At 72.2% G+C, this 382,627-nt stretch carries 344 protein-coding genes, 9 tRNA genes, 6 pseudogenes and 1 CRISPR repeat array; of the genes and pseudogenes, 196 read left to right on the top strand and 163 right to left on the bottom strand.

All coding sequences use genetic code 11. The features are described 5' to 3' along the window. Positions 1-206: 206 nt before the first annotated feature. Together ACFP1Z_RS07220 and ACFP1Z_RS07215 are read left to right on the top strand one after the other, a co-directional pair. A complete protein-coding gene (locus tag ACFP1Z_RS07220) occupies positions 207-503 on the top strand; it encodes a type II toxin-antitoxin system VapB family antitoxin (protein WP_003986294.1) in 297 nt (98 codons plus the stop codon). A 146-nt stretch (positions 504-649) separates the two neighbouring features. Then, entirely contained in the window at positions 650-1,318 is a 669-nt protein-coding gene (locus ACFP1Z_RS07215) for a LytR C-terminal domain-containing protein (protein ID WP_390315047.1), read from the top strand. 95 nt (positions 1,319-1,413) lie between these two features. Here ACFP1Z_RS07215 and upp read toward each other — a convergent pair whose 3' ends face one another. Further along, entirely contained in the window at positions 1,414-2,049 is a 636-nt protein-coding gene (upp, locus tag ACFP1Z_RS07210; RefSeq protein WP_390315046.1) for a uracil phosphoribosyltransferase, read from the bottom strand. A gap of 183 nt (positions 2,050-2,232) precedes the next feature. Between upp and ACFP1Z_RS07205 the strand changes: the two genes are divergently transcribed. The 4 genes from ACFP1Z_RS07205 to ACFP1Z_RS07190 all read left to right on the top strand — a co-directional run bounded on the left by ACFP1Z_RS07205 (position 2,233) and on the right by ACFP1Z_RS07190 (position 3,985). Then, positions 2,233-2,580, top strand: a complete 348-nt coding sequence (locus ACFP1Z_RS07205; protein ID WP_390315072.1) for a hypothetical protein — start codon at positions 2,233-2,235, stop codon at positions 2,578-2,580. Between the two features lie 196 nt (positions 2,581-2,776). Then, the gene (locus tag ACFP1Z_RS07200) at positions 2,777-3,304 is read left to right on the top strand and encodes a tRNA adenosine deaminase-associated protein (RefSeq protein WP_390315045.1); all 528 of its coding nucleotides are present in this window, start codon (positions 2,777-2,779) and stop codon (positions 3,302-3,304) included. 34 nt (positions 3,305-3,338) lie between these two features. Beyond that, positions 3,339-3,839, top strand: a complete 501-nt coding sequence (gene tadA / locus ACFP1Z_RS07195) for a tRNA adenosine(34) deaminase TadA (protein WP_390315044.1) — start codon at positions 3,339-3,341, stop codon at positions 3,837-3,839. Positions 3,840-3,898: 59 nt separating this feature from the next. Further along, positions 3,899-3,985, top strand: a tRNA-Ser gene (locus ACFP1Z_RS07190). Between the two features lie 191 nt (positions 3,986-4,176). Here ACFP1Z_RS07190 and ACFP1Z_RS07185 read toward each other — a convergent pair. From ACFP1Z_RS07185 to ACFP1Z_RS07170, 4 genes are all read right to left on the bottom strand, one after another. Beyond that, positions 4,177-4,758 (bottom strand): hypothetical protein, encoded by a 582-nt coding sequence (locus ACFP1Z_RS07185; protein WP_390315043.1) that lies wholly within the window; start codon positions 4,756-4,758, stop codon positions 4,177-4,179. Positions 4,759-4,936: 178 nt separating this feature from the next. Further along, the gene (locus ACFP1Z_RS07180) at positions 4,937-6,358 is read right to left on the bottom strand and encodes an FtsX-like permease family protein (RefSeq protein ID WP_390315042.1); all 1,422 of its coding nucleotides are present in this window, start codon (positions 6,356-6,358) and stop codon (positions 4,937-4,939) included. A 38-nt stretch (positions 6,359-6,396) separates the two neighbouring features. After that, positions 6,397-7,020, bottom strand: coding sequence for an ABC transporter ATP-binding protein (locus tag ACFP1Z_RS07175; RefSeq protein WP_390315071.1), 624 nt, complete (start codon positions 7,018-7,020; stop codon positions 6,397-6,399). A gap of 216 nt (positions 7,021-7,236) precedes the next feature. Then, positions 7,237-7,581 carry a hypothetical protein gene (locus tag ACFP1Z_RS07170; protein WP_390315041.1) on the bottom strand — a complete coding sequence of 115 codons (345 nt, stop codon included), beginning with the start codon at positions 7,579-7,581 and terminating at the stop codon, positions 7,237-7,239. 589 nt (positions 7,582-8,170) lie between these two features. Here ACFP1Z_RS07170 and ACFP1Z_RS07165 point away from each other — a divergent pair. Then, positions 8,171-9,034: a GntR family transcriptional regulator gene (locus tag ACFP1Z_RS07165; protein ID WP_390315040.1), complete on the top strand. Its 864-nt coding sequence runs from the start codon at positions 8,171-8,173 to the stop codon at positions 9,032-9,034. On the opposite strand, the pseudogene ACFP1Z_RS07160 reads toward ACFP1Z_RS07165, so the two are convergent. After that, a pseudogene (locus ACFP1Z_RS07160) lies at positions 8,992-9,749 on the bottom strand (GntR family transcriptional regulator). The gene ACFP1Z_RS07165 and the pseudogene ACFP1Z_RS07160 sit on opposite strands and share 43 nt — an antisense overlap. A gap of 718 nt (positions 9,750-10,467) precedes the next feature. Here ACFP1Z_RS07160 and ACFP1Z_RS07155 point away from each other — a divergent pair. Continuing rightward, entirely contained in the window at positions 10,468-11,241 is a 774-nt protein-coding gene (locus ACFP1Z_RS07155; RefSeq protein ID WP_390315039.1) for a GntR family transcriptional regulator, read from the top strand. A 256-nt stretch (positions 11,242-11,497) separates the two neighbouring features. Here the strand turns inward: ACFP1Z_RS07155 and ACFP1Z_RS07150 are convergent, their stop codons facing one another. The 9 genes from ACFP1Z_RS07150 to ACFP1Z_RS07110 form a co-directional block, all read right to left on the bottom strand. Further along, positions 11,498-12,943 carry a nitroreductase/quinone reductase family protein gene (locus tag ACFP1Z_RS07150; RefSeq protein WP_390315038.1) on the bottom strand — a complete coding sequence of 482 codons (1,446 nt, stop codon included), beginning with the start codon at positions 12,941-12,943 and terminating at the stop codon, positions 11,498-11,500. 7 nt (positions 12,944-12,950) lie between these two features. Further along, positions 12,951-14,222 (bottom strand): MFS transporter, encoded by a 1,272-nt coding sequence (locus ACFP1Z_RS07145; RefSeq protein WP_390315037.1) that lies wholly within the window; start codon positions 14,220-14,222, stop codon positions 12,951-12,953. A gap of 173 nt (positions 14,223-14,395) precedes the next feature. Continuing rightward, entirely contained in the window at positions 14,396-15,343 is a 948-nt protein-coding gene (locus ACFP1Z_RS07140) for an aldo/keto reductase (protein WP_390315036.1), read from the bottom strand. A gap of 99 nt (positions 15,344-15,442) precedes the next feature. Then, a complete protein-coding gene (locus ACFP1Z_RS07135) occupies positions 15,443-16,615 on the bottom strand; it encodes an acyltransferase family protein (protein ID WP_390315035.1) in 1,173 nt (390 codons plus the stop codon). Next, a complete protein-coding gene (locus ACFP1Z_RS07130; RefSeq protein ID WP_390315034.1) occupies positions 16,612-17,829 on the bottom strand; it encodes an acyltransferase family protein in 1,218 nt (405 codons plus the stop codon). Before ACFP1Z_RS07130 ends, ACFP1Z_RS07135 begins: the two co-directional genes overlap by 4 nt. Positions 17,830-17,903: 74 nt before the next feature. Continuing rightward, a complete protein-coding gene (locus tag ACFP1Z_RS07125) occupies positions 17,904-19,586 on the bottom strand; it encodes an FAD-binding oxidoreductase (protein WP_390315033.1) in 1,683 nt (560 codons plus the stop codon). Further along, positions 19,583-20,023 carry a cupin domain-containing protein gene (locus ACFP1Z_RS07120; protein WP_390315032.1) on the bottom strand — a complete coding sequence of 147 codons (441 nt, stop codon included), beginning with the start codon at positions 20,021-20,023 and terminating at the stop codon, positions 19,583-19,585. The genes ACFP1Z_RS07125 and ACFP1Z_RS07120 overlap by 4 nt, the downstream gene beginning before the upstream one ends. Continuing rightward, positions 20,020-20,793, bottom strand: a complete 774-nt coding sequence (locus tag ACFP1Z_RS07115) for a cupin domain-containing protein (protein WP_390315031.1) — start codon at positions 20,791-20,793, stop codon at positions 20,020-20,022. The genes ACFP1Z_RS07120 and ACFP1Z_RS07115 overlap by 4 nt, the downstream gene beginning before the upstream one ends. Further along, positions 20,786-21,979 carry a sedoheptulose 7-phosphate cyclase gene (locus ACFP1Z_RS07110; RefSeq protein ID WP_390315070.1) on the bottom strand — a complete coding sequence of 398 codons (1,194 nt, stop codon included), beginning with the start codon at positions 21,977-21,979 and terminating at the stop codon, positions 20,786-20,788. The genes ACFP1Z_RS07115 and ACFP1Z_RS07110 overlap by 8 nt, the downstream gene beginning before the upstream one ends. A 293-nt stretch (positions 21,980-22,272) precedes the next feature. Here ACFP1Z_RS07110 and ACFP1Z_RS07105 point away from each other — a divergent pair, with 293 nt between their 5' ends. Both ACFP1Z_RS07105 and ACFP1Z_RS07100 read left to right on the top strand, forming a co-directional pair. After that, positions 22,273-23,262, top strand: coding sequence for a transaldolase family protein (locus tag ACFP1Z_RS07105; protein ID WP_390315030.1), 990 nt, complete (start codon positions 22,273-22,275; stop codon positions 23,260-23,262). Next, positions 23,241-24,179: pseudogene (locus ACFP1Z_RS07100) on the top strand (transaldolase family protein); the annotation flags it as partial. The gene ACFP1Z_RS07105 and the pseudogene ACFP1Z_RS07100, both read left to right, overlap by 22 nt. 26 nt (positions 24,180-24,205) lie before the next feature. On the opposite strand, the gene pabB reads toward ACFP1Z_RS07100, so the two are convergent. Next, positions 24,206-26,323: an aminodeoxychorismate synthase component I gene (gene pabB / locus ACFP1Z_RS07095; RefSeq protein WP_390315029.1), complete on the bottom strand. Its 2,118-nt coding sequence runs from the start codon at positions 26,321-26,323 to the stop codon at positions 24,206-24,208. Beyond that, complete coding sequence (locus ACFP1Z_RS07090) at positions 26,304-27,113, bottom strand: 50S ribosomal protein L11 methyltransferase (RefSeq protein WP_390315028.1); 810 nt, start codon at positions 27,111-27,113, stop codon at positions 26,304-26,306. Before ACFP1Z_RS07090 ends, pabB begins: the two co-directional genes overlap by 20 nt. A gap of 235 nt (positions 27,114-27,348) precedes the next feature. Between ACFP1Z_RS07090 and ACFP1Z_RS07085 the strand changes: the two genes are divergently transcribed. After that, positions 27,349-29,304 (top strand): helix-turn-helix domain-containing protein, encoded by a 1,956-nt coding sequence (locus ACFP1Z_RS07085; RefSeq protein ID WP_390315027.1) that lies wholly within the window; start codon positions 27,349-27,351, stop codon positions 29,302-29,304. On the opposite strand, the gene ACFP1Z_RS07080 is transcribed toward ACFP1Z_RS07085, so the two are convergent. The 4 genes from ACFP1Z_RS07080 to uppS form a co-directional block, all read right to left on the bottom strand. Beyond that, on the bottom strand, positions 29,274-30,404 hold the full coding sequence (locus ACFP1Z_RS07080) for an IS701 family transposase (RefSeq protein WP_465269264.1): 1,131 nt from the start codon (positions 30,402-30,404) through the stop codon (positions 29,274-29,276). The genes ACFP1Z_RS07085 and ACFP1Z_RS07080 overlap by 31 nt on opposite strands. Positions 30,405-30,600: 196 nt before the next feature. Continuing rightward, entirely contained in the window at positions 30,601-31,614 is a 1,014-nt protein-coding gene (locus ACFP1Z_RS07075) for a Rieske 2Fe-2S domain-containing protein (RefSeq protein ID WP_390315025.1), read from the bottom strand. A 26-nt stretch (positions 31,615-31,640) separates the two neighbouring features. Next, positions 31,641-32,684 (bottom strand): terpene synthase family protein, encoded by a 1,044-nt coding sequence (locus ACFP1Z_RS07070; RefSeq protein WP_390315024.1) that lies wholly within the window; start codon positions 32,682-32,684, stop codon positions 31,641-31,643. Between the two features lie 54 nt (positions 32,685-32,738). Further along, positions 32,739-33,494, bottom strand: coding sequence for a polyprenyl diphosphate synthase (gene uppS / locus ACFP1Z_RS07065; RefSeq protein ID WP_390315023.1), 756 nt, complete (start codon positions 33,492-33,494; stop codon positions 32,739-32,741). 422 nt (positions 33,495-33,916) lie between these two features. Between uppS and ACFP1Z_RS07060 the strand changes: the two genes are divergently transcribed. Then, the gene (locus tag ACFP1Z_RS07060; protein ID WP_390315022.1) at positions 33,917-34,228 is read left to right on the top strand and encodes a hypothetical protein; all 312 of its coding nucleotides are present in this window, start codon (positions 33,917-33,919) and stop codon (positions 34,226-34,228) included. 76 nt (positions 34,229-34,304) lie between these two features. Here ACFP1Z_RS07060 and ACFP1Z_RS07055 read toward each other — a convergent pair whose 3' ends face one another. From ACFP1Z_RS07055 to ACFP1Z_RS07015, 9 genes are all read right to left on the bottom strand, one after another. Next, positions 34,305-35,117 (bottom strand): GNAT family N-acetyltransferase, encoded by an 813-nt coding sequence (locus tag ACFP1Z_RS07055; RefSeq protein ID WP_390315021.1) that lies wholly within the window; start codon positions 35,115-35,117, stop codon positions 34,305-34,307. A gap of 75 nt (positions 35,118-35,192) precedes the next feature. Next, on the bottom strand, positions 35,193-35,267 hold the full coding sequence (locus ACFP1Z_RS07050) for a 50S ribosomal protein bL37 (RefSeq protein WP_390315069.1): 75 nt from the start codon (positions 35,265-35,267) through the stop codon (positions 35,193-35,195). 53 nt (positions 35,268-35,320) lie between these two features. After that, complete coding sequence (locus tag ACFP1Z_RS07045; protein WP_390315020.1) at positions 35,321-36,133, bottom strand: SDR family NAD(P)-dependent oxidoreductase; 813 nt, start codon at positions 36,131-36,133, stop codon at positions 35,321-35,323. Positions 36,134-36,470: 337 nt separating this feature from the next. Then, on the bottom strand, positions 36,471-39,011 hold the full coding sequence (locus ACFP1Z_RS07040; protein ID WP_390315019.1) for a sensor histidine kinase: 2,541 nt from the start codon (positions 39,009-39,011) through the stop codon (positions 36,471-36,473). Between the two features lie 120 nt (positions 39,012-39,131). Next, positions 39,132-39,773, bottom strand: coding sequence for a potassium-transporting ATPase subunit KdpC (gene kdpC, locus ACFP1Z_RS07035; protein WP_390315018.1), 642 nt, complete (start codon positions 39,771-39,773; stop codon positions 39,132-39,134). Between the two features lie 21 nt (positions 39,774-39,794). Further along, positions 39,795-41,891, bottom strand: coding sequence for a potassium-transporting ATPase subunit KdpB (gene kdpB / locus ACFP1Z_RS07030; RefSeq protein WP_390315017.1), 2,097 nt, complete (start codon positions 41,889-41,891; stop codon positions 39,795-39,797). Continuing rightward, a complete protein-coding gene (gene kdpA, locus ACFP1Z_RS07025) occupies positions 41,891-43,555 on the bottom strand; it encodes a potassium-transporting ATPase subunit KdpA (protein WP_390315016.1) in 1,665 nt (554 codons plus the stop codon). Before kdpA ends, kdpB begins: the two co-directional genes overlap by 1 nt. Beyond that, positions 43,556-43,645, bottom strand: coding sequence for a K(+)-transporting ATPase subunit F (gene kdpF / locus ACFP1Z_RS07020; RefSeq protein WP_390315015.1), 90 nt, complete (start codon positions 43,643-43,645; stop codon positions 43,556-43,558). Next, positions 43,642-43,776, bottom strand: a complete 135-nt coding sequence (locus ACFP1Z_RS07015) for a hypothetical protein (protein WP_390315014.1) — start codon at positions 43,774-43,776, stop codon at positions 43,642-43,644. The genes kdpF and ACFP1Z_RS07015 overlap by 4 nt, the downstream gene beginning before the upstream one ends. A gap of 394 nt (positions 43,777-44,170) precedes the next feature. Here ACFP1Z_RS07015 and ACFP1Z_RS07010 point away from each other — a divergent pair, with 394 nt between their 5' ends. The 6 genes from ACFP1Z_RS07010 to ACFP1Z_RS06985 all read left to right on the top strand — a co-directional run bounded on the left by ACFP1Z_RS07010 (position 44,171) and on the right by ACFP1Z_RS06985 (position 48,608). After that, positions 44,171-44,572: an STAS domain-containing protein gene (locus tag ACFP1Z_RS07010; RefSeq protein ID WP_390315013.1), complete on the top strand. Its 402-nt coding sequence runs from the start codon at positions 44,171-44,173 to the stop codon at positions 44,570-44,572. Between the two features lie 456 nt (positions 44,573-45,028). After that, complete coding sequence (locus ACFP1Z_RS07005) at positions 45,029-45,193, top strand: hypothetical protein (RefSeq protein ID WP_390315012.1); 165 nt, start codon at positions 45,029-45,031, stop codon at positions 45,191-45,193. Positions 45,194-45,210: 17 nt separating this feature from the next. After that, positions 45,211-45,504 (top strand): Dabb family protein, encoded by a 294-nt coding sequence (locus ACFP1Z_RS07000; protein ID WP_390315011.1) that lies wholly within the window; start codon positions 45,211-45,213, stop codon positions 45,502-45,504. A gap of 203 nt (positions 45,505-45,707) precedes the next feature. After that, positions 45,708-46,685 carry an RNA polymerase sigma factor SigF gene (locus tag ACFP1Z_RS06995; protein ID WP_390315010.1) on the top strand — a complete coding sequence of 326 codons (978 nt, stop codon included), beginning with the start codon at positions 45,708-45,710 and terminating at the stop codon, positions 46,683-46,685. Positions 46,686-46,874: 189 nt separating this feature from the next. Continuing rightward, positions 46,875-47,708 (top strand): RNA polymerase sigma factor SigF, encoded by an 834-nt coding sequence (locus tag ACFP1Z_RS06990; protein ID WP_390315009.1) that lies wholly within the window; start codon positions 46,875-46,877, stop codon positions 47,706-47,708. Positions 47,709-47,789: 81 nt separating this feature from the next. Next, positions 47,790-48,608, top strand: a complete 819-nt coding sequence (locus ACFP1Z_RS06985) for a hypothetical protein (RefSeq protein ID WP_390315008.1) — start codon at positions 47,790-47,792, stop codon at positions 48,606-48,608. A 56-nt stretch (positions 48,609-48,664) separates the two neighbouring features. Here the strand turns inward: ACFP1Z_RS06985 and ACFP1Z_RS06980 are convergent, their stop codons facing one another. After that, positions 48,665-48,991, bottom strand: coding sequence for a hypothetical protein (locus tag ACFP1Z_RS06980; RefSeq protein ID WP_390315007.1), 327 nt, complete (start codon positions 48,989-48,991; stop codon positions 48,665-48,667). Between the two features lie 220 nt (positions 48,992-49,211). On the opposite strand from ACFP1Z_RS06980, the gene ACFP1Z_RS06975 reads away from it, so the two are divergent. Continuing rightward, positions 49,212-49,712, top strand: coding sequence for a MarR family winged helix-turn-helix transcriptional regulator (locus ACFP1Z_RS06975; protein WP_390315006.1), 501 nt, complete (start codon positions 49,212-49,214; stop codon positions 49,710-49,712). A 78-nt stretch (positions 49,713-49,790) separates the two neighbouring features. Beyond that, positions 49,791-51,362 (top strand): MDR family MFS transporter, encoded by a 1,572-nt coding sequence (locus ACFP1Z_RS06970; protein WP_465269263.1) that lies wholly within the window; start codon positions 49,791-49,793, stop codon positions 51,360-51,362. A gap of 253 nt (positions 51,363-51,615) precedes the next feature. On the opposite strand, the gene ACFP1Z_RS06965 is transcribed toward ACFP1Z_RS06970, so the two are convergent. The 9 genes from ACFP1Z_RS06965 to ACFP1Z_RS06925 form a co-directional block, all read right to left on the bottom strand. Beyond that, positions 51,616-52,407, bottom strand: coding sequence for a TetR/AcrR family transcriptional regulator (locus ACFP1Z_RS06965; RefSeq protein WP_390315005.1), 792 nt, complete (start codon positions 52,405-52,407; stop codon positions 51,616-51,618). A 133-nt stretch (positions 52,408-52,540) separates the two neighbouring features. Then, positions 52,541-54,082, bottom strand: a complete 1,542-nt coding sequence (locus ACFP1Z_RS06960; RefSeq protein ID WP_390315004.1) for an MFS transporter — start codon at positions 54,080-54,082, stop codon at positions 52,541-52,543. A 96-nt stretch (positions 54,083-54,178) separates the two neighbouring features. Beyond that, the gene (locus tag ACFP1Z_RS06955; protein ID WP_465269260.1) at positions 54,179-56,260 is read right to left on the bottom strand and encodes an ArnT family glycosyltransferase; all 2,082 of its coding nucleotides are present in this window, start codon (positions 56,258-56,260) and stop codon (positions 54,179-54,181) included. Then, the gene (locus tag ACFP1Z_RS06950) at positions 56,257-57,588 is read right to left on the bottom strand and encodes a bifunctional glycosyltransferase family 2/GtrA family protein (protein WP_390315003.1); all 1,332 of its coding nucleotides are present in this window, start codon (positions 57,586-57,588) and stop codon (positions 56,257-56,259) included. The genes ACFP1Z_RS06955 and ACFP1Z_RS06950 overlap by 4 nt, the downstream gene beginning before the upstream one ends. A 41-nt stretch (positions 57,589-57,629) precedes the next feature. Beyond that, positions 57,630-59,141, bottom strand: coding sequence for a sensor histidine kinase (locus ACFP1Z_RS06945; RefSeq protein ID WP_390315002.1), 1,512 nt, complete (start codon positions 59,139-59,141; stop codon positions 57,630-57,632). Beyond that, positions 59,138-59,878 carry a response regulator transcription factor gene (locus ACFP1Z_RS06940; RefSeq protein ID WP_390315001.1) on the bottom strand — a complete coding sequence of 247 codons (741 nt, stop codon included), beginning with the start codon at positions 59,876-59,878 and terminating at the stop codon, positions 59,138-59,140. Before ACFP1Z_RS06940 ends, ACFP1Z_RS06945 begins: the two co-directional genes overlap by 4 nt. Before the next feature lie 187 nt (positions 59,879-60,065). Next, positions 60,066-60,139, bottom strand: a tRNA-Met gene (locus tag ACFP1Z_RS06935). Between the two features lie 47 nt (positions 60,140-60,186). Then, positions 60,187-60,259: transfer RNA gene (locus ACFP1Z_RS06930), tRNA-Arg, on the bottom strand. A gap of 295 nt (positions 60,260-60,554) precedes the next feature. Continuing rightward, positions 60,555-60,645: transfer RNA gene (locus ACFP1Z_RS06925), tRNA-Ser, on the bottom strand. A 272-nt stretch (positions 60,646-60,917) separates the two neighbouring features. On the opposite strand from ACFP1Z_RS06925, the gene ACFP1Z_RS06920 reads away from it, so the two are divergent. The 3 genes from ACFP1Z_RS06920 to ACFP1Z_RS06910 all read left to right on the top strand — a co-directional run bounded on the left by ACFP1Z_RS06920 (position 60,918) and on the right by ACFP1Z_RS06910 (position 69,655). Then, entirely contained in the window at positions 60,918-61,388 is a 471-nt protein-coding gene (locus tag ACFP1Z_RS06920) for an SSI family serine proteinase inhibitor (protein ID WP_390315000.1), read from the top strand. Between the two features lie 204 nt (positions 61,389-61,592). After that, positions 61,593-66,836, top strand: a complete 5,244-nt coding sequence (locus tag ACFP1Z_RS06915; RefSeq protein ID WP_390314999.1) for a PAS domain-containing protein — start codon at positions 61,593-61,595, stop codon at positions 66,834-66,836. A 110-nt stretch (positions 66,837-66,946) separates the two neighbouring features. Then, positions 66,947-69,655 carry an AAA family ATPase gene (locus ACFP1Z_RS06910; RefSeq protein ID WP_390314998.1) on the top strand — a complete coding sequence of 903 codons (2,709 nt, stop codon included), beginning with the start codon at positions 66,947-66,949 and terminating at the stop codon, positions 69,653-69,655. A gap of 31 nt (positions 69,656-69,686) precedes the next feature. Here the strand turns inward: ACFP1Z_RS06910 and ACFP1Z_RS06905 are convergent, their stop codons facing one another. The 9 genes and pseudogenes from ACFP1Z_RS06905 to ACFP1Z_RS06865 all read right to left on the bottom strand — a co-directional run bounded on the left by ACFP1Z_RS06905 (position 69,687) and on the right by ACFP1Z_RS06865 (position 79,485). Further along, positions 69,687-71,342, bottom strand: a complete 1,656-nt coding sequence (locus ACFP1Z_RS06905; RefSeq protein WP_390314997.1) for a long-chain fatty acid--CoA ligase — start codon at positions 71,340-71,342, stop codon at positions 69,687-69,689. 183 nt (positions 71,343-71,525) lie between these two features. Continuing rightward, positions 71,526-72,056, bottom strand: coding sequence for a SigE family RNA polymerase sigma factor (locus ACFP1Z_RS06900; RefSeq protein WP_390315067.1), 531 nt, complete (start codon positions 72,054-72,056; stop codon positions 71,526-71,528). A 197-nt stretch (positions 72,057-72,253) separates the two neighbouring features. Next, complete coding sequence (locus ACFP1Z_RS06895; protein WP_390314996.1) at positions 72,254-73,087, bottom strand: DUF1906 domain-containing protein; 834 nt, start codon at positions 73,085-73,087, stop codon at positions 72,254-72,256. A gap of 53 nt (positions 73,088-73,140) precedes the next feature. Next, positions 73,141-74,307, bottom strand: coding sequence for a lipid-transfer protein (locus ACFP1Z_RS06890; RefSeq protein WP_390314995.1), 1,167 nt, complete (start codon positions 74,305-74,307; stop codon positions 73,141-73,143). A gap of 512 nt (positions 74,308-74,819) precedes the next feature. Beyond that, a pseudogene (locus ACFP1Z_RS06885) lies at positions 74,820-75,875 on the bottom strand (bifunctional MaoC family dehydratase N-terminal/OB-fold nucleic acid binding domain-containing protein); the annotation flags it as partial. Positions 75,876-76,115: 240 nt separating this feature from the next. After that, positions 76,116-76,424: a hypothetical protein gene (locus ACFP1Z_RS06880; RefSeq protein WP_390314994.1), complete on the bottom strand. Its 309-nt coding sequence runs from the start codon at positions 76,422-76,424 to the stop codon at positions 76,116-76,118. Between the two features lie 880 nt (positions 76,425-77,304). Then, positions 77,305-77,862, bottom strand: coding sequence for a DUF3592 domain-containing protein (locus tag ACFP1Z_RS06875; RefSeq protein WP_465269259.1), 558 nt, complete (start codon positions 77,860-77,862; stop codon positions 77,305-77,307). A 436-nt stretch (positions 77,863-78,298) separates the two neighbouring features. Then, positions 78,299-78,727, bottom strand: coding sequence for an NUDIX domain-containing protein (locus ACFP1Z_RS06870; protein ID WP_390314992.1), 429 nt, complete (start codon positions 78,725-78,727; stop codon positions 78,299-78,301). Positions 78,728-79,056: 329 nt separating this feature from the next. Beyond that, positions 79,057-79,485: a YybH family protein gene (locus ACFP1Z_RS06865; protein ID WP_390314991.1), complete on the bottom strand. Its 429-nt coding sequence runs from the start codon at positions 79,483-79,485 to the stop codon at positions 79,057-79,059. A 60-nt stretch (positions 79,486-79,545) separates the two neighbouring features. Here ACFP1Z_RS06865 and ACFP1Z_RS06860 point away from each other — a divergent pair, with 60 nt between their 5' ends. Both ACFP1Z_RS06860 and ACFP1Z_RS06855 read left to right on the top strand, forming a co-directional pair. After that, the gene (locus ACFP1Z_RS06860) at positions 79,546-79,914 is read left to right on the top strand and encodes a winged helix-turn-helix transcriptional regulator (protein ID WP_390314990.1); all 369 of its coding nucleotides are present in this window, start codon (positions 79,546-79,548) and stop codon (positions 79,912-79,914) included. Positions 79,915-79,945: 31 nt separating this feature from the next. Next, complete coding sequence (locus tag ACFP1Z_RS06855; protein ID WP_390314989.1) at positions 79,946-80,353, top strand: hypothetical protein; 408 nt, start codon at positions 79,946-79,948, stop codon at positions 80,351-80,353. 88 nt (positions 80,354-80,441) lie between these two features. On the opposite strand, the gene ACFP1Z_RS06850 is transcribed toward ACFP1Z_RS06855, so the two are convergent. Beyond that, positions 80,442-80,531, bottom strand: a tRNA-Ser gene (locus tag ACFP1Z_RS06850). A 139-nt stretch (positions 80,532-80,670) separates the two neighbouring features. On the opposite strand from ACFP1Z_RS06850, the gene ACFP1Z_RS06845 reads away from it, so the two are divergent. After that, positions 80,671-81,312 carry an HAD family hydrolase gene (locus ACFP1Z_RS06845; protein WP_390314988.1) on the top strand — a complete coding sequence of 214 codons (642 nt, stop codon included), beginning with the start codon at positions 80,671-80,673 and terminating at the stop codon, positions 81,310-81,312. Here ACFP1Z_RS06845 and ACFP1Z_RS06840 read toward each other — a convergent pair. The 4 genes from ACFP1Z_RS06840 to ACFP1Z_RS06825 all read right to left on the bottom strand — a co-directional run bounded on the left by ACFP1Z_RS06840 (position 81,309) and on the right by ACFP1Z_RS06825 (position 84,344). Then, entirely contained in the window at positions 81,309-82,160 is an 852-nt protein-coding gene (locus tag ACFP1Z_RS06840) for an NAD(P)-dependent oxidoreductase (RefSeq protein ID WP_390314987.1), read from the bottom strand. The genes ACFP1Z_RS06845 and ACFP1Z_RS06840 overlap by 4 nt on opposite strands. Next, complete coding sequence (locus ACFP1Z_RS06835) at positions 82,157-82,744, bottom strand: DEAD/DEAH box helicase family protein (RefSeq protein ID WP_390314986.1); 588 nt, start codon at positions 82,742-82,744, stop codon at positions 82,157-82,159. The genes ACFP1Z_RS06840 and ACFP1Z_RS06835 overlap by 4 nt, the downstream gene beginning before the upstream one ends. Beyond that, a complete protein-coding gene (locus ACFP1Z_RS06830; RefSeq protein WP_390314985.1) occupies positions 82,741-83,715 on the bottom strand; it encodes a P-loop nucleotide/nucleoside kinase family protein in 975 nt (324 codons plus the stop codon). Before ACFP1Z_RS06830 ends, ACFP1Z_RS06835 begins: the two co-directional genes overlap by 4 nt. A gap of 275 nt (positions 83,716-83,990) precedes the next feature. After that, positions 83,991-84,344 carry a GntR family transcriptional regulator gene (locus ACFP1Z_RS06825; protein WP_390314984.1) on the bottom strand — a complete coding sequence of 118 codons (354 nt, stop codon included), beginning with the start codon at positions 84,342-84,344 and terminating at the stop codon, positions 83,991-83,993. Positions 84,345-85,570: 1,226 nt separating this feature from the next. Here ACFP1Z_RS06825 and ACFP1Z_RS06820 point away from each other — a divergent pair. From ACFP1Z_RS06820 to ACFP1Z_RS06730, 19 genes are all read left to right on the top strand, one after another. Beyond that, positions 85,571-86,347, top strand: coding sequence for a DUF4097 family beta strand repeat-containing protein (locus ACFP1Z_RS06820; RefSeq protein ID WP_390314983.1), 777 nt, complete (start codon positions 85,571-85,573; stop codon positions 86,345-86,347). 101 nt (positions 86,348-86,448) lie between these two features. Then, on the top strand, positions 86,449-86,775 hold the full coding sequence (locus tag ACFP1Z_RS06815) for a hypothetical protein (RefSeq protein ID WP_390314982.1): 327 nt from the start codon (positions 86,449-86,451) through the stop codon (positions 86,773-86,775). Further along, positions 86,772-87,425 (top strand): GGDEF domain-containing protein, encoded by a 654-nt coding sequence (locus ACFP1Z_RS06810; protein WP_390314981.1) that lies wholly within the window; start codon positions 86,772-86,774, stop codon positions 87,423-87,425. Before ACFP1Z_RS06815 ends, ACFP1Z_RS06810 begins: the two co-directional genes overlap by 4 nt. Beyond that, positions 87,422-88,510, top strand: coding sequence for a DUF2637 domain-containing protein (locus ACFP1Z_RS06805; RefSeq protein ID WP_390314980.1), 1,089 nt, complete (start codon positions 87,422-87,424; stop codon positions 88,508-88,510). The genes ACFP1Z_RS06810 and ACFP1Z_RS06805 overlap by 4 nt, the downstream gene beginning before the upstream one ends. 97 nt (positions 88,511-88,607) lie before the next feature. Then, complete coding sequence (locus ACFP1Z_RS06800) at positions 88,608-90,788, top strand: cell division protein FtsK (RefSeq protein ID WP_390314979.1); 2,181 nt, start codon at positions 88,608-88,610, stop codon at positions 90,786-90,788. A gap of 140 nt (positions 90,789-90,928) precedes the next feature. Then, entirely contained in the window at positions 90,929-91,225 is a 297-nt protein-coding gene (locus ACFP1Z_RS06795) for a hypothetical protein (protein WP_390314978.1), read from the top strand. Between the two features lie 4 nt (positions 91,226-91,229). After that, a complete protein-coding gene (locus ACFP1Z_RS06790; RefSeq protein ID WP_390314977.1) occupies positions 91,230-91,418 on the top strand; it encodes a hypothetical protein in 189 nt (62 codons plus the stop codon). 10 nt (positions 91,419-91,428) lie between these two features. Next, on the top strand, positions 91,429-92,043 hold the full coding sequence (locus tag ACFP1Z_RS06785; protein ID WP_390314976.1) for a hypothetical protein: 615 nt from the start codon (positions 91,429-91,431) through the stop codon (positions 92,041-92,043). Further along, complete coding sequence (locus ACFP1Z_RS06780) at positions 92,040-92,204, top strand: hypothetical protein (RefSeq protein WP_390314975.1); 165 nt, start codon at positions 92,040-92,042, stop codon at positions 92,202-92,204. The genes ACFP1Z_RS06785 and ACFP1Z_RS06780 overlap by 4 nt, the downstream gene beginning before the upstream one ends. Next, a complete protein-coding gene (locus ACFP1Z_RS06775) occupies positions 92,201-92,539 on the top strand; it encodes a hypothetical protein (protein WP_390314974.1) in 339 nt (112 codons plus the stop codon). The genes ACFP1Z_RS06780 and ACFP1Z_RS06775 overlap by 4 nt, the downstream gene beginning before the upstream one ends. Before the next feature lie 39 nt (positions 92,540-92,578). Continuing rightward, complete coding sequence (locus ACFP1Z_RS06770) at positions 92,579-92,944, top strand: hypothetical protein (protein ID WP_390314973.1); 366 nt, start codon at positions 92,579-92,581, stop codon at positions 92,942-92,944. An 84-nt stretch (positions 92,945-93,028) separates the two neighbouring features. After that, the gene (locus ACFP1Z_RS06765; protein WP_390314972.1) at positions 93,029-95,011 is read left to right on the top strand and encodes a DUF3987 domain-containing protein; all 1,983 of its coding nucleotides are present in this window, start codon (positions 93,029-93,031) and stop codon (positions 95,009-95,011) included. 322 nt (positions 95,012-95,333) lie between these two features. Continuing rightward, positions 95,334-95,531 carry a helix-turn-helix transcriptional regulator gene (locus tag ACFP1Z_RS06760; RefSeq protein ID WP_390314971.1) on the top strand — a complete coding sequence of 66 codons (198 nt, stop codon included), beginning with the start codon at positions 95,334-95,336 and terminating at the stop codon, positions 95,529-95,531. Between the two features lie 187 nt (positions 95,532-95,718). Continuing rightward, positions 95,719-97,047 (top strand): tyrosine-type recombinase/integrase, encoded by a 1,329-nt coding sequence (locus tag ACFP1Z_RS06755; protein WP_390314970.1) that lies wholly within the window; start codon positions 95,719-95,721, stop codon positions 97,045-97,047. A 486-nt stretch (positions 97,048-97,533) separates the two neighbouring features. Next, positions 97,534-98,166, top strand: coding sequence for a hypothetical protein (locus tag ACFP1Z_RS06750; RefSeq protein WP_390314969.1), 633 nt, complete (start codon positions 97,534-97,536; stop codon positions 98,164-98,166). A 199-nt stretch (positions 98,167-98,365) separates the two neighbouring features. Beyond that, positions 98,366-99,292 (top strand): hypothetical protein, encoded by a 927-nt coding sequence (locus ACFP1Z_RS06745; protein WP_390314968.1) that lies wholly within the window; start codon positions 98,366-98,368, stop codon positions 99,290-99,292. Positions 99,293-99,738: 446 nt separating this feature from the next. Beyond that, positions 99,739-100,132: direct repeats of the CRISPR family, unit length 28 nt; unit sequence GTGGTCCCCGCGCACGCGGGGTTGGTCC. A gap of 182 nt (positions 100,133-100,314) precedes the next feature. Then, positions 100,315-101,106: an NUDIX domain-containing protein gene (locus ACFP1Z_RS06740; protein WP_390314967.1), complete on the top strand. Its 792-nt coding sequence runs from the start codon at positions 100,315-100,317 to the stop codon at positions 101,104-101,106. Between the two features lie 147 nt (positions 101,107-101,253). After that, the gene (locus tag ACFP1Z_RS06735; protein WP_390314966.1) at positions 101,254-101,700 is read left to right on the top strand and encodes a GntR family transcriptional regulator; all 447 of its coding nucleotides are present in this window, start codon (positions 101,254-101,256) and stop codon (positions 101,698-101,700) included. Between the two features lie 11 nt (positions 101,701-101,711). After that, on the top strand, positions 101,712-102,278 hold the full coding sequence (locus ACFP1Z_RS06730; protein ID WP_390314965.1) for an HD domain-containing protein: 567 nt from the start codon (positions 101,712-101,714) through the stop codon (positions 102,276-102,278). Here ACFP1Z_RS06730 and ACFP1Z_RS06725 read toward each other — a convergent pair. Further along, positions 102,266-102,739: an NUDIX domain-containing protein gene (locus tag ACFP1Z_RS06725; RefSeq protein WP_390314964.1), complete on the bottom strand. Its 474-nt coding sequence runs from the start codon at positions 102,737-102,739 to the stop codon at positions 102,266-102,268. The genes ACFP1Z_RS06730 and ACFP1Z_RS06725 overlap by 13 nt on opposite strands. Next, positions 102,736-103,503, bottom strand: a complete 768-nt coding sequence (locus ACFP1Z_RS06720) for a helix-turn-helix domain-containing protein (RefSeq protein WP_390314963.1) — start codon at positions 103,501-103,503, stop codon at positions 102,736-102,738. Before ACFP1Z_RS06720 ends, ACFP1Z_RS06725 begins: the two co-directional genes overlap by 4 nt. A 319-nt stretch (positions 103,504-103,822) precedes the next feature. Here ACFP1Z_RS06720 and ACFP1Z_RS06715 point away from each other — a divergent pair, with 319 nt between their 5' ends. The 20 genes from ACFP1Z_RS06715 (at position 103,823) to ACFP1Z_RS06620 (ending at position 117,635) form a co-directional block, all read left to right on the top strand. Then, positions 103,823-104,185 carry a hypothetical protein gene (locus ACFP1Z_RS06715; protein WP_390314962.1) on the top strand — a complete coding sequence of 121 codons (363 nt, stop codon included), beginning with the start codon at positions 103,823-103,825 and terminating at the stop codon, positions 104,183-104,185. 259 nt (positions 104,186-104,444) lie between these two features. Then, complete coding sequence (locus ACFP1Z_RS06710; RefSeq protein WP_390314961.1) at positions 104,445-104,687, top strand: WhiB family transcriptional regulator; 243 nt, start codon at positions 104,445-104,447, stop codon at positions 104,685-104,687. Further along, positions 104,684-105,061, top strand: coding sequence for a hypothetical protein (locus tag ACFP1Z_RS06705; RefSeq protein WP_390314960.1), 378 nt, complete (start codon positions 104,684-104,686; stop codon positions 105,059-105,061). The genes ACFP1Z_RS06710 and ACFP1Z_RS06705 overlap by 4 nt, the downstream gene beginning before the upstream one ends. Before the next feature lie 105 nt (positions 105,062-105,166). Further along, on the top strand, positions 105,167-105,445 hold the full coding sequence (locus ACFP1Z_RS06700) for a hypothetical protein (RefSeq protein WP_390314959.1): 279 nt from the start codon (positions 105,167-105,169) through the stop codon (positions 105,443-105,445). Then, complete coding sequence (locus ACFP1Z_RS06695) at positions 105,442-105,567, top strand: hypothetical protein (protein WP_390314958.1); 126 nt, start codon at positions 105,442-105,444, stop codon at positions 105,565-105,567. The genes ACFP1Z_RS06700 and ACFP1Z_RS06695 overlap by 4 nt, the downstream gene beginning before the upstream one ends. Before the next feature lie 5 nt (positions 105,568-105,572). Further along, positions 105,573-106,307: an exonuclease domain-containing protein gene (locus tag ACFP1Z_RS06690; protein ID WP_390315066.1), complete on the top strand. Its 735-nt coding sequence runs from the start codon at positions 105,573-105,575 to the stop codon at positions 106,305-106,307. Then, positions 106,304-106,984, top strand: coding sequence for a hypothetical protein (locus tag ACFP1Z_RS06685; RefSeq protein ID WP_390314957.1), 681 nt, complete (start codon positions 106,304-106,306; stop codon positions 106,982-106,984). The genes ACFP1Z_RS06690 and ACFP1Z_RS06685 overlap by 4 nt, the downstream gene beginning before the upstream one ends. 3 nt (positions 106,985-106,987) lie before the next feature. Beyond that, positions 106,988-107,194 carry a hypothetical protein gene (locus ACFP1Z_RS06680; RefSeq protein ID WP_390314956.1) on the top strand — a complete coding sequence of 69 codons (207 nt, stop codon included), beginning with the start codon at positions 106,988-106,990 and terminating at the stop codon, positions 107,192-107,194. Positions 107,195-107,296: 102 nt separating this feature from the next. Next, entirely contained in the window at positions 107,297-107,536 is a 240-nt protein-coding gene (locus ACFP1Z_RS06675) for a hypothetical protein (RefSeq protein WP_390314955.1), read from the top strand. After that, the gene (locus ACFP1Z_RS06670; RefSeq protein ID WP_390314954.1) at positions 107,533-108,444 is read left to right on the top strand and encodes a DUF2637 domain-containing protein; all 912 of its coding nucleotides are present in this window, start codon (positions 107,533-107,535) and stop codon (positions 108,442-108,444) included. Before ACFP1Z_RS06675 ends, ACFP1Z_RS06670 begins: the two co-directional genes overlap by 4 nt. Then, on the top strand, positions 108,441-108,752 hold the full coding sequence (locus tag ACFP1Z_RS06665) for a hypothetical protein (RefSeq protein ID WP_390314953.1): 312 nt from the start codon (positions 108,441-108,443) through the stop codon (positions 108,750-108,752). The genes ACFP1Z_RS06670 and ACFP1Z_RS06665 overlap by 4 nt, the downstream gene beginning before the upstream one ends. Beyond that, positions 108,749-109,408, top strand: coding sequence for a GGDEF domain-containing protein (locus ACFP1Z_RS06660; RefSeq protein WP_390314952.1), 660 nt, complete (start codon positions 108,749-108,751; stop codon positions 109,406-109,408). Before ACFP1Z_RS06665 ends, ACFP1Z_RS06660 begins: the two co-directional genes overlap by 4 nt. Positions 109,409-109,410: 2 nt before the next feature. Next, positions 109,411-109,908 carry a hypothetical protein gene (locus ACFP1Z_RS06655; RefSeq protein WP_390314951.1) on the top strand — a complete coding sequence of 166 codons (498 nt, stop codon included), beginning with the start codon at positions 109,411-109,413 and terminating at the stop codon, positions 109,906-109,908. Continuing rightward, on the top strand, positions 109,908-110,525 hold the full coding sequence (gene traA, locus ACFP1Z_RS06650; RefSeq protein ID WP_390314950.1) for a plasmid transfer protein TraA: 618 nt from the start codon (positions 109,908-109,910) through the stop codon (positions 110,523-110,525). Before ACFP1Z_RS06655 ends, traA begins: the two co-directional genes overlap by 1 nt. Before the next feature lie 43 nt (positions 110,526-110,568). Then, a complete protein-coding gene (traB, locus tag ACFP1Z_RS06645; RefSeq protein ID WP_390314949.1) occupies positions 110,569-112,617 on the top strand; it encodes a plasmid transfer protein TraB in 2,049 nt (682 codons plus the stop codon). A 416-nt stretch (positions 112,618-113,033) separates the two neighbouring features. Beyond that, positions 113,034-113,966, top strand: a complete 933-nt coding sequence (locus ACFP1Z_RS06640) for a bifunctional DNA primase/polymerase (protein WP_390314948.1) — start codon at positions 113,034-113,036, stop codon at positions 113,964-113,966. Further along, positions 113,963-115,825 carry an ATP-binding protein gene (locus ACFP1Z_RS06635; protein ID WP_390314947.1) on the top strand — a complete coding sequence of 621 codons (1,863 nt, stop codon included), beginning with the start codon at positions 113,963-113,965 and terminating at the stop codon, positions 115,823-115,825. Before ACFP1Z_RS06640 ends, ACFP1Z_RS06635 begins: the two co-directional genes overlap by 4 nt. Before the next feature lie 3 nt (positions 115,826-115,828). Then, on the top strand, positions 115,829-116,011 hold the full coding sequence (locus ACFP1Z_RS06630; RefSeq protein ID WP_390314946.1) for a hypothetical protein: 183 nt from the start codon (positions 115,829-115,831) through the stop codon (positions 116,009-116,011). Beyond that, complete coding sequence (locus tag ACFP1Z_RS06625) at positions 116,008-116,214, top strand: helix-turn-helix transcriptional regulator (protein WP_390314945.1); 207 nt, start codon at positions 116,008-116,010, stop codon at positions 116,212-116,214. The genes ACFP1Z_RS06630 and ACFP1Z_RS06625 overlap by 4 nt, the downstream gene beginning before the upstream one ends. A 107-nt stretch (positions 116,215-116,321) precedes the next feature. After that, a complete protein-coding gene (locus tag ACFP1Z_RS06620) occupies positions 116,322-117,635 on the top strand; it encodes a tyrosine-type recombinase/integrase (RefSeq protein WP_390314944.1) in 1,314 nt (437 codons plus the stop codon). Positions 117,636-117,936: 301 nt separating this feature from the next. On the opposite strand, the gene ACFP1Z_RS06615 is transcribed toward ACFP1Z_RS06620, so the two are convergent. Together ACFP1Z_RS06615 and ACFP1Z_RS06610 are read right to left on the bottom strand one after the other, a co-directional pair. Then, positions 117,937-118,023: transfer RNA gene (locus ACFP1Z_RS06615), tRNA-Ser, on the bottom strand. Positions 118,024-118,140: 117 nt separating this feature from the next. After that, positions 118,141-119,844, bottom strand: coding sequence for a S1C family serine protease (locus tag ACFP1Z_RS06610; RefSeq protein ID WP_390314943.1), 1,704 nt, complete (start codon positions 119,842-119,844; stop codon positions 118,141-118,143). 265 nt (positions 119,845-120,109) lie between these two features. On the opposite strand from ACFP1Z_RS06610, the gene ACFP1Z_RS06605 reads away from it, so the two are divergent. The 3 genes from ACFP1Z_RS06605 to ACFP1Z_RS06595 all read left to right on the top strand — a co-directional run bounded on the left by ACFP1Z_RS06605 (position 120,110) and on the right by ACFP1Z_RS06595 (position 123,300). Then, positions 120,110-120,940: a glycerophosphodiester phosphodiesterase gene (locus tag ACFP1Z_RS06605; protein ID WP_390314942.1), complete on the top strand. Its 831-nt coding sequence runs from the start codon at positions 120,110-120,112 to the stop codon at positions 120,938-120,940. A 234-nt stretch (positions 120,941-121,174) separates the two neighbouring features. Further along, on the top strand, positions 121,175-121,651 hold the full coding sequence (locus tag ACFP1Z_RS06600) for an ATP-binding protein (RefSeq protein ID WP_390315065.1): 477 nt from the start codon (positions 121,175-121,177) through the stop codon (positions 121,649-121,651). A gap of 680 nt (positions 121,652-122,331) precedes the next feature. Beyond that, positions 122,332-123,300, top strand: a complete 969-nt coding sequence (locus ACFP1Z_RS06595) for a DUF5926 family protein (RefSeq protein ID WP_390314941.1) — start codon at positions 122,332-122,334, stop codon at positions 123,298-123,300. Between the two features lie 290 nt (positions 123,301-123,590). Here the strand turns inward: ACFP1Z_RS06595 and ACFP1Z_RS06590 are convergent, their stop codons facing one another. After that, on the bottom strand, positions 123,591-124,277 hold the full coding sequence (locus ACFP1Z_RS06590) for a hypothetical protein (RefSeq protein ID WP_390314940.1): 687 nt from the start codon (positions 124,275-124,277) through the stop codon (positions 123,591-123,593). 543 nt (positions 124,278-124,820) lie between these two features. Beyond that, on the bottom strand, positions 124,821-125,561 hold the full coding sequence (locus ACFP1Z_RS06585) for a bifunctional DNA primase/polymerase (RefSeq protein ID WP_390314939.1): 741 nt from the start codon (positions 125,559-125,561) through the stop codon (positions 124,821-124,823). Positions 125,562-126,400: 839 nt separating this feature from the next. Between ACFP1Z_RS06585 and ACFP1Z_RS06580 the strand changes: the two genes are divergently transcribed. From ACFP1Z_RS06580 to ACFP1Z_RS06555, 6 genes are all read left to right on the top strand, one after another. Then, complete coding sequence (locus tag ACFP1Z_RS06580) at positions 126,401-127,891, top strand: SpoIIE family protein phosphatase (RefSeq protein WP_390314938.1); 1,491 nt, start codon at positions 126,401-126,403, stop codon at positions 127,889-127,891. A gap of 126 nt (positions 127,892-128,017) precedes the next feature. Continuing rightward, positions 128,018-129,472, top strand: coding sequence for an aminopeptidase P family protein (locus ACFP1Z_RS06575; RefSeq protein WP_390314937.1), 1,455 nt, complete (start codon positions 128,018-128,020; stop codon positions 129,470-129,472). 293 nt (positions 129,473-129,765) lie between these two features. Continuing rightward, on the top strand, positions 129,766-130,965 hold the full coding sequence (locus ACFP1Z_RS06570) for a hypothetical protein (RefSeq protein ID WP_390314936.1): 1,200 nt from the start codon (positions 129,766-129,768) through the stop codon (positions 130,963-130,965). A gap of 87 nt (positions 130,966-131,052) precedes the next feature. Beyond that, positions 131,053-131,589 carry a phosphatase PAP2 family protein gene (locus tag ACFP1Z_RS06565; protein ID WP_390314935.1) on the top strand — a complete coding sequence of 179 codons (537 nt, stop codon included), beginning with the start codon at positions 131,053-131,055 and terminating at the stop codon, positions 131,587-131,589. Beyond that, the gene (locus tag ACFP1Z_RS06560; RefSeq protein ID WP_390314934.1) at positions 131,582-132,568 is read left to right on the top strand and encodes a decaprenyl-phosphate phosphoribosyltransferase; all 987 of its coding nucleotides are present in this window, start codon (positions 131,582-131,584) and stop codon (positions 132,566-132,568) included. The genes ACFP1Z_RS06565 and ACFP1Z_RS06560 overlap by 8 nt, the downstream gene beginning before the upstream one ends. Then, positions 132,565-133,053: a GtrA family protein gene (locus ACFP1Z_RS06555; RefSeq protein ID WP_390314933.1), complete on the top strand. Its 489-nt coding sequence runs from the start codon at positions 132,565-132,567 to the stop codon at positions 133,051-133,053. Before ACFP1Z_RS06560 ends, ACFP1Z_RS06555 begins: the two co-directional genes overlap by 4 nt. 15 nt (positions 133,054-133,068) lie before the next feature. Here the strand turns inward: ACFP1Z_RS06555 and ACFP1Z_RS06550 are convergent, their stop codons facing one another. Further along, positions 133,069-133,521 carry an ATP-binding protein gene (locus ACFP1Z_RS06550; RefSeq protein WP_390314932.1) on the bottom strand — a complete coding sequence of 151 codons (453 nt, stop codon included), beginning with the start codon at positions 133,519-133,521 and terminating at the stop codon, positions 133,069-133,071. 219 nt (positions 133,522-133,740) lie between these two features. Between ACFP1Z_RS06550 and ACFP1Z_RS06545 the strand changes: the two genes are divergently transcribed. The 9 genes from ACFP1Z_RS06545 to ACFP1Z_RS06505 all read left to right on the top strand — a co-directional run bounded on the left by ACFP1Z_RS06545 (position 133,741) and on the right by ACFP1Z_RS06505 (position 144,023). After that, entirely contained in the window at positions 133,741-134,544 is an 804-nt protein-coding gene (locus ACFP1Z_RS06545) for a hypothetical protein (RefSeq protein WP_390314931.1), read from the top strand. A 126-nt stretch (positions 134,545-134,670) separates the two neighbouring features. After that, on the top strand, positions 134,671-135,444 hold the full coding sequence (locus tag ACFP1Z_RS06540; protein ID WP_390314930.1) for a YcnI family copper-binding membrane protein: 774 nt from the start codon (positions 134,671-134,673) through the stop codon (positions 135,442-135,444). Positions 135,445-135,654: 210 nt separating this feature from the next. After that, positions 135,655-136,308: an SCO family protein gene (locus tag ACFP1Z_RS06535; protein ID WP_390314929.1), complete on the top strand. Its 654-nt coding sequence runs from the start codon at positions 135,655-135,657 to the stop codon at positions 136,306-136,308. Further along, positions 136,308-136,787: a copper chaperone PCu(A)C gene (locus tag ACFP1Z_RS06530; protein ID WP_390314928.1), complete on the top strand. Its 480-nt coding sequence runs from the start codon at positions 136,308-136,310 to the stop codon at positions 136,785-136,787. The genes ACFP1Z_RS06535 and ACFP1Z_RS06530 overlap by 1 nt, the downstream gene beginning before the upstream one ends. A gap of 8 nt (positions 136,788-136,795) precedes the next feature. Beyond that, on the top strand, positions 136,796-138,715 hold the full coding sequence (locus ACFP1Z_RS06525) for a copper resistance protein CopC (protein WP_390314927.1): 1,920 nt from the start codon (positions 136,796-136,798) through the stop codon (positions 138,713-138,715). Continuing rightward, entirely contained in the window at positions 138,715-140,115 is a 1,401-nt protein-coding gene (efeB, locus tag ACFP1Z_RS06520; RefSeq protein ID WP_390314925.1) for an iron uptake transporter deferrochelatase/peroxidase subunit, read from the top strand. Before ACFP1Z_RS06525 ends, efeB begins: the two co-directional genes overlap by 1 nt. Positions 140,116-140,209: 94 nt before the next feature. Further along, entirely contained in the window at positions 140,210-141,148 is a 939-nt protein-coding gene (gene pheA / locus ACFP1Z_RS06515) for a prephenate dehydratase (RefSeq protein WP_390314924.1), read from the top strand. Between the two features lie 670 nt (positions 141,149-141,818). Continuing rightward, positions 141,819-143,096 carry a serine--tRNA ligase gene (gene serS, locus ACFP1Z_RS06510; protein WP_390314923.1) on the top strand — a complete coding sequence of 426 codons (1,278 nt, stop codon included), beginning with the start codon at positions 141,819-141,821 and terminating at the stop codon, positions 143,094-143,096. A 123-nt stretch (positions 143,097-143,219) separates the two neighbouring features. After that, positions 143,220-144,023, top strand: a complete 804-nt coding sequence (locus ACFP1Z_RS06505) for an HAD family hydrolase (protein WP_390314922.1) — start codon at positions 143,220-143,222, stop codon at positions 144,021-144,023. Here the strand turns inward: ACFP1Z_RS06505 and ACFP1Z_RS06500 are convergent. After that, a complete protein-coding gene (locus ACFP1Z_RS06500; protein ID WP_390315064.1) occupies positions 143,965-144,663 on the bottom strand; it encodes a rhomboid-like protein in 699 nt (232 codons plus the stop codon). The two genes, ACFP1Z_RS06505 and ACFP1Z_RS06500, sit on opposite strands and share 59 nt — an antisense overlap. A gap of 237 nt (positions 144,664-144,900) precedes the next feature. Between ACFP1Z_RS06500 and ACFP1Z_RS06495 the strand changes: the two genes are divergently transcribed. The 3 genes from ACFP1Z_RS06495 (at position 144,901) to ACFP1Z_RS06485 (ending at position 148,035) form a co-directional block, all read left to right on the top strand. Then, positions 144,901-145,611, top strand: coding sequence for a FadR/GntR family transcriptional regulator (locus tag ACFP1Z_RS06495; protein WP_390314920.1), 711 nt, complete (start codon positions 144,901-144,903; stop codon positions 145,609-145,611). 67 nt (positions 145,612-145,678) lie between these two features. Further along, positions 145,679-146,995 carry a CynX/NimT family MFS transporter gene (locus tag ACFP1Z_RS06490; RefSeq protein ID WP_390314919.1) on the top strand — a complete coding sequence of 439 codons (1,317 nt, stop codon included), beginning with the start codon at positions 145,679-145,681 and terminating at the stop codon, positions 146,993-146,995. A 44-nt stretch (positions 146,996-147,039) separates the two neighbouring features. Further along, the gene (locus ACFP1Z_RS06485; protein ID WP_390314918.1) at positions 147,040-148,035 is read left to right on the top strand and encodes an aminoglycoside phosphotransferase family protein; all 996 of its coding nucleotides are present in this window, start codon (positions 147,040-147,042) and stop codon (positions 148,033-148,035) included. On the opposite strand, the gene ACFP1Z_RS06480 is transcribed toward ACFP1Z_RS06485, so the two are convergent. From ACFP1Z_RS06480 to ACFP1Z_RS06465, 4 genes are read right to left on the bottom strand one after another with little or no spacing between them, the layout of a single operon-like run. After that, positions 148,013-148,732 carry an ABC transporter permease subunit gene (locus tag ACFP1Z_RS06480; RefSeq protein WP_390315063.1) on the bottom strand — a complete coding sequence of 240 codons (720 nt, stop codon included), beginning with the start codon at positions 148,730-148,732 and terminating at the stop codon, positions 148,013-148,015. The genes ACFP1Z_RS06485 and ACFP1Z_RS06480 overlap by 23 nt on opposite strands. Before the next feature lie 30 nt (positions 148,733-148,762). Then, positions 148,763-149,674 carry an ABC transporter ATP-binding protein gene (locus ACFP1Z_RS06475; protein WP_390314917.1) on the bottom strand — a complete coding sequence of 304 codons (912 nt, stop codon included), beginning with the start codon at positions 149,672-149,674 and terminating at the stop codon, positions 148,763-148,765. Further along, positions 149,671-150,579 carry an ABC transporter permease gene (locus ACFP1Z_RS06470; RefSeq protein WP_390314916.1) on the bottom strand — a complete coding sequence of 303 codons (909 nt, stop codon included), beginning with the start codon at positions 150,577-150,579 and terminating at the stop codon, positions 149,671-149,673. Before ACFP1Z_RS06470 ends, ACFP1Z_RS06475 begins: the two co-directional genes overlap by 4 nt. After that, positions 150,569-151,624, bottom strand: a complete 1,056-nt coding sequence (locus ACFP1Z_RS06465; protein ID WP_390314915.1) for an ABC transporter ATP-binding protein — start codon at positions 151,622-151,624, stop codon at positions 150,569-150,571. The genes ACFP1Z_RS06470 and ACFP1Z_RS06465 overlap by 11 nt, the downstream gene beginning before the upstream one ends. Before the next feature lie 305 nt (positions 151,625-151,929). On the opposite strand from ACFP1Z_RS06465, the gene ACFP1Z_RS06460 reads away from it, so the two are divergent. The 5 genes and pseudogenes from ACFP1Z_RS06460 to ACFP1Z_RS06440 all read left to right on the top strand — a co-directional run bounded on the left by ACFP1Z_RS06460 (position 151,930) and on the right by ACFP1Z_RS06440 (position 157,726). Further along, entirely contained in the window at positions 151,930-152,823 is an 894-nt protein-coding gene (locus ACFP1Z_RS06460) for a M24 family metallopeptidase (RefSeq protein ID WP_390314914.1), read from the top strand. Then, positions 152,820-154,649 (top strand): SDR family oxidoreductase, encoded by a 1,830-nt coding sequence (locus ACFP1Z_RS06455; RefSeq protein ID WP_390314913.1) that lies wholly within the window; start codon positions 152,820-152,822, stop codon positions 154,647-154,649. Before ACFP1Z_RS06460 ends, ACFP1Z_RS06455 begins: the two co-directional genes overlap by 4 nt. Before the next feature lie 11 nt (positions 154,650-154,660). Next, positions 154,661-155,587: a metal-dependent hydrolase gene (locus ACFP1Z_RS06450; RefSeq protein WP_390314912.1), complete on the top strand. Its 927-nt coding sequence runs from the start codon at positions 154,661-154,663 to the stop codon at positions 155,585-155,587. 153 nt (positions 155,588-155,740) lie between these two features. Continuing rightward, a pseudogene (locus ACFP1Z_RS06445) lies at positions 155,741-156,476 on the top strand (MerR family transcriptional regulator); the annotation flags it as partial. 674 nt (positions 156,477-157,150) lie between these two features. Then, positions 157,151-157,726, top strand: a complete 576-nt coding sequence (locus tag ACFP1Z_RS06440; protein ID WP_390314911.1) for a PadR family transcriptional regulator — start codon at positions 157,151-157,153, stop codon at positions 157,724-157,726. Positions 157,727-157,810: 84 nt separating this feature from the next. Here the strand turns inward: ACFP1Z_RS06440 and pspAB are convergent, their stop codons facing one another. Both pspAB and htpX read right to left on the bottom strand, forming a co-directional pair. Then, a complete protein-coding gene (pspAB, locus tag ACFP1Z_RS06435) occupies positions 157,811-158,413 on the bottom strand; it encodes a PspA-associated protein PspAB (RefSeq protein ID WP_390314910.1) in 603 nt (200 codons plus the stop codon). Positions 158,414-158,468: 55 nt separating this feature from the next. Beyond that, entirely contained in the window at positions 158,469-159,374 is a 906-nt protein-coding gene (htpX, locus tag ACFP1Z_RS06430; RefSeq protein ID WP_390314909.1) for a zinc metalloprotease HtpX, read from the bottom strand. Between the two features lie 119 nt (positions 159,375-159,493). Between htpX and ACFP1Z_RS06425 the strand changes: the two genes are divergently transcribed. Together ACFP1Z_RS06425 and ACFP1Z_RS06420 are read left to right on the top strand one after the other, a co-directional pair. Then, positions 159,494-160,405 carry an LLM class flavin-dependent oxidoreductase gene (locus tag ACFP1Z_RS06425; protein ID WP_390314908.1) on the top strand — a complete coding sequence of 304 codons (912 nt, stop codon included), beginning with the start codon at positions 159,494-159,496 and terminating at the stop codon, positions 160,403-160,405. 111 nt (positions 160,406-160,516) lie between these two features. Then, entirely contained in the window at positions 160,517-161,386 is an 870-nt protein-coding gene (locus ACFP1Z_RS06420; protein WP_390314907.1) for an HAD family hydrolase, read from the top strand. A 27-nt stretch (positions 161,387-161,413) separates the two neighbouring features. On the opposite strand, the gene ACFP1Z_RS06415 is transcribed toward ACFP1Z_RS06420, so the two are convergent. From ACFP1Z_RS06415 to hisC, 6 genes are all read right to left on the bottom strand, one after another. Next, a complete protein-coding gene (locus ACFP1Z_RS06415) occupies positions 161,414-162,514 on the bottom strand; it encodes a M23 family metallopeptidase (RefSeq protein ID WP_390314906.1) in 1,101 nt (366 codons plus the stop codon). A gap of 103 nt (positions 162,515-162,617) precedes the next feature. Then, complete coding sequence (locus ACFP1Z_RS06410) at positions 162,618-164,345, bottom strand: sensor histidine kinase (protein WP_390314905.1); 1,728 nt, start codon at positions 164,343-164,345, stop codon at positions 162,618-162,620. A gap of 95 nt (positions 164,346-164,440) precedes the next feature. Continuing rightward, positions 164,441-167,980, bottom strand: coding sequence for a thiol reductant ABC exporter subunit CydD (gene cydD / locus ACFP1Z_RS06405; RefSeq protein ID WP_390314904.1), 3,540 nt, complete (start codon positions 167,978-167,980; stop codon positions 164,441-164,443). 14 nt (positions 167,981-167,994) lie between these two features. Next, entirely contained in the window at positions 167,995-168,996 is a 1,002-nt protein-coding gene (gene cydB / locus ACFP1Z_RS06400; RefSeq protein WP_390314903.1) for a cytochrome d ubiquinol oxidase subunit II, read from the bottom strand. A gap of 33 nt (positions 168,997-169,029) precedes the next feature. Beyond that, positions 169,030-170,610, bottom strand: a complete 1,581-nt coding sequence (locus ACFP1Z_RS06395; RefSeq protein WP_390314902.1) for a cytochrome ubiquinol oxidase subunit I — start codon at positions 170,608-170,610, stop codon at positions 169,030-169,032. An 869-nt stretch (positions 170,611-171,479) separates the two neighbouring features. After that, entirely contained in the window at positions 171,480-172,559 is a 1,080-nt protein-coding gene (gene hisC / locus ACFP1Z_RS06390; protein WP_390314901.1) for a histidinol-phosphate transaminase, read from the bottom strand. 418 nt (positions 172,560-172,977) lie between these two features. On the opposite strand from hisC, the gene ACFP1Z_RS06385 reads away from it, so the two are divergent. The 3 genes from ACFP1Z_RS06385 to ACFP1Z_RS06375 all read left to right on the top strand — a co-directional run bounded on the left by ACFP1Z_RS06385 (position 172,978) and on the right by ACFP1Z_RS06375 (position 176,600). Continuing rightward, positions 172,978-174,081, top strand: a complete 1,104-nt coding sequence (locus tag ACFP1Z_RS06385; protein ID WP_390314900.1) for a LacI family DNA-binding transcriptional regulator — start codon at positions 172,978-172,980, stop codon at positions 174,079-174,081. 356 nt (positions 174,082-174,437) lie between these two features. Next, the gene (locus ACFP1Z_RS06380) at positions 174,438-175,520 is read left to right on the top strand and encodes a metallophosphoesterase (RefSeq protein WP_390314899.1); all 1,083 of its coding nucleotides are present in this window, start codon (positions 174,438-174,440) and stop codon (positions 175,518-175,520) included. Between the two features lie 180 nt (positions 175,521-175,700). Beyond that, complete coding sequence (locus ACFP1Z_RS06375; RefSeq protein WP_390314898.1) at positions 175,701-176,600, top strand: serine/threonine-protein kinase; 900 nt, start codon at positions 175,701-175,703, stop codon at positions 176,598-176,600. Positions 176,601-176,701: 101 nt separating this feature from the next. On the opposite strand, the gene thiC is transcribed toward ACFP1Z_RS06375, so the two are convergent. After that, complete coding sequence (thiC, locus tag ACFP1Z_RS06370) at positions 176,702-178,474, bottom strand: phosphomethylpyrimidine synthase ThiC (RefSeq protein ID WP_390314897.1); 1,773 nt, start codon at positions 178,472-178,474, stop codon at positions 176,702-176,704. 218 nt (positions 178,475-178,692) lie between these two features. On the opposite strand from thiC, the gene ACFP1Z_RS06365 reads away from it, so the two are divergent. From ACFP1Z_RS06365 to ACFP1Z_RS06355, 3 genes and pseudogenes are all read left to right on the top strand, one after another. After that, positions 178,693-180,072, top strand: coding sequence for a YibE/F family protein (locus tag ACFP1Z_RS06365; RefSeq protein ID WP_390314896.1), 1,380 nt, complete (start codon positions 178,693-178,695; stop codon positions 180,070-180,072). Between the two features lie 96 nt (positions 180,073-180,168). Beyond that, on the top strand, positions 180,169-180,369 hold the full coding sequence (locus tag ACFP1Z_RS06360) for a hypothetical protein (protein WP_390314895.1): 201 nt from the start codon (positions 180,169-180,171) through the stop codon (positions 180,367-180,369). A gap of 118 nt (positions 180,370-180,487) precedes the next feature. Continuing rightward, positions 180,488-181,921: pseudogene (locus ACFP1Z_RS06355) on the top strand (SPFH domain-containing protein); the annotation flags it as partial. 350 nt (positions 181,922-182,271) lie between these two features. Here the strand turns inward: ACFP1Z_RS06355 and ACFP1Z_RS06350 are convergent. From ACFP1Z_RS06350 to ACFP1Z_RS06340, 3 genes are all read right to left on the bottom strand, one after another. Next, entirely contained in the window at positions 182,272-182,718 is a 447-nt protein-coding gene (locus ACFP1Z_RS06350) for an SsgA family sporulation/cell division regulator (protein WP_390314894.1), read from the bottom strand. Between the two features lie 413 nt (positions 182,719-183,131). Next, positions 183,132-183,350: a DUF5326 family protein gene (locus tag ACFP1Z_RS06345; RefSeq protein WP_390314893.1), complete on the bottom strand. Its 219-nt coding sequence runs from the start codon at positions 183,348-183,350 to the stop codon at positions 183,132-183,134. Positions 183,351-183,500: 150 nt separating this feature from the next. Next, positions 183,501-183,818: a cupin domain-containing protein gene (locus tag ACFP1Z_RS06340; protein WP_390314892.1), complete on the bottom strand. Its 318-nt coding sequence runs from the start codon at positions 183,816-183,818 to the stop codon at positions 183,501-183,503. 127 nt (positions 183,819-183,945) lie between these two features. Here ACFP1Z_RS06340 and ACFP1Z_RS06335 point away from each other — a divergent pair, with 127 nt between their 5' ends. The 3 genes from ACFP1Z_RS06335 (at position 183,946) to ACFP1Z_RS06325 (ending at position 186,320) form a co-directional block, all read left to right on the top strand. Next, entirely contained in the window at positions 183,946-184,326 is a 381-nt protein-coding gene (locus ACFP1Z_RS06335) for a phage holin family protein (RefSeq protein ID WP_390314891.1), read from the top strand. 65 nt (positions 184,327-184,391) lie between these two features. Continuing rightward, positions 184,392-185,567, top strand: coding sequence for a cystathionine gamma-lyase (locus ACFP1Z_RS06330; protein ID WP_390314890.1), 1,176 nt, complete (start codon positions 184,392-184,394; stop codon positions 185,565-185,567). 246 nt (positions 185,568-185,813) lie between these two features. Then, entirely contained in the window at positions 185,814-186,320 is a 507-nt protein-coding gene (locus tag ACFP1Z_RS06325; protein ID WP_390314889.1) for an NUDIX domain-containing protein, read from the top strand. A 20-nt stretch (positions 186,321-186,340) separates the two neighbouring features. Here ACFP1Z_RS06325 and ACFP1Z_RS06320 read toward each other — a convergent pair whose 3' ends face one another. The 4 genes from ACFP1Z_RS06320 to ACFP1Z_RS06305 all read right to left on the bottom strand — a co-directional run bounded on the left by ACFP1Z_RS06320 (position 186,341) and on the right by ACFP1Z_RS06305 (position 190,718). Beyond that, positions 186,341-187,192, bottom strand: a complete 852-nt coding sequence (locus tag ACFP1Z_RS06320) for a pyridoxamine 5'-phosphate oxidase family protein (protein WP_390314888.1) — start codon at positions 187,190-187,192, stop codon at positions 186,341-186,343. A 42-nt stretch (positions 187,193-187,234) separates the two neighbouring features. Further along, the gene (locus ACFP1Z_RS06315; RefSeq protein WP_390314887.1) at positions 187,235-188,860 is read right to left on the bottom strand and encodes a globin domain-containing protein; all 1,626 of its coding nucleotides are present in this window, start codon (positions 188,858-188,860) and stop codon (positions 187,235-187,237) included. Between the two features lie 257 nt (positions 188,861-189,117). Beyond that, positions 189,118-189,747 (bottom strand): HAD family hydrolase, encoded by a 630-nt coding sequence (locus ACFP1Z_RS06310; RefSeq protein WP_390314886.1) that lies wholly within the window; start codon positions 189,745-189,747, stop codon positions 189,118-189,120. Continuing rightward, on the bottom strand, positions 189,744-190,718 hold the full coding sequence (locus ACFP1Z_RS06305) for an MFS transporter (RefSeq protein WP_390314885.1): 975 nt from the start codon (positions 190,716-190,718) through the stop codon (positions 189,744-189,746). Before ACFP1Z_RS06305 ends, ACFP1Z_RS06310 begins: the two co-directional genes overlap by 4 nt. 85 nt (positions 190,719-190,803) lie before the next feature. On the opposite strand from ACFP1Z_RS06305, the gene ACFP1Z_RS06300 reads away from it, so the two are divergent. Beyond that, the gene (locus ACFP1Z_RS06300) at positions 190,804-191,265 is read left to right on the top strand and encodes a MarR family winged helix-turn-helix transcriptional regulator (RefSeq protein ID WP_390314884.1); all 462 of its coding nucleotides are present in this window, start codon (positions 190,804-190,806) and stop codon (positions 191,263-191,265) included. Positions 191,266-191,302: 37 nt separating this feature from the next. Here ACFP1Z_RS06300 and ACFP1Z_RS06295 read toward each other — a convergent pair whose 3' ends face one another. The 3 genes from ACFP1Z_RS06295 to dnaB form a co-directional block, all read right to left on the bottom strand. Further along, on the bottom strand, positions 191,303-192,079 hold the full coding sequence (locus ACFP1Z_RS06295; protein ID WP_390314883.1) for a TetR/AcrR family transcriptional regulator: 777 nt from the start codon (positions 192,077-192,079) through the stop codon (positions 191,303-191,305). 199 nt (positions 192,080-192,278) lie between these two features. Next, positions 192,279-193,403: a pyridoxal-phosphate-dependent aminotransferase family protein gene (locus ACFP1Z_RS06290; RefSeq protein ID WP_390314882.1), complete on the bottom strand. Its 1,125-nt coding sequence runs from the start codon at positions 193,401-193,403 to the stop codon at positions 192,279-192,281. Between the two features lie 116 nt (positions 193,404-193,519). After that, positions 193,520-194,986: a replicative DNA helicase gene (gene dnaB, locus ACFP1Z_RS06285; RefSeq protein ID WP_390315062.1), complete on the bottom strand. Its 1,467-nt coding sequence runs from the start codon at positions 194,984-194,986 to the stop codon at positions 193,520-193,522. Between the two features lie 512 nt (positions 194,987-195,498). On the opposite strand from dnaB, the gene ACFP1Z_RS06280 reads away from it, so the two are divergent. Beyond that, the gene (locus ACFP1Z_RS06280) at positions 195,499-196,851 is read left to right on the top strand and encodes an MATE family efflux transporter (RefSeq protein ID WP_390314881.1); all 1,353 of its coding nucleotides are present in this window, start codon (positions 195,499-195,501) and stop codon (positions 196,849-196,851) included. A gap of 120 nt (positions 196,852-196,971) precedes the next feature. On the opposite strand, the gene rplI is transcribed toward ACFP1Z_RS06280, so the two are convergent. The 4 genes from rplI to rpsF form a co-directional block, all read right to left on the bottom strand. Further along, positions 196,972-197,418, bottom strand: a complete 447-nt coding sequence (gene rplI, locus ACFP1Z_RS06275; RefSeq protein ID WP_390314880.1) for a 50S ribosomal protein L9 — start codon at positions 197,416-197,418, stop codon at positions 196,972-196,974. A gap of 18 nt (positions 197,419-197,436) precedes the next feature. Then, positions 197,437-197,673: a 30S ribosomal protein S18 gene (gene rpsR / locus ACFP1Z_RS06270; protein ID WP_004950692.1), complete on the bottom strand. Its 237-nt coding sequence runs from the start codon at positions 197,671-197,673 to the stop codon at positions 197,437-197,439. Between the two features lie 80 nt (positions 197,674-197,753). Next, entirely contained in the window at positions 197,754-198,320 is a 567-nt protein-coding gene (locus ACFP1Z_RS06265) for a single-stranded DNA-binding protein (RefSeq protein ID WP_390314879.1), read from the bottom strand. A gap of 78 nt (positions 198,321-198,398) precedes the next feature. After that, positions 198,399-198,689 carry a 30S ribosomal protein S6 gene (gene rpsF, locus ACFP1Z_RS06260; RefSeq protein WP_049719052.1) on the bottom strand — a complete coding sequence of 97 codons (291 nt, stop codon included), beginning with the start codon at positions 198,687-198,689 and terminating at the stop codon, positions 198,399-198,401. A 290-nt stretch (positions 198,690-198,979) separates the two neighbouring features. Between rpsF and ACFP1Z_RS06255 the strand changes: the two genes are divergently transcribed. The 3 genes from ACFP1Z_RS06255 to ACFP1Z_RS06245 all read left to right on the top strand — a co-directional run bounded on the left by ACFP1Z_RS06255 (position 198,980) and on the right by ACFP1Z_RS06245 (position 201,725). After that, on the top strand, positions 198,980-199,309 hold the full coding sequence (locus ACFP1Z_RS06255; RefSeq protein ID WP_390314878.1) for a hypothetical protein: 330 nt from the start codon (positions 198,980-198,982) through the stop codon (positions 199,307-199,309). A 181-nt stretch (positions 199,310-199,490) separates the two neighbouring features. Then, entirely contained in the window at positions 199,491-200,609 is a 1,119-nt protein-coding gene (locus ACFP1Z_RS06250; RefSeq protein WP_390314877.1) for a lipid II:glycine glycyltransferase FemX, read from the top strand. Positions 200,610-200,693: 84 nt separating this feature from the next. After that, positions 200,694-201,725 (top strand): alanine racemase, encoded by a 1,032-nt coding sequence (locus ACFP1Z_RS06245; protein ID WP_390314876.1) that lies wholly within the window; start codon positions 200,694-200,696, stop codon positions 201,723-201,725. A gap of 36 nt (positions 201,726-201,761) precedes the next feature. Here the strand turns inward: ACFP1Z_RS06245 and ACFP1Z_RS06240 are convergent, their stop codons facing one another. Further along, on the bottom strand, positions 201,762-203,255 hold the full coding sequence (locus ACFP1Z_RS06240; RefSeq protein WP_390314875.1) for a glycosyltransferase family 87 protein: 1,494 nt from the start codon (positions 203,253-203,255) through the stop codon (positions 201,762-201,764). A 131-nt stretch (positions 203,256-203,386) separates the two neighbouring features. Then, positions 203,387-205,990, bottom strand: a complete 2,604-nt coding sequence (locus ACFP1Z_RS06235) for a transglycosylase domain-containing protein (protein ID WP_390314874.1) — start codon at positions 205,988-205,990, stop codon at positions 203,387-203,389. A gap of 355 nt (positions 205,991-206,345) precedes the next feature. Between ACFP1Z_RS06235 and ACFP1Z_RS06230 the strand changes: the two genes are divergently transcribed. The 3 genes from ACFP1Z_RS06230 (at position 206,346) to ACFP1Z_RS06220 (ending at position 209,531) form a co-directional block, all read left to right on the top strand. Continuing rightward, complete coding sequence (locus tag ACFP1Z_RS06230; protein WP_390314873.1) at positions 206,346-207,014, top strand: PadR family transcriptional regulator; 669 nt, start codon at positions 206,346-206,348, stop codon at positions 207,012-207,014. Between the two features lie 49 nt (positions 207,015-207,063). Beyond that, complete coding sequence (locus tag ACFP1Z_RS06225; protein ID WP_390314872.1) at positions 207,064-208,146, top strand: inositol-3-phosphate synthase; 1,083 nt, start codon at positions 207,064-207,066, stop codon at positions 208,144-208,146. A gap of 89 nt (positions 208,147-208,235) precedes the next feature. Beyond that, a complete protein-coding gene (locus tag ACFP1Z_RS06220) occupies positions 208,236-209,531 on the top strand; it encodes an MFS transporter (protein ID WP_390314871.1) in 1,296 nt (431 codons plus the stop codon). A gap of 27 nt (positions 209,532-209,558) precedes the next feature. Here ACFP1Z_RS06220 and ACFP1Z_RS06215 read toward each other — a convergent pair whose 3' ends face one another. After that, positions 209,559-211,028 (bottom strand): CCA tRNA nucleotidyltransferase, encoded by a 1,470-nt coding sequence (locus ACFP1Z_RS06215; protein ID WP_390314870.1) that lies wholly within the window; start codon positions 211,026-211,028, stop codon positions 209,559-209,561. Positions 211,029-211,235: 207 nt separating this feature from the next. On the opposite strand from ACFP1Z_RS06215, the gene ACFP1Z_RS06210 reads away from it, so the two are divergent. The 7 genes from ACFP1Z_RS06210 (at position 211,236) to trxA (ending at position 220,759) form a co-directional block, all read left to right on the top strand. Beyond that, a complete protein-coding gene (locus tag ACFP1Z_RS06210) occupies positions 211,236-213,563 on the top strand; it encodes a DUF6049 family protein (RefSeq protein ID WP_390314869.1) in 2,328 nt (775 codons plus the stop codon). Positions 213,564-213,608: 45 nt separating this feature from the next. After that, a complete protein-coding gene (murJ, locus tag ACFP1Z_RS06205) occupies positions 213,609-215,843 on the top strand; it encodes a murein biosynthesis integral membrane protein MurJ (RefSeq protein WP_390314868.1) in 2,235 nt (744 codons plus the stop codon). A 109-nt stretch (positions 215,844-215,952) separates the two neighbouring features. Beyond that, complete coding sequence (locus ACFP1Z_RS06200; protein WP_390314867.1) at positions 215,953-217,665, top strand: protein kinase family protein; 1,713 nt, start codon at positions 215,953-215,955, stop codon at positions 217,663-217,665. Between the two features lie 37 nt (positions 217,666-217,702). Then, positions 217,703-218,392 (top strand): RNA polymerase sigma factor SigM, encoded by a 690-nt coding sequence (gene sigM / locus ACFP1Z_RS06195; RefSeq protein ID WP_390314866.1) that lies wholly within the window; start codon positions 217,703-217,705, stop codon positions 218,390-218,392. Next, positions 218,389-219,309, top strand: coding sequence for an anti-sigma factor (locus ACFP1Z_RS06190; protein ID WP_390314865.1), 921 nt, complete (start codon positions 218,389-218,391; stop codon positions 219,307-219,309). Before sigM ends, ACFP1Z_RS06190 begins: the two co-directional genes overlap by 4 nt. Positions 219,310-219,423: 114 nt before the next feature. Next, a complete protein-coding gene (trxB, locus tag ACFP1Z_RS06185; RefSeq protein WP_390314864.1) occupies positions 219,424-220,392 on the top strand; it encodes a thioredoxin-disulfide reductase in 969 nt (322 codons plus the stop codon). Between the two features lie 46 nt (positions 220,393-220,438). Continuing rightward, entirely contained in the window at positions 220,439-220,759 is a 321-nt protein-coding gene (trxA, locus tag ACFP1Z_RS06180) for a thioredoxin (protein WP_390314863.1), read from the top strand. 117 nt (positions 220,760-220,876) lie between these two features. Here trxA and ACFP1Z_RS06175 read toward each other — a convergent pair whose 3' ends face one another. The 9 genes from ACFP1Z_RS06175 to rpmH all read right to left on the bottom strand — a co-directional run bounded on the left by ACFP1Z_RS06175 (position 220,877) and on the right by rpmH (position 227,686). Further along, positions 220,877-221,494: a GNAT family N-acetyltransferase gene (locus ACFP1Z_RS06175; RefSeq protein WP_390314862.1), complete on the bottom strand. Its 618-nt coding sequence runs from the start codon at positions 221,492-221,494 to the stop codon at positions 220,877-220,879. Between the two features lie 310 nt (positions 221,495-221,804). Further along, complete coding sequence (locus ACFP1Z_RS06170) at positions 221,805-222,908, bottom strand: ParB/RepB/Spo0J family partition protein (RefSeq protein ID WP_390314861.1); 1,104 nt, start codon at positions 222,906-222,908, stop codon at positions 221,805-221,807. Continuing rightward, entirely contained in the window at positions 222,905-223,957 is a 1,053-nt protein-coding gene (locus ACFP1Z_RS06165) for a ParA family protein (protein ID WP_390315061.1), read from the bottom strand. Before ACFP1Z_RS06165 ends, ACFP1Z_RS06170 begins: the two co-directional genes overlap by 4 nt. Positions 223,958-224,223: 266 nt before the next feature. Then, positions 224,224-224,940, bottom strand: coding sequence for a 16S rRNA (guanine(527)-N(7))-methyltransferase RsmG (gene rsmG / locus ACFP1Z_RS06160; protein WP_390314860.1), 717 nt, complete (start codon positions 224,938-224,940; stop codon positions 224,224-224,226). Positions 224,941-225,117: 177 nt separating this feature from the next. Next, positions 225,118-225,639, bottom strand: coding sequence for a Jag family protein (locus tag ACFP1Z_RS06155; RefSeq protein ID WP_390314859.1), 522 nt, complete (start codon positions 225,637-225,639; stop codon positions 225,118-225,120). Between the two features lie 14 nt (positions 225,640-225,653). After that, the gene (yidC, locus tag ACFP1Z_RS06150; RefSeq protein WP_390314858.1) at positions 225,654-226,745 is read right to left on the bottom strand and encodes a membrane protein insertase YidC; all 1,092 of its coding nucleotides are present in this window, start codon (positions 226,743-226,745) and stop codon (positions 225,654-225,656) included. A gap of 3 nt (positions 226,746-226,748) precedes the next feature. Further along, the gene (gene yidD / locus ACFP1Z_RS06145; RefSeq protein ID WP_390314857.1) at positions 226,749-227,066 is read right to left on the bottom strand and encodes a membrane protein insertion efficiency factor YidD; all 318 of its coding nucleotides are present in this window, start codon (positions 227,064-227,066) and stop codon (positions 226,749-226,751) included. Next, positions 227,063-227,524 (bottom strand): ribonuclease P protein component, encoded by a 462-nt coding sequence (gene rnpA / locus ACFP1Z_RS06140; protein WP_390314856.1) that lies wholly within the window; start codon positions 227,522-227,524, stop codon positions 227,063-227,065. The genes yidD and rnpA overlap by 4 nt, the downstream gene beginning before the upstream one ends. A gap of 24 nt (positions 227,525-227,548) precedes the next feature. After that, complete coding sequence (rpmH, locus tag ACFP1Z_RS06135) at positions 227,549-227,686, bottom strand: 50S ribosomal protein L34 (protein WP_003956500.1); 138 nt, start codon at positions 227,684-227,686, stop codon at positions 227,549-227,551. A gap of 422 nt (positions 227,687-228,108) precedes the next feature. Here rpmH and dnaA point away from each other — a divergent pair, with 422 nt between their 5' ends. The 10 genes from dnaA (at position 228,109) to ACFP1Z_RS06085 (ending at position 241,035) form a co-directional block, all read left to right on the top strand. Further along, positions 228,109-229,944 (top strand): chromosomal replication initiator protein DnaA, encoded by a 1,836-nt coding sequence (dnaA, locus tag ACFP1Z_RS06130; RefSeq protein WP_390314855.1) that lies wholly within the window; start codon positions 228,109-228,111, stop codon positions 229,942-229,944. A gap of 930 nt (positions 229,945-230,874) precedes the next feature. Further along, complete coding sequence (gene dnaN, locus ACFP1Z_RS06125) at positions 230,875-232,005, top strand: DNA polymerase III subunit beta (RefSeq protein ID WP_390315060.1); 1,131 nt, start codon at positions 230,875-230,877, stop codon at positions 232,003-232,005. Positions 232,006-232,166: 161 nt separating this feature from the next. Beyond that, positions 232,167-233,042, top strand: coding sequence for a phosphogluconate dehydrogenase (NAD(+)-dependent, decarboxylating) (gene gnd, locus ACFP1Z_RS06120; RefSeq protein ID WP_390314854.1), 876 nt, complete (start codon positions 232,167-232,169; stop codon positions 233,040-233,042). A gap of 68 nt (positions 233,043-233,110) precedes the next feature. Continuing rightward, positions 233,111-234,238, top strand: a complete 1,128-nt coding sequence (gene recF, locus ACFP1Z_RS06115; RefSeq protein ID WP_390314853.1) for a DNA replication/repair protein RecF — start codon at positions 233,111-233,113, stop codon at positions 234,236-234,238. Further along, complete coding sequence (locus ACFP1Z_RS06110; protein WP_390314852.1) at positions 234,235-234,786, top strand: DciA family protein; 552 nt, start codon at positions 234,235-234,237, stop codon at positions 234,784-234,786. The genes recF and ACFP1Z_RS06110 overlap by 4 nt, the downstream gene beginning before the upstream one ends. A 286-nt stretch (positions 234,787-235,072) precedes the next feature. Then, positions 235,073-237,118 carry a DNA topoisomerase (ATP-hydrolyzing) subunit B gene (gene gyrB / locus ACFP1Z_RS06105; RefSeq protein WP_390314851.1) on the top strand — a complete coding sequence of 682 codons (2,046 nt, stop codon included), beginning with the start codon at positions 235,073-235,075 and terminating at the stop codon, positions 237,116-237,118. A gap of 44 nt (positions 237,119-237,162) precedes the next feature. Then, the gene (gene gyrA, locus ACFP1Z_RS06100) at positions 237,163-239,793 is read left to right on the top strand and encodes a DNA gyrase subunit A (protein WP_390314850.1); all 2,631 of its coding nucleotides are present in this window, start codon (positions 237,163-237,165) and stop codon (positions 239,791-239,793) included. Between the two features lie 3 nt (positions 239,794-239,796). Further along, the gene (locus ACFP1Z_RS06095; RefSeq protein WP_390314849.1) at positions 239,797-240,549 is read left to right on the top strand and encodes a DUF3566 domain-containing protein; all 753 of its coding nucleotides are present in this window, start codon (positions 239,797-239,799) and stop codon (positions 240,547-240,549) included. 95 nt (positions 240,550-240,644) lie between these two features. After that, positions 240,645-240,718, top strand: a tRNA-Ile gene (locus ACFP1Z_RS06090). 182 nt (positions 240,719-240,900) lie between these two features. Continuing rightward, the gene (locus tag ACFP1Z_RS06085) at positions 240,901-241,035 is read left to right on the top strand and encodes a DLW-39 family protein (RefSeq protein ID WP_003958712.1); all 135 of its coding nucleotides are present in this window, start codon (positions 240,901-240,903) and stop codon (positions 241,033-241,035) included. Between the two features lie 87 nt (positions 241,036-241,122). Here the strand turns inward: ACFP1Z_RS06085 and ACFP1Z_RS06080 are convergent, their stop codons facing one another. Beyond that, positions 241,123-242,382, bottom strand: a complete 1,260-nt coding sequence (locus ACFP1Z_RS06080) for a serine/threonine-protein kinase (protein WP_390314848.1) — start codon at positions 242,380-242,382, stop codon at positions 241,123-241,125. A 76-nt stretch (positions 242,383-242,458) separates the two neighbouring features. Beyond that, positions 242,459-243,004, bottom strand: a complete 546-nt coding sequence (locus ACFP1Z_RS06075) for a helix-turn-helix domain-containing protein (protein ID WP_390314847.1) — start codon at positions 243,002-243,004, stop codon at positions 242,459-242,461. A 118-nt stretch (positions 243,005-243,122) separates the two neighbouring features. Here ACFP1Z_RS06075 and ACFP1Z_RS06070 point away from each other — a divergent pair. The 4 genes from ACFP1Z_RS06070 to ACFP1Z_RS06055 all read left to right on the top strand — a co-directional run bounded on the left by ACFP1Z_RS06070 (position 243,123) and on the right by ACFP1Z_RS06055 (position 245,482). Continuing rightward, a tRNA-Ala gene (locus ACFP1Z_RS06070) sits at positions 243,123-243,195 on the top strand. 191 nt (positions 243,196-243,386) lie between these two features. Then, entirely contained in the window at positions 243,387-243,671 is a 285-nt protein-coding gene (locus ACFP1Z_RS06065; RefSeq protein WP_390314846.1) for a hypothetical protein, read from the top strand. After that, positions 243,653-244,066, top strand: coding sequence for a DNA-binding protein (locus tag ACFP1Z_RS06060; RefSeq protein WP_390314845.1), 414 nt, complete (start codon positions 243,653-243,655; stop codon positions 244,064-244,066). Before ACFP1Z_RS06065 ends, ACFP1Z_RS06060 begins: the two co-directional genes overlap by 19 nt. Positions 244,067-244,831: 765 nt before the next feature. Continuing rightward, positions 244,832-245,482 carry a helix-turn-helix transcriptional regulator gene (locus ACFP1Z_RS06055; RefSeq protein ID WP_390314844.1) on the top strand — a complete coding sequence of 217 codons (651 nt, stop codon included), beginning with the start codon at positions 244,832-244,834 and terminating at the stop codon, positions 245,480-245,482. On the opposite strand, the gene leuA is transcribed toward ACFP1Z_RS06055, so the two are convergent. The 3 genes from leuA to ACFP1Z_RS06040 form a co-directional block, all read right to left on the bottom strand. Next, the gene (gene leuA, locus ACFP1Z_RS06050) at positions 245,460-247,190 is read right to left on the bottom strand and encodes a 2-isopropylmalate synthase (RefSeq protein ID WP_390315059.1); all 1,731 of its coding nucleotides are present in this window, start codon (positions 247,188-247,190) and stop codon (positions 245,460-245,462) included. The genes ACFP1Z_RS06055 and leuA overlap by 23 nt on opposite strands. Positions 247,191-247,314: 124 nt before the next feature. After that, entirely contained in the window at positions 247,315-248,490 is a 1,176-nt protein-coding gene (locus ACFP1Z_RS06045) for a pyridoxal phosphate-dependent aminotransferase (RefSeq protein ID WP_390314843.1), read from the bottom strand. A 66-nt stretch (positions 248,491-248,556) separates the two neighbouring features. Next, a complete protein-coding gene (locus ACFP1Z_RS06040; RefSeq protein ID WP_390314842.1) occupies positions 248,557-249,558 on the bottom strand; it encodes a TauD/TfdA family dioxygenase in 1,002 nt (333 codons plus the stop codon). Positions 249,559-249,821: 263 nt separating this feature from the next. Here ACFP1Z_RS06040 and ACFP1Z_RS06035 point away from each other — a divergent pair, with 263 nt between their 5' ends. Continuing rightward, positions 249,822-250,727 carry a LysR family transcriptional regulator gene (locus ACFP1Z_RS06035; RefSeq protein ID WP_390314841.1) on the top strand — a complete coding sequence of 302 codons (906 nt, stop codon included), beginning with the start codon at positions 249,822-249,824 and terminating at the stop codon, positions 250,725-250,727. Here ACFP1Z_RS06035 and leuD read toward each other — a convergent pair. The 3 genes from leuD to ACFP1Z_RS06020 are packed head-to-tail and all read right to left on the bottom strand — an operon-like array spanning position 250,711 to position 253,328. Next, entirely contained in the window at positions 250,711-251,304 is a 594-nt protein-coding gene (gene leuD / locus ACFP1Z_RS06030; RefSeq protein WP_390314840.1) for a 3-isopropylmalate dehydratase small subunit, read from the bottom strand. The genes ACFP1Z_RS06035 and leuD overlap by 17 nt on opposite strands. 12 nt (positions 251,305-251,316) lie before the next feature. After that, the gene (gene leuC / locus ACFP1Z_RS06025) at positions 251,317-252,717 is read right to left on the bottom strand and encodes a 3-isopropylmalate dehydratase large subunit (protein WP_390314839.1); all 1,401 of its coding nucleotides are present in this window, start codon (positions 252,715-252,717) and stop codon (positions 251,317-251,319) included. Between the two features lie 29 nt (positions 252,718-252,746). Next, positions 252,747-253,328, bottom strand: a complete 582-nt coding sequence (locus tag ACFP1Z_RS06020; RefSeq protein ID WP_390314838.1) for a cysteine hydrolase family protein — start codon at positions 253,326-253,328, stop codon at positions 252,747-252,749. A 319-nt stretch (positions 253,329-253,647) separates the two neighbouring features. On the opposite strand from ACFP1Z_RS06020, the gene ACFP1Z_RS06015 reads away from it, so the two are divergent. Further along, a complete protein-coding gene (locus ACFP1Z_RS06015) occupies positions 253,648-255,528 on the top strand; it encodes an FAD/NAD(P)-binding protein (protein ID WP_390314837.1) in 1,881 nt (626 codons plus the stop codon). Next, positions 255,525-255,932: a cupin domain-containing protein gene (locus ACFP1Z_RS06010; protein WP_390314836.1), complete on the top strand. Its 408-nt coding sequence runs from the start codon at positions 255,525-255,527 to the stop codon at positions 255,930-255,932. The genes ACFP1Z_RS06015 and ACFP1Z_RS06010 overlap by 4 nt, the downstream gene beginning before the upstream one ends. 92 nt (positions 255,933-256,024) lie before the next feature. Here ACFP1Z_RS06010 and ACFP1Z_RS06005 read toward each other — a convergent pair whose 3' ends face one another. Next, complete coding sequence (locus ACFP1Z_RS06005; protein WP_390314835.1) at positions 256,025-256,786, bottom strand: ArsR/SmtB family transcription factor; 762 nt, start codon at positions 256,784-256,786, stop codon at positions 256,025-256,027. A 63-nt stretch (positions 256,787-256,849) separates the two neighbouring features. On the opposite strand from ACFP1Z_RS06005, the gene ACFP1Z_RS06000 reads away from it, so the two are divergent. The 6 genes from ACFP1Z_RS06000 (at position 256,850) to ACFP1Z_RS05975 (ending at position 263,993) form a co-directional block, all read left to right on the top strand. Beyond that, positions 256,850-258,280, top strand: a complete 1,431-nt coding sequence (locus ACFP1Z_RS06000; protein WP_390314834.1) for a DHA2 family efflux MFS transporter permease subunit — start codon at positions 256,850-256,852, stop codon at positions 258,278-258,280. 52 nt (positions 258,281-258,332) lie between these two features. Beyond that, positions 258,333-259,343 carry a type I glyceraldehyde-3-phosphate dehydrogenase gene (gene gap / locus ACFP1Z_RS05995; protein WP_390314833.1) on the top strand — a complete coding sequence of 337 codons (1,011 nt, stop codon included), beginning with the start codon at positions 258,333-258,335 and terminating at the stop codon, positions 259,341-259,343. A 961-nt stretch (positions 259,344-260,304) separates the two neighbouring features. Further along, entirely contained in the window at positions 260,305-260,907 is a 603-nt protein-coding gene (locus tag ACFP1Z_RS05990; RefSeq protein ID WP_390314832.1) for a hypothetical protein, read from the top strand. 17 nt (positions 260,908-260,924) lie between these two features. After that, positions 260,925-261,590: a GNAT family N-acetyltransferase gene (locus ACFP1Z_RS05985; protein ID WP_390314831.1), complete on the top strand. Its 666-nt coding sequence runs from the start codon at positions 260,925-260,927 to the stop codon at positions 261,588-261,590. Further along, on the top strand, positions 261,554-262,747 hold the full coding sequence (locus ACFP1Z_RS05980; protein ID WP_390314830.1) for a histidine decarboxylase: 1,194 nt from the start codon (positions 261,554-261,556) through the stop codon (positions 262,745-262,747). The genes ACFP1Z_RS05985 and ACFP1Z_RS05980 overlap by 37 nt, the downstream gene beginning before the upstream one ends. Positions 262,748-262,976: 229 nt before the next feature. Continuing rightward, a complete protein-coding gene (locus ACFP1Z_RS05975; RefSeq protein WP_390314829.1) occupies positions 262,977-263,993 on the top strand; it encodes a ligand-gated ion channel in 1,017 nt (338 codons plus the stop codon). Between the two features lie 69 nt (positions 263,994-264,062). On the opposite strand, the gene ACFP1Z_RS05970 is transcribed toward ACFP1Z_RS05975, so the two are convergent. Then, complete coding sequence (locus ACFP1Z_RS05970) at positions 264,063-264,734, bottom strand: DUF5324 family protein (protein WP_390314828.1); 672 nt, start codon at positions 264,732-264,734, stop codon at positions 264,063-264,065. 260 nt (positions 264,735-264,994) lie between these two features. Here ACFP1Z_RS05970 and ACFP1Z_RS05965 point away from each other — a divergent pair, with 260 nt between their 5' ends. Together ACFP1Z_RS05965 and ACFP1Z_RS05960 are read left to right on the top strand one after the other, a co-directional pair. Continuing rightward, positions 264,995-265,522, top strand: a complete 528-nt coding sequence (locus ACFP1Z_RS05965; RefSeq protein ID WP_390314827.1) for a peptidylprolyl isomerase — start codon at positions 264,995-264,997, stop codon at positions 265,520-265,522. 188 nt (positions 265,523-265,710) lie between these two features. Further along, entirely contained in the window at positions 265,711-266,583 is an 873-nt protein-coding gene (locus tag ACFP1Z_RS05960; protein ID WP_390314826.1) for a rhomboid family intramembrane serine protease, read from the top strand. Between the two features lie 303 nt (positions 266,584-266,886). Here the strand turns inward: ACFP1Z_RS05960 and crgA are convergent, their stop codons facing one another. Then, complete coding sequence (crgA, locus tag ACFP1Z_RS05955) at positions 266,887-267,144, bottom strand: cell division protein CrgA (protein ID WP_390314825.1); 258 nt, start codon at positions 267,142-267,144, stop codon at positions 266,887-266,889. Between the two features lie 158 nt (positions 267,145-267,302). Here crgA and ACFP1Z_RS05950 point away from each other — a divergent pair, with 158 nt between their 5' ends. The 6 genes from ACFP1Z_RS05950 (at position 267,303) to ACFP1Z_RS05925 (ending at position 271,567) form a co-directional block, all read left to right on the top strand. Next, positions 267,303-268,067, top strand: a complete 765-nt coding sequence (locus tag ACFP1Z_RS05950; protein ID WP_390314824.1) for a DUF881 domain-containing protein — start codon at positions 267,303-267,305, stop codon at positions 268,065-268,067. 19 nt (positions 268,068-268,086) lie between these two features. Beyond that, positions 268,087-268,872 (top strand): class E sortase, encoded by a 786-nt coding sequence (locus ACFP1Z_RS05945; RefSeq protein ID WP_390314823.1) that lies wholly within the window; start codon positions 268,087-268,089, stop codon positions 268,870-268,872. Positions 268,873-268,942: 70 nt separating this feature from the next. After that, positions 268,943-269,119: a hypothetical protein gene (locus ACFP1Z_RS05940; protein WP_390314822.1), complete on the top strand. Its 177-nt coding sequence runs from the start codon at positions 268,943-268,945 to the stop codon at positions 269,117-269,119. Then, a complete protein-coding gene (locus tag ACFP1Z_RS05935; protein ID WP_390314821.1) occupies positions 269,116-269,754 on the top strand; it encodes an aminodeoxychorismate/anthranilate synthase component II in 639 nt (212 codons plus the stop codon). The genes ACFP1Z_RS05940 and ACFP1Z_RS05935 overlap by 4 nt, the downstream gene beginning before the upstream one ends. 155 nt (positions 269,755-269,909) lie before the next feature. Beyond that, positions 269,910-270,800: a class E sortase gene (locus tag ACFP1Z_RS05930; RefSeq protein ID WP_390314820.1), complete on the top strand. Its 891-nt coding sequence runs from the start codon at positions 269,910-269,912 to the stop codon at positions 270,798-270,800. Positions 270,801-270,835: 35 nt separating this feature from the next. Then, positions 270,836-271,567, top strand: coding sequence for a class E sortase (locus tag ACFP1Z_RS05925; RefSeq protein ID WP_390314819.1), 732 nt, complete (start codon positions 270,836-270,838; stop codon positions 271,565-271,567). A 71-nt stretch (positions 271,568-271,638) separates the two neighbouring features. On the opposite strand, the gene pknB is transcribed toward ACFP1Z_RS05925, so the two are convergent. The 6 genes from pknB to ACFP1Z_RS05895 all read right to left on the bottom strand — a co-directional run bounded on the left by pknB (position 271,639) and on the right by ACFP1Z_RS05895 (position 279,757). Next, positions 271,639-273,693 (bottom strand): Stk1 family PASTA domain-containing Ser/Thr kinase, encoded by a 2,055-nt coding sequence (pknB, locus tag ACFP1Z_RS05920; RefSeq protein WP_390314818.1) that lies wholly within the window; start codon positions 273,691-273,693, stop codon positions 271,639-271,641. Between the two features lie 161 nt (positions 273,694-273,854). After that, positions 273,855-275,312 carry a peptidoglycan D,D-transpeptidase FtsI family protein gene (locus tag ACFP1Z_RS05915; RefSeq protein ID WP_390314817.1) on the bottom strand — a complete coding sequence of 486 codons (1,458 nt, stop codon included), beginning with the start codon at positions 275,310-275,312 and terminating at the stop codon, positions 273,855-273,857. Then, complete coding sequence (locus ACFP1Z_RS05910) at positions 275,309-276,736, bottom strand: FtsW/RodA/SpoVE family cell cycle protein (protein WP_390314816.1); 1,428 nt, start codon at positions 276,734-276,736, stop codon at positions 275,309-275,311. The genes ACFP1Z_RS05915 and ACFP1Z_RS05910 overlap by 4 nt, the downstream gene beginning before the upstream one ends. A 40-nt stretch (positions 276,737-276,776) precedes the next feature. Beyond that, on the bottom strand, positions 276,777-278,255 hold the full coding sequence (locus tag ACFP1Z_RS05905; RefSeq protein WP_390315058.1) for a PP2C family protein-serine/threonine phosphatase: 1,479 nt from the start codon (positions 278,253-278,255) through the stop codon (positions 276,777-276,779). Between the two features lie 76 nt (positions 278,256-278,331). Then, positions 278,332-278,886 carry an FHA domain-containing protein FhaB/FipA gene (locus ACFP1Z_RS05900; protein WP_390314815.1) on the bottom strand — a complete coding sequence of 185 codons (555 nt, stop codon included), beginning with the start codon at positions 278,884-278,886 and terminating at the stop codon, positions 278,332-278,334. 10 nt (positions 278,887-278,896) lie between these two features. After that, positions 278,897-279,757, bottom strand: a complete 861-nt coding sequence (locus ACFP1Z_RS05895) for an FhaA domain-containing protein (RefSeq protein WP_390314814.1) — start codon at positions 279,755-279,757, stop codon at positions 278,897-278,899. A gap of 429 nt (positions 279,758-280,186) precedes the next feature. On the opposite strand from ACFP1Z_RS05895, the gene ACFP1Z_RS05890 reads away from it, so the two are divergent. Both ACFP1Z_RS05890 and ACFP1Z_RS05885 read left to right on the top strand, forming a co-directional pair. Further along, positions 280,187-280,270 (top strand) — tRNA-Leu (locus ACFP1Z_RS05890). A gap of 253 nt (positions 280,271-280,523) precedes the next feature. Continuing rightward, the gene (locus ACFP1Z_RS05885; RefSeq protein WP_390314813.1) at positions 280,524-281,294 is read left to right on the top strand and encodes a hypothetical protein; all 771 of its coding nucleotides are present in this window, start codon (positions 280,524-280,526) and stop codon (positions 281,292-281,294) included. A gap of 50 nt (positions 281,295-281,344) precedes the next feature. Here the strand turns inward: ACFP1Z_RS05885 and ACFP1Z_RS05880 are convergent, their stop codons facing one another. Together ACFP1Z_RS05880 and ACFP1Z_RS05875 are read right to left on the bottom strand one after the other, a co-directional pair. Continuing rightward, positions 281,345-281,683 (bottom strand): helix-turn-helix domain-containing protein, encoded by a 339-nt coding sequence (locus ACFP1Z_RS05880; protein WP_390314812.1) that lies wholly within the window; start codon positions 281,681-281,683, stop codon positions 281,345-281,347. Between the two features lie 229 nt (positions 281,684-281,912). Then, positions 281,913-282,317 carry a MarR family winged helix-turn-helix transcriptional regulator gene (locus ACFP1Z_RS05875; protein ID WP_390315057.1) on the bottom strand — a complete coding sequence of 135 codons (405 nt, stop codon included), beginning with the start codon at positions 282,315-282,317 and terminating at the stop codon, positions 281,913-281,915. Positions 282,318-282,537: 220 nt separating this feature from the next. Here ACFP1Z_RS05875 and ACFP1Z_RS05870 point away from each other — a divergent pair, with 220 nt between their 5' ends. From ACFP1Z_RS05870 to ACFP1Z_RS05860, 3 genes are all read left to right on the top strand, one after another. Continuing rightward, entirely contained in the window at positions 282,538-283,671 is a 1,134-nt protein-coding gene (locus tag ACFP1Z_RS05870; protein ID WP_390314811.1) for a hypothetical protein, read from the top strand. Positions 283,672-283,752: 81 nt separating this feature from the next. Continuing rightward, on the top strand, positions 283,753-284,610 hold the full coding sequence (locus ACFP1Z_RS05865; RefSeq protein WP_390314810.1) for a hypothetical protein: 858 nt from the start codon (positions 283,753-283,755) through the stop codon (positions 284,608-284,610). A gap of 10 nt (positions 284,611-284,620) precedes the next feature. Next, positions 284,621-284,968 (top strand): rhodanese-like domain-containing protein, encoded by a 348-nt coding sequence (locus ACFP1Z_RS05860; RefSeq protein ID WP_390314809.1) that lies wholly within the window; start codon positions 284,621-284,623, stop codon positions 284,966-284,968. A 186-nt stretch (positions 284,969-285,154) separates the two neighbouring features. On the opposite strand, the gene ACFP1Z_RS05855 is transcribed toward ACFP1Z_RS05860, so the two are convergent. The 6 genes from ACFP1Z_RS05855 to paaA form a co-directional block, all read right to left on the bottom strand. Continuing rightward, the gene (locus ACFP1Z_RS05855; RefSeq protein WP_390314808.1) at positions 285,155-286,315 is read right to left on the bottom strand and encodes an acyl-CoA dehydrogenase family protein; all 1,161 of its coding nucleotides are present in this window, start codon (positions 286,313-286,315) and stop codon (positions 285,155-285,157) included. Between the two features lie 172 nt (positions 286,316-286,487). Further along, the gene (locus ACFP1Z_RS05850; protein WP_390314807.1) at positions 286,488-287,651 is read right to left on the bottom strand and encodes a 2Fe-2S iron-sulfur cluster-binding protein; all 1,164 of its coding nucleotides are present in this window, start codon (positions 287,649-287,651) and stop codon (positions 286,488-286,490) included. Then, positions 287,651-288,295: a 1,2-phenylacetyl-CoA epoxidase subunit PaaD gene (gene paaD / locus ACFP1Z_RS05845; protein ID WP_390314806.1), complete on the bottom strand. Its 645-nt coding sequence runs from the start codon at positions 288,293-288,295 to the stop codon at positions 287,651-287,653. Before paaD ends, ACFP1Z_RS05850 begins: the two co-directional genes overlap by 1 nt. After that, entirely contained in the window at positions 288,289-289,032 is a 744-nt protein-coding gene (gene paaC, locus ACFP1Z_RS05840) for a 1,2-phenylacetyl-CoA epoxidase subunit PaaC (protein WP_390314805.1), read from the bottom strand. Before paaC ends, paaD begins: the two co-directional genes overlap by 7 nt. Positions 289,033-289,303: 271 nt before the next feature. Next, positions 289,304-289,591 carry a 1,2-phenylacetyl-CoA epoxidase subunit PaaB gene (gene paaB / locus ACFP1Z_RS05835; RefSeq protein WP_390314804.1) on the bottom strand — a complete coding sequence of 96 codons (288 nt, stop codon included), beginning with the start codon at positions 289,589-289,591 and terminating at the stop codon, positions 289,304-289,306. Then, positions 289,588-290,694 carry a 1,2-phenylacetyl-CoA epoxidase subunit PaaA gene (paaA, locus tag ACFP1Z_RS05830; RefSeq protein WP_390314803.1) on the bottom strand — a complete coding sequence of 369 codons (1,107 nt, stop codon included), beginning with the start codon at positions 290,692-290,694 and terminating at the stop codon, positions 289,588-289,590. The genes paaB and paaA overlap by 4 nt, the downstream gene beginning before the upstream one ends. Before the next feature lie 206 nt (positions 290,695-290,900). On the opposite strand from paaA, the gene ACFP1Z_RS05825 reads away from it, so the two are divergent. From ACFP1Z_RS05825 to ACFP1Z_RS05815, 3 genes are read left to right on the top strand one after another with little or no spacing between them, the layout of a single operon-like run. Then, positions 290,901-291,563: a DUF5819 family protein gene (locus ACFP1Z_RS05825; RefSeq protein WP_390314802.1), complete on the top strand. Its 663-nt coding sequence runs from the start codon at positions 290,901-290,903 to the stop codon at positions 291,561-291,563. Continuing rightward, the gene (locus ACFP1Z_RS05820) at positions 291,560-292,798 is read left to right on the top strand and encodes an HTTM domain-containing protein (RefSeq protein WP_390314801.1); all 1,239 of its coding nucleotides are present in this window, start codon (positions 291,560-291,562) and stop codon (positions 292,796-292,798) included. The genes ACFP1Z_RS05825 and ACFP1Z_RS05820 overlap by 4 nt, the downstream gene beginning before the upstream one ends. Before the next feature lie 42 nt (positions 292,799-292,840). Further along, complete coding sequence (locus ACFP1Z_RS05815) at positions 292,841-293,617, top strand: TrmH family RNA methyltransferase (RefSeq protein ID WP_390314800.1); 777 nt, start codon at positions 292,841-292,843, stop codon at positions 293,615-293,617. A 24-nt stretch (positions 293,618-293,641) separates the two neighbouring features. On the opposite strand, the gene paaN is transcribed toward ACFP1Z_RS05815, so the two are convergent. Further along, positions 293,642-295,339, bottom strand: a complete 1,698-nt coding sequence (paaN, locus tag ACFP1Z_RS05810; RefSeq protein WP_390314799.1) for a phenylacetic acid degradation protein PaaN — start codon at positions 295,337-295,339, stop codon at positions 293,642-293,644. A 166-nt stretch (positions 295,340-295,505) separates the two neighbouring features. Here paaN and ACFP1Z_RS05805 point away from each other — a divergent pair, with 166 nt between their 5' ends. Both ACFP1Z_RS05805 and ACFP1Z_RS05800 read left to right on the top strand, forming a co-directional pair. Further along, entirely contained in the window at positions 295,506-297,038 is a 1,533-nt protein-coding gene (locus ACFP1Z_RS05805) for a 3-hydroxyacyl-CoA dehydrogenase (RefSeq protein ID WP_390314798.1), read from the top strand. Positions 297,039-297,040: 2 nt separating this feature from the next. Further along, the gene (locus ACFP1Z_RS05800) at positions 297,041-297,637 is read left to right on the top strand and encodes a TetR/AcrR family transcriptional regulator (protein WP_390314797.1); all 597 of its coding nucleotides are present in this window, start codon (positions 297,041-297,043) and stop codon (positions 297,635-297,637) included. 104 nt (positions 297,638-297,741) lie between these two features. On the opposite strand, the gene ACFP1Z_RS05795 is transcribed toward ACFP1Z_RS05800, so the two are convergent. Then, positions 297,742-298,236 carry an Lrp/AsnC family transcriptional regulator gene (locus ACFP1Z_RS05795; protein WP_390315056.1) on the bottom strand — a complete coding sequence of 165 codons (495 nt, stop codon included), beginning with the start codon at positions 298,234-298,236 and terminating at the stop codon, positions 297,742-297,744. 184 nt (positions 298,237-298,420) lie between these two features. Here ACFP1Z_RS05795 and pdhA (ACFP1Z_RS05790) point away from each other — a divergent pair, with 184 nt between their 5' ends. The 5 genes from pdhA (ACFP1Z_RS05790) to ACFP1Z_RS05770 all read left to right on the top strand — a co-directional run bounded on the left by pdhA (ACFP1Z_RS05790) (position 298,421) and on the right by ACFP1Z_RS05770 (position 306,365). Then, positions 298,421-299,605 carry a pyruvate dehydrogenase (acetyl-transferring) E1 component subunit alpha gene (gene pdhA / locus ACFP1Z_RS05790; protein WP_390314796.1) on the top strand — a complete coding sequence of 395 codons (1,185 nt, stop codon included), beginning with the start codon at positions 298,421-298,423 and terminating at the stop codon, positions 299,603-299,605. Further along, complete coding sequence (locus ACFP1Z_RS05785; protein ID WP_390314795.1) at positions 299,605-300,663, top strand: alpha-ketoacid dehydrogenase subunit beta; 1,059 nt, start codon at positions 299,605-299,607, stop codon at positions 300,661-300,663. Before pdhA (ACFP1Z_RS05790) ends, ACFP1Z_RS05785 begins: the two co-directional genes overlap by 1 nt. Beyond that, positions 300,663-302,249, top strand: coding sequence for a dihydrolipoamide acetyltransferase family protein (locus ACFP1Z_RS05780; protein ID WP_390314794.1), 1,587 nt, complete (start codon positions 300,663-300,665; stop codon positions 302,247-302,249). The genes ACFP1Z_RS05785 and ACFP1Z_RS05780 overlap by 1 nt, the downstream gene beginning before the upstream one ends. Before the next feature lie 58 nt (positions 302,250-302,307). Next, on the top strand, positions 302,308-303,183 hold the full coding sequence (locus tag ACFP1Z_RS05775; RefSeq protein ID WP_390314793.1) for an NTP transferase domain-containing protein: 876 nt from the start codon (positions 302,308-302,310) through the stop codon (positions 303,181-303,183). A 1,523-nt stretch (positions 303,184-304,706) separates the two neighbouring features. Beyond that, positions 304,707-306,365 (top strand): molybdopterin molybdotransferase MoeA, encoded by a 1,659-nt coding sequence (locus tag ACFP1Z_RS05770; protein WP_390314792.1) that lies wholly within the window; start codon positions 304,707-304,709, stop codon positions 306,363-306,365. A gap of 18 nt (positions 306,366-306,383) precedes the next feature. On the opposite strand, the gene ACFP1Z_RS05765 is transcribed toward ACFP1Z_RS05770, so the two are convergent. Then, complete coding sequence (locus tag ACFP1Z_RS05765; protein ID WP_390314791.1) at positions 306,384-307,562, bottom strand: potassium channel family protein; 1,179 nt, start codon at positions 307,560-307,562, stop codon at positions 306,384-306,386. Positions 307,563-307,636: 74 nt separating this feature from the next. Between ACFP1Z_RS05765 and ACFP1Z_RS05760 the strand changes: the two genes are divergently transcribed. The 3 genes from ACFP1Z_RS05760 (at position 307,637) to ACFP1Z_RS05750 (ending at position 310,276) form a co-directional block, all read left to right on the top strand. Beyond that, the gene (locus tag ACFP1Z_RS05760; protein WP_390314790.1) at positions 307,637-308,614 is read left to right on the top strand and encodes an NAD(P)H-quinone oxidoreductase; all 978 of its coding nucleotides are present in this window, start codon (positions 307,637-307,639) and stop codon (positions 308,612-308,614) included. A gap of 558 nt (positions 308,615-309,172) precedes the next feature. Continuing rightward, positions 309,173-309,610: a hypothetical protein gene (locus ACFP1Z_RS05755; protein WP_390314789.1), complete on the top strand. Its 438-nt coding sequence runs from the start codon at positions 309,173-309,175 to the stop codon at positions 309,608-309,610. Positions 309,611-309,715: 105 nt separating this feature from the next. Beyond that, complete coding sequence (locus ACFP1Z_RS05750) at positions 309,716-310,276, top strand: bacterial proteasome activator family protein (protein WP_390314788.1); 561 nt, start codon at positions 309,716-309,718, stop codon at positions 310,274-310,276. A 193-nt stretch (positions 310,277-310,469) separates the two neighbouring features. Here the strand turns inward: ACFP1Z_RS05750 and ACFP1Z_RS05745 are convergent, their stop codons facing one another. Further along, positions 310,470-312,155 carry a Stk1 family PASTA domain-containing Ser/Thr kinase gene (locus tag ACFP1Z_RS05745; RefSeq protein WP_390314787.1) on the bottom strand — a complete coding sequence of 562 codons (1,686 nt, stop codon included), beginning with the start codon at positions 312,153-312,155 and terminating at the stop codon, positions 310,470-310,472. Between the two features lie 328 nt (positions 312,156-312,483). On the opposite strand from ACFP1Z_RS05745, the gene ACFP1Z_RS05740 reads away from it, so the two are divergent. After that, positions 312,484-314,076, top strand: a complete 1,593-nt coding sequence (locus tag ACFP1Z_RS05740; RefSeq protein WP_390314786.1) for a protein kinase domain-containing protein — start codon at positions 312,484-312,486, stop codon at positions 314,074-314,076. Positions 314,077-314,154: 78 nt separating this feature from the next. Here ACFP1Z_RS05740 and ACFP1Z_RS05735 read toward each other — a convergent pair whose 3' ends face one another. The 3 genes from ACFP1Z_RS05735 to ACFP1Z_RS05725 form a co-directional block, all read right to left on the bottom strand. Then, positions 314,155-315,162 (bottom strand): phosphotransferase, encoded by a 1,008-nt coding sequence (locus ACFP1Z_RS05735; RefSeq protein WP_390315055.1) that lies wholly within the window; start codon positions 315,160-315,162, stop codon positions 314,155-314,157. A 171-nt stretch (positions 315,163-315,333) separates the two neighbouring features. Beyond that, the gene (locus tag ACFP1Z_RS05730; RefSeq protein WP_390314785.1) at positions 315,334-315,786 is read right to left on the bottom strand and encodes a pyridoxamine 5'-phosphate oxidase family protein; all 453 of its coding nucleotides are present in this window, start codon (positions 315,784-315,786) and stop codon (positions 315,334-315,336) included. Between the two features lie 155 nt (positions 315,787-315,941). Beyond that, complete coding sequence (locus tag ACFP1Z_RS05725; RefSeq protein WP_390314784.1) at positions 315,942-316,601, bottom strand: response regulator; 660 nt, start codon at positions 316,599-316,601, stop codon at positions 315,942-315,944. A gap of 362 nt (positions 316,602-316,963) precedes the next feature. Between ACFP1Z_RS05725 and pdhA (ACFP1Z_RS05720) the strand changes: the two genes are divergently transcribed. The 6 genes from pdhA (ACFP1Z_RS05720) (at position 316,964) to ACFP1Z_RS05695 (ending at position 323,752) form a co-directional block, all read left to right on the top strand. Next, positions 316,964-318,127 (top strand): pyruvate dehydrogenase (acetyl-transferring) E1 component subunit alpha, encoded by a 1,164-nt coding sequence (pdhA, locus tag ACFP1Z_RS05720; RefSeq protein WP_390314783.1) that lies wholly within the window; start codon positions 316,964-316,966, stop codon positions 318,125-318,127. A gap of 2 nt (positions 318,128-318,129) precedes the next feature. Then, positions 318,130-319,110 carry an alpha-ketoacid dehydrogenase subunit beta gene (locus ACFP1Z_RS05715; RefSeq protein WP_390314782.1) on the top strand — a complete coding sequence of 327 codons (981 nt, stop codon included), beginning with the start codon at positions 318,130-318,132 and terminating at the stop codon, positions 319,108-319,110. A 13-nt stretch (positions 319,111-319,123) separates the two neighbouring features. Continuing rightward, positions 319,124-320,533 (top strand): dihydrolipoamide acetyltransferase family protein, encoded by a 1,410-nt coding sequence (locus tag ACFP1Z_RS05710; RefSeq protein ID WP_390314781.1) that lies wholly within the window; start codon positions 319,124-319,126, stop codon positions 320,531-320,533. Between the two features lie 201 nt (positions 320,534-320,734). Then, on the top strand, positions 320,735-321,580 hold the full coding sequence (locus ACFP1Z_RS05705) for a helix-turn-helix transcriptional regulator (protein WP_390314780.1): 846 nt from the start codon (positions 320,735-320,737) through the stop codon (positions 321,578-321,580). A gap of 184 nt (positions 321,581-321,764) precedes the next feature. Beyond that, positions 321,765-322,427 carry a GntR family transcriptional regulator gene (locus ACFP1Z_RS05700; protein ID WP_390314779.1) on the top strand — a complete coding sequence of 221 codons (663 nt, stop codon included), beginning with the start codon at positions 321,765-321,767 and terminating at the stop codon, positions 322,425-322,427. Then, positions 322,424-323,752 (top strand): MFS transporter, encoded by a 1,329-nt coding sequence (locus tag ACFP1Z_RS05695; RefSeq protein ID WP_390314778.1) that lies wholly within the window; start codon positions 322,424-322,426, stop codon positions 323,750-323,752. Before ACFP1Z_RS05700 ends, ACFP1Z_RS05695 begins: the two co-directional genes overlap by 4 nt. A gap of 70 nt (positions 323,753-323,822) precedes the next feature. Here ACFP1Z_RS05695 and ACFP1Z_RS05690 read toward each other — a convergent pair whose 3' ends face one another. Next, complete coding sequence (locus ACFP1Z_RS05690; RefSeq protein ID WP_390314777.1) at positions 323,823-324,653, bottom strand: maleylpyruvate isomerase family mycothiol-dependent enzyme; 831 nt, start codon at positions 324,651-324,653, stop codon at positions 323,823-323,825. Between the two features lie 221 nt (positions 324,654-324,874). On the opposite strand from ACFP1Z_RS05690, the gene ACFP1Z_RS05685 reads away from it, so the two are divergent. Beyond that, positions 324,875-325,654, top strand: a complete 780-nt coding sequence (locus ACFP1Z_RS05685) for a carbon-nitrogen family hydrolase (protein ID WP_390314776.1) — start codon at positions 324,875-324,877, stop codon at positions 325,652-325,654. An 87-nt stretch (positions 325,655-325,741) separates the two neighbouring features. Beyond that, positions 325,742-327,556, top strand: coding sequence for an NHL domain-containing thioredoxin family protein (locus ACFP1Z_RS05680; RefSeq protein ID WP_390315054.1), 1,815 nt, complete (start codon positions 325,742-325,744; stop codon positions 327,554-327,556). A gap of 122 nt (positions 327,557-327,678) precedes the next feature. Here ACFP1Z_RS05680 and ACFP1Z_RS05675 read toward each other — a convergent pair whose 3' ends face one another. The 3 genes from ACFP1Z_RS05675 to ACFP1Z_RS05665 form a co-directional block, all read right to left on the bottom strand. Further along, a complete protein-coding gene (locus tag ACFP1Z_RS05675; protein ID WP_390314775.1) occupies positions 327,679-328,302 on the bottom strand; it encodes a DUF4232 domain-containing protein in 624 nt (207 codons plus the stop codon). A 133-nt stretch (positions 328,303-328,435) separates the two neighbouring features. Beyond that, positions 328,436-329,728, bottom strand: a complete 1,293-nt coding sequence (locus ACFP1Z_RS05670; protein ID WP_390314774.1) for a M18 family aminopeptidase — start codon at positions 329,726-329,728, stop codon at positions 328,436-328,438. 118 nt (positions 329,729-329,846) lie between these two features. Continuing rightward, a complete protein-coding gene (locus ACFP1Z_RS05665) occupies positions 329,847-331,673 on the bottom strand; it encodes an acyl-CoA dehydrogenase (RefSeq protein ID WP_390314773.1) in 1,827 nt (608 codons plus the stop codon). Positions 331,674-331,809: 136 nt separating this feature from the next. Between ACFP1Z_RS05665 and ACFP1Z_RS05660 the strand changes: the two genes are divergently transcribed. Next, entirely contained in the window at positions 331,810-332,262 is a 453-nt protein-coding gene (locus tag ACFP1Z_RS05660; protein WP_390314772.1) for an SseB family protein, read from the top strand. A 24-nt stretch (positions 332,263-332,286) separates the two neighbouring features. Here ACFP1Z_RS05660 and ACFP1Z_RS05655 read toward each other — a convergent pair whose 3' ends face one another. Continuing rightward, the gene (locus ACFP1Z_RS05655) at positions 332,287-333,282 is read right to left on the bottom strand and encodes a trypsin-like serine peptidase (protein WP_390314771.1); all 996 of its coding nucleotides are present in this window, start codon (positions 333,280-333,282) and stop codon (positions 332,287-332,289) included. 173 nt (positions 333,283-333,455) lie between these two features. Between ACFP1Z_RS05655 and ACFP1Z_RS05650 the strand changes: the two genes are divergently transcribed. Continuing rightward, positions 333,456-334,409, top strand: coding sequence for a pirin family protein (locus ACFP1Z_RS05650; protein ID WP_390314770.1), 954 nt, complete (start codon positions 333,456-333,458; stop codon positions 334,407-334,409). Between the two features lie 31 nt (positions 334,410-334,440). On the opposite strand, the gene ACFP1Z_RS05645 is transcribed toward ACFP1Z_RS05650, so the two are convergent. Then, complete coding sequence (locus tag ACFP1Z_RS05645) at positions 334,441-336,564, bottom strand: ATP-binding SpoIIE family protein phosphatase (RefSeq protein WP_390314769.1); 2,124 nt, start codon at positions 336,562-336,564, stop codon at positions 334,441-334,443. Between the two features lie 129 nt (positions 336,565-336,693). On the opposite strand from ACFP1Z_RS05645, the gene aspS reads away from it, so the two are divergent. After that, entirely contained in the window at positions 336,694-338,457 is a 1,764-nt protein-coding gene (gene aspS, locus ACFP1Z_RS05640) for an aspartate--tRNA ligase (protein WP_390314768.1), read from the top strand. Positions 338,458-338,896: 439 nt separating this feature from the next. Here the strand turns inward: aspS and ACFP1Z_RS05635 are convergent, their stop codons facing one another. The 4 genes from ACFP1Z_RS05635 to ACFP1Z_RS05620 all read right to left on the bottom strand — a co-directional run bounded on the left by ACFP1Z_RS05635 (position 338,897) and on the right by ACFP1Z_RS05620 (position 341,911). Further along, positions 338,897-339,352: a DNA-binding response regulator gene (locus ACFP1Z_RS05635; RefSeq protein WP_390314767.1), complete on the bottom strand. Its 456-nt coding sequence runs from the start codon at positions 339,350-339,352 to the stop codon at positions 338,897-338,899. Positions 339,353-339,441: 89 nt separating this feature from the next. Further along, positions 339,442-341,157: a methionine--tRNA ligase gene (metG, locus tag ACFP1Z_RS05630; protein ID WP_390314766.1), complete on the bottom strand. Its 1,716-nt coding sequence runs from the start codon at positions 341,155-341,157 to the stop codon at positions 339,442-339,444. A 265-nt stretch (positions 341,158-341,422) separates the two neighbouring features. Beyond that, positions 341,423-341,671: a DUF7848 domain-containing protein gene (locus ACFP1Z_RS05625; RefSeq protein ID WP_390314765.1), complete on the bottom strand. Its 249-nt coding sequence runs from the start codon at positions 341,669-341,671 to the stop codon at positions 341,423-341,425. After that, positions 341,672-341,911, bottom strand: a complete 240-nt coding sequence (locus ACFP1Z_RS05620) for a hypothetical protein (RefSeq protein ID WP_390314764.1) — start codon at positions 341,909-341,911, stop codon at positions 341,672-341,674. A 270-nt stretch (positions 341,912-342,181) separates the two neighbouring features. On the opposite strand from ACFP1Z_RS05620, the gene ACFP1Z_RS05615 reads away from it, so the two are divergent. Further along, entirely contained in the window at positions 342,182-342,427 is a 246-nt protein-coding gene (locus ACFP1Z_RS05615) for a hypothetical protein (protein WP_390314763.1), read from the top strand. Between the two features lie 20 nt (positions 342,428-342,447). Here ACFP1Z_RS05615 and ACFP1Z_RS05610 read toward each other — a convergent pair whose 3' ends face one another. Then, positions 342,448-342,648 (bottom strand): hypothetical protein, encoded by a 201-nt coding sequence (locus tag ACFP1Z_RS05610; protein ID WP_390314762.1) that lies wholly within the window; start codon positions 342,646-342,648, stop codon positions 342,448-342,450. Positions 342,649-342,860: 212 nt separating this feature from the next. Here ACFP1Z_RS05610 and ACFP1Z_RS05605 point away from each other — a divergent pair, with 212 nt between their 5' ends. Then, the gene (locus ACFP1Z_RS05605) at positions 342,861-343,514 is read left to right on the top strand and encodes a response regulator transcription factor (RefSeq protein WP_390314761.1); all 654 of its coding nucleotides are present in this window, start codon (positions 342,861-342,863) and stop codon (positions 343,512-343,514) included. 53 nt (positions 343,515-343,567) lie between these two features. After that, on the top strand, positions 343,568-344,740 hold the full coding sequence (locus ACFP1Z_RS05600) for a sensor histidine kinase (RefSeq protein ID WP_390314760.1): 1,173 nt from the start codon (positions 343,568-343,570) through the stop codon (positions 344,738-344,740). A gap of 16 nt (positions 344,741-344,756) precedes the next feature. On the opposite strand, the gene ACFP1Z_RS05595 is transcribed toward ACFP1Z_RS05600, so the two are convergent. Together ACFP1Z_RS05595 and ACFP1Z_RS05590 are read right to left on the bottom strand one after the other, a co-directional pair. Beyond that, positions 344,757-346,898 carry a vWA domain-containing protein gene (locus ACFP1Z_RS05595; protein ID WP_390314759.1) on the bottom strand — a complete coding sequence of 714 codons (2,142 nt, stop codon included), beginning with the start codon at positions 346,896-346,898 and terminating at the stop codon, positions 344,757-344,759. A 278-nt stretch (positions 346,899-347,176) separates the two neighbouring features. Next, the gene (locus ACFP1Z_RS05590) at positions 347,177-347,791 is read right to left on the bottom strand and encodes a GNAT family N-acetyltransferase (RefSeq protein ID WP_390314758.1); all 615 of its coding nucleotides are present in this window, start codon (positions 347,789-347,791) and stop codon (positions 347,177-347,179) included. Between the two features lie 214 nt (positions 347,792-348,005). Between ACFP1Z_RS05590 and ACFP1Z_RS05585 the strand changes: the two genes are divergently transcribed. Continuing rightward, positions 348,006-349,184, top strand: coding sequence for an alpha/beta hydrolase (locus tag ACFP1Z_RS05585; RefSeq protein WP_390314757.1), 1,179 nt, complete (start codon positions 348,006-348,008; stop codon positions 349,182-349,184). 45 nt (positions 349,185-349,229) lie between these two features. Here ACFP1Z_RS05585 and ACFP1Z_RS05580 read toward each other — a convergent pair whose 3' ends face one another. Further along, complete coding sequence (locus ACFP1Z_RS05580) at positions 349,230-350,294, bottom strand: alpha/beta hydrolase (protein WP_390314756.1); 1,065 nt, start codon at positions 350,292-350,294, stop codon at positions 349,230-349,232. 328 nt (positions 350,295-350,622) lie between these two features. Here ACFP1Z_RS05580 and ACFP1Z_RS05575 point away from each other — a divergent pair, with 328 nt between their 5' ends. Further along, positions 350,623-351,357: a ScbR family autoregulator-binding transcription factor gene (locus ACFP1Z_RS05575; RefSeq protein WP_390314755.1), complete on the top strand. Its 735-nt coding sequence runs from the start codon at positions 350,623-350,625 to the stop codon at positions 351,355-351,357. Between the two features lie 3 nt (positions 351,358-351,360). On the opposite strand, the gene ACFP1Z_RS05570 is transcribed toward ACFP1Z_RS05575, so the two are convergent. Next, positions 351,361-351,948 carry a TetR/AcrR family transcriptional regulator gene (locus ACFP1Z_RS05570; RefSeq protein WP_390314754.1) on the bottom strand — a complete coding sequence of 196 codons (588 nt, stop codon included), beginning with the start codon at positions 351,946-351,948 and terminating at the stop codon, positions 351,361-351,363. Between the two features lie 507 nt (positions 351,949-352,455). Here ACFP1Z_RS05570 and ACFP1Z_RS05565 point away from each other — a divergent pair. The 3 genes from ACFP1Z_RS05565 (at position 352,456) to ACFP1Z_RS05555 (ending at position 353,917) form a co-directional block, all read left to right on the top strand. Beyond that, a complete protein-coding gene (locus ACFP1Z_RS05565) occupies positions 352,456-352,710 on the top strand; it encodes a hypothetical protein (protein ID WP_390314753.1) in 255 nt (84 codons plus the stop codon). Positions 352,711-352,886: 176 nt separating this feature from the next. Then, a complete protein-coding gene (locus ACFP1Z_RS05560; RefSeq protein WP_390314752.1) occupies positions 352,887-353,288 on the top strand; it encodes a rodlin in 402 nt (133 codons plus the stop codon). Between the two features lie 185 nt (positions 353,289-353,473). Then, positions 353,474-353,917, top strand: a complete 444-nt coding sequence (locus ACFP1Z_RS05555) for a rodlin (RefSeq protein WP_390314751.1) — start codon at positions 353,474-353,476, stop codon at positions 353,915-353,917. Between the two features lie 71 nt (positions 353,918-353,988). Here the strand turns inward: ACFP1Z_RS05555 and ACFP1Z_RS05550 are convergent, their stop codons facing one another. Together ACFP1Z_RS05550 and ACFP1Z_RS05545 are read right to left on the bottom strand one after the other, a co-directional pair. Further along, complete coding sequence (locus ACFP1Z_RS05550) at positions 353,989-355,167, bottom strand: 3-hydroxybenzoate 6-monooxygenase (RefSeq protein ID WP_390314750.1); 1,179 nt, start codon at positions 355,165-355,167, stop codon at positions 353,989-353,991. Positions 355,168-355,349: 182 nt separating this feature from the next. After that, complete coding sequence (locus ACFP1Z_RS05545) at positions 355,350-356,042, bottom strand: SDR family NAD(P)-dependent oxidoreductase (protein ID WP_390314749.1); 693 nt, start codon at positions 356,040-356,042, stop codon at positions 355,350-355,352. A 429-nt stretch (positions 356,043-356,471) separates the two neighbouring features. On the opposite strand from ACFP1Z_RS05545, the gene ACFP1Z_RS05540 reads away from it, so the two are divergent. The 3 genes from ACFP1Z_RS05540 to ACFP1Z_RS05530 are packed head-to-tail and all read left to right on the top strand — an operon-like array spanning position 356,472 to position 360,257. Next, positions 356,472-356,975 carry an AtaL-like protein gene (locus ACFP1Z_RS05540; RefSeq protein WP_390314748.1) on the top strand — a complete coding sequence of 168 codons (504 nt, stop codon included), beginning with the start codon at positions 356,472-356,474 and terminating at the stop codon, positions 356,973-356,975. Continuing rightward, on the top strand, positions 356,972-358,657 hold the full coding sequence (locus ACFP1Z_RS05535) for an FAD-binding oxidoreductase (protein ID WP_390314747.1): 1,686 nt from the start codon (positions 356,972-356,974) through the stop codon (positions 358,655-358,657). The genes ACFP1Z_RS05540 and ACFP1Z_RS05535 overlap by 4 nt, the downstream gene beginning before the upstream one ends. A gap of 37 nt (positions 358,658-358,694) precedes the next feature. Next, on the top strand, positions 358,695-360,257 hold the full coding sequence (locus ACFP1Z_RS05530) for an MFS transporter (protein ID WP_390314746.1): 1,563 nt from the start codon (positions 358,695-358,697) through the stop codon (positions 360,255-360,257). Positions 360,258-360,416: 159 nt separating this feature from the next. Here the strand turns inward: ACFP1Z_RS05530 and ACFP1Z_RS05525 are convergent, their stop codons facing one another. Beyond that, positions 360,417-361,190 carry a 2,3-dihydro-2,3-dihydroxybenzoate dehydrogenase gene (locus tag ACFP1Z_RS05525; RefSeq protein WP_390314745.1) on the bottom strand — a complete coding sequence of 258 codons (774 nt, stop codon included), beginning with the start codon at positions 361,188-361,190 and terminating at the stop codon, positions 360,417-360,419. Between the two features lie 186 nt (positions 361,191-361,376). Between ACFP1Z_RS05525 and ACFP1Z_RS05520 the strand changes: the two genes are divergently transcribed. Next, positions 361,377-362,102: a hypothetical protein gene (locus tag ACFP1Z_RS05520; RefSeq protein WP_390314744.1), complete on the top strand. Its 726-nt coding sequence runs from the start codon at positions 361,377-361,379 to the stop codon at positions 362,100-362,102. Positions 362,103-362,125: 23 nt separating this feature from the next. Here the strand turns inward: ACFP1Z_RS05520 and ACFP1Z_RS05515 are convergent, their stop codons facing one another. Beyond that, positions 362,126-363,658, bottom strand: coding sequence for a transcriptional regulator (locus ACFP1Z_RS05515; RefSeq protein WP_390314743.1), 1,533 nt, complete (start codon positions 363,656-363,658; stop codon positions 362,126-362,128). A gap of 320 nt (positions 363,659-363,978) precedes the next feature. Here ACFP1Z_RS05515 and ACFP1Z_RS05510 point away from each other — a divergent pair, with 320 nt between their 5' ends. Together ACFP1Z_RS05510 and ACFP1Z_RS05505 are read left to right on the top strand one after the other, a co-directional pair. Beyond that, positions 363,979-364,689, top strand: a complete 711-nt coding sequence (locus ACFP1Z_RS05510) for a DUF4232 domain-containing protein (protein WP_390314742.1) — start codon at positions 363,979-363,981, stop codon at positions 364,687-364,689. A 191-nt stretch (positions 364,690-364,880) separates the two neighbouring features. Continuing rightward, the gene (locus tag ACFP1Z_RS05505) at positions 364,881-366,200 is read left to right on the top strand and encodes a radical SAM protein (RefSeq protein WP_390314741.1); all 1,320 of its coding nucleotides are present in this window, start codon (positions 364,881-364,883) and stop codon (positions 366,198-366,200) included. Here the strand turns inward: ACFP1Z_RS05505 and ACFP1Z_RS05500 are convergent. Both ACFP1Z_RS05500 and ACFP1Z_RS05495 read right to left on the bottom strand, forming a co-directional pair. Further along, on the bottom strand, positions 366,190-367,404 hold the full coding sequence (locus ACFP1Z_RS05500; RefSeq protein WP_390314740.1) for a glycosyltransferase 87 family protein: 1,215 nt from the start codon (positions 367,402-367,404) through the stop codon (positions 366,190-366,192). The two genes, ACFP1Z_RS05505 and ACFP1Z_RS05500, sit on opposite strands and share 11 nt — an antisense overlap. Then, positions 367,401-368,516, bottom strand: coding sequence for a glycosyltransferase family 4 protein (locus tag ACFP1Z_RS05495; protein WP_390314739.1), 1,116 nt, complete (start codon positions 368,514-368,516; stop codon positions 367,401-367,403). The genes ACFP1Z_RS05500 and ACFP1Z_RS05495 overlap by 4 nt, the downstream gene beginning before the upstream one ends. A 55-nt stretch (positions 368,517-368,571) precedes the next feature. On the opposite strand from ACFP1Z_RS05495, the gene ACFP1Z_RS05490 reads away from it, so the two are divergent. Further along, positions 368,572-369,396: a PIG-L family deacetylase gene (locus ACFP1Z_RS05490; protein WP_390314738.1), complete on the top strand. Its 825-nt coding sequence runs from the start codon at positions 368,572-368,574 to the stop codon at positions 369,394-369,396. Between the two features lie 377 nt (positions 369,397-369,773). Next, entirely contained in the window at positions 369,774-370,751 is a 978-nt protein-coding gene (locus ACFP1Z_RS05485; RefSeq protein ID WP_390314737.1) for a lysylphosphatidylglycerol synthase transmembrane domain-containing protein, read from the top strand. A gap of 486 nt (positions 370,752-371,237) precedes the next feature. Here ACFP1Z_RS05485 and mptB read toward each other — a convergent pair whose 3' ends face one another. The 5 genes and pseudogenes from mptB to ACFP1Z_RS05460 all read right to left on the bottom strand — a co-directional run bounded on the left by mptB (position 371,238) and on the right by ACFP1Z_RS05460 (position 376,115). Next, a complete protein-coding gene (gene mptB / locus ACFP1Z_RS05480; protein WP_390314736.1) occupies positions 371,238-372,707 on the bottom strand; it encodes a polyprenol phosphomannose-dependent alpha 1,6 mannosyltransferase MptB in 1,470 nt (489 codons plus the stop codon). Further along, the gene (locus tag ACFP1Z_RS05475) at positions 372,704-373,690 is read right to left on the bottom strand and encodes a phosphatidylinositol mannoside acyltransferase (RefSeq protein ID WP_390315053.1); all 987 of its coding nucleotides are present in this window, start codon (positions 373,688-373,690) and stop codon (positions 372,704-372,706) included. Before ACFP1Z_RS05475 ends, mptB begins: the two co-directional genes overlap by 4 nt. 219 nt (positions 373,691-373,909) lie before the next feature. Beyond that, positions 373,910-374,278, bottom strand: a pseudogene (locus tag ACFP1Z_RS05470) (lysophospholipid acyltransferase family protein); the annotation flags it as partial. Between the two features lie 314 nt (positions 374,279-374,592). Next, positions 374,593-375,837, bottom strand: coding sequence for a beta-ketoacyl-[acyl-carrier-protein] synthase family protein (locus ACFP1Z_RS05465; protein ID WP_390314735.1), 1,245 nt, complete (start codon positions 375,835-375,837; stop codon positions 374,593-374,595). Between the two features lie 11 nt (positions 375,838-375,848). After that, positions 375,849-376,115, bottom strand: a complete 267-nt coding sequence (locus ACFP1Z_RS05460; protein ID WP_390314734.1) for an acyl carrier protein — start codon at positions 376,113-376,115, stop codon at positions 375,849-375,851. Positions 376,116-377,219: 1,104 nt separating this feature from the next. Here ACFP1Z_RS05460 and ACFP1Z_RS05455 point away from each other — a divergent pair. Then, a complete protein-coding gene (locus ACFP1Z_RS05455; RefSeq protein ID WP_390314733.1) occupies positions 377,220-377,978 on the top strand; it encodes a lysophospholipid acyltransferase family protein in 759 nt (252 codons plus the stop codon). A 289-nt stretch (positions 377,979-378,267) separates the two neighbouring features. Here ACFP1Z_RS05455 and ACFP1Z_RS05450 read toward each other — a convergent pair whose 3' ends face one another. Together ACFP1Z_RS05450 and ACFP1Z_RS05445 are read right to left on the bottom strand one after the other, a co-directional pair. After that, on the bottom strand, positions 378,268-379,317 hold the full coding sequence (locus ACFP1Z_RS05450; protein WP_390314732.1) for an AIPR family protein: 1,050 nt from the start codon (positions 379,315-379,317) through the stop codon (positions 378,268-378,270). A gap of 408 nt (positions 379,318-379,725) precedes the next feature. After that, on the bottom strand, positions 379,726-380,289 hold the full coding sequence (locus ACFP1Z_RS05445; RefSeq protein ID WP_390314731.1) for a hypothetical protein: 564 nt from the start codon (positions 380,287-380,289) through the stop codon (positions 379,726-379,728). Between the two features lie 229 nt (positions 380,290-380,518). Between ACFP1Z_RS05445 and ACFP1Z_RS05440 the strand changes: the two genes are divergently transcribed. Next, positions 380,519-381,442: an FkbM family methyltransferase gene (locus ACFP1Z_RS05440; protein ID WP_390314730.1), complete on the top strand. Its 924-nt coding sequence runs from the start codon at positions 380,519-380,521 to the stop codon at positions 381,440-381,442. Positions 381,443-381,684: 242 nt separating this feature from the next. Here ACFP1Z_RS05440 and ACFP1Z_RS05435 read toward each other — a convergent pair whose 3' ends face one another. Both ACFP1Z_RS05435 and ACFP1Z_RS05430 read right to left on the bottom strand, forming a co-directional pair. Then, the gene (locus ACFP1Z_RS05435; protein ID WP_390314729.1) at positions 381,685-382,071 is read right to left on the bottom strand and encodes a sulfatase; all 387 of its coding nucleotides are present in this window, start codon (positions 382,069-382,071) and stop codon (positions 381,685-381,687) included. After that, the coding region (locus ACFP1Z_RS05430) for a UTRA domain-containing protein (protein WP_390314728.1) at positions 382,068-382,627 on the bottom strand (560 nt) is incomplete at its 5' end. The genes ACFP1Z_RS05435 and ACFP1Z_RS05430, both read right to left, overlap by 4 nt.

The following is a 382,627-nucleotide window of genomic DNA, read 5'->3' as shown; positions in this document are numbered from 1 at the left end:
CCAACGGCGCCTCTCGGGCCCGGTGGCACCACCCCCCAGGTCATCGGTTCGACAGGGGGGAACAGCCATGCCGGGCCCGGAGGCCAGCGGCCCTCTTGCAGGACCGCGAAGAACATAACGGGGGAGGCTGAGGACCGGCCGATTGTCGCCTTCGCTCTCCCGCGCCGTGGCTGCGCCGGGAGCCGCTCGCCCGGTAGGCTTTCCGTGTGATCTTCAAGCGCATCGGAAACGGGCGGCCGTACCCCGACCACGGCCGGGAGAGCACCCGGCAGTGGGCGGACGTCGCCCCGCGCCCGGTGCGACTGGACCAGCTGGTGACCACCAAGCAGCAGCTCGACCTGGAGACCCTGCTCGCCGAGGACTCCACCTTCTACGGCGACCTCTTCGCGCACGTCGTGAAGTGGCAGGGCGATCTCTACCTGGAGGACGGGCTGCACCGCGCGGTGCGCGCCGCGCTCCAGCAGCGCCAGGTGCTGCACGCGCGCGTCCTCGAACTGGGCTGACCCCGCGCCGGGCCCGGCCCGCCGGCCGGGCCGAGCGGCAGGCCAAGGGGACGGTTTCCAGCCGTTGTTGGGCCTTTCGGGTAGCCCCGCGCGAACCCATTGATCATTTAGTAGGCAGCGGCTCCGCCCCGCACTACGCTGCGCCCATGAGCATGCTCACCCCTCCCGGCATGGGTGGTAAGTACCGCATCACGGGCCATCGCTTCCCGCACATGCGCCGCCCCAGAAACCGCCGCAGGATCGTGCTCGCCGTGTTCGCCGCAGCCGCCGCGCTCAGCCTGGCGGGCTGGGGGACGCTCCAGCTCGTCGACGTCTTCACCGGTGGCGGCAGCACGACGCAGGCAGCGCGGGACAAAGGCGCGAAAGGCATCAAGGTGGGCGACTGCAAGTCGAAAACCGATGGGCAGCCGGCCACCAGGCCGCTCCCCCGGCCCGCCGACATCACGGTCAACGTCTACAACGCCACTCCCCGCGCGGGGCTCGCCAAGACCACGGCCGACGAGCTCAAACAGCGCGGCTTCAGAATCGGCAAGGTGGGGAACGCCCCCTCCCTCTACGACAAGAAGGTCGAGACCACGGGCCTGCTCATCGGCAGCCCCACCGCGACCGACGCGGCGCTGCGGGTGCTCGGCACCCAGGTGTCCGGGACCCAGACCAAGAACGACCAGCGCCAGGGCGACACCGACGTCGACCTGGTCATCGGCAACCAGTTCAAGAACCTCGCCGGGAAGCCGGACGCCGACAAGGCACTGTCCGCGCTGGGCGTCGCGCCGGCGAACGCCCCGGGCCCGGCGCCCTCCGCCGTGACCTGCTGACGCGCCGACGGGCCGGCCGGGGAGTGCCCCGGCCGGCCCGTCGGTCCGTACTCGTCACGTGCGTGCGCTGCCGCGCCGCGCGCCGACGTCCGCTCTCAGCCCGCGGTGCCGTACATGCGGTCGCCCGCGTCACCGAGGCCCGGCACGATGTAGCCGTCCTCGTTGAGACGCTCGTCCACGGAGGCGGTGACGACCGTCACCGGCGCGCCCGCGAGCTCGCGCTCCATGACCTCGACGCCCTCCGGGGCGGCCAGCAGACAGATCGCGGTGACGTCGTCCGCGCCGCGCGCGATCAGCTCGTTGATCGCGGCGACCAGGGTGCCGCCGGTGGCCAGCATCGGGTCCAGGACGTAGACCTGGCGGCCCGAGAGGTCGTCGGGCATGCGCGTGGCGTAGGTCTCCGCCTTGAGGGTCTCCTCGTTGCGGATCATCCCGAGGAAACCGACCTCGGCGGTCGGCAGCAGCCGGACCATGCCGTCCAGCATGCCGAGCCCGGCGCGCAGAATCGGCACCACCAGGGGGCGCGGGTGGGACAGCTTGACGCCCGTCGTCGCCGTGACCGGGGACTCGATGTCCACCTGCTCGGTGCGCACATCGCGCGTCGCCTCGTACGCGAGCAGGGTGACCAGCTCGTCGGCGAGCCGCCGGAAGGTGGGGGAGTCGGTGCGCTTGTCGCGCAGAGTGGTGAGTTTGTGCGCCACCAGCGGGTGGTCGACGACGTGGATCCGCATGACAACGACATTAACCGAGCTTTCGGGCACCAGCGCCCGCGCGTCCTGCGGCGGGCCCGCCCGGGCAAGCTGCGACAGTCTGTCGCCGCACTGGCATCAAACCACCACTTAGGGGGAAAGTGGGCACGTACGCCCGGTCTTTGTCACCCCGGGCGAGGATCTCGGTGCGAGGTGGTGCCGCCCATGGCTGACCCGGACACCCGACAGGACAACACACGGCACGACCCGGGCCGTGACTCAGGCCACGACCCGGGCACCGGTCCGGGCCCGGCAGCCGCGCGGCGGCCCGGCCCCGGTACGGCGCGGGGGGTCGACGCCGCCGACGCCGGCACCGCCGACAGCGCCGATACCGCCGATACCGCCGACGACGACGAGCAGAGCCCGGAGAGCGACGAGGACCGCCGCCGCAGACGCGCCCAGTTCCTCCGCGAGCTGAACGAGGCCAAGGAACTGCGCGACCGGGTGCAACCGCGCCGCGCCCGGGCGGCCCGGATGCGCCAACAGATGCGGATGCGGACCTTCCGGTGGTGACGCGGCGGTGACGCGGCCAGGACGCGTCCGCGCAGATGACGCCCGTACGGACCCCACGTGAGGCACATCTCTTCGGACGGCTGCACGACGCAGCGCGGAAGACCTCTCGCAACGGCGAGCTTTCTGCCACGATGCCGAGTGGGCGGGGTGGTCCCCGCCCGGCCCGGCACCGCCTATGACCAGTGGGAGAGTCACGGTGTACTTCGCCGCACTGCTCGCGCGCACCGAAGACGGGTGGCAAGCGAGCGACACAGACCTCGACAACGTGGAAACCCTGTCCGACATCGCCGACCTGGCCCGCGAGGCAGCGGTCGACGACGACACGGTCCTGGTGTTCATCGAGCAGGAGGACGCCTGGTTCGGTGTCGTGCGGGTGGACGGCGAGGACGATCCCCGCGTCTACCTCTCGGACGCCGCGAGCGCGTCCCGCAGCTCGTACGGCGCGATGCTCGCCGACGAACTGCTCGGCCGCGACACCACCGGCAGCGACCTCGACAGCCTCGTCGACCTCGACGGCACGGAGGAGGGTGAACCGGAGGCCGAGGAGGACGAGGAGGCCGCCGCGGACTCCGCCGAGCCGGTGCCGGCCGGGCCGCTGGGCGACGGGCAGATCCTCGCCGACCTCGGCATGGGCGAGCGCGAACTGCACGTGCTCAGCGAGGACGCGCTCAGCGAGATCGCGGACATGCTCGGCTGCACCGAGGTACTGGAGGCGGTCCGCTGACGCCCGCCCCCTCGGGCGTGCGCACACTGGTGCGATGAACGAAGCCGTCCCCGCCCACCGGCCCGACACCCCGCCCGACCCCGTACGCGACCCGTGGCAGCCCGCCATGCGGGCCGCCCTCGCCGAGGCGGCACGGGCCCCCGCCACCGGCGACGTACCGGTCGGCGCCGTCGTGCTGGCCCCGGACGGCTCCGTCATCGGCCGCGGCCGCAACGAGCGCGAGGCCACCGGCGACCCCACGGGCCACGCCGAGGTCCTCGCGATCCGCGCGGCAGCCCGCTCGGTCGGCGAGTGGCGGCTGACCGGCTGCACCCTCGTCGTGACTCTGGAGCCCTGCACGATGTGCGCGGGCGCGATCGTCCTCTCCCGCCTGGACCGCGTCGTCTACGGCGCGGTCGACGAGAAGGCGGGCGCGGCCGGCTCCCTGTGGGACGTCGTCCGCGACCGCCGCCTCAACCACCGCCCCGAAGTCGTCCAGGGCGTCCTCGCCGACGACTGCGCCGCCCTCCTCACCGACTTCTTCCGCTCCCGCTGAGCCACCCCTGCGGGGGGCGGATTTCTGACCACGGCCCCCCTTGGGCTAAGCTTCCTCTCGGTAGCGTGTCCGAGCGGCCGAAGGAGCACGCCTCGAAAGCGTGTGAGGGGGCAACTCCTCCGTGGGTTCAAATCCCACCGCTACCGCTGTGAGCAGGACGAACTGTGGGCCCGATCTTGAACAAGATCGGGCCCACAGTTCGTCTGGTCTCAGTTGGCTCCGCCGGGACCCTCGGCCGACCCGTCCGGCCCGTCGGTCGCACGGGCAGGCGGCCCAACGAGCACGACTCGCTGGGCACGCCGCCGGTATGCGGTACGAAACTGCTCCCGAGGCCCATTCACTCCCCGTAGGGACGCCACGCAGACGACTGTCGAACCGCTGCGAGGGAGCCCCAGAGCCATGTCCCGGCTGCCAGGATTGCCAGCGCCCCTCCCGTGACCGTGAGCAGGCCCGGCGGTAGTTCGATCCCCGCGACCGGATTCTCCTGAGGAGTCGCGAGCCATAGAGCCACAACCATGCTGGTAGCGATGGCAGCCAGCATCGGGGCAAGGAGGGACCACGCTGCCGTGGAGTAGTAGATACCGCGCTTGCCGGACAGCACGCAGAGGGGCGCCGTCTTGCGGCTGAAGCGAAGGAACTCCGCGAGGTTGGCCAGAGCGATGGTGAGACCGATGACCACCACCCCTGGCACACCAAGGAAGATGACCCATCTCCCGTGGGCTGCCGTCGTATTGGCCCCAACCAGCCAGGACCCTCCCGGGACATCAACATCGACCGAGTCAACGGGAAGCTCCCGACGGAACTCTTGCCTGATATCCGCAACAGGCAGGTCCACACCGCTGGAAGAGACCAGGAGAATCACTGCAGGCTTGTCGCGCATGCCGGGCGCGGGAGCCGGGGTGACATCGATCTGCCTCACCAGTCCAATGGACCAGCGCATGGCCTCGAAGACACGCTGATCTGTGTCTGCGGGAGAGACGGCAACCTGTCCGCGTGAGCACGGGACCTTGACGGCCTTCAGCGCCTTGCAAGAACCTTCGAGCCGGACAGGGGCGTCCGGCGCATCCGCGTTCCGATGGACAGACAGGGTCGTCACGTCAGTTGGAAGCTGACCCAGTGCTGCGCCCACGACGCCGGGCGAGACCCTTTCCCAATTGGGCTGCATCAGCAGCAGGCTCTTCCCCACACGGTGAGCCGTCTCCTGAGCAGCCAGGACGCTGGTACCGAACTGGATCTGTTTCAGCTGTACCTGACTGACCAGGACCAGGGCGATCCCCACTCCCGCAACCAAGCGGGAGGTCACACCTGGATGGGCAGCCATATGACCGGCCTGCTACGAGGGGACCACCGGAGCCCGTACGGCGCGCCGAGCCGGCCAGGCGGGTACCGAGCACGGACGCGCCGTAGGCGACGGCACCCGGGAGGGTGGCCAGGACCAGCACCACACCAATGTTGTAGAACTTCATTCTCAGGTCGGAATACTCCGCGGGATCCAGCTGCTGCGGACCCCATACCGTGGCAAAGATCAGCACTGGGCATGCCATCGCCGCCCATCGTGTGATCTGACTCGTCCGCGCGGCCAGACGGCTCGAACGCTTCGAGCCTCGCCGCCCCTGACGATGGAGTACGCAAACCAACAGCAGGATGATGAACGCTGCCCCACTGCCGGAGAGTGCTGTCTCCCACGCGTAACGGCGTATGTCCGCCGAAGAGAGCCAGTAGTTGATCCACGGCAGACGTACGTCATGGACCGCCATGACCACGATCGCCGGCACGGTTCCCAGAAGCGCTCCGACCACGACAGGAAGGGCCGACTCACCAAGGTTGAGCCATGTCCGGTATTGGTGCCCGCCGCCCAGAGCGCTCAGCAGGGCCGTGCGCCGATCGCGGCCATCAGATCCCATGCGCACTGCTACGACGACAAGTGCCACGGCAGGGAGGAGGATCAGCAGAAGCGCCGTGAGGAGCCTTCCGCGATTTTCGATGAACAGCATGTCGCCGGAGGCCCCGCTGCCCGATCCGCCGAACCCAACCAATTCATGAGCGTCTTTGGCGTTGTATTGCCGATCAGTCGGGTTGACATACGCGTACTTCTCGCCGGGGCTGGCCAGCCCCTCATCGCTGATGGTGCCGACGACTTTGCCGAAGCGGTCCTGTGCGCCTTCTGCCGCCAGTGCCCGTTGGAGGCCGGGGGACAGGAACGCCTCACCAGGTTTGGGCCAACTCTTGATGCCGGGAGGCCGGGAAACTTCATCAGAGACAGGACGCAGGTAGACGACGCTGTACTGCAGGCCGTCCACCTCGTCGAAGGAGTCGATGCCACGGGCGATGGTCCTGCTTCCGGGCGACGCGTCTTTGTACTGGAGCGCCCGAGCCGACGAACGCGCGCTGATGCCATCGTAGGCGGCGTAGACCGCTACGGCTGAGGACAGCCCCAGTGCCAGGAATGCGGCCGACAGCAGCAACGCGACAGCCCGAATCGAGCCACCGGGGGTGCGGCGTGCCGAAGCCCATCCCATGCGGAGCAACTGTGTTCGCAGTGAATGTCTCTTCGGGGTCACGGGTGAGCCTCCGTGCTGCGCGCCACGAGCGCTGCTCCACGCAGCTCCAGGCTGCACTCGGCTCGGTCCGCTACAGCGGCGTCGTGCGTGACGACAACAAGCCCGCACCCCCACCGCGTTGGCAGACCGAACAGCAGCTCGGAGACGCTGTCACGCGTGGCGGGGTCGAGAGCACCAGTCGGCTCGTCGGCCAACAGGAGCTTGGGCTCGTTGACCAATGCCCGCGCCACAGCTGCACGTTGCCGCTCGCCACCCGACAAGTGCCCCGTCGCGACCCCGTTCAGCGGTACGCCGAGTTCGCGAAGAAGCCTCTCAGCCCTCTCGTATGCGCGGCGGGGGCCTGAACCGGCCAGCAGTCCCGCCAGCGCAACGTTCTCCAATGGCGAGAGTTCCGGCAGCAGTTCACCGAACTGGAAGATGACACCCATATGAGCGCTGCGGTGGCGTTCCAGGCTGCGTTGCCGCATCCGCACAACATCAGCGCCGACCACTTCGATCGATCCGGCTGACGGTTTCACCAGGCCAAGGATGCAGCCGAGGAGTGTGCTCTTGCCGCTTCCACTCGCCCCCACCACCGCGACCGACTGACCTGCCTCCACCCGCATGTCCACGTTTTGCAGAAGAGTTCGGCCAGCAACCTCATACGTGAGGCCTCGCACTGCCAGCGGCCTGTCCCCCACGCCCGTCCTTCTCTGATTCCGATCCACAGTGGTGCCTCTTGATCCCTTGTGCTGTTTCAAACGCGCAGCGGGAGGAGCGGCACCTCGCCGCTCCTCCCGCATGAGTTGGCTGTTCGCCAGCGAACCTCACAACTCACCGCTGACGTCGTGATCCAGTCAGTGGTTCACGTACTTGCCGCACTCGTCGTTGTTGTCCTTGACCCAGTTGCAGACACGGAGCTTGACGACGGTGTTCCCCACACCGCTCGACGCGGTCGTGCCGATACCGCCCTTGTTCCACAGGTGGTACGGCTCGTTCGGGTCCGTCGTGCGGTAGTAGTCGGCATGCGACATACCGAGGCCCAACTGCTCCAGCTTGACGGCCCTGTCGGAACTGGTCGTGAAGGCGTGTGCGCGACCGCTCGGCGAGTACGCCTCCATCGCGAACGCCGGCGACGCCCCCAGCAGCGCGACACCACCGATGGCGAGACCAGCCAGGCCCCTGGCCGTGGACTTCCTCATGGTCCTCTCCTCTCTGAGTCGAGGCGCGGCACTGTCGCCGCCCCCCCTGAGCGCCGAGGACATTAATGAATCTTGACGATTTCCTTACGGATAGATGAGCCTGAATGGAGCGTTTAATCGCCGGAGGGTGTGCTTCCACGCACGCCTCCGAGGAGGAGGATGCCCCTCGCCCGTACACGAACTCCCGCTAGCGACGAGGCATTTCGAGCACTTCGGGCCGGGTTACCAGCCGACTACAGACCGTGCGGCACTTTGGCCGGAACGTGACCAGGACAACCGCTACCACTGTGAGCAGGACGATCTGTGGGCCCGATCTTGAAGAAGACCGGGCTCACAGTCGTCTGGTCCCAGTCTCCGTCTCAGCTGGCTTCGCTGGGCTCCCCAGCCGGCCCCGCCGGCACATCGGACCGTACCCGCCGGGTCGGCCCAGCCCTGACGCATGCGCCGCGCCCTGCGGACGGGATCGCCCGGGCGCCGACAGCAGGCCCCGCCCGTCCGTACAGAAAAGCTCCCGCTCAAGACATCAACTCTTCTTCAAGAGTGCAGACTTACGCTGACCTGGTTGGCAGCCCCGGGACGGTGACGCGACATGGCGAAGTACGAGCGGATCGCTGACACCCTGCGACAGTGCATCCGAGCAGGTCTGTTCAAGCCCGGAGACCGGCTTCCCACCGAGACCGCACTCGCGAAGGAACACAGGGCCAGCTTGCCCACGGTGCGCGACGCGCTGGCCCAGCTCGCCGAGGAAGGACTCATCGACAAGCGTCACGGGATCGGCAACTTCGTCCGTGAGTCCTGCCGGCGCATCGAGCGGACCAACGAGCGTCACCAGCGGGAGAAGGACCAGGTACGCGAGGCAGACACGGAGCACGTGGCAACCAGGTCCCCCGAACACGACACTGGTGCGACCGCATCCGACGGGGCCTTCAGCTCCGCATACGAAGAGGCCGAGGCCGACGAAGACCTGGCGGTCGCCTTCGGCGTACCCCTGGGGACACGGCTGTTGAAACGGATCTACCGGAGCTGTCCGCAGGACGAGGATGAGCCGTTCGACCTCACCGAGTCTTATCTGCTCCACGACCTCGCGGCAGCGAACCCGGACTTGCTCGACGCGAGCCACGAGCCATGGCCGGGTGGCACCCAGCACCAGCTTCACACCATCGGCATCGAACTCGACCGCATCGTGGAACGGGTCACGGCCCGGCCCCCGACTGCCCGGGAAGCCGAGCAACTCGGCCTGCAGAAGGGCGTTTCCCTGCTCGTCGTACGCAAGACGTCGATCGATGTCAACGGCCGGGTGGTTGAGGTCGCGCACACACGACTCCCGGGGCACCGCATCGAGTTGGCGTTCACCACTCACCTGGCCAGGCGGTGCGACGACCAGCACCTCACTGAATCCCACCGCTCGGCCTATGCGCGGTCGACGGGGAACCGGTACTCGATGCGGCAGTGAGCGGCGGGGATGACGACGTCCGCGGTCTCGACGGCCCGGCCGTCGTCGGACAGGTACGTGCGGCGGATGTGGGTGACGAGCGCGCTCTGCTGGATGCCCAGGAAGTTCGCCTCCTGGGCGGACGCGCGGCGCGGTTCGGGCTCCTCGACCACCTCGGTGACGGTGACGCCGATCGCGGCCATGCGCTCGATGACTCCGCGTCCCGCGAGCGGCCCGCCTTCGGGCAGGACGACGATGGTGCCCTGGGTGATGCTGTAGGGCTCCCAACTCGTGCACAGCTCGACCGGTTTGCCGTCCACCATGAACTCGTAGCCGGTCCGGACGCACAGGCCGCCTTCGGCGATACCGAGCCGTCCGGCGATCTCCGGCGGCGCCGGCACCTCACCTCGGTGTTGTACTCCCAGGTCCCGCGCTTGCCCAGGCTCGCCGTCTCCGGACGGAGCAGGACCTCGTCGCCCCGCCGACGGCCTAGCGACCGGACCATCGACAGCCGCTTGCGCGGCTCGGCCGCGAAGGTCCCTGATCCCGCGCGGCCTTCGAGCAGCCCCTCGGCGATGAGGAGTTGCTGCGCGCGGCGCACGACCATCTCCCCCACGCCGTACTCGCGCGCGAGCAGGGCCCGTGACGGCAGCCGGTCGCCTGGGCCCCACTCGCCACCGGCGAGGCGCTGCCGGATCAGTTGGGCGACGACGAGGTAGGGCGGCTGCTCAGGCATGCGGGCAATCTATTGAACCGGGAAATGTTAGTTAACCAGGCTACGCAGCGTCTTCAGCTTGGGCTAGCCCGATTAACCAGCCCACCGAGAGTGTGCGGCTCGCTACGGAGGACGCACCGTGCCCGCACCCGTTTCCCGAGCACACGACATCGCAGCGCGCCTCTTAGCGGCCGGCTACACGCCCCGGCTGATCCACCGACCCGACCGCCTTCTCGTCGAAGCCGACATCTCCGCGCCCTGGACCCTCAGCCGTTGGCGGGCCCTGCTCGCCGCCCTGGAGCGCGGCGACACATGCGGAGTCCGCTGCCCGTCGGCAGGGAGCGCTGTCGCCTGGGTCGTCGTCTGGAGCCCCAGGGCTCGGGACGGGACGAACTCCCCACAGAGCCTCGGGGACAGCGGGTCAAGGGCCAACGGAGCAGCCGGTGGCACGGCTGTCCACCCCGACGCCGAACGCACACCGCAGAAGGGGGGAGAAAGCCATGCCTGAGCGGCTGCTGGAGCACTGCCGCGTCGCTGCCGCAGGCCCCAAGTACGCCCACCTGCATGGGCAATGCCGCGGCTCCCACGAAGTCCGGCTCCCGCCGGTACCGCCCGCAAGCGAGGGGCCACTCATCGAGAGCAACCGCTGCGACTGCGACTGCCACCGGGGCGCCCGCTCGAAGGACCGGAAGACAGCTGACCGTGCCCCAACAACCCACCGAACCAAGGAGTGGTGAGCATGCGCAAACGACCCGAAGAGATCGCCGCCGATCTCCGCACCCGGATCCAGGAGGAGCTGATCGCCCCCGGAACCCGGCTGCCGGACGAGGACGCTCTGGCCGCCCGGTACCGGGCCGATCCTCCGGCTGTCCGTCAAGCACTGCGTGTCCTGCAAGCCGAGGGATTGATCGAGGGGCGGCCCGGGGGCCGGACATTCGTCCGCCCCGTCCAGCAGTTCATCGAGTACCGGGACACCAGGTGCTGGTGGAGCTCCGGGTCGACGCAGTGGGACAGCAGGCGTGGAACACGAAGCGGGGCATGCGACGTAGAAGTCATCGTCACCCACTGCGCGTTGGCTGCCAATTCCGAGTTGTCGTCATGCCTGGGCGTCGAACCGGGAACACGGTTGCTTGAGTCCATCTCCCGGAGCCGACGGATCGGGACGGAAAACCTGCACAGCCACGTACGGTCCTACGTGGTGTACGACCAGGTGCACGCCGCTTCCGTGCTGCCCGACTGCAGCAGGCTCCCCTCGGCCGACGCGTACCGGAACCGGCTCGCCCGATCGGGAATCACGGTGGACCGCATCGTGGAACGACTCTTCGCACGCCCATCAAGCCCAGCCGAGGCAAAGGAGTTGGGCCTTGTCCCCGGAGCGGTGGTCCTGGCGGTCCAGCGAACCTCGTACGACCCCGCAGGCCACGCAGTCGAAACGGCGGACCTGCTGATGGCCGGCGACCGGGTCACGGCGGAGTACACGACCTACCCGGACCCTGCTGTCCCGCTCTGGTGACCTCTTCGCTCGGCACGCGACAACGCGGCTGCTGTGTGCTGCTCGGCCAGCCTCGCAGTTCGTCGTGATGGAGGGCCCGACAGCAGCCGCGTCAGGGGCCCTCCGGCTGTCGGTATTGCCGAAGGTCCCCGATGGCGGTGAGCAGCCCCGGTGGCCGCCACTCCCGATTCCGTGGGAGTGCATGACAACAGGTCGCAGCCCGAGTTGCCGAAGGGGATCGGGCCACAGCCGGAGACCTCGGATGCTCGGCAGTGCATCACAGGGTCCGGTCCTCCCACTCGTGGCCGGCGGACGGGGCGCGGCGGGCGCGGGTGTGCTGTTCGTAGGGGAGGGAGCCGTCCGGCATGTGCAGGATCTCCATCTGGATGCCGATGGGCGTCGTGAAGTAGAGCCAGCGGTTGCCGGCGAGGGGGCCCTCCGTGATGGTTTCCGGGCTGCCGAGGAGGCGGACGCCGGGGACGGTGGACAGGTGGCTCGCGGCGAGGTCGACGTCGTCGACGTGGAAGGCCAGGTGGTGGCCGCCGATGTCGCTGTTGCGCGGTGGGGTGCCCGGGGTGCCTTGGGAGAGCAGGATGTTGTCGGTGGGGCCGAGCCGCAGTTCAACGGTGCCGTCGGGGGTGCGGAGGGTCTCCTCGCCGCCGAGTACGCCGGTGAAGAAGGCCACGGCGGCGTCGAGGTCGGCCACCGTGTAGGCCACGTGGTCCACGTGACGGGCCGTGGGGAGGCCGGGCGGGCGGCCGCTGCCGGCCCAGGAGAGGCTGTCGCCGCGGAACCGGGCGGGCGCCGCCGGGGCACCGGCCGGTGCGGGACGCTCCGGGAGGCGGGTCAGGCGCAGCCGTGGGCCGCAGGCGAGGCGGAAGTCCGCGTACGTCCCGGTGGCCGTGAGGAGTTCCGCGCCCGGGAGTCCGCTCAGGCGGTGGGTCGCGGACGGGAGGTCGCCCACGCGCAGGGCCAGGTGGTGGTCGCCCACAGTCCCGGGGGCGGGCGGTTCCGTGCGCTGGTCGGGGGCGGTGTACTCGAAGAGTTCGAGGTTGGTGACGGGGCCGAGGCGCACCATCGCGATCCGGGCCCGGGAGCGGGGGTGGACGTCGAGCTTGCGCCGCATCCAGTCGCCGGTGCTCCGCTCGACCGGCCCTTCCTCGTAGAGGAGTTGGCCGCCCAGCCCTTCGGTGAAGAAGCCGACGGCCCGGTCGAGGTCGGGCACGGTGAACGCGTAGTGGTCCACCCGGCGCGCGGTGGGGATGCCGCGGCCCTGGTCGAGCGGGCGCAGGCGGACCACGGGGACGGTGCGCCGGGCCCGCTGCTCGAAGTCGGCGAACTGGGGGGAGACGGCGATCTGTTGCGCGTAGAGGCGGTCACGCTCCGCGCCCTGGGTGAAGAGCGCGCGGACGCGGTGGGTCCGCCCCTCGTGCTCGACGGTGGCGAGCGGATCGTGCCGGAGGTTGCGGCACCACGCGGGGTCGGCGTCGTCCCCGCCATTGGCGGCGAAGACCACCCAGTCGGTGCCGTCGCGCAGATAGGTGACGGGGGTGGTGCGCGGGCGGCCGCTGCGGCGGCCGGTGGTGGTGAGCAGGATGAGGGGGATGCCCTCGAAGTCCCCTGCCACGCGCCCGGAGTTGGCGCGGAACTCCTCGATGACGCGCTGGTTGAACGGGTTGGCGTTGGAGTCGGCGGGGCCCGCAGGGGGCGGGGCGTACGACATGGCGGGGTCAGTCCTTCGCTGCGGTGGCGGGCAGGGAATCGGAGGGGGCGGGCGGTGCGGCGGCGGACGCGGCAGCAGCCGATCCCGCGGGCGCGGGCGCGGGATCGGTAAGGGCTGAAGCGGCCACGCCGCCACGGGTCTTGTGCTCGTACGCGCACAGGGCCAGCCCGGCGGCGACGACGGCCGCGCCGACGAGGGGGGCGGCCCGCGGGCCGGCGCCGGACTGGACGGCCTGACCGCCGAGGAGTCCGCCCGCCGCGATGCCGATGTTGAAGGCGGAGCTGTTCACCGAGAGTGCCAGGGTGGGCGAACCGACCTCGGCGGAGCCGACGATGATGGTGTTGAGGCCGGGGATGGTGCCGAAGTAGGCGAGTCCCAGCAGGACGAAGACGGCCGCGGCGGGCCAGGCGAGCGGGGCGGCCGCGCTGAGCAGCAGCAGTGCGGCGACCACGGCGGCGAGGGTCACGGTGAGCGAGGGCAGCAGGGACCGGTCGGCGGCCCGGCCGCCGAGGGTGTTGCCGGCCACCCCGCCGAAGCCGTACAGGAGCAGCAGCACCGTGACGGCCGTCTCGCCGAAGCCGCTGACCTCGGTGAGGAGCGGGACGGCGTAGGTGAAGGCGGTGAAGACCCCGGCGCTGCACAGCACGGTGATGCCGATGGCGCGCAGTACGCGGGGGCGGCCGAGGACGCGGAGTTCGGAGACGGCCCCGCCGGCCGGCCGCCGCCGGTCGGCGGGCAGGCACGCGGCGAGGAGGGCGAGGCAGCCGAGGCTCATGGCGGCGATGCACCAGAAGGTGGCGCTCCAGCCGTAGGTGTTGCCGATGAGGGTGCCCAGGGGGACGCCGAGGACCATGGCCAGGCCGAAGCCGAGGGTGATCCTGGCGCCGGCGGAGGCCTGCCCGCCGGGGCCGGCCAGTTCGCCGGCCGAGGTCAGGCAGATCGCGAAGACCGTCGAGTGCGCGAAGGCGCTGACGAGCCGTCCGGTGACGAGCAGGGCGTAGGAGGAGGCGGGGGCGGCGAGGGCCGCGAGAACGTTGCCGGCGGCGAAGAGGCCCAGCATGCCCAGCAGCAGGGGTTTGCGGGGCAGGCGGCCGGTGGCCAGGGTCGTCAGGGGGCCGACGACGACCACGACGGCGGCGTAGACGCTCACCAGCAGTCCGGCGGTGGACAACGGCACGTCGAGGTCGTCCGCGATCCGGGGCAGGATGCCGGCGATGACGGACTCCGCCGTGCCGATGCTGAAGACGCTCAGCATCATGGACAGCAGGGGCAGGGACATGTCTCTCCGTGGCGGACGGCCCGATGGCGGCCGGGACGGGACGGACCGGCTGCGGCAGGCAGCCGGCGGCCGACCTGGCGGCGCCACCCCGTGCTTCGGGAACAGGGGCGGGCCGGCGGCGCGTGACGGGGGAGCAGCGCGTCGCCGGCCCGGGTCCGGGCGGGGCGGTGCCGTTACTCGCGGGCGCCGACCGGGGCGGGCAGGGCGTCGAGTTCCGCGATCTCGGCCTCGGTCAGTTCGATGTCGGCGGCCGCGGCGTTCTGCTCCAGGTAGCGGAGCGTCTTGGTGCCGGGGATCGGGACGACGTACTCGCCCTGGGCGAGCAGCCAGGCGAGGGCGACCTGCGAGGGGGCGACGCCGTGCCGGGCGGCGATGCCGGCGACGGTGTCGACGATGGCCTTGTTGGCGGCCATGGCCTCCTCCGTGAAGCGGGGCATGGCGCGCCGCCAGTCGTCCTCGGTGAGGTCGGAGGGGTTGCTGAACCGGCCGGTGAGCAGGCCGCGGCCCAGCGGCGAGTACGGCAGGAAGGCGATGCCCTGCTCCTCGCAGTAGGAGAGCACGTCGCCGAGCGAGTCGCGGGTGAACAGGGAAGCCTCGGACTCCACGACGGAGACCGGGTGTACGCGCTGGGCGCGCTCGATGTCGCCGAGGGCGACCTCGGACAGGCCGATCGCGCCGGCCTTGCCCTCGGCGACGAGTTCGGCCAGCGCTCCCCAGCTCTCCTCGACCGGGACCTCGGGGTCGATGCGGTGCAGCATGTAGACGTCGACGTGGTCGGTGCCGAGCCGCTTGAGGCTCGCTTCGAGTGCCGAACGCAGGTAGTCGGGGCGGCCGTTGAGGGACAGGCCGTTCTCGCCCAGGACCAGCCCGCCCTTGGTGGCGAGCACGACGCGGTCGCGGCGGTCGGCGATGGCCTTCCCGACGAGTTCCTCGTTGGTGAAGGGGCCGTAGACGTCGGCCGTGTCCAGCAGGGTGACGCCGAGGTCGACGGCGCGGTGGATCACCTTGACCGAGGTCTCGTCGTTCCGGTTCTGCGGGTCGTAGGCGAACGACATGCCCATCGTGCCCAGTCCGATGCGGCCGATTTCCGGGCCGTTCTTCCCCAGGGTGGTGGTGCGCATCGCGGCCTTCCTCTCTGCCCCCGGAAAGGAGCTCTTGAACTTTCAAGTAAGACCCTAGGTGCCGGCGGCGGCGGAACACCACCGCCGGACCCGGGAGTGTCAGGTCCGTCGCCGGGGCCGGGCGAGCTTCATGCCCGGCTTCTCGACGAGGGTGTACAGCAGCCAGGCGGCGGCCAGTGCCGCCCCGGCCTCCAGCGCCAGTACCGCCAGCGCGAGAGGGGTGGGCAGGGCCCAGCGGGCCCCCAGCCGGTCCCGGACGAACTCCAGGAGCACCTGCTGGACCAGGTAGAAGGCGAAGGACACCTCGCCCAGCCACAGCATCACCCGCCCCCGGAAGGGCGAGCGGAGCCCCCGGGCGTCCGCGGTCGCGGCGGCGGCGATCAGCAGGGCGAAGGGCAGGATCGTCACCGCGTCGACCGAGTACGGCGGCGGGACGAACAGCGAGACCCCGTACGCGGCGACCGTCAGCGCTCCCGCCGGCAGGAGCCCGAGGCGCGGACCGCGGCCCGCCAGGACCGCGCGTGCCATGAGGATGCCCAGCAGGAAGTCCAGGAGCCGGGTCGCCGGCAGGATGTAGACGAACCAGAACTGCGGCTCGGACACCTCGTAGGGCACCTTGAGCACCGGGGAGTCCGGCAGCAGCAGGTCCGCGGCGACGGCCACCGCGACGATCGCGGCGACGGTGCCCGCCACGTACCACCACAGCCGTTCCCGCGCGATCCGCCGCGTCAGCCGCGCCCAGAGCGGGAAGCTCAGATAGAACAGCAGCTCGCAGGAGAGCGACCAACTGGGCGGGTTGACACTGAAGTACACGCCGCTGTCGTGGAACCAGGACTGGACCAGCAGCAGGTTGGCCAGGGCCGGCCACAGGCCCGTGGCGGCGCCCGACAGTGCCAGCAGGGCGACCGCCCACATCACGGCGTGGTTGGGGAACACCTTGCACAGCCGGCGCCGCCAGAAGGACCGGGCCCGGTCCCCGGGGCGTTCGGACCAGGTCAGCACGTAGCCGCTGAGCACGAAGAAGAACGAGACCCCGACCCAGCCGGCGCGGCTGAGCACCCAGCGGTAGTTCTCCGCGTCGCCCGCGTCGGCGAACAGATCGGTGGCCACGTGCGGCAGCGAGGCGTGGTAGAGGAAGACCAGCAGCGCGGCGATGAACCGCATGCCGGTCAGGGACGGCAGCCGGGAGGTCCGGGCGGCGGGCGGCGGGCCGGGCGGAGAGGCCGCGGCGACGGCCTCTCCCCCGGTACGCGCGACGGGCTGGACGGTCACCGTCGATCAGCTCCCACGGCCAACCGGGCTTCCCCGGCGGCCGGTTCGGGCGCCGGCGCGCGGCGCGGGCGGGCCAGCCATCGCATCGCGGGCCGCTCCACCAGCGCGTACAGCACCCAGCCGAGGAGCAGGCTCAGCCCGAAGGTCAGCGCCATGATGCCCAGCGCTCCCGGCGTGTCCCAGGTGCGGCCCGCCGAGGACTCGGTGGCCGCCAGGCCCATGGGCCCGTACTGGAACACCAGGAAGTGCACGACGTAGAAGGCGAAGGACACCTCGCCCAGCCAGACCGCGGGCCGGGAGGCGAACACGGACGGGCTGCCCTTGGTGTCGGCGACGGCCACCGCCGCGATCAGCAGCGCGATGGGCAGGGCCGTGGGCGCCACCAGCCCGTAGGCGTCCGGCAGGAACACCATCAGGGCGTAGCCGGCCACCAGGCACAGCAGGGCCGGCAGCCGCTTCACGCCGATCCACCGGCCCGTCATCACCACGCGGGCCATGAGGATGCCGAGGGTGAAGTCGAGCACGCGGGTGGCGGGGAAGAAGTAGACGAACCAGTAACGCCACCACGAGACGGGCTGCCAGGGGGAGTCGGGGCTGCCCGGGAGGACCTGCGCCAGCACGGGGACGGCGACGAACGCGGCGATGACGAGGCCGACCCACAGCCACAGCCGCTCGGGCCGGATCCTGCGGATCACCCCGTGCAGCAGCGGGAAGGACAGGTAGAACAGCAGCTCGCAGGAGAGCGACCAGCTGGGGCCGTTGGTGCCCGCGAGGACATCCAGTTCGGGCACCCAGCTCTGCACGAGGAACAGGCTCGGCACGGTGTTGCCGAAGGTGACCGCGGAGCCGGCCCCGATCATCAGCAGCATGCCGGCGAGCCAGGTCACGAAGTGGTTGGGGTAGATCTTCGCCAGCCGGCGGCGGTAGAAGCGCCGTGGGCCGTCCCCGGGCCTCGCGGACCAGGTGAGGACGAATCCGCTGAGGACGAAGAAGAAGCCGACGCCCAAGTACCCGGCGCGGCTGGCGTACGTGACGACGACGTCGTTGAGGGAGTCGTCGGCGAAGAGCTTGGCGACCGAGGCGTGGGTGACGAAGACGAGGACCGCGGCGATGAACCGCAGCCCGGTCAGGGACGGAAGTCTTGAGGAGGCGAGTCCTGAGGAGCTGAGCCCTGAGGAGCCCGGCGGGGCCGGGCTGGGCGACTGGTGCGGCACGGGGATTCCCGGTTCAGGAGGTTCAAGAGGTCAGGAGGTTCAAGTGGTGTACGGGGTCAGGGGGTTCGGGAAACTCAGGAAGGCAGCCGCACCGACTGGCGGTGCCGGAAGAAGTTCCCGGGGTCGTACGTGGCCTTCACCCGCTGGAGACGGGCGTAGTTGTCCTTGTAGTAGAGGCGGTACCAGGGCACGTCCGAGGTGTTGAACCGGGCGTCGCCGATGTCGCTGTCCGCGTAGTTGATGTAGCACCCGTCGGTGACGGCGTTGGGCACCGGTACGCCCCCGGTTTCCGCGTACACCTCGCGGTAGAACTCGCGCAGCCACGCCTGGTTCCGGGCGTCGTCGGCCGGGTCCGTCCAGTACGTCTGGTAGAGCAGTTTGAGCACGGAGCTGCGCTGGGCGACCGGGGTGGCGTCGGGGGCGACGTCGTTGATGCGCCCGCCGAAGGACGTGGCGACCAGACCACCGTACTTGTTGGCGTAGTCGTCCCGGGTGAGGTGCTTGTAGATCGCGGCGATCTGGCTGTCGGGGAACCCCTTCTTCATGTAGGCGGACTTGTGCTCGCCGCGGAAGGTGGGGTTGGTCTGGAGTTCGCTGCTGGTGCCGATGTAGCGGGTCGCCTTGAGCCAGGGGAGCCGGCGGGTGCTGGCGAACTCCGGCATGGCGCGCAACTCGCCGACCTGTTCGCCGAGTTCCTGGTGCTCGACACCCAGGGCCCGGTTGAGCCCGTGCAGGAAGTCGTCGACGAGCCGCTCCGCGTTGGCGACGGTGCCGTCCATCTGCAGCAGCAGGCCGAGGCTGCCGGAGGACTTGTGGTTCAGGAAGAGCCAGCTGCACATCCCCGCGTAGGGGGAGTCGGAGCGGCTGTTCTTCTCGTGCCACTCCCCGTAGAACTTCACGAAGTCGGCGAAGCCCCGCTGGGTGACCCGCTCCCACGGCCAGGCGGCCGCCGTGACCAGCACCTCGTTCGGCGGGCTCGGCAGCAGGCGCGCGGGGTCGGAGCCGGTGGCGTCGTGCGAGCGGAACCAGTAGCGGGTGATGACACCGAAGTTGCCGCCACCGCCTCCCGCGTAGCCCCACCACAGGTCGCGGTGGGGGTCGTTCTCCTCGCGGGTGGCCACGACCGCCTTCGCCCGGCCGGAGGCGTCGACGGTGACGACCTCCACCGCGTAGAGGTGGTCGACCACCAGGCCGTGCTTGCGGGAGAGCATCCCGTAGCCGCCGCCGGAGGCGTGTCCGCCGATGCCGACCGCGAAGCAGACCCCGCCGGGGATGAAGACGCCCCAGCCCTCGTAGAGCGTCTCGTAGACGTCGAGCAGGGTGGCGCCGGACTCGACCGCGAAGGCCCGCATCCCCGGGTCGTAGTAGGTGGCGTCCATCAGGGTCATGTCGAGGACGACCTCGACGTCGGGCCGGAAGACGAAGTCCTCGAAACCGTGGCCGCCGCCGCGGACGGTGAGCGTCTTCTTTCCGTCCACCGCTTCCTGCACGGCCTGGACGACGTGCTCGGTGGTCGTGGGGAGCCGCACCGCCTCCGGCCGGCCCACCCAGCGCTGGTTGAAGCCGGTGACGAGGTCGCCGTAGCGGGCCTCCCCGCGCCCGACCGTCACCAGACCGGTGCCCAGGGACAGCCGGCCCGCGTCACCGCTGCCGGCGGCGACGGCCCGGGAGCCGCCGAGAACCCCCGGCAGCACCGCCGCGGTACCGGCCATCGCGCCGGCTCCCGCCATGAACCGTCGTCGGCTCACCTTGCTCATGACTCTCCTCCGGTCGTTCTCGTCACCGCTTGCCGGACGGTCTTCGTCCGCTGTTCCTCGGGCAGTTCGGGGACGCGCGCGGGCAGCCGGCCGACGGCCCCGGCGGGCAGGACGCGTACGGTGAGCAGTTCCAGGCCCTCGCCGAGGGCGCGGACGGCGACCCGGCCGTCGTGCGGTGCGAGCAGCAGCGCTCCGGGCGCCAGCTCCCGTACGGTCCCGCCCTCTTCGGCCTCGCCGCGCCCGGCCAGGACGTACAGGGCCTGCTCGACGCCCTCGGCCGGACCGTGCCGGACCACGGCCCCGGGGGCGAGCCGCAGGAGATCGACGGCCTCGCACTCGCTGTGGAGCATGCCGCGCCGCGCCAGACAGGTCCATTCGGCGTCGGGGGCCTTCGCGGTCAACAGGCGCACGGGCGCGGCCGCGCGCTGGATGATCACTGAACCGCCCTGTCGGGCACGGCCAGTTCGGCGTGGAAGAGCTCCAGGCCGTCGCCGTCCGCGGCGATATCGGCGCTGGCTCCGAGGGGCAGTGTCAGGGCCGTGCCGGGGGTGAGCCCGACGGTGGTGCCGCCGGAGACGGCCCGGCCGGAGCCGGACAGGACGAAGACGGTGTGCTCGCTCGTGCGGGACGCGAGGGCGCGGGTGGCGCCCGGTTCCAGTGTGCTGATGCCGACGGTGCGCAGTGGGCCGGTGAAGACCCCGCTCGGGTCGACGGAGCCCTCGGCCCGCAGGTCGTGCAGTTCCGCGTTCACGGTTTTCCCCTCGGTCGTCCTGCCTGTGGTCCTGTCCGTCGTCCCGCGCGGCGTTCTTCCCCGCAGCACCTCCGCCGTGGACGGTGCGAGCATTTCGATGACGAGCCAGTCCAGCCGGTCCTCGCCCGTGTTCCGCAGGCCGTGCACGGCGCCGACTCCGGTGAGCAGCAGCGAGCCGGGCCGGGCGGGGTGGGCCGTGCCGTCGACCAGGAATTCACCCCGGCCGGAGAGAATGAAATAGATTTCCTCGGTGCGGGTGTGCCGGTGTTCCCCGCTCACTCCGCCGGGCGGAATGGCGGCCCATTCCACCGCCTCCCAGTCGCCGTCGAGGTCCCGGCGGCTCGCGAGGCATTTCCAGTGGGTGAGTCCGGCGGCGCCGTGCACCCCGTGGATGTCGGCGGCGCCGGAGACGTCGGCGACCAGTGCGCCCCGGGCCGCGGCTGCCGGTTCAGACACGGGCGGGCTCCCGCTCGCTGCCCAGGCGGCGCAGGTCGTCCACGGCGACGGCGAGTTCCTCGCGGGTGACGTCGTTGACGAAGACGGCCTCGCCGATGCCGACGGGCAGCGGCAGGCGCTGCGCGCCGTCGCGGTGGCGCACGGTGTCCGCGAGCGCGTCGGCCAGCAGCTCGCAGGTCAGCAGCCTGTTCCAGCTGGGCAGTTCCAGGGCTCGCATGACGGCGAGGACGCGGTCGCGGCGCGCGGTGTCGACCAGTCCGCGGCGCCAGGCGAGGACCGTGGTCAGAGCCATGTCCACGCACACGGCCTCGCCGTGCAGCAGCGCGGGCAGGGCGTGCATCTCGACGGTGGGACTGAAGGTGTGGCCGTAGTCGACGACGCGCTCCAGCTTCGCCTCCCACAGGTTGGGCTGGAGTTCCTCCAGCATGCCGTGGATGGCCCGCTGGACGACCTCGCTCGCGGCGTCGTCCAGTCGCGGGGTGCTGCCCTGGAACTTCTCCTCCAGCAGCCGCGGCCCGTACTCCTCCAGCAGGTCGAAGAGCCGGGCGTCCTTGATGAGCGCCATCTTGAGAATCTCGGCCAGGCCGTTGGCGATGTGGCGGCGGTCGACGGTGGCCAGGAAGGAGCGGTCGAGGAGGGTGAGGGAGGACGCAAAGTAGGTGCCCAGCCGGTTCTTGTGGCCGTTGAAGTTCACTCCGGTCTTCACCCCGACGCCGGCGTCCACGAGACCGATGAGCGTGGTGGGGACGCGCACCACGGGTGTGCCGCGCCGGTAGAGGTTGGCGACGAGGCCGACGATGTCCATCAGCACGCCGCCGCCGATCACGATGATGGGCTCGCGGCGGCGGTCGATGCCGAACGCGTCCAGCGCGCGGACGATCCCGGCGGCCGTCTCCAGGCTCTTGACGGTCTCGTCGACGCGTACCGCGTGCAGCTCGTAGTCGACCCGGTGGTGCTCGAAGTAGGCGCGGATACGGTCGCCGTGCAGCGTCAGCACGTGGGCGTCGACGACCACGAAGCGGCGGTGCCGCCCGGACGCCGGGGCAGCGGGCCCGAGCAGTGCGGTGCTGCCCGGGGCGAACGCGTCGGAGCAGACCCGGATTTCGTACTCCACCGGCATCGAGGCCCGCACCTGCCACGCGTCGACGCGTTCGCTGCGGGTGACGAGACCGGGTTCCGTGAGCATTTCAGTCACTTGCACTCCCTGGCTTTCCATGGCGATTCACCGTGTGCCCCCGTGAGCCCGAGGTGTTGTACCGCCGGATACGGCAAGCGATCGTGGTGCGCTGTGCCGGGCGCCGACAAACGGCCTTCGCGTTGCTGTCAGATTCCGGACCTGTTGTCAGGTGTGCGCCGAAGCGAGGTGACACTCACGGGAATTGGTGACGCTCACGCGGGACAGAATTGCCGACAGGCTTTTCCCGTCGCAGAGTTCCGGTCCATGACAGCAGCCAGTCCGCGTCGAGCCAGGAGATCCGCATGACCGCGACCCTGACCCGCCCGCCCTCGGCGGCCACCGGCGTGTGGCTCGACGACGCGGGCCGTGACCTGATCACGACGGACGGGCTGCGGCGGCTCGTCCACGGCCTCGGGGTGCGGGGCCTGATGTGCACCGCGGATGCCACCACGGAGGAACTGCGCCTGGCCTGCGGCATGTTGAGCGCGCGGGGGGTGGTCTCGGCGGCGCCCGTCCTGCACGGCGGCGCGGACGCCGGGGCGCTGCTGGGCGAGGCCCGGCTCCTGCACCGGATGGTCGCGCGCCCCAACCTCCTCGTCCGGCTGCCGGCGGCGCTGTGGGCGCTGCCCGTCGTCACGCGGCTGCTGGCCGAGGGCATCGGGGTGCACACCGCCTGGATCGGCTCACCGGCCCGGTACGAGGCGTTCCTCGACGCCTTCCACGCGGGCCTGTCCCGGGTGCGCGAGGCCGGCGGGGACCTGGCCGCCGTACGTGCCGTGGCCTCCGTTCCCGTCCGGCACATCGACGCCGCGGTCGACGGCCGGCTGGACGCGGTCGGCGGGCACGAGACCGCGGCCCTCAGGGGCCGGGCCGGCCGCGCCGTCGCGAGTCTGGCGCACCACGCGCACCAGGAGTTCCTCGCCTCGGCGCGCTGGCGCTCCCTGGCGGCCGCGGGGGCGGTGGAGCCGCGGCTGGTCTGGTCGCTGGGCGGCCCGCCCTCCCCCGCCGACGGCATCCGCGACCGTCTCGCGGACCTGGCGGCCCCGGACACCGCGGCGGCCGTCCCCGCGAGCGCCCTGACCCCGCTCGCGCACGGCCTGCCCGAGCCCGTGGGCAGCGGTCCGGCCCGCCACCGCGAGGACGCCCGACGGGTCGTCGCTTTCCTTGACTGGTACGGCGTTTCGGCCGAAGATGCCGCGACGCGCGTCGAGGGGAAGGGCCTCGCGCGCATGCTGCCCGGCAGCGTGGCCGGGGCAAGGGGAGTGACAGGATGCGCGACGCCGGTGCCGTGACGTTGTTGGCGGACGAGGGTGTGTCCCGCTGGCTGGACGGTACGGGCCCGGGCGGGCCCGTACCGGAGGGCCTCGCGCGGTACGTGGCCGATGGGCTGGTCACGGGGCTGGTCCTCGGCCCGCGGCCTCCCGCGCGCCGCCGGGCCGGTGCGGCCGCGCGCGGTCCGGTGCCGCACGGGGCCTCGGCGGCGGCCGCCGCCCTGCTCGCCGCCCGGGCACGGCAGGCCTGCGACGTCCTGCGACCGGTGCATGAGCGCACCGGCGGCCGGGACGGGCTGGTCGCCCTGGAGGTGGGCCCCGCGGTGGACACGGCCACCGCGCTGCGCTTCTGGCGGACCGTGGACCGCCCCAACCTGCTGCTCTCGCTGCCCGCCTCCCCCGAGGGCCTGGCCACGGCCGCCGACTGCCTGGCCGCGGGTGCGGGCGTGGACGTGGGCCCGGTGTTCTCCCCCGACCACTACGAACGGGCCGCGGCCGCCTGGCTCGACGGACTGCGCCGGGCCGAGGCGGCGGGCCGCCCGCCGGCGGCGCTCACGGCCGTGGTGTCGGTGCCGCTCGCCGCCGTGGACGTCGCCTTCGACCGGCGGCTGCGCGCCGCCCCGTCCGAGGCGGCCCGGGTGATGCTCGGTCAGACGGCGCTGGCCTCCGCGCGGTTGGTCTTCCACCGCCACGAGCGGCGGCTCGCCGCCCCCGACTGGCGGGAACTGGCGCTGCGCGGTGCCCGTCCGCACCGGATGCGCTGGACGGACACCGCGCCGCGGGTCCGGGGCGTGCCCAGTACCCGCTACGTGGACGAGCTCGTCGTCTGGGACGCCATCAGCACCATGAGCCCGGCCACCCTGCGTGCCGTGGCCGAGCGCGGCGCGCCGCGCGGCGACACCGTGACCGGCCGGGGCGGGGCCGCCGCCCGGACCCTGGACTCGCTGGAGATCCTGGGCGTGCGCTACGAGCGCACGGCCCGGGAGCTGGCCCGCCGCTCGGAGCGGCTGCGCCCGGCGCGCTGGAACGCCTGGCTCGGCTCGCTGACGGAGCGCAGCGGGGCGGCCTTGACCACGGTCTCCTCGAACTCGTCCGCCGGGTCGGACAGGGCGGTGATCGCCCCGCCGATCCCGTAGCGGACCCGGCCCGGGGTGACGACCGCGGTGCGGATGACGATGCTCAGGTCGGCGGCGCCGGTCAGGGAGAAGTAGCCGAGCGCGCCCGAGTAGACGCCGCGCGGGCCGCCTTCGAGGTGGTCGATGATCCGCATGGTGCGCCGCTTCGGGGCACCGGTCATCGAGCCGCCGGGGAAGGCCGTACGGACGCAGTCCACCGCCGTGACGCCCGGGCGCAGGGTGGCGCGCACGGTGCTCACCAGCTGGTGGACCGTGGCGTAGGTCTCGACGCGGAAGCTCTCCCGCGCGTCGACGCTGCCGGTCCGGGCGCACCGGCCGAGGTCGTTGCGGACGAGGTCGACGATCATCAGGTTCTCCGCGCGGTCCTTCTCGTCGGTGCGGAGTTCGGCGCGCAGGGCGGCGTCCTGCCGCTCGGTGGTGCCGCGCGGCCGGGTGCCCTTGATGGGCCGGGACTCGGCCGTGCCGTCCGGGCCGACGCGCAGGAACCGTTCGGGTGAGGTGCTCAGTACCGCGAGCTCGCCGAGGCGCAGCAGCGCGCCGAAGGGCGCGGGGCTGTGGCGGCGCAGGTGGCGGTAGCCGGTCCAGGGGTCGAACTCGCCCGTGGCCTCGGCCATGTTCGTCAGGCACACCTCGTAGCTCTCGCCCGCCGCGATCTCCTCCAGGCACTCGTCGATCAGGTCGAGGTAGGCGGAGCGGTCGTGCCGCAGCCGGACCTCCGGCAGCCGCGGCGGGGGGCCGGTGTACGGCAGGTGTTCGCCGGCGAGCCGCTCCAGGCGGCGGGCCGTGCGCGTCAGCCAGGCGCGGGCGTCGTCCTCCTCACCGTCCTCGGCGAGGGCGAGCAGGTGGGTGGTGGCGGTGGCGTGGTCGAAGGCGAGGGCACGGTCGGCGAAGACCATGAAGGCGTCGGGGTCGGGCGAGCGGTGCACGGCGCGGCCGCCGCACTCGGCCTTCAGCTCGTAGCCCAGGTATCCGACCCAGCCCAGGGCGAAGTCGAAGGGCAGTCCGGGCACGCTGGTCCGGGTGGCCGCGAGGTCCTGGCCGAGCCAGGTGAGGAACTCTCCCGAGACGATGTCGACGCCCTCGGCGGAGTGGACGGTGACCGTGGAGCTCCAGACGTCGGCCTTCGCGACCCGTGCGAGCGGCCCTTCGGCGTCCCCCATGAACGAGAAGCGGCCCAGCTCTCCCTCCCGCCGGCTGCTGTCCAGCCAGAACGCGTGGGCGCTGTCGCCGAAGAGCCGGGCGAAGACGGTCTCCTCGTCCCAGCGGGTGGGCAGTTGCTGCGTCAGCACTCTCAGCCGGCGCGGCTCGGGCTGCGGCGCGATGGCCTCGGGCGGCGGGGCGATACGGACAGCGGTCCGGGCCGCGGGGCGCTCGCGTGCGCTCATGTCCCGGAAGTTCGCGAGGAGTTCCGTGCCGTACTGGCTGCACACCGATTCGGGGTGGAACTGCACGCCCCACTGCGGCCGGCTGCGGTGCCGCAGCGCCATGAGCACCCCGTCCGGGGTCCAGGCGGTCGCCTGGAGTTCGTCGGGGAGGTCGGTGACGGCCAGGGAGTGGTAGCGCACCACCTCGAAGCGCGAGGGCAGGCCGGCGAACAGGCCCGAGCCGTCGTGCAGCACCGGGGAGGTACGGCCGTGGTACGGCTCGGGCGCGCGGCCGACGGTCGCGCCGTGCAGCAGCCCGATGCTCTGGTGTCCCAGGCAGACGCCCAGCAGGGGAAGGTCGCCCTTCTCGACGATCTCGCGGCAGATGCCGATGTCGCCGGGGCGTTGCGGGGTGCCGGGGCCGGGTGAGAGGACGACGTTGTCGAATTCCGCGAGCCGGCCGGAGTGCCATCGCGGGTCGTCGTTGCGGACGACCTCCGGCCACTGTCCGCCCGCGCGGGCCAGGCAGTGGGCGAGGTTGTAGGTGAAGGAGTCGTAGTTGTCAACGAGCAGAGTGCGCACGGTACTTCCGTCGGTCTGGTGGTGGTGCCAGGGCTGGGGTGCGGCCCGGTGGGGCGAAGTCCGTTGTCCGGTCGGTGACTTCGATGAGCATGTGCTCGACGGTCTCCAGGCCCTCCGGGACGCGGCGGCGGGCCAGGACGCGCAGTCCGCGTCCGTGCTCCCGCGCCAGCCGGCGCAGGCCCGCCACGTCGCCGCGGTCACTGAAGTGCAGCAGCACGCTGCCCCCGGCGGTCACATGGCGGGCGGATTCGGCGAGATAGCGGCGGTGGGCCGCGTATCCGGCGTCGACATAGGCGCGTTCGTGGTCGCTCCGGTAGGTGTAGTCCTCCGGTGCCCGTACGAAGTTGGAGTGCCAGTAGACGATGTCGAAGCGTTCGTCCCGCGCGAGGGGGGTGAACAGGTCCCCTGCCAGGGCGCGGAGCCGGCCGGTGACGCCGTGCCGGGCGGCGTTTTGGCGGGTGTTGAGCACGGCCCGCGGGTTGATGTCGGTGGCGACGACCCGGTCGCATCCGGCCAGGGCCGCCGTCACGGCGACGACGCCGGTACCGCTGCCGATCTCCAGCAGGGAACGGGGCCGCCGTCCGGTGTCGTCCCGCGCGCCGAGGACCTCGTGGAGGAGTTCCAGGGCCACGCCGGTGGACGGGGAGAACGGCGGCGCGAACACACCGTCCAGCAAGTCCCATTCGCGTCCGTCGAGGCGGAAGACCTCCGGCCGGTCGGGCCGGGTCAGCGACCTCCGGCTGCGGTCGATCGACCGCAGATGACTGCGTAACTGCGTATGTACTGGCATGCGCTCCCCCTGTCGGCCGGCGCGCCTCGCGCAACGGGCGCCGTACCGCCAACCCTTGCCGAAAACAGCTGCGGGGAGAAGGTGCGTGGATCACCGCGTGGGGCGGAAGGACGGTGGCCGGGGTACACCCGGAACCTGGCCGGAGTTGACTGGTCCAGTCCAATCATTTTAAGTTTCACCGGCCGGTGGACGCCTCCTCCTGGAGCGTCCGGGGAGATGGTTCTGGGGGGACCGGATGACTCGTGCCGTGCGCTCCGGCACAGCGAACGCGATCACCGTGCTGCGGCTGCTCGCCGAGGAGGCCGCGCCCAGCCGCTTCGAGGCGCTGGTGCGCGAGGCGCGCCGCGACGGGGCCCGCGGCGCCGATCTGGAGGAGCTGGAACAGGCCACGGAACTGGCGCTCGGCGTCCACTCCCTCTTCGGCCGCCACGAGCAGCGCGAGGCGGGGCTCACGGCCCTGGTGGACACCGCGCGCGATCTCACCCTCCCCTACGACCTGGACACCCTGCTCCAGGTCATCGCCCGGCGGGCCCGCCGGCTGCTCACCTTCGACATGGCCTACATCGGTTTCGCCGACGCCGACGGGCAGGGCTCCTGGATCCGGGCCTCCGACGGCGACACCACCGCCCTGAACGTGGGGCTGCGCGTAGTCGGCGGCCACGGTCTCGGGGGCCTCGCGCTGAAGTCCGGGGCACCGTCGTGGACCCCCGACTACCTCGGCGACGACCGTATCCCGCACTCCGAGGAGGTCGACTCGGTGGTCCGGGCCGAGGGGCTGCGCGCCATCCTGTCGGTGCCCCTGCGGCACGGCGACACCGTCTACGGCAACCTCTACGGCGCCAACCGCAGGATCCGGCACTTCGCGCCGTCCGAGATCGACCTGATGCGTTCCCTCGCCGACCTGGCGTCCGTCGCCATCGAGAAGGCCCGGCTCCTCGACCACACCCGGGCCGAGGTCACCGAGCTGGAACGGGACGGTTCCCGCGCCCGCACCTCCCTGGCCGGCGAACGGCACCTGGGCGATCTGCGCAACCGGCTGACCGACCTGGTGCTGGACGGCCGCGACCTGCCCGCCGTCGCCGCCGAGGCGGCCGCGGCCCTCGACGGCGCCCTGCTGGTCCGTGACGCGGCAGGCCGCGCCCTGGCCACGGTGGGCGAGGCGCCCGCCCTCGACGAGGCCCGGCTCTCCAGGGCGGTGCTCGACGCGCACACCGGCCGGACCCCGGTCCCGGCCGGCGACGGCGTGTGGGCCGCGTCCGTGGCGGCGGGCTCGGAGAGCCTCGGGGCGCTGGTCCTGGCGCGGCCGACGCCCCTGGCCGAGGAGGAGCTGCGGCTGCTGCGGTCCGCGGCCCAGGTGTGCGCGACACTGCTGCTGATCCAGCGCAACACCGCCCTGCTGGAGGGCCAGGTCCGCGACGGCCTCTTCGACGAGCTGCTCTCGGCCCGCGGCCCCTCGCCGGCCCGGCTCGCGGACCGGACCGGCCGGCTCGCCATCGATCTGACCCGGCCGCACGTCGTGGCGGTGGCCCGCCCCGAGGGCGGCACCGGCGGCAGGGCCGTTGTGTGGGCCTCCTCCTACGCCCACCGGACGGCGGGCCTCAAGAGCGTCGTGGACGGCGACATCGTCCTGCTGCTGCCGGGCGCCGATGCCACGGCCGCCGCCCGGGCGGTGTCCGAGGAGCTCACTCCCCTGCTGGACCAGCCGGTCACCGTGGGCGCGGCGGCCCTGCGGGCCGGGGACGGCGCGGTGCGCTCGGCCTACCAGGAGGCGCTGCGCTGCGTCGGGGCGCTCACCGCGCTCGGCGGGCCGGGCGGGTACGCGGCGCCGGGCGACCTCGGTTTCCTGGGGGTCCTGCTCGCGGAGCGGCACGACCTCGACGGCTTCGTGCAGTCCGCGCTGGGGCCGCTCCTCGAATACGACCTGCTGCGGATGACCGAGCTGACCCGCACGCTGGAGGTGTACTTCGCCTCCGGCAGCAGTGCCACCGCGGCGGCGGAGGCCCTGCACGTGCACCCCAACACCGTCTACCGGCGCCTGGAGCGGATCGCCGAACTCCTGGGCCCCGACTGGCAGAAGCCCGAGCAGGCCCTGGAACTCCAGCTCGCCCTGCGGCTGCACCGCACCCGGCACCTGCTCGGCCGCCGGCAGGGCAGGGGCGTTCACGCGCAGCGCGTGCCGTCCCGCCCGTAGGTGTCGGCGAGCGCCGACACCGCGCAGGCCGCGGACGCCAGGGTGATGTGCCGGTGCCAGCCCGGGAAGGACCGGCCCTTGAAGTCGCGCAGCCCGGTCCGCGCACCCGTCCGTTCGCCGTGGGCGGCCGCCCCGCGCGCGAGCCGGGCCAGCCGGGCCAGCTCCCCGACGTGCGTACGGTCCGTGCCGGTCAGCCAGATCCGTTCGGGGGCCCCGTCGGGGTCGCTCCACTCGCCCAGCAACAGTCCGGTCCGCCCCTCGTGCGCCGGCCGTCCCGGGCCGCCGGGCAGGACCACGGGCACCGCGACGGCCCAGCCCGTGCCCGCGACCCGGCGGCGCAGTCCCCTGACCCCTTCCAGGACGCGCAGCGCGGGCAGGGGACCCAGGCCGTGACCGGGCAGCGAGGGATCGGCCACGGCCAGCCGGGTCACCCCGCACACCCGGGCCAGGACGGGAAGTCCGGCTTCGGCGAACCCGCGCAGCACAGGCTCGATCCGGGTGGTGCGCACGTCCAGCACCACCGGCCGCCGGGGCATCCGCCAGGTGCGCATGTCCTCCAGCACCGCGGCGGCCGCGCTCTCCTCCGCCGTCTCCCCGGCACGCTCCGACGGCGCTTCTCCCGGACCGCTGTCGGGCAGGAACAGCCGCCAGTTCACCGGCACCGCCATCGCCCCGGACGCGGACCACACGCCGAACGCCCGCTGCCCGTTGACCATGTGCCCGCGCTCGGGGTCGAACTGCCGCAGCACCCCGGCGGAGTGGCTGCCCCGCTTGGGGATGATCATCTGGCGGACGACCCAGGCCCGGCCCGGGGCGAAGTCCTCCGCGTGCCGGGCGAGGGCCTCCCGCAGGGGCGACCAGTGCCAGGTGGACCCGCAGATGAAGTGGTGCAGGGCCTGCTGGCCGCCCGGCGCCCCGACGGCGGTGGCGATGTTGCGGATCGTCTTGCGGCCCTCGGCCAGCAGCAGTCCGTGCAGGTACTGCTCCGCCCTGGCGCGCTGGTCGCTGCGGTGCAGTGACCGGAACAGCACCTCGCTCATCTCCGCGGCCACGTCGTGCGCCCCGCCCGCAGGCCACTGTCTGCCACCGCGCCGGTCCATCCTGATGACTGCCGAAGTCACGGCTTCTCCCCCCGATCACCTCGCGTACGAAGCCACGATGCGCTCCAGTGACCGCGGGCAGGAGGGAGAGCGCGCACACCGTTCGTGCCGCCGGTGATGGACGGTCTCCACCCGCGGAAGGGGCCGCCCCGGTTCCCCGCCGCCGACGGGACCAAAGCACCGTGCTCGCAACAGGTCAACCTGCCACCGGCGCGTGGAACTGCCGCGCCCAGCGCCGGTACGCGCCGATCGGGCCGTCCTCGTCGTTCAGGCGCGGGTGGGGCAGGTAGGTCTTGTGGTGGAAGACGGGGAAGTCGGCGCGTGCGGCGTGCAGGTTCCAGCGGTTCATGCCGAGGCCGACGGCGTGGTCGAGCAGGGGGCGGTGCAGGGCCGCGGGGTGGTGGGGCGGGGTGCCCGTGACGGCGTTGGCGGCCATCGTGTAGTGCAGGCGTCCCGGCGCGACCGGGGTCGCGAAGACCCATTGGGCGGCCCGCAGCCGGGGCCGGTCCATGGCGATCGTCAGGAGTCCGGCGCCCATGCCGAGGATCAGCAGCTCGATGTCCTGCACGGCGGGGAGCAGGGGGACGGGGCGGCCCACGCGGAACGACGCGCGGTAGAAGGGGCCGTCGGCCTTCGGCTCGGAGCGCACTTCGAGGAAGTCGACGCGGTGGAGCTGGGTGACGTGCCCGTAGTCGACGAAGTTCTCCATGACGTCCTGCGCGTGGCCCGCCACCGCGGTGCGGTGGACGCGGCGGGGGCGGGCGACGGCCGGCAGGTCGGGGAGTTCCCAGGACGGCGGTGTGCCGTCGGGCGCGTGCCAGGCCCACACGATGCCGCGGCTCTCGCGGACGGTGAGCCGGTCCAGGGACGCCCTGGGCGGGGTGCCGTAGGGCGTACGGACGCACGTGCCGTCCACGGCGAAGCCGAACCGGTGGAACGGGCAGACCAGCAGCTCCCCCTCGACGGTGCCGCCGGCGCCCAAGTGGGCGCCCAGGTGCGGGCAGTGGGGCCCGACGGCCCGCAGGACGCCGTTGCGGGTGCGATAGACGACGACGTCGGCTCCCATGAAGCCGCGGGTGCGCACCGTGCCCGGCGGCCACTCCCGGGAGAATCCCAGGCAGAACCAGCCGCTGGGGTACGGCAGGGCCTCGGGCGCGGTGTCGGCGACCGTCCGGGCCGGGTACGGGGACCTGTAGAGGTGCGAGCGCATGGGATTTCTTCCTTCCGGTGTGCGGCTCACGGGGTCAGGAAGCCGGAGCTGCGCCGGTACCGCGAAGTGGTGTGCTGCCAGCGGAAGTAGCCGCCGATCGACTCCTCCAGCATGCGGACGCCGCCGAGGACGGCGTGCGGGGCGCGCGCGTGCGGGTCCGCCGCGAGGCCGACGAGCGTACGCAGCCGCTCCGCGGTCAGCGCGAACTCCCGCATCCGCTGCTCGACCATGTACGCGGCGAGGTCCGCGGCGTCCTGAAGTTCCAGGCCGCGTGCCTCGCGCAGGACGAGCACCAGGTTGTGGGGGTTGCGGTAGTGGATGTCCTTGCGGACGGTGTAGGTGTCGTTGGACCACAGCCACAACTCGCTCGCGCAGGCGCGCAGTTCGCCGTAGAGGCCGTGGCGCAGGGAGTCGGGGACGTCGACACCCTGGAGGGCCTCCATCATGTCGATGCTGGAGCGGGTCGCGGCGTTCGTGCGGCGCAGCCGGATGTACGTGTCGAGGTCCGGGACCTCTCCGGCGACGCGGTGGGCGACCTCGTGGGCCATGGCGCGCAGATAGATCCGCACCGAGGCGGGGAAGCGCCGGCGGGCGCTGTCGGGGGCGCGGGCCCGGAAGGCGCGCCACAGGTCGGCCAGGGCGCGGGCGAGCGGCAGGGTCAGGGCGGGGTCGTCCGGCGGCGGGGGCGGTTCGGTGAGCGCGTGGTCGAGCTGGGCGGCCTCCCGTTGGAAGGCGGCGGGGTCGCGGCCGCGGGGGCCGTCGTCGAAGATGTCGTCCCACAGGAACAGCCACACGATCCACCGGGCCATCAGGACCGAGCCGTCGCGGTCGGCGCGCGGGCAGTACAGGCAGGAGAACAGCCCGCACTGCATGTCGGCCAGGCGCTGCGCGGCCGCCGGGGAGCGGTCCAGGCCGTGCTCGTGGGCCCAGCGCAGGGCCGCCCGTTCCGCGTACGGGCCGTACGGCGCGCACCGGACGGGGAACGGCACCTCGTAGCGCGGCACGCGGTAGTCCGCCAGGGCGGCCCGGTCGGCCTCGCGGGAATCGGCGAACAGCGGGGGCGGGGACACGGCGCTCCTTTCCCGGACGTCCGGCAGCCGACGTCCGACGTCCGACAGCCGGGGCTACAGCCCCAGTCGGCGGTGGCGCGCCCGGTAGCACCGCAGGGCCCGCTCGAACTCCCGCCGGTCGAAGTCCGGCCACGGGGCGGGGCAGAAGAAGAACTCGGAGTAGGCGGTCTGCCAGGGCATGAAGCCCGAGAGCCGCTGCTCGCCGGAGGTGCGGATCACCAGGTCGGGGTCCGGCTGGCCGGAGGTGTCGAGGCAGTGCGCGATCTCCTCGGGGGCGACGCCCCCGGCCAGTGAGTGCAGGGTGCCGGCCTCGTGGTGGGCGTGGACCAGGTTCCGTACGGCCCGGGCGATCTCGTCGCGGCCGCTGTAGGCGACGGCGATGTTGACCACGGGACCGGCCGGGCGGCCGGCCTCGCGGGCCACGTGCCGCAGCCGCGCGGCGAGTTCGCCGGGCAGCGCGTCGGGGGCGCCGATGAGGCGTATGCGCCAGTGGCCCAGGGCCGCTATCCGTTCGGTGACGGCGCCGATGACCTCGTACAGGCCCGTGAGTTCGGCGTGCGGGCGGCGGAGGTTGTCGACGGACAGCGGCCACAGGGTGACGGTGTCCAGGCCCTCGGTCTCCCGGCACCAGGACAGCAGCTCCAGGACCCGGGCCCCGCCCCGCTCGTAGCCCGCCCGGGCGGGCAGGCCGCGCGTTCGCGCCCAGCGCCGGTTGCCGTCGAGGATGAGGGCGAGATGGCGGACCACGGGCCGTTGTTCCGTCACCGGGAGGATCAGGGTGCTGCGGTCGCTGTCGGTGGTGAGACTCATGGCGTGCTCCGTAAGACTTGCGGGCCGACGCGCTGTGTCAGCTGCATGGTCCCTGTAGATGTCCCGCACACGGAAGCGCGCTCGGTCCGCGCACGACGTGCGGCTTCCCGGGCGGCGCGCGCCTCGGCGCACCCGTACGCACGCGTCAGGGCCCGGTGCGGAGGTGATGCCCCACCGGACGGGCGGATTGATCACGTCTGCACGGGCGTTCTAGATTGGTCGGGAGCAACTCACCGACAGGGGGCGGAACATGGCGGACGGTTCGTCCGGCGTCAGAACGGGCGCCGAGTGGAGTCGGCGGGTCGTCGCGCCGTGGCTCCTGGCGCTGGGGGGCGTGTGCGCCGTCGGCCTTCTCGCGGCGGGGCTGGCCCTGGGGCACTGGGACCGCCTTCGGGCCGCTGCAACTGGTGTCGGTGGCCTGTGTGGCCACGGGTGCCGTGCGGGTCACCGTCACGCGGCGCGGGGTGACGGTCACCGCCGTCGCACTGCCGTTCCTGCGCCGGACGGTCCCGCTCCAGCCCGTCGTACGCGCCCGGGACGGCTGGGCGAGGCCCCTGCAGATCGGCGGCTGGGGCTACCGATGGCTGCCCGGACTGACGGCGGTGTCGCTGCGCGAAGGCGACGCGCTGTGGCTTGAGTTGACCAGCGGCCGGGAGTTCGTCGTCACCGTCGACGACGCCGGGAGCGCGGCACGGCTCGTCAACGACTTCCTGCGGTCCGGGACGCGGACCTGAGAACCCTGGCCCGCGCCCGGGCACGTACTCCTGTTCCCCCGCACGACGGGAGCGGCTCTGACCGCCGGGCCCGCCCTCAGGCGGTCGGCAGGCCCGCCGGCAGCCGCTGCCCGCGCCCCGCCGGGTCCGCCGCCGCCCCGGTCGCGTAGTGCACGTACTCGCGTACGAGCCGGAAGCCGGTGGCGGCCGCGAGGGCGCGGCTGGGGTGGTTGTCGCGGGAGCAGGTCCAGCTGGGGGTGCGGCCTCGGGTGGTGATGTCGGCGCTCAGGGCCGTCACGCAGGCGCGGGCGAGGCCCCGGCCGCGCGCGGGGGGCAGGGTGGCGACGGCGATGTCCTCGTAGCGGCCGCCGAGGAAGTACGTGCAGGCCAGGGCGAGCAACCGGCCGTCGTGGAAGGCGCCTTGGGTGTGTCCGGAGGCGGCGAGTGCGGCGGGCCCGCCCCAGGACTCGGCGAGCCAGGACAGGTCCGTACCGAGCGCGCGGACGGCGGGGGTGTCGGCGGCCGTCAGGGGCCGTACGGTCGTTCCGGCGGGGGCGGCGGTACGGCCGGTGGTGTCCTCGCGCACCCACACCATGCGCTCCCACGGCACGAGCCGGACGAAGGCGGCGCCCAGGAGCGGCAGGAAGCGGTCGGGGGCGGCGACATAGCTGCGGGCGAACGGCGCGAGCGCGCCCGGGGCGAGCACGCGGGGGTCTCCGCCCAGCAGGACGTGGCCGGCGCAGGCGACGGCCCCGGCGCGGGGGTTGCGCGGCCGGTCGGCCCACCAGCGGCCGTGGCCCGTGGCGCGGATGTGCTCGGTGAGGGAGCCCAGGCCCGGGTAGCCGGTCGGGAACCAGGTGCGCCAGGGCGTGCGGTGGGCGGGGACGCTGTGGCAGGGCAGCTCGATCACGGTGCGGCGACGCTTTCGTGCGTGCGGGGCGGGCGGCGGGGGTCGGCCGCTGCCCGCCCCTTGCGGCGAACTGGGCTACTGGCAGGCCTTCTTGCCGTGGTTGGCCTTCTTCTTGCGGCGGGTCTTCTTCTTGCGGGCGCGCTTGGACACGGTCTTCTCTCCGTCGGCGACGTTGTCGAGGATCAGGGAAGGGGCGGGCGGATTCAGGACGCCGCGCCGGTCAACTGGTCGGCCAGCTTGCACAGTCGGCGCACGGTGCGCTCCTCCAGGGCGACGGGCGCGGCGGGCGCGAGCGCGGTGCCGTCGTAGTACGCGCCGGGCGCGACCTCGGTGGCCGGGTCGACCAGGCGCACCACGCGGGCGGCGCCCTCGGCGGGCGTGTCGCCGTCGATGCCGTACAGCGGCAGCAGCGCGGTGGCGCACACGCCGGGGTGGACGCTGACGCCGGTCCAGCCGCGTTCCGCGCGCGCGAAGATCGTCAGGGCGAGCTGGGACTGGGCGTAGGCGGCGAGCCGGGAGTAACGGCGGGCGCGCTGCGGGTCGTTCCAGGCGATGGAGGCGGTGCGGTGCATGGAGGAGGAGACGTTGACGACGCGGCTGCCGGGGCGGGCGGTGAGCGGTCCGGTCAGCTCGTGGGTGAGGAGGTAGGCGGCCAGGAAGTTGACCTGGAGGGCGAGTTCGTTGCCGTCGGCGGTGATGGTCCGGCGTTCGGGGGCGGCGACGGCCGCGTTGTTGACGAGCGCGTCGAGGACGGGGTGCTCGTCGGCGATCCTCGCGGCCATGGCCCGTACCTCGTCGAGGCGGCTGAAGTCCGCGACGGCCAGGCGCAGTCGGGCGGCGTCGGCGCCGGCGGCCACCAGGCGGGCGACGGCGTCCTCGCCGGAGGCGCTGTCGGGGGCGTGCACGATGACGGTGTCGCCGCGCTCCGCGAGCAGCCGGGCGGTCTCCCAGCCGATGCCGGAGGTGGCACCGGTGACCAGGACGGTCCGGGACTTGGGCGGAACAACGGCAGACATGGTCCACTCCGGGAGTTTCGGGGAAGGAAGGCGGCCGCCCCGCAGTCGGGGCGGGGGCCGTGCGAACAGGGCGCGCCGCTCCGCGCATTGAGGGACGCGGGGCGACGCGGGTTCTGGGTGAGGTGCGGCGCTACGGCCGCGACGGGGCGCTCAGCGCGCCGGGTGCGAGCAGCGCGCGGCAGGGGACGGCGAGGCCGTATGAGGCGGCCGGTCGTCGTGGCGCGGAAGGCTGTTCACAGCCTCCATCCAAGGTGGGGACGTGGCCGGGTTCAAGGATTCGCGGCCGTCCCTGACACTTCCCTGACGCCCGGTCGTACGCGTCGTACCGCCCTGCGGGTCAAGGGTGTTCGGGGGCGGGCGCGGCGGGCAGGGAGACGACCATGGTCAGTCCGCCGCCGGGGGTGTCCTCGGGGGTGAGGGTGCCGCCCATGGCCTCGGTGAGCCCGCGCGAGAGGGCGAGGCCGAGGCCCAGGCCGGTGGTGTTGTCGGTGTCGCCGAGGCGCTGGAAGGGGGCGAAGGCGCGTTCCCGGTCGGCGGCGCGGATGCCGGGTCCCCGGTCGATGACGCGCAGTTCGACGCGCGGGCCGAGGACGCTCGCGGCGACGGTGACGCTGCCGCCGGGCGGCGAGTGGCGGGTGGCGTTGGCGACGAGGTTGGCGAGGACGCGTTCGAGGAGCGGCGGGTCGGCGAGCAGGTCGGGTACGGCCGTCACGTCCTGGGCGGACACGGGCACCGTGGTCTCCGGCAGGGTGTCGAGGGCGAGCGGCAGCACCTCGGCGACGGCGGTGGGCTGGAGGTGCAGGGTGAGGGCGCCGGCCTGGAGCCGGCTCATGTCGAGGAGGTTGTCGACCAGCCGGTTGAGCTTGACCAGGGACTCCTCGGCGGTGGCGAGGAGTTCCTCGCGGTCCTCCGGGGAGAAGTCGACGTCGCGGCTGCGCAGCGAGCTGATGGCGGCCCAGCCGCTGGCGAGGGGGGTGCGCAGGTCGTGGCTGACGGCGGCGAGCAGGGCGGTGCGCATGCGGTCGGCGGCCTTGACGGGTTCGATCTCGGCGGCGGCCTCGGCGAGCCGGGCGCGTTCGACGGCGGCGGTGAGGTGGGCGGCGAAGACGGTCAGGACGCGGTGCTCGAAGGCGGGCAGGTCGCGGCCCCGCAGGACGAGTTCGCTGTCCTCTCCTATGGGCACTCGGGTCTCGGCGGGGCCGTCGGCGGGCGGCCGCGGGGGCGGTACGGGCTCCGACTCGCCGGTACGCGGCCGCAGTTCGGCGCTCTCCATGCCGAAGGTCTCCCTGGTGCGCTCCAGCAGGACCGGCACGGCCCGCTCGCCGCGCAGGATGCCGCCCGCGAGGGAGGAGAGGGTCTCGGCCTCGGCGGTGGCGCTCGCGGCCCGGCGGGCCAGCCGCAGCGAGCGGTCCACGACCGCCGCGACGATCACGCCGACGGCCGCGAAGACGACGACGGCGAGCACGTTGTTGGCCTCGTCGATGGTGAACCGGCCGACCGGGGGGATGAACCAGTAGTTGAGGAGCAGCGAGGCGGCGAACGCGGCGAGCAGCGCGGAGGCCACCCCGCCGATGCAGGCGACCCCGACGACGGCCAGCAGGAACAGCAGGGTCTCGCTGGTGAGGTTGAGGTTCAGGGCGTCGTCGCCGAGCCTCAGCAGGGCCGTCAGCGCCGCGGGCAGCGCGATCCCGGCGACCGGCCCGCCCACGCGCCGGGCCCGGGACAGGCCGCCGCCCGGCGCGGGCAGGACCCGGCCGCGCCCGGCGCGTTCGTGGCTGACGAGGTGCACGTCGATGTCGCCGGACAGCTCGACGATGGTCTCGCCGACCCCGCGCGAGGCGATCAGCCGGCGCAGCCTGCCGCGCCGGCTGACGCCGACGACGAGCTGGGTGGCGTTCTCTGCGCGCGCGAAGTCCAGCAGGGCGGTGGGCACATGGTCGCCGACGACCGTGTGGTAGCTGCCGCCGAGCCGCTCGACGAGCTGCCGCTGGCGGGCCAGCGCGGCGGGCGAGACGGCCGCCGGGCCGGCGCCGCGGGTCACGTGCACGGCGAGCAGTCCGCCGCCGGAGGAGCGGGCGGCGATCCGGGCGGCCCGCCGGATGAGGGTGGCGCCCTCGGGGCCGCCGGTGAGCCCGACGACGACGCGCTCGCGGGTCTCCCACACCCGTCCGATGCCGTTCTCGGCGCGGTAGCGCTGCAGGGCCTCGTCGACGCGTCCGGCCACCCACAGCAGGGCGAGTTCGCGCAGCGCGGTGAGGTTGCCGACACGGAAGTAGTGCGAGAGCGCGGCGTCGATCTTCTCGGGGGCGTGGATGTTGCCGTGGGCCATGCGGCGGCGCAGGGCCTCGGGGGCCATGTCGACGAGCTCGATCTGCCGGGCGCGGCGCACCACTTCGTCGGGGACGGTCTCGCGCTGCGGCACCCCGGTGATCTTCTCGACGACGTCGTTGAGGGATTCGAGGTGCTGGATGTTGACGGTGGTGACGACGTCGATGCCGGCGGCGAGCAGTTCCTCGACGTCCTGCCAGCGCTTGGTGTTGCGGGAGCCGGGGGCGTTGGTGTGGGCGAGCTCGTCGATCAGCGCGACCTCGGGGCGGCGGGCGAGGACCGCGTCGAGGTCGAGCTCGGTGACGGCCACGCCCCGGTACGTACGCCGTACCCGTTCCAGCAGCGGCAGTCCGTCGAGCATCTCCTCGGTGTGCGGGCGGCGGTGGCACTCGACGTAGGCGGCGAGCACGTCGGTGCCCCGGCGGGCCCGGCGCCGCCCTTCGTCGAGCATCCGGTAGGTCTTGCCGACCCCGGGGGCCGCGCCGAGATAGACCTTGAGCCGGCCGGTGCGGGGGCCCGGTACCGCGGCCGGGCTGCTGCCCTGCGCCATCGAACTGCTCCTTCACGTCGCGCGGGAACGGCGACGCGCCGCCCGGTGGCGCGCGCGGGGCGGGAGGGCCCCGCGCGGCCGGGAGGACAGCGTCGTCGTCGGTCATGACAGGCCTCATCGTCATGACAGTCCCGCGAGATCGTGGTTCAGGTCCACGACGTTGACGCGTTCCTGACCCAGGAAGCCGAGGTCGCGGTCCCGTACGTGCGCCCGGACCAGTTGTGCCACGCGCTTCGGGTCGAGTCCCCGGGCGCGGGCCACGCGTGTCGTCTGCTCGTAGGCGTAGGCCGGGGAGATGTCCGGGTCGAGCCCGGAGCCGCTCGCGGTGAGCGCGTCGGCGGGGACGGACTTCGGGTCGACGCCGTCGAACGCGGCGACGGCGGCCCGCCGGTCGTGGATCTGGGTGAGCAGGGTGCTGTTGTCGGGGCCGAGGTTGGAGGCATTGGAGTCGGTCGCGTCGTACGGGCCGGCGCCCTGGCCGAGGTCGGCGGCCGAGGGCCGGGGCTGGAACCACTTGGGGTCGGGCTGCGGCGGCTCGCCGGCCTTGTGCTGCGGCAGCGCGAAGTTCTGCCCGATGAGGGCGGAGGCCACCGGCCTGCCGTGGTCCTTGATCAGGGAGCCGTCGGCCTGCCGGGGGAAGGCGAGCCGGGCGATGCCGGTGACGGCCAGGGGATAGACGAGGCCGGTGACGACGGTGAACACGAGCAGCATGCGCAGGGCGGCCAGGTGCTGCCGCAGCGCGGACGGGAAGCGGACGATCACGGTGGGGCCTTTCGCCTGCTGTCAGTGGAGGCCGGGGACGAACTGCACGACGAGGTCGATGAGTTTGATGCCGAGGAAGGGAAGGAGGAGTCCGCCGAGGCCGTAGATCCAGATGTTGCGGCTGAGCAGGGCGGCGGCGGACGAGGGGCGGTAGCGCACCCCGCGCAGGGCCAGCGGGATCAGCGCGACGATGATGAGCGCGTTGAAGACGATCGCGGAGGAGATCGCCGAGGTCGGGCTGTGCAGCCGCATGATGTTGAGCCTGTCCAGGCCCGGGTGGACGCTCGCGAACATCGCCGGGATGATCGCGAAGTACTTGGCGACGTCGTTGGCGATGGAGAAGGTCGTCAGGGCGCCCCGGGTGATCAGGAGCTGCTTGCCGATCTCGACGATCTCGATGAGCTTGGTGGGGTTGGAGTCGAGATCCACCATGTTCCCGGCCTCCTTGGCGGCCGAGGTGCCGGTGTTCATCGCGACGCCGACATCCGCCTGCGCGAGCGCCGGGGCGTCGTTCGTCCCGTCTCCGGTCATCGCGACGAGCTTGCCGCCCGCCTGCTCGCGCTTGATCAGGGCCATCTTGTCCTCGGGCGTGGCCTCGGCGAGGAAGTCGTCGACCCCCGCCTCCTCCGCGATCGCCCGCGCGGTCAGCGGGTTGTCGCCCGTGATCATGACGGTCCTGATGCCCATGCGGCGCAGCTCGGCGAAGCGTTCGCGGATGCCCGCCTTGACGACGTCCTTGAGGTGGATGACCCCGAGGACGCGCGCGCTGCCGCCCTCGGCGACGGCCACGACGAGGGGGGTGCCGCCGCCGGCGGAGATCTCCTCGACCCGGTCGAGCGTCTCCTCGCCGACCCGGCCGCCGCACGAGCGTACCCAGCCCGTCACCGCGCCCGCCGCGCCCTTGCGTACGCGCCGGCCGTCGACGTCCACGCCGCTCATGCGGGTCTGCGCGGTGAAGGGGACGAACGTGGCGTGCTCCAACTCGCCCTCCGTGCGCGCCCGCAGCCCGTACTTCTCCTTCGCCAGGACGACCACCGAGCGGCCCTCGGGCGTCTCGTCGGCCAGTGACGACAGCTGGGCGGCGTCGGCGAGTTCGGCCTCGTCGACACCGGCGACCGGGACGAACGCGGCGGCCTGCCGGTTGCCGAGGGTGATGGTGCCGGTCTTGTCGAGCAGCAGCGTGCCCACGTCCCCGGCGGCCTCGACGGCGCGTCCCGACATCGCGAGCACGTTGCGCTGCACGAGCCGGTCCATGCCCGCGATGCCGATCGCGGACAGCAACGCCCCGATGGTCGTGGGGATCAGGGCGACGACGAGTGCGGCGAGCACGACGACCGTCTGCTCCGCGCCCGCGAAGACCGCGAAGGGCTGAAGGGTGACGACAGCGGTCAGGAAGACGATCGTCAGCGAGGCCAGCAGGATGTTCAGCGCGATCTCGTTGGGCGTCTTCTGCCGGGCAGCGCCCTCGACGAGCGCGATCATCCGGTCGATGAAGGTCTCCCCCGGCTTGGAGGTGATCCGGACGACGATGCGGTCGGAGAGCACCTTCGTGCCGCCCGTGACGGCCGAGCGGTCGCCGCCCGACTCGCGGATGACGGGCGCCGACTCACCCGTGATCGCGGACTCGTCGACGCTCGCGACGCCCTCGACGACGTCCCCGTCGCCGGGGATGATCTGCCCCGCCTCGACCACGACGTGGTCGTCCAGGCGCAGTTCGGCGGCCGGGACGACCTCCGTCATCAAGGTCACGGCGCCGGGCCGCCAGTCGTGCACGCGGTGCGCCACCGTGTCCGTACGGGTCCGGCGCAGCGTCTGTGCCTGTGCCTTGCCGCGGCCCTCGGCGACGGCCTCGGAGAGGTTCGCGAAGACGGAGGTCAGCCACAGCCACACGGCGATCACCCAGGCGAAGACGCTGGGTTTGTCGATCGCCGAGAGCGTGGTGAGCACGGCGCCGACCTCCACGACGAACATCACCGGGTTGTGCACGAGGTGGCGCGGGTCGAGCTTGCGCAGCGCGTCGGGGAAGGAGGCGAGCAGCTGCCCGGGGTCGAGCAACCCGCCGGAGACGCGGTGGGGCTGGCGTTCGCCCGGGGACGGCGGGGCGGTGAGTGCGGTCATCAGTGCAGCCCTTCCGCGAGCGGGCCCAGCGCGAGGGCCGGGAAGTAGGTGAGGCCGACCACGATGAGGATCACCCCGGTCAGCAGACCGACGAACTGCGGCCGGTGCGTGGGCAGCGTGCCCGCCGTGACCGGCACGGGCCGCTGCCGGGCCAGGGAGCCGGCCAGCGCGAGGACGAACACCATGGGCAGGAAGCGGCCCAGCAGCATGGTCAGTCCGAGCGCGGTGTTGTACCAGACGGTGTTGACCTGGAGGCCCGCGAAGGCCGAGCCGTTGTTGTTGGCGGCCGAGGTGAAGGCGTAGAGCACTTCGGAGAAGCCGTGCGGGCCGGAGTTGGTCATCGCCGCCCGTTCCCCGGGGAACGCCATCGCCACGGCCGCGCCGACCAGCACCAGGGCCGGGGTCGTCAGGATGTACAGCGAGGCGAACTTGATCTCCCGGCTGCCGAGCTTCTTGCCCAGGTACTCGGGCGTGCGGCCGACCATGAGCCCGGCCACGAACACCGCCACGACCGCGAGGACCAGGATGCCGTACAGTCCCGAGCCGACCCCGCCGGGCGCGATCTCGCCGAGCATCATGTCGAAGATCAGCATCCCGCCGCCGCCCGGCGTGAAGGAGTCGTGGAAGGCGTTGACCGCGCCGCAGGAGGTGAGCGTGGTGGAGACCGCGAACAGCGCCGAGGCCCACACGCCGAACCGCTGTTCCTTGCCCTCCATCATGCCGCCCGCCGCGTGGCCCGCCGAACTGCTCACGCTGTGCAGTTCGTTGGCCGTGACGACGGCCACGGAGCCGGCCCAGATCAGGGCCATGACGGCGACGATCGCGTACCCCTGGCGGCGGTCGCCGGTCATGGTGCCGAAGGTGCGCGGCAGCGCGAACGGGATCACCAGCATCAGATAGATCTCCAGCAGGTCGCTGAAGGGCGTCGGGTTCTCGAAGGGGTGGGCGGAGTTGGCGTTGTAGAAGCCGCCGCCGTTGGTGCCGAGTTCCTTGATGGCCTCCTGCGAGGCGACCGGGCCGCCGGGCAGGCTCTGGTGGTCACCGGCGATGGTGGTGAGCGTCTGCAGGCCGTGGAAGTTCTGCACCACTCCGGTCGCGACGAGCGCGAGCGCGAAGAGGAAGGAGAGCGGCAGCAGGACGCGCAGCACGATACGGGTCAGGTCGACCCAGAAGTTGCCGACGCGGTCGGTGTGCTTCCTGGTGAAGCCGCGGACGAGGGCCGCGACCACCGATATGCCGACGGCCGCCGAGACGAAGTTCTGCACGGCCAGGCCCGCCATCTGCACCAGGTGGCCCATCGTCGACTCGCCCGCGTACGACTGCCAGTTGGTGTTGGTGACGAAGGACGCGGCGGTGTTGAAGGCCTGGTCCGGCGGGACCGGCTTCATGCCCAGCGACAGCAGCAGATGGTTCTGCAGCCGCTGGAACGCGTACAGGAAGAGCACGGACACCAGCGAGAACGCGAGCACCGCGCGGACGTACGCCGCCCACGACTGGTCGGTGTCCGCGCTGACACCGCCGGCGCGGAAGACGGCGCGCTCGATGCGCAGATGCCGGGTTGTGGTCAGACAGCGGGCCAGGCCGTCGCCGAGCGGCCGGAAGGAGAGGGCGAGGGCGCCGATCAGCGCGAGGATCTGCAGCCAGCCCGCGAGGGTGTCGTCCATTCAGAACCTCTCCGGAAAGATCAGGCAGAACACCAGGTAGACCACCAGGCACACGGACACGACGAGACCGACCAGGTTCTCCACGCTCACAGGCGCTCGACCCCCTTGACGATCAGGAACAGCAGTCCGAAGACCGCGAAGGTGAGCACGATGAACACCACATCCGCCATGGGCGGAACCCCCGTTGACTCGAAGGCGCACTTACGGGACGGAACGGACATGCGGCCAGGGTCGCCGCTGGGGCGCGCGAAGACGTGGGGACGCGCCGCCCGGAAAGGACCGAGGGATACCGGATTACGGTCAGCGGTGGCTGAAACCGGTCCCCGTAGCGAAGCGCTCGGCGCTTCCGCTGACGAGAACGCTTGACGGGCCTCTGACGCCCAAGTCTCCGACTTTGACGGGCCGTTGATGGCGAATCGATTGACCGTTCCGATAAGGCGGTCTGTTGGAACGGGGCTCGAACGTGCCTGGAAGCGAACATTCTGCGCCGCGGGCCCGGTCCCGCGCGTGAATTGCCCCGTCGTCCCCCTGCGACAGAGGTGAGATTCCCGTACTGCGGGGGCACCAGAAAGACATACGGCAGCCAGATGCCGGAGGAACCGGTCGAGGAGGTCGGTGAGAGGGCACATGGGCGCGGACGGGCCCGCCTTCGCCATGCGGGAGCGTGTGGCGTGCGGCGCGATCATCATTGAACTGCACGGAGAACTGGACATCTTGGCGGAGTCGGAGCTCGGACCGCGCATGGACGCACTGACCGAGCGCTGCCGGGCCGACATCGTCATCGATCTGCGCCGGGTGACCTTCCTCGACGCGAGCGGGCTGCGGCTGCTGCTGCGCGCCCGGCACCGGCTGCTCGCGCGCGGCGGGCGGCTGCGGATCGTCCGGGGCGTTCCCCGGGTGGCGAAGGTGATGCGGGTGGCCGGTGTGGAGGGCGGTTTCACCCTCGTGGACACGGTCCCCGTGCCGAGCGCGCGCGGCGAGGAGGCGGGCGAGCGGGGCGGGAGCGTCTCCGCCTGAGGCGCTCCGGCGGCCGCGGCGGGGCGCCCGCGCGCGCAGAACGCGCGGAGCCCCGGCTCTCGTCCGTCTGTGCGCGACGGGGACGAAAGCCGGGGCTCCGGCGACATCGGGACGGGGGAAGCGGCATCGGGGGGACAAGCCGCTTCCCCCGGCGAGGACACGAATCTCCAAGCCCGGGCCGCGGTCGGGGGGAAGCTCGCGGCCCGGACCCCGCAGTGAGGTCCGTGTCCCGGCCCTTCGGATTCCTGCCAGATCCGACGGGCGCTGCCCCCATCCTCCGCCCCGCGCGCGCGTGAGGAGGCAGGCAAAGGGCCCACTTCGCCGGGCCTTTGGTCCCTAAAGACGCCGTGAGATCCCCCGGATCCCGCTCACCGAAGCACCATTTCGCCCATACGTGCGGATAGACTCTCGCGACCGTAGGGGCGCAAGGGGACACGGAGCAGGGGACGGTACATCGTGGTGCAGACGAAGAAGGTCGTGCTCTGGGTCCTCGTCATCTTTGTCGCGTACACGATTATCCACTCCCCGGCCCGCTCCGCCGAGCTCGTGCAGATAGGGTTCGAGGGCATCTCGGACGCCGCGCAGAGCGTCGGTACGTTCATGACCCAGCTGATCAACTGACGGAGGGGGAACGAGCAGTGATCCGTCACCTCGTCCTGTTCAGGCTCAACGAGGGCGTCGAGCGCGACGACCCGCGCGTGGTGGCCGGCGTGAAGGCCTTCGAGGAGCTTGAGGGGCGGATCCCCGAGCTGCGCGCCTGGGAGTGCGGCTGGAACATCTCGGACCGCCCCATCGCCTACGACTTCGCGATCAACTCCGCAGTCGAGGACCCCGAGGCGCTCACGCGCTATCTGGAGCACCCGGCCCACCGGGCGGCCGCCGGCCTCTGGCGCGAGTTCGCGACCTGGGTGATCGCCGACTACCCGTTCTGACCGCGCGTTCCGGAAAACCCGCTCCGGGCCCCGACCACCCGAACAGGTCACTCACTCGCGCCCCACAGTGCCCCTGGCCCCCCGCAGGCGAGGGGCACTTTTCGCAGTCAACACGGGGTTATGCGGTGCTTGCACACAGTGCACATGTCTTGTGATGCTATGACCGCTTTTGCCGGATGAGTCGACCTGTAAGGGGCGTGACCGTGTCGGCCCGTACCGTCCCCGAAGCCCCCCTCCAGCGCGAGCAGCCCGCCGCGTCCGCTTCGGCACGCCGTTCCCCCGCCGCCCCCGGCGAGGCCGCGGGACGGCGGGACGGCGAAGGGGACGTCGGCGCCGGCGCCGAACCCCCCGCCGCGCCCGGCGCGCCCCAGGCCCCCGGGCGGTCCGGGGACGGTCCCGCCCGGGGCGAGCGGCGCAGCCGGGGCGCCGACGCCCGGGCACTGACCCAGGTCCTCTTCCAGGAGTTCGTGAAGCTGGAGCCCGGCAGCCCCGAGCACACGCGCGTGCGCTCCGCGCTCATCGAGGCCAACCTGCCGCTCGTGCGCTACGCGGCCGCCCGCTTCCGCAGCCGCAACGAACCGATGGAGGACGTCATCCAGGTCGGCACGATCGGCCTGATCAACGCGATCGACCGGTTCGACCCCGACCGCGGGGTGCAGTTCCCGACCTTCGCCATGCCGACCGTGGTCGGGGAGATCAAGCGCTACTTCCGCGACAACGTCCGCACCGTGCACGTCCCGCGCCGGCTGCACGAGCTGTGGGTGCAGGTCAACGGAGCGAGCGAGGACCTGACCGTGCTGCACGGGCGCACGCCCACCACGGCCGAGATCGCCGACCGGCTGCGCATCGCCGAGGACGAGGTCCTCGCGTGCATCGAGGCGGGCCGCTCGTACCACGCCACGTCGCTGGAGGCGGCCCAGGAGGGCGACGGGCTGCCGGGGCTGCTGGACCGGCTCGGCTACGAGGACCCCGCACTCGCCGGGGTCGAGCACCGGGACCTCGTGCGCCATCTGCTCGTGCAGCTGCCGGAGCGCGAGCAGCGCATTCTGCTGCTGCGCTATTACAGCAACCTGACGCAGTCCCAGATCAGCGCCGAGCTGGGCGTCTCGCAGATGCACGTCTCGCGGCTGCTGTCGCGCAGCTTCGCCCGGCTGCGCTCCGCAAATCGAATCGACGCCTAACCCGAACGAGTGAGGACACTCTCGGCCCGGCGGGAAGATATGTCGACTTGACGCTACAGCGTGTTGCCGACATGTGACATTCTGCTGGAACTGCGTTTGCCACAGCGCAGCCTCCGGTATTCAGGTGGAGGCTGGACCCCCTCGCACGGGGGAGTTGCTGTGACCCGTCCGCGACCTCAAGGGGGTGGCATGTCCGTAGACCTGGGCAGCCCGAAGGTGCTCGCCAACGACGCCCCGCACGCCGTGCTCGACGACTGCGAAGCCATCGACACCCGCACCCTCTCCCGCACGCTGTTCATGCGGCTCGCCGCGCTGGAGCGGGACAGCGCGGAGCGCGCGTACGTCCGCGACACCCTCATCGAACTCAATCTGCCGCTCGTGCGCTACGCGGCCGCCCGCTTCCGCAGCCGCAACGAACCGATGGAGGACATCGTCCAGGTCGGCACGATCGGACTGATCAAGGCGATCGACCGGTTCGACTGCGAACGGGGCGTGGAGTTCCCGACGTTCGCGATGCCGACCGTGGTGGGAGAGATCAAGCGCTTCTTCCGGGACACCAGTTGGTCGGTGCGCGTGCCGCGCCGGCTTCAGGAGCTGCGGCTGGCCCTGACCAAGGCCAGCGACGAGCTCGCGCAGAAGCTGGACCGCTCGCCGACCGTGCCCGAACTGGCCCTGTGCCTGGGGGTGTCGGAGGACGACGTGGTCGACGGCCTCGCCGTGGGCAATGCCTACACGGCCAGTTCGCTGGACTCCCCCTCGCCCGAGGACGACGGCGGCGAGGGCTCGCTCGCGGACCGGCTGGGCTACGAGGACAGCGCGCTGGAGGGCGTCGAGTACCGCGAGTCGCTCAAACCACTGCTGGCCAAGCTGCCGCCCCGGGAGCGCCAGATCATCATGCTGCGGTTCTTCGCGAACATGACGCAGTCGCAGATCGGCGAGGAGGTCGGCATCTCGCAGATGCACGTCTCGCGGCTGCTGACACGCACGCTCTCCCAGCTGCGGGAAGGACTCATCGCCGACTGACCCCGACCGCCCCGCGAGCCCGTTCACGCCACCCGCCCCGCCCGTCTGTACACCTGACATACCGTCAGCAAGACTGGGCGTATGCGACGGAAGACGCTCGTCTCCGCTTCCGCCACCGCAGCGGCCGGCGCCCTCGTCCTGGGCGCGGTGCTCGCGGGCTGCGGCGGCAGTGACCGCGAGGACTATGTCGCGACGGGAGCCGCCGGCCCCGGGCAGGAGCGGCGGACGGCCGGAGCCGTCCCGCCCACGGGGGGCGTACGGCTCGTCCCGCTGGAGCGCGGCACGTCCGCGCCGGCACAGCACACCCCGGCGCCCCCGACGACCTCGGCGGGGCCCGGCCCGAGCGCGCGCACGCCCGCCGGGAGCGGCGGCTCACCACCCCCGAGCCCCCGGCCCGCGCCGGGCACCGGCAGCGCGCCTCCGGGCGCCTCCGCGCCCGTACCCCCGACGTCCTCCGCGCGGCCCCCGCGACAGCCATCGACGCCACCTTCGACGCCGCCCTCGCCGACGCCCTCGACGCCGCCTTCCGCGCCGCCCCCGGCGTCCCCGACGGCCAGTGGCGGCCCGCCCTCGGGGCCGGCCGTGTTCGTCGTCGACGGGCCGCGCCGCGCGCAGGACGAACGACGCTGGTGCGAGCGGGTCGACGTGTGGTTCCTCAACACCGGTGGCACCCCGGCCGCCACCGGCGACGTGCTCCTCGGTACGCACATCGTCGACGGTCTCGGCATCGACTGGGCGACCGTCACCACGGCGCGGCCGCTGCCCGTGCCGATCGGCGCCGGGCAGGCGGCGGAGGGGAACTGGACGGTGTGCGTGGACGCGTGGCGGGTGCCGCCGGGCTTCCACGTCGAGACGCGGGACGTGACGGTCCGCGACGTCACGGCGTCCGGCTCCGACTGATCAGCTGGGGCCGATCGGCTCGGACTGATCGGTTCGGACTGATCGGTTCGGGCCGATCAGCTCAGCGCGAGCCAGGCGACGACCGCCACGACCACGATCGCGAGGACGGCGCCGGCGATCACGCCCACGCGCGGCCCGGAGGACGCGCGCGCGGCCGGGGCGGCGGCCCGGCGGCCGCCGGTGGGGGCGCTGCTGTCGGTGCCCTCGTTGACGAAGGCGCGGAACATCTGGGTGCTGCCCGCGGGGTCGTAGCCCTCGGGCTGCTGCTGGTGCGGCTGCTGAGGGTGTTGCGGATGCTGCGGGTGCTGCGGGTGCTGCGGGTGCTGCGGGTGCTGCGGGTGCTGCGGGTGCTGCGGGTGCTGCGGGTACTGGGGAGTGGCCATGGGCCAGGACCCTAGCGAAAACGGTCCGGCAGGGGGCCGGTGGGCCGCCCTTTGCGCCACAGCTGTTACACAGCCTCCCCCACGCCCGCCACCAGGCGTTTTACGGACAGATGGGAATCTTTGGCCCTTCTTTTACCGCCCGTTATGCCATTTCGTTTGCCTTCAGCAACCAAATGCTGCTTCCATGGTTGCCCTGAGCAACCGACGTGGGGGGTGCCGCATGGCCCGGCAGGAGCAGTACGAGGAGCTCGCCAAACAGCTCTCGTCCGTCGCCGCCGTCCGGCGCGACCTCGCCCGCCTCCTGCCGCCCGACTGCTCGCCCGCCTCGGTCATCCTGCTCGCGCTGCTGCGGCAGTACGGCGAGATGCGCATGAGCAGACTCGCCGAACTGCTGGCCATCGACATGTCGGTGACGAGCCGGCACGTCGCCTACTGCGCGGCACGCGGCTGGCTCGACCGGCAGCCCGACCCCGCCGACCGGCGCTCCCGGCTGCTGCGGCTGAGCCCCGACGGCGAGGAACTGCTCGGACAGGTGTCCGTCCGCTACACGCAGGCGCTCGCCGCCTGCCTGAAGGACTGGTCCGACGACGACGTCGGCACCCTCATCGACTTGCTGGCGCGGCTGCGCGCGAGCTTCGGCGACTGCCGGGCCCGCACCCCGCACCAGAGCGCGGCGGGCGCCGACTGCCACGCCCCCGCACCACAACTTCCCGCACAGTAAAGGAACTCAATGGCCACGACCGCACCGGCCGGTGCGGGGGGCACTGCCGCCGGCGCCTCCGGCGACGCCCCCGCGCCCATGACCCACCGGCAGATCATGGAGGCCCTCTCCGGGCTGCTGCTCGGCATGTTCGTCGCGATCCTGTCGTCGACGATCGTCTCCAACGCCCTCCCGGAGATCATCTCCGATCTGCACGGCAGCCAGTCCTCCTACACCTGGGTCGTCACGGCCTCGCTGCTCGCGATGACCGCCTCCACGCCCCTGTGGGGCAAGCTGTCCGACCTGTTCAGCAAGAAGCTGCTGGTGCAGATAGCCCTGGTCGTCTATGTCGCCGGCTCGGCGGCGGCCGGTCTGTCGCAGAACAGCGGCATGCTCATCGCCTGCCGCGCCGTGCAGGGCATCGGTGTGGGCGGTCTGTCGGCGCTCGCCCAGATCGTCATGGCCGCGATGATCTCCCCGCGCGAGCGCGGCCGTTACAGCGGCTACCTCGGCGCGACGTTCGCGGTCGCGACCGTCGGCGGCCCGCTGCTCGGCGGCGTGATCACCGACACCGACTGGCTCGGCTGGCGCTGGTGCTTCTACGTCGGTGTGCCGTTCGCCGTGATCGCGCTGATCGTGCTGCAGAAGACCCTCAAGCTCCCGGTGGTCAAGCGGGACGTCAAGGTCGACTGGGCGGGCGCGTTCTTCATCACCGCCGCCGTCACGCTGCTGCTGGTGTGGGTGACCCTGGCCGGCAAGAACTACGACTGGCTGTCCTGGCAGACCGCCGTCATGGTCGCGGGCTCGCTCGTGCTCGGCGCGGTCTTCGTGCTCGTCGAGACGAAGGCGGCCGAACCGATCATCCCGCTGCGGCTGTTCCGCAACAAGACGATCACCCTGTCCTCCGCCGCGAGCCTGTTCGTGGGCATCGCGATGTTCAGCGGCACCGTCTTCTTCTCGCAGTACTTCCAGCTGGCGCGCGCCAAGTCGCCGACGATGTCCGGGGTGATGACGATCCCGATGATCGGCGGTCTCTTCCTCTCCTCGACCGTCTCGGGCCAGATCATCACCAAGACCGGCCGCTGGAAGGCGTGGCTGGTCTCCGGCGGCGTGCTGCTCACCGCGGGCCTCGGGCTGCTGGGCACGATGCGCTACGACACCCCGTACTGGCACCTGGCCGTCTACATGGCGCTCGTCGGCCTCGGCCTCGGCATGATGATGCAGAACCTGGTGCTCGCCTCGCAGAACCAGGTGGCGCCGCGGGACCTGGGTGCCGCGAGCTCCGTCGTGACCTTCTGGCGCTCGCTCGGCGGCGCGGTGGGCGTCTCGGCGCTCGGCGCGGTGCTCGGCAACCGGGTGCAGGACTACGTCAAGGACGGCATCACCGCCCTCGGCCCGAAGGCCGCGGCGGCCGTCGCCCAGAGCGGCTCCGGCGGCGGGGGCATCCCCAGGCCGTCGCTGATGCCCGAGCCGATCCGCTCGGTCTTCGAGAGCTCCTGGGGGCACGCGGTCGGCGATGTCTTCCTCTACGCCTCGCCCTGCGCGCTGCTGGCCTTCGTGCTGACCCTCTTCATCAAGGAGGTCGCACTGAAGGGCCGGGCCGGCGCGCAGCCGGCCGCCGCTGCCACGCCCGCGGCGGCGGACGCCGAACCCGCCCGGCAGGGCGGCTGAGACCCGGCGGCGGGGACGCGCTCACGAGCGGACAGGCGTCCCCGCCGCCGACCGGGACCGTCACGGCATGGGACGGCCCCGGGAACGACGGGCCCCGGCAGGGGTGCGCGCGACAGGCAGGGGACGGCCTGCGCGCTCCTGCCGGGGCCCGTGCCGTGTCCGGGCACGGGCCCGATTGTGCGGCTCCGGGAGCCGTGTCCGTACGTGCGCCGAGGCGCGCTCCGACGGGCGTACGGTCCGTACGCCCCGGGCGTCAGCCCGTCTTCGCGCGGTCGCGGCCGACCATGACCTCGATGCCCGCGAGCACCGTCTCCAGCCCCAGCTCGAACTCCCGCTCCCGCAGCACCTCGACGCTCTCGGTGTGCCGGCTGTCCAGCACCTCCGACATCTGCCGGTACTGCTCGGAGAACTCCTCGCGGGAGGTCAGCGCCGACTCGACGTGCCGGAAGTACTCGTCCGGGGACAGGCCCGCCTCCCGGCAGCGGTCGCGGTAGACCGCGTCGATCGTGGCGAAGCCGTAGACGAACTCGAAGAGCGCGGACAGCCCGCCGAGCACGGTCTCCTGCTCGCCGCCGCTGCGCCGCATCACGGCGAGCGTGGCCTCGGCGAAGGCCATCGCGCGCGGGCCGACGTTGAAGTACTGGCCGACGAGCCGGGACACCCAGGGGTGGGCGAGCAGCAGCCCGCGGTATCCCAGGGCCAGTTGCCGCAGTTGCTCGCGCCAGTCGGCGCTCTCGTCGGCGGGGTCGGGGAGCGTCATCTCGCCGTTGACCTCGTCGAGGACGAGCTCCAGCAGGTCGTCCTTGGTGTCGACGTACCAGTACACGGACATCGCGGTCACGCCCAGCTCGGCGGCCAGCCGTCGCATGGAGAACTTCGCGAGCCCGTCGGCGTCCAGCAGCCGCACCGAGGCCGAGAGGATGCGGTCCAGGTCGAGCGCGGCACCCTCGCCGCCGCCCGGGGCGTCGGACCTGCGTTTCGGAACAGGCTTCCCGGTCAGCCAGATGCTCGTCCGGGGCTTCCCCGCGCGCTTGCCGCTGGTCATGAAGCGTTCTCCTCCTCGGCCGGTCCCATCCCGGCCGGGCCGGCTCTCGCCTACCCAGATGCTAGGCCCTGGCGGGACCCACCCCGCCAGGACCGCCCATCGGCTGATCACGTGCCCGGGTGCCCGGGGTCTGTCACCGGGCGGCGTCGGCCCGCGGGCGCTCGGCGCGGCGCAGCAGGAGAGCGGCGAGCACCCCGCCCGCGAGGACCGCGGCCGCGCCGACGAGCTGGCTGGTGTGCACCCCGGTGGCGAACGCGTCGGCGATCGCGGACCGGTCGGCGTCACCGCGCGCGTGCTCCAGGGCGGCGGGCAGCGAGCCCGCGCCCGCGGCGACCGCCGGGACGAGCGCGGCGAAGCGGGAGGTGAGGACCGCGCCGAGGACGGCGACACCGAGGCCGTTGCCGCATTCCTGGAGGGTGCCGTTGACGCCCGCGCCCACGCCCGCCTTCTCCGGCGGTATCGCGGACATGATGGCGTTGGCCATGGCCGGGGCGGCCAGCGCGATGCCCACGCCCATGACGACCAGACCGAGCAGCATCCCGCCGTAGCTGTCCGCGCCGAGGACGGCGATCGCGGCGAGACCGGCCGCGAGCAGGACCATGCCCCCGGCGATGGCGGACGGGGCGCCCACCTTCGACAGCAGCCGGGCACCGGCCCCGGTGAGGTTGAGGACGACGATGACCAGGGCGAGCGGGGTCATGCGCAGCCCGGTCTGCAACGGGTCGTAGCCGAGGACGAGTTGCAGGTGCTGGGTGAGCAGGAAGAACGAACCGCCCATGCCGAAGGAGACGAGGATGCCGCCGGCGACGGCGCCCACGAAGCGGCTGTCGCGGAAGAAGTGCATGTCGAGCATCGGGTACGGGACGCGGCGCTCCCACAGCGCGAACGCGGCGAGCGCGGCCAGGCCGGCGGCGGCCGGGACGAGCACCCGGCCGGAGGTCCAGCCGTGCACCGGGCCGGAGATGATCGCGTAGACGACGCCGACCATGCCGACGGTGGACAGCAGCGCGCCCAGCAGGTCGGGGCGGTCGCCGGACGGGTTCTTCGACTCGGGCACGAAGGCGACCACGGCGATCAGGCCGAGCAGCGCGACCGGCAGATTGATCAGGAAGATCGAGCCCCACCAGAAGTGGTTGAGCAGCGAGCCGCCGATGAGCGGCCCGGTGGCGAAGCCGAGCGAACCGACCGCGCCCCACACACCGATGGCCTTGACCCGCTCCTTCTCGTCGAAGACCTGCATGACGACGGCGAGCGTGGTGGTCATCAGCAGCGCGCCGCCGACACCCATGCCCGCGCGGGCGGCGATCAACTGGCCGGGGGACTGGGAGAGTCCGGCGACGAGCGAGCCGGCGCCGAACAGCGCGAGGCCCAGGACCAGGAGCTTCTTGCGGCCGTAGCGGTCGGCGGCGCTGCCCGCGGTGAGCAGCAGGCCCGCCTGCACCAGCGAGTAGGCGTTGAGCATCCACTGGATGTCGGCGGTCGAGGCGCCCATCCCCTGGGTGAGGGAGGGGATCGCGACGTTGAGCACCGTGTTGTCGAGCAGCACGGTGAGCTGCGCGAGACAGATGACGCCGAGGATCAGCCAGCGGGTGGGGAGGCGGTCGGGCTGCCGCTGGGGTGCGTCGGGTGTTGTGTCGGGTGGTGTGTCGCGTGGTGCGGTGGTCGGCGTCGTCATACGGAGTTCCCCCTTGTACGGTGTACAGCGCTGCGCGAACGTCGTACACCGTACAAGGGGTCTTCTACGCCGTACAACTCTTTTTTCGAGGGCGGCTCAGGCCCCGCTCCGGGGCGCGGTCAGGTCGTACAGGACGGTCGAGCCGACGGTGACCTTCGTGAAGTGCGCCTCCACCCAGGCGGTGATCTGCGCGGAGTGGCCGCGGTCGGCCTCCCGGGCGCGCCCCGCTGTTCCGGCGACGAAGTAGTGGATCCTGCCGGCGGACACGTACTGCTGGAACTGCGCGAGGGTCGGCGAGGGGTCGCTGCCGTTGAAGCCGCCGACCGGCATCACCGGGAGCCGCGTGGCCAGTTGCAGCCCCGCCGCGCGCTGGGAGCCGACGGCGGCCGCGGCCCAGGTGTACCCGTCGGCGTCCCGCTTGAGCAGGGCGGCGGTCCTCGCATCGACGCGGCCGCCGCCGAGCAGCGACGCCATGCCGCCGGGGGCACCGCCGGGCCGCGCCCCGCCGTTCCCGGGCCGGAAGCCGGCCGGAATACCGCCGCCCTGTGGGGCCTCGCCGCCGAGCGGGCGCATGCGACCCCCGAAGTGCCCGAACCCGCCGCGCACTTGGGGCCCCGCCGTCACGATCGACCCGCCGTGCGGGGTGCGGACGGTGTTCAGGGTGTACGCGAGGGGGGCCGCGAGCGCGCTGACGACGGCCAGCCCGGCGGCGACTGCCGCCACGGGGTTGCGGCGCGCGCGGGACGGTTCCGCCGACGACGGTCCACCGGCCGACTGTCCAGGCTCCGACGTTGCAGGCTCCAACGTTGTGGGCCCCGACGGTGCACGCCGCGATGTTTCAGGCAGCGAAGTTTCAGTGCCTGAAACATCAACTCCCTTGCGGGCACGCCCCGTCCGCCCCGCCACCAGCAGCGCGCACCCCGCGAGCACCCCCGCCGCGAGGACCGTCCAGCGCAGCCACGGGAGCCAGTGCGGGGTGCGGCCGAGCAGGACGTACGCCCAGCCCGCCGTGCCCGCCGTCACCAGGGCGAGCAGCGCGAACGCCCGCCGCCGCCACAGCAGTACGGCCCCCGCGCCGGTCAGCGCGGCCACGTACGGGGCCAGCGCGACCGTGTAGTACTGGTGGAAGATCCCCGACATGAAGCTGAAGACCACGAGCGTCATCAGCAGCGCCCCGCCCCAGGCCAGGAACACGGCACGCGGCACGTCTGTCCGTCCACTGCGGCGCAGCAGCCACAGGGCGGCCGGCAGCAGGACGAGCGCGGCGGGCAGCAGCCAGGCGATCTGCCCGCCGACGTCCGCGCCGAACATCCGCAGCAGGCCGCTCTCGCCCCACCGGCCGCCGCCCGGCCCGCCGCCCCCGCCGACGCTGCCGGTCTCGTCGCCGTTGATCCGGCCGAGTCCGTTGTAGCCAAAGGTGAGTTCGAGGAAGCTGTTGTGCTGCGAGCCGCCGATGTACGGGCGGGAGGCGGCGGGCCACAGTTCGACGGCGGCGACCCACCAGCCGCCGGACACGACCGTGACCAGCCCGGCGAGCAGCAACTGCCCGATCCTGCGCCGCAGTCGGGCCGGTGCGCACACCGCGTACAGCAGGGCGAGCGGCGGCAGGATCAGCCACGCCTGGAGGGCCTTGGTCAGGAAGCCGAGTCCGAAGCAGAGTCCGGCGAGCAGCAGCCACCTGGTGCGCGCCTGCTCCAGTGCGCGCAGCACGCAGGCGACAGCGCACACCATCAGCAGGCACAGCAGCGCGTCGGGGTTGTCGTAGCGGAACATCAGCGCGGCGACGGGCGTGAGCGCGAGCACGGTGCCCGCGAGCAGTCCGGCCGCGTGCCCGAACTGCCGCCGTACGGACGCGTACAGCACGCCGACAGCGGCGACGCCCATGAGTGCCTCGGGCGCCAGCACGGCCCACGCGTTCAGCCCGAAGAGCCGCACGGACAGGCCCATGGGCCACAGGGCGGCGGGCGGCTTGTCGACGGTGATGGAGCCGGCGGCGTCGGAGGCGCCGAAGAAGAACGCCTTCCAGCTCGCGCTGCCCGCTTGCGCGGCGGCCGCGTAGAACTCGTTGGCGTAGCCGGAGGCGCTCAGGTCCCACAGGTACAGCACGGCGGTCGCTACCAGGAGCGCGATCAGGGCGGCCCGGCGGGGCCGCGCGGCGGACACGGAGGCTGCGGTCAACGGGGGCTCCTCGCCAGGGCGTTGTGCTGTCGCGGCGGCTGCTCCGGGAACACCCAGGTCCGCAGCAGCACGAACCGCAGCGCCGTCGCCGCCAGGTTCGCCGTGAGCAGGACGGCCACCTCCGCGCCGTGCGCCGGTGCGCGGACCGCCAGGTCCAGCGCGGCCAGCGAGCCGCTGGTGAGCACGAGGCCGATACCGAGGACCACGAGCCCCTGCGCCTGGTGGCGCAGCACCCGCTCGCGGCCGCACACCCCGAACGTCAGCCGCCGGTTCGCGGCGGTGTTGGCGAGCGCGGACAGCAGCAGCGCGAGCGCGTTGGCGGGCTGCGGCCCCAGGGCGGCGCCGGTGCGCAGCAGCGCGTACAGCGCCAGGTACACGCAGGTGGAGGCGGCCCCGACGAGGCAGAAGCCGAGGAGCTGCCGGACAAGCCCGGCGGGCACCCCGTACGAGCGCTCCGTCTCCGGGCGGCGCAGCCGTTCCAGGGGCAGCGCGCCCGTGGCCAGGGCGCGCCCCACCCGCCAGACGCCCTTGAGGTCGTCGGCCGCGGTGCGCAGGAGGCGCACCGAGCTGTCAGGGTCGTCGGTCCAGTCGACGGGCACCTCGTGGATGCGCAGGCCCGCCCGTTCGGCGAGGACCAGCAGTTCGGTGTCGAAGAACCAGCCGGTGTCCTCCACCAGCGGCAGCAGCGTCCCGGCGACGTCCTTGCGGATGGCCTTGAAGCCGCACTGCGCGTCGGTGAAGCGCGCGGCGAGCCCGGCGCGCAGGATCAGGTTGTAGGCGCGGGAGATCAGCTCCCGCTTCGGGCCGCGCACCACGCGGGAGCCGCCCGCCAGCCGGGTGCCGATCGCGAGGTCGGAGTGGCCGGAGATCAGCGGCGCGACGAGCGGCAGCAGCGCGTTGAGGTCGGTGGACAGATCGACGTCCATGTAGGCCAGGACGGGCGCCGCCGAGTGCCCCCAGACGGTGCGCAGGGCGCGCCCGCGTCCCTTCTGCTCCAGGCGGACGGCGGTGACCTCCTCGAAGGCCTCGTCGAGGGCGGCGGAGACCTCGGGGGTGGCGTCGGTGCTCGCGTTGTCGGCGATCGTGATGCGGAACGGGTACGGGAACGTCGCGCTCAGGTGGGCGTGCAGCCGGCGCACGCACCGCTCCAGGTCGTCCTGTTCGTTGAAGACGGGGACGACGACGTCGAGGACGGCCCCGCCGGGGCCGCCGGCGGTCGCGGGCAGCGGGTCACGGGCGGGGAGCGCGGCGGAGCGGACCACGGGCGCGGGCCTCGGCTCCGCGAGGGACGGCGGGCCGCCCGGGGACGGCCGGTTCGGCTGGGTCATGGACACCAACCCTTACCGGCCGCCCTGTCCCAGGGGTGTGCTCAGCCTGTGGACAGGCTGTGAACTGTCGTTACGAACGAGGGGAGTTCGACGGTGAAGACCGTCCGCCCCGGGGCGCTGCGCACCTCCGCGCGCCCGCCGTGGGCGGCGACGACCGCGCGGACGATGGCCAGCCCCAGCCCGCTGCCGCCGGCCGCCCGGGAGCGGGAGGCGTCGCCGCGCGCGAACCGCTCGAAGACGTGCGGCAGCAGGTCCCCGGGAATGCCCGGTCCGTCGTCCTCGACCTCCAGCACCGCGTACGGCCCGGCGGCACGCAGCCGCGCGGTGACGGTGCTGCCGGCCGGGGTGTGCGTACGGGCGTTGGCGAGCAGGTTGACCAGGACCTGCTGCAGCCGCGCCGGATCGCCCCGGACGGGCGCCGGTTCACCGGGCAGTTCCAGCCGCCAGGTGTGCTCCGGGCCGGCCGCGCGGGCGTCGCCGACGGCGTCGACGACGAGCGGGGCGAGGTCGAACTCCTCGTCGGCGAGCGGCCGTCCGGCGTCCAGGCGGGCGAGCAGCAGCAGGTCCTCGACGAGCCCGGTCATGCGCGTGGCCTCGGACTCGATGCGGCCGAGCGCGTGCCGGGTGCGCGGGCCGATGTCCTCCGGCCCCCTGCGGGTGAGTTCGGCGTAGCCGCGGATCGAGGCGAGCGGCGTGCGCAGCTCGTGGCCGGCGTCCGCGACGAACTGCCGTACGCGCGTCTCGCTCTGCTGCCGGGCCGCGAGCGCCGAACCGACGTGCCCCAGCATCCGGTTGAGGGCGGCCCCGACCTGGCCGGCCTCGGTGCGCGGGTCGGCCTCCGCGTCGGGCACCCGCTCCAGCGGGGCCACCTCCCCGCTGTGCAGGGGCAGTTCGGAGACCCGGGTGGCGGTGGCGGCGACCCGGCGCAGCGGCCGCAGCGCGAGCCGTACGGACGCGGCCGCCGCGAGCCCCGCGGCCAGCAGCCCGGCGGCGCTCACGCACACCTCGACGACGACCAGGGTGCCGACGGTGTCACGGGCTCCGGCGGCGGGGATGCCGACCAGGTAGACCGTGCCGCCGTAGGACGCCGCCGCCATGGCGCGGTAACTGCCGCGGCCGGGCAGGTCCACGTCGTGCGGGCGGCCGTCGCGGGGCAGCTTCCCCAGAGCCGTGCGCTGCGCCTCGGTCAGCGGCTCCCGTTCGGCCCCCGGCCGGTCGGGAGCGGCCACGCTGACGGACGCGTCGCGCACCTGCCCGGGGCCGTCGGCGAGCGCGGCGACGGTGCCGATGGGCTGGCCGCCGCCGATGACTAGACGCAGCCGCTCGCCGGCGGGCACTCCGGGCGGCCGGGCCCGGTCCGGGGGACCGGCCACGCGCCGCGCCACGTCCCGTAGTTGGGTGTCCAGCTGCCCGTAGAGGTAGCCGCTCAGGGCGATGGTGGTGACGGTGCCGATGACGGCGCACACGACGGCGACCAGCGCGACCGTGGACAGCACGAGCCGGGTGCGCAGCGGCAGCGGACGGCGGGCCCGCACCCGGCCGGGCGGCCTCACGGGGAGGTGGCGGGCTTGATGAGATAGCCGGCGCCGCGCCGGGTGTGGATCATCGGCTCCCGGCCGGCGTCGATCTTGCGGCGCAGATAGGAGATGTACAGCTCGACGACATTGGCCTGGCCGCCGAAGTCGTAGGACCAGACGCGGTCGAGGATCTGCGGCTTGCTGAGCACCCGGCGCGGGTTGCGCATCAGGAACCGCAGCAGTTCGAACTCGGTGGCGGTGAGGTGGATGTCCGTGCCCGCGCGCGAGACCTCGTGGCTGTCCTCGTCCAGCACCAGGTCGCCGACGGTCAGGACGGAACCGGCGCGCGCGGCGACCGCGCGGGAGCGGCGCAGCAGGCCGCGCAGCCGGGCGACGACCTCCTCCAGGCTGAAGGGCTTGGTGACGTAGTCGTCGCCCCCCGCCGTCAGCCCGGCGATACGGTCCTCGACGGAGTCCCGGGCGGTGAGGAACAGCACGGGCAGATCGGGGAGTTCGCGCCGTACCCGGCCCAGGACACAGAGCCCGTCGAGGTCGGGCAGCATCATGTCCAGGACGACGACGTCGGGTTTGAACTCGCGCGCGGTGCGCACGGCGTCGGCGCCGGTGGCCGCCGACCGTACCTTCCAGCCTTCGTAACGCAGTGCCAGACAGAGCAGTTCGGCGATCGCGGGCTCGTCGTCGACGACCAGGACCCGTACGGCGCTTCCGTCGTGCCGCGTCTCGGGCCGCGCGCGGGGAGGAGTGACGGTCATGGCACGAGCATGGCGGCGGCGGGTGAGAGCCCGCTTTCGGCAGTCTGTGAATCGTCTGAGAATCCGGCCCCGCCGACTGCGCGGGCCTCAGCGCGCGCCGCGCACGCGGCGCCGCACTCCCCCGGCCGGGGCGGGGGGACGAACGCCAGGGGCCCGGTACGAAACGTACCGGGCCCCTGGTCTTCAGTAGCGGGGACAGGATTTGAACCTGCGACCTCTGGGTTATGAGCCCAGCGAGCTACCGAGCTGCTCCACCCCGCGACGGACGAGAAAGCCATCGACCGCTTCCGGTCGTCGACCCCTCGCTGTGCGCTCGGCAGGATTCGAACCTGCAACCTCTTGATCCGTAGTCAAGTGCTCTATCCGTTAAGCTACGAGCGCTCGGCTTCCCGGCGATTTCCCGCCGGTCGGCGTTGCGTGGACAACATTACATGAACTCCGCCGTGACGCGAAATCCGTTCCCCTCACCCCCCGCGACCTGCGCGGACACCGTCCGGCGGGGTACGTCGGCACGGCTCGTGGAAGCACGGGGGAACACCGGGCGTCCCGCGCGCCACCGTGCGACCCCGGCGTGCGACCAGTACGCCCCCGGACAGCGCGAAAGCCCCGTCGGACAACACGTCGGACAACACGAAAGCCCCGGCCGTCCTGGGACGGCCGGGGCTTTCGCCGGCTGCGGAGGCGGAGGGATTTGAACCCTCGATGGGCTTTAAGGCCCAAACCGCATTAGCAGTGCGGCGCCATAGACCGGACTAGGCGACGCCTCCAATACCCGCACCCGCGCGCATATGCACGAAGGGCGCTTGCAGATGATGACACAGCCTTGCGGCCCGCCACCAATCGCACCCCTACGGTACCGGGCATTCACCGGCCAGGGCAAAGACGTGGTCCGGGGGCCGTGCCCGCCGCCGCGGCCCCCGGCGGCGCCCCGGGGCGCGCGCCGCAACGCGTCGCCGCCCGGCGCGTTAGAGGAGACGGGGCCCGCCGCCCGGCGGCCGTCCCCTCCCGCCCGGCCCGCCCGTACGCCCAGGAGTCCCGCATGCCGCTCCGCAACCTCGCCGCCCCCGCCCTCGTCACCGCCGCCCTGGCCCCGCTCCTGTTCGCCGCCCCCGGGGCCACGGCCTCCGCGCACCCGCCGAAGGACCCGGCGGGCGGGCACCTCACCGTCACCGTCACCGACGCCGGCCGGCTCGACGGACGGCACGAGCTGCGCTGCCACCCCGCGGGCGGCGACCACCCGCGGGCCCGCGCCGCCTGCGAGCAGCTGGACAGCCAGACCCGCTGGGACCGCGACCTCTTCGCGCCCGTGGCCAAAGGCACGCCGTGCACGATGATCTACGGCGGCCCGGAGCGCGCCCGGGTGACCGGCAGCTGGGCGGGACGCCCGGTCGACGCCGTCTTCAAGCGCACCGACGGCTGCGAGATCGACCGCTGGAAGCGCTTCTCCGCACTGCTCGGCGACCCCGGCCGCGCCCCCGCGCCCGTACCGGGCGACACGCCGCGCGGCTGACCCGCGCGGGCGGGCCCGGCCCCGCACCGGGGCCGCCCACGACACCGGCCGCGACACCGCTCGCACGGCCCCCCGCACGCCCCACCGCAGCCGTTGTCCGCCGTCGCACCCGCCCCCCGAGCCCGTAGACTGCCCCCCAGTGACACGCCACGGGGGCGACGGGCGCTGTCGGCAAGGTGCGGTAACCAGGGAGGAAGCGTCGTCGTGAGCAGCCGGCCATCCCGAGGCGCTGCTCGCCTCGCAGCCATACTCGACGCCCTCCCCGACGCCCTGTTGCTCGTCAACTGCAACGGCACCGTCGTCAACGCCAACCACATAGCGCTGGAGACCTTCGAGGTCCCCGGTACGGCGCTGGTCGGGCGCGGACTGCTCTCCCTGCTCCCCGACTTCGACTCCCGCCGCATCCCCGGCTCGATGCGGCTTCCGGAGCGCGACGAGGGGCGCACCAAGCCGACCCGGATGACGGCGCGGCGCACCGACGGCACCCAGTTCCCCGTCGAGGTGACCAGCGCCAACCTGGAGGACGGGCGCACCCCGTACGCCGACCACCACCCCTACACCGGCGACGAACTGCTGATGATCGTCGTCCGCGACCTGACCGGGACCCTCGACACCGAGGCCGAACTCGCCCGCCAGCAGCGGCAGACGGAGATGATCCTGCGCGCCGCCGCCGAGGGGGTCGTCGGCGTCGACACCGCGGGCAAGGTCGTCCTCGTCAACCCCTCCGCCGCGCAGATCCTCGGCTACCGCGCCAGCGACCTCGGCGGCCAGGAGCTGCACCCGCTGATCCACCACTCGCGCGCGGACGGCACACCCTTCCCGTACGAGGACTCGCCGATCGCCGACACCCTGCGTTCCGGGCGCAAGCACCGGGTGCGGCAGCAGGTGCTGTGGGCGAAGGACGGGCGCGCGGTGCCCGTCGACCTGACGACCGCGCCGGTACGGGACGGGGACCAGCTCGTGGGCGCGGTGATGACCTTCACCGACCGCCGCCCCTACGACGCGCTGGCCGCCCGGCACGCCCAGCTGGTGGCGCTGCTGCACAGTTCGCTGCGCGGCCCCCTGGAGGAACTGCGCGCCGAGCTCGGCACACTGGCCGACGACCCCGCAGGACAGCTGTGGCCCGAGGCCAACCAGATCCTGCGGCACCTGACCGCCGGGTACGCGCGGATGACCACGCTCGTCGACAACGTGCTGGCCTACCAGCGGCTGGACTCCGGCGAGATCAAGCCCGACCGGGCCAAGGCCGCCCTCGACGCCGTCGTGGCCGCCGGAGTCGAGGGCGCGACCGAGCTGATCGGCCCCGGGCGGGCGCAGTTCGCGGTGCACGCGCCGAAGATCGAGGCCGAGATCGACGCCGGGCTCCTCGCGCAGGCGCTCGCGCACCTCATCGCGGACGTGGCCGGGGTCGACGCGACGGGCAACGCGTCCGCGCAGGGGCCGGCGCCGGGCGACTCGACGATCGTGGTGGCCGCCGCGCAGCGCGGCGAGGTCGTGCGCGTCGAGGTACGCGGCCCCTACCCGGGCGGCGACCCGGTGCACGGACCGGTGGTGCGCGGCATCGTCCGCGCGCACGGCGGGGTGCTGCAGACGCACGAGCTGCCGGGCGCGGCGGGCGGCCGTGCGTACGTGCTGGAGGTGCCGGTCTCCGCGAAGGGCGGGCCGGTGGCGGGCGGGGAGCGCCGGCCGGCCACGGACCCGATGAACGCGACCACGGTCATGCCGGTGCCGGCGCAGCGGGCCCGGGGGACGGGTGCGGGTGCCGGCAAGCCGGCCGCTCCCTCTACTTCTCCCTCCTCTTCCTCTTCTTCCGCCGACGGCGCGAAGGGCGGCGCCGGGGCGCAGGCGCCGGGCAGCGGGCGCCGGGCGCGCCGCGACGGCGAGGAAGCGCCCGCCCGGACCTCCGAGGGGGACGAGGGCGCGCCGGTGCCCGCGCCGACCGGGCGGCGCCGGGCCAGGCCGTGCGCCGAGGAGGAACAGCAGCTCGCGGCGGACGGCCGGCACGGCCGCGCCGTCGTCCCCCCGCAGGGGACGGCCGCGCCGACCGCCCGCCGGGCCCGCCGGGAGGCGGCCGCGCCCGAGGGCGAGCGCACGGCCTTCGCGCTGCCGCCCGCCGAGGCCGACCGCGCGCCCGGCGGCGAGACCGCCGCCGTTCCCGCCGGGCGGCGGGCCCGGCGGGCCGCCACGGAGACGCCGGAGCGTCCGGCGGCGGGCCGGGCGGGCGCCGAACAGACCACGCAGCGCACGGCGTTCGCGCTGCCCCCGGCACAGGCGGACCGCCGTCCCGGGAGCGAGAACACGCCGTCCGCGCCGCTGCCGGGCCGCCCGCGCGGCCCCATCGACGACGGCCCGCCGGCAGTCGACCCGGCGACGGCGGCCGCCGCCCGTACGGCGGCCCAGGCCCAGGTGACGGCGTTCGCGCTGCCGCCGGGCGGGGGTGACGGCCCGTACGGGGCGCGCCCGGAGGCACGTCCCGCGCAGGGCGCGCCGTTCGGGCCGGGGGCGCCGGAGCCGGAGCCCGGGCGGCCCGCGCCCGTCCCGTACGCGGGTCCGGACGCGCCGCGCGGCCCGCGGGCGGGCGCCTCCGGCGGGTCCCCGGACACCCCGGCCGAGCCCTACGGCGGTGCGCGGCAGCAGGCGGCGGACGCGGCCCGTACGGCCGGACCGGACGCCGGGCAGGGGAGCCGGGAGCGCGGGCCCGCTCCCGTCACGTACCCGGGCGCGCCGCGCGACGGCCGGGAGGGTGAGACCCCGCAGGGCACCGTGGTTCCCGGCCCGCACCCCGGCGCGGCGCAGCCCTACGGCGGCCCGCGGCCGGATGCGCCGGGCACGAGCCAGGACCGACTCCTGCCGCTGCACGGCGGCCCCGTCCCCGGCACGTACCCCGCTGCCGTCGCCGCGCCCCCGAACCGCGCCCCCTTGCCGGGCGCCCCCGGCGCACAGCGGCAACTGGGCCACGCCCAAGGCGGCCGGCCGAACCCGTCGGCCGTCCCGCAGAGCGCGGGCCAGGACCGCACGCCCCTGCCGGGCGTCCCCGCCCCCTACCCGGGCATCCCGGGCACACAGCCGCAGCCGAACCCGTCGGCCATCCCCGCCACAGCCCCCTTCCCGGACGCGCCAGGCGCACAACGGCAACCCGACCACGCCCAGAGGGCCCAGCCGAACCCGTCGGCCGCCCCCGCCGCAGGCCCCTACGCGGATGCGCCGGGCGCACAGCGACAACCCGACCACGCCCAAGGGGCCCAGCCGAACCCGTCGACCGTCCTCACCGCAGGCCCCTACCCGGACGCCTCCGGCGCACAGCAGCAACCCGAACGCGCCCCGGAGCCGCAGGGCATGAGCCCGGACCGTGCCCCCCTGCCGGGAGCCCCTGCCCCCTACCCGGGCAACCCCGGTACCCACCCGCAGCCGAACCACGCCCCGGAGTCCCAGCCGAACCCGTCGACCGTCCTCACCGCAGGCCCCTACCCGGACGCCTCCGGCGCGCAGCGGCAACCCGGCCACGCCCCGGGGCAGCACCCGAACCCGCAGAGCGCCCCCGCCGCAGACCCCTTCCCGGACGCGCCCGGCGCACAACGGCAACCCGACCACGCCCAGCGGGCCCAGCCGAACCCGTCGACCGCCCCCGCCACAGGCCCCTACGCGGACGGCCCCGGCGCGCGCCGGCAACCCGGCCACGCCCCGGAGCAGCACCCGAACCCGCAGAGCGCCCCCGCCGCAGACCCCTACGCGGATGCTCCCGGCGCACAGCCGCAGCCCGGCCAGGCCTCCGGGGCGCACCTGCAGCAGCCGCAGGGCGCGGGCTCGGACCGCACACCCCAGCCGGGCGCCCCCGCCCCCTACGCGGGCACCCCCGGCGCGCACCCGCAGCCCGACCGCGCCCCCGGCGCGGACCCGCACGGCCCGGCGAGCACCGCCCCCGGCCCCTACCCGGGCGTGCCCGGCGCACAGCCGCAGCCCGACCGCGCCCCGGGCGCGGACCCGCAGCCGGGCCGTGCCCCGGGAGACCGGCCGGACCCGCAGAGCGCGGGCCAGGTGTCGGGCGCCCCCGGTGCGCAGCCGCAGCCCGGCCGTGCGCCGGAAGCGCACCCGAACCCGCAGAGCGCGGGCCAGGACCACCCGTCCCCGCACGGCGGCCCGGGCGCCCCCGGCCCGTACCCCGCCGTGCCGTCGTCGCCCGAGGCGCCCGCGCCCGGCGCGCACCCGCTTCCGGGCGCCCCCGGTATGGCCGCGGCCGCGGCCACCCGCACGGCGGGGTACGCTCCCGCGCCGGAAGGCGCCCCGCAGGCCGACGCCGCGGTTCCCGCGCCCACCGGCCGCCGCCGGGCGCGTCGGGCGCTCGCGGAGGAGCCGGGCGCGGCGGCGCGGCCGGGCGGCGAGGACCCGCATCGCGCCGTGCGGCCCATCAGCGTAAGGGCGTTGGGGCAGAGCGCCCCGTTCGGGCAGCCGGACGGGCAGACCCCGTCCGGCGGCACCCCCACTCCCGGCTCGGGGCGGCGCCGCAAGCTCGCGAACCCCGCCGAGGGGGAGCGCGAGGCCCGTACCGAGGCGCCTCCCGCGCCGCGCACGCCGCCGCGTCCCGCCCCCGAGGGCCGCGCGTTCGCCGTCGGGGCACCGGACGACGGCTCCGAGGGACCCGAGCCGCTCGACGGGCCGGGCGGCGCGGTGGAGGTCGTCGCCGCTCCGCACCCGCCCGCCGGCCCCATGCCCCTCGACGACGAACTGCCGCCGGAGCCGGTGGACAACCCGCGCCGCCTGCTGGTGTGGCCCGCCCCCGACGCGTCCACGGAGAAGGCGCTCACCGAGCGCGGCTACCGGCCGGTGATCGTGCACTCCCGCGAGGAGGTCGAGGCACAGCGGGCGGCCTATCCGGCGGCCCTGTTCATCGACCCGCTGACCGGCCCGATCACCCGTACCGCCCTGCAGTCGCTGCGCGAGGCGGCCGTGACGGCCGGGGTGCCGGTGCTGGTGACGGCGGGGCTGGGGCAGGCCACGCGGGAGGCCGCGTACGGCGCCGACCCGGCCGTCCTGCTCAAGGCGCTGGCGCCGCGCGACAGCGAGATGCACCCGCCGCGCGTCCTGCTGCTGGAGGAGCACGCGCCGATCGCGGACGCGCTGACGGCGGCGCTGGAGCAGCGCGGCATGCAGGTGGCGTGCGCGGCCGACGACGCGGACGCGGTGGCGCTCGCCGAGCGGGTGCGGCCGAACCTGGTGGTGATGGACCTGATGCAGGTGCGCCGCCGCCGGTCGGGCCTCGTCGACCGGCTCGCGGAAGGCGGCCTGCTGGGGCGCGTCCCGCTGGTCGTCTACACCTCCGCCGCCATCGATCCGGCGCAGCTGCCCGCGCTGGCGGCGGGCGAGACGGTGCTCTTCCTCGCGGAGCGTTCGACGAGCGCGGAGGTGCAGAGCCGCATCGTCGACCTGCTCGCCAGGATCGGCACGGGCTGACACCGCACGGCACGCCCCGGGACGGCGGCCCCAAGTGCGCGGCGCCCGCGTGGAATCGGTCACCGTATCCGTAGTAAGCACCCAAGTGCCCCTTATAAGATCCCCAGCAAATGACGCTGTACGGACGGCACCAGGAAAAATCGGAGCTCGACCGCCTGCTGGCACGGGCGCGTGAGGGCTCGGGGGCGGGCCTGGTGCTCTGGGGGGACCCCGGCATCGGCAAGACCGCGCTGCTGGAGTACGCGACCGCCTCCGCCGGGGACTTCACCGTGCTGTCCTGCCGCGGCACGCGCATGGAGTCGCAGCTGGCGTTCGCCGCGCTGCACGAGCTGCTGTGGCCGGTCATGGACCGCGTGGACGCGCTGCCGCCGCCGCAGGCCGCCGCGCTGCACGGGGCGCTCGGCCGCAGCGGCGACGTGGCGGACCGTTTCCTCATCGGGGCGGCCGTCCTCACTCTGCTGTCCGAACTCGCCGGTGAGCGGCCGGTGCTGCTGACCGCCGACGACGCGCAGTGGCTGGACGCCGCGACCGTCGGGTGCCTGTGCTTCGTCGCCCGCCGGCTGCGTACCGAGCCCATCGCCCTGCTGCTGGCCTCCCACGAGGACCCCGTGCACGGCGCCTGGGACCAGCTGCCCGCGCTCGCGGTGGGTCCGCTCGGCGAGGCCGACGCCCTCCTGCTGGCGCGCGAGGCCGCGCCGGCCGCCGGGGAGCCGGTGCTGGCCCGTACGGTCCGGTACGCCGCCGGAAACCCGCTCGCCCTCAAGGAGTTGCCCACCGCCGCCCTCCCGGCGGGCCCGCCGGCGCCCGGGGAGCGGATCGCGGTCGGCCCCCGGCTGCGGCGCGCCTTCACCGCCCGGATCGAGGCGCTGGCCCCGACCGCCCGCACTCTGCTGCTGCTCGTGGCGGCCGAGGAGCGCGGTGAGCGTCACGCGCTGCGGGAGGCCGCCGCCGCGCTGGGTGTTTCCGGGGCCGCCTGGGACGAGGCCCTGCGCTCGGGCCTGCTGGACGCCTCGGGGGAGAAGGTGCGCGTACGCCACCCCCTGGTGCGGACGGTGGTCTACGAACAGGCGCCGTTCGCCGGCCGGCAGGCCGCGCACCGGGCCCTGGCCGCCGCCCTGACCGGCGACGGCGCGGAGGAGCTGCGGGCCTGGCATCTGGCGGCCGCCTGCGACGAGCCGGACGAGGAGGTCGCCGCGCTGCTGGCGGCGGCCGCGGGCCGGGCCTGGGCGCGCGGCGGCTGCGCGCCGGCCGCGCACATCCTGCGGCGCGCCGCCGAGTTGTCGCCGTCCCCGGACGCGGCCGGTGTGCGCTTCGCGCTGGGCGCCCGGGCCGCCTGGGAGTCCGGACGGGTCGACGCCGCGCGGGAGTTGCTGGAGCGGGCGGGCCGGCTGTCCCCGGCGGAGCGGATCGCGGACATCTGCGGCGGGCTGCGCGGGCTGATCGAGTTCGGGCACGGCGACCAGGAGACGGCGCACCGCCACCTGCTGGAGGACGTGCCGCTGCAGTCGCGGCCGGAGAAGGCCCTGGAGCTGGCCAGTGTCGCGGTCCGGGCCGCCTGGGCCGCGGACCGTACCGATCTGCAGGCCACGGCTCTCGACGTGCTCACCGGCCTGCCCGGCCACCCGCTGCCGGAACTGACCCGCTGGTGGGCCCTGGACGGCACGGTGCCCGCGCTCACCGACGAGGCGGTCGCCCAGCTCGCGGCGGGCTCCTGGCGGCTGGTGCCGCCCGCGCCGCTCGCCGTGGTCTGGGGCGCGGAGGAGGCGCTCGCGGAGGTGTTCCGCCGCAAGCTCGCCGAGCTGCGGCGTACGGACGCGGTCACCGCGACCGTCCTGACCATGCCGCAGACCGCGACCCTCGACATCGTCCGGGGCCGCTGGGCGGACGCGGCCGCGGGCGCCACGGAGGCGCTGCGCCTCGCCGAGGAGATCGCCGCCGAGCACGCCGCCTGCCAGTGCCGCAACAACCTCGCCTGGCTCGCCGCGCACCGCGGCGACGAGGCGGCGGTCGACGAACTGACCGCGCGCACCCTGGAGTTGTCGGTGCCGCGCGGGATACGGGCGCTGACCTCCGCCGCGCACTGGAACCGCGGCAGGGCCGCCCTCTTCGCGGGCCGCGCCGAGGAGGCCCTGCGGTGGCTCGGCCACCTCGTCGAGCCGGGGCACGACGCGGCCCACGCCACCTTCGCCCTGCTCGCGGCCGCCGACGGCGTCGAGGCGGCCGTGCGCGCCGGGCGCCCCGACGCGGCGCTGCCGCACGCGCGGCTGCTGCGGGACTGGGCCGACCGTACGGGCGTGGCCTGGGCCGCAGCGGCCGCCGACCGGGGCGAGGCCCTGCTGCTCGCGGCGGACGCCCCCGAGGAGGCCGAACTGCGCTTCCGCCGGGCCCTGGAGACGCCGGGCGCCGCGAGCCGCCCCTTCGAGCACGCCCGTACGCGCCTGCTGTACGGGCAGTGGCTGCGGCGGGCCCGGCGGCGCACGGACGCCCGGGTCCAGCTCGCCGCGGCCGCCGAGACCTTCCGCCGGCTCGGCGCGGCCCCGCTGCTCGACCGCGCCCTGAGTGAACAGGAGTTGACGGGCCAGCAGCCGCGCCGCGACGGGAGCGGGCACGGCGCGACCCTCACCCCTCAGGAGCTGCGTGTGGCCCGCCTCGCGGCCGAGGGACTGACCAACCGGGAGATCGCGGCCCAGCTCCTGATCAGCCCCCGCACGGTGGGCCACCACCTGTCGAACGTCTTCCCCAAGCTCGGCATCGTCTCCCGGGCGGAGCTCTCCCGGGTGGACTTCGACAACGGGATGCGGCTCCAGCTGGCGCCGTGACAGGGCGCCGGGCGGCGCACCGGCGGAGGGCTCAGCGCAGCTCGACGACCTCCAACTCCCCCTGCGCGTACCGCCGTCGCAGCACCTTCTTGTCGAACTTGCCCACCGAGGTCTTCGGCACCCCCTCCAGGCGCGTCCACCGCTCCGGCAGCTGCCAGCGGGCGACGCGCTCGCCGAGGAAGTCGCGCAGCGCGGCACAGTCCAGGGCCGAGCCGTCGCGCAACACCACGCAGGCCAGGGGCCGTTCGCCCCACTTGTCGTCGGGGACGGCCACGACGGCGGCCTCGGCCACCTCCGGGTGGTCCATCAGCTGGTTCTCCAGCTCCACGGAGGAGATCCACTCGCCGCCGGACTTGATGACGTCCTTGGCCCGGTCGGTGAGCGTCAGGAAGCCGTCCGGGGTCATGGTGCCGACGTCACCGGTGCGCAGCCAGCCGTCGGGGCTGAACTTGTCCTCCGGACGGACCGGTTCGGCACCGGCACCCCCGTAGTAGGCGCCGGCGATCCACGGCCCGCGCACCTCCAGCTCACCGGCGGACGTCCCGTCCCAGGGCAGGAAGCTCCCGTCGGGCCCGGCCAGGCGGAACTCCACCGAGGCGGGCAGCCGGCCCGCCGTGCAGCGGTACGGCCACGCCTCCTCGGGGCTCAGGCCGTGCGGCGGATAGGCCACCGAGCCCAGCGGCGAGGTCTCGGTCATGCCCCACGCCTGCACGAGCGTGATCCCGTGCCGCTCCTCGAAGCCCTTCATCAGCGACGGCGGCAGCGCGGAGCCACCGCTGATCACCGTGCGCAGGGAGCTCATGTCGCGGGGCCTGGCGTCGAGTTCGGCGAGCAGCCCGGCCCAGATGGTGGGCACGCCGGCGCTCACGGTGGGCCGCTCGGCCTCGATCATGTCGGCGAGCGGGGCGGGCTGCAGAAAGCGGTCGGGCATGAGCAGGGACGTGCCCGCCATGAACGCGGCGTGCGGCAGGCCCCAGGCGTTGACGTGGAACATCGGCACGACGGGCAGACAGGTCTCGGCCGGGGTCAGACCGAAGCCGGAGGCCGCGTTGACCTCCATCGCGTGCAGATAGACCGAACGGTGGCTGTAGAGCACGCCCTTGGGGTCGCCGGTGGTACCGGAGGTGTAGCACAGGGCGGCGGCCTGGCGCTCGTCGACCTCGGGCCAGTCGAAGCCCTCGGCGGGCCGGCCGGCGAGCAGCTGATCGTACGCGTGCACCCGCGGCCGGCAGCCCTCCAGCAGCGACAGATCGCCCGGTCCGGAGACCACCACGTGCTCGACGCTGGGCAGGTGCGGCAGCAGCTGGGCGAACTGCGGCAGCAGCGAACCGCTGACGATGACGACCCGGTCGGCGGCGTGCCCCACGATCCAGATCAACTGCTCGGCGGGCAGCCGCAGATTGAGCGTGTGCAGCACGGCGCCCATGGACGGCACCGCGAGATACGCCTCGACGTGGTCGGCGTTGTTCCACATCAAGGTCGCGACGCGCTGGTCGCCGACGACCCCCAGCTCGTCGCGCAGGGCGTGCGCCAACTGCACCGCACGCGCGCCGATCTCACGGAACGTACGGCGCTGTGGCTCCCCGTCCCCGGTCCACGTGGTGACCTTGGCGTCCCCGTGCACGCGTGAGCCGTGCAGGAGGATGCGGGTCACGGTCAGCGGTACGTCCTGCATCGTGCTCAGCACCGGGGCCTCCCGAGGGACCAGGGACGGTCGTGAAGTCGTCCGCTGATTGTGCTGCCGTTTCTCGCGGTAAGTCACTACCCGGAACGGACGCATCCGTTCACCCAGGGCGATACCGGCCGTACGAACGCCACGTGTGTCCCGTCTTGCCCGCTACGGGCTCCCCCGCTCCCCCTCCTCGGCGGGTCAGGCCGCCTGCGCCAGCTCCGGGTCCTCACGGAGCTTGCCGAGCGCGCGGGAGACCGCGCTCTTGACCGTGCCGACGGACACCCCCAGCAGCTCCGCCGTCTGCACCTCGGTGAGGTCCTCGTAGTACCTCAGGACGACCATGGCCCTCTGCCGGTCCGGCAGCCGGCGGACCGCGCGCCACATCGCATCCCGCAGCGCCTGCTGCTCGGCGGGGTCCGCGGAGATCACCGGGTCGCGCTCGGGCAGCTCCTCGTAGGGGAACTCCTCGACCTTGCGCTTGCGCCACTGCGACGTGCGCGTGTTCACCAGGGCGCGGCGCACATAGCCGTCCAGCGCGCGGTGGTCCTCTATGCGCTCCCACGCGAGGTAGGTCTTCGTGAGCGCCGTCTGCAGCAGATCCTCGGCGTCGCACGGATTCGGGGTGAGCGAACGGGCGGTGCGCTGCAGCACCGCGCCGCGTGCCCGCACGTAGGAGGAGAACGACGGGTACCCGGCGGCGGAGGCGCTGGTGCACACAGGCGTCGCAATAGCTGTCATGCCTCAAAACTAGGAGCGCGCCCCCCTGTGGCGGATCGGCCGGAGGTGCCGAAGAACGATCCCCCTCAGGTCGTACTGGTAGTGCTGCCCCCACCTCCCGGAGGGGGAGAGCGACCGTCCTTCGTCGCAGCGGCGGTGCGGGCCCCGCGGCCCGTACCGCCCGGCGGGCGGCCGCTCTCCCCCGGGCCTCACCTGATGATCGCCACGGGGGCGTCCACGAGGTTGCGGTCGATGGTCAGCCGCCTGCCGCCGTGGGTCTCGGTCACATCGCCGCGGAACTGGTGGATGCGCCGGTGCGGGGTCCAGGCCCCGCGCGAGAGCACCGGCTCGTCCCTGGTCGACGGGCTGCCCCGCCAGCGGGCGAACCACATCACGTCCGGCAGGCTGCCCGTGCCGCCCCGCCGGGCCCGCTCCATGTGCCGCACCCCGGACTCGGCGCTGCTGTAGAAGCCCGCCAGGTAGCCGGCCTCCCGCACGCCCGCGCTCCAGCCCCGGACGAATTCCAGGGTGGTGTGGGCGCAGTCGTCGTCCTTGTCGTCGTAGGCCTCCATGTCGAGGTAGAGCGGGCTGCGGGGCGCGATACCGAGGGCGGAGGCCCGGCCGACCGCCTCCTGTGCCTCGTCCTGCCCCTGGTCGTAGGGCCAGTCACCGATCGTGTAGCCCCGCTTGGAGTCGGAGCGCACGCACGGCGACTGCGAACCGACGTAGATCGGCAGCACCCGCCAGCCCATCGAGTGGGCGCCGGCGAGCCAGCCGCCGCTGAGGTGCGTCTGGCGCGGGCAGGCCCGCGAGCGGCCCGCGTAGTAGACGCCGACGGCCCGGTAGTCCGAGGACCGCCACGCCCGCAGGGTCTCCAGCGAGGGCGCCTGGCAGGTGTCGAAGCCCCACCCCTTGAAGACGCTGGCCCCGTCCGCCCTCGGATCGCCCCGGTCCTCGGCGCGCGCGGCGGCCCCGGCAGTGAGCTGGGCCAGCGCCGCCATCAGGGCGACGAGACATCCGATGATCTTCCTGCGTCGGTGCATAACCGGAGTCAAGGCCGCCCCGGCGCGGCCGCCGCCACTGACACGCCCGCCGTTCATCCGTCTGCTCCGAGAAGCAGCCCGGACGTGGGAACTCCGCCGCCGGCGGTCACCAGGACCCGCTCGGCCCCCTCGACCTGGTTGACGGCCGTGCCGCGCAGCTGCCGCACGGCCTCCGCGATGCCGTTCATGCCGTGCAGGTACGCCTCGCCGAGCTGGCCGCCGTGCGTGTTCAGCGGCAGCCGGCCGGAGGCGACGAAGTCCGCGCCCTCACCGGGCCCGCAGAACCCGAACTCCTCCAGCTGCATGAGGACATACGGCGTGAAGTGGTCGTAGACGATGCCCACGTCGATATCGCCCGGCGCGAGCCCGCTCGTGGCCCACAACTGCCGTGCCACCAGCCCCATCTCGGGCAGCCGGGCCGGCTCGTCGCGGTAGAGGCCCGTCATCTGCTCCTGGCCGCGGGCGGCGCCCTGCGCGGCGGCGAGCACGACGGCCGGCGGGTGCGGGAGCGTACGCGCCCGCTCAAGGGAGGTGACCACGAGGGCCTGTCCGCCGTCGGTCTCCTGGCAGCAGTCGAGCAGCCGCAGCGGCTCGGCGATCCAGCGGGAGGCGGCGTGGTCGGCCAGGGTGATGGGCCTGCCGTGGAAGTACGCGGCCGGGTTGGCCGCCGCGTATCCCCGCGCGGAGACGGCGACATGGCCGAAGACCTCCGGCTCCAGGCCGTGCACGTGCAGATAGCGGCGGGCGGCCATCGCCGCCCAGGACGCGGGGGTGAGCAGCCCGAAGGGCAGCGTCCAGCCGAGCGCCGCGCCCTCCGCGGTGGGCTCGCGGTGGCGCACCCCGGAGCCGAAGCGGCGCCCGGAGCGCTCGTTGAACGCGCGGTAGCAGACCACGGCCTCGGCGAGCCCGCTCGCGACGGCGAGCACGGCCTGCTGCACGGTCGCGCACGCGGCGCCGCCGCCGTAGTGGACGCGCGCGAAGAAGGAGAGCTCGCCGAGGCCCGCCGCCTGCGCGAGAGTGATCTCGGGGCTGGTGTCCATGGTGAAGGTGACCATGCCGTCCACGTCGGCGGGCGCAAGGCCCGCGTCGGCGACGGCGGCCCGTACCGCCTCGGCGGCCAGGGCGAGTTCGCTGCGCCCGGAGTCCTTGGAGAACTCCGTGGCGCCGATGCCGGCGACGGCCGCGACGCCGCCGAGGGCGTCGGGCCGGCGGGCGCTCACGAGGTGCCCCTCGGGGGACTCACCGGCGAACGGGACTCGCGGTGCGGGTGGTTGTCGTGGGGGTGGACGTCGGTGGGGTGGTTGTCGTGCGGGTGGTTGTCGTGGGGGTCGGGGAGGGTGACGGTGACCGTGCCGGTGACGTGGCGTCCCAGGCGGTTGGTTCCGACGACGGAGACCTCGGCGGTGCTATCGCTCACGGAATGGATCCTTCCGGTCAACACCAGGACAACTCCGGGATAGTTGGGCACGCCGAGCCGTATCGAAACCTTGGCGAGACGGGCGTACGGTCCGAAGCGGTCGGTGATGTAGCGGCCGACCAGTCCATTGGTGGTGAGGATGTTCATGAAGATGTCCGGTGCGCCCTGGGCACGGGCGGCTTCGGCGTCGTGGTGCACGTCCTGGTAGTCGCGGGAGGCGATGGCGCCCGCGACGACGAGCGTACGGGTGACGGGGACACTGAGCGCAGGCAGCTCGTCACCCACGGCTATTCGCCGCTCTCGCACCGTGACCGCACCGGTCGCGGGCCGGAACACCGGCAGCTCGAAACCCTCGGCGCCCTCCGGCACATGAAGGAACTCCAGTGCGACGGGCATCCCCACGTACACCTCGCCGGGCGGGACGCCGACCACATTGCTGATCATCCGTACGCCCTCGGCGAGTTCGACCACGGCCACCGCGTACGGGGGGTCGAAGTCGGCGAAGGCGCCACGGGTCGGGTGGCGCACCACCACGTACGAGAACACGCGCCCGGCGCCGGAGGCCCGGACGGTCGCCCAGCTCGCCGAGCCGCAGTCCGCGCACCCCGGCAGCCAGGGGAAACGCGGCCGTCCGCAGTCCGAGCAGCGCTGGATCAGCAGCCGGTGCGCGGCGGTCCCCGCCCAGAATCCGGCGTTGTCCCGGTTGACGACGGGCCGGGGGCGGCGGGGCCGGGCGTCCTCGGCGGGGGCCGGCGGCCGCGCTGGCGGTGAATCGGGGCTGTCCGGCGCGTACTTGGCGGTGCTGTCCGGCGGCGCGTACTTGGCGACGCCGTCCGACGCGTATGTGGCAGCGCTGTCCGACGCGTATGTGGCGGCGCTGTCCGGTGCGTACTTGAGGATCCGGAACCGGTGCGTCCCCGCGAGCTCGCCCGCGACGCGGACCTCGGTGCGCGTGGTGACGAAGTACCCCGCGCCGAGCCGGGTGACCTTGCGGGGCGAGACGGACTCGATGACGGAGTCGAAGGTGACGGTGTCGCCGGGGCGCAGCGGGCGCGCGTACTCCTGCTCGCAGTCGGTCGCGACGACTCCGGTGTATCCGGCCCCGTCCAGCAGCGCGAGGAGGCGCGCGTACTCGGCCGAGCGGCCGGAGCCGCCGCGGTGCCCCGCGAGCCCGCCCAGGGTCCAGGCCTGGAGCATGGTGGGCGGGGCGATGGGATCGGGGCCCGCATAGGCGGGGTTGGTGTCCCCCATGGCCTCGCACCAGTGCCGGATCATGGGGGCGTTGACGGGGTCCCGGCCCTGTCCGCCGACGGCGGCGGGCCGTCCTTCATAGGGCTTGAGCAGGTGATGGACATCGCTGGGAGCTCTCACCGGATATCCCCTCCCGGAACATTTTTCTGACTCTCCGTCAGAAAAATGGGGGGCGTCAAGGACCGCGGACACGGACCGGGTGCGGCCCGGGCCCGGGCCGGGTACGGACCGCGGACACGGCCGGTTACGGATGGGGACATGGCTGCGCGGCGGCACCCAGGCAGCACCGCCGCGCAACCGTCACCAGACCCTGTCCACTGTCACCCGGTCACCGTGTGACACCCCTGTCCCGGCAGGGGCCTACCAGAGATTGGTGAAGGACACCGCGACATTGTCCTGCCGGATGGCCGTATGCCCGGCGCCGTTGACACTCGCGGTGTTGTTCTGATTCGAGGCTCCGGTGCCCGTGGCCTGCTGCTGACCGGTCGTGGAGTTGCCGTGGTTGTGCCCCCCGACCCCACTCCCCACGACCCCGGCCGCGGCCGCGTTCGAACCCCTGTTGGCGAGCTGGCCGTCATCGGCCTGGGCGACGCCCGCGAAGAAGACGGCGGCCAGCGGCAGGGCGGCGACGGTGGCGAGGATGCGGGCGGCAGTGCGGGTGCTTGCCATGTCATTTCCTCCAGAACTACGGCGTTGAATGCCGGAACTACGGCTTGATGCCGGGCGGTTGGCCGACCGCCCGAGCGGTTTGTTTCGACGTCGCGCTTCCAGAGTTGCCCAGAGAACCCCCCACGAACCACATATCGCTTTGTATTCGCTCTCAAGCATGAGCGTTCCGGGATAAACCCCCACCACACCACCGAGCCCCCGCACCACCACTCCCGGTCAGCCCCGAAATCGAACCGCGGCCAGAGTCGGAACCACCCGTATGCGGATCCGGCCAATCCCGGACAGATTCGACGAGTTGCCCGCCGCGCCCGAATCAACACAGCACCGCACACCACCACGAGAACGGCCGCTCCCCGAAGCACGGCGGACCGCCTTCCGGAACCGCGTTCCCGCGCCTCGGCCCGCCGGTCGTCGCGGCCTGCCGCTCGGCGGCGTGACACACGGTCTGTTCCGGGGCCCGCAGCGTCGGTTGCGGGGCGTACCGGAGGCCGGTTACCGACCAAGTCCCTTATATAGGTGTCGAATTGACCGGCCGCCGGGTGGGTGGCCCGGAGGGGCCGGGCGAGACGGAGGGTGGCCGCCGGGGCATCCCATAGGGGGACAAATCACACCCCCCGGAATGGCGTTGCTCTCGTACGTGTGGGCGGCCGCGATCCCGATCGCGGCCCGGTGGCGCCGACGTTAAGCCATTTGTCGACATGGTCGGCTGCCGTGGTGCGGTACGGGCGCTGCCCCGGCGGCCACGGCTCCAGGTCCGCCGTGCCGAACTCCGGGGTGCGGGGCGGGCGTTTCGCCGGGGCGGGGCCGGCGGTCGGGCAGTACCGCCGACCGCTCCTCCCGGTACAGCGGCTCCGCCCGGACGGCCCCGGTCACGGAGCCGTCACCGCTCGGGCTGTCCCGGTACCGGACGCGGCTCGCCGCCAGTGAGCCGCTTCGGCAGGTCCTGCGGCCCCGGCACGGTGGTCGGCCAGTCGGCGGGCGGACGGGGGAAATCGGTGGGGAAGCCGCTGGGAAAACCGCTGGGGAAGTCACTGGGGAACCCGGTGGGCAGGTCGGCGGGGAACCCGGCGGGCTCGTCCGTGGGAAAGCCGGTGGGTGGCCGCATCGGGGCCGGACTTCCGTGGCCCCCAGCGCCCCCGTCGCCCCCGTGCGTGACCTTCTTCTCCACCTTCTCCACCGTGTCCGCCGCAGGCTTGAACACCGTCAGATACAGCCCCATGAAGCCGAGGGCCCCCAGGACGAAGACCGTGAGGAAGGCGAGCGCGCACCCCGTGCCGAACAGGGCCTTGCCCTGGTCGCTGGGCGGGATCGCCGTGGCCTGGTCCGGGCGCCCCTGCGGATACCGGACGACAACCCTGTCCCCCGCCACGACCGTCCTCGGCCCACCGGCCTCCTCGAACCGCCGCACCTCCCCCTCAGGGGTGGCGAATTCATGCACGTGATGCCAAGTGCTGTGACTGGGACCGCCTCCGTGCCCGTGAGTGGTCGTCACCACGTACGCACTGACGCACCGCCCGTCAGCCGTGATCCCACTCCTCCAGGCAGCCCGCAGCCGTCGCATCCGCAACAGCACCCACACCATTCCGGCGATGCCGCCTATGGCCAACACCCCTGGCAGTGCCAGGAAGAACACGTCGCGCATGAACCCTCATCGATCCGATGTTTTCGCACATCAAACCGACTCGGGCTCGGTTCGGACCATTCATTAAGCTCTGGGCTTCTCCACAAAAGGAGCGCCCCGGCCGGAAAGTACTGCGCTGAGCCGCAGGCCTCATCGCCTGTGAGCGCGGACGACGGGACACGTCCCACCTCCCGTCAGGAACCGTCGCCCCAAAGGCGGGAAACCGTGGGACAGCCGGCCCTCAGGGCCAGTCCTACGCCATGGGCTCCGGCCGTTCCCGCTCGTACCGCTCGATCACAGCACGGGCCCACGGGGCCATGACCAGCCGGGGCAGCGTCGACGCGGGGAACCAGTGCACCATCACCCCCTCGGTAAGGGCGATCTCCCCGGCGTCCCCGTCCCAGTGCCCGACGAACACCGTGATCCGCCCCTCGCCTTCCGGCCCGTGCGCGGACACCACGGCGTACGCCCGGAGATCCGGCAGGACAAGACCGGCCTCCTCCTTCAGCTCCCGGGCAACGGCGTCCTCCGGGCTCTCCTCGTCGCTGTCACGGCCGCCGCCGAGGAGCGACCACGCTCCCGGATCGCAGATGCCCGGGATGTTGTCCCGCAGGTGCAGCAGGTATTCACCCCGCCCATTGCTGATCAACGCTGCCGTGCCCGCCGGCTCCTGACTGCCCACGTTCCCCTCCACCCGCCGAGGTCATCCGGAAGCCGCCAGCATCGCGGAACCGTCCAGCGGGGAGGGGGCGTTCACCCGTGGGTCACCCGCGCGTAGGTGTCGCCGTCTTGACGATGGGGAACCGGCCTCAAGAGCTGCGAGCCTTCTGGACCCGGTGGCCGGGCTGAACGCTGCACCCGACCCCATCGGGGCCACGGAGCCCTACGGCGAGGACGACGGCGTCGTACGAATGCTCATCACCGGGCACGTCATCGCCGTGCTCCTGGTCGGCCAGGTCACGAAGACGCTGACGGTCCTGCAGCTGAGCTGCACGGGTCGGCTGTGGAGTCTCATGACGTTGGTTCCTCGGTGTCCTCGGTGTCCTCGGTGGGGAGCCGCTGTGAACGGGAACCGAAGGGGTTGTCGATGACGTACCGCCAGCGGCCGTCCGGGCCCCGCCGGGCGACGTCGGTAGCGGTGCCCTCGACGTGCACCACCCGGCCGTCACGGCCGGTCCCGTCGATGGCCCAGTCCACTATCAGCAGCGCCAGGTCTCCGTTGCGGTAGACGTGCCGCGGACGGACCGAGACGGGGACTCCGAGCTGCTGCAGGCGGCCGTTGGCGGCGTGCAGGTCCGGTCCGGTCACCGGCGTCCCCGGCTGCGGGACCAGCACCGCCGCGTCCTCGTAGACCTGCGCCAACGCGGTGGCGTCGCCGCTGTTGAACCGCTCGGCGAACACCGCGGGCACCTCTTCGGGCCGAACGGCCAGTTCTCGCATGATCGAAGACGTCCTTCCGTTCCGGGAGAATCGAGCGTCTACACGCTAGGAGGCGATCTCGTGGCTCACCGAACGGTTGGTCACCCGGCAGGGCTGCCCGACGACCCGCACGCGAAGGTTGCGGCGCCTGCTCCCGCCTGCCCAGTGGAGATCACGCTGGCGGCGCTGAACGGCCGTTGGACGACGCTGGTGGTTCGCGAGCTGCTGCGCGGCGACCGCTCCTACAGCGAACTGCGCGTGGCCCTGCCCACGTTGTCGGACAAGGTGCTGTCCGAGCGCCTTGCCCAGCTCGGCGAGGCCGGAGTCGTCGAGCGCGACCGCCGCCCGGGCTGGCCACCGCGAGTGCGCTATGCCCTCACCCCGCGTGGACACCGCCTGGGCCCGGTCCTCCAAGCCCTCTGGGACTGGGGAGCAGAGGAACCAACGTGACACGATCGCTGCGCTCAGGCTCGGCGGCCGGATGATCCTGAACACCACGGTGTGGGCCAACGGAGAACCATGCACGCTCCCCCAGCTGCTGGCAAGTTGGGGCAGTCTCGTGGCTCAGGTGGAAGAGGGATATGCGTGGTGCAAGCCGGAGTTCGACAACGACATCTGGTGCCGCGGTGCGCTGGCCAAGGTCTGGCCCCTGCTGCCTCCACGGGTACGGGCGGTGTGTCAGCCGAGGCTCGACGGACTCGACGACCGGTTCCGGGCAGCGACCATTCCATGGCCCGGCCATGACGAAGAACCGCCCCAGGACTGGTGGCACTGGCGCATTCCCCGGCTTCTCGAAGCCGGGACAGAAGAGTGCGGAACACTGGGCTGGCCCGAAGGCTGGGAGATCATGCCGTTCCCCAGACCGGAAGGTGTGGAGCTCGTCGAGTGAGGGAGCCGCCTCCCCCTCTCGCCCCGAAGCGGAAGGGGTGCCCCGGAATCCGGGGCACCCCTTCCGACCTGCGGCAACGCAGGACCCGCGGAGGCTGAGGGATTTGAACCCTCGGTGACATCGCTGCCACGACGGTTTTCAAGACCGGCCGCAGCGCGCGCCCGCTACGTGCTCCTACCTGCGGTGATAGCCGAATGCCGCGCCTTCCGGGGGCCCAGTTGGCCGGAGGTTGGCCGAGAGGGGCTCCGCAGGGGCTGCGGCTCCATGACGGCCAGCCAGGGGTGACCTGCCGCAGGTTCGTCGCGTAGCTTCGCCGTGTGCTGGCACTTTTCGACCTCGACAACACCTTGATTGACCGAAGCGGGGGACTGGAGAACTGGGCTCGCGGCTTCGTGCGGTCTCGGCGACTGGGTGAGGCAGCGGAGTCCGTCATCTGCGAGCGGCTCCGGGATCGGGCCTACCCGGCGGACTTCGTCCACCTGCGGGAGGTGCTCGGACTCAGCGACGGCCCGGGCGACCTCTGGCGCGAGTACGTCGATGGCGTCGCTCGGTCAGCGCGCTGCTTTCCCGGGGTGCGGGAAGGCCTCGAAGCACTGCGTGATGAGGGATGGACCCTCGGCGTCGCGACGAACGGAGCCGGGGACATCCAGCGCGCGAAACTCGCGGCGACCGGGCTCGGTCCGCTCTTCCATGGCATCTGCGTCTCGGGGGAAATAGGCGCGCGGAAGCCCGCGTACGCCCACTTCGAGGCTGCCGCTGCACTGTGCGGTGCCCGGCTGAGCGCCGGAGCGTGGATGGTTGGCGACAGCCCCGAGACGGACATGGAAGGGGCTCGCGTGGCGGGGCTCCGCACGGCATGGGTGGCCGGCGGCCGTGCGTGGACCGATGGCCTCCCTGAGCCCGATGTGGTGGTGTCGGGCGCCCTGGAGGCCATCGGGGTGATGCGGGCAGCGGTCTAGCCAGGGTCGCCGTCCGGGGCTACGTGCAGGTGCTCAAGCGCTTCGGTGATGCTCGATGGCGAGTCCTTGAGATCGTTCCACTGGCTCATAACGGCGGCCGACGCCTCCGCGAGGTCGGTCGGAAGACCGGCCTCCCGCAGGGCGATGGCCACCTCGCCCATCTCGGGGCCCCAGCGCCATGACCGCGCGGCCACCTTCGGAATGTAGGCCGTCTCAGCGAGGTAGCTGGTCGTGCGCCCCTGCGCAATGTCGAGTAGCTCCTCCTCTACCCCGTAGTCCCGCGCGAGGGCGTACGAGACGGCGGCGAGTACGCGGCTCGCCTTCTGGTAGCTGCTGTACGACAGCTTCAACGCCGAAGCGCGACCGATCCCGCCGGGCAGCGAGTGCACCTGTACCGACGTCCCGGCGAAGAGCGATGCCACGGGCGGCAGGGCCTCCGCAGGGCCGGAGAGGTAGATGCGGGTGGACTTTGAGGCGGAGGGGGGTGAGCCGATGATGGAGCCATCGACGACGGTCCCCTGGGTCCGGGACATGATGGCGTGGACGCACGCCACGGTGGCCGGTGCGATGGCGTTGGCGTCCACGTAAATGCCCGTGAACGAGTGGGCCGAGACCTCGACTGCAACGTCCTCCGCGTACTCCGGGGGGCAGATGCTGAGGATGACGTCGGCACGCTCGATCAGCTCTGCGAGGCTGCTCGCCGCGGACAGCCCATGTCGCAAGGCCCGCTCTGTGGTCTCCGAACTGCGTCCGGTCGGGCACCACAGAACCTCGGCTCCGCCGAGCCGTGCCTGTGCGGCCACGGCGGCGCCCATGCTTCCCGGGTGAAGTACCCCGACGACCGTCATCCGACCAACTCACGGATGTCACGGCCTTCGGCCGGTGCGCCGGCCACTCGGGCTTCGTCGATGGTCTGCGCTGCCTGAGCTGCGCTGACATCGTCGGTGCGGATGACGAGTGACCAGGGATCCATTGGATGGTCCAGGAGATCCCTTCGGGTCTCGTGCCAGACCTTGAGTCGGGCGTCCAAGTCCTTGTCTCCACGCCCTTGGCAGCGCTGACGCGTCACGTCTTCCGGGCACCAGAGGAGCACTCGCACCCAGTTGATGGGGAAGGTTGCGACGGCACGGGCCCCGACAACCTGCCCCATGTGGAGTACCGGGATGCGGCCGGAGTCCACGAGCGCGGAGACTTCGCCGCGGTCGATGGCGTACTCAGCGTCGTACCGGCTGTTGCGGTACAGAACCTCTCCGGCCTGAGTCAGTTCCTCGATGTGCTCGGTCGTGGTGAGCCGGTACCCCGTGGTCCGCCCCGGGCCGGCCTTGAGCCGCTGGAAGAGCACGAACTCCGGCCGCAGCTTCGAAAGTTCGGCTGTGATCGTGTCCTTGCCAGCCCCCGGGGGGCCGTACAAGATGATGCCGGACGGGCTCACAGCCCACCTCCGCTCAGAACGTCACGGGCTTCATCGACCAGCGCCACGGCGGCGCCCAGCCGGTTGTCGACGACGAAGTGTGGGCCCTGAGGGCGCATATTCAGATCGAGCCCCGAGATGTACTCATCCCACGCCTCCATCTTCCAGGTGTCGCGCGCCGCTCCCCGGAATTCGATGTACTCGCGCATCGACTCCGGGTCGCACTCAACCCATATGGTCGCAACGGAAACCCTCTTGGACCGGCAACGGTTCTGGAACCGCTGCATCCAATCAGGTTGGGAGAATTCGGAGATGAACGGGGCGTCGAGGATCGTGGAGATCCCGCAATCCAGGTTGTCCCACGCTGCCTCCATGAGGCAGCGGTATTCGAACGGCCTGACCTCCTCGCGGTAAAGCTCTGAACTCCGGTCGTGAGCCACTCCGCCCAGTGCGACCAAGAGCTGATCGACCAGCGGGCGCGTCAACGAGTCCTTGTCCAGGATGGGCCAGTTGGTGAGCCCTCCGAGGAACTTTGCGAACTCCGACTTCCCGGACCCGGCGAACCCGCCCACCAGGACCACGACCGGGCCGTCGGTGCTGCTTCCTGTGGTGCGACGGCTCCACGCATCGATCACACGAGTGCACAGAGCTTCACTGTCCACGTCATCCGTGCCTTCGCGGATGCTGCTGAGCGCTCGGCGTACGATGTCCAGCTGGTCGGGCAGCTTTCGCTTGACGGAAGCGGGCGCCAGTACGGATTCCACAGAGGCATCCTCTCCGGGCAGAGCTTTACGGAAGCCGAGTTGGGCCTCATTCCGGCGATAGAGGCGGCAGTACGCCCGACGGTAATGAGGACCGGGATATACCGAACCCTTTTCGTGGCCCCAGATTGTTTGGAAGTTCGCGGCGATATTGAAGCCGTGCCGCTCCGCGATTTCGCGGAGCTTCTCCCCGGCGTCTTCCAGGGTGAGCCCGATTTCCTCGCGGTGCATTCGCAGGAGATCAGGTTTCCAATCTGGGTGCTTCCGAGCCATCTGCCCCTCCTAGATAGCTAGTCGGAACCGCGAGTGTAGCGGCTCGACTAGCACTATGGAACTTCGTGATAGCGCATGTGTAAGCGGATGTATAAAACCGCTTCGAATTTGTCAGGTAGCAGGGTGTGATACCGGTTTTCGCGCAGCGGCTGTGGACTTGCCCCACACCGAACGAGGAGGTTCAGATGTCCCGCGGCGCGACTGCGCAGGCCCCGTCCCCGCCTTCCGGAAGGTCAGTTTGCTTCCAGCGTGGCGACGCGTTGGCGCAGCTCCCCGACCTCGCTCCGCAGCTTCTCAACTTCCTCGCGGAGTTCGGCCACGGCCCCGACCGGATCGGCGAGCTGTGCAGCTGTGCGGCCGGCGTCGGCCGTGAGGAAGACGCCCTTGCCTTGATGGCTCACCGCGAGGCGGTCGGCCTTCAGTTGATTGATGGCGGCGCGAGCCACGGTCACCGTGACGCCGTACGACTTCTGGAGCTGTCCGAACGAGGGGAGCTGTCCGGTCTCGGCGAACTCGCCATCCGCGATGCGTCGCCGCAGGTCATCGGCCACCTGCTGATAGGCGAACTTGCCGGTCCACTCGACCATCTACACCCCAAGTCTCGTCTCGATCTCTGCCTCATAGTGCCCAAGTCTCAGAGCTAGAACCAGCGCCCCGCGCTGCTTGTTCCGTGAGGGGGCTTGACGGACTCTGCCTCACAGTGCACTCTGAGGCAGAGTCGAGCGAGCGGCTCAACCCCCAAGGGGTGCAGCGCCCGCAAGACCTGTTTGACCTGTACGAACGCGCCATCGGGTCCCGTGAGAACGGGAGCCCCTTCAGGGGTTGCCGCACCCGCCGGGAGCGTCCGTTCCTTGAGAACTCAAGAGTGTGCTTCGAGTAGGCGGGGTTCTGCCCCGCCCCCCGCGACGGCCGGGTGATGTCCGTCGGCGGCCACTTCGTGGCAGGCGAACCTGTCCTGTCCCGCGTATCGGCTCTGGAGAACAGCCCCTGGGGATCATCCCTTCATTGCTGGAGGTCAACCCCTTGGCTGCCACCTGGTACGCGCCGCCCTGCTGGCGTCAGAGCAGCGACGATGACGCGCCCGATTCTCAGGCTCGGGACCGGAGTGCCGTAGCAGCGGCCCGCCGGTGAAGCCCTGTCCCTCCCCGCTGGAGGCTCCTGTGATCTTTCGATATACGCGGGCGTCGACCGTGCTGGACCGGTACGGCGGCAGTGCCCATCGCGTCACCGCATCATCTACTGCGCCCACAGCCCGGGCCCTGTGCCCGGCGCCGTCGCGCAGTGCATACCGCCTCGATGGTCGAAGGCCGGGTTCGACTCCTGGCCGAGGCGCAACGGCCGCAATCGACGTAGCGGCCGGTGCCGTTCGCTGTGTGCGGACGGTCCACGTCACTGCGGCCCCCCGGGTGGCGCCCTGGGGGACCGCGTACAGGCACCTGAGTGGAGGCACCTGTGATCACCAGTCTGACAGATGCGGAGCGGGCGGAGTTGGCCCGCAAGGCCGCTGAGGCGAACAAGCGAAGCCAGGACAACGCCCGGGCAAGGGGAGGCCGTTGATGGCCGGCCCGGAGCATGAGCGAACGAAGCCGCCGCTGCCGGTACGTCCGCCGCGTCCGCATCCGCACGTGGCTGTGACCGGCTGTTGATTCAACCGCCCCGATGGTCGTCAGGCCGGGTTCGACTCCCGGCCGGGGCACTTGCCCCCCCTTGTCCGCATCGCGGTGTGGGGGGCCTTCCGGGGCGGTCGTCTCTCGCCTAGGACCACGGCCGCCCCGGTCACCTTCCTCTTCTTCGTGGAACAAGGAGACCCGCAGTGACCACGTGCACCTTCGTTTCCCAGACCACCGGCCCGATCGGCCTCGCGCTGGACCTCCCGGCGGGCAGCGTCCGCGTCCAGGTCCTCGACAGCATCACCACCGCCCGCGTGGAGCTGCGGACGGACGACTCGTCCGGTCCGGCCGCCGACGCGGTCAACCGGGCCCGCGGCCGCCAGGACGGCGAGACGCTCGCGGTGGCAGTCCCCGAGCTCCCCGGCAACGTGATGATGCAGAGCGTCCGCGGCAACCGCGTCACGCAGAGCATGGGCACCTTCTATGGCTCGGTCACCGGCGTCACCATCATCAACGGCCGGGTCGTCACCGGCCATGGGACGGGGGTGATGGAGACGGTCAGCATGATCGAGGCCGTCGTCAGTCTGCCGGCCGGGTCGTCTGTGGAGGTGGTCTCCACCTCCGCCGACGCGTCCGTGTACGGCGCCGTGGACTGGCTGGAGTTCCGCTCCGTCTCCGGCGACCTGTACGCGGATGCGGCTCGGGCGCTCGCAGCGCGTACCACGTCCGGTGACGTGGCGGTCGGCCGCGTCTCGGAGTCGGTCTGGGCCCGCAGCGTCTCGGGAGACATCCGCATCGCCCAGTACGACGGGCAGCACGCCCAGTTGGCCACCACCTCCGGTGACGTGACCGTGCAGGCCACCAGCGCCGCGTCCGGGCTGGTGACGGCTCACAGCGTCTCCGGAGACGTGAGTGTCTCGGGCCCCGGTCACCTGCGGGTGACCGCCAACAGCATCTCCAGCCGCGTCCGCAACCGCTGACCCCCGCCTCTGTACTGCCTGCCCCGCCCGGGGCGGTCGTCTCTCGCCAAAGACCGCGACCGCCCCGGTTCTCCGTTCCTTCGACACCAGGAGAGAGCCAGATGCGTATGTACATCGGCAGTCAGGAAGCCCTGACCGCTGCTGAGTTCCTGGAACTGGCACTCGGCTTCGACGAGTTGCCCGCCGGTATCGACCGCGACCTGTTCCGCGGCCCGCTGGCGCCCGAGTCTCCCGAGGAGCGGGCGGCCCGCCTGGACGTGGCCCGCGAGGTCATCGCGGACCTGGCCGCGCAGGGGGAGGGCGGCGACGAGATCGCCGCGTGGGACGCGCTGTACGCCGACGCGCTCACGCGCACCGTGCCGTTCCTGCGCGCCGCCTGCACCGCCTGCGCCGCTGGCCGTTCCACGAGGATGGGGGAAGCGGCATGAGCCAGACCCTGACCGCCCTGGCCGCGGCCTTACCGCTCGCGACCGGATGGGCTGTGCACAGCCTGCGTCTGCGGTACCAGATCCAGGCAGCGCGCCGTGACCCGCTGTCCGGGCTGCTGACACGGGACCCGTTCGAGAAGCGGGCAAGGAAGACCCTGGCATGCGGCTCCCGGGCCGTTGTGGTCATCGACCTGGACGGCTTCAAGCTGGTCAACGACACCTACGGCCACGCGGCCGGAGATGTCGTGATCGCAGCGGTGGGTGAACGCCTGAAGCGCTGGAGCCTGGACAACGGCGGCATCGCTGCCCGGCTCGGGGGCGACGAGTTCGTGGCCGTGGCCAGTGTCCACAGCCGGGCGGACCTTCGCTGGGCCATGGACGAGCTGGCTATAGCACTGGGCAAGCCGGTGAACTTCGAGGGCCGCGACCTGTACGTGGGCTTTTCCGCAGGGGTGGTCTGGAGTCAACCCCATGGCACCGCCTTCGACTTGCCGCGACTGATGCGCCGGGCGGACGAGGTCATGTTCGGCGTCAAGCAGACCGGTGGCGGCTGGCAGGCCGCCTGCGATCCCACCCTGGCCTACCGGACTGTCAACGGCCGCCGTGACGGCCGCCGGGGCACCGCGAACGCGACGGGGGAGCCCGGGTGAAGCGCCTAGCTGCCATGACCCCGGAGCAGATCCGGGGTGCGGAACGGACGTTGTCCGTCGGCACGTGGGCAATCACCTTCGGCGCGGTGGTCTTCTCGGTCCTGACCGTCACCCCGCTCGTGGAACGGGTCACGCCCCACGGCTGGGGGTGGACGGCCCCGATCCTGCCCGTCGTGGTGGACGCCGCAGTCGTCATCGTCGTCCGACTGGACTCCACCGTGGCCCGCCTCGGCGGCGACAGCGGCCGGTGGCCGGCGGTCCTGCGCTGGATGACGGGGCTGATGACCATCGGCCTGAACATCGGCGACTCCGGGCTCAGGGGAGATCTGGTGGGTGTCGCTGTTCACTGCGTCGCCCCGCTCCTGCTCATCGCGAGTGCCGAGGCGGGTCTCGCCTACCGTCGGGCGATCACGCGGGCGTTGGCCCGGATCGACCGTGAACAGCAAGAGCACGCCGAGCGTGAACGCCGGGAGCGGGAGGCCCGTGAACGGTGCGAGCGCGAGGAACGTGAACAGGAGCGCGCCGCCCGTGAGCGCTCGGAGCGGGAAGCCCGTGAACACGCTGAACGCATGGAGCGCGAACGCCTGGAGCGTGAGGCACAGGAACGCCGGGAGGCCCGCGAGCACGCCGAACGCATGGAGCGTGAACGCCTGGACCGCGAGGAACGCCAGCGTCGTGAGGAGCGCGAGGAACGCGAGCGTATCCGCAAGGAGGCGCAGGAGCGGGCCGACCGTGAACAGGCCAAGAAGGAGGAGCGGGAGGCCGCCGAGCGGGCCGAACGCGGAGCCCGTGAACGGCAGGCCCGCGCCGCTGGTGAACACCGCGAGCCAAGCACCCGTGAACACCGCCCGCGCCCGCAACGCGCGCCCCGTGAACACGTGGCGCCGCCCCCGGTGAACAGCCGGACCGAGGCGGACAAGCTCCCCGAGGAAGCCGCCCGTGAGGCCGTGCGCGTGGCGTTCACGGCCGGTCGCCCGGTCCGGCAGGCCGCCGACTCGACGGGCTGGTCCGTGGGCTGGGTCTCCGCCCGCTACCAGGAGCTCAAGACCGCCGAGAGCAACACGGGCGAAGCCACAGCAGCCTGACAGCCATCCGCCTTGTACGACGCGTGGGGCCCGGCCGTCCGCCGGCCAAGCGACACCGGGCCCCGCCACTCCCACAGACCAAGGAGCGGAGGACATCGTGTCCGACCTCATCACGGCTGACCAGCCGGACGAACCCGAGCACGTGGGTGCCGAAGTCGTCGACATCACGACCAAACGCCCCGCCGCCCCGGCCCCCGCGCCCGCCGAAGCAGCCGCCCCCGCCCCGCCGGCCGTCCCGGACGACGCGGAAGAGGAGAGCGAGGCGCCCGCGCCGCGGCCGGTCGACCCGCCCGACCTGCCGTCGCCGGGCGTCACCATCTACAAGCGCAAGCCGGTCCTGCCGAGTTGGCTGCTGTCCAGGGCGGGATTCCTCTCGACCGTTCAGCGCGCGACCGGCAACGCCTGCTACGCCACGCTCTACCACGGCATCCGAACCCCCTGGTACGCGCTGCAACTCGGGGTGCTGGCGCCGCGCGGGGTGGCCCGCAAGGTCGCACAGACCAACCGGTGGGTGTGGGACGCCGAGTCCGCGCCGCTGCGCGCGTACGAGGTGATGCACGAGAACACGGCCGAGTACCTGAAGCTGTCGCGGCAGCGCGACCGGCGGGTACGGCTGCGGGTGCTGATGCTGACCGTCGGCATCATCTTCGGCGCCGTGTTCGCGCTGACCCTGTACGTCATGGCGCCGGGCTGGCTCGCGTTCCTGGCGTCCGCCGCGGTGCTGGTCGCCGGGTTCTGGGGCGCCCCGCACGACCAGCCCGTCATCGGCCCGGCGGTGCTGAAGACCGAGATACAGAAGCTGACCGGGCCGGTCGTGCTGCGGGCGCTGGACAACATCGGCAACGCCAAGCTGTCGGCCGCCATCAAGAAGGGCGGCGACATGAACGGGCTGCGTTTCACCTCCGAGATCACCCGCGACGGCCCCGGATACCGGGCCGAAGTGGACCTTCCGTGGGGTGTGACGCCGGAGGACATCATGGAGGCCCGCAAGCCGCTCGCCTCCGGTCTGCGGCGCAAGGTCGGCTGCGTGTGGCCGGCGGCCGACCCCGAGGAGCACGAAGGGCGCCTGATCCTGTGGGTGGGCGACAAGCCCATGAACGAGACCAAGAAGCCCGCGTGGCCGCTGCTGAAGGCCGGGCAGGTGGACCTGTTCAAGCCCGTCGTCTTCGGCAACGACCAGCGCATGCGGGATGTGGCCGTCACCTTGATGTTCGCCTCGGTCGTGGTCGGCTCCATCCCGCGCATGGGCAAGACATTCCTGATGCGCCTGTTCCTGCTCATCGCCGCCCTCGACCCGCGCGCCGAGATCTACGCGTTCGACTTCAAGGGCACCGGCGACTTCGGCGCCCTGGAGCCGGTCTGCCACCGCTACCGGGCAGGCGACGAGGACGAGGACATCCTCTACGTCCTCGAATCCCTCCGTGAGCTGCGTGCAGAGCTGCGGCGCCGGGCGAAGGTCATCAAGTCCCTGCCGCGCTCGCGCTGCCCGGAGTCGAAGGTCACCCCGGAACTGGCGAACGACAAGTCGCTACGGCTGCATCCGATCGTGGCCGGGTTCGACGAATGCCAAGTCCCCTTCGAGCACGAGAAGTACGGCGCCGAGATCGAGGAAATCTGCACCGACCTGGGCAAGCGCGGCCCCGCGCTGGGGATCGTGGCCCTGTTCGGCACCCAGCGCCCGGACGCCAAGTCCCTGCCCACCGGCATCTCCGCCAACGCCGTGCTGCGGTTCTGCCTGAAAGTCATGGGCCAGCCCGCCAACGACATGGTTCTCGGTACCTCGATGTACAGGGCCGGGTACCGGGCCACCATGTTCTCCCGCACCGACCGGGGCATCTGCTGGATGGCCGGTGAGGGAGACGACCCCCGCATCGTCGCCTCCGCGTTCGTCGACGCCGTCGGCGCTGAACAAGTCGTGGCCCGCGCGCGGAAGATGCGCGAGCAGTACGGCAACGTCACCGGCCACGCCATCGGCCAGCAGCCCGACAGCGCGGAAGCCGCCTTCGACCTGCTCGCCGACATCCTCAAGGTGGTGCCGGCCGACGAGGAGAAGGTGTGGAACGAGAAGGTCGCCGCCCGGCTCGCCGAGCTGCGGCCGGAGATCTACGGCGGCTGGAAGGCCGAGACCGTCACCACCAACCTGCGCCCGCACGGCATCACCGCACAGGACGTATGGGGCACCACGGAGAAGGGCAAGGGCACCACCCGCCGGGGAATCACCCGTGCCGACATCACCAAAGCCATCACACAACGTGACGGAAAGCGATCCGGGAACTGACGCGCACCACTGCTAGGTCTAGCAGCCGCCGCTGCTAGACCTAGCAGCCCCGCTAGCACCCGATCCATGCCCTGATCAGCAACCTAGCGCCTAGCACCCCACCTGCGGAAACACCGGAAACCCCGCCCGGAAGGCTCTCCATGACCCTCTTCCTCCTTGCTAGCACCTGCCTGCTCATCGTCACTCTCGGTTACGTGAGCCTGTGTGCCGGATCGCCGTTCGGCAACTGCCGCAAGTGCCGCGGCTTCGGCTACGCCCTCAAGACCGACCGCAAGGGACGGACCAAGCGCGGCAAGCACTGCCGCCGCTGCGACGGCCACGGCAAGCGCATACGCGTCGGACGCCACCTCTACAACCTGTGGCTGCGCATCTACCGCGACGGCACCCACACCCCCGCCCCCGCCCCCGCCTCCAAGCAGCCCACCCCGAAGGGATGACCCGATGGCCGTCACCGTCTCGCTCGTCGCCCTGTTCGGACTCGTCCTGTTCTTCCTGCTCCGCTCCAAGTCCCTCGGCTACGGCTCCGCGTTCATCGCCATCATGTTCGGCTTCTACCTCGCCTCCACGGGCGCCTCCAAGCCGATGAACGACCTCACCACCGCCGTCGTCAACGCCATCGGCAAACTCTGAGGAGCCGACCGTGAACGAACCCACCGCGGCCCGCCACTGGCTCGCGCTCGCGGCCCCCAAGGCAGCACCCGCCGTGGCCACGTCCACCATGCTCATCCTCGGCCGCATCTGGAACGCCAACGGCGCCGAACACTCCTTCGGCGACGCCGCGTTGATGACCGTCCTCGCCGCCGGGGCCGCCGCGGCCGGCGGGTTCGCGGCCGCCGGACGCGCCAGCGACAGCACCATCGCGGGAACCGCATTCGCCGCCTCCGGAGGGCTCGCCCTCGCCGGGGTCGCCGGATACGCCGACGGCCTCTCACTGCCGCTCCTGCTGTGGGCCCTGGCCACCGTCATCGCCTACGCCCTCGCGGCCCGGCACTGGCGCAACGACCGCCGCGACAGCATCGCCTACGAGCGGCACACGACCGAGCGGCGCGAGGAACACGCCCACGTCGAACGCGTCGAAGCCCTGCGCGCCGGGACACAGATCCAGGTCGCCCGCGAGGGAGCCGCCTACGCCACCGCGCTCGCCCAAGCCCTCATCCACCGCGAAGCCCTACCCGGCTTCGACCCGGCCGCCCTCACCAGGGCCGGGCTGCCCGAACTGCCCGCCACCGACACCACCAAGGAGATCCGAGGATGACCTACGACCCCGACGAGATCGTGACCGTCGAACTCGACTGCCACGAGTGGGAACGCTCCTACACCCGCCTCCTCACCCGCCGCCAGCTCGGCGAACTGCTCCTCAGCCTGGACACGATGGCCGACGAGACCGAAGCGGCCTACGAGGAGGGCACCGCGTGATCCGCCGCCTCATGGCCCGCCACCGCCTCGCGGTCCGCTACTGGAGCGCCTGGGTGTCCACCAGCCCCCGGGGCCGCCAGACCGGGCCCCGCCCGATCCTCGCCCTGCACCGCACGCCCGACCCCAACTGCCCCGACTGCGAGGGACGCGGCGAACTGGCCTACGGCGTCCAGGGCCAGGACGAACCCGAGTACAGCGACTGCCACTGCGCCCCGTTCCTGCCGCTGGCCTACCTGCGGCTGCCCAAGCGCCCGGCATGGCTGCACCGCCGGCACCCCGCACACGACTGCTGGTGCGCCGATCCGGCCTGCACCCACCACGAACCGCCGTTCTGACCCGCAAGGGGAAGCCACCGACACCGCCAAGGAGCGAGCATGCCCGGCAAACCCCCGACCGCCGCCGAACTCTCCGACGCGGCCGCGGAAGCCATCCGCGCCCTCAACCACGCCACCCGCCAGACCGGACATGGCCTGGAGTACCCGGGCGACGCCTACACCACCGTCGCCCACCTCTCCACCCTGGCCATGCGCCTGCCGCAAGCACTCGACCAGATCCGCGACTTCATCGACCGCCTGCACAGCAAGGGCCACCTGCGCAGCGACAACGGACCGGACGACCTGACCCAGCGCCTGGACGACCTCCGCGCCGGGATCACGGCGGCAAGCCGCTGCGCCGACGCCCTCCACGCGTGCCTGAATCAGGCCCACATCGCCTTGGGCCCGATCGGCTACGTCGAGTAGCTCCGCCCGGGGCGGCCGCCTCTCGCCAAAGACCGCGGCCGCCCCGGTTCTCCGTCCCTTCGACAGAAACAGGAGACCTCCAGCATGGCATCTGAGCCCGCGCACGCACAGCACTCCAACGTGCTGCCGATGCGCGACCGCACCACCGACGACCTCACCCGCGTGCCGCCCAACGACGTGGATGCCGAACAGGCCGTCGTCGGGGCCCTGATGCTCGCCCCTCACGTGATCGCCAAGGTGAGCGCGCTCATGGACCCCGCCGACCACTACCGCCCGGCTCACGAGACGATCCACCGCACGATCCTCGACCTGCACGGCCAGGGCCAGCCCGTCGACCCGATCACGCTCGGGCACTACCTCGAACAGGTCGGAGATCTGAACCGCGTCGGCGGCAAGGCATACCTGCACACCCTGGTGCAGGCAGTGCCTTCTGCCGCCAACGCCGAGTACTACGCGGAGATCGTGCACGGACTGGCCCGGCGCCGCCGCAGCATCGAAGCGGGAACCCGCATCGTGCAGGCGGGCATGGCGCCGGACGCCACTGATGAGGACTTGCGCGAGGCGCTGGCGCTGGGGGCCGAGACGCTGCCCGGGGTGTGGGCGGAGCCGATCCCGCTGAACCATCAGCCCAAGCTGCCGGTGTTTCCCACCCACGTATTGCCCTCCTGGCTGCGGGAGTTCGTGGAGGCCGTTGCCGAGGAGACCCAGACGCCACCGGACTTGGCCGGGACCCTCGCGCTGGCCGTGCTCGCCACGGCGGCCGGCGGCCGGGTCATCGTGCAGCTGCGTGGACGCTGGCGCGAGCCGACGAACCTGTTCGTCGTTGTCGCGCTGCCGCCGGGCAACCGCAAGTCGGCCGTCTTCGCCACGATGACCGCGCCCCTGCGCGCTGCGGAGAAGCTGCTTGTCTCCCACGCGGCCGGACGCATCGCCGAGGCGGAGGTAACGGCGAAGATGGCCCGTGAGGCTGCCGACAAGGCCGCCGCCCAGGCCGCCAAGGCGGAGGGCGCCGAGCGGGACGGGCTGACCGCCGAGGCCATCGCGCTCGCCCAGGCTGCCGATAGCCTCGAAGTCCCCGCCTCGCCACGCTTGTTGGCCGATGATTCCACTCCCGAAGTCGTCACGACCCTGATGAGCGAGCAGGGCGGGCGGCTGTCGGTGATGTCGGCCGAGGGGGGCATCTTCGACATCATCGCCGGACGCTACTCCGGCACCCCCAACATGGAGGTATTCCTCAAGGGCCATGCCGGGGACTGGCTGCGCGTCGACCGCCGAACGAGGACGGAGAGCATCGAATCCCCGGCCCTGACCATGGGTTTGGCCGTGCAGCCCGACGTACTGGAAGACATCGGCAAGAACCGTGGCTTCGACGGGCGCGGGTTGCTCGCCCGCTTCCTGTACGCGCTGCCCGAATCCCTCGTCGGCTACCGCAAGCCCAGCCCGGACCCCGTCCCCGAGCACGTCGCCGAACGCTACGAGCACACCGTCACCACGCTGACCCTGGCGCTGGCCGAGTGGACCGACCCCGCCATTCTTCACCTGACTCCGGACGCGGACCGGACCCTTGCCGCCTACGACCAGCACCTCGAACCCCACCTCCGGGCTCGCGGCGGTCGGTTGGGACACATCACCAAGTGGGCCAGCAAGCTGGTGGGAGCCACGGCCCGCATCGCCGGCCTGTTGCACCTGGGCCAGCACCCGGAAACCGGCTACACCAAGCCGATCAGCGGCGAGACCATGAACGCCGCCATCGAACTCGGCGACTACTTCGCCACCCACGCCCTGACCGTCTTCGACCTGATGGGCGCTGACGCCGCACTCGCCCGCGCCCGCACCCTGCTGACGGTGCTGGAAGAGAACGGGTGGGAGAGCGTCACCCGCCGCGACCTGTTCGCCAAGCTCTCCCGCTCCGAGTTCCCCACCGTCGCGGACCTGGAGCCCGCCGTGGCACTCCTGGAGGAACACGGCTACCTCCGCAGCGAGACACCACCCCGCACGGGCAGGCGCGGACGGCCCCCGGCCCCCCGCTACCTCATCCACCCCCAGGTACGCGAGGCCGGGGCATGACCCCTGCGGCCCCCTCCCGCGCACGAGCCCGTACGCAGAAACCGCAGAATACGCAGAAACCCCCGGCCACCCCCGCTGACCAGCACGGACGGCCGACCGGGCCCGCCGCCGCAAAAATCCTCGAAAGTGCCGCAGAAATCCGCCCGGCCCCCGCCCGGCACCGCCGGCCCGCACCCGCCCCTGATTTTTGCGGAGATTCCCGCGATTTTTGCGGCAGCCACCCCCGCACCCCCACCACCGCAGGTCAGACCGCACATCCCCAGGTTTTTGCGGATTCTGCGGTTTCTGCGGCTGACGCCCGAAGCGAGAGGAGGACAAGGTGATGGCCAACTCACCGCGGAACACACTGCTCACCCTCGTTCAGGTCCTCGCCGAGCTCGGTATGAGCCGCGCCGCCTTCTACCGGCTGCGCGCACGCGGCAAGGCACCCAAGGTCATCAAGCTCCCGAATGGTCAACTACGCGTCCGCCGCAGCGACCTTGACACCTGGCTCGCCGACCACGAGCAGTCCTTCGCCTGAACTCACAGCCAACCCGAGGGAGCCCGCCACCCGGCGGGCTCCCTCGCTTCGTACGAGGAGATTCGCCCTGCCTACCTTCGATGTCCGCATTTGGGGTATCCGCCGCCGGGATAGCAAATCCTCTCCTTACCAGCTACGTTGGCTGGTCGGCGGACATAAGCATCAACAGCCCTTCGCCACCTGGACGTTGGCCGACGGGCGCCGCTCCCAGCTGCTCACCGCTGCCCGGAGCGGTGAGGCGTTCGACGAGGAGACCGGGCTTCCTGTCTCGGAGTTGCGGAAGCTCAACCGCGTCACCTGGTACAGCCACGCCAAGGACTACGTGGACATGAAGTGGCCCGGCGCCGCGGCCAAGCACCGAGCGAGCATTGCCGAGAGCCTGACCCTGGTGACCATCTCGGTGTGTCCCAACGCCAAGGGGCGCCCGGAGTCCGAGTTGCTGCGGCGGGCCCTGTACCAGTGGGCCTACAACGCCGGGCGTCGGCAGCAGGAACCGCCGGAGGCCGAGGCCGCCGCGCTCGCGTGGGTCGAGAAGCACTCACCGGCCATCGCCGACCTCGACAGCGCCCAGCGCATGCGTACGGTGCTCGACTTCCTGGCGAAGAAGAAGGACGGCACGCCGGCCGCCGCCAACACCGTCAGACGTAGGCGAGCGGTGCTGAGCAACTGCCTCAACATCGCCGTGGAGCGGGAGTTGCTGCTCAGCAACCCGTTGGCCCGGGTGCGCTGGAAGGCTCCCAAGTCCGTCGAGGAACTGGACGAACGAAGCGTCGCCACGCCCGCTCAGGCCCGTGCCCTACTCACCGCCGTGCGCGAGCAGGGCAAGCGTGGCGAGCACCTCGAAGCGTTCTTCGGGTGCATGTACTACGCGGCCATGCGGCCGGAGGAGGTCTCCGTCCTGAGCCGTGCGCAGTGCGTCCTGCCGGACTCCGGTTGGGGTCGGCTGAACCTCGCCGGGGCCCGGCCGCAGGTCGGCTCGGCCTGGACGGACGACGGCAAGTCGTACGAGGAGCGTGGTCTCAAGCACCGCCCCCGGCGAACCGTGCGTCCGGTGCCCATTCCTCCCGTGCTGGTCGGGCTGCTGAAGCGGCACATCGAGCAGTTCGGCACCGGGAAGGACGGCCGGCTGTTCCGGGCGGTCGAGGGCGGGCCGGTTCGCTCGCAGGAGTACGGGGCGATCTGGAAGGAGGCCCGGGGTCGCGCCCTCACCCCGGACCAGGTCGCCTCGCCCCTGGCCCGCATCCCGTACGACCTGCGCCATGCCTGCGTGTCGTTCTGGCTCCGCTCCGGCGTGAGCCTCGCCGAGACCGCGCGTCGAGCGGGACAGAGCGTGGCGGTGCTCCAGCGCTACTACGCAAAGGTCCTCCACGGCGAGGAGGAGCGAATGAACGAGCTCATCGATCGCGGCTTCGCCGAGCAGGACAACACGGAGCACAAGCCCGGCGAGCTGGCCGCAGGTTGGCCACACGCGCTGGACGAAGCTGAGACACCAGAGATACGCGGTGAGACAGGGTGAACCGGGAAGGGGTGCCCCGAACCAGGGGCACCCCTTCTGACCAGCATCTACGCTGACCTCGGCGGAGGCTGAGGGATTTGAACCCTCGGTGACATCGCTGCCACGACGGTTTTCAAGAGGGTCGCGGGGACGGGCCCAGCAGAGGCCTGACCTGCATGTTCACGGGGTAATCCGGCCGTGCGAAGGGTCTTGGGGGACGCCTGGGGGACGGGCCTCCCCCCAGATCCGGCCTGCGTGTCCGGTCGCTCACGCTCCGACACCTCCGAACGCCCCGTCCGGCCCCCCTGGTCCAGGCCCTCCGGCTACTCAGCGGCGGGCGTCAATTCGTCGGATGCACCGTCTCTTTACGTCCTCGCGGTTCTTGCCGCCCCGTCAGCCACGCCGGAACGATGCCGTGTTGTCAGCCAGCGGGGTGCGTAACAGCGGACGACTGTACTTCCGCGCTGCCCCGCAGGTCAGACTCCACGATCGCGAAGGGATGCCGACATGAGACGCAAGAGATTAGGGCTGCCCCGGGTGCTCTCGGTGCTCGCGGTAGCGTTCGCCACCTCCGTGGGCGTCACCACGGGGGCGACCGCCGCACCACCGTCCGACAGCACCTCGGGGCACGCTGCGACGGCGACGCAGACGATGAAGTACGTCACCGTGGTCGATGTCGTCCCGGCAGGGCAGCAGGTGCAGATCAAGCTCGCTGACGGCAGGAGCCTCACGATCTCGCGCGAGGCGTACGAGAAGGTCAGCAAGGACTGGGAAGCCAAGCACGTGGTCCAGCGCGGCACGCTGGTACCCCCGACGACTCTCCCCGGCGACTGCGGCTCGTCCTGGGTGACCATCGGCTTCCAGAACACGAACTCCAGGCCGTACCGGATGAACACCGGGTTCACCACCGACAGCGCGGCCACCTCGTACGACTGGTGGGTGCGCATCTACGGGCCCGGCGGCTACTACTACGGGTACGAGTCGAGCGGCAGTCTCTTCTTCCGGCACAAGTGGAACGGCGGCCACACAGGCGACGGGCCGCGCGGAAACTGGGAAGCTCACCTCGACACTCAGTCCTGGGCCGTCACGACCGCCGGCGTGTGCAGCTCGGCCGGTCCCATCGACTTCCAGTACCTGTGAACCCGGGCTGACCCGGCCAGTGCGGAGCGGCGCCGTTCTTGACGTTGCTCCGCACCCTTCCGCCGGGTGCCGCCCCGCTGCGACACTCCGGCCCATGCGGCACACCAGCGGCCAACACCCGGGCCGCGACCCCGACTCAGCGTTACGAGCCCTGGTCGCGCACCCGCCCTTCCCCGTCCACGGCTTGCGTGAGCCGACCGTGACCCCTGCAGCCCTCGCCGAGGCCCATCGGGTGGGCGGGCGCTGGATATCGGTGACCCTGGCGTACGGCCAATGGGACAGCTCTGCAGGGCCGTTCGTGGCCGTCACCACTCTCGCACCGGACGACCGGTCGGCCCAAGCTGACCCCCGCAGCGCCTTGACGGCGGCCGTCGAGCTGGAAGAGGAGCGGTACGCCTCTCTCAACGACGAGCAGCACCCGGCCGCTTCTGGCCCTGTCGACATCTCCGAGGCACGCGTCCGCTGTGACTCCACGCCGGCAACCGCCGCTCTGGGACGACGGGGTGCCCTATGGGCGCTCGTACTCGACCTGGACAGCCAACGACTCGTCGCAGTCGGCAGCGGAGTCGAACCCGAGTCTGTCGCGGTGGGGCAGGTCCAGGACCTCGATCCGTTCCTGCAGGGGCGCAGCACCCTGCTGCAGCGCATGACGGAAGCCGTAGAGCACTCCGCAGCACCGCGTCCACAGCCTGATGTCGCCGGTGGAGCAGTTCGAGCGCTGGCCATGGCATACAGCTCCGGCGAGCCTGCAGCAGAGCGGCGCAGCACGCTCTGGGCGGCTGCTGTCGACGAACTCACCAGTCGGCCGGGAGAGTCCGCAGATAGGGCTCGTCAGTTGGCGACATCCATGGTCAACCACATCGTCCATCTCGCCCAACATGTGCCTTGGTTCTCGGCGGACCCCACCCTGCGCGCAGCGGCGGTCGGTGAGACAGCCGACTTCGCCACCGGCCGTGTGGACGTGCCGAGCCACGCGGCCCAGCGAGCCTGGGACGAGTACTGGCACGCTCACCCGAACCAATCCGACGCCACCCCCGACGCTCGACGAGCAGAGCCGGCCCACCTCACGGACATCCTGCTGCCGCGCTGGATCGAGGCCTGGAACACCTGGCGCGAGCGACGCTGACCCTCCCGGGCGGTGCGACTCAGCACGGGGAACCTGGACTTTCTGGACCCCTCTACGCGTGCGCGCGCGTTACGCGCGCGAGCTGAGGCATCAGCGGAACACCAGCTAGCGGCCATACACGCTCTCGTACGAGGCAGAACCACCCAACGGTGCGTTCGTCGACGATCTGCGTGAGGGCATCCCGCGGTTCGCTGTCCACCAAGCCGGGGGGAGTCTGCCGCACGATGAGCTCCGCAGCCACCAGGACGTCGCCGGGGGCACAGCCGTGGTCTCCCAGGCCTTCACGGATGGGGGGCGTGGTCCCCTCTCCCTGTCCGGACTACGATCTGCGTATGGAGGGGATGTTGGGTGGGATGTGTGGCGCGTGGCGAAAGTCTTCTTTGCCGGGTTTCCTGGAAGTGAGTAAAAACGGGGCCTGGGCGAGATGAATGCCCAGGTCGTGGCCTGTGGTCCCCGCGCACGCGGGGTTGGTCCCCACCGGGCTTTCGCCGTTTCTGGCGAAGTCTCGTGGTCCCCGCGCACGCGGGGTTGGTCCATGGAATGGCCCACCAGCACCAGGGGCCCCTCGGTGGTCCCCGCGCACGCGGGGTTGGTCCCAGCGAGATCTCGGCACGCCTGCACAGCGAGACGCGGTCCCCGCGCACGCGGGGTTGGTCCCTGGGCGAGCGCACTCGTGCGGCCGCCCTCGCGGCGGTCCCCGCGCACGCGGGGTTGGTCCCCGGGCCCGGGTCTCCACCGTGACCCCGCCCGTGTGGTCCCCGCGCACGCGGGGTTGGGCCCGAAGTAAGTTCAGTAAGTTCGGTACGTTCTGAGTGGTCCCCGCACACGCGGGGTTGGTCCCGATCAGGCCCTGACGTTGGAGTGTTAGCGTGACGTTTCCCGCGTGTGCGGGGGTGATCCCAAGCTCATCCGCGCTGCCCCCATCTTCGAAGTGTGGTCCCTGCACGCGCGGATGCGCCGGAACTAGAGACGGTCGATACGCCGGTCCGTGCCAATGAGCTGAGCGGGAGTGTGTTCGGGGGATGGGTCCCAAGTCCACGAAGGTGTACAACACGATTCGCGCACGGGTCGCATCGGGGGAGTTCGCCCCCGGGGACAAGCTCCCATCGGAGCGGGCGCTGAGTGAGGAGCTGGGCATCGGTCGCACCGCCCTGCGGCAGGTCCTGGCCCGGTTGCTTGCCGAGCACGTGCTGGAAGTACACGGACGCAGCTCTTACCGGGTGCCGGCGCGGCCCGTGAGTGTTGCCTCACCGGGTGAGTTGGAGCCGTGGCGGATCCACGGGGAGAGAACCGTCTACGACAACCGGTGGGTGCAGCTGGCCCTCGTCGATGTCGAGCCGCCGGGCGTCGAGCGATTCGAGCATCACGTCGTACGGCTGCAGCACGTCGCGATCGCGGCCGTGCTCGACGACCAGGACCGGGTGCTCATGCTCTGGCGGTACCGCTTCGTGCCGGACGCCTGGGGCTGGGAGCTGCCGGGCGGGATCGTGGACGAGGGCGAGGAAGCGCTCGGGACTGCCCTGCGGGAGGTCGAGGAAGAGACCGGCTGGCGGCCGGCGGGGCTGGAGCACGTGGTGACCTATCAGCCCATGGTCGGCATGGTGGACTCACCGCACGAGATCTTCGTCGGGCACGGTGCGAAGCGGATCGGCGATCCGACCGACGTCGAGGAGGCCGGCCACATCGCCTGGGTTCCCCTGGCGGACATCCCCAGCCTCATGGCACGCGGCGAACTCATGGGCTCGGGGACTCTCGTGGCCCTTCTGCATGTACTGGCTTCTCGTGGGCGCGGTGCTGCTGCAGCCGTTCCATGAGCCTGTGTGGGTGAGCTGGGTGTGCGGGAGGGGAGCTCCTGACCACTCCTTGGAGAGCGAGCAAAAACGCTGCCTTGCGCTGGCAAACGCCCAGTCGACGCTTGTGGTCCCCGCGCACGCGGGGGTGATCTGAACGAAAGGAGTCTCGTGTCTGCACCGAATCCGCGTGGGACATACCTGCGGATCGCCAATGCCCTGCGGCATGGGCTGGACGCGAAGGTGGGACAGCGAGGGCTGCCCTCTGAGGCGGACCTCATGCGTGAGTACGGTGTCTCGCGTACCACTGTCCGGCGTGCCCTGCACGTGCTCGCGGCGGAAGGGCTGATCGAGTCGCGGCCTGGCATTGGCTGGACGGTCCGCGTTGGCACCGGTATGCCGCCGCTTGTCGACCGGGTGCGCGCGGAGCTCGCTGCAGGAGGCTTCAAGGTCGGTGGAGTGTTTCACTCAGAGTCGTCCCTCTGCGAGCGCTTCGGCGTCTCGCGTTCGGCCCTTCGGAAGGCCTTGGGTCAGCTGGAGGGCGAAGGTTTCCTCGAATCCGTACACGGCAAGGGCCGGATCGTGAAGGCTCTCCCGCCGGCGGCTGGCACCCCGTAGGGTCGCTGCACATGGAACTCATCACCTGGGCCCACGAGCTTGCCGAGTCTCTGCTGGCTGAGCCGCTACCGCGTCGATGGGCGCATTCCTGCGGCGTGCAGGAGCGGGCTCGTGGTCTTGCTCCTGTCTTGGGCGCCGACGCGGAGTTGCTGGAAGCCGCCGCCGTGCTTCATGACATCGGGTATTCGCCGCAGCTCGTCGCGACCGGCTTCCATCCACTCGACGGAGCCCGGTTCTTGCGCACCGTTGAGCACGCGGATGAGCGCATCGTGCGGCTCGTCGCTCATCACTCCTGTGCGCTGCTGGAGGCGGAGGAGCGAGGGTTGCGGGGTGAGCTAGAGGCCGAGTTCGATTTGGAGCAGCCGCATTTGGTGGACGCACTGCTGTACAGCGACATGCACACCACTCCCAATGGAGGCCCTACGACGTCTACTGACCGTGTCGCCGAGATCGTCGGCCGATACGGCTCGGAGAGCATCGTCGGACGTTTCATCCGGCGCGCTGAGCCCGAGATCCACGCGGCCAGCAGACGCGTCAATCGTCGGCTTGCCGACATCGGTGCTCCTCAACCGATGTAGGGCCGATCTCGCTGTTCATCGAGGCCGTGATCGATGCGGAGGCGCATCGACGGGTGAATGTCCAGGAATTCCAGGTCAGCCGGGAGTACCCAACGGACCTCCTTGGACTCGCTACTTGTCCGGAGTTCGCCACCGATCGGACGTGCGCGGAAGCAGATGGAGAACTGTTGACGGACCTCACCGTCGTCGTACGCCATGACGTGCCCGGGGTCGGTGTAGAGACCACTCACCTCCAGGACCTCGACGCGGATGCCCGTCTCTTCCTCAACCTCACGCACTACCGTGTCCTTGATGAACTCGCCGATGTCGTGACCGCCGCCTGGGAGAGCCCAGAGATCGTTGTCAGTCTTGTGGATAAGCAGCACGGCACCAGCTTTGTTGCGCACTACTGCGGTCACCGACGGGACAACCGAATTCGCCGTTGGCGCCTGCGGGTCGTGAAAGTAGTCGGTCCGGCTCATACAGTCGCTCCCAGGCCATGAGGACTGCGGATCGTGCGAGCCCCCTGCCAAACACGTTCAATACTCTCGGCGTACGAGTCGAACAACTCGCCACCCGGTATGCGGGTCAAGTGCAGTACTGGGGCCAGGTAGGCGCCAATGCCATAGATATGCCCATTGGCGGCAAGCTCGTCGTCAGACCGATAGAGCGAGTTGTAGAGCGTCGTGGTGTGCAGGCGAAACTCGACACCCGGCAGGCCGAATAACGGAGTGTAGTTGACCAGCGCATTCCTGACCTTGCTGGCCATGCTGGCGCCAATACCTTCGTCCTCCCCGCGTTGGGCGACTGCAGGGCACTCGGGGTCGCCCAGCATGAAGCGGACTGAGACGCCAGCGGCTGATTTTTCCCGGACGACCTTGATGAATGCTGGGTCTTCGCTCAGCCAGAAACCTGAGTACACCAGGACGTCGAAGGTGTGCGTTGCCTTGGCATATAGCCCCGGCCAGAAATCCCTTGGCACGACGGCGCGGTGAGGATACAGCCTCACCAGCTCCGCCTGCCCTGCTTCACGTACCTCGTCAGTCGTCCGCTCGTCCGGCCACAGATAGGAGATGTCGCGCTGGAGCAGGTTCGCCAAGGCGTACTGCGACCGTCGGTACGGCTTTCTCCCGTCGATGTTGATCCATCGGTCGACCGTCTTCGGGTCCACCCCGATCTGTATCGCCACCTGATCAACGGTCATGCCGCGTGCCACGATCGCACTGCGCAGGCGCTCGTTCGCCATGCCGCTCTCCCCGAGGAAGGACGCCTTGGGACGACTTGCACGGTACTGAAACGTCCGCCAACTCGTCCACCACGTGGGTGACTTGTCGTCGCCGCCACCGCGAGCCTTGTGCTTGCGCAGACATCTGATCCTGCGGAACCAGCTTGCGAAGAGGGCTTGACGACTGCTCGTGTCTCATCCACATTGAGATACAGGTACTACATGTCTCGCTCGCTGAGAGGCATGCGAAAGCCCCGCGTGCGTTGGTTCCGGAGGTGCGGTCTCACCGTCCGGTCCCCGCAGCGGGGCTCCCACATCAGTCCTGTTCTAAGGAGTACTGATGCTCAATCAGCGTATGCCCTTACCCAAGTGCTGTCCCGCCCCGGTGCCGTCGGTGTCCGAGCTGACGGCGGCGCTCGCGGTGGTGTCGGCCTTCCTGGACGGGTTCGAGGGGCTGCCGGCCCCGTCGGTCACCGTCCACGCCGACGCCGTGGGGATCCAGTTCGCGCACATGCCGGCGGGCGAGATGTTCCCGGCCGTGGCGCGTCTGGCGCGGCTGCTGGGCTCGGAGGCCCGCCTGAGGCCCGTCTCCGACAGCTGGCACTTCCAGGCCCGTGGGCAGTTGCGGGGGCTGGAGGTGTCGGTGTTCGCGGCGGTGGACATGGCCACCGACCCGGTGCGTGCCGGTGGGGCGGTCGCGTGATGTCCGCTGTCGTCGGGTACGACCGGCGTCCGGTGTGCGGGACGGTTGCCTGTCCCCGGTGCGGGTGCAGGGTCTATGTCTCGCGGTGCCGGACGGCGGCGCGTGAGATGTGCGGGTCCTGCGGCTGTGAGTGGCCGCCGGCCGCGCGGGTCGAGCGGGCGGAGGTGCGGTGATGGCCATCCGTGCCTGCAGGCGTCCGCACCTGCGGACGGTGAGGCCGCAGCCGTTGCCCGGCCGCCATGGCGGGGGTGAACGGCCGGTGCTCGGTGCCGACTTGACGGTGCTGGAGCACGCGGTGTGTGCCGAGGTCGACCAGGACCTGTTCTTCGACAGCACTCCGGCGGCGGTCGAGCTCGCGAAAGAGCTGTGCGCCCGCTGCCCGGTGATCGAACGCTGTCTGAGGCGGGCCCTGGACGACAACGAGCGCTACGGCGTCTTCGGCGGGCTGACCGCCGAGGAGCGCCAGGCGCTGCGGCGCCGGGAGCGGAGGCGGACGGCATGAGCGCGTTCCTCCCGCCCGACTCGTCCGTGCCGCACGGCCAGGCCCCGGTCACGGTCGTCTTCGACGCCTGCGGGCGCCAGGTCTTCCCCGCCCCGCCGCCGGTACCGGGGTTCGGTCACCACTGCGCTGTCTGCAACTGCTCGCCCGCCGGGCCGGGTGCGCGGGCGGCGGCGCGGTGGTCGCCCGGTGCGGCCGTGGCCGCGGGCGCGGCCGGCGCCCTGGTCGTCGGCACGGTCCTGGTGGCCCTGCTGCTGTCCGTCGCCTTGGTTGCGGTGGCGGTGGCGGTTGCCGCGCTGTCCCTGACGGTCGTCGCGCTCGTCGTGCGCTCGATGCTCAGCAGCCCGCACCCGGGCCGCCAGCAGCGCCACCGCTGACCTCCTCCTCCCCCTTCCTTCCTCTCGTCGCTGTCGGGCACGCGCCGTGCCGTGCTGCCCGTCCGTGCCCGACAGCCCCTTATTCCAAGGAGGTTGAGCCTCGCCATGGCTCCGCCCACTGTGAAACGCCCGCCGTCGGCGGCACACGAGATCAAAGACCTCCGGCGCCGGCTCGCCGTGCTGCGGCGTGAGCACGCCGGGCTCCTGGCCGCCGCGCGGGCCGCGGTCGGCGCGTACTACGACGGCGAGCCCGAACCCCTGGCCCCCGTCATCGACGCTCTCGACGAGCTCCGGGCCCTGCCCGAGTACCTGCCCCGCCTGACCGGGGCGGCCGAGGCCGAACTGGCCGGTGCCGGGCCGCTCGTGGGGAGGCGGCTCGCGTGAGCGCACAGACCCGCTGCCACGTGTGCGGCTGGCGCCGCACCTACCGCAGCCAGAAGGCCGCCGCACGGGCCGGCCGCTCCCACGTCTGCCAGCCCGCCACCCCGAAGGGAACCCGGACGTGAACGCCCTGACCTGGCCGGTCGGCCGCATGGCCGCCTTCGACACCGAGACCACCGGCACCGACTGCCACCACGATCGCATCGTGGCCGCCTCCGTCGTCACCGTCGGCGGCGGAGCACAACCCGCCCGCCAGGACTGGCTGCTCGACCCCGGGATCGACATCCCGGCCGCCGCCACCGAGGTCCACGGCATCACCACGGAGAAGGCCCGTGCCGAGGGCACCGACCCGGCGACAGCGATCACCCGGATCACCGAGATGCTGGAGTCGCTGCTGCAGGACGGTGTGCCGCTGGTGGTCTTCAACGCCCGCTTCGACCTGACCCTGCTGGACCGCGAGTGCCGCCGGCACGACCTCGTCCCGCTCGCCGTGCGCCTGCCGCGCGGCGAACTCGCCCCGGTCATCGACCCGCTGGTCATCGACAAGCAGGTCCAGCCCTACCGGCGCGGCTCCCGCAGGCTGCGGGACGTCTGCGCGCACTGGCAGGTCCGCCACGACGGCGCGCACAGCGCGGCCGCCGACGCGCTCGCGGCCGCACGCCTGGCCTGGCGCCTGGGCCACGTCTACCCCCGCCTCGGCGCCATGGACCTGCACCCCCTGCACCAACTGCAGGTGACCCGGGCCGCCGAGCAGGCGGCGAGCCTGCAGGCGTACCTGCGGCGCAAGGACCCCACCGCGTACGTCGAGCCCGCCTGGCCGTACATCCCCCACACCCCCAGCTCTCCTGAAGGAGCCGCACCATGACCACCCCGACCGGCCTCCGGACCGCGGGCTTGCGGCAGGCCGTGACCAGGGTCCTGCCGCACATGGACACCGCAGACGTCTTCCGCCTCGACGGGCTGTTGCTCGACTACGACGGGACGAGCCTGTTCGCGGTGGCCAGCGACCGCTACACCCTCGCGGTTGCCGCTGTGACGGTGCACAACTCCTGCGAGTCCTGCGAGCCGTGGACGGTGTTCCTCGACGGCATCGAGGCCAGGACGCTGGCCGAATTCCTCAACCGCACCGGCTTCCACGAGACGGTGACGATCGGCCCCCGCCCCGCCCGTTACGACGACGAAGTACCGACGGTACGGGCCACTTCACCACACGAGAGCATCGACCTCGACACCGAAGAGTGGGAGAACGACCTCTTCTGCTGGCGTGCGATCGTGCGCACGCACCTGGCCGGCCCGGGAGCCGGCCCTGTCCTGCTGAACCCGGAGCTGCTGGACCGGTGGAGCATCCTCGACCAACCCGCCTCGGTACGGCTGCCCGGCGAGCACGGAGCAGTGACCATCACGGCCGAGCACTTCCTGGGACTGCACATGCCGATCCGGCTCGGATCGGGCTATCGCGGTGAAGAACTGGACTGGTGGCGGTCCGTCATCGACGCGGACCGGCCCCACGACGACACCGACACGGCCCGAAAGGCGGGCTGACTCATGGCCTTCCCGCTGCCCGAGGGCGTCACCGTCATGGACCCCGCCATCCGCTACGGCCGTTACTTCGCCGTCGGCGCGATCGGCTTCGGTGAGCTCGTCGTCCGCTGGCACGTGTGGGACACCGCCGGCACCTACGCCGGGTTCGCGACCACGCCGGAGCTGATCGGCCTGGTGATCGCCCGCTACGAGCGCGAGAACGACCTGTAGCCCCCTGCTGCCCGCCCGGCGTACCGGACCGCCGAGCCCGTGCCGGGCGGGCCTCATCTCCCCCTTCTTTTCCACTCTTCTCCTGAGACGGAGGCCCTGCTGATGCACTCGACTGTGCTGGCCGCCGCGTCCGCGCCGGTGGTCACGGTGTCAGTCACCCTGCTGCTGATCGTCGTCGGGATCGCGCTGTGCGTGTGGGTCGGGCACCGCTGGTCGACCCTGCTCCTCGGCCTGCTGATCGGCCTGTTCCTGACCGGTACCAGTGTCGCCGAGGGCACCAAGAAGGCCGTCAGCACCGTGGCCACCACCACGGTCCACGCGCTCTCCGAGGCCGTCCAATGACCGCCCGCACGGCCACCGAGGTGACGGTCCGTCGGGACTGGCTGTCGGAGGCCGGCATGGGTGCCGTCGGGCTGGCGGCGGCCGCGTCGTCCTATGCCGCGCTGCAGGATCTGGCGTTGCGTACGGGCTGGTGGCCGTGGCTGTCGTGGCTGCTGCCGCTGACCGTCGATGCCTACGCGATGACGGCCGTACGGATCTGGCTCGGCCGCGCCACCCGCAACACCACCGCCCGCACGTGGGCGAAGGCGAACGCGATCGGCGGGATCGCCCTGTCGGTCGCCGGGAACGCCGTGGACCACGCTGCCGCGGCAGGGGTGATCGCGGTGTCCTGGCCGCTGATCGTGGCGGTCTCCGCGATCCCGCCGGTCGTCCTCGGCCTGCTGGTCCACATGGCACACCTGCGCGGCCTGCCCCCCGCCGACACCGGCAGCGGCACCCCCGCCCACGGCGAGTCCGCCGAGCCCCGGCAGCCCGCAGCCGACGACCGTCCGGCCACCGCGCAGCAGGCCTCCGCCGCCGACACGACGGCACCCCTGCCGACCGTCCCGCCCCCGCCCCCTGCCGTGGTCCGGACGTCGAAGCCCCGGCAGCCCCGCCGCCGCACGCCCGCCGACACCGGGCAGCGCAAGGCCCTGCCGCCCGGCAGCACTGACGAGGAGCTGATCGCGGCAGCCCGGCAGCGCATCGCCGAGGAGGGCGAGGCCTCGGCGACCTGGCTGATCAAGACCTTCGGCATCGGCACCGGCCGCGCAGGCCGCATCCGCGACGCCGCCGCCCAACTCCCGGCCCCGGCAGCCCCGCTGGCCCTGCTCCCCGGCACCCCGCCCGCTGTCGACCTCACCAAACACCGCACCACCGAATCCACCACCGAATCCACCACCGATTCCGCAGAGGAGTCCGCCGCATGACCATCCGCGCCCAGTCCACCCGCACCACCGGCGTCTTACGCGGCACCGCTGCCGCCGTGGACACCCTGCTGTCCACCTTCGGCTTCCTGATCCTGCTGATCGGCGTCGACGGCGCCCTGGGCAGCAACGTCTTCGTCTCCCCGCAGGACCACCCCAGCCCCTACCTCTTCACCGCCGTCGGAGCGGGCTCGCTCGCCGCCGCCCACGGCATCAGCACCCTGCTGCGCAACCTGGCCCACCGCGCCGAGACCCGTCCGGCCGCTCTCCTGTCGTCCGCCGACACCTCCCGGAAGGACGAGGCCCGATGACCGCCCTCGTGCAGGCCCTGCCGATCGCCGCACCGCTGGCCGGCTGGGCAGCCCACGCCCTGTACCTGGCCCGCCGCCTGCGCACCGCCCGCACCGACCCGCTGACCGGGCTGATGTGCCGCGACGAGTTCACCGTCCGCGCCCGCCGCGCTGTCCGCCACCCCCACGCCGTCGTGGTGCTGCTGGACCTGGACGACTTCAAGTCCGTCAACGACACCTACGGGCACGCCGCCGGCGACGACGTGCTCGCCGCGACCGGCGAGCGCCTGGCCGACTGGGCCGAGTACTACGGCGGGTTCGCCGCCCGGCTCGGCGGTGACGAGTTCGCCGCCGTGATCCGCCTCGCCCCCGACACCCCCATGACCACGGTCATGACCGACGGCCTCATGCCCCAGCTGGCCGAAGTCGTCGCCGTCCGCGACGAGTTCGTATGGCCGCGGGCCTCGGTCGGCCTGTGCCGCACGGTCCACCGGCCCGGTGTCGGTCTGCCGCAGCTGCTGCGGGGCGCGGACGAAGCGATGTACCGGGCCAAGGAACTGGGCCTGCGCTGGCAGACCGCGCACTCGGTCGATGTCCACCCCACCGCGAACGGCCGCCGTACCGGCCGCCCCGGCACCTCCCGCGCCGCAACGGCCCTGGCCAGGAAGGAGAGGTGACTGTGTCCCGCAGGCATACCACCGTCCGCATCCCCCAGCAGCCGCGCTCCTGGCGCCGGCAGCCCACCCCTGTTGTGGTGGTCGTCCCCGAACAGCTCACCTGGCGCCAGCGGGCCGCCTACGCCATCGGCCACGCAGCATGGCGCCGCCGCCGAGCCTTCCTGCCCACTGCCGCCACCCTGGCCTGCTTCACCGCAACGGCCGTCGCGCACCTCCTGGCCCCGTGGCTGTGGATCCCACTCGCCCTGGTCACCGCCGCCGCCCTGGTCCAGCTCGCGTGGGCACCCGTACGCGAACCGGGCATCCGCACCCGGCGCTACGGGCTCGTGGCCATGACACTGACGGCCGGGACGTGCGCGACCGCGTCCGTCGCCTTCGGCCCGACAGCCGCACCCCTGCCGCTGCTCTGGCTGCTCCTGGCCCTCGCCGCCCACATCACCCGCCACCGGCTGCACCCGGCCGCCCGCCCCGCTGAACAGGCCCCGGAGGAGAACAGCTGATGGCCCCCACGAACGGCATGAACGGCAACTCCGGCTCCGCGCCCGGCTGGAAGACCGGCAACACGGTCAACTGGCACAAGACCAACAGCAACGGAACCTCCAACGGCTCCTCCCGGAGCGGCCCCCGCTACCGCAACACCAGCAACCAGTACCACTTCCACTTCGGCGGCTCACGCCCCGGCAGCGGTGGCGGCAACCGGAACACCGGCCAGGGCAGCGGCAACGGGGCGGGTTTCTCCCGCAACGGCCACCAGCGCCACCGGGGCACGCACAGCCCGCTGGCGGACCCGGAGTTCTTCTCCAACGCCGACATCCGCAACTACTGCGAAGCCGGCCGCGGCCTGTTCCTGCAGCTGTCCTTCGAACTCGCCACCGCCTCCGAGGTGCTGCACGCGGTCCTCAAGGAAGTCCCCGACGCCGAGGGCCAGGCATTCGGTGCGCGGATGCGCGCACGGCGCGTGTCCAGGCGGCTGAAGAAGGCCGCCGAGGACGCACGGGACACCGCCAAGAACCTGGCCGCCACCTACGCCGCCTTCCAGCGCGAGTACGACCCCGAACTCGCCCCCTACCGCACCCGGCGGCGCCCCTCGCACCGGCGCTTCGACTTCACCACCTGACCCACCCCCACACAAGTCCCGTACGTGAAGGAGGCCGACGGCCGTGCCCCCCGCCCAGCCCTCGACCGAGCAGATCCACGAAGAGCAGCTGCGCGCCGCCTCCGGCGGCGGTGGCGTCATCGAGTACCTGCTCCACCGCGTCAAGCCGCACCTGCCCCCGTGGCTCGCCGGGGCCGGCACCGGCCTGGCCGTGCTGCCCGCTCACTCCTGCTGGGCGGGCAGCACGGCCGCGACCGCCGGCCTCACCCTCGCCTCCGTCGCCCTGACCGGAGCGACCTGGTGGGCGGGCAAGACCACCACCCAGCAACGCCGCCTGCACTCCGCCATCACCGTCGCCGCGGGATCCAGCTGGTTCACCGCCGCCGCCATCGCAGGCCCGAACGCCGGACCACTGGGCGGCCTGTACTTCATCGGCGCCCCCGCCCTGGCCCTGTCCTGGAACATCCGCCAGATCATGCGCCGCAACCCCGACGCCACCCCCACCGGCAGCGACGGCGGACTGCTGGAGAAAGTCGGCCTCGCCAAGACCCAGATCACCCGCACCCACGTAGCCCCGAACAAAGCCACCTTCGACCTGCAGCTCCCGCGCGGCGAACTCACCTCCGAAGACGTCAGCAAAGCCGCCCCGCTCCTCGCCAGCGCCCTCGACGTACCCAAGAACGCCATCCGCGTCCTGCCCGACCCCGACTCCGCCTCCCGCGCCCAGCTCACCGTCGTCCCCCTCGACCTGCTCAAGAACACCGTCCCCTACCCCGGCCCCTCCCACCCCGGCGGCAGCATCGCCGACCCCGTCCACGTCGCCCTCTACGAAGACGGCACGGACGGCGTTCTGTACTTCCCTGGCGACCCCACGGCCGGCCGCAACGCCATGCACCTGCTCATCATGGGAATGACCGGCTCCGGGAAATCGGAGAGCGGCCTCACCGCACTCGCCGAGATCCTCACCCGCCGCGACGTCATCGTCTGGGCCTCCGACCCGTCCAAGGCCGAACAGATCCTCGGCCCCCTGCTCCCGGCGATCGGCTGGGCCGCCCTGGACCTGCAGTCCACCGAGGCGATGATCGCCGCCCTCAAAGCCGTCATCCCCGCACGTACGGCATGGCTGGCCAAGTACGGCTACAAGCAGTGGGTTCCGGAGTGTGCCGAGCCTCAGGCCGACGGCTCACCCGGCATGCCCTACCTGATCGCCTGGTTCGAGGAGGCCGCCAAGACCCTCCGCGAGATCGACGAGGACGCCTTCACCGGCATCGCCCAGGAAGCCCGCTCCGCCGGCATCAGCCTCGTCGTCTCCCTGCAGCGCGCCTCCCACACCCAGGTCTCCACCGACACCCGCGCCTCCCTCGGCTCCTCCTGGTGCTTCGGCGTCCGCAACGACCGCGACGCCGGATTCGCCCTTGACGACGACGTCCTCGACGCCGGCGCCGCCCCCCACCTGTGGAAGGACAAGAAGCCGGGCTACTCCTACCTCGTCGCCAACGGCATCCCCGAGACCTTCTGGGCCACCCCCGCCCGCTCCTACCTCACCCCCCGGGAATACCTCGACTGGGCCGTCCTGACCTTCGCGCCCGTCCGCGCCTCCCTCGACCCCGTCACCGCCGACGCCGCCACCCGCGCGGCCGGCCCCCACTTCACCCAGCGCACCCGCTACCCCCTCCCCGGCACCACCGACACCCAACCGGCCACGGAGGACACCATGAACAGCCACCACACCGACGACGAATTCGACGACGCCCCGGGCGACAACGCCATCACGGCCGAGCCGTACGACGAAGAAATCGACGGCATCGACCCCGAACACGAACTCCCCGAAGTCTCCCGCGTAGTTCCGCTGGCCGAGCGGGGGCCGGAGAAGCCCCGTGAACCCATCTCACCGAGCCAGGCCCGGCAGGCCATGGAAGAACTCCTCGACGAATTCGAAGCCGAAGGCCGCACCCTCATCGGCCCGAAAGACTTCATGGAGCACTGCGACCGCCACGGCCGCGCCCGCTCCTGGGTCTCCGGCCAGGTCGCCGCCTTCGTCCTCGCCGGCCGCCTCACCGAGACCAGCGATACCGGCAAGTACCGCATCGTCCGCGACGACGAAGCGGCTTGACCTGACGGCCCTGACGCGTCAGACGCGTCTGACACCCCTGACACCGCCGCACCCCTCCACCACGGGTCATACGTGCGCGCGACCCCCGTCAGACGCGTCTGACACCCCCGCCCTGACACCCCTGACACCCGCTTCCGACAGACCATGCACGTGATCGTTCTCACGCTCGTGCGACCACTCAACGGCACGCATCAGGCACCGAATTGGTCCGATTGAGCACGATTACCCGCACGCGCAGGCATACCTGAACGCCTGCCGCTCGAATTTGTTACACCCCGTCTTCCCCACCACGTGATGGCCACCTCCCCGTACTGCCGCGAGGCGTAACAGATGTCGCGCCCGGACGTACGTAAGGACACAGAACGACATAGCGGTGAGGCACCTCGCCGTTCAGGCAATCCAGAAAGCAGGAATCCATGCAGCCCACAGCGCACACAACGGAATGCGAGGACTCTCCGTGCCACGCTGCATTCACGTACGCCCTCGCGGCCGCATCCCGCGGACTCTCAGTTCTCCCCCTCACCCGGACCAAACTCCCGGCAGTACGTTCCCCTCACCGTGACGAGTCCCGCCCCCGCCGCTGCCGGGGTGAGTGCGGCCGGATCGGCCACGGCGTCCACGACGCCACCACCGAACCGGACGGCATCCGCGCCCTGTTCGCCGCCGCTCCGTGGGCAACGGGCTACGGCATAGCCTGCGGGCGGCCGCCGCACCACCTCATCGGCATCGACCTCGACGTCAAGCACGGCCAGGACGGCATCACCGCCCTCACCGACCTCGCGGACCGCCACGGCTTCACCCTCCCCGACACCGTCACCGTGCTGACACCCAGCGGCGGCCAGCACCGCTGGTACTCCGGCCCCGTCGGCGTGCGCATACCCAACTCCGTTGGCCGGGACGGCCGAGGACTCGGCCCGGGCATCGATGTGCGTGGCTCCGGCGGTTACCTCGTCGGCCCCGGCTCCCTCACCACAGCCGGCCGCTACAGCCTGGCCCCGGGCTCCCCGGATCTCCCCGCGGCCGCCGTTCCCGAGAAGCTGCTGCAACTCCTCGTACCGGACGAGTCCGTGCCGACACCACCGCGCCCGTCCACGGTCGGGGCCAGCGGCTCCCGGTCCACCGCCCTGGTGCGGTTCGTCCTGGACTCCACCCCCAACGGGAAGAACGGCACGGGTCGTAACGACCGCCTGTTCTGGGCCGCTTGCTGCGCCTACGAGACCGGCGGGCCGGACGCCGACGGCATCGCCGCCGCTCTCGTCGACGCCGCCGTACTCGTCGGTCTGCCCGAGGCCGAGGCCCGTACCACCGTCGCGTCTGCCGCCCGTACCGCGCACCGGAGCAACGCGTGAGCACACAGCACGACAGCACCATCAGCACGACCGAACTCGCCCGTCAGCTCCTGAAGGACAACGGGGTGGACCCCGACAAGAAAGGCCCCTCCCAGGCAACCCAGCTCGCAGCTCTCGCACGAGAGCGCTACGAGCTGTTCATGTCCGACGACGGCCGCCCCTACGGCATCACCACCGGCGGCCCGAACATCGCCCTCCCCTTGCGCGGAAAGGCGGGCCTGCGCTCGCAGCTCGCCCGCGTCTTCGCCGACACCAACGGCGGCACCGTCCCCTCCCAGTCGGCCCTGGCCGACGCCATGACTGTTCTCGAAGGAGTCGCTTCCATGGCAGACCCCCGCACACCCCAACTGCGCGTCGCCCGGCACGGCGAGCGCATCATCGTCGACCTGGGCACCGCCGACGGCCGGTGCGTGGCCATCGGCCCCGACAGCTGGGACCGCCTGCCCGCGTCCCCCGTCGTCTTCCGTCGCTCCGGCGCCATGAAGCCGCTGCCGGAGCCCGTACGCGACGGGGACGGCCTCGCCCGGCTCCGGGAGCTGCTGAACACCACCGACGACGGCTTCCGCCTCCTGGCCGCCTGGCTCGTCGCCGCGTTCATCCCCGACCTGCCGCACCCGATCCTCGCCTTCCGCGGCGAGCAGGGCACCGGCAAGTCCAAGGGTGCCGCCATGGTCATCGGCATCGTCGACCCTTCCGGAGCGCCCAAGCGGACCGCACCGCGCGATCTGAAGTCCTGGGCCGTGCAGGCGTTCAACTCCTGGGCCATCTGCCTGGACAACATCTCTGTCGTCCCCGACTGGCTGTCGGACGCCCTGTGCCGGGCCGTGACCGGCGACGGCATCGTCGACCGCGCGCTGTACACCGATGACGACGTCGTGGTCCTGGAGTTCCGCCGCGTGCTCGCGATGACCACGATCGACGCCGGGGCGCTCGCCGGCGACCTGGCCGAGCGGCTGCTGACCATCGAGCTGCAGCTCATCCCCGACCACAAGCGCCGCGAGGAGGCGGAGCTCGACCGGGCATACGCCGAGGCCCACCCGGCCATCCTCGCCAGCCTCTTCGACCTCTTGGCCAAGGTTCTCAAGGCCCTGCCCGACGTCGAACTCGACGAACGACCGCGCATGGCCGACTTCGCCCGCGTCCTGGCCGCCGTCGACCACGTCACCGGCTGGAGCACGCTCGACTCGTACAAGTCCACGGCGGCCGACGCGGTCGCCGATGTCCTCGACGGAGAGCCCTTCGCCCAGGCCGTCGTCGAACTCGTCGACAAGGCCGGTCCCGAAGGGGTGACGCTCACCGCAACGCAGCTGCTCGACGCTGTCGAGACACCGGAGAAGCTGCCGAAGAAGTGGCCCAAGGACCCGACCCGGGCCGGCGGCCAGCTCAAGCGCCTGGCTCCCGCGCTGCGCACGATCGGCATCGAGGTCGACGACTCCCAGCGCGGGCCCAAGCCGAAGAAGCAGCGCCTCTACAAGCTCACGGCGTCACCGGAGAGAAGGTGCGAAACAGCGTCCCCAGCGTCCCCCCAGGCCCCGAAAACTCCTGTGACCTGCACGAACAGGGGGGACGCTAGCGAACGCCCCGTAGCGTCCCCCCTCCCTGGCCAGGGGGACGCTGGGAACGCTGAGGGGGACGCTGGCCCCCGCGCAGCGTCCCCCCACGACACCGGCTCTGACCTGCCGGGATACCGACGGGGGGACGCTGGGGACGCTGGGAACGCTGAAATGCAGCACCTCTCTGATGCCGCCCCCTCCCCGCAGATGTGCGCCGCGTGCAGCACCCCGCTCGCCGACTTCCTGATCGCCTCCGGCGAGACCACCCACCCCTGCTGCGATCCCGTCCCCACGCTCGGGAGCTGACCCATGCGCATCCGCCTCCACGGCACCGAAGACGAATGCCGCCGCGCCGCCAACTGCATCACCGAGGCCCTGGACGTCCTCGACATCAGTCGCCCGTACCCGGACCGGCCGCCGAGCCGCCTCGTCCGTGTCTACCTGACCGTCGACCTGCCCACCGCCATACCGACCGCCACCGAGGGGGAATGACCACCGTGCCCCGCGCCCGCGAACCTCACCTGAAGCTCGCCGAAGTCCTCGACGAACTCAGCATGTCCCGCGCTGCCTTCTACCGCATGCGTGCCCGCGGACAGACCCCCAAGTGCATCAAGCTGCCCAATGGGCACCTGCGCTTCCGCCGCTCCGACGTCGACAAGTGGCTCAACGCCCATGAGGAGACACCCGCTTGCTGACGTTCAACGTTCGGATCTACGCGCTGGAGACCCGGCCGGACCGACCCCAGCCCTACCGCCTCCGCTGGAGAGTCGGCCGTCGGAAACACTCCGCGAGCTTCCGTCTCATGCCTCAAGCCGACGGCCGTCGAGCCCAGTTGATAGCAGCTCTGCAAAATGGCGAGCAGTTCGACACCGAACAGGGTGTCCCCGTATCCGAGCTGCGCGCCCTCAACACGGTGACCTGGTACCAACATGCCCTGGCCTACACGGTGATGAAGTGGCCGCACATAGCGGCCAAGCATCGGGCGAGCATCGCCGATGCCCTGTCCACCGCATCGCCGGCACTCGTACGACCCGGCGCCACAGGCAGACCCGCCCCAAGTGCTCTCCGCACCGCGCTCTACGCCTGGGCCTTCCGGCTCGTCCTGGTCACCGACAAGAACGGCGCGTCCGTCCACGTGCCGCGGGCGGAAGCAGAGGAACCACCGACCGAGATCGCCCGCGCTCTCGCCTGGATCGCCGAGAACTCCCTGCCCATGACCGAAGCCGCGCGCCCGGCCAACATCCGTCGGGCCCTGGACGCCATATCTCGCCGACTCGACGGCAATGCGGCGGCCGAGAACACGACCAGACGGAAGCGGATGATCCTCAACAACGCCTTCGAGTACGCGATCGAGTGCGAGCAGTTGGACGTCAACCCACTCAAGCGTGTCGACTGGCGCCCCCCGGACACCGATGAGGAAGTCGACTTCCGTTTCGTCCCCGGCCCGAAGTTGGCCAAGGCCCTCATCCAAGCCGTACGAGACCAGGGCACCCGGGGGGAGCACCTGGAGGCGTTCTTCGGCTGCATGTACTACGCCGCGATGCGCCCCGGTGAGGTCGCGGCCCTGAAAGACACCGATCTCTCCCTGCCCGACGAGGAGCACGCGGACGAGTGGGGCGAGGTCATCCTGGCGGAGAGCCGCCCCGAAGTCGCCTCGGGCTGGACGGACGACGGTCTTCCGTACGAGAGGCGGGGATTGAAGCGCAGGGCCCGCAAGGCCACCCGTCCGGTGCCGATCCCGCCCGAACTCGTATGGATGCTGCGCGAACACATCCGCCGCCACGGCCTGGCCTCGGACGGACGGCTGTTCCGTGCCGTCCGGGGCGGGCGGGTCCGGTCCACGGAGTACTGCGAGTTGTGGCAGACGGCCCGGGAGACGGTCCTCTCACCGGAGGAGTTGGCGACACCCCTCGCCGACGTGCCGTACAAGGCACGCCACGCAGGGATCTCGTTGTGGATCCAGGCCGGAGTGGAACCGCCGGAGGTCGCCCGGCGGGCCGGCCACAGCCTCGCCGTCCTCTACCGGGTCTACGCGAAGATCCTCAACGGCCGCCAGGGCCACGCGAACCGGCTCATCGCCGAGGCACTGCGCGATCCCGGCGACGATTCTTCCTGAGGCTGTCCGCCCTCGACGGCCCCGGTACCGGCCTCATCACCGGGCCCCACGGCAGCTCTGGCATCTCATCCGGGCCTTGAAGAACAGGTGGGGGGCCTGAGCCGCCCAGCCCATCACCACCGGTCCGAGGACCACCTGACGCTACGTAGTCGCACTGCGTTCCCTGGCCTTGGGGGACGTATGGGGGACAGCCACTGGTCAGCGCCGGTCCACAGGCGGGAAACCGTGAGACAGTTCGAATACAGAAGGGGTGCCCCGGATTCCGGAGCACCCCTTCTGACCTGCGGCAACGCAGGACCCGCGGAGGCTGAGGGATTTGAACCCTCGGTGACATCGCTGCCACGACGGTTTTCAAGACCGTTCCCTTAGGCCGCTCGGGCAAGCCTCCCCGCATCCGCCACCTGCGGCGGAGCCTCTCTAGCCTAGCGGCTGGCGGGGGGCGGTGGGGAGGGCGGTCCGGGCAGGCCCGTAGGGGTGCCCGGGAGCAGCAGCGGCTGAGGGGGTGTCAGCTGCTGTCGCCCGTGCGCTGGCCCAGGGTGACCTCTGTCGTGGCTTCCTTGCCGTCGCGGGTGTAGGTGACCTTGACCTTGTCGCCGGGCTGGCGGGTCCAGATCTCGCTGATCAGGGTCGGGCCGCTGTCGATGACGACGTCGTCGAGCTTGGTGATGACGTCGCCGGGCTTGAGGCCGGCCTTGTCGGCGGGGCCGCCCGGGGTCACGGCGGGGCTGCCGTCCGCGCTGTCCCGGGAGACGCGGGCGCCGGAGCCGCTGTCGCGCAGGTCGACGTTGGCGAGGATCGCCGGGTAGACGGGCTTGCCCGTCCTGATCAGCTGGTCGGCGACCTTCTTCGCCTGGTTGATCGGGATCGCGAAGCCGAGGCCGATGCTGCCGGCCGGGCTCTGGCCGAAACCACCGGCGTTCGCGGACTGGATCGCGGAGTTGATGCCGATGACGGCGCCCTGCGCGTTGAGCAGCGGGCCGCCGGAGTTGCCGGGGTTGATCGAGGCGTCGGTCTGCAGGGCGCTCATGTACGAGGCGTTGCCCCGGCCGCCGCCGTCGCTGGAGGCGACCGGTCGTTTCTTGGCGCTGACGATGCCCGTGGTGACCGTGCCGGACAGGCCGAAGGGCGCGCCGATGGCGATGGTGGCGTCACCGACGGCCGTCTTGTCGGAGTCGGCGAGCGGCAGCGGGTTCAGCGGGGCGTCGCCGGGGTTCTTCAGTTTGATGACGGCGACGTCGTAGCCCTTGGCCCGGCCGACGACCTCGGCCTCGTACTGCTTGCCGTCGGAGAACGTCGCCGTGAGCTTGCCGCCGCCCTGCGCGGCCGAGGCGACGACGTGGTTGTTGGTGAGGATGTGACCCTGTTTGTCGTAGACGAAGCCGGTGCCCGTACCGCCGTCGCCGCCGCCGCTCTGCGCCTCGATGGTCACGACGCTGGGCAGCGCCTTGCTCGCGATGTCCGCGACGGAACCGGGCGTGCGGCTCCCTGTCTTGGCGTCGCCGACGGAGGAGATGGTGGTCGAGCCGCCGCTGTCGCGGCTGTTCGCCGCCCAGTAGCCGATGCCGCCGCCGACGCCGCCGGCGACGAGGGCGGCCACGAGCACGGCCGCCACCAGCCCGCCGGCCCGCTTGCGCGGAGGGGCGTACGGGCCGGGGCCGTCGACGACCCACGGCCCGCCGGCCGGACCGCCGGGGCCGCCGTACGGCGGGTGCTGGGCGCCGGCCGCGTTGTACCAGCCGCCCTGCGCGCCCGCGGCCGGGGCACCGGCCTGCGCGTACGCGGGCTGCGGCGGCGGGGCCGAGGGGAACTGCGCCGTGTGCGCGGCCTGTTCCGGCCCGGGGACCGGGGCGGGGGGTACCGGGGGAGCGGGGTGCGCGGGAGGAGCCACGGGGGCGGCCGGCACGGGCGCGGGCTGCGGCGGGGCGTCGGCGCGTACGGGCTGCTCGGGTGCCGTACCGCCGGCGGGGGCCGCAGCGGCGGCCGGCGGAGCCGGGGAGGCCGGCGTCCCGTCGGCGGCCGGGGCGGGCGCGGCGTCCCGCTCCGTCGGAGCCGTCGGGGCCGTCGGCGCGGCAGCGTGCTCCGGACCGTCCGACGGCGCCGCCGGACCGGCCTGCGTCGGCCCGGTCGCGGCCCCGCCCGGAGCCGGCTCCGGAGAACGCGCCGGGGGCGTGGCGGGCGGAACGGCGGCGCCCTCGTTCTCGGTGCTCACAGCTCTCTCCTCATCAGGTGCACATCAGTCTTGCTCGGGCCGGGGCGTCCGGCCCCGGACACCCGGGACCGTGCCCGCGCGATGTCCTTGCCGACCGCCAGCTTTTCCCATGACACGTCAGACCACCGTAAGCGGAGGCTGTGCCTGTCGTGCCTGTCGTGTCCGTCCTTTCCCGCCCGACGGCCGTCAGAGGGCGGCGCCGGGCCGGACCAGGGGCGGCGGGGGTCGCGTGCGGGACCGCTCCGGCCGGTGGCACCATAACGCGGTGACCTATGCGCACCAGGCCCCGGGCGCCCGCCCCGGGCCCCGTCGGCCCGACGTCGTCGCCCACCGCGGGGCCTCCGAGGACGCTCCGGAGCACACCCTGGCCGCGTACCGCAAGGCGATCGAGGACGGGGCGGACGCGCTGGAGTGCGACGTACGGCTCACCGCCGACGGGCATCTGGTCTGTGTGCACGACCGCCGGGTCAACCGGACCTCCAACGGCCGCGGCGCGGTCTCCGCGCTGGAGCTCGCCGACCTCGCGACGCTGGACTTCGGCTCGTGGAAGGGGCAGGCCACCGAGGCCGAGGAGCCCGACCGCGACGCCACCTCGGTGCTCACCCTGGAGCGGCTGCTGGAGCTGGTCGCGGACGCGGGGCGGCGCGTCGAGCTGGCCGTCGAGACCAAGCATCCGACCCGCTGGGCGGGGCGGGTCGAGGAGCGGCTGATCGCCCTGCTGGACCGCTTCGCCTTCACCGGCTCCGGTCCGCGCGCCCAAGAGCCGTCGCCGGTGCGGGTGATGAGCTTCTCCGCCCGTTCGCTGCACCGCGTGCACGCCGCCGCGCCCGCCCTGCCCACCGTCTACCTGATGCAGTTCGTGCCCCCGATCTACCGTGACGGGCGGCTGCCGGCGGGCGTGCGCATCGCGGGGCCGTCCATCCGCATCCTCCGCAAGGACCCGGGCTACGTGGCCCGGCTGCACCGCGCCGGGAACCAGGTGCACGTGTGGACCGTGGACCGGGCCGACGACGTGGAACTGTGTGCCCGCACCGGGGTGGACGCGGTCATCACCAACCGGCCCAAGCAGGTGCTCGCCCAGCTCGGGCGCCCGTAGGGGCCTCCGCCGTCGGCCCGGTGGTCACCCCCGGCACACGGGGCCCCTGACAGCCCATTACAGGGAGTGCACCGGCGCGTTCGGTACGTGTTCGACGGGAGTGAGTGCCCCCGTCGGTGCGCGAGTGGCCGGTTTCCGGTCCAGTCCATTGGGGCATCCATCCCCTGACGTGGGGCAAAGGAGGTCTCGGGGGTGGCGTTGGTGGTGGCACAGGAGGTGCCCACGTCGTCGATCATGGCCGTACCCCATGGCCCGACCGGAGTGGGCCGGGCAAGACACCGGATGCGCGAGGATCTGCGCATCAGGGGGGTACCGGATTCGGTCATCGACGACGCCGTACTGATTCTTTCGGAGCTGCTCAGCAACGCGTACCGGCACGGGCGCCCGCTGAGCGCGGAGAACGGGGGACGCACAGAGGGGGGGGACGGGGGCATACGCGCCGCCTGGCGAGTGGACCAGCACGGCCGGCTCACGGTCGAGGTCACGGACGGGGGCGGGCCGACCCGGCCACTTCCGGCCACACCGTCGGTGACCGCACGCGGCGGCCGCGGACTGAACATCATCAGCGCGCTCTCCCAGGACTGGGGGGTACGGGACGCCTCCGGCGGTGAGGTGACCGTATGGGCCGCGCTCTCGGTGCGCAGCAGTTTCGCTACGCGCGTTGAGCTCGCCCCGGAGCCGTTGTTCAGCGATATCGACGAACCGGCGTGACACCGGCTCGACGCGCGTAGAAGCGCGCGACATCCAGGAGCGCGGCGACGCGCTCGCCTACGGCAGCACCGTTGCCGTACGGCCGGTGGGCCCCGTGGTCCGCGCGAGAGCGCGGCGGACGCGGCACCCCACCACCGGCCCGACACCGCCGGCTCCGCCGGGACGACCGGCACAGCACACCCGGGTTTCTCCGGGCCACCGGCCCCGGAGCCCTCACGACGCGGCCACCGCACCCCCGGGGCACGCGCACCACGGCCCACCGCGATCCGGCCGGGCCTCCCGCCGTTCCCGCGCAGCGCTTTCCGGCCACACGGCCGAGCGGCCCACGCGCGGCACTCGCGCATCCCGGTCCACGCCGGCGCCTGTCCGTGCCGACGCCTGTCCGTGCCGACGTCTGTGCCTCCGGTGTCCCTCCGCCTCCAGCGCCGACCGCCCCCGCCCCGGCACCGGCTGACGCCCCGCCGGCCCGGCCCCACCCCCGAACCGCCCACCCGGCTCCCCCGCTCGTCAGCGCGTGCCCGGTCCGCCCGTGGCGGTGGGCGCTAGGCTCGCGCCGTCAAAAGAAGGTGCCCCCGGGGCACCCGAGACGGACGCGGTGCGCCGGCCCGTGTGCGGCCGTGAGCGGCACGTTCGGGCGCCGCGCCGCGCGTCCAACGCATCGATCGGGAGACACGCACGCCATGGCCAAGAAGCGCCGCCCCCAGACCAAGGCCGCCACGCCGCCCGCCGCCGACGGCGCGATCCCCGTGGTGGGCGCCCGGGAACCCTGCCCCTGCGGGTCGGGCCGGCGCTACAAGGCGTGTCACGGCCGCGCGGCCGCGCACGCCGGGACCGAGCTCGTCCAGCGGCCGTTCGAGGGGCTGCCCGGTGAGGCCGACTGGGTCGCGCTGCGCGAGCTGGTGCCCGCGGCGACCGTGGAGCTGACCCTCAAGGACGGGCTGCCCGAGGGCGTGCCGTCGGTGACGCTGGCCACCGTGCTCCCGATGGCCTGGCCGGCCCTGCGCCGCGACAACGGCGCCGTGCTGCTGGGCCTGCAGAACGACACCGCGACCGGCGACCTCAGCCGTGACCTCGCGGACACGCTGCTGCGCGCGCTCCGGGCGGAGCCGGGCACCCCGGTGGCGGCCGGGCGCGCCGCCGCGGACGGTCCGCGCCTGCAGGACCTGCTGGATCCGGCCGCGCCGTTCACGCCGGTCGTGCACCAGGGCTTCGAGTTCTGGGTGGAGAACGCCGAGAACGCGTCGGCCGAGGTCGCCGCCTCCCTGGACCGGGCCAACGCCGCCGCGATCCCCACCGAGCGGCTGTCCGGTGTCGGGGCCGCGTACTGGTGCGAGACCCCGGAGAAGAACCACCTGCGCTGGGTCATGACGCACCCCGAGGAGAAGCTGCTGGACGCCCTGGCCCGGCTGTACGTCGCGGGGGCGGCCTCGCTCGGCGAGGGCACCCGGCTCGTCGGCTCGTTCCGGGCGCACGGGCTGACCGTGCCGGTGTGGGACCTGCCGCGCTCGATGCGCGCGCAGGACGTGGAGAAGCCGGCGGCGGCGTTCGCGGAGCAGCTGGCGGCGGCGCTCGCGCAGGACGCGCCGCTGACGGCGGAGGAGCGGCGTGCCCGCGGCGGGCTCACCAGCCGCCAGGTCACTCTGAACTGATGTTCCGCGGGCGGTCGGCCCCCGCCGGCCGCCCGCGTCGGCCCGGCGGACCGGAGTGGTTGAATCCGCGGCCCGGCCGGGCCCCTCGGGGCCGTCATTCGCGTGACTCCGGTCACAACTCCCGCTGTCGGGCCGGAAATCGACGTCCGGAAATCCGCGATCGAATTTGCGAACCGCCGATCTCTTGTTACCGTTCTAGGAGCCCGGTCGCTGGTGCATCCCCCGTCGCCAGCGACCGGGCGTTTCCATGCCCTCTTCCGGGGCCCTTCCCCGGCGCCCTGTCCGCCGGGTCAACCCTTCTGCTCCTCGGGCGAGTTGCTGCCGGAGCGGAGCAGCAGCTTCCCCTCCTCCGAGGCGACCTCCGTCACCGCCTCGTACGGCTCCGGCCCGCGCGCCGACGCGGAGCGCGGCGTCTCGCACTCGTCCGGGTCGTCCGAGACGCCCGTACGGCAGCGCACCTGGACGGTCCGGCCGTCGGGGCCCATGAGGGTCAGTACGGCCGTCAGCGGGCCGCCTGTGGCGTTGCGGAAGTACGTGCGCGCCCAGGTGTCCCGGCCCTCCTCCAGCACGCACGTCTGCGCCTCCACGCCCTCGGGGGAGGTGAGTTCGGGCCCGCACCGCGCGGAGTCGTGGAGCTGCGCGCCCGGGGCCGGGACGCCGAGGGCGGCGAGCGGCCCGCGCCCGGCGTCGGGGCGCACGTCCGCGGGGGCGTCCCGCGCCGCGCCCCGCTGCCGGGCCGGCTGCTCCGCGGGCCGGTGGCCGCCCTCGCGGACCCCGCCGGGGTCGCGCTGCGGGTGGCGGGGTCCGGCCGGTCCGGCGGTGGCGGCCGCCAGGGGCATGATGACGGCCAGGGCCACGGCACTGGCCAGCGCGACCATCCGGAGATTGGCCGCGCCGGGCGCCTCCGCGCTCTGCGGGGGCGCGTCGCTCACGCGGGACGCGCTGGGCACTGCGGGCGCGCCGGGCGCACGCTCCATGGAGACCACCTGCAACTCGTGCACTAGCCGTGGACGCTGGAATCACGGGGGCTGCCCGGCGAACCTCCGCGAACGCGCGGCACTCCCGGCGGCGTTGCCGCCGCCGACGCGTCGCTTGTCACGTTCCCGGCGCTCCCGGCGCCGCCCGATGCCCCTCGGCGCCGCCCGGCTCGGTCCCTCGTCCGGTGTCGCGCGGCGTCGTCGGTCATCGGTCGGCGGCTTCCGCACGCCCCTTTCAGGACCGGGGGCGGCGCCGGGCTCGGCATCCGACGACAGGCCCAGCACCCGAACATAGCGGTCGGGCCAGGGCTCTTGGGGCGGCGGCGCCGTGGTTTCCCGCAGATCCCGGAACCGCTTACACCCTTACGAGTGAGAGCGCGTGCGTCTCCCGTCCGTACGCGCTCTCCCGTGCCGTACCGGTCACCTGGCGGCAGGCCCCGCACGGGACCCCGGCGCTCAAGGTCGTGCCGGCCCGTACCGCCCGTACCGGCTGCCCCAACTGCCGTGTCCGTACCGGCCGTCGCCCCGGCCGCGCCGGCCGTGTCAGTGCGTGAGCCTGCTGCCGCCTCCCGGGGTGCCCGCGGTCTCCTCGACGAGGACGTCGACCACGGTCGAGATGTCCGGCAGCCACGGCCGCGGCACCACGCCCGTACGGGCGCCGCGCAGCGCGGACACCGCGGCGCTCCGCCGCGGCGCTCCGCCGTACGCGCGCGGCGCGCGCTCCCAGCGCACGCGTCCCGCGCCCGTCGGGGACGGCGGCAGGGCCACGTAGCCGCCCTCGCCGTGGAAGCGCAGCGAGCCGGGCACCCAGTCCTGACGGTGCAGCAGTTCGCCGAGCACCTCCAGGGAGTACGGGGCGACGAGCAGCGTCCAGCGCTCGGGCGTGGCCACCACGGGGCCCAGGCGCACCCCCGCCCGGTCGAGTGCCACGAGGGCGCGCGCGCCCGCCACCGCCGGCAGGCTCACCGCGCACGGCGCGCGCCCGCCCGTGGCGAGCAGGACCGGCGCGTCGGGCCGGTTGGTCCACCACCAGCGCACCATCCGGGCGTCCGTGGTCGCCGCCAGCAGCCCCGGGTCGAAGGGGTGCGCGCCGGGGGCCGCGCAGTCGGCGTGCTGGCAGCCGCACCCGCGCGCCCCGCCCGCGCGGCCGCGCGGCCGTAGCCCGACGCCCGGGAGCACGGGCCACCGCCACTCCGTGGCACACACCAGGGCCGCGGTGAGCACTGCGGGCCGTTCGCCTCGCCTGAGCGAGAGCTTGCGTCGCCTTCCGAGGATCTCGCGCATGAGCGCTCGTTCCTTTCCGTGAACGCCGTAGGTCGTCTTCCCCCGCCCGGGGGCAGGGGTCGTGGTCGCGGCGTGCCCTTGAGGGCACGCGCTCTTCTCCTGGACACCGCACGGGCACTGCACAGCACTTCGTCCGAACCACGTGAACTGCTGGGCACCGCACCGGTAACTGCACTTGCACTCCGCGCTGAGCCACTCCGCGTGCACCGCACGGCGCAGCGCGCGCCGCCCGGGCTCCATGCCACTACGGGCCCGGCGCGGCGTACCGCTCAACACGCCGTGGCGTTCGCGGGACCGGCACACCACGTGGATCAAAAATCACTGCACGTACAACGCAGCGCATCACGCCACGGGCCGAGCGGGAAACCTGGCGCGGGGTGGCGCGCACCTGGCGCTTCGCACCGCTTCCGGCGTGCTGCTCCCGTCCCCGGTCAGGGGCGTGCCCGTTGCCGGTTGAGACGCCCGGGCCCGCCGCCAGGTTCCGGTGAACCCTCAACTGCCCCTGCTCTTCTGCCAAGTACGTACCCACCACGGTGGACATGACGCGCTGTCGAGCGACGTCAGTCGACCGCAAAACCATGGGCGCGGGACCATTTTCCGGCCAAATTTGAAACCCCACAGACACCACCATTCCCACTGGTCCGATGCTGGACATCCCCTTGTCCGGGCGTGTACATGTGGAGCACGGATAGCGCGCAACACGACAGGGGGTTTGCGGTGCTATTGACGAAAAACCACAGGCCAGGCGACCGGTCAAGAGGGCCCGGCGCGGGGCCGCCCGGCCCCCTCGGCAGCGCCGCCCCGCCCGCCGCCGCGCGGCCCCGTCCGGGTAGCGGGCCATGACCACCCCCCACCTGCCGAAAGTGGCCGGAATCGATCCTCCGGTCCCCCCCGGGTCGCAGACTTCGGCCCCCGAACCCCCCGCGTCCGCCGCCGCCCCGTCCGGCCCCGCCGGCGCTCCCCCCTCCCCCGCGGCCTCCCCCACGGCCTCCGCCGCCGCCCCTCCACTGCCCGCCGCCGGTGCCCTGGTCCAGGACCGTCTCGCGAGCTGGATCTTCGACCTCACCACGCTCCAGGAGCTGACCGAGCGACTCGCGCGCACCACGGCGCTCGACGCGGCACTGCATGAAGTGCTGCGCGCCGGGGCGCAACTCGTCGGCGCCCGCCGGGGTCTCGCCACCCTGCGCCCGTCCGCCGGGGGCGGCCGTGCCACGACCGCCGCCCTCGGCCTCGCCCGGGCCGACCTCGGGATCATGGAGACCGTCCCGTACGGGCCCGGTCAAGACCCCGGCCGTGAGCGGCTGTTCGGCCTGCTGCCCCCCGCCGGCTCGCGGGCCGGCCGCGCCCACCCCGACCTCGCGGCCGACGAGGCCCTCGGCCCCCGGCACCGCGAGGCCGCGGCCCGGCTCGGCTGCGGCGCCGGCTACGTCCTGCCGCTGGAGACCGCCGCCGCGGGCCGCCTCGGCGCCGTCGTGTGGTTCTACGACGAGCCCGCCGCGCCCACCGAGCGCCAGCGCCATCTCGTGGGCCTCTACCGCGACTTCGCCACCGAGCACCTCGCCCGCCACCTCGAACTGGCCGCTGCCCGCGAGGGCTTGGCCGCTCTGCGCACCGAGCTGCTGCCCGGCCGGCTGCCGTCGGTCCCCGGGGTGCGGCTGGCCGTCCGCCACCGGCCCGCCCCGTCCGGGGGCGCCGGCTGGTACGACGCGCTGCCGCTGCCCGAGGGCGCGCTGGGGCTCGCGGTCGGCGGGGCCGGCGGCTCGGGCCCGGCGGCGCTCGCCGCGGCGGTCCGGCTGCGGGCCTGCCTGCGCGCGTACGCCGTCATGGAGGGCGAGGACCCGGTCGCCGTCCTGTCCGACCTGGAGCTGCTGCTGCGGCTGACCGACCCCGGCCGCGCCGCCACCGCGCTGTTCGCCTACTGCGAGCCCGCCGGTGTGCCGCAGGTCACCGGCGGGCGGCGGCAGAGCGCGAAGGTCGTCCTCGCCGGCGCCGGGCACTGCCCGCCGCTGATCGTCGGCGAGCGCCGTACCGAGTACGTGGAGACCTCGCTGTCCGCGCCGCTGGGCATGCTCTCCTGCTGGGAGGCGCCCAGCGTGGAGATCGAACCGGCGGCCGGGGAGACGCTCCTGCTCTACGGCGACGGGCTGCTGCGCGCGACCGGTGAGCCGATGGACCGCGCCTTCGCGCTGCTGCACGCGGCGGCGCTGGGCGTGCCGTCCGCGGCGCGCGGGGACCCTCGGGCGGTCGCCGAGCACGTCCTGCGGACCGTGGTGCCCGAGGACGGCGCGGACGGGGAGGATCTCGTGCTGCTCGCCGCCCGCTTCGAGTGAGCCGCCGCCCTGCCTGCGGCGGGGGGTCCGTCCGCACGGCCCCTTCCCTCGTTTTCCGTCGCACATACGATGGAAACCGGCCCTGTCCGAGGAGGAGAGGCCCGTCCCCGTCCGAGGAGGAGAGCAGTGACCGAGCAGCCCGCGCCCGAGAACCCCGAAGGCGACGAGCCGATCAAGCAGCGGAAGAACGGCCTCTATCCGGCCGTCTCCGACGAGCTTGCCGAGAACATGAAGTCGGGCTGGGCCGACACCGAGCTGCGCGATCTGCGGCCCGTCGAGCAGGCCCCGCACACGGCGAGGCGCCGTGCCGAGCTCTCCGCGCGCTTCCCCGGCGAGCGCCTGGTGATCCCTGCGGGCAACCTCAGGACGCGCTCGAACGACACCGAGTACAGCTTCCGCGCGTCCACCGAGTACGTGTACCTCACGGGCGACCAGACCCAGGACGGCGTGCTGGTCCTGGAGCCGGTGGACGGCGGCCACGAGGCCACCCTCTACCTGCTGCCGCGCTCCGACCGGGAGAACGGCGAGTTCTGGCTCGACGGCCAGGGCGAGCTGTGGGTCGGCCGCCGGAACAGCCTCGGCGAGGCCGAGCAGCTGCTCGGCCTGCCCGCGAAGGACGTCCGCAAGCTCACCGCCGCCCTGCGCGAGGCCACCGGCCCGGTGCGCGTGGTGCGCGGGCACGACGCCGGCGTCGAGGCGGCCCTGACCGACAAGGTCACCGCCGAGCGCGACGAGGAACTGCGGATCTTCATCAGCGAGCAGCGGCTCGTGAAGGACGCCTTCGAGATCGGTGAGCTGCAGAAGGCCGTGGACTCCACGGTGCGCGGCTTCGAGGACGTCGTGAAGGTCCTCGACAAGGCCGAGGCCACCTCGGAGCGCTACATCGAGGGCACGTTCTTCCTGCGCGCCCGCGTCGAGGGCAACGACATCGGCTACGGCTCGATCTGCGCCGCCGGCCCGCACGCCACCACCCTGCACTGGGTGCGCAACGACGGCCCGGTCCGCTCCGGCGAACTGCTGCTGCTCGACGCCGGAGTGGAGACGCACTCCCTGTACACCGCTGACGTCACGCGCACACTGCCGGTCAACGGCACGTACTCGCCGCTCCAGCGCCGCATCTACGACGCGGTGTACGAGGCCCAGGAGGCGGGCATCGCGGCCGTCCGGCCGGGCGCGAAGTACCGCGACTTCCACGACGCCGCGCAGCGCGTGCTCGCGGAGAAGCTCGTCGAGTGGGGCCTGGTCGAGGGCCCGGTCGAGCGCGTGCTGGAGCTGGGTCTGCAGCGCCGCTGGACCCTGCACGGCACGGGGCACATGCTCGGCCTGGACGTCCACGACTGCGCGGTGGCCCGTACGGAGACGTACGTGGACGGCGTGCTGGAGCCCGGCATGGTGCTCACCGTCGAGCCCGGCCTGTACTTCCAGGCCGACGACCTGGCGGTGCCCGAGGAGTACCGGGGCATCGGCGTCCGTATCGAGGACGACATCCTCGTCACCGAGGACGGCAACCGGAACCTGTCCGCCGCGCTGCCGCGCACTGCGGCGGACGTGGAGACGTGGATGGCCCGCCTCAAGGGCTGACACCTTTCGAGAACGGCCGCTTCCGGCAACGACGGCCCGGCCCGCGTACGAAGCGGGCCGGGCCGTCGTGTTGCGGGGGGCGGCACAGAAGCGTCGAACGGTGCCGGAGTTACTAAAGACACAGGCGTGAGACTCGAACCCGAAAATACAGATATAGTAAATTTTTTCGCTGGTGGCCTGTCCTGGGTGGAACGACCTGGAACGGCCGTCGAACGATCAGCCGGGAAGCTCCCTGGGTCCAGTGCCCGGGCCTCCGGGACCCGCGCCCCATCCGACGACCTCAGGACAGCTCCGTGACTTCAGTGGCAGACCAGCCCCGCGTCCGTTCGCGCGCCGACGGCGGCCGGGCCCCGGCACACCGCCCGGGCCGGTTCGCGACGCACCTGCGGGCCGCCGCGCCGGCGCTGGGCCTGTACGCGGGTCTGCGGCTGATCAGCCTGCTCGTCTACTGGTGGCTGGCCGGGCGGGCCGGCGCGGACCCGTGGCACAACATCGGCATCACCTGGGACTCCGCGTTCTACCGGGACATCGCCCTGAACGGGTACCCGAAGGAGCTCCACCTCTTCCGGGGCGACCTGCCGGAGACCGAGGTCACCCAGGCGTTCTTCCCGCTGTACCCGATGCTGATGCGCTGGCTCGCGCTCACGGGCATCAGCGTGACCCTGGCGGGCGCGCTGATCTCCACGGTGGCGTCCTTCGCGGCGGCCTGGGGCCTGTTCAAGATCGGCTCGCATCTGCGGGACGCGCGCACCGGTGTCGTGCTCGCCGGGCTGCTGGCGCTCCTGCCGACCGCCGTCGTCCAGCAGCTCGTCTACACGGAGTCCCTCTTCGTCGCGCTGGCGGCCTGGACGCTCTACGCGGCGCTGCGGCACCGCTGGGTGACGGCCGGAGTGCTGTGCGTCGTGTGCGGGCTGAGCAGGCCGACCGCGGGTTCGGTCATCGGCGCGGTCGGTCTCGCCGCGCTGTGGGCGCTGTACAAGCGCACCGACGGATGGCGGCCGGTGGCCGCGATCGTGCTCGCGCCGCTGGGCCTGCTGTCCTACCTGGGCTACCTCGCGGTCCGCTACGGCCGCGTCGACACCTACTTCGTCATCCAGAAGAACAACTGGGGCGAGACCTTCGACGGCGGAAAGACCACCTGGCAGACGCTCACCGGCGCGCTCACCGCCGGCGGCCAGGTGGAGCTGCCGAGGATCGTCACCGCGCTGTGCCTGCTCGCGCTCCCCGCCCTGGTCCTCCTCATGCTGCGCGAACGCCTGCCGCTGGCCCTGGCCGCCTACGCCCTGGCCTCGCTGGTCCTGGTGGTGAGCGTGCACCACTGGGCCGGAACGATCCCGCGCTACCTGATGCCGGTCTTCCCGCTGCTGATCCCCGTCGCCTGCGCGCTCGCCAGAGCCAGACTCTCCACCCGGATCGCCGTGCTGCTCACCCTGGGCGTGGCCTCGGGCTGGTACGCCTGCTGGATCCCCCTTCAGTTCTCCATGGCTCCGTAGCCGGGTGCCCGAGCCCGCCGCACCGGCGGTACGCACCCCCCCCGTTGAGCCGCTCCGCACCCACTTGACCTGAGAGGACGCCGACCCATGTCAGACCTGCGTTCAGCCGTCGCGAAAGCCGACCGGCGGATTTCGCTCGCCGTACGCGGACGCTTCGCCGACGAGCGGTCCGTCACGGCGAGCCGTGCCCTGTCCTGGTGCGGCGAGCACGCCGCCGGCTGGCTGGCCATCGGGCTGGCGGGCGCCGCTGTCGACCGCGAGCGCCGCGGGCAGTGGCTGCGGGCGACCGGCGTCGTCGCCGGTGCCCACCTGACCAGCATGGCCGTCAAGCGGGTCGTCCGGCGTCCCCGCCCGCACGGCCCCGGTCTTGAGCCGCTGGTGAAGACCGCGGGCAAGCACAGCTTCCCCAGCTCGCACGCCGCCTCCTCGGCCGCGGCCGCGGTCGCCTTCGGCTCGATGCTGCCCGCCCCCGCGCTGCGCACGGCCGCCGCGGCGATGTGCTTCTCGCGCCTCGTCGTCGGCGTCCACTACCCGAGCGACGTCGTCGGCGGCGCGGCCATGGGCGCCGCCGTGGCGCGTGCCGGCCGACGCTGGATATCCGCTGGAGGACGCACCGATGGCTGACGCCACCGACACCGTGGACGCCCCGGCCCCCTCCGCGAAGACCACCGAGGCCGCCCAGGCCGCCGGGACCGCGAAGGACGCCGCCTCCCCGGCCGGGTTCCGGCTCGGCGCGCTGCCCGGCGGGCTGCTGCGCAACGCCCGGCCCCGGCAGTGGGTCAAGAACGTCCTCGTCCTCGCCGCGCCGGGGGCGGCCGGGGCGCTGAGCGACGTCGACGTGCTGCGGCAGAGCGGCATCGTCTTCCTGCTGTTCTGCGCGGCCGCCTCCAGCATCTACTTCCTCAACGACGCCCTGGACGTGGAGGCCGACCGCGCCCACCCGGTCAAGCGCAACCGGCCGATCGCGGCGGGCATCGTCCCGCTCCCGGTCGCCTACGCGGTCGGCGCGCTGCTCGCTCTCGGCTCGCTGGCCGGGGCGCTGCTGCTGTGCAACGTCGGCACCGCCGTCGTGCTCGCGTCCTACCTGGTCGTCCAGGTGCTGTACTGCACCCGTCTCAAGCACGTTCTCGTGGCCGACCTGGCCGTCGTCACCTCGGGCTTCGTCCTGCGCTCGATGATCGGCGGTATCGCGGCGGACATCCCGCTGTCCCAGTGGTTCCTGATCACCACCGGCTTCGGCTCGCTGTTCATGGTGGGCGCCAAGCGGTACTCCGAACTCGTGCTCATGGGCGACCAGGCCGCCGAGTCCCGCAAGCTGCTCGCCCAGTACACCACCGGCTACCTGCGGTTCGTCTGGCAGGCGTCGGCGAGCATCACGGTGCTGGCCTACTGCCTGTGGGCCCTGGGCCACCAGGGCGAGGACCCCGGTCTGTGGCGCCAGCTGTCGATCATCCCGTTCGTCTTCGGGGTCCTGCGGTACGCGCTGTTCGCCGACCGGGGGACGGCGGGCGCGCCCGAGGACGTCGTCCTCAAGGACCGCGCACTGCTCGGCACCGGTCTGCTGTGGGTGATCGTCTACGGCGTATCGGTGGCCGGTCTGTGAGCACCGGGGACCGGTCGACCGGTCCGGCCGCCCCGCCGGTACGCGGGCGGCTGGGCGGGCTGCTGCCGGAGCTGCTCAAGTTCGGGGTGGTCGGCGGCATCGGGTACGCCACCGACGTGCTGCTCTTCCTGCTGCTGCGGGAGCGGATGGGCGTCGACGCGATCGCGGCCAAGGTGATCTCCCTGGCCGCCTCGATCGTGGTGGCCTATCTGGGCAACCGCTGGTGGACCTACCAGGACCGGGCCGGTGCCGCGGACCGGGGCCGGATCGGGCGCGAGACCCTGCTGTTCCTCGTGGTGAACATCGGCGGGGCCCTGATCCAGCTGGCCTGCCTGGGCTTCTCCCGGTTCGTGCTCGGCTTCCACAGCACGCGGGCCGATCTGGTCGCGGGCAGCCTGGTCGGCATGGCCCTGGCGACCCTGTTCCGCTTCTGGGGCACCAGGACCCTGGTCTTCCCCGGGAGCCGGCGGCCCGCCGACGCGTGAGAGGCGGCCCCCGCCTCACGACGCCCGCAGCAGCGCGGCGTCCTCCCGCCACTTGAGGACCTTGTCGAAGCTGACCACCGCGCCCTGCCGGCCCGGGCGGTTGCGGACGTGGACCCGGTCGGTGAGGGACTCGATAAGAAAGAGGCCCCTGCCGTGTTCGTCATGGGCAGGGGCCGGCTGCTGCGGTTCCGGATCGCGGTGCCGGGGCTGTTCGGGGAAGCCCGGGCCGGAGTCGGTGACCTCGATGCGGCAGGTGTCGCCGTCGATGAAGGCCGTGACCAGATAGCCGGTGGAGGAGTCGCCGCCGTGCTCCACCGCGTTCGCACAGGCCTCGCTGAGCGCCAGCGACAGGTCGTAGGAGATGTCGGGGTCGACGCCGGCCGTCTCCATCGTGCCGATCAGCAGTCGTCGGGCGAGCGGGACGCTCGCGGCCTCGCGCCGCAGATGGAGTGACCACCACATGCTCATGCTCAGCCTCCCGGCGGCTCGACCTACCGGTACCTATAGCCACCGGTGATCCGCCGTAAGCCTGCGCCGGGTGTGAGACCGCTCATTCGGACGACGCGCCGAAGTGGTGCATCGGTGTATGCGTACGAGCCACCGCGCGCCGGTGCGCCCCCGCGCTGAGGAAGCCGGGCGCCCCCTGCTGTAGGGAAGCCGTAAGCGCGGTGGGATGATGGCGCAGCCATGAACCGTCCCGTCGCGCGCGCCGGCGCCGATCTGCGACTGCTGCGGGCCGCGGTGTTCGCCGCGGCCTGCGTTCTGCTGTCCGCGGGCGGGCATGTGCTGGCCTCCTGCGCGAGCGTGCCGCTGTGGACGCTGGCCGCGGGCTTCGCCGCCGTCCTGCTGGCGGTTCTCCCGCTGGCGGGGCGGGAGCGCTCCCTGACGGGCATCGCGGCCGTCCTGGCCGCCGGACAGCTGGCCCTGCACACCCTCTTCGGGCTCGGTCAGCTCGGCTCCGGGCGGACGCCGGAGCCCCCGGCCTCCGACAGCCGGCTGATCGGTTTCGCCGCCCGGCTGATCTGCAACCAGCCGCACCCGGCGTCCGCCGCCGAGGCCCGCCGCGTGATCACCGACGCGGGGTTCGACCCGGCCGTGCACCCCCTGCAGTTCGCACCGCCGACCCCGCCGACCGCCTCGCCCGCCGACGGCTCCGCGCTCGCCGCGGCGCTGCTGCCCACCCTGCCGATGCTGCTCGGGCACGTGCTCGCTGCGCTGGCCGTGGGCTGGCTGCTGCGCCGGGGCGAGGCCGCGCTGTGGCGCGCGGTGGCCCTGTCCGCGCGGTCGGCGCGCGGAGTCGCGGAGGTGACGCTCGTACGGTCGCTGCGTGCCGCGCTCGTGCTCGCGGCGGCCCTGTACGGCCGCACCGACGGCGGACGGGCGGCCCTCCTCCCCCGGGCGGACACCGACGACGAGCGGCCCGTGGCGGAACCGGCACTCCAGCACAGCGTGATCCGGCGGGGCCCGCCGCGCTGCGCCCTCGCGGCCTGACAGCGCGGAACAGCACTCCTGCGGCACACGGGACCCCTCGGTCCCCACCGTGCCGGCGGGAGGGCGGCCGCGCGCCCAGCCGCACGCGTGCCGCCCCTCCCCGAGCCCCTCCACTGGAGTGTCCCCATGACCGCCACCCGCCCACGGCCGGGCACCGAGCACACCCGCCTGCGCCGTCTCCGCCGTCTCCCTGTCATCGGCGGCCTCGCCGCCGGCGGCGTCCTGCTCCTCGCCGGACCCGCCTTCGCGCACGTCAGCGTGCAGCCCGGCACCGCCGAGAAGGGCGGCTACAGCACCATCGCCCTGAAGGTGCCGAACGAGAAGAACAACGCCTCGACGGTGAAGCTGGAGCTCACCCTCGACCCGAAGCACCCGCTCACCTCGGTGATGCCGCAGCCGGTGCCCGGCTGGGACATCAAGGTCGAGAAGACCAGGCTCGACAAGCCGGTGCAGCTGCACGGCGAGACGGTCGACGAGGCCGTCAGCAAGGTCACCTGGAGCGGCGGCAAGATCGATCCGGGCCAGTTCCAGCAGTTCCCGCTGTCGGTCGGACAACTGCCGACGGATGCCGACGAGTTGGTCTTCAAGGCACTGCAGACGTACTCCGACGACGACGTGGTGCGCTGGATCGACCCGTCCAAGCCGGGCGGCGAGGAGCCCGAGCACCCGGCGCCGGTCCTCAAGCTCGTCGCCAAGGGCACCACGGCCGACAAGAAGCAGGACGCGGCCGTGGACAAGGCGGACAAGGCGAACGGGGCGGACAAGGCCGCGGCCGCCGCCGCGAAGAGCGAGGACAGCACCGACACCACGGCCCGCGCCCTCGGTATCGCCGGCATCGTCGTCGGTGTCGCGGGTGTCGCCTTCGGCGTGTTCGCCGGACGCCGCCGCTCGGCCGGCTGACGTCCCGCGCCCGACGGACGCCCTCCGACGGACAACTTCCGGCGGACGCCTTCCGGCGGACAACTTCCGGCGGACGGCCCCGGACGGACAACCCAAGACGGACGACCGCGGGGCGGCCTGCCGTACCCCGGCACGCGTGCCCTTCACGCTGCCCCGCTTCCCTGACCGACGACCGACGCTTCCCTGACCGACATCCGGAGAAAGAGCTCCATGCGCACGAAAACCCTCGGCGTGGCCCTGGCCGCGGCCGCCGCGCTCACACTGAGCGCCTGCGGCGGCGGTTCCGCCGACAGCGGCGACAAACCCCTGGCCGACGTCTCGGCCTCGCCGAAGAAGGCCGCGATCACCCTGGACACCCCCAAGCCGAAGCCGGACCTCGTCCTGAAGGACACCTCCGGCAAGAAGTACGAGCTCCTCAACGAGACCAAGGGCCACCCGGTCCTGCTGTACTTCGGCTACACCTACTGCCCCGACGTCTGCTCGACCGTGGTCGCCGACATGGCCGCCGCCGCCAAGCAGCTGCCCAAGGCCGAGCAGGAGAAGCTGCGCATCGTCTTCGTGACGACCGACCCCGAGCGCGACACCCCCGAGCGGACGCGCGCCTGGCTCGACGCCCAGGGCGGCCAGGACATCGTCGGCCTCACCGGCGACTTCGACACGATCCAGGCCGCGGCCACCTCGCTCGGCATATTCGTCGAGAAGCCGAAGAAGGAGAAGGACGGTTCCGTGACCGTCAGCCACGGCGCCGAGGTCGTCGCCTTCTCGCCCAAGGACGACGGTGCCCACTGGGTCTACACCGCCGAGACCACCAAGGACCAGTACGCCAAGGATCTCCCGAAGATCGTCGAAGGGGAGAACCCGTGATGCGCAAGACCACCGCCACCACCGCCGCCGCCCTGCCGCTCGTCCTCGCCGGAGGGCTGCTGGCCCTCACCGGCTGCCAGTGGGAGAAGGACGCCCTGGGCTCCGACAAGCCCGAACTGTCCGTCAGCGGCGCCTATCTGCCGCAGCCCGCGATGGACGACATGGCCGCCGCCTATCTGACCGTCCGCAACGACGGCGGCAAGGCCGACCAGCTGACCTCCGTCACCAGCACGCTCTCGGACGACGTGACCATGCACACCACCGAGGGCTCGCAGATGAAGCACGCGGCGAAGCTGGACGTGCCCGCCAAGGGCGAGCTGTCGCTGGCGCGCGGCGGCAACCACCTGATGCTCGGCAAGCTCGACCACAAGCCGAAGGTGGGCGAGAGGATCGAGTTCACGCTGCACTTCGCGGAGTCCGGCCCGATCAAGGTCAAGGTGCCGGTGGAGACCGCGACCTACCGGCCCGGCAAGGGCTGACGGACGCGATGAGGACCCCGGCCACCCCCCGGCCGCCCGCCGTCCGGCGCGCGCTGCCGCTGCTGGGCACCCTGCTCGCGGCACTGCTGTGCGCGCTCGGGCCCGGCGCGGCGCCCGCCTCGGCGCACGCCGCGCTGACCTCGACCGACCCCGCCGAGGGGTCGGTGGTGCCCACCGCGCCCGCGCGGGTCACGCTCGGCTTCTCCGAGGGGGTGCTGCTCGGCGCCGACTCGGTGCGGGTCCTCGACCCGCGGGGCGCGCGCGTCGACGCGAGCAGGCCGGCGCACGTCGACGGCAAGGCCGCCACGGCCGCCGTGGACCTGCGTCCTGCGCTCGCCGACGGCACGTACACGGTGGCGTGGCAGGCGGTGTCGGCGGACAGCCACCCGGTGGCCGGGGCCTTCACCTTCTCCGTCGGAGCGCCGTCGCGCACGACGGTGACGGCCGCGGCCCACACGGTGGACCCGGTCGTCGACGTGCTCTACGGGGCCGGGCGGTACGGGGCGTACGCCGGATTCGTCCTGCTGGTCGGCGGCTGTGTCTTCGCGGGGCTGTGCCGCTCGGGGCGGCCCGTGCAGCGGGTCGCGGTCACCGGCTGGGTCGCGCTGTTCGTCTCGACGGCGGCGCTGACGCTGCTGCGGGGCGCGTACGCGAGCGGCAGGGGGCCGGGATCCGTCCTCGACCTGTCGCTGCTCGGCGACGCCCTGTCGACGAAACCGGGGGCCGCGCTGCTGTCCCGGCTGCTGCTGCTCAGCGCGGCGGCGGTCTTCCTGGCGGTGCTCTTCGGCACGTACGCCGGGGAGGGCCGTACGGACGGGCGCGCGTTCGGCGGGCGCCGTGAGACGGCCTACGGGCTCGCGGCCGGCGGCGCCTTCGTGGCGGTCGGGCTGGCGGCGACGTGGGCGCTGGCCGAGCACGCCTCGGCCGGGGTGCAGCCGTGGCTCGCGATGCCGGTCGACATCCTGCATCTGCTGGGCGTCGCGGTGTGGCTGGGCGGACTGGCCGCGCTGCTGGCCGTGTTGCGCGGCAGCGAGCCGGTCCGCGGTGCGGCAGTGCGGCGTTTCTCGCGGCTGGCGTTCGGTTCGGTGTGCGTCCTGGTGACGAGCGGGCTCTACCAGTCCTGGCGGCAGGTCGGCTCGTGGGACGCGCTGACCGGCACGGACTACGGGCGTCTGCTGCTCGTCAAGGCGGGTCTGGTGGGCGTGCTGGTCGCGGTCGCCGCCGTGTCCCGGCGCTGGACGGGACGGCTCACGGACGGCCCGGAGCCGCGTGGTGCCAGACCGAGGGCCACGGCCGGGAAGAACTCCCGTGCCGCATCGGGCGGTTCCGCGCCGGCGCGTGCCGAGGACCCGGAGCGGGCCGCGCAACTGGCCCGGCAGCAGGCCGCGTTCGCCAAGGCGAAGGCCAGGCGGCAACGGGAGGCGGATCCGGAGCGCGCCGGTCTGCGGCGCTCGGTGCTCGCCGAGACCGCCGTCGCCGTCGTCCTGCTCGCCGTCACCACCGTGCTCACCGGCACCCAGCCGGGGCGCGCCGTGACCGAGCAGGCGGCGGCCGCCGGCAGCCGTGCCCCGGCACCCGCCGCGACGGGCCCGGCCGAGGCGCGCGTCCCCTACGACACCGGGGGCGCGAACGGGCGGGGCACCGCCCTCGTGCGCGTCGACCCGGCGCGTACGGGCGGCAACACCGTCGACGTCACCGTGACCGGCCCCGACGGGCAGCCCGTCGACGTCGCCCAGCTGGACGTGGCGTTCACACAGAAACAGAAGGGCGTCGGCCCGCTCCGCGCCCCCCTCGGCCGCCTGGGCACGGGCCACTGGCGGGCCGACGGCTTCCAGCTGCCCATGGCCGGCGACTGGCAGCTCACCCTGACCGTACGGACCTCCGACATCGACCAGATCACGGAGCTCGGGAACGTGAAGATCAACTGATGGCTGAACACAAGGAACTGGCCGACAAGAAGGAACTGGCCGACAAGACGGCGAAGGCCGCCAAGGGCGCCGCCGGGCCCGCGCGGGGCGCCAAGGCCCGCAAGCCCGTCGACGACAGCCGGCCCGGCAGGGCCGCGAAGAACGCCAAACCGGAGAACAGCACCGCTCCGGCGCCCGGGGTCACCCGCCGCCGGCTGCTCGGCACCGCAGGGGCCGCGGGCGCGGCCGGGCTGGTCGTGGGCGCCGCGGGAGGCGCGTTCGCGGCCGACGCCGTGGGCGAGCGGCCGGCGCCGCTGTCCGGGGTCGGGGCCGCCTCCGTCCCCTTCCACGGCAGACACCAGGCCGGGATCGCCGAACCCGCGCAGGCCCACGGCCACCTGCTCGCCTTCGACCTCGCCCCGGGCGCGGACCGCAAGGCCGCGGCGGCGCTGATGCGGCGCTGGTCGCGGACGGCGGCGGACCTCATGGCGGGCCGGGTGCCGCAGGGTGACGACACGGGCATCGCCCTGGACGCGGGGCCGTGCGCGCTGACCGTCACCTTCGGCTTCGGCCGCACCTTCTTCGACCGGACCGGGCTCGCCGACCGGCGGCCCGCCGCGCTGGAGCCCCTGCCGGCCTTCACCGGTGACGCGCTCGACGCCCGGCGCGGCGAGGGTGACGTGTGGGTGCAGATCGGCGCGGACGACGCGCTCGTCGCCTTCCACGCGCTGCGGCTGCTGCAGAAGCAGGCCTCGGACACGGCACGGCTGCGCTGGCAGATGAACGGCTTCAACCGGACGCCGGGCGCCACCGACCGGCCGCGCACCGCCCGCAATCTGATGGGCCAGATCGACGGCACGAACAACCCCAAGCCGACGGACAGCACCTTCGCCGAGCGGATCTGGGTGCCCGACGCCCGCGAGGGCGCGGACTCCTGGATGGCGGGCGGCTCCTACGCGGTCGTCCGGCGCATCCGGATGCTGCTCGACAGCTGGGACAACCTGTCCCTGGAGCGCCAGGAACGCGTGATCGGCCGCCGCAAGTCGGACGGGGCGCCGCTGTCGGGCGGTACGGAGACGACGCCGGTGGACCTGAACAAGTTCGCTGCGGACGGTTCGATCGCGATCCCGGGTGACGCGCACATCCGGGTGGCGGCGCCGGAGTCCAACCGGGGCGCGGCGATGCTGCGGCGGGCCTTCTCGTACCACGACGGCTTCCTGGACGACGGGGCGCCGGACGCGGGGCTGCTGTTCGTCGCGTGGCAGGCGGACCCGGCCAAGGGCTTCGTCCCGGTGCAGCGCAAGCTGGACCGTGGCGACGGCCTCTCGCGTTTCCTGCGGCACGAGTCGAGCGGCCTGTACGCGGTCCCGGGCGGCTGCGCGCCCGGCGAGTACGTGGGCCAGCGGCTGCTGGAGGGCTGACCGGGGGCGCGTCCCGGCGGGCCGGGGGCGCGCCGGGACGCTGTCGGGACTGGGTATCGTGACGAGCCCCAAGCGATCGCGAGGAGCCCACGTGATGTCCGCCAGCAGCTATACGTACCTGGGTCCCGAGGGCACCTTCACCGAGGCCGCGCTGCGGACGCTGCCGGAGGCGGCGACGCGTGAACTGGTGCCCATGGTGTCGGTACAGGCCGCGCTGGACGCGGTACGGGCCGGCAAGGCCGCGGCGGCGCTCGTGCCCATCGAGAACTCCGTGGAGGGCGGCGTCACCGCGACCCTCGACGAACTCGCCACCGGGGAACCGCTGATGGTCTACCGCGAGGTGGTGCTGCGCATCGCCTTCGCGCTGCTGGTGCGCCCCGGTACGAAGCTGTCGGACGTCAAGACGGTCACCGGGCACCCCGTCGCGCAGCCGCAGGTCCGCAAGTGGCTCGCGGCCCACCTCCCGGAGGCGCAGTGGGAGTCGGCGGCGTCGAACGCGGACGGGGCGCGCCTGGTGCAGGAGGGGCGCTACGACGCCGCGTTCGCCGGGGAGTTCGCGGCGGCGACGTACGGGCTGGAGCCGCTGGTCACCGACATCCACGACGCGCGGAACGCGGAGACCCGCTTCGTGCTGGCCGGCCGCCCGGCGCGGCCGTCGGCGCGTACCGGCAACGACCGCACGTCCCTGGTGGTGTGGCTGCGCGACGACCATCCGGGCGCGCTGATGGAGCTGCTGCAGGAGTTCTCGGCGCGCGGGGTGAACCTGACGTGGATCGAGTCGCGGCCGACGGGTGAGGGCATGGGACGCTACTGCTTCTCCATCGACTGCGAGGGGCACATCACCGACCGCAGGGTGGGCGAGACGCTGATGGGGCTGAAGCGGATCTGCCCGAAGGTGCGGTTCCTCGGCTCGTACCCGCGCGCCGGTACGGAGGGCGGCCGGCAGGGTGCGCAGCCGAGGCCGGGCACCTCCGACAGCGACTACGCGGCGGCCGCGGACTGGCTGGCGCGCTGTCTGGACGGCCGGGCCTGAGCCGAGACCGTCTCGCGGGGCCTGCCCCGGCGCGGTCCGTCCCCGGTCTGTTCCCCGGCGGTCCGTCCCCGGTCCGTCCACGCGGTCCGTCCCCCACAGTCCGTCCACAGAGTTATCCACAGGATGTTCTCGATCTGGGGACAAGTCGACAGAGCGAGTCGACGGGCAGGGGCTCGCGAATCGGTCACGGGTCGACAAATCGCTGTAGCCATACGGCAGTCATCCACAGCGCCCGGGCGCGCAGGGGGGCGCCTCACCCGCCCCTACCTCGGAGTAATACCGCCGAACCACCGGCGGGACCACGGGAATATCACCCGAATGAGTGGCTGCGCGAGGTTTGGCCGCTGAAAACTCTCTCGAAGGACAAGCCGGGGCGGGGCGCCCGATTCCGGCGTCCACAGTTTTCGCGCACAGCCTGTGGACAAAAAGCGGAATGGTCGATTCCTGTGGACAACAACCGGACCCCCGGATTCAACTCCGGCCGCACACACGGAGGATCATCGCGACCCCACACCCCGGAGCCCTTTTCCGTCAAATGCGCGGGGATTCCGCCGAGTCTCCGGCCGCACGTCATTCGCCCGCCTTTTCCGCCGCCTCTAAAAACGGGCAAATCACCGGAAAATGGAATATCGCGTCGAGTGATCGCGTACCGCGAAGGTAGCCTGGAGGGGTGATTGACCTTCGCCTGCTCCGTGAGGACCCCGACCGTGTCCGCGCGTCCCAGCGCGCCCGAGGAGAGGACGTCGGCCTCGTCGACGCGCTGCTCTCCGCCGACGAGCGGCGCAGGTCGTCCAGTCTGCGCTTCGACGAACTGCGTGCCGAGCAGAAGGCACTCGGCAAGCTCATCCCCAAGGCCGCCGGCGAGGAGAAGGCCGAGCTGCTGAGGAAGACCGGCGAACTGGCCGCCGCCGTCAAGGCCGCCGACGCCGAGCAGGACGAGGCCGCGGCCGAGACGCAGCGCCTGCTGCTGCGGATCGGCAATCTGGTCCACCCCGACGTCCCACGCGGCGGCGAGGACGACTTCGTCGTCCTGGAGACCGTCGGCACCCCCCGCGACTTCGCGGCCGAGGGCTTCACCCCCAAGGACCACCTGGAGCTCGGCCAGACGCTCGGCGCCATCGACGTCGAGCGCGCCGCCAAGGTCTCCGGCTCGCGCTTCTACTACCTGACGGGCGTCGGCGCGCTGCTGGAGCTCGCCCTCGTCAACGCCGCCATCGCGCAGGCCACCGCCGCCGGCTTCACGCCGATGCTCACCCCCGCGCTGGTCAAGCCGCGCGCCATGGAGGGCACGGGCTTCCTCGGCCAGGCCGCGCAGGACGTCTACCACCTGGAGAAGGACGACTTCTATCTGGTGGGCACCTCCGAAGTACCGCTCGGCGCCTACCACATGGACGAGATCCTCGAAGCCGACCGGCTGCCGCTGCGCTACGCGGGCTTCTCGCCGTGCTTCCGCCGCGAGGCGGGTTCCTACGGCAAGGACACCCGGGGCATCTTCCGGGTCCACCAGTTCGACAAGGTCGAGATGTTCTCCTTCACCACGCCGGAGGACGCCGAGGCCGAGCACGCGCGGCTGCTGGAGTGGGAGAAGCAGTGGCTGACCAGCCTGGAGCTGCCCTTCCAGGTGATCGACGTCGCCACCGGTGACCTCGGCTCCTCCGCCTCGCGGAAGTTCGACTGCGAGGCGTGGATCCCCACCCAGGGCAAGTACCGCGAGCTGACCTCCACCTCGAACTGCAACGAGTTCCAGGCGCGCCGGCTGTCCGTCCGCTGCCGCGACGGCAAGAACGTCCGCCCGCTGGCCACCCTCAACGGCACGCTGTGCGCGGTGCCGCGCACGATCGTGGCACTGCTGGAGAACCACCAGCAGGCCGACGGCTCCGTCCGCGTCCCCGAGGTGCTGCGTCCGTACCTGGGCGGCCGCGAGGTCCTGGAGCCCGTCGCCAAGTAGGCACCACCGCTCGTCCGAGGTGCCGCCGTGCCGTCACGGCGGCACCTCCGCGCCGCGCGGGGCGGAGTCGGGGCACGCACGCCCGGGCTGCTGGAAGCACTGGGGAGAACGAGAAGGAGCGTCGTGAGCACACTGCCGTACCGCCTGATCGCCACCGACCTCGACGGCACGCTGCTGCGCTCCGACGAAACCGTCTCGGAGCGCACCCGTGCCGCACTCCTGCGGGCCACGGAGGCGGGTGCCGCGCACATCGTCGTCACCGGCCGGGCCGTGCCCTGGACCCGCCACATCCTTCAGGCACTGAACTATCAAGGGCTTGCAGTGTGCGGGCAGGGCGCGCAGGTCTACCACGCGGGCGAGCACCGGCTGCTGACGTCGGTGACGCTGGACCGGCAGCTCGCCGCTGTCGCGCTCGCCAAGATCGAGGCGGAGGTCGGGCCGCTGTTCCTGGCCGCGAGCCGCGACGGCGTGGACGGCGAGGTGCTGGCCGAGCCGGGCTACGGGCTCCAGGAGGGCCCGCTGCCGGTCGTGCCGTTCACCGACCGGGCCGAGCTGTGGGCCGAGCCCCTGAACAAGCTCTATCTGCAGCACCCGGAGCTGGACGACGACAGCCTGGCGGAGGCGGCGCGGGCCGTCGTGGGCGATCTGGTGGGGGTGACGATGGCCGGTCCCGGCATCGTCGAACTGCTGCCGCTGGGGCTGAGCAAGGCGACCGGGCTCTCCCTGGCCGCGCGCCGGCTCGGGGCGACGGCGGCGGACACCATCGCCTTCGGCGACATGCCCAACGACGTCCCGATGTTCGCGTGGGCGGCGCACGGCGTGGCCATGGGCGACGCGCACGAGGAGCTGAAGGCGGTGGCCGACGAGATCACCGCGTCGAACGAGGAGGACGGGATCGCCCTCGTCCTGGAGCGACTCTTCGGCTGAGCCGCCGGACGGCGGCCGTCGCGCGCGAGACGTCCCACGGCGCCCTGCCCTGGGTCAGCGGCCAGCACAGCAGGCCGACGGTCACCGCGATCGCGTGCCCGACGTCGGTGAACGTGCCGCCCGTCAGCAGCGGGACCGCGAAGAAGAGCACCAGCCCCGTCAGATACCCCCACCGCCAGGGACGCGGCACCCGGTAGGCCAGCAGCCCGGCGGACGCCGCGAGCCCGTACGAGACGCCGATGTCGACGACGTGTTTCATCGAGCGCGGCAGTGAGTGGTCCTGGATCGACAGCAGCACGACCTCCTGGCTGACGAGGGTCGCCGCGACGTGCGCGACGCCCACGGTGAACAGCCAGCGCCACGTGCCGATCCAGCGCTCCACGTTGGCGTGGAACAGCTCGAAGAACAGCGCGTACAGCAGGAACGACGAGGGGTTCTCGATCCAGAAGCCGCTGATCAGCAGGGACTGCAGCGGGTGCTTGTTCAGCTCGTGGATATTGCTGCTGGTGCGGTGCAGCAGGAAGGTCTCCAGGCCGTGGCTGGCCGAGGCGATCACGAGGCTGGTGACCCCGATGATGAGCAGCCAGATGTGCGTGCCGGGAGCCGAGCGGATCCACGCGCCGGTGCGGGAGCAGGCCATCGCCCAGGAGCGCGCGGCGGCGGCCGGGAACCGGCCGGTTCCGCCGGGGCCCTCGTGCTTCATGCTCCGACCGTAGCGGGCGGCACAGGACCGTGCTCCGGGAAGCGTCCCGGGGAAGTTGTAGGATGACTGGGCAACCGGGTCAATCGCGTACTCCGCGACGGACGCGGGCGTCGGCGCGGGCCCGTACGACCGCGCCGGTACCGGACCACCGGAACGAGCCGAGGAGCACCGGAGATGGCACTGCGGGCAGCGGGACGGCAGTCCCTCGTGGACACCGTCGTGGATCAGTTGCGCGCGCAGGTCGCCGCCGGGGAGTGGCAGGTCGGCTCGCGCATCCCCACCGAGCACGCGCTGGCCGAGCAGCTCCAGGTCGGCCGCAACACGGTCCGTGAGGCCGTGCGCGTGCTCGTGCACGCCGGGATGCTGCGCTCGCGCCAGGGCGAGGGGACGTTCGTCGTCTCCACCGCCGACCCCGGCGAGATCATGCGGGGCGTGCAGCGCGCCGGGGTGCGCGACGTCCTGGAGCTGCGGATCGCCCTGGAGGTCGAGGCGGCGCGCCTGGCGGCCGTACGGCACGAGCCGGCCGACGTGGAGCGGATGCGGGCGGCCCTGCGGGCGCAGACGGCCTTCGAGGACCCCGAGGGCCAGCCCGACTCCGGGAGCCTGGAGCTGTACGCCGACCACGACGTCGCCTTCCACCGGGCCGTCGTCGAGGCCGCGCACAACAGCGCGCTGACGGCGACGTACAGCTGGTTCTCCAGCTCCGTGCACGAGGCGCTGGTCACCGCGCTCGGCGACCGGGACATGCCGCGCATCGTGCACGGCGACCACCACGCGCTCATGGACGCCATCGCCTCCGGTGACCCCGAGGCCGCCGCGCGGGCCGCCCGCGCGCTGCTCGAACGCCCCAAAGCGGCCGTCGAGTCCCTGCTCTCCGAGGGCTGAGCCGCGGGCGCCCGCCCCGCGCACCCGTCCGTCCGCACACCCCCCACACCCCTTCCGAAAGGCACCCATGTCCGAATCGAGGCCCTCCGCAGCCGACATATCCGACAACGCCCTGCCCGACAGCGCTCTGAAGGCCGCGCGCCTCATCGACGCGGAAGAGGATCTGACCCCGGCACCGGCCGTCGCCGCCGCGCGCCGCCGGCTGCGGGCGCATCCCGCGCTGCTGATCCTCGGCATCGTCCTGGCCTCGCTCAACATGCGCGCGGCCCTCTCCGGCGTCTCCCCGCTGATCGGCGAGATCAGCGACCACTTCCACCTGGCGCCGGCCGTGAGCAGCCTGGTGACCACCATCCCGCTCGCGTTCATGGGCCTGGGCTCGCTGCTCGCGCCCCGGCTCGCCCGGCGCTGGGGCACCGAGGCCGCGCTGTGCGCCGCGCTCGTCCTGCTCGGCGGCGGCATCCTGCTGCGCGTCGCGCCACCCCTCGCCGCGCTGTTCGTCGGCTGCGCGCTCGTCGGCACCGGCATAGCCCTGCTCAACGTGCTGATGCCGGGCCTGGTCAAGCGGGACTTCCCGGACCGGGCCGCGAGCATGACCGCGCTGTACTCGACCACCCTCATCCTCGGCGCCACGCTCTCCGCGGCCGCCTCGGTGCCGCTGGAGGAGTCCCTCGGCGGCTGGCGGGGCTCCCTCGCCTCCTGGGCGGTCCTGGCGGCCGTGGCGGCGGCCGTGTGGGTCCCGCAGGCGGTGCTCGCCCGGCGCGGCACGGCGCACGGCCAGGCGGCAGGTACGCCCAGGCACGCGGCCGGGGACGGGCCGAGCCTGCTGCGTTCGCCGCTGGCCTGGCAGGTGACGCTCCTGATGGGCACCCAGTCGCTGATCGCCTATGTGTGCATCGCGTGGATGCCCACGGTCTTCACCGACAACGGCATGAGCAAGAGCGAGGCGGGCCTCGTCTACGCCTTCTACACGCTGATCCAGATGGTGGGTTCGTTCGTCGTGCCGATGCTCGCCGGGCGGATGCGCGACCAGCGCACCCTGGCCGTCGCGGTGGTCGCCCTCATGGCGGGCGGCGTGACCGGGCTCCTCGCCGCGCCCGTCGCGGGCGCCTGGGTCTGGGCCACGATGACGGGCGTCGCGCAGGGCGGCCTGCTCGGGCTCGCCCTGACGCTGATGGTGCTGCGCTCGCGCGACGCCCACACCGCCGCCCGGCTCTCGGGCATGGCGCAGACCTGGGGCTATCTGCTCGCCTCGGTCGGTCCGTTCGCGATCGGCGCGGTGCACCAGGCGACCGGCGGCTGGACACTGCCGGTGGCACTGCTGCTCGTCGCGTGCGCGGCCCTGGTCGTTCTCGGGCTGGGAGCCGGGCGCGATCGGCGGATCTGAGACGTTGGGGTGACGAGGGTGCCCCACGGGGCACCGCACCCCTGATGAGGAGACCAGCCGCCGTGCACTTCCCCTCCCGCATCACCGTCCCCGCCGAACTGGCCCGCTTCCACGACACGTTCGACGGGGAGGCGGGCCGGGCGTGGATCGCGGCCCTGCCGGACCTGGCCCACGCCTTCCTCGACCGCTGGGGGCTGCGGCAGGACGGTCCGCCCGCGCACGGGATGGTCGCGCTCGTCCTGCCCGTACGGCGCGTCGACGGCAGCCCGGCGGCGCTGAAGCTGCAGCCGGTGACCGACGAGAGCGTCGGCGAGCCGGCCGCGCTGCGCGCCTGGGACGGCGACGGAGCGGTCGTCCTGCTCGACCACGACACCGCGACCGGCACGATGCTGCTGGAGCGGCTGGACCCCCGCCGCTCGCTGCTGTCCGTGCCGGACGACATCACGGCCGTGCGGACGCTCGCGGAGCTGCTGGCGCGGCTCGTACGGGCGCCCGCGCCGGACGGGCTGCGCCCGCTGGGCGACGTCGCCGCCGCGATGCTGGACGAGGCGCCGGGGGCACTGCCGGCTCTGGCCGACGCGGACGAGCGCGCGCTGGGGCGCTCGTGCGCCGCGGCCGTACGGGAGGTGGCGGGCGAGCCGGGGAAGCAGCTGCTGCACTGGGACCTGCACTACGAGAACGTGCTGGCCCCGCTGCCCGGTTCGGGCCGCGAGCCGTGGCTGGCCATCGACCCCAAGCCGCTCGTGGGCGACCCCGGTTTCGAGCTGCTGCCCGCGCTGCACGACCGCTGGGAGGACGTGACGGCGACCGGCGACGTGACAGGGGCCGTGCTGCGCCGCTTCGACGTGATGACCGAGGTCCTCGCCCTGGACCGGGCGCGGGCGGCCCGCTGGACGCTCGGCAGGGTGCTGCAGAACGCCCTGTGGGACATAGAGGACGCCCCACAGGGCGAGGGAGTCACGCTGGCGCCCGAGCAGGTGGCCATCGCCCGGGCGCTGTCGGCGCACCGGCTGGAGGTCACTCCTCGCCGGCGAGCGTGAGCGCGCGCAGCCTGCGGCCCGCGTACCAGGTCGCGGCGGCCGTGACGGCGACGAGCAGGACGAGCGCCAGCGGCAGGCCGACCTCCGCGCTGACGACGCCCTCGGCGCCGATCCGCTCGGCGAGCGCGAGCGCCCACTGCTGGACGCTCAGGGTGCGCGCGCCGGGCACGAGGCTGCCGAAGAGCGACTCCCACACCAGCGCGTAGACCAGTCCGGCGATCACGGCGTGCCGGGTGACCGTGCCGAGCAGCAGGAAGATCGCGCTGTAGGCGACGGAGGCGACGGCCGCCGCGACCGCGTAGGCGACGGCGATGTTCTGGCTGTTGCCATTGAGGACGAAGCCGGCGATCAGGGTGGGCACGGCCGAGAAGGCGACGGTGACACCGATGGCGACGACGAGCTTGGTGACGATGATGGTGGGCCGTTTGACGGGCTTGGACAGCAGGTAGACCACCGAGCCGTCGTCGATCTCCGGGCCGATCGCGCCGGTCCCGGCGACGACCCCGATGATCGGGACCATGGTGGCGAGCGCGAACCCGCCCAGCAGATTGGCGGCGGTCTGGTCGTCGGCCCCGGCCAGCACGCGGACGACCGCCGAGATGACGATCAGCAGCACGGGCAGGGCGAACAGGACGAAGGCGCGGCGGCGGCCGAGGAGACCGCGGTAGGTCAGGCGCGCGACAGTGGGGTGGTACAGGGCTGCGGACATGGCGCTCCGTGGCTCCTTTCAGGCCGCGACGAGGTAGGAGAAGACCGATTCCAGCGACTCGTCGGACGGCGAGACCGCCAGCAGCCGGATGCCGTGCTCGCGGGCGACGCGCGGCAGCAGTTCGGTGAAGCGGAGGAAGTCGACGGCCTGGATGCGCAACGCGCCTTCCTGGACGTCCACTTCGATGCCGGAGGTGGACGGGTCGGCGATCAGGGCGGCGGCCAGGGCCCGGTCGTCGCTGGAGCGCACGACGTAGCGGTGCGGGCGGTCCGTCATCAGCCGGCGGATCTTGCGGAAGTCGCCGGAGGCGGCGTGCCGTCCGGCGACGACGACCTCGATGTGGGAGGCGAGCTGCTCGACCTCCTCCAGGATGTGGGAGGAGAACAGCACGGTGCGGCCCTCGGCGCCCATCCCGCGCAGCAGGTCCATCAGTTGCATGCGCTGGCGCGGGTCCATGCCGTTGAACGGCTCGTCGAGCAGCAGCACGGCGGGGTCGTGGACGAGCGCGGAGGCCATTTTCACGCGCTGCCGCATGCCCTTGCTGTACGTGCCGATGCGGCGGTCCTGCGCGTACTCCATCTCGACCGTGGCGAGCGCACGCGCGGCCTCCTTGGCGCCCAGGCCGTGCAGTTCGGCGTTCGCGCGGACGAACTCGCGGCCGGTGAGGAAGTCGTACATCGCCTCCCGCTCGGGGACCAGGCCGATGCGACGGTAGACGTTCTCGTTGCGCCAGATCGTCTCCCCGTCGAGGGTGACGGTGCCGGTGGAGGGGGCGAGGAAGCCGCCCATCATGTTGATGAGGGTGGACTTCCCGGCGCCGTTGGGGCCGAGCAGGCCGGTGATACCGGGGCCGACCTTCATGGAGACGTCGTTGACGGCGACCACGTTGCCGAACCAGCGGGAAACGTTGTCGATGTGAAGGGATGTCACAGGCCGGCCTTTCGGTAGCGGCGCATCAGCAGCCCGTACGAACCTGCGATCAGCGCGAGGACGACGAGAAGGTACAGCACGCCCGCGCCGGTGCCCGGGCCGTGGCCGCCGGGGAAGGCGGAGGTGGCGGACAGGAAGGCCGTCTGCACGCCGTCGATCAGGGTGATCGGCGAGAACAGGCCCAGCCACACCGACGCGTCGTCGCTGCCCTGGACACTGGCGATGCTCTGGACGGTGGAGACCGCGCCGTAGGAGATGGTCAGGACGGCGATGACGGCGGCGACGCCGAAGCCCCGGCGCGGGGTGAGGGCGGCGACGACCAGGCCGAGGCCGGCGAAGAGGATCGAGAGGAGTGCCACGGAGAGGAGTCCTTGTGCGAAGCCCGTCGTCTGGGCGGCGAAGTCCATCTTGGCGAGCAGGGCACCCGCGTAGAGGATCAGCAGGGGCACGGCGGTGAGGACGAACAGGGCCGAGGCCATGGCGGCGTACTTGGCCACCACGTAGTCGACGCGTTCCATGGGGCGCGAGAAGTACAGCGGGACCGTCTTGAAGCGCAGGTCGCGCGAGACGGACTGGGGGGCCTGCGCGGCCAGGAACAGGCCGGTGACGGCCTGCATGATGATGGCGTAGCGCGTGTACTCGACCGGCAGCCGGTTCATGTGCGTGGCGACGGAGACGGCCACCATGATGGCGGCGGGCAGGCACATGACCGCGAACAGGAGCATCGGCAGCACCTTGGACTTCGCGGACCGGCCCAGCCCGTAGGCGCCGCGCAGGCTCTGCGCGTACAGCGAGCGGCGGACGTAGCCGCGGCCCAGGCGGGCTCCGGTGTAGTTCCGGTAGCCGATGTTGTGGATGACATCCGGGGCGGTGGCCGCGGGGGCCGCGGTGGTCTCAGGCGGCATCGGGGGCGCCTCCGTTCTGGTCTCGCTGCTGCCGTTCGCTCCGGTCCGCTTCCCGGCCGGCGGGCCGCTGCTCCGGCCCGTCGTGGAAGACCTCGGCGATGCGGTGGCGGCGGGCCTCCATGCGCACCAGGCCGAGGCCGAGGCCGGCGACGGCGTCGCGGACGGTGTCGTACGTGCTCTCGTCGGCGACGTCGACGAGCAGGACGCGCCCGGGGACGGGCGAGCCGTCGGCCGCGTGTCCGGCGGGCTGGACGGCCAGGCCCTCGCGGGTGAGGGCCGCGTGCAGGGCGGCGGTGCCGTCCGGGCACGCGTCGGTGTCGGTGACCTCCACCGCGAGGGAGCCCGTGGCCTGCGTGAACTCGTCCGTGGCGGAGAACCGCAGGAGCCTGCCGCCGTCGATGACGACGACCTGGTCGCAGGTGCGCTCCAGCTCACCGAGCAGGTGCGAGGTGACCAGGACCGAGATCCCGAAGTCGGTGTGGACGCGCCGGATCAGACCGAGCATCTCGTCGCGGCCCACGGGGTCCAGGCCGTTGGTGGGCTCGTCGAGCAGCACCAGCTTCGGGTCGTGGACGAGGGCCTGGGCCAGCTTGACGCGCTGCTTCATGCCGGTCGAGTAGCCGCCCATGGGGCGGTAGCGCTCCTCGTACAGGCCCACGTGGCGCAGGGTGTCGGCGGTGCGCTCGCGCGCGGCCGTCGGCGGCAGGCCGGACATGCGCGCCATGTGGACGACGAACTCGGTGGCCGAGACGTCGGGCGGCAGGCAGTCGTGCTCGGGCATGTAGCCGACGCGCTCGCGGATGGCGGGGCCCTCGGTCGCGACGTCGAGTCCGAGCACGCTGGCGCGGCCCTCGGTGGCCGGGGACAGCCCGAGCAGGATCTTGATCAGCGTGGACTTGCCCGCGCCGTTGGCGCCCACCAGGCCCGTCACGCCCGGTGGGACGTCGACGGACAGCCGGTCGAGCGCGGTCACCCGGGGGTACCGCTTGCTGAGGCTCTCGGTAGCGATCACAGTCACGCTCTCGACGGTAGTGGCGCCGGTCACGGAGAACGTCAGACCAGACGGCTGCTTCCGGGTCGTCCTCGGGTCTGACTCTCCCGTAGGGGGGACCGGCCGAAGGGAGGACGGGGCGCGTGGGGTGCCGGACCGTTTTTCCACAGGGCCGCTGCCGGGCCCCTTGACGCGGCCTGCGGCCACTGTCACATTCGTCGATGTCAACTTACCTGCGGCTTGCGGGACTTGGGACGCCTCGTGCGCCGCGCGGTTGCCTGCCGCGCGGCCGCGCCGCCGCGTCGTCGAGTGTCCGCGGTCCGACCGGCACAGGACGGGCGGGTGGCACGGTGCATGGCATGACGGGAGGCACGGCGGGGACCGTGGCGGACCGGGCGCGCGGCCGGCGGACGGGCGGGGCGGGGCCGGGCCCGGCGGAGCTCGACGGTTTCCGCGCGGCGCAGCGGCTGGCGTACGCGTGCGCGGAGGCGGTGGCGGCACAGCTGCGGCCGGGCGTGACCGAGCGGGAAGCGGCGCGGATGCAGCGGGAGTGGCTGCGCGAGCGCGGCGTGCGGGACTGGTTCCATCTGCCGTTCGCCTGGTTCGGGGACCGGACGGCGTTCGCCGGTTTCCGGGTGCCGCTGCAGTTCTTCCCCACGGAGCGGCGGCTGGCGCCGGGCATGCCGTTCGTGCTGGACATGGCGCCGGTCCACCGCGGCTTCGCGGCCGACATCGGCTACTCCGGCTGTCTGGGCCCCGATCCCCTGCACGACCGGATGATGGCGGATCTGCTCGCGCACCGGGAGCTGGTGCTGCGCGAGGTGCGCGAGCGGCGCCCGCTGCGGGAGATCTACGAGGACGTGGACCGGCTCATGGCCCGCCAGGGTTATACGAACCGGCACCGCGCCTATCCCTTCGGGGTGATCGCGCACACGGTGGGCCGCGTGGAGCGGCGCCGTTTCTCGCCGACGGTGTTCGGGTTCGGGACCCGGGCGCTCAGGGGGCTCGCGTCGGACGCGGTGCGCGGGCACCGGGAGGGCTGGTCGCCGCTGTGGAGCCCGTACCGGGTCTCGGACCATCCGCCGCACCCGGGGATATGGGCGGTGGAGCCGCACCTGGGCTTCAGGGGTACGGGCGCGAAGTTCGAGGAGATCCTGGTGGTCACCGACTCCCGGGATCCGCAGGAGAGCGCGTTCTGGCTGGACGACGATCTGCCGCATGTGCGGCGCGGGCAGGAGGGGAGTGCCGCGTGAACGCCGGCATCGAGGGTCTGGACGGGGCGCGGGAGCGCCGGGTGGTCTGCGGCGGGGTCGAGCTGTGCGTCGTGGAGCTCGGGGACGCCGCACGGCCCACGGTCGTGCTGCTGCACGGCTATCCGGACAGCAAGGAGGTCTGGGCCCGGGTCGCCGGACGGCTGCGGGACCGCTTCCACGTGGTGCTCTACGACGTGCGCGGCTGCGGGGCGTCCACGGCGCCGAAGCCGCTGCGCGGGGGTTTCACGCTGGAGAAGCTCACCGACGACTTCCTGGCGGTCGCGGACGCGGTGAGCCCCGGCGCGCCGGTGCACCTGGTCGGGCACGACTGGGGGTCGGTGCAGGGCTGGGAGTTCGCCACGGTGCGGCGCACGGAGGGGCGGATCGCCTCGTTCACCTCCATCTCCGGGCCGGCGCTGGACCACCTGGGGCACTGGATCGCCGAGCGCGTGGCGCGGCCCACTCCCCGGCGGTCGGCGCAGCTCCTCGGCCAGGGCGCCCGCTCCTGGTACGTGTACGCGATGCACACCCCGCGGCTGCCGGAGGCGCTGTGGCGCGGTCCGCTGGGCAGGCGCTGGCCGGGCATGCTGGAGCGCGTCGAGAAGCTGCCCGCCGGCGGCTATCCGACGGCCTCGCTGCCGAGGGACGCCGCGCACGGCCTGTGGCTGTACCGGGACAACGTCCGGGCGCGGGTGCGCCGGCCGCGTCCCGACGCGTACGCGCACGTGCCGGTCCAGCTGATCGTCCCGACCGGTGACCCGTATCTCTCACAGCGGCTCTACGACGGACTGGAGCGGTGGGCGCCGTCGCTGCGGCGGCGCACCGTGGCCGCCGGCCACTGGGTCCCGCGGACGCGTCCGGACCGACTGGCGGCCTGGATCGCCGAGTTCGTCACCGATCAGGAGACGGCACGCGAGGACGGGGCGGGCGCGGGCGGTGCGGCGCGGGCCGCGCGCGGGGGTGCGGCGCCCGCCGGCACGACGCCGGCCGGGCCGTACGCGCAGCGGTTCGGCGGGCAGTTGGTGCTGGTGACGGGTGCGGCGAGCGGTATCGGGCGGGCGACGGTGTTCGCCTTCGCGGAGGCGGGGGCGCGCGTCGTCGCGGTCGACCGGGACGCGGAGGGGGCGGCCCGTACGGCGGAGATGGCGCGGCTGACCGGCGCCCCGCAGGCGTGGGCCGAGTGCGTCGACGTCGCGGACGAGCAGGCCATGGAGAAGCTGGCCGAGCAGGTCGCCCAGGAGTACGGCGTGGTGGACGTGCTGGTCAACAACGCCGGTGTGGCGGTGGCCGGTTCGTTCCTGGACACCCCCGCCGAGGACTGGCGCAGGGTCCTCGACGTCAATCTGTGGGGCGTCATCCACGGCTGTCGCGTCTTCGGCCGGCAGATGGCCGGGCGCGGGCAGGGCGGCCACATCGTCAACACCGCGTCGGCGGCGGCCTTCGCGCCCTCCCGCGCGCTCCCGGCGTACAGCACGTCGAAGGCGGCGGTGCTGATGCTCAGCGAGTGCCTGCGGGCGGAGCTGGCGGGGCGGGGCATCGGCGTGACGGCGGTCTGCCCGGGCATCGTCGACACCGGCATCACCCGGTCCACGCGCTTCGTGGGCGTCCCCGAGGAGGAGCAGGAGCGCCACCGGGCGGGCGCGAGCCGGGCGTACGCGCGGCGCAACTACCCGCCGGAGAAGGTCGCGGACGCGATTCTGCGGGCCGTGCTGGAGAACCGGGCGGTCGTGCCGGTGACGCCCGAGGCGCACGTCCTGCGGGCCCTGTCGCGTTTCGCACCCCGGGTGCAGCGCGCGCTCGGACGGATCGAACCACGGCTGCAGTAGGGAGAGTTCACATGTCGGCACAGGTGGATCAGGCCCCCGACCACGGTCACCCGATAGCGCCTCGGCGGGTCGCCTTCGACTGGAGCGGCACGCCGCTGCACTGGATACCGGGCGAGCCGACGGCGACGCACGTCATCAATGTGCTGCACCTGCTGCTGCCCGCCGGGGAGCGGTGGTTCGTCAAGGTGTTCAAGGAGGCCCTGCCGTGGGTGCGGGACCCCGAGCTCCTCAAGGACGTCAAGGGCTTCATGGGGCAGGAGGCCACGCACAGCGTGCAGCACGCGTACGTGCTGGGCCACCTCGCCGAACAGGGCCTGGACACCGGCCCGTACACCCGGCACGTGGACTTCCTCTTCGACGTCCTGCTCGGCGAGCGGCCGCCGTTCGGCCTGCCCGTCCGGGAGGAGGAGTGGCTGCGCTTCCGGCTGTCGGTGATCGCCGCGACCGAGCAGTTCACGGCGGTGCTCGGTGACTGGGTGCTGCGGGCGGAGGAGCTGGAGCGGGCCGATTCCGACCCGGTGATGCTGGATCTGCTGCGCTGGCACGGCGCGGAGGAGGTCGAGCACCGCTCCGTGGCCTTCGACATGTACGAGCACTGCGGCGGCACGGGGCGGGGCCGCTACGCCCGCCGGGTGCTCGGCATGGCTGTCACCGCGCCCGTGCTGTTCCATCTGTGGGGCTGGGGCACGCGGTATCTCATCCGCAACGACCCCCGGCTCGTCGGACGGCTGCGCTACACGATCCCCCACCACAACAAGGCGGTGGCCAAGGGGCTGTTGCCGAGCTGGCGGGAGCTGGGAGCGGCCGTTCCGCGCTACCTGAGGCGCTCGTATCATCCTTCGCAGGAAGGGTCTTTGCGCAGGGCCGTCGACTATCTGGCGGCCTCGCCGGCGGCACGGGCCGCGGCGGGGGCCGTCTCCCGCCGCGCCGCCTCGTAGGTCCCCGCAGTTCGCAGGTCCCCGCAGGTCGCAAGTCCGTACGGTTCGCAGGTACTTGCAGTCCGCCGAAGGAGCCATCTCCCCTTGCCCGCACAGCCCGGTCCTCCCGAGCCCCGCCGCTCCGCCGCCAACGCCGCCACCGGGGTGCGCGGTGTGCGGCCCGTGGGCCCCGCCGGGGCGTACCGCATCGAGGACCTGGCCCAGCGCAGCGGCACCACGGTCCGCACGATCCGCGCCTACCAGGACCGCGGGCTGCTGCCCAAGCCGGAGCGGCGCGGCCGGGCGAACCTCTACGGGGAGGTCCATCTGGCGCGGCTGCGCCGGATCTCCGCCCTCCTCGACCGCGGCTACACCCTGGCCAGCATCAAGGAGTTGCTGGAGGCGTGGGACACGGGCCGGGGGCTCGACGGCATTCTCGGGCTCGTCGCCGAGGTCGACCGGCCGTGGAGCGACGAGCGTCCCGGCCGGCTGACCCGCGCCGAGCTCGACGGCCGCTTCGGCGGCCCCGACGACGCGGCCGTCGAGGACGCGGTGCGGCTCGGGGTCCTCCTCCGGCTGCCCGGCGCCCCCGAGACCTTCCTCGTCCCGAGCCCGCGCGAGCTGGCCGCGGCGGCCGAACTGCACGCCGCCGGGGTGCCGTTGCTCGCCATCTCCGGGCATCTGCGGGAGCTGCGCACCCATGTCGAGCAGATCGCCGCGAGTTTCCTGGAGTTCACCTCCGAGCACTTCTTCCACCGGTACTTCGACCATCCGCCGTCCGACGAGGAGGCGGCCGAGGCGGCCGCCCTGGTCCGCCGGCTGCGCCCCCTGGCCCAGCAGACCGTCGACGCCGAACTCGCCCGCGCGATGCGCGACCTCGCCACGAGCTATCTGCGCCATCACCTGGGCGAGTTCGCGGAATCCGGAGAGCTGGGGGAGCTCACCGCGCCGGGGGCCCTCCCGGAGCCGGAGGATCCCTGGGCACCCGCGGGGCCCGGAATTCCGGGCGAGCCGGCGAGCTTCCCGGACAGTTTCCGGGAACCGGACAGCTTCGGGGAGCCGGGCGGGACCGGAGGGCCCGGCACCGCTCCGTACGCGCCCACGGCCCCACCCCCGGCCCCGGAGGCCGAGGGCACCGGCTCCCCCACGCCGCCGGGCCCGGCTCCCGAACCCGAGCTCCTGGAGCTCCGGTTGCCCGCCCGCACCGTGCGGGCGGTCAGCGCGCTGGTCGGGGAGGAGCACGCCGCCGCCTTCGTGGCGGCCGCCGCCGAGCGAGAGGTGCAGGCCCGGTCCATGGACGCCCTGGCCACCGCCCACACCCTGGCCACCGCCCCCCGCGAGTGACCCGCCCCTCACCGCCCTTCGCCCCCACCCTCGCCCCGACGGTGCGCCGACCCCGCACCGCCGTCCGTCCCGGAGCCCGGACCCCCGTGCCGGACCCCGGGACGGACGCGCACCCCGCCCCTGACGCGACAGCCCCCACCCCCGCGCGGACCCGGCGCCGACCCCACCTTCCACCGTCGACACGTCAAAACTAGAAGGTCCTCCGTCGACGTGTCAAGAGTGGAAGGTAGAGTGGGTTCCATGAGCCTGCGACACGCGATGCTGGGACTGCTGGCCAACGGGCCCGCCAGCGGCTACGACCTCATGAAGGGCTTCGAGACCTCGCTGGCCAACGCCTGGCCGGCCACCCAGAGCCAGGTCTACGGCGAGCTGGGCAAGCTCACCGCGGCAGGTCTGCTGCGGGTCTCCGCCGAGGGCCCGCGCGGCCGCAAGGAGTACACGATCACCGACGAGGGCCGCGCCGAGCTGCGCCGCTGGCTCACCGGGAGCAGGCCCGAGCCGCCGCGCCGGTCCGACGCCCTGCTGCGGGTCTTCTTCCTCAACCACCTCACCCGGGCCGAGGCCGTCGCCTATCTCATGGGCGAGGCCGAGAGCGCCGCGGAGCAGCACAGGGCGTTCAAGGAGCTGGAGGAGACGATCGCCTGGGGGGACGACCCCCTGTCCGTCAACGGCCACATCGCCCTGGAGTACGGGCTGCGCATGACCGCCGCCCGCGAGGAATGGGCACGCTGGGCCGCTCAGGAAGCCGGCACGCGCAAGGCCGGCGGCAGCGACGGCAAGAGCGCCGACGGCAGCGGCGGCGAGAGCACGGACTGAGCGCGGCCCCGTCTCTCAGGCCCCGGCCCTCAGGCCCCGGCTCTCACAGCCCCGGCCCTCAGGCCCCAGCTCAGGCCCCCGCCCTCACAGCCCGGGCGCTCCCCACACCGGGAACCACCGCGCCAGGTCCTCCTCGACCCGCAGATCGTCGGCGAGCAGGGCCTTCGTCTGGAGCTCCAGGGCGTTGTCGCGCTTCTCGCGGGCGCCCGGCAGCGGGGCGAACGGGTAGAACGTACCGCGCTTGTAGAGGTAGACGAGGGCCAGCGAGCGCTGCGCGGCGTCGCGGAACCCCATCAGGGAGCAGAGCAGCTGCGGCCCGAACCCCCCTTCCTGCAACAGGGTGTTGACCGCGTGCAGGTCGTTGACGAGCGCGGCCGTTCCCTCGTCGTCGGCGGGCCGGCGCGCGAGGAGCCAGGTGTAGCCGTAGGGGTCCTGGCTGAACTCCACGGGCTCGCCGCCCGCCTCCGCGCCGCGCGTGGCATCGGCGTCCAGCAGCGCCCGTACGTCCTGCTGGATCTGCCGGAAGGCGCCGCCCTCCACGCTCGCGAAGCACACCGAGCCCAGGCCGGTCGGGACGAACCCGGCTCCCGCCTGGAGGGTGACCGCCGCGGACGGCAGGGCGAAGAGCTGGTCGAGATCGGGGCGGACGGGCTTGCTGCGGCCCAGGATGACGTCGAGAAAACCCACGGGCGAGAACTCCTTGTCGGGCTGCGGGGAACTCCAGGCAAGCTTCAAGCGGGCTTCAGGCGGCGCGCCCGAGCTGGGCCGAGATCCGGCCGAGCTGGTCCAGCCGCTGCTCCAGCGTCGGGTGGGAGGACAGCAGCCGGCTGAAGCTCTCCTTGGAGAAGGCCGGCGCGAAGAAGAAGGCGTTGAACGGTTCCGCCTGCCGCAGGTCGCGCGTCGGGATGCGCGCCATCTGGCCGGTGACCTTCGTCAGGGCGGAGGCCAGCGCCGAGGGGCGGCCCGTCAGCAGGGCGCCGGCGCGGTCGGCGGACAGCTCGCGGTAGCGGGAGAGCATCCGGGTCAGCAGGAAGCTGATCGCGTAGACGACGGCGCTGATCAGCGGGATCAGCACGACCAGGATGGCGGTGTTGCTGTCGCGGCCGCCCACCCTGCGGAAACCGCCCCACAGCCCGACGCGGGTGATGAGCCCGGCCAGGACGCCCAGGAACGAGGCGATGGTCATCACCGCGACATCGCGGTGCGCGACGTGCGAGAGCTCGTGGGCGAGGACGCCCTCCAGTTCCTCCGGCTCCAGCCGGCGCAACAGGCCGGTCGTGGCACACACCAGGGCGCTCTTCTGGTTGCGCCCGGTGGCGAAGGCGTTGGGCACGTCGCTGTCGGCGATCGCCACGCGCGGCTTGGGCATGTCCGCGAGCGCGCACAGCCGGTCGACGGCACCGTGCAGCTCGGGCGCCTCCTGCGGGGTGACCTCGCGGGCCCCCATGCTGTAGGCGGCGATCCGGTCGCTGAACCAGAACTGCGCGACGAACAGGCCGCCCGCCAGCAGCACGATCAGCGGCCAGGCCCCGCGCAGGACCGCCAGCAGCACGCCGACGAAGACCACGTAGAGCAGCCCGATGAAGAACATCGTGGTCACCATGCGGGCGGTCAGCCCCCGGTCCGGCGCGTATCGGGTGCGCTGCATGGGGAACCTCCAAGGCTGAAGCGGGGGGCCTGCCCCCCGGTGTGCTTGCCTCTGTCCCCGATTCTCCCTCGGACCACCTGTTCGCGGAGTAAAGAAAAGCCCGCCGTAGGCTCGGGGGCATGTTCTCCTCCCATCGTCTGAGCACCGTCGTCCTGCCGGTCCGCCGTTGGCACGAGGGCGGCCGCGACCAGTGGATACGGGCGCAGGAGCTCGGTTTCCACACGGCCTACACCTACGACCACCTGTCCTGGCGCAGTTTCCGCGACGGCCCGTGGTTCGGCTCGGTCCCCACCCTGACCGCCGCCGCGGCGGCCACCGACCGGCTGCGCCTGGGCACCCTGGTCACCTCGCCGAACTTCCGGCACCCGGTGACCCTCGCCAAGGACCTGATCACGCTGGACGACGTCTCCGGCGGGCGGATCACCCTCGGCATCGGCGCGGGCGGCAACGGCTTCGACGCCACCGTCCTGGGTCAGCAGCCGTGGACCCCGCGCGAACGGGCCGACCGTTTCGGGGAGTTCGTCCCGCTGCTCGACCGGCTGCTGACCGAGGACGCCGTCAGCCACGAGGGCGAGCACTACGCGGCGGACGGGGCCCGCAACATCCCCGGCTGCGTCCAGCGGCCCCGTCTCCCCTTCGCGGTCGCCGCGACCGGCCCGCGCGGCCTCGCGCTGGCCGCGCGGTACGGGCAGGCCTGGGTGACCACCGGCGACCCGAAACTCTTCGAGACAGGCACGCCCGAGCAGTCCCGCCAGGCGCTGCGCGGCCAGCTGGAGCGGCTGGGCGCCGCCTGCGAGACGATCGGCCGGGACGTCGCCGGTATCGGCAAGATCCTGCTCACGGGTTTCACCCCGGACCGGGGCCGGCCGCTGGAGTCCCTCGACGCCTTCGTCGACTTCGCGGGCCGGCACTTCGCGCTCGGATTCACCGAGATCGTGATCCACGCGCCGATCCCGGACTCGGACTTCGCCGCCGACGAGAAGGTCTTCGAGCGCATCGCCACCGAGGCCCTCGCCCAGCTGGGGCACTGACCGGGACGGGCCCCGGTCCTGGACCCGGCCGGGCCCGGGGCCAGGGCCGGGCAGAGGAGAACATGGCGAACATCTGACCGACAAGCGGTGGTCGTGGTCGAGAATGGAACGGTGACCTCAGCTACCGAGCAGTCGAAGACCCCGGCCGGCCGCCGGGGCCCGGCCGTACCCCGGCTGATCGCCACCGACCTCGACGGCACCCTGCTGCGCGAGGACAAGACGGTCTCCGCGCGCACCCTCGCGGCCCTGGCCGCGGCCGAGGAGGCCGGTATCGAGGTCTTCTTCGTCACCGGCCGCCCGGCCCGCTGGATGGACGTCGTCAGCGACCACGTGCACGGCCACGGGCTGGCGATCTGCGCCAACGGCGCGGCGGTCGTCGATCTGCACGACGGCGGCCGCTGCGTGGAGGTACGGCCGCTGGAGCGGGCCGCCGCGCTCGCGATCGTGCGCGCGGTACGCGCCGCCGCCCCCGACGCGTCGTTCGCGGTCGAGCGCACCACGTGCTTCCAGTACGAGCCGCAGTACCCGCCGTACAACCTCGCCCCGGACGCGGTCATGGCCCCCGCGGAGACGCTGCTCGCCGAGGACGGCGGCCGCGCCGCGCCGATCCTCAAGCTGCTCGCCCACCACCCGGAGCTCGCTCCGGACGCGTTCCTGGAGCTGGCCCGCTCGGTGGCCGGCGAGCACGGTTCGTTCACCCACTCCAGCTCGACCGCCCTGCTGGAGATCAGCGGCGTCGGCGTCAGCAAGGCCAGCACGCTGGCCCGGTGCTGCGCGGCACGCGGGATAGCTCCGCGGGAGGTCGTCGCGTTCGGGGACATGCCCAACGACCTGGAGATGCTCGGCTGGGCCGGGACCTCCTACGCGATGGCCAACGCGCACCCCGACGTCCTGGCCGCCACCACGCACCGCACGGCCGCCAACGACGAGGACGGCGTCGCCGAGGTCGTCGAACGCATCCTGCGCGACGGCACACTCTGACCCTGCTCTCCGACTCCGGCACCGCCGCTACAGTTGCACTCCACGCGCGCCCAGCCACTCCACCGGATCGACAGCAGAGCCGAACTCCGGCGACGTACGGATCTCGAAGTGCAGATGCGGGCCGGTGGAGTTGCCGGTGGTGCCGGACAGACCGATCCACTGGCCGGTACGCACCTGCTGCCCCGGGGACGCCAACAGGGCGGCCAGATGCGCGTACTGGGAGTACCAGCCGCCCTCGTGCTCCACGACAAGGCTGATGCCGAAGGCACCGCCGCAGCCGACGGAGACCACCGTCCCCGCCCCGACCGCGCGCACAGGCGTGCCGGTGGGCACCGCGAAGTCCTGACCGGTGTGCGAGCCCGCCCAGTCCGCTCCGGTGCCGCCGAAGCCCGCCGAGAGCCGGTAGGACTCCACCGGCCGCACCCACTCCCGGTCCTCCGCGACGCCCTCCTGCCGCACCGCGAGCCCCTCGGGCAGGTCCGGCAGGCCCACCGGTTCGCAGCGCCCGCTGTCGAGGGCGGCCTGCGCCCGGACGTCGAGCCGGCCGCGGGCCTCCGCGAGGCGCTCACGGACGGTGTGCTCCTGGCGGCGCAGCCGTTCCCGGTCGTCGTCGAGCACCCGCTGGGCGGCGTTCAGGGCCGCTTCCTGCGCGTCCAGGCCGCGGGCCGTACGGCCCTCCTCCTCCAGCTCCCGCGCCAGCCGCGCCCGGCGGCGGACGTCCCCCTCCTGCAGCGTGAGCAGCGCGAGCGGATCGTCGGAGACGTCGCCGCTGCCGGACGCGGTGAAGCCGTCGGTGCGGTACTGGGCGCGGGCGGCGGCCCCGGCGTCCTCGCGCAGCGCCGACAGGACGATGCGGCGGCCGCGCAGCGCGCGGGTGACCTCCTCGGTCCGCTCCCGGTGCGCCCGCGCCGCGTCCGCGGCCCGCTCGTAGCCCTCCCGGGCCCGTACGGCCTCCTCCGCGAGCCGCAGCACGTCGGAACCGGCCCAGGCGGCCCGGCCCGGGCTCCGGGCCACGGACAGCCCGGAGCCGAGCGGCAGCGAGCCCGCCAGGCACAGCGCGCACAGCAGCACACGGCCGGTCCGGACCGGCCGGTCGCGTCCGCGCCGCGGACGGTACGGGCCTCGCATGAACGTGATCGTGTCGCGCGTCGCGCCGGTACGCGCCCCGTGACGGTCCGTTCGGTGGAACAGGTACGGCCGAACCGGGCAGCCGGCCGTGCGCGACGGGCCCCTACAGCGGTGCCTCCCACACCACGCGCGTACCGCGCCCGTCGGCGCCGAGCCCCGGCCCGTACGAGCTCGAACCACCCAGGGACTCCGCCCTCTTGGCGAGGTTGCGCAGCCCGCTGCGGCGGCCGCCCTGCGGAATGCCCACCCCGTCGTCGGCGACGGTCAGCCGGACGGCGGGCCGGCCGTCGGGCAGGGTGGCCGTCGCGTCGACGACGACCTCGATCCGGGTGGCCTGCGCGTGCCGGAAGGCGTTGGAGAGCGCCTCGCGCAGCGCGGCGATGAGGTTCTTGCCGGTGAGTTCGCCGACCTTCGCGTCGACCGGCCCGAGGAAGCTCGCCGACGGCTGGAAACCGAGCGGGACGGCGGCCGTGCCCAGCTCCCGCAGGACCCTCGTGCGCAGTCCGGCCGGTGCCTCCGCGGGCCCCTGCTGCAGCGCGAAGATGGCGGTGCGGATCTCCTGGATGGTCACGTCCAGTTCGTCCACGGCCTGGCCGACCTTGTCCTGCACGTCGGGCACGACGGCGTTGCGCTGCGCGCTCTCCAGCATCAGCCCGGTGGCGAACAGCCGTTGGATGACCAGGTCGTGCAGATCGCGGGCGATGCGGTCCCGGTCCTCGTAGACCGCGAGCCGTTCGCGGTCGCGCTGCGCCTCGGCCAGGACGAGCGCGAGAGCGGCCTGCGCGGCGAACTGGGCGCCCAACGTGCGTTCCGCGTCGGTGAATCTGCGTGCTCCACGCGCGCGTGGCGTGGCGAGCGTACCGAGCACCCGGTCGCCGCTCTTGAGCGGCAGCAGCATGCTGGGGCCGAAGCGGTGCCGCACCTCGGTGGTCATGCGCGGGTCGGTGGCCGAGTCGTCGGTGAACACCGGGTCACCGGCGAGCAGTTGGCCGACGACGGGACTGTCCGGGGGTATCACCGTGCCCAGGAGACCGGCGGGGTCGTCGGCGGCGACCGCGACCATCTCCAGTCCGCCCTCCCCGTCGGGCAGCAGCACGATCCCGGCGGCCGAGTCGGCGAGCCTGCGGGCCTGTTCGGCGACGACGGACAGCGCGTCCTCGGCGTCGCTGCCGGACAGCAGGGCCGTCGTCACGGCCACCGAACCGTCGATCCAGCGCATGCGCTGACGACCCTCCTCGTACAGGCGCGCGTTGCCGATCGCGATACCCGCCTCGGTGGCCAGGATCTTGACCATGTGCAGGTCCGCGATGCTGAACTCGCCGCCGCCGCGCTTCTCGGTCAGGTAGAGGTTGCCGAAGATCTCGCCCTCCACCCGGATGGGGACACCCAGGAAGCTGCGCATCGGCGGGTGTCCCGGCGGGAAGCCCGCCGAGCGCGGGTCGGAGGCCAGGTCGGCGAGCATGACCGGCTCCGGGGTGTGGATGAGCGCGCCCAGCAGCCCCCGCTGGCCGTCGGGCAGGGCACCGATGCGCCGGTGCTGCTCCTCGGTGACGCCGTAGGTGATGAAGTCGGCCAGTCCCTCGCCGGTGGAGTCGACGACGCCGATGGCCGCGTAGCGGGCGTTGGCGAGCTCGGCCGCCGTCTCGGCGATCCGGTCGAGCGTGGAGTGCAGTTCCAGGCCGGTGCCGACCGAGCGCATGGCCTCCAGCAGTTGCGGCACGCGCGCGGTGAGCTCCGTGGACATGCCGCGCAGGCTGCGGGTCGCCTCGGTGGCGATCGCCAGCGGGTCCATGGGACCGCGCGGTTCGGAGGGTTCTGCCGTCGCTGCCATACCCAGAGCCTAGTAAGCACCCTTTGTCAGGGAAAGTCGCATTGTCAGGGAAAGCCGCCCGTCCCGCATGAACGGCCGCGGACTCGGTCGGCGGCTCACACGGGCAGCTCCTGCCGCACCGCGTCCGCGCGCCGTTCCCGTTCCAGCATCGCCCGCAGCGGCCCGTCCTCCGCCGCCAGCCGCGCGTACGGGCCCCGCTGCACCGTGCGCCCGTCCTCCAGCACGACCACCTCGTCGGCCGCCTCCAGCCCGGCCATCCGGTGCGTGATCAGCACGGTCGTACGGCCCTCGGTGGCCGCCAGCAGATCGGCGGTCAGCGCGTCGGCGGTCGGCAGGTCGAGATGCTCGGCCGGTTCGTCCAGCACCAGTACGGGGAAGTCCGCGAGCAGCGCGCGGGCGAGGGCGAGCCGCTGCCGCTGGCCGCCCGACAGCCGCGCCCCGTGCTCGCCGACGAGCGTGTCCAGGCCCTGCGGCAGGCCGTCCACCCACTCCAGCAGCCGCGCGGACCGCAGGGCCTCGCGCAGCCGGTCGTCCGGGGCGCCCGGGGAGGCGAGCCGCAGGTTCTCGCGCAGCGAGCTGTCGAAGATGTGGGCGTCCTGCGCGCACAGCCCCACCAGCCGCCGTACGCCGTCCCCGGCCATGGCCGCCGCGTCCCGGCCCGCCAGGGTGTACGTACCGGACTCGGCGTCCAGGAAGCGCAGCAGTACGTGCGCGAGGGTCGTCTTGCCCGCCCCGGACTGCCCGACGACCGCCACCCGGCGGCCCGGCGTCAGCTCCAGGGCGAAGTCCTCCAGGGCCGGCCGGGACGCACCCGGGTAGCGTGCGGTCAGTCCGCTCACGCGCAGCGGGAACGGCGTCCCCGGGGCCGGCTCCGTGCCGTCCCGTACGGGCTCGGGCGCGTCCGTCACCTCGCGCACGCGCTCCGCGGAGCGGCGTACCCGCTGCCGGTACTGCGCCGCGAGCGGCAGCCCGGCCACCGCCTCGAACGCGGCGAGCGGCGTCAGGACGACCACCGCGAGCCACAGGCCGGGCAGCCGGCCCTCGTGCACCGCCACCACCCCGGCCCAGGCCGCGCCGGCCACGGTCAGCCCGCATGCCAGGGCGGACAGCCCCGCGCCGAGCGCCGTCGCCGTCGCCGCGCGCCGGCAGATGCGGGTGAGCGCCCCGTCCGCGCGCCGTACCTCCGCGAGCCGCCCCGGCAGCGCCCCCGCGACCGTCAACTCGGCGGTGCCCGCCAGCAGATCGACGACCCCGGCCGCCAACTCGCCCCGCGCCGGGGCCAGTCGCCGCTCGGCGCGCCGCGCGACGGCGACGGCCAGCACGGGCACGCCCGCTCCGGCGAGCAGCAGCCCGAGCGCGAGCAGCGCGCCCGCCTCCGGCAGCAGCCAGGCGGTGAACCCCACGGAGGCGGCACCGACCACCAGGGCCGAGCCGAGCGGCAGCAGCCAGCGCAGGAAGTAGTCCTGGAGCGCGTCGACGTCCGCCACGAGCCGGGAGAGCAGATCGCCCCGGCGCACGTCCCGCAGTCCGGCGGGCGCCAGCCGCTCCAGCCGCCGGTGGACAGCGACCCGCAGCCCGGCCAGGGCGCGCAGCACGGCGTCGTGGGAGACCAGGCGCTCGGCGTAGCGGAAGACGGCGCGTCCGATGCCGAACGCGCGGGTCGCGGTCACGGCGACCATCAGGTACAGCACGGGAGGCTGCTGCGAGGCCCGCGAGATCAGCCAGCCGGAGACGGCCATCAGCCCGACGGCACTGGCGAGCGCGAGACTTCCGAGCAGCAGCGCGAGCGCGAACCGCCCCCGGGAGGGGGCGCCGAGGGCGCGTACCCACGCCAACGCGCCTGCGGGGGCGGCCGGTTGCCCCTCCTCCGGGACGGTCCGGTCCTGGCCGTCGGGCACGGGCGGCGCGGCGGGTACGGGCGGGACAGCCGGTACGAGCAGTGCAGACGGTGCAGACGGTGCAGGCAGTACGGACGGTACGGGCCGTACCGACGCGGGCGCGCCCGGCAGCCGGACCACCCGGTCCGCGACCGCCAGCAGCGCCGGGCGGTGCACGACGAGGACGACCGTGCGCCCCTTCGCCAGCTCGCGCACGGCCTCGACGACGGCCGCCTCCGTCTCGCCGTCGAGGTTCGCGGTCGGCTCGTCCATGAGCAGCACGGGCCGGTCGGCGAGGAACGCCCGGGCGAGCGCGAGGCGTTGGCGCTGCCCGGCGGAGAGCCCCGCGCCGTCCTCGCCGAGGCGGGTGTCAGTGCCCTGCGGCAGCATGGAGACGAAGCCGAGCGCCCCGGCCGCGCGCAGCGCCTCGCGCACCTGCGCGTCCGTGGCCCCGGGCCGTGCCAGCCGGACGTTCTCGGCGACGGTCCCGGCGAAGAGACGTGGCCGTTGCGGGATCCAGGCGATCTGGTCCCGCCAGCTTCCGGGGGAGAGCGATGACAGGTCCGTACCGCCGACGAGCACCCGCCCGCCCGTGGGGCGCGCGAAGCCGAGCAGCGCGTTCAGCAGTGTGGTCTTCCCGGCCCCGCTGGGTCCCACGATCGCGACCGTCTCCCCGGGGCGCACCGCGAACGAGGTCTCGGGCAGGGCGGGTTCGTCCCGGCCCGGGTGGCGCACCACGAGCCGGTCGACGGTCAGCTCCGCACGGCGGGCGTCGGGGGCGGCAAGCGTGCCGGCGGCGGCCGGCTCCGTCTCCAGCACGGCGAAGACCTCGTCGGCGGCCGCGAGCCCCTCCGCCGCCGCGTGGTACTGGGCGCCCACCTGCCGCAGCGGCAGATACGCCTCCGGTGCGAGGACGAGCACCATCAGCCCGGTGGCCAGGTCGAGTTCGCCGTGCACGAGCCGCATGCCGATGCCGACCGCGACCAGCGCGACGGAGAGCGTCGCGAGGAGCTCCAGCGCGAAGGAGGACAGGAAGGCCAGCCGCAGCGTCCGCAGGGTGGCCCGCCGGTAGTCGGCGGTGATCGCGCGGATCGACTCGGCCTGCGCCTTGGCCCGCCCGAAGACCTTGAGCGTGGGCAGCCCGGCGACGACGTCGAGGAAATGCCCGGACAGCCGGGTCAGCAGCCGCCACTGCCGGTCCGTGCGGGACTGGGTGGCCCAGCCGATGAGGACCATGAACAGGGGGATGAGCGGCAGCGTGAGGACGATGACGAGCGCCGAGAGCCAGTCGGCGGTGACGATACGGGCGAGGACGGCGACGGGCACGACGGCCGCGAGGCCCAACTGGGGCAGATAGCGGGCGAAGTAGTCGTCGAGCGCGTCGATCCCGCGCGTGGCGAGCGTGGTCAGCTCGCCGGTGCGCCGTCCGTCCAGCCACTGGGGTCCGAGCCGGGTCGCGTGCGCGAGGAGCCGGGTGCGCAGCTGCGACTTCACGGCCGCGCTCGCGCGGTGCGCGGCCAGCTCGGTGAGCCAGGAGACGGCGGCCCGGCCCACGGCCAGCGCCGCCAGCAGGGCCAGCGGCCCGGCCAGTTCACCGGCCGTACGCCCGTGCTGGAAGGCCCCGGTGACGGTCTCGGCGATCAGCATCGCCTGGGCGATGACGAGGCCGGCCCCCGTCAGCCCCAGCACGACGGAGGCGACCAGGAAGAAACGGGTCGCGGCGGCGTGCCGCAGCAGACGGGGGTCGACGGGCTTCATGGCGCTGCCTGCCGTCAGTGGGCGGCCGGGATGTGCTGGGTGCCGATCCGCTTGCGGAACACCCAGTACGTCCAGGCCTGGTAGGCGATCACCAGCGGCGCGGCGGGCACCGCGATCCACGTCATGATCTTCAGCGTGTAGGGGCTGGAGGCGGCCCCGGCCACGGTCAGGCTCCAGGACGGGTCGCTCGTGGAGGGCATGACGTTCGGGAAGAGCGCGAGGAAGGCCGCCGCGAACGCGGCCGCGATCGTCACCCCGGACAGGGCGAACGCCCAGCCCTCGCGTCCGGCCCGGTTCATGACCAGCGCGGCGAGCAGCGCGACCACGGCGATCACGGTCGCGGCCAGGCTCGCGCCGTCACCGTGCCGGACCTGGGTCCAGACGAGGAAGGCGAGGGCCAGGACGGCGGAGGCGATGCCCAGCCACGTGGCCTGCGCGCGGGCCCGGTGCCGGATGTCCCCGGTGGTCTTGAGCGCGGCGAACACCGCGCCGTGGAAGGTGAACAGCACGAGCGTGACCAGACCGCCCAGCAGCGCGTAGGGGTTCAGCAGGTCGAGGACGTTCCCGGTGACGTTCTTGTCCGGGCCGATCGGCACCCCGCGCACGATGTTGGCGAAGGCGACTCCCCACAGGAAGGCGGGCAGCAGCGACCCCCAGAAGATCACGTGCTCCCAGTTGCGCTGCCAGCGCTCCCCGTCGCGCTTGTGGCGGTACTCGAAGGCGACGCCGCGCAGGATCAGACAGACCAGGATCGCCAGCAGCGGCAGATAGAAGCCGCTGAAGAGCGTGGCGTACCAGTCGGGGAAGGCCGCGAAGGTCGCGCCGCCGGCGGTCAGCAGCCACACCTCGTTGCCGTCCCAGACCGGGCCGATCGTGTTGATCAGCACCCGGCGTTCGGTGCGGTCCCGGGCGAGCAGCTTGGTCAGGACTCCGATGCCGAAGTCGAAGCCCTCAAGGAAGAAGTAGCCGACCCACAGGAAAGCGATCAGCAGGAACCAGAAGTCGTGGAGGGGCATGGGGTGTTCTCCGTTCCGCGCGTGGCCGCCGCGTCAGTACGCGAAGGTCATCGGCTTGTCGGCGTCCTCGGCAGCGGCCTCGTCGGGGCCGCCCGAGGGCAGCCGCAGCCGCGGGTCCTTCGTGGGCGGTTCCTCGTCGGTGTCGGGCCCGGCCTTGGCGTACTTGGCCAGCAGCTTGACCTCGACCACGGCGAGCGCTCCGTACAGCGCCGTGAAGACGGCCATGGAGGTGAGGACCTCGCCCTGACTGACGCCCGGGGATACCGCGTTGGACGTCTTCATCAGCCCGAAGACGGCCCAGGGCTGGCGGCCCATCTCCGTGAAGATCCAGCCGAAGGAGTTGGCGATGAGCGGGAAGCCCATGGTGAGGATGCCGATGCGCCAGGACCAGCGGGTCAGCAGCGGGCCCATCTCCCGGGTCCGCGTCAGCATCAGGCGCGGCACCTCGTTCTCCCCGGTGCGGAAGGCGGGCGCGAGCCACAGCTTCCTGCGCGTGGTCCACAGTCCGATCAGTCCGGCGACGAACGAGGTCATCCCGAAGCCGATCATGAGGCGGAAGCCCCAGAAGGTCATGAAGATGCTGGGGATGTAGTCCTCGGGCTTGCCGCCGTAGCGCGCGGCCTCCTGCGCGGCGACGTCGTTGATCCCGGGGACGGCCTCGCTGAAGTTGTTGTGGGCGAGGAAGGAGAGTATCCCCGGGATCTCGATCTCCACGCTGTTGTGGCCCTTGTTGACATCGCCGACGGCGAAGACCGAGAACGGCGCCGGCGCCTGGGTGTCCCACAGGGCCTCGGCGGCGGCCATCTTCATGGGCTGCTGCTCGAACATGACCTTGCCGAGGCTGTCGCCGCTGATCGCCGTGCCCAGACCCGCGATCACCGCGACGACCAGACCGAGGCGCAGCGAGGTACGCATCGCGCCGATCTGCGACTTCTGCTTCTCCCCCAGCTCCTCGCCGCGCAGTTGCCTGCGCTTGGCGCGCCACAGGTGGAAGGAGGCGATGCCGACCATGAAGGCCGCGCCGGTGAGGAAGGCGGCGGTCAGCGTGTGGAAGACGACGACGAGCGTGGTGTTCTGGGTCAGCACGGCCCAGATGTCGGTGAGCCGCGCCTTGCCGGTGGCCTGGTCGATGGCGTAGCCGACCGGGTGCTGCATCCAGGAGTTGGCGGCCAGGATGAAGTACGAGGAGAGGACCGTGCCGACCGCGACGATCCAGATGCAGGCGCAGTGCAGCTTCTTCGGCAGCTTGTCCCAGCCGAAGATCCACAGTCCGATGAAGGTGGACTCGAAGAAGAACGCCAGCAGCGCCTCCATCGCGAGCGGCGCCCCGAAGATGTCGCCGACGAACCGGGAGTAGTCCGACCAGTTCATGCCGAACTGGAACTCCTGGACGATGCCGGTGACCACGCCCATCGCGATGTTGATGAGGAAGAGCTTCCCCCAGAACTTCGTGGCGTGGAAGTACTTCGCCTTGCCCGTGCGGACCCAGGCGGTCTGCAGGCCGGCGGTCAGCGCCGCCAGGCTGATCGTCAGCGGGACGAAGAGAAAGTGGTAGACGGTGGTGATGCCGAATTGCCAGCGCGCGAGGGTCTCCGGCGCCATAGCGAGGGTCACGGCGATCTCTCCTTGCCTCTTGCGTCACCGGCGGGACACACCGGCGTTATATCCCGTTTGCCCCACGCAAGCAGGGCAGACCGGGCGCGCTTGTGAACGCGTTCACATTCACAAGGCATTATGACGCACAAGTTTTCGCGATCATCAAGGGGGGTCCCCCGGCCGCGGACCGACGCACTCCGGCCAATCCGCGGGCGGCCGCGACCCATGCCGGGACATACGAAAGCCGTGGGGGCCGCTCGCACGGAGCGGCCCCCACGGCCGGGAGACGACGGGGAAGAGGGCACTGACCTGCGGTACCGCCGGAGGCGGTGATCAGAGCACACGGGAACCGGAACGGGGGCCGGCCGTCCAGAACGCCCGGGAGCCCGCCCCGGAAGGGGCCGTACGCCCCTCCCCCGGGGCCCTGCGCCCCCTTACGGACCGGGACGACGGATCACTCCGGATCCGTCACCTGTACGCGGCACCACCGACGCCGCCCGGCGGCGGGAACGGACCGGACTGCCCACGCGCACCGGACGCACCGGCAGCCACCCGGCGGCAGGAACGGACCCGAACTGCCCCGGCCCCGCCCCACCTATGCGCACCACGCGCCCTGGGCGCACCGGCACCGGCAGCCACCCGACAGCGGCGGGAACGGGCCCGGACCGCCGCGCCCCACCCACGCACTTCGGGCGCACCGGTCCGGATCCGTCACCTGTGCGCGGCATCACCGGCGCCGCCCGGCGGCGGCAGGTACGGGCCCGAACCACCCACGCGCCCCGGGCGCGCCAGCACCGGCACCTGCACGCGCCTGAGGCGCACCGGGCGCACCGGGCGCACCCGCACCCGCACACCGCATCGCGCCCCGCGCCCCCGCGCACCCGCGGCTACAGTTCCTTGCGGAACTCCCCCGCCACCCGCACCAGAATGTCGTTCGCCTCGGCCTCGCCGATCGTCACGCGTACGCCCTCGCCGGCGAAGGGCCGTACCACGACGCCCGCGCGCTCGCAGGCCGCCGCGAAGTCCAGCGTGCGCTCCCCCAGCGGCAGCCACAGGAAGTTGGCCTGCGACTCGGGCAGCGTCCAGCCCTGACCGGTGAGGGCGTCGGCCACCCGGGCCCGCTCCCCGACCAGCGCCTCCACGCGCTCCCGCAGCGCCTCCTCGCTGCGCAGCGAGGCGATCGCCGCCTCCTGCGCGATATGGCTCACACCGAAGGGGACGGCCGTCTTGCGCAGCGCCGCGGCGACCGGTTCGTGTGCGACCGCGAAGCCGACCCGCAGCCCCGCGAGCCCGTACGCCTTGGAGAAGGTGCGCAGCACACAGACGTTGGGCCGGTCCCGGTACAGCTCCAGCCCGTTGGGCACGTCCGCGTCGCGGATGAACTCGATGTAGGCCTCGTCGAGTACGACCAGCACCTCGGCGGGCGCCCGGTCCAGGAAGGACTCCAGCTCGGCCCGGCGCACCACGGTGCCGGTGGGGTTGTTGGGGTTGCAGACGAAGATCAGCCGGGTCCGGTCGGTGATCGCGGCGAGCATCGCGTCCAGGTCGTGCACCGCGCCCCCGGTCAGCGGGACCTCGACGGGGGTGGCCCCGGCGATCCGGGTGATGATCGGGTACGCCTCGAAGGACCGCCAGGCGTAGAGGACTTCGTCACCAGGACCCGCCGTCGACTGCACCAGCTGCTGGGCCACGCCCACCGAGCCGGTGCCCGTGGCCAGGTGCGCGAGCGGCACGGAGAAGTGGTCCGCGAGCTCGGCCATCAGGTCCGTGCAGGCCAGGTCGGGGTAGCGGTTGAGCGAGGCGGCGGCGGCGACCGCCGTCTCCAGCACGCCCGGCAGCGGCGGATAGGGGTTCTCGTTGGAGGACAGCTTGAACGCGGCCGGCCCGCCGGCCGCCGCGGGCTTGCCCGGCTTGTAGGTCGGCACGCGCTCCAGGGCGGCGCGCAGCCTGGGGGTCTTCTCGGTCACCGCGGGTCCTCCTCGGCCTGGCCGGGCACGCGCGGCGCCGGGGCCGTCGCACACGGACAGTGGACAGGCAATGCAGACAGGCAATGCAGACAGTGGACAGGCAATACAGCAATACTGCACACCTTAAGAGGATTGCCCGGGGCGGCGTCCAGAGCCGGGGGAGCGCTCCCGGAAGTGCCACGCGCCGGTGGCGGACGCCCTGGCGCGCGTCGCCCGTGAAGGTGAGTTGGGGCATCTTCACGATCTGGAGCGGCTGTACGGCGTAGACATACCGGAGGCCGAGCGGCCCCGTCCGCTCCCCTCAACTCTCTGCATTTCCAAGGTCATTGACCGGCTTTGTGCTTGCAGAAACGTGCCTGTCAACAGCCCTCGTGGGAGGCCTGCCGACGGACGACCCGAGCCCTACTATCGGCTCGCCATGACAGCAGCAGGGAAGCATCAGGTGAGCCGGCAGACCGGCCGTCGGCTGGGACGGGCGGGCATCCGTGATGTGGCCGCCGCGGCCGGGGTGTCGATCACGACCGTCTCCGACGCGCTCAACGGCAAGGGCCGGCTACCGGACGCGACCCGCCGCCATGTCCGCGAGGTCGCCGACCGGCTGGGCTACCGGCCCTCCGCCGCGGCCCGCACCCTCCGTACCGGCAAGTCGGGACTCATCGGCCTGACCGTGACCACGTACGGGGATGAACCTTTCACCTTCACCGAGTTCGCGTACTTCGCCGAGATGGCCCGGGCCGCCACCTCCGCCGCGCTGGCCCGCGGCTACGCCCTGGTCATCCTCCCGGCGACCTCGCGCCACGACGTGTGGTCCAACGTCGCGCTCGACGGCACCGTGGTCATCGACCCCTCCGACCACGACACCGTGGTCTCCGACCTGATCCGCCAGGGCATCCCCGTCGTCTCCGACGGCCGCCCCGCCGGCTCCCTGCCCGTGACGGCCTGGGTCGACAACGACCACGAGGCCGCCGTCCTCGGCATCCTCGACCACCTCGCCGAGGCCGGCGCCCGCCGCATCGGGCTGCTCACCGGCACCACCACGGACACCTACACCCGGCTGTCCACCCACGCCTATCTGCACTGGTGCGAGCGGGTCGGCCAGGACCCGGTCTACGAGAAGTACCCCGCGCACGACCCCTGCGCCGGCGCCGTGGCCGCCGACCGGCTGCTCGCCCGCCCGGACCGCCCCGACGCGGTCTACGGGCTGTTCGACCCCAACGGCACCGATCTGCTCGCGGCCGCCCGCCGCTACGGCCTGCGCGTGCCCGACGACCTGTTGCTCGTGTGCTGCAGCGAATCCACGGTCTACGCCACCACCGAGCCGCCCATCACCACGCTCTCCCTCAAGCCCCGCCGCATCGGCACCGCGGTCGTCCAGCTCCTCATCGACGCCATCGAGGGACTCGACACCGGCCGCCCGGTCGAGCAGGTGATACCGACCGAACTGCTCGTGCGCACCTCCTCGCGGCGGCGCCCGCCGCGCCCCACGATCAGCGCGCCGCGCGGCCCCGTCGGCGACGGCTGACCCGCCCGGCCCCGGCAGGGCCGACGCCCGGGCCCGCCCTTTGAGTGACCCGCGTCAAGGGGGCGCGAGGCGGGGTCCCTCCCCGGTCGGAAGGCTTTTGCGCGGGCTGCGCGCGGGCCCCGCCGGTCCCGCCGTGATCAGGCCAGGGGCGGGGCGCGAGGAGCGCGGACACCCGCAGGGCGAATGACTCAATTGGGGAGAAATAACCGTCGTACGCGCCTTCCCGCCCCGATTCGCGGCCCCTGGTGCGTCACAAGCCGCGACGGTCATTCCTATGATGGGCGCACGACACCACGGACCGCCATCGACCAGGCAGGGTCCACAGGGTGCACGGCGGCGCGATGGTGGAGGGGTCGATGACTCAGGGGGCCGGTCAGGGACCCGCGGCACGGCACACGGCGGAGATCCCGCCCTTCCCCGGATACGCCGCGCCTCCCCCCATGCCGCCGTACGGGCAGTCCGCCCCGCCCGTGCCGCCGCCCCTCGACGTACCGGACGGCTACACCCCGACCGCCCACGACCTGCCGGTCGTCGGCCGGATGGTCCCCGAGGACGTGCCGACGGTCGAGCTGACCCCGCTGCCCGACCCGCAGGCGCACGCCCCGATGCCCGGCCCCGGCCCGCTGTACGTGGTCGGCGACGTGCACGGCTATCTCGACGAGCTGTGCCGGGCGCTGTTCGACGCGGGGCTCATCGACGCGAACGGCAGCTGGGCGGCGGGCAACACCCGGCTGTGGTTCCTCGGCGACTTCACCGACCGCGGCCCGGACGGCGTCGGCGTGATCGATCTCGTGATGCGGCTGTCCGCCGAGGCCGCGGCCGCCGGCGGCTACTGCAAGGCCCTCATGGGCAACCACGAGCTGCTGCTCATCGGCGCCAAGCGGTTCGGGGACACCCCGGTCAACTCCGGGGCCGGCACGGCCTCCTTCCAGGCCGCCTGGCTGCTCAACGGCGGGCAGCGCACCGACATGGAGCGCCTGGAGGACCACCATCTGCAGTGGATGTCGCGCCTCGACGCGGTGGCACTGGAGGACGGCCATCTGCTGGTGCACTCGGACACCACCGCGTACCTGGAGTTCGGCGACTCCATCGAGGCCGTCAACGACGCGGTGACCGAGGCCCTGCAGCGCAACGACCCGGACGAGTGCTGGGAGCTGTTCCGCAAGTTCACCAAGCGGTTCGCCTTCCGCGACGAGGAGGCGGGCCCGCCGGCCGCGCGGGAGCTGCTGGAGACCTACGGGGGCGCCCGCCTCGTGCACGGCCACAGCCCCATCCCCTACCTCCTGGGCGAGGTGGGCGCCGAGGACGCGGACGGCGAGGACGGCGCCCCGCTGGTGGAGGGCCCGCATCTGTACGCGGACGGGCTGGCGCTGGCGATGGACGGCGGCGTCACCATGGCCGGAAAACTGCTGGTGGTGCAACTCCCTCTGGGTGACTGAGGGTTCAGCGGGTAAGCGTTCGGACAGGAGGGAGTTCCACCGCCTCGGGGTAATTCGGGAAACCCGCTGTCACCCCGTGCCGGTACCGCTCTACCATCGGTTGTCCGTAGCAGGCTCTCCTCCGTTTCCGCCCACTGCCGGCAGCATGGCCGGCCGCACGGCTCTACGGAGCATCGGGGGATGCACATGAACAGCGCTCCGCACCTGCTGGCCGAGGACCGCCCGGAATTCGAGCGGGTCCTCGACCAGGCGTTGCGTTCCGCGGACCACGATCCGGAAATGGCCGCTGTGCCAGGGCAGCGGCTCACGACAGCACAACTGCGCGGCATGGCGCTGGACGCCATGGCCGACATCACGGCCTCCGCGACAGCGGAGTACAGCGCTTACGTCAAAGCACGCGACGCCCTGCGCGCGTTCTCCGCCGCTCACCCCCAACCGCTCGGCGCGCCGGTGACGTTCGCTGACGACCGCGACCCCGACGGCATACCCGCCCCCGCCGTCGAGGAGGAGGGCGACGCCACGGACGGCCCGGAGGCCGACCCCGGTGCGGGCGCCGGCGCGGTGCTCGCCGTCCTCGCCCCGGTCCTGGCCGGGATCGCCGCGCTGCTCTTCCTCCTCGTCGGCTACGCCCTGCGCGCGGTCGACTCGAACGATTCCGTCGCCGACTCCATGATCACGGTGGGCTGGTGGTTCGCCGGGCTGACCGCCGTCGGCGTGTTCGTCGCCATGACGGGCCTGCTGGCCACCGCCCTGCGCAACGGCCGCGGCGCCTCGGGCGACCCCCGCGGCCCGCTGCTCAGCGAGGAGGCCGAGCGGGCCCGCGAGGCCTGGCGGCAGGCGCTGCTCCACCGCGGGCTGCTGCCCTTTCTGCGCGCGGCGGTCGCGCAGTCCGCGGTCACGTCCCCGCGCGCGTACGTGCCGAGACGGCCCGAAGGCCCGGGCCGCGCCCCGAACCTGGGCTACTCGCGCCCCGGCTTCTCCAGCCGCGAGGAGACGTCCTCCCCGGGCACGCGCCCCCGCTTCACCAGCCCCGACTACACCAGCCCCGAGTACGGAGGCCCGGACAGCCACCCGGAGTGACCCGGGCGGCCGCCCATGTCACGGCCGGAACAAGGCGGTTGCCCGCCCGCGCACGCGATCGCCGTGCGCGGACGGGCGGAACCGGCCCGTACGGGGCGGCGTCAGTCGGCGAGCGGCAGATAGACGCGGTGGCCGGAAGCGGCGAACTCCTTGGACTTCTGGGCCATTCCGGCCTCCGCCTCCAGCTCGTCGACGGCCGCGAGCCCGTCGCCGTGCGCGCGGCGGATGTCCTGGGAGATCTTCATTGAACAGAACTTCGGCCCGCACATGGAGCAGAAGTGCGCGGTCTTCGCGGGCTCCGCCGGCAGCGTCTCGTCGTGGAAGGAGCGCGCGGTGTCCGGGTCGAGCGCGAGGTTGAACTGGTCCTCCCAGCGGAACTCGAAGCGCGCGTCGGACAGGGCGTCGTCCCACTCCTGCGCGCCCGGGTGCCCCTTGGCGAGGTCCGCCGCGTGGGCCGCGATCTTGTAGGTGATCACGCCGGTCTTGACGTCGTCGCGGTCCGGCAGGCCCAGGTGCTCCTTGGGCGTGACGTAGCAGAGCATGGCCGTGCCCCACCACGCGATCATCGCGGCGCCGATGCCCGAGGTGATGTGGTCGTAGCCGGGCGCGACATCGGTGGTCAGCGGGCCGAGCGTGTAGAAGGGCGCCTCTTCGCAGATCTCCTGCTGGAGCTCGACGTTCTCCTTGATCTTGTGCATCGGGACGTGCCCGGGGCCCTCGATCATGGTCTGGACGTCGTGCCGCTTCGCGATCCGGTTCAGCTCGCCGAGGGTCTTCAGCTCCGCGAACTGGGCCTCGTCGTTGGCGTCCGCGATGGAGCCGGGGCGCAGCCCGTCGCCGAGCGAGTACGTGACGTCGTAGGCGGCGAGGATCTCGCAGAGCTCCTCGAAGTTCTCGTACAGGAACGACTCCTTGTGGTGCGCGAGGCACCAGGCCGCCATGATCGAGCCGCCGCGCGAGACGATGCCGGTCTTGCGGCGGGCGGTGAGCGGGACGTAGCGCAGCAGCACGCCCGCGTGGACGGTCATGTAGTCGACGCCCTGCTCGGCCTGCTCGACGACCGTGTCCTTGTAGATCTCCCAGGTGAGTTCCTCGGCCTTGCCGTCGACCTTCTCCAGGGCCTGGTAGAGCGGCACGGTGCCGATCGGCACGGGGGAGTTGCGCAGCACCCACTCGCGGGTCGTGTGGATATTGCGGCCGGTGGACAGGTCCATGACCGTGTCGGCGCCCCAGCGGGTCGCCCAGGTCATCTTCTCGACCTCCTCCTCGATGGAGGACGTCACCGCGGAGTTGCCGATATTGGCGTTGACCTTCACCAGGAACCGCTTGCCGATGATCATCGGCTCGGTCTCCGGGTGGTTGACGTTGGCGGGCAGTACGGCGCGGCCGGCCGCGATCTCCTCGCGGACGGTCTCGGGGGAGACGTTCTCCCGGAGCGCGACGTACTCCATCTCCTCGGTGATCTCGCCGCGGCGCGCGTACGCGAGCTGGGTCACCGGGGCGCCGCCGCGCCCGCGGCGGGGCTGACGGGAGCGGCCGGGGAAGACCGCGTCGAGGTTGCGCAGCCCGCCGCGCGGCGAGGTGTGCCGGATCCCGTCGTCCTCCGGGCGCGGCGGACGCCCGGCGTACTCCTCCGTGTCACCACGGCCGATGATCCAGTTCTCGCGCAGCGGGTGCAGACCGCGCCGTACGTCCGTCTCGACGGCGGGGTCGGTGTACGGGCCGGACGTGTCGTACAGCCGCACGTCCCGGCCGTTGGTCAGGTGTACTCGCCGCACCGGGACCCTGAGGTCCGGCCGCGAGCCGGTCACGTAGTCCTTGTGCCAGCCCAGCGGTCGACCGGCGGTGGACGTGCGTGCTTCCTGCGAGGTCATGAGACCAGTGACTCCCTACGCCGGCATTACCCGGTAACAGGTTCGGCGGTCGACGCAGCGGCGGTTCCGCAGGCGACGGTCCGGCGGCGGCCGGACCTGCCGTACGGGGGTCAGCGTCCTCTCAGCCCGGTGCTCCGAGCTCCCGCGATTGCAAAGGTGGGCACAACGCTAGCGCCTGACTCCCCCGGAGGTACAGGGGGGCTTGGGATGATCGAGCGGTGACCCCCACAGAGCACGCGCCCCACGCGCGCGACCGAGCGCACGCGCACGGCCACGGCCATGCGCACGGGCACGGGCCGGCCGCGCCCGTCTCGGCGCACTTGCGGAAAGTGATCGCGGCGGTGCTGATCCCGTTCGCCGCCGCGGTGTTCACCGGACTCGTGGTGCTGTGGCCGGACGGCACGCCGCCGCACGAGCACTCGGGTCTCGGTCTGGACCAGCAGCGGGAGTCGGGGCGCGTGGTGCGGATCCAGGAGACCGACTGCGGGCAGCCGGGCGGCGGGTCCGGGCAGCGGTCCCCGCGGGGCCGGCCGGGCGGCGGGACTCCCCAAGGCCCCTGTGAGAAGACGGACATCGAGGTCACTTCGGGCAAGGACGAGGGCCGCGTCTTCACCGAGCTCGTGCAGCCGGGGGCCTCGCGCCGGTACTCCGTGGGGCAGCGGGTGGTGCTCGCGTACGCGCCGAAGGCGCCGGAGAATCTGCAGTACTCCGTCACGGACGTGGACCGGAAGCTGCCGATGGCGCTGCTGGCCGGGGTGTTCGCGCTGGCGGTCGTGGCGATCGGGCGGCTGCGCGGGGTCTTCGCGCTCGTCGCGCTGGTGATCAGCTTCGGGGTGCTGACGCTGTTCATCCTGCCCGCGATCCTGCAGGGGTCCTCGCCGCTGCTGGTCGCGGTGGTCGGCGGCAGCGCGATCATGCTGATCGCGCTGTACCTGTGTCACGGCCTCAACGCCCGTACGTCCGTGGCGGTTCTGGGGACGACGGTGTCCCTGCTGCTCATCGGGCTGCTAGGCGCGCTGTTCACGGACTGGGCGCATCTGACGGGTGACACCGACGACCAGACGGGGCTGGTGCACGGCCTGTTCCCGCAGATCGAGATCCGTGGGCTGCTGCTCGCGGGGATCATCATCGGTTCGCTGGGGGTGCTCGACGACGTGACCGTGACGCAGACCTCGGCGGTGTGGGAGCTGAAGGACGCCGACCCGCACACGAGTTGGCGCAAACTGTACGCCTCGGCGATGCGCATCGGGCGGGACCACATCGCCTCGGTCGTCAACACCTTGGTGATGGCTTACGCCGGGGCGGCCCTGCCGCTGCTGCTGCTCTTCTCGATCGCGGACAGCGGCGTGGGCACGGTGGCGACGAGCGAGATCGTCGCCGAGGAGATCGTGCGCACGCTGGTGGGCAGCATCGGGTTGGTGGCCTCGGTACCGGTGACGACCGCGCTGGCGGCGCTCGTTGTCAGTGCCGACCGGCACAATGCGAAGAAGGGGAAGACGGCGAAGGGGAAAGGCAAGGGGAAGGGCGCGGCACGCGCGAGAGGTGTCCCCGCGCAGTCGCGGGCGCGGCACGGGGGCAGGCGCCGCCGGGCGGGGTGAGCCCGTGGGGAGGGGGAGATCGCCGGGTGGGTGGGAGGGAGAAACGCCGGGTGGGTGGGAGGGAGAAACGCCGGGTGGGTGGGAGGGAGAAACACAGTGGTGGGGGAGCAGGGGAGAGTCACGGGCAGGGTGGGGCCGGGCCTGGTCGGCGAGGTGATCCTGCGGGTGCGGGGCGGGGCCGAGGCGTTCCTGGCCTACGCGGCCGAGCCGGGCGAGCGTTTCGAGCGGGGGACGGTGGTGACGGTCGTGGAGTACCAGCCGCCGCGCACGGTGTACGTGATGGCGGCGTACGGCTGACGGCCGGGCCCGGAAGGCGGCTTCCCGATACCGCCCGACCCCTTCTCCGCCCGCTCGCCCGGGGCGCACACTGCTGAACTCGGGGCCCCGCCGGGGGCCGTAAGGGGGGCCGGTACGCATGGTCATCGGTGTCGTGGCGGGGGTCGTTCTCGCCGCCGTCGTCATTCTGGTCACGCTCTTCAAGCTCATGTGGCGGGTCGCCGAGCCCAACGAGGCGCTCGTCATCTCCGGTTCGCGGCACCGCGCGGAGGGGCTGGAGGAGGGCATGGGCTTCCGGATCGTCACCGGCCGGGGCACGCTGGTGATGCCCGGCGTGCAGGCGGTGCGCAAGCTCTCGCTCGACCTCAACGAGGCGGATCTGAACGTGGATTGCGTGACCCAGCAGGGCATCCCGCTCAAGGTGCACGGCGTGGTCATCTTCAAGGTGGGGGACGACTACGTCTCGATCGCGAACGCCGCGCGCCGCTTCCTCGACCAGCAGAAGCACATGAGTGAGCGGGTGCACAACGTCTTCGCGGGCCACTTGCGTTCGATCGTCGGCGGGCTGACGGTGGAGGACATGATCCGTGACCGGGAGCGGCTCACGGGCGAGACCCGGGCCGCCTCGGGCACGGAGATGGAGAAGCTGGGCCTGATCATCGACTCGCTCCAGATCCACGAGATCCAGGACCCGACCGGCTACATCAAGAATCTCTCCGCGCCGCATGCGGCGGCCGTGCGGCGGGACGCGCGGATCGCGCAGGCGGAGGCGGACCGGCTGGCCACCGAGGCCGAGCAGCAGGCCGCGGCCCGGATGGCGGAGGCGCAGCGGGACAGCGAGATCCTGCGGGCCGGCTATCAGGCGCAGCGGGACAGCGCGGCCGCCAAGGCGCGGCAGGCGGGTCCGCTCGCGGAGGCGGCGGCCCGGCAGGAGGTCGTGGTCCAGGAGACGAAGGTGGCCGAGCTCGCCGCCCGGCAGCGGGAGCAGCAGTTGCAGGCGGACGTGCGCAAACCCGCCGACGCGCGGGCGTACGAGACACGCACGCTGGCGGAGGCGGAGCGGGACGCCCGGATCTCGGCGGCGCAGGCGCGGGCCCGGGAGACGGAGCTGGCGGCGGCCGCGGAGGCGACGCGGGTGAAGACGGCCGCGGGCGCCGAGGCGGAGGCCACGCGGGCGCGCGGGGCGGCCGCGGCGGCGGCGACGCGGGCGACCGGTGAGGCCGAGGCGGCGGCCGCGGAGGCCAAGGGGCTGGCGGCGGCAGCGGCCGCGAAGGCGCACGGTCTGGCGGGGGCGGAGGCCGTCAGGGCGCGGGCGGCGGCGCTGTCGGAGAACCAGGAGGCGGTCGTCGCGCAACAACTGGCCGAAAAGTGGCCGGAGATCGTGCTGGCGGCCTCCGAGGCGTTCGGCCACGTGGACCACATGGTGCTGCTCAACGGGGCGGACGGGATGTCCGAGCTGTTCGCGAAGGCGCTGACGATGGGCGGCACGGGCCTGGGCCTGGCCCGTCAGCTGCTCGCGGGGCTGGCCGCGGGCGAGGGCCGCCTGCCGGAGGGACCCGGCGGTACGGACGGCACAGGTCGTGACGGTACGGGCCGTGACGGTACGGGCCATGGCGGCGCCGGCAAGGTCGGTACGGGCGAGGGCGGTACGGGCCTCGCCGGTCGCGGGGGCACGGGGTCGCCGCAGGGCGCGGCTGCCGGAGCGGCCCCGCGCTCGCAGCGCATCCCGGTCCGGCCCGGGGAGGGGCCTGCGGACGCCCCGGAAGGGACAGCCGCCGAGGGAGGCGCCGAGGGCGCGGCGGACGTCACCGACGCCGTGCGCGAGCACAGCGGCAGCGGCGGCAGGACGGGCGGACCCGGCGGGGACGGCGCCGGCGGCACGGAGGGAGCACGCGCCACGGACGGCGGAGGGAGCCCGGCCCGCTAACCCGCGTTCTGCCCCTCGGGGTTGCCCGCGAGGATGTTGTCGAGCTCGGCGGCGAGCTCGTAGTCGAAGTCCGCGACCGTGCGCTCCTCGCCCAGGGGGACGATGCGGTCGGTCCGGTCGAGGAAGGCCACCAGCGGGGCCGCCCCGGCGCGGAACAGAGCGCCCTCAGCGCCGACTTGCAGCCGGATGAAGACGTCGGAGAACTGCCCAGCGGAGGCCGGGGCGATGTGCACATCGCCCTCGCCGGAGGGCTGGCTGAGCCCGTCGAGCAGCAACTCCCGTGCGAACGCCCAGGTCACGGGGGCGTCCCCGGGGAGGTGGAAGGTGAACTTCACCGCGTACGGATCACTGCTGTCGTAGTCCAGACCCACCGGGATCCGGAAGGACAGCTCCTCGGAGACGAGGAAGGTCATGATCACTTCTGCCTGAACCGTTTCACGCATCGCCCAATGCCCCGTATTTCGTCGCCTTGTCCGGGATTTGTCCCTTATGACCTTTCAGGTCCAACGCCGGACAGTGCCCGGGGGTCACAAGGGGTGATTCTTCAGATACCGATAGAGATCGAGGGTGAGCTTACGAGCTCTACGACTCTGGAGCGTAGCGACTCGACTACGGGGCGGAGTCGTTACGCGTGATTCCGGACAGAGAATTCGCGAAAGTCGCGGGCACCGGACCCGCTTGGCGGCGATATTGGTCGACAAATTGATTCGGCAAGCGTCGCGTCCCCGAACGTCTGCCGGATATCCGCATCCGGCATTGCCCTGCCCCGCCCGCCCGGGGGCACTCGTGTGCGGAGCACACGAGCCCGTACCCGGACGGGCGTTTTCGACGCCGGGGCGGCCGCGGCCGCGGACCGCTACCAGCCGCCGCGTGACGAGGACGAGCCCGTGAACCGCTTGACGACGAAGATCAGACCCGCGATGAGGGCCACCAGCAGCAGGGCCTTGAAGACGAGCGCTATCACGAATCCGAGCACGCTCATGATCAGGCTGCCGAACACCGCGAGGACGAGGACCGGCACGGCGATCCACTTCACCCACCAGGGCAGCCCCGCGAAAATCCCCTTCTCGGCCATGTGTCCGTCCCTGCTTTCCGCTTCGTGGGACCGGAAGCCCGACTGCTCCGGTCTCGCGTTTTCGATGCTAGGGCGGCCGGGGCCGCGGCGGGGGCTCCGCACCCCCCACAGCCCCCTGAGCCGCCCCCTACGGGAAAGCCGGCCCCGGCCTCAGCTCTCCGGCGGAGAGAAGACGACCAGAACCCGCAGATCCTCACTGATGTGGTGGAAGCGGTGGTCGACCCCGGCGGGCACGTACACCACGCTCCCCCGCGCGACCTGCGTCGTCTCCGTGCCCACGGTGATCGCTCCGCGCCCGCTCATCACCATGTACACCTCGTCCTGGGTGTGCGGCCGCTGCGGGTCGGTGTCCCCGGCGTTCAACGCGTACAGCCCCACGGACATGTGCCGCTCGCGCAGGAACTGCAGATACGCCCCCTCGTTCGCCGCCCGCTCCGCCTCCAGCTCGTCCAGCCGGAAAGCCTTCATCGCCCGCCACCCTCCGTGGTGCCTCGTTCTCGTCCTCGGGAGCCGCCCACCGGCCGTTCGCTGTGGGCCGGCTGTCGGCCGCCCGCACGGATCCGCGCGGGACGAGCCGGTCTGCAACGATCTCACCATGAAGAATTTCGTAGTCAAGACGATTGCCAACGCGGCGGCCCTGGCCGTCGCGATCTGGCTGCTCAAGGGCATCACGCTGTCCGGCGAGAACACGACGCGCAAGGCGGTCACGCTGGTTCTGGTCGCGCTCGTCTTCGGCGTGGTGAACTTCGTGGTCAAGCCGATCGTGAAGTTCCTGTCGATCCCGCTGTTCATCCTCACCCTCGGCCTGATCACCCTGGTGATCAACGCGTTGATGCTGTTGCTCACTTCGTGGATCGCGGGCAGGCTGGGACTCGCCTTCCATGTGCAGGGGTTCTGGAGCGCCCTGGTCGGCGGCGTGATCATCTCGATCGTCGCGTGGGCGATGCACATGATCCTGCCGGACGACAAGGACTGACGGCGGGGCCGCCGCCCCGGGCCCCCGCCCCGGAAGCGGCCCAACCGCCCGGGAGAGGGACGACATTGAGCACGGCAGGCGACGGCACCCGGGCCGTCCGCGCGGGGCTCCCGGAGCCCCGGCCAGGCGAACCGGCGCTTCCCGGCCCGGCCTTCGCCGCCCACTACTGGCTGCCCGGCGAGGCCGACGGCCCGTACACCTACGGCCGTGAGGCCAATCCGACCTGGACCGCGCTGGAGTCGGCCCTGGGCGAGCTGGAGACCCCGGACGGCGCCGGCCGCACCGCGCGGGCCGTCTCCTTCCCCTCCGGCATGGCAGCCGTCTGCGCCGTCGCCCTGAGCCTGCTGCGTCCCGGCGACGCGGCCGTCCTTCCTTCCGACGGCTACCAACTGCTGCCCGCGCTGCGCGAACTCCTCGCGGGCTTCGGCGTCGGCGTGCGCACCGCCCCGACCCGCGGCGACGCCCAACTCGCCCTGCTGGACGAGCGCGTACGGCTGCTGTGGCTCGAATCCCCCTGCAATCCCGGCCTCGACGTGTGCGACATCCGCCGGCTGGCCGAGGCCGCGCACCGCGTGGGCGCGCTCGTCGCCGTCGACAACACCCTCGCCACCCCGCTCGGCCAGCGCCCCCTGGAGCTGGGCGCGGACTTCTCCGTCGCCAGCGGCACCAAGGCGCTCACCGGCCACGGCGACCTGCTGCTGGGGTACGTCGCCACGCTGGACGCCGGGCTCGACGCGGGCGTCCGCTCCTGGCGCAGGCTGACCGGTGCGATCCCCGGCCCCATGGAGGCGTGGCTGGCGCACCGTTCCCTCGCCACGCTGCAGCTGCGCGTGGACCGGCAGGCCGCCACCGCGCGTGCCCTGGCCGCCGCGCTGCGCGAGCGGCCCGAGGTCACGGGCCTGCGGTACCCGGGCCTGGCCGGCGATCCCGCGCATCCCGTGGCCGTCCGGCAGATGCGCGCGGGCCGCTACGGCTGTGTGGTCTCCTTCGTGCTGCCCGGCCGGGAGCACGCGCAGCGCTTCCTGTCCGCGCTGCGGCTGGTCGACGAGGCGACGAGCTTCGGGGGCGTGCGCTCCACGGCCGAACGCCGGGCCCGCTGGGGCGGCGACGCCGTCCCGGAAGGCTTCATCCGCTTCTCGGTGGGCGCCGAGGACGCCGAGGACCTGGTCGCGGACGTCCTCGCGGCACTGGACGACGCGGCGCGCGGGGGCACGGCTCAAGCCTCCCCCCTCCGGGCTTGAGCCGTACGGAACAGGTTAGTTGACACCTCGTCAGAGGCCAATCGCACCGACGGGAACACCGACGGAACCGACCACTCGTCCACGGTCCCGCCACAGCGTTCCCGCCCGCGCCCACCGCGCCGGGCCGACGCGGCCGGAACGCCGGCCCTGCCCGCGCGCCCGAGTGACCGCTGCGTACTGCCGGGCCGTGGCGATGCGTCCGTGCCGAGGGGTTTCGGCCACCGCCGTACGCGGCAGATGTCCCCTATGACCGAACGTCCAGTGGTCAAGCGCACCGCTCGCGCCATCCTGCTCGACAGCCACGGCGACCCCGGCCCGCACGCCGAGTTCGACATGATCGTCATCAAGCGGACCAAGCCCGGCCAGGACCCGTACTGGATCACCCCGGGCGGCGGCATGGAGCCGGAGGACGCGAGCGTCGTCGCGGCCCTGCACCGCGAGGTCGACGAGGAGCTCGGCGCGAAGGTCGTCGACGTCGTGCCCGCCTTCGTCGACACCGTCTCCCACTCCCTGCACCACGCCGCCCACGGTGTGAAGGTGCAGCACTTCTTCGTCTGCCGCCTCGCCTCGATGGACCTCTCCCTGCGCCACGGTCCGGAAGTGGACGAGCCGTGCGGTACGTACGAGGTGGTGCGCATCCCCTTCACGCGCGCCGGCATCGCCTCGGTGGAGCTGGTGCCGCCGTCCCTGCGCGCCTATCTGACGGCGAACATCGAGGGCGTACGGGCGCTGCTCGCGCCCGACCTGGGCTGAGCCCGGCCCGTGGCGCCGCGCTAGCCGCAGGCCCGCGAGGCGGCCTCCCGGCGCGCCTTCTCCGCTGCCGCGCCGAAGAAGTCACCGCCCTTGCGGCGGACGTCGTCCGTCCCCCAGGCCCGGCCCTCCTCGCGCGGGCGGCGCGGCACCTTCCGCAGATGCGGGATGTGCTTGGCGCAGTGGATGTACGCCTCCTCGACCTCGATCTCCACCCACACCAGCGCCCGGCGTCCCGGCACCGGGTCGACGGGCAGCCACGGGTACTGCGCCCGCATCACGACATCGTCGACCACGTGCGCGCGGCCGTTGACGTGCAGCCCGACACGGTCCTGGAAGAAGTCGACCAGCAGGATGCCGACATGCGGGTTCTCCTCGATGTTGCCCATGCTGGCGAGCACACCGTTGCCCCGGTAGTCGGGGTAGGCGAGCGTTCTTTCGTCAAGTACTTGCAGGAAGCCGGGCGGACCGGCGCGGAAGGTGCTGTCGCAGGAGCCGCCCGCGTCCGCCGTGGCGAGGAAGAACATCTCCTGCCGTCCGATGAACTCCCGCATGCGCGCGTTGACATGGTCCAGCACCTGCTCGCCGTAGAAGCGCCGGGCGCGGGCGGCCGTGCCGAGCCGCTCCTGCAGCCGGTGCTCGCCCGCGCTCCCCGGGAGGTCCTGCACGCTCTCCGGGAGCACGTGCGCCCCGTCCGCAAGAGCGTGCGCCGGCCCGTCCCCCTCTGCGCCCTGACGTGCGCCTGGCGCGGGTGCCGCCATCGGCGCGATCGTCGGAACCGCGACCGGTTCTGACGGCGTCCCCGCCGCCGGCCCCGGCAGGGCACCCGCCGCCACGGTGGCCACCGCCACTCGCCCGCTGTCCTCCGTGCTCATGGGTCCGCCTCCATCCGCGCCGGCGGCGGCCCCGTACCGCCGTCAGCCGGCCGCCGCCATCAGCTCGTCGATCGAGTCGTGCCGTATGCGGTGGGACGGTATGCCGATACCCCGCAGGGTGTCCACACCGCTGCGGATCATTCCGGGCGGTCCCGAGAGGTATGCGTCATAGGCGTTCCACGGCCCGTACTGGCGGACGATGCAGGGAAGTTGCCCGCTCAGACCGCGCGTCGGCCCGTCCGAGACGACGGGCCGCACCGACAGCCACGGGTGCGCCCGCTGCAGCCGCAGCAGCGTGTCCATGTCGTAGAGATCATTGTCATGTCGCGCTCCGTAGAACACTTCGACGGGGCGCCGGCGGCCGTGCTCGGCGACGTCCTCCACCAGCGCCTTGATCGGGGCGATGCCCGTACCGCCGCCCAGGCACAGCAGACCGTTGTCCGTGGCGTGGTCCACCGTCATGGAACCGGCGGGCGGACCGAGGCGCAGGACGTCGCCGGGGCGCGCCCGGTGGACGAGCGCGGTGGAGACCCAGCCGGCCGGAACGGCCTTGACGTGGAAGGAGAGCAGCCCGTCCGGGCGGGGCGCGCAGGAGAAGGAGTAGTGCCGCCACACGCGCGGCCACCACGGGGTCTCCAGGCAGGTGTACTGCCCGGCCAGGAAGGGGTAGGGCTGGTCGGGCCGTACGGTCACCACGGCGATGTCCGGGGTGCGCCGCTCGTGCGCGACGACCTCCGCCTCCCACCAGGCGGGGGAGGTCTCCTCGTCCTCGGCCGCGGCATCGATCATGATCTGCGAGATCGTGGTGTACACGCGCACCCACGCGGCCTCGGCGGCCTCGTTCCAGGTGCCGCTCGCATAGCGGGTGAGGGCGCCGATCAGGGCCTCGCCGACGGCCGGGTAGTGGGCGGGCAGGGTGCCGTACTTCCGGTGCGCGCGGCCGAGGCCCGAGAGGTAGGCGGTGAGCGTGCCGGCGTCGTCGGCGTGCTGCGCGGCGGTCACGAGCGCCTTGAACAGCCGGTCGCGCTGGCTGTCCATCGCGGCGGGGAACAGCGCCCGCAGAGCGGGGTTCTGGAGGAAGAGCAGCGCGTAGAAGTACGAGACGACCTTGTCGGCGACCGGCTCGATCTCGTCCATGGTGCGCCGGATCAACTGCGTGTCGGGAGAGGGGGGCGGGCCGGAAGGGGCGGTGGCGCCCGCCCGTAAGGGGACAGGCCCGTCAACCGCCGTGGGGCGTAGGGACGTCAGGGGCGTATCGCATCTCCCCGAGGGGCCCTCCGAAGGGCGGGAGGCGGGCGCTGCGGACGGATCCGGCAGGCGTCCGCGTTGCGGACTCCCGGCCAGGGCGAGGGAGTTCGCTCCTTTGCGGGGGTGACGCTCCCGCTGTCCGGGCCGGTCCGGCGCGTACGGCCCCCGGGCGGTCCCGCCCTGCGCCGCCGGACGGACGCGCACCCACCCGTCCCGCGCCCCCGACGCCCGTACGGGCCCGCCGTCGCCGTCCCCCTCCGGGGCGACCTCGCGGTCCGCGGCGAGGACCTCCGGAACGGCGTCGGGGCCGGTGAGGTCCTCCGCCCGTTTCTCCGGCGGGGTGAACCAGTCCCGCTCGCGCGCGCACTCTTTTCCGGATCTGCCGTCATCGGCCGACGTCGTGGCCGGAGCGTCCTTCATCGTCTCGCCTCGAACATCTCTCGGTCGGTCCTCGCACAACAGCGCGCACCGGAATGCGCCCACGACGGACCGCCCTGTTCAGGTGTTCACAGTGCGCCCCACGGGCCTTCACGGTGGCTCTCCCCCGGCCCGCCGCAGCATGCCAGCTTTCGTACGGCGACGCGCAGAAGACGGGAAGTCCACGTGCACCAGGGCCCGTTGGGGCTAGGCTGAGCCAATTTCGCACTCTCCGGCGGCACATGCCCCCGGGCACGCCCTCAATCGGCGTCCACCAGCGCGAAAGCCTCCCGCAGGTCATTTCCCGCATAGGCGTGCACGGCGATGTCCCGCACATGGTGATCCGCGTTCACCGCCACCGAGACGGGTACGGCCGCGAACAGCCGCGCGTCCGACATCGAGTCGCCGTACGCCACGCAGTCCGCACGCGTCAGCCCGTAGGCGGCGCACAGTCCGTCGGTGATCCGCACCTTGGCGGCCGCGTCGAGAATGCCCGCCGGATCCACCGGGTCCCGGAACGGCACCGCCGGCCAGCGCGAGCCGTGTGCCGCGTCCGCGCCCCAGTCCAGCAGGCGTTCCACGAAGAAGGACGGGGACAGCGAGATCACCGCGCAGCGCTCGCCCCGGGCGCGTATTTCCGACCAGACCTCGCGGATTCCCTCCAGCCAGGGCGCGTTCCCGAAGGCGGCGTCGATCTTTTCCTCGGTGAGGTCCTGCCACAACTCGCAGGCCAGCGCGGCGAATCGCGGCGGGGTCAGCTCTCCCGCCGCGAAAGCCCGTTCCAGTTCACCGATCTCCCGTTCCAGACCGAGCTGCCGGGAAATCTCGACGGCCGCCGCGGAACCGCGGATCAGGGTCCCGTCCATGTCGAACAAATGCAGTCTGCTCACGGCTCCCGAGAGTAGGCGTACTCCTCTGTACGGACACCCGAATACTTCTCCTGCGGGAGGACCGGCACGTCCCGGCCCGCGTCCCCGCCCGTACGGCGCTCCAACGCCGCCGACAGCAGGGCGAGTCCGAGTGCCGCGACGGCCATGAGCGCGCCGACCCGGTTGGGCGCGGTCCAGCCGAATCCCGCCGAGATGACGATCCCGCCGAGCCAGGCGGCGATCGCGTTGCCGAGGTTGAACGCGCCGACGTTGACGGCGGCGGTGGGGCGGTGCTGCGCGGCGAACGGCATCAGCGCGAGGACGACCGCGAGCCCGCCGAGCGCCGTGCACAGCATCGGCATGAGCGCGCGGTCGGCGTACCGCCCGCCGACGAAGTTGCCCACGACCATGCCGAGCACGGTCATGCCCATCGCGAGCGGCACCTGGGGGTTGCGGAAGACGGCCGGCTCCCGTGCCGTGCGCGCCCCTTCGGGGCGGGGGCCGGACGGTACGAGGGCCGCGATCCCGAGGGGGCCGAGCACACCGAGGCCGGTGATGGCCCAGAAGGTCGCGCGCCAGCCGGCGTGCTGCCCCAGCAGGGTGCCCAGCGGCACGCCCACCACATCGGCGACGGTCAGCCCCGTGAACAACAGGGCGAGCGCGCCCGCCTTCCGGTGCGGGGGGACGAGCGAGGCCGCGACGATCGCGCCGATGCCGAAGAACGCCCCGTGCGCGAGCGAGGAGACGACCCGCCCGAGGAGCATCACGGCGAAGACCGGGGCGACGGCCGAGAGCGCGTTGCCCACGACGAACAGCCCCATGAGGGCCGTCAGCATGCGCTTGCGCGGCACCCGGCCGCCGAGGACCGCCAGGACCGGCGCGCCCACCACGACGCCCATCGCGTAGCCGGTGGTCAGCCGGCCGGCGGTGGGGACGGAGACGCCGTACTCCGCCGCGATCCCGGGGAGCAGCCCGACGCACACTAGTTGCAAGCGCGGGCTATTGCGTCCGGGGATACCGTGGTCCCCTACGGTGCGCTCGCCCGCACCCCGCTCACGCACCCGAAGGAGGGCCACTGTGTCCCGCACCCCGGACCCCGCCCTGCTCGGCCTGGCGCGCGGCTGGTGCGCGCTCTCCGCCCTGCACGGCCGCATCGAGGCGCACATCGAGCGCGCGCTGCAGACCGGGCACGGCCTGAGCGTGCGCGAGTTCTCGGTCATGGACGTCCTGAGCCGGCAGCACGACGGGGAGGGCGGCCACCTGCGCATGAACGAGGTCGCCGACGCCGTCGTCCTCAGCCAGAGCGCGACGACCCGGCTGGTCGACAGGCTGGAGGACCGCGGCCTGCTGACCCGCTACCTGTGCCTGACCGACCGACGCGGCATCTACACGGACGTCACCGAGGCGGGCCTGGCTCTCCTCGGCGAGGCCCGGCCCACCCACGACTCCGCTCTGCGGGAGGCGCTCCAGGAGGCCGCCAGGCGCCCCGAGTTGGCTCCCCTGGTCAGCGCGGTGGAATCCCTGACGCCGACCCCGTAGGCAGCCCGCCGGGGTCCGGATCGGGCACTCCCGCGCGTCAGCCGGCCTCGCCCGCGCGTGCCCTCGCCGCCGTGCGGGCCCGGTGGGCCTTCTGCCGGCAGGCACCGCCGCAGTACCGGGCGGGCCGGCCCGTACGCGCGGACGCCACCGCGCGCCCGCAGACCGCGCACCCCGTTTCGTTACGGTTGGCGGCCTCGAATCCGGGGAGTTTCGTCACGTGCCGCCCCGGCCGGAGACTGTCGCACACCAGCGCCGTGATCCGCCCCGCCGGCCCCTGCGGGCCGCCGCGCCGCTCCATCGCCAGACAGCCCGCGAGGAGCGTCATCACATCGTCCAGAGCGACGTCCTCGCGTACGGCACCGGCGAGTTGGGCCCGCTCCAGCAGGACGCGCAGCGCGTCGCGGAAGTCCCGCTCGATGCCCGGTGACGGCGTGAAACGGCCCTCCGCGCTCGCCCCCAGGGCGTCCCGCAAGCCCTTGTTGTCCGCCGACAGCCGTACGACCGAGGCCAGGTAGCGGAAGAACACCGGGCCGGGCTCGGCAGCGTGCGCCAACTCCCGCGCGGTGTCCGTGAAAAGCCGTATGCGGTCCACCACCGTCGCCCTGAACAGGGCTTCCTTGGAGGGGAAATGGCGGTAGACGGTCCCCGTGCCCACGCCCGCCCGCCGCGCGATCTCCCCCAGCGGAACCCCCAACCCGGCCTCGGAGAAGGCGGACCGGGCGGCCTCCAGCACGAGCGCCCGGTTGCGCCGCGCGTCCGCGCGCAGCGGCACCGAGGGCCGTACGGACGGCTTCGGGGCGCTGCGACGCGTCATGCGGAACGGCCTTTCTGCGGCGGACGACGAACCGGGATCAGGGTTCCGATTCTATCGGGGCCCGGGAACGAGTGATCACCGCGCACCGCGGGCACGCAAAAGGCCGCCGCCGACGCGGAGTACGCGCCGACGGCGGCCGATGCCGCCCGGGACCGAACCGGCGGTCCCGCAGCAGGTCAGATCAAGGGTGCAGGGGGCCTCAGCCCGCCGATGCGGCGTACCACGCCGCCTCGGCCGCCTTCCGGGCCCCCTCCGCGTCCCCGGCGAGCCCGAGGGCGTCCAGGGCCTTCCCCAGCGCCGCCAGCGAGGCGAGCACGGTGCCGCGGTCCGCGGCGAGCCCGTAGTGGTTGACCCGGATCATCTCCGCGGCGAGCGCGCCGCCCGCCGCCTGCACCGGCACCGCCGGATCCGCCGCCAGCGCGGCCACGACGACCTCACGGGCGTCCACGCCCGCGGGCGCGCGCAGCGTGGTCGCCACCGGCGCGGCGTCCTCGTCCCGGACGACGTACGGGGCGAGCGTGCCCAGCGCCCGTACCCCCGCGCGCACGGCCGCGGCAGCGGCGCGGTGCCGCGCGATCACGGCCTCCAGGCCCGCGTCCGCGATACGGTCGGCGGCCTGCTCCAGGGCCAGCATCTCCAACTGCGCGGGCGCGTGCGGCAGGACCGTACGGCCGCCGTCGATCCAGCGCTCCTTCCAGTCCAGCAGCGACAGGTACGAGCGGCGCGGCGCCTGCCCGTTGGCGGCGATCCGCTCCCAGGCGCGGGCACTGACCGACACCGCCGAGACGCCCGCCGGGCCCGCCATCGCCTTCTGCCCGCCGATGACGCACAGGTCGACGCCCCACTCGTCGGTCAGCAGCGGCTCGGCGGCAATGGAGGCGACCGCGTCCAGCATCAGCAGCGCGCCGTGCTCGCGGACCACGGCCCCGATGCCGGCGACGGGGTTGGTGTTGCCGGTCGCCGCCTCCGCGTGGACGAGGCTGACGAAGTCGATGTCCGGACGCGCGCGCAGCGCCTCGGCCACCTGCTCCGCGCCCACGGCCCCGGTGAACGGCGCCGCGATCGTGACCACTTCGGCCCCGCAGGACCGCAGCCAGCCGCCGAACGTCTCCCCGTAGGGGCCCGTGACGACATTGAGGGCGGTGCTGCCGGGCCGTACCGCCGAGCGGATGCACGCCTCCAGCGGCAGCAGTGCCTCGCCCTGCATGGCGACGACGGTCTCGCGCGTCCGCATCAGCGCGGCGATCTTGTCCTCGATCCGTGCGAAGTGCGCGGCGTCGAGGGGTGGCCAGTCGAGCAGGGCCGGTGCGGTGTTCGCGGTCACGGTGCCTTCCAGGGTGCTGTGGCGCCGTGGCCGGCGCCCGCCGGTCTTCCAAGACCCTACGTCCGCACCCGGCCCCCTGCCGAGACCCCTCCGCCCCCGGGGAGCGGACGGCCCGGTCAGGTGTTGGCCATGTCCACGAAGCGCGAGTAGTGGCCCTGGAAGGCGACCGTGATCGTGGCCGTCGGGCCGTTGCGGTGCTTGCCGACGATGATGTCGGCCTCGCCCGCGCGCGGCGACTCCTTCTCGTAGGCGTCCTCACGGTGCAGCAGGATGACCATGTCGGCGTCCTGCTCGATGGAACCCGACTCACGCAGGTCGGAGACCATCGGCTTCTTGTCGGTGCGCTGCTCGGGGCCACGGTTGAGCTGCGAGAGCGCGATGACGGGCAGCTCCAGCTCCTTCGCCAGCAGCTTGAGGTTACGGGACATGTCCGACACCTCCTGCTGGCGGCTCTCGGCCCGCCGGGAGCCGCCGGACTGCATCAGCTGCAGATAGTCGATGATGACCAGCTTGAGGTCGTTGCGCTGCTTGAGGCGGCGGCACTTGGCGCGGATCTCCATCATCGACAGGTTCGGGGAGTCGTCGATGTACAGCGGGGCCGAGTTGACCTCGGGCATGCGCCGGGCGAGCCGGTTCCAGTCCTCGTCCGTCATCGAGCCGGAGCGCATGTGGTGCAGCGCGACGCGCGCCTCGGCGGACAGCAGTCGCATCGCGATCTCGTTGCGCCCCATCTCCAGGGAGAAGATCACGCTCGGCATGTTGTGCTTGATCGAGCAGGCGCGGGCGAAGTCCAGCGCGAGGGTCGACTTGCCCATCGCGGGACGGGCCGCGACGACGATCATCTGGCCCGGGTGCAGGCCGTTGGTGAGCGAGTCGAGGTCGGTGAAACCGGTCGGGACACCGGTCATCTCGCCGCTGCGCGAGCCGATGGCCTCGATCTCGTCGAGCGCGCCCTCCATGATCTCGCCGAGCGGCAGATAGTCCTCGCTCGTGCGCTGCTCGGTGACGGCGTAGACCTCGGCCTGGGCCTTGTTGACGATGTCGTCGACGTCGCCGTCGGCCGCGTATCCCATCTGCGTGATGCGCGTGCCCGCCTCGACCAGCCGGCGCAGCACGGCCCGCTCGTGGACGATCTCGGCGTAGTACTCGGCGTTGGCCGCCGTGGGGACGGTCTGGACGAGGCTGTGCAGATACGGGGCGCCGCCGACGCGGGTGATCTCGCCCCGCTTGGTGAGCTCGGCGGCGACCGTGATCGGGTCGGCCGGCTCGCCCTTGGCGTACAGGTCGAGGATCGCCTGGTAGATCGTCTCGTGGGCGGGGCGGTAGAAGTCGTTGCCCTTGAGGATCTCGACGACATCGGCGATGGCGTCCTTGGAGAGCAGCATGCCGCCGAGGACGGACTGCTCGGCGTCGAGATCCTGCGGGGGCACGCGCTCGAAGCCGCTCTGCTGCGCCCCGCCTCTCCAGGGGCCGTCCTCCTCGCCGCGGTCGTGGCGCTCGCCGCGGGGCTGGCTGTCGCCGCGACGGGGACGGGAGACCGGGAGCCGGTCACCGGGGCCGGCGTCGGCCCAGGGGTCGTCCATGGGCTCGGGGATGCTCACCCCGCCACCTCCTCCCGTCCGCGGCGCGGACCTCGCCGTGCCGCTCTCTTCCTACGGCACGGCTCTGACAACAGGGCGCCCGGGCTCCGGGTTGCGGTGCGCCGGGGCCGGGCGGTCCCGCACGGTCTGCGCGGCCCGGTCCCCCGCGCGCGGCGGGGCCGGAACAGGCGGCGGGCGCCGGACCACGGTAGGCCCGCGGGCACCGTCAGCCAATCTGGTTATCCACAGGGCATGTGGATGAGGGGCCCCAACCTGTGGAGAAGTCCGCGCAACCTGTGCACGACCCGGGGGAAAGCACTGTGGACAAAACCTCACCCCCTCTTAGCGCACCGCTCTGACCTGCACTTTCACCATCCACCGGCTGTTGAGGAGAAAAACTTTCCCACTCGGCCCAAGATCGCGACAAACGCCGCAGAGAAGATCGTCGATCTCCGGGAAATGTAAGGGGCAAAGATCAGTTGCGCCGGTTACCTGTGGAAGATTAGCGTGGACCCATGCCCCAGGTCCTGGACGCCTACGCGGCCCCCGCCGCCCCGAGCCCCCGCCGGCACGACCGCGAGATCCTCGCGCTGGCCTTACCCGCCTTCGGCGCGCTCGTCGCGGAGCCCCTGTTCGTCATGGCCGACAGCGCGATCGTCGGCCGGCTCGGCACCCCGCAGCTAGCGGGCCTGGGCATCGCCGCCGCCCTGCTCACCACCGCCGTCAGCGTCTTCGTCTTCCTCGCCTACGCCACGACCGCCGCCGTCGCCCGCCGGGTCGGCGCCGGAGAGCTGCCCGCCGCCATCCGCCAGGGGATGGACGGCATCTGGCTCGCCCTGCTCCTCGGCGCGGCCGTGGTCGCCGCCGTGCTGCCCACGGCGCCGGCGCTCGTCGAGCTGTGCGGCGCCTCCCCCACCGCCGCCCCGTACGCCACGGCCTATCTGCGGATCAGCGCCCTCGGCATACCCGCGATGCTCGTCGTGCTCGCCGCCACGGGCGTCCTGCGCGGCCTCCAGGACACCAGGACCCCGCTGTACGTGGCCGTCGGCGGCTTCGCCGTCAACGGCGCCCTCAACCTGGGCCTGGTCCACGGCGCCGGGCTCGGCATCGCCGGCTCCGCGTGGGGCACGGTCGCCGCCCAGTGCGCCATGGCCGCCGTCCAGCTCACCGTCGTCGTCCGCGGCGCCCGGCGGCACGGGGCGTCGCTGCGGCCCGACGCCGCGGGCATCCGGCTCTGCGCCCGGGCAGGAGCGCCCCTGCTCGTGCGCACGCTCTCGCTGCGCGCGATCCTGATGATCGCGACGGGCGTGGCGGCCCGGCTCGGCGACACCGCCGTCGCGGCCCACCAGATCGTGCTGACGCTGTGGAGCCTGCTCGCCTTCGCGCTGGACGCCATCGCCATAGCGGGGCAGGCGATCATAGGGCGGTATCTGGGCGCGGACGACCCGGCGGGGGCGCGCGCCGTCTGCCGCCGCATGGTGCAGTGGGGCATCGCCTCGGGCGTGGTCTTCGGGCTGCTGGTCGTGGCCGCGCGGCCGCTGTTCGTGCCGCTGTTCACCTCGGACGACGCGGTGCGGGCCGCGCTGCTGCCCGCCCTGCTGGTCATCGCCCTGTGCCAGCCCGTCGCGGGTGTCGTCTTCGTGCTGGACGGGGTCCTGATGGGCGCCGGGGACGGCCCGTATCTCGCCCGGGCGATGGTGCTGGTCCTCGCCGTCTTCACGCCCGTGGCGCTGCTCGTGCCCGGCCTCGGCGGCGGGCTCACCGCGCTGTGGGGGGCGATGACGCTGATGATGGCCGCCCGGATGCTGACCCTGTGGCTGCGGGCCCGCTCCGGCCGGTGGCTCGTCACGGGCGCCGTACGGGCCTGACCGGCGCCGCGCCCGCGCCATCGGCCGCCTCCGCCCCGTCCGCCCCGGAAAACGGCGCAGGGCCGCACCCCGTGGGGTACGGCCCTGCGGCACGCGGTGCGTACCGGATCGCGGAAGCGATCAGGCGGCGACGACCTCGATGCCGAACTTGGCGACGACGTCGGCGTGCAGCCGCACGGACACCTGGTGCGCGCCCAGGGTCTTGATCGGCGTGCCCACCTCGACACGGCGCTTGTCGACAGCCGGACCACCGGCGGCGTTGATCGCGGAAGCGATGTCGGCCTGGGTCACGGAGCCGAACAGGCGGCCGGCCTCGCCGGCACGGGTGGCCAGGCGGACCTTGAGGCCCTCCAGCTGACCCTTGATCTCGTTCGCCTGCTCCACCGTCGCGATCTCGCGCAGCTTGCGGGCGCGGCGGATCTGCTCGACGTCCTTCTCGCCACCCTTGGTCCAGCGGATCGCGTAACCACGCGGGACCAGGTAGTTGCGGGCGAAACCGTCCTTGACGTCGACGACGTCACCGGCGGTGCCGAGGCCGGAGACCTCGTGGGTGAGGATGATCTTCATGTGTCGGCCACCCTTCCCTTATCGCGCGGAGGAGGTGTAGGGCAGCAGCGCCATCTCACGGCTGTTCTTCACGGCCGTGGCGACGTCACGCTGGTGCTGGGTGCAGTTGCCGGTCACGCGGCGGGCACGGATCTTGCCGCGGTCGGAAATGAACTTCCGCAGCATGTTCGTGTCCTTGTAGTCCACGTAAGCGGTCTTGTCCTTGCAGAACGCGCAGACCTTCTTCTTAGGCTTGCGCGGAGGCGGCTTCGCCATTGTTCTCTCCTGTGTACTTCAAGAAGTGTGCGTACTGTCGCCCTCGGGCCCGCTGCCGGGCCCGCAGGCCCGCAAGGGGCCTAGAAGGGCGGCTCGTCCGAGTAGCCGCCGGAGTTGCCGGAGCCGCCGCCCCAGCCTCCGCCGCCCTGCGCACCGCCGGACGGAGCAGCGCTGGCCCACGGGTCGTCGGCCGGAGCGCCGCCGCCCTGCTGGCCGCCGGCGGGGCCGGAGCCCCAGCCGCCGCCCTGCTGGCCACCGCCGTAACCACCCTGGCCACCACGGCCCGTGGTCTTGGTGACCTTCGCCGTGGCGTTCTTCAGGCTGGCGCCGACCTCTTCGACGTCGAGCTCGTAGACCGTGCGCTTGACGCCCTCGCGGTCCTCGTAGGACCGCTGCTTGAGCCGGCCCTGCACGATGACGCGCATGCCGCGCTGAAGCGACTCGGCGACGTTCTCCGCCGCCTGACGCCACACCGAGCACGTGAGGAAGAGGCTCTCGCCGTCCTTCCACTCGTTGGTCTGGCGGTCGAAGGTGCGGGGGGTGGACGCGACACGGAACTTCGCGACCGCCGCACCGGACGGGGTGAAGCGCAGCTCGGGGTCGTCGACAAGATTGCCGACGACCGTGATGACGGTCTCGCCTGCCATGGGTGAACCTCTCGGCGGGTGTGCTGCTGGCTGCTTACTACTCGTTGTGCAGCCCGATTACCGCTGAACCGCTGGGATTCAGTGGGTCTCGGGACGGAGGACCTTGGTCCGGAGGACCGACTCGTTCAGGTTCATCTGGCGGTCGAGCTCCTTGACGACCTCAGGCGTGGCCTGCAGGTCGATGACCGAGTAGATGCCCTCGGGCTTCTTCTTGATCTCGTAGGCGAGACGACGACGGCCCCAGGTGTCGACCTTCTCGACCTTCCCGTTGCCCTCACGGACGACGGAGAGGAAGTTCTCGATCAGGGGGGAGACAGCGCGCTCCTCCAGATCGGGGTCGAGGATGACCATCACCTCGTAGTGACGCATGTGGAACCCACCTCCTTTGGTCTCAGCGGCCACGGTCGATCCGTGGCAGGAGGGTCGTGATGCGTGAGCAACGGTATCGGCCGACACTGACAACAGCGCGGACGATCAGCGGAAGGTTCCTGGATGTTCCGGGGACCGGAAGCCGGGTCCGGGCAGACACCGCTGCGGACGCTACACAGTACCCGCACTCCGGCGTCCGGTTGAAATCCGGCAGTAGGGCGCCGCAATCTGGACGCCTCGGGTGTGACCGGCGCTACAGTGCGCCGCCTGCCTTGTAGGAGGTAGCCCCCATGACCCAGGCAGCACGCCAACCGCACGGCCCGCGTGCGCTGATCAGTGCCGCGCTGAACAGCGACGGCAAGCCCCACCCCATCGAGAACACCTTCGTCGCGCTGACGATCGCGCTCGGCGCGGTCGCCTTCATCACCTCCGCGTTCAGCAATCTGCATCTGCTCACCTCCTGGACCGGCCTGGCCGGCATCCTCACCGGGGCCTGGGGCCAGTACATCTCGGCCACCACCGGTGAGCGCTTCCTGTTGATCATCGGGCTCGGCGCCGCGGCGGTGGGCTTCTTCCTCGGCATGGCCCACGGCGGCCTCTTCGGCGGGGTGATCGGCTAGCGGCCGCCGCCCGGCGCTCCTCGGCGGACCCCGCGCGGCAGGGTGCGGGGCCGCCGTCCGGCCGCCGTAGCGGCCGTTCACGGGCAGTACGCCCAGACGGGCCGCTCCCCGGTCGCAGTAGGCTTCGGCGCGAGAGCCGGAGCCCCGATCCTGGGGACACACCTGCCGAGGAGCGCCCCGCATGAGCCTGACCCTGAGGACCATCAGCCGAGAGCAGCATCTGGCGTACATCCAGAGCCTGCCCGCGGCCAGTCACATGCAGGTGCCGGCCTGGGCCGATGTGAAGGCGGAGTGGCGCTCGGAGAGCCTGGGCTGGTTCGACCGCGGCGGGCAGCTCGTCGGCGCGGGCCTGGTGCTCTACCGGCAGCTCCCCAAGATCAAGCGCTATCTCGCCTATCTGCCCGAGGGGCCGGTCATCAACTGGTTCGCGCCGAACCTTTCGGACTGGCTCCAGCCCATGCTCGACCACCTCAAGCGGCAGGGCGCCTTCTCGGTGAAGATGGGCCCGCCCGTGGTCATCCGCCGCTGGGACGCGAACGCCATCAAGGCCGGTATCGCCGACCCCGACGTCAAGCGCCTGCGCGACGTGGAGGCCACCCACATCGAGCCGCGGGCCTTCGAGGTCGCCGACCAGCTGCGGCGGATGGGCTGGCAGCAGGGCGAGGACGGCGGCGCCGGCTTCGGCGACGTCCAGCCCCGCTACGTCTTCCAGGTGCCGCTGGCGAACCGTTCCCTGGAGGACGTCCACAAGAACTTCAACCAGCTGTGGCGCCGCAACATCAAGAAGGCCGAGAAGGCCGGTGTCGAGGTCGTCCAGGGCGGTTACGAGGACCTGCCCACCTGGCAGCACCTCTACGAGATCACCGCCGAGCGGGACAAGTTCCGCCCGCGGCCGCTGAGTTACTTCCAGCGCATGTGGACCGTCCTGAACAACGAGGACCCCAACCGCATGCGCGTGTACTTCGCCGTGCACGACGGCGAGGCCGTCGCCGCCGCGACGATGCTGATCGTCGGCGGCCACGTCTGGTACTCCTACGGCGCCTCCGCCAACCACAAGCGCGAGGTCCGCCCCTCGAACGCGATGCAGTGGCGGATGCTGCGCGACGCCTACGCGCTGGGCGCGAGCGTCTACGACCTGCGCGGCATCGGTGACTCCCTGGAGGAGAGCGACCACCTCTTCGGCCTGATCCAGTTCAAGGTCGGCACCGGCGGTCAGGCCGCCGAGTACCTCGGCGAGTGGGACTTCCCGCTGAACAAGCTGCTCCACAAGGCCCTCGACATGTACATGTCTCGTCGCTGACTCCGGCGTCCGTCCACACCCCCGTGCCCACGGGCACACCACCATTCCACCCAGCAGCCACAGGGAAAGGTTCCGGGACCGGCCATGGCGCTCACGCTCTATATCGACACCGCGCGCTGGCGGGCACACCAGCAATCCGTCGTCCAGCAGTTCCCCGGGATCGTCCCGGTCTGCAAGGGCAACGGCTACGGCTTCGGCCACGAGCGCCTCGCCGACGAGGCGGCACGCTTCGGTTCGGACATCCTCGCCGTCGGCACCACCTACGAAGCGGCCCGCATCAAGGACTTCTTCAGCGGTGACCTGCTGGTGCTCACTCCCTTCAGGCTCGGCGAGGAGCCGGTGCCGCTGCCGGACCGCGCCATCCGCTCGGTCTCCTCGGTCGAGGGGGTGCGCGGCCTGGTCGGCGCCCGCGTGGTCATCGAGGTGATGAGCACCATGAAGCGGCACGGCATCAGCGAGGAGGACCTGCCCAAGCTGCACGCGGCCATCGAGGACGTGCGCCTGGAGGGCTTCGCGATCCACCTGCCGCTGGACCGCACGGACGGCTCCGACGCGGTGCAGGAGGTCGCCGGCTGGATGGACCGGCTGAACGCCGCCCGGCTGCCGCTGCACACGATGTTCGTCAGCCACCTCAAGGCCGACGAACTCGCCCGGCTGCGGCAGCAGTACCCCCAGACCCGCTTCCGCGCCCGGATCGGCACCCGGCTGTGGCTCGGCGACCACGACGCCACCCAGTACCGCGGGGCGGTCCTGGACGTCACCCGGGTCACCAAGGGCGACCGCTTCGGCTACCGGCAGCAGAAGGCCCCGGGCGACGGCCACCTGGTCGTCGTGGCCGGCGGCACCTCGCACGGCGTGGGCCTGGAGGCCCCGAAGACGATGAACGGGATGATGCCGCGGGCCAAGGGCGCCGCCCGCGCCGGTCTCGCGACCATGAACCGCAATCTCTCGCCCTTCGTCTGGGCGGGCAAGCAGCGCTGGTTCGCGGAGCCGCCGCACATGCAGGTCTCGATCCTCTTCGTGCCGGGTGACGCCCCGGCACCGCAGGTCGGCGACGAACTCGTGGCCCATCTGCGCCACACCACCACGCAGTTCGACCGGATGCTCGACCACTGACCCACCCCCTCCCGGGTGCGGGGCCCGGGCCGCGCCCTAGTGCGCGCGGCCCCCGGTGCCCCAGTGGACACGTCCGCCGTCGGAGGGCTCCGCGTGCCGCTGCCGGTGCGCGGAGCCGAGCGCGACTATGTCCTCGGCCCCGTCCAGGACGCCGCCCGAGGGGTCGTCCGAGCCGTCCCGGCGCACGACGTCCCGCTCCGGCTTGAGCATGTCGCGGATGACCACGCCGCACAGATACAGCGTCCCCAGCAGGTGCGCGACGATCGCCAGCTGATACCCCTCGGCGGGCAGCCCCTGGTGCTTGTCACCGCTGCCCGTGTAGGCCAGGTAGGACCAGATGCCGAGGAAGTACAGCACCTCGCACGCCTGCCAGATCAGGAAGTCGCGCCACTTGGGCCGGGCCAGCACGGCGAGCGGGACGAGCCAGAGCACGTACTGCGGCGAGTAGACCTTGTTGACCAGGACGAACAACGCCACGACCAGGAAGGCCAGTTGGGCGAAGCGCGGCCGCCGGGGCGCGTACAGGGCGAGGGCGCCCAGGGCGAGACAGCCCGCGATCATCAGCAGGGTCACATAGGTGTTGGCGCCGTCCAGCGGGTCGCCCGTGCGCTGTGAGATCACCAGCCACAGCGAGCCGAAGTCGACCGGGCGCTCCTGGCTGAAGGTGTAGAACTTCGCCCAGCCCTCACGGATGTGGAAGCCCTGCGCGTCGTGCGTGATCATCACGGGCAGGTTCACCACCAGCCAGGCGCCCGTGGCCGAGGCCGCGGCGGTGGCGAACGCCCGCATGCGCCCGGCCCGCAGGCACAGCACGAACAGCGGGCCCAGCAGCAGCAGCGGATAGAGCTTCGCCGCGGCGGCCAGACCGATGAGGACACCGGCCAGGACCGGCCTGCTCCTCGACCACATGAGCATCGCCCCGGCGGTGAGCGCCACGGCGAACAGGTCCCAGTTGACCGTGGCCGTCAGCGCGAAGGCCGGGGCGAGGGCGACGAGCAGCGCGTCCCAGGGCCGGCGGCGGTGTGCGCGCGCGGTGCAGACCGCGATGACGGCGGTGCAGGCCAGCAGCATCCCGGAGTTGACGAGCCAGTTGAGCTGCTCGCGGTGCTGGAGCGTGCCGCCCCCGGGCGTCAGCCAGGCGGCGACCTGCATGAACAGGCCCGTCAGGACCGGGTACTCCAGATAGTCCATGCCGCCGGAGAGGGACTGCGGGATGCGGTCGAAGTAGGGGATCAGCCCCGCGTCGAAGCCGCGCCCGCTGTACAGGTGCGGGATGTCGGAGTAGCAGGCGTGGGTGTACTGGGTGGTGGCGCCGAAGAACCAGCCGTAGTCGTAGCAGGGCAGCTTCTGCACCATGCCGAGGGCGAACATCCCGATCGCCACGAGTGCGACGACCCGCACCGGCGTCCACCAGCCGCGGCCGGGCAGCGCCCGCCGCCCCACCGGCCCGCCGATGAGCTCGCTGCCGGCGGCGGCCACCTCGTCCTCGACGGTGGGCCGTACCAGCTGTTCGTCCCGCACGCTCCTCATGCGCCCATCCTGCCGTACGGAACGGATCCCCGCCGGAGCCTGTGGACAAGCGCGGGGGCCGCCTCACGCGAACGTGCGACGGCCCCCGAGGTTTACCGGACGTTGTCCACAGCTCCCGGCGTTCGCGCAGGTCAGCCCATGGATCCTCCGAACAGTCCGCCGGGCCTCCTGCTGCTCGGCTCCGGTGCCGGCGACTCGCCCGGATCGCCGCCGGGGCCACCCGCGGCCCCGGCCGGCCCGCCCGACGTCCCGGCGGAGCTGCCCGCGGGTCCGCCGCCGGGCTGGCAGTGGCGGTCGAACAGGCCGCAGGACCGGCTCGGTGTCGGGCTGGCCGTCGCGGACTTCGACGGCGTCGGCGAGGGCGTCGCGGACTTCGACGGCGTCGGGGAGGGGGCCACGCTCGGGGCGGCACTGGGCGAGGGGCTCGCCCCGTCCCCGTAGACCTTCTCGCCGATCGGCTCGGCCGTCGGGAACGGCACGACCGGCTGGCCCTTGAGCGCCTCGTTCATGTACGCGGCCCAGATCTCCGCCGGGAACGACGCGCCGTGAATGGTCTCCTTGCCGCCCACGCCGCGCATCGAGAGGAACTCCTGCTTCTGCGCGTTGGGGTCGACCCGGTACATACCGATGGCCGTGGACAGCTGCGGGGTGTACCCCGCGAACCACGCCGAACGGTTCTCGTCGGTCGTGCCCGTCTTGCCGGCCGCCGGGCGGTCGGCGAGCTTCGCCGAGGTGCCGGTGCCCTCCTCCACCACGGTCTTGAGCACGTCGGTGACATTGTCGGCGACCTTCGAGGAGAAGGCCGTCCTGCTCTTGGCCTCATGGGTGAAGACGGCCTTGCCGTCCTTCTCCACCGACTCGACCGAATACGGGTCGATCTGCTTGCCGCTGGCCGCGAAGGTCGCGTACGCGCCGGCCAGCCGGATCGCGCTGGGCGCCGAGGTGCCGAGCGAGAAGCTCGGCGTGGCGGCGGCGAGCTGGTCCTTGTCCATGCCCGCGTCCAGCGCGGCCTGCTTGACCAGGTCCGTACCGACGTCCATACCGAGCTGGATATAAGGGGTGTTCACGGAGAACTGCATGGCGGTGCGCAGGCTGATGAGCCCCTTGTCCTCGTCGCCGTCGTTGCGCTGGTGCCATTCCTGGCCGTGGTCGTCGTGCCAGACCTGGCCGTTGTACTTGCGCAGCGTCACCTTGTTGTTGCCGTTGTAGACGCTCTCCGGGGAGACGAGCGTGCGCTGGCTGTCGCTCTGCTGCTCGCCGAGGCCCGGATTGCGCTTGCCGTGTGTCATCGCGGCCGCGATCACGAAAGGCTTGAAGGTCGAACCGACCTGGACCCCGGTGTAGTCGGCGTTGTTGGTGAAGTGTTCCAGTGCGTTCTCGCCGCCGTAAATGGCCACGATCTTCCCGGTCTTGGGCTCCACCGAGGCCCCGCCGAACTGCACGAACTTGTCACGGTCGCGCACATCGGGCTTGATGTTCGCCTTGCGGACGTCCTCGACCGCCTTGGACAGTTCGTTGATCTTGTCGCGGTCGAAGGTCGTGTGGATCTGGTAGCCGCCCCGGTCCAACTGGCTCTTGGTGATGGCGGAATTGGAGTGGGCGACAATGTAGTTGTCGGCGAGATCCGTCAAATAGCCGATCTGTCCGGCCCGGTTGGTCGCTGGCTTGGGCTTCTGCGGCATCGGGAAGCCCTTCTTGACCCACTCGTCGCGTTCGGCGGCCTTCATGTGGCCGACCTCGACCTCGCGGTCCAGGGTCCACTTCCAGCGGTCCGTAGCCCGCTTCGTATTCTTCTCCGGCGTCGCCGCCGGACCCTGACCGCCGGACGGGTCGTACAGATTGGGCCCGTTGAGCGTCGCCGCGAGATACGCGCTCTCGCTCGCCGTCAGGTCCGCGCAGTCCTTGTCGAAGTACGCGCGCGCCGCGGCCTGGATCCCGTAGGCACCGCGCCCGTAGTAGGCGGTGTTGAGGTAACCGGCGAGAATGTCGTCCTTGTCCTTGGTGGCGCCCACCTTCACGGAGATGAGCAGTTCGGTGAGCTTGCGCTTGAGCGTCTGCTCCTGGCTCAGATAGGTGTTCTTCACGAACTGCTGGGTGATGGTGGAACCGCTCTGGGTCTCACCGCCCTGTGCCATCTTCGCGACCGCGCGCAGGATGCCCATCGGGTCCACGCCCCAGTCCTTGTAGAAGCTGGCGTTCTCGGCCGAAATCACCGCGAACCGCATGGGCTTGGGGATTTTGCTGAGCGGCACGATCTGCCGGTTGAGATTGCCGCCGCCGGCGACGACCATCTGCTTGCCGTCGGCCCAGTAGTAGACGTTCTTCTGGACAGCGGCGGCCTTCTGCTCGTCCGGCACCTGCACCACGGCCAGTGCGACACCGACGGTGCCCAGGATCATCGCGACGAAGGTGAAGCACAGGCCGAACAGCAGCTTCCAGGACGGCAGCCAGCGCCGGACCCCGCTCCTGCCCGCGCGCGGATAGTCGATGAAGCGCTTCTTTCCCGGGCGGACGGCCTCTCTGCGCCCCCGCCCCGGGTCGGCAGAGCGTCTGCGGCCGCCGGCCCCGCCGCCCCGCTGGGCCGCCCGCCGGGCCGCGGCGCGACCACCCACCGGTCCGGCGGAACGGCTGGCTGATACGGCACGGCGGCCGGACGCCGACTGCTGCGCCGCGCGCCGGGCCGCGGCGCGGCCACCGCCCTGCGGTTGCGGTGGCTTGCGACGATGCTCGCTCATCGAACGATTACTCCTAGGGCAGGCGCTATCGCCTGGAAGCGGCAGGTGGCTTGCGGTCCCCCCGATGCGCTGTTCCGGTCGCCTCGGGCTTCCGGGCGCACTGCATCCGGGACGAGGACGCCTGGTGTCGGCACTCGGTTCCCGGTGGTCCGCATGGCGCACAGACTACGCACGGCCAAATCGCGCCCACTGCGGATCTTCACTCCAATTCAGGCAAGTTCTGTCCCACGAATCGGTGATGTGACCTCGTTCACCGTGCCCCCTCTTGTCGCTCAGGGATGCTCGTTCTATCGTCTGGATGTATCGAGTCGATACATCAGCCCGGTACAGGCATCGGGGAGCAGGGAGGCGGGAGATGAGCAGACGCTCCGGCATCCTTGAGTTCGCCGTTCTCGGGCTGCTCCGCGAATCCCCGATGCACGGCTACGAGTTGCGCAAACGCCTCAACACCTCGCTCGGGGTGTTCCGCGCGTTCAGCTACGGCAGCCTCTATCCGTGCCTGAAGTCCCTGGTAGCGCAGGGCTGGTTGACCGAGGAGCCGGGCAGTGCCCCGGAGGACGTCCGCGCGGCGTCCCGCGCCGGCCGGCGGGCGAAGATCGTCTACCGGCTGACCGCCGAAGGCAAGGAGCACTTCGAGGAGTTGCTCAGCCACACCGGTCCGGAGTCGTGGGAGGACGAGCACTTCGCCGCCCGCTTCGCGTTCTTCGGGCAGACCTCTCGCGATGTCCGGATGCGGGTGCTGGAAGGGCGCCGCAGCCGGCTGGAGGAGCGCCTGGAGAGGATGCGCGCCTCCCTGGCCCGTTCGCGCGAGCGGCTGGACGACTACACCCTCGAACTCCAGCGGCACAGCATGGAGTCGGTGGAGCGCGAGGTCCGCTGGTTGAACGAGCTGATCGAGAGCGAGCGGACCGGGCGGAGCCGTCGCGACGGTTCCGCCCCGCAGCACACATCAGGAGATACGGGCGGCAGACCCCGGGAACGGGGTGGTTCCCGGACGGATCCGTCCGACGACACCGCCAAGTGAGCTCTGCAGTCGCAGAGTTCGTCGAAGCACTAACAGGGAGCAACCGCCAATGGGTTCGGTTCGCGTAGCCATCGTCGGCGTGGGCAACTGCGCCGCCTCGCTGGTACAGGGCGTCGAGTACTACAAGGACGCCGACCCGAACAGCCGTGTGCCGGGTCTGATGCACGTGCAGTTCGGCGACTACCACGTGCGCGATGTGGAGTTCGTGGCCGCCTTCGACGTCGACGCGAAGAAGGTCGGGCTCGACCTCGCGGACGCCATCGGCGCCAGCGAGAACAACACCATCAAGATCTGCGACGTGCCGCCGAGCGGTGTCACCGTCCAGCGCGGCCACACGCTCGACGGCCTCGGCAAGTACTACCGCCAGACCATCGAGGAGTCCGCCGAGGCCCCGGTCGACGTCGTCCAGGTCCTCAAGGACCAGCAGGTCGACGTCCTGGTCTGCTACCTGCCGGTGGGCTCCGAGGAGGCCGCCAAGTACTACGCGCAGTGCGCCATCGACGCCAAGGTCGCCTTCGTCAACGCCCTGCCGGTGTTCATCGCGGGCACCAAGGAGTGGGCGGACAAGTTCACAGAGGCGGGGGTGCCGATCGTCGGTGACGACATCAAGTCCCAGGTCGGGGCCACCATCACGCACCGCGTGATGGCCAAGCTGTTCGAGGACCGCGGCGTCATCCTGGACCGCACGATGCAGCTGAACGTCGGCGGCAACATGGACTTCAAGAACATGCTGGAGCGTGAGCGCCTGGAGTCCAAGAAGATCTCCAAGACGCAGGCCGTCACCTCCCAGATCCCCGACCGCGAGCTCGGCGAGAAGAACGTCCACATCGGCCCGTCCGACTACGTGGCCTGGCTGGACGACCGCAAGTGGGCGTACGTGCGCCTGGAGGGCCGCGCCTTCGGTGACGTCCCGCTGAACCTCGAATACAAGCTGGAGGTCTGGGACTCCCCGAACTCCGCCGGCGTCATCATCGACGCGCTGCGTGCCGCGAAGATCGCCAAGGACCGCGGGATCGGCGGCCCGATCCTCTCCGCCTCCTCCTACTTCATGAAGTCCCCGCCCGTGCAGTACTTCGACGACGAGGCACGGGAGAACGTCGAGAAGTTCATCAAGGGCGAGGCCGAGCGCTGAGCGCTGCTCGGCACGCCCTCACGCGCCTGTCGACGCGGGCTCCCGGGTGATGAACCCGGGAGCCCGCGCGGTGTGTGAGGCTGGGCGGCATGCCTGTTGTGCGCGATCTGCGCGTCCTGCTCCACCTGCGCGATTTCCGCCGTCTGCTGGCCGTGCGGCTGCTGTCCCAGTCGGCCGACGGCGTCTACCAGGTCGCGCTCGCCGCGTACGTCGTCTTCTCTCCCGAGAAACAGGCCTCTCCCGCCGCCATCGCCTCGGCCATGGCGGTGCTGCTGCTGCCGTACTCGCTGCTGGGCCCGTTCGCCGGTGTGCTGCTGGACCGTTGGCGCCGTCGGCAGGTGCTGCTGCACGGCAATCTGCTGCGGGCCGGGCTGGCCACGGGAACCGCGCTGCTCGTCGTCGCCCGTGTCCCCGACTGGCTGTTCTATGTGTCGGCGCTGTCGGTCACGGCCGTCAACCGCTTTGTCCTCGCCGGGCTTTCGGCCGCCCTGCCCCGCGTGATCGACTCCCGGGAGCGCCTGGTGACGGCCAACTCCCTGTCACCCACGGCCGGTACGCTCGCCGCCACCGCCGGCGGCGGACTCGCCTTCGCCGTACGCCTCGTGACCCCGGCGGGCCCCGTCGCCGACGCGGTGGTCGTCCTCCTCGGCGCGGTCCTCTATCTCTGTGCCGGCCTCTCGGCCCTGCGCATGCCCGTGGATCTCCTGGGGCCGGACGCCTCCGCGCCCCGGGCGGGGCTCCGCGCGGCCCTGGCCGCCACGGTGCGCGGCCTCGGCGACGGGCTGCGCCATCTGGCCCGGCGCCGCCTCGCCGCCCGTGCGCTCGCCGCGATGACCCTGATGCGTTTCTGCTACGGCGCGCTGACGATCACCGTGCTGATGCTCTGCCGCTACGCGTGGAGCGACACAGAGGCCGAGGGACTGGCCCTGCTGGGCCTCGCCGTCAGTGTCTCGGGGGCGGGCTTCCTCGCCGCGGCGGTCGTCACTCCCTGGGCGGCCACCCGGCTCGGGCGGCCGGGCTGGATGCTGGTCTGCGCCGGTACGGCGGCCGTCCTGGCACCGGCCCTCGGCCTGCCCTTCGAACCCGTCCCCACGCTGATCGCCGCCTTCGTGCTGGGTCTCACCACCCAGGGGGCGAAGATCGCGACGGACACGGTGGTCCAGGCGACGGTCGACGACGGCTACCGCGGCCGGGTCTTCTCGCTCTACGACGTCCTGTTCAATGCCGCCTTCGTCGGAGCGGCGGGGGTGGCGGCTCTGATGCTGCCGCCGGACGGCCGGTCGGCCGTTCTCGTCGTCGGGGTCGCCCTGCTCTACGCGCTGACCGCCCTCGGCCTGGCCGGTCCGTACCTCCGGCAGAAGCGGCAGGGGTGCCGTTCCACGTGAAACAGCACCCCTGCCGGTCCGTAGGACTCAGCCCTGCGGCTGCTGCGCCGCCCACCACTCCTTGAGCGCGGCCGCCGCGGCGTCGTACCCCATCGGCCCGTGCTCCAGCCGCAGCTCCAGCAGGTGCTTGTAGGCCCTGCCGACCTGCGGCCCCGGGCCCACTCCGAGGATCTCCATGATCTGGTTGCCGTCGAGGTCCGGCCGGATCGCGTCCAGTTGCTCCTGCTCCTGCAGTCGCGCGATGCGCTCCTCCAGGCCGTCGTAGGCGCGGGAGAGGGCATTCGCCTTGCGCTTGTTGCGCGTGGTGCAGTCCGAGCGCGTCAGCTTGTGCAGACGGTCCAGCAGCGGGCCCGCGTCGCGCACGTACCGTCGTACGGCCGAGTCGGTCCACTCACCCGTGCCGTAGCCGTGGAAGCGCAGGTGCAGCTCGACCAGCTTCGAGACGTCCTTGACCATGTCGTTGGAGTACTTGAGCCTGGTCATCCGGGATTTGGTCATCTTCGCGCCGACGACCTCGTGGTGGTGGAAGGAGACCCGGCCGTCCTTCTCGAAGCGCCGCGTCCGGGGCTTGCCGATGTCGTGCAGGAGCGCGGCAAGGCGCAGTACCAGGTCCGGGTCCCCGGGACCCTCCAGGTCGATGGCCTGCTCCAGGACGATGAGCGTGTGCTCGTAGACGTCCTTGTGCCGGTGGTGCTCGTCGCGCTCCAGGCGCAGCGCCGGCAGTTCCGGCAGGACGAGCCCCGCGAGGCCGGTGTCGACGAGCAGCGTCAGGCCCTTACGGGGGTGGGAGGAGAGGATGAGCTTGTTGAGCTCGTCCCGGACCCGCTCGGCCGAGACGATCTCGATGCGGTCGGCCATCTCCGTCATCGCGGTGACGACCTCGGGCGCGACCTCGAAGTCCAGCTGTGCGGCGAAACGCGCGGCCCGCATCATGCGCAGCGGGTCGTCGGAGAAGGACTCCTCCGGGGTGCCGGGGGTGCGCAGGGTGCGCGCGGCCAGGTCCTCCAGACCGTTGTGCGGGTCGATGAACTCCTTCTCCGGGAGGGCGACGGCCATGGCGTTGACCGTGAAGTCCCGGCGGACCAGGTCCTCCTCGATGGAGTCGCCGTAGGAGACCTCGGGCTTGCGCGAGGTCCGGTCGTAGGCTTCCGACCGGTATGTGGTGATCTCAATGTCGAAGTCGGACTTGCGGCATCCGACGGTCCCGAAGGCGATGCCGACCTCCCAGACGGCGTCCGCCCACGGCCGCACGATCCGCAGGACGTCCTCGGGCCGGGCGTCGGTCGTGAAGTCGAGATCGTTGCCGAGCCGGCCGAGCAGTGCGTCCCGTACCGACCCGCCGACCAGGGCCAGCGTGAAGCCGGCGTCCTTGAAGCGGCGGGCGAGGTCGTCGGCCACGGGGGAGACGCGCAGGAGCTCGCTCACAGCGCGGCGCTGCGCCTGGCTGAGCTCGTTCGTGGGCTGCTGGGATCGGCTGTCAGTATTGGCGTTCGGCACAACAGAACAGGGTACGTGGCCCCGCGTCCGCGGACCTCCTCGCCGAAGGGCGCAGCGCCGCGGACACGGCCGCCGGAACGGGGGGAGCACGGGGAAGCGCGGACGATCTTGCACCATGATCCGCAGCACTTCGCCACAGCGGGCCTCGTTACCATTCGTGGACGCACATCCGACGACCACTGACGACGACGAGGGACGGGCGAGCGCGTGGCCGAGGCGGCTAGGTTCCCGGGGACGACGTCCGCTCCTGCCCGCCGCCGGCTCCGGCACACCGTGCTGCTGCTGGTCCTGGCGGTCCTGCTCGTCGGCATGGGGCAGCTGCCCGGGGCGGACACCGCCCGCGCGGAGACCGAGGCCACGGCCGCGGCCTCCTCCGCCCGCGCGGCCAAGGTCTCGATCAACACGCTGACCCCCACGGTCCCGACCCAGAACGACACCCTCACCGTCTCGGGAACGGTCACCAACTCCGGACGCTCGACGATCACCGGCGGCCACGTGGGACTGCGGGTCGGCCCGCAGCTCAGCGGCCGCAGCGACATCGACGACATCGGCAGCCGCTCCGGTCACACGGACAGCGACGGCTCCGAGATCGGCAACCACACGCAGAAGATCGACACGCTGCCCCCGGGCGTCAGCCGGGAGTTCAGCATCTCCCTGCCGGTGAAGGACCTGAACCTGGGCCGGGACGGCGTCTACCAGCTGGGGGTCTCCCTGTCCGGGCAGACCACCGACCAGCCGTACGAGCAGGTCCTGGGCATCTCCCGCACCGTCCTGCCCTGGCAGCCCTCCCCCACCGAGGGCAAGAAGACCCAGCTCACCTTCCTGTGGCCGCTGATCTCCGCGACCCGCCTCAGCGCCCGTATGGAGTCCGACCAGCAGCAGACACCGATCTTCCCCAACGACGACCTCGCCGCCGAGCTGGCCCCGGGCGGACGGCTGCAGCAGCTCGTCGCACTGGGCAAGAACCTGCCGATCACCTGGGTGATCGACCCGGACCTGCTGGCCACGGTCGAGGCCATGACCAAGCCGTACAAGGTCGAGGGCACGGACGGGAAGACCTCCTCGGGCCGGGGGCAGGCCGTCGCCAAGCAGTGGCTCGGCCAGCTGCAGACCGCCATGGCCGGTGACCAGGTGGTGGCCCTGCCGTTCGGCGACCCCGACCTCGCCTCGCTCGCCCACAGCGGCAAGGACGTCTCCGGCACCCTGAGCCATCTGCAGTCCGCCACCGAGCTCGCCGCCACCACCGTGGAGACGATCCTCGGTGTGAAGCCGCGCACCGACTTCGCCTGGCCCGCCGAGGGCGCCGTGGACTCCTCGATCGTCGACGTCGCCACCTCGGCGGGAGCCCACAACGTCATCGCCCGCAGCGACAGCCTCCAGGACGGCCGGACCCCGTACGCCCCCACGGCCGCCCGCCAGATCGGAGGCGGGAACACGGCGGTCGTCGCGGACGCCCGGCTGTCCACCGCCTTCCAGGGCGATCTGATCCGCGCCGACGACGCCTCGCTGGCCGTCCAGCGCTTCCTCGCCCAGAGCCTGCTGGTGAACCAGCAGGCGCCCGGCGAGGAACGCAGCATCGTCGTCGCGCCGCAGCGCATGCCCAGCACCAGCCAGGCACAGGCGATGGCAGCGGCGCTCGACAGCCTGAGGGACGGCCGCTGGACCCAGCCGCTGGACCTGGGGGACGCCGCCAGGGCCAAGCCCGACCCGGCAGCCGCCCAGCAGGTGCCCGGCCCCGGCGCGTACCCCGAGGCGCTGCGCGCCCAGGAACTGACCACGCGCGACTTCCGGGAGATCCAGAAGACCCAGGCGACCCTGGACCACTTCAAGGTGATCCTCACCGCCCCGGACCGGGTGGTCACCCCCTTCGGCAGCGCGATCATGCGTGAGATGTCCACGTCGTGGCGCGGCGACCCCGAGGGCGCCGCGCGGTTCCGCACCGCGGTGCAGTCGTACCTCGACGAGCTCACCCGCCACGTGGGGCTGATCAAGAAGTCCGACACCACGCTGTCCGGCCGCAGCGCCACCATCCCGGTGACGGTGCACAACGGCCTGCTGCAGGGCATCGACGGCCTGCGGCTCGTCCTGGAGTCCAGCCGCCCCAACCGGCTGAAGGTCGACGACTGGCAGCCGGTCCGGATCGACGGCGGCCACAACCAGTCGGTGAAGTTCGAGGCCCACGCCTACGCCAACGGCCCCGTCCAGGTCACGGCCCGGCTCTACACTGCCGACAACCAGCCCTACGGCGAGCCGATGACCTTCACCGTGCATGTCACGTCCATCACTCCGATGGTGCTGCTCGTCATCGCCGTCGGCGTGCTCCTGCTGGTCCTCGCCGGGCTGCGGATCTACATCCAGCGCAAGCGATCGGCCGCGCGCGGCCCCGCGGACGGCGGACAGCCGGGCGCGGACGGGGGACACTCGGGGGATGGCGGTCCGGACGACGACAGGCCCGAGCAGCCGGGCTCCCCGGCTCCGGACACCGCGACGCACAACGCCGAGCCATCCGGCTCAGGTGAGAAAGTGGACCGTTGACGTGCAGTGGGGCCGGACGGCCGCGGACGATGAGGTGGGGTAGCGATGAACGCGCCGTACGACGGTGACCGCGGGCAGGGGCCCGGCGGTGATCAGCGGGGCTCCTTCCCGCCGCCTCCGCCTGCCCAGGAACCGGCCCGTCCGGGCCCGTACGACCGGGATCCCTACCTCCAGGACGCGTACACCGCCGAGCCCTACCCCGGGCACGACCCGGCCGTGACGGACCCGGTCCACGACGTGCTGCACGACCGCGGCGCCTACCCGCCGCCTCCCACGGGCCCGTACAACGCCTACCCGGCCCAGCAGCAGCCCGCGCCCCCGGGCGGCCCGGAGACCCGCCCCTGGGCCCCGGCACCCCAGCCCGGGCCCCCGGCAGGCGGCCCCTCCCACGGTGACGACGCCCCGACGCAGCTCATCGGTGTGGACGGCCTCGCGGGCCAGGCGGCCGGCGGGCACCCCGGACGGGACGCCTTCGCCCACCTCTACCGGGACCAGCAGCAGCCCTACGAGCCGCAGCGCGCCCCGGGCCACCAGGTCCCGGCACCGGGCCAGGCCGGTCTGTACCAGCCGCAGCGGACGGAACCCGCGGCCGAGCCCCCGCAGGCACCGGAGCCCGCGGCGGCAGCGGCACCCGCGAAGGGCGGCCGGGCCGCGAGCCTGCTCAAGTCCAGCGCACTGATGGCGGCGGGGACCACGGTCTCCCGCGTCCTCGGCTTCGCCCGGAACCTCGTCATGGCGGCCGCGATCGGCGTCGGCACACTCAGCGACGGCTACCAGGTCGCCAACACCCTGCCGACGATGATCTACATCCTCGTCGGCGGCGGGGCGCTCAACGCCGTGTTCATCCCGCAGCTCGTGCGCTCGATGAAGAACGACGAGGACGGCGGCGAGGCGTACGCCAACCGCCTGCTGACCCTGGTCGTGGTGCTGCTGGCGGGCGTCACCACCGTCTGTGTGCTGGGCGCGCCGTTCTTCATCAAGATGATGTCGACCCCCATCGCCGACGACCCGGCGCGGCTGGACGTCGCGGTGGCCTTCGCCCACTACTGCCTGCCCACCATGTTCTTCATGGGCGTGCACGTGGTCCTGGGACAGATCCTCAACGCCCGGGGCAGGTTCGGCGCGATGATGTGGACCCCGGTCCTGAACAACATCATCATCATCGCCACCTTCGGCGCCTTCATCTGGGCCTTCGGCCCGGCCTCCGCCAGCCACGTCAGCTCGGCCAGCATCACGCCCGAGGGCATCCGGCTGCTCGGCATCGGCACCCTGCTGGGACTGGTCGTCCAGGCGCTGGCGATGCTCCCCTACCTCCGCGACGCCGGTTTCCGGATCCGCCCCCGGTTCGACTGGCGCGGCCACGGCCTCGGCAAGGCCGCCGGGCTGGCCAAGTGGACCTTCTTCTTCGTCCTCGCCAACCAGCTGGGCATGGTCGTCGTCACCCAGCTCGCCACCCGCGCGGGCGGCCTGGCCGAGAAGGCGGGCCACGAGGGGACCGGTATCACCGCCTACAACTACGCCCTCCAGCTCTGGCAGATGCCGCAGGCCATCATCACGGTCTCGGTGATGACGGCCGTGCTGCCCCGGATCTCCCGCGCCGCCCACGACGGGGACGTCGCGGCGGTCCGGGACGACCTCTCGCACGGGCTGCGGACCTCCGCGGTGGCGATCGTGCCCTGTGCCTTCGCCTTCCTCGCGCTCGGCGTCCCCATGTCGACGCTGATGTTCTCCAGCTCCGGCACCGGCGGTGCCACGAACATCGGCTTCGTCCTGATGGCCTTCGGCCTCGGCCTGATCCCCTACTCCGCGCAGTACGTCATCCTCCGCGGCTTCTACGCGTACGAGGACACGCGGACGCCCTTCTACAACACGGTCATCGTGGCCGGCGTCAACGCGGCCGCCTCCGCCCTGAGCTTCCTCGTCCTGCCCGCCCGGTGGGCCGTCGCCGGCATGGCCGCCTCCTACGGACTCGCCTACGCCGTCGGTATCGGCGTCGCATGGCGTCGACTGCGTACCCGGCTGGGCGGAGACCTCGACGGCCCGCACGTCATCCGTACCTACGCCCGGCTGGCCGGGGCCTGCGTCCCGGCCGCCCTGATCGGTGGCGCCATCGCCTACGGGATCGGCCAGATCCTCGGCCGGGGAGTGTTCGGCTCGCTGGCTTCCCTGGCCGGAGGCGGTCTGATCCTGATCGCCGTCTTCTACATCGCCGCGAAGCGGATGCGCATCGAGGAGCTGACCGCCATGGTCGGCATGGTCCGCGGCCGACTCGGACGCTGACCGGAGCACAACCATCGCCCGTCGCCGTGTGTCGTGCATAGCGACGGACTGTGGGCACAATTGTCTTGGCTGTGGACAGGGTGCAACGGATGGGGAGGCAGGAACGACGGTGGCGGAACGGAGCACAGCTGCCGTCGACGTGGCAGACAGCAGCGGCGAAAGGCCGCTGACCGCCAAGGCGGACAAGGCCACGGCCGACGGGGCGGAGGTCACGAACCAGGCCGGTACGCACGAGCGCGACGAGCGCGCGGAGGGCGCCGGGCCCGCGCGCGACATCCGGATCTCCGACCTGCACAGCGGCCACAAGCTCGCCAGACGCTACCGCCTGGAGGAGTGCGTCACCCGTCTGGACGGATTCAGCAGCTGGCGAGCAGTCGACGAAAAGCTCCGCCGCGCCGTCGGCGTGCACCTGCTGCCGGCCGAGCATCCGCGGGCCCGTCCGGTGCTCGCCGCCGCCCGCTCGGCGGCCCTGCTCGGCGATCCGCGCTTCGTCCAGGTCCTCGACGCGGTCGAGGAGAACGACCTCGTCTACGTCGTGCACGAGTGGCTGCCCGACGCCGTGGAGCTCACCACCGTCCTCGCTTCCGGGCCGATGGAGCCGCACGACGCCTACCAGCTCGTGAGCCAGGTCTCCCAGGCCGTGGCGACGGCCCACCGCGAGGGCCTCGCCCATCTGCGCCTCAACCCCGGATCGGTCCTGCGCACCGAGAGCGGCCAGTACCGCATCCGCGGCCTGGCCGTCATGGCGGCGCTGCGCGGCATCACCGCCGAGAACCCGCAGCGCACCGACACCGAGGCCATCGGGGCCCTGCTGTACGCCGCCCTGACGCAGCGCTGGCCCTACGACAGCAACGCCTACGGGCTGCCCGGCCTGCCCAAGGGGGTCGGTCTCATCGCTCCCGACCAGGTGCGGGCCGGGGTCCACCGCGGCCTGTCCGAGCTCGCGATGCGCGCCCTGGCGGCGGGCGGATCCACCGCCGCCCGCCAGGACAAGGCCTGCACCACTCCGGAGGAGCTGGCCAAGGCGGTCGCGGCCATGCCTCGCGTCCGCCCGCCGGAGCCCGCGTTCACCCCGGCACCCGGTGACTACCCCAACCGGCACGCCGGGTACGGACAGCAGCCGCCCCACCACGGCCGCGCCACCGCGCGGCCCGAGCCCGTGCCACCGCCGCCCCCGCTGCAGGGACGCACCGGCCGGGTGCTGAAGTGGAGCGTGTCCACACTGCTCATCGCCGCGCTCGGGCTGGGCAGTTGGCAGCTCGCCGACACCCTGCTCAAGGGCCGGGACGACGACGGCGGCACCACGGCCGCGCAGTCGAACCGCGAGGAGACCTCCGAGAAGCCCGACGCACAGCCGATCCCGGTCCAGGACGCGAAGGGATTCGCTCCGGACAACAACCCGGACTACCCCGAGAAGGCGAACCTCAGCCACGACGGGAACGAGAGCACCGCCTGGCGCACCCGCTCGTACAAGGACGGGCCGAAGATGCAACTCAAAGAGGGCGCGGGCATCCTCTACGACCTCGGTCCGGGGCACAAGCTCAGCAGCGCGACGGCACACCTGCTGTACGCCGGCGGCCACACCACCATGACGCTCTACGCGACCGACTCGCCCTCGACCCGGGCACCGCTGAGCTCGCTGAAGAAGCTGCAGACACAACAGACTTCGGCATCCACGATCACCTTCTCCCTGGACACCCCGGTGGCGACCCGGTATGTCCTGCTGTGGCTCACCGAACTTCCCAAGTCCGAATACGACGAGGCCAATTACGCCGATCCCGGATACAAACAGGGCATCAGGGAAGTGCAGTTCACCGGCTGACCACCGAGAGAAGGATGCCAGGGGGAGGGGCCCGACGGTGGACGACGTCACACACGAGGACGCGAGCGACGCCGAGCTCCTCGCCCGGCATGTCGGCGGCGACCCCGACGCCTTCACCGAGCTCGTACGCCGCCACCGCGACCGTCTCTGGGCCGTGGCCCTGCGCACTCTCGGGGACCGGGAGGAAGCCGCGGACGCCGTCCAGGACGCACTGGTCTCCGCCTATCGGGCCGCTCACACCTTCCGTGGGCAGTCCGCGGTCACCACGTGGCTGCATCGCATCACCGTCAATGCCTGTCTGGACCGGGCCCGTAAGGCGGCGTCCCGGCGCACGGCACCGCTGGCCGAGACCGAGCGGCTGGAACAGCTCCTCGAACCCCATGAGTCGGCGGCGGCGCCGGCCGAGCGCGATGCCGTGACCCGTGAGCTGCTCAGAGCGCTCTCCGCTCTCCCGGCGGATCAGCGCGCCGCTCTCGTTCTCGTCGATATGCAGGGGTATCCCGTGGCCGAAGCCGCACAGGTGCTGGGCATCCCCGTCGGCACGGTGAAGAGCCGCTGTGCCCGGGGCCGGGCCCGGCTGCTGCCGATGCTCACCCATCTGCGCTCCGGTGACGGGGGTAGCCCCGCTCCGGACGGGGGAAGGAACCGGTCGCCGGGGACTGCCGTCCCACCACCGGCGGCACCGAACGACGCGGATCCAGTGAAGGGCGGAGGTGGGCGAGCGTGACCTCGACGACCGGCACTGACGAGCACCCGGAGGTCGCGGAGATCTCCGCGCTCACCGAAGGCGTGCTCTCCCCGACGCGCACCGCGGACCTGCGTGACCACCTGGCGGAATGTGAGCTGTGCGCGGAGGTCCGGAGTTCACTGGACGAGATCCGCGGGCTCCTCGGCACGCTCCCAGGGCCTGCCCGGATGCCGGAGGACATCGCAGGTCGTATCGAGGCGGCACTCGCCGCCGAGGCCCTCCTGGACTCGACCCGGCCGTCTCCGGGCGGCTCTGTTTCACGTGAAACGGCTCCGGGCCCCGTCGGGCCGGTTTCACGTGAAACCCCGTCGGTTCCACGGGAAACCGACGGGCGCCCCGCAGGCCGCCCCCGGGCCGCGACCGGACCGGGACGACGCCCGGCGGCGCCCGGCACAGCACGCGCCGGTCGCGGCCGGCGCTGGCCGAGGGTGCTGCTGGGTGGCGCTTGCGCCGCCGCCGTGCTCGGTGTGGGGAGCTTCTTCCTTCAGTCGGGCCTCGGACACAACAGCGACGAGGAGACACCCGACACACGGGCAGGCCAGTCGGCCCCGCCTTCGGTCACCAAGAAGGAGCTGGCCGCGCGCGTACAGCACCTGCTGAGCACGTCCTTCAAGAACGCCGAATCGCGGGGCGGGAGCGCCGACAATTCCCCGGAGACCATGCGGGCCCCCGGCACAACGGCCCCGAGCTGTGTCCAGGAAGGTATCGGCCGCACCGAGACCGCCCTGGCCGCACGGCAGGAGTCGTTCGCCGGTGAGGACACCTACCTCGTGGTCCTGCCGCATCCCGGCAATGCCGGGCTCATCGATGCCTACGTGGTGGCGGCGTCGTGTGCCACTGCCTCCCCGTCGTCCCCGGGGAAGGTTCTCCAGGCCGAGACACTGCCACGCCTGTGAAGGGCACCGGCTCACGCTGTCACCTCTCGGGAATGCTCGCCCCGTAGGATCCGTTGGGTGGGGTGAGACCCAGCAAGGACCCCAGACAGCAGTCGGCAGACAAGGAAGACTCCCGTGAGCGACGTCCGCAACGTGATCATCATCGGCTCCGGGCCCGCGGGCTACACGGCCGCGCTCTACACCGCCCGCGCCTCCCTGAAGCCGCTGGTCTTCGAGGGCTCCGTGACGGCGGGTGGGGCCCTGATGAACACCACCGAGGTCGAGAACTTCCCCGGCTTCCGCGACGGCATCATGGGCCCGGACCTGATGGACAACATGCGGGCCCAGTCCGAGCGCTTCGGCGCCGAGCTGGTCCCGGACGACGTCACCGCGGTCGACCTCAGCGACGAGATCAAGACCGTCACCGACTCGGCGGGCACCGTCCACCGCGCCAAGGCCGTGATCGTCGCCACCGGCTCCCAGCACCGCAAGCTGGGGCTGCCGCGCGAGGACGAGCTGTCCGGCCGTGGTGTCTCCTGGTGCGCCACCTGCGACGGCTTCTTCTTCAAGGACCAGGACATCGCCGTCGTCGGTGGCGGCGACACCGCGATGGAGGAGGCCACCTTCCTCTCGCGATTCGCCAAGTCCGTCACTGTCGTCCACCGCCGTGACGCGCTGCGCGCCAGCAAGGCCATGCAGGAGCGCGCGTTCGCGGACCCGAAGATCTCCTTCGTCTGGGACAGCGAGGTCGCCGAGATCCACGGCGACGCGAAGCTGTCCGGGCTGACCCTGCGCAACGTCAAGACCGGCGAGACGTCCGAGCTGCCGGTGACCGGCCTGTTCATCGCCATCGGTCACGACCCGCGGACCGAGCTGTTCAAGGGTCAGCTCGACCTCGACGACGAGGGCTACCTCAAGGTCGACGCCCCGTCGACGCGTACCAACCTCGCGGGTGTGTTCGCCGCGGGCGATGTGGTGGACCACACCTACCGCCAGGCGATCACGGCCGCCGGTACCGGCTGCTCCGCCGCCCTGGACGCCGAGCGCTTCCTCGCTTCCCTCGCGGACGGCGAAGGCGCCCGGGAACCCGAGAAGACCGCCTGACCTCCCCTCCCCCCTTCCCCCGCACACAGCAGACAAGGAGACCTTCGTGGCTCTCAAGCAGGTGACCGACGCCTCCTTCGAGAAGGACGTCATCAAGAGCGGCAAGCCGGTCCTGGTGGACTTCTGGGCCGAGTGGTGCGGCCCGTGCCGCCAGATCGCCCCTTCCCTGGAGGCGATCGCGGCCGAGCACGGCGACAAGATCGAGATCGTCAAGCTCAACATCGACCAGAACCCGGCCACCGCCGCCAAGTACGGCGTCATGTCCATCCCGACGCTGAACGTCTACAAGGACGGCGAGGTCGTCAAGACGATCGTCGGCGCCAAGCCCAAGGCCGCCATCGAGCGCGACCTGGCCGACTTCATCTAAGAGGTCGCTCCTTCGCACAGCGTTGTTTCAGCACCGCGTTGTTTCACGTGAAACGGGCCCGCCCCACACAGGGGCCGGGCCCGTTTCACGTCCTCAGCGGTCCTGGTAGCCGGCGCTCTACAGCGGCCGCAGAGCGGGTTCCTTCTGCACAGCGCCCAGCAACCGGTCCAGTGCCATCTCGACGTCTTCCTTCCACGAGAGCGCTGTTCTGAGCTCCAGCCTCAACCGTGGATAGCGCGGATGCGGACGCACGGTCTTGAAGCCCACGGCCAGCAGATGCTCCGCGGGCAGCACACAGGCCGGTTCCTTCCACCGAGCGTCGCCGAACGCCTCAATGGCCTTGAAGCCCCTGCGGAGCACATCCTTCGCGACAGTCTGCACCATCGTCCGCCCGAGCCCCTGCCCTTGATGGCTCGGTGCCAGCCAGGCCGTCATCAACTGCACGGCGTCTCCGGCAACAGGGCTGGTGGAGAAGGTGGCCGAGCGCGGCACATAGGCCGGCGGTGCGTACAGCACAAAGCCGACCGGTACTTCGTCGACATACACGATGCGCCCGCAGGAGCCCCATTCCAGCAGCACTGCCGAGATCCAGGCTTCCTTCTCCAGCTCCGGGCGGCCGGCCTTCAGCGCGGCCTCACCGCTGACGGGGTCCAGCTCCCAGAAGACGCAGGACCGGCAGCGTGTGGGAAGGTCGGGAAAGTTGTCCAGCGTGAGCGGTACGAGCCGACGCCCCATGGAGCCAAATCCTCACTTCCGTCGCGTGTCACTCCCCGGGCGGCGCTCAACGCGCTCCGCTCCCTGAGGAAGCTGCCGACGAATCCGCCGACAACCCCCAGGCCCAAGCCTGTTGCCATCAGTCCGGTCCGGCTCACCGTTCGCATGGGCCCGCCCCTCCGTGAACTGTGTCCAACGTGGATGCGCCACACCCCCAACGCATCGTATCCGCGTGCCGTTTGGGCGGACAGCGGGACAAAGCAAAGGGCGGGTTGTGTTCCACGTGAAACACAACCCGCCCCTGAAGAAGGCGACCATCACCGGATCCGCCCTACTGCCCGCCGTCCGCGTCCTCTTCGGAGGCCTTCTGCTGGAGCACCCGGCCCTCACCCGGTGCGAGGGTGCCCAGGATCCGCTCCAGGTCCTCCATGGAGGCGAACTCGACGACGATCTTGCCCTTCTTCTGTCCGAGATCCACCTTCACCCGGGTCTCGAACCGGTCGGACAGTCGTGTGGCGAGGCTGCTCAGGGCCGGGGAGACCCGGGTTCCGGCACGGGGCCCCTTGGCCTTCGCGCTCCCTCGTGACCGGGACCCCATCAGGGTCACGATCTCCTCGATGGCACGCACCGAGAGCCCCTCGGCCACGATGCGCCGGGCGAGCCTGTCCTGCTCCTCCGAGTCATCGACCGACAGCAGGGCACGGGCATGCCCTGCGGACAGCACCCCGGCGGCGACTCTGCGCTGGACGGCCGGGGACAGCTTCAGCAGCCGCAAGGTATTGGACACCTGGGGACGCGAGCGGCCGATGCGGTCAGCCAGCTCGTCATGGGTGCACTTGAAGTCCTTGAGGAGCTGGTCGTAGGCGGCGGCCTCCTCCAGCGGGTTGAGCTGGGCACGGTGCAGGTTCTCCAGCAACGCGTCCAGCAGCAGCTTCTCGTCCTCGGTCGCCCGGACGATGGCGGGGATCCGCTCCAGTCCGGCCTCCCGGCAGGCCCGCCAACGGCGCTCGCCCATGATGAGCTCGTAGCGCTCCGGGGCGGTCCGGCGGACGACCACCGGCTGCAGCAGGCCGACCTCGCGGATGGAGGCGACGAGTTCGGCGAGGGCATCCTCGTCGAACACCTCCCGGGGCTGACGGGGGTTGGGGGTGATGGAGTCCAGTGGCAGCTCGGCGAAGTGTGCCCCCGCGGTCCCCTCCGCGCCATCGGCAGCCGAGTCCGCGACTGTCGCTGTTTCACGTGGAACAGCGACCTCGCTCGCGGGCTTGGTGGTTGCCTTCACCGCGGCAACGCCCCGCTCTGTGGTCAGCACCGGTACCGCACTCGGCGACGTCGCCCCCGTCCCGGTCACCGGACCGGAGCTCTCCGCCGCCCTGGGGGCGGCAGGAATCAGCGCACCGAGCCCACGGCCCAGTCCTCGACGTCGCTCGGTCACTGCGTCCCCTCCACCATGCTGTGCTGCTGGTCCTGCTGCTGACGGCCCACCAAGTGAGCTCTACCGGCGTCGTAATGTACGCCGACCCCCCGCAGTGCGATTTCCCGGGCAGCCTCCAGATAGGACAGCGCCCCACTGGAGCCCGGATCGTAGGTGAGGACGGTCTGTCCGTAGCTGGGTGCCTCGGAGATACGCACCGAGCGCGGAATGCTGGTCCGCAGCACCTCATGGCCGAAGTGACTGCGGACCTCTTCGGCAACCTGCGAGGCGAGCCTGGTACGGCCGTCGTACATCGTCAGCAGGATCGTCGAGACATGGAGCTTGGGGTTCAGATGTCCCCGCACCAGCTCCACGTTGCGCAGCAGCTGTCCCAGCCCCTCCAGCGCGTAGTACTCGCACTGGATAGGGATCAGCACCTCCGCGCCGGCGACCAGCGCATTGACCGTCAACAGCCCCAGTGACGGCGGACAGTCGATGAGGATGTAGTCGAGCGGCTGCTCATAGGCCTTGATGGCCCGGTCCAGCCGGCTCTCCCGGGCCACGAGCGAGACAAGCTCGATCTCGGCACCAGCGAGGTCGATCGTGGCAGGCGCGCAGAAGAGTCCTTCCACGTCCCGCACCGGCTGCACCACGTCGGAGAGTTGCTTGCTGTCCACCAGGACGTCGTAGATCGACGGCACTTCGGCATGGTGGTCGATGCCCAGCGCCGTCGAGGCGTTTCCCTGTGGATCGAGGTCGATCACCAGCACGCGGTTGCCGTGCAGAGCCAGGGACGCCGCCAGGTTCACGGTCGTCGTGGTCTTCCCGACGCCGCCTTTCTGGTTGGCGACCACCATGACCCGGGTGTCTTCCGGGCGAGGCATGGGAGGTGGCGGGGTTTCACGTGAAACGACCTCACCCGCAGCCCGGGAACCGGGTTGCACTCCTGGCTCGGCGTCGGCGGGGCGGGGTCCGGGGACCGGATCGGCCATCGGCCCCGCGGTATTGGCGTCGGACCGCAAGGATTCACTCTCCTCGACTTCAGGCTCGCAATGGACAGAGCCTGCCATGGTTTCGGGGTCATGAACCAGCGAGTCCCGTTCACCTGTGGATGAATCCACCGAACCTGTGGATGAAGACACGCCGTTGGCCCCGCGACGAGCGCGCGGCGCGGCAGCCGCACGACCACGGCCGATGATTCCGTGCAGCAAGGAGCGATGTTTCACGCGAAACACGATGCATCGCCCACTGCGGTACCGCGCTGCGACACTCCGCTACGGGTAGGTTTGGCAGCTTGTATGGAGCACCGTCAGGGACCGACGGGCTCGCAGTGGCCTCAGCGTCGGCGACGCGACCGGCTCACACGTGCCGCCTTGGCGCGCTTCGCCGCGAAACGGACACCACCGGGGCTCTCCCCGACCTCGACCCGCACCACTGTGGACAACGGGTCCACCACACCCTCACCGACCTGGATGATCGAGGTCCGTACGACGCCGAGCTTGCTCAACGCGGCCCGTGCGCCCCGGAGTTCCTCTTCGGCCGTGTCCCCCTTGAGGGCCAGCATCTCGCCGTACGGGCGCAGCAGCGGCACCCCCCAGCCGGCCAGCCGGTCCAGCGGAGCCACGGCCCGCGCCGTGACCACATGCACCGGCTGCACTTTGCCGAGCATCTCCTCGGCGCGGCCGCGGACGACGGTGACGTGGTCCAGCCCCAGCAGCTCGACGACTTCCTGGAGGAAGTTCGTGCGCCGCAACAGCGGTTCCAGCAGCGTGATCTGCAGGTCCGGACGGACCAGGGCCAGCGGAATGCCCGGCAGGCCGGCTCCCGAGCCCACGTCGCACACCGAGACGCCGTCCGGCACCGCCTCCGAGAGCACCGCGCAGTTCAGCAGGTGCCGCTCCCACAGCCGCGGCACCTCCCGCGGGCCGATGAGTCCGCGCCGCACACCGGCGTCCGCGAGCACCTCGGCATACCGGACGGCCTCGGGCAGCCGGTCGCCGAAGACCAACTGTGCCGCCGGGGGAGCCGGGGGGAGCTCCGCTGCCTCTTCCACGGGGAACCGTCCTTCCGTACGACGCCGTTTTCCGTACGACGTCTCGATGAGCCGGAGTCTGAGGGGTCCGCAGGCCCGAGGGCCGTCGGAAGCCTGAGACGGGGAAGCTCAGGCTGACAAGGATCGGCCCCGCCTGCGAGCAGACGGGGCCGCGCCCACCTGGAAGTGGGACCGGGATCAGGCCGGGAGGACGACCACGCGACGCTGGGGCTCCTCGCCCTCGGACTCGCTGCGCAGCCCCGCCTCGGCGACCGCGTCGTGCACGACCTTGCGCTCGAACGGGGTCATCGGGTCCAGCTTCACCGGCCGGCCCGTGCTCCTGGCCTCCTCGGCGGCCTTGGCACCGACCCGGGAGAGCTCCTCGCGCTTGCGTGCCCGGAAGCCCGCGATGTCGAGCATGAGACGGCTGCGGTCACCGGTCTCCCGGTTCACCGCGAGCCGGGTGAGCTCCTGGAGTGCCTCCAGCACCTCACCGTCACGGCCCACGAGCTTCTGCAGATCGCGGCTGGTCGAGTCGCTGATGATCGACACGGCGGCGCGGTCGGCCTCGACGTCCATGTCGATATCGCCGTCGAGGTCGGCGATGTCCAGCAGCCCCTCAAGGTAGTCGGCCGCGATCTCGCCCTCCTGCTCCAGGCGGGACAGGGTGTCGGTGCCCTCAGCGGCCGCATCGCTGGTCTGACGCTGGGTGTCCGTCACGGTGGACTCCTTCATCACTTCTTGGTCGGGTGCTTGGGCCGCTGCTGGCCCTTGCGCTGCCCGGACTTGGTGCTACGGGCCGAGCCACCGGCCTGCTTGGGCTTGGCGTCCTCGGGCTTCTGCTGCTGCTCCTGCGCCGGCTTCTTCCCGCCGCCCGTGGCGGGCTGCTGCGCGCCCCCGACCTGGCGCTTGGCCTTCGACTGACGCTTGGGCTGCTGCCGGCCGGCGCGCGCGGCCTCGGCGGCCTTACGGGCCTCGACCTGCTCCGGGTCCTCCTTGAGCTTGCCCTTGGCGCGCAGCCGCTCCTGGCGCTGCTGGAAGGCGATGCTGCCCGGGGTCGGGTTGCGGCGGATGACGAACATCTGCTGGCCCAGGGTCCACACGTTGGTGGTCAGCCAGTAGACGAGGACACCGACGGGGAAGTTGATGCCGAAGACGGCGAACATGACGGGGAAGACGTACATCAGCATCTTCTGCTGCTGCATGAACGGCGTCTTCACCGTGAGATCGACGTTCTTCGTCATGAGCTGGCGCTGCGTGTAGAACTGCGACAGCGACATCAGGACGATCATCACGACCGTGACGACGCGGACATCGGTCAGCGTCGCGTGCAGGGACTCCACCTTCGAAGCCGAGTCCAGGAACTTCACGGACAGCGGGGCACCGAAGATGTGCGCCTCTCGGGCGCTGTCCAGCAGCGGCTTGTCGATGACGCCGACGGTCTTGCCCTGCGCGATGTGGTTGAGGACCTGGTACAGCGAGATGAAGAAGGGCGACTGGGCCAGGATCGGGAGACAGCTCGACAACGGGTTGGTACCCGTCTCCTTGTAGAGCTTCATCATCTCTTCGGACTGGCGCTGCTTGTCGCTCTTGTAGCGCTCCTGGATCGCCTTCATCTTCGGCTGGAGCGCCTGCATGTTCCGCGTCGCCTTGATCTGCTTCACGAACAGCGGGATCAGGCAGATACGGATCAGTACCACCAGCGAGACGATGGACAGACCCCACGCCCAGCCACTGTTCTTGTCGAAGACAAGGCCGTACAGCGAATGGAACTGGACGATGATCCAGGAAACTGCGGTATAGAGGGGACCGAGGACCGTGTCCACGAATCAGGCTCCTTGGGCGTTGGGCTGGGTCTCGGGCTGCGCGCCGGGCCCCGCTGCGGGGTGCCCGACCAGACGGCTCCTCAGCCGCTGGTGCCAGACCGGACGCTTCCGGGGAGGGACGTGGTCGACGCCACCGGGCGACCACGGGTTGCAGCGCAGGATGCGCCAGGCCGTCAGCGCCGTTCCTTTGACCGCGCCGTGCACGTCAATGGCTGTGTAGCCATAGTGGGAGCACGACGGGTAGTACTTGCAGACCGGGCCCAGGAGCGGGCTGATGGTCCACTGGTAGATCTTGATCAACCACAGCAGCGGATACTTCACGGTGCGCTCCCTCCCTGGCCTCGGCCGGGGCTCCGGAGGTGGCCCCCCGAGAGGTCGGAACAGCGCGGCGCCCTCCCCTCGGCTGCTCCTTGGGCAGGTGCGCCCAGCAGCCGCTGCAGCGCGGCGTCGAGATCCCGGGCCAGCTGGGCGTGCTCCGCCTCACCGGCCCCGGGCAGGGCCCGTACGACCACCAGGCTACCGGCGGGCAGCAGGCTCAGCCGGTCACGCATGAGGTGGCGCAGTCTGCGTTTGACCAGATTGCGGACAACGGCACCGCCGACGGCCTTGCTCACGACGAAACCCGCACGCACCGGGGGAAGACTCCCCCCAGGTGGGTGCGGGTCCGTTGAACCGCTGCGGAAGTGGACGACGAGGAGCGGGCGCCCGGCCCGGCGTCCTCGGCGAACCGCGGCCGCGAAATCCTCGCGCCGCCTCAGCCGAGACTCGGTAGGCAGCACGGCATGGACCTACGGTCGGGCTGGTCAGGCCGACAGGCGGGCGCGACCCTTGCTACGGCGGGACGCGAGAATCGCGCGGCCGGCACGGGTGCGCATACGCAGCCGGAAGCCGTGGGTCTTCGCGCGGCGGCGGTTGTTCGGCTGGAAGGTGCGCTTGCTCACTCGGGGGCTCCAGAAATGAATCGTGTGGTGGCGGGACATCGCCTGGCTGTCACCGTGCGCCCACGAGTAGCTCGCAATACGCCCGAGTGCACCGCTTCATGGCCACGATCCGGGGGAACGCGACCCTTGCCCATCGGAGGCAGGCGGCAGCAGCCATCGACAACTCGACCTGGTCACGGTACGCGGGCCCGTGCCATTCGGTCAAACCGGCAGTGCACCAGGGATAACCGTAGCCTCCCTCGGGCCGGTGGACCGCCCCGAGCGGCCGGATGGCACATTTGTACACACCCTGTGGACAACGACTTGAACCACACACCTCGGCGTGACTACCGTGACTGAACCTTGGATCCTCCCCGCCCGTCCCGAGAACCACACCTTCGTGGGACTCAGGGACGCCCCCAGTGACTGAGAGAGCGTGCCCTGTGGCTGACCTGCCCGCCGATCTTGCCGCAGTGTGGCCGCGCGTGCTCGAACAGCTCCTGGGCGAAGGCCGGGGCGTCGAGGGCAAGGACGAGCACTGGATCAAGCGCTGCCAGCCGCTCGCGCTGGTGGCGGACACGGCTCTGCTCGCCGTGCCGAACGAGTTCGCCAAGGGCGTACTCGAAGGCCGGCTCGCGCCGGTGGTCAGCGAGACCCTCAGCCGTGAGTGCGGCCGCCCCATCCGGATCGCGATCACCGTGGACACCACGGCGGGTGAGGCGAGCGCCCCCCAGCCGTCGCGCTACGAGGAGCCCGTGGAGCGGCACGCTCCGGGCCAGGGCCGCGACGCCTACGAGGACCGCGCGGGATACGACGGCCCGGGGTACGGCCGTCGGCCGGCCGAGGAGGACCTGCCGTCCGTACGCCCCGCCTACCCCGACTACCAGCCGCCGCGCCACGAGCCCGGGGCCTGGCCGCGTGGGCCGCTGCAGGACCGGGGCGAGCGTGCCGACCGCGGGGAGCGGGGCGAGCGGGGCGACTACGGCTGGCAGCAGCCGCACCTGGGCGGCTTCCCCGAGGGCGAGCGCGATCCGTACGCGACGCAGCACGGCCAGCAGCACGCCGCTTCCTACGAGCAGCAGCCGGAGTACCGGCCCCAGCCGCCCGAGCGCCTCGCCTACGAGCAGCAGCGCCGCAACCTGCCGGAGGGCCTGCCGCGCGGCGGGGGACAGGGCGCGCCCGTGGCCGGCGGGACGCCGGGGCCGATGGGGACGAAGCCCGCCGCCTCGTCCGGTGCGGCGGAGCCGACGGCGCGGCTGAACCCGAAATACCTCTTCGACACCTTCGTCATCGGGGCCTCCAACCGGTTCGCGCACGCGGCCGCGGTGGCGGTGGCCGAGGCTCCGGCGAAGGCGTACAACCCGCTGTTCATCTATGGGGAGTCGGGGCTGGGCAAGACCCATCTCCTGCACGCCATCGGGCATTACGCGCGCAGCCTCTACCCGGGGACGCGCGTGCGGTACGTGAGCTCCGAGGAGTTCACCAACGAGTTCATCAACTCCATCCGCGACGGCAAGGCGGACGCGTTCCGCAAGCGCTACCGCGACATGGACATCCTGCTGGTCGACGACATCCAGTTCCTGGCGAGCAAGGAGTCGACGCAGGAGGAGTTCTTCCACACCTTCAACACCCTGCACAACGCCAACAAGCAGATCGTGCTGTCCTCGGACCGGCCGCCCAAGCAGCTGGTGACCCTGGAGGACCGGCTGCGCAACCGCTTCGAGTGGGGCCTGATCACGGACGTGCAGCCGCCGGAGCTGGAGACGCGCATCGCGATCCTGCGCAAGAAGGCGGTGCAGGAGCAGCTCAACGCCCCGCCGGAGGTCCTGGAGTTCATCGCCTCCCGCATCTCCCGCAACATCCGCGAGCTGGAAGGCGCGCTGATCCGGGTCACCGCGTTCGCGAGCCTGAACCGGCAGCCCGTCGATCTCGGTCTGACGGAGATCGTCCTCAAGGACCTGATCCCGGGCGGCGAGGACGCCTCGCCGGAGATCACCGCCCCGGCCATCATGGCCGCGACCGCGGACTACTTCGGGCACACCGTGGAGGACCTGTGCGGCGCCTCGCGCAGCCGGGTGCTGGTGACGGCCCGGCAGATCGCCATGTACCTCTGCCGCGAGCTGACGGACCTGTCGTTGCCGAAGATCGGCGCGCAGTTCGGCGGCCGGGACCATACGACGGTGATGCACGCCGACCGCAAGATCCGTGCGCTCATGGCCGAGCGGCGCTCCATCTACAACCAGGTGACCGAGCTGACCAACCGCATCAAGAACGGCTGAGAGCGGCCCGACGAGGGCCGGCAAGCGCTGCGCGAAGGGCGCCCCGGAGACGTTCCGGGGCGCCCTTCGCCGTTCCGGCAAGGGGCGGGAAGAGGGCCAGGAGGGAGCCGGGAGGGGCCCGGAGGGTGTCGGGAAGGGGTCTCGGAGGCAGCGGGTCGGTGGCCGGCCCGCGCCCCCTTGTTCGAATCCGGGTGCGCGACCCCCGGTTCTCCACAGTCGGAGCCCCGAATCGATGTCCACACCCTGGGGACGTGGAAGTTGTCCAGACCCCATCCACAGCGAGCCCTGTTGACAACGCATCAGGGGAGGTCAGCGGGGTGTGGATTTGTGGCCGACGGGATTCCACAGGCTGTGGACGACCAGGTCCCCCACACGGAGGGCATCGCGTTGTCCACCGGCCGCCCACAGGAAGATCGCTGTTGTACACAGCCTTTCCACACGGCTGTCCACTGTTCGGCAACGAAACGCCCACGCTCACCGCCCCGAGTGAAAGGCGTCACACCAAGGTGTCGGGTTGGGCTGTGGGGAACCTGGGTAAAGCTGGGGACACACCTGGGGAGAAGTACCCCCAGCCTGTGCATCGGGTGTGCAGAACTTTCGGCGGTCCACAGCGACCCCGGTTTTTCCACGGCCCCCGCCCACAGGGCCGGTGGACAAAAAATCCGCGTTGACCTGCGCAAAGCCGGTTTTCCACGGTTTCCACAAGGCCTACTACTACGACCACAGAGAGAAACCGGGGAACTCGCTTCGAAGTGGGGCCTGTGCACAACTTCGCCCCGGACCGTCTCGCGACCCGAAGCCCGACTTGACCCCGAGCCGCACCGACTGTCCGTGGTGTGCGTCAGACTGTTCTCCGGCGACGACCCCAGGGAGTCCGCCGACGACGAAGCCAGCAAGGGCGAGCCAGCAACACAGCAGGAGGCGGTACCGGTGAAGATCCGGGTGGAGCGCGATGTACTCGCGGAGGCAGTGGCCTGGGCGGCCCGCAGCCTCCCGGCCCGTCCGCCTGTGCCCGTGCTCGCGGGCCTGCTGCTGAAGGCCGAGGAGGGCTCCCTGAGCCTGTCCGGCTTCGACTACGAGGTCTCGGCCCGCGTCTCGGTGGACGCGGAGGTGGAGGAGGACGGCACCGTCCTGGTCTCCGGCCGGCTGCTCGCGGACATCTGCCGCGCGCTTCCCAACAGGCCTGTGGAGATCTCCACGGACGGGGTGCGCGTGACCGTGGTCTGCGGCTCCTCGCGATTCACCCTCCACACCCTGCCTGTGGAGGAGTATCCGGCGCTGCCGCAGATGCCGACCGCCACGGGCACGGTGCCGGGCGAGGTCTTCGCCGCGGCCGCCGCCCAGGTCGCCATCGCCGCCGGCCGTGACGACACGCTGCCGGTGCTCACGGGTGTCCGTATCGAGATCGAGGGCGACACCGTCACCCTCGCCTCCACCGACCGCTACCGCTTCGCGGTCCGCGAGTTCATGTGGAAGCCGGAGACCCCGGACATCTCCGCGGTCGCCCTGGTGCCCGCCAAGACGCTGCTGGAGACCGCCAAGTCGCTCAGCGGCGGCGAGACCGTCTCGCTGGCCCTGTCGGGCTCGGGCGCCGGCGAGGGCCTGATCGGCTTCGAGGGCAACGGGCGCCGTACGACGACCCGCCTGCTCGAAGGCGACCTGCCGAAGTACCGCACGCTCTTCCCGACCGAGTTCAACTCCGTCGCCGTGATCGAGACCGCCCCGTTCGTCGAGGCCGTCAAGCGCGTCGCGCTCGTCGCCGAGCGCAACACCCCGGTCCGGCTCAGCTTCGAGCAGGGCGTGCTGATCCTGGAGGCCGGTTCCAGCGACGACGCACAGGCTGTGGAGCGTGTCGACGCCGAGCTGGAGGGCGAGGACATCTCGATCGCGTTCAACCCGGGCTTCCTGCTGGAGGGCCTGTCCGCGATCGACTCGCCGGTCGCGCAGCTGTCGTTCACCACCTCGACGAAGCCGGCGCTGCTCAGCGGCAGGCCCGCGAAGGACGCCGAGGCGGACGACACGTACAAGTACCTGATCATGCCGGTGCGGCTGTCGGGCTGAGTCCCGCGCAGCACCCCGTCCCCGGGCACCGCCGAGCGCGGTGCCCGGTCGCGTCGGGCGGGTCGTCCTGTGAGCGGCGGAGCCCACAGGTGTGCGCGGACCCCCGGGCGTAGGCTCGGGCTCAGGTACGAATCGCAACGACTACGGCATAGAGGATCAAGATGGAGCTCGGACTCGTCGGTCTCGGCAAGATGGGCGGCAATATGCGTGAGCGCATCCGCCGCGCGGGCCACACCGTCATCGGATACGACCGCAACCCGGACCTCGGCGATGTCCACAGCCTCCAGGAGCTTGTGGATTCCCTGTCGGCCCCGCGCGTGGTGTGGGTCATGGTCCCGGCCGGTGCCGCGACCCAGTCCACCATCGACGAGCTCGGCGAGCTGCTCTCCCCCGGCGACATCGTCGTGGACGGCGGCAACTCGCGCTGGACGGACGACGAGAAGCACGCCGAGGAGCTGGCCGCCAAGGGCATCGGCTTCGTCGACTGCGGTGTCTCCGGCGGCGTCTGGGGCCTGGAGAACGGCTACGCGCTGATGTACGGCGGCGACGCCGCGAATGTCGCGCGGGTGCAGCCGGTCTTCGACGCGCTCAAGCCGGAGGGCGAGTTCGGCTCCGTCCACGCGGGCAAGGTGGGCGCGGGCCACTTCGCGAAGATGGTCCACAACGGCATCGAGTACGCGATGATGCAGGCCTATGCCGAGGGCTGGGAGCTGCTGGAGAAGGTCGACTCCGTCACCGACGTGCGCGAGGTCTTCCGTTCCTGGCAGGAGGGCACGGTCATCCGCTCCTGGCTGCTCGACCTGGCCGTCAACGCCCTCGACGAGGACGAGCACCTGGACAAGCTGCGCGGTTACGCGGCCGACTCCGGCGAGGGCCGCTGGACGGTCGAGGCGGCGATCGACAACGCGGTGCCGCTGCCCGCGATCACCGCGTCGCTGTTCGCCCGCTTCGCCTCGCGGCAGGACGACTCGCCGCAGATGAAGATGATCGCCGCGCTGCGCAACCAGTTCGGCGGCCACGCGGTCGAGAGCAAGTAGTCGCGCCGCCGCCCGAGGGCGACGCGAGAAGCAAGAGCAGCCGAGGCGGAAGGGGCCGGCGCGCAACCGTGCACGTATCGCATCTGTCGCTGGCCGACTTCCGTTCCTATGTCCGGGCCGAGGTGCCGCTCGACCCGGGCGTGACGGCCTTCGTCGGGTCCAACGGCCAGGGGAAGACCAATCTCGTCGAGGCCGTCGGCTATCTGGCGACCCTCGGCAGCCACCGCGTCTCCACCGACGCGCCCCTGGTGCGGCTGGGCGCCGAGCGGGCGGTGATCCGTGCGGCCGTCGCGCAGGGCGAGCGTTCGCAGCTGATCGAGCTGGAGCTGAACCCCGGCCGCGCCAACCGGGCCCGTATCAACCGCTCCTCGCAGGTCAGGCCGCGCGACGTGCTCGGCATCGTGCGCACGGTGCTGTTCGCGCCCGAGGACCTGGCGCTGGTCAAGGGGGATCCGGGAGAGCGGCGCCGGTTCCTCGACGAGTTGATCACCGCGCGTTCCCCGCGCATGGCGGGGGTGCGCTCCGACTACGACCGCGTCCTCAAGCAGCGCAACACCCTCCTCAAGAGCGCGGCCATGGCACGGCGGCACGGCGGCAGGGCGGGGACCGATCTGTCCACGCTCGACGTGTGGGACCAGCACCTGGCGCGGGCGGGCGCGGAGCTGCTCGCGCAGCGGCTCGACCTGATCGGCTGCCTGCGGCCGCTGGCCGAGAAGGCGTACGAGCAGCTGGCGCCCGGCGGCGGCCCGGTCGCCTTCGACTACCGGGGCCCGGCCGGCATCGAGGGCGCGCACAGCCGCGAGGAGCTGTACGAGGTGCTGCTCGCGGCGCTCGCCGAGGCCCGCAAGCAGGAGATCGAGCGGGGCGTGACGCTCGTCGGCCCGCACCGCGACGATCTGGTGCTGCGGCTGGGCGAGCTGCCCGCCAAGGGATACGCGAGCCACGGCGAGTCCTGGTCGTACGCGCTGGCGCTGCGGCTGGCCTCCTACGAGCTGCTGCGCACCGAGGGCAACGAGCCGGTCCTGGTCCTGGACGACGTGTTCGCGGAGCTGGACGCCCGGCGCCGGGAGCGGCTGGCGGAGCTGGTCGCCCCGGGCGAGCAGGTGCTGGTGACGGCCGCGGTGGCCGAGGACGTACCGGCGGTCCTGACGGGCGCGCGGTACACGGTCGCGGAAGGCCTGGTCGAGCGCGCATGAACGAATCTGCCGAGAAGGCCGCCGCCGGCGCGGCGGCCGACAGGCCCGGGCCCTCCGGCGCCGACCTGGCGCGGGTCGCGCTGCGGGCCGCGAAGGAGCAGGCGAAGGCCCGGGGCACCGCGGCCCAGCAGAAGAAGCAGGCGCGCCGGGGCGGCGGGCTGCGCTCGGGCGCGCACGCGGACGGCCGGGACCCGCTGCCGCTCGGCGCCGCGATCAACCGGCTGCTCACCGAGCGCGGCTGGGAGCGGCCCGCGGCCGTCGGCGGGGTGATGGGGCGCTGGCCGCAGATCGTGGGGCATGTGCTGGCGCTGCACTGCGACCCGCAGCGCTACGACGACGACACGCGGGTGCTGACCGTCGCCTGCGACTCCTCGTCCTGGGCGACCCAGCTGCGGATGCTGGCCCCGGCGCTGGTGGCCCGGCTCAACGACGACCTCGGGCCGGGCACCGTCAAGGCGATCAAGGTGCAGGGGCCGGGCGGCCCCGCCCGCCGGTACGGGCCGCTGCGCGCGCCCGGCAGCAAGGGCCCCGGGGACACCTACGGCTGAGCCGCCCCGGCGGGGTCCCGCACGGTAGCGGGTGGTTGACAACCCGAAGCGCTGAGTGCCGCTGTGAGCCTCTTGGAACCCGGGTCCACATATAGGGAGTCGGCTGATGCCGGTTCAGGGCGGCACGTGAAGGCTCAGGCGCCGCCAAACCCCCATTCATGTCAGCGCTACCGGTAGACTGGTGGCAATCCCGCCGGCTCGCGGGACTCGTCGACCAACGCAGAACGACGCAGCCGCTCCTGCCTGCCCCGGGTGGAGTCTCCCCGCAGTAGGCCGGGGAGGGCCTGTGCTGTGCCAGAAAGGGCGCTTCGTGGCCGATTCCGGCAACCCCAACGAGAACATCGCCTCTTCCACGACCGAGGGCGCCGCCTCCGCGGCACCCGCAGCCGGCGCCTCGTACGACGCCAGCGCGATCACGGTCCTGGAGGGGCTCGACGCGGTCCGCAAGCGGCCCGGCATGTACATCGGCTCGACCGGTGAGCGCGGTCTGCACCACTTGGTGTACGAGGTCGTCGACAACTCCGTCGACGAGGCCCTGGCCGGGCACGCGGACACCATTGACGTGACGATCCTGTCCGACGGTGGCGTGCGCGTCGTCGACAACGGCCGCGGTATCCCGGTCGACATCGTCCCCTCCGAGGGGAAGCCGGCCGTCGAGGTCGTGCTGACGGTGCTGCACGCGGGCGGCAAGTTCGGCGGCGGCGGCTACGCGGTCTCCGGCGGTCTGCACGGCGTCGGCGTCTCCGTCGTCAACGCGCTGTCCACGCGCGTCGCGGTGGAGGTCAAGCGCGACGGCTTCCGCTGGACCCAGGACTACAAGCTCGGTGCCCCCACCGCCCCGCTGCAGAAGAACGAGGCGACCGGCGAGACCGGCACCTCCGTCACCTTCTGGGCCGACGGCGACATCTTCGAGACCACCGAGTACTCCTTCGAGACGCTCTCGCGGCGCTTCCAGGAGATGGCGTTCCTCAACAAGGGCCTGACCATCTCGCTGACGGACGAGCGCCCGGACCACGTGGACGAGGAGGGCAAGCCGCTCTCCGTCCGCTACCACTACGAGGGCGGCATCTCCGACTTCGTCACGTACCTCAACTCGCGCAAGGGCGAGCTGGTCCACCCCACGGTGATCGCGTTCGACGCCGAGGACAAGGAGCGGATGCTCTCCCTCGAAGTCGCGATGCAGTGGAACACCCAGTACAGCGAGGGCGTCTACAGCTTCGCCAACACCATCCACACGCACGAGGGCGGTACCCACGAGGAGGGCTTCCGCGCCGCGCTGACGGGTCTGATCAACCGGTACGCGCGCGACAAGAAGCTGCTGCGCGAGAAGGACGACAACCTCACGGGTGACGACATCCGCGAGGGTCTGACGGCCATCATCTCGGTCAAGCTCGGCGAGCCGCAGTTCGAGGGCCAGACCAAGACCAAGCTCGGCAACACCGAGGCCAAGACCTTTGTGCAGAAGGTCGTCCACGAGCAGCTGACGGACTGGCTGGACCGCAATCCCAACGAGGCCGCGGACATCATCCGCAAGGCCATCCAGGCCGCGACCGCCCGCGTCGCCGCCCGCAAGGCGCGCGACCTCACCCGGCGCAAGGGCCTGCTGGAGACGGCCTCGCTGCCGGGCAAGCTCTCCGACTGCCAGTCGAACGAGCCGGCCAAGTGCGAGATCTTCATCGTCGAGGGTGACTCCGCCGGCGGCTCGGCCAAGTCCGGCCGCAACCCCGAGTACCAGGCGATCCTCCCGATCCGGGGAAAGATCCTCAATGTCGAGAAGGCGCGGGTCGACAAGATCCTGCAGAACCAGGAGATCCAGGCGCTGATCTCCGCCTTCGGCACGGGTGTGCACGAGGACTTCGACATCGAGAAGCTCCGCTACCACAAGATCATCCTGATGGCGGACGCCGACGTCGACGGCCAGCACATCAACACCCTGCTGCTGACCTTCCTGTTCCGCTTCATGCGGCCGCTGGTCGAGGCCGGGCACGTCTACCTCTCCCGTCCGCCGCTCTACAAGATCAAGTGGGGCAAGGACGACTTCGAGTACGCCTACTCCGACCGCGAGCGCGACGCGCTGATCCAGCTCGGCCGGGAGAACGGCAAGCGGATCAAGGACGACTCGGTCCAGCGCTTCAAGGGTCTCGGTGAGATGAACGCCGAGGAGCTGCGCGTGACCACGATGGACGTCGACCACCGTGTGCTCGGCCAGGTCACCCTGGACGACGCGGCCCAGGCGGACGACCTGTTCTCGGTACTCATGGGCGAGGACGTCGAGGCACGGCGCTCGTTCATCCAGCGCAACGCCAAGGACGTCCGCTTCCTCGACATCTGAGTCGGCCCGACAACAGCCGCCGCTCGAAAGGACTTTGAACAGCAATGGCCGACGAGACCACCCCCGAGGTCCCCGTTACGCCCGACGGCACCACGCCCGAGGGGCAGCCCGCCACCATCGAAGGCGTGGGCCTGCGCGTCGAGCCCGTCGGGCTCGAAACCGAGATGCAGCGCTCGTACCTCGACTACGCGATGAGCGTGATCGTCTCGCGTGCGCTGCCCGATGTGCGCGACGGCCTCAAGCCGGTGCACCGCCGTGTGCTGTACGCGATGTACGACGGCGGCTACCGGCCCGAGAAGGGCTTCTACAAGTGCGCCCGCGTCGTCGGTGACGTCATGGGTACGTACCACCCGCACGGTGACGCTTCCATCTACGACGCGCTCGTGCGCCTGGCCCAGCCCTGGGCGATGCGGATGCCGCTGGTCGACTCCAACGGCAACTTCGGCTCCCCGGGCAACGACCCGGCCGCCGCCATGCGTTACACCGAGTGCAAGATGGCGCCGCTGTCGATGGAGATGGTCCGGGACATCGACGAGGAGACCGTCGACTTCCAGGACAACTACGACGGCCGCAACCAGGAGCCGACGGTCCTGCCGTCGCGCATCCCCAACCTGCTGGTGAACGGTTCCGCCGGTATCGCCGTCGGTATGGCCACCAACATCCCGCCGCACAACCTGCGCGAGGTGGCCGAGGGCGCCCAGTGGTTCCTGGCCAACCCGAACGCGACCCCCGAGGAACTGCTCGACGCGCTCATCGAGCGCATCAAGGGCCCCGACTTCCCGACCGGCGCCCTCGTGGTGGGCCGCAAGGGCATCGAGGAGGCCTACCGCACCGGCCGCGGCTCGATCACCATGCGCGCCGTGGTCGAGGTCGAGGAGATCCAGAACCGCCAGTGCCTGGTGGTCACCGAGCTGCCCTACCAGGTCAACCCGGACAACCTCGCGCAGAAGATCGCCGACCTGGTGAAGGACGGCAGGATCGGCGGCATCGCCGACGTGCGCGACGAGACCTCCTCGCGCACGGGGCAGCGCCTGGTGATCGTCCTCAAGCGGGACGCGGTCGCCAAGGTCGTCCTCAACAACCTCTACAAGCACACCGATCTGCAGACCAACTTCGGCGCCAACATGCTGGCGCTGGTCGACGGCGTGCCGCGCACCCTGTCGCTGGACGCCTTCATCCGCAACTGGGTCACGCACCAGGTCGAGGTCATCGTCCGGCGCACCCGCTTCCGGCTGCGCAAGGCCGAGGAGCGCGCCCACATCCTGCGCGGTCTGCTCAAGGCGCTCGACGCGATCGACGAGGTCATCGCCCTCATCCGGCGCAGCGACACCGTCGACGTCGCCCGCGAGGGCCTGATGGGCCTGCTGCAGATCGACGAGGTCCAGGCCAACGCGATCCTGGAGATGCAGCTGCGCCGGCTGGCCGCTCTGGAGCGCCAGAAGATCACCGCCGAGCACGACGAGCTCCAGGCGAAGATCAACGAGTACAACGCGATCCTCGCCTCGCCCGAGCGGCAGCGCGGGATCATCAGCGAGGAACTCACCGCGATCGTCGAGAAGTTCGGCGACGACCGGCGCAGCCAGCTGGTGCCCTTCGAGGGCGACATGTCCATCGAGGACCTGATCGCCGAGGAGGACATCGTCGTCACGATCACCCGCAGCGGCTATGTGAAGCGCACCAAGACCGAGGACTACCGCTCGCAGAAGCGCGGTGGCAAGGGGGTGCGCGGCACGAAGCTGCGGGAGGACGACATCGTCGACCACTTCTTCGTCTCGACCACGCACCACTGGCTGCTGTTCTTCACCAACAAGGGCCGCGTCTACCGGGCCAAGGCCTACGAGCTCCCGGACGCCGGCCGCGACGCGCGCGGTCAGCACGTGGCCAATCTGCTGGCCTTCCAGCCGGACGAGAAGATCGCCCAGATCCTCGCCGTCCGGGACTACGAGGCCGCGCCCTACCTGGTGCTGGCCACCAAGTCCGGCCTGGTGAAGAAGACCCCGCTGAAGGACTACGACTCGCCGCGCTCCGGTGGTGTCATCGCGATCAACCTGCGGGAGACGGAGAGCGGCGCGGAGGACGAGCTCATCGGCGCCGAGCTGGTCTCCGCGGCGGACGACCTGCTGCTGATCAGCAAGAAGGCGCAGTCCATCCGGTTCACCGCATCGGATGAAGCGCTCCGCCCGATGGGCCGCGCGACGTCCGGCGTGAAGGGCATGAGCTTCCGCGAGGGCGACGAGCTGCTGTCGATGAACGTGGTGCGGGCCGGTACGTACGTCTTCACGGCCACGGACGGCGGCTACGCCAAGCGCACCGCGGTGGACGAGTACCGCGTCCAGGGCCGCGGCGGCCTCGGTATCAAGGCGGCCAAGATCGTGGAGGATCGGGGTTCGCTGGTCGGCGCGCTGGTGGTCGAGGAGACCGACGAGATCCTCGCGATCACGCTCGGCGGTGGCGTGATCCGCACGCGGGTGGCCGAGGTCCGTGAGACGGGCCGTGACACCATGGGCGTCCAGCTGATCAACTTGGGCAAGCGCGATGCCGTCGTGGGCATCGCTCGGAACGCCGAGGCCGGTCGCGAGGCTGAAGAGGTCGAGGAGTCGGCCGAGGCGGCCGAGGGAGAGGCCGCCCCGGCGGCCGCGGGTGGGGAGCCCGCGGCCGGGAACACCGAGGAGTAAGTCGTGAGTCGAGCCACGGGCACCGCGGCCGGCGGTGCGGGTGCCGAGCGGCGCGGGGGGAGCACCGGCACAGGCAGCGATCCGGCGGCCGCCCGTGGCTCCGCCGCGGCCGCGTCCAAGGCGGGCAAGGCGGGCAAGGGGGGCACTGTGACGGAAGCACGGGACGCCGAGCCGTACCACCCGCCGAAGGCGTACGCGCCGCCGGCGGAGGGCGCGTCCGCCCGCCCCGCGGCCAAGGGGGCGGCGAAGGCGAAGCCCGCTGCCGCCGCCCGGACCACGGGCGGCGGCAAGGGCGACGGGGCGCCCGCGGCGGCCGCCGGGGAGCGGCGGGTCCCGCCGCCCCGCCCCGCGGCGTCGGCGGTGCCCGCGGCCCCCGTGGGGCCGCGCACGCGCAAGGCCCGGCTGCGGGTGGCCAAGGCCGACCCGTGGTCGGTGATGAAGGTGAGCTTCCTGCTGTCGATCGCGCTGGGTGTGTGCACGATCGTGGCGGCCACCGTGCTGTGGCTGGTCATGGACGCCATGGGCGTGCTGTCCGCCGTCGGCGGCACGATCAAGGACGCCACGGGCGCGGCCGACGGCGGCGGCTTCGATCTGCAGTCGTTCCTGTCGCTGCCGAACGTGCTGCTGTTCACCTCGCTCATCGCGGTGATCGACGTGGTGCTGGCGACGGCGCTGGCGACGCTCGCGGCCTTCGTCTACAACCTCGCCGCCGGCTTCGTCGGCGGCGTGGAGCTGACTCTCGCCGAGGACGAGTAGCGGCCCGCACGGCCGCCGCGCACCGGGGTCCGGACCCGCAGGTCGGGACGATTTTGGGACTGGGCCCCAAGTGCGCTAATCTTTCGGTGCAGCGCGGGGCTATAGCTCAGACGGTTAGAGCGCTTCCCTGATAAGGAAGAGGCCACAGGTTCAAGTCCTGTTAGCCCCACCGGCGAGATCGGGCCGACCGGAGAGAAATCTCCGGTCGGCCCGATCTGTTTTGCGAGGCGGGGGAGTTGGGCGGCCGACGGCCCGGAAGCGGTCCCTGCACAGGTCACCGATCGGTATCGGCCGGTGTGTATCATCGGCCACCAGAGGTCCCCTTACGTCAAGGAAAGACGAGGTCGCGCGGTGAAGAAGCTCCTCCTGGTCGCACTGGCCGCCATCGGCGGGCTCCTCGTGTACCGCCAGATCCAGGCGGATCGCGCCGAGCAGGACCTGTGGACGGAGGCGACCGACTCCGTGCCCGCAGGTTCGGGTGTGTAAGTCAAAGAGTCTGCAGCAGGGCCCCGGCCGCCACGGCCGGGGCCCTGCTGTATTCGCCAGAGCAAAGATCTGGATTGCGAGCGCGAATCAGCTGGTGGCGAGTGCCCAGGCGCCGACGGCGAGGCACAGCAGCGCGACCAGCAGCACCGGCACGGCCACTTTCGCGGGCGGTCCGGACCGCCGTACGGGCCGTGCGGCGGGCTCCGGGGACGTGGGCCCGGGGAGCCGCTGCGGGAGCGTGTACGGGCGCGTGGACGGGCAGGCGGGGGCGGCCGGAGAGGCCCCCGGGGGCGTCGGGGACGGCGCCGCTGAGCCCGCCGTGGGAGTCGCGGGCGGCGTCGCGGAGGGCGTTGTGGGCGGCGTTGCGGGGAGTGGCGGTACGGGCGGTCGCACCGGCGGAGGAAGGGGCGCGGGCGGCGCGCTCACGGCGGGCGGCGCGGCGGCCCGCCGGTCCTGACCGGACGCCCGCTCGGGGCCGTCGGGCCCGAACCCCGGCGGCAGCGGCCCCACCTGGTCGAAGACCTCGATCGGCTCCTCGTCAGGGGCGGCCGCGCCGAGCAACTCCACCGCTTCCGCAAGGGCCTTGCGCGCCCCCGTGGCGGTACGGAAGCGCAGCGCCGGATCCGGCTGCAGCAGGTGCGCGACGACCTGCCAGAGCGGGGCGGGGACCTCGCGCGGGGCGGGCGGAACGCCCTCCCGCGCGAAACGTTCGACGAGTGCTTCCGCGTCGGGTTTGCGGCCCGTGAGGAGATACAGGGCCAGCAGTCCGACGGCATAGAGGTCGGCGGGGAAGTCCGGCTCCTCGCCCAGCATTTGCTCGGGCGCGAAATAACCCGGCGTCCCCATCACATAGTTGATGTCCGTCAGCCGTGGCTCGCCCTTGCGCATCGCGATACCGAAGTCGGACAGCCGCACATGCGGCGGTCCCGTTCCGGTCGCTTCCAAAAGGATGTTGGCGGGTTTGATGTCCCGGTGGACGACGCCTTCCGCGTGCACCGCGGCGAGCCCCGAGAGGACCTGGTCGAGCAGGACGCACACATAATGCGGCGGTAAAGGCCCGTAGTCGCCGATGAGATGGGCGAGCGAGCCGCCGTGCACCACGTCCATGGTGAACAGGACCTTGTCGTCGTCCGCCGCCCAGCTCATCGGGGCCAGCACATGGGGGTGGTCGATGCGCAGCCCCTGCTCGCGCACGAACCGCAGCAGGGTGTGGGCGTCGCTGTGCTGCAGCACCTTCGCCGCCACGTAACGCCGCCGACGGCGGTCCCAGGCCCGCCAGACCGCTCCCGCGCCCCCGCGTCCGACCGGGTCCACCAGCTCGTACCGCCCGGCGAAGACCTCACCCATCGCGCTGCGCCGCCCCGCTCACGTCCCGCCCGATCCCCTGGTCCGATCCCCCGCCCCGTTGCCCCGGGCCGCTCGGTCAGCTCTGGTGCGCCTCGTAGTGCGCGACCGCCTCCGCGGTGCGCCCGGCGCCGTACACCCGTAGGAATTCGGCCAGTTCGGGGTGGGTGGGGGTGAGGAGGTTCGCCGCGTCGATGATGTCGCCGGCGCCCGCGACCGAGCGCAGCAGCGACTGGATCTCGCGGACCACCCGGCGCACCGTCGGCGCGCCGCTGCTGGCCGTCGTCTGCGTGGAGTTGAGGACGGAGCCGCCCGAGCTCTTCTTGACCTCCTCCATGCGGTCGGCGGCCTCCGCGGCGCTCACGCTGCCGTCGGCGACCTGCCCGGCGAGCTCCTGCAGCGCCTGCACCCGCTGCACCACGGCCGGGTTGCCGATCTTCGCGCGCTGACCGCTCATCAGCTGGGAGAGCATGGGCGCGGACAGCCCGAGGACGGAGGCGAGACGGGCCTGGTTCAGACCGAGGTCGTCGATGAGCCGGCGGAACAGCGCGCCCAAGGGTTCCCCGTACCAGCTCCGCTGCAGCTCCCGTGCGCGGGCGGTGGCTTCCTGCTGTGCTGCGTCCATCTCGCTCTCCCCTTCGCTTCGCTGCCGCGAATCTTGCGGTGCATCCTACGGAGAGGGCAGGGCCCCGGCGATACCCGGTCGGAAAAGACCTCGGGCACCGGGTAGTCTGGTCTGCGACGGGGCCTTAGCTCAGTTGGTAGAGCGCTGTCTTTGCATGGCAGATGTCAGGGGTTCGACTCCCCTAGGCTCCACTTGGATGCACCCCTCTGACCTGCGGAAACGCAGGCAGGGGGGTCTTTTTGTCTCGATTTCCGTGTTGACGCGTCAGCACGGGTGGGGTGCAAAGCGTCGGGGGAGAGAGGGGCTGGATCCCCCGGTATTCGTCAGAGGGCCGGGTGCTGGCCGCCTTGCCGTTTCCTACTCGTTTGACACAATGGACTGTATGTCCGAGGAGACGTACGGCATTGGTGAGGGTCCGGCGACACGGGTGAGTCTGTCGTTGCCGGAGGGGACGGCGGAGGCGATCCGCGCGCGGGTCGGCAAGCGGGAGTTCTCCGCGTTCATCACGGCCGCAGTCGAGCGTGAGCTGCGTGGTCAGATCCTGGACGAGTACTTGGCCGACTACGAGCGGCGCGAGGGCCCGGTCTCGGAGCGGGCTCAGGACCGGGCGCGGAAGGTCTTCGACGAGGTGTTCGCCGGGGAAGAGCAGTGGCCCGCGGCAAGCTGAGTCACGAGGGGACCTTGGTCCTGGACAGCGAGGGACTGTCCAAGCTCCTGGCCGATGACGAGCCGGTGGTCGCCCTGGTCGCCGAGGCGCGGCGGCGAGGCATGGATGTGGTGATCTGCGCGCTCACCATCATCGAGGCCGTCCACGCCCGCACCGACAAGGCCCGGCTGCGGTGGCTGCTGTCCGGGCTGCGGGTCGTCGCGGTGGGGGACGAGGAGGCGAAGGCGGCCTCGGCGCTGCTGATGGCGGTCGGCCTGCACGGCCACAAGTACGCCATCGACGCGGCCGTTGCCGAAACGGCCCTGCGGCAGCAGCGGCCGGTGGTGATGCTGACCTCGGATATCGACGACATGACCAAGCTGTGTGGTGATCGGGTCCGTCTCGTCGCAGTGTGAACGGGCCGTCAATGCAGGTGACTTCGCTCCGAACTACTGGCTGTCGCTGCTCGCATCGGCAGTCATCTGCACGGAGCGGTACGGGGTGCTCGTTTCACCGGTGCCCATGACGAATGCGGGCAGCAGTTCGGTGGCGAGTGCGCAGCGCCGTACGAGGCGGTGAACTCTCCATCCAGCTTCTCCGCCTCGAGGCCAGCCGCGGCTGAGTACGACGCTCACACGTCGTTGCTCGGTGTAAGGGCACAGTTTCAGCCAGCTCTGAGATGCACTATCTTAGTGATCACCCGGGGGGGGAGAGAGTCATGTCATTGGTCAGTCGCACCACGTCAGACGCCTTTCGTCGCAGTAGCACGGGCTCCTGCCGTGTCACGTGTTGTCGTTACCACCGCCTTTGTCACGAGCAGCTTGTGACGCCGTGCCACGAGCCCGCGCCCCACGGGTGAGTCCGCCCGAAAGACTCGATCAACAGCTCACCATCGTGTCCCTCGTGGCCTGATCATCACTCCCACCTCGTTCGGGCCGTGACGGCACCGCGAGGCGTCGGCGCCCCATCGCAAGTTCCTTGGCCCGCCCGGCCCGTCGACACATAGATGCATTCACCATGAAACGCGCAGCGGTGCCGAAAGACACCTCTTGGAGGTTCGTATGTCCTCTGCCCTAGCTATCCGCCTCACAGGTTCGTCGGAGATCGACGGGGTATCGAGAGCGACGAATGCCCGCGAACCCGCTCCCTCGAGACCCGCGCGGCACACGACCGCTCCTCGTGTGCTCGTCGCCGACCGGGACCCCCTCGCACGGCACGTCATCAGCACGACTCTGCGCGGCAGTGGCCAGGTGCAGTCCATCGTCGCCATCGACGCCAGTCGGCCGCTACGCGAGTGGCAGCTCGACCGGGCGGACTTGGTGCTGTTGTCCGTCAGCCCTGGTGACGAAGTCGGCCGACAGGCGCGGGCGCTCGTGGGCAGGGGTGCACGGGTACTGCTGTTGGGCGCCCGGTGGGCCGACCGGGACATCGATGCCGCGCTTGCCGCCGGCGTCGCAGGACTGCTCACCAAGGACACCAAGCCGGACCGGCTCGCCTTCGCCGTCGCCGCGGCGGCCGTGGGCTACACCCTCTTCAGCCCGGGACTGATCTCCTCCGCCACGCCGTCCCAGCCCGGACGGCCGAAGGCGGCAACCGATCCCGAGCAACACATACACGGCCTGTCCGACCGTGAGTTCGAGGTCCTCTCCTTGCTGGCGACTGGCAGGTCAACCACCGAGGTCGCCGGTCTGCTGGACATAACGTCCGCGACCGTCAAGAGCCACGTCTCCCATATTCTCGGGAAACTGAAGGTTCGCAACCGGGTGGAGGCTGTACTGCTGTTCCAGCAGACAGCCTCCCACCACGGCCTCAGCGAGTGGCCGGAACAATGACCGCGGGATCCACAGAGCGCTGGCCGAGCCGCCGGTTCACCGCAGAGACCACCGCCTTGACGTACGCCTGGGTGGGGTGACCGTCGATGCCGGCTCCCCACAGCTCCTCGCCGTCCACCAGACACTCGGCGTAGACGGCGGTGGTCGGGCGCATGCCATCGTCGATCGGGTGGCCGGTGGTCTGAAGCACCGTCACCCGGGCCAGCGACGACAGGGCTTCGGCTGCCGCTTCGGCCGGTCCGGAACCCGTGCCGCTCAGCACCACTGACTCACCGTCAACGCGCGCTTCGAGGGTGAGCCGGCATGTGCCGTCGGCGGCCGTGGCGGTACTGTATCCCAGCACCGTCACCCGGCCCCATGGGTTGTCGTAGCGCTCGAGGTAGGTGTCGGAGAACAGGAACCAAATGTCCTCCGGTGTGGCCTCGCCGCCGCGCAGGTCGGTGTACTGCTGCACGGTGCGGGAGAACTCGATCTGCATCCGACGCGGCACGTCGAGGTGGTGGTCGTTGCGCAGCACGTAGGCCACGCCGCCCTTGCCCGACTGGGAGTTGACGCGGATGACGGCCTCGTAGGAGCGGCCGACGTCGCGCGGGTCGATCGGTAGGTACGGCACACCCCACTCGGTCTGGTTCACGGGCGTGCCCTGGGCTGCGGCTCGGGCCTCCAGCGCCTCGAAGCCCTTCTTGATGGCGTCCTGGTGGGATCCCGAGAAGGCCGTGTAGACCAGGTCGCCGGCGTACGGGTGACGTGGGTGGACCTCCATTTGGGTCAGGCGCTCCACGCTGCGGCGCACCTCGTCGATCCGGGAGAAGTCGATCTGCGGATCGACGCCCTGGGAGAACAGGTTCATGCCCAGGGTGACCAGGTCGACGTTGCCGGTGCGCTCGCCCTGGCCGAACAGGCAGCCCTCGATCCGGTTGATGCCAGCCATCACCGCCAGTTCGGCAGCGGCGACCGCGGTGCCCCGGTCGTTGTGCGGGTGGGCGGACAAGCACACGTACTCGCGCCGCGGCAGGTTACGCGACATCCACTCAATGCGGTCCGCGTAAGTCGAGGGGGTGGAGCGCTCGACGGTCGCCGGCAGGGCGTAGACGATCTCGCGGCCCTCCTCGGGCTGCCATAGGTCCATCACCGCCCCGCACACTTCCAGGGCGAAGTCCAGCTCGGTCTCGGTGAACATCTCCGGGCTGTACTGATAGCCGAAGACTGTCTCGTCGCCCAGCAGCTTCTCGGCGTAGGCCATTACCAGGCGGGTGCCGTCCACCGCGATCCGCTTGATCTCCTCCTTCCCGGCGCGGAAGACCACGTCGCGGAAGAGCGGCGCCGTCGCGTTGTACAGGTGCACGGTGGCGCGGGGCGCACCGACCAGCGACTCCAGGGTCCGTTCGATGATCTCTTCACGGGCCTGGGTGAGGACGGTGATCGTCACGTCCTCCGGTATAGCGTCCTCTTCGATGATCTGGCGCACGAAGTCGAAGTCGGTCTGCCCCGATGCGGGAAAGCCGACCTCGATTTCCTTGTAGCCCATGCGCACCAGCAGATCGAACATCTCCCGCTTGCGGGCCGGGGACATGGGGTCGATCAGCGACTGGTTGCCGTCCCGCAGGTCGGTGGAGAACCAGCGCGGCGCCTGCGTGATCCGCCGTTCCGGCCAGGTGCGGTCAGGCAGGTCGATCGCCTCGTACGGGCGGTAGCGGTGGGCAGGCATCCCGGAAGGGCGCTGTCGGACGGTTGCGGCGGTCACGGGTGTGGCACGGCCGTGCAGGGATGATGAGGGCAGAGCGGTCACTTCGGGTCCTCCCAGGGAAAGGGGCCGATCGGAAGGGGACGTGTCACAGCCGGGCCATCGCGGCGCTGATGCGGTCCACTGCCTCTTGCAGCACCTGTGGTGCGGAGGCGAATGACAGCCGGACAAGGCCCTCGCCGCCGGGGCCGAACGCAGGGCCGGGAGTGACGGCGACCTTCGCCTCGCGCAGCAGCCAGGCAGTGAACGAAGCTGCGTCGGGGAAACCGGTGCCGGTGACGTCGCACAGGACGTACAGCGCGGCGTCCGGACGCGCACAGACCAGCCCGGGTACCTGGTTCAGGCCGTCCACCAGCAGGTCGCGGCGGGCAGCGTAGGCAGCGGTCATCCGCTCGATGTCCTGCTCCGGGCCGGTCAGTGCGGCGAGGCCGCCGCGCTGTACGAATGATCCGGCGCATCCGACGGTGTGCTGCTGCACCTTGAGCATCTCGGCGGAGACGTCCTGGGGCGCCGCGACGTATCCGAGCCGCCAGCCGGTCATCGCGTAGCCCTTGGAGAATCCGTTGACCGTCACGGTGCGCTCGGCCATACCCGGCAGCGTCGCGAGGCTGATGTGCTCGCCCCGGAACCGCACCTTCTCGTAAATCTCGTCGGCGATCACGAACAGGTCGTGATCGGCGGCGCTGCCGGCGATCGCCTCGGCCTCTTCCGGGGTGAGGACGTTGCCAGTGGGGTTGTTGGGGTTGTTGATCAGGATGGCCCGGGTGTTCGGGGTGATGTACGCCTCGAGCGCCTCACGGGTGATCCGGAAGCGGTCGGCGGCCGCCATAGGGGCGAACACCGGGCGGGCACCGGCGAGGTGGGCCATCGCGGTGTAGCTGACCCAGCTCGGCGTGGGCACCAGCAGCTCGTCGCCGGGGCCGAGCAGGGTCATGACGGAGATGAACAGGGCGTGCTTGGCCGACGGGGTGACGATCAGCTGCTGGGCCGGGTTGACCTGCAGGCCGTTGTCCTTCAGCAGCTTGTCGCTGATCGCCTCCAGCAGCTCGGGCAGTCCGCGGCTGGGCGTGTAGTGGGTGAATCCGGTGCCGAGGGCGTCCTTGGCCTCGGCGGTGATGTGATCGGGAGTGGCGAAGTCCGGTTCTCCACCGCCCAGGTCGATGACGGACTCGCCCTGGGCGCGCAGCTCGGCCGCCAGGTCGAGGATCGCGTAGGTCGGTGACTTCTCGATCAGGGAGAAGCGGGAGGCAACGCGGGACGACATGGGTGGGCTCTTCCTTCCGGGGTGCCGCCCGCGCGCGGACGCGGACGGCAGGCGGGTGACGGTTGCTCAGTCGGCCACGAGGCCGCGGATCCCGTTCAGCCACGCGTCGGCGTGCACATCGGCCGCTGCGTCGTCCCGGAAGGCGTAGGTCTTCAGAAGCCAGCGGGTCTTCGCCCGGACCGGGTCGAGGATTTCGATCTTCTCCCGGCTGTGCATGCCGTCCTGGTTGGCCAGCACGAACAGGTCGCCGGTGAGGATGCGGTGGCGCTGCTTGTGGGCCTTGGCCAGCGCGTCCTTGAGCGCGATGATCGCGTCGCGGGCCTCCACCGGGGCGTCGGACGCGACGGTCGTCGTGGTGTCCATGTAGCGGAAGCTGTGGTGGCCGTAGAGGATCGGGTGCTTCTCCGACTCGGTCAGCTCGCTGTTGTGCTCGCGGGAGAAGACGTCGAACGCCGTGACGAAATACGGCTCGCGCAAGGTGGCCTGCTGCGCTTCGTCGAGGTGCTCCAGCAGGGCTGTACCGTCCACGTAGCCGGTGTAGATGACGTCGTCCGGGCAGCGCATGCCCAGCAGCGAGATGTAGTCGGCGCGCACCGGATGGGCTGTGCGGTCGTTGTGGAAGTACAGCTCGCTGTCGCTGTAGCCCGTGAACAGGCCGTCGAAGCGGTTGTAGGCCACGACGTCGGTGAAGAAGTCACCGCGGTTACGGGCGTAGGCGAGCAGCGGCGTGCCCATGAGCTGGTTGAACAGCTCCAGCAGGGCCTCGCCGACGAAGATTGTCTTCTTGGCGTGCTTGTCACTGACCGGGTCGTCGTTGTCGAGCAGCGGGATCTCCGCGTCGATGGGGACGTTGCGCAGGACATGAGCCTGGGACGTGCCGGAGAGCCGCTCCTGCCGGATGCGGGAGCAGACCTCGGTGAAGAAGGCCGGGACCCGGCCCTGGTCGATCACATCCGCCACCGCGCGGGAGAAGGCAGGGTAGTCCTCGTAAGGGTGCTTGCCGATCCCGTCCAGCAGGTTGTACAGCGCGTCGCGCTCCGCCTGGCTCAGGGAGTAAATGGGTTGCATCGCTCGCTTTCCTGATTGTGTCAGCCGCACTTTCAGGGCTGATGGCCGTGCAGAGTCAGAATTTCGGAATGCATTCTTGGAGCGCCCGCATGAGGTAGTCAACGGGGATCATTCAAAAGTGGAAAGGCTGCTGGAGAAGGTGGAGGGGCCCTCCACCGCTCCCCTTCTTTGTGAGGAGCGAAGAACCGGAGGGTGGCATTCTTCCATTACCGTCACCGACGGATATGAATGCCGTGCATGAAACTTCCGATCGAGAGGGTGCCGTGAAACTGACGCAGTGTGCCGCGTTCGTCGCCGTTGCCGAGACGGCGAGCTTCACCCGCGCCGCGCAGCGGCTGGGCATCAGTCAGTCCGCCGTCAGCCACGCGGTGTCGGCGCTGGAACGGGAACTCGGGATCACTCTGATGGACCGGGGGCGCGCCGGCACGGTACTGACCGTGGAGGGTCAGCAGGTGATCCGGCACGCTCAGGCTGTGGTGCACCATGCCGATCTTGTGGTCAGCCGGGCCCGCGGGTCGCAGGCGACGGACGGCAAGCTGCGCGTGGGCGCGAGCCCCGGCTTCGCCTCCCGGCTGCTGCCCCGGTTGATAGCCGACATCGCCGCCCACCACCCGGGGCTGCAGGTCGCCGTCCGCGAGGGCAGCGACCTGCAGATCGGTCGTTGGCTGCGTGAGGGTGGCGTGGACGTAGGCATCGTCCACGCCACCCCGCCCGAGCTGACGGCGGCGCCCCTGGTGCGCGAGGCGATGTGCGCCGTGGTGGCCCAGGACCACCCGCTGGCCGGTGCCGACGCCGTCAGCTGCGAGCAGCTGGCGCGAGTACCTCTGATCATCCCGGCCTGGGACCCGGAGGCGGCACAGCGTGTGTTCCGTGGGGCGGGAGTGGAGTTCACTGTCCCGCACCACATCCAGGACCTGACCACTGTGCTGGCCATGGTCGGCGAGGGCCTGGGCGTGGCTGTGCTGTCCGAGCTGGTTCTGCCCGAGGTGCCGCTGAACCTGCGCAGGCTGCCACTGACCCCGGCGGTCTCCCGTCAGCTGTCCGTCGTGGTGGGGGCCGGGGCCGCCGACGAGGGCCGGGCGAGTGCTTTCGTGGCCGCTGCCCGGCGGGTGGCCGCCCGCCGGGCAGCGGCGCATCCTGGGCCGCAGCCTCTCAGGACGTCGTGGTGACCGACAGCATCGGCCTGCGCGTGCGTTCGTAGGCGGCGATCTCCTCCTCGTACTGCAGGGTGTCGCCGATGAGGTCGAGCCCGTTCAGCAACCGCAGGCGCGCCCCCTCCTCCACCTGGAAGGAGACGTCCACCGGCCCGCAGTTCAGGGTCGATGTCACCAGGTCGACGGTGACCTCACGGGTGGGGTCACCGGTAACCAGGTCCCACAGCTCCTCGACGACCTCCTCTGCGACGGTGACCGGCAGCAAACCGTTCATCAGCGCGTTGCCGTGGAAGATATCGCCGAAGCGCGGGGCGACCACTGCCCGGAAGCCGTAGTTCAGCAGCGCCCAGACCGCGTACTCGCGCGAGGAGCCGGTACCGAAGTCCGTGCCCGCGATCAGTACGCTGGCCCCCTGGTGGGCCGGCTGGTTCAGGACGAACTCCGGGTCCGTGCGCCAGTCGGCGAACAGCGAGTCGGCGTGCCCGGTGCGCTCGGAGTGATTGACGAAACGCACCGGGATGATCTGGTCGGTGTCGACGTCACTGCGCCGCAGCGGCACCGCCGTGCCGCGGTGGACGGTGAACTTCTCCAACGGGAGCACTCCTCACAGATCGGCCGGAGCGGCCAGTCGGCCGACGACGGCGGTGGCGGCCGCGACGGCCGGGGAGACGATGTGCGTGCGCGACCCGGCGCCCTGCCGACCCTCGAAATTGCGGTTGTTGGTGGAAGCGGCCCGCTGGCCGGGCAACAGCCGGTCCTCGTTGAGCGCGGCGCACATCGAGCAGCCAGCGGCCGCCCGGAAGTCCGCTCCTGCACGGGCGAAGACATCGGCCAGCCCCTCCTCGACAGCCTGCCTGCGCACGCTCGCCGAACCAGGGACGATCATCAGCTCGACGCCCTCGGCCACCTGTCGGCCGTCGAGGACCTCGGCCACGGCCCGCAGGTCCTCGATGCGGCCGTTGGTGCATGAACCGACGAAGACCACGTCCACGCCCACGTCCCGCAGGGGTGTGCCTGGCGTGAGCGCCATGTACTCCAGCGCCCGGCGTGCCGCGGCGCGCTCCCGTTCGGTGGCGAAGTCGTCGGGCGAGGGGACCGCCTCGTCCAGAGGCACGCTCTGGGCGGGGTTGGTGCCCCAGGAGACGTACGGTGACAAGGCGGAGCCGTCGATGACGACCTCCTTGTCGAAGACGGCGTCCGCGTCGCTGCGCAGCGACGTCCAGTACCGCACAGCCTCCTCCCACGCCTCGCCCTGCGGCATGCCGGGGCGCTCGGCCAGGTAGCGCAGGGTGGTGGCGTCTGGTGCGACCATGCCGGCACGCGAGCCCGCCTCGACCGTCATGTTGCACAGGGTCATCCGGGCCTCCATCGACAACGCCTCGACGGCGGTGCCGCGGTACTCCACGATGTGCCCCTGTCCGCCGGCGGTGCCGATCCGCGCGATGAGCGCCAGCACCAGATCCTTCGCCCCGACCCCGGCGGGCAGCGTGCCGGTGACGGTCACCGCCATGTCACGCGGTCGGCGCATAGGCAGCGTCTGGGTGGCCAGCACGTGCTCGACCTGGCTCGTGCCGATTCCGAAGGCCAAGGCGCCGAACGCGCCCTGCGTCGTGGTGTGCGAATCGCAGCACACGATGGTCATGCCGGGCCGGGTCAGGCCCAACTCCGGGCTGATGACGTGGACGATGCCCTGACGGGGATCACCCATCCGGTACAGCGGGATACCGAAGTCGGCGCAGTTCTTACGCATCAGCTCCGACTGTCGCCGCGCCACCGGATCCTGGATGATCTTGTCGACAGAGACCGTGGGGATGTTGTGATCCTCGGTCCCCAGGGTGAGGCCGGGGCGCCGCACACTGCGCCCGGCGGCCCGCAGGCCTTGGAACGCCTGCGGGGTGTTGACCTCGTGCAGCAGGTGCAGATCGACGTAGAGCAGGTCCTCGCCGCTGACGGTGCGGCGCACGACGTGCTCGTTCCATACCTTCTCGGCCAGGGTCGAGCCCATGGGCGCTCCTCGGGGTCGGATCCTGCGGGTCAGCGGCCGAAGGCCTGGTCGACGGTGGTCACCGTCGCGGTGCGTGCCAGCAGCATGACGGCCGCGTCATGCAGTTCGTCGGTACGGGAGGCAGTCGCGTCCTCCAGCACCTGCACGCGGTAGTCGCGATCGTGCGCCTCGCGAGCGGCTGACATCACCACCAGATCGGTGGAGACGCCGGCCAGCAGCACTGTGTCGATGTCCTGGGCGCGCAGCAGCAGGTCGAGGCTGGTGCCGTGGAAGGGGCTGAGCCGGTGCTTGGACACCAGCACCTCGCCCTCCTTGGGGCGCACCGTCTCGTGTTGCTGGGTGCCCCATGCGCCGAGCAGCAGCCGGCCCTCGTCGCGGCAGGGGGCGAATACCGAAGAGGAGGCGGGCCATTCCGGGTATCCGGCGGAGAACCCGACCGTTACGTGGACGACGGGGATGCCGGCCCCGCGCGCCAGGTCCGCCGCCCGGGCTGCGTTCCGGAGCACCCCGCGGCGGGCCACCTGGTCGGCGTAGCCCTCCCGCGCATAGGTTCCGTCGGGGTGGACCACATCGTTGATGAGGTCCATGATCAAGAGTCCGGGGCGTCCCACGCTTGCGTCTCCGCTGTTGCTGATCCGTTGGTTCAAGATGCAGTGCGATCGTAGCCGCCGAATTCACGGTCCACCATAGATATGAATGACGCTCATGGTGGCATGAGTGAAACGGTGTTGATCTTGCCGTTCGGGCCCACCTATCCTGGCGCCGGGAGACAATCCGGTGCAGCGGTCGGGAGAACTCGGATTCCCCAGAAACTGCATGGAAATGCGCCCTCTGAATTAGGCGGGTGTGTTTGTGCGAGAGAAAATCCACCGGGTCGGCTATGGCTGCACGATTCGATCCGAGAACTCCCCGTAAGAGAGGTCCATCGTGGTGGCGGATTCACACCGCATCGTCATAGTCGGCAGCGGCCCCCGAGGCATGGGGGTGCTGGAACGCCTCGCCGCTCGCCTGGCTGATGGCCCCTCCCTGCCGACGGAGATTTTCCTGGTCGATGCCGTGGAGGTGGGCTGCGGCAGGATCTGGCGCAGTGACCAGCCCGACTGGTTCCTGATGAACACCGTCTGCGGCGAGGTCACCATGTTCTCCGGTCCATCCGACGACGGGCCCGTGCGCCCGGGCGCCGGTCCTTCGCTGGCGCAATGGTGGGAGAGCGTGGACCCGGCTTGCCCCGGGCCGGACGGCTACGCGCCGCGTGCCCTGCACGGCCGGTACATGCGCTACGTGTTGGAGGTCGTCGAGCGGAGCCTGCCGTCGTGGGCCACCCTGCGCCAGGTGACCGGCACTGTCGAGGACGTCGCGCCCACCACCACCGGCGGCTACGACGTCGTGCTGTCGGAAGGCACCCGGCTGGCAGCCGACAAGGTCGTACTCACCACCGGGCACCCCACCCCCGCCCTGACCGGCGCCCAGCAGGAGCTGGCCGAGTTCGCTGCCGCCCGCCCGCACCTGCGCTACATCCGCGGCGACTCCGCCGCCGACATGCCGTTGGACGCGATACCCGCGGACGCGTCCGTGGGCATCCTGGGCATCGGCCTGTCCTTCTACGACATCATGTACGCGCTGACCGTCGGCCGCGGCGGCAAGTTCATCGAGGACATCGACGGCAGCGTCCGCTACGAGCCCAGCGGTGAAGAGCCACTCATGCTCGCAGGCTCGCGCAGCGGTGTCCCGCTGCCGGCCCGGGGACGCAACCAGAAGGCCGCCACCTATAGCTACCGGCCCGCGCTTTTCATCCCGGCCATGGTCAGGGCGCATGTCCCGCAAGGGCCGCTGGACTTCACCCGAGACGTCCGGCCCTGGCTGGAGGCAGAGGTCCACCTCACGTACTTCAGTGCCCTTCTGCGCGATGCCGGCCCCGAGCGGGTGAAGGCGTTCCGGGCCGAGGTGCTCGCCCTGGCCGGGCACGGGGTACCCGATGTCGCGGACGTCGCGGCGCGGCACGGCGTGGTGGACACCACCACGGCGCCGGACCTGGACCGGCTCAGCCGACCGTTCGCCGGGCGCAAGTTCACCAGTGTCGAGGACTTCGACCGGGCGCTGGCCGACGTGATGCGTGTGGACCTGGAGCACGCCGAGCGCGGCAACGTGGGCGACTCGCTCAAGACGTCCCTGGACGTGCTGCGCGATACCCGGTGGGTCATCCGTGAACTGATCGACTACGCCGGGCTGCTGCCGCAGTCGCACCGCGACTTCCTTGCGGACTTCGCGCCACGTCACTCGTTCCTGGCCGCAGGTCCCCCGCGAGTGCGGGTTCGGTATGCGCTCGCCCTGATCGAGGCCGGCCTGCTGCGTGTCGTGGGCCCCGACACACGCTTTGTCGGCGATGCCGAGGCCGATGCGTTCGTGATGTCCTCCCCTGCGGTGGCCGGTTCGGCGGTCACCGCCGACATCCTCATCGATGCCCGCATCCCCAACCCGGATGTGACGCGGGACCCCTCGCTGCTGACGCGAAACCTGCTGCGGCGGGGGATGTGGACGGAGTTCGTCAACGGCTCGGGTGCTGCGGCGTTCCCTACGGGCGGTGTGGCCGTCACCACCAGCCCGTTCCACCCGCTGGACATCGAGGGCCGCCCCGACGGCGGGATGTGTGTGCTGGGCGTACCGACTGAGCACACCCGCTGGTTCACCCTCGCCGGCAGCGGCCGCCCCGGTGCCTGGAACGAGTGGACCCGCGATGCCGACACCGTGGCCGCCAGCGCCCTGGCGTCCCCCACGCACGCAGCGACTGCCAAGGAAGGGCAACCGGCATGACCGATACGATCACGGACCACACCGTTCAGGAACGTTCCATCACAGTGCTGCGGGCGCTGCTGACCGAGGCCGGACGGGCAGCTCTGGAGTGGAACACCTGGAGTGAGCCGGGACGCTCCGGTGGGGTGGACATCCTCCCCCTGTACGCCACCGAGGCCCCGCAGAACGCCACCGCATTCCTCGTCCGCTTCGCTCCGGGCGCCCACGGGGACTTGCACGAACACCTCGGCCACGAGCTGATGTTCGTGCTGGAGGGCGAGCTGATCAACGACAACGGCGACCGCTACCGCGCCGGTGACCTGGTGATCGAGCCACCGGGCAGCGTGCACCGGGTACGGACGGAGACCGGCGTCACCGCTCTCGGCGTGCGCCAGGGCCCCACGGTCTCCCGCGAGACCGCCTGACCTCGGCTCCCCGCTTTTCCAGGCTTCCCACCAACGGGGCCCCGTCGCGCGACGGGGCCCCGTTGGCGTGCGTACCAGCGGCGTACGGGTCGTCAGTCGGCCACGGTGACCGCGAAGGACTCGGCCAGCCCGCGCCGTCCCCTGTCAGTGAGGTGGACCACGCGCGGGGAGACGCCGTAGCGCAGCCAGCCCAGCGTGAAGAAGCGCGCGGTCACTTCGGCGCCCAGAGCGCCGGCGAGGTGGTGGCGCTGCTCGCTCCAATCCACGCAGTACCGCACCGTGGGGCGTCGGGCGCCGGACAGCCTGTCGACGTCGACCCCGAAGGCGCGGAAGCGCTCCGCGCCGTCCGGGGTCAGCCGGTACTCGACGTCTTTGCCGTAAGACGCGGGCCGGTCGGCGATGGTGCGCGGGGCTGTACCCGTCGTGTGGCCGGTCAGCAGCTCCTGGTCGAGGAATGCCCCCATGAGCGCCACACCCAGTGAACCGGCCAAGTGGTCGTAGCAGGTGCGTGACCGGCGCAGGGCGTTCTCCCGGCTGCTGACGCGCAAGGATGTGACGGGGGTCGTGTCGCTCGGAGCGATGACGGCAAGTGCTTCCAGGGCGACGGCCACTTCCGGGCTCGCCAGGCGGTAGTAGCGGTGGCGCCCCGAGTGTTTGACCAGGACGAGCCCTGCCTCGACGAGCTGCCCGAGGTGGACGCTCGCGGTCGCCACGCTGACGCCGGCCTCGGCCGCCAGCACGCTGGTTGCCAGCGGACGCCCATCGCACAGTGCCTTGAGCATCCGGGCCCGGGAGGCGCTGGCGAACAGCCGGGCAGCCCGTGCCGGGTCCGGCTCGCGCATCACTTCCTTCATGATCAGGAGCTTACATTCACACTTTGGCAGGGCACTAAGCATTCGGCGCCGAGTATCGTCGCCATGAGTACTACGACAGACCCGGTCGCCGTCGCGCCAGCCGCGCAGGAGCGGCTGTCCTGGCCGCCTCTCATCGCGCTCAGCCTCGGCTACTTCCTGGTGATGCTCGACGTCACCGTCGTCACCGTGGCTGTTCCCACCATCCGGGAGTCCGTCGGAGCCAGCACCTCCGCCATGGCCTGGGTCGTGGACGGTTACAGCACTGTTTTCGCCGGTCTGCTGCTCCTCGGAGGCGGGCTCGGCGACCGCCTGGGCCACCGCAAGGTGTTCCTCACCGGCCTCGGCGTTTTCACCGTGGCCTCCGTCGGCTGCGGCGTGGCCACCAATGCCGCCACGTTGATCGCCTCCCGGCTGTTGCAGGGCGCCGGCGGCGCTCTGTTGGTTCCCACCTCCCTGGCGCTGCTGGCCGCGGCGTACCCGGAGCGGGCCGCGCGTGCCAAGGTCATCGGTGTCTGGGGCGGTGTCGCCGGTGTCGCCTTCGCTGCCGGACCGCTGGTCGGCGGCCTGCTCGTGGGCGGCCTGAACTGGCGCACCGCTTTCTGGATCAACGTGCCGATCGCCTTCCTCGGCATGTGGCTGACCGTGAAGTACGTGCCGTCCCCCAAGGCGCGCACCGGTGGACGCAGCCTGGACCCGCTTGGTCAGGTACTCGGCATCGTTGGCCTGACTGCGCTGGCCGCCATGCTCAACGAAGCGGGCACCAAGGGCTGGTCCTCGCCGGTCGTGCTGGGCGCCCTGGCCGTCAGCGTCGTCGCGCTGGGCCTGTTCCTGCTGGTCGAGCGCCGTCTCGAGACCCGCGCCGAAGACGGGAAGGCCCCGCTGCTGCCCCCCTCGCTCTTCCGCTCCCCCGGCTTCTCCTCCTCTGCGGCCGTCGGCGTCCTGCTGAACCTCGGTTACTACGGCATGCTCTACCTGTCCACGCTGTACCTGCAGAACGAGCGCGGGTACGACGCCCTGGGTGCCGGCATCGCCCTGCTGCCGACCGTGTGCATGGCCGTCGTGGCGGCCCCCCTCTCCGGCCGCCTCACCGCACGGTACGGACCGTACGTCCCCATGACAGCAGCCCTGCTGCTCGGATCCGTCGGCTTTCTCGGCTGGCTGTTGGCGGGACCGGACACCCCGTACTGGGTATTGCTTTTCGCCCTGATCACCACCGGCCTGGCCACCCCGACCACGGTCCCGGCCGCGACCGCCGCCATCGTTCAGGCCGCCCCGGACGAGAGTGCCGGTGTGGCGTCGGCGGTGTTCAACGTGGCGCGGCAGATCGGCAACGCCGTGGGCGTGGCTCTCTTCAGCACCCTCACCGCGGCCTCGGGCGACCTCGTGCCTGGCCTGCACACCGCGGCTGTCATCGCCTCCGCGGCGTTCTTCGTCGGAGCCCTGCTGGCGCTGTCCTCCTGGCGGGCCGCGAAGCAGCGGGCCGCCGCTTCCTGACCTTCCTGTCACCCAGGGCCTTCCCCAAGGACTTTCTCCAAGGAGCATCACCATGACTGTACGCATCGCCATCAACGGCTTCGGTCGCATCGGGCGCAACGTCGCCCGCATCATCCTCGGGCGGCCCGACGTGGAGATCGCGGCCGTCAACGACCTCACCGACCCCGCCCTCCTTGCTCACCTGCTGCGTTACGACTCAGTGCACGGCCGTCTGGAGCAGCCGGTCGCCGCCGGGGACGACTGCCTCGTCGTCGACGGCCGGACCGTCCCCGTGCTGCGCCGCAAGGACCCTGCCGACCTGCCCTGGGGCGAGCTCGGCATCGACGTCGTGGTGGAGTCCACCGGCGTGTTCACCGACGGCGCGGCCGCGACTGCCCACCTGCGGGCCGGCGCGCGCCGGGTCCTGATCTCCGCGCCCGCCACCAACGTGGACCTCACCGTCGTTCTCGGCGTCAACGACGGCGACTTCGACGGCTCCCAGAAGATCGTCTCGAACGCCTCCTGCACGACCAACTGCGCCGCCCCCATGGCCAAGGTGCTGCACGAAGCGTTTGGCGTGCGGCGCGGCATGATGAACACCGCGCACGCCTACACCAGCGACCAGCGCCTCCACGACGCCCCCCACCGCGACTTCCGCCGGGCGCGGGCCGCTGCAAGCAACATCATCCCCACCTCCACCGGCGCCGCCCGGGCCATCGGCCTGGTCCTGCCGGAGCTGGCCGGCCGCCTGGACGGCCTTGCCATGCGCGTGCCGGTCGCCGACGGCTCGATCGTGGACCTGACCGTTGAGGTCGAGCGCTCCGTCACCGTCGAGGAGGTCAACGCGGCCTTCGCACGGGCCGCCGATGGCCCGTTGAAGGGCATCCTCACCTTCAGCGAGGAGCCGCTCGTCTCCACCGACATCCTCGGCACCGCCGCCTCGTGCACCTTCGACGCGCAGCTCACCATGGTCAGCGACGACGGCCACGGCGGTTCCCTGGTCAAGGTCGTCGGCTGGTACGACAACGAGTCCGGCTTCTCGCACCGCACCGTCGACATGGTCCGCCTGCTTGGCGCCGCCTGACCGGCCCTACAGCGCTCACTGGCTGGCCTCCCGCGTCGCACCGAGCCCAGGCATAGGGGTCTCGAGTCGGCATCAGGGTCATGGATTGGGTGCGTTCCAACGCGGCGCGTTTGCCCAGGATGTCCTCGCCCACCAAGCCCGGGCCGTCGGAGGGGGCGTGGTGGGGCAGGTTGACGTGCGTGAACCCAGGCCCTTGGCACGGTGGTGACTGCCGACTTTCACGGTGGCTACCGGACGCCCGTCGTAATCGCCCGAGGAGCATCGACGGCGTTATTTGCTCCAGCGTTGACTATCTTCGGGTCACGAAAGCCGAACACTGAGGGGCCATAGTGCGGTTGGCGCTTGAGTTGGTTCGCTAGTGCAATGATCGGTGGCCCTGTGTTGACGTGTCAGCACGCCCCCCGGATGGAACGGGATCGAGCGGGATTCAACAGGATGGAAACGGGCCCTATTGTCCGAGTCTCCGGCGTTTCCGCAGGTCGGAAAGGTAACGATTTCGGGTTCGACTCCCCTAGGCTCCACCCATCGAATGCCCTCTGACCTGCGGGAACGCCGTGTCGGAGGGCATTTTCGCGTTCCGTGGGAGCCGCTGTGGGGCCGGGGCGGACGGCTCCCTGCCCCGCTTCCTGTCGCCGCCGGTGCCCGGGGCGGTCCGCCGGGCGCTCGACGCGTGCGGCGCCGGGAGCGGTGCCTTTGCCGGGGCGAGGCGGCCGCGGCCGGGCGGCGGCCTTCGTGTCGTCCTGCCGTCCTGCCGTCCTGCCGCCCTGTCGTCCTGCCGCGGTGGCGGGGACGGCCGGGCCCGTCCCGCAGCGGAGTGGTGCGTTCCTGTCGCCTCGGCTTTCCGGCCTGTCCCCTTTCCGGCCTGTCACCGGGAATAGTCACTCGCGGCCCAGTACGATCCGTCGTCATCCGTCGTCCGGTGAAAGAACGTTGAGGGCGATTCCCGGAATTCCCTGGAGGAATGGTGACCACCTTTCGCACTCCTGCCGTGCTCGCCGCTTCGTTCTGCGTCATGGCGTTTTCCCCGCAACAGCCCGGGGCCACGACGGAAAGGCACAAAGAGCGGCGGGTGCCCGAAGCGGTGGCGTGCACGCTCAACGGTTCGGGGACCTTCGCGGACAAGGCGAACCCGAATCAGGGGCTGACGTCCCTCACGCCGCGGACGGTGGACGTCACCGCGTCGAGCGAGGGGTCCTGCCAGGATCTGCGCCCCGACAAATCGGCGACCGGCGGCCACTCCATCGTCAAGCGTTCGGTGACGGCCACCGGGTCGATGACGAACTCGACCTGTGTCCTGGCCAACGGGAATCTGACCATTGACGTCACATGGACGCTCGACGACAACTCGACCGTCAAGGGCAGCAACACCCTGACCATCGCGAACGGGAACTTCCTGAAACCGGTTCCCGGTACGGGCAAAGGGGTCAGCGGACTGCTCAGCGGTGTCTCGATCCAGACCAATATGGTCATGACGGATGTCGCCGCCGACACCGCGGCCTGCAACTCCACAGAGGGCCTGAAGAAATACAGCTACACGATCCAGGTCGACGTTCTCCAGTCGTAGCGTTGTCAGGAGCCGCCATGCCGATCACTCCGCGCGTACCCGGCCCGCCCCCGGCCCCCGCCGTGGGCGCCGGGGTCCGCCGGGGGACCGCCTCGGATCTGCGGCAGGCCGTCCAGGTGCTGGCGGAGGCCTTCGCGGACGATCCCGTGGCCCGGTGGCAGTTGCCCGATCCCGGGCGCAGGGCGGCTGTGCTGCCCGCGTTCTTCGCGTTCTTCGTCGGTGAAGCACTGCGTGTGGACGGGCTGCTGGTCGCGGGCGATCTGGCCGGGGTGCGGCTCTTCTCCCCTCCGTGCCGCGCGCCCGCCGGCGAGGCGCAGGACGCGCCCGCCCACGCGGCACGGAAAGCGGACTTCGAGCGGGCTCTGCGCGAGCGGACCGGCGAGGACGCGCACCGCACTCTCCAGCTGTTCCGTCTCCTGGACGCCCGCCGTCCTCGTCACACGCCGCACTACCACCTGGTGTTCAGCGCTGTCCGCCCGTCCTTGCGGGGAAGGGGGATCGGCACGGCGACCCTGCGCCACGTCCTGCGCCGGGCCGACCGGGAGCGGGTGGGCGTCTATGTGGAGTCCAGCACCAGGCGCAGCCAGCGGCTGGTCCTGCGCCACGGATTCGTACCGCTGCCGGTGCTCTCCCTCCCCGGCGGTCCGTGCCTGCATCCCTCCTGGCGGGCTCCGGTGACGTGACCGCTCCCGAGCGGCCGGGTGCCGACCGCCGGCTCGACGCCTTGCTGGAGATCACGCCGGTGCCGGCGTGCGGCGCTGCGGAGGACGCCCGGCTGCTGCACGAGCACAGCGAGCGGCTGAGGCGGCTGCGCCGTACTTTCCTGGGCCATCCCGTGAACCTCGAATTCGACTACCGCCCCTTCGGCGGCATGCTCGACGTGCTGTGGAACACCGTGGGGGATCCCGGTGCGCCCGACACCGCGCGGACCGACCGGCAGCCCTTCGAACGCCCTGTGGTGCGTTTCCTGGCCGGGCTCGCCGGGGCGGATCCCGCGCACGTCTACGGATACGTCACCAGTGGCGGCGCCGAGGGCAACTTCTTCGGCATGTACCTGGGGCGGCGGCGACTGCCCGACGCGCCGCTCTACTACAGCGCCGCGGCCCACTACACGGTGGAACGCACCGCCGAACTGCTGCGCATGGACGCCGTCCGTGTCCCCTGCCGCAGGGACGGCGGCCTCGACACCCGGGCGCTGCGGGCCGCCTGCGGTGCCAGAGCGGGGAGAGGGGCCGTGGTCGTCGCCACCGTGGGCACCACCATGCTCGGCGGCGTCGACGATCTGCCGGCCGTCCGCGCCGCCCTCGCCCCGGCGGGAGAGATCCACCTCCATGTCGACGCGGCCCTGGGCGGGCTCCTCGCCGCCTTCTCGCCCCACCGGCCCCCCTGGGGTTTCGAGTCGGGTGCCGACACCCTGACCGTCAGCGGGCACAAGCTCATCGGCACCCCGGTGCCCTGCGGCATCGCCATGGCCCGCGAGCACCTGGTGCCGCGTCGCGGACCGTACGACTACCTGGGGGCGACCGACGCCACCCTGGCCTGCTCGCGCAACGCCCTGACCCCCATGCTGCTCTGGTACGCCCTGCGCCGGCTCGGCTCCCGCGGCCTGGCAGCACGGGTGCGCCGCTGCCTGGCCACCGCGGACTACGCCTGCGAGCGGCTGGCCGCGCTCGGCCGGCGCCCGTGGCGCCATCCGTCCTCCGCCACCGTGGTCTTCGACCGCCCGCCGGCGCACGTGTGCCGCCGATGGCACCTGGCCACCAGCGGAAACCTCGCCCATCTCGTGGCCATGCCGCACGTCACCCGGGCCATGATCGACAGCTTCTGCCGTGACCTGTGAACCGGTGGCACTCGCGGAACGGGGCCACAAGAAGGCGGAACGGGGCCACAAGAAGAGCAAGAAAACAAGTCCACAGAAAACCAGTGGTCCTGCATACCTGTCACAGCGGCCCGGGTAGACGGGAGGGGAAGTGGTCGCAGAACCCGGTGAGTGACCGGGCTCGCCCTGTGCATTCGGGCCGTCCGCATCACCGGAGTCGTCGGCGAGTTCTGGGGTGGGGGCTGCCGCCATGCTCTTCGCTGTCGTTTCCGGCCCGCGCCGGAACGTACCCGCCGTCGCCGTGGTCCTCTCGGCGCTCGGGCTGGTGCTGCTCCTGTCGTCCGGCGCACCGGCGCGGGCCGCTGTGCCGAGTTGCAGAGTGGGCGCCTACGTCGCGGCGATCTACGACGTGGACCCGGGGCACAACGCGTTCTCCGCCCGGCTCGACGTGTGGTCACTGTGCCCGCGGGCCGACCTGGACCCGATTCCCAACATGCTGTTCTCCAACGGCTACGAGCCGGCCAAGAGCAATCCGGTCACCACCACGAGCAAAGGTGTCTACCGGCATCTGACCGTCGTCGACGGAAAATTCCGCCAGGGCTGGAACCTGAAGGACTTCCCTTTCGACCGGCACGACATCGACATCGTGTTCACCTCGTCGCGCGACGACTCCCAGTTCCGCTTCGAGGCGGACGACCGCAACTCCGCCTACGACAGCGGGACGTCCGTACCCGGCTGGAAGGTCACCGGTATGCGCCTGGCCGTCCTGGACCACAGGTTCGTGACCAATTTCGGGGATCCCACGCTGCCGCCCGGCAGCGGCATCGGCTACAGCAGGCTGAACGTGCGGATCTCCCTGGAACGCGACGTCGCCTTCACGCTCTTCTGGCAGCTGATCAGCCCGATCGTGATGGTCTTCGTGATCACCTCGCTGACCTTCCTGCTCAGCGATCCCAACGCCAACTTCTTCCAGAGCCGGCTCGGTGTGCTCGGTGCCTCCGTGTTCACGGTGCTGCTCAGCATGAACAAGGTGGACGCGAGCCTTCCCCCCGACAGCGGCCTGAACCTGATCGACGAACTGCATCTGCTGGTGCTCGGCTACGTCCTGCTCGGTGTGTGCATCGCCGTGGCGGGCTGGCTCATGGTGGTCAGGGGATACGCGGAGGCGACGATCCGGCGGCTGAGCCGGGCCGGGTTCGTGAGCGGCATGGTCGGCTGCGCCGGGGGCGGTGTCCTGCTGACCCTGGTGACGGCCTCCGGCTACTGAAGCGGCCCGGCTCCGGCACCGCAGGCGCGGTGCCGGAGCCGGGCCGGTGTTCCGCCCCGCCGCCCCGTGTCAGGGCCGGTCCTCCCCCTCCCGGGAGGTCTCCGCCTCGGCCTGCTTCGCGCGGACCTCCGGGTCGAGGGAGGAGGCGTCGGAGACCTCGGTGGGGGCCGGGGGTTCGAAGAGCCAGTCGGGGTTGGCCTGCTTGTCCCACCACTTCCAGGCGGCGTAGGCGCCGCCCGCGAGCAGGCCGAGGAGCGTGACGCGGCGCAGCGCGCGTCCCGTACGGCACCTGCGCTCGCGGCGCCGGACGAGCCTGTCGATGTCCGCGGCGGAGACCTGGCCGCGCAGGGCCGCGAGGGCGGCGGTGCCGCGGGCGACGGCCTCGTCGCGCACGGGTTCGGCGGCGGCACGGGCCTGCGCGACCCTGGGCGCGGTGTACTCGGCGGCCTGCCGCGCGGCCTCGCGGGTGCGGGCCGCGGCCCGGGTGGCGGCGGCGTCGACCTTCGGGGGCAGGGAACCGCGGGCGTGCTCGATGCGGGGATGGAGGTGCGCGTCGTACTGGCAGCGGGCCTGGTGCGCCGCTTCGACGACCTTGGGCGCGAGCCTGGTGCGGGCCTCGTGGGCGTAGTGCACAGCGGTGTCCTTGGCCGTGCCTGCGTAGGGAGCCACCACTTCCGCCGCGTGCCGCACGCTGTCCTTCGCGGTGATGGTCGCGGCGCGCACGCTGTCCTTGCGGGTCACGGGAGTCCTCCTCGGTGCCGTGTGTCTGTGTCGCCTTTCCACCCAGGGAAAAATCATGCCTTCTGCCAGGTGGTCCGGCACGTGCGGGCGGGCATCCGGGTCACGCGGCGGGAGGCGCCCCGCGCGCGGCGGGCGACCCGGGGGCCCGCTCGACCATGGCACGGATACGCGGCGCGCGGGGCGCGTTTGCCCGCTACTCGCGACGCCGCGGTCCGTGCGAGGATCGGTAGCCGTCATTGCAGACTGATGGAAGGCAGATCGTGGCCGAGCAGCTCTACGCCACCCTCAAGACCAATCTGGGCGACATCGAGGTGCGGCTCCTGCCGAACCACGCCCCCCAGACGGTCAAGAACTTCGTCGAGCTCGCCAAGGGCGAGCGGGAGTGGGTCAACCCGAAGACGGGTGCGAAGACCAAGGACAAGCTCTACGACGGCACGATCTTCCACCGTGTCATCAGCGGCTTCATGATCCAGGGTGGTGACCCGCTGGGCAACGGCACCGGCGGCCCCGGCTACCAGTTCAAGGACGAGTTCCACCCGGACCTCGCCTTCACCAAGCCCTACCTGCTGGCCATGGCCAACGCCGGTCCGGGCACCAACGGTTCGCAGTTCTTCGTCACCGTCGCGCCGACCGCGTGGCTGACGGGCAAGCACACGATCTTCGGCGAGGTCTCCAGCGACGCCGGCAAGAAGGTCGTGGACGCGATCGCGGCCACCGCGACCAACCCGCGCACCGACCGGCCGCTGACCGACGTGGTCATCGAGTCGGTCGTCGTCGAGACCCGCTGACACCGGCGCCGCGTCCCGTCGCGCCCCCGGCGGGCCCGGCGGGACGCGGCCGTCTTCCGGGAACCCGGCGCCCCGCCCGCGCGTATCACGGACGGGGGCCGTGCGGCTCGGGGGACAGATCGTCGACGGCCCGGCCGGGCGCCGCACAGCGTGCCCGGACCGGACCGTCACAGGCGCGAGGGGATCGCATGAACGACCAGGCTGTCGGCTGCTACCGCCACCCGGACCGGGAGACGGGCATCCGCTGCACCCGCTGCGAGCGGCCCATCTGTCCGGAGTGCATGGTCAGTGCCTCGGTCGGTTTCCAGTGCCCGCCGTGTGTGCGCGGCGAGGGAGAGGGCGCCGGGGACGCTCCCCGCCACGGCGACGCGACGCCGCGCACGGTCGCCGGGGCCGCGCACGTCGCGGATCCGCGCCTGGTCACCAAGGTGATCCTGGGCATCAACGTCGCCGTGTGGCTCGCGGTGCTCGCGGCCGGCGATCAGCTGGTCGCGGACCTGGAGCTGTTCGGCCGGGCGCGCACCGAGCTGTTCGGCCCGGTGGAGGGCGTCGCCGAGGGCCAGTGGTACCGGCTGCTGACGTCGGTCTTCCTGCACCAGTCGCCGATGCACATCGCCTTCAACATGATCTCGCTGTGGTGGCTGGGCCCGCCGCTGGAGGCTGCCCTGGGCCGGGTCCGCTTCGTCGCGCTGTATCTGCTCGCCGGCCTCGGTGGCTCGGCGCTGACCTATCTGGTGGCCGACCCCGCCCAGCCCTCGCTCGGCGCGTCCGGCGCGATCTTCGGTCTGCTGGGGGCGACCGCCGTGCTGATGCGGCGGCTCAACTACGACATGCGCCCGGTCATCGCGCTGCTCGTGCTCAACCTGATCTTCACGTTCACCTGGGCCAACATCGCGTGGCAGGCGCACATCGGCGGCCTGGTGATCGGCACGGCGGTCGCGTACGGGATGGTGCACGCGCCGCGCGGCAAGCGGCTGCTGGTCCAGCGGCTCACCTGCGGGGCGGCGCTGCTGCTGGTCGCCGGCACGGTGGTGCTGCGAACGCTGCAGCTCACGGGCTGAACCGGGGGCCGGGCGCGGCCGGGCGCCCCGTACGGCGGCACTGGTTGTCCACAGCGCGTACCGAATCTTGTGCACGGTGTGGGGAACGGGCGCGCAGACCCGTGCCGAGCTGCGTTTCCGCTGGAAGGCGCTGGTGGGCGCGCGCTGCTCAAGGCCGGTGATCAGTCACACCGGCGTCAATGCCGGGGAAGTTATCCACAGATCTTCTGAGTTTTTCCCCACTGTGGACGAGGGTGTGGATAACCGGCCCCCGGCCGGGGGAACCGCGGCAGGCCCCGGCAGGTCACCGGGGCCGGAGCGGCGCTATTTCCACTGGGTGGAGACCACGAACCCCGCGGCGATGAATCCGAAGCCGACCACGATGTTCCAGTTGCGCAGCGACTCCACTGGCATGTCACCGCTCGTCACGTAGAAGCAGACGATCCAGGCCAGCCCGATGAGGAAGAGCGCCAGCATCAGCGGGGCCACCCAGCGACGGCCGGAGTGCAGTTTGATGCTCTGCTGCTTCGCCGCGGGCGGCGGAGTGAAGTCGTCCTTCTTGCGGATCCGTGACTTCGGCACGAGGAACTCTCCTGTCGATGCGCTGCGTGACCGCGCGGGGGATTTACGGGGGATGTTCGAGGATGTCACCCGTGGGACGGAAGCGGCTGGAACGCGTCCTTCCCACCGGGCGTCCGTTAGCGTAGTGCTTCCGCGGCGCCGGAGAGGATAAGGGTACGTTGAGCAATTCTGCGGACTCCACCAGCAGGCCCTCCAGGCGCTTCGCCCCGGTGCGGCTGCTGACCGGAGGTGTCTTCGCTCTCGCGGGCCTCATCTTCTGGATGAGCTTCAACACCGCCCACGGCACGAATATCCGCACCGACGACTCGATGCTGCGGCTGTCCGACCTCATTCAGGAGCGCAGCCGCAAGAACGCGGCCCTGGACGAGGGGGCCGCCGCCCTGCGCTCCCAGGTCGACGCCCTCGCCCGGCGTGACAACGGCAACAGCGCGGCCGAGAACAAGAAGCTCGCCGATCTGGAGACCTCGGCGGGCGCCCGGCCGCTGAGCGGTCCTGGCCTGACCGTCACCCTCAACGACGCCCCGCCGGGCGCCACGGCGAAGATCCCCGGCGTCCCGCAGCCGCAGCCGAACGACCTGGTCATCCACCAGCAGGACCTCCAGGCGGTGGTCAACGCCCTGTGGGCGGGCGGCGCGCAGGGCATCGAGGTCATGGACCAGCGGCTGATCTCCACCAGCGCGGTCCGCTGCGTCGGCAACACCCTGATCCTCCAGGGCCGGCTCTACTCCCCGCCCTACAGGATCACGGCGGTGGGCGACCGGGGTGCTCTGCGCAAGGCTCTGGACTCCTCCCCCGCGATCCAGAACTATCAGGCGTACGTGAACGCGTACGGACTCGGCTGGAAGGTCGACCAGCACGACGCGGTGACCCTCCCCGGCTACTCGGGCGCCGTGGATCTGCACTACGCCAGACCCCAAAGCTGACGCGGAAGGAGACCGGACGGTGCGATTACGGCCCGTCCTGCGGACCCTGAGTGAACTGTGCGTCACCGCCGGGGCGTTGATCGTCCTGTTTGTCGTCTACGTCCTGTACTGGACGGGCCTACGGGCGGACAGCGCCATGGACTCCGAGATCGACCACCTGCGGGACCGCTGGGCCGCCGGACCCGCCGCGGCCCCGGACCGGCCGCCACAGCCGCCACAGCCGCAGCAGGACCGGCAGCCGGAACAGCCACAGCAGCAGCCGCCGGAACACCAACAGGATCAGGCCGGGCCGCCACCGGCGCAGGAGCGGCCCGCCGCCCCCGACGCCCCCCGTCCCGAGGGCCGCGCCTTCGCCGTCATGTACGTCCCGCGCTTCGGCGCCGACTGGGCCAAGCCCGTCCTGGAGGGCACCGGCACCGAGCTGCTCAAGCGCGGCCTCGGCCACTACGGGCACAGCGCGGCCCCGGGCGCCGTCGGCAACTTCGCGGTCGCCGGCCACCGCCGCACGTACGGCGACCCGTTCAAGGACCTGCCCCGGCTGCGCGAGGGCGACGCGGTCCTGCTCACCGATGGGGCGACGTGGTTCACCTACCGCGTCGACGGCCGCCCGTACGTCACACGGCCCGACGACGTCGGCGTCGTCGACCCGGTGCCCGCCGGCTCCCCCTACCGGGACGCGGGCCGCTATCTGACCCTGACGACGTGCGAGCCGGAGTGGGGCCACAGCAAGCGGCTCGTCGTCTGGGCGCACCTGGAGACGACCAGGCCGGCGGTGCGCGGGGAGACGGGGGCTTCGCCCGGCTGACCCACCCGACGATCGCGCTCCCCTTACTCTGGTCGTGCAACCGACCGTGTCATCGGCAAGCGGGGAGCGCATGTACGGGTGGATCTGGCGGCATCTGCCGGGCAACGCATGGGTGCGGGCGCTGATCTCGCTGGTGCTCGTGCTGGCGGTCGTCTACGTCCTGTTCCAGTACGTCTTCCCGTGGGCGGAGCCGCTGCTGCCGTTCAACGACGTGACGGTCGACAACGGAATGGCGGTTACCAGGTGAGTGCGCGCATCCTCGTCGTGGACAACTACGACAGCTTCGTCTTCAACCTCGTCCAGTACCTGTACCAACTCGGCGCCTCGTGCGAGGTGCTGCGCAACGACGAGGTCGAACTCTCCCACGCCCAGGACGGCTTCGACGGCGTGCTGCTCTCGCCCGGGCCCGGGGCCCCGGAGCAGGCCGGGGTCTGCGTCGACATGGTGCGGCACTGCGCGGCGACGGGGGTGCCGGTCTTCGGGGTGTGCCTGGGGATGCAGTCGATGGCGGTCGCGTACGGCGGTGTGGTCGGCCGGGCGCCCGAGCTGCTGCACGGCAAGACCTCCCTGGTCTCGCACGAGGGCACCGGTGTCTTCTCGGGCCTGCCCTCGCCGTTCACGGCCACCCGCTACCACTCGCTCGCCGTCGCCCGTGAGGGCTGGCCCGCCGAGCTGGAGATGACCGCCTGGACCGAGTCGGGCATCGCGATGGGTCTGCGCCACCGCGAGCTGCCGGTCGAGGGCGTGCAGTTCCACCCCGAGTCCGTGCTCACCGAGTGGGGCCACCGGATGCTCGCCAACTGGCTGGTGACCTGCGGCGACTCCGGTGCCGTCGAGCGGTCGGCGGGGCTCGCGCCGGTGGTCGGCAAGGCCGGGGCGTGACCCCGCCCGGCCCCGGCGGGGACCCACCCCGGGCGCCGTTGCCGCACCCGGGGCCCATGCCGGAGCCGTCTCCCGCGCCGCCGGGGCCGTACGGTTCCGGGGCGCCCGGTCCGTACGGCTCACCAGGCCCTTCGTACGGCCCGTACGGCCCCGCCGTGACCGTCACCGGCGAGCGGCCCGTGAGGGCCGTCGCGCAGCCGCTGCCGCCCGAGGAGCGGCCGACGATGGAGCTGCGCAAGGTCGTCGTCGCGCGGGGCGCGGAGGCGCCCACCGCGCCGGGAGGGCGTGCGGCGCGGCGCAAAGCTGGTCGGCGCGCGCGCCGGGCGGGCCTGGGCATCGCGCTCAGCCGCGCCGTGGGCGAGGTGTTCATCACGCTCGGCGTGCTGATGCTGCTGTTCGTCGCCTACCAGCTGTGGTGGACGAACATCCGCGCCCAGCAGCAGGCCGGCGGCGCGGCCAGCCATCTGCGGGGCAGCTGGGACAAGGGGGCCGGGAGCGACCGGGACGCCGGTACGTTCGCTCCGGGGGAGGGCTTCGCGATCCTCTACATCCCGGCCCTGGACGTGAAGGCACCGATCGCCGAGGGCGTCGACAAGCACCGGGTGCTGGACAAGGGCATGGTCGGCCACTACGCCGAAGCCCCGCTGAAAACCGCGATGCCCTGGGACAAGCGGGGCAACTTCGCGCTCGCGGGCCACCGCAACACCCACGGCGAGCCCTTCCGCTACATCAACCGCCTCCAGCCCGGCGACAAGGTCGTCGTGGAGACCAGCAGCACCTTCTACACCTACGAGGTCACCGGCCGGCTCGACCGGACGACGCCCGCGAACGTCGCGGTCGTCTCCCCCGTCCCGGCCGGCTCCGGCTTCACCGGGCCGGGCCGCTACCTCACGCTGACCACCTGCACCCCCGAGTTCACCAGTACGTACCGGCTGATCGTCTGGGGCAAGATGGTCGGCGAGCGGCCCCGGAGCGAGGGAAGACCGGACGCCCTGACGGGCGGCACCGGCGACCCGGGCACCAGAGGCGGCAGAGCGGCACAGTGAACGACGCAGCGGCAAGCGGAACGAGGAACGGCGCAGTGGCGGCAGGAGCGGCAGGTGACAGGCCCCGCAGGCGGCACGGGCGGCGGCGCCCCGTCCGGCGCGGCAGGGTGGCCTCCGTCGTCAGTGTGATCGGCGAGCTGCTGATCACCGGCGGCGTGCTGCTAGGGCTGTTCGTCGTCTACTCGCTGTGGTGGACGAACGTGCTCGCCGACCGCGAGGCGAAGAAGCAGGGCAGCCAGATACGCGAGCAGTGGGCCGCGCCGCAGGGGCCGGGCGCCCTGGACACCAAGGACGGCATCGGCTTCCTGCACGTGCCGGCCATGCGCAACGGCGAGGTGCTGGTCAAGAGCGGCACCGGCGGCGACGTCCTCAACGAGGGTGTCGCGGGCTACTACACCTCGCCGGTGAAGGCCGCGATGCCCTGGGACAAGCAGGGCAACTTCACGCTGGCCGCGCACCGGGACGGGCACGGCGCCCGCTTCCACAACATCGACAAGATCAAGAAGGGTGACGCGGTCGTCTTCGAGACCCGGGACGCCTGGTACGTCTACAAGGTCTTCGCCGAGCTCCCGCAGACCTCCCGGTTCAACGTCGGCGTGCTCGACCCGGTGCCGAAGGGGGCGGGGACGACGAAGCCGGGCCGCTATCTGACGCTGACGACCTGTACGCCCGTCTACACCTCCGACTACCGCTACATCGTGTGGGCGGAGCTGGAGCGCACCGAGAAGGTCGACAGCAAGCGCACGCCCCCCAAGGAGCTGCGCTGACCGGGCGGGCCGGCACGCGCTGAGGCCCGGCACCCCGTCAAGGGGCGCCGGGCCTCGCGTATGCGCGTCACTCAGTGCTTGCGGCCGAAGAGACCTCCTATGAAGCCGCCGTCACCGCTCCCGCCACCGGTGTTGTCGCCGTTGCCGTTGCCGCCGTTCCCATTGCCGTTGCCCTGGTTGCCGGGATTGCCCCCGGGCCCGCCGGGGACGGACATGGTGGTGAGGTTGACCGCCGTGTTCTTCGCGACCTGGGTGCCCGGCATCGGGTCCGTGATCATGACCACGGCGTTGTCGTCGTTCGGGCCCGTGATGCTGCCGACCTTCAGGCCCGCGTCCGTCAGCGTCTTCTTCGCGTCCTTGAGCCTGCTGTTCATCAGGCTCGGCACCGAGACCTTCCCGCCCTTGGCGACGGTCAGGGTGACCGTGGAGTTGGGGCGGGCGGCGGTGTTGCCGTCGGGGCTCTGCGCGAGGACGGTGCCCGGCTGCTGGTCCGAGTCCTGCTCCTGCTTGCTCACCTTGAAGCCGAGGTCGGTCAGCTGCTTCTTGGCGGTGTCGAAGGTCTGCCCGACCACGGACGGCACCTGCTTGTTCGCCGGTGCCTCGGCGACGGTGAGGGTGACGTCCGAGCCCTTGTCCGCCTTCGTCTGGCCCTTGGGGTCCTGGGAGAGGACGGTGCCGCCCGCGACGCCGTCCGGGGCCTGCTGCTTGGTGACGCTGACGTTGAAGCCCATGTCCTCAAGGAGCCGCCGGGCGTTGTCGAGCTGCTTCTCGGTGACGTCCGGGACGGTGAGCTTCTCGGCGCCCTCGGAGACGGTGACCTTCACCTCCCCGCCGCGCTTGATCTTGCCGCCGTCCTTCGGGTCCTGGTCGCAGATCTTGCCCTTGTCCTGCGCGCACGGTTTCGACGCGCTCTGGACGACCTTGAAGTCACCGTTCTCGCCCTGCTTCTGGGCGTCCGCGAGGGTCTGGCCGACCAGGTTCGGCACGGAGACCTGCGAGTTGTTCGGACCGGGGAAGAGCGCCTTGCCGATGAAGATCGCGCCGACGAGCACCAGGACGCCCGCGAGCACCAGCAGGACCGTGGAGAGGCTGCTCTTCCTGCCGCCTCCGCCGCGCCGCCGCTCGCCCCGGTCGTCGTAGCCGCCGTAGCCCCCGTCGCCGCCGTCGTGGACCGGCGGCAGCATCGAGGTCTGGCCCATGCCCTGCTCGTGCGGGCGGAGCATGGTGGTGGGGGCGTCCTCGCCGTAGCCGGCGTGCGGCATCGGCGCGGCGGCGGCCGCGACGGGCCGGCCCTCCAGGCACGCCTCGATGTCGGCCCGCATCTCGTCGGCCGTCTGGTAGCGGTAGTCGGGATCCTTCACCAGCGCCTTGAGGACGATCGCGTCGATCTCCGGGGAGATCTCCGGGTCGAAGGCGCTCGGCGGGTTCGGCTCCTCGCGCACGTGCTGGTAGGCGACCGCCACCGGGGAGTCACCGATGAAGGGGGGACGGACCGTCAGCAGCTCGTACAGCAGACAGCCCGTGGAGTACAGGTCGGAACGCGCGTCGACCTGCTCGCCCTTGGCCTGCTCCGGGGAGAGGTACTGGGCGGTGCCGATCACGGCCGCGGTCTGCGTCATCGTCATCCCCGCGTCGCCCATGGCGCGCGCGATGCCGAAGTCCATGACCTTGACCTGGCCGGTGCGGGTCAGCATGACGTTGGCCGGTTTGATGTCGCGGTGGACGATGCCCGCGCGGTGCGAGTACTCCAGCGCCTGGAGCACGCCGATGGTCATCTCCAGCGAGCGCTCCGGCAGCAGCCGCCGCCCCGAGTGCAGCAGCTCGCGCAGCGTCGAGCCGTCCACGTACTCCATGACGATGTACGGGATCGAGACGCCGTCGACGTAGTCCTCGCCGGTGTCGTAGACCGCGACGATCGACGGGTGGTTGAGGGAGGCGGCCGACTGGGCCTCACGACGGAACCGGGCCTGGAAGGACGGGTCGCGGGCGAGGTCCACCCGCAGCGTCTTCACGGCGACGGTGCGGCCGAGCCGGGTGTCGTGCGCGAGATACACCTCGGCCATGCCACCGCGGCCGAGCACCGAGCCCAGCTCGTACCGGCCGCCGAGGCGACGCGGCTCTTCCATAGCTCCAGCCCTTCCGTTTTCCTGACCGCACCGGCGTGGGTCCGGCGGTGTGCTGTCCGGGCATACCGTACCCGGCACGTTGCGCCCCTTTCGGGCGCCACCGTCACCTGATACACGACCGGTACGTCATGTACGGCCCGCGGCTGTGGTGGTGAGCGGCGTCACTTGGACGTCTTGAGCACCGCCTCCATGACGCTCTTGGCGATCGGCGCGGCGAGGCGGCCGCCCGCGACGTCGTCCCGCGCGGTCTCCTTGTCGCCCTCGATGACGACGGCCACGGCGACCGGGGAGCCGTCCCCGGTCTTGGCGTAGGAGAGGAACCAGGCGTACGGCTTGCCGCTGTTGTCCACACCGTTCTGCGCGGTACCGGTCTTGCCGCCGACCTTGACGCCGTCGATCTGCGCGGTGGTGCCGGTGCCCTTCTCGACGACCGTCTCCATCATCGACTGCAGCTTCTGGGCGTTCTCCGCCGACAGCGGCTGGCTGAGCTCCTTGGGCTGGTGCGTCTCGATGACGTTGAGGTTGGGGGCGCGCACCTTGTCGACCATGTACGGCTCCATGAGCTTGCCGTTGTTGGCGACCGCGGCGGCGACCATGGCCATCTGCAGCGGGGTGGCCCGGTTGGAGGCCTGGCCGATGCCGGCCATGGCGTTCTGCGGGCGGTTGTCCTTGGGGTAGACGCTCTCGGCGGCGCGGACGGGCGTGAGCAGGTCCTTGTTGTTGAAGCCGAACTTCGCCGCCTCGTCCATCATCTTCTGGTTGCCCAGATCGGCGCTGATCTTGCCGAAGACGGTGTTGCAGGAGTACTGGAGGGCCGTCCGCAGCGAGGCGTCCTTGCAGGGGATCTCGCCCTCGTTGTTCAGCGGGCGCACGGTGTCCGGCAGCGTCCACGGCAGCGGCGAGTCCGTCTTGCCGTCCGGGTCCTTGTACAGGCCGTTCTCCAGCGCGGCCGCGGCGGTGACGACCTTGAAGGTCGAGCCCGGCGGGTAGGTCTGGCGCAGCGCCCGGTTGAGCATCGGCTGGTTCTTGTCGTCCTGCAGCGCCTTCCAGGCCTCCCCGTCGTTGGACCCGGCGATCTTCGACGGGTCGTAGGAGGGCGTGGAGGCCAGCGCGAGGATCTTGCCGGTGCGCGGGTCGAGGGCGGCGACGGCGCCGCGCTTGTCGCCCAGGCCCTTGAACGCGGCTTCCTGCGCGGCCTGGTTGAGGGTGGTGATCACGTCACCGCCCTTCTTGCCCTTGCCGGTGACCATGTCGACGGTGCGGTTGAAGAACAGCCGGTCGTCGTCGCCGGTGAGCACACGGTCGTAGAGGTTCTCCAGCTGCGTGGAGCCGTAGACCTGCGAGGTGTAGCCCGTGACCGGCGCCCACATCTCGCCGTCGACATAGGTACGCTTGAACTTGTAGTCGACGCCGTCGGTCTGCTCGGAGCCGGTGACGGCCTTGTTGTCGACGATGATGTTGCCGCGCGGCTGGCTGTAGCGGGCGATGGCCACCCGGCGGTTGTGCTTGTGGTTCTTGAGCTCATCGGCCTGCACGAACTGCAGCCAGTTGTCGCGCATCAGCAGCGCGAGCACCAGCAGCCCGCAGAAGACGGCGATCCGGCGCACGGGCTTGTTCACGGTCGGACCACCTGGGTCATCTCGGCGTCACTGGAGGGCGCGGGGGTCGGGGCGGGACGGCGCGCGGTGTCGCTGATCTTGATGAGGATGGCGACGAGCGCCCAGTTGGCGAGCACGGACGAACCGCCGTACGCCATGAACGGCAGGGTCATACCGGTCATCGGGATCAGCCCCATGACGCCGCCGGCGACGACGAAGACCTGGATGCCGAAGGCGGCCGACAGGCCCACCGCCAGCAGCTTGCCGAAGGGGTCGCGGGCCGCGAGCGCGGTGCGTACGCCGCGCTGCACGATCAGGCCGTACAGCAGCAGGATGCCCATCGTGCCGGCCAGCCCCAGCTCCTCGCCGACGGTACCGAGGATGAAGTCGGAGTTGGCGGCGAAGCCGATCAGGTCGGAGGCGCCCTGGCCCCAGCCGGAGCCGAAGACGCCGCCGGAGCCGAAGGCGAACATGGCCTGGGCGATCTGCTCCGTGGTCGCCCAGGACGGGCGCGGGCTGTCGTAGACCGCGAAGGGGTGCAGCCAGGCCATCACACGGATCTTCACGTGCGGCTCGATCGAACCGACGACGGCCGCGCCGCCCGCGGACATCAGCAGACCGAAGACGATCCAGCTGGTGCGCTCGGTGGCCACGTACAGCATGACCACGAACATGCCGAAGAACAGCAGCGAGGAGCCCAGGTCCGTCTCGAAGACGAGGATCATCAGGCTCAGCGCCCAGACCACCAGGATCGGGCCCAGGTCGCGGCCGCGCGGCAGGTACAGCCCCATGAAGCGGCGGCTGGCCAGCGCGAGGGCGTCGCGCTTGACCATCAGATAGCCCGCGAAGAAGATCGCCAGGATGATCTTGGCGAACTCGCCGGGCTGGATCGAGCCCAGTCCGGGGATGATGATCCAGATGCGGGCGCCGAACTGCGCCGGGAAGAAGACCGGCGCGATCAGCAGGATCAGCGCGACCACCATCGAGATGTAGGTGAAGCGCTGCAGGATGCGGTGGTCCTTGAGGAAGACCAGGACGACGACGAACAGGCCGATGCCCATGGCCGAGTACAGCAGCTGGTTGGGCGCCGAGGGGACGAAGGTCTGGTGGTGCAGCTTGGCCAGGTTGTGCAGCCGCTGCGACTGGTCGAGCCGCCAGATGATCACCAGTCCGAGGCCGTTGAGCACGGTCGCGAGCGGCAGCAGCAGCGGGTCGGCGTACTTGGCGAAGCGGCGCACGACCAGGTGGCCGACGCCGGCGAGCAGGCCGAGGCCGAGCCCGTAACCGAGCATGCCGGACGGCATCTTGCCGTCGAGGGCGAGACCCACGTTGGCGTACGCGAAGCACGGCAGGATCACCGCGAAGGCGAGCAGCGCGAGCTCGGTGTTGCGCCGGCTGGGCGGACCCGCGGTGGCGATCGTGGTCGTACGGGTGGTTCTCGGCATGGATGACATCACTGACACGTGGTGCTGGCCCCCTACGGCTTCACTGCGCGCTGCACTGCGGGACCAACTTCTGCTCTTCCTCGCTGAGGGTGGGTCCGGGGTTCGGGGTGGTGGCGGACTGCGGGGAGCGGTTCTTCGCGTCGCCCGCGGCGCCCGGCTTCTCCTTCTCCGCGTTGCCCTTCTCGGCGGCCGCCCGCTCCTGCTCCGCCTTGCGCCGCTCGTCCTCCTTCTTGCAGGCGCCGGCGAGCAGTCCGAGGTCCTTGACCTTCTGCAGGGCCTTGTCCTGGCCGTCGACGGCGATGGTGTCCTCGACCCGGCCGCGCTGGTCGATCGGCAGGTACTTGAGTTCGATCTCGGGGTGGTCCTGGTAGAGGCTGCTGAGCTTGACCCAGGCCAGGTTCTGGTTGATGCCCTGGTAGAGCGCCACGTGGCTGTCCTTGGCGGCCACGAAGTACTGGGTCTGGGTCCAGTTGTAGCCGCCGTAGAGGCCGCCCGCGACGGCGCCGAGCACGACGGCGGTGATCAGCGTGCGCTTGAGCCACCTGCCGCGCCGGCGGGGCCGGGTGAACTCGTCGTCGGTGAAGGACTCGAACTCGTCGTCCGGCAGGGCCCCTTCGGCGTCGCCGCCGGGCGGGCCGAAGCCGCCGGACGCGGAGCGGCTCGCGCGGCCGAGCCCCGCGGCCCGGCCGGCCGGGGTCTGCATGGCGTCGTCGCCGCCGAGCGGGAGCTGGTTCTCGGCGACCGCGCCCACGACGACCGGGGTGTCGTTGAGCTGCGCGGCCAGGGGGTCGCCGCCCTCGACGTCGAAGACGTCGGCGACGATGCAGGTGATGTTGTCGGGGCCGCCGCCGCGCAGCGCGAGCTGGATGAGCTCCTGGACCGTCTCGTGGGGGCCCTGGTAGCTGGCGAGCGTCTCCTCCATCGTCTGGTGGCTGACGACGGAGGACAGCCCGTCGGAACAGATCAGATAGCGGTCCCCGGCCCGCACCTCACGGATCGACAGATCGGGCTCGACGTGGTCGCCACTGCCCAGCGCGCGCATCAGCAGGGAGCGCTGCGGGTGGGTGGTGGCCTCCTCCTCGGTGATCCGGCCCTCGTCGACGAGGCGCTGCACCCAGGTGTGGTCCTGGGTGATCTGGGTGAGGACGCCGTCGCGCAGCAGGTACGCGCGCGAGTCGCCGACGTGCACCAGGCCCAGCCGGCGGCCGGTCCACAGCAGGGCGGTGAGCGTGGTCCCCATGCCCTCCAGCTGGGGGTCCTCCTCGACCATGACGCGCAGCTGGTCGTTGGCGCGCTGCACGGCGCTGCCGAGGGAGGTGAGGATGTCGGAGCCGGGGACGTCGTCGTCGAGGGTGACGAGGGTGGAGATCACCTCGGAGGAGGCGACCTCGCCGGCGGCCTGGCCGCCCATGCCGTCGGCGATGGCGAGCAGCCGGGGGCCGGCGTAACCGGAGTCCTCGTTGCCCTCGCGGATCATTCCCTTGTGCGATCCGGCGGCGAACCGCAGCGACAGACTCATGCGCACCTCGCCCGTCGGCTCCGGGTACAACCCCTTCCCAGCCACGCTGTCCACCCTCCGGTCGTCATGGTCCTCACTACTTCCGCAGCTCGATGACGGTCTTGCCGATGCGGATCGGCGTGCCGAGCGGGATCGGGGTCGGGGTGGTCAGCCGGGTCCGGTCGAGGTAGGTGCCGTTGGTCGACCCCAGGTCCTCGACGATCCACTGGCCGTCGTGGTCGGGGTAGATCCTGGCATGCCGGCTGGACGCGTAGTCGTCGTCCAGCACGATCGTGGAGTCGTGGGCGCGGCCGAGGGAGATCGTCTGACCCTGCAGGGCCACCGTGGTGCCGGTGAGCGAGCCCTCGGCGACGACCAGCTTGGTGGGGGCGCCGCGGCGGGAGCGGTCGGCGCGCCGGGAGGTGTTGTTGGCCGCGCGCCGGCCGCCGGTCTGCTGCTGGCGCTGCTGCGGCGGCGCGCTGTTCTGGGCGGTGCGCTGGGTCGGGCGGTCGGCGCCGCCGCGGCGGGAGCCGCGCTGGGTCACGCGGGTGCCGAAGAGATCGCTGCGGATGACCTGTACGGCCACGATGACGAACAGCCACAGTACGGCGAGGAAACCCAACCGCATGACCGTGAGGGTCAGCTCTGACATTGCCCCCGCTTCACCCTTCGGCTTGCCGGTAAACGATGGTGGTGCTTCCCACGACGATGCGTGAGCCGTCGCGGAGCGTAGCGCGCGTGGTGTGCTGGCCGTCCACCACGATGCCGTTGGTCGATCCGAGGTCCTGGATCGTCGCGGGGGTGCCGATACGGATCTCGCAGTGCCGGCGGGAGACGCCGGGGTCGTCGATCCGGACGTCGGCCTCGGTGCTGCGGCCCAGCACGAGGGTGGGCCGGGAGATCTGGTGCCGGGTGCCGTTGATCTCGATCCAGCGCCGGACCTGCGTGCCGGGGGCGCCGCTCGCGCCGGGGCGTCCGGGCGGCGGGGACGAGGGCATGGGGGGCATGCCCGCGGGCGGCTCGGGCCAGCCGCCGGCGGGGCCGGGGGCGCGGGCCGCGCTCGGCCGCTGGGCCGGGGGCCGGACGTGCGGATCGCCGCGGTGCGCTGCGTGGTCGCCGTACTGATCGCCGTACTGGTCCTGGGACTCACTGGCGGCGAGGGTGCGGCTGCGCACCCGGTACAGCCCGGTGTCGAGGTCGTCCGCCTTCTCCAGGTGGACCTGGATGGTCCCCATGAAGGTGTACCGCTGCTGCTTGGCGTAGTCGCGGACCATGCCGGCCAGCTCCTCGCCGAGCTGTCCGGAGTAGGGGCTGAGCCGCTCGTAGTCGGGGGCGCTCAGCTCGACGATGAAGTCGTTCGGGACGACGGTGCGGTCCCGGTTCCAGATGGTGGCGTTGTTGTCGCACTCCCGCTGGAGCGCGCCGGCGATCTCGACCGGCTGCACCTCGGACTTGAACACCTTGGCGAAGGTGCCGTTGACGAGACCTTCGAGACGCTGCTCGAAGCGCTTCAGTACTCCCACGGGGCACCTCCTTCCCTCAGTGACGTTCGCGATGCTCGGTGTCGTTCCTGTACTGCTTACTGATCGTATCCACGCGCCGGGAAAACGGCTGGTTCCCCTTCGGGGCCCGGAGTGACAAGTGTCGCCTCCCCGCCGCGTGACGGGCGCCCTGCCGGTGCCCGTTCTCCCTAGGGATCGTAGAGGCGTCCGAGAGCCAGTGTCCCGCAACCGGCGCCCTCCCCGCCGGACCGCCGGGACGACCGCGGCCGGGGGCCCGGAGGGGACGGGCCCGGGACGGGTCAGGGACGGGGTGGGAGGCGGCCCGGCGGGGGCCGGGAAGCAGGCGTGTGAAGGCACCCTCCGGGGCGTGCTAATGTTCTCTGTGTCGGAAGGCGAACGCGGCGGACGGAAGTCCGGAAAAGCCGCGGGAAGCCCGAGGGCAGCACCCATGCGCGGGTGGCGGAATAGGCAGACGCGCTGGATTCAGGTTCCAGTGCCCGCAAGGGCGTGGGGGTTCAACTCCCCCCTCGCGCACAGCGAAACGGGCCTCTTCGCAGTGACTTCGGTCACGCGAAGGGGTCCGTTTCTTTTTGTGTGTGTGCGTACGCGTGTGTACGCGCGTCTTGAGTGGCGGGATTTCGGCGCTGTGACCGCAGAGCCGGGCGGGAACGTTGCGCGCGGCCGTGGTCACGGTGGGAACATCATTCTGTAGTCGCACCGGGGCGCTGGGTCAGGATCGTCACGTCGCGGGGAGCCCCGTGGACCGCATCCGAAGCTGGGGGAGGCCGTGACCTGGGACGCGTCGTCCGTGGTGGCGGGGTGGGGGCTGCCCGCCGCTGTCTGCGCGCCGGTGACGTGGGTGTGTCTGGTGTACCGCTTCCGGGAGGAGGGGCGGCTGCTGGGGACGCTGCGCTCGGCGGCCTGCGCGCTCGCCGTGGTGCTGTGGACCTCCGGGATGGCGGCGCTCGCCGGCGGTCTGCTGCTGCCGCACGCCTCCAGCGTGCCGTCGGCGGCGGTGGGGGCCGTGGTGGGCCTGGGGCTGGTGCCCAAGAGCACGGTGGAGCGGCCCGGCGGGCAGGCGGTGCTCGCGGTGCTGACGCTGGGCGACTCCCTGCTGCTGGCCAGCCTCTCGCTGCGGCTGCGCACGGACCGGGCGGAGTGGTGCCAGCGCATGGTGAGCGGCTTCGAGGACTGCTGGGACCTGGACGCGTTCGCGGACCGGGTCCGGGCGTATCTGCTGCAGCGCGTCGATGTCCCCGGGCGTTCGTCCCGGGGGCGGCGGCAACTGCGGCGGGAGATCGCGGAGCGGCACCGGGACGTCCGGTCCGCCGCCCAGAAGTGGATCACGGCGGAGACCCGCGTCGAGAAGCAGTGCGAGCAGCAGGCGCGGGAGCGTACGCGGGACGAGATCCGGCAGGCGCGGCGGGCGTTCGGGGAGGCCGAGCACCTGTGCGTGTATCTGCTGGAGCTGGCGCACGCGCACGGCAAGCGCAGCGGTGACCGTCAGCTGCTGGCGCTCAAGAGCGCGAGCGTCGCCTCGGGGCAGCCGGTGGCCTGACGGCCGGTCCCCGGCGGCGGGCGCGGGGCCGTGCCGGCGGTGGGACGGTGTCAGTGGTGGGACGGTGTCAGCTTCGCGTCGAGCGTGTCGGCGGCGACCTGGTCCAGGAACTCCTGGCACTCGACCGTCGGGTGCTCGTGGAAGGAGATCTCCATCCGCACGTCGAGGGCGTCGGCGACGGCGGCCAGCGAACGCAGCGTCAGATTCTCGTCCCCGGAGAGGATCTGGCTGACCCTGCCGGGAGAGACGCCCATGCTGTCGGCCAGTTCCTTGCGGGAGATGCCCCGTTCGGCGAGGACGCCGGCCAGTGAGGCCGTCGCGTGCCGGGCCATCCGGGCTCCGGTCACATCGCTCTTGCGGCCGCGGTCGGCGCCGATGCACCAAGCCATGGGTCCACCCCCGGGAGTCGTGGTGCCGCGAAGGCGGCCCCTTCTCTACAGAGGATGCCATCTTTAGCGATGACTAAAAGCCCGGACGCGGCTGAAAAAGAAGTGAGTTGGCGCGCGGTCGGCCGGTGGACGCCGGGTGACCTGGCGCGATGGGGGAACCGGGCGATTTTCGGCCAGAGTTGGGGTGTCCGGAGTCGTGGGTGCCGTGGGGGTCGTGGGCGGTGTGGGGTTACGGGCGGGCCGTCGTACGGCCGTCGCCGGCGCTGTTGTAGCGCCGCAGGTACTCCGCGAAGCGGGCGAGGTCGGTCTCGTCCCAGTCGGCCAGGCGCTCCTGGAAGGACGACCGGCGGCTCGCGGAGACCTGCGCGAGCATCTCGACGCCGCCGGGCGTGAGGTGCAGCACCTGGACCCGGTGGTCGTCGGGGTCCACGCGCCGCTCGACGTAGCCGAGCCGTTCCAGGGCGGCCACCTGCCGGCTGACCGTGGACTTGTCGAGCATGTAGTGCGCGGCCAGGTCGGTCGCGCGGCAGCCCCGCTGGTCCTCCAGGTGCGCGAGCAGGGTGAAGGAGACGAGCGAGAGCTCGGGGTGGGTGCGGGCGGCCGTGGCCCGGGCGCGGCGTGCGAAGGCCGTCATCTCGCGCTGGATCGTCTCGACGGAGACGTCGCGGTGCGGCGGGGTGGCCGGGGGGTGCGGCTGGTGGACGAAGCGGGGCACGGGGTTCCTTTCGGACTCGTAGTTGTATGGTACAACCGAAGGGAAGGGTTGTATATGCCAACCATTTCCCGGTCCCGCCGGTCCGCCGATCCGGCGGGTCCCGCTGGTTCCGTCCCGCCGATCCTGAAGGAAACCGCCCATGTCATCCGCTTCCGCGGCGCACCGCGCCGGCCGAGCCCCCGGCGCCGGGCACCGCACCGGTCACGGGGCGGCGCTGCGCCACGTCCTGGCCCATCTGCTGACCCCGCTGCTGATGTGCGTCGGGATGGGCTTCGCCTATCTGGGGGCGTTCGCGACCCCCGCGCCGCACGCGCTGCCCGTCGCGGTCGTCGGCTCCGGGCCCGACGCGCAGGTCCTGGCGCAGGCCCTCGGCGACAAGGCGGACGGGGATCTCGCCGTCCGTACGGTCGACGGCCGGGACGAGGCGGTGCGGCAGCTGAAGGAGCGGAAGATCTTCGGCGCGTACGTGCCCGACGGCCACGGCGGCGGGCGTACCGGCGCCGGCCGGGCGGGCCGGGGGCCGGAACTGCTGATCGCCTCGGCCGGGTCGGACACCACCGCCGCGGCCGTCCAGAAGGTCTTCACGCCGGTCGCGGCCCACGCGGGCGCCCCGCTGGCGGTGACGGACGTCGTGCCGCCGTCCGGGGACGACCCGACGGGGCAGGGCCTGTTCTTCCTGCTGGTCGCCCTCAGCATCGGCTCGTACGCCTCGGTCGCGGTGATCGGCGGGGCGGGCGCGGCGCTGCCGATGCGCCTGCGCGCGCTGCTGGCCGTCGCGGTCTCGCTGGTGGTGAGCCTGATCGGCGCGCTGTTCGCCGGGCCGGGCTTCCACCTCGTCGACCACGGGCTGACGGGTGTGTGGGGGATGGCGTGGCTGTACTCGGCGGGCATCCTGCTGATCGGTACCGGGCTGCACACCTTCCTCAAGCGGTGGACGACGCTGGGCGTGATGGTGCTGTTCGTGATGCTCAACTTCACCAGTTCCGGCGGGGTGTTCCGGCCGGAGCTGCAGAACGGGTTCTTCGCCGCGCTGCACTCCTTCTGGAACGGTGCCGGGTTCGTCGAAGGGGCCCGCAGCCTCGTCTACTTCGACAGCAATGGGCTGGGCGGGCACGTGTGGACGCTCGTGCTGTGGCTGGCCGTCGGCGTGGCCGTGGCGGGCGTCGCGTGGGCGGCCGAGGCCCGCAGGACGGCACCGGCCCCGGTGCCGGCGGACGAGGCGGCGCGACGGCAGGCGGAGGACGAGGAACTGGAGGAGGCCCTGGGCGTGTGAGCGGCGGCTGCCAGGGCTCAGGCCGGTACGGGCGTGCCGGGTGCCGGGGTACGGGGGCGCGGGAGCTCGTAGGGTGGGCGGGTGACGAATCCGGGAGCCGCAGCCGAGGAGTACGGGGCCGGTGCCGCGTACGGCCCGCAGGAGCAGCCGCCGTACGGCCCGGGGCCGGACGTGCGACGCCTGGAGCAGGCCGTACGGGCCGCCGAGCAGGCGCTGATCGAGTTCGAGATCGCGGTGGAGACCTTCCGGGTCGAGGTGGAGAACTTCTCCCGGCTGCACCACGAGCGGCTCGGCCCCCTGTACGCGCGTCTGGAGGAGCTCGACGCGGCCGTCGCGGAGGCCGTCGCGGCCCGGACCGGTGACGCGGAGGACCTGCGCCGGGCCCGGGAGGCCCGGCTGGCGGCGCAGCCGCTGCCCGGGGTGGCGGAGCTGTTCGGCGGCCTGCCGGAGACCGACGCGGGCGCGCCGCGGGAGGAGCGGGCGGCGCCCGGCGAGCAGCCGGTGCCCGCGCCGCGCCGGGTGCGCCCGAGCGACGGGGCACGCCGCGCCTACCGTGAGCTGATCCGCAAGGCCCACCCGGACCTGGCGGCGGACGAGGCGGAGCGGGCGCGCCGCGAGGCGTTCGTCGTGCGGGTCAACGCGGCCTACGCGGACGGCGACGAGGCGCTGCTGGGCGAGCTGGCCGCGGAGTGGGCGGCCGGTCCCGCGCCGGAGCCGCGGCCGCTGGACCGCGCCGAGGAGCTGGCCGCGCGACTGGAGTGGCTGGCCCGGCGCAAGGAGCTGCTGGCGGTGCTGGCCGCCGAACTGGAGGAGTCCGCGATCGCCTCGATGCTCCGCATGGCGCCGGACGACCCGGACGGGCTGCTGGAGGAGATCGCCCGGGGGCTGCGGGAGCAGCTCGCCGAACGGGAGGCCCGCCTGGCCGCCCTCGTCGGGTAGCGTCGTGGGCATGCTTTTTGGTTCCGGTGTCCCCACGGTCGGGGTCGACGCGCTGTCCTCCGACGCCTTTCTGCTGGATGTGCGGGAGAACGACGAGTGGGAGGCGGGGCACGCCGAGGGCGCGCTGCACATTCCCATGAGCGAATTCGCCGCCCGCTACGAGGAGTTGGAGCGGCAGGTGCCCGAGGGGCGCACGGTCCATGTGATCTGCCGGTCCGGCGGGCGGTCCGCGCAGGTCACCGCTTATCTGGTGCAGCGCGGGCTGGACGCGGTGAACGTCGAGGGCGGCATGCAGGTGTGGGAGGCCGCGGGCAGGCCCGTCGTGGACGCGCACGGGGCGCCCGGCGCGGTGATCTGAAGCGGGTCCGGCGAGGCCCGGCCAGGTCCGGTGCGGTGCGGTCCGGTGCGTCCGGCAGTGCCCCGAAGGGGTGGGGGCTGCTTCGATGCGTGGTGCCGCTTCGATGCGTGGTTCCGCGTTCCGCCGTGTGGGTGTGGCCGGCCGTGACGCATCCGCGGTGACGTACTGGACCGCGGCGGGCGGCGGTTACGGCTGTTCGGCCAGCAGGTCGCCGAGGGCCTCCAGGTGGGCCGCCGCCGGGCCCAGGGACAGCTCCAGTTGTTTGGCCCAGGCGTGGTAGCGGTGCAGCGGGGAGCTGATGTCGGCGCCGTAGCCGCCGTGCAGGTGCTGCGCGGTCTGCACGATCCGGCGCACGCCCTCCGCCGCCCACACCTTCGCCACGGCGATGTCGGCGTCGGCCGGCAGCGGGCAGGCCGGTCCGTCGGACTCCGCCGCGCCGGACTCGATGCGCCAGGCGGCCTGCCACAGTGTGGCCTCCATCGCCCGCAGGTCGATGTAGCGGTCGGCGGCCTGTACGGCCACGGCCTGGAACGTGGCGATCGGGAAGCCGAACTGCTCGCGTCTGCCGGTGTATTCGCTGGTGGTCCGGCACACCTCGGTGCCGATCCCGAGGGCCAGGGCGCAGGTGCCCACCGTCAGCAGCGCGCGCAGCCGGTCCCACGCGCCCTCGGCGGTGATGACCTCCTGTCCGTCGACGCGTACCGCGTCGAGGCGTACGCGCGCGAGGCGTTCGCCGTTGGTCGAGACCTGTTCTTCGAGCGTGAGGCCGGGGTGGGCGCCGGGAGCCGGCCGGACGAGGGCGAGCAGAGCGCGGCCGTCGTCGGTGTGGGCGGGCAGCAGGACGCGGTCGGCGGTGTGCCCCCAGGGCACGGCGGTCTGCTCCCCGTGCAGCAGCCATGCCCCGCTGCCGTCGGCCGACGGCAGTGCGCGGACGGCGCGTTCGGCCGGTTCGTGGCCCGTGCGCCCGTGGGCGGCCGTGGTGATCACCAACTCGCCCCGGCCGAGCGGCGGCAGCAGCCGGGCGGCCGCGGAGCCCCCGTGGGTGCGCAGGGTGAGCGCGGCCGCGCCGCACTCCAGCAGCGGCACACGGGCGAGGACCGCGCCGGCCTCCCGCAGCACCAGACACAGGGCGAGCGGCCCGAGCCCGGCGCCCCCGTGCTCGGGGGACGCGTACAGGCTCAGCAGGTCGGCCCGGGCGAGCCTGTGCCACAGCGCGCGGTCGAAGTCCTCGGCGGCCGGGCCCCGGGAGAGCGCGGGGCTGGGCACGCCGTCTGGGGAGGTCCCGGAGAACACCGCCCTGGCCGCTTCCGCGGCGGCCCGCTGTTCCTCGGTGAAGCCGAAGTCCACTGCCCTCGCCCGCCCTTCCGCCGGTACCGGTGCCGCCGTCGGCGTTCTCCACGGAGCATTCGCGAGATCTGACGGGGCGTCAAGTAGTTGGGTGGGCGGGGAGGGACGGAGCGGGGCCGGGGGCGTGGGTCACGCGTGACGGCGGAGAACAGCGGTCGGGTCAGCGGTCGGGTCAGCGGTCGAAGTCCAGTTCCACCTCCTCCGTGACCGGGTGGGACTGGCAGGCCAGGACGTAGCCCTCGGCCAACTCCTCCGGCTCCAGCGCGAAGTTGCGGTCCATACGCACCTCGCCCCGGACCAGGAAGGCCCGGCAGGTGCCGCAGACGCCGCCCTTGCACGCGTACGGCGCGTCCGGGCGGTTGCGCAGGACGGCGTCCAGCAGCGACTCCCCGTCCCGCACCGGCCAGTTGCCGCCGCGTCCGTCCAGCGTCGCGGTCACCGTGCTGCGGGCGGGGGCGGCCGGGCTCCCGGCCGTGCCCGGTCCGGCCGGCGCGGTACCGGTCGTGCCCGGGTCGGCCGTTCCCGCCTCGACGTGGAAGATCTCCTGGTGGACGCGGTCCCGGGCGACACCGAGGGCGCGCAGAGCCCTCTCCGCGCCCCGGACCAGCCCGTACGGGCCGCACAGATACCAGCCGTCGACCGCGCCGACCGGCAGCAGTGCGGGCAGCAGCCGGGACAGCCGCTCCTCGTCCAGCCGCCCCGACGCCGGACCGGCCTGCTGCTCCTCGCGGGAGAGGGCGTGCACGAGCTGGAAGCGGTCCGGGAAGCGGTCCTTGAGGTCGGCGACCTCCTCCAGGAACATCGTCGAGGCCGTGGTGCGGTCACTGCGGACGAGGCAGAACCGGGCGTCCGGCACCCGTGTGAGCAGGGTCGTGGCGATCGACAGCACGGGCGTGATGCCGCTGCCGCCGACGATCGCCGCGAAGTGGCCGCTGCGCGGCCGGAGCACGAACCGGCCCGCCGGGGCCATCACCTCGACGGTGTCCCCGGCCGAGAGCTCCTTGAGGGCGTACGTCGAGAACACGCCGCCGTCCACCAGCCGCACGCCCACGCGCAGTTCGGACAGGGCCGGAGCGCCGGGAGCCGGGGCGGGACCGCACAGCGAGTACGTACGGCGTATCTCGCCGTCCTCGGTGCGGCGGCGGACGGCGATGTGCTGGCCCGGTGCGTAGCGGTAGACCTCGCGCAGTTCCGGGGGCACGGCGAAGGTCACGGCGACCGAGTCGTCGGTGAGCGGGTCGACGGCGGTCACCCGCAGCGGGTGGAAGGCGCCGTGGCGGGCCGTCGCGCTCTCCGCCGTCCCCGTCGCTGTTGCCGGTGCTGGTGCCGCTGCCATCACAACTCCTTGAAATGGTCGAACGGTTCGCGGCACGTCTCGCAGCGGCGCAGGGCCTTGCAGGCGGTGGAGGAGAACCGGCTGAGCAGCGTGGTGTCGGCGGAACCGCAGTGGGGGCAGCGCACAGGGCCGTCCTGCCGGGCGGGGGAGACGGGCCCGACCCGGCCGGTGGCCCGTCCTGTCGGGGCCTCCAGACGGGTCGGCCCCAGGGACACCGGGACCGGGCCCGCCGCGCCCCGGGCCCCCGGCCGGGGCGGTGCTATGCCGCACTCGGCGAGTTTGCGGCGGCCTTCCGGGGTGATGTCGTCCGTGGACCAGGGCGGGGAGAGCACCGTGCGGACGGACACCTCGCGCTGGCCGTGGGCGCGCAGCACGCGCTCGATGTCGGCGGCCATGGTCTCCAGGGCCGGGCAGCCGGTGTAGGTGGGGGTCAGCTCCACCTCCACCCGGCCGGGGCCCGTCAGCTGCACCCCGCGCAGCACGCCCAGCTCGGCCAGGGTCAGCGCGGGCAGCTCGGGGTCGGGCACGGAGCCCGCCAGCTCCCGGAGTTCGGCCTCCAGGGGGGTGGGGCCGGCGGGCGGGGTCGGGCGCGGCGGCCGGGCGGCGGTGGTCCGGCGGTCGCGGGCGCTGTGCGTGGTCACCATGACGCCCCCGGATGACTGCGGTGCAGATGCTGCATCTCCGCGAGGATCCGCCCGAACGGTTCGGTGTGCAGGCCCTGTCGGCCGGCGCCCGCCGTCCAGGCCCCGGACTGCGGCCCGGTGGGCAGGGTCAGCGTGGCCCGCTCCAGGAGCGGGGTGATCAGCGCCAGCCAGTCCTCGCGCAGCGCCTCGACGTCGATGTGGAGGCCCTCCACGGGTTCGAAGAGCTCGCCCGTGTACCGCCACAGGGCGTCGAGGGCGGTCTGCATGCGGCGGTGGCTCTCCTCGGTGCCGTCGCCCAGCCGCAGCGTCCAGTGCTCGGCGTGGTCCCGGTGGTAGGCGGTCTCCTTGACCGCCTTCGCGGCGAGAGCGGCGAACGGGCCGTCGCCCGCGGCCAGTTGACTGTAGAGCAGCTGCTGGTGGACGGAGAAGTACAGCTGGCGGGCGACGGTGTGGGCGAAGTCGCCGTTGGGCTGCTCGACCAGCTGGACGTTGCGGAAGGCGCGCTCCTCGCGCTGGTACGCCAGCTCGTCCTCGTCGCCGGCGAGCGAGAGCAGGAAACGGGCCTGGCCCAGCAGATCCAGCGCGATATTGGCGAGTGCCACCTCCTCCTCCAGCACGGGGGCGTTCCCCGCCCACTCCCCCAGCCGGTGCGAGAGGACCAGGGCGTCGTCGCCGAGCGCCAGCGCCGCGCCGACGGGCACGGGGCCGACGGCCGTGGGGTCCACCGTCGGGTTCACCTGATCTCCTTCGAGGATGCCCCCGGCTTCAGCCGGAGGAGGAATCGAACTCCTGCGGAGCAAGGCAAGGAGCGGGTAGGCTGACCGCCGTGCGTTGCGAGAACCAAGCACGCACGACGCGCTGAGCGAGAACCAAGCCGGCGCACTCCAATGCTTTCGGGCAACCGGGCAGGTTCCGTCCCGGCTGGTGCTGAGGGAGTAAGACCTTTCGGGTCGCTGACCTGCGGGGCTTCCTGAGCCAGGAATCCCCCTGCTTCGGCTGGGGGAGGGTTCAAAGGTGACGCACCCCCTCCGGGATCTCGTAGAACGTCGGGTGGCGGTAGGGCTTGTCGGCGGCCGGGGCGAAGAAGGGGTCCTTCTCGTCCGGGGAGGAAGCGGTGATCGCCGCGGAGGGCACCACCCAGATCGACACGCCCTCGGAGCGCCGGGTGTACAGATCCCGGGCGTTGCGCAGGGCCATCTCGGCGTCCGGCGCGTGCAGGCTGCCCGCGTGGGTGTGCGCGAGGCCGCGCCTGCTGCGGACGAAGACCTCCCACAGCGGCCAGTCGGTACCGGTCATGCTCCCGCCTCCCCGTCCGTGCGGGCGTGCCCGCTGTCACTGCCGCCGTCACTGCTCCTGGCGCTGTCACGGTCGCTGTCACTGGCGCGGCCGGCCGCGCGCGCCCCGTGCTTCGCCGCGTACGCCGCGGCGGCCTCGCGCACCCAGGCGCCCTCCTCGTGGGCGCGGCGGCGGCGGTCGATGCGCTGCGCGTTGCACGGGCCGTTGCCGCGCAGCACTTCGTGGAACTCCTCCCAGTCGATCGGGCCGAAGTCGTGGTGCCCGCGCTCCTCGTTCCAGCGCAGCGCGGGGTCGGGGAGGGTCAGGCCCAGGGACTTCGCCTGCGGCACGCAGATGTCCACGAAGCGCTGGCGCAGCTCGTCGTTGGAGTGCCGCTTGATCTTCCAGGCCATGGACTGGGCCGAGTGCGCGGAGGCCTCGTCGGGCGGGCCGAACATCATCAGCGACGGCCACCACCAGCGGTCGACGGCGTCCTGCGCCATCCCGTGCTGGGCGGGGGTGCCCCGGCTCAGGGCGAGCAGCAGCTCGTAGCCCTGGCGCTGGTGGAAGGACTCCTCCTTGCAGATGCGCACCATGGCCCGGGCGTACGGGCCGTAGGAACAACGGCACAGGGGAACCTGGTTGGTGATCGCCGCGCCGTCCACGAGCCAGCCGATCGCGCCCACGTCCGCCCAGGTCAGCGTCGGGTAGTTGAAGATGGACGAGTATTTCTGGCGGCCCGAGTGCAGCTTGTCGAGGAGCTCGTCGCGGCCGGTGCCGAGGGTCTCGGCGGCGCTGTAGAGATACAGGCCGTGGCCCGCCTCGTCCTGCACCTTGGCCATGAGGATCGCCTTGCGCCGCAGGGACGGCGCGCGAGTGATCCAGTTGGCCTCGGGCTGCATGCCGATGATCTCGGAGTGGGCGTGCTGCGCGATCTGGCGGACGAGGGTGGAGCGGTAGGCGTCCGGCATCCAGTCGCGCGGCTCGACGCGCTCGTCGGCGGCGATCGCGGCCTCGAACGCCGCCTCGTACGCCGACGGCCCGTCGCCCGGCGCGCTGTCCGGCGAGACGTCCCCCGACGCCTCCGGTGCGAGGCCCTGCGCGGTGCCCGGCGCGGTCGTCATGGCATGCCCCCTGCCCGATTCCGGTGCTTCCCGTCCCCGGCCGGCTCCCGACCGACCGATCGTTCGGTTCAATGGTGGGGCGGTGGGCGAGGGGTGTCAAGGCGGCCGCCGCGCCTGTGGAAAACCGGGGATCTGTCACCGCAGGGGCCCCATGGGTACCGTTCGGGTGCACAGTCACAGGCCGGACGCAGGATCGGGGCGGGGAGATGGAGACGGACGACGAGACCGGGCGGGGCGGCGTCGCCGCGCTGTCCCTGCCATCGCGCATCGCCGTCGCCGTCGGCGCCGCCGTAGTCGCCACCGCCGCGGCCGTGCACCTGGCGATGGTGTTCCTGCACGTCGCGCCCGCGAACTCGGTCAGCAAGCAGTACGCCTCCGCGATAGGCGACTACGTCTATCCCGAGTACGAGCAGAACTGGAAGCTGTTCGCCCCCAACCCGCTCCAGCAGAACGTGGCCGTCCAGGCGCGCGCCGAGCTTCTCGGCCCCGACGGGCGGACCACGCTCACCGGCTGGACCGACCTCACCGCCGAGGACGGTGCCGCCATCCGCCACAACCCCTTCCCCAGCCACGCCCAGCAGAACGAGCTGCGCCGCGCCTGGGACTTCTACACCGGCTCCCACGACGCGCAGGAGGTGCCGAACGGTGTGCGCGGCCGGCTGTCCGAGCAGTACGTCCGGCGTATCGCCGTGCGCAGGCTGGACGCCCGCAACAGCGGGCTGCCGATCCGCCGCGTCCAGGTGCGCTCGGTGACGACGACCGTGCAGCCGCCGCCCTGGAGCGAGGAGAAACCCTCGAACGCCCCGGCCTACCGCGTGCTCGCCTGGTGGCCGGTCGCGGCCGACGACCTCGCGGAGGCGCGGCAGTGAGCACTCCGACGACCCCGGCACCCGCCCGCCGGCCGCGCGCCGCCACGGCGCTCGCCCGCGGCCTCGCCCTCGTCACCGGCACGTCCCTCGGCCGCTACCAGACGGCTGTGCTGCGCATCGGCTTCTCCTTCACCTGGCTGTGCTTCCTGCTGCGCGAGTGGCCCAACCGCCATGAGCTCTACGGCCCGGACGCGCCCTGGGGCTGGACCATGGCCCAGCGGCTGATCGCCGACAACCACGCCTTCACGGTCCTGATGTGGTCCGGGAGCACCGTGTGGTTCGAGGTCGTCTACGCCCTCGCCGTCGTCTCCGCGGCCCTGCTGCTGCTCGGCTGGCGCACGCGCACCCTCTCCGTGCTCTTCATGATCGGGGTGCTGTCGCTGCAGAACCGCAGCGTCTTCCTCGGCGACGGCGGCGACAACGTACTGCACCTGATGGCCCTCTACCTGGTGCTCACCCGCTGCGGCCAGGTGTGGTCGCTCGACGCCCGCCGCGCCGCCCGGGGCACGGCACAGGGCCGTGACGCCACCGGCGTCGCGCTGTGGACGGTCTGCGGCCTCGCGCTGGCCACCGCGCAGCTCCTCGGCGCCGCGCAGCTGTCCTGGACCGGACACGGCCCGCTGCCCGGCATCGGCTGGGCCCTCGCGCTGTGGGGCCTGTGGGGTGTTCAGGGGCTGTGGTGGTGCGTGCGGCGGTACGCGCCGGGGGAGCCCCGCGCCGTCCTGGACGCCCTGGCCCATCTCGCCCACAACGGCGCCCTGTTGGTCATCATGGCCGAGGTCTGCCTGATCTACTCGACGGCCGGCTGGTACAAGATCCAGGGCTCGCGCTGGCAGGACGGCACCGCGCTGTACTACCCACTGCACCTGGACTACTTCTCGCCCTGGCCCGGGCTGTCCGGGCTGCTCGCCACGAGCAGCGTCGTCGTCCTGCTGCTGAGCTACGGCACCGTGGCCGTGCAGGTGGCCTTCCCCTTCACCCTGCTGAACCGGCGCGTGAAGAACGTCCTGCTCGGCGTGATGATGGCCGAGCACCTGGGCATCGCCGTCCTGCTCGGGCTGCCGTTCTTCTCGCTCGCGATGATCGTGGCGGACGCGGTCTTCCTGCCGACCTCCTTCCTGCGCCGCACCGGCGGCCTGGCCCGCCGCACCGCCCGCCGGCTGCTGCCCGCGCGCGCCCCGCGGGTGCCCGTGCCGCGCGAGGGCGAGGCCGCCGCCCGCACCCCGGTCGGCTGACCGGCGGACCTACGGCCCCGCACGGGCCCGTAGGGTGAAGGGATGAACGAGACCACCGCGGACGCCACGGACGCGGCCACGGCAGCCGTGCGCAGGTGGGCCGAGGCGGCCCCCGACGCCGTGCTGCTGGACGGCTTCCACGCGCTCAAGCACGCCCTGCGCTTCGGCGCCCGGGTGCACCTCGCGGTGGCCTCCGACAAGGACGCCGTCCTCGCGCTCGCCGCGGACCTGGCCGACGACCTCGTCGGTGAACTGGCCGGGCGGCTCGTGGAGATCCCGGCACGGACCCTGCGCGAGCTGGTGCCCAGGGTCCACCCCACGGGCGTGGCCGCGCTGGCCGCCGCGCCCGGCCGGCAGGAGCAGCTCGACGCCCTCGCCCGGCTGCCCCGGCGCTCCCCGGTCGTCGTCCTGGACAACCCCCGCAACCTCGGCAACGTCGGCGCGGTCGTGCGCCTGGCCGCCGGCTTCGGGGCCACGGGCGTGGTCACCACCGGCGACCTCGACCCCTGGCACCCCAACGCCGTACGGGCCGGGGCGGGCCTGCACTACGCCACCGCCGTGGCCCGCCTGCCCGTGGACGGCCTGCCGCCCGGCCCGCTGTACGCGCTCGACCCGGAGGGCGAGGACATCCGCTCCCTGGCCCTCCCCGACGACGCGCTGCTCGCCTTCGGCTCCGAACGGCACGGCATCTCGCCCGAGTTGCGCGCGCGGGCGGACCGGCTGGTCGCCCTGCCCATGCGGCCGCAGGTCTCCAGCTACAACCTCGCCACCAGCGTGGCCATGGCGCTCTTCCACTGGGGCGGGCCGGCCGCGCCCTGACGGCGGTCCGGCCCGCGCGGGCGCCTACGCCGGCCGGCGCACCTCGACCGTCCTGAAGCGGCTCGCGACGAACGCCCCGTCGCACAGCGCCGCGTTGGCCGCCGGGTTGCCGCCGGAGCCGTGGAAGTCGGAGAACGCTGCGGTCTGGTTGACGTACACCCCACCGGTGAGGTTCAGCGACAGCTGCGCGCACTCCTCCAGGCACGCCTGCTCCACCAGCCGCTCGGCCTCCGCCGACGTGGTGTACGCGCCCACCGTCATCGCGCCCTTCTCGCGCACCGTGCGCCGCAGCAGCTCCACCGCGTCCGCCGTGGAGTCCACCGCGACGGCGAAGGACACCGGGCCGAAGCACTCCGAGAAGTACGCCGCCTCGGCGTCCGGCTTGGCGCCGTCCAGCTTCACGATCACGGGAGTGCGCACCGTGGCACCGGGGAAGTCGGGGTGTGTCAACGACCGGGAGGCCAGGGCGACTTCCCCGGTCCGGCCGGCCGCCTCGATACGCTCCTTGACCTGGTCGTTGACGATCGCGCCCAGCAGGGCGTGCGCCCGCGCCTCGTCCCCGAGCAGCCCGTCGACCGCGCGCGCGAGATCGGCCACCACCTCGTCGTAGGACTTGTGCCCGGCGTCGGTGTCGATGCCCCCGCGCGGGATCAGCAGGTTCTGCGGGGTGGTGCACATCTGGCCGCTGTAGAGCGACAGGGAGAAGGCGAGGTTGGACAGCAGGCCCTTGTAGTCGTCGGTGGAGTCGACGACGACCGTGTTGACACCCGCCTTCTCCGTGAAGACCTGCGCCTGGCGGGCGTTGGCCTCCAGCCACTCGCCGAACGCCGTGCCGCCCGTGTAGTCGACGATGCGGACCTCCGGGCGCACCGCGAGGGTCTTCGCGATGCCCTCGCCGTCCCGCTCGGCGGCCAGCGCGACCAGGTCGGGGGAGAAACCCGCCTCCCGGAGCACCTCGCGCGCCACCCGCACCGTCAGCGCGAGCGGCAGCACCGCGCGCGGATGCGGCTTGACGAGCACCGCGTTGCCGGTGGCGAGCGAGGCGAACAGGCCCGGATAGCCGTTCCACGTGGGGAAGGTGTTGCAGCCGATGAGCAGCGAGACGCCGCGCGGCACCGCGGTGAACTCCTTGCGCAGCTCCAGGGGTTCGCGCTTGCCCTGCGGCTTGGACCAGTCGGCCGCGCCGGGCGTGCGCGTCTGCTCGGCATAGGCGTACGCCACGGCCTCCAGGCCCCGGTCCTGCGCGTGCGGCCCGCCGGCCTGGAAGGCCATCATGAACGCCTGCCCGCTGGTGTGCATGACGGCCTGCGCGAACTCGTGCGTCCGGGCGTTGATCCGGGCCAGGATCTCCAGACAGACCACCGCGCGCGCCTCGGGCCCGGCCTCCCGCCAGGCCGGCATCGCCGCGCGCAGCGCCGGCAGCAGGACGTCGGCGTCCGCGTGCGGATACGTGATGCCCAGCTCCGGTCCGTAGGGCGAGACCTCCGCGCCCGCCCAGCCGTCCGTACCGGGCTGGTCCAGCTCGAAGCGCTTGCCGCGCAGCGCCTCGAAGGCCGCCTGCCCCTCGGCCGCGCCCAGGCTGCCGGGCACGGAACCCTGCTCCCCGTACGCCTTCGGGTGCTCGGGGTAGGGCGACCAGTACGCGCGCGAGCGGACGGCCGCCAGCGCGGCGTCGAGGGTGGGGCGGTGCTTCTCGGTCAACTGGGAGAGTCCGGAGGTCACGGCTGACCAACTCCTTGTCGAGCTGGGCTCGGAAGAGACGACAGGGTGCGGTTGGCGCGATTGCGGGGCCCTGGGACTGCCCCCCGCAGATACAGTAACCGAACGATCGGTCGGGGCAAGGGGGCCCGGCGAATCTGTGGACGACTCATCGGGGAGGATGACCGGCATGATCGGGAGAGCGGGCGGTACGGATCCGGCGGCGACGGTGGTCGGCGTGGTCGGCTCCGGCACGATGGGCCAGGGCATCGCCCAGGTCGCCGCCGTCGCGGGCCATCCGGTGCGGCTGCACGACGCGGTGCCCGGGCGCGCGCGGGAGGCCGTCGGCGCGGTCGCGGCCCGGCTGGACCGGCTCGTCGACAAGGGCAGGCTCGACCCCGCGCGGCGCGACGCCGCCCGCGCCCGGCTGCACGCGGCCGGCGCGCTCGGTGAACTGAGCGACTGCGCCCTGGTCATCGAGGCGATTGTCGAGCAACTTCCCGCCAAACAGAAGCTGTTCGAACAGCTGGAAGCGGTCGTCCCCGACGGCTGCCTGCTCGCCACCAACACCTCCTCCCTCTCCGTCACCGCGATCGCCGGAGCGCTGCGCGTGCCGGAACGCTTCCTCGGACTGCACTTCTTCAACCCCGCGCCACTGCTGCCCCTCGTCGAGATCGTGAGCGGCCGGGCCACCGGGGAGCGGACCGCCGAGCGCGCGCACGCGCTGCTGACGGCCTGGGGCAGGACCCCGGTGCGCTGCGCCGACACCCCGGGGTTCGTCGTCAACCGGATCGCGCGGCCCTTCTACGCCGAGGCGTTCCGGGTCCTGGAGGAGGGCGGCGCCGATCCCGCGACCATCGACGCCGTGCTGCGCGAGAGCGGCGGCTTCGCGATGGGCCCCTTCGAGCTCACCGATCTCATCGGCCAGGATGTGAACAACGCCGTCACCCGTTCGGTGGACGAAGCCTTCTTCCACGACCCGAAGTTCACGCCCTCGCTCGCGCAGCAACGGCTCGTCCAGGCCGGTCTCCTGGGCCGCAAGACGGGCCGGGGCTGGTACGACCACACGCCCGGCGCGGCCCGCCCCGAGCCGCACACCGCGCCGCCCCGCCCGGCGCCCCGCACCCTCGGCGCGTACGGCGAGCTGCCCCGCCCCGCCGCCGCCCTGCCCGGGATGATCCGGGAAGCGGGCATCACGCTCACCGGGGCCGGGGCGCCGGAGCGCGGCGACGGCGCTCTGGTCCTGCCCGACGGCGCGCGCCTCGCCCTCGTCAACGGCCGGATGCCGACGGCCGACGCGGGGGCCGACATCCACTTCGACCTCGCCCTGGACTACCGCGAGTGCGCCAGGATCGCGCTGGCGCCCGCCGAGACCGTCTCCCGGCGCGATGTGGACGCGGCCGTCGGCCTGTTCCAGGCGCTGGGCAAGAAGGTCAGCGTCATCGGCGACGTGCCGGGCATGCTCGTCGCCCGTACGGTCGCGATGCTCGTCGACTTCGCGCACGACGCCGTCGGCCGGGGCGTGGCCACCGCCGAGGACGTCGACACCGCGATGCGGCTGGGCGTGAACTACCCGCTGGGGCCGCTGGAATGGGGCCGCCGGCTCGGCGCGGACTGGATCACCGGCGTGCTGCTCGCCCTGCGGGACGAGTACGGCGGCACCCGCTACCAGCCCTGTCAGCCCCTGCGCCGCCGTGCGGCCGCCGGAGAGAGCCTGCTGTAATCATGACCATGGCCAAGCGCGACACCTACACGCCCGAATCGCTGCTCGCGGTCGCCGTCGAGGTGTTCAACGAGCGGGGCTACGACGGCACGTCCATGGAGCACCTCTCCAGGGCGGCCGGGATCTCCAAGTCCTCGATCTACCACCACGTCAAGGGCAAGGAGGAGCTGCTGCGGCTCGCCATAAGCCGTGCGCTGGACGGGCTGTTCGCCGTTCTCGACGAGCCGGGCGCCACCGGGGGGCGGGCGGTCGACCGGCTGGAGCACGTCACCCGGCGCACCGTGGAGGTGCTGATCGAGGAGCTGCCCTACGTGACGCTGCTGCTGCGTGTGCGCGGCAACACCGCCACCGAGCGCTGGGCCCTGGAGCGGCGCCGCGAGTTCGACCACCGGGTCGCGGCTCTCCTCGAACGGGCCGCGGCGGACGGCGATCTGCGGGCGGACGTCGACGGCCGGCTCGCGACCCGGCTGCTCTTCGGGATGATCAACTCCATCGTGGAGTGGTACCGGCCGGAGCGCGGCGGGGCGACGAGCGCGACCGTGGCCGACGCGGTGGTGCGCACGGCGTTCGCGGGCCTGCGCACGGACGCCGGGGCCTAGGCCGGGCCCGGTCCGCGCGCCGCCGGGCGCCCGTACGGACCGTACGGGCTCGCGGTCTCCCGTACGCGCCCGGCCGCGCCCGTACGCGCTGTGCCCGTGCCCGCTCACGCCTCCAGCAGGTCGGTCTCCTCGAAGACCAGCAGCGTGCGGGTGCTCAGCACCTCGTCCATGGCCTGGATACGGGTCAGGACGAGCTCCCGCAGGGCCCGGTTGTCCTTGGTGTGCACGAGCAGCAGGACGTCGAAGTCCCCGCTGACCAGGGCGATATGGGCGGCGCCGGGCAGCGCGCGGAGCTTCTCGCGGACCGTGCGCCAGGAGTTCTGGACGATCTTCAAGGTGATGTAGGCGGACGCGCCCTGGCCCGCCCGCTCCTGGTCGACGCGCGCCCCGAAGCCCTTTATGACACCGTCGTCGATGAGGCGGTTGATACGGGCGTAGGCGTTGGCGCGCGAGACGTGCACCCGGCCGGCGACGGACCGTATCGAGGCGCGGCCGTCGGCCCGGAGCATGCGCAGAATGGCGCGGTCGATGTCGTCGAGCGGGCGCGGAGGCGGCCGCTCGCCCGCGTCGCCGCCGAGGGCCAACTGTTCGTCCGGCATGGCGCCCCGCCTCCCCGTCATGGACGTCGTGGCCATATCCCACGCTGTGGAGAACCGATTGTCCACAGGCTCGGGCCGCCTGTAGCCAAAAAGCCCTGACGACCGAACAATCGGTAGGGAGAGCGCGTGGCGGGGGAACCGCCTCGCGCGCCGGTCAGCCCGCTTCCCGAAGGAGGTGCCCGTCGTGACGGTCCTGGAGCAGCCCGGCTCGTACCGGCCAGCCCCGCCCCCCGCCTGGCGGCCCCGCACCGACCCCGCCCCGCTGCTGCCCGAGGCGGAGCCCCACCGGGTGCTGGGCACGGCGGCGGCCGCCGGGGTCGACCCCGCGCTGCTGCGCCGGCTGTACGCGGAGCTCGTGCGCGGCCGCCGCTACAACGCGCAGGCCACGGCGCTGACCCGGCAGGGCAGGCTGGCCGTCTACCCCTCCTCCACGGGCCAGGAGGCCTGCCAGGTCGCCGCCGCGCTCGCGCTCGACGAGCGGGACTGGCTCTTCCCCAGCTACCGCGACACCCTGGCCGCCGTCGTGCGCGGCCTGGACCCGGTGGCGGCCCTGACGCTGCTGCGCGGCGACTGGCACACCGGCTACGACCCGCACGAGCACCGGATCGCCCCGCTGTGCACCCCGCTGGCCACCCAGCTCCCGCACGCCGTGGGCCTCGCGCACGCCGCCCGGCTGCGGGGGGACGACGTCGTCGTCCTCGCGATGGTCGGCGACGGTGGCACCAGTGAGGGCGACTTCCACGAGGCGCTGAACTTCGCCGCCGTGTGGCGCGCGCCGGTGGTCTTCCTTGTGCAGAACAACGGTTACGCGATCTCCGTGCCGCTCGCGAAGCAGACCGCGGCCCCGTCCTTCGCGCACAAGGCCGTCGGCTACGGCATGCCCGGCCGGCTCGTCGACGGCAACGACGCCCCGGCCGTCCTCCAGGTGCTGGGCGAGGCCGTGCGCCACGCGCGCGAGGGCCAGGGCCCCACCCTGGTCGAGGCCGTCACCTACCGCCTCGACGCCCATACGAACGCCGACGACGCCACCCGCTACCGCACCGCCGCCGAGGTCGACGCCTGGCGCGAGCACGATCCGATCGCCCTGCTGGAGCGGGAGTTGACCGGCAGGGGCCTGCTCGACGAGGCGGGCATGCGGGCCGAGCGGGAGGCCGCCGAGGCCCTGGCCGCCGGGCTGCGCGAGCGGATGCACCAGGATCCGCCGCTCGACCCCATGGACCTGTTCACCCACGTCTACGCCGAGCGCACCGCGCAACTGCGGGAGCAGGCCGAGCAGTTGCGGGCCGAGCTGCGGGCCGCCGAGGAGACCGCCACGGCGCAGGCAGCGGGGGAGACGGCCGGGGAGACGACTGACGAAGGGGGCCGGTGATGACCACCGCGACCGTCGGTACCGCCCGCAAGCCCGCCACGATGGCGCAGGCGCTCAACCGCGCGCTGCACGACGCGATGGCCGACGATCCGGCCGTGCACGTCCTCGGCGAGGACGTCGGCACCCTCGGCGGTGTCTTCCGCGTCACCGACGGGCTGGCGAAGAAGTTCGGCGACGACCGCTGCACGGACACGCCGCTGGCCGAGGCCGGCGCGCTCGGGGCGGCCGTGGGCATGGCCATGTACGGGCTGCGGCCCGTGGTGGAGATGCAGTTCGACGCGTTCGCCTACCCCGCCTTCGAGCAACTCGTCAGCCACGTCTCGCGGTTCCGCAACCGCACGCGCGGCGCGGTGCCGATGCCGATCACCGTGCGCGTGCCGTACGGCGGCGGGATCGGCGGCGTCGAGCACCACAGCGACTCCTCCGAGGCGTACTACATGGCCACACCGGGACTGCACGTCGTCGTCCCGGCCACCGTCGCGGACGCGTACGGGCTGCTGCGGGAGGCCATCGCCTCCGACGATCCTGTGGTCTTCATGGAGCCGAAGCGGCTGTACTGGTCGAAGGCCGACTGGTCGGCCGACCGCCCGGATCCGGTGCCGGGCATCGGGCGTGCGCTCGTCCGGCGTCCGGGCACGTCCGCGACGCTCGTCACCTACGGGCCGTCCCTGCCGGTGTGCCTGGAGGCCGCCGAGGCCGCCGTGGCCGAGGGCTGGGACCTCGAAGTCGTGGATCTGCGCTCGCTGGTGCCCTTCGACGAGGAGACCGTCTGCGCGTCCGTGCGCCGTACCGGGCGGGCCGTCGTCGTCCACGAGGCCGTCGGTTTCGGCGGCCCCGGCGGGGAGATCGCGGCCCGGGTCACCGAGCGCTGCTTCCACCACCTGGAGGCGCCGGTGCTGCGGGTCACCGGCTTCGACATCCCCTACCCGCCGCCCATGCTCGAACACCATCATCTGCCCGGTGTGGACCGGGTGTTGGACGCGGTGGCGCGGTTGCAGTGGGAGTCGCAGTGGGTGGGGCCGGGGGCTGCCGGAATCGGGGACGGGGGTGCGCGCTGATGGCCGTGGTGCGGGAGTTCCGGCTGCCGGATCTGGGTGAAGGGCTCACGGAGGCCGAGATCGTCCGCTGGCTGGTGGAGGTCGGGGACGTGGTCGCCGTGGACCAGCCGGTGGTGGAGGTCGAGACGGCGAAGGCGATGGTGGACGTGCCGTGCCCCTACGGGGGCGTGGTGACGGCCCGCTTCGGGGAGGAGGGTGCGGAACTCCCGGTGGGCGCGCCATTGTTGACGGTCGCGGTGGGGGAGACGGTCCCGAAGGGACCGGGGGGACCGAGCGGACCGGAGGAACCGGAGAGGCAGGGCGGGCCAAGCGGATCGGGAGGCGGCTCGGGTGGATCGGCGGCGCCCGGTGCGGCGGATGCTTCGGGTGCGGCAGGCCGGGCGGGCGGGGCGGATTCCGTCCAGGGGTCCGTGGCGGGGCACCCGTCCGGTGCGTCCGGTGCGACGGACGCTTCGGGTGTGGCAGGCGCGGCAGGCAGGGCAGGCAGGGCGCATTCCGCCCAAGGGGCCGTGGCGGGGCACGATTCCGGTGCGTCCGGCGCGGCGGCGCAGGAGGCGTCCGAGGGCTCCGGGAACGTCCTGGTCGGGTACGGCACGCAGGGGGCCGCCGCGCGCGGGCGCCGGGCCCGGGTCCAGGTCCGGCGGCAGGACGAGCCCGCGCCGGGGTCCGGGGGCGACCCTGCGGTCGCGGGCTCCGCGACCGTCACGGCCGAGAGCGCCGGTTCGGGCCCCGTCCCCGTCATATCGCCGCTCGTACGGCGTCTCGCGCGGGAGAGCGGCCTCGACCTGCGGCAGGTGCGCGGCAGCGGGCCGGACGGGCTCGTCCTGCGGGCGGACGTCGAGCAGGCCGCACACCGGGCCGCGACGGAGCCGGCCACCCCCGAACTGCCGTCGGACGCCGTACGGATCCCGCTGCGCGGAGTGCGGGGCGCGGTCGCGGAGAAGCTGAGCCGCAGCCGCCGGGAGATCCCCGACGCCACGTGCTGGGTCGACGCGGACGCCACCGGACTGCTCGCCGCCCGCCGGGCCATGAACGCCTCCGGCACCGGCCCGAAGGTGTCGCTGCTGGCCCTTCTGGCCCGCGTGTGTACGGCGGCGCTGGCCCGGTACCCGGAGCTGAACGCGACCGTGGACACCGGGGCGCGCGAGATCGTACGGCTGCCGGCCGTGCACCTCGGGTTCGCCGCGCAGACCGAGCGGGGGCTGGTCGTGCCGGTCGTCCGGGACGCGCACACGCGCAACGCGGTGGAGCTGTCCGTGGAGATCGCCCGGCTCACGGAGGCGGCACGGAACGGGACGCTGGCGCCCGCGGAGCTGACCGGGGGGACGTTCACGCTGAACAACTACGGGGTGTTCGGGGTGGACGGGTCCACACCGATCCTCAACCACCCGGAGGCGGCGATGCTCGGGGTGGGCCGGATCGCCGCGAAACCGTGGGTGGTCGACGGGGAGCTGGCGGTACGGCAGGTGGCGCAGCTGTCGTTGACCTTCGACCACCGGGTGTGCGACGGAGGGACGGCCGGGGGCTTCCTGCGGTACGTCGCCGACTGCGTGGAGCAGCCCGCGGTGCTGCTGCGCACGGTATGAGTGAGGTGAGTGAGGGGCCGGGCTCCGCCGCCGGCCGCGGGAGGCCGATACTCGGTCCGTGAAGGTTTACGACGCTGTCGTGCTCGCCGGAGGAGCCGCGCGGAGGCTGGGCGGGGCCGACAAGCCCGCGCTCGTCGTGGGCGGCCGGCCCCTGCTCGACCGGGTGCTGGCCGCGTGCGCCGACGCCGCCACGACCGTCGTGGTCGGTCCGCGCCGCCCCACGGTCCGGCCCGTACGGTGGGCCCGCGAGCGGCCCCCCGGCGGCGGGCCGCTCGCCGCGCTCGACGCGGGGCTGCGGCACACCGGCGCCGACACCGTGCTGGTCCTCTCCGCCGACCTGCCGTTCCTGGACGCCGGGACCGTACGGGCCCTGCTCGCCGCCGTCCACGACGGTGCCGGCGGGGCCCGTGACGGGGTGCGGCTCACCGACCCCGACGGGCACGAGCAGCCCCTGGTCGCCGCCTACCGCAGCGAGCCCCTCCGCCGCGAACTGGCCCTGATCGCCACCGAGTACGGCACCCTCGCCGGGCTCCCCCTGCGACTGCTCGCCGACGGCCTGACACTGGGCCGACTGCCCCATCCCACCGCCTCTTTCGACTGCGACACCTGGGAGGACGTCGCCGTCGCCCGTGCCCGCATCAGGGACGATAAGAGGGTGCTGGATGAATGGATTGCCACGGCCAAGGCGGAACTGGGCATCGACCTCGACGTCGACACCGCCGCCCTGCTCGATCTCGCGCGCGACGCCGCGCACGGCGTGGCCCGGCCGGCCGCGCCCCTGACGACGTTCCTGGTCGGCTACGCGGCGGCCCAGCGGGGCGGTGGCCCCCGGGAGGTCGAGCAGGCCACGCGCGAGGCGGTCGAACTGGCCCGGCGCTGGACCGAGGAGACCGGACCGGCCGGACCGGCCGGGAGAGCCGAAGAACCACGATGACCGACGACCGCGCGGACCGGTGCGGAGCCGGGTCCGAAGCCGAACGCGAACTGGAGCGCGCCGCCGAGGAAGCCCTCGCGCTGCTCGCCGACGACCGCCGCGCGAGCGGTCCCGCGGCCGGGCCGCGCGAGGCGGAGCGCGCCACGGAGCGTGCCACGGGGGACGCCGTGTGGGTGCTGCTGCGGGACGACCACCGCGGCCGCCCCGCGGCTGCCGCCGGCCGGCCCGGTGACGGGCCGGCGCCGGCGGCCGACCGTCTGGGTGTCGACGACGCGCTGGCGCTGGTGTCCGGCGACCGGCGGGAGCGCGACCGTCGCGCGGGCGCCGAGCCCGGTACCACCGATGGCGACGGCGCGGCTGATGGTGAGCGGTCCGACGACGTGCCGTCGGCTGCCGGGCCCGGCGCGGTCACGCCGGTCGCCGACGAGCAGCGGGGGCGGGAACTCCGGGCCGGCGAGGAGCCGGTGACGGTTTCCCCGGCCCGTGGGCAGACCGGCGACGGCGTCCCGGCGCCGACGGAGCCCGGTGACGGGCCGGCACAGCCGGCGGGGGCGCCCGCGACGGGACGTGTGGGGGCGGAGTGTGCCGGCGGCTGGGATTCCCGGGGTGGCGGAGCCGGCCGGGGTCGTGGCGATGGGCGTGGTTCCCGGGATGGCGATGGTGTGTTGGGCCCGGTGGTTGATGGGGGGCCGGGTGCGGAGTGCGTGGTGGGCGGGGAGACGGTTGCTCGTCGGGGCGACGGGGCCGGTCGGGGGCGTGAGGGTAACCGTGATGCTCGGGGTGGCGAGAGTTGCGACCGTGTGGTGGGCGAGGAGGCGGCCGACCGCCGGGGCGGGCGAGGTGGCCGGGGCTGTGGCGACGGGCGTGATCCCCAGAGCGGTGGCGATGCGTTGAGCCCACGAGCTGATGGGTGGCCGGGTACGGAGCGTGCGCTGGACGAGGGGGCTGCTGCTGGTCGGGGGCGTGGTTCCCGGGGTGGCGATGGTGTGTCGGGCCCGGTGGTTGACGGGCGGTCGCGTGCAGAGCGTGTGGTGAGCGGGGACACCGGTGCTCGTCCCGGCGAGGGGGCCGGTCCGGGGCGTGAGGGCGATCGTGGTTCCCGGGGTGGCGATGGTGTGTCGGGCCCGGTGGTTGACGGATGGTCGCGTGCAGAGCGTGTGGTGAGCGGGGACACCGGTGCTCGTCCCGGCGAGGGGGCCGGTCCGGGGCGTGAGGGCGATCGTGGTTCCCGGGGCGGCGAGGGTTCCGACCGTGTGGTCGGCGGGGAGGCGGCCGTTCGTCGGGACGTGCGGAGTGCCGAGGGCCCCGGCCCCGTGGTGGGCGGCGCAGCGATCCGTCGGTACGGGGCCGCCCGGCCGCTTCGTGGGAACGGTCGTGACGACCGGGGTTCCGGTGACGGTCGGTCAGGGGGCGTGTCCGCCGGTGACAATCCGCCCCGCGCCGACGACGGTGCCGGGACCGTCGCCGACCTTCCGTCAGCGCCCCGTAGCGGCACCGTGCCCGGCCATCGCGAAGCCACTGACGTGAGTGCCGAACGGCATGCCGTTGCCGGTCCGTCCGCGGCCAGCGAATCCCTCGACGCGCCGGACGGCCCGGACGGGTCCCCCGGCGACGCCGACGACAGCGCTTCCGGGGGCCCGGGTGACGCCCGTACCTCCCCCTCCTCGGCCGTCGACGACGCGCTGGCCCTGGTCGCCGGGGACCGGTACGAGCGGGCGCTCTCCCGCGGCGGCTCCCGGGCGCGCGGCTTCGACGTGCTCTTCGGTGAAGCCGGCGCATCCGGTGAAGTCGGCGGATTCGGTGAAGCCGGCGGACCCAGCGCATCCGGCCCGGCCGGTGAAGGCCCCCGCGACGCCCGCGACAGCCGCACCGCCCCCGGCCGCCAGGCCCCCTTCGTCCGGGGATCCGTGCGGCACCCCCTCTTCCGTGACGACAGTCCCGGGCCCGGGAGCGGCGGCGGGAACCCCGGGGCGCCGGGGCACTCCTCCCGGCCCACCACTGCCTGGCCGGACGCGCGGGCGCTGGCCGGCCGGGCGGCGCGGGTGCTGGGGACCGGGGAACGGGCGCTCGGCGAGGCGCTGGGGCAGGTGCTCGCGGTGCCGCTCGTCGCCCTCACGGACCTGCCGTCGTTCGACTCGTCGGCCATGGACGGCTGGGCGGTCTCCGGGCCGGGCCCGTGGCGGCTGCCGCGCGGCGGGCAGGGGATCCTCGCGGGCGAGGGCGAGGCCGTCGCCCTGCACGACGGGCAGGCCGTCGCCATCGCCACCGGCGCCCGCGTACCGCCCGGGGCCACGGCCGTGCTGCGCCGCGAGCACGGCGACCTGACGGACGAGCGCGTCCTGCACGCGACCGCGCGCCTGACGCACGGTCAGGACATCCGGCCGCGCGGCCAGGAGTGCCGGCGCGGCGACCAACTCCTCGCCGCGGGCGGCCTGGTGACCCCCGCCGTGCTGGGCCTCGCGGCGGCCGCCGGGTACGACTCGCTGCGCGTCACGCGCCGCCCCCGCGTGGAGGTCCTGGTCCTCGGCGACGAGCTGCTGCGCGAGGGCCTGCCCAGCGGCGGCCGGATCCGGGACGCGCTGGGCCCCATGCTCGGCCCCTGGCTCGCCGAGCTCGGCGCCGAGGTGAGTGCGACCCGGCGGCTGGGCGACGACGCGGAGGCGCTGTACGCGGCCCTGGCCGAGTCGGGTGCCGATCTCGTGCTGACCACCGGGGGCACCGCGGCCGGTCCGGTCGACCACGTCCGTCCGACGCTGCGCAGGCTGGGCGCCGAGCTGCTGGTCGACGGCGTCTCGGTGCGCCCGGGGCATCCGATGCTGCTCGCGCGGCTCACCCCCGACCGGCACCTGGTGGGGCTCCCCGGCAATCCGCTGGCCGCCGTCGCGGGGCTGCTGACGCTGGCCGAACCACTGCTGCGGACGCTCGCGGGCCGGCCGGCCCCGGCCCCGTACCGCACCCCGCTGACCGAGGCGGTGGACGGGCACCCCGCCGACACCCGGCTCGTCCCGGTGGTGCGGCGGGGCGGCGGCCGGGCGCAGCCGCTGCGGTTCCACGGCCCCGCCATGCTGCGCGGCCTGGCCGCCGCGGACGCGCTGGCCGTCATCCCGCCGGGCGGTACGGACCGGGGCTCGCCCGCCGAACTGCTGGCCCTGCCGTGGGCGGCGGACAAGGGTGACCGGTGAGCCCGCGCGGGGCGGCCGTCACTCCTGTACGGCCGCCGGTACCGCCTGCCGGATGGTGATGACCCGGTCCGCGAGGTGGAGCGTGGCCGCCTCCGGGTCGGTGTAGTGCAGCAGCCGGTGGCCGCGGACGACGGCGACGACGAGGTCCTCGCACTCGCGCGGGGAGCGGCCCGCCTCCCGCTTGGTCACCGGCCGTTCGGAGACGTCGAGTCCGATGCCGTACGTCAGCAGGTCCTCCAGCACCGTGCCGACGTTGGGGCTGACCATCGACATGCCCAGCAGCCGGCCGGCGGAGCTGGAGCTGGTGACGACGGTGTCGGCGCCGCTCTGCCGCAGCAGGGGCACGTTCTCGTCCTCCCGGACGGCGACGACGATCGTGGCGTGCTTGTTCAGCTGCCGCGCGGTGAGCGTGACGAGCGCCGCGGTGTCGTCGCGCTGGGTGGCGATGACGATCTGCGCTGCCCGCGGCAGTTCGGCCCGCAGCAGGGTCTCGGAGCGGGTCGCGTCGCCGAGCACGGCCACGTACCCGGCGCTGGCGGCCGCGTCCACGACCTTCTTCTGCGGGTCCACCACGACGATCTTCTCCTTCGGGCGGCCCTGCCCGATGAGGGTCTCGATCGTGTGCTGGCCCTTCGTGCCGTAGCCGACGACGACGGTGTGCTCCCGCATCCGGGACCTCCAGCGGTGAATGCGCACTTGCTGGCGCGTCCGTTCGGTCAGCACCTCCAGGGTGGTGCCGACCAGAATGATCAGGAACAGCACGCGCAGAGGCGTGATCACGAAGATATTCGTCAGCCGCGCCCCCTCGCCCACCGGCGTGATGTCGCCGTAGCCGGTGGTCGACAGCGTGACGGTCGCGTAGTAGGCGGCGTCCAGGAAACCGAGCGTGCCGCCCTTGTTGTCGTGGTAGCCCTCCCGGTCGAGGTAGACGACGGCCGTCGTCACCCCCAGCACCACCAGCGCCATCACCAGCCGCCGCAGCACCTGCTGCAACGGCGCGGTCACCCGCTGGACGGGCATGACGATGGCCCGTCCGGTCTCCGTGTCCTCCTCGGCCTCGGCCCGGGTGCGGTGCAGCAGCGAGCGCAACAGGGAGAGCCGGGTGCCTTTCTGAAAGCCCTTCCGGGCGCTCCTGGCGGGAGGACCGGTCTTCGGCGTCCGCTCTGCGGTGGTGCGGGGTGCTTGTGGGGGAGCCATGCCCTCCATGTTCCGTGATGGGGACCGTGATGGGTTTCCATGACGGGGCCCGCCCCGGGAGTAGCCTCGCGGGCATGCATGCGATCACCATTCCCGCACCCGGCGGACCGGACGCGCTCGTGTGGGCCGAGGTCCCCGACCCCGTACCCGGCAGTGGCGAGGTCCTGATCGAGGTCGCGGCCAGCGCCGTCAACCGCGCCGATGTGATGCAGCGGCAGGGCTTCTACGACCCGCCGCCGGGCGCCTCCCCCTACCCGGGGCTCGAATGCTCCGGCCGGATCGCGGCGCTCGGGCCCGGGGTGAGCGGCTGGGCGGTCGGCGACGAGGTGTGCGCGCTGCTCGCGGGCGGCGGCTACGCGGAGAAGGTCTGCGTACCGGCCGGACAACTGCTGCCCGTGCCCGACGGGCTGGACGTGGTCACCGCGGCCGGGCTGCCCGAAGTGACCGCGACCGTCTGGTCGAACGTGTTCATGGTGGCCCATCTGCGGCCCGGCGAGACGCTGCTGGTGCACGGCGGCGGCAGCGGCATCGGCACGATGGCCGTGCAGCTGGCGAAGGCCGTCGGCGCGCGCGTCGCCGTCACGGCCGGCGGCACGGAGAAGCTGGAGCGCTGCCGCGAGTTGGGCGCGGACATCCTCATCGACTACCGCGAGGAGGACTTCGTCGAGGAACTGCGCAAGGTGACCGGCGGGGCCGGCGCCGACGTGATCCTCGACATCGTCGGCGCGAAGTACCTCGACCGCAACGTGGACGCCCTCGCCGTCAACGGGCGGCTCGTCGTCATCGGGCTGCAGGGCGGCCGCAGGGCCGAGCTGGACCTGGGCAAGCTGCTCGCCAAGCGGGCCGCCGTGACGGCGACCTCGCTGCGGGCCCGGCCGCTCGCGGAGAAGGCCGCGATCGTCGCGGCGGTGCGCGAGCACGTGTGGCCGCTGATCTCCGGGGGCCGGGTACGGCCCGTGGTCGACCGCACGCTGCCGATGCGGGAGGCTGCGGCCGCGCACCGGGTGCTGGAGCAGAGCACGCACGTGGGCAAGGTGCTGCTCACCAACTGACGCCCCCGCGAGGCCGGTTCCGCTCCCCCGTCACCCGTACGGCCGCTCAGCGCGCCGCCCGGCGCACCGCGTGTGACGGTGGAGCGAGGGGCGGGACCGGTGACTTCGACGGAGGGCGGCGGCGTGGGCGGTCGCATACGGGCGGCACCTGTGGCCGGGGCGGCGCTGACGGCGGCGCTCTGGGCGACGGCCGCGCTGTGCGCCCCGGCGGGCCCGGGGCTGGCCCGCACGGCGGGGGTTCCGAAGGCCCTGGAGCGGGCCGTGTCCGCCGGGTCCTTCCGCCCTGTGGTCGGGTCGGTGTCGCCCGGTGCCGGGCCTGGTCCCGTGGAGCAGCCGGGCTCCGGGGCAGGCGGTGCGGCGGGGACTCCGCGGGCCGTGTCCGCCGGGTCCTCCCGCTTCGCGGTCCGGTCGGTGTCGCTCGGTGCCGGGTCTGGTCGCGTGGAGCAGTCGGGCTCCGGGCCGGGCCGTGCGGCGGGGACTCCGCGGGCCCTGCCCCCCGCCGCCGGACCCGTTTCGCGTGAGCGGCCCGATCCCGGTCCGGAGACCGCGGTACGTGATGTGGAGGCCCCGCAGTCGACCGCCGGTCCTTCGGCGCTCCCCGTGCCCGCCGGTTTCCGGGCCGGCTATCCCGATCCCGAGGCCACCGACGGACCCGGCGAGGGGCGGGTGCCGCCCGGTCCGTTCGGCGGCGTCCCGGACTGGCCCTCCGACCCCGCGTCCGAGGACCCCGACGCCTCGGCCTCCCCGGACGGGGACCTCGCCAGCCCGCCGCCCGGCGGCCGGGCCGACGCGGTCGTGCCCTCCGCGCCGCCCCCGTCCGCGGCGCGGCCGCCGGACGGCCCGTCGCCCGGAGCCTCCGCGACGGGCGCGGACGACGGCAAGGCGGCGGGGGAGGCGGCGGACCACTCGGCGCTGGTGCTGCCCATCGGCGCGGGCATGACCGTGGCGGGCGTGGCGCTCGGGCTGTTCGCGCTCCGGCTGCGGCGCGCGGGATGACCTGCGGGACGACCTTTCGTGCCCCCGTGGCCCGGACAGTACGGTGGATCAGGCCGATCCCGGGGCATCACCTGGGAAAAATCACGTGTGCGAGAGAATGGCGGCATGGAGATGCCGAGGAATGAACGGTCGCAGGAGAGCCCGCACGTCCTTGTCGTAGGCCCGGACGGCATGGCCATCGGCAGCGCCGGCTCCGGGAGCGGGGAGGGCGACGAGGAGCCGCGCGAGATCCCCGTGACGGAGCAGGTCGAGCAGCCCGCGAAGGTCATGCGCATCGGCAGCATGATCAAGCAGCTGCTGGAGGAGGTCAGGGCGGCTCCTCTGGACGAGGCGAGCCGGGCCCGGCTGAAGTCGATCCACGCCAGCTCGGTCAAGGAGCTGGAGGACGGGCTCGCCCCGGAGCTGGTGGAGGAGCTGGAGCGGCTGTCGCTGCCCTTCACGGACGAGTCGGTGCCCACCGAGGCGGAACTGCGGATCGCCCAGGCCCAGTTGGTCGGCTGGCTGGAGGGCCTCTTCCACGGCATCCAGACGACGCTGTTCGCCCAGCAGATGGCGGCGCGGGCCCAGTTGGAGCAGATGCGCCGGGCGCTGCCCGCGGGGGTCCTCGGGGAGGACCACGGTGAGGACCAGCGGCCGGGCGGCGCGCGGTCCGGCCCGTACCTGTGAGGCGCTGAACCCGCCCCGGGCGGACCCCTTTTGAGGGTGCTGCTCGTGCGTGTGGCCGGTACACCCCCGGGGTGTACCGGCCACACGCACAAGACGGGCCACTGCAAGACGGGCCACTGCGGGCCGCGTTCCGTGCGACTGCACGGCAAAACGCCTGCCCTATAGGCCCTATAGGGCAAGTGGCGTCAGGACGTCACGAAGCCGGGTCGCCCGTGGAGACCGTCAGCACGAACTGGTCGGACGGCGACTTCGGGTCGAACGGGTCGCCCGGCGCGGGGACCTGCCCCAGCACGGTGCCCTTGCCCCAGGTGTTCTCCGCCTGCTGGTCGATGCGGTATTTCCAGCCGGCGGCCTGGAGGCACTCCTTGACGGAATCGACGTACAGGTAGCGGAAGTCGGGCGAGGTCTTCTTCGCCTTGTCGCTGAAGTACTCGCTCGCGTCGGTGCACTTCTCCGGCTTGACCGTCTTGGACCGGTCGCCGTCCTTGTGCTGCTTGTTCTGCGCGGCGGCACCACCGCCGCCACCGGCGGGAGCCGCCGGTGCCTGGGAGACGCTGCTCTGCGCCTGGTTGCCGCTGCCGCCGGACGAGCCGCCGGCGTCGCCGCCCGTCAGGGCGATCGCCGCGGTGACGCCGACGACCGCGAGCGCGGCGACGGCAGCGGCGCCGATCACGACGCCCCGGTTGCTCCTGCGCGTGCTCCCCGCGGCCGGGGCCGGCGCGGGAGCGGCGGGCGCGGGGCCCGCACCGTAGGAGGGCGCGCCCGGCCCGTAGGCCGGTGCCGCCGGGTAGCTGTGGGCGGGTGCCGGCCCGCCCGTCGGCCCGTACCCGGGCGGCGTCTGCGCGTACGGGCCCTGCGGCTGCGGCTGGTACGGCTGCCGCAGCTCCTGCGGCCCCGGCGCGGGCGGCTGCCCGTCGACCGGCGGGAAGACCGCCGAGGCGACGCCCGCCCCGCTGCGCGGCGGCGCCCCGGGGACGATGAGGGGCGCGGCCGCGGACTGCGCCGTGCCCGCCACGCGCGCGCACTCGTCGCGCATGGCCTCGGCGCTCGGGAAGCGCTCGTTCGGGTTCTTCTTCAGCGCGCGCAGGACGAGCGCGTCGACGGCCGGCGGGATCGAGCGATTGAGCGTGGAGGGCGCGGCCGGCTCCTCCTGGACGTGCGCGTAGGCGATGGCCAGCGGCGAGTCCGCGTCGAAGGGCAGCCGCCCGGTCAGCAGCTCGAAGAGCATGATGCCGACCGAGTACAGGTCGGAGCGGGCGTCGACGCCGCGCCCCAGGGCCTGCTCGGGCGAGAGGTACTGCGGGGTGCCCACGACCATGCCGGTCCGGGTCATCGAGGTCACGCCGGACTGCATGGCGCGGGCGATGCCGAAGTCCATGACCTTGACCACGCCGCGCTTGGTCACCATCACGTTGCCGGGCTTGATGTCCCGGTGCACCAGCCCCATCTCGTGGCTGACCTCCAGGGCCGCCAGGACGTCGGAGGTGATCTGCAGGGCCCTGGCGGCGGGCATCGCCCCGTACCGGGCGACGTCCTCGTCGAGCACGGCCCGCAGCGGTCGGCCCTCGACGTACTCCATGACGATGTACGGCATGGTCGTGCCGTCCAGCGCGTCCTCGCCCGTATCGAATACCGAGACGATGTTGGTGTGTGTGAGCTTCGCGACGGCCTGGGCCTCGCGGCGGAAACGCTCCCGGAAGGACGACTCGCGCCCGAGCTCGGTGTGGAGTGTCTTGATCGCGACGTTCCGGTCGAGCACGGTGTCGTGGGCCAGGTGCACGGAGGCCATGCCGCCCTCGCCGAGCAGGTCGCGCAGCCGGTAGCGGCCGCCCCCGACGGACCGGCCCTCGTAGCGGCCCTGGGCGCCGTCCTGGCTCATTCTTCTGTTTCCCCCTCGGCCGCCCGGCCGGTGCGACGGGTGCGACCGCCGGATGCGGCTGGTGCAGCGGTTCGGCAAAGGTTCCGACGAAATGTCTCGGCCAAGTCTGCCCAAGGGTACGGGCACGTCAAGCCGTGTGCCCGTTCCGTGACCGGATGCGCGACAAGCCGTCACGGGATTTGCCTTGCTCAGGGCGCTGCGGGTTTGATAGCGCGTCCATCCCCGACCGGCGCGCGCCGCGAACCCTGTAGCGTGCCTTAGCGGAAGACCACCGTATTGCCCCGCAGCGCCTCCCACGCGAAGCGGCCAGACACGACGGCGAGGACTGATGGCACAGACGCAGAGCGCCCAGGGTCCCGACCCTGACGCCAACGAGGGCGGTATGCCCGATGTGCCGGAAATGTGGGGTAACGGCGGTCTGGTGGGCGACGGCCGCTACCGCCTCACGCACCGGCTGGGCCGCGGCGGCATGGCCGAGGTCTTCGCGGCCGAGGACGTCCGGCTGGGCCGTACGGTCGCGGTCAAGCTGCTGCGCGCCGACCTCGCCGAGGACCCGGTCTCCAAAGCCCGCTTCACGCGCGAGGCGCAGTCCGTCGCCGGACTGAACCATCACGCCGTCGTCGCCGTCTACGACAGTGGCGAGGACGTCGTCGGCCGCAATGTCGTGCCGTACATCGTCATGGAGCTGGTCGAGGGCCGCACGATCCGCGATCTGCTGCTGAACGCGGAGGCACCGCCGCCCGAGCAGGCCCTGATCATCGTCGCGGGCGTGCTCGACGCGCTGGCCTACAGCCACCAGCACGGCATCGTGCACCGCGACATCAAGCCGGCGAACGTCATCATCACCAACAGCGGCGCCGTGAAGGTCATGGACTTCGGCATCGCGCGCGCCCTGCACGGCGCGGCGTCCACCATGACCCAGACCGGCATGGTGATGGGCACCCCGCAGTACCTCTCGCCCGAGCAGGCCCTGGGCAAGACCGTCGACGCCCGCTCCGACCTGTACGCGACCGGCTGTCTGCTCTACGAACTCCTCGCGCTGCGCCCGCCGTTCACCGGTGAGACCCCGCTGTCGGTGGTCTACCAGCACGTCCAGGACAACCCCGTGCCGCCCTCGGAGGTCCTCGGCAGCGTGCCGCCGGAGCTCGACGGGCTCGTGATGCGCGCGCTGGCCAAGGACCCGGACGACCGCTTCCAGAGCGCCGAGGAAATGCGCTCGGTGGTGCAGTACTCGCTGCAGATGCTGCACGACGCGGGCGGCCACACCGGCCAGTGGAACACCGGCCCGGTCACGGCGGCCACGCAGGTCATGGGCGCGGCGGCGGCCACCACGGCGATGCCGCACGCGCAGCACGGCAACACCGCGCAGCAGCCGCTGATCCCGCAGCGCCCGGGCGGTGACGACGGGGGCTTCGACGGCTACGACGGCCACCAGGGCGGGGGCCGGGGCCGCGGCGGGCGCGGCAAGATGCTGATCATCGCGGCGCTCGCGGTGATCGCGGTCGCGGTGGGTGTGGTGTTCGCGGTGAGCAACATGTCCAAGGGGAAGTCCGACAACAACTCGACGACGCAGCAGCAGGAGCAGAGCACCTCCCCCACCCCGTCCACCTCGCCGACCCCCTCCGACTCGCCCAGCAAGCGCCAGACGCCGTACAACCCCGGGGGCGACACCGGCGGGAGCCGCTGGCGCGATACGCCCGACACGAGCGACGACACGACCGACGAGACGCCGCGGCGGCACTCGCGCGAGCCGAACCCGGGCAAGTCGTCGCCCAAGCCCTCGGGCGAGCCGAGCAGCCCCAAGCCCTCGGACGACAAGCCGAACCCGCCGACGCACGAGCCGCCGACGCAGAACCCGCCCACCCAGGGCGGCTCCGGCAACAGCGGCAACCAGGGCGCCAACCAGGGCTCCGCCGGCTGAACCACCCGGGAAGGCCCGTGAGGGCCTCTGTGAGGGCCCGCGGCGGGCTCGTCGGCTCCCCGGGGCCCAGCGGGCCCGTCAGTCCGTGAACGCGTCGCGTACGGCTTCCTGCGCGCGCGTCCACCACACCGCCAGCGCGGACGAGGCCGGGAAGCCCGGGTCCGCGCGGTGGTCGCCGAGCTGGTAGCGCCAGCGCAGCATCCAGAAGTCGTTGAGCCGCTCCCACCACACCCGGTGCACGGCGGCGGCCAGTTCGTCCGGCCCGGCCCCGCTCGCGCGGCGGTAGGCGCGCGCGTAGGGACGTATCTTCGCCAGGTCCAGCGTGCCGTCGGGGCGCAGGAAGAAGATCACGGCAGCGCGGACCGCCTCCTCGGCGCGGGGCTGGACCCCGAGCCGGTCCCAGTCGACGATCGCGGCGGGCTCGCCGCCCCGGTAGAGCAGGTTGAGCGGGTGGAAGTCGCCGTGCACCCAGCCGCGCGCGGGCGCCGCGGCCGGGCGCCGGTCGGCGTGCTCCTCCAGCAGCGCGCGGCGCTCGACGAGCCGGTGCTCGGCCAGTTCGTCGAAGCAGTCGCGGGGGCGGCCGCGCAGCAGGGCCAGGAGCTCGTCGATGAGGGCGTAGGTGTCCTGCGGGTCGGCCGCGGCGTCGCAGCCCGCCGACGGGCCGTCCCGGCCGTCCTCGCCGTACCGTTCCGGCACCTCCTGACGGCAGACCTGCTCCAGGCAGGTGTGGACGTGCCCCAGCAGGGCGCCCAGCCGGCGCGACTGGGCGCGGGTCAGCTCGCGGCCGTCGCGGTGCCGGCCCTCGATCCACGGGTGCAGGGCGTAGCAGCGGCCGCCCAGAACGGTGACGGTGGCGCCCTCGGCGTCGGCGACGGGCGGGGCCACCGGCAGGCCGAGCGCGGCGAGCCGGCGGGTGACGGCGTGCTGGCGGGCGATCGCGGCGACGTCGCCGTCGAGGTGGTGCTTGAGGAAGAAGCGGCCGCGCGTGGTGGCCAGCCGGTAGCCCCGGTTGAGCAGGCCCTCCGTCAACGGCTCGCAGGACAGGGGCTCTCCGACGTCTCCGTAGCGGCGCAGCAGCGTGTGCAGGGTGCTCGGGTCCGGCTCGTCCGGTGTGCCGGGGCCGCGCTGCTCGTGCGCGGTGTGCGCCCCGTGCGTGCCCCGGTCCGCTCTGCCGTTCGTGCCAAGTCCGCTGTGTCCGTGGGCAATGAGCGGGAGAGCGGTGGTGACAAGTGAGCGCGGCACGCGCCAAATGTTAGATCACGCTGAGTGCGCGACCTGTCGCACGGGGACGCCGTCCAGGTGATGCAGGGTGCTGAACTGCGGTTCGATGAGCAGGTATTCGGCCTCGAAGGGGATGTCGTCGGCGGCGCGCGGCGTCGGCCCGAAGCGCTCCAGCTCCGCCGCCTCGGGAAGGAACAGCCGGGCGGTGCCCACGAATTGCACGGTCCACACGCGCTCCTCGCCCTCGCTCCGGCCGCTGAGGTTGTCGGCCCCGTAGGCGACGACGTTGCCGTCGCACGCGCGCGCGTAGCCGAAGCCGCCGTGCAGCCGCAGCATCACCTGGCGGCCACTGACGATGTGCCGGGCGCCCGTGACGAAGGGGAGCGCGTGCATGCTCAGCGAGAGCCTGCCGTAGGGCGTGCGGCCGAGCAGGTCGAGTGCGCGGTGGTCGACGGACCGGTCGGAACGCCTTGGAGGCACGGAGAGCATGGTCGCCATGCTGCCGCCCCGGCCCGGGTGTCCCTAGGGGCACCAGCCCTTTTGATCAGGGGTCGTTGGTCCTGAAGCCGACCTAACAACCGTAAACCGACTAATCGCGCTGTTTTGCTGTCCGGCCGCGCCCCTGCGGTGTCCCCGCGGTGTCTCTACCGTTTCTCCGCCTGCAGCCGGGCCACGTACGCCGCCGCCTGCGAGCGGCGCTCCATGCCGAGCTTGGACAGCAGGCTGGAGACGTAGTTCTTGATGGTCTTCTCGGCCAGGTGCAGCCGCTCGCCGATCGCGCGGTTGGTCAGCCCCTCGCCGATCAGGTCGAGGATGCGCCGCTCCTGGTCGGTCAGGCTCGCGAGCCGGTCGTCGCCCTTGGCGCGCCCGCCGTCGCGCAGCCGCTCCAGCACCCGGGCCGTCGCGACCGGGTCCAGCAGGGACTTCCCCGCCGCCACGTCGCGCACGGCGGTCAGCAACTCCTGGCCGCGGATCGCCTTGAGCACGTAACCCGAGGCCCCGGCCATGATCGCGTCGAAGAGCGCCTCGTCGTCGGCGAACGAGGTGAGCATCAGGCATTTGATGGACTCGTCCCGGGACCGGATTTCACGGCATACTTCGACTCCGCTGCCATCCGGAAGCCGAACGTCCAGAACGGCGACATCGGGCCGGGTGGCCGGAATGCGCACCAGGGCGTCCGCGGCCGTGCCCGCTTCCCCGACCACTTCGATGTCCTCCTCCACGGAGAGCATCTCGTGCACACCGCGGCGGACGACTTCATGGTCGTCCAGCAGAAATACCGTGATTTTTCCTTGTTCGCGCACACTGCCAGTCTCACACACCGACTCTTCCCCTGCTCTTGTCCGCCGGGATAACGTGCCGTCGTTCCGGCAGCCCGCACGGGCTGTGCTCACGAGGCCGTGGGCGGCGAGCGTGGCCCCGCTTTCTCAATTTACTTGGAAATCCAAGCAAAATTGCAGGTCAGCGGGGTTTCGCAGGAATGCGGCCCTGTGGGTAACGTGCTTATTGCAGGCCATTCGCCGGGGCGCCTGTCACGCCCGGTTCCGGCCTTGGCACACCCACCCCGTGTGCCGTCGGGGACGGGCGAGCCTCCCTGCGCCTCACGGCGGAGGGACCCCCTCTGGCCGCCGGCGACCCCGGGGGCCGGACAGACGGAGGAGCACACGTGACTGTGGACAGCACTGCCGCGCGCAAGCCGCGCCGCGGCAGCACCAAGCGCGCCGGCGCGAAGGCCCCGGCGACGCCGGGCGGGCCGGAGCTCGTACAGCTGTTGACGCCGGAGGGCGAGCGGGTCGGGCACCCCGACTACGCCATCGACCCGTCCCCGGAGGAACTGCGCGGTCTGTACCGGGACATGGTGCTGACCCGCCGCTTCGACGGCGAGGCCACGACGCTGCAGCGGCAGGGCGAACTCGGCCTGTGGGCCTCGCTGCTGGGCCAGGAGGCCGCGCAGATCGGCTCCGGCCGGGCCACCCGCCCCGACGACTACGTCTTCCCGACCTACCGCGAGCACGGCGTCGCCTGGTGCCGCGGGGTCGACCCCGTCAATCTCCTGGGCATGTTCCGCGGCGTCAACCACGGCGGCTGGGACCCCAACGAGAACAACTTCCACCTCTACACGATCGTCATCGGCTCGCAGGCGCTGCACGCGACCGGCTACGCGATGGGCGTGGCCAAGGACGGCGCGGACTCGGCCGTGATCGCCTACTTCGGCGACGGCGCCTCCAGCCAGGGCGACGTGGCCGAGGCGTTCACCTTCGCGTCCGTCTACAACGCGCCGGTGGTCTTCTTCTGCCAGAACAACCAGTGGGCCATCTCCGAGCCCACCGAGCGCCAGTCGCGCGTGCCGCTGTACCAGCGCGCGCAGGGCTACGGCTTCCCCGGCGTCCGGGTGGACGGCAACGACGTGCTGGCCTGCCTCGCGGTGACCCGGGCGGCGCTGGAGCGGGCCCGTACCGGCCAGGGCCCGGTGCTCATCGAGGCGTTCACCTACCGCATGGGCGCGCACACCACCTCCGACGACCCGACCCGCTACCGCAGCGACGAGGAGCGGGAGTTGTGGGAGGCCAAGGACCCGATCCTGCGGCTGCGCCGGCTGCTGGAGCGCGAGGGCCACGCGGACGAGGCGTTCTTCGCCGAGGTCGAGGCGGAGTCCGACGCGATGGCCAAGCGGGTGCGGGAGACGGTGCGTTCGATGCCCGACCCGGAGCCGATGGCCCTCTTCGAGCACATCTACGCCGACGGGCACGCGCTCGTCGACGAGGAGCGCGCCCAGTTCGCCGCCTACCAGGCCTCGTTCGCCGACCTGCCCGCCGAGGAGAGCAAGTAGTCATGACCGTCCAGAAGCTCTCCATCGTCAAGGCGATCAACGCCTCGCTGCGCACCGCGCTGGAGAACGACCCCAAGGTCCTCGTCATGGGCGAGGACGTCGGCCGGCTCGGCGGCGTCTTCCGCGTCACCGACGGGCTGCAGAAGGACTTCGGCGAGGACCGGGTCATCGACACCCCGCTCGCCGAGTCCGGCATCGTGGGCACCGCGATCGGGCTCGCGCTGCGCGGCTACCGGCCGGTCGTGGAGATCCAGTTCGACGGGTTCGTCTTCCCCGCCTACGACCAGATCGTCACCCAGCTCGCGAAGATGCACGCCCGCGCGCTCGGCAAGGTCAAGCTGCCGGTCGTCATCCGCATCCCCTACGGCGGCGCGATCGGCGCCGTCGAGCACCACAGCGAGTCCCCCGAGACGCTGTTCGCGCATGTCGCGGGCCTGAAGGTGGTCTCGCCCTCGAACGCCTCGGACGCCTACTGGATGCTCCAGCAGGCCATCCAGAGCGACGACCCGGTCATCTACTTCGAGCCCAAGCGCCGCTACCACGACAAGGGCGAGCTCGACACGGAGGCCATCCCCGGTCCGCTGCACACCGCCCGTACGGTGCGCGAGGGCACGGACCTGACGCTCGCCGCGTACGGGCCGATGGTCAAGACCTGTCTGCAGGCCGCCGCCGCGGCCGAGGAGGAGGGCAAGTCGCTGGAGGTGCTCGACCTGCGCTCGATGTCGCCCGTCGACTTCGACGGCATCCAGGCGTCGGTGGAGAAGACCCGCCGGCTCGTCGTCGTGCACGAGGCCCCGGTGTTCCTGGGCACGGGCGCCGAGATCGCCGCGAGGATCACCGAGCGCTGCTTCTACCACCTGGAGGCGCCGGTCCTGCGGGTCGGCGGCTACCACGCGCCGTACCCCCCGTCCCGGCTGGAGGACGAATACCTGCCCGGCCTGGACCGGGTGCTCGATGCCGTCGACCGCGCGCTGGCGTACTGAGGGGCTCACCGAAATGACTGTCCGCGAGTTCAAACTGCCCGACGTGGGCGAGGGCCTGACCGAGGCCGAGATCCTCAAGTGGTACGTCGCCGTCGGCGACACCGTCTCCGACGGGCAGGCGGTGTGCGAGGTCGAGACCGCCAAGGCCGCCGTCGAACTGCCCGTCCCCTTCGACGGGGTGGTCCGCGAGCTGCGCTACCCCGAGGGTGCGACCGTCGACGTCGGCGAGGTCATCATCGCCGTCGAGACGGCCTCGCCCGCCGGCGCGGCTGAGCCGGGCGCGCCCGCGTCCGCGCCTGCCTCCGAGGACGAGCCGGAGGGCCGGCAGGCCGTACTGGTGGGGTACGGGGCCGCGCCGTCGTCCACCAAGCGCCGCCCGCGCAAGGCGCAGCCGGCTCCGGCCGGCGCGCGCGGCGAGATGAACGGCCACGGCCCGGCGGCCGCACAGCCCGCCGCACCCGCCCCGGCGCCCGCGCCCGCCGCCGCGCCCGCCGTCCCCCACCCCGCCGGCCGTCCCCTGGCCAAGCCGCCCGTGCGCAAGCTCGCCAAGGACCTCGGGGTCGATCTGGCGAGCATCGCCCCCACCGGGGACGGCGGGACCGTCACCCGCGAGGACGTGCACGCCGCCGTCGCGGCGCGGACGGCGGCCGGTGCCGTGGCGGAGGCGGCACCGGCAACCCCCGCCGCGCCCGCGCCCGTTCCCGTGGCCGGCGAGGGCCGCCCGCGCGAGACGCGGATCCCGGTCAAGGGCGTGCGCAAGGCCACCGCGCAGGCGATGGTCGCGAGCGCCTTCACGGCCCCGCACGTCACGGAGTTCGTCACCGTCGACGTCACCCGCACCATGAAGCTCGTCCAGAAGCTCAAGGACGACCCGGACATGGCCGGGCTGCGCGTCAACCCGCTGCTGCTCGTCGCGAAGGCCCTGCTCGTCGCGGTCAAGCGGAACCCGGGCGTCAACGCCGCCTGGGACGAGGAGCGGCAGGAGATCGTCCTCAAGCACTACGTCAACCTCGGTATCGCCGCGGCGACCCCGCGCGGGCTGATCGTGCCGAACATCAAGGACGCCGACACCAAGACCCTCCCCGAGCTCTCGGCGGCGCTGAGCGGCCTGGTCGCCACCGCCCGCGAGGGGAGGACGGCGCCCGCCGACATGCAGGGCGGCACGATCACCATCACCAACGTCGGGGTCTTCGGCATCGACACCGGCACGCCCATCCTCAACCCCGGCGAGTCCGCGATCCTCGCCCTCGGCGCGATCAAGCTCCAGCCGTGGGTCCACAAGGGCAAGGTCAAGCCGCGTCACGTCACGACACTTGGGCTGTCCTTCGACCACCGCCTCGTCGACGGCGAACTCGGCTCGAAGCTGCTGGCCGACGTCGCGGCGGTCCTGGAGAACCCCCGGCGTCTGATCACCTGGGCCTGAGGGTACGGAGCGGAAAGCGGCAGGCCCGGACACGCCCCCTCCTCACCCCCCTCCAGCGAGGAGAGAAGCGGTGTCCGGGCCCGTCGCCATGCGGCAGAGCGGCCTCGGGCACCACCCTGGCAGGGGGTGGAATGGCCCGTGCTGGGCAATTTACTTAAGATTGACCGTCACTTGCAGTGCCGGTTTTGGAGGAACGGACGCGTGAGACGCGCGGACCGCGTGAACGCCCCACCGGACGGTGTCCCCGACGGCACCTCGCACGGCGAGTCCATCAGCCGGCTGCTGCGCGCCTGGCGCGCCCGCGTCGACGCCCGCACCGTCCCCGAACTGCGCTGGGCGCAGCCCCGTCCCGGCCCCCGCCTCTCCCAGGCGCACGTGGCGCGGCTCACCGGCGTGAGCGAGGGCTGGTACCGCGCGCTGGAGGCCGGGCGCCGCCAGGACTTCTCCGAGAGCTTCCTGCTGCGCGTCGCGGAGGCGCTGCGGCTGAGCGAGGCGGAGACCCTCACCCTCTTCCTCGCGGTGTGCGGCCGCCGCCCGCCCGCCGAACCGGCCGCCCCGCGCGAGGAGTTGCCCGCCGGCGTCAGGGCACTGCTCGCGCAGCAGGTCTCCTACCCCGCCTACCTCTCCGACGGCGCGTGGAACATCGTCGCCGCCAACACCCTCATGGGCGAGTGGTTCCCCTGGGTGCTGCGCCCAGGCGCGAACCTCATGCGCTGGACGCTGCTGCACCCGGAGGCACGCGAGCAGATGCTCGACTGGGAGGACAGCTCCGCACGCGTCTACCTGGCGATGCTGCGCGTCGCGAGCAACAGCGACCCCGCGAACACCGAACTGCGCTCCCTGGTGCGGGAGATCCTCGCGGCGGACGCGGACTGCCGCCGCATCTGGGAGCGCGAGTCCGACGTCGTCGAGCACCGCGACGGCGACGTCTTCCGGCTGCGGCTGCCGTACCACGGCAACGAGGAGGTCCGGGTGACCAGCCATGTGCTGCTCCCGATCCAACGCCCGGACCTGCGCTTCGTCTTCATCACGCCGTACGACGGCTGAGCGGGTGCCCGGGCGGGCGGCGGGCGTGTCCCGTACGACCACTGAGGGCGCCCGGCGCGGCGCCCGGACGTGCTCGCGTTGCGCTCGCCGCACTGCCTGCCGGCCGGTCCGGGGCCCGGCGCGTACCCGTCCGTATGGCGAGAAGCCCCTCGTCACGCATACGTGTTGTATCTAAGCTGTGCGCATGCCGACCGCTCCTCCCGTCACCGCCAAACGGCCCCCCGCCGCCGAACGCGTCTACGCGCACGTCAAGGACGGTGTCCTGCACCGCCGTTACGAGGGCGGAACGCTGCTCACCGAAGGCGGACTCGCCGAGGCCGTGGGCGTCTCCCGCACCCCCGTGCGCGAGGCCCTGCTGCGACTGGAGGCCGAGGGGCTGCTCAAGCTCTATCCGAAGAAGGGAGCCCTGGTGCTCGCCGTCTCCGCGCAGGAGATCGCGGACGTGGTCGAGACCCGGCTGCTGGTGGAGAAGCACGCGGTGGCCAAGGCCGTCCCCGCCCCGCCGCGCCTGCTGGCCCGCCTCGAAGGACTCCTCGACGACATGCGGCGGCAGGCGGCCGCCGGGGACCTCGCGGCCGTCTCGGTCAGCGACCGCGCCTTCCACGCCGAGATCGTCCGCAGCGCCGGCAATCTGATCCTCTCCCGGCTCTACGACCAGCTGCGCGACCGGCAGTTGCGCATGGGGGTCGCCGCCATGCACGCGCACCCGGACCGCATCGACAGAAACCACGCCGAGCACGCCGAGATCCTCGCGGCCCTGCGCGCGGGCGACGCGCAGCGGGCCGTGGACATCATCGACCAGCACATCTCCTGGGTGCGCAACCTCGCGCAGGGGGACGAGCGATGACCTCGCACGCCTCCTCGCGCCCCTGCGCGCTCCCCGGCGACCCGCCGGGCGGCACCCGCGCGATCGCCGTGTGGGGCCTGGGCGTCGCCGTCTACTTCGTCGCCATCGTCTTCCGTACGAGCCTGGGCGTGGCCGGCATCGACGCGGCCGAGCGCTTCCACATCAACGCCTCCGCCCTGTCCACCTTCTCCATACTCCAACTCCTGGTGTACGCCGGGATGCAGATACCCGTCGGCGTGATGGTCGACCGGCTCGGCACGAAGAAGGTGCTCGCGCTCGGCGTCGTGCTGTTCACCGCCGGGCAGTTCGTCTTCGCCTTCTCCCGCTCCTACGGCACGGCGCTGACCGGCCGCGCCCTCCTGGGCTGCGGGGACGCGATGACGTTCATCAGCGTGCTGCGGCTCGGCGCGCGCTGGTTCCCCGCCCGCCGGGGACCGATGATCGCGCAGATCGCGGCGCTGTTCGGGATGGCGGGCAACCTCGTCTCCACCGTCGTCCTGGCCCGGCTGCTGCACACCGAGGGCTGGACGCGGACCTTCGCGGGCAGCGCCGCGGCCGGAGTCCTCGTCCTCGTCCTGCTGCTCGCCTTCCTCAAGGACCACCCCAAGGGATACGAGCCCGCCCCCGGGCCCCCGCACTCCGGCGGCGGCTTCGTGCGCCGGCAGATCACCTCGGCCTGGCGGGAACCGGGCACCCGGCTGGGGCTGTGGGTGCACTTCACCACCCAGTTCCCGGCGATGGTCTTCCTGCTGCTGTGGGGCATGCCCTTCCTCGTCGAGGCGGAACGGCTGGACCGGGGCACGGCCGGCACGCTGCTGACCCTGATCGTGCTGTCGAACATGGCCGTCGGCCTCGTCTACGGGCAGATCATCGCCCGGCACCACGCGGCCCGGCTGCCGCTGGCCCTGGGCACGGTCGCGGCCACGGCCCTGGTCTGGGCGGCCGTCCTGGGCTGGCCCGGAGCCACCGCGCCGATGTGGCTGCTGGTGACCCAGTGCCTGGCGATGGGCGCATGCGGACCGGCCTCGATGATCGGCTTCGACTTCGCGCGCCCCGCGAACCCGCCCGAGCGTCAGGGCACCGCCTCCGGCATCGTCAACATGGGCGGTTTCATCGCCTCGATCACGACGTTGCTGGCGGTCGGTGTGCTGCTGGACGCGACGGGCGGCGACTACCGGCTCGCGCTGTGCTCGGTGTTCGTCCTCCAGGCACTCGGCCTGAGCCAGATCCTGCGCCTGCGCACCCGCGCCCAGCGCCGCGAGGAGGAGCGCGTCGTGGCCTCGCGCGTCGAGACCGTGCACTACCGCTCGGACAGCCCCGTGTGACGAGCCGACCGCACGGGCCCGCCGCCCCCTTCATCGGCGGAGGACGGCGGGCCCGAACGGTCGGCGCCCCTTACGGAGTGATCGCGAACTCCCGCAGGACCGCCGCCGCCAGCCGCTCGTCCCCCTCCACCTTGACCCGGTTCGCGACCGCCTCGGGCCGCACCCGCCCGCACGCGAGACGCGCGTACGTCTCCCAGTCCGTCGTGAACGTCACCGTCGGCCCCAGGGAGACACTGCCGTCGATGCTGCCCCGCCCCTGCGCGTCGACCCGCACGGTCCGCAGGAACTCCAGCGGCCCGTGCACGTCGAGGACGACCACCGAACCGGGCGGCGCCTCCGCGTGCTTGGCGATCACCTTCGGCAGCGCCTCCAGCAGGAAGTCCCGGGAGACCACGGCCGCCGGCGAGTCCAGGTTCCCCGGCACGCCCAGGGCACGCCGCAGGTCCTGCTCGTGCGTCCACACGTCGAAGGCCCGCACGGTCAGGGAGCGGGCGAGCGGCTGCTCGTTGCCGGTGCCGAGCGGCCAGCGGACGGGGGTGCGCGGGTCACGGTGCTCGCCGCGCAGCTGCCGGGAGCGCCGGATGATCGTCAGCTCCAGCTCGGAGACCATCTCCAGCGCGGTGTGGCAGCGGCGCACATCGACCTGCACCTCGATGTAGCGGGAGAACTCGTCGGTGACGTGGTAGAGATCGCGCGGCAGCGCGTGGATGGGCCGCGGCTCGCCCAGCATCTCGCTCTCGACCCCGATGATGTGGGAGACGACGTCGCGCACGGACCAGCCGGGGCACTCCGTGGGCCGGTTCCAGTCCGCCTCGGTGAGCGGCCTGACCAACTCGTGGACGGATTCGACGGATTGGGTCCAGGCATCGATGGTGGGCTGCAGGCTTGGGTGAACGGTCACGGGACCCCTCGGCGGTGCGTGCGTGGACGGGCTGCTTCAGGCGGCGCGGATACGGCCGCGTACGGCCGGTGCGCGCGGGAGCGAAGTGCTGTGACGGTGCTGTGCAGTTAAGTTACGCTGCGCGCGGGTGCCCTGACAGCGCTTTCGGGTTGACGGAGACCCGACGAGGACGAGCGCGCGACGGGCCGCCGGTGTTTCGGACGAGGGGAATGGTGGTAGCGGTGCGCGTCTCTCTGCTCCAGATCGCGGTGGACCCCGACGAGCCGGTGGCCGCGCGCCGGGAGCGCGCGGCGGCGCTCGTGCGCACCCGGCACGCCGACGACCTGGTGGTGCTGCCCGAGCTGTGGCACGTCGGGGCGTTCGCCTTCGACTCCTTCGCGCCCGCCGCCGAAGCACTGGACGGCCCCACGGCCCAGGCCATGTCCGAGGCCGCCCGCGAGGCGCGGGTCTGGCTGCACGCCGGCTCGATCGCCGAACGCGGCGCCGACGGCGGCCTGTTCAACACCTCGCTCGTCTTCGACCCCGACGGCCGACTGGTCCGCACCTACCGCAAGATCCACCGCTTCGGCTTCGACAAGGGCGAGGCCGTGCTGATGGACGCGGGCAGTGAGATCGTCACCGTGCCGCTGCCGGAGACCGTCCTGGGCCTGGCCACCTGCTACGACCTGCGCTTCCCCGAACTGTTCCGGGCCCTGGTCGACGCCGGCGCCCAGACGCTCGTCGTCCCCGCCGGCTGGCCCGAGCGCCGCCGCGCCCACTGGACGCTGCTGGCCCGCGCCCGCGCCGTGGAGAACCAGTGCTACCTCCTCGCGTGCGGCACCGCCGGCACCCACGCGGGCGTCCCCCAGGCCGGCCACAGCATCATCGTCGACCCCTGGGGCGAAACCGTCGCCGAGGCCGGTCCTGGCGAGCAGATACTGACCGCCGAACTGGACCCGGAGCGCGTGACGAAGACCCGCGAGGAGTTCCCGGCTCTGAAGGACCGGGTCCTGGGCCGCTGACCTGCTCCTAGCGGACCCGCGCAACACTCCGGTCGCCCCGCGTTCATCGCGCGATGGCACCCTGGGGCCATGAACGCCACTTCGCCCGTGCCTCGTCGTCCCCGTGTCCGTGCCCCCGAACTGTCCGGCAAGGGTGGATGGATCAACACCGGTGGCAAGGATCTGAAGCTTGCCGATTTTCGAGGTCGCACGCTGATCCTCGACTTTTGGACGTTCTGCTGTGTCAACTGCCTCCACGTCCTCGACGAGCTGCGGGAGCTGGAGGACAAGCACCGCGACACCGTCGTGATCGTCGGCGTGCACTCGCCGAAGTTCGCGCACGAGGCCGACCACCGGGCGGTCGTCGACGCCGTCGAGCGCTACGGGGTGCACCACCCCGTCCTGGACGACCCGGAGCTGGCCACGTGGAAGCAGTACGCGGTGCGGGCCTGGCCCACGCTCGTCGTGATCGACCCCGAGGGCTATGTCGTCGCGCAGCACGCCGGTGAGGGCCACGCGCACGCCCTGGAGACGCTCGTGGCCGAACTGGAGGCCGAGCACGCGGCCAAGGGGACGCTGCGGCGCGGGGAGGGGCCGTATGTGCCGCCGGAGCCGGAGGCCGGTGATCTGCGCTTCCCGGGGAAGGCGCTGCTGCTGCCGTCCGGGAACTTCCTGGTCTCCGACTCGACGCGGCACCAGCTCGTCGAGCTGGCCGCCGACGGCGAGAGCGTGGTGCGCAGGATCGGTACGGGGGAGCGCGGTTTCACCGACAGTCCGGTGCGGTTCAGCGAGCCGCAGGGGCTCGCGGTGCTCCCGGACGGGCGGGTCGCGGTCGCGGACACCGTCAACCACGCGCTGCGCGCGTACGACCCGCAGACCGGTGAGGTCACCACGCTCGCCGGGACCGGCCGCCAGTGGATGCAGGGGCAGCCGGTCTCCGGGCCCGCGCGGGAGGTGTCGCTGTCCTCGCCCTGGGACGTGGCCTGGTTCGCGGACCGGCTGTGGATCGCCATGGCGGGAGTGCACCAGCTGTGGACGTACGACCCGGAGAGCCGGACCGTCACGGTCGCGGCGGGCACGACCAACGAGGGCCTGGTCGACGGCCCGGCGGAGCAGGCGTGGTTCGCGCAGCCGTCCGGACTGGCGGCGGCCGGGGAGCGGCTGTGGATCGCCGACTCGGAGACCAGCGCGCTGCGTTGGGCCGAGCGTGACGGTCAGGGTTTCGTGGTGCGTACGGCCGTCGGCACCGGGCTGTTCGACTTCGGGCACCGTGACGGGGCCGCAGGGCAGGCCCTTCTCCAGCACCCTCTCGGGGTGACCGCCCTGCCGGACGGTTCGGTCGCGGTGTGCGACACCTACAACCACGCGCTGCGCCGCTACGACCCGGCGGCGGACGAGGTGACCACGCTCGCCACGGATCTGCGGGAGCCGTCGGCCGCCGTCCGCGCCGGTGAGGACATCGTGGTCGTGGAGTCCGCCCGGCACCGGCTGACCCGGCTGCGGCTGCCGGAGGAGGCCGTCCGCGTGGAGTCGGTGGCCCACCGTACGCAGCGGCAGGCGACGGAGGTGGCCCCGGGCCGGCTCCGCCTGGACGTGGTCTTCCAGGCCCCGGCCGGCCAGAAGCTCGACACCAGGTACGGCCCCTCGACGCGGCTGCTCGTCAGCTCCACCCCGCCGGAGCTCCTCGCGGAGGGCGCGGGCGCGGGTACGGACCTGACCCGCGAACTCGTCCTGGCGGACGGGGTGTCGGAGGGGGTCCTGCATGTGTCGGCGATGGCGGCGTCCTGCGACGACGACCCGGAGAACCCCTATCCGGCGTGCCATGTGCACCAGCAGGACTGGGGTGTTCCGGTCCGGGTGACGCCGGGCGGCGCGGGCCGGCTGCCGCTGGTGCTGGCGGGTCTGGACGAGCGGTCCGGCTGACGCCGGGAGACAGGGGCCGGGTCGGCAGGCCCTGCCCGCAGCACGCGGCGCGGTACCGCCGGCCGCTTCCGGGGCCCCGGCCGGTACGCCGGGTCCGCCCCGCGGTCGACCTCCCTGCCCGGTCACCACTTCAGCGCGTCCCGTTCCCCCTTCTGCCAGTACGTCGTGCGCGCCGAGTCGTCCACCGTCAGCTCGCCGCCCGGGAGCGGGACGTCCGCCGGGTCGCCGGCGCTGCCCCCGCCGGAGGGGGCCTGGAAGGAGACGGCGAGCCTCTTCGCCTTGCGGGGGTTGGCGCCCTTGCCGTCGGCGGCGGCCGGGGCGACGGCGGCGTACGCGGAGGCGCCGGGGGTCAGGGTGACGGTGTCCCTGGGCCTGCTGGCGTCGAGGGCGACGCCGCTGGCCTGGTCCTGGTCGAAGCGGACGAAGGGGTAACCGTAGGCCCTGCAGGGCTTCTTGGCGGTGTTGGTGGCGACGACCAGCAGCTGTCCCGCGTGTGCCGTCGCGGGCTTGGCCTGCACCCTGACCTCGGCCGGGGTGCACGCGTCGCCCTTGTCCTCGGCCTTGGCGTCACCGCCCTCGTCGCCCTCGTCGGTGGCGGGCTCGTCGGCGGTGCCGGCGGCGGCCTCGGTGTCCTGGCCTGCGGACCGCGAACCGCCCCCGCTGCCACAGGCGGTCAGGGCGAGGGCGGTGACGGCGACGGTCGCGGCGGCGCGGGCGGCGAGCCGCACGGTACGGGTACGGGTCATGGTGCGTCCCCTGACGGGAAGTGGTCCGGTCGGTACGCCAGGATCATCCCGTAGCCCGTGGCGGCAAGGCCAACAGCCTTGCCGCACAGGGAACATCGCCGCCTGAAAGGCCGTGTGCCGGCGGCGGAGGCGGTCAGTCCTCCAGGAACGCGGTCAGCGCGGCCGCCAGCAGGAACGGGTCGTCCGCGCCGCACAGCTCGCGCGCGGAGTGCATCGACAGGCACGCGACACCGATGTCGACGGTGGTGATGCCGTGCCGGGCCGCGGTGATCGGCCCGATGGTGGTGCCGCAGGGCATCGCGTTGTTGGACACGAAGTTCTGCCACGGCACGCCCGCCCGCTCGCACGCGGAGGCGAAGACGGCCCGTCCGTGCCCGTCGGTGGCGTACCGCTGGTTGACGTTGACCTTGAGGATGGGGCCGCCGTTGGGCAGCGGCTGGTGTCCGGGGTCGTGCCGCTCGGCGTAGTTGGGGTGCACGGCGTGCCCGGTGTCGGAGGACAGGCACACGGTTCCGGCGAAGGCGCGGGCCCGGTCCTCGTACGTACCGCCGCGGGCGAAGACGGATCGTTCCAGCACGGTGCCCAGCAGCGGGCCCTCGGCACCGGTGTCGGACTGGCTGCCGTTCTCCTCGTGGTCGAAGGCGGCGAGGACGGGGATGTGCGCGAGCTGCTCCCCGGTGGTCGCGGCGGTGAGCGCGGCGAGTCCGGCGTGCACGGACAGCAGGTTGTCCATGCGCGGCCCGGCGAGGAGTTCGCGGTCGCGGCCGAGGTAGGCGGGCGGCTCCACGCTGTGGACCATCAGGTCCCAGCCGATGACGGCGTCGGCGGCCAGCCCGGCCTCGTCGGCGACGAAGCGGATCAGATCGCCCTCGGCGACCTTGCCGAGCCCCCACACGGGGGTCATGTGCTTCTGCTTGTCGAGCTTGAGTCCGTCGGTGTTGACGGAGCGGTCGAGGTGGACGGCGAGCTGGGGCACGCGCAGCAGCGGCCGGTCGATATTGACCAGGTGCTGGCTGCTGTCGCGCAGCGTGAGCCGCCCGGAGAGGCCGAGGTCGCGGTCGAGCCAGGTGTTGAGCAGGGTGCCGCCGTAGAGCTCGACGGCGATCTGCCGCCAGCCGTGGGCGCCGGTGTCGGGCAGCGGCTTGACGCGCAGGTTGGGGGAGTCGGTGTGGGCGCCGACGATACGGAAGGGGGTGGCCGGGGTCGCGCCCTCGGGCACGTACCAGGCGATGATCGCGCCGCCGCGCAGTACGTACTTGCCGCCGGCCGACGCGTCCCACGCGTCGGTCTCCGTGAGCCGGGTGAAGCCCGCTTTCTCCAGCCGCTCGGCGGCGTTCGCCACCGCGTGGTAGGGCGAGGGGCTCGCGGCGAGATAGGTCATGAGATCGTCGGTGTGGCCGCGGTCGAAGCGGTGCGCAGGGCTCATGGCCCTCAAGGATAAGGACCGGGACAGGGGAAGGGCCCGCTCCCCGGGAAGAGGAACGGGCCCGTGCGGTGTGCGTCACCCCACGCGCACAACCGGCCTGAGGCTTTCCGGAAGGCTTCTAGAAAGCGGCTTCGTCCAGCTCCATCAGGGAGTTGTCGACGGACTCGGCGACGGCGCGCTCGACGGAGACGCCCGGGAGCACGTTCGCGGCGAAGAACTTCGCGGCCGCGATCTTGCCGGTGTAGAAGGGCTTGTCCTTGGCGGAGGCGTCGGTGAGCCTGTCGGCGGCGACGGCCGCGCCGCGCAGCAGCAGGTAGCCGATGATGACGTCGCCGGAGGCGAGCAGCAGGCGGGTGGTGTTGAGCCCGACCTTGTAGATCTCCTTGACGTCCTTCTCGGTGGCGGCGAGGTGGGTCAGCATCGTGCCGACGATCGCCTCCAGTTCGCCGGCGGCCTTGGCCAGCGCGTCGCGGGCGGCGGCGAGTTCCGCGCCGCCGGGGGCCTCCGCGAGGAACTTCTTGATCTCCTCGGAGACCGTGGTGAGCGCCTGCCCCTGGTCGCGGACGATCTTGCGGAAGAAGAAGTCCTGGCCCTGGATGGCGGTGGTGCCCTCGTAGAGGGTGTCGATCTTCGCGTCGCGGATGTACTGCTCGACCGGGTACTCCTGCAGATAGCCGGAGCCGCCGAAGGTCTGCAGCGACTGGGCCAGCTGCTCGTAGGACTTCTCCGAGCCGTAGCCCTTGACGATGGGCAGGAGCAGGTCGTTGACGCCGTGCAGCGCCTTGGCGTCCTCGCCCGCGGCCTCCTTGACCATGATGTCGTCCTGGACGGCGGCGGTGTACAGCACGAGGGCGCGCATGCCCTCCGCGTACGCCTTCTGCGTCATCAGGGAGCGGCGCACGTCGGGGTGGTGGGTGATGGTGACCTTGGGCGCGGTCTTGTCCATGAAGTTCGCGAGGTCCGGGCCCTGCACGCGCTCCTTGGCGTACTCCAGCGCGTTGAGGTAGCCGGTGGAGAGGGTGGCGATGGCCTTCGTGCCGACCATCATCCGCGCGAACTCGATGATCATGAACATCTGGCGGATGCCGTCGTGCTTGTCGCCGATGAGCCAGCCCTTGGCGGGGTGCTTCTCGCCGAAGGTCATCTCGCAGGTGTTGGACGCCTTCAGGCCCATCTTGTGCTCGACGTTGGTGGCGTAGACGCCGTTGCGCTCGCCCAGTTCGCCGGTCTCGACGTCGAACTCGTACTTCGGGACGAGGAAGAGGGACAGGCCCTTGGTGCCGGGGCCGGCGCCCTCGGGGCGGGCGAGCACGTAGTGCAGGATGTTCTCGGCCATGTCGTGCTCACCGGAGGTGATGAAGCGCTTCACGCCCTCGATGTGCCAGGAGCCGTCCTCCTGCTGGACCGCCCTGGTGCGGCCGGCGCCGACGTCCGACCCGGCGTCGGGCTCGGTGAGCACCATCGTGGAGCCCCACCGCTTCTCCACGGCGATCTTCGCGATGTGCTTCTGCTGCTCGGTGCCCTCCTGGAAGAGGATGCCCGCGAAGGCGGGGCCCGAGGCGTACATCCAGATCGCGGGGTTGGAGCCGAGGATCGCCTCCGCGTAGGCCCAGATCAGCGAGCGCGGCGCGGTGGTGCCGCCGATCTCCTGCGGAATGCCCAGGCGCCACCACTCGGCGTCCATGTAGGCGCTGTAGCTCTTCTTGAACGAGTCGGGGACCGGCGCGGTGCTGGTCTCCGGGTCGAAGACCGGCGGGTTGCGGTCGGCGTCGGTGAAGGACGCGGCCAGCTCGTTCTCGGAGAGGCGGGTGATCTCGGCCAGTACGTCCTTGGCGGTCTCGACGTCCATCTCCTCGAAGAGGCCGGTGCCGTAGAGCTTGTCACGGCCGAGAACCTCGAAGAGATTGAACTCGATGTCGCGGAGATTCGACTTGTAGTGGCCCATGGCTGACGGCTCCGTATGGCTAGTTCGAAGGGCTGGTTCAACACGTTCGTACCGAGCAGTAGCTTTCATGATGCTACCCGTCGGTAATAAGGCACAAGCCCTGAGCGGCAAACTGTGACTGGTTACGCTTTGGCCCATGTACGGCTACGACCAGAACGCGGGCGCGCAGGGCTACGCGCCGCCGCAGCAGCCCACCGGCTACGGCGAGCAGCCGCTCTATCCCGAGCCGTCCCCGCCGTCGCTCGCCGACGCGGTGCGGGCCTTCACCACGGGTTCGATGTCCGCCGAGGACTTCCAGGCCGTCTTCGCGGGCTCCAAGGTCTACTGCCCGCGCGGGGACAACCCCGGCTTCCTCGCCCTGCACAACACCCAGCAGCCGGTGATCCCGATGTTCACCTCGCTCAAGGAGCTGCGCCGGTACGCGGGCAAGGAGTCCAAGTACTTCGTCATCACGGGTGCCGAGGTGCTCGACCTGCTGCCCACCGGCTACGGCTTCGTGATCGACATGGAGGGCGAGCACCGGATGGTCTTCGACGCCAAGGCGGTCGAGCAGATGGTGGACTTCACGATGCGCCGCATGTACGGCTGACGTACCGGACTTCCGGCGGAGCGCTCAGGAGACGGCCCGCCGGTAGAGCGCCTCGATGTCGTCCCCGAAGTACGAGCTGTACGAGGTCTCGTCGTCGCCGCCCTCGTCGCGGCCGCCGATCACGCCGTTGACGGTGCCGAGCCCGGTGGCCGGGTCGACGTCGGTGAGGACCGGGCTGCCGCTGGTGCCGTTGGGCATGTCCCGGCAGTCGAAGCGCAGTTGGGCGGGGCCGGAGGTGTCGGTGGTGTTCTGGCAGTCGACGGGCCGTTCGCTGTCGGAGGGGTAGCCGAGGACGCGGGCCGGGCGGTGCGCCTGGGGGTGGAAGGCGAGGCGCTGGGCGCCGGTGACGTGCTCGACGGGCGTGCGGGTGGTGCCCTGGGGGTCCTCGTCGGCCCGGCGGACCCGCAGGAAGGCCACGTCGTGGTCCTCGTCCCGGTCCGCGGTCCAGGACGGGTCGACGTCGATGGCGGTGGGCACCCAGACTCCGTACGGCGCCTGCCCGTCGTGGTAGCCGGGCGCGAAGGCGATGTCCGTACGGAAGCCGTCCTGGTAGACGCAGTGCGCGGCGGTGATCAGCAGATCGCCCCGGGGGCTGTGCACGACGCTCGCGGTACAGCTGTGGCCGGGCTCGCCCTGGCCCGTGTAGAACAGCGGGCCGACCGCGGGCGAGGGGGAAGTCTCCCGCGCCTGGAGGGGGACCGAGGCCGGCAGCGGGTCGACGGCGGTGACCTCGGTACGGGCGCCGTCCGGGCCGGAGACGGCCGGCGGGGCGCCGCCGGGCAGGGTGTGCGCCCGCGGTGAGGGCGGCGGGGTGGTCAGGGTCCCGCGCAGCGCCCGCGCGCTCTCGTCGGCGCGGTCGGCGGGCTCGGTGTAGTGCCCGGAGCCGTCCCCGTCGGCGACGGGCCCTTTGCCCGGGAGGCCGCCCGTGGCCACGACGAAGCCGACGGCGGCCAGGGCCAGGACCGCCGCGACGGCGGCGGAGTAGGTGGCGGCGGTGCTGCCGGGCACTTTGAGGCGCATGTGGGCCAGTGTCCACGGTCGGCGGGGGTGCGCATGTCGGTGCCCCCGCTCCCGGGACGGTTCGTGACGGGATCCGTACACGCGGGAGCCCGTGCGCCCCGCCGGGGAATGGCGCGCCCTTGTTGGTTGTTCATCCTTCAACTAATGTGGAGGCGTAGACCGAGGAGGCCGCCATGCCCGCTGTGACCGTCGAGAACCCGCTGACCCTGCCCCGCGTCGCCGCCCCGGCGACCGGCCGGCAGCGCCCGGTGCTGCACGTCGGCACCGCCCCGTCCGGCTTCGAGGGTGAGGGCTTCCCGGTGCGCCGCGCGTTCGCGGGGATCAACTACCGCTACCTCGACCCGTTCATCATGATGGACCAAATGGGTGAGGTGGAGTACGCGCCGGGCGAGCCGAAAGGGACCCCCTGGCACCCCCACCGCGGCTTCGAGACCGTCACCTACATCATCGACGGCACCATGAACCACCGGGACTCGCACGGCGGGGGCGGCACCATCTCCGACGGCGACACCCAGTGGATGACCGCCGGTTCCGGGCTGCTGCACATCGAGGCGCCGCCGGAGTCGCTGGTGATGACGGGCGGGCTCTTCCACGGGCTCCAGCTGTGGGTCAACCTGCCCCAGCGGGACAAGATGATGGCCCCGCGCTACCAGGACATCGGCCACGGCCGCGTCAAGCTGCTGACGTCGGCGGACGGCGGCGCGCTGCTGCGGCTGATCGCCGGCGAGATCGACGGCCACCAGGGCCCCGGGATCACCCACACCCCGATCACCATGCTGCACGTCTCGCTCAACCCCGGGGCGGAGCTGACGCTGCCCTGGCGGGCGGACTTCAACGGCCTGGCGTACGCGCTGGCCGGGCGCGGCGCGGCGGGCGCGGAAGGGCGCCCGTTCCGCACCGGTCAGGCGGTCGTCTTCGGCGACGGGGACGCGCTGACGCTGCGGGCGGACGCCACCCAGGAGTCCCGCAGCCCGAACTTCGAGGTCGTGCTGCTGGGCGGGCTGCCGATCCGGGAGCCGATGCAGCACTACGGGCCGTTCGTGATGAACACCCGAGAGGAACTGGCCCAGGCCTTCGAGGACTTCAAGGCGGGCCGCCTCGGCACGGTCCCGGCGGACGCGGCCTGAACGACGGCCCCCCGGGCCTTGCGTGACCGCCTTACGTGACCGCCTCGTAGACGTCCGCCGGCTCCGGGGCGGTCTCGTACAGCTCGAACCAGATGTTCTTGCCGGCGCCGCGCGGCTCGACGCCCCACGCCCCGGCCAGCAGCTCCATGAGCACCAGTCCGCGCCCGGAGGAGGCCATCTCGCCGGGGTGGCGGCGGTGCGGCAGTTCGTCGCTGCCGTCGGCGACGTCGACGCGCACGCAGCGGGCGCCGGGCGGGCCGGAGACCTGGGCGGTCAGCACCGCGTCGCCGTCGGTGTGCACGAGGACGTTGGTGACCATCTCGGAGACCATCAGGACCGCCGAGTCGACCTGGTCCTCGTCGGGCCAGTCGTGCAGCAGCACCCGCAGCTGCTGCCGGGCCTCGGCGATGCGCTCGGGCTCGGCCTGCGCGATGGTCATCACGGTGCGCCGGGGCGCCACGGCGACGGCGGCCGCGCCGCCGTCACGGGCGAGCAGCAGCACCGCGATGTCGTCCTCGCGCCGGTCGACGAGCGGGCCGGTCGTGTAGTGGGAGGACGGGCCGTGCACGGCCTGCACGAGCGCGTCGGCGAGCTCGTCGAGGTTGCTGCCGCCGTCCTCGGCCGGGCGGTGGCCCTCGACGACGGTGCGCAGCCGCTGCCAGCCGGTCTCCAGGTCGTGGCCGCCGGTCTCGATGAGCCCGTCGGTGCACAGCATCATCGTCTCGCCGGGTTCGAGGACGAGCCGGGTCGTGGGGTAGTCGGTGTCGGGGTCGATGCCCAGCGGCAGCCCGCCGGCGGTGTGCCGGACGAGCATGGTGCCGTCGCTGAGCCGGATCGCCGGGTCCGGATGGCCGGCGCGGGCGATGTCGAGGGTGCCGCCGGCCGGGTCGACCGCGATGTACAGGCAGGTCGCGAAGCGGGGTTCGGGGTCGGCGCCGTCGATCTCGCTGGCGTTGATGCCGGCGAGGAAGCGGGAGGCGCGCGAGAGCACGGCGTCGGGGTGGTGGCCCTCGGAGGCGTACGCGCGCAGCGCGATCCGCAGCTGCCCCATGAGCCCGGCGGCCCGTACGTCGTGGCCCTGCACGTCCCCGATGACCAGGGCGATGCGGCCGTTGGGCAGGGGAATCATGTCGTACCAGTCGCCGCCGACCTCCAGCCCGCCGCCGGTGGGCACATAGCGGGCGGCCACCGACATCCCGGGGATGTCGGGCTGCAGGGTCGGCATCATCGAGCGCTGCAGGCCCACGGTCAGCTCGCGCTCGGACTCGTGGACGCTGGCCCGGCTCAGGGCCTGGGCGAGCATGCGGGCGACCGTGGTCAGGACGGAGCGCTCGTCGGGCGTGAAGGAGACGGGCATGGAGAAGCCGGCCATCCAGGCCCCGATCGTCTGCCCCGCGTTGATCATCGGCAGGAAGGCCCAGGAGCGCCGGCCGAAGCGTTCGACCATCGGCCACAGCGCGGGGAAGCGGCGCCGGTAGTCCTCGGGGGAGGGCAGATAGACCGCGCGGCCGGTGCGTATGACCTCGGCGGCGGGGTGGTGGGCGTCCAGCGGCATGCTCAGGAACGCCTCCTCGTCCTCGCCGCGGTAGCCCTGGTAGCCGATGACCTTCACGCGGGCGCCGTCGAGGCCGAAGACCGCGAGCCCGGAGGGTTCGAAGCCGGGCATGGACAGCCCGGCGGCCACCCGCAGCACCTCGGCGGTGGAGCGGGCCTCGGCGAGCGCGCGCCCGGCGTCGAGGAGGAACGCCTCGCGGTTGCGCCGCCAGTCGCCGGTGACGGGGGCGCGGGCCGAGGACGTGCCCGGCTGCGGTTCGGGGACCTCCTGGACCGTGCCGACCAGCGCGGAGGAGCCGGGGCCCACGATCGGCCGGGCCCGGCTGCGCACGGTCCGCAGCACCTGCCCGCGCTCGTCGACGACCCGCAGCCGCGCCTCCGCCAGGGTGCCCTCGGCCTGCGCGAGGGCGATGATCCCCTGCACCTCGACCCAGTCGACGGCGTGGAAGCGGGCGCGGGCGGCGGATTCGGTAAGCTCCGCGCGGGTGGGCGGCAGCCCCAGCAGCCGCGCGGCCTCGGCGTCGAAGGTGACGATGCGCGTGGCGTTGTCCCAGTGCCACAGCCCGGTCGCGACAGCGGCCAGTACGTCCTCGGTGCGCATTGCCCCACTTTATTCGGCTTCGTCCTGAGCTCACCACCGATGGTGGTCCCGTTAATAGGTACGCTTGCATATCGCGCTGCTGCCATGCTGAGCCAGCGTCCCCGCTTCGACCAACGACTTGGATGAACGATGCATCGGTACCGGTCCCACACCTGCGGCGAGCTCCGTGCGGCTGACGTCGACACCGACGTGCGACTGAGTGGCTGGCTGCACAATCGGCGTGACCTGGGCGGCATCCTCTTCATCGATCTCCGCGACCACCACGGTCTGGTCCAGCTGGTCGCCCGGCCCGGTACCCCGGCCAACGAGGCGCTCTCGCACCTGACCAAGGAGACCGTCGTCCGGATCGACGGCAAGGTCGTCTCCCGCGGCACCGACAACATCAACCCCGAGCTGCCCACCGGCGACATCGAGGTCGAGGTGTCCGAGGTGGAGGTGCTCGGCGCCGCCGAGCAGATCCCCTTCACGATCAACACCGAGGACGGGGTCAACGAGGAGCGCCGCCTGGAGTACCGCTTCCTCGACCTGCGCCGCGAGCGCATGCACCGCAACATCATGCTGCGCTCGGCCGTCATCCGCGCCATCCGCGAGAAGATGACCGCCCTCGGCTTCAACGAGATGGCGACCCCGATCCTCTCCGCGACCTCCCCCGAGGGCGCGCGCGACTTCCTGGTCCCCTCCCGGCTGCACGCGGGCCGCTTCTACGCCCTGCCGCAGGCCCCGCAGCAGTTCAAGCAACTGCTGATGATCGCCGGCTTCGACCGCTACTTCCAGATCGCGCCCTGCTTCCGCGACGAGGACGCCCGCGCCGACCGCTCGCCGGGCGAGTTCTACCAGCTCGACATGGAGATGTCCTTCGTCGAGCAGGAGGACGTCTTCCAGGTCATCGAGAAGGTCATGACCGAGCTCTTCGAGGAGTTCGGCGGCGGCCGCCACGTCACCTCGCCGTTCCCGCGCATCCCCTACCGCGAGGCGATGCTCAAGTACGGCTCCGACAAGCCGGACCTGCGCGCCAAGCTGGAGCTCGTCGACGTCACCGACGTCTTCGAGGGCTCGGAGTTCAAGGCGTTCGCCGGCAAGCACGTGCGCGCCCTCGCGGTGCCGGCCGTGCAGGACCAGCCCCGCAAGTTCTTCGACGGCCTCGGCGAGTTCGCGGTCGAGCAGGGTGCGAAGGGTCTGGCCTGGGTCCGTGTCGGCGAGGAGAACGCGCTGACCGGCCCGATCGCGAAGTTCCTCACCGAGGAGAACGTCAAGGCCCTCGCCGAGCGGCTGGGCCTCGCGCCCGGCCACGCCGTCTTCTTCGGTGCCGGCGAGTTCGACGAGGTCTCCAAGATCATGGGCGCGGTCCGCGTCGAGGCAGCCAAGCGCGCCGGCCAGTTCGAGGAGAACGTCTTCCGCTTCTGCTGGATCGTCGACTTCCCGATGTTCGAGAAGAACGAGGACACCGGGCAGACCGAGTTCTCCCACAACCCGTTCTCCATGCCGCAGGGCGGCCTGGAGGCGCTGAACACGATGGACCCGCTGGACATCCTCGCCTGGCAGTACGACATCGTCTGCAACGGCACGGAGCTGTCCTCCGGCGCGATCCGCAACCACGAGCCGGAGATCATGTACCGCGCCTTCGAGATCGCGGGCTACTCCCACGAGGACGTGGAGCGCGAGTTCGGCGGCATGCTCCGCGCCTTCAAGTTCGGCGCCCCGCCGCACGGCGGCATCGCCCCCGGCATCGACCGCATCGTGATGCTCCTGGCCGACGAGCCGAACATCCGCGAGACGATCGCCTTCCCGCTCAACGGCAACGCGCAGGACCTGCTGATGGGCGCCCCCAGCGAGGTGGACGAGGCACGGCTGAAGGAACTGCACCTGTCGATCCGCAAGGCGCCGCTGAAGTAAGCGGTTTCCCGTACGGGGCGCACCGGTCCGACCGGTGCGCCCCGTACGGCGTTTGCGGAGGTGGCGGCGTGCGGCCAGTGCGGGCCGTCCGCGTGGGGCCCTGGCGCGGTCAGGCGCACGGGCGCCAGCAGCGGTGCCTCGCGGAGTGGCGACACCGCTGCGTTACGGGCGCGGGCTGCGGTGGGGCGTCGGCGCCGCGCGGTCAGTGTGGGCCTCCGCGTGAGGGCCCCGCCGTGCGCGGCTCCCCGGCGCGGCCAGGTGCACGCGTGCCCGCAGGGACGGTGGCTCATGGAGTAGCGGCATCGCCCGTTGCGGGCGTGGGCTGCGGCGGCGCGTACGGGCTGCTGGGGTGCCGTACCGCCGGCAGGGGCAGGCGCGGCGTCCCGCTCCGACGGTGCCGCCGGACCGGCCCGCGTCGGCTCGGGCGCGGCCCCGGCCGCTACGGCAGTGGCAGCAGGACCCGCGCGGCCGCCGGCGGCGCCGGGAATCCCGCGGGTGTCCCCGGCGCGGACGGGCCTGACGGTGGCAGGGCCGGGGGCGCGCAGCAGCCCACGGCCTCGTGGACCGCGCGCGACAGCCGTCCCGGTGTGACGCGGGCCCGCCACAGTACCGACCGCACCCCGGACTCGGTGATCGCCATCAGCTCCGTCTCCCCGAGCCCGGAGGCGACCAGCACCACCGGCACCCCGGTCTCCCGGGTCAGCCGGCGCAGCCACGTCCCGTCCGCGTCGAGGGCGAACTCCACGTCCGCGCGCTCTCCCGGCCGTACCACGCGCACCTCGCGCAGCGCCCGCAACTGCCGTGCGAACCGCGCCCGGTCCAGCTCGTCAACGGCCCGTACTCCCACGGCGATCCGCTTGTCGCCCACCACGTTCCCGTCCCCCTGCTCGATCAACTCGCTACGAGCATGAGGGCCGGGACTCAACGATCGATTGCCGAACGATCAACGACGGCGAAACGGCCGTGGGCAGCGGGGAGCGGGCCCTACGCCTCCTCGCCCGCCCCGAAGCGCTCGCGGTAGGCGGCCAGGTCCTCCTCGGTGATCTTCGCGAAGAGCACGGGCGGCACGGTGAAGGCCGTACCGGCCGGGAGGGCGTCCAGGGAGGCGGCCTCGTCGGCGGTCACCCAGGTCGCGTCGTCGCCCGTGAGCGCGAAGGCGGAGCGCATGGCGGCGGCGGTCGCCGGGATGAACGGCTCGGAGACGATCGCGTACAGCCGGATCAGGTTCATCGCCGTGCGCAGCGTGAGCGCGGCCGCGTCCGGGTCGGTCTTGATCTCCAGCCAGGGGGCCTTGGTCTCCAGGTAGGAGTTGCCGGCGCTCCACAGGGCGCGCAGGGCCTGCGCGGCCTTGCGGAACTGCAGGGCCTCCATGTGGTTCTCGTACTCGGTGAGCAGGTGCGCGATCTCGCGGCCGAGCCCGGCCTCCGCCTCACCGGCCTCGGCACCCGCCGGCACCGCGTCGCCGAAGCGCTTGCGGGAGAAGGACAGGACACGGTTGACGAAGTTGCCGAGGACGTCGGCGAGGTCCTTGTTGACCGTCGTGGAGAACAGCTCCCAGGTGAAGGAGGTGTCGTCCGACTCCGGCGCGTTGGCCATCAGGAAGTAACGCCAGTAGTCGGCGGGCAGCAGCTCCAGGGCAGCGTCGGTGAAGACGCCGCGCTTCTGCGAGGTGGAGAACTTCCCGCCGTAGTACGTCAGCCAGTTGAAGGCCTTGACGTAGTCGACCTTCTTCCAGGGCTCGCGGGTGCCGAGCTGGGTGGCCGGGAACATCACCGTGTGGAACGGGACGTTGTCCTTGGCCATGAACTCGGTGTAGCGGACGTCGGTGGCCTCGTACCACCAGGACTTCCAGTCGCGCTGCTCCGGCTGCTGGCCGGCCCACTCCTTCGTCGCCCCGATGTACTCGATCGGCGCGTCGAACCACACGTAGAAGACCTTGCCCTCGGCGGCCAGTTCCGGCCAGGTGTCGGCCGGGACGGGCACGCCCCAGTCGAGGTCACGGGTGATGGCGCGGTCGTTGAGGCCCTCGGTGAGCCACTTGCGGGCGATGGAGGAGGCCAGTACGGGCCAGTCCTTGCCGTGCTCGTCGATCCACGCCTCGACCTCGCCCTGCAGCTTCGACTGCAGCAGGAACAGGTGCTTGGTCTCGCGGACCTCCAGGTCGCTGGAGCCGCTGATCGCGGAGCGGGCGTCGATCAGGTCCGTCGGGTCCAGGACGCGGGTGCAGTTCTCGCACTGGTCGCCGCGCGCCTTGTCGTAGCCGCAGTGCGGGCAGGTGCCCACGATGTAGCGGTCGGGCAGGAAGCGGCCGTCGGTCAGCGAGTACACCTGGCGGATCGAGCGCTCCTCGATGAAGCCGTTCTTGTGCAGCTGCCGCGCGAAGTGCTGGGTGATCTCCCGGTTCTCCGGGGAGGAGCTGCGCCCGAAGTAGTCGAAGGAGAGGCTGAAACCGTCGTAGATGGCCCTCTGCGCGTCGTGCTGCTGGGCGCAGAAGGTGTCCACGGGCAGCCCGGCTTCCTTCGCGGCGAGCTCGGCGGGCGTGCCGTGCTCGTCGGTGGCGCAGATGTACAGGGTCTCGCGGCCGGTCTGGCGCAGGTAGCGGGCGTAGACGTCCGCCGGGAGCATGGACCCCACCATGTTGCCCAGGTGCTTGATCCCGTTGATGTACGGAAGGGCGCTGGTGATGAGGTGTCGAGCCATGCCGGCTGCTCCCTGGTCGCTGATCGGTGCTCTGACTGATGACCGATTGGTTTGGTTTATGAGCACCTTTAGCGTATCCGAGCGCGGGGGCGCGCCTGTGTGCTTTACGGCCGTCGGCGGAGGGCCCGGTTCCGGGCGCAGGGCGCGCCGAGGGCAGGGACGGCGGCCCGGCGTCCCCGGCGGCCGTCGGGGTAAGCCGTACGGGCCGTACGGGCGGTACGGACCCGGAGCCGGCTCCGCTACGGGAGCGCGGCCGCGCCGGCCCTCACCGTACGGGCGGCGGCCCGGCCATCCAGGCCCGCCACGGCCTGGTGATCACCTCCCGGTAGGTGTGGTGCGAGGGATGGCGTCCGGCGTGACGGAAGGTCCATCGCTGGGCCTCGCCGAAGTCCTCCTCGACGGCGGAGTGCTCCCCGCAGACCACGCACTCCATGACGTACGTGATCGGCTCGGCGTCGGGTTCCCGGTCGGGCTGCAGCGTCCAGCGGCCGAACAGGAACACGGTGCGGGCCATTCAATGCCCCCAGCGGCTCTCGGCGTTGAGCCGGGCGACACGGGCACGCAGGGTCTCCTCCTCCGAGGCGGGGCGGGCACATTCGGGCGGACAGTCCCACTCCACCCCGCCCTGCGGCGGCCGCAGTTGCACCCTGCCCGCGTGCCGGTCCATGACCTGGCCGAGACGGTTGGTGCGGGTGTCGACGGCGTAGCGGATGGGGGCGGTGGGAGAAAGGGGCGGGCGATTTTCTGTGCTCACGCCTTATAGATGCCCGCATCCGGCGGACCTGATCGGTGATCGGGCGGCAGGTCCCGGCCGAACCCGTCGACGGCCCGGCCGCCGCCCCCGCCCCCGCCGCCGCCCCGGCACGGCGCGGACCGGTCCGTCGTGGCGCGGACCGGTCCGGCACGTCAAGACGCCCCTCACCCGCTCAGCGGATGGTTACGGAAAAACCCCGACAACTACCCTCGAAGTGGGGCGACTTCGCGGGGTCGAGCGCGAGGTCCACGAGGGGAGGGGCCGCAGGTCATGCGTCCGGAGATCCGAGCGAGCGCCGCGCTGGCGACATTCCTGCTGTCCGCGTCGCTGATGGCCCCCGCGGACGCGGCACCCGCACCCGGCCCGGCCGTACCCGCCGCCCGCTGCCGCCCCGGCGGCACCGGACCGTGCGCGGCGCCGCAGGCCGGGGCGCCGGGCGGCGTACGAGGAGGACGGCTGCCGGGTGGCGGGGTTACCCCGGACCCCGCCACCCGGGCCCCCTCCCCCTCGGAATAGCCCTCAAGGCCCTCGGCGGCTCACAGGAAGAAGATCAGGTCCACCTGTCCGTCCGGCCGGTCGGAGAAGCCCACCTCGCCCGCGCCCTGGGCCGGCGGGGTGTTCACGAAGTTGACCGCGTCGTCGAGCGTCGCGAACGTCGCCGAGTGCCAGACGGGCTGCTGCGAGGCCGCGGCCAGCGCTCCCTTGAACGTCGCCGCGTCGGTGCCGGAAAAAGACATGAGAACTCCCCGCGCCACAGTGTGAGTGAACCGCTACCAACCGTAGTTTTCCCTGCCTGTTGACCGGAACCGCGCCTGACGGGGCGCGTGGGGGCGGCCGCCGGGGCATGCGCCGCGCGCGCCCGTGTTCGTGACGCGGAGAGGTTTGCGAAACATTTCCTCCTGTACACCGCATCCTGGAAAGGAGTGCGGAAAAGGAGATGAGCGGCATCATGCGCGTACTGGTAGCGGAGGACGAGGAGCAACTGGCCGAGCTGATAGCCACCGGCCTGCGCCGGGCCGGCTTCGCCGTGGACACCGTCTACAGCGGCGACGCCGCCCTCGCCTACCTGGGCCTGCACGACTACGACGTGGTCGTCCTCGACCGCGACCTGCCGCGCGTGCACGGCGACGACGTCGCCCGCCACCTCGTCGCGAGCGCCTCCCGCACCCGCATCCTCATGCTCACCGCCGCCGGCTCCATGGAGGACCGGGTCGCCGGCCTCGACCTCGGCGCCGACGACTACCTGCCCAAGCCGTTCGAGTTCCCCGAACTGGTCTCGCGGGTGCGCGCGCTGCGCCGGCGCAGCGCCCGGCCCACCTCGCCGCTGCTGGAGAAGGACGGGCTGCGCCTGGACACCGTGCGCCGCACCGCCACCCGCGACGGGTGTGAACTCGACCTGTCGCCCAAGGAGTTCGCGGTCCTGCAGATCCTCATGGAGGCGGACGGCGCGGTCGTCTCCGCCGAGGAACTCCTCGAACGCGCCTGGGACGCCCACGCCGACCCCTTCACGGGAGCCGTCCGCGTCGCGCTGAGCAAACTGCGCGGCAAGCTCGGCGATCCGCCGCTGATCCGCACGGTGCAGGGCGTCGGGTACACGCTGTGAAGGGACCCAGGCCCCCCAGAACACGGTCGCCACTGCGGCTGCCCCGCCTCCCGGTGCCCGCGCTCACCGCCCGGACCCGGATCGCCGCCGCCTACGGCGCGGTCTTCAGCGTGCTCGGCTCCGTGCTGCTGCTCGTGGTCAATCTGCTCTCCCGCGCCGGGACCGAGGAGCAGGCGGCGACCATCGCGCGCACCGTCGTGCCGGCCGCGGCCGAGGACCCGGCGTTCATGCCGCTGGCCCCCAGCATGCACCAGGGCGAGGGCGTCAGCGCCTCCACCGTCTACCGCGTCTCCGGGGACGTCAGCGCCGCTGCCTCGCAGCAGCTGGTCTTCTGGTCCGGGGTCGCCCTGATGGTCATCGCGCTGCTCGCCGTCGGCGTCGGCTGGTGGATCGCCGGACGCGTCCTGCGGCCCGTCCACGCCATGACCGCCACCGCCCGCCGGATCTCCTCCCGCAATCTGCACGAACGCATCGGCGCGCGCGGCCCCGCCGACGAGTTCAAGGAGCTCGCCGACACCGTCGACGCCCTCCTGGAACGCCTGGAGCGCGCCTTCGACAGCCAGCGCCGCTTCGTCTCCAACGCCTCCCACGAACTGCGCACCCCCCTCGCCACCCAGCGCGCCGCCATCCAGATCGGTCTCGCCGACCCCGCGCCGTCCCCGGAGGACCTGGCCCGCACCAAGACACTGCTGCTGGAGACCAACCGGCGCTCGGAGAAGCTCATCGACGGCCTGCTCGTCCTCGCCCGCAGCGAGCGCGGGCTGGAACGGCACGACCGGGTCGACCTCGCCGAGGTCGCCGCCGAGGAGGTCGCCTCCGTCGCGGGGCGCGCGCGGCGCGAGGGCGTACGCGTCACCCTGCGCTCCGAGCCGGCCCCGCTGCGCGGCAACCACGTCCTGCTCGCCCAGCTCACCGGCAACCTCCTGCGCAACGCGGTCGGTTACAACCATCGCGGCGGCAGCGTCGACATCCGGGTCGCACCCGGCCGGCTGACCGTCTGCAACACCGGGCCGGACGTCGGGGCCGACGCCGTCGAGGCCCTCTTCGAGCCCTTCCGGCGCGGCGAGGGCCGCGAACGGCTCAGCGGCGGCACCGGGGAGGGCGCCGGGCTCGGCCTGTCCATCGTCCGCTCGATCGCCCGCGCGCACGGCGGCACGGCGAAGGCCGCCCCCCTCGCGGGAGGCGGCCTGTGCGTGACCGTCGAGCTGCCGGCGGACGGGGGCTGACCGCGGGCGGGCACGGTCAGCGGACGATGCCCGCCGCCCGCGCCTCCCTCAGCCACTCCGGGAACTCCGCCAGCAACTCCGCGTACAGGCGCGGGTGGGAGAGCGCGCGCGGGTCGCGGCCCGCGGGGAAGAAGCCCGCGTTGTCCACCGCGCGCCGCCCCGGTACGGGCAGCCTGTCCAGGTTCCGCAGGAAGGCGAAACCGGTGCCGTCCGGGTCGCCGAAGCCCACGAACTGCCAGAACAGCGGCAGCCCCGCCGCCTCGCACAGCACGCGCTCGGCGGCGGCCCTGCTCTGCGGGGCGCCGTCCGTCTGGAAGACCACGAACGCGGGATGCCGCGCTCCCGACTGCTCGTAGTGCTCGATGACGGCCCGCATCGCCAGGTGGTAGCTCGTCCGCCCCATGTGCCCCATGGACGCGTGGAGTTCGGCGATCCTCCCCTCGTGGCGGGCGAGCGAGATCTCGGCGACGCCGTCGACCTCCGTGGAGAAGAAGACGACAGGCAGCGTGCCGTCGTCGTCCAGGTGCGCGGCCAGCGCCAGGGCCTGCTCGGCGAAGTGCTGCACCGTGCCGTTCTTGTACGCGTCGCGCATCGAACCCGAGCGGTCGAGCACGAGATAGACGGCGGCGCGCTGCCCGGTCAGCCCGAGCCGGTCGAGGGCGGCGCCGGCGGCCTCGTACGGCGCGACGAGCGCGGGCGCGTGGGTACGCACGGTACCGGCCCCGACGCCGGCGGAACCCTCGGCCTCCTCCTCGTCGTCCTCGTCCGGCGGCATGGCCGGGGTGGGCTCCGGCACGGGGCCGGGACCGGGCGCGGGCTCCGGCTTGGGTACGGGCCGGGGCGTCGGCTCGGGCTCCGGCATCGGCTCGGGACTCGGCGCGGGCGAGGGGTCCGGCTCGGGAACGGGCTGCGGCGTGGGGACGGGCGTGGGCTCCGGCTCCGGCTCCGGACCGGGCTCCGGCGGCATCGGCCCGGGCCCGGGGCGCGGCCCCGGGGTCGGCCCGGGCGGCGGCACGGTCGGGCCGAGCGGCCCGGGATCGGGAATCCGCTCGTCACGCGGCGCCGCCGCCGGCTCGACGGCCTCCCGAGGCCGCCCGACCCGTTCCACACCGCCCCCTCCGGCCCGCTGCCCCGCGTCCGGCCTGCCGGCCACTTCGCCCTGCCGCCCGACCCGCGGCAGCCCGCCGGATCCGCCGGACGGCGGGATGTCCCCTGTCGCGGTGCGCGGCTGGGCGCCGGCCCCGCCGGACCGGCGGTCCGTGAGCGGGGCGTCCGCCGACCGTCCGGCGCGAGGCGCGTCCCCTGTCTCGGTGCGCGACGGGGCGGCGGGGCTGCCGGGGTGTGCTGCGGTCGCCGATTCCGGTGCGGTGTCGGGTGTTTCGGCTGTGCGGTCGGCGCGGAGTGTCTTCCCTGCCGCGGTGCGCGGCTGGGCGCCGGGCCTGCCGGGAAGCGTTTCCGGGTGCGCCGGTTCCGGGCCGGTGTCGGCGGGTCGGCTGTCCGGAGCGTCCGGGGCGCCGGGCGTCCCGGCCTGCGGCAGCGTCCCGGTGTCTCCCGTCGCGTTCTCCGGCAGCGTGCCGGGTCCGCCGGTCACCGATTCCCGTGCGGTACGGGCCGGTTGGCCGACCGCCCTGCCCGGGGTGCCGGGCTTCGGCAGGGTGCCCGGCCGGCCGCCGGTACCCGGCGTGTCCCCGGGTTCGTCCCGTACGCCGGTCCCCGGCAACGCGCGGCCGATGGGGGTGCCCTCCTCCGGGGGTGGTGGGGCCGGGACCCCGGTCTCCGCTCTCCAGCGGGCCTGGAGTTCGGCGGCCGTACGGTCCGGGTCCGCCTGGTGGCCGATGTGGGGTTCGGGGGGCGACTCGCTCTCACCGGAAGGGCGTTGGCGGAGCCCGTCGGGCCCGGCCTGGGGCACCAGCCGGGCCGTGGGCTCCGGCGGGAGCGGGGGCCGCCACCCGTCGTCCGGGGCGGCCCCCGACCGTACTCGGGCCGAACCGGGGGAGAGGACCGCCCGCCACTTGGGGACCGGTTCCGTCGAGGGGGCCGGCACCGAGGGCGCGCCGACGGAATCCGTACGGGGCTCCCCCGTACCGTCGACGGCGCCGGAGGCGCCCCCGGTCCTCGACCGGCCGAACGCGCTGCGCAGCAGACTCCGAATGCCCATGGTGGAGAGGTCCTTCACGTATCGCGGGGCTAGAGATATGTCCGTACTGCTCCGTAGTGCGGGGATAAGTCCCCACGAGACGGCGAGGCACAGGCTAGCCCTCGCACCCCTCCGCAGCGGGCCAGAACCTCGCGAGCCGTCCCCGCCCCCCTCACGGGGGACGGCGCGACACCCAGTTGCACCCACCCGGCCCAGCCGATTCACCCGCTGTCAGCAGCCCGCGGCAGCGGCACGGCAGCCCCGCGGCAGCGGCACGGCACGGCACGGGACGACACGCCTCAGCGGCGCAGCGGCCGTGTGTACACCTCCAGTTCCGGACCCCGCTCCGCCGGCCGGAAGCGGCCCGCCGGGCTCCAGCCCCACGCGCGGCACGCGGCGTGCGCGGGGGCGCCCCCGGCGTGGTCCGGGTCGAGCACGAGGGCCGCGAGGGCCGCGTCGCTGCCCGCGAGCAGCTGGTCGTGCAGGCGCCTGCCGATGCCCCGGCGGCGCAGCCTCGGCAGCACCATGAGTTCGGCGACCGCGAACACCCGGCCCGCGAGGGTGAGTTCGGCCAGGTGCTCGGGCACGGGTCCGACGAAGCCGCGCCAGCGCCCGCTCTGCCGTTCCAGCGGGAAGCCGTAGGCGCAGCCGACCACGCCCCCGCCGTCCGCGACCACCAGGTCGAAGCCGGGCCGTACGGAGTGCCCGGCGAGCCGCCGCAGGAAGGCGGCGCGGCCGTGGAAGGGCTCCTCGGCCGGGGCCGCCGCGGCCGGCTGCCGCCCGCCCGCGTGCGCCGTCCGCCCCGACAGACAGGGCGAGTCCGTCGCGTACGCCGCCACGTGCAGATCCGCGAGCTGCTCGCGGTGCTGCTCGGCCTGCCACCGGCTCAACCTGCGCAAGAAGACGTCTGCCATGCGCCCTTCCTGCCCACCGGGGCCCGGGCCCACCCCCGGCGGCGCCCGGTTTCGCGGGCGCGAACCGCGGGCGGCGGGCAGGCTGCGGCCAGGGCAAGAGCAGGGCAACAAATGGGGCGGGGGCAACCCTCTCCGAGCATTCCGGCCTCTTCATCGGTGAGTATTGCCTGGCGAACACGAGTACCCACCGCGGGGGCAGGGAGTTGAGAGTCACATGGGCCTGACCAGCAGGTCGCTCTTGTTCACGGTGATCTTCGTCGCCGTGGTGTGCGTGGGGCTCACCCTGTGGCTGTGGCCGCGGCTGGCCGGCCGGGGCGCGCTGCCCGTGCTCGGGCGGCTCGGGACGATCCTGGTCACCCAGCTGACGATCATGGCCGCGCTGGCCCTGGCCGTGAACTCCTCCTTCCAGTTCTTCGGCACCTGGAACCAGTTGCTGGGCAAGTACGACAAGTCCCCGGTCAACGTCACGCAGATGGGGGACGGCGGCGCGTACGCCGCGGTCGACGCCGCGAAGGGCGGCCCGGTGCAGCCCGCCGGCCCGCAGGGGCTGGACAAGGTCGGCGGCATACCCAGGGGTCCCGAGGAGCAGACCGGCAAGGTCGAGTCGGTGCGGATCATCGGCCGCAAGTCCAACGCCGTCAATCCGGCCTTCGTCTATCTCCCGCCGCAGTACTTCCAGAAGCAGTACGAGCGCCACCGCTTCCCCGTCATGGTCGTCATCAGCGGCTACCCGGGCGGGATCATGAATCTGGCCCAGCATCTCCAGGTCCCGCAGACCGCCGTGAGGCTGCTGGGCGAGAACAAGATGCAGCCCACGGTGATCGTGATGGTCCGGCCCACGATCGCGCCGCCCCGCGACACCGAGTGCGTGGACGTCCCCGGCGGCCCGCAGGCGGAGACCTTCTTCACCACCGATCTGCCGGACGCGCTGCGCAGCACCTACCGGGTGGGCCACGACGCGAGCGCGTGGGGCGCGATGGGCTACTCCTCGGGCGGGAGCTGCGCGCTGCAGCTGTCGATGCGCCGCCCCGATGTCTACCCGAACGCGGCGGCCCTCTCCGGCGACTACAAGGTGGGCAACGACCTGACCACCGGCAATCTCTTCGGCACCGGCGACGAGGCCAAGCAGCGGGAGCGCGAGCACGATCTGATCTGGCGGCTGGAGCACCTGCCGGTGCCGCGGATCAATGTGCTCGTCACGAGCAGCGCCAAGGGCGAGAAGCAGTACGGCGAGACCCGGAGGTTCCTGGGGGCCGTCAAGGAGCCGATGACCGCCGCGTCGATCATCCTGCCCGAGGGCAGCCACCACTTCACGACCTGGCGGCGGGAGATCGGTCCGGCCATGGAGTGGATGAGCAAGCAACTGATCTTCCCTCAGGACGTGCAGGGCTGAGTTTCGGTTGGCTCCGATCCGGCCGGGCTGTCCGCGGGCCGGCCGTCAGCGGGCCGGCCCCTGGTCGAGTTCCTCGCCGAGCCAGCCGAAGGCCGCCGGGTACATGGAGATCCACGTGTTGTAGTTGTGGCCCCCGGCCGGGGCCAGCATCGTCCTCAGCCGCACCTTGCTGCCCGCCGCCTCGCGCTGGAACTCCTCGATGTAGGACGGCGGGCTGGCCCGGTCCTGCCGCGAGGTCGCCAGGAACAGCGCCACGTCCGCGCCGGTGTGCCGCACCAGCCACATCGGGCTGTTGCGCTCGCGCTCCTGCGGGTCGGTGAGCACGCCCTTGTCGCCGGTGAGCGGATCGGGGTCCAGGGCCGCGCCCGCGCCGAAGACCTTCGGGTACTGCAGCGGCAGTTTGGCCGCGCAGTAGCCGCCCGTCGAGATGCCCAGCAGCCCCCACCAGCGCGGCCCGGACCCGGTGCGGAAGTGGTGGTGGACCAGCTCGGGCACGTCCTCGGCCAGCCAGGTGGCGACCTTGTGCCGGGGGGTGTCGGAGCAGTCGGTGTCCACGCCGCCGGGGTTGATGATGGGCACGGCCAGGATGAACGGCCGGCTCTGCCCGGTGCGCACCAGCCGCTCGAAGTCCCCGGGCATGTGGCCCTGTTCCATCCACGACTGGGGGGAGCCGGGCACCCCGTGCAGCAGGACGACGACGGGGAACGCGGTGTGCCGGTAGCGCGGGTCGTCGTACTGCGGCGGCGTCCAGACCATCACCTGCCCCGACAGGGAGGAGTGCGGCCCGCGCATGTACGTCTGGCGCATCCCCGCGTCCCCGCGCAGGAACTTGGCGCGCTGCGGGGGCGGTCCGGGCATCGCCACCGGTCCGTTGTCACCGGTGCGGCCCAGCAGGTCGTCCCAGGAGGCGTAGAGCCCGTAACTGGTGTTGATCCAGGCGGCGACCACGCAGATCGCGGTCGCCTGGCACAGCCCGATCAGCAGCACACGCACCAGCCAGCGCAGTGGCCGCGGGCCGGGGACGCGGCCCCAGAGCACCAGGGTGGCCAGCACGGCCAGCACGGTGACCGCGATGAGCAGAGCGAAGAACGCGGTTCCGGTGAGACTCATCCCTCGCGGGCTCCCTCGACTCGGCGGGGCCGCCGCCGCGGGCGGCGCACGGCCCATCATCACAGTCATCCAGCACAGTCATCGAGGTAATTGAGGTATACGAGGCAAACGGCAACTCGCGTGTGAATTGACCCAGTTAATCCCTTCGAGTGAGCGAACCGTACATGGCTGGTTCGCTCTCCTCCCTTGACGCGGGTGTGCTGCATACGCTCGACACTCGCGGCAGCGGCCGGGCCACGGCCGAGCGCCCCCGAACACCCCGCGGCGCCACCGCCCCCCACCCCGCCGGGTCGCGTTCCGAGGCTACCCATCGATTCGGAGGAGTACCGTGGCAAAGCAGGACCGTGCGATCAGGACTCGGCAGACCATCCTGGAAGCGGCCGCGGCGGTGTTCGACGAACGGGGTTATGACGCGGCGACCATCAGCGAGATACTCGCCCGCGCCGAAGTGACCAAGGGCGCCCTGTACTTCCACTTCGCCTCCAAGGAGGAGCTCGCGCACGCGGTGGTCGACGCGCAGGCGGCGATGCTGCCGCCGTACCCCGACCTCGCCTGGTCCTCCCGGATGCAGCAGCTGGTCGACCTCGGGATGATCTTCTGCCACCGGCTGCGGGTGGACCCGCTGCTGCGCGGCAGCGCGCGGCTGTGCATGGAGCAGAGTGCCACCACGGCGCACCGCTGCGACCTCTTCGCGGGCTGCACGGAGCTGCATGTGCGCATCCTCACCGAGGCCAAGGTGCGTGGCGAGGCGCTGCCGCACGTGGTCCCGGAGGAGGTCGCGGAGCTGATCGTGGGCGCGTACGGGGGGATCAACGCGCTGTCGCAGACGGTCTGTTCGCGTGCCGACCTCGAACACCGGGCGAGCGTGCTCTACGAGCATCTGATGCCCAGCGTGGCCATGCCGGCCGTCCTGGTCCGCCTCGACATGGCCCCGGGGCGCGGTGCGCGCGCCCTCGCGGAGCTGGACCGCTTCCTGGCGGGGACGGCCGGGACGGGCGCCTCCTGTCTCCTCGGCGGGGCGGCCGGGCCCGTGCGCACCCCGGCCCCGGTGGGGGCGGGGTGAGGGTCAGTCCGCCGCCGGGGCGTCCGGCTCCAGGGTCGAAAGGGCTACCCGCAGCAGCGACTTGCGCTTCTTCTCGTCCGAGCCCGGGCCCGGCAGGTCGCCGAGGGTGAACGCCCCGTAGTGGACGGTCATCAGCGCGCCGGCGATGCGCATGTGCGTCTCGTGGTCGACGCCGGGGCCCGCGTGCATCAGTCGGGAGATGTCGGCCATGCGGTCCTGGAGGGTCCGGCCGATGGTCAGCTCCCGCAGGGTCGCCTGGTTCTCCTGCAGGATGTGGTAGACGGGCATGGCCGCCTTCAGGGCGATGCTGTAGCGGGAGAGCAGCGCGCGGCGGGTGTCCGGTCCGGGGGGCTGCTGCTCGGCCCAGGCGATGAGTTCGTCGACGGGCCGTCCGAGATCCTCGGAGATCGCGGTGAGCATGTCCTCCTTGGTCTTGAAGTGGTAGTACAACGCCGCCTTGGTGACGCCGAGTTCCTCGGCGATCTCCCGGAGCGAGGTCTTCTCGTACCCCTGCTTGACGAAGAGCTTCAGGGCCGTCTTCTGGATGCGTTCCCGGGTGTCGCTCCTGCGGGTCCGAGGCGTGGCGCCCATGGGATCTCCTGCCGTCGTCGTTGTTCTCCGCCCCACCGAACCTGCTTGACGCCCGGCTAGTTGAGCAGCTTACCGCCCCGGGCCCGGCCCGCCCGCCCGCTCGGGGCGGGGGTGGGCGGGCAGGCGTCCGGGCGGCCCGGTGGCCGCCGTCGCGCACGCCCGTGGGGTGGAGATCGTCCCGCAGTGACCGGCTGCTTTTCGGGGGCTGTGCCGCACCGTGCGTCTCTCGCGACACCGTCGGCACGCGACAGGGACATTGTCGCCGGAGAAACCCCAACAGGCCGGGGCAAATGGTCCCGTTGGTGCTCCCTCCGCGTTCTCTCGGCGTTCTCTCGGCGTTCCCCCGCCGATGCACACCGTGGCGGTCCTCACGTCCCTCGTGCCCAAAAACATACTTGACGCCCGGCAAGTGGCTGAATTAGTTTGCAGCATGCTGACCGGTACCGAGTGTTTCGGGGCAAGAAGTGCGTTTCGTAGGGGGGTTTCGATGCTGAAGGCGGACACGCGATGATCGCCACGACCGCGGCCCTGCGGGAGCCCGTCCCCGAGGCCGTCCACCCGTCCCCGCCCGCCGTGCGCCCCATGCCGGCGGTCTTCGAGGGCATGAGCCTGCCCGTGCGGACGGCCGCCGGGCTGCTCGGCCTGACCCCGTGGACCATTTCCCATCTGATCGAGCGGGGCGTTCTGGAGACCGTCTACAGCGGCGCCTACCGATATGTGACACTGACCAGCATCATGGCCTACCGGCGACTCGGCCGGTAAAGAAAAGGGCGCGGGGCGCCCGACGGAGCGCGGTATGCGAAGGTATTAAAAACGCCAGGTCGTACGTGTAGTGAGCCGCTGGCTCGAATGAGTGAAAGCCCGGAACCTCGCTGTAGGGCGGGAGTTAGGCAGAACGCTTTCCCAGTGGGGGCGCTACACGATCGAAAGGCATAGACGTGCTCAAGAAGGTAATCGCGACGACGGCACTCGCGGCCTCGGTGGCCGGAGTGAGCGCCGCCCCGGCACTGGCAGCCGGCGACGACTACGAGGTCGCCAACGCGAACGGGGCCAAGACCGGTTATGGCAACACCAAGACCGGCGGCAAGGAAAGCCCTCAGATGAGCCTGATCCAGGGCACGTTGAACAAGCCCTGTATCGCCATTGGCAAGATCGGTCTGCAGTCCCTCATCGCGCTCATCAACATCGGCGTCCAGGACGTGCCGATCCTCACGTCTCAGCAGCAGCAGCAGTGCACCGACAACTCGACGATCGCGGACGGGGACGACCCGCTGTCGCACATCCTCGACGAGATCCCGATCCTGTCGGGCAACGGCTCCGGCAACGCCGGTCTCGGCTGAGCCGACGGCTGCTCCACGGAAAGTCCCCCTGCGGCGGGTGTGCGGGCCCCGCCGCGGGGGGCTTTCCCGTGTCCGGGCCCGGGCCCGCCGCGCGCGTGGGCCGATGGGGTGATGCCTCATAACCTTCACGTTTGTTTCGGGTTAGGCAGGGAGCCCCGTGAATCGGCGAGGAACGAGGAATCAGCGTGATCAAGAAAGTGGTGGCCACGACGACGCTCGCGGTTTCGGTGGCCGGCGTGAGTGCCGCCCCGGCGATGGCGGTCGGCAACGACATCGACGTCTACAACGCCAACGGCGCGTCGCAGATGTACGGCAATACCTGGACCGGTGGTTACATGAGCCCGCAGATGGGCCTGATCAACGGTTCGCTGAACAAGCCCTGTATCGCGGTCGGCAAGCTCGGTGCACAGTCGCTCATCGGTCTGCTCAATATCGGTCTCCAGGACATCCCGATCCTCTCCTCGCAGCAGCAGCAGAACTGCACGGAGAACTCGGTGATCAACGACGGGGACGACCCGCTGTCGCACATTCTCGACAACATCCCGATCCTGTCGGACAACGGTTCCCTCAACCGGGAGCTGGGCCTGGGCCACGAGCACGGCGAGCACCATCACCACGACGGCCACTGACACCGGACCGTCACGGAGCCGCCCCCGGAAAGCGCTTTTCCGGGGGCGGCTCCGTGGTGCCGGTGGCGGTGTCAGCGGACACCGGCGTGCAGCCAGTCGACCTTGTCGTAGAGGTCCTCGGCGGACAGCGAGGACAGCAGCTCGTTGCGGGCGCGGGCGGCCTCGCCGGCCGGGTGGTAGAGGTGTTTGCCCATCGCGCGGGCCACGAGCTGGGTGCGGGACGTGCGGTCGCGGCGCCCGGCGTTGTACTTCTCCAGCCGGTCCCCGAAGCCCGGGTCGCCGCCGTCCGCTCCGTCGAGGACCTCGCCGAGCAGCACAGCGTCCTCCAGCGCCATGCAGGCGCCCTGCGCCGCGTACTGGAGCATCGGGTGGGCGGCGTCGCCCAGCAGCGCCACCCGGCCGTCGGTCCAGCCGGCCACCGGGTCGCGGTCGCACAGCACCCAGGCCCGCCAGTCCTGGCCGAGCCCGAGCAGCCGGCGGGCGGCGTCGCCGACGTCGGGGAACTCCGAGACGACGTCGTCGGTGTCCACCAGCACCCCGGCGACCGCCTCGGTCGCGGCGTCGTCCCGGGTCGCGGCCAGGTTCAGACACCGGCCGCCGGAGATCGGGTAGTGCACGAAGTGCCACTTGGGCCCGGCCCACAGGGTGACGGCGTTCCAGCGCAGTTCCTCGGGCACCAGACGCATCGGGACCACCGAGCGGTAGATGGTGTGTCCCGAGACCCGGGGGCTGCCGTCGCCCACGAGCTGGCAGCGCACCTGGGAGCGGATGCCGTCCGCGCCGATCAGCGCGTGCCCGTGGAACTCGCGCCCGGTGCAGGTCACCGCGGTCACGCCGGTGGCGTCCTGCGCGTAGCGCACGACGTAGTTGCCGCCGAGCAGGGTCACGCGCGGGTGGGCGCGGCAGGCGTCGAGCAGCGCGTGGTAGAGCTCGCCGCGGTGGACGACCGCGTACGGGTTGCCGAAGCGGGTCCGGTAGGCGCCGGTGAGCGGCATCACGGCGATCTTCCGGCCGCTGACGCCGTCCATGAACCGTAACTCGTCGATCAGCACGGCCCGTTCGCGGACGGCGTCACCGACCCCGAGCCGGTCGAGAGCGTGAAAGGCGTTGGGGCCGAGCTGGATACCCGCGCCGACCTCGCCGAAGACGTCGCTGCGCTCCAGGACGGTCGCCGAGTGGCCCTGCCGGGCGACGGAGATCGCGGCCGCCAGTCCGCCGATGCCGGCGCCGGCGATGATGATGTTCGCCATGTCGTCTCTCGCTTACCTCTTCGAGGGTCAGGGAACGTGCTGCCCGGGGCGGAGGCGGGTGCGGAACGCGGGTGCTGCTCTTCAGCCGGGCGGGGCCTCCGGCGGGAACGGACACGGCCGGGGGGCGGGCCATGTCCGTACGGGGCGGGCTGCCGTCCGGCGGGTGCGACGGACGGACGGGGTCAGAGCGCGGTCTTGCGGTCGAGGACGAGGTCGTGGCCGACCACGTAGGACGCCTCCTCGGAGGCGAGCCACAGCACGGTCTCGGCGATCTCCTCGACCTTCGCGCCGCGCCCCAGCGGGCACGGGCTGATCGCGTTGATGCGCACGCCCTTGTCGATGTACTCGCGGGCCGCGGTCTGGGTCAGCGTGGAGACGGCCGCCTTGGAGGCCGCGTACGCGCCGCGGCCGGGCAGCATGCCCTGGGCGCCGATGTTGCTCGCGGTGTTCACGATCACGCCGCCGCCGTTGCTCTCCATGTGCGCGATCTCGTGCTTCATCGACAGCCACACCCCGGTCAGGTTCGCCGCGAGCGTCTCGCCCCAGGTGCTCTCGGAGATCTCCGCGACCGGCTCGTCCGGGCCGAGCTCGGTGACGTTGTTGAAGGCGACGTCGAGCCGGCCGTGCCGCTCGACGCAGGCCGCCACGATCGCGCGGGCGTCCTCCTTCTCGTGGTCGGAGACATCGGCGATACCGCAACTGGCCCTTCCGCCCAGGGCGGTGATCTCCTCGACGGTCTCGTGCAGCATCTCGGGGTGCCGCCCGGCGACCACGACCTCGGCCCCCTCCCGGGCGAACGCGAGGGCGGCGGCCCGGCCGATGCCCTCGCCACCCCCCGTGACCAGGACGACCTTTCCAACGAATCGTTTGGACATCGTGCCTCTCCTGTTTCTGGTCCTGTTCGAGCCCTGTCGTCGAGCCGGTCCGTGAGGCTCTCAGCGATCCCGGGGAAGGCCATGGCGGTCCGCCGAGCACACCCGACGCGACCATCTTCCGCACACCACAGGCGGGTTCGGCGCGGCGGCGGGCCAACTCCGTCAGATACCGGGCGGCAGGTGACAGGGTCGTGGCCAGCTGACGAACTGCCCGGCGTGCGATGGACGGCCCGGGGCGCGCGGGCGAACACTTCTGTGCACCGGCTCAGTTGCGGGACATTCGGTGACTGGTGAGGGTCGCGAGGAACCTGTGGATCCGGTAAGGATGGTGGATTTCGCCGGACGCGATGCTTCCGTCGTAAATCCTCGAATCCCTTCTGAATCGGGCGAGTTCCCGGGGACCGGGACTCCACGACGTGCGGGAGAACGATGATTACGCTGTCCTGGACCCGTCGGGTCGACGCCACCGCCGAGGAGGGCGCGCCCGCGACGACACGCGAACAGCTGTGGCGGGTCCTGCTGCACAAGGCGGAGCACCCGGTGGACTACGTCCCGGCCATCACCGAGTGCCGGGTCCTTGAGCGCTATCCGGACGGATTCCTGCGCGAGGCCCGGCGGGGACCGCGCACGATCGTGCAGCGCGTCGTCCCCGACGAGCGGGCCGGCCGCATCACCTTCCGGCACCGCGACAACACCGACCTCGCGCAGATCACCAACCAGATCGGCGAGGACGAGCACGGGCGGCTGACGCTCACCCTGAGCATCACGCTGACCGAGGAGCCCGCGGCGTGCGTCCTGCGGCAGAACGCCTATCTCCACGAGCTCGACACCGACTTCGCCGCGACCCTGGAGGCCATGACCGACGTGCTGCGCCGCCAGGCCGCCGCCGTCGCGGAGGAGGCGGCCGCGGGCGGGCCCGGAGGCGTGCGGTGAGCGACGGCCTGCGGCGGGGGCGCCCGTTCGGCCCGTACTCCCGCCGGCGCTTCCTCGCCGGCGGCGCGGCCGCGGGCGGCACGGTGGCCCTGCTCGGCGGGCTCGGCGCGCTCCCCGGCACCGGGCCGGCCGGGAGCCCGCGGACCGTGCCCGCGGGGGACGTCCTGAGCGTCTCCGACCCGCCGGTGACCGTCCGGCCCGGCGACCCCCGCTACCCCGACGCCGTCGTGGGCACCAACCGGCGCTTCACCGGCACCCCCGACGCCGTCCGCCTGGTCACCACCGCCGAGCAGACCCGCGCCGCCGTGCAGGAGGCCGTGAGCGCCGGGCGGGGCCTGGCCGTGCGCAGCGGCGGCCACTGCTACGAGGACTTCGTCACCCACGACGGCGTACGCCTGGTCGTCGACATGTCCCGGATGAACGCGGCGGGTTACGACCCCCGGCACCGCGCCTTCTTCGTCGAACCCGGAGCCCGCCTCGGTGACGTCTACCGCGCCCTGTACCTCGGCTGGGGCGTGACCCTGCCCGGCGGCACCTGCCCCACCGTCGGCGCCGGCGGGCACATCGTCGGCGGCGGCTACGGGGCACTGTCGCGGCTGCACGGACTGACCGTGGACCATCTGTACGGCGTCGAGGCCGTCGTCGTGGACGCCTCCGGCACCGCGCGCCTGGTCCGCGCGACCCGCGACGACAGCGGGCCCGAGCGGGAGTTGCTGTGGGCGCACACCGGGGCGGGCGGCGGCAGCCTCGGCGTCGTCACCCGCTATCTGCTGCGCAGCCCCGGAGCGCGGGGCGCCGACCCCGAGCGGCTGCTGCCCCGCCCGCCGTCGAACCTCCTGGTGTGCACGGTCACCTGGCCGTGGGAGCACATGACCGAACGCTCCTTCTGCGCCCTGCTGCGCAACTACGGGCGCTGGTGCGAGCGCAACAGCGCGGCGGACTCGCCGTACGCGAGCCTGTTCAGCCAGCTCAAACCCACGCACTGGTCGGCGGGTTCGTTCTCGATGAGCACCCAGATCGACGCGGGGCTGCCCGACGCCGCAGCCCTCCTCGACGCGTTCCTCGCGGACGTCACCGACGGCGTCGGCGTCCCCTGCCGCGTCGACGACCGGCGCGAGATCCCCTGGCTGCACGCCACCACCTCCTGGCCCGGGTTCACCGCGCCCGACACCACGACCCGTTTCAAGGCCAAGTCGGCCTACATGCGCAAGGGATTCCCCGAGAGCCAATTGCGCGCGTTCCACCGCCATTTGACGCGCGACGACTTCGAGGGGCCGATGTCCCTCGTGATGATCAGCACCTACGGAGGGCGGATCAACACGGTGCGCCCGGCGGACACCGCCGTACCGCAGCGCGACTCCGTCCTCAAACTGCACTACGTGAGTTTCTGGCACGACGCCGCCGCCGACGCCCGCCATCTGGCGTGGATCCGCGAGTTCTACCAGGACGTGTACGCGGCGAGCGGCGGAGTGCCCGCACCGGGAGAGGTCACCGACGGCTGTTTCGTCAATTACGCCGACGCCGACCTCGGCAGCGCGCGGTGGAACGCCTCCGGAGTGCCCTGGCACGAACTGTACTTCCGCGGCAACTACCGCAGACTCCAGGGCGCCAAGGCGCAATGGGACCCCAACGACGTCTTCCACCACGCCCAGTCGATCCGGCTTCCGGATCACCGTCCGTGAACGGCACAGGAGTTACGTACCGGAAAGTGAGAATGCCATGTCCACGGGTACCACCGAGGCGATGGCGGGCGCCGCCGCGCACCCGGGGCGCGGTTTCGCCCTGCTGGGTGCCGTGCAGGTCGTCCTGATCCTCGCCATCACGATGCTCTCGCCCGCACTGCCCGCCATCCAGCACGACCTCGCCCTGTCCGGAGCCCGGCTCACACTGGTCAGCGCGGCCTACGGGCTGTCCTTCAGCGGACTGCTGCTGCTCGGCGGACGGCTGAGTGACCTGTGGGGGCGGCGCCGCGCACTCCTGGCCGGTATCGCCGTCTTCGGGGCGGCCTCGGCCGCCGCCGGACTCGCCCCCGGCTTCCCCGCGCTGCTCGGCGGCCGCTTCCTGCAAGGCGTCGGCGCGGCCCTCGCCGCCCCCGCCGCCATGTCGCTCCTCCGCGGCCTCTACCCGGACCCGGCCCGGCACGCGCGGGCGCTGGCCGTGTGGGGCGGGCTCGCCGGCTTCGGCGCCACCGCCGGCATGCTGCTGTCGGGGACGGTCTCCACGTGGGTGTCCTGGCGCTGGTCCTTCGCCGTGCCGGTCGTCGTCTCGGCGGTGGCCCTGGCCGGGGCCCGCGCCGTACTGCCCGCCGGACCCGCCCGGGTGAGGGTGCGGCTCGACGTGCCCGGCGCGGTACTGGTGACGGCCGGGCTGACCGTCCTGAGCTACGGCCTCGTCGAGGCCGGCGAACGGTCCTGGGGCGAGGGCGTGGTGTGGGTGCCGCTGCTCGCGGGCGCGGTGCTGCTCGCGGCGTTCGTGGCCGTCGAACGCAAGGTGTCCGACCCGCTGATGCCGCTGTCCTTCCTGGTGCCGCGCCGCCGGGCCGTCGCGCTGTGGGCGGTCTTCATCGGCTCGGCCGGCATGTCGACGATCTTCTTCCTGCTGTCGCTGTACTTCCAGCAGGTGCGCGGGGCCTCGCCGTTGCTCACCTCGGCGGCCTTCCTGCCGTTCAGCATCGCCCAACTGGCCACGGGCACGGTCGCCGGACGGCTCATCGGCCGGTTCGGCGGACGGGCGGTGACCTCCGGCGGGCTGCTGCTGGCCGCGTGCGGGCTGCTGCTGATCGGACAACTCGGCGCGCACACCCCGTACGCCGGGCTGCTGCTCCTCGGGCTCGTCGTCTTCCCCGTCGGCATCGCGTGCGTCTTCTCCGGCTCGACGGTCGTCGCGCTCGACGCGGTCGAGGAGCATCGGGCCGGGCTCGCGGGCGGAGTCGTCAACACCGCGATGGAGGTCGGCCCGACCGTCGGCCTCGCGGTCCTCGTCTCGCTGGCGACCTCGCACACGGCGGGCCTGCGCGCGGGGGGCAGCGGCACGGCCGAGGCCACCAGCGCCGGTTACGCGTTCGCGCTGATGATCGCGGCGGCCGCGTTCGCGGTGAGCGCGGCGCTCGCGGCCATCGTCCTGGGACGCAGGGGCCGGCGGGACGGTACGGGCGAGAGCGCGCCCGAGGCCGCGGCGGCCGACGGCAGCGACGAACCGGCCGCCGGACAGGGACAGTTCGCGGGGCACGCGCCCGTACAGCCCGTACCGTCCGTACCGCCTGTGCCGTCGGCCGGCGGCTAGGGCCGTACGGCGGGCACACGGCTCTGCCCCCGGCCGTCACCGCCGGGGGCAGAACGCGGACGTGCCGGGCGGACGTCGCGGATGAGGGTTCCCGAGCGTCGGACGTTCGTCCCCAAGTCCGTCCGGACCTGAGGACGAACGCCAGGCGGTCGGGAATCCTCAGACGCCGAGCGTGGCGCCGCCGTCCACCGTCAGATCGTGCATCGTGATGTGCGAGGCGGCGTCCGAGAGCAGGAACACCACGGCCTGCGCCACATTCTCCGGGCGGCCCAGTTTCTGCAGCGGAATACCGACCCGGTACGAGCTGTTCACCCCCTCGATCGAGGCTTTACGGGCCTTTTCCCCGTCCTTCCACATAGAACTCAGCATGGGCGTCTCGGTCGAACCCGGCGCCACCAGATTGCAGCGGATCCCGTATTTGGCGACCTCCAGACCCAGGCACTTGGTGAACATCGTCGCGGCCGCCTTGGAGGCCGAATACGCCGCCATTTCCACCCGCGCGGTGCCCGCCGAGTTCGAGGCGACCGTCACCACCGAACCGGAGCCGCGCGGCACCATGCGGTTGACGACGGCACGGGAGACGAAGAAGACCCCCGTGGTGTTGACGGCGAACGTGAACGCCCAGTCCTCGTCCGACAGCTTCCGGGCCTCGTTCAGCCGCAGCACGCCCGCCGCGTTGACGAGGTAGTCCAGCGGGCCGAGCCGCCGTTCGACGTCGTCGACGAGGGCCTCGACATCCGGACTGGACGTCACGTCCCCGGGGAACGCCTCGACGCGCAGACCGTCGGCGTTGAGCTTGTCCACGGTGGACCGCAGCCGGTCCGGATCCTTGTCCACGGCGGCGACGGTCACGCCGCGCTCACCGAGCAGGCGCACCACCGCTTCGCCTATTCCACCCGCCGCCCCGGTGACGAGGGCGACTTTGCCTTCCATCTCAGAAACCTCCATACCCGGCGTACTCGCCGAATTGCAACGGGACTTCAGGCACGTCCGTCAATAAGTCTCGGTAATTGTGGATGCACTGTGAAGCGAGGTCGTGGCACTCCGTCAGGTGACGAAAACCGGCCGGTGTACCCGGCCTGGCCGCCCCCGGCCCGGGCGTGCGGAATAATCGCGCACGTGCCGTCCGATGTGACCTTTCCCGGGCCGCCGCCGTACGAGCGGCTGCTGCCCGATCTCCTCGCCGCCGGCCGCCCCTATTCCCTTGTGCTGGGCGGGAGTTGGGCGCTGTACGCGCACGGACTGACCGGGCGCACGGGCCCCGGCGTCGAGCTCGTCACCGAGAGCCCGGTGCCCATGGCGGACATCGCCGCCGCGCTGCGCGCCGGACTGGCCGCACGCGGCTGGCAGGCCGAGGCCGCGGCGGTGGACCCGCTGTCCCTGCGGCTGCTCGTGGCCGAACCGGGCGGCGCGGAGGGCGAGCGGCTGACGGCCGACCTGCGCAAGGAAACGCTGTGGCGGCCGCCGTCCGACAGCCCGTACGGGCCGGTGCTCGCCGCCGAGGACGCGGTCGGACTGCGCGTCCGGGCACTCGCGGACCTCGGGCTGCCCCGGGACCTCGTCGACGTACGGGCCGCCTCGGCCCGCTGGTCCCCCGTCGAACTGGAGGAACTCGCCCGGCGCCACGCCCCCGAGACCTTCGACCTGACCGATCTGCAGGCCCGGCTCGCGGGCACCGAGTGGCTCGACGACTGGGAGTTCGCCCGCTGCGGGCTCGACGCCGAGGAGACGGCCGCGCTGCGGCGGTGGGCACAGGGGTGGGCGGACGACATCGCGGAACGGGTGATGGAGGAGGCGCCTTATGAGGACGCGCCCGAGCCCGGCGCCGGGCCCGATGAGCGCTGACAACCCCTGTTGTCATGTGCTCCTCACTCCTGCCGGTTCTCCTCCGCGACCGGTGTCCACAGCTTGCGGTCCGCCCAGTAGGTGTACTGCGGGCGGTCCTTGAGCGCGCTCGTACGGAACGGCCGGCCGTGGTCGTAGACCGGCAGCGTCCCGCGCCGGCCGCCACTGCTCCACTCCAGCTCCAGGTACCAGACCACGTCGTGCGCGGTGGTGCGCGCCTCGACCTCCAGCACCTGCGGGTCGGTCGACGACACCTTGAACGGGAAGTCCGTGGCCGGGATCCGGGTGTCGCCCTGCTGCCCCGCCATGGGCTTCGCCACCGGGCGGTCGGCGTCCAGATCGACGTCGAACCAGGCCGGGGTGAGGGCGCCGCCGCAGCCGTTGCCCATCGCATAGCCCGACCAGGACAGCGGCTCGGTGCGGGAAACGGTCCGTACGGTCAGGGAGTGCAGGACCACGGCCTGACCGTTCTTGCCCTGCACGGACAGCTCCAGCTTCTGCATGCCGCCCGGCACGGCGCCGATCGCCCTCGCCCAGTCCCGGGGCTCCCCCGTGCGCGGGTCCGGCATCTCGGCGGGGGTCCGCCCCGACAGGTACCACAGCCGGCAGCGGTCCTCGACGGTGTACGGGCGGATGTCCACGGTCAGCGGCGGGTCCGTCACCTCGGGGCCCGCGGTGCCGCCTCCGGGCGGGGCGGGCTGCCCGCCCGGGAACCCGGGCAGGCCGCTCCCGCCGGGTGCGAGCGACTGCGGGGCGGACCCGGTGGGCGGCATCGGGAAGGCGGTACGGGGCGCCCCCGGCACCGCGCTCTCCCCGGCACCGGCCCCTGCGGACGCGCTGGCCGACGGTGCCGGCCCACCCCCCTCGCCCCGCCGCGGCGCGGCCTCGGCCCCGCGCTCCGGCGCGGCGACATCCTTCCGCCCACCGTCCGGAGCGGACACCAGAAACCCCACGACAGCGGCCCCGGGCACGGCCACGGCGGCGAGCGCGACGGCCAGCAGCCGACGCGCGGGGCGCCTCCGGCGGGGCGGGGCGGGCGGGGTGCGCGGGGGCGTGCTGCCCGGCCCCCCGGGCGCGGGTGCGGTGGGAGTGGGTTCGGCCGAGGCGGCGGTTGGGTCGGTGGGGCGTGCGGGTGTTGACGGCTCGTCGGGGGTCTCGGGTATGCCGCCGGTGGCGGGGTTGGTCGTGTCGGTGGGCTCGGCGGGTGCGGGCGCCACCTCGCTGGAGGCACCCGCACCCGGACCCGTACCCGGTGCCACCCCGCCGGAGGCACCCGCGCCCGGTTCGACCGTCGTTCTGCGGCGCTTCACGTCGTCGGCCAGGATCCAGCGGCGGTGGAGCTCGACCAGTTCCTTCGGGGTCGCCCCGCACACGCGGGCGAAGCGTTCCAGTGGGGCGTACTCCGTCGGCACGGCGGCACCGTTGCAGTAGCGGTGCAGGGTCGACGTGCTCAGGTGCAGCCGTTTGGCGAGCACCCCGTAGGAGTGCCCGGAACGGGCCTTGAGCGCGCGGAGGAGTTCGGCGAACTCCTCGATCGGATCCGTCGCTTCGGCCATGGCCACCCGTTCCCCCGTCCCGGACCGGCGTTCCAAGAGATCGCATTTCCCCAGGTAAGACTGTGTGCAGCCGTTCCAGTGTCCCTAATGCCCGGGACCGGATTGCCCCCGGGACGGCATGGACCGCAGTCTGTGGTCACGAAGCCCGGACCGACGGGCCCCGGCCCACCGCCGGCCCCCACGGTCCGTCACTCCGCTTCGTTTCCCGTGCCGTTCCGATGGACCGCGCGGACCCGTTCCGGTCCGTCACCCCCGCGTTCACGGCCGGCCACGGTCATGCATCAGCATCCACGCCCGACCCACCCAGGGGGGAACTTCCCATGCGCACCAGCCGACTCATCGCCTCCGCCGCCCTCGCCGCGGCCGCTCTCTCCGCGACCGCCTGCGGCAGCGGTGTCGCCGCCGACCACGCCGGCGCCCCGCAGCCGTCCGCACCGGTCACCGTCTCCGCCACGCCTTCCACGGCCACCGGGAACACCGCCGCGAGCGCCACCCCCGGCGCCAAGGCCGGCGGGCACACGGGCAGCGCCGCCCCCGCCCGTACCGGCCACTCCGCCAAGCCGTCCCGGTCCGCCGAGTACGACCCCGCCACCGTCCCGGCCTGCACCGCCGCCAACTCCAAGGTGACCGTGCAGTCCGTCCCGCGCCCCCTGAACCACCTCGCGCTGACGCTCACCAACACCAGCGACAAGCTCTGCGCCGCCTACTACCACCCGCTCCTGCGCTTCGACGCCGCCCAGGCCGCCACGCCGGTCTTCGACGACAGCGTGCCGCAGGCCGTGGTGACGCTGGAGCCGGGCCAGTCCGCGTACGCGGGGGTGCGGACCTCCTCCGCCGACGGCAGCGGTGAGAACGGCCGCGACGCCGGCGTGCTCACGGTCCACTTCATGGGACGAGACGCCGCGCAAGGAGGTGCCGGCGGCAGCGTCGGCACCCCGGCCCGGCTGAAGCTGCCGCACGGCACGTACGTGGACGACAAGGCCGCCGTCACCTACTGGCAGACCGACGCCGCCACCGCCCTCAGCTGGTGAACGGGCGTCGGCATACAGGGAATCCGGCTTAGTACCGCAGACCTAGGCCGGTCCCGACCGCAGACTGATTCGGACAAAATCGCTCCGAATTAGCGTGGTCCGAGAGTCCCGTCGGTTCCGCCGTCGTCGATGCTCCGTGCTCTGGCGGGGCCGGCGGGAATTTCGTGCGCGACCGGAGGAGCGTAAAGCCCATGCCCAGCCGTACCGACCTGGTCGAGGACCTCATGCGGCGCTTCCCGCACGTACCGCGTGAGGCCGTGCTCAAGGAGGACCTGCTGCGCGGCGGTGTGGCCTTCGACGAGTCCGCCCTCAGCGAGAACGAGGACGGCGAGGTCAAGCCCAAGTCGTACTTCATCTTCTCCTTCGACCACCGCACGCTGCCGGAGCTGGGCGCCGCCGCGCTGCGCCGCCCGCCGGAGGAGATCGTGCTCACCGGCGGCCCGTACGACCTGCGCCGGACGGTGGTGTCCGTACGCGTCAACCCGTCCTCGCCGTACCGGGTCGCCGCCGGTGACGACGGGGCGCTCGCCCTGTACCTGGACGGGGCGCGGATCGCGGACGTCGGGCTGCCGCCCATGCCGGACTACTACCGGCACAAGCTGGCGAACGGCAAGTCCGTCATGGAGGTGGCCCCGACCATCCAGTGGGGCTACCTCGTCTATCTGACGGTCTTCCGGGTCTGCCAGTACTTCGGCGCCAAGCAGGAGTGCCAGTACTGCGACATCAACCACAACTGGCGCCAGCACAAGGCGGCCGGCCGTCCGTACACCGGGGTGAAGCCGGTCGAGGAGGTGCTGGAGGCGCTGGAGATCATCGACCGGTACGACACGGCGCGTACCTCCACGGCCTACACCCTCACCGGCGGCGCGATCACCTCCCGCGTCGGCGGGCTCGACGAGGCCGACTTCTACGGGCGGTACGCGCAGGCCATCGAGGAGCGTTTCCCCGGCCGCTGGATCGGCAAGGTCGTCGCGCAGGCCCTGCCGAAGGAGGCCGTGCGCCGCTTCCACGACCACGGCATCCGTATCTACCACCCCAACTACGAGGTGTGGGACCGGCGGCTGTTCGAGCTGTACTGCCCCGGCAAGGAACAGCACGTCGGCCGTGACGAGTGGCACCGCCGCATCCTGGACTCCGCCGAGGTCTTCGGCGCCCGCAACGTCATCCCCAACTTCGTGGCCGGGGTGGAGATGGCCGAGCCCTTCGGCTTCGGATCGGTCGACGAGGCGATCGCCTCCACCACCGAGGGGCTGCGGTTCTTCATGTCGCACGGCATCACCCCGCGCTTCACGACCTGGTGCCCGGAGCCCACCACCCCGCTGGGGAAGGCCAATCCGCAGGGCGCGCCGCTGGAGTACCACATCCGGCTGCTGGAGGCGTACCGCGCGACGATGGAGGAGTACGGGCTGTCCTCGCCGCCCGGCTACGGTCCGGCCGGGCCGGGGCGCGCGGTGTTCTCGGTGAGCTCCTTCATGGACAGCCTTCCCGCCGACGAGGCGGTCAGGGCCTGACCGGTACCTCGGACGGACGGGTCGTACGGGCCGTACGGGGCGTCAGGGCCTGTGCCGCCAGGGTGAGCAGGGCGGCGGTGGGGTAGGCCCAGCCGAAGGCGGTCAGGTACCAGGGGCGGGCGAAGCCCCACATGGACTCCTCGGCGGCCGCGATCAGGCGGACCGCCTGGCTGAGGAGCAGCACCGCCCACAGCGCCAGCGCCGCACGGTGGAGAGGCGAGAGCCGCAGGTCCCGGTACAGCACGAGTACGGCCGGGACGGCCCACACCCAGTGGTGCCCCCACGCCACCGGGCTCAGCAGCAGCCCCAGGAACTCCACCGCCACCAGGCAGCCCAGGGGATCGGTGCGCCGCAGGCAGCGGACGGCGGCGGCCAGGGCGAGGGCCGCCACCGGGACGGCGAGCAGCCACCACGGGGCGGACAGGCCCACGTCGTGGCCGAGGGTGCGGGAAAGGGCGCCGCGCAGCGACTGGTTGAGCTCGGTGCCGGTGGGCTGGACGCCGGTGGTGACGGAGCGGACGTGGAACCAGAAGCGGGCGGACGCGTCGGGCGCGATCAGCCAGGCCCCGGCGGTCGCGGCGGCGAACGCCGCGCAGGCCCCCGCCGTCGCCCGCCAGCGGCGGTTGAGCAGGAAGTAACAACAGGCCGTGGCCGGCGTGAGTTTGACGGCCGCGGCCAGTCCCGTCCCCAGGCCGCCGAGCGTGCCGCGCTGCAGCACACCGGCCGTCACGCAGGCGGCGAGCAGGACGTTGACCTGGCCGTAGCTGTGGGTGTCGAGGACGGGCTCCGTCCACAGGGCGGCCGTGGTCCACGCGAGGGTGTGCCGGAGGGACGGCGCGGCCGGCCCGGTCAGGCGCAGACAGCAGTGGACGAACACGCCCAGCGCGAGCGCCGAGGCGAGCAGCCACACGGCGGCGGCCACCGGCAGGGGAACGGCCGCGAGCGGCAGGAACAGCAGGGCCGCGAACGGCGGATAGGTGAAGGGCAGCGGGAACAGGTCCGCGCCGTCGGCGCCGTGCAGCCGGAAGTCGTACAGCCCGCCGTGCAGGACGTGCGGCGCCCCGCTGCGGTAGACCCGGAGATCCACCAGACCGGAGCTGTCGAAGGACGGCCCCAGCAGCAGCGGCAGTTGCACGGCGAGCGAGACCGCCAGCAGCAGCGGCGCACCCCGCAGCAGCCACGCGCGGACCGCCGCCGTGTTCACCGCACGGCCTCCGCGTACGCGTGGGCGAAGGCCTCCACGACCGACGGCCACGTGCAGTGCTCCGCGACCGTCTCCCGGTTGTGGACGGCCATCGCGTGCCGGGCGCGGGGCGTGCGGCCGAGCCACACCAGTTCGTCGGCGAGGGCGAACGTGGAGTGGTCGCACAGCGAACCCTCGCGGCCCCCGCGCACGAAGTCGGCGACGCCGGTACGGGCGCGGGCCAGCACCGGCAGCCCGCTGGTGCGCGCCTCCAGCGCGGCGATGCCGAAGGACTCGCGGCACGAGGAGTTGACGAACAGGTCGGCCCCGGCGAGGAGTTCGCGTACGCCCTCGGGGTTCCGGTGGCCGGCGAGCCGCACCCAGCCGGTCATGCCGTGCCGGTCGAGGTAGCGGCGCATGGCCGGCAGACAGGGGCCGGTGCCCACGCAGGTCGCGGTGAGCGCGACACCGCGGCCGGCCAGCCGGGGCTGCGCGGTGCGCAGCGCCTCCAGCAGCTCCATGGGCTCCTTGCGGGGGACGAGCCGGCCGACGGAGACGACGTGCAGCCGGTCCTCGCGGGGCTCGGCGCGGGGGTGCGGCAGCCACCAGGTCGGATCGATGCCGTTGGGCACGACCAGCGGGGCCACGTCCGGCAGCGCCTGCCGGACCGTGCGGGCCGCCGATCTGCTGACGGCCGTCACCACCATGGGGGCGGTGGGGGCGTGCCCGGTGCGGCTCAGTCCGCGGTACGTGGCGCGGACGACCGGGTCCCACAGGCTGTGCACCGTCGCCACGGTGGGGATGCCCAGCCGTCCCGCGCAGGCCAGCGCGGACCACGCGAAGGGGGAGAACGCGCCCAGGTGCGTATGGACCACCTTCGGGCGCACCGCCGTCAACAAGCGGTCCAGTTCGCGTCCCGCTCTGGGGTGAACGGGGAGCTGCCCGGGGATCCGTGCGCTCAGCCGGTGCACGGGGTACGGCCAGTGCTCCTCCGGCGTGCCGGGCGCCGCGGGCGTCGCGGTGGCGACCGCGACCGACCGGCCCGAACGCTGCTGCGCCCGTGCCAGTGCGGCGACTTGGGTCTCGATGCCGCCTGTCCGTGGCGCGAAGCAGTCGGAGACATGGAGGATCATGACTGAACTTTCTACAGCAAAACGGTCATAGCACCTCTGAGTGAGGACCTTCCTTATGGCGCGTCACACCTGTGTCTTCTTCCACGCCCACCCCGACGACGAGGCCCTGCTGACCGCCGGCACGATGGCGCGGCTCGCCGCCCAGGGACACCGCGTCGTGCTCGTCCTGGCCACGGCCGGCGAACGCGGCCTGGCCCCGGGGACGCGGCACGGCGCCACGCTCGGCGTACTGCGCCGGGCGGAGGCCCGGGCCTCCGCCCGCGCCCTGGGCTGCGCCCGCCTCGTCTTCCTCGGCTACACCGACTCCGGACACGGCACGCTGCCCGGCGACGCCACCGGCAGCGGGGTGCCGTTCGCCACCGCCGACGTCGAGGAGGCCGCCGGCCGGCTCGCCGCGCTGCTGACCGAGGAACGGGCCTCCCTGCTGACCGTCTACGACCCGGCCGGCGGCTACGGGCACCCCGACCACCTCCAGGTCCACCGCGTCGGCTACCGCGCCGCGCGGCTCGCCGCCACCCCCGCCGTGCTGGAGGCCACCGTCGACCGCGATCTGCTGCTGCGCGGACTGCGGGCGGCCTCCTGGGTGTACCGCTTCCCGCCCCAGTTCGACCGGGAATCCTTCCGGCAGGCGTACGCGCCCCGCGCGCAGATCACCCACCGGGTACCGGTCAAGGCACAGTGGCGGGCCAAACGCGCGAGCATGGCCGCCCACGCGAGCCAGGCCGCCGGCGGCGACTCCGAACGCACCCTCGCCGCCCTGCGCCGCCTCCCCGCCCCCCTCTTCCGACAACTCCTCGGCACGGAGTGGTACGTCCAACGCGGCCTCCCCGACGGCACGGCACTCCACGACCCGCTGGCGACCCTGACGGGGGCGCACTGATGCGGGCGCCTGCCCGGCGGGGGGTGCGGTCACGCTTGCGCGGGGCGGCTGCCGGGCCCGGGATGCGGGTTCCCCGGCCGGGGATGCCGTGGTGGCGTGCGGCGGTCGGCCGGCTGGGCGCGGTGCGGGAGCGGCTGCGTGGGGCGGCTGCCGGGCTTGGGACGTGGGTTGCTCGGGTGGGGGCGTCGTGGTGGCGTGCGGTGGTTTGCCGGCTGGGTGGGTTGCGGTCGCGGCTGCGTGGGGTGCCGGTTCCCCGGCCGGGGATGTCGCGGTGGCACGCGGTGGTTGGTCGGCCGGGCGCGGTGCGGTCGCGGCCGCGTGGGGCGGCTGCCCGGGCGGGGGTGCCGCGGCCGCGGGGGCCGGCCTCGCGGACTCGCGTGGTCGGGTCCCGGCTGCTCGGGCTCGTGCTGTCCGCCGCCGCAATCGCCTTGCTGGCGTGGGCCGTTCCGGTCGTCGCGGGCGCGCGGTGGACGGAGGTCGCGGCCGCCCTGCGGCACGTCGGCACGGCACGCGTGCTGCTGCTGTGCACGCTGTGGGGGCTCGGGCTGTGGACTTACACATTCGTGCTCAGCGCCGCGCTGCCGGGCCTGACCCGCCGCCGCGCGCTGCTCGTGAACTGCGTCGGCAGCGCCGTCAGCAACCTCTTCCCGCTGGGCGGGACCGCCGGGGTCGCCGTGACGTACTCCATGGCCCGCCACTGGGGTCATCCGCCGCGCGCCATCGGCGTGTTCACCGTCCTGACCGGCGTGTGCAACGTGCTGGCCCGGCTCGTGGTCTCCGTCGCCGGCGCGCTCGCCCTGGCCCGCAGCGCCGTCCCCGGCATGGGCCGCGCGGCCGTCGCCGGGGTGTCGGTTCTCCTCCTGCTGCCGCCGGCCCTCCTCGCCGTGGCCCGCCGCCGCGCGCCGGGGCGGCACGACGGACCCGGGCTGCTGCCCCGCGCCCGCCGCTGGACGGCGAGGTTCCGCGAGGACTGCCGGGACCTGGTCCGTACCGCCTGGCCCGCACTCGCGGCCGGCATGACCGCGACCCTGGCCGCGCAGGCCCTGCTGTTCTGGGCCTGCCTGCACGCGGCCGGCGTCCGTACGAGCGCGGCGGACGTCCTCGCGGTCTTCGCCGCCAGCCGGCTGCTCACGCAGATCGGCCTGACCCCGGGCGGCATCGGCGTCACCGAGAGCGCCGCCACGTACGCGCTGGTCACCCTCGGGGGAGCGCCTGCCGCCGTCGCGGCGGGGGTGCTGCTGTACGCGGCGTTCACGCACCTGATGGAGATCCCGGCGGGCGCCCTGGCCGGAGCGCTGTGGCTGTGGCGCCGGGGCCGGGGGCCGGTGCCGGTGCCCGGGCGGGCGCAGGTGTGAGGGGTGCTGCGGTGCGTATGGGCCGACCGTGCCGTGGGGTGGCCGGTGTTGTGGCGTGTTTCGTTGGCGGCCGGGGGGTGCGGTGTGCGCGGTGTGGCCGTTGCTCGATGCGCGGGCCCATCCTGCCGTGAGGCGGCCGGTTCTGCGGCGCGTTCCGTCGACGGCCGGGTCCCCGTAGCCGCTACGGCGCGTGCGCTGTGGCTGTCGCGCCCGGTCCGGCCGCGTCATGGGGCCGGCGGGTGCGCTGCGTCTCCTCGCCCGACGGCGCCCGTTACCGCCCCGGTGCCGTGCGCTGCCGCTGTGGCGCGGGCCCGGCCGCGCCGTGAACCTCCTGCTGCCGGTCACGGCACCCGTACGCCCCGCCGCGAACCGCTCGCGTACCTCCGGCGCCCTCCGGCCGGCAGCAGGCCAACTCCCTTTGGGCCACCACCCCGTGAAGCGGGCGGGAGTGCCGACCCGGAGAGTCGGCGGTGGTGCGTGCCGCCGTCACCCCCCGGCCGACGGCAGTCGCGGCCGGGGCTCCGTGGGCATGGGGCCGCCGGCCGTCGTCCGCTCCCGGGCCAGCCACACCGTGACCGCCGCCAGCACCGGCAGCCCCCCGGCGCACGCGGCCAGGACGTCCAGCCGGCCGGGGCCCAGCCCCGACGGCATCACGGACAGCAGCAGCACTGCCATGACCGCCTCCGCCTCCGGGCGGTACAGCAGCCGCCACGCCACCGCCGCGAGCGGCACCGCCCCCCACAGCGGATACCACGGTTGCAGCGCCGGCGCGCACGCCACAACTCCCAGCAGTGCCATGCCCGTCGCGTACTCCGGGCCCGAGCGCGGCGCCCGCCGCACCCAGTGCGCCACCCCGTACAGGCCCAGCAGCATCACCGCCGCCCGCGCGGCCGGCACTGCCGCGGAGGCCGGATGCCCGCTCACCAACTCCACACCCCACGCGAGAAGTTGCCCCGCGTCCGTGCTGAGCGACAGCGCCGTCGTGGCCTGCGCCGGGGTGCGCAGCGCGGGCAGCCAGCCCCAGCCCTGGCCGCACAGCGCCACCCCCGCCACCAGCGTCCCGGCGAACACCGCGGTGATGCCCGCGGCGCGACGGGCGCGCGCCCGGCCACTACCGCGCTCCGCCACGGCGACGGCCGCCGCGCACAACAGGGCCACGACGGAAGGGACTTTGACCAGTACGGCCAGCGTCAGCACCACCGTGCCCAGTACCCAGCGGCCCCGCCGGAAGGCGACCAGGCCGGCCGTCGTCAGCCCGAGCATCAGCGCGTCGTTGTGCGCCCCGGCCACGAAGTGCGTCAGGACCAGCGGGTTGAGCACCCCCGCCCACCACGCCCCGGCCGTCCCCGCCCCGCTCCGGGCCGCCAACGCCCGTACGGACCAGGCCATCAGCCCCAGTCCGAGCACGGCCACCGCCCGTATGCCGAGTACGGCCGCCACCACGTGCCGCTCCCCGGTGACCGCGACCACCGTGCGGGCCACCACGATGAACAGCGGCCCGTAGGGGGCGGGCGTGTGGTGCCACATGGCGGGGATGCCGGCCAGGAGCGGCCCGCCGAGCGCCGCCGGCCCCAGCGCGTACACCGGCATGCCGCGCCCCGCCAACGCCCCTTGCGCGACATAGCTGTAGACGTCGCTGCTGTACATGAGCGGGACCGGAAGCAGCGGCAGCGCCCAGCAGCACAGCAGTGCCCACTGCCGCCGCCCGTCCAGCGCGGCCCCGTCCCGCAGGAGCCGGCCCAGCCGCCACCACGCCGCCGCCAGCAGCACCAGGCCCGCGTACGCGAGGGCGTTGCCCAGTGGTACGAGCGTCGGCGCGGGCGTCCCCCACACCCCGTCCGGATCCCCCGGCGGCAGTGCCCCCGTGAACCGGCCGCCCGCCGCCACCAGCACCGACCCCGCGGTGCCGACGCCCGCGCAGCACAGGACCGGCCGCCCGCGGACGGCCGACGTCAACGCGCCGATCGCACTGGGCCTTTGCGCTCCCCGGACCGGTGGTGCGCGCGCCGGCCCCCGGGAATGCCGCGGCCGCCCGCCCCGGTGGCGGGCCACAGGGCCTGCAACATGTGCCAGTCCTGCGGGTGTTCGGCGATGCCCGCCGCGAACACGTCGGCCAGGGCCTGCGTCATCGCGGCCGCCTTCTCCGCCTCCGTACCCTCCGCCGGTACCTCGATCTCCGGATGGATCCGGCCCCGCGCGCTCGCCGGGCCGTCGTACCAGAACGTGCCCGGCAGCAGTACGGCCCCCGTCCGCAGCGCGAGCGTCGCCGGTCCCGCCGGCATCCGTGTCGTACTCCCGAAGAACTCCACCTCGATCCCCGACGAGGACAGGTCGCGGTCGGCCACCAGGCACACCAGCCCGCCCGCGCGCAGCCGCCGTGCCAGGGTGCCGGAGACGTGCCCGGAGTGCGGCAGCACCTCCATGCCCAGACCCGTGCGGTAGGCCACGAACCGCTCGTAGAGCGCCTCGGGTTCGAGCCGCTCGGCGACCGTGGTGAACGGCATGCCCAGCCGCAGCGCGATCCAGGCGCCCGCCAGGTCGTAGTTGCCCGTGTGCGGCAGCGCCACGACCACGCCCCGGCCGCGCGCCAGCGCCCCGGTGAGCACGTGCTCGTTCTCCAGCGCGAAGCCGCCCAGGATCCGCTCCGCGCTCCACGCGGGCAGCCGGAAGGACTCCATCCAGTACCGCAGGTACGAGCGCATGCCCGCCCGCGACAGCCGCGCCAGCGTCCGCGCGGAGGCGCCGGGGACGACCCGGGCGAGGTTGGACTCCAGGCGGGCGACGCCCCGGCCGCGCCACGCCCACGCCGCGTCCGCCAGCGCGCGGCCCAGTGCCGCGGCGACCGGCTCGGGGAGCTTCCTGACCACCGCCCAGCCCGTCGCGTACACCCCGTCCGTCAGCCTCTCCCGCCGGCCGGTGTCGTCCCGGGCGGCGCGCAGCGGCCGGAACCGTACGGCGTCGGCGGCCGCCTGCACCCGCGCCGCGAGCGCCGTACGGTCCTCCCCGGCGCCCGCCGTCACCTCCGGGAGCAGGTGCGCCTCCACCGTCGTGCCGCGCAGCCCGAGGACCGTACGCACCGACCGCCGGAACGGGACCTGCGTGTAGGCGACCGCCGTCGCCGGGTCGTTGCCCGGCGCGTGGTAGCGCAGCACCAGCGGACGTACCGGAGCGCCCGCGTCCAGCGCGGCCTGGAACAGCGCGGCCCGGTAGCGGCCGCCCGCCCGGCCGCACCACGTCGTCGCCTCCGGGAACAGCGCCACCGTGTGCCCCTCGGACAGCGCGCGGGCCGCCGCGCCCACCGCCTCCCGCAGCGCCGAGGGATGCCCGCGCGTCAGGAAGACGCCCCCGGTCCGGCGCACCACCGCGCCCAGCAGCGGCCAGCCCGCGACCTCGCCGCGCGTGATCACCCGCATCGGACGGACGGCGAGCAGGACCACCGGGTCCAGCCAGGAGAGGTGATTGCTCACCACGAGCGTGCCCGGCGCGATCCCCGCCGCCCCGCCCGGGAGCCGCAGCCGGACACCCATGGCGCACAGCAGCCCGCGCGCCCAGGTGCGCTGCAGCCGACCCGCCCACTCCTGCCGGGGATCGCACCACGGCATCATCAGCAGCCACGAACCGAGCACCGCCGTCACGGCGGCGGCCCGCAGCAGCCACCTGAGCGGGCCCACGCGCCGGTGCGGGAGCGAGCAGGCGGGCGAGCAGGGCTCGGTGTGCGGGCCGGGCAGCCGGCCCTCGGCGGGGTCCCGGCGGGCCCGGTCGATATCGGACAGCGGACCGGCAAGGGGGCTGGGATGGGGCGCGGGGACCTGCTGCTGTGACACGTCTGCATCGACCTCTCTCACACGGAAGTTCTTGCTGTCGGCGCGCAGGCACCCGGGACGGCCTCGAAGGCGAGGACCGCGTTGTGACCGCCGAAGGCGACCGAGTCGCTGACGGCCGTACGCATCCGCAGGGCGCGGCAGGACTTGGTGACGACGTCCAGGTCGATGTCCGGATCGAGGCGGTCGAGGTTCGCGGTCGGCGGGACGCTCTGGTGGTGCAGCGCGAGGACGGTCAGCCCGGCCTCGATCGCGCCCGCGGCGCCCAGGCAGTGCCCGAGCACGCCCTTGGCGGCGGTCGTCGGCGGCACCTGCGGGAGGACGGCGGCCAGCGCCCGGGCCTCCGTCAGATCGTTCAACCGGGTCGCGGTACCGTGCGCGTTGACGTGGTCGACGTCGCCGGGCTCCCAGCCGGCGTCCGCCAGCGCGGCTTCGAGCGCCTGCCGCAGGCCGCGGCCCTCCGGGTGCGGCGCGGTCACGTGGTACGCCTCCGTGGCGAGCCCGTAGCCGGCGAGCAGGGCCCGCACCGGGGCGCGGCGCGCCCGCGCGTGCTCCAGCCGCTCCAGCACCAGCACCCCGCAGCCCTCCCCGAGCACGAAGCCGTCACGGTCCGCGTCGAACGGCCGTGAGGCGCCGCCGGGATCGCGCGTACGCCGCGACAGCGCGCCCATCTGCGCGAAGGACGCCGCGACCGCGGGCACCCGCCCGGACTCCGTACCGCCCGCCAGCACGATGTCGCAGGCGTCCGCCCGCAGCAGGTGCAGGCCCAGCCCGACCGCCACCGCCCCCGTCGCGCACGCGGCGGCCGGCGCGAACGCCGGGCCGCGCGCGCCGAGGTCCAACGCCACTTCCACCGCGCCGGAGTTGGGCAGGGAACGCGGCAGCACGATGGGGGAGACCAGCTCGGGCTGCCCCGCGAAGAGCCGCTCGTAGAGCGGCGTCAGATTCTCGAAGCTCGCCGACCCCGAGCCGATGACGACCGCGACCCGTACGGGATCCCACAGCTCCGCCCCCAGCCCCGCGTCGGCCACCGCCTCGCGTGCCGCCACCACGGCCATCTGCGCGGCCCGGTCCAGCCGGCGGGCGAGCCGCCGCCCGAGGGCCCGGTCCCCGTCCCACTCCGGCACCGCGCACGAGAAGTCGACCGGCAGCCCCCGCAGCACCGGGTCCGTGGCGGCACGGGGGACCCCCTCGCACACCCCCGCCCAGGTGGCGCCGGTGCCGGTCCCGGCCGGGGTGACCATCCCCAGGCCGGTGACCGCCACCTTCCGGACCGTCAACGGACCCGGCCGCCGACGGCCGCCGTGCCCTCGCCGATCCGGCGGGCCACGTCCGCCAGCGTGCTGTCCCGGTCGATGTCCTCCACACGGACCCCGGTCGAGTCCTGCACCATGACGGCGAGTTCGGCCAGGGACAGCGAATCCAGCTCCAGGCCGCTGAACGTCGCCTCGGGACGCACCAGTGCGGGATCGACGTCGAACTCCTCGACGAGCGTGCGGGCGAGCGCGTCGTAGGGCGTGCTCATGGGAGTGGGCATGCTCATGGGGTGGGGCCGTCCCTTTCGTCAACCAGGTTTCCTGGTCGCGTCATCGACACCCCGCCCCGCGAACTTGACGCCTGGGCACCGATCGGGTGACAGGCCGTCATCGACGCCCTTGGCCGGGCGGCATGTTGGCTGTACAGGCCGTCGAGGCGTACGGCACAGTGCGGCGACATGTCAGGCGAAAGCCATGGAAATGGGACTGGATCCCGCACTCGGAACCGGGCGGCGGCGCCGCCGGCCGTGGGGGCTGCGCCGGCTGCGCCTGTCGCGGCTGCTGCGGTAGGCGCGTCTGCGGTGCCGGCTGCGCCGGCCGAATCTGCTGCATCTGCGGGACCCGCCGCGCCGGCCGCGTCAGCCGCATCTGCGGCACCGGACGCACCGATCGCACCGGCCGTACCTGCGGCACCCGCCGCGTCGGCCACGTCGGCCGCACCTGCGGCATCCGCCGTACCGGCCGCACCGGTTGCACCGGCCGCATCTGCGGGACCCGCCGCGTCAGCCGCGTCAGCCGCGTCGGCCGCTGCACCGGCCGCATCTGCGGCACCCGTCGCACCGGCCGCCGACGGGGCGCCCGCCGCCGACGGCCCGGTCACCACGCCGGGGAAGCACCCCCTGCCGCCCGCCGACGGCACCCACCCCGGCACCCCGGCTCCCACACGTCGGCCCCCACGATCCGACACGTCCGCACGGACCGTGCCCCGGCCCGGCGGGCGGCCCGCCTCCCGGGAAGGTGCGGATACGCGGTCGGTTCGTCACTCCGGTGCTGGGGCGTCGCCCGTGCCCCGGCCGGATGCGGAGTCCGCGTCTCGGGCCGGCTCCGGTGGGCGGCCTGTTGACCGGGGTGGTGCGGGCGCGTCGGCCTCTCCCGGGGCCGGTGCGGAGTTGCGGTCCGGCCCGTGTCCCGGCTCCGGGGTGTCGGCCGTACCGCGGCCGGACGCGGGACCCGCCGGCCGGGCCGACGGGGGTGCGCGGCCGGTTCCGGGCTCCGGCTCCGGTCCACGGATCGGAGCCGGGCCCGCTCCCCGGCCCCCTGCCGCGGGTGCGCACCCCCGCCCCGTTCCGCAGGGACTCTGGCGTCCGGTGTCCGGATGCGGGCCGCACTGCATGCCCGGGCACCTCCGGCCCGTCGGCCGCGTCCGCCGATGGCTGAGGGCCGCCGCCGTGGTGCCGTTCGTCCTCGTCGTGTGCGGGACCGCCCTCGCGGGCCGCCGTCTGCGACGCCCGCCGACGCGGGCCCTGCGCTTCGGCTTCCGGGCGATCCTGCGCGCCCTCGGCATCCGCCTGGAGATCCACGGAGCACCGGAGAGGCATCAGGGAGGCACCCTCCTGGTCGCCAACCACATCTCCTGGCTCGACCTCATCGCCCTGGGCGCCCTCGCCGCGCCCCGCGTCATCGCCAAGGCCGAACTGCTGGACTCACGCGTGATGGCCGTCCTCACGGGCAGCCTGCGCTGCATCCACCTCGACCGGAACCGCCCCCGCGCCCTCCCCCCGGCCGTGGCCGGGACCACGGCCGCGCTGCGCGACGGCGCCACCGTCGCCCTCTTCCCCGAGGCCACCACCTGGTGCGGCGCGACCGGCGGCCCGTACCGCCCTGCCTTCTTCCAGTCCGCGCTCGACGCAGGCGCCGTGGTCCGCCCCGTCGTCCTGCGCTACCGCACCGCCGACCACACCCCGGCCACGGACGTCGCCTACGTCGGCACCCCGCTGCGCACCTCGGTCCACCGGGTGCTGTCCGCCCGCGCCCTCACCGTGGAACTCCACCTGCTCCCGCCCCTGCACCCCCAACCCGGCGACAACCGCCGCACGTTGGCGGCCCGCGCACAGCGGGCGGCGGACACGGTCAGGGGTACTCACTCCTGAAAAACGACTGAGCCCCCGGGTCAGGGACCCGGGGGCTCACGCTGAGCGGGCGACGAGAATCGAACTCGCGCTCTGAGCTTGGGAATCACTGGTTATTTGGGGCCCTGTGGGCCGTTGGCCTGCGGCTGAGGCGCTCGGAGCCGTCGGGCTGACTGGGTTCGGAGCCCGTTGTTGACCGTGGTTTACCGGGGGATCTGGCACGGGTCTGGCACAGGAGGCGCCGTGCAACGCATGGGTGGAACTGCCGCACCCGCGCCGAACTCGACGGCGTCACATGCAACGGCCCCTGTCACTCGGCGATCATCCTCACCAGGAGCGATGTCTCGGGCAGTGGAGACTGGCTCTGCTTGTATGAGTGGATGCTCGCGACGGTCTGAGCGCCGTTTATGATCTTGACGCCGTCGAGGTCGAAACTTCCTGTCGCGCCCTCACCGCTATCGGTCCCGGGGCATTGGGGCTCGATGGAGTCACAGAGCAGTGTGATGCCAGGACTGAGGTGCCAGAATTTCCTGGTCTCCAGCATCTCCGCCGTCTTCTGCTGAATTCGCGGAATGGGCAGCAGGGTCCGCAAAGTCTGATGGATGAGGCGAGTGCGGTAGTTGCCGTACCAGTCGGCGACGTCACCGATCCCGACGACACCGCAGAGCGCGTTGTAGGGGCCCGTCGTCTCGCGCATCCAGTTGTCCATGCGGACGGCCAGGGACACAGGAGGCTCCAGCGTGGGCATACCCGCCTCGCTGTGGAGTATGGGTGCGTGGAGGACCCGATGCCGCAGGGACATGCCCGGCCCTGCCAGGTCCTCCCGTGTCTCCGCGATCTCTGCCAAGACATTCGGGTGGAGATGCCCGTCGCCCATCACAGCGAAGACCATCGTGACGTCGAACCGAGGCTCCTCGAAGAGCGAGCCGACCGCAGGAGCCAGGTCCCGGACCCGGGAATTGAAGCGCGCATAACGGCCCTTCACCAGCTTCTGGAGCGCATCACGCATTCGCAGGACGGCGATCTCCCCGACCCCGGCCGTCCCGTCGTTACTCCACTTGGCCTGGACGAGACACAGCCGCCGGTCCTCCGCGATGATCCCCATGGCGTCAAGCCCACGGTCCTCGTGGCCGTCGACCACTGCGGCCGCCGCAGCGACGTTGCTGACGCCGGTCAGCCGCCGGATCGCCAGTGCAGCGAGGGCCCGGGACAGAAACATCTGCCTGCGGCTGGCCTCGCTGGACGCCGTCACGTCTTCCATGGAGATCAGGTGGGAGAAGTCCCTGTCCAGTGCTGCTCGGACCTCGTCGACAACCACATGTCGTCCGGCATCGCGCGAGTCTGTCACCTGCGACTCCATCTTCAACCAGGGTCACGCAAAGACAACTTGGTCGTATCGTATCCACCTGAAGCTGCGTCGCACCCCGCGTTTTCTAGGCTCGCGAGGCCAGTGAGGTATCAGGGCGACGACCTTCGCGGATCCTCGTTACCTGGGCCAGCCACCAGGGCGTTTCGTGGATGCCCGGCGTGGCACCGAGACAGACCCTGACCTCGGCACCTTGAACGTCCAGGCCGTCACCGACGGCTAGGGGGCCGTCCTGTGGTTTCCCTAGCTGTCTCGATCTTGTCTGAAACCGATCAGCTGCTTCCAGGAGCCCAGCAGTCACCAATCGACGGTGGGGCGCAGTGATGAGCAGCTGAAACATGGGGGTGGTGAGGCATCTCGCGTGACAGCGTGACGGCTGTGACACCACCGTGTGTCAGCCGCTCAGTGGTGCCCGTTGCCCGTTTGAGTGGGGGGAAGCAGGAGATCTCTCTCGGGGTGTTGCTCTCCTGTGACCGTGCCGCTGACGCCGAGGTCGGCGCGGGCCGCGTCGTGGAAGGTGTTGATCGCGCGGAACACGGCGCGGTGGCGGTCGCGCCACTGTTGGAGGGTTCCGCTGGTCTTGCCGGTGGCCTGCCAGTCGACTTCGAGGGTTATCGCGTTGAGGTCGTGGGCGGCTTCTATGACCTCGTCGCCGGCGAGGAGCATGATGCGTTCGAAGGCGCGTCCTCGGAGGCGGCCGGCCTCCGACATCTCTGACTTGATCTCTTCCTCGGTGCGTTCGCTCTCGCGCAGGCCCTCGCGGAGCTCGTAGAGCTCGACGGCCAGGAAGAGGCTCGCGCGGATCCTGTCGACGTAGGTTACGTAGGCGTCGAGCTTCTTGTCGTCCCAGCGGGTCATGAGCTGGTGCTGCTTGCGGCCGCGCTCTGCCAGGGAGTTCGTGAGGTGCGTGGTCAGCGCGCCGAGTATCACGGCGCCCACGGTGACGAGTTGCTCGGTGGCCCCCACCTGGTCTCCCGTGCCCTTACTCCTGAGATGGACCAGAGGATCTTAGGAGTACGGGACGGCAGTTCGACCCTCTTCTTTCGGACGACGTGTTCATGGCCTGCGGCCGGGCCCTGGGCGTCTGTCGATCACGTCTTGACCTGGTCCGTGTCCCGGGCGGAGAGTGCTGGGAGCGTCAGCTCCGGCCGACACCTCGGCGTTGCAGGCGCTGGAAGCGGCGAGAGGTGATCGCATGCGAGCCCGTACCGCGGAGTGCTTGGCGACCGTTGGCCGGTGGTGGTTCCGCTACGGGCCTGGCGAGTTGGGACGCCCGTTGTCGGCCGCGAGGGGGCTGAACGCTCACCTGCGGGACTGTCCGCGTCGGCAGGTTGTCCGTACCTGGTTCGGAGCGCGGTTCGTCGTCGATACGGAGGACTTGATCCAGCGGTATCTCTACCTGTTCGGGGTGTGGGAGCCGCACTTGACGCGGTGGCTTCAGCGGCGGCTGCGGCCCGGGGATACGTTCGTCGATGTCGGGGCGAACGTGGGGTACTTCTCTCTGCTTGCGTCTCAACTCGTCGGCGAACACGGCGCGGTTGTCGCGGTCGAGGCGTCGCCGGCCTTTCACCGGAAGCTTGTGGAGCACGCCCGGATCAACGGGTGCTGCAACATCCGGGCGGCCCGCGTTGCGGTTTCCGACGCCCGGAGAGAGCTGACCTTTGTGCTCGCCAGTCATCGGAACCTGGGGGCCAACAGCATTGTCCCGTACGACGGTTCGGCCGAGTCGACGTTCACGGCGGAGGCCCGGCCGTTGGCGGAGGTGCTTACTCCACCAGAGGTCGTGAATGCCCGGGTGCTCAAGATTGACGTCGAAGGGGCCGAAGGCAGTGTCGTGCGGGGAATGGTCCCGTTGCTCGACCGGCTGCGGGATGACGCGGAGATCACTGTGGAGGTGAGTCCTGAGCGCATGTGGCAACTGGGGGACTGCGCGGATGAGCTCCTCGCCACCATGCGCGAGCACGGGTTCCACGTGTACCGGATCGCGAACGACTACCGCCCGGAGAGCTATCCGGGCGCCCTCCACGGCCCGTACAGGGCCCCGGTCCGGTGGCGCGGCCCAGTCGACGAGGAGTGCGACCTCGTGTTCTCCAGAATGGATGCCGAGACGCTTCCGTGAAAGCGAACGGCCCGGCCCCTTCGAGAGGGACCGGGCCGCCGTTGGAGCTGCTCAGATGGGTTCGTGTTTTCCGCCGGCGCACTGCGGACACGGGACCCTGAGCGTGCCCTTGCACATGTCGCAGCCAATGCAGCCGAAGCAGCCAGGGCACCAGATGCTGTCATGGCCAGCGCAGACACCGCAGTATTCGAGGAGAGGCGGCTCCTTGACTGCTTTCTTCCGGGCGGGTCTGGTCGCTTGCGTCATCTGCAATCACCTCCACGGTCCGTGGCGGGGTTGCACTTGCAGGCTTCCGCGTCGTCCGGGTCGTGGTCCTCGGGTGTGGGCAGCCGTTCGCCCCGAACTTCGGCGACCCAGAGGACTTCTTCGAGTGAAGCGACCACCTGTGCGAGGGAGTAGCGGAGCTGACTGCAGTCCGCGTGTTTGTCGTTGAGGACTTCCTTCGCGCCCGGCAGCAGATAGGCCCCGATGCGCATGTACGCCATCTCGACGTTGTCGGCGAGCCGGGACAGCACGCTCGTGTTGTCGGCCGTGCTCAGGAAGCAGGGCTTGCCGTCGGGCGATTTCCACGGCAGACGCCGAAGGACGGTGCTGGAGCGGTGCTCTTCCGGGACCTGGTCCTCCCTCATTCGGCCACCTCCAGTGCCACGGCAGGCGTGAACGTCGTGAAGACGGCTTCGGTGCGGTCGCCGGGGAGCACGAGGAGGGCGCCCTCCGCGACCCGGCCGGTGGTGTCTATCGAGGTGCGCTCGATCACGAGGACGGGTGTCGTCGTGCGGAGGAGCCGGACGTCGTCGCTGCTCGGGAGGCGGGTGGTGAGGCGTTCTCTCGTGGAGACCACGTGCACGCCGGCGTTCGCGAGCAGGGTGCGGATGTCGTCGCCCCAGGGGGACAGGTTTCCCGTGGGGGTGCCGAGCCTTGCGACCGCGCGGGGTACATACACGTAAGCCAGGCTCTGTGTGATGTCGTTCCGGTGGCTGGTGTAGACGTATTCCGTCAGTGGGGCACCGTCGCGGACCTGTAGAAGCGCGGGGAGGGTGCCGACTGCGGCTACCCGGTGGACGCTCACGTGTACGTGCAACTCGGCTTCTGCGGGGGCCGGGTGAGGCGAGAAGAGCCGCTGGTTGTCGTACCGGATGCGCTCGTCGGGGCGCCGGATGAAGTTCCCTCGGCCGTGGTGCTTCG

The sequence above is a fragment of the Streptomyces gamaensis genome (assembly GCF_042656465.1).
Taxonomy (GTDB): domain Bacteria; phylum Actinomycetota; class Actinomycetes; order Streptomycetales; family Streptomycetaceae; genus Streptomyces; species Streptomyces gamaensis.
Note: the sequence above shows the minus strand (reverse complement) of the source record. Positions and strands in the feature narration are given on the sequence as shown.

Bases quoted from the DNA above. Each gene is read 5' to 3' on its own strand.
- ACFP1Z_RS07215 (WP_390315047.1), top strand. From the start codon at position 650: ATGAGCATGCTCACCCCTCCCGGCATGGGTGGTAAGTACCGCATCACG.
- upp (WP_390315046.1), bottom strand. From the start codon at position 2,049: ATGCGGATCCACGTCGTCGACCACCCGCTGGTGGCGCACAAACTCACC.
- ACFP1Z_RS07205 (WP_390315072.1), top strand. From the start codon at position 2,233: ATGGCTGACCCGGACACCCGACAGGACAACACACGGCACGACCCGGGC.
- tadA (WP_390315044.1), top strand. From the start codon at position 3,339: ATGAACGAAGCCGTCCCCGCCCACCGGCCCGACACCCCGCCCGACCCC.
- ACFP1Z_RS07180 (WP_390315042.1), bottom strand. From the start codon at position 6,358: ATGGGATGGGCTTCGGCACGCCGCACCCCCGGTGGCTCGATTCGGGCT.
- ACFP1Z_RS07170 (WP_390315041.1), bottom strand. From the start codon at position 7,581: ATGAGGAAGTCCACGGCCAGGGGCCTGGCTGGTCTCGCCATCGGTGGT.
- ACFP1Z_RS07165 (WP_390315040.1), top strand. From the start codon at position 8,171: ATGGCGAAGTACGAGCGGATCGCTGACACCCTGCGACAGTGCATCCGA.
- ACFP1Z_RS07155 (WP_390315039.1), top strand. From the start codon at position 10,468: ATGCGCAAACGACCCGAAGAGATCGCCGCCGATCTCCGCACCCGGATC.
- ACFP1Z_RS07150 (WP_390315038.1), bottom strand. From the start codon at position 12,943: ATGTCGTACGCCCCGCCCCCTGCGGGCCCCGCCGACTCCAACGCCAAC.
- ACFP1Z_RS07145 (WP_390315037.1), bottom strand. From the start codon at position 14,222: ATGTCCCTGCCCCTGCTGTCCATGATGCTGAGCGTCTTCAGCATCGGC.
- ACFP1Z_RS07140 (WP_390315036.1), bottom strand. From the start codon at position 15,343: ATGCGCACCACCACCCTGGGGAAGAACGGCCCGGAAATCGGCCGCATC.
- ACFP1Z_RS07125 (WP_390315033.1), bottom strand. From the start codon at position 19,586: ATGAGCAAGGTGAGCCGACGACGGTTCATGGCGGGAGCCGGCGCGATG.
- ACFP1Z_RS07110 (WP_390315070.1), bottom strand. From the start codon at position 21,979: ATGCTCACGGAACCCGGTCTCGTCACCCGCAGCGAACGCGTCGACGCG.
- ACFP1Z_RS07105 (WP_390315030.1), top strand. From the start codon at position 22,273: ATGACCGCGACCCTGACCCGCCCGCCCTCGGCGGCCACCGGCGTGTGG.
- ACFP1Z_RS07090 (WP_390315028.1), bottom strand. From the start codon at position 27,113: ATGCCAGTACATACGCAGTTACGCAGTCATCTGCGGTCGATCGACCGC.
- ACFP1Z_RS07085 (WP_390315027.1), top strand. From the start codon at position 27,349: ATGACTCGTGCCGTGCGCTCCGGCACAGCGAACGCGATCACCGTGCTG.
- ACFP1Z_RS07080 (WP_465269264.1), bottom strand. From the start codon at position 30,404: ATGGACCGGCGCGGTGGCAGACAGTGGCCTGCGGGCGGGGCGCACGAC.
- ACFP1Z_RS07075 (WP_390315025.1), bottom strand. From the start codon at position 31,614: ATGCGCTCGCACCTCTACAGGTCCCCGTACCCGGCCCGGACGGTCGCC.
- uppS (WP_390315023.1), bottom strand. From the start codon at position 33,494: ATGAGTCTCACCACCGACAGCGACCGCAGCACCCTGATCCTCCCGGTG.
- ACFP1Z_RS07045 (WP_390315020.1), bottom strand. From the start codon at position 36,133: ATGTCTGCCGTTGTTCCGCCCAAGTCCCGGACCGTCCTGGTCACCGGT.
- ACFP1Z_RS07040 (WP_390315019.1), bottom strand. From the start codon at position 39,011: ATGGCGCAGGGCAGCAGCCCGGCCGCGGTACCGGGCCCCCGCACCGGC.
- kdpB (WP_390315017.1), bottom strand. From the start codon at position 41,891: ATGACCGCACTCACCGCCCCGCCGTCCCCGGGCGAACGCCAGCCCCAC.
- kdpA (WP_390315016.1), bottom strand. From the start codon at position 43,555: ATGGACGACACCCTCGCGGGCTGGCTGCAGATCCTCGCGCTGATCGGC.
- ACFP1Z_RS07015 (WP_390315014.1), bottom strand. From the start codon at position 43,776: ATGTCCGTTCCGTCCCGTAAGTGCGCCTTCGAGTCAACGGGGGTTCCG.
- ACFP1Z_RS06990 (WP_390315009.1), top strand. From the start codon at position 46,875: ATGTCCGTAGACCTGGGCAGCCCGAAGGTGCTCGCCAACGACGCCCCG.
- ACFP1Z_RS06985 (WP_390315008.1), top strand. From the start codon at position 47,790: ATGCGACGGAAGACGCTCGTCTCCGCTTCCGCCACCGCAGCGGCCGGC.
- ACFP1Z_RS06980 (WP_390315007.1), bottom strand. From the start codon at position 48,991: ATGGCCACTCCCCAGTACCCGCAGCACCCGCAGCACCCGCAGCACCCG.
- ACFP1Z_RS06975 (WP_390315006.1), top strand. From the start codon at position 49,212: ATGGCCCGGCAGGAGCAGTACGAGGAGCTCGCCAAACAGCTCTCGTCC.
- ACFP1Z_RS06970 (WP_465269263.1), top strand. From the start codon at position 49,791: ATGACCCACCGGCAGATCATGGAGGCCCTCTCCGGGCTGCTGCTCGGC.
- ACFP1Z_RS06965 (WP_390315005.1), bottom strand. From the start codon at position 52,407: ATGACCAGCGGCAAGCGCGCGGGGAAGCCCCGGACGAGCATCTGGCTG.
- ACFP1Z_RS06960 (WP_390315004.1), bottom strand. From the start codon at position 54,082: ATGACGACGCCGACCACCGCACCACGCGACACACCACCCGACACAACA.
- ACFP1Z_RS06950 (WP_390315003.1), bottom strand. From the start codon at position 57,588: ATGACCCAGCCGAACCGGCCGTCCCCGGGCGGCCCGCCGTCCCTCGCG.
- ACFP1Z_RS06940 (WP_390315001.1), bottom strand. From the start codon at position 59,878: ATGACCGTCACTCCTCCCCGCGCGCGGCCCGAGACGCGGCACGACGGA.
- ACFP1Z_RS06920 (WP_390315000.1), top strand. From the start codon at position 60,918: ATGCCGCTCCGCAACCTCGCCGCCCCCGCCCTCGTCACCGCCGCCCTG.
- ACFP1Z_RS06910 (WP_390314998.1), top strand. From the start codon at position 66,947: ATGACGCTGTACGGACGGCACCAGGAAAAATCGGAGCTCGACCGCCTG.
- ACFP1Z_RS06895 (WP_390314996.1), bottom strand. From the start codon at position 73,087: ATGCACCGACGCAGGAAGATCATCGGATGTCTCGTCGCCCTGATGGCG.
- ACFP1Z_RS06880 (WP_390314994.1), bottom strand. From the start codon at position 76,424: ATGGCAAGCACCCGCACTGCCGCCCGCATCCTCGCCACCGTCGCCGCC.
- ACFP1Z_RS06865 (WP_390314991.1), bottom strand. From the start codon at position 79,485: ATGCGAGAACTGGCCGTTCGGCCCGAAGAGGTGCCCGCGGTGTTCGCC.
- ACFP1Z_RS06855 (WP_390314989.1), top strand. From the start codon at position 79,946: ATGATCCTGAACACCACGGTGTGGGCCAACGGAGAACCATGCACGCTC.
- ACFP1Z_RS06840 (WP_390314987.1), bottom strand. From the start codon at position 82,160: ATGACGGTCGTCGGGGTACTTCACCCGGGAAGCATGGGCGCCGCCGTG.
- ACFP1Z_RS06830 (WP_390314985.1), bottom strand. From the start codon at position 83,715: ATGCACCGCGAGGAAATCGGGCTCACCCTGGAAGACGCCGGGGAGAAG.
- ACFP1Z_RS06825 (WP_390314984.1), bottom strand. From the start codon at position 84,344: ATGGTCGAGTGGACCGGCAAGTTCGCCTATCAGCAGGTGGCCGATGAC.
- ACFP1Z_RS06815 (WP_390314982.1), top strand. From the start codon at position 86,449: ATGCGTATGTACATCGGCAGTCAGGAAGCCCTGACCGCTGCTGAGTTC.
- ACFP1Z_RS06810 (WP_390314981.1), top strand. From the start codon at position 86,772: ATGAGCCAGACCCTGACCGCCCTGGCCGCGGCCTTACCGCTCGCGACC.
- ACFP1Z_RS06795 (WP_390314978.1), top strand. From the start codon at position 90,929: ATGACCCTCTTCCTCCTTGCTAGCACCTGCCTGCTCATCGTCACTCTC.
- ACFP1Z_RS06790 (WP_390314977.1), top strand. From the start codon at position 91,230: ATGGCCGTCACCGTCTCGCTCGTCGCCCTGTTCGGACTCGTCCTGTTC.
- ACFP1Z_RS06780 (WP_390314975.1), top strand. From the start codon at position 92,040: ATGACCTACGACCCCGACGAGATCGTGACCGTCGAACTCGACTGCCAC.
- ACFP1Z_RS06770 (WP_390314973.1), top strand. From the start codon at position 92,579: ATGCCCGGCAAACCCCCGACCGCCGCCGAACTCTCCGACGCGGCCGCG.
- ACFP1Z_RS06765 (WP_390314972.1), top strand. From the start codon at position 93,029: ATGGCATCTGAGCCCGCGCACGCACAGCACTCCAACGTGCTGCCGATG.
- ACFP1Z_RS06760 (WP_390314971.1), top strand. From the start codon at position 95,334: ATGGCCAACTCACCGCGGAACACACTGCTCACCCTCGTTCAGGTCCTC.
- ACFP1Z_RS06750 (WP_390314969.1), top strand. From the start codon at position 97,534: ATGAGACGCAAGAGATTAGGGCTGCCCCGGGTGCTCTCGGTGCTCGCG.
- ACFP1Z_RS06740 (WP_390314967.1), top strand. From the start codon at position 100,315: ATGGGTCCCAAGTCCACGAAGGTGTACAACACGATTCGCGCACGGGTC.
- ACFP1Z_RS06730 (WP_390314965.1), top strand. From the start codon at position 101,712: ATGGAACTCATCACCTGGGCCCACGAGCTTGCCGAGTCTCTGCTGGCT.
- ACFP1Z_RS06725 (WP_390314964.1), bottom strand. From the start codon at position 102,739: ATGAGCCGGACCGACTACTTTCACGACCCGCAGGCGCCAACGGCGAAT.
- ACFP1Z_RS06720 (WP_390314963.1), bottom strand. From the start codon at position 103,503: ATGGCGAACGAGCGCCTGCGCAGTGCGATCGTGGCACGCGGCATGACC.
- ACFP1Z_RS06715 (WP_390314962.1), top strand. From the start codon at position 103,823: ATGCTCAATCAGCGTATGCCCTTACCCAAGTGCTGTCCCGCCCCGGTG.
- ACFP1Z_RS06705 (WP_390314960.1), top strand. From the start codon at position 104,684: ATGAGCGCGTTCCTCCCGCCCGACTCGTCCGTGCCGCACGGCCAGGCC.
- ACFP1Z_RS06700 (WP_390314959.1), top strand. From the start codon at position 105,167: ATGGCTCCGCCCACTGTGAAACGCCCGCCGTCGGCGGCACACGAGATC.
- ACFP1Z_RS06685 (WP_390314957.1), top strand. From the start codon at position 106,304: ATGACCACCCCGACCGGCCTCCGGACCGCGGGCTTGCGGCAGGCCGTG.
- ACFP1Z_RS06680 (WP_390314956.1), top strand. From the start codon at position 106,988: ATGGCCTTCCCGCTGCCCGAGGGCGTCACCGTCATGGACCCCGCCATC.
- ACFP1Z_RS06675 (WP_390314955.1), top strand. From the start codon at position 107,297: ATGCACTCGACTGTGCTGGCCGCCGCGTCCGCGCCGGTGGTCACGGTG.
- ACFP1Z_RS06670 (WP_390314954.1), top strand. From the start codon at position 107,533: ATGACCGCCCGCACGGCCACCGAGGTGACGGTCCGTCGGGACTGGCTG.
- ACFP1Z_RS06665 (WP_390314953.1), top strand. From the start codon at position 108,441: ATGACCATCCGCGCCCAGTCCACCCGCACCACCGGCGTCTTACGCGGC.
- ACFP1Z_RS06660 (WP_390314952.1), top strand. From the start codon at position 108,749: ATGACCGCCCTCGTGCAGGCCCTGCCGATCGCCGCACCGCTGGCCGGC.
- traA (WP_390314950.1), top strand. From the start codon at position 109,908: ATGGCCCCCACGAACGGCATGAACGGCAACTCCGGCTCCGCGCCCGGC.
- ACFP1Z_RS06640 (WP_390314948.1), top strand. From the start codon at position 113,034: ATGCAGCCCACAGCGCACACAACGGAATGCGAGGACTCTCCGTGCCAC.
- ACFP1Z_RS06630 (WP_390314946.1), top strand. From the start codon at position 115,829: ATGCGCATCCGCCTCCACGGCACCGAAGACGAATGCCGCCGCGCCGCC.
- ACFP1Z_RS06625 (WP_390314945.1), top strand. From the start codon at position 116,008: ATGACCACCGTGCCCCGCGCCCGCGAACCTCACCTGAAGCTCGCCGAA.
- ACFP1Z_RS06620 (WP_390314944.1), top strand. From the start codon at position 116,322: ATGCCTCAAGCCGACGGCCGTCGAGCCCAGTTGATAGCAGCTCTGCAA.
- ACFP1Z_RS06600 (WP_390315065.1), top strand. From the start codon at position 121,175: ATGGCCGTACCCCATGGCCCGACCGGAGTGGGCCGGGCAAGACACCGG.
- ACFP1Z_RS06595 (WP_390314941.1), top strand. From the start codon at position 122,332: ATGGCCAAGAAGCGCCGCCCCCAGACCAAGGCCGCCACGCCGCCCGCC.
- ACFP1Z_RS06590 (WP_390314940.1), bottom strand. From the start codon at position 124,277: ATGGAGCGTGCGCCCGGCGCGCCCGCAGTGCCCAGCGCGTCCCGCGTG.
- ACFP1Z_RS06585 (WP_390314939.1), bottom strand. From the start codon at position 125,561: ATGCGCGAGATCCTCGGAAGGCGACGCAAGCTCTCGCTCAGGCGAGGC.
- ACFP1Z_RS06580 (WP_390314938.1), top strand. From the start codon at position 126,401: ATGACCACCCCCCACCTGCCGAAAGTGGCCGGAATCGATCCTCCGGTC.
- ACFP1Z_RS06565 (WP_390314935.1), top strand. From the start codon at position 131,053: ATGTCAGACCTGCGTTCAGCCGTCGCGAAAGCCGACCGGCGGATTTCG.
- ACFP1Z_RS06560 (WP_390314934.1), top strand. From the start codon at position 131,582: ATGGCTGACGCCACCGACACCGTGGACGCCCCGGCCCCCTCCGCGAAG.
- ACFP1Z_RS06550 (WP_390314932.1), bottom strand. From the start codon at position 133,521: ATGAGCATGTGGTGGTCACTCCATCTGCGGCGCGAGGCCGCGAGCGTC.
- ACFP1Z_RS06545 (WP_390314931.1), top strand. From the start codon at position 133,741: ATGAACCGTCCCGTCGCGCGCGCCGGCGCCGATCTGCGACTGCTGCGG.
- ACFP1Z_RS06540 (WP_390314930.1), top strand. From the start codon at position 134,671: ATGACCGCCACCCGCCCACGGCCGGGCACCGAGCACACCCGCCTGCGC.
- ACFP1Z_RS06535 (WP_390314929.1), top strand. From the start codon at position 135,655: ATGCGCACGAAAACCCTCGGCGTGGCCCTGGCCGCGGCCGCCGCGCTC.
- ACFP1Z_RS06530 (WP_390314928.1), top strand. From the start codon at position 136,308: ATGCGCAAGACCACCGCCACCACCGCCGCCGCCCTGCCGCTCGTCCTC.
- ACFP1Z_RS06525 (WP_390314927.1), top strand. From the start codon at position 136,796: ATGAGGACCCCGGCCACCCCCCGGCCGCCCGCCGTCCGGCGCGCGCTG.
- efeB (WP_390314925.1), top strand. From the start codon at position 138,715: ATGGCTGAACACAAGGAACTGGCCGACAAGAAGGAACTGGCCGACAAG.
- pheA (WP_390314924.1), top strand. From the start codon at position 140,210: ATGTCCGCCAGCAGCTATACGTACCTGGGTCCCGAGGGCACCTTCACC.
- ACFP1Z_RS06500 (WP_390315064.1), bottom strand. From the start codon at position 144,663: ATGGCCTGCTCCCGCACCGGCGCGTGGATCCGCTCGGCTCCCGGCACG.
- ACFP1Z_RS06495 (WP_390314920.1), top strand. From the start codon at position 144,901: ATGGCACTGCGGGCAGCGGGACGGCAGTCCCTCGTGGACACCGTCGTG.
- ACFP1Z_RS06490 (WP_390314919.1), top strand. From the start codon at position 145,679: ATGTCCGAATCGAGGCCCTCCGCAGCCGACATATCCGACAACGCCCTG.
- ACFP1Z_RS06485 (WP_390314918.1), top strand. From the start codon at position 147,040: ATGAGGAGACCAGCCGCCGTGCACTTCCCCTCCCGCATCACCGTCCCC.
- ACFP1Z_RS06470 (WP_390314916.1), bottom strand. From the start codon at position 150,579: ATGCCGCCTGAGACCACCGCGGCCCCCGCGGCCACCGCCCCGGATGTC.
- ACFP1Z_RS06460 (WP_390314914.1), top strand. From the start codon at position 151,930: ATGACGGGAGGCACGGCGGGGACCGTGGCGGACCGGGCGCGCGGCCGG.
- ACFP1Z_RS06450 (WP_390314912.1), top strand. From the start codon at position 154,661: ATGTCGGCACAGGTGGATCAGGCCCCCGACCACGGTCACCCGATAGCG.
- ACFP1Z_RS06440 (WP_390314911.1), top strand. From the start codon at position 157,151: ATGAGCCTGCGACACGCGATGCTGGGACTGCTGGCCAACGGGCCCGCC.
- htpX (WP_390314909.1), bottom strand. From the start codon at position 159,374: ATGCAGCGCACCCGATACGCGCCGGACCGGGGGCTGACCGCCCGCATG.
- ACFP1Z_RS06425 (WP_390314908.1), top strand. From the start codon at position 159,494: ATGTTCTCCTCCCATCGTCTGAGCACCGTCGTCCTGCCGGTCCGCCGT.
- ACFP1Z_RS06415 (WP_390314906.1), bottom strand. From the start codon at position 162,514: ATGCGAGGCCCGTACCGTCCGCGGCGCGGACGCGACCGGCCGGTCCGG.
- ACFP1Z_RS06410 (WP_390314905.1), bottom strand. From the start codon at position 164,345: ATGGCAGCGACGGCAGAACCCTCCGAACCGCGCGGTCCCATGGACCCG.
- cydD (WP_390314904.1), bottom strand. From the start codon at position 167,980: ATGAAGCCCGTCGACCCCCGTCTGCTGCGGCACGCCGCCGCGACCCGT.
- cydB (WP_390314903.1), bottom strand. From the start codon at position 168,996: ATGCCCCTCCACGACTTCTGGTTCCTGCTGATCGCTTTCCTGTGGGTC.
- ACFP1Z_RS06385 (WP_390314900.1), top strand. From the start codon at position 172,978: ATGACAGCAGCAGGGAAGCATCAGGTGAGCCGGCAGACCGGCCGTCGG.
- ACFP1Z_RS06380 (WP_390314899.1), top strand. From the start codon at position 174,438: ATGACTCAGGGGGCCGGTCAGGGACCCGCGGCACGGCACACGGCGGAG.
- ACFP1Z_RS06375 (WP_390314898.1), top strand. From the start codon at position 175,701: ATGCACATGAACAGCGCTCCGCACCTGCTGGCCGAGGACCGCCCGGAA.
- thiC (WP_390314897.1), bottom strand. From the start codon at position 178,474: ATGACCTCGCAGGAAGCACGCACGTCCACCGCCGGTCGACCGCTGGGC.
- ACFP1Z_RS06350 (WP_390314894.1), bottom strand. From the start codon at position 182,718: ATGCGTGAAACGGTTCAGGCAGAAGTGATCATGACCTTCCTCGTCTCC.
- ACFP1Z_RS06345 (WP_390314893.1), bottom strand. From the start codon at position 183,350: ATGGCCGAGAAGGGGATTTTCGCGGGGCTGCCCTGGTGGGTGAAGTGG.
- ACFP1Z_RS06340 (WP_390314892.1), bottom strand. From the start codon at position 183,818: ATGAAGGCTTTCCGGCTGGACGAGCTGGAGGCGGAGCGGGCGGCGAAC.
- ACFP1Z_RS06335 (WP_390314891.1), top strand. From the start codon at position 183,946: ATGAAGAATTTCGTAGTCAAGACGATTGCCAACGCGGCGGCCCTGGCC.
- ACFP1Z_RS06325 (WP_390314889.1), top strand. From the start codon at position 185,814: ATGACCGAACGTCCAGTGGTCAAGCGCACCGCTCGCGCCATCCTGCTC.
- ACFP1Z_RS06320 (WP_390314888.1), bottom strand. From the start codon at position 187,192: ATGAGCACGGAGGACAGCGGGCGAGTGGCGGTGGCCACCGTGGCGGCG.
- ACFP1Z_RS06315 (WP_390314887.1), bottom strand. From the start codon at position 188,860: ATGAAGGACGCTCCGGCCACGACGTCGGCCGATGACGGCAGATCCGGA.
- ACFP1Z_RS06295 (WP_390314883.1), bottom strand. From the start codon at position 192,079: ATGACGCGTCGCAGCGCCCCGAAGCCGTCCGTACGGCCCTCGGTGCCG.
- dnaB (WP_390315062.1), bottom strand. From the start codon at position 194,986: ATGGACGACCCCTGGGCCGACGCCGGCCCCGGTGACCGGCTCCCGGTC.
- ACFP1Z_RS06280 (WP_390314881.1), top strand. From the start codon at position 195,499: ATGCCCCAGGTCCTGGACGCCTACGCGGCCCCCGCCGCCCCGAGCCCC.
- rplI (WP_390314880.1), bottom strand. From the start codon at position 197,418: ATGAAGATCATCCTCACCCACGAGGTCTCCGGCCTCGGCACCGCCGGT.
- rpsR (WP_004950692.1), bottom strand. From the start codon at position 197,673: ATGGCGAAGCCGCCTCCGCGCAAGCCTAAGAAGAAGGTCTGCGCGTTC.
- ACFP1Z_RS06265 (WP_390314879.1), bottom strand. From the start codon at position 198,320: ATGGCAGGCGAGACCGTCATCACGGTCGTCGGCAATCTTGTCGACGAC.
- rpsF (WP_049719052.1), bottom strand. From the start codon at position 198,689: ATGCGTCACTACGAGGTGATGGTCATCCTCGACCCCGATCTGGAGGAG.
- ACFP1Z_RS06255 (WP_390314878.1), top strand. From the start codon at position 198,980: ATGACCCAGGCAGCACGCCAACCGCACGGCCCGCGTGCGCTGATCAGT.
- ACFP1Z_RS06250 (WP_390314877.1), top strand. From the start codon at position 199,491: ATGAGCCTGACCCTGAGGACCATCAGCCGAGAGCAGCATCTGGCGTAC.
- ACFP1Z_RS06245 (WP_390314876.1), top strand. From the start codon at position 200,694: ATGGCGCTCACGCTCTATATCGACACCGCGCGCTGGCGGGCACACCAG.
- ACFP1Z_RS06240 (WP_390314875.1), bottom strand. From the start codon at position 203,255: ATGAGGAGCGTGCGGGACGAACAGCTGGTACGGCCCACCGTCGAGGAC.
- ACFP1Z_RS06235 (WP_390314874.1), bottom strand. From the start codon at position 205,990: ATGAGCGAGCATCGTCGCAAGCCACCGCAACCGCAGGGCGGTGGCCGC.
- ACFP1Z_RS06230 (WP_390314873.1), top strand. From the start codon at position 206,346: ATGAGCAGACGCTCCGGCATCCTTGAGTTCGCCGTTCTCGGGCTGCTC.
- ACFP1Z_RS06225 (WP_390314872.1), top strand. From the start codon at position 207,064: ATGGGTTCGGTTCGCGTAGCCATCGTCGGCGTGGGCAACTGCGCCGCC.
- ACFP1Z_RS06220 (WP_390314871.1), top strand. From the start codon at position 208,236: ATGCCTGTTGTGCGCGATCTGCGCGTCCTGCTCCACCTGCGCGATTTC.
- murJ (WP_390314868.1), top strand. From the start codon at position 213,609: ATGAACGCGCCGTACGACGGTGACCGCGGGCAGGGGCCCGGCGGTGAT.
- ACFP1Z_RS06175 (WP_390314862.1), bottom strand. From the start codon at position 221,494: ATGGGGCGTCGGCTCGTACCGCTCACGCTGGACAACTTTCCCGACCTT.
- ACFP1Z_RS06165 (WP_390315061.1), bottom strand. From the start codon at position 223,957: ATGGCAGGCTCTGTCCATTGCGAGCCTGAAGTCGAGGAGAGTGAATCC.
- gnd (WP_390314854.1), top strand. From the start codon at position 232,167: ATGGAGCTCGGACTCGTCGGTCTCGGCAAGATGGGCGGCAATATGCGT.
- ACFP1Z_RS06110 (WP_390314852.1), top strand. From the start codon at position 234,235: ATGAACGAATCTGCCGAGAAGGCCGCCGCCGGCGCGGCGGCCGACAGG.
- gyrA (WP_390314850.1), top strand. From the start codon at position 237,163: ATGGCCGACGAGACCACCCCCGAGGTCCCCGTTACGCCCGACGGCACC.
- ACFP1Z_RS06080 (WP_390314848.1), bottom strand. From the start codon at position 242,382: ATGGGTGAGGTCTTCGCCGGGCGGTACGAGCTGGTGGACCCGGTCGGA.
- ACFP1Z_RS06075 (WP_390314847.1), bottom strand. From the start codon at position 243,004: ATGGACGCAGCACAGCAGGAAGCCACCGCCCGCGCACGGGAGCTGCAG.
- ACFP1Z_RS06065 (WP_390314846.1), top strand. From the start codon at position 243,387: ATGTCCGAGGAGACGTACGGCATTGGTGAGGGTCCGGCGACACGGGTG.
- leuA (WP_390315059.1), bottom strand. From the start codon at position 247,190: ATGCCTGCCCACCGCTACCGCCCGTACGAGGCGATCGACCTGCCTGAC.
- ACFP1Z_RS06045 (WP_390314843.1), bottom strand. From the start codon at position 248,490: ATGTCGTCCCGCGTTGCCTCCCGCTTCTCCCTGATCGAGAAGTCACCG.
- ACFP1Z_RS06040 (WP_390314842.1), bottom strand. From the start codon at position 249,558: ATGCAACCCATTTACTCCCTGAGCCAGGCGGAGCGCGACGCGCTGTAC.
- leuC (WP_390314839.1), bottom strand. From the start codon at position 252,717: ATGGGCTCGACCCTGGCCGAGAAGGTATGGAACGAGCACGTCGTGCGC.
- ACFP1Z_RS06010 (WP_390314836.1), top strand. From the start codon at position 255,525: ATGACCGATACGATCACGGACCACACCGTTCAGGAACGTTCCATCACA.
- ACFP1Z_RS06005 (WP_390314835.1), bottom strand. From the start codon at position 256,786: ATGAAGGAAGTGATGCGCGAGCCGGACCCGGCACGGGCTGCCCGGCTG.
- ACFP1Z_RS06000 (WP_390314834.1), top strand. From the start codon at position 256,850: ATGAGTACTACGACAGACCCGGTCGCCGTCGCGCCAGCCGCGCAGGAG.
- gap (WP_390314833.1), top strand. From the start codon at position 258,333: ATGACTGTACGCATCGCCATCAACGGCTTCGGTCGCATCGGGCGCAAC.
- ACFP1Z_RS05990 (WP_390314832.1), top strand. From the start codon at position 260,305: ATGGTGACCACCTTTCGCACTCCTGCCGTGCTCGCCGCTTCGTTCTGC.
- ACFP1Z_RS05985 (WP_390314831.1), top strand. From the start codon at position 260,925: ATGCCGATCACTCCGCGCGTACCCGGCCCGCCCCCGGCCCCCGCCGTG.
- ACFP1Z_RS05975 (WP_390314829.1), top strand. From the start codon at position 262,977: ATGCTCTTCGCTGTCGTTTCCGGCCCGCGCCGGAACGTACCCGCCGTC.
- ACFP1Z_RS05960 (WP_390314826.1), top strand. From the start codon at position 265,711: ATGAACGACCAGGCTGTCGGCTGCTACCGCCACCCGGACCGGGAGACG.
- ACFP1Z_RS05940 (WP_390314822.1), top strand. From the start codon at position 268,943: ATGTACGGGTGGATCTGGCGGCATCTGCCGGGCAACGCATGGGTGCGG.
- pknB (WP_390314818.1), bottom strand. From the start codon at position 273,693: ATGGAAGAGCCGCGTCGCCTCGGCGGCCGGTACGAGCTGGGCTCGGTG.
- ACFP1Z_RS05910 (WP_390314816.1), bottom strand. From the start codon at position 276,736: ATGCCGAGAACCACCCGTACGACCACGATCGCCACCGCGGGTCCGCCC.
- ACFP1Z_RS05905 (WP_390315058.1), bottom strand. From the start codon at position 278,255: ATGAGTCTGTCGCTGCGGTTCGCCGCCGGATCGCACAAGGGAATGATC.
- ACFP1Z_RS05900 (WP_390314815.1), bottom strand. From the start codon at position 278,886: ATGTCAGAGCTGACCCTCACGGTCATGCGGTTGGGTTTCCTCGCCGTA.
- ACFP1Z_RS05880 (WP_390314812.1), bottom strand. From the start codon at position 281,683: ATGGCTTGGTGCATCGGCGCCGACCGCGGCCGCAAGAGCGATGTGACC.
- ACFP1Z_RS05875 (WP_390315057.1), bottom strand. From the start codon at position 282,317: ATGACGGCCTTCGCACGCCGCGCCCGGGCCACGGCCGCCCGCACCCAC.
- ACFP1Z_RS05870 (WP_390314811.1), top strand. From the start codon at position 282,538: ATGTCATCCGCTTCCGCGGCGCACCGCGCCGGCCGAGCCCCCGGCGCC.
- ACFP1Z_RS05860 (WP_390314809.1), top strand. From the start codon at position 284,621: ATGCTTTTTGGTTCCGGTGTCCCCACGGTCGGGGTCGACGCGCTGTCC.
- ACFP1Z_RS05850 (WP_390314807.1), bottom strand. From the start codon at position 287,651: ATGGCAGCGGCACCAGCACCGGCAACAGCGACGGGGACGGCGGAGAGC.
- paaD (WP_390314806.1), bottom strand. From the start codon at position 288,295: ATGGTGACCACGCACAGCGCCCGCGACCGCCGGACCACCGCCGCCCGG.
- paaB (WP_390314804.1), bottom strand. From the start codon at position 289,591: ATGACCGGTACCGACTGGCCGCTGTGGGAGGTCTTCGTCCGCAGCAGG.
- paaA (WP_390314803.1), bottom strand. From the start codon at position 290,694: ATGACGACCGCGCCGGGCACCGCGCAGGGCCTCGCACCGGAGGCGTCG.
- ACFP1Z_RS05825 (WP_390314802.1), top strand. From the start codon at position 290,901: ATGGAGACGGACGACGAGACCGGGCGGGGCGGCGTCGCCGCGCTGTCC.
- ACFP1Z_RS05815 (WP_390314800.1), top strand. From the start codon at position 292,841: ATGAACGAGACCACCGCGGACGCCACGGACGCGGCCACGGCAGCCGTG.
- ACFP1Z_RS05805 (WP_390314798.1), top strand. From the start codon at position 295,506: ATGATCGGGAGAGCGGGCGGTACGGATCCGGCGGCGACGGTGGTCGGC.
- ACFP1Z_RS05800 (WP_390314797.1), top strand. From the start codon at position 297,041: ATGACCATGGCCAAGCGCGACACCTACACGCCCGAATCGCTGCTCGCG.
- ACFP1Z_RS05795 (WP_390315056.1), bottom strand. From the start codon at position 298,236: ATGCCGGACGAACAGTTGGCCCTCGGCGGCGACGCGGGCGAGCGGCCG.
- ACFP1Z_RS05785 (WP_390314795.1), top strand. From the start codon at position 299,605: ATGACCACCGCGACCGTCGGTACCGCCCGCAAGCCCGCCACGATGGCG.
- ACFP1Z_RS05780 (WP_390314794.1), top strand. From the start codon at position 300,663: ATGGCCGTGGTGCGGGAGTTCCGGCTGCCGGATCTGGGTGAAGGGCTC.
- ACFP1Z_RS05765 (WP_390314791.1), bottom strand. From the start codon at position 307,562: ATGGCTCCCCCACAAGCACCCCGCACCACCGCAGAGCGGACGCCGAAG.
- ACFP1Z_RS05760 (WP_390314790.1), top strand. From the start codon at position 307,637: ATGCATGCGATCACCATTCCCGCACCCGGCGGACCGGACGCGCTCGTG.
- ACFP1Z_RS05750 (WP_390314788.1), top strand. From the start codon at position 309,716: ATGGAGATGCCGAGGAATGAACGGTCGCAGGAGAGCCCGCACGTCCTT.
- ACFP1Z_RS05745 (WP_390314787.1), bottom strand. From the start codon at position 312,155: ATGAGCCAGGACGGCGCCCAGGGCCGCTACGAGGGCCGGTCCGTCGGG.
- ACFP1Z_RS05740 (WP_390314786.1), top strand. From the start codon at position 312,484: ATGGCACAGACGCAGAGCGCCCAGGGTCCCGACCCTGACGCCAACGAG.
- ACFP1Z_RS05730 (WP_390314785.1), bottom strand. From the start codon at position 315,786: ATGCTCTCCGTGCCTCCAAGGCGTTCCGACCGGTCCGTCGACCACCGC.
- ACFP1Z_RS05715 (WP_390314782.1), top strand. From the start codon at position 318,130: ATGACCGTCCAGAAGCTCTCCATCGTCAAGGCGATCAACGCCTCGCTG.
- ACFP1Z_RS05710 (WP_390314781.1), top strand. From the start codon at position 319,124: ATGACTGTCCGCGAGTTCAAACTGCCCGACGTGGGCGAGGGCCTGACC.
- ACFP1Z_RS05700 (WP_390314779.1), top strand. From the start codon at position 321,765: ATGCCGACCGCTCCTCCCGTCACCGCCAAACGGCCCCCCGCCGCCGAA.
- ACFP1Z_RS05695 (WP_390314778.1), top strand. From the start codon at position 322,424: ATGACCTCGCACGCCTCCTCGCGCCCCTGCGCGCTCCCCGGCGACCCG.
- ACFP1Z_RS05675 (WP_390314775.1), bottom strand. From the start codon at position 328,302: ATGACCCGTACCCGTACCGTGCGGCTCGCCGCCCGCGCCGCCGCGACC.
- ACFP1Z_RS05670 (WP_390314774.1), bottom strand. From the start codon at position 329,728: ATGAGCCCTGCGCACCGCTTCGACCGCGGCCACACCGACGATCTCATG.
- ACFP1Z_RS05665 (WP_390314773.1), bottom strand. From the start codon at position 331,673: ATGGGCCACTACAAGTCGAATCTCCGCGACATCGAGTTCAATCTCTTC.
- ACFP1Z_RS05660 (WP_390314772.1), top strand. From the start codon at position 331,810: ATGTACGGCTACGACCAGAACGCGGGCGCGCAGGGCTACGCGCCGCCG.
- ACFP1Z_RS05655 (WP_390314771.1), bottom strand. From the start codon at position 333,282: ATGCGCCTCAAAGTGCCCGGCAGCACCGCCGCCACCTACTCCGCCGCC.
- ACFP1Z_RS05650 (WP_390314770.1), top strand. From the start codon at position 333,456: ATGCCCGCTGTGACCGTCGAGAACCCGCTGACCCTGCCCCGCGTCGCC.
- ACFP1Z_RS05645 (WP_390314769.1), bottom strand. From the start codon at position 336,564: ATGCGCACCGAGGACGTACTGGCCGCTGTCGCGACCGGGCTGTGGCAC.
- aspS (WP_390314768.1), top strand. From the start codon at position 336,694: ATGCATCGGTACCGGTCCCACACCTGCGGCGAGCTCCGTGCGGCTGAC.
- metG (WP_390314766.1), bottom strand. From the start codon at position 341,157: ATGGCTCGACACCTCATCACCAGCGCCCTTCCGTACATCAACGGGATC.
- ACFP1Z_RS05625 (WP_390314765.1), bottom strand. From the start codon at position 341,671: ATGGCCCGCACCGTGTTCCTGTTCGGCCGCTGGACGCTGCAGCCCGAC.
- ACFP1Z_RS05615 (WP_390314763.1), top strand. From the start codon at position 342,182: ATGCGTCCGGAGATCCGAGCGAGCGCCGCGCTGGCGACATTCCTGCTG.
- ACFP1Z_RS05610 (WP_390314762.1), bottom strand. From the start codon at position 342,648: ATGTCTTTTTCCGGCACCGACGCGGCGACGTTCAAGGGAGCGCTGGCC.
- ACFP1Z_RS05605 (WP_390314761.1), top strand. From the start codon at position 342,861: ATGCGCGTACTGGTAGCGGAGGACGAGGAGCAACTGGCCGAGCTGATA.
- ACFP1Z_RS05595 (WP_390314759.1), bottom strand. From the start codon at position 346,898: ATGGGCATTCGGAGTCTGCTGCGCAGCGCGTTCGGCCGGTCGAGGACC.
- ACFP1Z_RS05590 (WP_390314758.1), bottom strand. From the start codon at position 347,791: ATGGCAGACGTCTTCTTGCGCAGGTTGAGCCGGTGGCAGGCCGAGCAG.
- ACFP1Z_RS05585 (WP_390314757.1), top strand. From the start codon at position 348,006: ATGGGCCTGACCAGCAGGTCGCTCTTGTTCACGGTGATCTTCGTCGCC.
- ACFP1Z_RS05580 (WP_390314756.1), bottom strand. From the start codon at position 350,294: ATGAGTCTCACCGGAACCGCGTTCTTCGCTCTGCTCATCGCGGTCACC.
- ACFP1Z_RS05570 (WP_390314754.1), bottom strand. From the start codon at position 351,948: ATGGGCGCCACGCCTCGGACCCGCAGGAGCGACACCCGGGAACGCATC.
- ACFP1Z_RS05565 (WP_390314753.1), top strand. From the start codon at position 352,456: ATGATCGCCACGACCGCGGCCCTGCGGGAGCCCGTCCCCGAGGCCGTC.
- ACFP1Z_RS05550 (WP_390314750.1), bottom strand. From the start codon at position 355,167: ATGGCGAACATCATCATCGCCGGCGCCGGCATCGGCGGACTGGCGGCC.
- ACFP1Z_RS05545 (WP_390314749.1), bottom strand. From the start codon at position 356,042: ATGTCCAAACGATTCGTTGGAAAGGTCGTCCTGGTCACGGGGGGTGGC.
- ACFP1Z_RS05540 (WP_390314748.1), top strand. From the start codon at position 356,472: ATGATTACGCTGTCCTGGACCCGTCGGGTCGACGCCACCGCCGAGGAG.
- ACFP1Z_RS05530 (WP_390314746.1), top strand. From the start codon at position 358,695: ATGTCCACGGGTACCACCGAGGCGATGGCGGGCGCCGCCGCGCACCCG.
- ACFP1Z_RS05525 (WP_390314745.1), bottom strand. From the start codon at position 361,190: ATGGAAGGCAAAGTCGCCCTCGTCACCGGGGCGGCGGGTGGAATAGGC.
- ACFP1Z_RS05515 (WP_390314743.1), bottom strand. From the start codon at position 363,658: ATGGCCGAAGCGACGGATCCGATCGAGGAGTTCGCCGAACTCCTCCGC.
- ACFP1Z_RS05510 (WP_390314742.1), top strand. From the start codon at position 363,979: ATGCGCACCAGCCGACTCATCGCCTCCGCCGCCCTCGCCGCGGCCGCT.
- ACFP1Z_RS05505 (WP_390314741.1), top strand. From the start codon at position 364,881: ATGCCCAGCCGTACCGACCTGGTCGAGGACCTCATGCGGCGCTTCCCG.
- ACFP1Z_RS05495 (WP_390314739.1), bottom strand. From the start codon at position 368,516: ATGATCCTCCATGTCTCCGACTGCTTCGCGCCACGGACAGGCGGCATC.
- ACFP1Z_RS05490 (WP_390314738.1), top strand. From the start codon at position 368,572: ATGGCGCGTCACACCTGTGTCTTCTTCCACGCCCACCCCGACGACGAG.
- ACFP1Z_RS05460 (WP_390314734.1), bottom strand. From the start codon at position 376,115: ATGAGCATGCCCACTCCCATGAGCACGCCCTACGACGCGCTCGCCCGC.
- ACFP1Z_RS05455 (WP_390314733.1), top strand. From the start codon at position 377,220: ATGCCCGGGCACCTCCGGCCCGTCGGCCGCGTCCGCCGATGGCTGAGG.
- ACFP1Z_RS05450 (WP_390314732.1), bottom strand. From the start codon at position 379,317: ATGGAGTCGCAGGTGACAGACTCGCGCGATGCCGGACGACATGTGGTT.
- ACFP1Z_RS05440 (WP_390314730.1), top strand. From the start codon at position 380,519: ATGCGAGCCCGTACCGCGGAGTGCTTGGCGACCGTTGGCCGGTGGTGG.
- ACFP1Z_RS05435 (WP_390314729.1), bottom strand. From the start codon at position 382,071: ATGAGGGAGGACCAGGTCCCGGAAGAGCACCGCTCCAGCACCGTCCTT.